Source organism: Kitasatospora sp. NPDC058184, from assembly GCF_042883725.1.
Lineage (GTDB): Bacteria > Actinomycetota > Actinomycetes > Streptomycetales > Streptomycetaceae > Kitasatospora.
In genome coordinates, this window is sequence record NZ_JBHVVE010000002.1 from 347,392 (window position 1) to 684,995 (window position 337,604).

The following is a 337,604-nucleotide window of genomic DNA, read 5'->3' on the forward strand; positions in this document are numbered from 1 at the left end:
TCCGCGCAGAGCATCAACCTCACGGTCAGCGGCGCCCCGGCCGGCGTCACCGCCACCGTCACCCCCGGCAGCGTCACCGCCGGCAACAGCGCCACGCTGAACATCAGCACCACCTCCTCGGTGACGCCCGGGAGTTACCCGATCACGGTCACCGGCTCGGCGGCCTCCGGAAGCCACACCAGCACCTTCACCCTGACCGTCACCGGCACCCAGCCCGGCAATGACTTCTCGGTCGCCGTGAACCCGAACTCCGGTTCAGTCGCTGCTGGTTCGTCCGTCTCGGCGACCATCTCGACGGCGGTCACCGCCGGCTCGGCGCAGAACCTCAACCTCGCGGTCGTCAGCCAGCCCGTCCCCGGCATCACCGCCACCATCACCCCCGGCAGCGTCACCGCCGGCAACAGCGCCACCCTGAACATCTCCACCAGCTCGGCCGTGACTCCGGGCACCTACCCGCTGGGCATCAGCGCCACCGGGGCCTCCGGCAACCACATCGCGTCCTACACGCTGACCGTCACCGGGACCACGCCGACCACCGGCCTGGTCAACGGCGACCTGGAGAGCGGCAGCCTGGCCCCGTGGACCTGCCAGAGCGGCGGCGCCGTGGTCTCCACCCCGGTCCACTCCGGCACCAAGGCCCTCCAGGCCGCGGCCACCGCCGCCCAGACCGGCGAGTGCGCGCAGACCGTCACGCTGAAGCCCAACACCAGCTACACCCTGAGCGGTTGGGTGCAGGGCAACTACGCCTACATCGGCGTCAACGGCGGCGCCACCGCCAGCGCGTGGGCCAACTCCTCCGGCTGGACCAAGGTGTCCGTCCCCTTCACCACCGGCGCCAACGGCACCGTCTCCGTGTACCTGCACGGCTGGTACGGCCAGGGCAACGTGTACGGGGATGACTTCTCCATCGCCTGAGACCGCCCCGGGTGGCGAATGACGAGTAACGGATAACGGATGACAGCTGACAGATTTCAACATCTGTCAGCTGTCATCCGTCTTCTGTTCGCTGTTACCCGTTCGCTGTCATCCGTCCGCCGTCAGTCGTCCGGCCGCGGCCTGCCGCCCGTCTCTCGTCAGCCCCCCACCGCCGCCCGCATCCGCTCCGGTCGGCACAGCGCCAGGTAGACCACCGTCGCCAGCACCCCGCAGACCAGGACCACCAGCGCCAGCAGCACCGCCGACGGCTGACCGCCGAGGCTGCTCAGCGGCGCGACCACCGCGGCGCACAGGAAGTTGCCCGTCCCGAGCAGCGCCGACGCCGTACCCGCCACCTGCGGCTCGACCAGGCCGAGCGCCTGGGCGGCGGTGTTCGGCAGCAGCACGCCCAGGCTGCCCATCATCACGAACAGCGGCGGGCAGAACCCGGCCAGCCCGAAGTCCCACACCGTGGTCAGCAGCACCAGCGCCACCCCGGCGGCGACCGCCGCCGCGAGGCTGCCCAGCATCAGCACCCGCTGCGTGAAGCGCGGCGCCAGCACGCGCCCGTTCACCTGGGTCATCACCACGATCGCGAACGAGTTCAGCCCGAACAGCAGGCTGTAGGTCTGCGGCGAGACCTGGTACACGTGCTGGAGCACCGTCGACGACCCGCTGATGTAGCCGAACAGCGCCCCGAAGGCGAGGGAGCTGGTCAGCGCCAGCCCGAGGAACGGCAGGTTGCCCAGCAGCCGTCCCATCGTCCGCAGGGTCGCGCCCACCCCGCCGCGGTCCCGGGTCTCCGGCGGCAGCGTCTCGCGCAGCACCCCGAACGAGACCAGGGTGAGCAGCAGCCCGAGCGCCGTCAGCACGCCGAAGGTGCCGCGCCACGAGGTGAACCGCATCAGCTGCGCGCCGATGATCGGCGCGAGGATCGGTGCCAGCCCGGATATCAGGGCGATCGAGGCGAGGAAGCGCAGCAGCGCGACGCCCTGGAAGCGGTCCCGGGAGACGGCGCGTCCGATCACCAGCCCGGCGGAGCCGGCCGCGCCCTGGACGAAGCGGGCGGCGATCAGCACGGCCAGGTTCGGCGCGAACACGCACACCACGCTGGACAGGGTGTAGAGGACGAGCCCGGCGAGCAGCGGCACCCGGCGCCCGTAGCGGTCGCTGAGCGGCCCGAAGAGCAGCTGCCCGGCGGCGACCCCGAACATCGAGAAGGTCAGGGTGAGCTGGACGGCGGCCGGCTGGGCGACCAGGTCGTCGGCGATCGCGGGCAGGCCCGGCAGGTAGAGGTCGGTGGTGAGCGGGCCGAGCGCGGTGAGGCCGCCGAGGGCGGCGATCACGGCCCAGCCGGGACGGGTCTGGCCGGTGGCGGGTGCGGCGACGGATGCGGGGGCGGCGGTGGTGGCGGCAGCGGTCGACGTGTCGTCGGTGGGGCCGACGGTCGGGCCGGGCATGGTTCTCCTTACGGACGGGCGACGTGGGGTTCGTTCGCGCTCCGTCCTACCGCAGCACGGTCCGGTTCCGACAGCGGGGGTACGTGCTGTCCGGCTGCGGGGGTGCGCCGGGCGGATCGCCGGGCGCCCGTTTCCGGCCCGCACACGGCGACGGCCCGCCCGCACCTTCCGGTGCCCGGCGGGCCGTTCCGTTCCCCGGTCGCGGCGACCAGGAGTGCTCAGAGGTGTTCAGGGGTGTTCAGGGGTGTTCAGGGATTCCCGGGAATGGTCAGGAGTACTCGGGTGCCCGCCGGACTCAGCGCTTGGCGACGTGCTCGGCGCGCAGCGCCGCCTGCACCGCCGCGCCGTCCTGCCACGCGTAGAGCTGGTTGCCGGTCAGCGCCACGTTGTAGTACCCGCAGGTGCCGATGACCTTGGTCGCGACGCCCTCGGGGAACCAGCCGGCCTTGAGCGACTCCGGCACCGGGTGCGCGCTCTTGCCCGGCTGCCCGGCGGTGCAGCCGACGGGCAGCCGCTCCTCCGGGAGGGTGGCGCGCAGCAGGCGGTCGTCGCCCCTGGTGGACATCAGGTACTTCACCCCGGAGGCGTTGTCGGGCAGCCAGGTCGGCATCGACCGGCGGTCGGCCTTGGCCTGGGTGCCGGTCTCGTACGAGCCCTGTTGCTGGTGGTGCTCGTCGTACCAGTCGGACACCCGCGGGCCGATTGCCACGGCCGCCACGGCGACGGCCATGCCGGTACCAGCGACTCCCAGCGCGACCTTGCTCACGATGCCCTTCATGCCCGGCTGTCCTCTCCGTGTCGTGACCGGTGCGGCCGTCGCCGACCGCTCGTCTCCGCCGCCGGCGGTCGCTCAGGTCCGCGTCGCCGACCCGGTCGGCGTGCTCCACCGTCCGGTGCAACCATCGTGGCCCGTCCCGACCCGTCGGATCGTCACCACCAGGTCGCGATCTTGTCTCCAACCCACGGGGTACCTTCTCCACCTTCAGGCGTATGTCCTTCGGCAGGGACCCTGAGGCCCGCAGGTCCGGGGCCCCGCGGGCTCGGACGCGTGCCGCTCCGGCGCCCAGGCCGGCACGCCCGGGTCGAGCGCGGCCCGAGCCCCGGTCGAGCCTCGCTCAAGCCCGGCGCCGCCGCAGCCCGGCCTGCTGCACCCGGGGGCACCGGTACCCCCGGATCGCGGACCGCCCGTCGCTCAGACCGCCGCCGGCACCGGCCTGGCCAGCGGGAACGGGCGGCCGTCGAGGGTCCAGTGCGGGTCGATCGGGCGCAGCAGGGAGGCGTACACCTGCGCGGCGACGTCCGGGTGGCGGATCTCGCCGGTGGGCGGGCCGGCCGGGATGCCGTGCCCGGCGCAAGCGACCCAGGCCGTCCGCTCCTCGACCGTACGGCCGCCGTGGCCGCCGGCGTCCACGTGCCCGTGGTCGGTGACGACGATGACCGTCCACTGCTCCTCGGCGTAGGTCGCCCGGCCGCGGACCGCGTCGAGGAGGCGGCCGAGGCGCTCGTCGGCGGTGCGCATGGACGCGCGGTACTCGTCGCCGCAGCCCAGGAAGTGGGCGGTCTCGTCGACGGCGCCGAGGTAGACGAAGGAGGCCTCGGGGTCGGCGGCGCCGAGGACGTGGACGGCCTCCCGGACGACCTCCTCGTCCACCGCCTCCCAGGCCTCGGGAGTGTCCTCGGCGGGGGCCACGTAGGAGAGCCGGCCGGGGGCGCGGAACAGCGGGCCGCCGGACTCGTTGATCATCAGCGGGTCCCAGCCGGCCGCGACGAAGGTGCGGCGCCGGTCGCCCCGGGCGAGGCGGGTGGCGAAGTCGGGGAACACGTCGAGCCGGTTGCCGCCCAGGTGGTTGCCCCAGACCCCGTGCTTGGCGGGCTCGACCCCGGTCACGATGGTGGTCCAGCACGGCCCGGACATGGTGGGCGTGCCGTCCGCGACGGTGACCGGCACCAGGAACCCGGCCGCGGCGACCTCCTCCAGGCGCGGCATCGGCACCTGCGCCAGGTAGTCGTGGCGGACACCGTCGATCCCGACGACGAGCACGCGGGGGCGGGGCCACTGGGCAGCGGACATGGGGCGTTCCTTTCGGTCGTGCGCACCCGGCCGCGCCCGCCGAGGGCGCCGCCGACCGCGCCATGCTCCACCGACCGCCGTACCGGTCGGCGTCACCTCACCGAACGCCGGGTGTCCACGAGGTGTCGGAAGAGCGCCGGGGAGCCGCCGGGGCGGTCCGCGGCCGACGGGGCCGTACGGAACGGGCCGCCCCGCCGACCGTGCCGACGCCGCGGGCTCCGGGCGGCGGGCTCTGGGCGGCGGGGCGGCAGGCGGGGAGGCGGCAGGTCGGCGCTACGGACGGCGGGGCAGGTCGGGGCTGCCGGCGGCGGGGCGGGTCACGACTGCGGGCGGAACTCGTGGACCACCTCGATGCGGCCGACGATGTGCCGGTTGAACTCGGCCAACTCCTCGGCGGGCACCCAGAGTTCGAGGATCGTCCGGCCGCCCGCCCGCTGGACGGGGTAGCGGGCGAGGAAGGCGGTGTCGACCTCGAAGCGGGTGACGTAGCCGACGCCGGAGGCGGGCACGTTCCAGTCCCGGGCGATCCGGATCGCGTAGTCCTCGTTGAGGACGGGGTAGAAGATCGGCTGCTCGGGCAGACGGGGCGGCCAGGCGCGCCGGTCGGCGGCCTCGACCAGGGCCAGCTCCTCCGGGCCGGTGGGGCGCCAGAGGGTGGTGGTCGGGGGCCGCGTCGGGACGTACTGGCTGGTCATGGCAGGGACGGTAGCCGGGCCGCGACGGGCCCGGCCACCGGTTTTCCCGGGCCGGGAAGGGCGGGCGGCGGCCCGTCAGCGGTAGGCGGACTCGCCGGTGATGGCCTCGCCGAGGACCAGGGTGTGGATCTCACTGGTGCCCTCGTAGGTGAGCACCGACTCCAGGTTGTTGGCGTGCCGCAGCACCGGGTACTCGGTGGTGATGCCATTGGCGCCGAGGACGGTCCGGGCACTGCGGGCGATCTCCAGCGCGGTGCGGACGTTGTTGAGCTTGCCGAAGCTGATGTGCGGCGGGCGGGCCGCGCCCTGCTCCTTGAGCCGGCCGATCCGCAGCGCGACCAGGTAGGCCTTCTCGACCTCCAGCATCATCTCGACCAGCTTCTGCTGGGTCAGCTGGAAGCCCGCGATCGGGCGGTCGAACTGGATCCGGCTCTTGGCGTAGTCCAGGGCGGCGGTGTAGCAGTCGCGGGCGGCTCCGACGGTGCCCCAGAGGATGCCGTAGCGGGCCTCGTTGAGGGAGGAGAGCGGGCCGCGCAGGCCGACCACCCCGGGCAGCACGGCGTCGGCGGGCAGCACCACCTCGTCGAAGGCCAGCTCGCTGGTGACGGAGGCCCGCAGCGAGAGCTTGCCGTGCACGTCGGTGGCGGTCAGGCCGCGGGTGCCGCGCTCGACCAGGAAGCCGCGCACGCCCTCCTCGGTCTGCGCCCAGACCACGGCGACGTCGGCGATGCTGCCGTTGGTGATCCACATCTTGCTGCCGGACAGCACCCAGTCACCGCCCTCACCGCCCTTGCGCACCGCCCGGGTCCGCATGTTGGCGGGGTCGGAGCCGAAGTCCGGCTCGGTGAGGCCGAAGCAGCCGATCAGTTCACCGGCGGCCATGCCGGGCAGCCAGCGCTGCTTCTGCTCCTCGGAGCCGAAGGCGTGGATCGAGCGCATGGCGAGCGAGCCCTGGACGGAGACGAAGCTGCGCAGCCCGGAGTCGGCCGCCTCCAGCTCCATGCAGGCCACCCCGTACGCCACCGCGTCGGCGCCCGCGCAGCCGTAGCCGTCGAGGTGCATGCCGAGCACGCCCAGGGCGCCGAGCTCGGGGGCCAGCTCGCGGACCGGGAAGACCCCGCGCTCGAACCAGTCACCGATGTGCGGGCGGATGTGCTCCTCGGTGAACCGGCGGACGGTGTCGCGGATCAGCCGCTCCTCGTCCGAGAGCAGGTCGCCGACGGCGAGCAGGTCGGACGGGTCGATCCGGGTCGGCTTCGTCATCGAAGCTCCTTGTACTCTCGGCGGAATACCAGCGGAATACCGGCGAGTATCGCGCACCCGGCCGAGCGGTGGGCGGGCGCGAACGAGTGAGGATGGCGACATGTCCGACGGTGCGTACGTGATCGGCGAGGTGACGGCCCAGGAGCTGGACGACTCGGCGGAGGAGTTCGCCGGGCTCCTGGCGGAGACCGTGCACGGCGGCGCCTCGATCGGGTTCCTCGCCCCGCTGGCGCCCGACGAGGCCACGACGTGGTGGCGGGCGCTCGGCCCGGACCTCGCGGCCGGCCGGCTGGTGCTGTGGACCGCCCGGAACCGGGCCGACGGACGGCTGGCCGGCACGGTGCAGCTGCGGCCCGCCACCACCGCGAACGGCCGCCACCGGGGCGAGGTGGCCAAGCTGATGGTGCACCCCGCCGATCGCGGGCACCGGCTGGCGGGACGGCTGCTGGCGGCCCTGGAGGAACGGGCGGTGGAGCTGGGCATCCGGCTGCTGGTGCTGGACACCGAGACCGGGAGCCCGGCGGAGCGGCTCTACGAGGGGGCGGGCTGGACCCGGGTCGGCTCGGTGCCGGACTTCGCGGCCGACCCGGCGGGCGTGCTCCGGCCGACCACCATCTTCTTCAAGTCGCCGACGCGCTGACGGGTCGACGGCCCGAGCGGGCGAAGCGGGCCGGGCGGGCCGGGCGGGCCGAGGAACACAGCGGATCGGATCGGAACGGAACGGGAGCAGGGCATGGCACGTTGGGCGCTGGTCGTGGAGGAGACGGTGGGCACCGGGCACGACCGGACCTGGGGCAGCAAGGTGCTCGCCGAGGTCGAGGGCAGCCGTGAGGAGGCCGTCGAGGAGCTGAAGCGACTCGTCCCCTCCTACACCCCACAGCACCCGTTCAACAGCCGGCGGCGGACGCTGCTCCGCGACGGGGACACCTACCTGCTGGTCTCGCAGGGGAGCATGCGCGACTACCACTGCGTGTTCAAGGTGTGGGAGCTGCTGTGGGACAGCGAGCGGCCGGAGGTCCAGGCGGAGCGCCTGGCCGAGGGGGACGCGGAGGACGGGTGACGGAGGGCGGGTGACAGCGAACAGATGACAGCCGACAGATAACAGATAACAGATTTCAAACTCTGTCAGCTGTCAGCCGTCACCCCACCCCGCAGAGCCGCAGCACCGCCGTCGTCGCCGCACCGGCGACCACCACCACCGGGAACGGTGCCCGGCGCAGCGCGAGCACCCCTGCGGCCAGCACGCCCGCCGGGCGGGCCCACCCCGCGAAGCCGTGCCCCTGGGTCAGCGCGCCGGTCGCGACCAGGGCCACGAGCAGCACCGTCGCCGCGACGGCCAGCAGGTGCCGCAGTCGCTCCGAGAGGGCAAGCCGGCCGGCGAGCAGCGGCCCGGCGAGCCGGTAGGCGTACGTTCCGGCCGCGAGCAGCAGAACGGCGTACAGCGGCATCATCGAACCGTCTCCTTCTCGCTCTTCACGGCACTCTCCCCGCCCACCGCGTTCTCCACGTTCTGCTCGTCCGCGGCACTCCGGGCCGCCTCCCCCGCCGCCGGCCGTCCGGCGAACAGCAGCCCGACGAGGGCCAGCAGCACCGGCAGCCCGGCCGGGACGAACGGCGTGGCGGCGACCGCGACCACCGCTCCCACCAGCGCCGCCGTACGGATGCGGCGGTCCACGAGCGAGGGCAGGACGAGGGCGAGCAGCACCGCCGGGAAGGCGGCGTCCAGGCCGAACGCGTCCGTGTCGCCGATCAGCCCGCCCGCGAGCGCGCCGAGCAGCACCGAGACGTTCCAGACCACGAACAGCGCGATCCCGCAGAGCCAGTACACGGCGCGGCGCCGGCGCGGCTCGTTCTGCTGCAGGGCGAAGGCGGCGGTCTCGTCGGTGAGCAGCTGCGCACCCAGCAGGCGCCGCCACCAGGGGCCGTCGAGCACATCGGCCACGGTGAAGCCGAAGGGCAGCAGCCGGGCGTTGAGCACCAGCCCGGTGGCGACCGCGGCGAGGGCGCCGCCGCCGGAGAGCACCACGCCGACCGCCGCGAACTGGGAGCCGCCCGCGAACACCAGGACGGAGAGGGCGACCGGCACCCAGAGCGGCAGACCGCCGGAGACGCTGATCGCGCCGAAGGAGGCGCCGACGAGGGCATCGGCAAGGCAGACCAGAGCGACGTCCCGGAGGGTGGCGCGCTCCAGTGTTCGGAGTAGCGAACGCATGTTCATTAGAGTGAACCGCTCCAGCCTCGTTCGTCAAGGCGAACAGGCGGACCGATCCGGCGAACGATGGCCGACGCGGTCGGTACGGTCGGCGCGACCGACCGTGGCAGCATGAACGGCGGCATCGGCCGCACCGGGAGCCGTGGACGTGGAAAGGGCCAGGAGGAAGCGTGAGTGGCGAGCATGAGTGACCAGACCACCCCGGCCACGGGCCCCGACGGCGGCACCGGCAACCGCCCCGGCGGCGGCAACGGCAACGGGAACGGCACCGAGCTGATCGGCCAGATCGCCGCCGCGATCCGGCGCGAGCGCGAGCGCAGCGGCCTGTCGATGGCCGAGCTGGCCCGGCGTGCGGGCATCGCCAAGTCCACCCTGTCCCAGCTGGAGTCGGGTGCGGGCAACCCCAGCGTGGAGACGCTCTGGGCGCTCGGGGTCGCGCTGAACGTGCCGTTCAGCCGGCTGGTCGACCCGCCGCGCCCGGTGGTCAAGGTGATCCGGGCCGGCGAGGGCCCGGTGACCCACTCCGAGCGTGCCGACTACGCCGCCACCGTGCTCTCCTCCTGCCCGCCCAACGCCCGGCGCGACATCTACCGGATCGAGGCGCAGCCGGGCGAGACCAGGGCCTCCGACCCGCACATGCCCGGCACCGTCGAGCACGTGCTGATCGGTGCCGGGCGGGCGCTGGTCGGGCCGACGGAGGCGCCGGTGGAACTGGGCCCGGGCGACTACGTGAGCTACCCGGGCGACGCTCCGCACGTGTTCCGCGCCCTGGCCCCGGACACCCTCGCGGTGATCGTCATGGAACACATCTGACGACCAGTCAGCATCCCCTTGCGGGCACGGACTACTTCAACAGCCCGTCCAGGAAGGGATTTCCGAACACCCGGTGCGGGTCGTGGCGGTCCAGGACGGCGACCGCCTCGTCCCAGCCGGGCCCGCCGCCGGCCCGCAGGCTGTCGGGGATGGCCCGGCCGATCATGTCCGGGTCGGACCAGGCGGCGGCGTCGGTGTAGGCCCAGCCCTTGGACCACTCGACCCGCAGGCCCGCCCGGGTGCCGTCGAAGGTGCGCAGCAGCCACTGCTCCAGCTCCCGGGCGAAGCGCTCCAGTCCGGGGGTGCCGGGGAAGGCCAGGACGTCCAGCCAGACCGCCGTGTCCCACTCGGGACGGTCGGCGCGCGGGCGCAGTGCGGACAGCAGCGGGGGCCGGGCGCCGGGGACGCCGGAGGCGGCCGAGTCGTCCAGCCCGGTGACCCGGATCTCCACCGCGCCGTTCACCGGGAACTCGCCCCGGGCCTGGTAGGCGGCGAGCAACTCCCGGTAGTAGGCGGCGAATTCGCTCACCACCCACTGGAGGTCGGCGCGCTTGGTGAGGATCGCGTAGCCGTTGGCGGTGACCCGCAGGGTGGTCGGGCGGACGTACTGGAGCAGGGCGCGGGAAGGGCCCCAGAGGTCGGAGTGCAGTCCGCCGGCGAGCAGGTGGGTGAGCACCTCGCCGCTGAGCAGCCGGCGCAGCAGGTCGCCGGAGAGCAGGATGTCCGTGATGTCGCCGGTGAGCCCCACCTTCGCGACCAGGTACTGGAGTTGGCCGAACAGCGGGGCCGATGCCCAGGCGCCGGCGACGATCTCCCCGGCGAGCCGGGCGACCGGCTCCGGAATGCTGTCCGAGAAGGGGTAGTTGTAGGGGCGGTCGACGGAGAGGGAGCCGAGCGGCTTGTTCGGGGTGACGCTCCAGGTCTTGAGCCAGGGGTACTCGGTGTAGGCGAACCAGATCGCCTCGACCCGGCCGTCGCGGTCCACGAACTCGGCGAGCGTGCGCGGGCCGCTCCCGCCGCCGAGGACGCCGCCCAGCACTCCCCCGAGCACTCCGCCGAGCCCGCCGCCGGTCCCGCTGCCACTGCCCGGGCGGGCGAAGAGCTCGCTCGCCGGGATGTCGAGCCGGCTGACGCAGCGCAACGGGCGGTCGGCACCGGCCCGCAGCACCACCTCGGTGAGGAAGGCGCGGCCCAGGTGCACCAGGAAGGCGGCGCTGTCGGCCTCGGAGCGGTCGAAGGTGCGCAGCGTGTAGCGGCCGGTGGCCGGGTCGAGGACGACGGCGGTGAGCCGGACGACCTGGTTGCTGACCGAGCCGTAGCCGTGCCCCTCCGGCCGCGCCTCCCCGACCGCCGTGGTGGCGGTGCCGTGGCCGCCGATGGCGAGCACGCCGCCGACAGTGAGCTCGCCGGGGGCCGGGCAGGCGGTCAGGCCCAGGCCGCGCTGGGCCAGGTGCGCGAGCAGGGCCTCCATGGTGGCGCCGGTCTGCACCCGGACGGTGCCGGGCGAGTCGGCGCTGATGGCGGTGAGGTACCGGCTGGTGTCCACGAGCAGGACCCGGGCGCTCTCCGGGGTCCCGGCGGCGACGGTGAGCGGCGCCCAGGTGTGCCGGTAGCCGGAGGCGCGCAGCCGCCAGCCGTTGGCGTGCGCCCAGTCGGCGAGGGCCGGGACCTCCTCGGGGGTGCGCGGCGCGCAGGTCCACAGCTGGTCGGTGCGGATCTCGCCGGACCAGTTCTGGAAGACCCGCTGGTAGAGCTCGGTGCCGGCGGGCAGCCCGGGCGGTACGGGCGTGGCGGCCTCGGCGCTGTCCGGGCCGACGGTGCCGCGCAGCAGCCAGGCCGCGCCGCCGAGCACCGCCGACGCGCCCAGCAGCTGTCGGCGGGTGAGGCCGTCGGTGGCGCTCCTCCGCGGGCCCGCCGGGGCCGCCGGGGCCGCCGGGGCCGTCAACGAGGCTCTCGCCGGGGCCTGCGCCCGGGCGCCCGCGGAGGCCTCCGTCGGGGCGTCCGCAGCGGCGTCCACCTGGGCGTTCATGCGGGTATTCATGGGGGTCATCCCCTCCGGTGTCGCCCCGTCACCCGTTCCGCCCCTCTGGCCGTGTCCTGTGGTCATCCGTCCGTCCGCCCCTTCGCGCTGGTCCCCCCGGGCCGAGCTGCGGCGATCCGGGTCCGGCCGGAGTCCGCCCGGCCCGGTCTGGAGCGTATGGAGGGGCGTACGGCCGTTTGAAGCACCCGCCGGGGATCTCACTCCTTCGAGTGAGATCGGTCCGATCCGCCCCGGGAACCCCGTCCACCTGCACAGCTCCTCGTCCGGACTCTGTTGCCCGGCTCCTCGGCGGGCGCATAGGTTGATCGCGATCACCCCACCCCGCCCGCCGGAGGCCCCGCCATGCCCTCGTCCGCGAACCCGCCCGTGCTCGCGCGTCCCGTGCCCGGGCCGCTGACGGTCGCCGTCGCCCAGCCCGTCTGCGCCGCCGCCCGCCGTCCGGACACCGTGTCCGAGAACGTGGCCCTGCACGCCGAGGCGGTACGGGAGGCGGGCACCCGGCTGGTGGTGTTCCCCGAGCTGTCGCTGACCGGCTACGACCTGGCCGCACCGGCCGTCGACCCGGCGGACGCCCGGCTCGCACCGCTGGTGGCGGCCTGCGCCGCGGCCGGCGCCGTCGCCCTGGTCGGGGCGCCGGTGGTCGAGGCCGACGGGCGCGAGTCCATCGCCACGCTGGCGGTCACCGGGGAGGGCGCCGAGGTCGTCTACCGGAAGATGCGCCTGCACGGCGCCGAGGTCGAGCGCTTCACCCCGGGCGGGAAGCCCGTCGTCCTGGAGCTGGACGGTCTGCGGCTCGGCCTCGCCGTCTGCGCGGACGCCGCCGATCCGACGCACGCCGAGGAGACCGCCGCGCTCGGCATCGACGCCTACGTCGCCTCCACCCTCTACGGGCCCGGCGCAGCCCAGGCCGAGCGCCGGGACGGCCACGTCCGCGACCGGGCCGCCGCCCACGGGGTGTGGTGCGTGCTCGCGACCTGCGCCGGGGCCACCGGCGAGTACCCGGACAGCTCGGGCGGCTCCGGCGTCTGGGCCCCGGGCGGCGGCCTCGTCGCCCAGGCCGGTACCGCCCCGGGCGAGCTGGTCCGCGCCGAGGTGGCCCGTACCGGCCTGCCCCGGCAGTAGGCGCCGGGCCCGAACCGGGACCAGAACCGGAACCGGGTCACCCCCACCGGAAATACCCGGGCCCCGCTCGCGGCTGTGGTGATCGGAGATCCGTTCCGGGCCCGGTCGGGCCCGTACAGGAGGTGCAGCGCGCGATGGGTGGCCAGCAGGAGAAGCCGCAGGAGTACCGGATCGAGCACGACTCGATGGGCGAGGTCCGGGTGCCGGCCGACGCGAAGTGGCAGGCGCAGACGCAGCGGGCGGTGGAGAACTTCCCGGTGTCCGGTCAGCGGCTGGAGCGGGCGCACATCGCCGCGCTGGCCCGGATCAAGGCGGCAGCCGCCCGGGTGAACGCCCGGCTCGGGGTGCTGGACGAGGAGACGGCGGAGGCGATCGCGGCGGCGGCCGAGGAGGTCGCGGAGGGGCGCTGGGACGACCAGTTCCCGGTGGACGTGTTCCAGACCGGCTCGGGCACCTCGTCCAACATGAACACCAACGAGGTGATCGCCACCCTGGCCGGGGAGCGGCTGGGCCGGCCGGTCCACCCGAACGACCACGTCAACGCCAGCCAGTCGTCCAACGACGTCTTCCCGTCCTCGATCCACATCGCCGCCACCGGCGCCGTCACCCACGACCTGGTCCCGGCTCTGGAGCACCTCGCGGAGGCGTTGGAGCGCAAGGCCGCCGAGTTCGCCCGGGTGGTCAAGTCGGGCCGCACCCACCTGATGGACGCCACGCCCGTCACGCTCGGCCAGGAGTTCGGCGGCTACGCGGCGCAGGTGCGGCACGGGCGGGAGCGGCTGCTGGCCACCCTCCCCCGGGTGGCCGAACTCCCGCTCGGCGGCACGGCGGTGGGCACCGGGATCAACACCCCGCCCGGCTTCCCGGAGGCCGTCATCGCGGAGGTCGCCCGCGCCACCGACCTGCCGCTGACGGAGGCCAGGAACCACTTCGAGGCGCAGGGCGCGCGGGACGCCCTGGTCGAACTGAGCGGTCAACTGCGCACGGTGGCGGTCGGGTTCACGAAGATCGCGAACGACCTGCGGTGGATGGGCTCCGGTCCGCGCACCGGGCTCGGCGAGATCAACCTGCCGGACCTCCAGCCGGGTTCGTCGATCATGCCGGGCAAGGTGAACCCGGTGCTGCCCGAGGTCGTGCTGATGGTCGCCGCCCAGGTGGTGGGCAACGACGCGACGGTCACCCTGGCGGGCGCGAGCGGCAACTTCGAGCTGAACGTGATGCTCCCGGTGCTCGCCCGCAACGTGCTGGAGTCGGTGCGGCTGCTCGCCAACAGCGCCCGGCTGCTGGCCGACCGGACGGTGGACGGCATCACCGCCAACGTCGAACGGGCCCGGGAGTACGCGGAGTCCTCGCCCTCGGTGGTGACCCCGCTGAACCGCTACATCGGGTACGAGGAGGCCGCGAAGGTCGCCAAGCAGGCGCTGGCCGAACGCAAGACGATCCGTCAGGTGGTGCTGGAGCGCGGCTACGTCGAACAGGGCAGGCTCACCGTGGAGCAGCTGGACGAGGCGCTGGACGTGCTGCGGATGACGCACCCCTAGCGGGCCGGGCCGGCCGGCGGCTGTGACACGGCTTGGTCCCGGTCGCCGGCCTCGCCTTCGCCGGAGGACGCGCGCCGGGGCGCGGCGGGCGGTTGCGCCCTCCGCGCCCCGGTCACGGGCTGCGGGGAAGATCAGCCCTTGGCGCGACCGGCCCGGCCGCGCCGCATCGATGCTCCGTTCGACGTCATGGTCGCCATCGAGATCGCCGCGAGGCCGAGCAGGAACATCACGGCGCCCACGATGACGCAGGTCACGATGTTCTTGCCGTGCGCGACGGACCCGGAGACGACCCACGGGGAGATGATCGTCCAGGCACCGAGCGCGGCGGCCGCCCAGGCCCGCGCGTGGGTGCGTTCGTAGGCCGACCCGTAGCCGGCCATCAGAGCCGTGTAGGCCAGCCCGACGATCAGGCAGGTCACGGTCAGGGTGTTGTACGCGGTGAAGCCGACGATCCACGGCGATGCCGCCAGGAAGAGGCCGGCCAGGACGGCCAGGGCCTCGATGCCCTGGGCGCGGGGGGTCGAGGTGACCCGCTCGTAGCGTTCGCGCAGTTCGACGATGTCCGGATGGTGCTCCATGCCCGTCGTCGGGATATGGGTTGCCACCGATACCACCTCCTGTGGTCGGAACCGGTAAGGCGCTTGCCCCGTACCTATTCTGGCTCTTATCCAACGATTTGCACCCAATAGTCCGGAATAACCGATAACCATCGGATCACGCCGGTGACCTGCGTCTCAACCGTCCGGGTCGCCATTGCCTATGCAACTCGTTGCATAGCAGGATGCGGGCCATGGCACTGGAGCACGCGATCCTCGTCTCACTGCTGGAGCAGCCCGGCTCCGGCTACGAGCTGGCCCGGCGCTTCGACCGCTCGATCGGGCGCTTCTGGACCGCCACCCACCAGCAGATCTACCGGGTGCTGCGGCGGATGGAGACGGACGGCTGGGTGGCCGCGCAGGAGGTCAGCCAGGACGGACGCCCGGACAAGAAGGTCTACTCGGCGGCCGAGGCCGGACGGGCCGCGCTGGCCGGCTGGCTGCGCGAACCGGTCGAACCGGAGACCGTCCGGCACGAGCTCGCGGTCAAGATCCGGGCCGCCGCCTTCGACGACCCGGCCGCACTGATCTCCGAGGTCGAACGGCACCGCGAGGGCCATGCCGCCCTGCTCGCCCGCTACCTGCACGGCGAGCAGCGGGACTTCCCCGACGCCACCGCGCTCGACGCCGGGCAGCAGCTGCAGCACGTGGTGCTGCGCGGCGGCATCGAGTACGAGCGGATGACCCTCGCCTGGCTCGACGACGTGCTCGCCACCCTGCGCCGCCTCTCCTCCGCCGGCTGACGGCGGACCGCCGACGACCGGCGGACGGCGGGCGACGCCCGGTCCCTGCCACCCGCCCCTCCTCACACCCTCGACCCCCGGGAGCCCCTCGATGCTCTTCAACCCGCGCAACTACGACCCCGCACAGTTCGACGAGCCGACCCGCCGGCTGCTGCGCGCGACGGTGGACTGGTTCGAGTCCCGCGGCAAGAAGGCGCTGATCGACACCTACATCGACCGCAGCTGGTACGCCGACTTCCTGGACTTCGCCGCGAAGGAGGGCCTGTTCGCGGAGTTCCTGACCCCCGCCTCGGCCGACCCCGACAAGCGCTGGGACACCGCCCGCATCGCCGAGCTGAACGAGATCCTCGGCTTCTACGGCCTCGGCTACTGGTACACCTGGCAGGTCACCATCCTGGGCCTGGGCCCGGTCTGGCAGAGCGGGAACGAGGCCGTCCGCGCCCGCGCCGCCAAGCTGCTGGCCGAGGGCCACGTGATGGCCTTCGGCCTCTCCGAGCGCACCCACGGCGCGGACATCTACTCCACCGACATGATCCTCACCCCGGACGGCGAGGGCGGCTTCACCGCGACCGGTTCCAAGTACTACATCGGCAACGGCAACGTGGCCGGCCTGGTCTCGGTGTTCGGCCGCCGCTCGGACGTCGAGGGCCCGGAGGGCTACGTCTTCTTCGCCGCCGACAGCCGCCACGACGCGTACCACCTGGTCAAGAACGTGGTGAACGCGCAGATGTACGTCAGCGAGTTCCGCCTGGAGGACTACCCGGTGCGCGCCGAGGACGTGCTGCACACCGGCCAGGCCGCCTTCGACGCCGCGCTCAACACCGTCAACGTCGGCAAGTTCAACCTCTGCACCGCCTCGATCGGCATCTGCGAGCACGCGATGTACGAGGCCGTCACGCACGCCCACAACCGGGTGCTGTACGGCAAGCGGGTCACCGACTTCCCGCACGTCAAGCGGGAGTTGACCGACGCCTACGTCCGCCTGGTGGCGATGAAGCTGTTCAGCGCGCGGGCCGTGGACTACTTCCGCACCGCCTCCCCCGAGGACCGCCGCTACCTGCTGTTCAACCCGATGACCAAGATGAAGGTCACCACCGAGGGCGAGAAGGTCATCGACCTGATGTGGGACGTCATCGCCGCCAAGGGCTTCGAGGCGGACACCTACTTCGACAAGGCCGCGAAGGACATCCGCGGCCTGCCGAAGCTGGAGGGCACCGTCCACGTCAACCTGGCACTGATCCTCAAGTTCATGGGCAACTACCTGTTCGCCCCGGCCGACTACGCCCCGGTGCCGAGCCGCCTGGACGCCGCCGACGACGACTTCCTGTTCCGGCAGGGCCCGGCCCGCGGCCTCGGCGCGATCCGCTTCCACGACTGGCGCGCCGCCTACGACCGCCACGCCGCGCTGCCCAACGTCGCCCGCTTCCGCGAGCAGGCCGACGGCTTCTGCGCGCTGCTGCTCGAGAACGCGCCGAGCAAGGAGCAGCAGGCCGACCTGGACTTCCTGCTGGAGATCGGCCAGCTGTTCGCGCTGATCGTCTACGGCCAGCTGGTGCTGGAGCAGGCCGAGTTGACCGGCCTGACCGCCTCCGAGGACGGCGGCGACGTGCTGGACCGGATCTTCGACGCGCTGGTCCGCGACTTCTCCGCGCACGCCACCGAGCTGCACGGCAAGGCCTCGGCCACCGAGGAGCAGGCCGCCTGGGCGCTGACGAACGTGCGCCGCCCGGTCGCGGACCCGGCGCGGGACGCGCGGGTGTGGGAGCGGGTCGAGGCGCTCTCCGGCGCGTACGAGATGCGGCCGTAGGGCGGAGCGGCAGGACTCCGGGGGTGCCGGTCGGCGGGCCGGCACCCCCGGTTCATCGCTCCGGTTCACCGCTCCGGGGAGGTCTGGCCGTCGCCGAGGCCCATGTCGCGGGCCCGGGCGACCGCCTCGGCGCGCGTGGCGACGTGCAGCTTCTCGAAGATGTGGGTGATGTGGTTGCGGACGGTCTTCTCCGCGACCACCAGCTCCCGGGCGATCCGTCGGTTGTCCAGCCCGCGCGCGACCAGGCCCAGTACCTCGGCCTCGCGGGCGGTGAGTTCGGGGAAGAGCTGCCCCGCCTCCCGCATCTTCGCCCCGGCCAGCAGGGCGGTGATCCGCCCGGCCACCTCGCCGCCGAACACCGCGCCGCCCGTCGCCACCGTCCGCACCGCGTGCAGCACCTCCTCCCGCCCGGCCCCCTTGACCAGGTAACCGCGCGCGCCCGCCTGGAGGGCGGCGAGCAGATTGCCGTCGTCGTCCGACATGGTCAGCATCAGCACCGGCGGCGGCGCCTCCCGGGTGGCGAGCTGTCGGACAGCCTCCAGTCCTGAGCCGTCGGGCAGCGAGAGGTCCATGATCACCACGTCGGGGTGGTGCCGGGCGACCGCCCCCGGAACGTCGGCGACCCGCTCCGCCTCGGCGACCACGAGGACACCCTCGGCGCTCTCCAGTGCCGCCTTGAGCCCCTCCCGGAACAGGGGGTGGTCGTCGACGATCAGTACACGGACGGGCGGGTCTCCGGCCGGGTCCGCGGGTTCCACCGGCTGTTCTTCATCCACCCGGCCGACACTATCAGCGGCGATCACGTGACTTTCCGTGACGTGCGCGTGAAGCCCTCCGCGTGTCGGCCCGGCGCCCGCCGCACCCGACGGCGATGGACGGGCGGCGGACGGATAACAGATGACAGTCGACAGCTGACAGATTTTGAACTCTGTCAGCTGTCGACTGTCATCTCACCGCGGCCTCCCGGCCTCGCGCCCTCACCCCTGCGGATCGGCCTGCCCCGAGCGCATGGGCCTGCTGTCCCACTCCGGCCCCAGGGCGGCGCCGGGGGTCCCGACGCGGCCCAGGACGGCGGTGACCGGTCCGCGGCGGCCGGCCCGGAGGCCGTACCGCTCCCCCGCCCGGACGTAGACCAAGTCGCCGGGGAGCAGCGGCACTTCACCGAGCTCGCCGAGGAAGGAGGAGGCTCCGGAGAGGACCACCAGGAAGGCGTCGGCGGCCCGGTCCGCGTACGGTCCGCAGACACCGACCGGGTCGAGCCGTACGGTGCCCACCTCCACCTGCCGCCAGCTCGGGGCGGGTGCGGAGCCCGACCGCTGGGCCGGGATGACGGCCCGGGGCGGGGTGGGACGGACGGTGAGCACGGCGGTCGGCGCGCCGCGGACGGCGGTGAGCCGGTAGGAGGTGCCGGGCCGGTGGTGCAGCACCTCGCCCGGGGAGAGGATCCGGCCGCCCGCGAGCAGCCGACCGGAGAGCACCACGGTCACCGATTCGACGGATTCGTAAGGGAGTTGCTCGACCCGGACGCCCGGCGGCAGCGCCTCGACGGTGAGTCCGGCGCGGACGGCCGGCCGCTGCTCGGGGTCGATCAGCCGCTGGAACGCGGGTGCGGTGCGGGGGACGGCAGCGGGGACGAGTATCACGAGGGGTCTCCTCGGATCGAGGACTGGCAGGACCCGTCGGGGCCGGTCAGGGCCGGTCGCGGCGGGTGGCGCGGCGGCGCGCCGGGGCGGCCCGGGCGCCGGCGGTGTGCCGGGGGACGGCGAGGGTCAGGCAGAGCAGTTCCGCGCCGAGCGGTCCGGCTTCGAGGTGCAGCGTGCGGCCGCGGTGGGCCATCAGCAGGTCCCCCACGGAGGCCAAGTGATCGGTCTCGTCGGAGAGTTGCCCGACGACGGCGGCTCCGCGCAGCACGTGCAGGACGGTCTCGGTGTCGGGCCGGCCCGCGAGCACGTGGTGGGCGCCGGGGCTCAGCCGCAGGTGGTCGAAGGTCTCGCAGGCGCTGGCGAGCATCGGGCGCCGGGCGAGGGAGCGGATCCGTACCCGCTCGCCGTTCGGGCCGATGACGACCATGGCCGCGCCGGTGTCGGTGGTGACGATCACCTGGGGTCACCTTCTTCGGAGGAGGGCGGGACGGCGAGGACGGCGTGGAAGTACTCCAGTCCTGCCGTGCCGGCGGCCAGCACGGTCCGCGAGCCGAGCGGCAGCACGATCGCGGTGCCCTCGACCAGCGGCAGGCCGGCCTCGGCACGCTCCGGATGGTCCTGGCGGTCCTGGTGGTCCGGCTGGTTCGGCTGGTTCGGGTGCACGGCGCCCTCGGGCAGTTCGGCGAGACCGGAGCCGGCGGTGACGTAGAGCGCGTGCTCGACGCCGTCGGCGGCCACCTCGGTGCGCCGGCCCGGGTCGAGCCGTTGCAGGCCGACGCCGCGCAGCGGTCCGGCGAGCAGGCGGCCGGGGTCGACGGCGCCTCGGCGGCGCAGGTCGGTGATCACGGTGCCCGACATGACGGGCGCTCCTTCCGGTCGCGGGCGGGCGCTGCGGTCCGCCTCTGTGATCCACCGTGCGCCGCCCGTTGTCCCGACCACACGGGGGTGTCGTCCCGTCCGGCTCCCAGCCCGCTCCCATCCGGGATCCCGGCCCCGTCCCGGCCGGATCCCGCTCCGGTCGCGCCAGGGTCCCGCCCTGGTCGCGTCCCGGTCGCGCCCCCGGTCCGGTCGCGGCTCCCGATCCCGCGCACCGCCCTCCGCACGCACCCAGGGAACCCCGTCCGCACGCACCCCGGGAGCCCCCGTCCGCGACCGCCCCGAGCCGCCCGGAACGACGTACGGTGGAACCGGAGGCCGTGTCATGCACGTCACCGGAACCCACTTCACCCGCTTCGCCGACCGCACCGAGGCGGGCCGTCGGCTGGCCGCCCGGCTCGGGCACCTGGCCGGCCCCGACACCGTGATCGTGGCGCTGCCGAGGGGCGGCGTGCCGGTGGCCGCCGAGGTCGCCGCGGCGCTCGGCGCACCGCTGGACATCTGCGTGATCCGCAAGCTCGGCGTGCCGTACCAGCCCGAGCTGGGCATGGGGGCGATCGGCGAGGACGGCGTCCGGGTGCTGAACGAGCAGGTGATCCGGTTCTCCTCGGTCACGGACGGCCAACTGGCCGAGGTGGAACGGCGCGAGCGCACCGAGCTGGCGCGCCGGGCCCGCCGCTACCGGGGTGACCGGCCGCCCGCCGACCTGCGCGGACGGACGGTGGTCGTGGTGGACGACGGCATCGCCACCGGGTCCACCGCCCGGGCGGCCTGCCGGATCGTCCGGGAGCGCGGCGCGGGGCGGGTGGTGCTTGCGGTGCCGGTCGCGCCCGCGGACTGGGCCGAGCGTCTCGACGAGGTCGCCGACGAGCTGGTCTGCGTCGACACGCCGTCCCCGTTCTACGCGATCGGCGAGTTCTACGCCGACTTCTCGCAGACCGAGGACGAGGAGGTGCTGCGGCTGCTGGCCGAGGCCGCCCGTGGCGACCCGCCCGGGGCCTCCGCCGGGGTCGACCGGGAGCTGCTGCTGCCCGTCACCGGGGTCCGCCTCGCGGGCCGGCTGACCGTCCCGGCCGGCGCGCGCGGGGTCGTCGTCTTCGCGCACGGCAGCGGCAGCGGCCGGCACAGCCCGCGCAACCGGCACGTCGCCGAGTACCTGAACCGCACCGGGCTGGCCACGCTGCTGTTCGACCTGCTCACCGAGGCCGAGGAGCCCGACCGGCGGAACGTGTTCGACGTGGCGCTGCTGGGCGGCCGGCTGACGGCCGTCGCCCGGCGGCTGGGCCCGGCGGAGGGCGGCCCGGACGCCACCGTGCCCGAGACCCGGGGCCTGCCGCTCGGCCTGTTCGGTGCCAGCACCGGCGCCGCGGCCGCTCTGCACACCGCCGCCGAACTGGGCCCGGCGGTACGCGCCGTGGTCTCCCGGGGCGGCCGCCCGGACCTCGCCGCGCCCGACACCCTGGCCCGGGTCCGCGCCCCGACGCTGCTCGTCGTCGGGTCGCTGGACCCCACCGTGCTCGACCTCAACCGGCGGGCCCGGAGCCGACTGCGCTGCGAGACCGGGCTCGCGGTGGTGCCGCACGCGAGCCACCTGTTCGAGGAGCCGGGGACCCTGGACCGGGTCGCCGAGCTGGCCGCGGACTGGTTCCTCCGCCACCTCCCGCGCCCCGTCGGCCCCGGGAGCGCGTGACCGTCCCATTGCGCAGACTTCGTGCTTCACCCCCGGTGAGCAGCGCATTTTGCGCAGCTGACAGCGGGAATTTCTGATCAGCTTGTACACATTGAGCAGTCAAAATCCGACCTGTTGCCCAACCACCCCGACAGGAGCAAGCTCTCCGCAACCACACCGCCCACCCGTTCGGTGCGGTCGCGATCCAGCGGAAGCCTCGACGGCGAGGCCCGAAGTGGAGGAACGAGCGATGACCCCGCAGTCCCACGCCCTTGAGTTGACCCCCGAGGAGCGCGAGGCCGGTCTTGACGCCGACCAGCTGCGCCGCCTCGTCGGCCTCGTCGAGCACGACGCCGCCGCCGACCCCTTCCCGGTGACGGCCCAGGACGCGGTCGTCTTCGTGGTCGGCAACGCCACCCAGACGGCGCAGTTCTACCAGGTCGTCTTCGGCATGGAGCTGGTCGCCTACTCCGGCCCGGAGACCGGCCGCCGCGACCGCAAGGCGTACGTGCTCCGCTCCGGCTCCTGCCGCTTCGTGATCAAGGGCGGCGTCCAGCCGGACAGCCCGCTGCTGGACCACCACCGCCGCCACGGCGACGGCGTCGTCGACCTCGCCCTGGAGGTCCCGGACGTCGACAAGTGCATCGAGCACGCCCGCGCGACCGGCGCCACCGTGCTGGAGGAGCCGAACGACGTCTCGGACGAGAACGGCACCGTGCGCCGCGCGGCCATCGCCACCTACGGGGAGACCCGCCACACCCTGATCGACCGCTCCCGCTACCACGGCCCGTACCTGCCGGGCTACGTCGTCGCGGAGAGCCGGGTCACCCACCCGGAGGGCTCGCCCAAGCGCCTCTTCCAGGCCCTCGACCACGCCGTCGGCAACGTCGAGCTGGGCCGGATGGACGAGTGGGTGGCGTTCTACAACCGCGTCATGGGCTTCGTGAACATGGCCGAGTTCGTCGGCGACGACATCGCCACCGACTACTCCGCGCTGATGTCCAAGGTCGTCGCCAGCGGCAACCACCGGGTGAAGTTCCCGCTCAACGAGCCGGCCATCGCCAAGAAGAAGTCCCAGATCGACGAGTACCTGGAGTTCTACACCGGCCCCGGCTGCCAGCACATGGCGCTCGCCACCAACGACATCCTCACCACCGTGGACGTGCTGCGGGCACGCGGCGTGGAGTTCCTCTCCACCCCGGACTCCTACTACGACGACCCGGAGCTGCGCGCGCGGATCGGCAAGGTCCGGGTGCCGGTCGAGGAGCTGAAGAAGCGCGGCATCCTGGTCGACCGCGACGAGGACGGCTACCTGCTGCAGATCTTCACCAAGCCGATCGGCGACCGCCCCACCGTCTTCTACGAGTTCATCGAGCGGCACGGTTCGCTCGGCTTCGGCAAGGGCAACTTCAAGGCGCTCTTCGAGTCCATCGAGCGCGAGCAGGACCGACGCGGCAACCTGTGAGCGTCCGAGGGCTCTGACGGGCCCCGACGAGCTCTGTAGAAGCCCGGACGGACCCTGACAAGGGTCTGTCCGGGCCCTGACAGGCTCTGGCAGGCTCTGACGAACGGATCTCTGCCGAACGGTCGAGGAGGACCACGGAGATGGCGTACTACCGGCAGCTGGGAAGCATCCCGCCCAAGCGGCACACCCAGCACCGCACCCCCGAAGGCGGGCTGTACTACGAGGAGTTGATGGGCGAGGAGGGGTTCTCCTCGGACTCCTCACTGCTCTACCACCGGGGCATCCCCTCGGCGGTGGTCAACGCGGTGCCGTGGGAGCTGCCGGACCAGTCCACGGTGCCCAACCACCCCCTCCTCCCCCGCCACCTCAAGCTGCACGAGCTGTTCGCGGACCAGGACTGGAAGTCCGCGGACGTCGTCGGCAGCCGCCGGCTCGTCCTCGGCAACGGCGACGTGCGGATCTCGTACGTCGCCGCCGGGGCCCCGAGCGAGCTCTACCGCAACGGGCTCGGCGACGAGTGCGTGTACGTGGAGTCCGGCTCCGGCACGGTCGAGACGGTGTTCGGCTCGATCGAGGTCGGGCAGGGCGACTACGTGGCCATCCCCCGTGCCACCACCCACCGCTGGGTGCCGGCCGGGGACGAGCCGCTGCGCGCGTACTGCATCGAGGCGAACAGCCACATCACCCCGGTCAAGCGCTACCTGTCCAAGTACGGGCAGCTGCTGGAGCACGCGCCGTACTGCGAGCGGGACTTCCGCGGACCGGTCGGCCCGCTGGTCGTGGACGCCCCCGGGGACGTCGACGTGCTGGTCAAGCACCGCGGCCCGAACGGGGTCGCGGGCACCCGCTACACCGTGCCGCACCACCCGTTCGACGTGGTCGGCTGGGACGGCTGCCTGTACCCGTACGCGTTCAACATCAAGGACTTCGAGCCGATCACCGGCCGGATCCACCAGCCGCCGCCGGCCCACCAGGTCTTCGAGGGCAACGGCTTCGTGATCTGCAACTTCGTCCCGCGCAAGGTGGACTACCACCCGCTGGCGATCCCGGTGCCGTACTACCACGCCAACGTGGACAGCGACGAGGTCATGTTCTACTGCGGCGGCGACTACGCGGCCCGCAAGGGCTCCGGCATCGGCCAGGGCTCGATCTCGCTGCACCCGGGCGGGCACACCCACGGGCCGCAGCCGGGGGCGTACGAGCGCAGCATCGGCGCGGAGTTCTTCGACGAGCTGGCCGTCATGGTGGACACCTTCCGCCCGCTGGAGCTCGGCGAGGGCGGCCGGGCCACCGAGGACGCCAACTACGCCTGGACCTGGGCCGGTCGGGGGCCCGGGCGATGAACGCGCTGCCTTCGGGGGGTGTGATCCCCGAGCTGTTCCGCGGACTGTTCGACGACGCGGCGGTGTTCCCGCCCGGGAACCTGCCGCTCGCCGAGGCGGTGCCCGCGCACCGGGCGCACCGTGCGGCCTGGTACGCCGAGGCGGTCGGGCCCTTCCTCTGCGGGGCCGGCCGACTGGGCGAGCTGGCCGCGGCGGTCTCGGCCGGCTCGGCTTCGGCCGGCGCGGCCGAGGGGGGCGCCGCGGGGGCGGACGACTCGGTGGTGGCGGGCGACCGGCCGCTCAAGGTCGGGCTGGTGCTGCCGGGGGGCAGCATCGAACTCGCCCCGGCGCTCGCCGCCGCCGCACCGTTCGAGCTGGCCGGCGTCGAGCTGGCCACCCGGGACGCCGCCAAGGCGGTGGCCGCGCTGGACCGGCTGCTGCCGCCGGACGTCCCCGCCGCCGTCGAACTCCCGCGCGAACTGCTGCGCGGGGACGGGCTGGACGCCGTCCTGGACGTGCTGGTGGACAGCCCGTACCGGGCGAAGTTCCGCACTGGCGGGCTGGTCGCCGAGGCCTTCCCGGACGAGGACGAACTGGCCGCCTTCCTCACCGGCTGCGCGCAGCGCGGACTGCCGTACAAGTGCACGGCCGGGCTGCACAACGCCGTCCGGCACACCGACCCGGAGACCGGCTTCGAGCACCACGGCTTCCTGAACGTGCTGCTGGCCGCGCAGGAGACCGACCGGGCCGCCGCCGCGGCGGTGCTGGCGGAACGCGACGGCGAGGTGCTGGCCAAGGCGGCACGCGCACTGACGGACCGTCAGATTGTGGTGATCCGCAACTCGTTCACCGCGTTCGGCACCTGTAGCATCGCCGAGCCCCTGGGTGACCTGGCCGCGCTCGGCCTGCTGTCGTCGCCCAGTCCACTGCACCAGGAGGACCGTTGAGCACCACCCCCAGCAGCTGGCTCGCCAGCGCCCAGGACTCGCCGTTCGGCGTGCACAACCTGCCGTACGGCGTCTTCACCGCCGCCGACCAGCCCGGGCGGCGCCGGATCGGCGTGCGCGTCGGGGACTTCGTGCTGGACGCCGGGGCGGCCGCCCGCGCGGCCGGAGCGCCGTCGGTGCTGCTGGACGCGGACTCGCTCAACCCGCTGATGGCGGCGGGGCGCCCGGTCTGGAGCCGGGTGCGGGCGGACCTCACCACCTGGCTCACCGACGAGTCCTTCCGCGAGGCCCTGTCGCCGGCGCTGCTGCCGGCCGACGAGGTGGAGCTGCACCTGCCGTTCGAGGTCGCCGACTACGTCGACTTCTACGCCTCCGAGCACCACGCCACCAACCTGGGCCGGATCTTCCGCCCGGGCTCGGAGCCGCTCACCCCCAACTGGAAGCACCTGCCGATCGGTTACCACGGGCGGGCGGGCACGGTCGTGGTCTCCGGCACGCCGGTGGTGCGGCCGTCCGGGCAGCGCAAGGCGCCCGCCGACGCCGCGCCGACCTTCGGGCCGTCGCGCCGGCTCGACATCGAGGCCGAGGTCGGCTTCGTCGTCGGCACGCCGTCGGAGCTGGGCCGGCCGGTCGCGCTGGACGACTTCCGCGAGCACGTGTTCGGCGTCTGCCTGCTCAACGACTGGTCGGCGCGCGACATCCAGGCCTGGGAGTACGTGCCGCTCGGCCCCTTCCTCGGCAAGTCCTTCGCGACCTCCATCTCGCCGTGGATCGTGCCGCTGGACGCCCTGGACCACGCCCGGGTCACGCCGCCGGATCGCGACGTCGAGCCGCTGGCGTACCTGGACGACCGGGGCGGCGAGCCGTGGGGCCTGGACCTGGCGATGGAAGTCCGGCTGAACGGGCACCAGGTCTCCCGGCCGCCGTTCGCCACCATGTACTGGACGGCGCAGCAGCAGCTGACCCACATGACGGTCAACGGCGCCTCGCTGCGCACCGGCGACCTGTTCGCCTCGGGGACGGTCAGCGGGCCGGAGCGGGACACCCGGGGCGCGCTGATCGAGCTGACCTGGAACGGCGAGGAGCCACTGAAGCTCCCGGACGGGACGACCCGGACGTTCCTCGAGGACGGCGACGAGGTGACCATCACCGCCACGGCGCCCGGGCCGGACGGCGCCGTGATCGGGTTCGGCGAGGTCACCGGGCGCGTGCGGGGCTGAGGGCCCACGACCGACGGATGACGGATGACAGATAACAGCTGACAGATTTCATCATCTGTTAGCTGTTATCTGTCAGCCCACCGCCGGCGGCTCCCGCCTACAGCCGCGAGCCGCCGGTGGCGTCGACCACGCGCCCCGTCATCCACCGCGCGTCGTCCGAGGCGATGAAGGCGACGACGTCCGCGATGTCCTCCGGCGCCCCGACCCGGCCGAGCGCGGCGACCGAGGCCGCCCAGGCCCGCGCCTCCGGATCGCCCAGGAACTCCGCATTGAGGTCGGTGTCGATGATCCCGGGCGCCACGGAGTTGACGGTGATCCCGCGCGGCCCGAGTTGCTGGGCGAGGTTGAGCGAGAAGGTGTCCAGCGCGCCCTTGGTGGCGCCGTAGGCCATGATCTCCGGCATGGCGAGCCGGGCCAGGCCGCTGGAGATGTTGATGATCCGGCCGCCGTCACGCAGTCGCTCCAGCCCGTGCTTGACGATGAAGAACGGTGCGCGGACGTTGACCGCGAAGACCTCGTCGAACTCCTCCTCGGTCAGGCCGGCGAGGTCGGAGCTGCGCCCGATCCCGGCGTTGTTCACGATGATGTCGACACCCCCGGCCGGCGCGTACTCGCCGATCCGCGCGTCGAAGGCCTCCCACAGCGCGACGGCATCGCCGTGCCGCCCGAGCGCGGCGGGCAGCGCGAAGGCCCGCCCGCCGTCCGCCCGAATGCCCGCCACCACCTCCTCCGCCGCCACCGCATCGCGGGCGTAGCCGACGGCGACGGTGGCGCCGTCCCGCCCGAGCCGGCGGGCGATGGCCCGGCCGATCCCCCTGCTGCCCCCCGTGACCAGTGCCGTCTTGCCCTGAAGCCTGTCCGCGCCCATGTCCGAGCCCCCTCCTGCTTGCACTCAACGTATTTCTTGAGCGATCGCTCAAAAAATACGCTAGCACACACTTCTTGAGTGAGTGCTCTAAAATTCAGCGCATGACAGAGGCGCACGCGGCGACAACGGCATCCCCGGACGGGCCCACCGGCCCGCCGCGCACTCCCCGTCGCGGACGCCCGCCGGCCTTCGACCGCGCCGAGGCCCTGGCCGCGGCCACCCGGCTGTTCTGGCAGCACGGCTACGAGGCCACCTCCGTCACCGACCTCACCACCGCCATGGGCATCCGCCCCGGCAGCCTGTACGCGGCCTTCGGTGACAAGCGGTCGCTGTTCGAGGAGGTGGTCCGCCAGTACGGCCACTCCCCCGCCGGCGAGTTCGCGGCCGTCGCGTTGGCGGAGGAGCCCACCGCGTACGGCGCCTTCGCCCGCATCCTGCGCGAGGCCGCCGCCGTCTACGCCGACCCGTCGCATCCGGCCGGCTGCCTGGTGATCTCCGCCGCCACCAATGTGACCCCGCAGGACGCCGTCATCCAGGACCAGCTGCGCGAGCGACGCAACGGGAACCTGCGCACCTTCGAGGAGCGGCTGCGCCGGGCACAGCAGGACGGCGAACTGCCGCCGGAGGCCGACTCGAAGGGGCTGGCCGGCTACTTCGGTGCGGTACTCCAGGGCATGTCCCAGCAGGCCCGCGACGGCGCCACCCCCGCCGACCTGGCCCGCACCGCCGAACTCGCCCTGCGCGCCTGGCCGTAGCGCCTCCCGCGCACCCGCGGAGCGCCCCTGGAGCGCCCGTCGGAAACATGATCGCCGGGCGAGTGATCACAACGGGCGCCTGCCCCGGTACGGTGGACGGTGGGAATCACCATCGCCGACGACAGCACCGAGGAACGGGAGCGGGCCCGATGAACGCAGAGGTGGCGGAGGTCCAGGCGTTCCTGGACGGCGGCGTCGGACGGCTCGTGCTGAACCGCCCGCGGGCGCTCAACTCGCTGACCCACGTCATGGTCACCGCCCTGCGCGCCACCCTGGACGGCTGGGCCGCGGACGACCGGATACGCGCCGTCGTGCTGACCGGCGCGGGCGAGCGCGGCCTGTGCGCGGGCGGCGACATCCGCGCGATGCACGACGACGCCAAGGCGGGCGGGGCCGGCACCCGGGCGTTCTTCCGCGACGAGTACCGGCTGAACGCGCTGATCGCCCGCTACCCGAAGCCGTACGTCGCGGTCATGGACGGCATCACCATGGGCGGCGGCGTCGGCGTGTCCGCCCACGGCGCGGTGCGGATCGTCACCGAGCGGTCCACCGTCGCGATGCCCGAGACCCGGATCGGGATCGCCCCGGACGTCGGCGGCAGTCGGCTGCTCGCCCACGCCCCGGGCGAGTTGGGCACCCACCTCGGGCTCAGCGCGGCCTCGATGGGCCCGGGCGACGCCCTGCTGTGCGGGTTCGCGGACCACTTCGTGCCCTCGCGGCGCATCCCGGACCTGCTCGACGCCCTGGGCCGGAGCACCGCCACGGCGCCCGGCACCACCACCGCCGGCACCACCGCCGTCGCGGCCGTCGTCGCCGCGCACGCCGAGCCCGCGCCGCCCGCCGCGCTGGCCGCCCAGCGCCCCTGGATCGACGCCTGCTACGCGGCCGACACGGTCGAGGAGATCGTCGACCGGCTGCTGAACTCCGGTGTCCCGGAGGCGAAGGAGGCCGCCGAGGCCGTCCTGGCGAACTCCCCCACCGCCGTGAAGACCACCCTGGCCGCGCTGCGCCGCGCCCGTACGCTCCCCTCGCTGGAGGCCGTGCTCGACCAGGAGTACCGGATCTCCTGCGCCGCGCTGGAGGGCCACGACATGGTCGAGGGCGTCCGCGCGCAGGTGATCGACAAGGACCGCAACCCCCGGTGGAAGCCCGGCACGCTCGCCGAGGTGACGGAGGCGGACGTCGCCCGCTTCCTCGCCCCGCGCGAGGGCGACGAACTGGGCCTGGCCTGAGCCCCCCTTCCCCGTCCCCTTCCCCCGCCCCACCTCCACCGGCACACCTGGAGCCCGCCATGAACCACCCGGTCCCGCCGCCGACTCCGGCCGGGGGCACCGACCCGCTGTCCCGGGTGCCGCTGGGCGAGCAGGTGCGCGGGCTGCTGCTGGAGGGCCTGCTGAACGGCTGCTGGCAGCCCGGGGACCGGATCGTCGAACGGCGCCTGGCCGCCGAGTTGAACGTCAGCCAGGCGCCGGTCCGCGAGGCGCTGCGCGCACTCCAGACCCTCGGGCTGCTCGACGCCGAGCCCAACCGGGGCGTGCGGGTGCGCGAGATCGGCCCGGCCGAGCTGCGCGAGGTCTACCAGGTGCGGGCCGCGCTGGAGCGGCTGGCCGCCGAGTCGGCGGTGGTCCGGCTGGCCGGGGACACCACCGCGCTGGAGCGGCACGCCGAGCGGATGGCGGCGGCCGCGGCGGCGGGCGACGCCCTCGGTCAGGCCCGGCACGGGGTGGCCTTCCACCGCGAGATCGTCGCCGCCTCCGGAAACGGGACGCTGCTGCGGGCCTGGGAGGGCCTCGGGGTCGAGGTGTGGACGGTGCTGTCGCTGCACCGGGTCCGGCCGGAGCTGCACGAGAACGCCGCCGACCACCGGCCGCTGATCGAGGCCTTCCGGCGGCAGGACCCGGCGGTCGGCCGGCTGCTGGCCGAGCACGTCCTGGAGTACGCCCGGCACTCCGACTGAGCCGCTCGGGCCGGGGTTGCCCTTCCGCATAAAGTTCGCATAGAGATGATCGATCATCTATCAAACTACCCACCAGTAGCGGTTGACGGGCCGCCCGATCACTCTCTACCGTCCAAATAGTTCCATGAAGAGAAATGCTATTCCGCATCCTGGAATAAGCACCCTGAAGCGCACCGGTAAAGGGGAACCACCCGTGTCCCAGCTCGACCAGCTTCCCGACCACGACCCCGAGGAGATCGCGGAGTGGCGCGCGTCCCTCGACGCCGCCCGCGACTTCGGCGGACCGAACCGCGCCGCCCACCTGCTGCGCCGCCTCGTCGAGCACGCCGAGCTGCAGCGGCTCGACGTCCCTCCGCTGCTGGACACCCCGTACGTCAACACCATCCCCACCGCCGCCGAACCGGAGTTCCCCGGCGACGAGGAGATGGAGCGCCGGATCACCGCCTGGAACCGCTGGAACGCCGCCGCCATGGTGACCAGGGGCAACCACCGCGGCGGCCTGGGCGGGCACATGGCCACCTACGCCTCCGCCGCCTGGCTGTACGAGGTCGGCTTCCAGCACTTCTTCCGCGGCAAGGAGGCCGACGGCTCCGGCGACCAGCTGTACGTGCAGGGCCACGCCGCCCCCGGCGTCTACGCCCGCGCGTTCCTGGAGGGCCGGGTCTCCGAGGCCCAGCTGGACCGCTTCCGCCAGGAGGCCGGCGGCGACGGCCTGCCCTCCTACCCGCACCCGCGCCGGCTGCCCTGGTTCTGGGAGTTCCCGACCGTCTCGATGGGCCTCGGGCCGCTCTCCGCGATCCACCAGGCCCGGTTCAACCGCTACCTGACCGCGCGCGGGATCAAGGACACCTCCGGCTCGCACGTGTGGGCCTTCCTCGGCGACGGCGAGATGGACGAGCCCGAGTCCACCGCCGCGCTCGCGCTGGCCGCCCGGGAGGGCCTGGACAACCTCACCTTCGTCGTCAACTGCAACCTGCAGCGCCTGGACGGGCCGGTGCGCGGCAACGGCAAGATCGTGCAGGAGCTGGAACGCCGCTTCCGCGCGGCCGGCTGGAACGTGGTCAAGTCGCTGTGGGGCGAGGCCTGGGACGAGCTGCTGGCCCGCGACACCACGGGCGCACTGGTCCGCCGGCTCGGCGAGGTGCCGGACGGACAGTTCCAGACCTACGCCGCCTCGGACGCCGGGTACGTCCGCGAGCACCTCTTCCACAGCTCGCCCGAACTGCGGGCGCTCGCCGACACCGTGGACGACCGGCGGCTGATCGAGACGGTCGCCACCTCCCGGGGCGGCCACGAGCCGCGCAAGGTGTACGCGGCCTACCGCGCGGCGCTGGAACACCGGGGCGCGCCCACCGTGGTGCTGGTGCAGACCGTCAAGGGCTGGACGCTCGGCCCCGGCTTCGAGTCCCGCAATGCCAACCACCAGATGAAGAAGCTCTCCGGAGCCGAGTTCCGGGCCATGCGCGACCTGCTCGAACTCCCCATTCCGGACGCCGCGTTGAACGACCCGCTGCCCCCGTACGCGCACCCCGGCCCGGACTCGCCGGAGGCCCGCTACCTGCGCGAGCGCCGCGCCGCACTGGGCGGGCCGGCGCCCGCCCGCCGGGTGCGCTTCACCCCGCTGCCGGCCCCGCCCGCGAAGCCCTTCGAGACGCTGTTCAAGGGCTCCGGCAGCCAGGAGATCGCCACCACCATGGCCTTCGTCCGGCTGGTCAAGGACCTGCTGCGGGACAAGGCGACCGGCCACCGCTGGGTGCCGATCGTCCCGGACGAGGCGCGCACCTTCGGCATGGAGTCGCTCTTCCCGACCGCCGGGATCTACTCCCCGCTCGGGCAGACCTACGACCCGGTCGACCGCGACCAGCTGCTCCACTACAAGGAGTCGACGACCGGCCAGATCCTCAACGAGGGCATCACCGAAGCCGGTTCCATGGCCTCGCTGACCGCCGCCGCGACCTCGTACGCGACCCACGGCGAGCCGGTCGTCCCGTTCTACATCTTCTACTCGATGTTCGGCTGGCAGCGCACCGCCGACCAGATGTGGGCGATGGCCGACCAGTTGGGCCGCGGCTTCCTGGTCGGCGCCACCGCCGGCCGCACCACCATGACCGGCGAGGGCCTCCAACACGCCGACGGCCACTCCCAGTTGATCGCCTCAACCAACCCGGCCGCGCTCTCCTACGACCCGGCGTTCGGCTACGAGGTGGCCGTGATCGTCCGCGAGGGCCTGCGCCGGATGTACGGCGGCAGCGAGCAACACCCCCACGGCGAGGACGTGTTCTACTACCTCACCGTCTACAACGAGCCGCTGGTGCAGCCCGCGCTCCCGGACGGCGAGGAGGTCGTGGACGGCATCCTGCGCGGCCTCTACCGCTACCGCACGGCGGACGCCGCCGCGTCGTCCGCCACCCCGGCCGTCGACCTGCCCGCCGACCCGCCGCGGCTCCAACTGCTCGCCTCCGGCACCGCCGTGCAGTGGGCCCTGACGGCGCAGCGGCTGCTCGGCGAGGAGTGGGGCGTGGCGGCCGACGTCTGGTCCGCACCCTCCTGGACGGAGCTGCGCCGCGAGGCGCTGGACTGCGACGCGGCCAACCTGGCGCAGGCCGCGGCCGGTACCGGCGCGGCGGCCCGCGTCCCGTACGTGACCAGGGCGCTGGCCGGGGCACCCGGGCCGGTGCTGGCGGTCAGCGACTGGATGCGCGCGGTGCCGGACCAGATCCGCCCGTGGGTGGAGCAGGACTGGACCTCGCTGGGCACCGACGGCTTCGGCCTCTCGGACAGCCGGGCGGCGGCGCGGCGGCACTTCGGGGTGGACGCCGAGTCGGTGACGGTCGCGGCGCTGGCCGCGCTGGCCCGCCGGGGCGAGGTGAAGGCGGAGACCGTACGGCAGGCGGCGGAGCGCTACGGCGTCCGCTTCTGACCGGCCCGGCGTCCGTCCGGCCGTCGCTCCGTCCCGCCGCCTCCGTCCGACCGCCCCGCCGCCGCCTCCGTCCCCTGGTGACCGGCGTCTCGCATACCAAGACTGGCGCGAGGCGGGGCACGTCGTAGATCGTTGGGTGGTCAGGGCGCGCCCACGGGCGCCGAGCAGCGGAAATGGGAGTCGACGGCGATGACCGAGACCGAGACCTACGAGACGATCCTGGTCGAGCGCAAGGGCCGGGTGGGGCTGATCACGCTCAACCGGCCCAAGGCGCTCAACGCGCTGAACACCCAGCTGATGAACGAGGTGGTCGCCGCCGCGACCGCCTTCGACCGGGATCCGGAGATCGGCTGTCTGGTGATCACCGGCTCGGAGAAGGCCTTCGCGGCCGGCGCCGACATCAAGGAGATGCAGGGCAACCGGTTCCCGGACGTCTACCTGGACGACTGGCTGGGCCCGTGGGACCGGCTCGGCGCCCTGCGTAAGCCGGTGATCGCGGCGGTCGCCGGGTTCGCGCTGGGCGGCGGCTGCGAGCTGGCCATGCTGTGCGACGTCCTGCTGGCGGCGGACACCGCGAAGTTCGGGCAGCCGGAGATCAAGCTCGGCGTCATCCCGGGCATCGGCGGCTCGCAGCGGCTGACCCGGGCGGTCGGCAAGGCGAAGGCCATGGAGCTGTGCCTGACCGGTCGGATGATGGGCGCCGAGGAGGCCGAGCGGGCCGGGCTGGTCTCCCGGATCGTCCCCGCCGACCAGCTGCTGTCCGAGGCGCTGGCCACCGCCGAGACGATCGCGGCGATGTCCGCCCCGGCCGCGATCATGATGAAGGAGAGCGTCAACCGCGCCTTCGAGACGACGCTCGCCGAGGGCGTCCGCTTCGAGCGCCGGCTCTTCCACGCGGCCTTCGCCACGGCGGACCAGAAGGAGGGCATGACGGCCTTCGCCGAGAAGCGCCCGCCGGAGTTCCAGAACCGCTGACGGCCGAGGACGGCTGACAACTGACGGCCGACGGATAACAGCTGACAGATTTCAGATTTCAACATCTGAAATCTGTCAGCTGAACCCTGTCCGAGGACAGCCTCGCTCAGCCCTGCTCCTCCACCGCCACCGTGTTCAGCCGGGCGAGCCCGCTGCGGGTGGCGGCGACCACGATCTGGTCGCCCGGGGCCAGCCGCCGGGTGCGGTCGGGGAAGTTCCACTGCAGCTGTCCGCCGTGGGCGAAGCGCACCGCGATCACCCGGACGCCGCCCGGGTCCTCCAGGTCGTGCCGGTTCAGCCCGATCAGCCCGCTGCCGTCCTCCACCGTCAGCTCGGCGATCAGCAGCACGTGCCGGAGCACCGACAGCGTCCCGCGCACCTCGCGCCCCATCAGCGCCGCCGCGAAGGCGGGCGCGGCCAGGTAGGACACCGACCGGGAGGCCGCGTTGTCCAGCGTCTTGTAGAAGTGACTCGCGAAGTCGTCCTCGAACAGCCGCACCACCACCCGGACCTCGGGATTCCCGTGGCGCGCCTCCAGGGCCGCCTCCAGGTTGGTGGCGTCGTCCCCGCTGACCGCGACCAGCGCCCTGCTGTGCTTCAGCCGGGCCCGGCGCAGCTGCTGTTCGAACGGGCCGTCGCCCATCACCACCGGGATCCCCAGTGCCCGTACGGCGGCGATGCCGCGCGCCTGCGGGTCCCGCTCCATGCAGACCACCGGCACGCCCATGGTGTGCAGCTGGGTCGCGACCCGGGTGCCGACGTTGCCGAGGCCGACGACGATCACGTGGTCCCGGGTGCCCGCCCCGGGGTTGCGCGGCTGCCCGCGCCGCCCGGAGCCCAGCACCTCGACCGCGATCGCGGTGGCGACCGGCGCGAAGGTGATCCCGCAGATGGTGATCACCACCTGCGCGACCCGCTGCCAGAACCCGCCGGTGCCCGCCCCCGTCCCGGCGGCGACGTCGGAGAGCTGGTCCGGCTGGGCGGCGCCGGCCAGGTCGAGCAGTGCGATGTAGACGGTCCAGCCGAAGTTCCGGTTGAGGTACCAGAGCACGCCGAAGGCCAGCAGCACCGCCGCGAGGGCGGTGAGCAGCACCAGGCGCATCCGGGCGCTGGTGAAGAAGCGCATGGTGTCGAGCAGCCGCCAGCGCAGCCGTCTCATCCAGTCGATCGGTTCCCGGGGCTCGATCCGCAGCACCTGGAGCGCCGCCCGGCCACCCGGCTCCCCCTCCCGGGCGGGGCCGGGCGAAGGCACCGGACCGGCCGGCGGCATCGGCCCGGCCGAAGGCTCCGGGTCGGCCGCCGGCGCCGGTTCGGGTCGTACGCCACCGGGGCGGATCGGCCCCTGGTCGCCGAACTCGGCGGCGAGCCGGACGAATTCGGCCGAGTCGCCCTGCTGCTCGGGCAGCAGCCGGATCCTGCCGAGGTCCTGCCGGTCGATCTGGTCGGCGACCACGCAGATCCGGTCGGAGGTGATGTCGTCGTCGAACGCGATGTGCAGGTAACGCCCTTCGATCTCCACCGAGTTGGGCCGCCCGAGCGCCGCGGAGGCGAAGGCCGGGGCGGCGGTGGCGGAGCCGGAGAGCGCGGCACCGTTCCTGAGCAGCCGTTCGATGTTCTCGCCGAGCCGCTGGTTGAACATCCGGAACACGATGCGGATGTCCGGGTTGTGGTTCTGCGCGCTGAGCGCGGCATGGATGTTCTCCTGGTCGCTCCCCTCGACCAGGGCGAGGCCGCGCGCGGTGCCGATGGACACCGCGCGCAGCGCCTCCTCGGTGACGCTGGTGTACTCCACGACCGCCGCCACGCCGGAGAGTTGCTCGATCTGCGGCGCGTGGTCGCGGGTCCGGTCGGCGACCAGGACGACGACCGGCACCTCGTAGTGCTCGACGAGTTCCAGGACCAGTCGGTGTGCCAGCGCGTTACCCCCGCAGACGATGTAGTGCTGGCTGATCGGCTCGACCGGAGGGGTCCCCCACCCTTCAGAAGTCATACCGACGGATGGTATCGACGGCAAGTGTCCGGAGGGTGACGTTCCGGCGACCGCGGCGAATCCCCCGAACGGCCGTATCCGACGCGCGGTCCGACCGTGGCACGGAGAGGCTGGGGTTCGATCCCTGCCCGTCAGCCGGCCGCCCCGGCGTCAGCCCCGAGGAGTACGCCACCGTGGCCCCTCCGATCATCACCCCCGACGGCACCCCGGTCCAGGGTCCGCTCGGACTGCTCGCCAAGGCCGCCTGGCAGGTCCTGCTGGTCGCCGGACTCGCCTCGCTCGCCCTCGGGATCGTGGTCTTCGCCTGGCCCCGGGAGACGCTCCTGGTGGTGGGCGTGCTGTTCGGCCTCTACCTGCTGGTGATCGGCATCGTGCAGCTGATCGCCGCGTTCGGCACCCACTCCACCACCGCGCTGCGGGTGCTGGCCTTCATCAGCGGCGCGATCTGCGTGCTGCTGGGACTGCTCTGCTTCCGCAGTGCGGTGCAGTCGCTGCTGCTGCTCGCGCTCTGGATCGGGATCGGCTGGCTGTTCCGCGGCATCACCCAGCTCGCCGCCGCAATCTCCGACCCGATGATGCCCGCCCGGGGCTGGCAGGCCTTCGCGGGCGTGGCCAACACCCTGGCCGGTGTGCTGCTGATGGTGTGGCCGGTCGGGTCGATCACCGCGCTGGCCGTACTGTCCGGGTGCTGGCTGGTGATCCTGGGCCTGGTCGAGATCGTGACGGCACTCCAGGTCCGCAGCCGGGCCAAGCAGATCCCGTCCGGGGTCTGACAACAGCCGTCCTATAACACCGAGGCCGCGTCCCGCCGGGGCGCGGCCTCAGCGCTGGGCGGAACGGCTCACGGACGCGGAGCGGCTCACAGGCCCGGAACGGCTCACGGGCACGGAGCGGCTCACGGACGCGGGGCGTAGCCGATCCGGAAGGTCGCGGCCTCCAGCCGTTCCGGGTCGAGCCGGACGTCGGTCAGCCGCTCGGCGAGCGCGAACGCGGCCTCGCCGCACCGGTCGTACGCCTCCGTCTCCAGCTCGAAGCCGCAGGCGGTCAGCAGCTCGGGGATGCCGGGCGCCTCGGCGTCCGTGCCGTCCCGCTGGTCGGGGAAGAGCGGCTCGAAGTGCAGCCGCTGGATGCCGTGCTCCCACCAGTGGAAGTGGTCGGCCCCCAGGGCGTTGCGGTAGTGCGAGACCAGCCGGGTGCCCTCGGCGAGCCGGAGGATCTCCTTCTCCAGGATGCCGAGGTAGCCGAAGGGCTCCACCGCGAGTGCCCAGCCGTCGAGTTCGGTGACGGCGACGAGCAGCCGGTCCTCGGCGGGGTCGAACAGCTCCCTGGCCTCGGCGTCGGCCCCGTTCGTGTAGGAGCTCCAGCGGGCCACCACCTCCTCCAGCCCGACGGCACCCGTCCCCGGCAGGGCGTTGAAGCGGCGCAGCAGTTCACCGGCCTCGAGCCCCTGCACCTGGGTGAGGCAGCAGGCCTCACCCAGGACGGGGTAGCGCCGGGTGAACCAGGTGTAGTCCGTGGCGTGTGCGGTCATGACGGCGATGCTGCCAGACGCTTCGGACAGCGCCCGCCCGAGGCCGTCAGAGCCAGACCGGCTCGTCCGTTCCCCAACGCCCCGGCGGGCGCGACCAGTCGGCGGGCGCCCCCTCGTACCCGATCGGCGGCAGGGCGTGGCGCAGCCGCCCGTACGGGGAGTCGACCTCGGCCAGCCGGCGGGCGGGGTCGTAGGGCTCGGACGGGCCTCCCCGCGGCGTCTCCGGTTCGATGCCGTGCAGCAGCCAGGAGGCCGTGCCGGCGAGGGAGAAGCGCAGGTGGCGGCCGCCGGGGCGGCGGGTGCGCTGGTCGGTGAGGGAACGCAGCACGGCGGCGGCGACGAGGTAGCCGGTGCCGTGGTCGAGGGCCTGGGCGGGCAGCACGCCGGGGCGGCCGCCGGTGCCGGATCCGGTCTCGGGGGCGGCCTCGTGGGCGGCGATGCCGACACCCGCCTGGACCAGGCTGTCGAAGCCGCGCCGCCCGGCCCAGGGGCCGGTCCAGCCCCAGGCGCAGAGCTGGGCGAGGATCAGGTCCGGGCGACGGGCGAACAGCGCGTCGGGGCCGAGGCCGTGGGCGTCGAGGGAGCCGGGGCGGTACGCGGAGACGACGACGTCGGCGGTGGCGAGCAGGCCGTCGAAGACGGCGCGGTCGGCGGGCTCGGCGAGGTCGAGGCGGGTGGAGCGCTTGCCGAAGCCGGTGTCGGCGTGGGCGTCGTCGGCCTCGGGCAGCCGGGGCGAGTCGACCCGCAGGACGTCGGCGCCGAGCAGGGCGAGGGTACGGGTGGCCACCGGTCCGGCGATCACCCGGCTGAGGTCGAGGACCCGGATCCCGGCGGCGGGCCGGTCCACCGGGGCCTGGCCGAGCGGGCGGACCGGCGCGGTTCCGGCGGCGGCGCCGACCTCCAGGTGCTCCACGAGGGGGTGCACGGCGCTGCTCACCGGCACGACGGCCACCGCAAGCGCTCCCGCCGCGTACGCACGCTCCTGGATCAGCTCGGCCGGCAGCCTGCCGAGCACCTCGGCGAGCTGCTCGGGCCCGGCGTCCGCGGCGAGGCCGAGGGCGGAGAGCAGCCGGGTCCGGTGGTGCGGGTAGTTGGCGTGGGTGCGCACCCAGCCGTCGGCGGTGCGCCAGAAGCCGGAGTGCGGGGCGAAGTTGACGGGCGCGCGGCCGTCGACCGTCAGGTGCCGCTCACTGACGAAGGCGGTGGCGACGGCCCCCTGGTCCACCCGGACGGCGGGGACGGACGCGGCCAGGGGAGCCGAGCCTCCGGCGCGGTGGGACGCGAGCTCGGCGGCGGCCAGTGAACAGACCGCCACGGTGGCCCGGGCGAGCCGGCGCACCGGCAGCCCGGAGGGCAGGACGTCCTCCGGGCCGTGGAAGGTCACCCGCTCCAGCAGCTCGGGCGGTCCGCCGAGAGCCGCCCAGGCGTGGGCGGTCGGGCGGTCGACGGCTCCGGCGGCTGCCGCCGTTCCGGTGGTTCCAGTGGCTGCGGTGGTTCCTTCTGGCAACGGGCGCTCGGTCATGCCCGGCATTGTGCTCCCGTTCTCAGGCGCTCGCTGTGACGCCCGCCACCAGCATCAACAGCACCGCCGAGACCATGGTCATCCGGCGGGCCGCCTGCGGGGTGCCGCCGAACCGGCCGCCGAGCCGCCCACTGGCGTACGCGACCAGCCCGTACACCACCGCGCAGGCCAGCACGTTGAGCGAGCCGAGCGCGAGCACCTGGCCGCCGACCGGCAGGGCGGCGTCCGGGTCGACGAACTGCGGCACCAGGGACAGGTAGAGCAGCAGGCCCTTGGGGTTGAGCAGCGCGGTCAGCATGCTCTGGCGCAGCACCGTCGCGGTGGGCTGCGGCTTGGGCGCGGCGAGGGCGGCGGCGTCCCCGCTCTTGCGCAGCGCCAGCAGCATCATGACGGCCAGCACCAGCAGGTACGCGGCGCCGGTGAGGCGCAGCACGGGCAGGGCGGCCGGGACGGCGCGCAGCGCGGCGGCCAGTCCGGCGCTGGAGAGCAGCGTGTGGACGGCGTACCCGGCGCAGACTCCGCCGACCGCGATCAGCGCGGCACGGCGTCCCTGACCGAGGCCGCGGGCGGCGATGTAGAGCCAGTCGGGGCCCGGGGTGCAGACCAGCAGGAGGTCGACTCCGAGGAAGAGGAGGAGGGCGTGGGTGTCCATGGGTGTGGGCGTGGCCTGTCGTGCTCGTCGCGGTGTGGGCCCGGCGGATCGGCCGGGGGTCGTTCCGGCGGGTCGGCCGGAGGTTGTTCCAGCGGCCTGCCGGGGTGCCCCGGGGATCTGCCGGAGTGACCCGGCAGCGGGTTCGGTCACTGAAGGTAGCCGGATCGGGCTGGCACGCGATGGCGACTTCGTGCTGGTCGGAGCAGCGTTTTGGCAGAATGTTGCGCCATGGACCGAATCGACCGCAGAATCCTCCGCGAGCTCCAGCAGGACGGGCGCCTGACCAATGCCGAGCTGGCCTCCCGGGTGGACCTCACCCCGTCCCCCTGCCTGCGCCGGGTGCGTCAACTGGAGCAGGACGGTGTGATCCGCGGCTACCGGGCGGTGCTGGACGGCGCGGCGGTCGGGCGCGGGTTCCAGCCCTTCGTGACGATCACCATGCGTCACGAGGACCAGGTGACGGTCGCCGAGTTCGAGCGCCGGGTGGCCGAGCTGCCGGAAGTGGTGGAGGCCCACCGGCTGTTCGGCGAGCCCGACTACCTGCTGCGGATCGCGGTGGCCGACATCGCCGCGTACGAACGCTTCATCACCGACGTGCTCTCCGGCCTGCCGGGCATCGCGCAGGTCAACTCGCACCTGACGATGAAGCAGGTGAAGGCCGACCGGGGGCTGCCGGTCGGCGGGTAGGGTGCGAACGGGGGGCCCGCGCGGCCACCCGTACGGGGGCAGAGCGACGCACCGCGACATGGGGGCTGAATTGCACGTGATCCGCCGTCTCGACCTGGGGTACTTCGTCCGACCGGCCACCGAAGTGGGCGGCCCGGAGCCGCGCGTGGAACCGGTGCTCGCGTACCTGGTCCGGCGTCCGGAGGGACTGCTGCTGTTCGACACCGGGATCGGTGGCGGCGAGCCGGAGACCGAGGCGCACTACCGCCCGGTCCGCCGCCCGCTGCCGGAGGCGCTCGCGGCGGCCGGGGTCGCCGTCGCCGACATCGACCTGGTGGTCAACTGCCACCTCCACTTCGACCACTGCGGCGGCAACCCGCTGTTCGCCGGCACGCCCGTCCTGGTCCAGGCCGAGGAGCTGGCCACCGCCCGGCGCGGCGGATACACCATCGACGCACTGGTCGACTTCCCCGGCGCCGAGTACCGCGAACTCGACGGGGAGGCCGAGGTCTGGCCGGGCGTCCGGGTGCTGCCCACCCCCGGCCACACCGGGGGCCACCAGTCGCTGCTGGTGGACCGCCCGGGCGGCGGCCCGGTCCTGCTGGCCGGGCAGGCCTACGACTTCGCCTCCGAGTACGGGCAGGCGGTGCTCGCCCGGCGGGCGGTGCGCGAGGGCGTGGCCCCGCCGCTGCCCGGGTACCGGGCCTGGCTCGACCGGGTGGCCGAGCACGGGCCGCACCGGGTGCTGTTCGCGCACGACAACGCGGTCTGGGAGCCGGCCGAGTAGCCGCCGGAGCCCCGGCTGTCCGGAGGGGACCGGTCGCTCAGGAGGTCCGGGGCGTCCGGGGCGGTCTGGACCTCCGGGGCGCCCAGGGTGGCCAGGGCAGCCGGGACATCTAGGGCGGCCGGGGCGCTCAGGAGGCTCAGAAGGTGAAGCGCAGCGAGCGGACCCGGTGGTCGAAGCTGGACGGGACGAGCTGCGGCTCGCCGACCGACCGCGCCTCGGGAAGGCGGGTGAACAGCTCGCGGAACAGCGTCGTCATCTCCTGCCGGGCCAGGTGCGCGCCGAGGCAGTAGTGCGGACCGCCGCCGCCGAAGCCGAGGTGGGCGTTGGGCGTGCGGGTGATGTCGAAGACGTCGGGGTCGGGGAAGACCTCCTCGTCGCGGTTGGCCGAGCCGTAGAACAGCGCGACCTTCTCCCCCGCGCGCAGCAGCGGGCCGCCGGAGCCGCCCAGCTCGTGGTCGACGGCGAGGGTCCGGTTGAACTGGATGATCGGCGTGGCGTGGCGGACCATCTCGTCCACCGCGCCGCCGAGCCGACCGTCGAGGTCCTCGAGCAGCAGGGCGCGCTGCTCGGGGTGGACGGTCAGCAGGTGCAGGCCGTGGGCCAGCGCGTTGCGGGTGGTCTCGACCCCGGCGACCAGCAGCAGGCTGAAGAAGGCGCCCAGCTCGCGCCCGGTGAGCCGGCGGCCGTCCACGTCGGCGGTGACCAGCGCGGAGATCAGGTCCTCCTCCGGCCGGCGACGGCGCTGGCGGCCGATCCCGGCGACGATGCCCTGCATCCGGGCGAGCGCCCGCAGCCCGCGCCCCGGCACCCGCAGCCGGCGGCGCAGCGGCCGGGCCACACCGATGTCCTCGGAGGTGCGGTTGACCAGGTCGAGGATGGTGCGGCGCGGCCGCTCCGGGATGCCCATCATGGTGCAGATCACCTGGAACGGGAGTTCGGCGGCGACCGCGGTCACGAAGTCCTCCGGCCGCTCCCGCTCGATCCGGTCGACCAGCTCGGTGCTGATCCGCCGGACGTCCTCCTCGACCCGGTCGAGCAGCCGCGGGGTGAACGCCCGCGAGACGATCCGGCGCAGCTGGGCGTGGCGGGGGTCGTCCAGGTTGACCATCGAGTCGCCGAACAGCAGCCGGACCCAGCGGGCCGGGACGGGGGTGGTCACACCGGGGCCGCTCAGGAACACGGCGGGGGTGCGGCTGGCCTCGACCACGTCGGCGTGACGGACCAGGGCGTGGAAGCCGCGACCGGTGGCGCGGTCGCCGAAGAACACCGGACCGGGGCGGCGGCGCAGCTCGGCGAAGGCGGCGGCGCGGTCGGGGGCGGGAAGCTGCCAGAAGCCGGGGTCCGCGAGGTCGACGGACGCGGGCAGGGCGGCGGGCTCGGTCGGCTTCGCGGGCTCGGCCGGGGTGGCGGCCTCGGCCGACTCCGCTGCTTCAGCCGGGGTGGCGGGGTCGGCCTCGTCGGCGGGCTCGGTGGATCCGGGTGGGTCGGCCTGCTCTGCGGCCTCGGCCGGTTCAGCGGTTCCGGCCGCCTCCGCGGCTTCGGTCGGCTCTTCGGCTTCGGCCCGCTCTGCGGCTTCGGCTGGTCCGGCGACGTCGGCCGACTCGGCGGCTTCGGCCGGTCCGGCAGCTTCCTCAGCCTTGGCCGACTCCTCTGCTTCAGCCGGCTCGACGGCTTCGGCCGGTTCGACAGCTCCGGCCGGGGCGGCGGCTTCGGCCTGCTCGCCGAGTTCCTCGGCTTCGACTTCAACCACGGCCGTCGCCTGTTTCCGGCCTGTCGCCTGCTGCGGGACGGTCGGCTCCGTGGGGGCAGCGGACTTGGCATTGTCGGCAATGGGCGCCGAGGTATCCGTCGGGGTCTCCAAGGCCGGACCTCCCTGCTTCTGAACAGCGTCGTCCCGATACGCACCGTACGGGGTGGTGCACATTAAGTGAGCAATGGGGTAGGTGCTGTCAAACCGCCCCGATGGTCCTACGAGCCGTTGTTCGGTTCGTCGCGTCGGGTCGGCGGGCCGAACGGGGTGGCGATCCGGCGGGCTCCGGGGGCCGGCGGCCGGGCATGGTCTCACGGCACAGAACCGGCCATGACCGGAGGGTGCACTACGGGCCGGGCAGGGCGGGTGCGACGATGAGTGCCATCGTGATGACCGACCGGATCCGCCTGCTGCGCGCCGTGGTCTTCGCCGCGCTGTGCGTGGCGATGGCCGCCACCGCGCACGTCGCCATGGCCGGATCCGGAGTCTCTCCGACGGTACTGGCCGGCGGGTTCGGGGCGGTCCTCGGGCTGACCTGGCTGCTCGCCGGGAAGCGGCGCGGACTCGGGGTGATCAGCCTCTGGATGGTCGTGGCGCAGACCGCGCTGCACCAGTTGTTCGAACAGGCCGCGGCGTTCTCCCGAGGGGGCGGCGGCCTCGGCCGGCTCGCCACCACGGACTGGGCCGCCCTCCTGCTCTGCAACCCCGACCGGGCGCCCGGCGGGCTCTCCCCGGTCGAACTGGCGCGGATGGCGGGCATCGACCCGGACGTCCCGCCGGCCACCGGCAGTCTGCGGCCGGCGGCCGGGACGCACCACGGGGGCTCGGGCGCGACCGCCGTGGACGCGGGCCTGCCCGGGATGACCGGGATGCCCGACGGACCGCACATGATGCCCGACGGCGCGTTGCACGGCGGCGGGTCGTACGGCACGGCGCAGGATCTGGTGAGCGCACCGGCGCAAGGACCGGCGCACGACATGGCGCACGGGATGTCCCACGGCATGTCACCGGGGATGGCCGCCGCCCACGTGCTCGCCGCGCTGGCGTGCGCGCTCCTGCTCTGGCGCGGCGACGCGGCGCTGGTCCGGCTCTTCGAGCTGCTCGGTGCGCTCGGCGCGGTGGTCGCGGGCGCGCTCCTGCTCCCGCTGCTGGCGCTGTTCGCGCGCCCCTTCGGCTACCGGGCCCCGGCACCGCCCCGCCCGGCCGACGACCGGGCCCGGCCGCCCCGGTCGGTGCTGCTGACGCATGCCGTGGTCCGGCGCGGGCCGCCGGCGTTCGCCCTCGCCTGCTGACGCGCCCGCCGCTGCTCCTCCCCGCCCGGCCACCTCCGGCCACCGGGGCCCCGCGACGGGCAGGTCGCCCTGCCGTACGGCCGCGCCCCGCGCCGTCGTGCCGTCAGGGTGCGGGCCGTCGTCCGCCGCCGCGCCTCCCCAGGGCCGGCGTGCCGCGCGGCTGCCCATGGACGCCGACGGTGCCGCCCTGCGCGGTGCCGCTCCCCGCCTTCCCCTCGGGACCTTCCCATGCCTGACTTCGACGGCGCACCGGCTCCGGCCGGCGCCACCGTCCCGCCGTTCCCGCTCCCCCGGACGCGCCCGCCCCGCCGGGCACGCCCACCGCGCCTAGCGCTCGACGGACCGCGGTCCGTCCGGAGCACGGCCTTCGGGGCCGCCCTCGCCCAGCCGGGCCAGCAGCCCGGCCGACCACTCGGGCGAGGGCCCGTCGGTGGCGTCCGCCCGCACCCGGCCGTGCAGCTGCTCGGCCCTGGCCAGCCACTCCCGGCAGCCGGCGCAGCGCGCGACGTGCTTGTCCAGCCGGGCCTCCGGCAGACCGCTCGGTTCGCCGTCGAGCCGGGCGGACAGAGCGGTACGGAACTGCGCGCATCTCATACGACCATCGTCCCGCATGGCCGTGTCGCCGGGACCGGCCGGGCGGGGGGCCGCCGTGGATGACGAGCAGCTCACCGCACTGGCGCTAACCGCCCGCTCCGGACGGGCAGCCGACGTCGAGGCCTTCGTCCGGGCGACCCAGCGGGACGTCTGGCGCTTCGTCGCCCACCTGACCGACGTGCAATCCGCCGACGACCTCGCCCAGGAGACCTTCCTGCGCGCACTGCGCGGCCTGCCCGCGTTCGCGGGGCGCTCCTCCGCCCGCACCTGGCTGCTGTCGATCGCCCGACGGACGGTGATCGACCGGTACCGGATGGCCGCCGCCCGGCCGCGCTGCGCGGCCCTGCCGGACTGGCAGGAGGCGGCGGAGCGGCAGGGCGGCGCACCGACGGCCGGGTTCGAGGACGGCGTCGCGCTCGGCGACCTGCTCGACCGGGTGCCCGCCCAGCGGCGCGAGGCCTTCGTGCTGACGCAGGTGGTCGGCCTGAGCTACGCCGAGGCGGCCGAGGTCGCCGGTTGCCCCGTCGGGACCGTCCGCTCCCGGGTCGCCCGGGCGCGGGAGGAGCTGGTGGCACGCCTGCGCGCCGCCGAGGCCGGGGAACTCGCGACCGCCTGCTGAGCGGCAGGCGGGCGGCTGGCAGCGGGCAGCGGCGGACAACTGACAGCGAACAGATAACAGATTTCGAAATCTGTTATCTGTTCGCTGAAAGCTGTCGTCTGTCAGCTGTCCGTTGTCCGTTGCCAGCCGTCGACTGCCGGCTGCCGAGAAGAAATCCCCCAAGTGTTCGGAACCGGAGCCCCCTCGCCACCGACTGCTGTACCGGACCCCGCCGCCGAGGCGGCGTCCGGTCCAGCAGTACGGGAGACGGAGGGACTTCATGACGGCGCAACCAACCCCGACCGCCTCATCTCTGACGGAGCGTCAGCAACCACCGGCGGACCGCTGGAGCCTGGTCGTCGCCGCCGGACTGCTGTCCTTCGTCGCCATGCTCGACATGAACGTGGTCAACCTCGCGCTCACCGACATCTCGGCCGGCCTGCACGTCTCCCCCGGGGTCGCCCAATGGGCCGTCCTCGGGTACCAACTCCCGCTCGTCGCCCTGCTGTTGCCCGCCGGTCGCTGGCTGGACCAGGTCGGCACCCGCTCGGCCCTGCTGCTCGCGGTCGGCTGCTTCGCCCTGTGCAGCGTGCTGGCCGCCTGCGCCCCGTGGGCCGGTTGGCTGATCGCGGCCCGGCTGCTCCAAGGCGCCTTCGGGGCCGTGCTCTTCGTCCTGATGCCGGTGCTCGCCGCGACCTCCGTCCGGCCCGAGCTGCGTGGCCGGGCGATGAGCGTGCCCGCGACACTCGGTCCGCTCGGCGCCGTCACCGGGCCGGTGATCGGCGGTCTGCTGCTGGACCACCTGGGCTGGCGGGCGATCTTCCTGGTGAAGCTGCCGGTCTGCCTGGCCGCCGTGCTGATCGTGCGGCGCCATGCCCCGCGCCGCGGCGGGCTGCGGCCGCCCGACCGGTCCTCGCTCGGCGACGCCGCGCTGATCGGCGCCGCCGTGGCCGCCGTCCTGCTCGGGCTCACCCTGGCCCCGAAGTCCGCGCTGTGGCTGCTGCTCGTCCTGCCCGCCGTTCCGCTGGTGCTGCTCTGGCTGCGCCGCCCGGGCGGCCGACCGGTGGCCGAGGTGCTGCGGGCCGCCGGGACCGCCGGGGTCAACGCCTCCGTGCTGGCGCTCGCCGCCGGCTTCGCGGCCTGCCACTACCTGCTCGCCCAGCACCTGCGCGGCCCTCGGGGCGAGAGCGCCACGGCCACCGCGCTCACCATGCTGGCGTTCCCGCTCGGCATGGTGCTGGCCGGCCGGGTCGGCGGCCGGCTGGCCGACCGCTGGGGCGCCCGCCCGACCGCGCTCACCGGCGCCGCCGTCACCACCCTCGGCCTGGCCCTGCTCGTCCCGCTGGACACCGGCTGGTCCGCCCCCGAGATCGCCGCGCGGCTCGCCCTCGCCGGTGCCGGGATGGGCCTCAACGGCGGCCCCACCCAGGCCCTGGTGATGTCCGCCTCCCCGCCCGGGAAGCTCGCCACCGCCGGCTCCGCCGTCCAACTCGCCCGCAGCCTCGGCTTCGCGCTCGGCCCGGCCCTCGCGACCGCCACCGCCCTGGCCGGGGCCCGCGACACCACCGGGACCCGGGCCGGAATCGCCCTGGCCGCCCTCGTCGCGGCCACCGCCGTCGCGCTGCTCGCCCTGCACCGCCGCCCCAGGCCCTGACCGCCCCACCCCGCGCTGCATCGCACCGCGCCGCACCCGCCCGAGCGCACCCCACCACCCCACCCCCTCCCCACCGAAGGACCGCTTCAGATGACCGACACGATCCCCGACCCGGCCGCCACCGACGACGCCCCGCGCTGCCCGTACGGGTACGACCGGCTGCCCTCCCCCGTCCCGCTGTACGGTCCGGAGTACAAGCGCGACCCGTACCCGCTCTACCAGCGGATGCGCGAGGTCGGGCCGGTGCACCGGGTGGAGTTCCCCAGCGGCATCCACGCCTGGCTGGTCACCGGCTACCGGGCCGCCCACGCGGCCCTCAACGACCCCCGCCTCGGGAAGAACCACACCCTCGGCAACGACAACTGGCGCCGGCTCGCGTCGATCATGCCCGAGCCCCAGCACTCGCAGCTCCAGGTCCACCTGCTCCACCAGGACCCGCCCAAGCACACCTCGATGCGCCGGCTCGTGCTCGACGCCTTCGCCCCGCGCCGGGTGGAGTCGCTGCGCCCCCGGTTCCAGGAGCTGGCCGACGCCCTGGTGGACGAGCTGCCGGAGTCCGGCGGCGCGGACCTGGTGGCCGGCTTCGCGGCCCACTACCCCTTCCGGGTGCTCGCCGAAGTCATCGGCCTGCCGCCCGAGTTGGCGGACCGCTTCGACCGGGACTGGGGCAAGGTGGTCCAGCCGGTCGGCCCGCAGGACCCCGGCCGCCCGGCGTACGAGGCCCGGCTGCGCGGCCTCCAGACGTACATCGCCGACGTCGTCGCCCGTAAGCGCGCCGACTGCCGGGAGCCCGGTTGGGCGGCGCAGGAGGACCTGCTGGGCCGGCTCGTCGCAGCCCATGACGCGGGCGAGTTGAGCCGCGCGGAGCTGGACTCGATGGTGTTCCAGCTGCTGGTCGCCGGGCAGGAGCCGGTCACCAACCAGATCACCACCATGCTGGTCACCCTGCTGCGCCACCCCGAGCAGCTCGCCCGGCTGCGCGAGGGCGTCGACGAGCCCGGCCGGCTCGCCCGGGCGGTGGAGGAACTGCTGCGCCACGACGCCGCGTTCGAGCTCACCACCTGGCGGTTCTTCGCCGAGGACAGCGACCTGTTCGGCACCACCGTCCCGGCCGGCGACTCGGTGATCGTCTCGCTCTGCGCCGCCAACCGCGACGACGCGCAGTTCCCCGAGCCCGACCGCCTCGACCTCGACCGCACGCCCAACGCCCACCTGGCCTTCGGCCACGGCATCCACTACTGCCCCGGCGCCGCGCTGGCCCGGGCCGAACTCCAGGTCGCCCTCGCCACCCTGCTCACCCGGCTGCCCGGGCTGCGTCCGGCCGAGGCGCCCGGCGACGGCCTGGCGGACCTGGCCTGGGTCCCCGCCGTCCTGGCCCGCGGGGTGAACCGGCTGCCGGTCGCCTACGACCACCGCCGCTGACCCCCGGGCGCACCGCGCCCCGGCTCCGACCGTCCGGCTCCGCCCGCCCGGAGCCCGAAACCCGTACCGCACCGCCTTTCGTGGAGGACCCACCATGCCGCCCGTCGGCACCGCCCCTGCCGTCATCACCCCCGACGCCCTCACCACTGCCACCAGCGCCCCCGACACCGGCACCCCCGCCGCCGCCCTCGCCGCCCGCGTCCTCGGCCTGCTGCTGCCGCACCGCCGCGCCGCGGACCCGGAGTTCGACGCCCGCCCGGAGCACTTCCCGCTCCAGCTGGCGCAGTTGGCGGACTTCATCGCCGCCGGCGAACCGATCGTCCTGACCCTGCCCGGCTTCCCCTGCAAGTCGCCGAACCCCGCGAAGGTGCTCGGCCACCTGCCCGACGAGGGCGAACGGCTGTCGCTGACCTTCCTCGACGGCCTGTGCGCCGAGATCGGCCGCCTGCACGCGCCCGGTGCGCGCATCCTGATCTGCTCGGACGGGCACATCTTCGGCGACCTGATCAACGTCCCGGACGACCACATAGACGCCTACTCGGACGCCCTGACCGCCATGATCGCCCGCGAGGGCCTGGCCCACCTCGACACCTTCGACCTGCGGGCCGTCCTCGGCGACCTCCCGTACGACGAGAAGCGCGCCCGGGTGCACGCCCGGTACGCGCCGAGCGTCGAGGAGTTGCGCGAACAGGTGCTGACCGAGGAGGAGACCCTGCGGCTCTACCGGGGCATCACCCGCTTCCTCACCGAGGACACCGTCGGCTTCACCGGCACCCGCTCCGCCCTCCAGCGGGAGTGCCGCCGTCGCGCCTACGGCGTGATCCAGCGCAGCCGCGCCTGGGGCGAGTTGATCGCCGAGCACCACCCGCGCGCCGTCCGGCTCTCCATCCACCCGCAGCCGGCCGGGGCGTCCAAGTTCGGCATCCGGCTGCTGGCGGCGGCCGACTCCTGGACCACCCCCTGGCACTCCTCCGTGCTCCACCGCGCCGACGGCCGGCGGGAGTTGCTGCGCAGCGACGCGGCCGCCCGGCTCGGCCGACTGGTCCTGCGGGACGGCCGGCCGAGCCACTACGAGTCCCGCTAGGCCGCGGTCCCGTACGGGAAGGGACGGAACACCTAGCGCCCCGGCGCGGCGGCCTCCGCCTCCGCCGCCGCTGCCGGGGCGCGGTGGTCGAAGGCGATCAACGGGTCGCCGGTGAGCGGGTGTTCGACCACCGCGGCCCGCACCCCGAAGACCTCGGCCAGCAGCTCGGCGGTCAGCACCTCGCGCGGCGTCCCGGAGGCCACCAGGGCGCCGCGGTGCAGGACGTGCAGCCGGTCGCAGACCGAGGCGGCGGCGTTGAGGTCGTGCAGGGCCACCAGGGTGGTGCGGCGCTGCTCCCGGAGCAGGGCGAGCAGTTCGACCTGGTGCCGGACGTCCAGGTGGTTGGTCGGCTCGTCCAGCACCAGGACGTCCGGCTGCTGGGCGAGCGCCCGGGCCAGCAGCACCCGTTGCCGTTCCCCGCCGGACAGTTGGGCGAACCGGCGGTCGGCGGCCCCGGCCATGCCGACCCGGGCCAGCGCCTCGGCCGTGATCCGGCGGTCCTCGGCGTCGTCGGCCGCGAAGGCCCGCTTGTAGGGCGTGCGGCCCATCGCGACCACCTCGCGGACGCTCAACTCGAAGTCCCCGCCGCGCTCCTGGGGCAGTGCCCCGATGTGCCGGGCGGACTCGGCGGGCCGTAGCTCCGCCAGGTCCCGCCCGGCCAGCAGCACCCGCCCGGCGCTGGGCCGCAGGTGCCGGTAGACGGTGCGCAGCAGGCTGGACTTGCCGCTGCCGTTGGGTCCGACCAGTCCGGCGATCTCCCCCTCCTCGGCGATCAGGTTGGCCCCGGCCAGCACCGTCCGGCCGGCCAGGGCGACACTCAGGTCCTCGACGGCGATCCTCAACTGCGCTCCAGTCGTCGGTCCAGCAGGTAGAGCAGGGTGGGGGCGCCGAGGACGGCGGTGACCACGCCGATCGGCAGTTCCTGGCCGTCCAGGGCGGTGCGGGCCACCGTGTCGACGACGACCAGCAGCAGCGCCCCGGTGAGCGCGGACAGCGGCAGCAGCCGCCGGTGGTCGGCGCCGACCAGCAGCCGGCACACGTGCGGCACCATCAGCCCGACGAAGCCGATCGCCCCGGAGACGGCGACCAGCACCCCGGTGAGCACACTGGTGACGACGAAGACCTCACGGCGCAGCCGGGCGACGTCCACGCCGAGCCCGGCGGCCGTCTCGTCGCCCATCAGCATCGCGTTGAGCCCCCGGGCGCGGGCCTGGAGCAGGGCCAGTCCGAGCGCCACCGCGACGGCCGGGACGGCGAGTTGGGCCCAGACGGCGCCGCCGAGGCTGCCCATCAGCCAGAACAGCACGCCCCTGGTCTGCTGCTCGTCGCGGGTCTGCAGGACCAGGTAGCTGGTGATGCCGCCGAGGAACTGGGCGATGCCGATGCCCGCGAGGACCAGGCGCAGCGGGGAGAAGCCGCCACCGCGCCGGGCCATCAGCCAGACCAGCGAGAACGCGGCGAGCGCGCCGGCGAACGCCGCCAGGGAGACGGTGAGGCCGAGCGCGCTGCCGAAGGAGAGCTGGAGCCCGAGGGTGGTGCCGAGGACGATCGCGGCGACCGCGCCGAGCGAGGCCCCGGAGGAGATGCCGAGCAGGTAGGGGTCGGCGAGCGGGTTGCGGACCAGGGCCTGCACGGCGGTGCCGACCAGGCCGAGCCCGGCGCCCACCACGGCCGCCAACAGGGCACGGGGAACGCGCAGTTGCCAGACGATGAGATCACGGGTGCCTGGCTCCGGGGCCCGACCGGTGAGCCGGCGGGCGACCACCGACCAGACCTCGGCGGCCGGGACGTCCACCGAGCCGAGCGAGACGGCGGCGGTCAGCGCGAGCACCAGGGCGACGACGAGGACGGCGGCCAGCGGCCCGGCCCGCAGGATGCGGGCCGGGCGGACTTCGCCGCGCTCCTTCCGAGCGGTGGCCGACGTCACCGGCTACTGCCCGTTCTTGGCGAGGTCGGGGGCCTTGACGAGGTCAGGGTGGACGGTCGCGGCGATCTGCCGGACGGCGTCGGCGTTGCGCACCCCCGCGATGGTCGTCACCTCGGAGCCGAGCCGGACGAAGTGCCCCTCCTGGACGGCCTTCAGGCCCTGGGTCGCGGGAAAGCCCTTCAGGAAGGCCTCGGCCTCGTCGAAGGCCTTGCGGGTGGCCTCCTCGCTGCCCCGGTTGCGCACGGCCAGCTGGATCCAGTCCGGGTTCTTGGCGACCACGTCCTCCCAGGAGCCGGGCTTGAAGTCGGCGTCGCAGTCGGCGAACACGTTGCGCGCCCCGGCCTGGGTGATCACGGCGTTGGCGACCTGCCGGCCGCAGACCGCCACCGGCTGCTTGGTGCCGGCGTCGAAGTCGAAGACGAAGTAGCTCGGCCGCTGCCCCTCCGGCACGGCGGCGAGCGCGGTGCGGACCTCGCCGAGCTGCTTCTCCATCCCCGCGACCAGCTCCTCCGCCCGCGCGGCCGTGCCGGTGACGGCGCCGAGCCGGCGGACGTCCTCCTCGATCCCGGCCAGGTCGGTGCGCGGCGCCTTGGCGGCCTTCGGCGTCCCGGCGCAGGCGGTGGAGAGCAGGTACACGTGCTGGATGCCGGCCGCCGCGTACTCCTCCTCGCTCGGCCCGGTGGCGCCGCCGCCCATCATCGGCATCGCGCCGAAGGTGTCCACGTAGAGGTCGGCGCCGGAGCCGAGGAGCTTCTCCTTGGGGATGCTCTTGTCCCCGAGCACCGGCACCTTGGCGCCCTGCTCGGCGAGCGCGGCGGGCAGGGTGCCCTTGCCGGGCGGGAAGCCGGTGCCGATCACCCGCTCCCCCGCGCCGAGTCGGAGCAGCAGCTCCAGGCTGGAGGCGTTGCTGGTGACGATCCTGCCGGGCGCCTTGGCGATGGTGGTCTCCTTGCCCGCGCAGTCGGCGACCGTGACGGGGAAGCCACCGCCGGCGTCGGGCCGGACGGTGACGGAGGCGCTCGACCCGCCCCCGGTCCCGCTTCCGCAGGCCGTGGCGAACAGGGCGACGGCGGCCGCGATTCCGCAGACGACACGAGGGCGCATGACAACTCTCCTGGTCGGTGATGGTGCTCGGTGACGGTCCCGGGTGACCGGGCTCGGCCCTGGCACCGGGTGGTCGTACTGAGGGCCCGTGCTGCGGACCCGGACCAGGTAGTCGGACGGCCCGGGCGATGGGTTCCCGGCGGTTGGTCTCCGGCGATGCGCGGCCGGCAGCGGGTTCCCGGCAGCGGGCCTCCGGTGCCGCGCGCGGCCGGTCGCCGTCCGCACGCCCCGTCGCCGGGGCCGGACGTAGGCTGACCGGATGGCCGACCCCACCGCCCCGCGCGACGACCTCGACCTCCCCGTCCGGCTCGGACCGCGCCCGCCCCGCCGGGTGGTCTCGCTGGTGCCGTCACTGACCGAGGCGGTCGCCGCCACCGCGCCCGGCCTGCTGGTCGGCGCCACCGACTGGTGCAGCCACCCCGCCGACCTGTCCGTCACCCGGATCGGCGGCACCAAGAACCCGGACGTCCCGCGCATCCTCGCGCTCGCGCCCGACCTCGTCCTCGCCAACGACGAGGAGAACCGGCGCCCCGACCTGGACGCGCTGCGGGCGGCCGGCGTCCCGGTCTGGGTCACCGACATCCGCACCCTGGACGACGCCTTCCGCTCCCTGCACCGGCTGCTGACCACCGCCTGCGGGCTGCCCCGGCCCGCCTGGCTGGACGAGGCGGAGGCCGCCTGGGCCTCCGTCGGGAGCGGCGGCGCGCCCCCGGAGGCCGACGGCCCCCGGACCGTCGTCCCGATCTGGCGCCGCCCGTGGATGGTCCTCGGCCGCGACACCTTCGCCGGGGACCTGCTGCGCCGCCTGGGCCTGCGGCTCGTCCACGCCGACCATCCCGAGCGCTACCCGGCCGTTCCACTGCCCGAACTGCTCGCCTGCCAGCCGGAGTTGGTGGTCCTGCCGGACGAGCCGTACCGCTTCAGCGCCGAGGACGGCCCGGAGGCGTTCCCGGGCACACCGGCGGCACTGGTCAGCGGACGGCACCTGACCTGGTACGGACCGTCGCTGGTGACCGCCCCGGCCGTACTGCGGCACGCCCTCGACCACCCCCTCGGTCCGGGCGGTCCGGGCGGTCCGGACGCCTCGTAGGACGACCGCCCGTGACACCTGGGGACCGGCGTACGTCGCCAAAAGGGCGCCCCGGAACACGACAGGGCCCGGGACGCGTGCTCGCGTCCCGGGCCCTCGGCCTGTGTGGCCGTACGTCGTCAGCCGCGCGCGGCGGCCACGGCGGCGCCCAGCGCCTCCTTGATCCGGGGGCCGAGACGGGCGAAGCCCAGCTCCTTCATGGCCGCCCGCAGCAGCTCCTCATCGGTCCGCTCGGCACCGTCGCCGTCCACCCACCGCACGACGGCGAGCAGCTCGTCGGCGGAGTAGGCGGTCACGGGGCGGCCAGGCGTGAAGTCCGGCTTCGCGGGACGGGCGTCGGCCTCGGGCTCGGCGGCGGGCTCCTCGGCGACGGCCTCGGCCTCGACGGCGGGCTCCTCGACCTCAACCGCAGGTGCTTCCACGGCAGCCTCGGGCTCGGCCACCGGCTCCGCCACCTCTTCGGCCACAGCCTCGGCCTCGGCGACGGGCTCCTCGACAACGCTCTCGGGCTCGGCCTCAACCACAGCCTCGGCCTCGACGGCAGTCACGGCGGCCGGCTCCTCGACGGCGGGCTCCGCCACAACGGCCTCGGCCTCGACCACAGGCTCGACCTCGGCCTCGACCGTCTCCGCCTCAACGGCAGTCATGGTGGCCGACTCCTCGACAGCGGGCTCCACCACAACGGCCTCGACGACCGCCTCGACCGTAGCCTCAGCGACGACCGCCTCGACCTCAACCGCAGGCTCATTAGCCTCCACGACCGACGCCTCGACAGCGGGCTCCACCGCAACGGCCTCGGGCTCGGCCTCGACAACCGGCTCCTCGACCGCGACCGCGGTCTCCTTGACCTCGACGGCCTCGGCGACCGGGGCAGCCTCCGGCTCCGTGTCCGCCGTCGTCTCGTCCGCGGCCGCGGCCTCGGCCAGGGCGGCGGTCGCGGCGGCCACCAGGTCGTCGGCTGCCGGGGAGGGCGCCGGGAGGGAGACCACAGCGGCCGGGGTCTCCTCCTCGGCCTGCGCCGCCGCCGGCTCGTCGTCAGCGGCAACCGCGTCCGATGCCGGTTCGGCCTCGACCTCGGCCTTGGTCTCGGTCTCGGTCTCGGTCTCTTCCTTGGTCTCGGCCTCAGCCTCGGCCACCGCAGTCGCAGTCGTCGCAGCGGTCTCCTCGGCGTCCTCCACCGGAGCCGTCACCGCGGCCGGGGCCTCTTCCACGAGCCCGTCCCGCTGTCCACCGGCCAGCGCCTGCAGGGCAGCCGCCTCGGCGTCGGCCCGGTCGGTCGGCTCCTCGGTCCCGGGCTCCTCGGCCGCAGCCTCCTCCGTACCGGTCGCACCGTCGACATCGGCATCGACCACAGCACCGGCAGCGTCCTCGGCACCCGGCTCCTCGACCGGCGCCGCCTCGACAGCAGCGGCGCTCTTCTCCGCCAGCCCGTCCCGCTGCCCGCTCGCCAGCGCCTGGCGGGCCGTGTACGCGGCCTCGGCGGCGCGGCGGTCGGCCTTGGCGGTGGCGAGTTCGGCGAGCAGGTCGGCGAGGCCGGCCTCCTCGAGTCCGGCGCGCAGGCCGCGGATGGTGGGCAGGCGGTAGAGGGTGCCCTCGTCGGCGGCGAGGCGCTCGACCAGGTCGATCAGCTCGGCGAAGGGCAGCCCGTCGAGGTCGTGGTCGGGCAGCAGGCGGGCGAGGCCGCGCAGGCCGGTGTTGATCGTCTCGAAGGCCTGGGCGGTGCGGTCGACCAGGGCGCCGTCGGTGGGCACTCGCGGGAGGGTGCCGGCCGGGGCGAGCGCGGCCCAGGCGCGGCGCTCGATCTCGGCGGAGGTGAGGGCCTCGTGCAGGTCCTCGCGGCGGATGCGGCGGTCGGTGGCGAGCGCGACGGCCTGCTTGCGCAGCGAGCGGCCGCGCAGCCAGGAGAGCTTGACGCCGTTCTCGCGGCGCCAGGTGCTGTCGGCGGTGGCGGCGGCGAGGGCGCCGAGGTCGGCGTCGTACGCGGCGGGGAAGAGGGCCGCGGAGGTGCGGTGCACCCGCTGGAGCATCTCGACCAGCAGCGCGGTCTTGGCGACGGTGTCGGGCTCGTCCAGCTTGGTGTCGGCGGCGAGGGAGAGGACGGCCTCCCAGGTCTGCTGGAGGTCGCTGCCGCGCAGTTCGGCGAGGGCCGTGGAGGCCGCGCGGGCGTCCTCGGGGGTGGCGACGGTGTCGACGGCCGCGTACCAGGCGTGGGTCTCGGCGGTGAGCGTGAAGGCCCCGAGCTCGGCGTAGCGGCCGAGGTCCTCGCGGAGGTCGGGCTCCGCGGCGGCGTCCTGGGGGTCCTTGACGTCTGCGGCGTCGGCGACGTCCGCCGGGTCGGCTGCGTCGGCGTTGCGCGAGTGAAGCACTGTCATGTGAGGTCCGGTTCTGGGCGTCGACGGCGGGGCTGGCGGCGAGGGGGCGGCGGACCGGGTGCGCGGGGTCGCCCCTGGGGCGGGGCTAGGGGGCGCGCGGTCGGGCTGCCGGTGTGGACGCCCAGAATACGGGTGCCCGTTCGAGCCTTGCACGCACCCACCGCCCGGACGGGCGGGTGTCGTGTGCCATACCGCCCGCCTGGCCGCCACTCGGGCGGTCCGACCGGGTGGTCCGGAGCCGCTCCGGAGCTGGTCCGGAAGTGGCCCGGCATTGGTCCGGACGGGTGTCTCCGCTGCTCACGGCTCCACACCGCCGGCCCTCATCCCGCGTCCTCCCGCCGCTCTCCACCGGACGGCCCGGGCCGCCGGTCCGGCCGCATGTCCCGCCGCCTGCCGGGCCGACGGAACCGCTCCAGCGGTACGTCCCGTACGCCGCGTCCCCGTGCCGGTCCCCGTCGGCCGAGCGGCGGCCGGTACCCGGCCCGGCCGACGGCGTGCAGATCGACCGGAGCGAGGTACTCACCGAGCGCGGTGCGGTGCCACCACGCGCCGGTTTCCCGCAGTTCGCGCCAATCGGTGAACCGGTAGAGGTAGAGGGTCGCCCGGACGTGGGTCGGCGGGGCGTCCGGGAACGGGTTGTGGCGCAGCAGGCGCAGGGTGGCCCGGTCGCCGGACAGCAGGCGGGTGACGAAGGGCAGGAACCAGGGGCGGGCGTAGGCGGGCGAGATGCCGGCGAACCACATCAGCCAGTCGAGCCGCAGGTGGTAGGGCGCGAACTGGCGCGGGAGCCGGCGGACATCGCCCGGCTTGCCCTTGAAGCCGTACTCGCGCCAGACGGTGTGCGGGGTGAGCACGGCCTCGTCGGTGCCCTCGACCACCACCTCCTGGCGGAGCCGGTTGACGCTGCCGAAGGCGCCGTAGGTGTTGACGAGGTGGAGCCGGTTGAAGGAGCGGTTCATGGCCTGGGCGCGGGAGAGCATGTTGCGCACCGGCCAGTAGCTGAGCACCACGACGGTGGTGGTCAACGCGATCACGAGCGCCTCGTACCAGAGCGGCGCGCCGGGGTACGCGCGGGCGTGGACGGGCAGGCCCAGGCGGGTCGGCTGCACGGCGGCGAGGACGAGGACGATGGTCAGCCAGTTGAGCCAGGCGAGGTTGCCGGAGGCGACCAGCCAGAACTGGGTGACGAGGACGGCGCAGGCCGCGTAGCTCGCGATCGGTTGCGGCAGCAGCAGGCCCACCGGTACGACGAGTTGGACGAAATGATTGGCGGCGGCCTCCACGCGGTGGACCGGGGCGGGCAGGTGGTGGAAGAACCAGCTGAGCGGTCCGGGCATCGGTTGGGTCTCGTGATGGAACCGGAGACAGGTCAGGTCCCGCCAGCAGCTGTCGCCGCGCAGCTTGATCAGTCCGGCGCCGAACTCGACCCGGAAGACCAGCCAACGCATCAACCACAGCACCAGGGTGGGCGGGGCGGTGTCGGCGTTGCCCAGGAAGGCCGCGAGGAAGCCGGCTTCGAGCAGCAGGGACTCCCAGCCGAAGGAGTACCAGGTCTGCCCGACGTTGACGATGGAGAGGTAGAGGACCCAGAGCACCGCCCACAGCAGGACGGACGCCCAGAGCGGGACGGCGTCGCCGAGCCCGCCCACCACCGCGGCGGCGAGGGCGGCGCCGCTCCAGGCGACGGCGGCGAAGAACCGGTCGCTGTAGTGGAGGTGGAACAGGCCGGGGGATCGGCGGAACGGGACCCTGGCGGTGAACCGGGGCACCGGCAGCATGCCGTCGGCGCCGATCAGGGCGCGGAACTGCGCGGCGGCGGCCAGGAATCCGATCAGGTAGAGGGCGGCGAGCAGGCGTTGGACGAGCAGCCGGCTCAGCCAGTAGTCGGGGGCGGCGAACCAGTCCATGCGGCCCATGCCTACCACCCGGCACCCCGGACGCGGGCCCGGTCGGGGCGGCGGAGCGGGGACGGTTCACCCGCTCGGCCCGGCGGAATCCCGGGGGGTCCCGCAGGCATCCCGGCGAACTCCCGATACCGGCCAGCACCGGACGGCACCGGAGGAACTCGGACGGGCCCGGGCGGTACCGCGCCGACACCATCGGCACCGCACCGACACCGTGGCGGGGTCCTCTCCACGGGGGTGAGAGGCGCCCCGCCACGGCGGTGGGCGGTCCGCACCGGCCGGGGTTCAGCCGGGCAGGACGGGACCGGCCTCGCCCGCGATGGCCGAGCGCCCGGGCACGGAGCCGCCGCTCTGCTGGAGCCGGTCGACGAGCAGGGCGGCCAGCGTGCCGAGCTCCTCCTCGGTGCGGGACTGGGCGGTGATGTCCATGCCGACGGTGAGGACGCCGTTGATCCGGCCGGTGAGCGCGGCCCGCAGCGGGGTGCAGGTGAAGCTGAAGACCTGCCGGCCGCGCTGGGCGTCCGGGCGGGCGGCCTGCATCCGGACGTTGTCGAGGACGGCGGTGCGACCGGTGCGGTACGCCTCCACGACGGTCTGTTCGAGGCCCGCCGCGCCGAGCTGCGGGTACGCGGCGCCGATCGTCCCGTACGCCGTCGGCGCGCCGAAGGTGTCGGCGTGCTGGGCGTTGGCGTAGCGGATCTCCTGACCCGGGCCCTCGGTGAGCAGGATGGGGTACGGCGAGCCGTCGAAGGCGGCGAACATCTCCTGGCGCTGGGCGAGCAGGCTGTCGCGCAGCCGGATCTCGGAGAGCAGCGCCTCGGCGAGGTGCTGGATGTCGCGCAGCCGCTCGCGCCCCCACTGCCGGGGTTCCCGGTCGAGCACGCAGACGGTGCCGATGACGGTGTTGGTGTCGTCGACGAGCGGGGCACCGAGGTAGGCGCGGACGCCGAGTTCGTCCACCACCGGGTTCCCCGCGAACCGGGGGTAGGCGAGGATGTCGTCGAGGGCGAGGGGGGAGCGCTGGGCGACCACGTGCGGGCAGAAGCCGTGGCTCAGCGGCATCTCGCGGGTGGGGAGGTCGAAGGCGATGCCGCGTTCCGCCCAGGACGATCCGTCCTCGGCCGCGGCGTCGGCCGAACTTGGCGGAATGTAGAGCCCCCGGAACATCTGGCGTTCGTCGTTGATGAAGTTGACCATCGCGATGGGAGCGCGCGTGATACTGGCTGCCAGGTGGGCGAAGCGGTCGAAGGCCTCGTCCGCGGACGGGTCGTTGAGCCCAAGGCCGCGCAGCCTGCGGGTTCGCGCGGACTCCCCGGAGGCACCCGGGAACTGGCCTTGAGTGCTCATCACATCTGTCATGGCGCACATGTAACCAGACATCAGAACGCCCGGGCGGGTCCGATCGACCGTTCTTCAGTCCTGCCGATGTCCTTCCGGAGTCCTTCCGGCGCCCGGCCGGAGCCGCACCGGAGCCTTGCCGATGGCTCGTCAAAACCGCATGTGGACGACCGGTCGACGGACCGTCACGGAAGCGAAGATCGATTCCCGCCCGGCGCCCGGACGAAACCCCTCCCGACGGGGACGGGCCGAATCGCGCCAATCCAAGATCGACTCTGGGATGCCCCGGTACCCCATACAACAATGAGCCCTGCCGAAGACACGGACGGTTCCCGTCACCGGGACACCGCCCGGTGACGCATGCGCCGATCGCACCGGGGCGACCGGCCGACACCCCCGCACACCCACCGCCCCCCGTAGGGGTCGCCGGAGCGGCATCGACGGCACGGACGGAGGCACGGCACCACACGTATCGAGAGGACCGGAGCATGGCGATGGACTACTTCACCGACGACCGTCACGAGGGCCTTCGCGCCGAGGTCCGTGACTTCGCGGAGAAGGAGGTGCGTCCGCGGGTGGCCAGGATGGAGGCCGAGCGGACGATCGAGGTCGAGCTGGCCAGGGAGATCGCCCGGCAGGGCTGGATCGGCGTGACGATTCCCCGGGAGTTCGGCGGCCTCGGGCTGGGGCACGTCGCCAAGACCGTGATCATCGAGGAGCTGGCCCGGGTCAGCGGGGCCGCGGGCTCGATCGCGCAGGCCTCCCAGCTGGGCGTGGCCAAGGTCCTCCACTACGGCTCCCAGGCCCAACGCCGCACGTGGCTGCCGAAGTTCGCCTCCGGAGAGTGCCTGCCGACCATCGCCGTCACCGAGCCGGAGTCCGGCGGGCACGTGCTCGGGATGACCGGCACCGCGGTCCGCGACGGCGAGGAGTACGTGCTCAACGGCCGCAAGTGGTTCGTCGGCAACTCCCACATCGGGGACGTGCACGGCGTGGTGCTGCGCACCGGCCAGGGCAGCCGGGGCCTGTCCGCCTTCCTGGTCGAAAGCGACCGCCCCGGGTTCCGGACCGGCTCCCCCGGCTCCCAGAGCGGGCTGCACGGCTTCAGCTTCGGCGAGATCATCCTGGAGGACTGCCGCATCCCGGCCGGAAACCGGCTCGGCCGGGAGGGGCGGGGACTGGACGTCGCCTACTCCTCCTCCACCCTCTACGGCCGGATCAACCTCGCCGCCGTCGCGCTCGGCATCCACACCGCGATCGTCGAGGACACCGTCCGGTTCGCCGAGGGGCGCGTCCTGTACGGTCGGCCGATCAACCAACTCCCGAACATCATGCTCAAGTTGGGTGAGATGCAGTCCCGGCTGATGACCGCCAGGCTCGCCGCCTACCACGCCTCCCACCTGCTCGACCACGGCCGCGCCTGCGACGCCGAGCTGATGAACGCCAAGCTCATCAACACCGAGTACGCGCTGGACTCCGCGCGCAACGCCATGGAGATCCACGCCGCCCGCGGCCTCCAGCCCGAGTTCCGTATCGAGCGCTACCTGCGGGACGCCACCCACGTCTACCCGCCGGCCGGCACCTCGGACGTCCAGCGGCTGCGGCTCGGGCAGTTCGCCTCGGGCACCTACGGCAAGCAGTGGTCGGCGGAGCTGTCCGAGCTGACCAGCTGGCCCTGGAGCGAACTCGCCGCCCAGCGGGAGGCCCACGTGGAGAAGCCGCCAGGCCTGGGCGGACGGGTGCTGCCGATGCCGCTGGCGGGCTGAGATCCCGCCCGCCGCGGCGCGACTTGACCTGTTCCTGCCGCATCCTTCCCATGGCCGTCCCCGACCTCCGAGGACCGTCGGCCCGACCGGACCGAGGGCCGTGAGCTGCGGCTTCGCGCCGGCGGAGCGTCCGGCGCGGGCACCGTCGCGAGGCCATCGGCCTTGTGCGCAGAGCCAGTTGATATTGCGCCGACCGCACCACGGGCTGATAGCGTTCCGTGCCGTCGGCGGCCGTGCTGCACCCCGCCGGACCGGTGACACCACGTCACCGGCTCCGACGGATCCCGGCCCCGGCTCCCTGCGACCCGGCCGCGCCGTACGGGTCGGCCCGCCGCTCGGACCCACCGGTCCGAACCGGCGCGCCGGTCCCGCGGCCAGGCCCCACGACCCGGTTCCAGGACCGGGTTCCACGACCCGGCCCCGCGGTCGGGTTCGACGGCCGGGTTCCACGACCCGGCCCCGCGACTCGGCCCTGCAGCAAGGAATCAGATGCCAGGCATACCGGCCCCCCGCACCGGCCACCGCGCCGGGCGGTCCGGCTCGCTCCGCAGCCCGCTCCTCGCCGCCGTGCTGGTCCCCAGCCTGGGCCTCGCCGCCGCCTGGGGCTACGCCGCCTACCTGCTGCGCGACTCCGGCCAGCGCACCGCGCTGCTGGCCGGCAGCGCGGTCGTCGCCGCGGTGGTACTGATCAGCCTGGTCCGCGGCATCCGGACCGCCTGGGCACTGTCCGCGCGGCTGTCCGAACTGCGGGCCGACACCATGGCGCTCGCCGAGCAGGAGATCCCCGAGGTGGTCGGGCGGCTGCGCGCCGGGGAGCAGGTGCCCGCCCCGGCCGCCTGGACACCCTCCCGACGGACCGGCGACGACGTCCAGCAGGCCTCGGAGGGCCTCGCCGCCGTCCGGCAGGCCGCGGTCGCCGCCATCGTCCACCAGGCCCAGGGCCGCGAGGGGACGAAGAAGGTCTTCCTCAACATCGCCCGGCGCACCCAGATCCTGATCCACCGGCAGATCAGCATGCTGGACGCGCTGGAACGCGAGCACGAGGACCCGGAACTGCTGCGCGAACTGTTCGCGGTCGACCACCTGGCCACCCGGATGCGGCGCAACGCCGAGAACCTCGTCATCCTCGGCGGCGACCTCCCCGCCCGGCGCTGGCGCAACGCCGTACCCGTGGTCAACGTGCTGCGCAGCGCCGTCTCGGAGACCGAGAGCTACTCCCGGGTCGTCGTCCGGGGCGTGCCGCGCGTCTCGCTCGGCGGGCAGACCGTCGCCGACGTCATCCACCTGGTCGCCGAACTGATCGAGAACGGCACCACCTTCTCCCCGCCGTACACCCAGGTGCAGGTCTCCGCGAAGGAGGTGCCCGAGGGCCTGGCGGTCGAGGTCGAGGACCGCGGGCTCGGCATGACCGAGACGGAGTACCAGCGCCTCAACGCGTACCTGGCCGACCCGCCCGACCTGGACGTCTCCGCGCTCGGCGACGACCTGCGGCTCGGCCTGTTCGTCGTCGCCCACCTGGCCGCCCGGCACGACGTCCGGGTCACCCTGCACCCGTCCCCGTACGGCGGCACCCGGGCCGCGGTGCTGGTGCCCTCGGCGCTGCTGGAGCAGGCCGCGCAGTCGGCCGCGGTGTCCGGGCTGCCCTCGGGGGCCCGGATCACCCGGGCTCCGGTGACCGACGTGGGGGCCGGAGCGGGAGCGGACGCTGGGGCGGGGGCGGGAGCGGACGCTGGGGCGGGGGCGGGGGTCGGGGGCGGCTCCGGGTCCGAAGCCCTCGGGCAGGAGCCGCCGGGTGCGACGGCCACAGGGCACGGTGGGCTGCCGGGCGGGAGCCAGGCGTGCCCGGGACCGTTCGGCGCCCCGGGGGCCCCGGCCGTCCCCTACGGCGCGGACGGCGCCGGGGCGGCTGCCGGGACGGGCGCCGCCGGGGTCGGCGGTGCCGAGGCGCCCGCCAACGGAGGCCTGGCCGTCGGCGCCGAGATCCCCGGACTGCCCGGCGCCGTGGTCGTGCCCCGGCCCGTGCTGCCGCGCATGTACGACCTGTCGGGCAGCCCCGCGGTGGACCAGCGCCGCCCGGCACCACGGCCCGACGACGGCTCGGACGGTGCGCCGCACGCCCAAGCGGCCGTGCCGCAACGGGCCCGGGACGCCGGCCCGGCCGGGCAGCTCGGCCCGGCGACGCCCGTGTACGGGGCGCAACACCCCGCCCTGTCCGCCCCTTCCGCCCCTTCCGCCCCGCAGCGGGCCTCTGCGGACTCCCCCACCGTCCGGGAGGCCGAGGAGTGGCGGTGACGCCGCTTCGACCTGCGCTTCGACCGCTCGGCGCTGGGCGAGGTCAAGGTGCTGCCGGACGATCCGGGCCGGGCGGACCGCTTCCGTGGGCGGCCCGCCTCGGTCTCAGCCGTCGGTGCGGGGCTCAGGCGTTGGCGTGGACCGGGTGGAGATCGGCGAGCGACCCGACCAGCGGGGCCAGCTCCGGGACCTCGGTGGCCTCGGCCAGCGTCGCCTCCAGGGCGGCGTCGTGCACCGGGCGAGCCGCCGTCAGCAGGTCGCGGCCTTCGGGCGTCAGCTCGGTGTAGATGCCGCGCCGGTCGTCCGCGCAGAGGAACCGGCCGAGCAGGCCCCGGTCCTCCAGGCGGCTCACCAGTCGGGTGGTCGCACTGCTGCTCAGCGCCGCCGCGCGGGCCAGCTGCTGCATCCGCATGTGCCAGCCGTCCTGGCGGGAGAGCGCCTCCAGCACCGTGTACTCGACCACCGAGAGCTTGAACTCGGCCTGGAGCGCCTTCTCCAGCGCGGTGTCGATCATGCCGTGCAGCGCGGCGAGCGTCCGCCAGCCGCGGGCCCGGATCTCGGCCGCATCGTCGCGGATTCCCATGACGCCTACCCTTCCGTCGCGCTGCTCGTGCCGTGTGCCGGACGCGGCCCCGTGTGAGGTCTCTCGTCCGGGGTCTCGTACGAGGTTTCGTCCCGTGTCTTCCTGTGACAAGTATGCCATTTGGCGCGGAATATCGGACTGTGCAAATAGTTCGGCTTATGCCCCCGTCGGTTCCCCGTCGAGGGCCTCCGCTCCGGGCCGTCAGCCGCCGCGACGGCGGGGCGGAGGCCGTCCTGCGGTGAGCGACCGGACCCCGCACGAGGGTCCGGCCCGCCCGCCGACCGGGGCGTCGAAGGACACCACAGGGCCGCACACGACCGGCTCCTCACCCCTCCCCGGACCAGGCCGACGCGCACAGCGCCGTGGCCAGTTCCTCGGTGTAGGAGGCCGCGGTCAGCCAGGCGGTGGCGAAATCCTCGTGGTCGTCGGTGACGATCCGGCCGAAGACGTCGCGCTGCTGGTTGGCGGCGGAGGCCCGCAGGCCGTCGAGGAGTTCGGCGGCGGTGGCCAGCCCGGCGGCGCGCAGCAGACCGCGGTCGGCCGCCGCCGAGGCCTCGCTCGGGGCGAGGGCGTGCCGACCGGTGGTGACCGTCTGCTCGACCCGGCGGCCGAGCACGTGGACGGGCGGGCCGTACGGCGCCGGGGCAGTCGATCCGTCCGCTGGCTCCTCCGCCGACCCGTCCGCCGGCTCGCCGACCGTGGCGGAGGCCGTCGCGGACGCGGCGAGGTCGGCGGTCTGGAGGCGTTCGAGGCCGAGGTTGACCCGGCCCGCCCGGTCCGCGGACAGGGCGAGCGGGTCGGGGGCGGCCGGGGGCGTACCGATCGCGAGCAGACGCAGCTCCGGACGGTCCGCGCGCTCCAGCCGACCGATCACCCGCAGTCGCAGGCCGGGGGCGGTGGCGAGCAGCGCGAGGTTCGCCCGGAACGGCAGGTCGGGGTGCTCGTGCGCCGGGCGCAGGACGATCACCGGACCGCCCTGCGCACCGCTCGCCGTGCAGCGCGCCAGCAGTTGCGGTGCACCGCCCGGGCCGGGGGCCGTACCCAGCAGGGTGACGTCCAGGAAGAGCAGGTCGCTCCCGGCCGGGCGGCTCTCGTACGGCAGTTCCTGCGCCGCGAGTGCCCGGGCCACCTGGGCGGAGGCCGGTTCCGACCAGAGCCGGGCGGCCGGCTCCGCCGTCCATGCCGCGCCCGTCGCCCGCACCGCCCGGACCGAGGCCCCGGCGCCCAGCCGACCACCGCCGGACCTGGTCGCGCCCTGGACGGCCAGCCCGGCTCGGCTGAACTCGCGGTGGCTGAGCGCGGCGTCGCCCAACCGGACCGTCCGGTTGCCCGCCCCGACCGCCTGTGGGGCGGCGGCCGCCGCGTCGTCGTGCGGCATCACCTCGGCGATCGTGCTGAGGCGCCCGTCGGCGTCCACCGCCCAGCTGACGGCACCGGCATGGGTGGCCGTCAGCACTGGCTCGGCGAACAGGCCGTAGAGCCGCAGACCGCCCTCCTCCCGGTAGGCCTGGCGCGCGGTGCCGCGCAGCTCGGCGACCGGGGCGGTGCCGGTGGCCAGGGCGGTGGTGAGGCCGAGGAGTTCGCGCAGGCCCGCGACCAGGTTCACCAGGCGGTGGTCGGGCGCGCCGGAGCGCGCCGCCCGGACCCTGGTCGCGACGGTGACGGCCGCCGCGGCCGGGCGGTGCAGGCCCGCGAGGCGCGCCCGGTGGGCGGCGCGCAGCAGTTCGGCCTGGGAGACGGCACCCGCCCCGCTCACCCCGGCGGCCAGGACGGCGGCCGCGGCCCGGTGGAGGTGGCGGACGGCGGCGAGTTCGACGGCGGTGAGCGGGTCGCCGGCGATCGGGTCGGCGGCCGGCCGGCCGTTCGGCTCCCCTGGCGCGCCGTCCGTGTCACTCCTGGGCTCGGGCTCCTGCTCGGGCTCCTGCTCCGGCCCCGGCTCGGCCTCGGCCTCGGCGAGCGGGCAGAGGGTGACCGCCGCGGCCCGGTGCACGCAGGCCGGGGCGAGCAGGCAGCCGCAGCGGACGCCGGCCTCCGCCGCGACCACCCCGCCCGGGGCGTGCAGCACGAGCACCGTCTCCTCGTCCACCTCCACCCGCCACTCGTCGCCCTCCCGGGCCACCGGCCGCTCCGCCAGCTTCGCCGCCGCGCCGTCCAGCCGCTTCTGCAACCGGGCACTCAGCCCGGCCACCACCTCGGCGACCACCTCGGGCCGCACGCCCGGCCAGTCGCTCGTCCGCGCCGTCACGCTCATCGCACCTTCTCCCCCACCCAGCGGGCCAGTTCCAGCGGGCTCAACGCCGCCACGGGCATTCCGGCCGCGACCAGTTGGCCCGCGACCGCCTTCGAGTAGCGGGCCGTCCCGGTGTCGTCCAGCGCCGCGCAGCCGAGCAGGTGCACGCCGGAGTCCACCAGGGCCCGGGTCTGGGCCAGCAGCCCTCCGACCGGCCCGCCCTCCTCGAAGTCGCTGACCACCGCGACCAGCGTGCGGGACGGCACCGTCACCAGCTCCCGCGCGTAGCGCAGCCCGCTCGCGATGCTGGTGCCGCCGCCGACGCTCACCTCCAGCAGCAGGCCCAGCGGATCGTCCACCCGCTCCGTGAGGTCCAGGACCTCGGTGGAGAAGGCGACGAAGTGGGTGCTCAGGGAGGGCACCCCGGCCAGGATCGAGGCCGTCAGCGCGGCCCACACCGTGGAGGCCTCCATCGACCCGGAGACGTCCACGACCAGGATCAGCCGCCAGTCGTTGGCCTGCCGCGCCCTGGTCCGGAAGACCGGGCGCTCGGGCACGATCAGGGTGCCGCCGTCCGGCGCGGGACGGGCGGTGGCCAGGTTGGCCCGGATGGTCCGGTCGAGGTCCAGCCCGCCACCCGGGCGGCGGGACGGGCGCGGCACGGCGATCCCGGTCAGGGCCGGGCGCAGCCGGGTGGCCAGCTCCCGGCTCAGTTCGTCCACCAGGCGCCGCACCAGCGGGCGCAGCCGGGCCACCCGGGCCTCGGGCAGACCGCCCGCGTGGTCCAGCACGGTGCGCAGCAGCTCGACGGACGGGCGGACGGCGGACGGGTCGATCGTCTCCAGGACGTCGGTACGGCCGTGGGCGACGGCGGCGGCCAGCACCTCCTCGCGCACGCCGGGGCCGAACAGCGACTCCAGTTCCTCGGCCCACTCCCGCACACCGGGGTACGGGGCCTCGCGGCCGCCCTTGCCGCCCCGGCTGTCCAGGCCCGGGCCGGAGCCCTCGCCGTGGCCGCCGCCGTACAACTCGTCCAGGGCGGTGGCGAGTCGGGCACCGCGACCGGTCAGGCCGCCGCTGCCAGGGCGGCCGAGGAGCAGCCGCCAACGCTCGGCGGGGGCGAGGGTACGGGCGGGGTCGGGGACGGGAACGGGAACGGGGTCGGAGGCAGGCGGCGGGGCCGCGGGCGACGGTGCAACGGCCGCGGGCTGCGCGGGCGTTGCGGGCAGGAGGCCGCGACGGACGAGCGCCGCACGCGCCGCGAGGTCCGCGCGCACCCAGCCGGCGAGCACAGCGGGGCCGGCTTCCTCGGGCAGGGCGGCGAGCCGGGCGCCCAGACGCTCCTCGACCAGGGCCAGCAGCCGGTCCCGGGCGGCCGGGCTGAGCGTGTCGAACCCGCCGCGCAGCGCGGGCAGCCGGTCCAGGAAGGCGTCGTCGGGCAGCGAGGTGACCCGCTCCAGCAGCGGTTCCAGTGCCTGCGGCGCGGAGTCGAACAGCCCCTCCGCGGCCGTCAGCAGGCCGACCAGCGCCCGCCCGAGCGCCTGTCGCGCCTCCGGAGCGGTCGCGCCGTCCACCCACGAGGCGGCCCGGCCGCCCAGCACCTCGGCCGGCTCCTGGCCGAGCAGCACCCGCACCGCACCGGCCGCGCCCCGCACCAGCGGGCTCCCCTGCTCGGCGAGCCCGGCCAGCACGTACGCCAGCCGCACCCCGCCGAGCCGGTCCGCCCGCCGTACCAGCTCCACCAGTGCCCGCGCGTCCTGCGGATCGTCCGACCCGCCCAGGCCCTCCAACTGCCGCACGGCGGCCACGGTGAGCACCTCCCCGGCCGCGACGAGCACGGGCGGGCCGGCCACGGGGGCGCCGGCCACGGGCGTGCCGTCGTCTGCGGCGACGGGGCCTTCCTCCGCTCCCGCCGGGGTGTGGCCGAGGAAGTGGCCCGCGGTCAGGCGGTCGAGGAGGGCGAGGGCGTCGAGGAGGTCGGGGAGGGTGGCGGAGGCGGGGAGGAGGGTGGTGAGTTGGGTGAGACGGGCCTCGGTGAGGGCGGGGAGGGCGCTGGAGGCGGCGGCGGTGAGGCCGTCGATGATCTCGCGCGGGGTCGGCTGGTCGGTGAGGCGGGCGCGCAGGGCGCCTTCGGCGGCCTGGGCGGGGGTGACGCCGCGGGTGCCGGCGACGGTGAGCATGGCGGCGGTGGCGGGCGTCCAGTGCAGGCGCCAGCGGGTGCCGAGGGTTTCGGTGCCGCCGGCGCCGGTCGTGGCGACGGGCTCGCCGTAGGGGACCTCGCAGGCGGTGAGGCGGTGCAGGAGGATCTCGCGGCGGCGGTCGAGGCCGCTGCGCAGCGGGTCGAGGCGCAGGTCGCGCGGACCGGGGTCGCCGGGGCCGGGGAGGCCGAGGTCGGCGAGGAGGGTCTCGACGGCGGGGGCGAGTCCGCTGCGCGGGGCGGCGGGGGTCGGGCGGCCGGTGCGGGTGCCGACCAGGACCTGTTCGAGGGCGCGGGCGACGGCCCGGCCGCGGCCGAGGGGCTCGCCCTGGGCGAGGACGGTCTGCACCGCTTCGACGAGTTCGCCGCGGCCGGGGGCGGCGTGGCCGCGCAGCCGGGCGAGGTCGCCGGCCAGCCGGACGATCTCGCGGGCGTCGGCCGGGCCGCTGGGGTGGTCCTGGGCGCGCAGCGCGGCGCAGATCCGGACAGCGGTGGTGGTGAGCGCCTCGGCGAGGCGTTCCGGGTCGCCGCCGACGTCGAGGACGGTGTGCTGCCACTCCGGGTCGCGGATGCCCGCCGGGTAGCCGGAGCGGGCGTCGAGCAGCGGGTAGGTGTACGGGATCAGGGACAGGACGTGCCCGGGGCCGTCCGGGCGCGGCGGCTCCTCGGTGGCGAGGGGACCGCCGAGCAGGGCGGGGGCGTGGAAGGCGCCGATCACGGCGGCGACCCGGCGCCCGCCGGCCGCGGCGGCCTGGATGCGGGACCGCATCCAGGCCTCGCGGCGCAGGTCGTACGGGTCGACGCCGGGGCCGGTCTCGGCGTCCCGGCGCAGTGCCCAGCCGACCAGCAGGGCGGCGCGCCGGACGGCCTCCGGGGTGGAGCCGGGGGCGGCCGTCTCGACCAGGCGGTCCCACAGGTCCTCGTCGGAGTCCCGGCCGGTGAGGCGGTGGCGCAGCGCGTCGGCGACGCCGGGTGCGTCCGGGATCCGATCGGTGCGCCCGCGCTCCGCCGTGCGGGCGGCGCGGTGGGCGAGCGGGAGGTCGCAGGCGACGGCCTCCACCCCGTTGCGCCGGGCCCAGCGCAGGGCGGCGAGCTCCGGGGAGAAGTCGGCGAACGGGTAGAAGGCGGGCCCGGCCGCCTCCTCGGGCCCGGCCGGGGCCGCCGCGAGGGCGACCGGGGCCCGGGTGGCCTCGTCGGCGAGCGGGCCGAGCCAGGGCTGGAACTCGGCGGGCAGCTCGACCAGGACGACGTCCGGCCGGGCGGCGTCGAGCAGCGCGGGGACCACCGCGCTGAGGGACGGCGCGTGGTGGCGCACGCCGATCAGGTAGGGGCCGGGGCGACCGGTGCCGGCGGCGGCCAGCCGGTCGGCCTCGGCCCGGACCGCCTGGTCCGCGTGCTCCGCCTGGTCCGCGTCGTCCGGGCGGGTGGTCTCCGCGCTGCTCATCGGATCAGGCCTCCAGTGCCGGACGGAGGTCCCACAGGGTGCGCCAGGTGGCGGCGCCCTGCTCGGCGCGGCGGCGGACCGGGCCGTCCCAGTAGCCGAGCAGCCGGGCCGCGTCGGATGGCTCGTCCTTGCGGACCACGCCGAGGAGCTGGCCGGGCAGCCGGCCGAGCAGGTCCCCGCCGTCGGGCAGGTAGGCGGCGCTGACGCCGAGCGCGGTGGCGACCGAGACCGCCTCGGCGGTGCTCATCACGGTGGACGGGCGTTCGACGTCCCAGCCTTCGGTGGACCGGCCGCTGCGCAAGTCCCGGAAGGCCGTGACCAGGGCCTCCAGGACGGCGTCGTCCACCGCGTAGGCGGCGCCGGCCCGGGCCACGGCGGCGGTGGACTGCCGACGGACCAGGTCGACCTCGGCCGCGAGGCTGCCGATCGGGCCGACCGTCTCGAAGTTGAACCGCCGCTTGAGCGCCGCGGACATCTCGCTGACGCCCTTGTCCCGCAGGTTGGCGGTGGCGATCAGGGTGAAGCCGGCCGCGGCGTGCAGTTGGCCGTCCGGGGTGCCGGCCAGTTCGGGGACGGCGATGCGCCGCTCCGAGAGCAGCGAGACCAGCGCGTCCTGCACCTCGGGCAGGCAGCGGGTGACCTCCTCGACCCGGGCGACCGCGCCGGTGGTCATCGCGGTGAGCACCGGCGAGGGCACGAGGGCCTCCCGGCTGGGCCCCTTGGCGAGCAGCAGGGCGTAGTTCCAGCCGTACTTGAGCTGGTCCTCGGTGGTGCCGGCGGTGCCCTGGACGGTGAGCACGCTGCTGCCGCAGACGGCGGCGGCGAGCAGCTCGGAGAGCATGGACTTGGCGGTGCCGGGCTCGCCGACGAGCAGCAGGCCGCGCTCCCCGGCGAGGGTGACGACGCAGCGTTCGACCAGGGCGCGCTCGCCGACGAACTTCGGCTCGATGACCAGGCCCTTGCGCCCGGCCTTGAGCTTCTCGCCGCCGCTGCCCATCACGAAGGTGACCACGGCGCGCGGGGTCAGGAGCCAGCCGGGCGGGCGCGGGCCGCTGTCATGGGCGGCCAGGAACTCCAGTTCGGCGGCGTACTTCTCCTCGGGCGGGACGGTCTGCCGGTCGGCCGCGGCGGGGGCGGCGGCGCCCTTGGTGGTCTCGGTGGCGGTCATCGGCGGGCCTTCCTGCGCTTGCCGGTCTGGAGCTCTTCGTATCCGGGGGCGTCGCCGTCGACGGTCCGCTGCCAGGCCCGGGCGAACAGCTCGGGGACGGGCAGGGGGACCAGCGCGGGCCGGTGGGTGGGCAGTTCGTAGAGGGCGGCCTTCCATGTCTCGGCGGGCAGGGCGGGCGACTTGGCCTCCTGCCAGCCGCCGGGCAGGAAGAGGCTGCGGCCGGCCCGGGAGCGCTTGGCCTCCAGCACCAGGCCGCTGGCGGCGAGTTCGGCGCGGGCCTTCTTCAGCCGGGCGGGCTTCCAGCCCGTCCAGCGGGCGGCGTTGCGGTCGGTCGGGTCGGGCAGGGCGAGCAGTTGGAGGTAGAGCGTGGCCGCGTCCTCGCCCAGGCCGTGGGTGCGGGACACCTCGGCGACCAGCTCGGGGACGGACAGCAGCGGGTTCTGCAGCCAGGCCGGGCCCTCGCCGGGGGCCGGCACCGAGGCGGCGGAGGCGGCCAGTTGCTCCGGCTCGCCGCGCAGCACGGCTTCGATGGCGCCCCGCTCGGCGGAGAACCAGTAGCTGCTGGAGAGCCCGTCGAGCAGTTCGAGCAGCGGGTCGTCCGGGCCGGTGAGGGCGGCCGGGCGCAGCCAGATCCGCTCGTAGTCCTCGTGGTACGGCGTCAGGACGAGCGCCGGCCCGCAGTGGACCAGGCCGTCCCGGTCGGCCCCGCCCTCGGCGGGCAGGCCGAAGTGGGTGCGCAGGACGGCGGCCAGCGAGGCGCCCTTGACGGTGCGCACCAGGTCGAGGTCGAGCAGCAGCTCCGGGTCGGCGAGGCGGTCGCGCAGCGCGGCGGCGGCGGTGGGCAGCAGCGGGCGCAGCGGGCTGTCGGCGGGCAGGTGGTAGGCGAGCCAGCGCAGCGCGGCGATGGTGGAGCCGAGCGCGCCGGTCTCGGGGACGGCGGACTCGTCCTCGGGCGTCAGCCGCTGGCCGACCCCGTCCACCTCGGTGAACCGGAAGCCGGTGCGGCCGGCCAGCCACGGGGTGTGGGCGGGGTTGAGCACCGCCTCGACGGTGTCGATGGACACGCCCTGGACGGTGGCCAGGGCCTCCTCGGGGAGGGTGACGAGCCGTCCGAAGCGCCGGATCCACTCCTCGGCGCCGGCGGCGATGTCGGGGCCCTCGGTCCACAGGGTCTTCGGGTCGGCGGGCAGCAGGGCGCCCCAGACGGCGGCGAGGCCGTTGTGGTCGTGCCCGCGCAGCCAGGCCCGGGCGGCCTTGAACTCGGCGGCCTTGAGGCCGAGTTCGGTGGGCGCGGAGATGTCCGTCCAGTACAGCAGGCCGGACGGCGGGCTGAGCAGCAGGGCGGAGCGGGCGGTGCCGATGCCGGTGAGCTCGTTGAAGGCCTCCGCCCTGGCCGCGTCCCGGGGGACGGATCCGTGCAGCGCGGCGACCCTCCAGAACTTGGCGACCCAGGCGGCGTCGACCAGTTCCTCGGTGCCGCGCTCCTCGAGGGTGGTGAAGTGCGCGACGGGGCCGAACTCCCCGCTCGGGTCGTGGTCGACGGCGAGCCAGTGCACCCAGCCGTCGGCGACCTGGCGCTGGTGGCCGATGATGACGACGGTGCGCCCGCCGTGCCGCAGCACCTCGCCCTCGCGGGGCGTGACCGGCCGGGGGCCGGTGGCGTTCGGGGCCGGCGGCACCTGCTCGGCGAGGACGATCTCGCGCAGGGTGGCGCCGCGGTCGGCCAACGGGCCCCTGGTCAGCTCACCGAGCAGCAGGACCAGCGAGGAGCGGTGGGCGGACTCGGTGAACGGCGAGGCCACCGCGTAGGCCAGCGCGTGGATCCGGCCGAGCAGTTGGAGCCAGCCGTAACTGACGCTGCCGTTGTGCAGGGTGACGGTGGCGGGGCTGGTCCAGCCCTCGCCCTCGGCGGCGGGCGGGGCGGCCAGCACGGCGGTGACGGCGCGCAGGTTGTTGAGCACCCGGCAGCGCTCCTCGGAGCCCCAGTTGTTGCCGAAGCCGCCGATCTCGGGCAGCACGGCGCGCACGGCGTCGCGCAGTTCGTGGTCACGGCCGTGGTCGGGCCGCCACTCGGCGTTCTTCGCCTTGCCGGGGCGCTCGGCCTCCGGCTGCGGGACGAACCGGGCGACCCGGTCCAGCAGGTCGGCGGCGGTGCGGGCGAGCCCGGCGACGCCGGCCAGCAGCCGCGGGTGGGCGATGCCGGGCAGGATCGCGCCGACCTCCGGGACGGGCAGGGTGCGCGAGGTGCGCCGGGCGAGCGGGCGGCGCACGCCCTGGATGGTGAGCCAGCACTGTTCGCCGGCCGGGACGGGTTCGGTGTCGACCGGCCAGGCGGCGTCGACCAGCCGGGCGGCCTGCTCGGCGGTGACCGCGCGCAGTGCCTCCGAGCCCGCTTCGTCACGCGGGCGCAGGGCGTGCCAGTGCGGGTACGGCGGGATGAGCGGGGTGCCCGCGGCGGAGAGCTCACCGGAGCGGCCGGGGCGCAGGTCGACGGTGCGGTCGGCCTGGCCGGTGAGGTCGGGCAGGTTGAGCGAGAAGTGCTCGCCGGAGGTGTGGCTGACCACCGGGGCGGCCGCGCCGGGCAGGGTGAGCCGGGCCACCGGGACGGTGTCCGTCCGGTGACCGGCCAGCGGCAGCTCGATGCGGTGACCGTCGGCCGTGAAGGTGGTGACGGCCTTGCCGGGCTCCGTCCTGACCCAGTTGCCGAGCACGGTGCCGTCGGTACCGAGCGGGGTCCGCTCCAGGCCGGGCTGGAGCGGCAGCAGCCAGGTGCTGCGCTGGACCAGCCGGCCGGCGTGGGCGGTGGCGGCGATCACCGGCGGTTCGGCGGTGCGCCCCAGGGTGCCGGTGGCCGGGTCGAGTTCGCGCAGGACGGCCTCGCCCTCGGTGGTGCGGCGCATCGTCCAGTAGCCGGTGCCGTCGCCGAGGACGGGGTGCTCGTGGGGCATCCGGGTGTCGCCGGCGTGCAGCGGGCGCTCGCCGGTGGTGCGGCCGCCGCCGGGCAGTTGGAGGGAGGGCGCCTCGGGCTCGCGGTCGCGGTAGTAGTAGCCGGCGATGGTCTCGCCCTCCAGCTCGAACCGCTCGTCCGGGCGGCTGGACCAGTACGCGAGCTGCTTGCCCTCCTCGGACCAGACGACCAGCAGTTCGCCGTCGACGAAGCGCAGCCTGGTCCGGTTGCGCTCGTGCGACGGCCGCTCGGGCAGCCGCAGGGTGTGCTCCAGCACGATGCCCTGCGGGCCGACCACGACGGCCCGGTCGAGGCGGGCGAGGATCAGGTGCGGCCAGGCGTCCTCGATGAGCAGGTCGCTCAGGCCGGCGCCGGCCAGGCTGGGGACGGGGTGCTGCGGGGCGTCGTCGGCGGGCGGGTCGGCGAGCTTGCCGAGCGCCTCCTCCAGGGCGGGCCAGCCGAGTTCGTCCAGGATTCCGGCCCGGAGGGCGTCGGTGAGCAGCGCGGTGACGTCGAGGGCGGCGATCCGCTCGGCGACGGCCGGGGCGACCGTCCGGATGGCGGCGTGGTACTGGCCGATCGACCGGACCAGGTCGGCGGCGCCGGCCAGGCCGCGGGCGGCGGTCAGCTCCTCGGCGCGCTCCTCGGCCCACTCCGCGAACAGCTCGTTCAGCAGCGGCACGGCGGGCGCCTGGCGCCGGACGGCCGTCTCCCAGGCGGGCGGGGTGGCCCGGCGCAGCAGCGGCCGGTAGCGCGCGTCGGCGCCGACGGCGGTGAGGGCGGAGCTGTCGGGGCCGCTCTGCGCCGCCCAGTCGCGCAGGTCGAAGCCGAGGCCGCCGGGCGGGTCGGCCACCGGCACGCCCGCGGCCAGCAGCAGGTCCAGCAGGTCGATCCGGGTGTGGCTGGCACGGATGCCGGTGTGGAGGTCCACCGGGACGGCGTCGGCCTTCAGCCGCTCGACCATCCGGCCGGCCAGCGCGAGGGTGGCCGGGCAGCTGGGCCGGTTGCGCCAGCCGCGGCCGTGGTGGTGGCACCAGCGCTGGAGCCAGGCGGCGGCGGGCTCGGCGCCCTCGGCGCGGGGGCCGGTGAGCAGTTCCTCGGCGCCGGTCTCGGCGAGCACCGCCAGCCAGGCGGTGTCGTGCGGGGCCGGGTCGGCGGAGGCCGGGTCGGGCAGCAGTTCCAGCAGTCGGGTGCGGACCGCCGTGTCGTCGCGGCCGAGCTCGACCAGCGCGCCGTGCCAGGACTTCCAGAACGCGGCGGGCGCCCGGTTGACCGCCGGGGAGTCCAGCAGCTCGGCGAGCAGCGCCCGTTCGTGCTCGGTGCGGTCCAGTCCGGCGGCCTTGATCAGGGCGCGGGCGTCCTCGGCGATCCCGGCGTACGGGGCCATGCCGGCCGCGGAGCGCTCGGTGCACAGCTGGCGGAAGCGCTGCCAGGCGGTCAGCGGGTCGAGCCGCTGGGCGAGCTCCTTGACGTACTGGCGCAGCGACTTGACGGTGAGCGCGCCGGCCAGGGCGAACTCCAGGAAGACGGCGCGCAGCCGCTCCTCGTCCACCGTCAGGCCGTGGGTGCGCTCGGCCTCGCGGGCCTTGCCGAACCAGGCGGCGGCGTAGGTCTGGTTGCCGTGGCCGAGGAAGATCCGGCCGACCTCCTCGCAGAAGGTGGGCAGGAAGTGCGGGACGGCGCGGCCGAGGCGGGTGGCGAGCTCGTCGAAGCCGTCCTTGGCGGCGCCGGGCTTGGAGGCGGCCTGGCGGGCGATCCGCTCCAGCTCCTTGACCAGGGCGAGCGCGTGGTGGCCGTTGGCCGGGTCGTGGACCAGTGCCCAGGCGGGGAAGCCGAGCGCCTCCTGGCGGACCTGGCCGACCTCGGCGGCCCCGGCCTCCGGCGCCAGGCCGAGGAAGTCGAGGGCGAGGTCCTCGGCCGGGCCGAGCGCGCCGGGGACGAGCCGGACGATCCGGCGGCCGTCGAGCGCGGGGTGGGTGTAGGTGCGGGCGGTGAGCACGTCGGCGGCGCTGTCGGGGCGGCCGGCGTCGGGCAGGGTGCCGGACGGGAGCACGGCCCCGGCGTCGAGCAGTTCTTCGGGCGTCGCGGCGCGGTCGGCGCCGTTGCCGCCCGGGTTGGTGGTGGTGGTGGTCGTGGTCAGGCCGGTGGCGGTCATGCGGCTTCCTCCCCCTGGATCGTGCGGCCGGCGTACAGGGCGGCGGCCATCCGCATGCCCTCGGACCAGGCGACCGGTCCGACCTCGGTGAGCGGCAGGGCCCGGCCGTCCGGGCCGGCCCAGCTGAGCGCGCCCGTCTCGCACGCGTCGTACTCGTAGTAGTCGCCGACCCAGACCCGGGCCTCGACGGTGCGCCCGCCCTCGGTGACCGACTGGACGGCGGAGCCGCCGCGGACCCGGCAGCCGAGCCGGTTGCAGCGCCCGACCAGTTCGCGCAGCTCCCGGTAGCGGCCGCCGGCGTAGGTGGTGACCTCGGTGCCGGCCGACCCGTCGGCGGGCCGGTGCCAGACCTCGCGGTAGAGCTGCTGGACGCGCTGGGAGACGCCGAGCTCGACGGCGAACTCGCGCAGCTCGTCGAGGTCTTCGAGCAGGACGGGGTGCGGTATCAGCACCTCGCCGTCGGTGAGGCGCACGGTGTCGCCGTCCAGGTCGACCAGGCCGAGGCCGCGCTCGGCGTCGGCGCCGCGCAGGAAGCCGGCCACGGAGCCGTCCACGGCGGTGACCACGAGGTCCTTCAGGACGCCCTGCCAGGCCTCGTCCGGCCACACGGCGGTGAGCACCGCGGCGGGCACCGGCAGCGAGCGGACCATCCAGCGCTCGACGTCCTCCAGGCAGCCCCGCTCGTGCGCGGCCAGCCACTCGGCGAGCTGCTTGAGCTGGACGACCACGCGGTCGTCACCGAGCTTCGACGGCAGGGACTTGAGGTCCCGGCCCGCCGCGTTGCGGCACGCCACCCTGCCCTCCCCGTCGAGCGCCACGCGGTACCCTCCCGCGTCCGTCTCCACCCATGCCACGGCCGTACTCCTCCCACCGGGAAACACCTGTCGATCGCCTGCTGACCAGCGATGCGAGGAACGTAGCGAGGCCCACTGACAACGCGACGGGCGGGGTGAACTCCGGCCGTGACATGCAGACTTCAAACCACTCGAACGGGTGATCGAAGAGACGAAAAAGGCGGGGCGGCTGCCCCCACGCAGCCGCCCCGCCCGTCCTTCCGCCCCGCCCGTCCCCCGGCCCCGGCGACCCCCTCCGTCCCGGCGACCCGACGACCGCTCGGCCCCCGCCCCGTCAGCCCAGCGGCGCCCGGGGCACGATGACCGGCGCGCCGTCGCCCGGCGCCGCGAGCACATGGCTGTCGATGTCGTACAGCGCCCGCACCAGCGGAGCGTCCACCACCTCGCGCGGCGGCCCGCAGGCCACCACCGTGCCGTCCCGCAGCGCGACCAGCAGGTCCGCGTACCGGGCGGCCGCCGCGAGGTCGTGCAGCACCATGACCACCGTCCGCCCGCCCGCCGCGACCCGGCGGACCAGCTCCAGCACCTCCACCGCGTGCCCGAGGTCGAGCGCGCTGGTCGGCTCGTCGAGCAGCACCACCGGGGTGTCCTGGGCGAGCACCATGGCCAGCCAGCAGCGCTGGCGCTGGCCGCCGGAGAGCCGGTCGAGCCGGCGGTCGGCCAGCTCCTCCACGCCGGTGGCGCGCAGGGCCTCGGCGGTCAGCCGCTCGTCCTCCGCCGACCACTGCCGGAAGAGCCCCTGGTGCGGATGGCGGCCGTAGCGGACGAGTCCGGCGACGGTCACCGCCTCCGGGGCCTGCGGGCTCTGCGGCAGCAGCGCGACCCGGTGGGCGGCCTGGCGCGGGCGCAGCCGCCACACGTCCTCGCCGCCGACCAGGACCCGCCCGCCGTCCGGCCGGTGCAGCCGCGCGACGGACCGCAGCAGGGTGGACTTCCCGCAGCCGTTCGGGCCGACCACCGCCACCACCCGGCCGGCCGGGACGGTGAGGTCGACGCCGCCGAGCACCGGGCGCCCCGGCCCGTAGCTGGCGCTGAGTCCCTGGATCGTCAACTCCATGGCAGCTCCCCCTCGACCGGCGCCCGCTCAGCTGCCGCCGAGCGCCTTGGCGAGGTCGCCGATGACGACGTCCGCGGCGAGCGGGCCGCCCCGGGTGGACCAGACCGAGCCGTCCACGGTGACGGCGTGGTTGTTCTTCACCGCGCCCAGCTCCTGGTACGCGGGCTTGGACTGGACGTCCTTGAGCGCGGTCTTGCCGTCGTCGGTCAGGGTGGAGAGGAACAGCCAGTCGCCGTCGATCTCGTTGAGCTTCTCCAGGCTGAGCGCCGGGCTGTGGGCGTTGCCGTCCTTGTCCTGCGCGGCCGGGCGGGTCAGGCCCATGTCCAGGGCGACGCCGCTGGCGAACTGCTTCTTCTCCATCCAGCTCGGGCCGGTGGGGTTCCAGCGGACGATGGAGACGGCGGCGCCCTTGTTCTTGCCGAGCTCGCCGCCCGCCTTGGCGGCCTTGGCCTCGTAGTCGCCGATCACCTTGTTGGCCTGGTCGAGCTTGTTGACGGCGTTGCCGATGCCCCGGAAGGCGAGCTTCCAGTCGTCGGTGGGCGCCATGGTGACCAGCGTGGCGGGGGTGATCTCGCGCAGCTGCTTGAGCACCTGCTCGTCCTGCATGTCGCCGGCCAGGATCAGGTCGGGCTTGGCGGCGATCACCTTGTCCATCACGGGCTGGAGCAGGTTCCCGACCACCGGGACGCCCTGCACCTTGTCCTTGAGGTACGCGGGCGGCTCGGCCAGCCCCTGGCCGTTGGTGATGCCGGCCGGCTTGACGCCGAGGGCGAGCACCGCGTCCAGGTCCTCCTGGGTGAGGGTGACGATCCGCTTGGGCTCGGCGGGGACCTCGACGGCCTTGCCGGTGGCGTCCTTGACGGTGCGCTTGCCGGTGTCGCCGCCCTTGCCGCCGCCCGCCGCGTCGGCCGCCGGGGAGGCGGCCGCGGACGAACCCGAGGAGGAGGAGCCGGAGGAGCCGCAGCCGGTGAGCAGGAGCGCGGCCGCCCCGGTGACGGCCAGCGCCTGGGCCGCACGGCGGCGGACGGGGCTGAGCGGGCGACGGGCGAACGGCATGGGTGCCTCCGGGCAACGGTGGTACGGGAGTTGAGCAGCGTCCGGGTCGTTCGGCGGGGCGGAGGGGCCCCGTGGGACGGACTCGACCATTAGGTTAGCCTTACCTTATGACATTGTCGCAAGCCGGCGTCACCAAGGCGCCCCCCGCCACCGCGCCGGAGCCCCGACGGCCCGGGGGTCGCCCGGAGGGGCCCGGGGGACGCCCGGAGGGCACCCGCCCCACCTGGCCGGCCGTCACGGCGGCGGTGGTGCTCCTGCTCGCCCTGGCCGCGCTCTCGCTGTCGGTCGGCGCCGGCGAGGTCGGCCCCGGCCGGGTGCTGGACTACCTGCTGAACCACGACGGCGCCCGCGCCGACGGCCGACTGGCCCTGGTCGTCGGCGACCTGCGACTGCCGCGCACCCTCACCGCGCTGCTGGTCGGCGCGGCGCTCGGCGTCGCCGGGGCGCAGCTGCAGTCCGTCACCCGCAACCCGCTGGCCGAGACCGGCCTGCTCGGCGTCAACGCCGGCGCCTCGCTGGGCGTGGTGCTCGGCATCGCCGTACTCGGCGTCCAGAGCTCCTACGGCTACCTCGCCTTCGCCTTCGGCGGCGCCGTGCTCGCCAGCGCGCTGGTGCTGCTGATCGCGGGCAGCCGGGGCGGCGGCTCGCCGATGCGGCTGGTGCTGGGCGGCTCCGCGGTCGGCGCCACCTTCGGCGGGCTCACCGGTGTGCTGATCGTCAACTCGCCCGAGGCCTACGACCGCTACCGGGTCTGGGTGCTCGGCTCACTGGCCGGGGTGGAGGGCTGGAGCACACTCGCCCGGCTCACCCCCGTCCTCGGCGCCGGCTTCCTGCTCGCCGCGCTCACCACCCGGCCGCTCACCGCCCTGGCGCTCGGCGACGACCTGGCCCGCGGCCTCGGCCACCGCCCCGGCGCCACCCGGGCCGCGGTCGCCGTCGCGGTCACCCTGCTGACCGCCTCCGCGGTCGCCCTGGCCGGGCCGGTGTCCTTCCTCGGCCTGCTGGCCGGCTTCCTCGCCCGGTCCCTCGCCGGTCCGCGGATCGGCCGACTCACCCTGCTCGCCGGACTGTTCGGCGCGGCCGTGCTGACCGGCGCCGACGTGCTGGCCCGGGTGGTGGCCAGGCCCTACGAGGCGCCGGTGTCGGTGATCGTCGCCCTCGTCGGCGCCCCGGCCCTGATCGCCATCGTCCGCTCCCGGCGCTCCGCCGCGCTCGCCCTCAGCGACCCGGCCGAGGCCACCCCGCCGGCCGGACGGCGGGCCGAACCGCCCGCCCCGAAGCCCGACCTGGCACTGCGGTACGGCGCCTGGTCGCTACTGCTCCCCCGCCGGGCGCTGGCCGCCTCGCTCGGCCTGGCCGCCGCCCTGCTCGCCGCCGTGGTGGTCGCCGCCCACGCCGGGCAGAGCGAACTCGACCTCGGCCGCACCTTCCAGGCCGTGTTCGGCTACGGCGACCGCCTCGACGTGCTGCTGGTGCAGAAGTTCCGGCTCGGCCGGATCGTCGCCGCCCTCGCCGCCGGGGCCGCGCTCGGCCTGGCCGGCTGCCTGACCCAGACCCTCGCCCGCAACCGCCTGGCCACCCCCGAACTCCTCGGCGTCAACGACGGCGCGACCGCGGCCGTGCTGATCTCGGCCACCGCCTCCGGCACCTTCGGCGCCTGGTGGGCCGGACCGCTCGGCGCGCTGGCCGCCGTCCTGGTGGTCACCCTGGTCTCCGGCGGGCTCGGCGCGCGCGGCTACCGGGTGCTGGTCGTCGGCCTCGCGATGTCGGCGCTGGCCTCGGCGGTGATCCAGGTCGCGCTGGCCCGCCGCTCGCTCAACTCGGCCGGATCGCTGTACGTTTGGACCTCCGGCAGCCTCAACGGCCGGGACCTCGCGATCGCCACGCCCGTCCTGGTCGGGCTGGCCGTACTGGTGCCGCTCGCCCTGGTGGCGGCCCGGCGCCTGGCGGTGCTGCGCTTCGACGACAGCGTCGCCTCGGCGCTCGGCGTCGACCCGGGCCGGGTGCGGCTCGCCTGCCTGCTGCTGGCCGTCGCCCTGGCCGGGCTGGCGGTCGGCGTCTGCGGGCCGGTCGGCTTCGTGGCACTGGCCGCGCCGGTGGTCGCCGGGCGGCTGGCCGGACCCGCACGGGTGCCGGTGCTCGGCTCGGCCCTCACCGGCGCCCTGCTCGTCGTCCTCGCGGACACCCTGGGACGGGTGCTGCTCGGCGGGGTGGAGATCCCCGTCGGCATCGTCACCACCGTCCTCGGCGGCCCGTTCCTGCTCTGGGTGCTGCTCAGCCGCAAGGGCAGCCCCGCGTGACCACCCCTGGAGAACCCACCGTGGAAGCCCCGCCCGTCGTCGCCCTCGACCCCGACGACCCCGCCTACCGCCTGGTCACCTTCACCCACCGGGAGGCCGACTGCGACGGCGTGCTCGCCCTGCTGCACACCGTCACCGACAAGGACCGCCACGCCGGGGACCTGACACCACACCTGATGGAGCGTCAGGCCGACGGAAGCTGGTCGATCACCTACCGGCTGCGCGAGGACCACCGCGCCTCCTACCAGCTGTACCCCTTCCGGGGCGAGGCCCCCGGCACCACCCGCGCCGACTGGCTGCGCGTCCTGGACCGGGCCCGCCCCGACCCGTACGACACCGAACCCCGGCTTCCCGCCCGCGACGGCCGGCACCCCTCCTCCGTGCTCAGCCTGCCCGCCGCGCCCGCGCAACCGTACGTGGCGCGGCGCGAGGGCGTGCCGCGCGGGCGGACCGTCGCGCACACGGCGGCCGGCCGGCGGGTGGACGTCCACCTCCCGGCCGGGCACCGCGCGGACGGCGGACCGTGCCCGGTCGCGGTGCTGCTGGACGGCGAGATGTGGGGCGGGGTGCTGTCCGTCGGCGACACCCTCGACAACCTGGCGGCGGACGGCGCGATCCCGCCGACCGTCGCCCTGCTCGTGCACACCATGGGCCCGCAGCGGCCGGACGACCTGAGCTGCAACCCGGCCTTCGTCGACCTCCTCGCCGATCGCCTCCTCCCCTGGGCCGCAACGGAGTTCGGCGCGAGCACCGACCCCGCCGACACCGTGGTCGCGGGCCAGAGCGCGGGCGGCCTCACCGCCGCCTACGCGGCCTACCGCCGCCCGGAGCGCTTCGGCAACGCGCTCTCCCAGTCCGGCTCCTTCTGGTGGCCCGACGAGACGGAGTTCGACGTCGGCAGCGAGTGGCTGACCCGCCGCCTCGCCGCCGAACAGCGGCGCCCGGCCCGCTTCTGGATCGAGGTCGGGCTCCAGGAGTGGATGCTGCTCGCCCAGAACCGCCACCTGCGCGACGTCCTCACCGCCCGCGGCTACGACCTCGCCTACCGCGAGTTCAACGGCGGCCACGACTACGCCTGTTGGCGCGGCGGCCTGGCCGACGGGCTCGCCCACCTGCTGGGCGGCCGGTGACCTGCGGACCAGCCGGTCCGCGGGCGGTCGGCGGCGATCGGGGACCTCACCCCTGATCGCCGCCGGCGGTCGCGGTCGGGATCCGGGAACGGCGTCACCGTCTTCCTCAGGGGTCCACGACCGGGTAGAGCGGGAAGCCCATCCGCGGGTAGTCGCGGATGGGCTTCCCGCTCGAGTCGTTGTCGGGGTCGGTCGGCGGGACGATCCGGCACGGTGGCGTTGCTCCCGTGCCCGGTGCGGTGGTCGTCCGCCGGGCCGCACGACGCAGGCGGGCGGACGACCACCACCTGAGGGCTCAGTCCTCCGGCGGCGGGCCCGGGGCGTCGACCGGGAGGCGGACGGCCAGGAGGGCGCCGGCGGCGACCAGGGCCGCCGTGAGCCCGAGGGCGAGCCGGTACGGTCCGGCGCCCGCGCCGTCGCCGAACGCGCCGATGAGGGCCGCGGTGGCGGCGATGCCGAGGGCGCCGCCGAGGGTGCGCAGGATGGTGAACAGGCCCATCGCGCGGCCCATCGCGGGCGGCGGGACGTCGGCGAAGCCGGCGATCTGGACGGTGAGCACGGCGGTGCCCAGCACCAGTCCGACGGCGAACATCAACGCCCGTACGGCCCACGGGTTCTCCGCGAAGCCGAGCACGGCCAGCACGGCCGCCGCCAGCAGCAGCCCGGGCAGGGCCAGCCGGCGCGGGCCGAGGCGGGGCAGCAGGCGGTCCACCACCTGCGAGGCGGCCATCAGGCCGATGGCCTCCGGGAAGACGCTCAGCCCGGCGTCCAGGGCGGTGGCGCCGCGCGCCGCCTGGTAGAGCAGCGGCAGCACGAACAGGGCGCCCATCAGCCCGGCCGAGGTCAGCAGGGCCAGCCAGCTCGCCGTGCCGAAGGTGCGGTCGGCGAGCAGCCGCAGGTCCACCAGGGGTTCGGCGGTGCGCAGTTGGTGCCGTACGGCGGCGCCCAGCAGGACCAGGCCGAGCAGTCCGCCGAGGGCCACCCCCGGAGAGGTCCAGCCGTGCGCCGGGCCGAAGCCGAGGGCGTAGGTGAGCAGGCCGAGGCCGGGGGTGGCGAGCAGGAACCCGGTGGTGTCGAAGCGGCCGGCCGGGGGCTCCTGTTCGCCGCGCAGGCCGATCAGCCCGATCAGCACGGCGGCCGCGCCGATCGGCACGTTGACCAGGAACAGCCAGTGCCAGGAGAGGTGTTCGGTGAGGAAGCCGCCGAGCGGCGGCCCGAGGGCGGGCATCAGCGCGGTCGGGACGATCAGGATGCGGCCCAGGCCGGCCCGCTCGTGCGGGGCGAAGGCCCGGAACAGCAGGGTCATCCCGACCGGTGTGAGCAGCCCGCCGGCCACGCCCTGGACGGCCCGGGCGGCGGACAGCGTGCCCAGGCCGGGCGCCGCCGCGCAGAGCGCGGAGGCGAGGGTGAAGGCGGCGAGCGAGCCGAGGAAGACCCGCTTGACGCCGTACCGGTCGCCGAGCCAGCCGGCCACCGGCAGCCCGAGGGCGAGGCCGACCAGGAAGGCGGTCTCCACGGCGTTCGCCGCCGAGACCGGGCGGCCGAAGTCCTCGGCGATGCTGAACAGCGCCGGGTTGACGATGGTCGAGTCCAGGCCGTTCATGCACATCGCGGCCGTGTAGACGACCACCACCGCGGCGCGCCCCGCGAGCAGGGGGCGCGCCGGGGCCTGGACCGCCGGAGGGGTTGCCGGAGGGGTCACAGCGTGGTCCAGTGCGCGGTGATCCACTCCAGGGCGGCCGGCCGCTCGCAGGGGCCGTGGGCGACGGTCCAACCGGCCGGGACGGCGGCGAAGGCGGGCCACAGGGAGTGCTGTCCCTCGGCGTTGACGAGCGCGAGGAACTCGCCGTCGGCGTCGAAGGGGTTGGCGGGGGCGTCACTCATCGGTGGTCTTCTCCATCGTCGGTCTTCTTGTCGGACTGCTTGTCGGACTGCTTGAGGTGGTCGGCGATCACGCTCGCGATGTGCGCGATCGGCTCGGGCAGGGTCATGTCCTTGTGGGAACAGGCCACGTCGGTGTTGGCGATCCGGCCGGACACGTACGGCGTCCACAGCTCGGGCACCAGGGTGTCGTCGATGGTGTCGACGGTGGCGCGGAAGAACAGCACGTCGCCGTCGAAGCGGCGGTGGTCGTAGCCGCGCACCAGGTGGTTGGTGTTGAGGTAGATCCGGTTCAGCGCGGCCACGGTGCTCTCGTCCAGCCCGGCGAGCGGGCTGCCCTCGCGGCGCAACAGCACGGTGACGGCGCCGAGTTCGAGCGGCAGGCCGTCGAGGTCCTCCGGTCCGAAGCCGCCCATGGTGAGCAGCGCCTCCAGTGCCTCGGCCTGGTCGGGGACGGGCAGCTCGCGGAAGCCCTCGGCCGGGTAGGCGTCCAGGATGGCGAGCAACTCGACCTCCTGGCCCAGCTCCTGGAGCCGGACGGCCACCGCGTGCGCGATGATCCCGCCGGTCGACCAGCCGAGCAGCCGGTACGGGCCCTCCGGCTGGACCTCGCGCAGCCGGTCGGCGTAGTGCGCGGCCAGCTCCTCCAGCGTTTCCGGGAGCGGGAGTTCGGCAGTGGCGGCGCCGACGCCCTGGGCCTGGAGGCCGTAGATCGGCACCTCGCCGGGCAGGTTGCGGATCAGGCCGGTGTAGCACCAGCTGAGGCCGCCGGCCGGGTGGACGGCGAACAGCGGGCGCTGCCGGCCGGGGGCGACGGGCCGCAGCAGCAGCAGCACGTCCAGGGCGTCGGCGCCGGGCGCGCCCGCCGCGAGGGCGGCGTCCAGGGCGGCCACGGTGGACGCCTGGAACAGCGCGCCGATGCCGACCTCCAGTCCGAGCACCTCGCGGATCCGCCCGGCGAGCCGCACGACCAGCAGCGAGTGCCCGCCGAGTGCGAAGAAGTCGTCCTCGACGCCGACCGAGGCCACGCCCAGCACCTCGGCGAACAGTTCGCACAGCTGCTGCTCGCGCGGGGTGCGCGGCGGGCGGCCGGCGCCCGCGGCGGGGGCCTCGGGGGCGGGCAGGGCGCGGCGGTCGAGCTTGCCGTTGGCGGTCAGCGGGAGGCGGTCGAGCAGGACGACGGCGGAGGGCACCATGTGGGCGGGCAGTTCGGCGGCGGCGTGGGCGCGCAGCTCGTCCGGGGTGGCGGTACCGACCGGTCCCACGGCGCCGACCGGGGAGACCGCGTAGCCGACCAGCCGCTTGTCCCCCGGCACGTCCTCCCGCACCACCACGGCGGCGTCGGCGACGGCCGGGTGGGCGGCCAGCACGGCCTCGATCTCGCCGAGTTCGATCCGGAAGCCGCGCAGCTTGACCTGCTGGTCGGCGCGGCCGAAGTACTCCAGGACGCCGTCGGCGCGGCGCCGGGCGAGGTCCCCGGAGCGGTACATCCGGGTGCCGCGCTCGCCGAACAGCGCGGCGTACGGGTCGGCGACGAAGCGGGTGGCGGACAGCTCGGGGCGGCCGAGGTAGCCGCGGGCCAGGCCCGCCCCGGCCACGTACATCTCGCCGGTGACGCCGGGCGGGACGGGCTGGAGGTGCTGGTCGAGGACGTAGACCCGCAGGTCGGGGATGTTGACGCCGATGGTGCTGCTGCTCCCGGCGGCGGCGCTCGCCCGGTCCAGGGCGATGTACGAGACGTGCACGGTGGTCTCGGTGATGCCGTACATGTTGACCAGCGTGGGCGCGTCCTCGGCGTGCCGGTCGTACCAGTCGTCCAGCCGGGCGAGTTCGAGCGCCTCGCCGCCGAACACCACGTAGCGCAGGGCGAGTTCGCTGCCGGGGCGGTCCCGGTCGGCGGCGCTGAGCTGGTAGAAGGCGGACGGCGTCTGGTTGAGCACGGTGACCCGCTCGCGGGCGAGCAGGTCCAGGAAGGCCGCCGGGTCGCGGCTGACCAGGTGCGGGACGACGACCAGTCGGCCGCCGTGCAGCAGGGCGCCCCACAGCTCCCAGACCGAGAAGTCGAAGGCGTAGGAGTGGAACAGCGTCCACACGTCCTCGGCGCCGAAGCCGAACCAGTGGTCGGTGGCGCCGAACAGCCGGACCACGTTGCGGTGGGTGACCGGCACGCCCTTGGGCCGGCCGGTGGAGCCGGAGGTGTAGATGACGTACGCGGTGTCCTCGGCGCGCAGCGGGCGGGTGCGCTCGTGCTGCTCCAGCGGGGCGGCCGGGAAGGCGGCGGACTCCGGCCCGTCGACCAGGAGTTGCCGCACCTCGTGGGCGGGCAGCCGGGGCGCGGTGGCGCGGTCGGTGAGCAGGGCGGCCGGGGTGGCGTCGGCCAGCATGTAGGCGAGCCGGTCGGCCGGGTAGTCGGGGTCGAGCGGCAGGTAGGCGGCGCCGGACTTGGCCACCGCCAGCAGGGCGACGACGAGTTCGAGCGAGCGCGGCAGGGCGAGCGCGACGATGGTGCCGGGACCGATGCCCTCGGCGGCCAGCAGCCGGGCCAACCGGTCCGCACGGGCGGCGAGTTCGGTGTAGTCGAGCTGCTCGTCCCGGTAGCCCACCGCCACGGCGTGCGGATGGGCGGCAGCGGCCGCCTCGAACAGCTCGGGCAGGGTGGCGTCCGAAGACGTGTCCACCGACGGGCCGTTCCACTCGACCAGGGCGCGCCGCCGCTCCTCCTCGCCGATCAGCGGCAGCAGGCCGATCGGGGTGTCGGGGGCGCTCGCGGCGGCGGTGAGCAGCCGGGTCAGGCGCTCCCCGAAGGCGGCCACGGTGGCGGCGTCGAAGAGGTCGGTGCGGTACTCCAGGAAGCCGCCGATGCCGCCGCCGGGCAGTTCCCCGGCGTTCAGGGTGAGGTCGAACTTGGCGGTGCCGCTGGGGATCGCGGCGATGTCGGCGGTGAGGCCGCCGCCCAGGGCGGCCCGCTCGTCCGGGCGGCTCTGCCAGGCGAGCATCACCTGGAACAGCGGGTGGCGGGCGAGCGAGCGGGCCGGGTTGAGCTCCTCGACCAGGCGGTCGAAGGGCAGTTCGGCGTGCTCGTGCGCGGCGAGCACGGTGCCGCGGACCCGGGCCAGCAGCTCGCGGAAGGTCGGGTCGCCGGAGGTGTCGGTGCGCAGCACCACCGAGTTGACGAAGTAGCCGACCAGTGCGGCGGTCTCCTCGTCCTCCCGGCCGGCCACCGGGGTGCCGACCGGGATGTCGGTGCCGGCGCCGTGCCGGGTGAGCAGGGCGGCGAGCCCGGCCTGGACGGCCATGAAGACGGTGCTGTCGGCGGCCCGGGCGAGCCCGGCCAGGGCGGTGTGCGCCTCGGCGCCGAGCGCGAAGGGCACGGTGGCCCCCTGGTGGCCGGCGACGGCCGGACGGGGGCGGTCGAGCGGAAGCTCCAGCTGGTCGGGCAGTCCGGCGAGCGCGGCACGCCAGTGCTCCACCTGCCGGACGGCGAGCGGGCTGGGCGCGTCGGCGGCGCCGAGCCGCTCCCGCTGCCAGGCCGCGTGGTCGGCGAACTGGACGGCGAGTTCCGGCAGTTCCGGTTCCCGACCGGCACTCCGGGCGCCGTAGGCGACGGCCAGGTCGCGCAGCAGCGGGGTGGTGGAGGCGCCGTCGCCCGCGATGTGGTGGAGCAGCAGGAGCAGGGTGTGCCGCTCGGGGCCGTCGGTGAACAGGCTCGCGCGCAGCGGCGGTTCGGCGGTCAGGTCGAAGGCGTACCGGACTTCATCGGCCAGCTCTCCGGTGCTCCCGTGAAGTTCGGGCCGGAACTCGGAGAGGATGCGCTGGTACGGCGTGCCGTCCGGCTCCTCCCCGTAGACGGTGCGCAGGACTTCGTGCCGGGCGACGAGGTCGCCGAGCGCGAGGCCGAGGGCGTGCCGGTCGAGCGGGCCGGTGAGGGTGAGCGCCAGCGGGATGTTGTAGGTGGGGCTGGGGCCTTCGAGGCGGTGCAGGAACCAGAGCCCGCGCTGGGCGGGCGAGAGCGGCATCCGCCCGGTGCGCGGCACGGGCACCAGGGCGGGGCGGTGCTCGGGCTCCGCCGGGTCGAACAGGGCGGCCTGGTCGAGCAGTTCGACGAGGCCGGCCGGGGTCGGCTGCCGGAACACGTCGGCGAAGCCGACCGGGGCGGCGAAGGTCTCGCGCAGCCGGGCGGCGAGGCGGCCGGCGAGCAGCGAGTGGCCGCCGAGGTCGAAGAAGGAGGCCTCCCGGCCGGGTGCCTGCGGCAGGCCGAGGACCTCGGCGAACAGGCCGCAGACCAGTTCCTCCCGGGGCGTGGCCGCCGCGGTGCCCTCGGTGGCCGCGGCGGGCTCGGGCAGGGCCCGGTGGTCGAGCTTGTCGTGGGCGGTGCGCGGCAGTTCGTCCAGCAGCAGCACGGCCGCCGGGACCATGTGCGCGGGCAGCCGGGCGGCGAGCGCGGCGCGCAGCCCGTCCGGGTCGGGCGCGCTGCCGCTCTCCGGGACGGCGTAGCCGAGCAGGCGCTTGCCCTGCGGGCCGGGGCGGGCGATCACCACGGCCTGGGCGACGCCCGGGAGTTCGGCGAGGACGGCGGCGATCTCGCCGGGCTCGATCCGGAAGCCGCGGATCTTCACCTGGTCGTCGGCCCGGCCGAGGAACTCCAGGGTGTTGTCGGGGCGGCGCCGGGCGAGGTCGCCGGTGCGGTACATCCGGCTGCCGGGCGGGCCGAAGGGGTCGGCGAGGAAGCGTTCGGCGGTGAGGTCGGGGCGGCCGAGGTAGCCGCGGGCCAGGCAGGCGCCGGCCACGTACAGCTCGCCGGTGACGCCGTCGGGCGCGGGGCGCAGCGAGCCGTCCAGGACGTAGGCGCGGGAGCCGCGCACCACCCGGCCGCGCGGGGCGCCGTCCGGGCCCGGGGTCCAGGCGTAGGCGTCGACGGTGGTCTCGGTCGGGCCGTAGAGGTCGACCGGGTGCAGGCCGGGGACGGCGGCCAGGCGCTGCCAGAGGGCGGGCGGGGTGGCCTCGCCGCCGACCACGAGGACGGACGGGCGGTGCCGGCCCTCGTCCAGGATGCCTTCGGCGATCAGGACTTCGAGGTAGGAGGGGGTGAGGTCGAGGTAGTCGACGCGCTCGCGGTCGAGGTGGGCGGCGAGCGCGGCCGGGTCGCGGTAGGTGGCGTCGTCCAGCAGGTGGAGCTCGTGGCCGTGGACCATCCAGAGCACCGGGTCCCAGGAGGCGTCGAAGGCGAACGAGGCGCTGTGGGCGACGCGCAGCCGGTCCCGGCCGGCGCGGCGCAGGGCGGGGGCGACGTGGTCCTCGCCGAGGCCGGCGTGCAGGTTGGCCAGCGAGGCGTGGGTGACCACCACCCCCTTGGGGCGGCCGGTGGAGCCCGAGGTGTGCAACACGTAGGCGGGCTGGTCGAGTCGGGGCGCGGGCGGGGCGGTGTCGGGCTCGCCGGCCGCGTCCTGCGGGCGGACGACGGGCAGGCCGGCGGGCAGGCCGAGCCCGGCGAGGGCCTCGGCGGTGCCGATCGCGCAGACCGGGCGGGCGTCGGCCAGCACGGCGGCGAGGCGCCGCTCGGGGTGGGCGAGGTCGAGGGAGACGCAGGCGCCGCCCGCCTTGAGGACGGCGAGCATCGCCACCAGGGTGTCGGTGCCGCGCGGCAGGGCGATCGCGACCGGTGCGCCGTCCTTGACGCCGAGGGCGGTCAGCCGGTGGGCGAGCCGGTTGGCGGCGGCGTCGAGCTGCCGGTAGGTCAGCGCGGCCGCGCCGGAGCGGACGGCGACGGCCTCCGGGGTGCGGGCGGCCTGGGCGGCGAACAGCTCGGGCACGGTCCGCTCGACCGGCGGCTCGGTACGGCCTTCGGTGGCGCGGCGCAGGCCGTCCGGGTCGAGCAGGTCGATCCGGGCGACGGGCGTCCGGGGGTCGGTGAGCAGCAGGTCGGCGAGGGCGTCGAGGTAGCGCAGCAGGCCGTCGCGGTGGGCGGCGAGGGAGGCGGCCCCGTAGCGGGCCGGGTCGGCGTCGATGACCAGGCGCAGCGCGCCGTCCGGGCCGGGCGAGACGTTCAGGGCGAGGTTGTCGACCGGGCCGGCGGCGAGGTTGCGGACGGTGCCGGGCAGGCCGGCCAGGTCGAGGTCGCTCTCGAAGGCCTTGATGTTGACCATCGGGCCGAACAGGGCGCGGCGGTCGCCGGTGCGGCCGAGGTCGCGGCGCAGCTCCTCCAGCGGGTAGCGCTGGTGGCGGCGGACGGCGCGCAGCTCGCGGACCACGGCGCGCAGCAGGGCCTCGGCGCTGTCGGCGGGGCGGACGGCGAGGCGCAGCGGGAGCACGTTCGCGGCGGCGACGGGGGTGCGCAGGGCGGCCGGGCCGCGGCGGTTGGCGAGCGGCAGGCCGAGGACGACGTCCTGGGTGCCGGTCAGGCGGTGCAGGTAGCCGGCCGCGGCGGCGAGGAGCAGCTCGGCCCAGGTGGCGCGGACGGCCTCGGCGGCGCGCTCCAGGCGGTCGCGGGTGCCGGCGGGCAGCTCGGCGGTGAGGCGGATCGATGCGCCGGACGCGCCGGCTTCGCGAGACGCGCCGGACTCGGGGGACGCGCCGGGCTCGGGGGTGCCCGGGAGGGTGGCCGGGGTGTCGGCATCGGCCATCCGGGCCGACCAGTGGGCACGGTCGGCCCCGTACTGCGCGCTCTCGCGGTAGGCGGCCTCCTCGGCGGCGGCCTCGGCGAGTCCGGCGAAGGGGTTCGGCGCGGGGTCGGTGCCGGTGACGAGGGCGGTGTAGAGGGCGGCGACCCGGTCACCGAGGAGGGTCAACGCGTAGGCGTCGACGGCGAGGTGGTGGATGCGGCGGTACCAGAGCCGACGGTCCCCGGTGAGCCGGATGAGCGCGTGGGTGAACAGCGGGCCCTCGGCGAGGTCGGCCGGGCGGGCGAGGTCGGCGCGCATCCAGGCCTCGGCCTCGGCGGCCGGGTCTTCGGCGGCGCGCAGGTCCAGGCGGTGCAGCGGCCAGTGGCGGCCGGGGCTCAGCCGCTGGCGGGGCGTGCCGTCCGGGTCGGTGACGACGACGGCGCTCAGCGCCTGGGCCTCCTCCACCGCCTGCCGCAGCGCCTGTTCGAACCGCTCGTCGTCGAGCGGGCCGGTGATCTCGACGGCGTCGCCGGTGTTGTAGACCGGACTGTCGGGGTCGAGGGCCTGGGCGTACCAGATGGCGGCCTGGGCGGCGAGCAGGGGGACGTCGGCGGCCTGACCGTCGACGGTCCGGCTGTGGGCGGCCCGACTGTCGGCGATCTGGCTGTCGACGGTCTGACTGTCGGCGATCTGGGTTTCGACGGCAGGCATGGGGTGGAGAGCTCCTCGGGGGATCCGGAACGCCTTACTTAGGTTAGCCTAATCTAAGTTCATATGATCTGGTCAACGGCCCCGCAGGGTCGGGCCCCTGACACCCCGGAGACGCCACCCGTGCCCCAGACCGAACCGCTCCCGCAGAGCGCCGAACCAACCGGACCCACCGGACCCACCGAACCCACCGGACCCAGCGCCGCCAAGCGGGCCGTGCGCGAGCGCATCCTCGCCCTGCGGGCGGAACTCCTCGCGCTCAGCCACCGCATCCACGCCCACCCCGAGACCGCCTTCGAGGAGCACCTGGCGGCTGCCTGGTGCTCCGAACTGCTGCGCGCACACGGCTACTCGGTCACCGCGCCCGCCCACGGCCTGGCCACCGCCTTCGACGCACGCCTCGGCAGCGGGCCGGTCACCGTCGCGCTGGTCTGCGAGTACGACGCCCTGCCCGGACTCGGCCACGCCTGCGGGCACAACCTGATCGCCGCCGCCGGGATCGGCGCGGCGCTCGGGCTCGCCCCGTACGCGGACGAACTCGGGCTCACCGTACGGGTGATCGGCGCGCCGGCCGAGGAGCGCGGGGCGGGCAAGGCCCTGCTGCTGGAGGCCGGGGCGTTCGACGGGGTGGACGCGGCCATGATGGTCCACCCCTGCCCCGTCGAGGTCGCCGACTTCCGCTCCTTCGCCCTCGGCACGCTCTCCGTCCGCTACACCGGGCGTGCCGCCCACCCGAGCCTCGACCCGCACCGGGGGCGCAACGCCGCCGACGCGCTCACCGTCGCCCAGGTCGCGATCGGGCTGCTGCGCCAGCACCTCCCGCCGCAGTGGCGGGTGCACGGCATCACCACGGCGGCCGGAACGGCGCCGAACCTGATCCCGGACAGCGCGAGCGCCGAGTACGAGATCCGGGCCTCGGCGGCCGAGGACCTCGCCGAACTGCGCTCCCGGGTCGAGGACTGCTTCCGCGCCGGGGCACTCGCCACCGGCTGCGAGGTGGAACTGACCCGCCCCGAGCCGGACTACCTGGACATGCGCTCCGACCCCCGGCTGCTGACGCTGTGGCGGGCCAACGCGGCGGCGCTCGGCCGGCCGGAACCGGTCGAGAGCGGACCCTTCGCCTGTACGGACATGGGGAACGTGTCGCACGCGGTGCCGTCGATCCATCCGGTGCTGGACATCACCGGCGGCGCCTGCGCCCCGCACGAGGCGGCGTTCGCCGAGGCGGCGCTGGGCGCAGAGGCGGAGCGGGCGGTGCTGGACGGCGCGGTGGCGATGGCGTGGACGGCGGCGGACCTGGCGGCGGATCTTGCGGCGGAGTCGGCGGAGTCGGCGGAGTCGGCGGCAGCGACGAACGAATGACGGCCGACAACTTTCAGCGAACAGATAACGAAATCTGTTCGCTGAAAGTTGTCATCTGTTATCTGTTACCCGTCGACCGTCTTCCGTCAGCCGTCGCCCCCGGCGCCCCGGGTCCCGCTCACCCGCCGAGCAGCACCCCGGGCGCCACCCGCACCGCCGTCACGCCCAACTCCCGCACCAGCGCCCCGACCTCGCCCTCCTGCCACGGGTCGGCGAGCACCACGGCGGCGCCGGTCCGCAGCGGCCACAGGTACTCCCAGAGCGGCAGGCCCAGCTGCAGCACCCGGTCGCCCGGCCCGAGCGGGTGGGCCGCCTGGAGCTCGCGCACCCGGCGGTCCGCCTCGGCGTGGGTGAGCCGGACGGCGCTCGGGCGCCCGCCCGGGCCGTACCCGACGCAGAGCAGATGGTGCGGGGTCAGCGCCCGGGGCGGGTCGGTGGGCAGCTCGCCCTCCGTCTCCAGCCCGGCCAGCGCCCCCGGCACCCCCTCCCCCAGCACGCAGACCGGAGCGTTCTCCGCGAGCAGCCGCTCGCGCCGCCCGGGCGTGTCCGACGGGTCCAGCGGAAGGTACGCCGCACCCGACTTCGCCACCGCCAGCAGCGCCGTCACCAGCTCCGCCGGACGGCGGAACGCCGCCAGGCCGACCACCGCACCCGGGCGGGCCCCACGGGCGGCCAGGGCGCGCGCCAGCCGGTTGGCCGAGGCGTTCAACTCCCGGTAGCCGACGGTCTCCCCGCCCGCGAGCACCAGCGCCGGCGCGTCCGGCGTCCGCGCCGCCTGCGCCTCGACCGGCCCCACCGCGGTGGTGGCCGGGTAGCGCACCGTCCGGCGCGGCAGCGGAGGCAGTTCGGGCACCTCGGGCAGCACCGCCCCGCGGGCCGCGTCCCGGTCCCTGTCCCGAACCGGCTCCCGGAGCGGATCCCGCACCGGGTCCCGCAGCGCCTCGCCCACCCCCGCCGCCATCACGCCGCGCCCAGCAGCTCGGCCCAGGCCTCGATCGCCGGGCGCTCCGCGAGCTGGACGAACGCCACCTCGGCGCCTTCCTCCTGCCAGCGCCCGGCGAGGGTCATCAGCCGGATGGAGTCCAGCCCCCAGTCGACCAGGTTCTCGTCCAGCGGGATCTCCGCCGGGTCCTCGCCGAGCAGGTCGGCGACCTCGGCCCGGATCCGCTCCACCGTGAAGCCCGTACCCGTCACTTGCCGCCCACCCCTTCGAGCACGTCGATCTCCGCGGCGTCCAAGCCGGCCGTGGCGTCCAGGCCGGCCACGGCATCCAGGCCGGCCGCCGCTGCGGCCGGAGCCATCGCCCCGAGCACGGTTTCCGCCGTGGCGACCATCCCGCAGCGCCCGGCCACCCAGGCCAGCGCACCGCGGTGCTCCGCCGGGCCGAAGTCGGCGACCGCGTCGGCCACCACGAAGGCCTGCACGTCCCGCATCCAGGCGTCGCAGGCGGTCGCCTGCACCCCGATGTGCGCGTACACGCCGGTGATCACCAGCTGGTCCCGCCCCTGCTCGCGCAGCAGCTGCTCCAACTCGGTGCGCACGAAGGCGCTGTACTTCCACTTGGTCAGCACGGTGTCGCCCGGCGCCGGGGCGACGGCGTCGGCGATCGCGGTGGCCCGCGGGTCGGCCGGGATGCCCGGGCCCCAGAAGTCCTGCTGCAGCCCGCGCTCGGCCGGGCTCTGTCCGCCGAGCTGCGCCGAGTACACGACGGGCACGCCGGCGGCACGCGCGACCTCCGCCAACGCCTGGACGTTGCCGAGGAGTTCGGGCAGCGGTTCGGCCTCGGCGTCGAAGGCGTCCAGGAAGTGGTTCTGCAGGTCGTGCACCAGCAGGACGGCGCGCGCCGGGTCGACCGCCCAGGAGACCCGGTTGGCGGGCAGTTCCTCGGCGGCGGGCATGGGATAGCGGGGAATGCGGGGCAGGCCCACGGTGGTGTTCCTTAGCTAGATGTGGCGAGGTGGCGACGAAGGACGGAGGCGTCAGCCGGTGGTCAGCGAGGCCGCGATCGCGGCCCGCAGCTCCTTCTTGCTGACCTTCCCGATCCCGGTGGCCGGGAAGGCGGCGACGAACTCGACCCGGTCCGGCACCTTGTACTCGGCGAGCCCGCGCTGTCGCACGAACCGCTTCAACTCGACGCTCTTCGGGGGCTGTTCACGGCTCTCGGCGCGCAGCACCACGTACGCGCAGGTGCGCTCGCCCAGGTACGGGTCGGGCATCGACACCACCGCCGCGTCGTGCACCGCGGGGTGCGCGAGCAGGTGGTTCTCGATCTCCTCGGCGGCGACCTTCTCCCCGCCCCGGTTGATCTGGTCCTTGGCCCGCCCCTCGACCACCAGGTGGCCGGTGGGAGTGCGCCGGACCAGGTCCCCGGTGCGGTAGAAGCCGTCCGCCGTGAAGGAGTCGGCGTTGTGCCCGGGCGCGTTCCAGTAGCCGCGAATGGTGTACGGACCGCGCGTGAGCAGGTGGCCGGTGGCGCCGTCGGGCAGGTCCCGGTCCTGGTCGTCGACGACCCGGACCTCGTCGTCGGGCGAGATCGGCCGGCCCTGGGTGGTGGTGACCAGCTCCTCCGGGTCGTCCAGCCGGGTGTAGTTGACCAGGCCCTCGGCCATCCCGAACACCTGCTGGAGCGTGCAGCCCAGCACCGGGCGCACCCTCCGGGCCGCCTCCTCGCTGAACTTGGCGCCGCCGACCAGCAGCACCTCCAGGCTCTCGTAGCCGCGGACACCGCGCTCGGCGGCGTCCAGCCAGAGCAGTGCGAGCGGCGGCACCAGCCCGGTGATGGTCACGCCCTCGCGCTCGATCAGCGGGAAGGCCGTCTCGGGGGCGGGCTGCGGACAGAGCACCACCCGGCCGCCGGCGTACAGCGTGCCGAGCGAACCCGGCGAGCTGAGCGGGAAGTTGTGGGCGGCGGGCAGCACGCACAGGTACACGCTGTCCGGGTCCTGGCCGCACAGCTCGACCGAGCCGCGCAGCGAGTAGATGTAGTCGTCGTGGGTGCGCGGGATCAGCTTCGGCACACCGGTGCTGCCGCCGGAGAGCTGGAGGAAGGCGACGTCCTCGGGACCGGGCTCCCCGCCGAAGGCCTCCGGGCCGGGCCCGTCGCAGGGCACGTCCGCGAGCCGGACGTGCTCCCCCGGGTCCTCGCCGGCCACCAGCACCAGCCGCAGCGCGGGGTTCTCCGCCCGTACCCGGCTGGCGAGTTCGCGATAGTCGAAGCCGCCGTCGACGGCGGGCACCACGTACGCCGCCGCCCCGGTGAAGGAGCAGAAGTACCCGATCTCGGCGTACCGGTGGGCGGGCAGCGCGAAGACCGGCAGCGCGCCGATCCGGAACAGCGCGAACACGACCTCGAAGAACTCGGCGGCGTTGGGCAGTTGGACCACCACCCGGTCCCCGGCCCGGATGCCCCGGGCGAGCAGTCCGGCGGCCATCCGGTCGGCCCGGCGGTCGAGTTCGGCGTACGTCCAGCGCCGCTCGGTCGCCGCCACGCCGTGGCCGCCCGGGTCGACGACGGCGGTGCGCCCGCAGTGCTCGGCGGCGCGCTCGCGCAGCATCCGCCCGAAGGTCTCGCCGCGCCAGTACCCGGCGGCCCGGTAGCGCTCGGCGAACTCGGCGGGGTACGGGGTGAAGCCCGCCCGGGCCGTCTCCAGCGACGTCACCGGGCCACCCCCGCGGCGTCCAGGAAGGTGCGGAACTTGGCGCTGGTCTCGGCGAGTTCGGCCTCCGGCCGGGACTGCTCGACCACGCCGGCACCGGCGTACACCCGCAGCGTCCGCCCCTCCGCCTCGGCGCAGCGGATGGTGACCACCCACTCGCCGTCGCCGGTCGCGTCCTCCCAGCCGACCATGCCGGTGTAGAGGCCGCGGTCGAAGGGCTCGACCTCGCCGATCACCCGGCGGGCGACGTCCGTCGGCGTGCCGCAGACCGCCGGGGTGGGGTGCAGCGCGCAGGCCAGTTCGAGGGCGGAGACCGCCGGGTCGGCCAGCTCGCCGCGGATCGTGGTGGCCAGGTGCCACATCGCGGCCGTCCGTACCAGGGTGGGCCGTTCGGGCACCTCCAGGGTGCGGCAGTACGGCGCCAGCGCCTCGCGGATGGCGTCCACCACGACGGCGTGCTCGTGCAGGTCCTTGGGCGACTCCAGCAGCGCGGCGGCGCGCCGGACGTCCTCGCCGAGGTCCTCGCTGCGCGGTACGGAGCCGGCCAGCGGGTTGGCCAGCACGGCCGTTCCCCGCCGGGAGAGCAGGAGTTCGGGGCTGGCGCCGACCAGGGTGCGGCCGCCGCCGGACGGGACGGCGAAGGTGTAGCCGCCCGGGTCGCGGCGGGCCAGCCGCTGCAGGATGGCGGGCAGGTCGAGCGGCTGTTCGGCGCTCAGCTCCAGCGTCCTGGCCAGCACCACCTTGCTCAACTCCCCGCCGCGCAGCCGCTCGACGGCCGCCGCGACGCCCGCGCCGTACGCCTCGGGCGCGGGCACCGGGTCGATCCGCCAGTCGGCCTGCTCGGCCGGCGGCGCGGGCAGGGCGATCAGCGGGTCGTCGCGCAGCGCCCCGGCGGTGCGGACCCGGGCGGGGACGGCGAGTTCGACCCGGCTGTCCCGGTCGAACGCCACCGCGCCGACCACCAGCGGCCGTTCGACACCGGAGCGGCCCGCCTCGGCCAGCGTCTCGGCGACCCGCACCGGCAGCGGCCGCCCGTCCTGCGGCACCCGGGCGTGCACCCCGGAGCCGAGCAGGGTGCGGGTCGGCGAGGCGAAGAACGCCTCGTCGGAGCCGGCCCGGTACTGGCCGAGCAGTCCGCTGGCCGCGCCGATGACGGCGTGGTCCTGGCCCTCGGCGAGGGCGGTCGCCGGGGCGTCGGGCCCGGCGGGTATCGGCCCGGCGGGGGCGTGGTGCACCGTGGTCACGGCGGTTTCTCCAGTCTGGGACGGTTCTTCGGGGGTGGGAGGAGGACCGGCGGCGTTCCGCTCAGGCGCGCAGGGTCGCGCCGCCGTCGACGTACAGGTCGTGCATGGTGATGTGCCGCGCCCGGTCGGAGGCCAGGAACACCACGGCCTCCGCGATGTCGGCGGGCGCGGCGATCCGCCCGAGCGGGATGCCGACCCGCCAGGCGCCCAGGTCGCCCTCGATCACCCGGCGTTCGGCCGCCTCGGCGTCCTCGCCCCACAGCGCGCGCTGCATCGCGGTGTCGGTCGAACCGGGCGACACCACGTTGCACCGCACCCCGGACCGGGCGAGTTCCAGCCCCAGGCAGCGGGTGAACATGGTGGCCGCCGCCTTGGACGCCGCGTAGGCGGCCATCCCGGCGCGCGGCACCCCGGCGGCGTTGGACCCTACGGTCACGACCGCCCCGCGCCCGCGGTCCGCCATCCGGCGGCCGACGGCGCGGCTGGTGTGGAAGACGCCGGTGGTGTTGACGGCGAAGGTGTCCGCCCAGTCCCCGTCGGTGAGTTCGACGACCGGGGCGGCGCGCAGGATTCCCGCGACGTTGACCAGCACGCCGATCGGTCCGAGCCGGCTCTCGATCGACTCCACGGTGCTGTCGACCGCCCGGGCGTCCGAGACGTCCAGCGCGTAGGGACGCACGGACGGCAGTTCGGCCGCCAGCGCGTCGATCCCGCCGGGATCGCGGTCCACCGCCGCGACGACGGCTCCCTCGGCCACCAGCGCCCGCACCACGGCCGCGCCGATGCCCTGCCCGGCCCCGGTGACCATCGCGACGGCACCGGCGAATTCGGACTGTTGCTGCACAGGACATCCCCTCCGACCAGCAAGATTAGGCAAGCCTAACCTAACACAGCTGTTCGCCTGTGCCGAGCGCCTGTACGAATCCCGCTGCTTCGCCGTCAACTCGCTCCGGACGCACGGAGGCCGTCCGCCCCGGACGATCCGGCGGCCCCGGTCTCCTTCCGGCACCGAAGAGCCGGCACCGAGAAGCGGGCATCGAAGAGCGGGTGCCAAAAGGCCGGCACCGAAAAGCCCGCACCGAAAAACGGGTGCCGAAAAGCGGGTGCCGCCCACCCGTGGATGAAGCAGCATGACCCGTATGTCTGATACCTCAGTACTCACCCGGGCCGAGGCCGTCGAGCGCCACCGCCTGCTCGACGTCCGCACCGTCCGCCTCGACCTCGACCTGACCCGCGGTCGGGAGGTCTTCGGCTCCACCACGGTGATCCGCTTCGGCTGCACCACCCCGGACGCCGGGACCTACGTGGACGTCAAACCGGCCGCGCTCCGCCGGGTGGTGCTGAACGGCCGCGAACTGGACGTCGCCGCGCTGCGCGCCGGGCGCTTCCCGCTGACCGGCCTGGCGGCCGACAACGAGCTCACCGTCGAGGCCGACATGGCCTACTCGCACACCGGCGAGGGCATGCACCGCTTCACCGACCCGGCCGACGGCGAGGACTACGTCTACACCCAGTCCTTCCTCGACGACGGCCCGCGGGTCTTCGCGTCCTTCGACCAGCCCGACCTCAAGGCGCGGTACACGGTGTCCGTCACCGCGCCGCGGCAGTGGACCGTGGTCGGCAACGGCGTGGGCCGCCAGGTCACGCCCGGGCGCTGGGAGTTCGCGCCCACCCCGGCGATCAGCAGCTACCTGGTCTCCGTGGTGGCCGGCCCGCTGCACTCGGTGCGCGCCGAGCACGACGGGATCCCGCTCGGCCTGCACTGCCGCCGCTCGCTCGCCGCCCACCTGGACGCCGACGCCCCCGAACTGCTGGAGGTCACCCGGCAGGGCTTCGACCACTACCACCGGGTCTTCCGGCACCGCTACCCCTTCGACAGCTACGACCAGTGCTTCGTGCCGGAGTTCAACGCCGGCGCGATGGAGAACCCGGGCTGCGTCACGCTGCGCGACGAGTTCGTGTTCCGCTCCGCCGTGGACGACACCAGGCGCGAGGAGCGCGCCCTGGTGGTGGTGCACGAGATGGCGCACATGTGGTTCGGCGACCTGGTCACCATGAAGTGGTGGGACGACCTGTGGCTGAACGAGTCCTTCGCCGAGTACATGGCCTACAGCGTCACCGCCTCCTCCACCCGCTTCACCAGCGCCTGGACCGGCTTCGCCGCCAACCGCAAGACCTGGGGCTACGACGCCGACCAGCGCCCCTCCACCCACCCGGTGGCACCCGGCACGGTGGACGACACCGCCCAGGCGCTGCAGAACTTCGACGGCATCTCCTACGCCAAGGGCGCCGCCGCGCTGCGCCAGCTGGTCGCCTGGCTCGGCGAGGAGGCCTTCCTGGCCGGCGTCAACGACTACTTCGACGAGCACGCCTTCGGCAACGCCACCCTCGACGACCTGCTCCGGGCCCTGGCCGCGACCAGCGGCCGCGACGTCCACGGCTGGGCCGACCGCTGGCTGCGCACCACCGGCGTGGACACCCTGCGGCTGGCCGACGGCCGGATCGAGCACACCTCGGCCGACGGCGGGCCGCGCCCGCACCAGCTGACCGTGGGCCACTACCGGCGCACCGCCGAGGGCGCCCTGGAGCTGGCCGACCGCGTGCCGCTCGACCTGGCGGCCGACGGCACCGCGGCGGTGAAGACCGACGCCGAGCTGACCCTGCTCAACGACACCGACCTCAGCTTCGTCAAGATCCGTCTCGACCCCGGCTCCTGGCGGACCGTGCGCTCCTCACTCGGCGCCGTGCCCGAGGAGCTGGCCCGGGCCGTGCTCTGGAGCGCCGCCCGGGACCAGGTGCGCGACGGGGAGCTGGCGCCCGGCGAGTACCTGGAGCTGGTCGCCGCCCACCTGCCCGGCGAGACCTCGGTGCACCTGGTCGACGCGGTGCTCTCCTTCGCCCGCGACTTCGTGGTGGACTGCGCCGTACCGCCGACCGCACGGCCGGCGGCACTGGCCGTCCTGAACGAGGTCTGCCGCACCGTGCTGCGGCGCACCGAGGACGAAACGGACCGCACCGGGCTGCGCCTGGTGGCCGCGCGCGGCGTGATCGGCACCGCCGCCGGCGAGGCGCAGGCCGCCGAGCTGCGCGACTGGCTGGCGGCCGGCACCGTGCCCGGCGGGCCGGTGCTCGACCCGGACCTGCGCTGGCAGCTGCTGCTTCGGCTGTGCGTGCTCGGCGCGGCGGGCGAGCCGGAGATCGCCGCCGAACTCGCCGCCGACCCCAGCGACACCAGCGAGAAGGGCGCCGCGCGCTGCCGCGCCGCGCTGCCCGACCCGGGGGCCAAGGAGGCAGCCTGGCAGGCGCTGTTCCACGGCGAGCTCTCCAACTACCTGGCCGCCGCCACCGCCAGGGGCCTGTGGCAGCCCGAGCAGGCCGAGCTGCTGGACGGGCTGACCGCCCGCTACTTCGAGGAGCTGGGGTCGGCCGCCGCCCGCCGCGGCCCCGCACTGGCCCGGGTGCTCGCCACCACGGGCTTCCCCGCCTTCGCCGCCACCGACCGGACGGTACGGGCGGCCGAGGCCTGCCTGGCCGACCCGGAGCTCACCGCGGCGACCCGGCGCGGACTGGTGGACCAGCTGGACACCCTGCGCCGCGCCGTCCGGGCACGGGCGCGGGCCGAGCGGTAGCACCCCCGGCGGGCGGTAGGCGGCGGCGTGGCCCGGGTGGTCGCGCCGCCGTCTCGTGCTGTCCCGTGGCGCCGCACCGCAACGCCGCGCCCTGGTCCGGCAGGGCCCGTCCGGCAGGGCTCCCGCAGGACGTGCGCCGGGCCGGTCGACCGGACCCTAGCGCGGTGCGGCGGGGGTCGTCGGAGCCTTCGCGGGAGCCGTCGAGGACTTCCCGGGAGCCGTGGAGGCGGGGGCCGTCGGGGCGGTGGGGGCCGTCGCGGGGGTGCCGGGGGCGCCCGGGGCAGCGGGCGCCGGGGAGAGGCCGGTGCAAGCGCGCAGGCCGTCGCGGCGCTTGAGGGCGGCCTCGGCGGTGGCGCCGGTGACCGGCTCCGGGATGCCCTTGTCGTCGATGGTGGCCGGGGTGAAGGCCTCGCCGGTCACCTTCCCGTCGGCGGTGAGGGTGAGGGTGGTGACGCCGGTCTCGTTGGAGTTGGCGTAGTTCGAGGTGCCGTACCAGAGGAAGTTGCCGAAGCCGTACCCGATGTAGGTGTCGCCGAGCATGCCCGAGCCGACCATGGTGTGCGCGTGGGTGCCGACCACGGCGGTGGCTCCGGCGGTGGCGAGCTTCTTGGCGATGGTGGTCTGCGGACCGGTCGGGCAGGCCTTGCCCTCGTCGCCCCAGTGCAGGTAGACGAGCACCACCGGGGCCTGCTGCTTCGCCGTCTCCACCGCCTTGACCAGCGCCGGGACGTCCAGCGCCGAGGCGATGCCCGGCTTGCTCGCGCCGGCCCGCCACTTCTGGTTGGTGAGGTCCTCGACCTGGCTGGCGGCGACCACCGCGACCTTCACCCCGCGCACGGTGGTGACGTACGGGGCGTACGCCTCCTTGGCGTTGCGCCCGACGCCGACCACCGGGATCGGCGAGGAGTCCTTGGCGGCGAGGGTGTCGGTGAGGCCGTCGGCGCCGAAGTCCACGGCGTGGTTGTTGGCCATCGAGACGACGTCGACGCCCGAGTCCTTGAGCACCGACAGTGCCTTGGGCGAGGTGCGGAAGGTGTACGTCTTCGGCTCCGGGGCGCCGCGCCCGGTGATCGCGGTCTCCAGGTTGAGGACGGACAGGTCGGCGTCGGCGAGGGTGCGGGAGATCGGGCCGAGCGCAGGCTCGGGCGGCTTGACCGCCAGCCGGGCCTCGGTGCGGCCCTCGAAGTGGACGTCCCCGGCGAAGGCGACGGTGATGGTGCCGTCGGGCCGGGGCGGGGCGCTCTTGCCCGGGGCCGTGCCGGAGGGCGTCCCGCCCGGCGCCGAGGACTCGCCCGGCGGGACGGGGGCGGCGGAGGCCGGGGCCGGGGCGGGGTCGTCCGGCCCGCAGGCGGTGACGGCGGTCAGTCCGGCGAACAGCGCGACGGCGGCCGCGGCACGGCGCATGAGTGGATCCCCCCGAGGATGATGCGAGAACGATCAGCGTACGCCACCGAATCACCACCGCTCGGACCCGAGCCCGCAACATTCCGGCCACAAAAGGGCACGGCGCGGCGGCCCCGACCGGGCGCCGACGGCCGCTCCCCGGACGGCGCGCCCGGCCCACCTGGCCGACCCGTCCCAACCGCCCACCCGACCGGGCCACCGCGTCCCTGGCGCGGAGGCGGGCGGGCGCGCAGCGTGGTGTGGAGGGGGCGAGTACGGGGGAAGCGCGTGCGGGGGGAGCCCGTGCAGGGGAGCGCGCGCGTAGGGGGGCGAGTCCCGCACCGAAGGCCCGGAGGTGTGACGTGATGGGCAGCAATCAGCTCTCCTCCGCAGGTGACGTCTCCCCCGCGGGCGGCGGCCGCGCCTCCCCCGCCCGGGAGCGCCGGATCGTGGTCGGGATCGACGGCTCCCCGCCGTCGAAGGCGGCCCTGCGCTGGGCGGTCGGCCAGGCCGTGCTCACCGGGGCGACGGTGCACGCGGTGGCGGCCTGGGAGTACCCCTCGCTGTACGGGTGGTTCGCGCCGATGGTGGACGACGGCTTCGAACGGATCGCCCGCCGGACGCTGAGCGCCGAGATCAACGAGGTCCTCGGCCCGGACCGCCCGGTGGACGTCCGGGAGAGCCTGGTGCTGGGCCACGCCGCCGAGGTGCTGCTGGAGGCCGCCGAGGGGGCCGACCTGCTGGTGCTGGGCAGTCGCGGCCGGGGCACCTTCGCCCGGACCCTGCTCGGCTCGGTGTCCACCCGGTGCGCGGTGCACGGGGTCTGCCCGGTGGTGATCGTCCGCGCCGATGGGACGGCCTCCCCCGCGGCCACCGCCCTCGGGGTCGAACAGCCGGCGCCCGGGGCCGTGCGCACCAAGGACTGGCAGCTCAGCCTGCACGTGGTCGAGGACGAGGACACCACCCGGGTGCACGCCGTGCTGGACGCCGACGGCAACGTGCTGCACAGCGACACCCGCGCCCGCCGCAACCCGCGCGACGCCCCGGCCCCGGCGGTCGGCGACGAGTTCGCGGTCGGCCGCGCCCTGGTGGACCTCGGCCACCAGTTGCTGCGCGCCGGCGTCCACGGCGCCACCGGGACCACGGAGGAGTGAACAACCCGGCCGGGGGTGGGAACCGGGCCGTGGCGTGAGCGGCGAGCGGCCGGGTACGCCATGCTGAATCACCGCTGAACCGCCGTACCCCCGTCCCTCCCCGACCGGAAGAGCCGCTCCCCGCCATGGACACCACGCCAGCCTCCGAGGCCCCCACCCCGGAGGCCGCCCCGGACTTCACCCCCGACGAGCGCGCCCGGGGCCGGGCACTGCGCCGCGCCCAGCTGCCGTGGGCGCTGGGCGGGCGGCTGGCGGGCCTGGCGCTCACCCTGCTGCTCGGCCTCACCCCGGCCGGCGCCGCCGTGGTGACCGCCGTCGGCGGCTGGTTCGGCGGCTCACGGACGGCCGGGGTGCTGGCCGGAGCGGCAGCCCTGGTGCTGCTCGGCCAGGCGCTGCAGCTGCCGTTCGGCGCCGGGGCACGGACCGTCCGGGCCCGGTACGGGCTGGTGACCCAGGGCTGGTCCGGGTGGGCGCTGGACGCCGTCCGCGGCCTCGCGCTCACCCTCGTCCTCGTCCTCCCGCTCGCGCTCGGGCTGTTCGCGCTGACCGCCTGGTCGCCGCAGCGCTGGTGGCTGCCGGGGGCGGGCGCGGCGGTGCTGCTGACGGTGGCGCTCTCCTTCCTCCATCCGCTGCTGATCGAGCCGGTGTTCAACCGCTTCTCCCCGATGCCCCCGGGGGAGCTGCGCACCGCGCTGCTGGCACTGGCCGAGCGGGACGGCGTCCGGGTGCGGGACGTCCTGGTCGCGGACGCCTCCCGCCGCACCACCGCGCTCAACGCGTACGTCTCCGGGTTCGGGGCGACCCGCCGGATCGTCGCGTACGACACCCTGCTGACCACCGCCGAGCCGCGCGAGGTGGAACTGGTGGTCGCGCACGAGCTGGGCCACGTCAAGCACCGGGACGTGCCGGTCGGTACCGCGCTGGGCGCGGTCGGCGCGGCCGTCGCGGTGGCCGTCCTCGGCCTGCTCGCCACCTGGCGGCCGCTGCTGGACGCCGCCGGGGCGGCGGACGCTGCGGACCCCCGGGCGCTGCCGGTGCTGGCGGCACTGGCGGCACTACTGGGCGCGCTGTCGGGGCCGGCGCAGTGTGCGGTGAGCCGTCGGATCGAGGCCAGGGCGGACCGGCACGCGCTCGAACTGACCGGGGACGTCGAGCAGTTCGTGGCGATGCAGCGCAGACTGGCCGTGGCGAACGTCTCCGATGTCGACCCGCCGAGGGTGCTTGAGCTACTGTTCGCCACTCACCCGAGTGCGACCAGCCGGATCGCCGCCGCCCGCGCCTGGCAGGCCGCACCGGAACGGCGGGCGCCGGAGCGGGGCGCGATCCCGGGCACATCTGTTGTATAGTGCAACAAATATCGAGGAGATAGGAACGCCGTGCCCGGCCGCCAGTCGTCCATCGAGACCATCCAGCGCGAGCTGACCGCCTTCGCCCGCCGCGCCCGGCACAAGGCCTCCCAGCTGCACCCCGACCTCTCGCTGGTCACCTACAGCATCCTCGACCTGATCACCGAGCGCGGCGGCTGCCGGGCCGCCGACGTGGCCGCGTACTTCATGCTCGACAAGTCCACCGTCAGCCGCCAGGTCACCGCCCTGGAGAAGCTCGGCCTGCTGGCCCGCGAGACCGACCCGGACGACCAGCGCGGCCAGATCCTGCGCGCCACCGAGGCGGGGCTCACCCTGCTGCGGGACGCCAACGAGCAGCGTCGGCTCTCCTTCACCGCGCGCTTCACCGACTGGTCCGACGAGGACGTCGCCCGCTTCGCCGACTACCTGGCCCGCTACGGCCAGGAGGGCTGACCGGGCACCGCAGGGGAGCGGGCGGAGCCCTGCCGGGAGGCGTGAGCCGAGCGCCGGCGGGGAGCAGGACGAACGCTGCCGGGAAGTGAGCCCGGCCGCTCCGGGTGCGCCCCGGCACCCCCACGGTGTACAGAGGAGGAGTGCCCCTCCGGCAGCGTCCCGATGCGCCGCACCCGCCGCCCGCGCCGCATCCCCCCGACCACCGCCGCGCCTGGCGGCCCGACCGCCGGGTGCTGACGGCGCTCACGCTCGCGCTGATCGTGCTGATCACCGTCGTCGACATCGTCTCCCCGCCGGACGTCCACCTCGGCCCGCTGCTGATCGTCGCGCCCGCCCTCACCGCCTCCTTCGCCGGCCCCCGGGCCACCGCCGGGGTCGCCGCGCTCGCGTTCGCCGCGCTGACCGTCATCGGCGCCGTCCGGGACGGCCTGACCAGCGCGAACATCGAGACCCAGCTCAGCGCGCAGCTGATCGTCTCGGCACTGATCGTCGGCCTGCGGGTGCTGCGCGAACGGCACGAGCGGGAACTGGCCCGGGTGCGCTCGGTGTCCGAGGCCGCCCAGCGGGTGCTGCTGCGCCCGCTGCCGGAACGGATCGGACCGCTGCACCTGGCCTCCGTCTACCTGGCCGCCGAGGCCGAGGCGCAGGTCGGCGGCGACCTGTACGCGGCCGCCCGCACCGCCACCGGTACCCGGCTGCTGGTCGGCGACGTGCGCGGCAAGGGCCTCTCCTCGCTCGGCGACGCCGCCCTGCTGCTCGGCGCCTTCCGCGCCGCCGCCCACCTGCACGCCGAACTGCCCGACCTGGCCGCCTACCTGGACGGCAGCGTCAGCTGGGACCTCGCCCAGCTCGCCGAACAGTCCCGGCGGGACCGGTGGGAGCGGCGCGAGCGGCAGGCGCTCTCCGCACTGCCCTTCCCCCCGCCCGAGGAACCCCCGGAGGAGAGCGGCGACTCCGGCGAGTCCTTCATCACCGCCGTGCTGCTCGACATCCCCGACGACGGCTCCCCGGTGCGCCTGATCGACTGCGGCCACCCTCCCCCGCTGCTGCTGCACCCCGACGGCATCACCGCCCTCGCCGCCCGCCAACCCTCCCCGCCGCTGGGCCTCGGCGAGCTCGCGCCGACGCGGTACGAGACGGAGACCTTCCCGTTCCGGCCCGGCGACCGGCTGCTGATCTACACCGACGGCGTGATCGAGGCCCGCGACGCCCAGCGGCGCTTCTACCCGCTCACCGAACGCGTCACCGCCTGGCGTGCCGAACACCCCGCCGCCCTGCTCCACCACCTGCGCCGCGACCTGCTCGCCCACGTCGGCGGCCGACTGAACGACGACGCGGCCATGGTCGTGGTCGAGCGGCTGCCGTGAGGGCGGCCGGCGAGCGCCCCGTGACGAGCGTCCTCGGAACGACGGCAGGCGGCCCTGTCGGATTGCCTTGTCACGACCCTCGTCGGGCCGGCCGCGGTGCCTCGGGCACGGCTCCCGGCCTGATCGCCTCCGGGCGCGTACGAGCCCGAGGCCGAGGCCGAAGCCCAGGCCGAGGAGGGCGGGCACGGCAACCGTCGCGGCGAGGGCGCGCGGGTGGCGGAGGTCGAACATGCCGGGGCTCCTTCCCGGGGCCCGGACGGCCCCGCTCGTGGTGCCCCAACGATGACCCCGGCCACCCCTCCCGCACATGTACCGAACGGCACATCCTGAGCAGCGGCACCCCCACGTCCCCCTGCCGATCGGCAGGGGCACACCGGCCGCGTCCACACGGTGGGAAGGAATCTCCCCACCCGTACCCGTACCCGCGGGCCCCCGGCAGGCCCTACGGCCGGCGGACGTACGGGGTCGTCGTGCTCACCCAGGCGAAGCCGAGGCGCTGCAGGATCGGCCGGCTCTGGTCGCTCGCGTCGACCTGGAGGTACTCGTAGCCGAGCTCGGCCGCGAGGCGGGCGCGGTGGGCGATGAGGGCGCGGTAGATGCCCCGGCCGCGCCAGTCGGGTGCGGTGCCGCCGCCCCAGAGTCCGGCGAACCCGGTCCCCGGGATCAGTTCCATCCTGGCGCCGCTGACCGGGCGGTCGCCGGCCATCGCGACGACCATGCTGACCGTCCCGACGCCGTGCCGCAGGTGGTCGAGCAGCCGCTCGCGCAGACGGGGGTTCTCGGCGCCGAAGGCCTGTGTGTGGGCGTCCATCAGCAGGTCCACCCCGGCCGGGTCGGTCACCGGGAGCAGCCGGACGCCCTCGGGCAGGGCGGCCTCGGCGGGCAGGTCCGCGATCCGGGCGAGCATCAGCGTCTCGTCCGGCTCCGGGGTGAAACCGGCCGCCAGCAGGCGGGCGCCGAGGTCGGCGGGGCGGTCGTGGGAGTAGGCCTTCCACTCGAACTCCAGCCCCAGTCCGGCGAAGTGGCGCACCTGCGCGGCGATCGCCGCGTCCGCCCCGGCCTCGTCCAGCCCGGACCAGACCACGCCGTTCCAGCTGTGCTCCGAGCCTACCTGCCGGACCACCGCACCGTCGCGCTCGACGCGGCAGCCGGGATCGGGCGGCGTGTTGCGCCGGATCCGGTCGTCGAACAGGGCAAGCATTTCGTCATGATCCATCCGCTCACTCCAGCACGGTCCGCGAGCGCGCACCATCGAGTTTCCGCGCCACCGGCTGCGGGCGGCGCCCCCGGGTCGGCTCCGGGCGGCGCTCCCCGTCCTGCCGCGGGCGACGGCCCCCGGTCTGCTCACGCTCCCCGTCCTGCCGCGGGCGACGGCCCCCGGCCTGCTCACGCTCCCCGGCCGACCGGCGGTCCGCCGCCCGGAGCCGGCCGGACCGGATCGCCTCGCTCGGCGCCTCCGCACCCATGATGGCGTCCAACAGGCTTCGCGCTTCGGCGAGTTCGTCCATCTGCCGGGTGATCCGGGCGCGTTCCCGGGCCAGACCGTCGAGCAGTTCGGGGCAGGTCGGGCCGGGAGGGCGCTGCCCCGGGCCCGGCAGGCCGTGGAGGATCTCGGCGATCACGGCGCTGTTGAGGCCGGCCGCGAGCAGGGTGCGGATCCCGCGGACGGTGTCGACGTCCGGCTCTCCGTACTCGCGGTAGCCGCTGGGGCGGCGCTCGGGCGTGAGCAGCCCCTGCTCCTCGTAGTAGCGCAGCGCGCGCGGGGTGGCCCCGGTGCGCCGGGCGAGCTCTCCGATCCGCATCGCGGACACCTCCTCGACGGACCGTCCACCGCGGGTCGCCACCGAGGCTCTCCACCGAAGCCCCCGTGACGTTTCGCCGTGCCCCTCCGCCTTGACTCTGCCGTCGGCGTGAAGGTCTAGCGTAACCGCCATGCCGAACGAACGATCTTCCTCAACCTCCCCTGCCCGCACCGCCGTTGCCGTGCTGGGCCTGGGCCCGATGGGCCGGGCGCTGGCCGGGGCGCTGCTGGCCACCGGCCATCCGGTCACCGTGTGGAACCGCACACCGGGCCGGGACGCCGAACCGCTCGCCCTCGGCGCGCGGTCGGCCGCGAGCCCCGCCGAGGCGGTGACGGGCTCCACCGAAGGAGCCACGGGCCCCGCCGAGGCCGGCGCCCCGCTCGTCCTGCTCTGCGTCCGCGACCAGTCGGCCGCCCGTGCCGTACTGGAGGCCGCCGGGGCGGCACTGCGCGGCCGGACCGTCGTCAACGCCACCTCGATCGCGCCGGGCGACGCGCGGGCGAACGCCGCCGACGCCGAGGCCCGGGGCTACCGTCTCCTGAACGCCGCGGTCCTCACCCCCACCCCGACCATCGGCCACCCGGAGGGCACCGTCCTGCTGAGCGGCGACGCCGAGGCCTTCGCCGCCCACGAGGCGACGCTGCGGACGCTGGGCACCGTGCGCCACGTGGGCGCGGACCCGGGCCGGGCGGCGGCCTTCGACGCGGCCCTGCTCGACCTGTTCTGGACCACCGTGCACGGCTTCCTGCACGCCCTCGCGCTGGCCCGCACCGAGAGCATCAGCGGCGCCGAACTCGCTCCGTACGCCCAGGGGTTGCCGCGCCTGCTGCCGCCGCTGATCGACCGCCTCGCGCAGCGCGCGGACGACCGCCGGCATCCGGGCGACCACAGCAGCCTCGCCTCCGCCGAGGCCGGGCTGGCGCACGTCGCGCACACCGCCCGGGCGCGCGGCCTGGACACCTCCGTCCTGGACGCGGCGCTCGCCGTCACCCGGCGGGCGGTCGGGGCCGGGCACGGGTCGGACGGGGTGTCCGCCCTGGTCGACCTGCTCGCCGGATAGCCGGGCAGCCAGGTAACCGGACAACCGAGCAGCCGGGAACCGGGCAGCCCGACACCCCGCCGACCGGGCCCGCTACTGCGCCAGGTACCCGCCGTCCACCGGCAGCACGACCCCGGTGACGAAGGAAGCGTCGTCGGAGGCGAGGAAGAGGACGGCCGCCGCGACCTCGGCCGGGTCGCCCAGCCGCCCCATCGGGTGCAGCTTCTCTATCGCCCCGAGGTACTCGGTGCCGCCGGGCTCGTCGTACAGCCGGGCGACCCGCTCGGTGGTGATGGTGCCGGGGGCGACGGCGTTGACCCGGATGCCGCGGTCGGCCCATTCGACGGCGAGGTGCTTGGTCAGGCCGGAGGCGACGAACTTGGCGGGCCCGTACACCGCCTGGCCGCGCTGGCCGGCCTCGCCGGAGATGGAGGAGAGGCAGACGATCGAGCCGCCGGGCCGGTCCTGCGCGGTCATCGCCTCGATCGCGTACTTGCAGGTGAGGAACATGCCGCGGCCGTCCACCGCCATCACGTGGTCCCAGTCCTCGGCGGTGGCCTCGGTGATCTCCATCAGCGGGATGATCCCGGCGTTGGCCACCAGCACGTCCAGCCGCCCGTGCCGCTCGACGGCGGCGGCCACCAGCCGGCGCGCGTCCTCGTCCCGGGCCACGTCGCCGACCACCGTGCTGACGGCGTCCGGGAACCGCCCGGCCAGCCGGTCCAGCCCGGCCTCGTCCACGTCGAAGGCGACCACCGACGCGCCCTCCCGGACGAAGCGTTCGGCGACGGCCCGTCCGATACCGCTGGCCGCACCCGTCACCGCACAGGAGCGGCCGGCCAGCCGCCCGCCCGCGGGGCTCCCCGCGTTCTCAGTCACCATGGCGCGACTCTACCCAGCGGGCGGCCACGCGTCGGGCGCCTTCGGCCGGTCCGCCGGATCCGACCGGTCGGCGGCTCAAAAGCGGCCCGGAGCGGGCCCGAGGGGTCGGAGCGGAGAGAAGCAGGAGCCGGCAGAAGGCCACCGACGACAACGGCGGCCGGGACCGTCGGTACGGTCCCGGCCGCCGCGCCGGCTCGACGGCGGGTACTACACCCGCGCGTCCGTCGCCAGGGCCTCCGCCACCGGAAGGTTGGGCTGCGGGTGGGTCAGCAGGTGCACGCCCGCCGCCAGCGCGCCGCCGACCAGCGGGGCGAGCAGGAACAGCCACAGCTGCGACAGCGCGTCGCCGCCCGCGAACAGCGCCGGGCCGAGGCTGCGCGCCGGGTTGACCGAGGTGCCGGTGAGCGGGATGCCGACCAGGTGGACGACCACCAGCGCGAGGCCGATCGGCAGCCCGTCGAAGCCGACCGCGGCCAGCCGGTGGGTGACCGCCAGGACGACGTACACCAGCAGGAAGGTGAGGATGACCTCGGTCAGGAACGCGCCGCCGGCGTTGATGTGCATCTGGGAGCGCTCGCCCCAGCCGTTGGTGCCGAGCTTGCCGTGGGTCTCCAGCCCCGGTATCTGCTTCGCCAGCAGCAGGACGAGCCCCGCACCCGCGATGCCGCCGAGCAGCTGCGCCACCCAGTACGACACCGCCGTGCGCCCGTCGATCCGGCGGGCCAGCAGGAAGCCGAGCGTCACCGCCGGGTTGACGTGGCAGCCGGAGATCGGGCCGAGCGCGTACGCGAGCGCCAGCAGCACGAAGCCGAACGCGAACGCGATGCCCACCGGACCGATCGCCACCCCCGCGAGCACCGCCGCACCCACTGCCAGCAGCACCAGCAGCAGGGTCCCGAGGAACTCGCCGATCACCGCCCGCCTGTCCGTTCCACCCATGCGCCTGGTCCTCCTGACCGTCAGGGCAGGCGGTCCGGTGCCGCCCACGTCCGGCCAACCCTGGTCGACCGTTCGAGGGACCGCATGTCGGCCGGACGGCGTAGCGCCGTGTTTACGGCGCGTCCGCCTGCCGAATTACTCCGAACGGATGAAACCGTACGGAAATGGCGCAGCCAATGCAAAACGGAAGCAAAACGGGCAGACAGGGACAGGGCGGGCGCCGTGTGCCTGTCAGACCGTCAGCACGATCTTGCCGCGCAGGTGCCCGCCCTCACTGACCCGCTGCGCCTCGGCCGCCTCCGCCAGCGGGAACACCCGGTGCAGCGGCAGCCGCAGGGTGCCCGCCTCGTGCAGGGCCAGCGCGGCCGCGTAGGCGCTCGTGTAGTAGGGCTCGACGCCCTCGGCGCCACCGGTGAACCGGACGCCGTGCTCCTGCGCGCCCTGGATGTCGGCGATCGTCAGCACCCGGTCCGCGCCGCCCACCAGCTCGATCGACAGCGGCAGCACCCCGCGCCCGGCCGCGTCCAGCACCCGGTCCACCCCGCCCGGGGCGGCGGCCCGCACCCGCTCGGCCAGGCCCTCGCCGTACGTCACCGGGATCGCGCCGAGCTCGCGCAGGTGGTCGTGGTTCGACTCGCTCGCGGTGCCGACCACGGTGATCCCACGGGCCCGGGCGAACTGGAGCAGCACGGTGCCCACCCCGCCGGCCGCACCGTGCACCAGCAGGGTCTCGCCGGGCCGCACGCCCAGGACGGCGAGGGCGCGCTCGGATGTCTCGGCCGCCGTCGGGATCGCGGCGGCCTCCGTCCAGCCCAGGGTGGCGGGCTTGTGGGCCAGCATCGCCGCGTCCACCAGCGCCCGCTCCGCGTAGCCGCCGCCCATCAGGGCGCCGAACACCTCGTCGCCGGGGGCGAAGCCGCGCACCTCGGCGCCGACGGCCTCCACCACGCCGGACACCTCGAAGCCCGGCACGTAGGGGAAGGAGACCGGGAAGAACCCGGCCAGCTCGCCGGTGCGCAGCTTGTGGTCCAGCGGGTTGACACCCACCGCGCGGACCGCGACCCGCACCTGGCCGGGGCCCGGGGCGGGCAGTTCGATGTCGATCGGGCGCAGCACGTCCGCGCCGCCGAACTCGGGGAAGGCGATCGCCTTGGTCATGGGAAGGTCCTTCGGTTCCAGGGGAGTTGTTGCCTCCGACGTCTTCCATCCTGCGACCGGGGCAACGGCAGCCCAGCCAGTCCTTCGGCCGGTTCGACCTGTCCGAACGGCCAGGCGGGCCCGGCGGCGCCCGAACTAGGCTGGACCGCATGGACACCACTGAGCCGCCCGGAACCGCCACGGGCACCGGCGGGACGGGCACGCGCACGCGCACGGACGGGGCGGGCACGGGCGATCCGCGCACGGACGGGACGGGCGCGGACGGGACCTGGCGCGACCGCTGGGGCCGCCCCGAGGACGCGCTCGCACGGGCCGTCGAGGTGCTGCGCGCTCCCCGGCCGGACCTCCTGCTGCGCCTGTCCGACGTGCTCGGCACCCTCGTCCCGCACACGGCGCTCGCGCAGCTCAGCGGCGTCTGCACGTTCAACCCCTCCCACAGCTACGGCCCGCCCGAACTCACCGCCGCCATCAGCACGCTGGACCTGTCCCGGCTGGCCGAACAGGCGGCCGCGACCACCTCCGCCGGCCGTCCCTGGCAGGGCGAGTCCGAACTCGCCGGACAGTCCCGGCCCGTCGTCGTCGTCACGACCACGCCGGGCAACGACAGCGGCGCCGTCCTCGTCCTCGTCCGGGCGGGCACCGAACCGGTCGCCCCCGGGGCACTCGCCGTCCTGCAACAGCTGTGGGACCTGGTCATCGCCCACTCCGACCACCGCGCCACCGACGCCGCCCCCACCCAGACCGCCGCCTCCCGCGCTTCCGCCAACGCCCGCGCCCGCGCCATCGCCGAGTTCACCGGCACCCACAGCGCCGCGCTCACCGCGATCCTGGCCCCACTGCGCTCGACCGGCCTGGACGACGCCACCGCCCGCCGCAACGCCACCGAACTGGCCGTCACCGCCCTGCTCGACCTGCGCCAGGGCGCCGAACTCGACCGCGCCCTCAGCGAGGAACCCGCCGACGCCGCCTTCGCCCGACTCGTGCGCGAACTGCGCCCGCTGCTGCGGCACACCCGGGTCCACCTCGACGTCGCACCCCCGCCGGAAGCCGACCGCTCCGTCCCGGCGGACGCCGCCCACACCGCCCGCGACGCCGTCCGGGTGGCCGTCCTGCTGATGCTGGAACAGGAGAAGCCGACCCGGCTGCACGTCAGCTGGCAGCTCACCGCCGACGGCCAACTGCGCGCCGTCGTACGCGGCGACGGCCTCGGCCTGCTCACCGCCGACGCCCTCACCGTCCACCGCACCGCCGACCGCATCACCGCCCTCGGCGGATGCCACGGCGTCGAAGCCGTCCCCGGCTGGGGCACCACCGTGACCGTCGACCTCCCGCTCGCCCTGCCCGAACCCGCCCTCGCCACCGATCCCCTCGACGGCCTCCAACCGCGCGAACTCGAGGTCCTCGACCAGCTCGCGCGGGGCCGCCGCAACCGGGACATCGCGGCGGCGCTCCACATCAGCGAGTCGACGGTGAAGTTCCACGTCGCCAACATCCTCGCCAAACTCGACGTCTCCTCCCGCGGCGAAGCCGCCGCCCTGGCCCACCGCGCCGGACTGCCCCGCGGCCCGGTCGGACTGCACGCGGCATCCTGAACACCCCTCCCCCACCTGAGGAATGGCCGACATGACCGACCCCACCACCCCGGGCCCGACCACCTGGGACCCGACCACCCCCGGGCTCCTGCGCCTGCCCTCCGGCCGCCTCCTGCGCGGCCGCGGCCTCAGCAAGCCCCTGCCGCCCGGCCCCCGACCCGACTTCGGCCTCTACCTGTTGGGCCGCCCGCCACACGTCGACTGGCCCAGCCGCTGGGTACGCTGGCCCGACTTCCGCCTCCCCACCGACCGCACGGACGCCACCGACGCCTTCCGCGAAGCCTGGGAACGCTCCGCCACCCAACGCGTCGAACTCGCCTGCGCCGGCGGCCGGGGCCGCACAGGCACCGCGCTCGCCTGCATCGCCGTCCTGGACGGCGTCCCGGCCGCCGAAGCGGTGGCGTACGTGCGGGAGCACTACAGCCGGCACGCCGTCGAAACACCGTGGCAGCGCAAGTTCGTGGAGCGGCTGGCCTAGGTCGGATGGGTAGCGTTCCAAGGATCTCGACCGCCAATCAGGTCACGGGCGGAACCGTCAACGGCGACGTGTACCGGGCTGGAACGATCGACCTGATCAAGGCCTCAGCACCCAAGGTCACTGCGGGCGCCTGAAGCCCCTCAGAGGTGCCAGGTGCGGGCCGCCGCCCAGGTTTCCAGGGGCTGCCAGTCGATGGTGGGGTGTTCGGTGTGCAGGGCGGCGGTGTCGATGGTGAGGCCGGGGGCCTGGAAGTAGCGGAACATCGTGGCGAGGTCCTCGGAGTGGGCCGCCACGACCGAGAGCGGCACCTGTTCGAAGCGGATGGGGCGGCCGCTGGCGGCGCTGATCGCGGCGGCGATCTGCTCGCCGGTGCGCCACTGGGAGGCGATGTCGATGCGGCGGCCCGTGTAGGCGTCAGGCCTGGCCAGGACGTGGGCGGCGAAGGTGCCGATGGTGTCGGCGGCGATCACGGGGAGTGGGACGCCGGGGAGCATGGGGAGGTGGAAGACGCCGTCGCGGAGGGACTGGAGGGTCCAGTCGTTGGCGTAGTTCTCCATGAAGGCGGCCGGGCCGAGGACGGTCCAGGGCAGGCCGAGGCCGGCCAGGTGCTGTTCGATGCGGTGCTTGCTGTCGAAGTGCGGGATGCCGGTGGAGCGGTCGGCGTTCGCGGCCGAGGTGAAGACGACGTGCCGGACGCTTCCGACTGCCCGGGCGGTGTCCAGCAGGGCGGTGGCCTGGCGGACTTCGACACCGAGGTCGGTGCCGAACGGGGTGGACATCGCGAACAGTGCGCCGGTGCCGTCGAGGGCGGTGGCGAGCGAGGCCGGGTCGTCGAAGTCGGCGCGGGCCAGTTCGGCGCCGAGTGCGGCGAGCTGGGTGGCGGCGGGCGAGCCGGGGTTCCGGGTGAGGGCGCGGACGGGGCGGCCGGCGCGGAGGAGGGCGCGGGCGGTGGCGCCGCCCTGGGCGCCGGTGGCGCCGGTGACGGCGACGGGGAGGAGGCGGGCACGGGGGGCTGCGGACTCAGTTATCTGCGTCATGCAGACAACATAGGGAAAGATCTCTGCGTGGCACAAGCAATTATCGGGCAGCCGGTTACCCTTCCCCCATGACGACGACCCGCGACGAACTGATGGCCCGGCTGTGGCCGGTCTCGCGCCGCTACCTGGCCTCGTACGTGCTGTTCAATCAGGCCGTCGCCGACCACCTGGGCATGCACCCGACCGACGTCCAGTGCCTCAACCTGCTCACCCTGGAGGACGGGCCGGTCACCACCGGCCGGATCGCCGAACTCACCGGGCTGACCAGCGGCTCGGCCACCCGGCTGGTCGACCGGCTGGAGAAGGCCGGGCTGGTCGCCCGGCAGCGGGACCAGGCCGACCGCCGACGGGTGCTGGTCGCGGTCCTCCCCGAGGCGCTGGAGCGCTTCGGGGAGGTGTGGCGCGAGCTGTCCACCGACTGGGCGGCCGTCTTCGCCGAGGACAGCGAAGCCGAACTCGCCTTCCTCCTGCGGCACATGAACCGCACCGTCGAGCTCAGTCACCGCCAGGTCGCCCGCCTGGCGGCCATGGAATCGGGCGAGCCGGGCGGGACGGGCCGCTCCTGAACCCGCCCGGTCAGGCCTCCGGCGGCGCCGGCAGGGCGCCCAGCGCGAGAACGCCGCCCGGGCCGCCCCGGTAGACGGTCCCACCGGCAGCGGCCAGCGAGATCCGGCCGACCTCCTCCGAATCGTCCTGCCAGCGCATCCCGCCCGTCGATGGATCGAACGCCCACAGCCGGCCGTCCCCCGACCAGGCGTAGACGCCGTCCTCGGTGGCGACCATGGCCGGGGTCCCGCCCTTCCGACCGGCGAAGGTGTTGGCCTTCCAGACCCAGTCGCCGGTCGTCGTGTCCAACCCGAACAGACGGTCCCCGCCGCCCATGTAGACGGTCCGACCGGCGGCCGACAGGGGGCAGCTCAGCTCCCCGTGCTGGACGGACGCCCAGAGCTGCGCGCCGGTCGCCGGGTCCAGTGCGCCGACGATCGTGGAGGCCATCGTCTCCGGGGGCGAGGAGACCAGCAGGGCGTCCCGCTGGACGGTCAGTGGGCCGCTGACGACGAGGTCGCGCTCCCAGAGGCGCTCGCCGGTGCGGGCGTCCAGCGCCAGGAGCCCCCTCGGCCTCCCCGCCGCGTACACGGTGCCGCCGCCGAGGGCCAGAGCGGCCGAGACGCCCGCCGGGCCGGTCCAGCGCGGCGCGCCGGTGGCCAGGTCGTAGCAGCGCACCGAGCTTCCGTACACCGCGAACACGCTGCCACCGCCGACGGCGGGGCCTTGCCGCCACCCGCCCTCGGACCAGTCGGGCAGGGCGGCCTCCCAGCGCTGCTCCCCCGACGCCGCGTCCAGGACCCGCAGACGGGTGTCGGTGGCCACGCACACCACGCCGTCCCCGGCGGCCGGCGGCCAGCCGCCCGGGGCAGCGGCGGCGTCGGGTGTGCTGACCGTACGGCTCCAGCGGACTTCGCCGGTACGCGGGTCGAGGGCGCGCACGCAGCCGTCGAAGCCGGAGGCGTAGAGGCCCTGTCGGCGGTCGGCGGACAGCACGAGCCGCCCGCTCGCGGCGGTCGTCCGCCAGAGTCGCGGGCCGTGGGAGCTCTTTCGGCGGGCCCACTCGTTGACGCCGGCGGCGGCCGCGAGGGCGCCCAGGGCGGCGGCGCCCGTCAACAGCCGCCGGCGGTTGACCAGGCGCCGGGCCGGTGGCGTCGGCACACGGTCCGGTGCGGCTTCCCGCACGTCCTCCGGCACCGCATCGCGCACGTCATCCGGCACCGCATCGCGGGCCACGTCCGGCACCGCCTCGCGCGCCTCGTCCGGCACGGCGTCCCGTCTCGCATCGTCGTTCACGCCAGACAGGACCGCGCACCCGGCCCCAGGGTTGTGCCGGATCCGGAAGAAGATCACGACCGGCGGCGCCGGCCGACGGCCCTACGTCTTCCGCAGCTCCGGCGCCGGCACCCCGATCAGCAGCCGCCGGACCGCGTCCCAGGCCGCGCGCAGGGCGGCGGCGCAGGCCCGGGTGTCGGAGCCGAGCAGCCGCAGCCAGGCGCCGCTGTCCTGCGGCAGCACGCTGACCCCGTAGAGCAGTTCGCCGTACTCCTGGCCGCAGCCGACCACCGCCTCGTGCAGGACGTCCGCGATCCGGGCCGCCGGGGCGAGCGGGCTGAGGACGTACAGGCTGGACATCACGTCGTGCCCGGCCAGCACCGCCGGCCCGGTGACCCCGGCACCCCTACCGCCCCCTCCGCCTCCACCCGGCGAGGGCTCCAGTCGCACGGTGTCCAGTGCCACCAATTCACCACCTGGGCGCCGCACTTCGAGGTCCGAGGCGAACACCCGGTAGGCGTTGCGCTCGCCCCGGGCGAGGCGGCCGGCCAGGACGGTCTCGCCGGCCAGTACGGTCGCGTCCGGGTCGACGGTGAGGACGGTCCGCTGGTAGAGGCGCGAGTCGACGAAGGGGATCACCGGCTCGGGCAGGTACTCGACGTAGGCGCGCGGCCCGGCCGTCAGGTTGACCAGTTGCGTCGCGTAGTCGTGCTCCATCCGGTAGACCTTGGTGGCGGCCTGGGTGGTCAGGTGGACCGCCGTGTCGGCGCCGCAGTGCAGATCGGTGCGGAGCCGGTCGGCCTGGAGGATGCCGCCGCCGGTGGACATCAGGAAGGTGACGGCGAGGTCGGGGCGGGCCGGGTCGAAGTAGAGCGGGCGCATGATCTGCAGCGGCGACTTCTGGTAGTGGCCGGTGAGTTCGGTGCGTCCGCCGACCCGCTCGAAGGCCAGCTCCAGCAGCCCGACCTTGCCGGGACGTCCGACCGCGAGGGTGTCGGGCGTCCCGGCGTGGCGGCGGACCTCGTACGGGACGCGGGCCGGCTCGTAGTGCCGGGGGTCGAGCCGGGGCACCGCCGCAGCCGGGGAGGCTGTCACGCCGGGACCTTGCGGAAGGTCTCCAGGAAGGTCGCGATCTCCTCCAGCCCCTCCCCCGTCAGGCAGTTGGTGAGCACCACCGGTCCGCCCTCGCGCACCCGGTGGGCGTCGGACTCCATCACCCCGAGGTCGGCGCGGACGTACTGGGCGATGTCGATCTTGTTGATGACCAGCAGGTCCGACTCGGTGATGCCCGGGCCGCGCTTGCGGGGCATCTTCTCGCCCTCGGCGGTGTCGAGGACGAAGAGGAAGAGGTCGACCAGCACCGGGCTGAAGGTCAGCGTGAGGTTGTCGCCACCGGACTCGTACAGCAGGGTGTCGACGTCCGGGAAGCGCTCCAGCATCTCGGCGCCGGCCGCGAGGTTCATCGTCGGGTCGTCCCGTACGGCGGTGTGCGGGCAGGCACCGGTCTCCACGCCGACGACCCGCTCGGGGTCCAGCATCCCGGCCAGGGTGCGCCGCACGTGCTGGGCGTCCTCCTGGGTGTAGATGTCGTTGGTGATGACCGCCGGGCGGTGGCCGCGGGCGATCAGCACCGGGACGAGCGCCTCGATCAGCGCCGTCTTGCCGGAGCCCACCGGTCCGCCGATGCCCACGCGGAGCACGTTCTCGGTCAACTCTCCTCCTTCTGTCGGTCGTTCTTCTGTGGCGCACGTACGCATCGGGCGGTCAGCTCATGAACAGCCGGGCCTCCGCCCGCTCGTGCCGCCCGGACATGGCGTCCGCGACCGGCACGCAGCCGCCGAGGTCCGCCAAGTCCCGTTCCAATGCTGCGGATACGACCTCCCGGATCACCGGGGAGGCCGCCCACAGCACCACCTGCGCCTTGCGGTGGTCGGTCAGCCGGAGCCTCAGCGCCGCGCCGACGAAGCTGGTGCAGAACGCGAACAGGTCGCTGGTGACGGCCTGTTGGACGGGGACGCCGGCCGAGGCGTACGCCACCCCGGCCGCCACCGCCTGGCAGCCGGGGGCCCGCTTCTCCGCGACCAGCGCGGCGTACCGCTCCAGCGGCTCGCCGCCCACCGACTCCCGGGCGATGTCCAGGAGTTGGCGCCCGGTCCGGGTGGCGGCCAGGCGCAGCTCGCGGTTGAGCCTGGTGGCGTGCAGCCGCTGGTCGGTCTCGGCGAGCAGCTCCCAGTCGCCCGCCGTGGCCGCCCGGTGGGCCAGGACCAGGGCCGTGGCGTCGGACGGCCCGACGCCGTGCCGCAGCAGGTCGGCGAGCAGCCCGGGCAGGGTGTCCGGGGTGACGGCCTTGGCCTGGGCGTAGCCCTCCAGCCCGTGCGAGAGGGTGTAGAAGCCGCTGGGGAAGGCCGAGTCGGTCAGCTGGAGGCAGACCAGCAGGGCGTCCAGGCCGCCCATGGCGTCCGGATCCCCCAGGCCGTCCACAGCGTCCAGGCCGCCCATGGCATCCAGGCCCGGCCGCGTCTCGGTGACGGGGCTCACGCGAGGTAGAACAGGTGGTTGAGCGGCAGCTCGCGGGCCGGTTCGATGGTGGCGGGCTCGCCGTCCAGGGTGACCTTGTACGTCTCCGGGTCGACCGCGATCTTCGGCAGCGCGTCGTTGCGCACCATGTGCTGCTTGCCGACCGTACGGCACCGCCGCACCGGCAGCACCCGGCTCTCCAGGCCGAGTTGGGCCGGAACCCCGAGGTCGACGGCGGCCTGCGACATGAAGGACACCCGGGTGGCCTGCTTCGCCCGCCCGTACTGGCCGAACATCGGGCGGTAGTAGACCGGTTGGGGGGTGGGCAGCGAGGCGTTCGGGTCGCCCATCAGCGCCCAGTTGATCACGCCGCCCTTGATGACCATCTTCGGCTTGGCGGCGAAGGAGTTGATCGGCCAGAGCACGATGTCGGCGAGCTTGCCGGGCTCCAGCGAGCCGATGTGGTCGGCGGTGCCGGAGGCGACGGCGGGGTTGATGGTGAGCTTGGCGAGGTAGCGCAGGACGCGGGCGTTGTCGTTGCGCTCGCTGTCGCCGGCCAGCTTGCCGCGCTGGTCCTTGCAGTGGTGGGCGGTCTGGAAGGCCCGGGTGAAGGACTCGCCGATCCGGCCCATCGCCTGCGAGTCGGAGGAGAAGATCGAGATGACGCCCTCGTCGTGCAGCACGGTCTCGGCGGCGATGGTCTCGGCGCGGACCCGGGAGTCGGCGAAGGAGACGTCCTCGGGGATGTTGTGGCTGAGGTGGTGGCAGACCATCACCATGTCCAGCAGCTCGTCCACCGAGTTGACGGTGTAGGGCAGCGTCGGGTTGGTGGAGGACGGCAGCACGTTGGGCTCGCCGGCGATCCGCATGATGTCGGGGGCGTGGCCGCCGCCCGCGCCCTCGGTGTGGAAGGTGTGGATGGTGCGGCCGTCGATCGCGGACAGGGTGTCCTCGAAGTAGCCGGACTCGTTGAGGGTGTCGGTGTGGATGGCCACCTGCACGTCGTACTCGTCGGCGACGCTCAGCGCGCTGTCGATCGCGGCCGGGGTGCTGCCCCAGTCCTCGTGCACCTTGAGGCCGCACACGCCGGCCTCGACCTGCTCGCGCAGCGCGCCGGGCAGTGAGCCGTTGCCCTTGCCCAGCAGGCCGACGTTGACCGGCAGGTCCTCGACGGCCTGGTACATCCGGTGGATGTTCCACGGGCCGGGGGTGCAGGTGGTGCCGTTGGTGCCGTCGGACGGGCCGGTGCCGCCGCCGATCAGGGTGGTGATGCCGTTGCTCAGCGCCTCCTGCACCTGCTGCGGGGCGATGAAGTGGATGTGGGTGTCGATGCCGCCGGCGGTGGCGATCAGGTGCTCGCCGGAGATCACCTCGGTGCCGGGGCCGATCACCAGCCGCGGGTGCACGCCGCTCTGGGTGTGCGGGTTGCCCGCCTTGCCGACCGCGACGATCAGGCCGTCCTTGACGCCGATGTCGCCCTTGACCACGCCGAGCACCGCGTCCATGACGACCACGTTGGTGATGACCAGGTCGAGGGCGCCCTGGAGGGAGGTCGCGGCCGGGTCCTGGGCCATCCCGTCGCGGATGCCCTTGCCGCCGCCGTAGACGGCCTCGTCGCCGTAGTGGCCCTGGTTGAAGTCCTGTTCGACCTCGACCAGGAGGTTGGTGTCGGCGAGGTGGAAGCGGTCGCCGACGGTGGGGCCGAAGAGGTCGGTGTACTGCCTGCGGGAGAGGATGGCCATCAGCGGTCGCCTTCCGGGTGGGTCTCCGTGTGGAAGTCCCGGGGCCGGTCTTCCTTGTGGTCGAGGTTGGTGCCCTTGAAGCCGAGGGCGATGGCCCGGTCGACGGCGCGGGCGCGGGTGGCGGGGGCGGTGATGCCGCCGTCCACGAGGTTGGCGAAGCCGACCAGGCGGCGGTGGCCGCCGAACTCGGCGAGCGTGACGTCCTTGGTGTCGCCCGGCTCGAACCGGACGGCGGTGCCGGCCGGGATGTCCAGGTGTTTGCCGAAGGCGGCGTTGCGGTCGAAGTCGAGGGCGCGGTTGGCCTCGAAGAAGTGGTAGTGGGATCCGACCTGGATCGCCCGGTCACCGGTGTTGCTGACCGTGACGGTGGCCTTGGCGCGGCCGGCGTTGATCTCCACCGGGTCGTCGCCGTACAGGTACGCGGCGCCACCAGACATGGCTGGCCTTCCTCTCTGCCGGGTCAGTGGGGGGTGTGTGCGGGTTCGTGGGTATGGCTGGGGTGGTGCGGGTGGTGCGGGTGGGCCGCGTGGCCGTGCTGATGCCCACCCGGCCCGTGGCTGTGACCGTGGCCCTGCTCCCCCGGCCCGTGGCTGTGCGCGTAGCCGTGCCCGTGCTCGGCGTCGAGGCCGGCCAGGATGCCGTCCTCCCCGTGCCCGAGCAGGTGCAGCGCCGCCGCCGTCCGGGCCGCGACCACCCCGGCGACGGCGGACGGCCACAGCAGCGGGCCGCCGTCCCGTACGCCGGGCAGCGCGGTGCGCAGGGCCGGCCCGAAGGAGGCCGGAACGGCCGTCACCTCGCGGGCGCCGAGCAGCCGGCAGCGTTCGGCGCCCTCGGCCGGGTCCGGGTCGCCGCCGTCGAAGGCGACCTCGACCCACCGGTGCCGCCCGTACTGGCGGGCAAGGCGGGCGATCCGGAACAGTTCGGCGTCCTCGAAGGGGCCGGCCGCCGGGGCGGTGACCAGCACCGCGCCGTCGGGGGCGGGGCCGGCGGCGGCGCGCAGCCAGCCGATCAGGTGGTCGGCGGCGCCGAAGGGCGCGGTCAGGGCGAGCCGTCCGCGGCCCTCCCCGGCGGCCAGCCAGCGCAGCGCCCGGGCGGTGTCGGCGACGAGCTTCGGGTCGCGGCCGAGCGTCATCGGTACGACGCACACCGGCCCGTCGCCCGCCGCGGCGAGCGCGGACCGGACGGCCTCGGTGAGCGGACGGCCCGCGGGGGCCGCGGCGTGCACGGTGGACTCGCGGGCCGCCAGCGCCGCGAGGTCCCGGCCGCCGTCGCTCTCGTGGCCGCCGGCCAGCACCACGGTGGCGGCGGCATGGGACCGGGTCATCACTCAGGCACCCACCGGGTCGTGGCAGGAGACCAGCTTGGTCCCGTCCACGAACGCCGCCTCGACCTGGAGCAGCGGGAGCATCTCGCGCACGCCCGGCATGACGTCCTCGCCGCCGACGACCTGCTTGCCGATCTCCATGCACTCGGCGACGGTGCGGCCGTCCCGGGCGCCCTCCATGATCGCCTCGCTGATCAGCGCGCAGGCCTCGCTGTAGTTCAGCTTGACGCCGCGGTCCCGGCGTTTGCGGGCCAGATCGGCGACGACGTAGATGTACAGCTTGTCGATCTCACGCGGCGAGAGATTCACGGGTATCACTCTTCCTTTCCGAGAATCCGATGGAATGCAGAAAGATGCTCAAGGGGCTTCGGTGAGCCCGGGGTTCTCGACATCAGATGAATTCGGCGGCGCCGGACGCGGAATCAAGTCCGGCGCAGGCGCGGGACGGCCGGCACCGCCGCCAGGAACAGCAGTGTGGTCAGGACGAACGGCCAGGTGAAGGCGTGACCGCCGAAGGGCGCGGAGGCCGCGCCGAGCGCCGGCGTGAGCACGGTCGCGCCGGCCGCACCGACCAGGGCGTACGCCGCGCTCCAGGCGTCGGGCGCCAGGAACACCCCGCACAGCGCGAGGGCGACCAGGACGCCGCTGTACCCGAGCAGGCCCTGCCCGACCGCCTCGCCGGGGGCGCCGAACACCCAGGCCGTGAGCAGCCCGGTGGCGCTCCCCGCGCAGGCCATCAGGCCCGCGAGCCGGCTCGCCGCGAACAGCCCGGCCAGGAACAGCAGTCCGACGTACCACTGCGGCATGAAGAAGATCTGACCGATGTTCGCGAAGAAGCCGTGCCAGAGCTGGTCCCAGCTCAGCCCGGTCGGCCCGGCGGCCGGGACGGGCAGCGCGGCGGGTGCGCCCGCGCCCTGCCACAGCCGCCGGAAGCCGGGGGCGGCCGCCGTGACAGCCGTCGCGACCAGGCAGAACGGCGCGGTCAGCGCGGGCAGCCGCCAGGTGGCGAGCAGCGCCCCGAGCCCCGCCGTGACCACCACGGCGACGGCGGACCCGAGGACCGCCACCGCGACCGTCGCCGGGTGCCCGGCGCCCAGGAAGACGGCGCAACTCAGCGCCACCAGGCAGCCGTTGTACCCGTGCAACCCCGCCCCGACGGTCTCCCGGTCGAGCCCGAGCCCGTACGCGACGGCGGTGGAGACGGCACTGCCGAGCAGTCCGTAGAGGCCGTACCGCCAGTCGGCGGCGAACAGTGCGGCCACGAAGAAGAGTCCGCAGACGACGGACGGCATGAAATCGACCTGCGCGACGCCGCGCAGGACCTCCGCGACCACCCTGGCGGATATCGGACGAGTCGCCACCGAGGCGCTCTCCCCACCCTGTTGCAAACCCATGCTGCGCACCAATTTTCCGGTACGGCCGGCCTGCCTGAATGTCGGCCCCGGCGATTCCTCCGGAACCGTACTCCTATGGTTTGCGAAGTCCAGGGGGTACGGGGTGTTATGCCAAATCCACGAAGGGTGACCATCGGGCCGCTGAGCTGCAACAATCTGTTGAAGTCACGGCCCGTCGGGTTCGTTGCAGGGAGAAATCCTTTGCGAAGTTTTACTGACGGTTGGCATCGGCTATGCCGGGGCCGCGCTCGCTCCCGCCCGGATCAGATGCCGCGCCAGGAACCGTTCCGACGACTCCAGTTCGGGTTCCGGCACCTCCAGGTGGCCCCCGGGGTTGGCGTGCAGCGTCTTCTCCCGCGAACCCAGCGCGCCGAACAGCGCCAGCGCCCCCTCGCGCGGGACCAGCGCGTCGTCCCACTGGAGGAGGAACTCCACCGGCACGCCGACCCGACCCGCCGCCTCCGCCTGCGACGCGTGCCCCGTCAGCCCGAACACGGCGACGGCGACGCGCGGTTCGGCCGCCGCCAGCGGGATGCCGATCGCACTCCCCAGCGACAACCCCCAGTACCCGACCGGCCCGAGGCCCTCCGCGTGTCCGGGGTCCTCCACCCGACCGGGGTCATCCGTCCGACCGGGGCGCTCCGCCTCACCGCTCAGCGCGTCCAGCACCGCCACCCACTCCGGCACCGCCCGCTCCGCGAGCGCCGCCGTGTGCCGCGCCACCCAGGCGCTGACCGGCCGGCCCGCCGCGATCAACTCCCCGATCTCGGTGGCGAACCGCTCGTCCTGGGCGCTGCGCGTCCGCTCCCCGTGCCCCGGCGCGTCCAGCGCCACCGCCGCGAACCCGTGCCGCCGCACGAACCGCCGGGCCCGGTCCACCAGTCCCGGACCCAGCTTGTGCTGGCCGCCGCCGTGCCCCAGCAGCACCAACGGCCGCCCGCCGAGGGGCGATCCGTCCGGCTGCCAGAGCACTCCGGGCGCGCCGTCGAGGGTGAAGTGGCGCTGCGTCACGCCGTCCGCGCTGGATTCCGTGGTGAAGTGCACCCCGTCATCATGGCTCCCGACACACGTTCGGGTCCGGCCTTTCCCTCGACGGGCTGCCCCACGACGGGCTCACCGCCGTCGCCACCGCACGGCTCGCCGCTACCGCGCGGCCGGGCCGTCCTCGTGGAGGAAGGCGAGCAGCAGGGCGGTGGTCTCGGCCGGGCGCTCCAGGCTGGGGAGGTGGCCGGCCCAGGGGAGCTCCTGGTGCCGGGCGTCGGGGAGGAGGGCGGGGAGGGCGGCGGCGATGTCCCGGAAGTCCGGGAAGTCGTGGGCGCCGGACACGGCCAGGGTGGGGGCGGTGATCCGGCCGAGGTCGACGTCCTCGCGGTCGGAGCCGACCGTCGCCGTCATCTGGACGTCGAAGGCGTGGCGCTGCATCCGGCGGACATGCGCGCGGGTCCGCTCGTCGGCCTCCGGGCCGAGCCAGGACTCGACGTTCAGCTCGACGGCCTCGTCGATCCGCCCGGCCTCGATCAGCTCGTCCTCGCGCCCGCCGAAGGCGCGCAGGGTGTCGCTGGGCTGGTGTCCGGGCATGCCCGCGCCGAGCAGGGCCAGCCTGGTGACCGCCTCGGGGCGCAGCGCGGCCGCCGTCAGGGCGATCCGGCCGCCGTAGGAGGCGCCGACCAGGGCGGCGGTCCCGATGCCCAGGTGGTCGAGCAGGGCCAGGACGTCCCCGGCGTCGCTGTACGGGGCGTCCGCGAGCGGCGTGTCGCCGAAGCCGCGGAAGTCGCAGCGGACCACCCGGTGTCCGGCGTCGACCAGCGGCTGCCACTGCGCGTCCCACATCCGCCGGTCGCACACCGAGGAGTGCAGCAGCACCACGGCGGGCCCGCTGCCCGCTACGTCATGAGAAATGATCATTCGGCGGATCGTAGTGTCCCCGCCGCTGTTCCCCAAGCGATTTGAAGCCGCCGCGGCCGCGGGTAAGCGCTTTCGACCGCCCCCGGGCTCTGGACGGGTGAAGGAGGTGCTCGGAGGTGCTCATGGGAGAAGCGAAAGACGATCGGGACGACGGGTTCCAGTCGTTCATCGTCACGGTCTGGCCGCGCCTGGTACGGACGGCGTACCTGCTGGCCGGCGAGCAGTACGCGGCCGAGGACCTGGTGCAGTCGGCCGCCGAGAAGGCCTGCGCGGCCTGGTCGAAGGTGCGCCGGGCCGACGATCCGTACGCCTATGTGCGGCGGATCCTGGTCAACCAGCACGCCCGCCGCTGGCGCCGCCGGGCGCCGGAGCTGCTGGTGGACGCGGTGCCGGACGCGGCGGGGGTGGAGGACGGCTACGCCCGCTCCGACCAGCGCGGGGCCCTGCTGGCCGCGCTGGCCACCCTGCCGCCGCGCCAGCGCGAGGCGGTGGTGCTGCGGCACTGGGAGGACCTGAGCGACAGCCAGACGGCGGCCGCCATGGGGTGCTCGGTGGGCGCGGTGCGCAGCCACGCGGCGAAGGGCATCGCGCGGCTGCGGCAGGTCACGGCACTGGTGGGACTCAAGGACACGACGCACATCGGAGGAGCGGCATGAGGGGCGGCATGGACCGGGAACCGGACGGGGTGGGCGGGGACGACGGCACGGACCTGTGGGTGGGGCTCGGCCTCGCCGAGGCGGCGGCCGGCGCGCGGATCGGCCCGGCGCCGGTGACGGACATCCTGGCGGGGGGCCGCCGGCTGCGGCACCGCCGCCGTACGGTGGTCGGCGCGGCGGCGCTGGCCGCCGCGGTGGCGCTGACCGGCGGGGCGCTGGCGCAGCTGCGGCCGGGCCCGGCGCCCGCCCACGGGATCGGTCCGGCCGGCGTCGGCGCCGCGCCCACGCCCACGCTCACGGTGGCGAACACCCCCGGGCTGGGCACCCCCCTCCCGCCGAACGGGACCGCCCCGGCCTTCCGCAACCCGCTGACCCCGGTCCGGGTGGTGCTCGGCCAGGGCCTGACCCCGGACGGCAAGCAGTGGCAGCTGTGGGAGGCGCTGTGGCCGGAGGCCCCCCGGGAGCGGGCGTTCGAGCAGGCGACGGCGGTGTGGGAGGAGCGCAGCAGGTACGACTCGGAGATCTCCAAGCCGACGGAGGAGTACGTCCAGCGGTACTGGCAGCCGGACTGCGACGTCACCAACGTCTACTTCACGGTGGACGGGGTGCGGCTCAGCCATGACTCCGACGGCGCCCAGGCGGCCCCGGGCAAGGTCGACCCGCGCAACCGGACCGTCTTCGGCGGCGGCCTGGTCGGCCACCGGGGCAAGGGCGACACCGTGGCCCCGCTGGACGTGGTGCTGCTCTCGATCGGACCGGACGTCGGCCGGGTGGTGGTGACCTGGGCGGACGGCAGCACCACGGAGCCGACGCCCGTCACCGTGGCCGACTCCCCGATCCGCGAGCTGGTGGTGGCCCGCCCGGGGACGATGCGGGCGAAGTCCTGGCAGTTCTTCGACAAGGACGGCAACAAGCTCCCGGACGCCGGTGCCAAGTACCTGACCGAACCGGCCTCCTGAGCCCGGGGCAGGAGCGGGAGGTCGGCCGGGCCGACCTCCCGCTCCTTTCCTGTCCCCCTTCAGCCGAGCAGCAGCTTCGCGGCGGCCGTCGCGCCGTCCGTGCGGACCCGGGCCGAGAGGGCGGCGGCGCGCTCGCGGGTGGCGGGGGCGAGGGCCCGGCGCAGGGCGGCGGTGAGGGACGCGGTGGTCGGGGTCGGGCCGTCGTGGGCGGCGCCGATGCCCAACTCCGCCACCCGCGCGGCCCAGTACGGCTGGTCCACCATCTGCGGGACCAGCACCTGGGACACTCCGGCCCGGGCGGCCGTGGTGGTGGTGCCCGCGCCGCCGTGGTGGACGACGGCGGCCACCTTCGGGAACAGCGCCTGCTGGTTGACCTCGCCGACCGCGAAGCAGTCCTCGGCCCCGTCCACCTCCGCCAGTCGGGCCCAGCCGCGGCCGAGCAGCACCCGGCGGCCCTGCGCCCGGACCGCCTCGACGGCGACCCGGGCGGCGCCCGCCGGGTCGCGCAGCGGCATGCTGCCGAAGCCGACGTACGCCGGCGCCTCGCCGGCCGCCAGGAAGTCCGACAGGTCGGCGGGCAGCGGGCGTTCGTCCGGCAGGATCCACGCGCCGGTCTGCACCGCCTCGGGCCAGGACGGGTCCGCCTCCGCGGGCCGCGGCCACGGGTCGAGCAGCGGGTCGGTGGCCAACCACGGCCGGCCGGTGAGGACGTGGTCCCGGACGTTGTCGGTCTCGGGCAGTCCGACCGCCGCCCGGCGGGAGTTGACCGCCTCGCCGAACAGCGCGTTCATCGTCCCGATGTTGAGCTCCCACAGCTCCCGGGGGTCGGTCGCCTCCGGCGGGTAGGGCAGCATCGGGTACTCGAACGGCCGGTGGTGCGGGGAGGGCAGCACGGTCGGCTGGAGGGCCACGTACACGAAGCGGGCGCCCAGTTGCTCGGCCGCCGCCTGTGCGCCGGCCGCCGCCGGGAACAGCCCGGTGGCCAGCACCGCGCCGCCCGGCTCGGCCGCCCCGAGCACCGCCGCGTGGAACTGCTCGACCAGCCGGGCGGCGCGCGCGGGCAGGTCCCCGGGCTTCGGCGGCGGCCCGCTGACCAGCGCGCGCACCGACTGACCGACCGGCACCGGCTCGACTCCGGCCTCGGCCAGCCGCGCCGAGAACTCCTCGTCCGGCGGCGCGCAGACCCGCACCTCGGCGCCGAGTTCCCTCAGTCGCACCGCCAGCGCGGCCATCGGCTCGACGTCCCCGCGCGACCCGTACGTCGACAACACCACTCGCACTTCGTGACTCCCCGTTTCGCGGATCTGCTTCCGTGCTTCGCGGACCGGCGTCCTCGAAGCGGTGATTCTGCGTCACCACCGGGGCCTTGCGGCAAGGCCCCCCGTGCGCTGTACGTTGAGAGTGGCGAGGAGTGGGTACGCCTCCGCGGACGCCAGCACCGCACCGGAAATTCCCAGGCGGACACCGCTTCTCCTGCCAGAATCTCCTTCATGCGCGCGATCATCGAGGACATGGCCGGTCAACTCGCCCGTGTGCCGGGCGTGGTGGGAGTGATGCTCGGCGGGAGCCGGGCGCGGGGCGAGGAGCGGCCGGAGTCGGACTGGGACCTCGGGGTGTACTACCGGGGCGGCCCCGACCTCGACGCGCTGCGGGCGCTCGCCGGGCCGGAGACCGAGGTGGCCGGCCCGGGCGGCTGGGGCCCGTGGGTCAACGGCGGGGCGTGGCTGCGGGTCGACGGCGTCGCCGTGGACTGGATCCTGCGGGACCTCGACCGGGTCGGACGGGTGTGGGCGGACTGCCGCGCGGGCCGCTACGAGGTGGGGACGCAGGCCGGCCACCCGCTCGGCTTCTGGTCGCCCTGCTACCCGGGCGAGGTCGCCCTCGGGCAGCCGTTGGCCGACCCCACCGGGGAGTTGACGCGGCTCAAGCGGCAGACCGCCGACTACCCGGAGCCGCTGCGCGGGGCCCTCACCGCGGCCACCTGGGAGGCGGGCTTCCTGCTCGACACCGCCGCGAAGAGCGCCGTCCGCGCCGACGCCCTGCACGTCTCGCTCTGCCTGTCGCACGCCGTCGGCATCCTGGTCCAGGCCCTGTTCGCCCACCACCGCCGCTGGTGCCTGAACGAGAAGGGCGCGCTGGCCGTAGCCGGTCGACTGCCGGACGCCCCACCGTACTTCGGCAGGCGCGCGCACGGCCTGCTCGCCGAGCCCGGCGGGTCGGCGGCGGAGCTGACGGCCACCGTCGCCCGGGCGCGGGAGCTGACCAGGGAGACCGTGGCCGCACTGAACCGCTGAGCCGCCGAACACCTGATCGCCAACCGCCCGGCGGGCGAGGCGCGTTCAGCCCCGGTGCCAGGAGGCGGCGTTCCGGTGGTCGGCCGCCGACGCCACCTCGACGGCCGCCGCCCTCATCTCCCGCTCCCAGTCCCGCGTCACCTCGACCGGCCACGTGTCGACGCAGCCCGGGCAGCAGACCCGGTCGACCAGCTCCGCGAGCCGCCGCTCCGCCCCGGTCGTACGCTCGTCGATCCGGGACCAGAGCGCGGCGACGGCCTCAACCGGCGTGATCTCCCCGGACACCAGCCGGGCCGCGGTGTGGTGCAGGAGGCTGCGCTGGACGAAGCCGTCGTCCGGCACCGGCAGGCCCAGCTCCGCCATCGCCTGCCACAGCAGCTCCGTCAGCTCGACCGGGGGCTCGCCCCGGCCCGGCCGCCCCGCGAGGTCGCAGAGCGCGGGCGAGTCCCCGCCGATGCCCGCCGCCAGCAGCCCGGCGGCGGCCATCGGCAGGTCCTCGGGGAAGACCAGTCCGGCGGAATACTGCCAGGCCAGGGTGAATGCGTCGTCCATGGCGCCATCCTGACAAAGCGGCCACGCCAGCCGCCACCGGATTCTCCGCCCCTGCGGAAAACCACAGGGTGCGGCGGTACGGAAAACCACAGGGCGTCCGCCGGAAACCCTCATACCGGCGCTGACCTGCGGTTCCTAGCGTGGAGGGCAGAGCCGGGCGCACCAGGCGCCGGCACCGCGACCACCCTGGAGCCCGCATGCCGCACACCGTCCTCGCCATCGCCCAGCAGCCCGCCGACGGCTTCGCCGGCTGGGCGGCCGACCTGGTCGACACCCTGGGCGGCCCCGGGGCCGGCCTGGCGATCGCGCTGGAGAACCTGTTCCCGCCGCTGCCCAGCGAGGTGATCCTGCCGCTGACGGGCTTCGCCGCCGGGCAGGGCGTGATCAGCCTCGCCTCGGCGCTGACCTGGACGACCCTCGGCTCGGTCGCCGGGGCCGTCGTCCTCTACTGGCTGGGCGCCCTGTTCGGCCGGGAGCGGATGCACGCGATCTGGGCCCGGCTGCCGCTGGTCAAGGCCTCCGATCTGGAGCGCACCGAGGCCTGGTTCGCCCGGCACGGGACGAAGGCGGTGCTGCTGGGCCGGATGGTGCCGATCTTCCGCAGCCTGATCTCCGTTCCGGCCGGGGTCGAGCGGATGCCGCTGCCCGCGTTCGTCATGCTGACCACGATCGGCAGCCTGGTGTGGAACAGCGTGCTGGTGATGGCCGGGTTCCTCCTCGGGGACCGCTGGGACACGGTGGAGACGTACGTCGGCCTGTTCTCCAAGGCGGTCCTGGTGGTGGTCGCGGTGGCCGTGGCCGGGTACGTCGTGATGCGCTGGCGCGGGCGCAACAGCGCCGCCCAGCACCGCCGCGCCCGGTGACCGGCCCGGCCGGACCCACCGGCCCCGATGGCCCCGAAGGCCCCACCGCCCCCGCAGGCCCGGCCCGCCCCGTAAGCTCGGACCCCGTGCAGGGGGATGCAGCGGACACCACGTCATGGCCGCGCCGGGCCACCGGAGTTCTGCTCGGCTGCCCGAGCGCCGCGCTCGCCGCGCTGTACCTCCTCCTCGCGGCCGTCGTCCTCGGCCCGTTCCTGCTCTGGCCGCGCACCCGCCCGTACGCGGTGCCGGGCCTGCTGTCCGGGGTGCGCCGGCTGGCCGCCCTGGAGCGGGCCCGGCGCAGCGCCTTCTTCGGCGACCGCTTCCCCCACCAGTACCGGGCGGACGACCGCCGGGTACTGCGCTACCTGGCGGTGCGCAGCGGCGGCGGGCTGGTCGCCGGGGTGGTGCTGGGGCTGCTGGGCTTCGGGCTGGCGCTGGCCGTCCTGCTGGTCGGCGGGGTGCTGCGCGGCTCGCTGGGCTGGGAGGAGCTGGCGACCCAGGTGCTGCTCGGCGGGGTGCTGCTCTTCCTGGCCGTGCAGGGCCTGTTCTCGCTGGCCGCGCTGGACGCCCGGACCGCCCGGGAGTGCTTCGGGCCGTCCGAGGCCGAGCTGCTGCGCCGCCGGATCACCGAACTCGCCGACAGCCGGGCCGCGGTGGTGCAGGCCGTGGACGCCGAGCGGCGGCGGATCGAGCGGGATCTGCACGACGGCGTGCAGCAGCGGGTGGTCGCGTTGGCGATGCTGATCGGCCGGGCGCGGCGCGGCCTGGACCGCCACCAGGACCCGGAGCGGACGGAGGCGCTGCTGCGCCAGGCGCACCGGGAGGCGCAGGGGGTGCTGACCGAGCTGCGCGAGGTGGCCTGGCGGGCGTACCCGTCGGCGCTGGACACCCTGGGCCTGGAGGAGGCGCTGGGCGGGGTGGCCGAGCGGTGCGCCGTCCCGTTGCGGCTCCGCTACGAGGTGGCCGGCCCGCTGCCCGAACCCGTCCGGACCGCGGCCTACTTCGTGGTGTCGGAGTGCGTCACCAACGCGGCCAAGCACTCCGCCGCCTCGGCGGTCTCGGCCCTGGTCGAGCGGACCGCCGGCGTGCTCACCGTACGGGTCGAGGACGACGGCACCGGCGGCGCGGACCCGGCGGGCAGCGGCCTGACCGGCCTGCGCGGGCGGGTCGCCGCGCTGGACGGTACCCTCCACGTCCACAGCCCCGCCGGGGGCCCGACCGTCATCACCGCGGAGCTGCCATGCGCGTGACCCTCGCCGAGGACTCGACCCTGCTGCGGGAGGGCCTGGTCCGGCTGCTCGCCGAGGAGGGGCACGAGGTGCTGGCCGCGGTCGGCGACGCGACGGCGCTGACCGCGGCGGTGGCGGAACGGCCGCCGGACGTCGTGGTGGTGGACATCCGGATGCCGCCGACCCACACCGACGAGGGGCTGCGGGCGGCGGTGGAGATCCGCGAGCGCTGGCCGGAGGTGGGCGTGCTGGTGCTCTCCCAGCACATCGAACGCGGGTACGCGGCCCGGCTGTTGGACGCGGGCGCGGAGCGGGTCGGCTACCTGCTGAAGGACCGGGTGGCGGAGGTCGACGAGTTCCTGGACGCCCTGGTGCGGGTCGCGGCGGGCGGCGCGGTGATCGACCCGGAGGTGGTGCGCCAACTGGTGGTGCGCACCACCCGCACCGACCCGCTGGCCCGGCTCACCCCGCGTGAGCGCAGCGTCCTGGAGGCGCTCGCCCAGGGCTGGACCAACGCCGCCATCGCGCAGCGGCTGCACGTCTCGATGAGCGCGGTGGAGAAGAACCTCAACGCCGTCTTCGACAAGCTGGACCTGCCCCGCACCACCGACTACAACCGCCGCATCCTGGCCGTCCTGCACTACCTCGGCGCGTAGCCTCCGCGACGGCTCAGGGCTTCCGCGGCTCCCGGCCGCGCAACGCGTCGACCGGGCTGGCGTCCGGGCGGCTGTCCGGACCGGCGGCCGGCCCGGCGGTGCCCGGCGGCCGGAGGGTGAGGACGCGGTCGGCGAGGGGCAGCAGCGCCCGGTCGTGGGTGATCAGGACGGTGGTGCGCCCGGTCATCAGGCGGCGCAGCGCGGGGACGAACTGCTCGACGGTGTGCGGGTCCAGCCCGGTGGTGGGTTCGTCCAGGACCAGCACGGGGGTGTCCCGCAGGAAGGCGCGGGCGATGGCGACGCGCTGGCTCTGGCCGCCGGAGAGCTGGAAGCCGTCGGCGCCGATCACCGTGCGGTAGCCGTCCGGCAGCGCGGTGACGAAGTCGTGGGCGCCGGCGTTGCGGGCGGCGCGTTCGATGGCGGCGGGCGGGGCGTCGGGGCGGCCGTAGGCGATGTTGTCGGCGATGGTCGCGCGGAACAGCGGGGCCTGCTGGGGCAGCAGGGTGACGGCCTGGCGCAGCGAGACGAGGGTGAGGTCGCGCAGGTCCTGGCCGTCGAGGCGGACGGTGCCGGCCTGCGGGTCGAGGAAGCGGACGAGGAGCTTGGCGAGGGTGGACTTGCCGCTGCCGCTGGGCCCGACGAGGGCCAGGGTCTCGCCGGGGAGCAGGTCGAGGTCCAGGTCTGTGAGGACGGGCGGCCCGGGGGTCCCGGTGGCGCCGGGGTAGCCGGCCCGGACGCCCTGGAGGGTGACCCGGCCCTGGACCGGGCCGGTGTCGCGGGCGGTGGGGCGTTCGCGCACGGGGCTGGTGAGGTCGTGCAGTTCCAGCACGCGTTCGCCCGAGGCGCAGGCCGTGCCGGCCAGCGGGACGAGGGCGGCGAGCTGCTGGGCGGGCTCGAACAGCTGGGCCATGAAGGCGGCGAAGGCGAGCAGGCCGCCGAGGCTGAGCTGCCCGTGGATGACCTCCAGCGCGCCGACGCCCACCACCGTGAGCCCGGCCAGCAGTTGCAGCACGCCGAGGAAGGGCTGGTAGAGGTCGGCGACCCGGGCGGCGGAGAGTTCGGCGTCGAGCAGGGCCTTGCCCTCCCGGTGGACCCGTTCGACCTCCCGGCTCTCCTGGCCGCAGGTCCGGGTGACGGTGGCGTTGCGCAGGGACTCCTCCAGCAGCGCGGTGACGCCGCCCGCGCGGCGCTGGACCTGCCGTTCCCGGCGCCGGATGCGGCGCCCGAACAGGCTGGTGGAGAGGACGAACAGCGGGGCGGCCAGCAGCGCGGCCACGGTGAGCGGCCAGCTCAGGTAGAAGGCGGCTCCGGTGAACAGCAGCAGGCTGACCGCGGCCACGGCGCCCTCGACCAGTCCGGTGGCCACCATCTGCTCGATCTCGGCGATGTCGAAGGTGAGCCGTGCCACCAGGTCGCCGCGCCAGCGGGTCTCCAGGGTGTCGGGCGGCAGGGTGTGCAGGTGGGCGAGGGTGTCGGTGCGCAGCCGCAGCATGTAGCGCTCGGCGGTCCTGGTGCTGGTGTAGGTGCCGCCGTAGGTGAACAGCGCGGCGGCCACGGACGCGCCGAGCATGAGGGCGGCGAGCAGCCAGAAGTCGGCGAAGTGCCGGGGCACCAGGACGTCGTCGATCAGGTCCTTGAACAGCCAGACGGAGACGACCTCGCCGAAGGCGCCGAGGACGAGCAGGACCGCGCTCACCGGGAGCCAGCGCACGTCGGGGCGCACCCACGGCCAGAACCGGCGCATCAGCTCCCGCAGCGGGACGACGGGCGGGTCCGTCACCGGCCCCGGGTCGTCGTCGTCCCGCGCCGCCCGGTCGCCCGGGGGCGTCACTTCGCGCATGGCCACGACCCGTTGCTCTCGGAGACGTCGTTCCGGTGTCCGGAAACGACCTTTCGGGGTCCGGATCCGCCGTTTCCGAGGTGGGGACCCGTCATCCGGGGCCCCGTCGTCCGGGCCCCGTCGTCCGGGACGCGTCACCCTCCGCGTGGCGGCGGTGCCGGCCCCAGGGTGAGGGGCCGGCGGTGGTACCGCCGGCCCCTGTGATGGCGCTAGTCGGGACTGTTGTGCGCAGTCCTAGCCGAAATCACCGTCACCACATGCCGAAACGGCGACGGTGGTTTCCACGACGGTTGCGGCCACGATCACGATCACGCCCACGACCACGGTCACGGTCACGGCCGTAACCACCGCCTCTGTCTCCTCCACGGCCGAAGTAACTCATCACGGCTTCTCTCTCTCGTTGCGTCGGCGCTCCTGGCGCCCGCCGAGACCTGCACCGGCGGCGCGGTCCCGGGGACCTGGAGGCCGTTGCCCGTGGTCGGACCGTTCCGGCGGCCTGTCGGCGACGCCCGGTCCGATCCGTCCCACTCCTCCAGTATCCGCCCACCGAGCGTGTTCGCAGCTCCAGAGCCGTACGGACTTCGCGACGACCGGCCGCCACCGTGGAGGGTGTCCCGCCCGTCACGTTCGGCGACTCCCGGTACGTCATCGGAACGGCGGCTCCCACGGAGGGCGTCCGCGGCCGTGTGCCGGGTAGGCTGACCGTGGTGCGCGAGTCCTCAGGGAACCTGACAAATGGGTCCGATGGCCGCCCTCCACGCCCTCCCCCTCGCCGGACGGGCCGCCACGCGGCCGGAGGGGCGGATCCGGGCCGGGCGATGGCCCGGCGGGCGTGCCGAGCGGGTCCCGGCGGGGCGTCACACAGTTTTCACACCCCGGCCATCCGTCGGCCGCGCGTCTCGTTGACACTGTGTCGGGCGAGTCCGGAAGGGCCTGCTCCGCATACGGACGGTCAACGAATGAATGACATTGTGTCCGCTCCGTGTGCAAGCACAGCCCAGGCAGCGAACGGGTTTTCACTCTAATCACACGGTATGACTAGTATCGCTTCGTCAAAAAACCGTGCCCGGACGGCCCGCCCCTCACCGGCCGGCCGCCAGCCCCAAGGAGTCAGCTCTGCGCGCGCGTGCGAATCGGCGGCCCCCGACGCCGAAGGGCCCCCGCAGGCGTCCACGCCTGTCCCTGCGGACGGCGCTGCTCGTCCTGGCCGTCGTCCCCAGCATCGCCCTGGTCGCCCTCTGGGCCGTGACCAGCGGTGAGACCATCGCCGACTTCCAGCGGCTGGCCGACCAGGCCACCATCGCCCAGAAGGCCGGCCAACCGTCCAACATCGTCTACTACAACCTCCAGGAGGAGCGCCGGCTCAGCGCCGAGGCGCTCGCCCGGCCCGGCTCCAACGCCGACCAGCTGCGCCACCAGCGCCAGCTGACCGACGACGCGGTGCGGCAGTTCCAGACCCTCTCCGGCGCGACCGCCGACAACGCCCCCGGCGAGATCCGGTCCGCCGTCGTCGAGGCCCGCCAGGCCATGGGCAAGCTGGCCGAGCAGCGCTCCGCCGTCGACCGCGGCACCACCGACCAGCAGAGCGTCTTCGCCTACTACACCGACCTGATCAGCGTCGACCTGCGGCTGTTCACCGCGCTCAGCCGCGTCGACACCGGCGAGGTCACCTGGCTGTCCAAGACCCTGGTCAACTCCTTCTGGGCCAAGGAGATGCTCTCCCGCGAGGACGCCGTCCTGGCCCGCGGCTGGCCCACCGGGCGACTGTCGGCCACCGACTACCAGCAGGTCCAGCAGCTGATCGGCGCGCAGGACCACCTGCTCAACGTCCAGGTCCTGCCGTACATCCCGGACGCCGAGGCACCGGCCTGGCACGAGCTGGTCAACAGCCCGTCCTGGCAGGCCAAGGCCGCCGTCGAGCAGGCCCTGCTCAAGCCCACCGCCGCCGACGCCAACGGCACCGTCAAGCTCCCGGCGACCCAGGACCAGTGGCGCCAGGCCCTCGACGGGCTCAACCCGCCGCTGGTCAAGGCGATCGAGGACCGCACCAACGGCATCATCGAGGTCGCCAAGAGCGCCATCGTCGGCATGCTCACCCGGGTCGTGCTGACCACCGTCGTCGGCCTGATCACGGTCGTCGCGGTGATCATCGCTTCCTGGCGGCTCAGCCGCTCGCTGCGCCGCCGCATCAAGGACCTGCACACCCAGGCCGAGGAGATGCAGCGCACCCTGCCCGAGGTGGTCGACCGCCTCGGCCGCGGCGAGCAGGTGGACGTCGAGGCCGAGACCCGCACCATCACGGACGGCCCGCACGGCAACGGCACCGACGAGCTGGCCCGGCTCGGCCAGGCCCTCAACCTGGCCCGCTCCGCCGCCCTGGAGTCCGCCGTCGGCCAGGCCGAGCAGCACCGCGGCTTCGAGCGGCTGCTCCAGCGCATCGCCCGCCGCACCCAGCTGCTGATCGGCCGCCAGCTGCGCAAGCTGGACGAGCTGGAGCGCAAGCACGACGACCCGGAGGTCCTGGAGGGCCTCTTCGACCTCGACCACCTCACCGCCCGCCTGCGCCGCTACGAGGAGAACCTCGTCATCATGGCCGGCGGCCAGCCGCAGCGGCGCTGGCGCAAGCCCGTCCCGCTGCTGGACGTGCTGCGCGCCGCGCAGGGCGAGGTGCAGGACTACCGGCGGATCTCGATCGACATCGAGGGCGACCCCTGGCTCTCCGAGCGGGCCGTCGGCCCGGTGGCGCACGTGCTCGCCGAGCTGATGGAGAACGCCACCACCTTCTCCAAGCCGCCCACGCCGGTCGAGGTGCGCGCCGCCGTGGTCGGCCGCGGGCTCGCGATCGAGATCGAGGACCGGGGCCTCGGCATGGACCCGGAGCAGTACGACGCGGCCAACGAGCTGATGAGCCGCCCGCCGCGCACCGACGTGCTGGCCCGGGCCGACGACATCCGCCTCGGCTTCCACGTGGTCTCCCGGCTGGCCGCCCTGCACGGGCTGCGGATCGAGTTCCGCCCGTCCGCCTTCGGCGGCACCCGGGCGGTCGTGCTCGTCCCCGACGAGCTGGTCCTGGAGGGCGACACCGGGCTGCCGGACGGCGCCGGCGGCACGGCCACCGAGCCGATCCCGCTGGTGCGCCGCTCGCGCCGGGCCGTCCGCTCGGCCTCCGACGAGACGCCCGTCCCGGTGCCGGCCGGTCCGCCGGTCGCGCCGGTGGACTCCTTCACGCAGGGCGACCACGCCCCGCAGGCGGCCCCGGTGCCGCTGTCCCCGGCGGAGGCCGGGACGTGGCCGGGACCGGACGCGGGACCGGCGGCGGGATGGGGCGCGGCACCGGAGGCCACGCTCCAGGAGGTCCCGCTGCCCGCGGCCCCGTTCCAGCCGGCGGTCGTCCAGCCGCTGCCGCCGGCCCCGGACGCCCCGGCCGTCCTCCCGGCGGCTCCGTTCGAGGCGGAGTGGCCCGAGCAGCCGTACCAGGCCGAGCAGCCGTTCCAGGCCGGGCAGGCGTACCCGGCGGAGCAGCCGTACCCGTCCGGGCAGCCCTTCGGATCGGAGCCGTCGTACGACGCTGAACCGTCCACCGGCCCCGTGCCGTCGTACGGAGTGGAGCAGCCCGCCACGGCTGCCCGGCCCGACCACCAGCCGGAGCAGCCGATCGAGCACACCTCCCCGGCCGACCCGGCGCCCGCCCAGGACGCCCCGGCCTACCCGGACATCGCCTACGCCCGGGTCACCGAGGCCGAGGCCCCGTACGCCGACGAGCAGTACCGCCCGGCCGACCACTACCGGCTGGCCGAGCGGCGCCAGCCCCGCGAGTACCGGACCTCGGTGCCGTTCAGCCCGGCCCAGGCCGGCCAGCCCCCGCTGCCGCAGCGCGTCCGGCAGGCCAGCCTGGCGGCCGAGCTGCGGGTGCCCCCGCCGGCCCAGCCGCAGTGGGTCGAGCGGCCCGCCGCGGACACCCCGCCCGCGGGACCGTTTCAGCGCACCGAGCGCCCGGTACGGCGCTCGGGTGCGGCGATCGGCGCCTTCCAGCGGCAGTCCCGCGCCGCCCGGGCCCAGGACAGCGGCGAGCACCGCCTGCCCGCCACCCCGCCGGAGCCCTCCCCCGCCCCCGCGCCCGCCCCCTGCGCCCTTCCGGCCGCGGACCCCCGAACCACACGAACGGATGAGCAGTGATGAACCGCACGATCGCCACCCACCAGGACCTGGACTGGCTGCTGGACGGACTCGTCGACTCGGTGCCCGGGACCAGGAACGCCGTCCTGCTCTCCGACGACGGTCTCGTGGTCAGCCACTCCCGCACCATCGAGCGGGCCGACGCCGAGCGCCTGGCCGCCGTCGCCACCGGCCAGCAGAGCCTGGCCCGCGGGGTCGGGGCGCTGTTCGACGGCGGCCCGGTGCACCAGGTGATCGTCGAGCTCGCCGAGTGCTGGCTGTTCGTCATCGCCGCCGCCCAGGGCACCCACCTGGCCGTGGTCGCCTCCCAGGAGGTGGACGCCGAGGTGATGTCCGTCGCGATGCACACCCTGGTGCAGCAGGTCGGCCAGAAGCTCACCACCCCGGTCCGCCACGAGGAGGCCCCCGGCGCCCCCGCCGCCCCGGCCTCCTTCGACGCCTTCGCCGCCCGGAACCGGGGCTGACCAGGGTGGAACCGTACGGGAACGACGCCTGGGGGGACGGCCGCGACGACGGCCGGCAGGCCGACCCGCGACCCGGTCCGGCCTCCGGTTCGCCGTCCGGACCGCAGCCCGGCTCTCCGTCCGGCCCGCCCTCGGGCCGGCAGTCCGGCTGGGACGACTCCTGGCGGCGCGGCACCGTGCCGCACTGGAGCGAGCTGGAGGACGACGCGGAGGAGGAGACGGGCAGCATGGTGCGCCCGTACACGATCACCCGCGGCCGGACCGCGCCCGAGCGCGACGACCTCACCCTCATCACCGTGCTCACCACGGTCGAGGAGGAGGCCGACGCCGCCCTGGCACGGGGCAGCCGCGCCGGTGCCCGCGGCCTCCAGCCCGAGCACCGGCTGATCCTCGAACGCTGCCGGCGCCCGATCGCCGTCGCCGAGGTGTCGGCGGGCCTGGACCTCCCGGTCTCGGTCACCAAGATCCTGCTGGGCGACCTGGTCGCCCAGGGCCTGCTGAAGGCGCGGGCGCCGCTGTCGGTGGCCCGGGCCGCCGGCGGCGTGGACCTCGGCCTGCTCACGGCCGTACGCGAAGGACTCCGGAGACTCTGAACATGGCAACCCCCCACTCCGCCACCGACGCCCCCGCCGCCCCGGCCGCCGTCAAGATCCTGATCGCGGGCGGCTTCGGCGTGGGCAAGACCACCCTGGTCGGCTCGGTCAGCGAGGTCGCCCCGCTGCGCACCGAGGAGTACCTGACCCGGGCCAGCGTCGGCGTCGACGACCTGGCCGGCGTCGACCAGAAGACCACCACCACCGTCGCCCTCGACTTCGGCCGGATCACGGTCAGCCCCGAGCTGGTCGTCTACCTGTTCGGCACGCCCGGCCAGGAGCGCTTCTGGTTCATGTGGAACGACCTGGTCAACGGCGCCCTCGGCGGGATCGTCATCGCCGACACCCGCCGGCTGGAGACCAGCTTCGCCTCCATCGACTTCTTCGAGAGCCGGGGCATCCCGTTCGTGGTCGCGATCAACTGCTTCCACAACACCAACACCCGCACCCCCGACGAGATCCGGGCCGCGCTCGACCTCGACCCACAGGTGCCGATGCTGCTCGGGGACGTGCGCGAGCGCGCCTTCGGGCGGGACCTGCTGCTCGCCCTGGTCGACCACCTGATGGAGCTCGCCGCCACACCCGTCGGCTGAACCGGCCCCGGCCGGACCGACATCCCGGCCGACCCTTCCCCTCGACCGCCGTGCCCGCTCGGCCGGACCGGCTCCGGCCGGGCCCCGCACCGCCCCCGCACCCCCGCACCTCCTGTGAACTTCCTTTCGGAGCCCCCCTCATGAACAGACCCCTGCGCGTCCTCGTCAACGGCGGCGGCATCGGCGGCCTCACCCTCGCGACCGCCCTCGCCGAGCGCGGCCACCAGGTCGACGTCGCCGAGCTGCGCGAGCAGTTGGAGGCCCTCGGCGTCGGCATCATCCAGCCGTCCAACGCCCTGCACGTGATGCGCGAGATCGGCGTCCTGGACGACTGCCTCGCCGCCGGCTTCGAGTGGGAGGTGCTGACCATCTGCGACCCGGCCGGCGCCACCCTCGCGAAGATCCCGCAGCCCCGGATGGGCGACGCCCCCTCCAACAACGGCATCCCGCGCCCCGCGCTGGCCCGCGTCCTCGCCGACGCCGCCGTCAAGGCGGGCGCCACCCTCCGCTTCGGCACCACCATCGGCACCCTGCGCGAGGACGCCCACGGCATCGAGGCCGCCCTCACCGACGGGCAGGTCGGCCGCTACGACCTGGTCGTCGGCTTCGACGGCATCGGCTCGCCGCTGCGCCGCCACCTGTACGGCGAGAAGTACGCCCCCGAGTACACCGGCTTCGCCAACTGGCGTGTGACCGTCCCGCGTTCGCCCGAGGTGCGGGGCGTGGTGATGTCCTCCGGCAACCTGAACGCGAAGGCGCTGCTCACCCCGATCAGCGCGGAGCAGATGTACCTGGGCTCGGTCTTCGCCGAAGCCGAGGACTTCCGCCCCGACCCGGAACGCGCCCACGAGCAGCTGCGCGAGCGGCTGGCCGGCTTCGGCGGCCCGATCGCCGAGGCGCTGGCGCAGATCACCGACCCGGCCGCCGTGGTCTACTCGCGGATCTCCCAGGTCACCGTCGAGGAGCCCTGGCACGTCGGCCGGATCGTCCTGGCCGGCGACGCCGCCCACGCCTCCACCCCGCACCTCGCCCAGGGCGCCGCGATGGCCGTCGAGGACGCGCTCGTGCTCGCCCAGAGCCTGGACGCGGAGGACACCGTCCCGGCCGCCCTCACCGCCTGGGAGGCCCGCCGCCGCCCGCGCGCCATGTGGGTCCAGGCCCTGTCCCGGGCCGTCCTCAAGCAGGAGACGGGCACCGCGACCACGCCGGAGGAGGACGAGCTGCTCAAGGTCGGCATCCCCGGCGCGGCGCACGTCCTCGTGCAGCCGTACTGACGGCCGGCGGATTCAGCGGCGCGCTTCGGCGCGCCGCTGGGTCTGCCAGGTACTGACGCGGTGGATGACATGGAGGATGATCGCTCCGGCGACCACGTCGAGCACCGCGCTGGTGGTGGACAGGGTCACGAGCCGGCGCAGGTCGTCGACCGTGTCGACCTCGTCCTTGAGTAGGTTCGTGTACCCGTTGCCCACGTAGGTTCCGATCAGCATCGCTCCCCACCACACGGCGAGCCGCGCCCGGGAGGCCGACCGCCCGGGCGCACTGGCCTTCCAGACGTCCGAGACGACCTGGTACGGCACCCAGAGGTTCGCCACCGGGGTGATCCAGCTCGTGAGGGCCCAGGCCCGCGCCCGACGCTGGCTGCCCGGGCCGCCCAGTGCCTCGGCGTTGAGCCGGGCCCGCCACATCCAGACGGCGAACACCGCGTAGACCGGGACGAGCAACAGGAGCCACCGCGGCCCCCTGACGGAGTCCCAGAAGTCGGCGGCCGCCGTGAACTCCGCCGCCGTCGCCTTGCCCGCGAGGGCGTCCTGGACGACCAGGTAGGCGCGCCAGTCGGCCGCGGCGACCAGCACGGTCCACGCCACCATGGCGAGGATCAGGAGCGACGCCGCGGCACCCCATCCGACCACGGCCCTGTGCTGCTTCGACCTGTCCATGCTTCCCCCTCTTCCTGTCGGGTCACCGATTCACCACAGACCGGCCAGCTGCAGCACCCGGTAGCCGAGCCAGCCCGGCAGGGTCAGCGCGACGGCCAACCCCACGCCCGTCAAGTCCGCCTTCCTCGTCGCGAGTTGGGCTCGCCAGGTCATCGTCCGCCGGGGCCGCCACCCGGTGGCCGCCAGGGCGGTCCGGATGGCATGGGCCAGGTGCACCGTGGGCGTCTGCGGCGTGGAGAGGCCCATCCGCTCCATCCACGCCCACGGCCCCTTGCGTTCCGCCACCGGGAACACCCGGGGCGTCCAGTGGCCGTCGAAGGCGATCACGGCGCCGATCCAGTGCTCACCCGTGACCGCCTCCCTCGGCAGCAGCGGGGTGGGCAGGCCCTCGTTCAACTGGTCGGCCAGCTCGGACAGTCCGCGCGGAGCCAGCAGGACGAGCTTCCCGGGCGGCTGGGTGGCCCGCGCCTCGCCGATCTCCCAGCGCAGCCCCTCGCCCTTCCCCAGGCGCAGGACGATCAGCTGGGACAGGTCCATCAGCCGCCGCACGGTGTCCTGCCAGTCGTCGAGCGGCAGGTAGAACCGGGCCGCGCCCAGGAGGGGCAGGGGTTCCCCCGGCCGCCCCACCGCGATCACCGGTCCGACGGCGCCCAGCGCGGCGGCGAACTGCTCCTCCCGGCTGTGGAGGTTGATCTCCGCGGCGTCGTCCACCCGGGCGGCGGTCATATCGTCGTCGAAGCTGCGCAGGTAGAGCACCGGCCTGCGCCCGTCCCGCAACAGGGCCTGGGCCGCCCCGCGGGCGGCGAGCGGGCGGGTGCGGCGCAGGACCAGCAGTCCCGCCGCCCCGGCCGCCACGCCGCCGACCAGCACCCCGAGCGACACCGTCAGGCCCATGCCCTCGCCCCGCTCCGAGGCGGCGACGGCAACGGTGCCGCCCCCGAACAGCAGGTACCCGGCGCCGTTGGCGATCCGGACGGCCCACCGCCACCGCGGCTGTCGCGCGCCGAAGCGGTCGACGAGCCCGACGAGTTCGGCGACCCCGGACCGGCGCCGGTGCCGCAGCCACAGGGCGGGCCCGAGCAAAGCCAGGGCGATCGCCCCGCACCAGAGGGCACCGGCCCTGCTGGCCTCGACATCCACCCCCGTGCCGACGTTGACCAGCAGGTGCAGCGCGACGTAGGCCGCGGCGACGGCGGTCGCCGTGACCCACCGGGCGAGTATGCGTAGACGGGACGACACTTCAGCCCACCCCCGACCGCTTGAGCAGGACGCCTCAATCGGATACCGCAACCGACCGATCATCATGCGCGCACGATCGGTTACGGTTTGGCGCCGAACACCAGAACGGGGGCGGTCCGAAGCCCGACCGGGAGCGTGGCGAACCCACCGGCCGCGCGGGGCCGGTGCGGATCAACCCGCCGAGCGGAGCGGCGCAGGACCGGCCGAGGGCACCGGCCGGGCCACCGGCGCCGGGCGGCTGATCTGGTCCCGGCGGTCCCACACCGCCTTGGAGACGCGGGCGAGCAGGCGGGCCGCCGGGTCGGTGCGGTCCGTGCCGTCGGCGAGCGGGCCGGTGTAGCAGACGGCGATCAGGTAGGGCGGGCAGTCGGCCGGCTGGACGAGGCCGACGCCGAGCCGGGCGCCGGGGACCCAGCCGTTCTTGAAGGCGATCCGGGTGTTGGAGGGGAGGCCGGCGGCCAGGTCCACCCGGAACTCGTTGCACTCGAGGAGGGCGAGGAGTTCGGGCTCCCCGGCGAGCGAGCGCAGCAGCCGGACCAGGTCGCGGGCCGTCACCCGGTTGTGCACGCCCTGGGCGCGCGCCGTGTAGTCCTCGATCCCGCGCGGGGTGGAGCTGTGGGTGGCACCGGCGCGGCGCCACACCTCGGTGACGGCCTGCTGGGTGGTGCGGGCCAGGCAGATGTTGGTGGCCAGGTTGGAGGAGTGGGTGATCATCCGCTCGGCGAGCAGCCGGAGCGGCACGTGGGTGCCGACCAGCTCCCAGGGCAGCGGATCGCTGTCCCAGTCCGGGTCGTTGCCGAACTCGCCGCCCACGACGGACTCGAAGCGGTTCACCACCGGCACCTCGGCGTCGAGGTTCGCCCCGCCGCGGCAGAGCGCGGCGAGCACCGCGACCTTCATCGTGCTGGCGGCGTCGTGAAGTTCGTCCGGATTGTGGACAAACACCGGCTCCGCTTTTCCCGCCCAGGGGGCGACCACCACAGAGAGCATGGAGGAAGGGTAGGGGAGGTCGGGGCCGGAGCTCGACGGTTGCGGCGTACGACACGAAACCGCCTCCGCCGTCATGACGGACCGTCAGTCGCCGGGCGGCAGGGCCAGGGGCTTCCTGAGCAGCCACTGTCCGGCCGTCCGCCGGGGCCGGCGCACGACCACGCGGCCGTGGCGCTTCCTGCCGACCAGTTCGATCCGCAGCGTGACCGGCGCACCGTGGTCCGGCGCCCGGCGGTTCCTGATCCGGCTGAACTCCAGGGCCAGGCCGTCGGCGTCGACCACGATGCCCGGCCCGGTGATCAGGGTCAGGGTCTTGCCCTCCATGTCCAGGTCGATCTGCAGGGTGTCCTGCGTGATCACCGCCTCGGTGAAGTCGAGCGTCACGTCGCACCACTCCACGAAGAGCTCCAGGCGGCGCGGCACCACCCAGTGCCCCTCCCGCCTGACCCGGCTCCACCGCTGGTCGATCGTCAGGACGTCCTTGACCTCCGCCACCACCCCGCCGGGGGCGAGCGAGACGGGCGGCAGGTCGGTGGTGAGTCCGGCCAGGTCGCCGATCGTCCGCGCGGACAGGGCGGCCTCCAGGCGCTCGTCCAGCTCCTCCGAGGTCAGTCGGCCGTCGCCCGCCGCGATGCGCAGCAGCTCGGCCACCCGGTCCCGGTCGGCGTGGGAGGCCCGCATCGCGGACTCCTGGCCGCGGGCGGCCTGCTTCCCTGCGGCGGGCACGATCTCTCCCGGCATACTTCCCGTCCTGAACTCGGCTATGGTCTTCGCGCGTTGGGGTCAGCGGCGCGGACAGGAACTCACGATATATCGCGATAGGGTTTCCCGCCAGACCGGTTCGGCCGACCTGTTCGACGGGCCTGTTCAGCGGGCGGGCTCGCCCGCCGCGGCCCGCGGCTCGACCAGCATGCGGATGTCGTCGGCGGCCCAGAGCACGAACCGTTCGACCGGGACCACCCGGTGGCCCGGCTCCGGCCGGAAGCGCAGCCGCTTGAGCAGCACGGCCAGCAGCACCTGGGCCTCCACCACGGCCAGGCCCTCCCCCTCGCAGGCGCGCGGCCCCAGGCCGAACGGGATCCAGGCCAGCCGGGGCCGCCCCGCCGACTCCTCGGGGGTGAACCGCTCGGGCCGGAACCGCTCCGGCTCGGGCCAGTACGCGGGGTTCAGGTGGACGGCCCGGATCGGAAGGAAGACCACCGCCCCGGTGGGGACGACGTACCCGCCGACGGCCAGCGGCCCGGTGGTCAGCCGGGCGCCGTACGGGCCGGGCGGGTACCGACGCAGGGACTCGCGCAGGACCATCCCCAGGTACGGCAGCCGGCGCAGGTCGGCGTGGTCGGGCACCGGGCGGTCGCCGAGGACGCGGTCGAGCTCCTCGGTGACGCGCGCGGCCGCCGCCGGGTGGGCGGCGAGCAGGTGCAGGGTCCAGGAGACGGCGACGCCCGTGGTGTGGTGGGCGGCCAGCATCACCGCGAGGACGGTGTCGCGGATCCGCGCGGGGCTCTCCCCCGCCTCGACGAGGGCGCCGATCAGGTCGCTGCGGTCCCCACCGCTGCCGCCCCCACCGCTGCCGTCCCCGCCGCTCCGGCCGCCGGGGTGGCCCCGGTGGTGCGCGGCGATCACCCGGTCGACCGTCGCCCGCAGTCGGGCGAGCGCCCGGGCGGCCCGTTCGGCGCGCTGCTCCGGGGGCCGCTCGGACGGCACCCGGTAGAGGCGCTCCAACTGGTCGGTGAGCACCGCCTCGAAGGCCTCGACCACACCCTCCGGGTCCTCGATCCCCCCGTCCGGGTCGTCCGTCCCGCCGTCCAGGGCGTAGCCGCAGATCATCCGGAGCGAGAGCCCGGTGAGTTCCCGCTGGAGCTCGACGGACTGACCGGCGGGCAGGGCGGCCCAGCGGTCGGCGAGCCCGGTCGCCAGGGCGGTGAAGCGGGCGAAGTGCCGTTCGTGCGAGGGCCGTCCGGCGAGAACGGTGAGCAGCAGCCGGCGCCACGGGCCGTGCTCCCCGGCCGGGAGCACCTGGAGGTTGCCCGCCTCGAACAGCGGGTCCAGGAACGAGAACAGCCCCGGCGGCCGCTCGTCGAGGTGGGCCACGGCCTCCAGCAGCACCGGGTCGGCGATCGACACCGCGGTCTCGGCCCCCGGCAGTTGGAACCGCACGACGGGCCCGTACTCGGCGTGCAGCCACAGCTGGTAGTCGTGCAACCCGCCCGCCCGCGCGATGGCGCCCACCCCGCCGTCCGCTCTCGGCTCGGGACCGGGGATCTGCATCGGACCTCCTGGGGTGTCTTCCGGGGATCGTTCCGCGGTGCCTTTGTACGAACCGGGGCCTTCCCGTGCCACAGGACGGCCGGGGCGGTGTTCCGTACGGAGCACCGCCCCGGCCCCTTTCCGTCGCGCGGCCGGCGGGCCGGCCTCAGTTGACGACGTACCTCAGTTGACGAAGTAGCTGAACCCGACCGTCGCCGCGGTCATCCCGGCTGCCACCTCCCGCGTCACCGTCCCCTGACAGTTCGGCGCGGAATACACGTCGACCGTCACGTTCGTGAGGTTCTCGACGACCACCGGCGACACGGTCGGGTAGCACCCCCGCGCCGGATTCTGGTGCGTCACACCGTTCACCACCAGAACCCCCGTAGCCGCCTGTGCGGGCACGGCGAGTGCGAGCACTCCGGCGGCGGCCAGCATCCCGACCGCGGCAATCCGACGACGCATGACTGTTCTCCCTTCCGAGGGCGCACATCGGTTACGGCACCCTTCCGGGCCATGAATTCCCCCACCGCCCTGTCCATGTCAGAAATCCCGCCGCAAATCCCCCGAACCGAGGACAATGCCCGGCGCGGCATTCGCCCGCGGTCCGCCGGGAGTGGAAAGTCGGACCCGCCGACTTTCCGCGTCCTTCCACGCTCTTCCGCAAAGGACGGGCCGACCGCATGGCGGGGGTCACGACTGCTCGGGGAGCCCGCTTCCGGCGGTCGGCAGCGCCCGGACGGCGTCGGCGATCTCGGTGCGCAGCCCGTCGAGGGTGTAATCGGGGCCGAGGATCATGCGGCGGAGCTGGGGCATGGCGAGGCTCCAGCCGACCATGCCGAGCGTGAGGAACAGCCGCGCGCGGGCCTCGTCACCGTCACCGCCGCTGTCGCCGTCGTCGCCGCTGCCCGCCGGCCGCGCCGCCCGGATCTTGTCCTGGTAGTGGCGGGTCCGGTCCGCTTCCCCCGGAACGGGCTCGTCGCCGAGTTCGAGGGCCTCCCAGAGCAGCAGCCGCAGGGCCTCCGGGTGGTCGCGGTGGTAGTCGAAGAGCCGCTCGGCGTACGCCGCCAGGTCCTCGTCGCCGGGCGGGACGGCCTGGGCGAGGTCGGCCATGAGGCGCTCCAGGACGGCGGCGAAGAGCCTGTTCTTGTCGCCGAAGTAGTCGTAGATCGCCCGCTTGTTGGCCTGGGCCTGGGCGGCGATGCGGTCCACGCGGGCGCCGGCCACGCCGTACGCGGCGAATTCGGTGGCCGCCGCCGTGAGGATCCGCTCTTTGGTTGCCGTCGAGTCGTACGCCATGGGCCGATGGTAACGAACCGGTTCGTTTGACGATCCCGCGACGGTCTGGCACGCTCACGGCGAGCATTCGAACCATCTAGTTCGTTCGGTTGGAGTCACGATGCCCCGGATCGATCCGGCTGTCCTGCCCGAGCCCGAGCCACCCACGACCCCCGCGCCGCCCGGGCCCACACCGCCCGCGACGACGCCACCGGACCCCGTGCCCCGGCCCGCCGCCACGGGCCGGCGGCTGCCCCTGGTGATGGCGCTGGCCTGCGGCGTCAGCGTGGCCAACGTCTACTTCCCGCAGGCCCTCACCCCGCTCGTCGCCGACGGCCTCGGCATCGCACCGGGCACCGCGGCGAACCTCGCCACGGTCACCCAACTCGGCTACGCCGCAGGGATCTTCCTGCTGGTCCCGCTCGGCGACCGGCTCCCCCGTCGCCCGCTGATCACCGTGCTCCTGGTCGTGACGGCCTGCGCGCTGCTGGCCGCCGGGCTCGCCCCGGCCGCCGGCCCGCTGGTCGCGGCCGGCGCGGTCGTCGGCCTCGCCACGGTGGTCCCCCAGCTGCTCCTCCCGCTGGCCGCCGGCCTGGTCGCACCCGACCGGCGCGGCACCGTGATCGGTACCCTCCAGGGCGGCCTGATCGGCGGCATCCTGCTGGCCCGTACCTTCGGCGGCGTCCTCGGCGAACAGCTCGGCTGGCGCGCCCCCTACCTGGCCGCCGCCGCTCTCACCGCGCTGCTCGCCCTCGCCCTCGGCCTGGCCCTGCCCGCCACCCCGCCCGCCGTCCGCGACCGGTACCCGGCCCTGCTCGCCGACACCGTCCGGCTGCTGCGCACCGAACCCGCCCTGCGCCGCTCCGCACTCGGCCAGGCCGCGCTCTTCGGCGGCTTCAGCGCCACCTGGACCGCGCTCGCCCTGCTGCTCACCGGCCCGCCCTACCGGCTCGGCGCCCAGGCCCTCGGCCTGCTGGCCCTGATCGGGGCGGCGAGCATGTTCTGCGCCCCGGCCGCCGGCCGCCGGGTCGACCGGCACGGCCCGGACCGGGTCAACGCCTGGTGCACCGGCGCCACCCTCGCTGCGGCCGCGGTGCTCGCCGCGGGCGGCACCGGCGGCACGACGGGCCTCGTCGCACTGGCCGCCGGCCTCCTGCTGCTGGACCTGGCCGTGCAGTGCGGCCAGGTCGCCAACCAGGCCCGGATCTTCGCACTGCGCCCGGAGGCCCGCAGCCGGCTCAACACCGCCTACATGACCTGCTCGTTCCTCGGCGGCAGCGCCGGCTCCTGGCTCGGCATCCGCCTCCACGCCCAGCTCGGCTGGCCGGGGGTGTGCGGCCTCGTCGCGCTCACCGCGGCCGCCGCCCTGGCCGCCCTGCGGACCGGGGTCAGGGCCGGGGCCGGGGCCGGTCGCTGAGCCGCTTCCAACCGCTTCCACCAAACCACCACGTCACCGTGTCACCGCATCCCGAAGGAGTTCCCATGACGTTCCCGGCCATGCCGCCCGCCGTCCTCCAGTTCTTCCGCGCCTCCCAGGAGGGCGACGCCGACGCCTGGGCGGGGTCCTTCGCCGAGGACGGCGTCTTCCACGACCCGGTCGGCGCGCCGCCGATCACCGGCCGCCCCGCGATCCACGCCTTCATCTCCTCCGTCCTGCCCGGCTTCCGCCCCTTCCTCGGGCTGACGCCGCTGGAGGCGCACACCGTCGGCAGCCACGTCGCCGTCTCCTGGCGGGGCGCGGCCGTGGCCCTGGACGGCAAACCGGTCAACTGGTCCGGCATCAACGTCTACGAGCTGGACGACACCGGCCTCATCCGCGAGGCCCGGGCGTACTTCAACAGCGCCGTCTTCCAGGCCCAGCTCACCGGCTGACCGGCCGGGACGGACCTGATCGTGGCCGCCCCGCGATCAGGTCCGCCCCGGGAGGCCGTCCAGCCAGCGACGCGCCACCGGGCCCAGCGGCGGCTCGTCCGGGTCGTCCAGCGCGCCCTGCGCCACCCACGCGGTGAACCGCCGCAGCACCCGCGGGCGGGCATCCCGGCGCCTGGCCGGTGAGGAACGGCGGGACGAGGCCCTCGGGTTCGGTCCATCCGCCCACGAGAACCAGGCCCGCCTCGGCGAGGGCGGTCCGGGGGTCTGCCGTCCACGGGTTCGTCCGCCCCACCCGGCCTCAGTCGCCGAGCAGGCGCAGGGCCTGGCGCAGGTTGTGCTCGGCGATGGCGGCCATCGCCTCGCGGGCCGGGAAGGGCCCGTCGAGCAGGCGCAGCGGTCCCGCCGTCAGCGAGAGGCGCTGGGCCAGTGCGTAGAGGGCGAGCCGGTCCTCGTCCAGGCCGTCCGCCGCCAGCGGCCGGTAGTCGGCCCGGGGCAGGCGGATCCGCAGGAAGACGTGCTCCCACTCGACGTCGAAGTACATCGTGCCCTCGATGTCGATCAGCACCGGGCGGCCGTCCGCGTCCACCAGCACGTGGTCGGGCCCGAGTTCGCCGTGCACCACCGGGTACTCGGCGCGCGGGCGCACCGCCGCCGCCAGGGCCCGCAGCCGGTCCGCGCACCGGTCCCGGGCTTCCGCGATCCGGGGGTCGCGCGCGGCCGCCTCGGCGAGGTCGCGCAGCGCGCGGTCCAGCACGACGCCCTCGCACGACGGCCCGTGCGACGCTCCTCCGCCGTCGACCACCGCCACCTTCCCGTAGCGGGGCGCCCGGTGGCCGCGCATGGCGCCCAGTGCCTCGCCGAGCCGGGCCAGGACCGGGGCGGCGGCGCGCGGGTCGCGGGCGAGCAGCTTCTCCAGGCTCTCGCCGGGGACGTCCTCGACGATCGCGAGGTCGGCCGTGCGGTCGGCCGGGTCGTCGGCCGCGGGAGCGGCCGTGCCCGGGGCACTCCCGCCGTCCCGGTCCGTGGCGCGCTCGACGAACCGGAGCGCCGGGACCCGGACGCCGAGCGCGTCCAGCCGCGCGTGCGCGGCCTCGAACAGGTCGAGTCCGAGGCCGGGCGAGAACGGGTCGGCGAGGTCGTCGTCGCCCTCGGACGCCGGCCAGTAGTTCTCGGTCCGATCCCAGCGGTAGGCGATCGCCGTCGTCCCGTCGTCCATCCGCAGGCGGTAGACGCCCTTCTTGCTGCCGCCCGCCAGCCGCTCGACCGCTTCCAGCCGCCGCCCGCAGCCCAGCGCGGCCCGCGCCGCACCCGCCAACCGTTCCCGCACCACTGCCCCGCCCCTCGTCGTCCCGGTCGGCGGCACCCTACCGCCGCAGGTGGCGGCTCACGTCGCCGACCAGGGTGATCCGCACCCGCCGCTCGGCGAACCGCCACCGCCCGTCCTCCCCGCGCGCGAAGCGGTCGTGGTACCGGCCCCCGGCGATCGCCTGCAGCGGAAGCCCGGGCAGTGCCTGCAGCACGGTGACGTAGGAGCGGGCGACCGCCGTCCCCGCCGGCTCGTCGACCTCGACCGCCACGTTGGTGGTGACGTGCTCGGTCCGCGGTGTCCCGTCGGCGTGGATGATCACCGTCTCCCGGAACATCGCCTCGATCGCCGCGCCGCCGCGCACCGGCTCGCCGCTGCCGACGAAGACGGCGTCGGCGAGCAGGGCGCCGAGGCCCGCGAAGTCGCCGTCGTCCACGAGTTCGGCGTAGCGCGCGATCAGGTTCTCGATCGCCCGGTGGCTCGGCACCGGATCGACTGGCGCGGTCATGGTCTCCCCCGGGGCCGGACGGCGGTCATCTCCCCTGATGTTCCCACGCCTTGATCGGGCGTCGGGTCCCGATGGGGCTCGGCGGCGGCGACCACGGGAAGCACCCGGCGGCTCGCCGTGCCCGCGTGGCGAGCGGCGTCCGGCGGCTACCGGACGGGTGCCTCGGCCAGGCGGGAGATCTCGGCGGCGACGGCCTCCGGTTCGGCGGCGACGGTGACGCGGGCGACGCCGTCCAGGCCCGGGTGGCCGCCGACCCGGACGGAGTGCCGCGCGTTGCGCAGCAGGTCGAGGTCGTTGATGTCGTTGCCGAAGGCGTTGTAGGCGTCGATCCCCAGCGAGGTCAGCGCCTCCCACTTGTTGGTGGTGCCCGGGGCGAAGTCGATGATCGCCTCGTCGAGGTGGTGGTTGACGGTCATCCCGAGCGCGCGGCCGGCCTCGGCGAGGGCCGCCAGGTCGGTCGCGTCGACGACCAGGAACTTGACGACGGCGGGGAGTTCGGCGAGCTCGACCCGGCGGGCGAGGCCGCCCTGGTCGACCCGGCCGCGGATCGGGTGGTCGGCCGGTCCGGTGTAGGCGTAGTCCCACGGGCCGTCGGCGAGGTAGCCGGCCCGGAACCGCTCGACCTCGGTCAGCAGCCGCCCGAGTTCACCGGCCTCGAACGCGGCCCGCGCCCGCACCTGTCCGTCGACGGAGACCAGGCTGCCGTTCCCGCCGATCAGCGTGGCGGTGGGGAAGGCACCGTCGAGGACGGGCAGGAGGTCGCGGACCGGCCGGGCGGAGGCGAAGACCAGCTGGTGGCCCGCCCGCTCGCAGGCGTCGAGGGCGGCGAGGATCCGGCTGTCGATCGTCCGCCCGTCGAAGCAGAGCGTGCCGTCGATGTCGAAGACCGTGGTGCGGGCGCTGGAGGAGATCATAAGACGATGCTATCCAGCCGGTGCCGTACACGATCCACCACCGGTCCCGCCCGGAAACGCCCCCACGAGCCGGGGCCCTACTGGTAGTCGTCCATCAGCTCGCGGTCCACCGTCATGGCGGCCCGGTCCAGGGCCGGCAGGCCCAGGTGCTCGCAGATCAGCGCGGTGAGCCGCTGCTCGTGGTCCGGGCTCTCGGCGAACTCGCCCCCGATGCCCAGCCCGGCCGCCGTGACGAGGGGGGCCAGCGCGTTGGGCCAGCGCTCCCCGACGTGCTCGGCGCCCTCGTAGTCGACGCACGAGGAGATCCGGCCGTCCCGGTAGTGGTACGCCTTGGGGCCGTGGGCCTTGACGATGCAGGGGTTGGGCACGAACACCACCAGTTCGGCGCCCTCGGGGCAGAGCCCGCGGTAGTCGATGTCGTCGTAGTCGTTGCGGGACGGGTTGAGCATCGGGTGCACGATCACGCCCCACTCGCCGGGCGCCGGCTCCTCGCCCCGGGCGAAGGGCGGACGGTGCCGCGCGGTCAGCCCGTCGGCCACGGCGGCCCGGGTGGTTCCCCGGAAGTACACCAGGACGGTCTCGTCCTCTCCGTAGCCCTGTCCTTCCAGCCAGTCGATGGGGCCCCGGTGGATCCAGTCGTAGTCGGTCATGATCGACACGGTAGCCCTCGGCACCGACACGGCCCCCGGGACGGCCTTCGGGGCGGCCGGAGTGGGAAGTCGGCCCGGCCGACTTCCTGCTCCCGAGGCCGGGACGGTCACGCGCGGGCCGACCCGTTCGTCGGCCGCGCCGCGCGGCGGTGCCGGCGGACGGCGTCGCGGTTGGCGCAGCGCTGGGTGCAGTAGCGCTTGCGGCCGGTCCGGGTGGTGTCGGCGAAGACGGTGGCGCACTCGGCGACGGCGCACCGGCCGAGCCGGTGCATGCCGCGGCCCACCAGGTGGAAGGCGGTGCCGACGGCGATGAGGGTGGACAGCACGGCGCCGAACGACTGGTGGTCGTCGCGGTAGTGGAGGTGCCAGCCGCCCGTGTGGTCGGTCAGCCGGGGGTGGGCGGCGTCGGCGGCGAGCATCCGGTTGAGCCGCTCGGCCCGTTCGCGTTCGTCAGTCGCGTCGACCACCGACTCCCAGGTGTCCAGCAGGGCCAGGATGCGCGCCAGGTCCGCCGGCCGGACCGGCCCGTCGACCACCAGCCCGGCCGCGCGGCAGCGGTCCGCCAGTTCCTCGGCGGTCCCGGGGCGCCGGTTGGCCAGGGCCGCGGCCAGGTGCACGGCGCTCTCGCCGTAAGGGTTGAGGTGCATAAGACCATGACAGCAGGCTGCTGGGCATGCGTCAGCACACCGACACCGGAAAGCCTTCCGCACCGACGAGTTCCGCGCCGGCGGCTCCCGGGGACACCGCCCGCCCGCTCCGGTACCGCTGGGTGGTCCTGGCCGTCGCCACCGTCACCCAGGCCGCCTCCGGCTTCTTCGTCCAGGGCATCGGGGCGATGGCCGTCCCCCTGCAGCACGCGCTGGACCTCAGCACCAGCCAACTCGGCCTGCTCCTGTCTGCCTCCCAACTGGTGCCGCTGGTCGGCCTGTTGGTGGCCGGCGAGCTGCTGGACCGGTACAACGAGCGCTGGGTCGTCGGCCTCGGCGCCGCCGTGGTCGCCGCGGCCCTGCTCCTCGGCAGCCTGGCGCAGGGGTACGCCTCCCTGCTGGCCGTCCTGCTGGTCGTCGGCGCCGGGTACAGCACCGTGCAGCCGGGCGGTAGCAAGTCGGTGGCCTCCTGGTTCGACCCGGCCCAGCGGGGGCTGGCCATGGGCGTCCGCCAGGCCGGACTGCCGCTGGGCGGGGCGCTCGCCGCCGCCGTACTGCCGCTGGTGGCCGTGGCGTACGGGTGGCGGGCGGCACTGGTGGTCGGCGGGCTGGTCGCGCTCCTGGGCGCCGGGCTCTTCACGGCCCTCTACCGGCGCCCGCCGACCGCCCCGCCGGTACGCCCCGCTCCCGCCCCGGCTCGCGGCCTTGCCCCGGGCCCCGTGGCACCGACGGCCTCCGTTCGCGCCCGGCTGAGGATCCTCCGCGAACCGGCCATGGCCAGGCTCCTGTTCTCCGGCCTGGCCCTGGTCTCGGTGCACAGCGGCATCGGCGTGCTCGGCGCCCTGTACCTCCACGACGTGACGGCCCTCGGCCCCGGCGCCGGCGCCGCCGTCCTGGTGGCGGTCCAGGTCGCGGGGGCGGTCGGCCGGATCGCACTGGCGGCCTGGAGCGACCGGAGCCGCGCCGGGCGGTACCGGCCCGTCCTGGTCTGCTTGGCCGCGGTGGTGGCCGGGCTGGTGGTCCTGACGACGCCGGCGGGCCGGTCCCCCGCCGCGGCCGCCGTCCTGTTCACCTGGCTCGGCTTCTTCGGGATCGGCTGGTACGGCCCCTGGGTGGCCCACCTGGCGGAGTCGGCGCCGCCCGGCCGGACCGGCTTCGCCCTCGGCCTGGTCATGGCGGTCAACCAGGTGGCCGTCGTCGTGGTCCCGCCCGCCCTCGGGCTGCTCCGCGACACCACCCACGGCTTCACCGCCGCCTGGGCGGCCCTCGCCGCGACCACGGCCGTGACCCTCGCGGCCACCGCCCGCCGGGGTGCCGGCGGGCGCGGCACCCCTCCCCGGCCCGGGCGGCACACCGCCGGGTAGCGTACGGCCGTGAACAACGAGACGCCTCCCGGGTGGTACCCGGTCCCCGGCCCGGACGGCGCCCCGGGCCACGAGCGCTGGTGGGACGGCAACGCCTGGACCGGCGACGTCCGGCCGGCCCAGGGCGCCTACGGCTACCCGGGCCAGGAGGCGTACCCGGCGCAGCAGGCGTACCCGGCCTACCCGGTTCACCCGTCCCAGCAGGCCTACCCCGGCGCGGGCTACGGACAGCCCGGCCCCGGCTACCCGCCCCCGGCCCCGACTCCCAAGCGGGTCAAGCCCGGCGTGCTCATCAGCATCGCGGTCGGCGTCCTGGCGATCGGCGGCAGCGTCGCCGGGATCGCGCTCAGCCACGGCGGCGACCCGGCGGCGGACCCGACCACCGACCCCACCGTCCCCGTCACCAGCAGCACCGGCCCGACGACCAGCCCCACCCCCGCCCCGAAGCCGTCCACGCCCAAGCCCGCCCCGGTCCTCCGGAGCACCGTCGCGGACAAGCAGCACTCGATCACCCTGCCGCTGTTCGAGGGCTGGGAGGTCTCCGCGACCGACACCCCGCAGTGGTCGGTCTACCTCGGCAGCGGCCGCTACACCTGCGCGAACGGCAAGGCCTGCATCCGCGGCCGGTTCTCGGTGGAGAAGAACACCGTCCAGGGCGACACCCCCAAGGCCGCCGCCGACGCCGCCATGCCGACGGTCGCCAAGCAGATCTTCAGCGGGATGGCCTCGCAGACCGACTACGGCTCGGGCACCATCACCGTGGCCGGCGTGGCCGGGTACGCGACCCGCTGGCACATCACCAACACCGACGGCACCCAGGGCTTCGTCCTGCTGGCCGCCCTCCCCGCCAAGGGCGGCGGCTACGTGGTCTTCGACGGCGGCGTGGACGAGGACCCGGCCGCCCCGGACGTCTCGGTGCTCGACCAGATCCTCCTGGGCGTCAAGAAGGACGACACCCCGACCAGCGGCACCTGACGCACCGCTCCGGGACGCCGCCGGCCGCCCGGTTCCACGGCGGCGGGGCGCTCCGGAATCCACGACACGCCTCCACCACGGCGGACGCCGCAGGACCAACCCGACGCGGGCACCCGCCCCCGGCTACGCCGGTTGGTCGCCCGGGAGTTGGTCCGGGGCCGAGGGCGGCGGGAGGGGGCGCGGGCGGGCGGCGGGGCGGTCGCTGCGGCGCAGGACGAAGACCACCGGCAGGGCGATCAGGCTGGGCCCGGCGAGCAGGCCGGCCAGCCACTGGCGGCCGTCGAGGCCGACGAGCACTGAGCCGACGAGCATCCCGGCGGCGAGCATAAAGCCGGCCACCAGGCCGCCGACGTAGAGCTGGTGGGCGCGCTGGTCGCGGCGTTCCCGGGCCGCGATCCGGGCGCGCTCGGTCGCGTGCTCCTCCTTGAGGCGGACCGTTTCGAGGGACGCCCGGTGGCGTTCCCTGGCCGTCTCCCTGGCGTGCTCGCGCTGGAGTTCCAGTTCGAGGTGCTCCAGGGCCACCCGCAGGTGCTCGGGCGGGAGTTGGGCCCACTGGGTGGCGATCTCCAGGGCCGTCGGGCGGCGGACGCGGCCTTCCTCGGGGGTGGTCACCGGTCGTCACCTCGGGGTGCGGGGGCGGACTGGTCGGGGCCGTGGGCGGAGCCCGGCGGCGGGCCGAGGCGGAGGAACAGCCGCTCCAGGCCCGTGGCGACGGTCTCGGCGGCCGCCGGGGTCAGCGGGTCCTGGGCGTACTCGTGCAGGGGACGGTACCGGGAGGCGGCACCGCTCCCGACGATCACCAGGTCGTCGTCCCGCTCGGTGGAGTCGATCCGATCCGGGAGGACGGCGCTTCCGGCGACGGGGCCCTTGACGACCGGCGGGCCGGCCGGGTCCCCCATCTCCCAGGCCACCGAACTCTCCGGCAGCGGGGCCGCCCGGCCGGGCGCCGGCGCCCCGGCCGCGGAGCGGGGCGCGCCCCACGAGGCGACATCGCCTCCGTGCCCGGCCCCGCTCCCCCGCCGCCGCGGCCACAGGACCGCCAGCAGCACCAGCACGGCCGGCCCCGCCGGTACGGCCGCCCACCAGCCGATCCCGGTGGCGGCGTACAGCGTCAGCGACACCGTCCACACCAGGGCGACCGAAACGCCGTAGGCCACCTGTCTGTTCCGCATCCCGCCCCCGCACCCCCTCCGACCGGTTCGAACTCAGGCCCGAGCTTCGACCCGAGCCTACCCACGACGAGGGCCCCTCGACCGGACAACCCGGTCGAGGGGCCCACGAAGTGACGTCGGATCAGCTGTGCTGCGGCGCGGGCAGCGTCGCCGATCCCCCGAGCAGCGGCCACTCCCGGTGGAAGGGCGGCAGCGGCAGCTTGCCCTCGATGATCGGGGTGCCGAAGACCTTCAGGTGGGCGAGCAGCGATCCGTTCAGGTCGACGCCGCCGACCAGTGACCAACTGCCCTGCACCTGAGGCGGGTTGCCGGAGGAGTCGGCGACCAGCGAGCCCTCGGCCTGGGCGCGCAGGTAGGGGGCGACGGTGGCCTCCACGCCGACGGTGTCGTACAGGCCGAGGCTGATCTCGGCGCCGAGCGCGGCCCGCACGCCCGCCTTGCCGTTGAGCCGCACGTGTACCGGGGTGACCTTGGTCTCGGCACTGGTGACCGGGGTCCAGCCCTTGCCGCCGGTGTAGTCGGCGCGGACCGCCCAGGTGCCGGTGGCGTCCTGCTCCGCCTCCAGGTGGACCTGGCCGTCGGCGCTGACCTCCAGGTAGCAGGTGAGGCCGAGGTTGACGACCACCGGCAGGCCGGCGACCGTCAGCACCGGGCTGGCCTGCAGCTTGGCGAAGGGCACCCGGATGGGCGCCGCGCCGGTGCTGCGGGCGGCGTCGCCGGTGACCTTCCACTGCGCGTGGGCGCCGAGGTCGAAGCCGATCGAGGCGGTGCGCGGACTGCCGGCCGCGGCGCCGTGGTAGGCGAAGTGGACGGCCGGGTGGAGCTGGAGCGAGCCGGAGGCGTCGAGGCTGGCGCCGTCGGGCAGCGGGACGGGGGCCTTGAGGTTCACCTCCAGGGTGCCGGAGGCGTCGGCCTGGACGCCGTTGCCGGTCAGGCCGGCGGTGGCCTTGAGGTCCTTGACCAGCGGGGTCACCGTGATGCCGTGCGGGTCGACGGGGACGTTGCCGTCGGCCTCGGTGCCGCCGAGGAGTTCGGCCAGGGTGGCCGGGCGGGTGGTCAGGGCGAGCGTGTTGCCCGCGCCGGGGCGGACGCCGGTGACGGCGACCAGTGCGCCCTGCGGTGCGGCGGCGGTGGGCGGGCTGGCGATCAGCTGCCCGGGCTGGACGGTGGCGGCGGCCGCGCTGGGGGCGGCGCTCGGCACGGTGCTGGAAGACGCGCCAGGAGCAGTGCCGGGGGCGGCAGTTGACGAGGTCGGGGCCGTGGCGCCCGGCCCCGTCGCCGACAGCACCGCCGTCCCGCCCGCCGGGTCGTACGCCGTCAGCTGGAGGTTCTTCGTCGCCGCCGTGACGGCGCCACCGTCCTTGCCGGGGCTGCCGATCGCGGCCTGCTGGTCGCCGGCGGGCGCGGCGGTGACGGGCGCCTTGCCCGGGGTCGGACGGCCGGTGGCGGGACTGGCCGCTCTGGCGTGCGGGGTGGCACCGGCGGGCCGGGCGGCGGCCGGGCTGCCCCCGGCGGCGGTCGCGGCCGGGTCGGCGACGGTGGCGGCGGCCGGTTCGGCACCGGCCTGGGTGGTGCCGGGGTCGGACGGCCCGCACGCGGTGGCCCCGGCGAGGATGAGGGTGAGGGTGAGGACGGCGGGGCCGGAGGCCCTGCCTATGGAACTTTTGAACACGCGGCGTCATGTTACTGACGAGGAATAAGTTTGTCGAAGACAGGCCAAAAAAGCCAGCCCGATCAGGTTTAACCGCAGGTCAGCGGAGGCGTGCCGATTCTCCCAGCCGCGCCACCGGCAGCGGCGCCCCGTCCGGGACCACAGCGGAAGCCCCGCCCCCGCCCGACAGCTCCGCGAGGTACCGCGAGCGCGCCATCGGCTCGGCCCCGAGGCTCCGCACGTGCGGCCCGTCCCACTGGGCGTCGAGCAGCCGCCCGCCCGCCGCGCCGAACCGCGCCCCGAGGTCGGCGACGGCGACCCGGGCGGCGTCCGGGCGGCGGTGGAACATCGAGTCCAGGCTCAGCACCGGCCCGACCGCGATCCCGAACACCCCGCCGATCAGCTCCTCCCCCTCCCACACCTCCCCGCTGTGCGCCGCCCCCAGCTCGCGCAGCCGCACCAGCACCGCCGCCAACTCCTCGGTGAGCCAGACCGGTTGACGACCATCGGCGCAAGCCGCCAGCACCCGCCCGAAGGCCCGGTCCGCGCTCGTCCACCACGTGGACCGGTTGCGCAGCCGCCGCGCCAGCCGGCTCCCGAGCCGGACGCCGTCGGGCGCGATCACCGGCCGGGGGTCGGGCGACCACCAGGCGAGCGCGTACGGGTCCGCCCCGCCGGGCAGCAGCGCCACCTCGCCCGCCTCGACGGCGTCCCCGTACACCGCCTCGTTGTACGCGCTCGCGTAGACGTCCGCCGCCGGCAGCGGGAACAGCCCGCGCCGGTACGCCGCCAGCAGCCCGCCGGGGCCGAGCGCGCCCAGCGACCCGCCGAAGGCCACCGGGCCGTCGCCGGGCCCGTGCCGCACATCCAGCGCGCCGAGCACATCCAGTGCTTCGAGCGCGTCGGAGGGGCTCACGGCGACGCCGCCCGCAGGAAGCCCTCCCGCTCCAGCCCCGCCAGGTAGTGGTCGATCAACCCCGCCTCCACCGGCGGCAGTTCGATCCCGCTCCCGGCCAGCGCCGCGTCCGCGTTCGCCCGCTCGAACAGCGGGAACGTCGGCCGGAAGTACATCTCGCTGACCGACAGCTCCGACCCCGGCGCGCGGTCCACGAACAGCGGGACGAACGGCGCGATCGGGTGCGTCGGGTTCCCGGCGGCGAACCGGACCAGCCGCCGCACCCAGTCCTCGTACGGCAGCGGGGCGATCCGGTGGCCGCGCGCCCGCAGCCGCTCGGCGAGGTCGGCGAGGGTGCCCGGGCGCGGGGAGGTGAGGTGGTAGACCTCGCCGGCGGCGGGTGCGTGGGCGGCGATGTGCGCGATGGCCCGGGCGAAGCGGTCGGCGGGGACGAAGTCGAGCAGCAGCCGCACGTCCGGATAGGTCCCGCTGTCGGCCACGTAGGCGATCAGCGCGCACAGTTCGGTGCCGGTGTTCATCGCCCCGGACGCGAGGTCCCCGGTGACGTCGTTGGTGCGCAGCACGGTGACGGGCAGCCCGGCGGCGGCCGCGTTGTGCAGCAGCTGTTCGGCGACCCACTTGCTCTCGACGTAGCCGACGCCGAGCCGTTCGGGGTGGGCGAGCGGGGTGCGCTCGGTGACCTTCGGGACGCCGGCCGCGCCGAAGCCGGCCAGCACGGCGAGGGTGGAGAGGTAGTGCACGGGGATGCCCCGGCTGTGCCCGGCGAGCCGGACGACCTCCCGGGTGCCGCCGACATTGGCCGCACGCAACTGGTGGTACGGGTAGAGGAAGTTGACCTGTCCGCCGAGGTGGTGGATCGCGTCCAGGTGCCCGGCCAGCCAGTCGAATTGATGGTCCGTCAGGCCGAGCTTCGGTCGGGTGAGGTCGCCGACCAGCGGCACCACCCGCCGGTCGGCGAGGTCCTGCCGCAGGAAGCGCTGCCGGGCCGCCCGCAGCCGTTCCAGCGCGTGTTCCTCGTCGGGCGCGCGGACCAGGCAGTGGATGCGCGCCCGGGTGGTGGCGAGCAGCGCGTGCAGCAGGTGGGCGCCGCAGAAGCCGGTGGCGCCGGTGAGCAGGATCTCGGCGGGTTCGGCGCGGGAGGGCGCCGGGCTCCAGGACTGCCGGAGGTCCTCGGTGAGCCGGGCCTCCGCGAACCAGTCGACCGCGGCGTCCCGTACGGCCCCGGCGGGGGTGTCCGCGCGCGCCGCCGACAGCGCCGCCGCGAAGGCGCGCAGGACGGGCTCGCGCAGCAGTGCCCGGGTGAGCGTGCGCACCTGCCCGACGTCGATGCCGAGCAGGATCCGGGCCCGCGCCAGCATCTCCATCGCGAGCAGCGAGGTGCCGCCGAGCGCGAAGAAGTCGCCGTCCGGGCCGATGTGTTCGACGCCGAGCAGCTCCGCCCACAGCTGCCCGACGGCCGCCTCCAGCGCCCCGGCTCCGGCGGGGTCGGGTGCGGGAGCCGGCGAAGGGGCCGACGGGGGAACGGGAGCCGACGCCGGGGAGCGCACCGGCGCGTGCGGCAGCCGCCGCCGGTCGATCTTCCCCGCCGCCGTGAGCGGCATCGCCTCCAGCGGCACGAACTCGGCCGGCACCAGGTACTCCGGCAGCCGGTCGGCCAGGAACGCCCGGAGCCCCGGCGCCCCGACGGCCGTCCCGGAGGCGGGCGTGTAGTACGCGGTGAGCGTGCGGCTGCCGTCGGCCGCCTCACCGTCGGCCGCGACCCGGGCCTGTCGGACGCCCGGGTGCGCGGCCAGGACGGCCTCGACCTCGGCCGGGTCCACCCGGTGCCCGCGCACCTTCACCTGGTCGTCGAAGCGGCCGAGGATCTCCAGCTGCCCGTCCGCCCGCCACCGCCCGGCGTCGCCGGTGCGGTACATCCGCTCGCCGGGCAGCGGCGCGTACGGGTCGGGCAGGAAGGACTCGGCGGTGAGCCCGGCCTGCCGCCAGTAGCCCCGGGCCAGACCGGGCCCGCCGAGGTGGATCTGCCCCTTCTCCCCGGGCCGGACGGGGCGCAGCCGGGCGTCCAGCACGTGCACCCGCACCCCGGGCAGCGGCCGTCCGATCGGCACGGGCGCGGCCGGGGTGCCGCCCGCCCCCGCGGAGCTTCCGCCGCCCCCGTCGAGCAGCTCCGCCGTGACCTCGCAGAGCGTCGAGGTGACGGCCGCCTCGGTGACCCCGTACGCGTTGAGCAGCCGGGCGCCCGGCAGCCGCTCCAGGCAGTGCCGGCAGTCGGCGGCGTGCACGGCGTCCCCGCCGACCACCACCAGGCGCAGTCCCTGGGGGCCGGGCCCGCCAGGCGGGAGCAGGTCGAGCAGGTGGTGCCAGTAGGCGGGGGTGAGGTCGGCGACGGCCAGGCCCAGCCCGGGCAGCCGGCCGGCCAGCTCGGTGGGCGCCCAGGTGCCGCCCGCGCCGCCGCCCCCGCCGAGCACCACCGTCGCGCCCGCGAGCAGCGCGCCGAACGCCTGCTCCAGCGCGGTGTCGGAGCCCAGCGCGGCCAGGTGCAGGACGCGTTCGCCGGGGCGCAGCCGGTAGGCGTGGACGATCCGGTCGAGGGTGAACAGCAGTGCGCGGTGGGTGACGGGGACGCCCTTGGGGCGGCCGGTGGTGCCGGAGGTGTAGATCAGGTAGGCGAGGTCGTCGGGGACGGCGCCGTCGTCCCCGACGAAGAACGCCCCGGGGTTCAGGGGCTCCCCGCCGTCCTCCGGCCCGGGCGCGGACACCCCGAGCACGGACACCCCGGGCACGGACACCCCGGGCACGGAAGCCCCGGACACAGACACCCCGGGCGCCTCCGGGAACCCGTCACCGTCCGCGACCACCACCCGCGCCCCGCAGTCCTCGACCAGCCGGGCCAGCCGCCGCGGCGGGTGGGCCGGGTCCAGCGGCAGGAAGGCCCCGCCGGCCTTGAGCACGGCCAGCCAGGCGGTGACCAGGCCCGCCCCGCGGTCCAGGCAGACCGGCACCACCTGCTCCGGGCCGGTCCCGCGCGCCCGCAGCGCGGCGGCCAACCGGTCGCTGCGCAGGTCGAGTTCGCCGTAGCTCAGCGTGGCGTCCGCGGCGATGACGGCGACCGCGTCCGGGTCGTGCGCCGCCCGCGCGCGGAACAGCCCGTGCACCGTGTCCGCGAATCCGGCGACGGTGTGCGGGAATCCGGGCGACGGGTCCGCCGATCCGGCCGTCGGGTCGGCGATTCCGCCCGTCGCCCGCCGTACCGGGGCGCCGTCGGGGAAGCCCAGCCCGGCCGGGCGCCACTCGCGCTCCACCCAGTCCCGGCAGTCGGCCCGTCCGGCCGGCCCGTGGACCTGCTGCCAGCCGGCCGGGACGGTCAAGTCGCCCGGCCAGATCGCATACTGACCGTTGCCGTTGCGGACCACGGCGTGACGGCCGGAGCTCGCATCCGTTCGTACGCCCTGTGCGCTGTCTACTGCGTCGTCCACCGGCTTGACCTCGTGCTGTGGCGGCAGAATGCTGGGGAGTGCGACATTTCCGACTATACGCACTCCTGCCCCGTCGAGGACGTCCGGTCGCACCCCCACCGGACGCCTCGCTGCTGCGCGAAAGCGCCCATCCGCCCCACCCGGACCGGCTCCAACGCCCGGCCCGTCCCGTCCTCACCCGAACTCCCCCGCCCGACCGGCGGGGTGATGTCGTGGAGGAGGTAGCCTCGTTGACTCGCCGGCGACAACACCTGATGGTCTGTTACCTGCTCTGGATGGTGCTGTTCACCGGCATCTACTACGCGAATCCCGGCCAGCGGATCATCTGGTGGACCGGCATCGGCCTCGGCGGCGTCGCCGCCATCGTGGTCGGCGTCCGCCTCAACCGTCCCGCGCACGCGCGCTACTGGTACGTGCTGGCGCTCGCCAACCTCAGCTTCACGGTGGGCGAGGTGGTGCAGGCCGTCCAGCTGGACATCCTGCACGTGCCCAACCCGTTCCCGTCCGTCGCGGACGGCTTCTACCTCGCCGAGTACGTGCTGTACGCGGTCGGCGTGCTGGGCTTCATCCGCTGGCGCACGGCCCGTCAGGACCGCGCCGGGCTGCTCGACGCCCTCGTCCCCACCATGGGGCTGGCCCTGCTCGCCTGGATCTACCTGATCCTCCCGTACGCCCGGAACCCGGACCTCGACTGGTTCCAGAAGGCCGTCTCGATCGCCTACCCGCTCGGCGACGTGGTCGTGCTCGCCCTGCTGCTGCGGCTGCTGACCCCGCGCGGCGGCAACTCCCGCTCCCTGCAGCTGCTCGCCGTCGGCTCGCTCGGCATCATGGTCTCCGACGTGCTGTACGGGCTGATCCAGCTGCACGGCACCTGGCACATCGGCACGCCCGTCGAACTCGGCTGGGCGGCCTTCTACACCGCCTGGGGCGCGGCGGCGCTGCACCCGTCGATGGTCGAGCTGACCCGCCCGGTGCCGACCCAGCAGCCGGACCTGAGCACCGCCCGGCTGGTGCTGCTCACCCTCGCCTCGCTGATCGCCCCGGCGATCCTGATCATCGAGGCGCTGGCCGGCAACACCAGCAACGCGGGCGTGATCGGCGCCTTCTCGGCGGTGCTCTACCTGCTGGTGCTGGCCCGGCTGGCGGTGGTCGTCTCCGCCCGCAGGCAGGCCGTGGCCCGCGAGCGGGCGCTGCGCGAGGCGGGCGCCCGGCTGACCGCGGCCGTCACGGTGGGGGAGGTCGCGGACGCCGTCCAGTCCGCCGCCTCCACCCTGATGCCGGCCGAGGCCGGGCACGTCGCCCTGCTCTCCGTCGCCGAGGCCGGGGTGCTGCACGTCCGGCACGCCGGGAGCGACACCCCCCGGCCCACGCCCGGGGACACCGCGCAGTCCGACCGGGTGCTGGAGCTCGCCACCGCCCGGGAGACCGTGCTGCTGCCCGTCGGCTCCCTCGGCCTGGACCCGGCCGCCACCCCGGCCGACGGCGGCCTCCTCGCCCGCCTCGGCGGCATGCCGTACGCCCTGGTCTGCCCGCTCACCCTCGCCGAGCGCCCCTCCGGCGACCCGCTGATCGGCGCGCTCGTCGTCACCGGGACGGAGCAGGAGCTGGCCGGCCTCTGGAGCTCGCTGGAGATCCTCGCCGCGCAGGCGGCCCTCGCGGTCGAGCGGGTGGTGCTGAGCCGCGAGGTCACCCAGCGCAACAGCGAGCTGTACTTCCGCACCCTGGTGCAGAACGCCAGCGACGTCATCCTGATCCTCGACGCCGACGACGGCGTGCGCTACGCCTCCCCGTCCGCCGCGACGGTGCTCGGCCGCCCCGACCTGGCCGGCACCCCGCTGACCGACCTGGTCCCGCCCGAGGACAGCCGGGAGGTCGGCAAGGCGCTGGCCCGGATGCGCGGGACCGCCGAGCCGCCCCGGGGCGAGCAACCGCGCGAGCACTGGCGGCTGCTGCGCCAGGACCGCACCCCGATCGAGGCCGAGGTCCGCTCCGACGACCTGCGCGCGGACCCGACCGTCGGCGCCCTGGTGCTCACCCTGCGCGACGTGACCGAGCAGCGGCAGATGGAGCGCGAGCTGACCCACCGGGCCTTCCACGACTCGCTGACCGGCCTGGCCAACCGGGTGCTGTTCCAGGACCGGGTCGGGCACGCGCTCTCCCGGGGCGAGCGCAGCGGGGCCGTCACCGGGGTGCTCTTCATCGACCTGGACGACTTCAAGGTGGTCAACGACACCCAGGGGCACGCGGTCGGCGACGAGCTGCTGGTAGCCGTCTCGCTGCGGATCTCCACCGCGCTGCGCGCCTCGGACACCGCCGCCCGGCTCGGCGGCGACGAGTTCGCCGTCCTGGTGGAGGACGCGAGACGGCCCGCCGACGTGGACACCATCGCCTCCGGGGTGCTGGCGGTGTTCGCCGAACCGTTCAAGCTCACGTCGGGCACGGTGCGGGTGACGGCCAGCATCGGTGTGGCGACCACCGAGGACAGCGTGGACGCGACCGAGCTGCTCACCCACGCCGACCTCGCGCTCTACTCCGCCAAGGCGGCCGGCCGCCGCCAGTGGCGCCACTACCGGCCGTCCCTCCAGACCGGCATGGTGGAGCGGCACGAGCTGAACGAGCACCTCGACTCGGCGATCGCGGAATCGGCCTTCCAGCTGTACTACCAGCCGATCGTCGACCTGCGCTCGGGCGATCTGGTCGCCTTCGAGGCGCTGGTCCGCTGGCCGCACGACCGGCGCGGCATGGTGCTGCCCGACGAGTTCATCGCCCTCGCCGAGGAGAGCGGCCAGATCGTCCCGCTCGGCGCCTGGGTGCTGGAACGCGCCGCCCAGGAGGTCGCCGCCTGGCACGCCGCGAGCTCGGCGGCGCGGACGGCCGCCGGCCGGCCGCCGCTGCGGGTCAACGTCAACGTCTCGGCCCGCCAGTTCCGCGACGCCGGCTTCGTGGACGTGGTCCGCCGGGCGCTGGCCGCCACCGGCATCGACCCCCACACCCTCGTCCTGGAGCTCACCGAGTCGGTGCTGATGCGCCGCGACGACCGCGTCCACGCCGACATGGCCACGCTGTCCGGACTCGGTGTCGGCATCGCCATCGACGACTTCGGGACCGGCTACTCCTCGCTGTCCTACCTGCGCGAGTTCCCGATCTCCCTGCTCAAGATCGACAAGTCCTTCATCGACGGCCTCGGCCACTCGCCCCAGCAGTACGCCCTGGTCGAGGGCATCACCCGGATCGCCGACACCCTGGGCGTCCAGGTCATCGCCGAGGGCATCGAGCACCCCGACCAGCGCGACCTGCTCGCCGCGATGGGCTGCCCGCTCGGCCAGGGGTACCTCTTCGCCCACCCCATGGACTCCCCCCACGCCCGCGCCCTGGTCCGCCGGACCTCCTACGAGCCGGTCTGAAATCCTCCCCGGCTACACCTTCCGCAGGGCGCGCGACAGCACCGTGAGCAGCGCCAGCGTCGGCCTCGCGTGCCCTGCCTCGACGGCCCGGACGTCGGCCTCGGCGAGGCCCGTGCGAACGGCGAGGTCGGGGAGGGTGAGACCGAGGGCGGTGCGGCGGGCCCGGACGGCGCGGGCCAGGGCGTCGGCGGGATCGCCGTCCGGGTGAGCGGGGAAGTCCTCGATCAGGGGGCGCGCCAGATCCACCGAACTCTCCTCATCGGCCTGCGGGGCGCACAGTTTGACACGCCGTCAGCCCGCGGCGGCCCCAAGCGGAGGTCAAGGTTCCTTGACCTCCGCTTGGGCCTCCCCCGCCGTCAGGAGTCGCCGCGGACCAGGTCGAGCAGCCCCGGGAAGCGCTGGTCCAGGTCCTCGCGGCGCAGCGTGGCGGCCCGGCTGTTGCCGCGGTCGACCTGGCGGATCAGGCCGGACTCGCGCAGCACCCGGAAGTGGTGGGTGAGGGTGGACTTGGAGACCGGGAGGTTGAAGGAGGCGCAGGTGCGCGCCGCCCCCTCGCCCTCCCGCAGCAGGGCCGCGACCACGCCGTAGCGCAGCGGGTCGGCGAGCGCGCCCAGGACGGTGCGCAGGTCCATCTCCCCGGTCGAGGGGTGGCCTTCAGCGTCGGGCATCGGTTCCTCCTCCGCAAGGTATGGGTTGCATCGTACCTCGGCGCCGTGGCAGCTTTAGGTTCGATCAAATCCGTACCTGGCCACCCCGTGGCCGGTTCAAGCCTGGAGTCACGCCCCCTTGAGCACGCAGCCCACACAGGCCGCACAGCCGACGCAGGCCGTGCCGGCCGCGCCGTCCGACGCCCCCGACCAGCGGCGACGCCCCGCCCGCACGCCCGTCCTCGCCGCCGTCCTCCTCGCGGTCTTCGTCGTCCCGATGTCCATCTCCGGCACCGCGGTCGCCCTCCCCCGGATCGGCGCCGGCACCCACGCCGACCTCGCCCCGCTCCAGTGGGTGGTCAACGCCTTCAACGTGGCCTTCGCCTGCTTCACCCTGGTCTGGGGCTCGGTCGCCGACGTCATCGGCCGGGCCAGGGCCTTCGCCGCCGGTGTCGCCCTCTACGCCCTCGGCTCGCTCGCCAGCGCCGTCGCCGCCGACGTGCTCTGGCTGGACGCCGCCCGCGCCCTCACCGGCATCGGCGGCGCCGCGATCTTCTCCTGCGGCGCGGCGATCCTCTCCACCGTCTTCGACGGCCCGGCCCGCGCCCGGGCCTTCGCCCTCTTCGGCACCGTCGCCGGGGCCGGCGTCGCCCTCGGCCCGTCGCTGGCCGGCGTGCTGGTGCAGGGCCTCGGCTGGCGCTGGGTGTTCGCGGTGCACGCCGTCGCCCTGGCGTTCGTCCTGCTCGCGCTGCCCGCGATCGCCCGCGCCGTGGCCGCCACATCCGCCGGCAGCGGCGGCACCGGCGGCGGGCGGATCGACGTCCCCGGCAGCGCGCTGTTCGTGCTCGCCATGGTGCTGCTCACCACCGCCATCGTCCAGGGCTCCCAGTGGGGTTGGGGCAGCGCGGGCGTGCTCGGCCTGTTCGCCGGCGCGGTCGCCGTACTCGGCGTCTTCGCGGCCGTCGAGCACCGCAGCGCCCACCCGATGCTGGACCTCGGCCTGCTGCGCGACCGCCGCTTCCTCGGCCTCTGCCTGGTGCCGGTGGCCGCCTCCTTCGGCTTCGTCACCGTGCTCACCTACCTGCCGAGCTACCTGACCGCCGTCACCGGCCGCGGCACCGGCGCCGCCGGGCTGCTGATGCTGCTGCTCACCGCACCGGTGCTGGTCCTGCCGATGCTCGCCGCCAGGCTGGTCGCCCGCGGCGTGCGCCCGCTCACCCTGGTCCTCCTCAGCCTGGCCTGCCTGGTGGCGGGCGACCTCGCCCTCACCCTGCTCTCCCCCTCCGCCACCGTGCTGCTGCTCGCCGCCCCGATGCTCATCACCGGCGCCGGGATGGGGCTGTCGGCCGGCCTGGTCGACGGCCAGGCGCTGGAGTTGGTCGACCCGGCCAAGGCCGGCATGGCGGCGGGCTTCCTCAACACCCTGCGCCTGGGCAGCGAGGCCGTCGCCGTCGCGGTGTACGGCTCCGCGCTGGCCACCGTGCTCGGTACCCGGGTCGCCGACGGCATCGACGCCCACCCGGATGCCTCCCGGGCCGGCGAGGTCGCCGACCGGGCGGCCGGCGGGGACCTCACCGGCGCCGCCGAACTCTCCGGCGCCACCGACCACCGCGCCTTCACGGACTTCCTGGCGCACGCCTACGACTCCGCCTTCCACTCCGTGCTGTGGGGCCTGGCGGCCGTCGGCGCGCTGCTCGCCGTCCTCATCGCGCTCCTGCTGCGCGGCACCTCCGCCAGGACCACGGCCTGACGGACGCCGACCGGCCCGCCGCCACGAGGGCGACGGGCCGGGGCAGGAGCGGCGGGCGGATCAGCCCAGCGGCAGCTCCAGCCGGGACTCGTGCCCGTTCGGCGAGCCGATGGTGATGGTTCCCTGCTCCGCGGCGTAGGAGTACAGCTGGTCGCGGCTGTTGACGACCAGCGCCACCCGGTGGCCGACCGGCACGTCGTACGCGGCCGGCTGGAGCTGCCAGTCGACGGTGGTGTCCTGGCCAAGGGTCAGATCGAGCACGGTGTACGGCTCGTGGGTGATGATCCGCGCGGTGCCGTCCGGGGCCACGTCGAACAGGTAGGCCACCAGCGTGGCGGCCTCCTCGGTGCTGTTCACGGTCAGCCGGACCGACGCGGCGCCCCGGATGCGGCGGGCGGCCTCGCCACTGCCCGCCAGCGGGTCGGTCGACCAGACCAGCAGGTTCTGCCGCTCGAACTCGGCCAGGACGTACGTCCGGGGGTTGCCCGTCCACTCCTTCTGGCCCGTCTTCATGACCTCGTCCACCGCGGTGGCCTTGGTCTCCAGGCCCGCGGTGAAGCTCCGCGACCAGCCGGCGGCCTGCTTGTCGGCCAGCGCGCCGTCACCGTCGCCGTTGACGCCGGTGAGGTACCAGACCTCCGTGCCGGTGGTGACGTCCGCCCACGAGTCGTGGCCCTCCCTGCGGGCGGCCTCGGTGATCCGCTGCCCGCCGCCCAGCACGGGCTTGGTCTTGTAGGTGAACATGACCTGGTTGGTCACCTGCTTGCGGTTCGGCGCCTCGTTGTCGGCACCCAGCAGGTGGTGGTCCAGGAACTCGTAGGCCTCCCGGAGGGGCTCCGCCAGGCCGGGGAACGGCAGGTGGGTCAGCAGGCCGGACAGGCCGGCGCCCTCCGGCGCGCCGTGGTCGCCGATCCACAGGTTCAGCTGCTTCGGCACGGTCAGCCGGTTGTAGACGTCGATCACCGGGGCGACCGGGAAGAGGGTCTCGTGCCAGGTGTTGGAGATGTAGGTCGGGATGCCGAGTTCGTTGGTCCTGTCCAGGTACGTCTCCGGCGAGCGCTTGGTGCCCCAGGCGACCACGTCGTCGAGGTCGCGGTCCTGGTCGAACTTGTCGAGGATGTCCAGGGCCTCCTCGTCGAACTTGTCGTCCCGCTCCCCGCCGGTGAAGCCGACCAGCAGGTTGACGGCCTCCACATGCCGGGTGTCGTTGGCGTAGAGGCTGGTGGCCAGGTTGCCCCAGGTGCTCAGCGCGACCACGGCGGCCACCCGTCGGCCCTCGTCGTGCGCGGCGACCAGCTGGCTGATCCCGGAGCCGTAGGACATGCCGAGGAAGCCGACCTTGCTCGGGCTGAAGTGTCCCTGCGCATAGGTGATGACCTTCGAGCCGTCGGCCCAGTCCTTGGGCCCGGCGACGTCGACGCGCCCCTCGGAGGTGGAGATCCAGTCCGGGAAGCCGAGGCCTCGCGGGGTGTAGGTCAGCACGTGGTAGCCGCGCAGCGCCAGCTTGAAGTAGGCGTAGACGAAGGGCAGCCAGCCGAGCGGGTTCCACCCCGCGGGCAGGATCACGACCGGACGCGGCTCGTCGCCGTTCAGCTTGATGGTGAACGCCGACAGCTTGAGGTTCTCCTCGACGGGGATCCCCGTGACCTCGACCTCGGCGATCCGCCGCACCTGGGCCACCAGCTCGGCCAGCTCCGGCGGGAGCTCGACGCTCTCGTCGCCCTGGACGGCCGCCACCAAGGCGTTGCCGAGGTCGACGACGGCCTGGTTGACGGTGTTGCCAGGGCCCCGGAGGCCGCTGTCGGCGATCTCCGTGAGGGTCGCCTCGGTGATCGCCGGGATCGGCTGCCCACTGATACTGGCCATGCGAACCACCTTTTCCGTAACGGATGCTGACCGCATCATGGTCCGGAGCGACCGGATGCTAACTGATGCATCGTCAGATTCGCTCGGATAGGTGGTTCGCGGTCATCCTCCCTTGCCGATCGCCGAACCGTGGTACTCGCGCGTCACCCGAGCGTGTCGAGCGCCGAACCGATCAGCGCCCGGGCCCGGTCCCCGTACACCGCCGTGCCGGACAACTTCTCGAAGGCGTCCAGGTAGTGGGCGACCTCGCGGGGCCTGGTCACGGTCAGGCTCGCCGTGAGGGTCTCCACCTCCACCTGCTCCTCGTCGTAGACGCTGAAGGTCTCCAGCGGCCAGACCTCCCGCTCCGCGCCCGCCGGGACGATCCCCAACGAGACGGCGGGCAACGCGGTCGCGGCCAGCAGGTCGTCCAGCTGCCCGCGCATCACCCTGGCGTCCCCGATCCGGTGGCGCAGGACCGACTCCTCCACCAGCAGGGCGAACCGCCGCCCGCCCTCCCGGACGATCCGCGAGCGTGCGAGCCGGGCGTCGACCGCGTCCGCGACGTCGTCGGGGGTGCCGTGGAAACGGGTGATGGCGGAGAGCAACGCCGTTGCGTAGCCCCGGCTTTGCAGGAACCCGGGGACGAGGGAGGAGCTGTACACCCGGAACACCCTGGTGCGCTCGAACAGCGGTACGTAGGAGTTCTGCAGCCGGGTGAGCCCGGTGCGCTGGAGCCGCCGCCACTCCACGTACATCGACTCGGCGGAGCGCGTCGCGGCGATGAGGTCGGCCGACTCCTCCTCCGCCCCGCAGAGCCGGCACCAGGTGCGGATGTCCTCGTCGGACGGCGAGGTCAGCGCGTTGATGATCCGGGAGGACTTGGAGGGGTGCCAGCCGGCCCGGAGCGCCAGCTCGCGCCCGTTGAACCCGGCGTCGCGGCACAGCTCGCGCAACCGGTCGGCGACCTCCTTGCGGACCGCCACCGCGCTGCTGGACGGCATGACTGAGGGCATGGTTCACCTGCCTGGGAATTGTCGGGGTGGACGGCGCACTCCCCGTGCGGCTCCTACCGAGAAGCGTAGCCGCGCACCGCCGCCGCGCCCGAGCCGATTGCACACAGTTGCAGCGGAGTTGGGGAGCAGAACGGAAGGCTGACGAACGGCCGCGCGAAACCGGGTCGCCACCGGCCGGGACGGCGGGCCAGACTACCGGGGTGGACACTCGTCGGCCTTGCCCCTGCTGCGGCCATCTCGTCTTCGACGTCCGGGAGGGGTGGCCCGGTTCTTCCGTCGTCTGCCCGGTCTGCTCCTGGGAGGACGACCCGACCCAGCTCCGCCGGCCGCTCCTGCCGCGCGGCGCCAACAGCGTCTCGCTGGTGCGGGCCCAGCGGAACGTCCAGGAGTACGGCGCCTGCGACCAGCGCGGCCGCCGCTTCGTCCGGCCGCCGACGCCCGACGAGCCGCTCGACCCCGCCCGGCGGCCCATCGACCTGGCCACGGACGTCTTCGAGGACCGGGCGGACGAGGAAGGCCGCCCCTGGCCCGAGGACCGGTCGGTCTGGTGCTGGTGGCTGCCGTCCTTCCCGGGCGCCACCGAGGACCCGACACCGAGCGTGCCCCGCCTCGTCACCATCGACGTCGGATCCGTCCGCGACGACAGCGGTCTCCACGCCGTCCTGAAGCGCGAACTCGGCTTCCCGGCGTTCTACGGCAGGAACTGGAACGCCTTCTGGGACGCGATCACCGGCCTGGTCGCGATGCCCCGCGAGCTGCGCTTCACCGGCTGGGCCGAGCTGGAGCGCGAGGTCCCGTCCTCGGCCGCGCTGCTCCGCAGCCGGCTGGCCGAATTCGCCACGGCCGAGCGGGACTTCACGGTCGTCTATGACGAGTAGCCGACCGAGGCCGAAGCCCGTCCGGCGGGGCCCGTCGCGAGCAACTCCCCACCGGTGACGGCACAAAGGCCTATCGGCCGGCTCCTCCGCCCGGCACAATCACCGGTATGACGATCACCCCCGGCGTGCCGCCCAGGCGCAACCTGCCGATCGCCCTCGCCCGCAGTTTCCTGACGGGTGGCGTCATCGGAGGCTCGCTCGCCGGGCTGGTCGTCGGCGTCGTCCTGGAGAATGTGCCGCTGCTCGTCGGCGGCCTGGGCGTGCCGATCGGCTACGGCCTGCTGTACCTCCTCGCCGGTTGGCCGCGGCGGGCGCGGGAGGCGGCCGTCGTCCCGCGTACGGCGCTGGCGGTGGTCGAGGGCCGGACCGTCCCCGAGGGCCAGGTGACCGACCGGGCGGTGCGGTTCGACCTCACCGTCGTACCGGACGACGGGCCCGCGTTCCGGGTGGAGCTCACCCAGGACATCAACGTCGCCGACCTCCCCGACTACGTGCCGCGCACCGTCCTGGTGGTCCGCTACCCGCCGGACCGGCCGACGGGCATGCGGATCGTGAAGCGGCCGACCCCGGAGTGGGAGGAGCGGGCGGCCGGAGCCCGACTCGACTCCGCACCCGAGGCGACCAGGCTGAGCGAGCCTCCCGAGAGCCGTGCCGTCGGCTTCGTCGGGCTCCTCGGCCTGCTGCTCGCCGCCACGGCCGTCGTCTTCCTGTTCCGCGCGGACCTGTTCGAGCAGCGGCCCGCCGAACCGCCGTCCTCCTCGGCGGACCCCTCGGTCTCCTCCTCATGGTCGGCCGAGGTGGTGACGGGCGGGTCCGGCACCGTCGTGCTCGGCCCCGGCCAGTCCTTCCTCGACGACGGCGCGTTGGGCCGGTCGATCGACTCCGTGACCCGGAACGGCGAGTACGGCCCGGTGACCACCCTCCAGGTGACGGACAACCTGCTGGCGGTGACGTTCTCCTCGGCCGGCACGAAGGCCCGCGAGTTCGACCCGAAGTCGCTGCCCTACGAGCGGTTCCCCGCCCTGGTCGAGGAGGCCAGGACCACCCTCGGCGTCCACGCCCCGCAGACCTGGAGCATCACCGTCCTCCGCACCGACGGCCCCGTCACCATCACGGTCAGCGTGACCGGGCCCGGGGGCGCCGCCGTGCTGGAGGCGGACGGGCAGGGCCGGGTGCTGCGGCGCACCTCGGCGCACTGAACCACGGACAGGAACGGGACGCAGATGAACTGGCACGGAGTTCTGGCGCTGTGGTGCGGGGCGTTCGGCCTCGTCGCGCTGGTCGGGTACGGGCGGTCGCTGGCCGGCCTGACCCGGGCGCAGCGGACGGTACGGGTGACGGGGCGGATCGAACGGGTGCGGGAGCCGCGGAACGGGAGCTCCCAGGAGGACGGGATCGCGGTGGTCGTCCGCTTCCGGGATCCCTCCACCGGCGAGGAGTTCGTCGTCACGAACGACACCGGGACCGGCGACCTGATCACCACGGCCTGGGTGGGCCGGGAGGTCGGAATCCGCTACCCGCCGGGGCGGCCGCACGCCTTCCGGTTCACCAACAGCCCCCAGGACGGCGGGCGCGGGCTCGGCCTGCCGAACTCCGCCGTCCTCCTGATCTACGTCGGGCTGGTGGTCGTCGCCTCGATCGACTGGGGCTGGCCGTGGGCCCTGGTCGCGGTCTGCGGGCCGCTCACCGTCCTCACCGCCCTCCACCTGCCCGGGGAGCGGCGGCGCATGAGGAAGCGTCTCGCCGAGCTGGACGCCATGGCGTCCGCGACGGGCCGCGTCATCGCCGTCCTCAGGACCGTCGAGACCGACGCGGACGGCGACCTCCGCACCAGCCGGACGCCCGTCTACTCCTTCACCACCCCCGAGGGGACGGCCGTCACCGGCTACCAGCCCTCGTACCTGTCCGACACCACCGCCGTGTACGGCCAGGAGGTCGTGATCCACTACGCGCCCGACAACCCGGCCGACTTCACACCGGCCCTCGCCGCCACCCGCGGGTCCGTGGAGGCGAACCTCGGCTGCGCGGTCCTGGCCCTCGTCATCCTGGCCGCGGCGGCGGCCGCGGGAGCGGTCCTGCTCTCCCGGTAGCCCCTGGCCCCCGTCGCCCCGTCGCCCCCGGAGTGGGAAGTCGGCGCAACGGCGCGCCCGGGGCCCTGGTCTGGCTCGAACGGCACGGCGTCGACTTCACCGCCGTCCTCGCCCTGACCGGGCTCGCCATGGCCTGCGCCCTCGCCTGGCCGTGGGGACGGCGCCTCCCGCGCGGGCCGCTGCTCGCCCTGGCCTGCGCGGGGACGCTGCTGGTCCCGTACGGCCTGCTCACCGCGCTGCTCGCCCTCACCGGGGAGGGCGGCGGCGCGGCGGCGCCGATCACCGGGTGGGTCGGGCCGGCCGGGGTCGGCGCCTTCCTGGGGATCGGGACGGCCTTGGGCGTCGGGGCCTGGTCGCGGCTCCGGCCGCGGCGGCGCACGGGCGTCAGGGGTTCGTGACGGCCCGGTCGGAGTCGCTGCGCAGCACGCAGAACTCGTTGCCCTCGGGGTCGGAGAGGACGGCCCACCCCGAACCGTCGGGGTTCCGGTGGTCGCCGACGAAGGTGGCGCCGAGGCCGAGCAGGCGCTCCACCTCCTGGTCGCGCGAGGTCTCGGGCCGCAGGCACAGGTGGACCCGGTTCTTGACCGTCTTCGCCTCGGACACCTGGTTGAAGTACAGCACCGGCCCCTCCGCCAGCAGCACCTGCGTCTCCCGGTCCCCCGGCCGGCAGTCGGGGTCCAACGGCCGACCGGTCACACCACTCCAGAACCGCGCCAGCTCATAGGCGTCCGCACAGTCGATCGCCACGTTCTGCAACACCGAAACCATGCGCGCGAGTCTCCCCGATCCCCGCGCCGGACGCCACCGGGTCGCACCCGCTCCCCGCACCCCCGCCGAGGGCGGGACCGGCCCGTGAGGAGCGGCCCCGCCGACGGCCCTGACCTGCGGCGATACGTCCCGGGTGCAGGCCCTCACGGACGTGCCTACGGTGGAGGGAGTAGCCCAGAGCATCCAGGAGGTTACGTTATGACTTCCGAGAAGAAGCCCGTCCAGCTCACGGCACGCACGGTGAGCGGCCACGTGGTCGCCAACGCACCGATCAGCGGCGACTTCGAGGCCACGCTGACCGACACGGACGGCAAGCCGATCGTGGGGCGGCAGATCACCTTCTACAGCACCGCGAGCGGCCAGCGCGTCGGCTCCGCGACCACCGACCAGAGCGGGATCGCCAAGCTGAACTCCGGCTCCAAGATCCTCGATCCGGTCATCGTCGCCAGCACCCTCACCACCGGCTGCGAAGCACGGTTCGAGGGCGACGACGAGTACCAGGCGGCCTCCGCCCACGCCGGCACCGCGGTCGGCGTGTAGTCGGCGCCGTACCCGGACACGTGCGGAGTGGGAAGTCGGCCCGGCCGACTTCCCACTCCGCGCCACCCGCCGGACGGCTCTTCGGACGGCGATTCGGTCAGCGATGTGCTCAACCGACCGTAGGACTGCGGCGTTCGAGGAGGACCACGTCGCGCCACCGGCCGTCGCGCCGGCCGATGCGCTCCCGCGTCCCGACGACCCGGAACCCGGCCCTGGCGTGCAGGGCGAGACTGGCCGTGTTCTCCGGGAAGATCCCCGACTGGATCGTCCAGATCCCGGCCCGCTCGGTGGAGGCGATCAGCGCCTCCAGCAACGCGGCGCCCACGCCCCGCCCCCGCGCTTCGGGGTGGACGTAGACGGAGTGTTCGACCACACCCGCGTACGCGCACCGGTCCGACACCCGGGCCACCGCGGCCCAGCCGAGCACCCGGCCGTGCCCGTGCCCGTCCCCGTCTCCGTGTCCGTCGAGGGCGACGAAGCGGTGCTCGGCCAGGCGCGCGGCATCGAACGCCTCCCAGCTCGGCGCGGCGGTCTCGAAGGTGGCGTCGCCGCCGTCGATCCCGAACCGGTAGATCGCCAGGACCTGTTCGGCGTGCGCCGCCGTCATCGCGACGACGGTCACGTCCCCGTTCACGCCCCCGCCCCCACGCCCAGCTCAGCGAGCAGACCACGGACCCGCCGCTCGATCTCGTCGCGGATCGGGCGCACGGCGTCGACGCCCTGGCCGGCCGGGTCCGCCAACTGCCAGTCCAGGTAGCGCTTTCCGGGGAAGTACGGGCAGGCGTCGCCGCAGCCCATGGTGATCACCACGTCCGAGGCCCGGACCGCCTCGACGGTGAGGACCTTGGGCGTCTCGGCGGAGAGGTCGATCCCCACCTCGGCCATCGCCCGGACCACGGCCGGGTTGACGGTGTCGGCGGGCGCGGAGCCGGCCGACCTGACCTCGACCCGGTCGCCGCCGAGGTGGCTCAGGAAGGCGGCGGCCATCTGGGAACGGCCGGCGTTGTGCACGCAGACGAACAGCACGGACGGCTTGGACAGCTTGGACGGCAACACGGCCGCGGGCAGGGGCGGCTGAGGCTCAGACACGGGCGGACCCTTCGACGGCGGTGGCGGGCTGGGGGAAGTAGCGGCGGGCGGCGAGGGCCACGTGGACGAGGCCGATGAGCACCGGCACCTCGATCAGCGGCCCGACGACTCCGGCGAGGGCCTGGCCGCTGGTGGCGCCGAAGGTGGCGATGGCGACGGCGATGGCCAGTTCGAAGTTGTTGCCCGCGGCGGTGAACGCCAGGGTGGTGGCGCGCGGGTGGTCCAGGCCCACCGCGCGGCCCAGCGCCAGGGAACCGGCCCACATGACGGCGAAGTACACCAGCAGCGGCAGCGCGATCCGGGCGACGTCGAGGGGCTGTGAGGTGATCGCACGGCCCTGGAGCGCGAACAGGACGACGATCGTGAACAGCAGCCCGTACAGCGCGAACGGGCCGATCCGCGGCAGCAGCCCGGTCTCGTACCAGGTGCGGCCGCGGGCCTTCTCGCCCAGGCGGCGGGTGAGGTAGCCGGCGGCGAGCGGGATGCCGAGGAAGACCAGCACGCTGCGGGCGATCTCCCAGGCCGACACGTCGAGCGCCGCCTGTTCCAAGCCGAGCCACCCGGGCAGCACGGACAGGTAGAACCAGCCCAGCGCGCCGAACGCGACCACCTGGAAGACGGAGTTCAGGGCGACGAGCACGGCGGCGGCCTCCCGGTCGCCGCAGGCCAGGTCGTTCCAGATGATCACCATGGCGATGCAGCGGGCGAGGCCGACGATGATCAGCCCGGTGCGGTACTCCGGCAGGTCGGGCAGCAGCAGCCAGGCGAGGGCGAACATCACGGCGGGCCCGACCAGCCAGTTGAGCACCAGGGAGGGGATCAGCAGGCGGCGGTTCCGGGTGACGGTGTCGAGCCGGTCGTAGCGGACCTTGGCGAGCACCGGGTACATCATCACCAGCAGGCCGAGCGCGATCGGCAGCGAGACGCCGGTGACGGTCACCTTCGCGAGCGCGTCGCCCAGGCCCGGGACGAGCCGGCCGAGGCCGATGCCGAGGGCCATCGCGGCGAGGATCCAGAGCGCGAGGTAGCGGTCGACGAACGACAGCCGGCCGGCGACGGGGGCGGGGGCGGGCGCCCCGGTTGCGGCGCTCACTCGGCGGCTCCGAGCGGCACCGAGCCCGGTTCGAGCGGCACCGAGCCCGGTTCGAGCGGCGCCGGGCGGGTGAGGACGCCCGCGAGGCGGTCGGTGGTCTCGGGGACCAGCCGGTAGTACACCCAGGTGCCCCGGCGCTCGGAGTCGATCAGCCCGGCCTGCCGCAGCAGCTTCAGGTGGTGGGAGATCGTCGGCTGGGACAGGTCGAAGGCCGGGGTCAGGTCGCAGACGCACACCTCGCCGCCGGCGCCGGAGGCGATCATCGACAGCAGCCGCAGCCGCACCGGATCGCCCAGGGCCTTGAACAGCGGCGCCAGTTCAGCGGCCTGCCCTTCGTCCAGCGGGGCGCTCAGCAGCCCGGGGCAGCAGCCGTCCGCGCCGTCGTCCTGGCCCAGCACTCGGAGTTCCTGTTTCGACATGCTTCTATATTGACGAACGCCGATCCAGTCCGCAAGCTTGCATCGACGGATATCGATCCAGGCTCGATCCAGCCTGTTGGAGGCCACCATGTCCCGTGTCCAGCTCGCCCTGCGCGTCGCCGACCTCGAAGGCTCCATCGCCTTCTACAGCAAGCTCTTCGGCACCGAGCCCGCCAAGCGCCGCCCCGGCTACGCGAACTTCGCCATCACCGAGCCCCCGCTGAAGCTCGTCCTCATCGAGGGCGAGCCGGGCGAGGACACCCGCCTGGACCACCTCGGCGTCGAGGTCGCCTCCACCGAGCAGGTCACCGCCGCCACCACCCGCCTCCGGGACGCCGGCCTCGCCGCCTTCGAGGAGAACGACACCTCCTGCTGCTACGCCGTCCAGGACAAGGTCTGGGTGACCGCCCCCGGCAAGGAGCCCTGGGAGGTCTACGTGGTCAAGGCCGACGCCGACACCCTCGGCAAGAGCGCCGCCGGCGCCCCCGAGGCCTGCTGCACGGGCACCGCCACCGGCGAGCCGTCCGCCTGAGCCGGCGTGCGCGGGAAGTCGGCATGCGCGGGAAGTCGGCCCGGCCGACTTCCGGTGCACCGGAGCCACCAGGGCGCGCCCGACGCCGAATGAGGCGGCCGCCACTTCACCGAGGCCCTTCGCCCGAGCAGGTCCTAGGCTGGGCCGCATGAGCAAGACGCAGGTGGGCGGGGTGATCGGCCGGTGGATCCGGTCGCTGAACCGGGGGCAGGAGCTCTCGCACGAGGCGGCGCTGCGGCAGTCGGCCGTACGGATGCGCGGGCGGCTACTCCTCCACCCGGCGGAGGGGCCGTGGCAGGAGCTCGCCTACTGGGACCCGCTGCCGACCGCCCGGGAGATGGCCGACTCGGTGGGCCGCGGCCGTTGGGAGCAGCGCGGCAGGCTGAACGTGCCCGGCCCGTTCTACGTCGGCGAGACCGACAGCGGACTGAACGGGCCGTACTACCTCCCCGAGCACGTGCTCTCCGACGACAGGCACTGCGAGTTCGTCCACCGCCAGCCCGTCAACCCGCGTGAAGTGGCCGCCCTGGTCGAGATCGCCCACGACGAGCCCCTGGGCGGCTACGCCTGGGACGGCGACCGGCACTGGACCCCGCAGGCGGTACGCGACTGGTGGGCCCGCCGAGACGAGGTCCGCGCCTGGATCGCCGACGAACTGCGGCTGGGCGACGACAGCCGGAACGAACCGGACGCCCTGCGCCAGTACGCCGCCTACCTCGACGACGGACTGGAGGCCTACCTGCGCGGCTACCTGTTCTGGCTCACCGAGCACCGCGAACCCCGCGTCGGCGAGGCACTGCCGGAACTCTGACCCGCGGCGGCGGGCACGAGGAGCGGGAAGCCGGCCGGACCCGCCACGCCAGGGCCCCTGCCGGTCGGCAGCGGGCGGACCGCCGTCCGGGACGAGCCGTGCCGTGCCGCGAGGAGCGCGGGCGGGATGTCGCCGATGGACCGTCATGTCCGTTTAGGGTGGCGCCCATGACCGACCCGCGTCCCACCTCGGCCTTCCACGCCGCCAACGCCGACCCGGCGGACACCGACCGGCTGGTCGCCGCGCTGGACGCGCAGGCCGCCAACCCCGGGGTACGGCGCCTGCGCGCGTGGGCGCACGAGCGGCTCGCCGTACGCCCTGGCGAGCGCGCGCTGGACGTCGGCGCCGGCACCGGTTCGGAGACCCGGGTGCTCGCGGCGGCGGTCAGCCCGGAGGGCGGTGCGGCCGGCCGCACCACGGGAAGCGCGATCGGCGTCGAACCCCACCCCGGCCTGCGGGCCGTCGCCGAGCGGCGCACCACCGAGGCCGGCAGCCCGGCCCGCTTCCTGGACGGCGACGCGCAGGCGCTGCCGCTGCCCGACGGCGAGCTGGACGCGGTCTGGTGCGAGCGCGTTCTCCAGCACCTCACCGACCCGGCGAAGGCCGTCGCCGAGATGGCCCGGGTGCTGCGCCCGGGCGGCCGGGTCGCGCTGCTGGACACCGACTGGTCGACCTTCCTGCTGCACCCGGTGGCCCCGGACGTCCGTCCCGCGCTGGCCGCCGTCGTCCAGGGCGCCGCCGCCCAGCCGGAGGCCGGGCGCAGCCTCGCGGGCTGGCTGGTCGAGGCCGGGCTGACCGTCGACACCCTCGGCGCCGACGTCCTCCTGCACGACCCCCACACGGTCGGCGGACCGATCCTCCGCGGTCTCGGCGCGGCGGCCGTCGGCCGGGGCCTGCTCACCGAGGAGCAGCGCGACCGGCTCTACGCCGACCTCGACGCGGCCGCCGCGCACGGGGCGTTCCACCTGTCGGTGACGATGTTCGCCGCGATCGCCCACCGGCCCCGCTGACCGACCGCTCGAACGTTCTCCTGATCCTCAGGGCCCTCAAAGCCGGTGCAGCGCCGCCTCGCAGAGCCGGCACCGCTGCTGCTCCAGCTCGGGCGGGTACCACGGCTCGCCCGGCCGGGCGGGGCGGTAGTGGGCGTGCTCCATCGGCGCGGTGTCCAGCCCGCAGAGGGTGCGCGCCTGCGGGTCCTCCGGGACGTCCGGGTCCTGGCCGGCGGCGTGCACCGCGACCACGCCCGGCCCGACGCCCTCGGGGCCGAGGGCCTGGTCCGGGGCCAGTTCGAAGAGGACGACGATCGCAGCCACGGTCCCACCGTGGCGGGCGGCGGCCGTCCGCGCATTTCGATCTTCACCCCGCCGGGGCCGTCCGGCCCCGGATTGCCGGCGTCGTGAACCTGCCAAAGCAGTGGCCGCGTGCTCCAAGATGACAAGCGCACCACTCGCACGCCTCGCACGACTCGTACGACCGACCGGACCGACCCCGGATCAACCCCGGATCGACCCCGGATCGACCCCGGACCGACTGGACCCCAAGGAGCCGCACCATGGGCATCGCACGTCGTGAACTCCTCAGCTGGGGCGCGGGATTCGGCGCCGCCGCCCTCGGAGGCCTCGCCCTCCCGGGCAGCGCCTCGGCCTCCCCCTCCGCCGCCGCCTCGACCACCCCGCGCGGGCTGCCGACCGACAGTTGGATGAGCCGCCTGAACGGCAGCACCTCCCTCCTGGACCTCACCATCCCCGGCACCCACGACTCCTGCTGCGAGAACCCCGCCTACGGCACCGAGTGGTCGCACACCCAGAACTGGGGCCTGCCCCAGCAGTTGACCGAGGGCGTCCGCTTCCTCGACATCCGCTGCAACGGCCTCCAGGGCGCGCCCGACGAACTCGGGATCTACCACTCGGACAACTACCAGCACATCCGGCTCCAGGACGTGCTCGACCAGTGCCGCTCCTTCCTCCGCTCGCACCCCGGCGAGACCGTCCTGATGCGCCTGCGCAACGAGCGCGCCGGCGGCCAGGCGCTCGACGACACCGAGTTCATGCGGCGGATCAACCACTACCTCGACGGGCTCGGCTACCGCGACCTGTTCCACTTCTACGGCTGGCCGACCCTCGCCACCGCCCGGGGGAAGGTCGTCCTGATCGCCGACTTCACCAACCCGTGGGGCCTGATCGACTGGTCCAGCGGCGAGAACGGCTACTTCGACACCCAGGACCTCTGGCAGACCGGCGGCACCGACCCCCTGGGGACCAAGGGCCAGCGCATCGTCGCCCAGTTCGACAAGGCCTTCCTCAACCCGGGTTACTCGAAGATGTTCGTCAACTTCCTGTCGTACGCCGGTGGTTACTGGCCCAAGACCAGTTCGCAGTCGTTGATGGACCGCACCGTCTACCCGTACCTGAACGCCCGCACCCAGCAGCGCGCCCGGTTCGGCATCGTGCCGATGGACTTCCCGGACTTCCACGTCAACGTGCTGCAGATGCTGATCGACAAGAACTTCGTCTAGGCACATCGGCGACGGCACCATCCCTCTCGGCACCATCCGCCTCGGCCCCCTCGGCCCCCTCCCGCACCCGAGGGGGCCGAGGCGTCGACCGCACGCCCTCGGGGCCGCCCTTCGCGAGATCCCGCGCACGCCCGTTCCGCATCAGCCCGGGGATGTAAACCCGTGGGCCAATGCCAGGTGACCGATCATCAATCCGCAGGCCGATGCCGCCCCCGCGCCCCCCGTGACAGCGTTCCGCGCATGGACACCACGCCGATGGACACGACGCCGACGGGCACCACGCCGATGGACAGCACGCCGACCGCCCGCCCCACCGGACCGAGCCGCCGCCGCATGCTCGGCGCCGCCCTCGCACTGGGCGCCGTCGCGCCGCTGGGCCTCGCCCACGCCGCCTCGGCCGCCCCCGCCTCCACCCCCGCTTCCTCCACGGGCACCAGCACCGGCACCGGCCCCGACTCCCCCGGCCGCCTCACCCTGCCCGCGCCCACCGGCCCCTTCCCCGTGGGCATGGTGCCACTGCACCTGCGCGACGAGGCCAGGCTCGACCCGAACGCCCGACCCGGAAAGTTCCGCGAGCTGATGGCCACCGTCTGGTACCCGGCCCGGGCCGCGGCCGCCGACGCGTACCCGCTCGCCCCCTGGATGACCGACGGCGCCCTGAAGGCCTTCCTCGACGACGCCGGCTTCCCCCTCCCCCTCTCACTCGCCCCGCTCACCGCCGGCCACCAGGGCGCCCCCGTCCACCGGGCCGGCCGGCCGCTGCCCGTCGTCGTCTACTCGCACGGCGCGGGCAGCCACCGCGCCGACCACACCATCGTGGTCCAGGAGTTGGCCAGCCACGGCTTCGCCGTCGTCACCGTCGACCACACCCACGACGGATTCACCGAGTTCCCCGACGGCACCGTCGTCACCCGGGACGGCGTCGCCCCGGGGCTGGCCCCGAAGGACTACGCCGCCGACCTGCTCTTCCTCCTCGACCGCGTCGTCGACCTCGCCAACGGCCGCAACCCCGACGTCGACGGCCGCACCCTGCCGACCGGCCTGCTCGGCAACCTGGACGCGCGGAACATGGGCGCCTTCGGCTGGTCCAAGGGCGGCACCGCCGTCGGCCTCGCCATGGTCGCCGACCAGCGCATCCGCGCCGGGCTCACCCTGGACGGGCGGATGGAGTCGAACCCCGCCATCACCACCGACATCGACCGGCCGTTCATGATGATGACCGCCCGCTACACCCGGGCCACCAGCCCGTTCATCGAGACCTTCTGGGGCCACCTGCGCGGCTGGCGCCTCGACGTCCAGGCCACCGGCGCCATCCACAGCTCCTACGGCGACAACATGACGCTGATCCCGCAGGCGGGCAAGCTGCTCGGCATGACCGAGCAGGACATCCAGTCCCAGGTCGGCACCCTCGACCCCGACCGCGGCGTCCTCGTCCAACAGGCCTACCCGCGCGCCTTCTTCGACCTCCACCTGCGGGGCCGGCACTGCGGCAACCTGCTCGACGGACCGTCGACGGCCTTCCCGGAGGTCGTCTACCACCCGTAGGCCCGTACGACGGGCGGCCGTCACGGGGGTACGGCCGCCCGCAAGGCCCGCAGACGCTCAACTTCCCTCCCTGATCTTCGGATTGACCGCGCAGAAGTAGACCCGGCCAGTCTGCTTGTCGAAGTAGAAGCTCCCCGGGTACTGGGTCCGGGTGACCGACTCGTCGAAGGCCCTGCTGTGGAGCCACCTGGTCGGGTCACCCACCTCGGCGGCGATCTCCTCCGGGACACCGCAACCGATGGAGACCTCCTCCCACGTCCCGTTCGCCGTGATCTCCGCCAGCGTCGCCGACTCGACCTGTGCCACCCCTTGCATACTCACGTCGGTCGGCCCGGGAACCCACGTCACGGAGTTCTGCGTCAGCACCCGACCGACCCACATCGCCGCCGACAGCGAACCCAGCTGCGGGAAACGGCGCTTCAGCAGTTCGGCGTCGGCCAGGCAGAATCCGCCCGTGCAGCGGGCCCGAGGGCGGCCGGCCCCTCAGCACTGCACGACACGGCCCTTCTCGAAGCCGAGGTCGAGACGATCCTCGTCCGGCTTCCCGTCCCGCTGGACGGCCACCCGGTACGACCCCTGGAGATTCCTCGGGATCGAGGCGGTGTAGACGGTGCGCCGGGCCCCGGCCAGGTCGACCGCGTACACCTGACGGACCGGGAACTCCCTTCCCTGGCACGACAGACGGTCGATCGTCTCACCGCTGGCCATCACCCGCACCACCCACGACGCCTCCCCGTCGCGTTCGCGCAGCCCCGGGTCCACGAAGACGCCGACGCCGGGAACCCGCCGCCCGGAGGTCTCTTCCACCGTCTCACACCAACCCGCCATGACGCTCTCCGACGCGGCGCACAGACCTCCGGTCCGCTCCGCCTGCCAGATCAGCTCCGGCCCGTACCCGCCGTCGTACTCGACCAGCGTGAACCGATCACCCGCCGGCGCCGTCCCGTTCTCCTTCGCCGTCCGCAGGATCACCTGCTTCGAGCTCTCCGCAAACACCGGCCGGACCACGGGCGCCGACGTGACACCCTTGCCCGCCACCCCTCCGGCCCCACCCCCGCTGCACGCACTGGCAGCACACACCAGACCCACGAGAACAGCGCTCACCCTCATGGAACGTCCCACCACGTGACTCATCCCCCCGTGCGCATTGCTCAAGCCTTCGCCATGGCACCGCCGACCGGACGGCCCCAGTCTTCTCGGCCTGCCGGATCAGCGCCGGGCGAACTACGCTCTGACGATCAGCAGGAGGCCCGCCAGCAGGACCACCCCCTCCCGCGACTTCGGGAAGCCCCTCACAGCACGGTCACCTGTTCCTCCCCCGGCGGCCCGGGCCGCCGCCTCACCCGCCGTGCACCGCCCTCGCCCGCCCGGTCAGCACCGCGCCGGGCCGGCGACCCGATCCATGTTGAGCGTCACGCGGTCCTCGGCCGGCTGCCCGTCCCGTCGGACGGCCACCCGGTACTCGCCCTGGAGTCCGCGCGGTATCGACACCGTGTAGACGGTGTGGAGCACGCCGTCGACCGTGACCTCGTACGCCCGCCGCGCCGGAAAGCTCCGCCCCTGGCACATGACCCGATCGACCGTCTCACCGCTGGACAACAGCATGACCGACCACTTCCCCTCGTAGTAGGCGGCGCCGATGAAGATTCCGACGCCCGGGTTCGGCCTCGCGGCGATGTCCGCCAGCGGAACACAGGGACCCGAGCCACGCGACGATCCCGAACAGACCGCGCCGGTCCCCTTCGCCCGCCAGATCAGCCCCGGGCCGTACCCGCTGTCGTACCGGACCACCGTGGCCTCGCCACCGGCCGGAGCCCAGCCGTTCTCCTCGGCCGATCGCAGGATCCGCCGCCTCTCGACCTCCGAGAGCGTCGCCCCTTCCTCACCGAGCGGCCACGCGACCTCGGCCGCCACCCCACCGGACACGGCGCCCGCCGACGCCCCGCCGTGCCCACCGGACGCCCCGGTGCACGCACTGGCGCCACACAACAACCCCACCAGCACCATCCGGAACACCACCGAACGTCCCACCACGCGAATCGCCTCCCCCACCGAAGACCGGTCTCCTGCTCATCCCTCTGCGTACGTCAGGCTGCCCGTTCCGTTCTTCCTGCAGGTAGATCTGGCAGCCATGCCCTCTGTCGTAGTTCCGCAAGGTCACGAGAACCCCCACCCCGGCATCATCGACGCTCCCAGTCTTCCAGGTCCCTTGGTCCTCGCCGAGCGGTCCGGCGCCCGCCGCGGGCTCCTTGAAACAAGGGGACCAGGAACAACAGAGCGACGAGGGCCTTCACAGGAGCTCCCGGACAACCAAAACGTGACTCCCCGTCCGGTCGCCGTCAGGCCACCACCGCGGCCCCTCGCCGAGCGCCTCGTGCGTTCGGTGGGGGGCCGCGGTGGTGTTCGGAGGGCGAGGAGGGTCAGACGCGGCGGCCCTCGGTGGGGGTGGCGGGGACGGCCGTGGGGGCGGTGGTGCTGCCGGCCTTGGCGCCGAGGGCGCGTTCGACCTTGGCGACGGCGGTGCGGTACTCCATGGAGGCGGCCTGTTCGTTGCTGCCCTGGCGTTCGAAGTAGCCGAAGGCCATGGCCACCGTGCCGAAGCGTTCGATGCCGACGTAGCCGTTGAGTCGGACGCCGGCCAGGGTGCCGTCGAGGTGGACGGCGGGGGCGTCCTTGCGGTCGCCGAGGGTGACCGGGCTGACGGTGAAGGTCACGGTGTCGCTGGGGCCGGCGTTGAAGGTGATGGTGTGGCAGGTCTTCAGGGCGTCGGCGGCGGAGTTGAAGTCGGTGGCGAGTTGGTCGGACGGCTCGGCCGCGAGGGCCTGGGTGACCATCGGGTTGCCGTTCGGGCCGTCGAGTTCGGTCTCGGCGCGCGGGATCGCCGCGCCCGGCCGGGTGACGTACATGTTGATCAGGGCGCTGAGCGCGTCGCATCCGGTCACCGGGTTCGACGGGCTCGCGCTGGGGCTCGCGCCGGCGCTGGGGCTGGGGCTGGGGGTCACCGGGGGCTCGGTCCAGCCGGGGCCGAGGTCGGCCGCGGTCAGCAGGGCCGACTTCAGCTGGTCGGCGGAGGGCAGTGGCTGGGCGGTTGCGGCGGACGCCGGGAGGGCGGCCGGGCCCAGGGCGACCGCCACGACGACGGCCGCGGCGGTGAGGGCGTGGAAGGGCCTGGTCAGAGACATACGGGTCCCCCGGTCGAGAGTTCGGGAAGGGACAGGCCACCAGTGTCCCACCGGGGGCTGGGCCGGGCGCGCGGGCGGGGATCGGCGCAGGTCAGGGCCGGTCGGAGGCCACGGAAGCGTCGGAGGGGCCGGCCGGGCGGGAGGGCTCGGCCGGCAGGGTGTCGAGGGTCTCGGCGAGCCACTGCACCCAGAAGCTCTCCAGTCCGATGCCGGCCCGCAGCACCGCGTGCTGGAGCCGGTTCTCCTCGTCCGCCCGCTCGACCGGGAAGTCGCGCCGCTCGATCTCCCGGTAGTCGGCCAACTGCTCGCGGTGCAGGGCGAGATGGCGTTCCAGCTCGGCCGTCAGGCCGTCCGTGCCGACCACCGCGGCCGCCCGCAGCCGCAGCAGCAAAGGCTCCCGGACGGCGCGCGGAGCGGCGCCCTCGGCGGTCCAACGGGCCAGTTCGGCGCGGCCCTCCGGGAGCACCTCGTACTCCTTCTTCTGCCCGCGCACCGGCGCCTCCGGCCGGAGGGCCCGGATCTGTCCGGAGGCCTCCAGCCGGCCCAGTTCGCGGTAGATCTGCTGGTGGGTGGCGGGCCAGAAGAAGCCGATCGACCGGTCGAACCGCCTGGTCAGCTCCAGCCCCGAGGACGGTTTCTCCAGCAGGGCGGTGAGGATGGCGTGCGGCAGCGACATGCCGTCGATCGTACGGGGAGCGGGCAGGGGGACGGACGGGGCGAAGGCGGGGTACGGGCGAGCGGGACTGGCCGGGCTCAGCCCCGGGCGGGCGCGGGGGCGTGCCGGTCGAGCACGGCGCGCAGCCGGTCGGGGTCGGCGGTGCCGCGCTTGGGCAGGACGGCCAGGCAGGAGTTGTTCTTGTCGTTGCTCAGCAGGACGAACAGCCCCGGGGTCTCCACGTGGTGCGGGACCGCCTGCCAGGTCAGGGTGCTGGTGGAGTGGCGGTTGGTGATGGTCACGCCGGACGCTGCCACGGTGGCGGTGAACTCGCCCTTGTCGGCGGTCAACTTGTGGAACTGGCCGGCCTGCAGCCGGGGCAGCCAGAGGAGCAGGGCCAGCGCGGCGAGCACCATGAACACCGGCGGGAAGCCGATGCCCTTGCCGGTGGAGAGGTCGAGCGCGGCGATGAGCGGGCCGCAGACGACGAGCAGGTACAGGAACGCCCGCTGGCGCCGGCCCGCGCGCGTCGCCCGGGACCGGGCGGCCAGGGCCTCCCGGAAGTCCGCCACCGTGGGCGTGTACGCCAACTCGACCCGCTCGTCCGCCGCCGGCTCGTCCGCCATCGGCGCGTACGCCGTCTCGCCCTGCTCGTCCATCGGCCTGCTCTCCCCTGTGATCCGCTCCACGCCCCGCGCGCCGTGATCCGCGCTGCGACCTGCGGATACTAGCAACGGCCCCCGGGCGGACGGCGAGTGGTTTTCGGTCGGCGCCCCCGCTCGCGGCGGGGGCGCCGACCGTGCGGGACGCGGGGGCACCGACCGTACGGAACGCGAGGGCTCAGAGCGCCGCGGCGAGCTCGGTGCCCTGCTTGATGGCGCGCTTGGCGTCCAGTTCGGCGGCCACGTCGGCGCCGCCGATCAGGTGCACCGGCAGGCCGCGCTCGCGCAGCGCCTCGTACAGGTCGCGGCGCGGCTCCTGGCCGGTGCAGAGCACGACGGTGTCCACGGGCAGCAGTTGGCGCTCGCCGTCCACCGTGATGTGCAGACCGGCGTCGTCGATCAGGTCGTAGGTGACGCCGGGGACCATCACCACGCCGCGGTGCTTGAGCTCGGTGCGGTGGATCCAGCCGGTGGTCTTGCCGAGGCCGGCGCCGACCTTGCTGGTCCTGCGCTGGAGCAGGTGGACGCTGCGCGGGGGCTTCGGCCGCTCCGGGGCGCGCAGGCCGCCGCGCTCGCGGTACTCCGGGTCGATGCCCCACTTCGCCTGGAACACCGGCGGGTTGAGGCTCGCCGCGTCGCCCGGGTCGGTGAGGAACTCGGCCACGTCGAAGCCGATGCCGCCGGCGCCGAGGATGGCGACCCGCTCGCCGACCGGCGCGCCGTCGCGCAGCACGTCGAGGTAGCCGAGCACGCTGGGGTGGTCGATTCCCGGGATGTCGGCGGGAGTTCGCGGGGTGACGCCGGTGGCGAGGACGAGCTCGTCGTGGCCCTGCCCGGCCAGCTGCTCGGCGGTGACGGTCGCGCCGAGCCGCAGCGTGACGTCCAACTCGGCCAGCCGGGTGCGGAAGTAGCGCAGCGTCTCGTCGAACTCCTCCTTGCCGGGGATGCGCCGGGCGATGTTCAGCTGCCCGCCGATCGCCTCGGCGGCGTCGTACAGGGTGACGTCGTGGCCGCGCTCGGCGGCGGAGACGGCGAAGGCGAGGCCGGCCGGGCCCGCCCCGACGACGCCGATCCGCTTGCGCAACTGGGTGGGCCCGAGGACGAGTTCGGTCTCGTGGCAGGCGCGCGGGTTGACCAGGCAGGAGGTGATCTGGAGGTTGAAGGTGTGGTCGAGGCAGGCCTGGTTGCAGCCGATGCAGGTGTTGATGGCCTCGGCGCGGTCGTCCCGGGCCTTGGCGACGAAGTCGGCGTCGGCGAGCAGCGGGCGGGCCATCGAGACCAGGTCCGCGCTGCCCTCGGCGAGCAACTGCTCGGCGATCTCGGGGGTGTTGATGCGGTTGGTGGTGACCAGCGGGATGCCGACCTTGCCCATCACCTTCTTCGTCACCCAGCCGAAGGCGCCGCGCGGCACGGAGGTGGCGATGGTGGGGATGCGGGCCTCGTGCCAGCCGATGCCGGTGTTGATGATGGTCGCCCCGGCGGCCTCGACGGCCTGGGCGAGCCGCACGACCTCGTCGAGGGTGGAGCCGCCGGGCACCAGGTCGAGCATGGAGAGGCGGTAGACGATGATGAAGTCCTCGCCGACCCGCTCGCGGACCCGGCGGACGATCTCCACCGGGAAGCGCATCCGCCGCTCGTACGTGCCGCCCCACTCGTCCTCGCGGTGATTGGTCGCGGCGACGATGAACTCGTTGACCAGGTACCCCTCGGAGCCCATGATCTCGACGCCGTCGTACCCGGCGCGGCGGGCGAGTTCGGCGCAGCGGGCGAAGTCCTCGATGGTCTGCTCGACCTGCTCGGCGGTGAGCGCGTTGGGCGTGAAGGGGCTGATCGGGGCCTGGATCGCGCTGGGGGCGACCAGGTCGCGGTGGTAGGCGTAGCGGCCGAAGTGCAGGATCTGGAGGGCGATCCTGCCGCCGGCGGCGTGCACCGCGTCGGTGACCACGCGGTGCCTGTCGGCCTCCTCCTCGGTGGTCAGCATCGCGCCGCCCTCCCAGGGGCGCCCGGCCTCGTTGGGGGCGATGCCGCCGGTGACGATCAGGCCGACGCCGCCGCGGGCCCGCTCGGCGTAGAAGGCGGCCATCCGCTCGTAGCCACCGGGGGCCTCCTCCAGGCCGACGTGCATCGAGCCCATGATCACGCGGTTGGGCAGGGTGGTGAAGCCGAGGTCGAGCGGGCTGAGCAGGTGCGGGTAGCGGTTGCTGCCGGGGTGGGCGCTCATCGACGTCTCCTGGGGCGCGGGCGGGGAGTGGACCGGGAAGTGGACCGGGGGCGTTGTGGACCGGGGGCGTTGTTACCGCAGGGTAGGGGACGGGCGGCGGGGTATGCAACTAGTTGCATAAGGCTCTCCAGGGTCGCCGGAAGGGCCCTCCGGATGGCTCGAACACGGCGCCGGGGACCGACCGGACGCGTATCGTCGTGTCCCGGACATCGCGGGGGCGTCGCGGGGGGACATCGCATCGCGGGGACGCCGCGGACTCGAAGCTCGGGACTCAGGAGAGGAGCGACCGTGCGCGGTGGCTCGGTGGCCGTGGTCGGGGGCAGCATCGCCGGGAGCGCCTTCGCCGGCGCGGCCGCCCGGCTCGGCGCGGAACGGGTGGTGGTGCTGGAACGCAGCCCCGGGCACCTGGAGGACCGCGGCGTGGGGCTGTGCACCCACAACGACCGCTTCGACGAACTGGTCCGGGCCGGACACCTCGACGCGGACACCCGCCGCCACCGCCTCACCGTCCGCCGCTGGGTCGCCCGGGGCGCGGCCGGCGAGGGCGACGGGCCGGACGGCTGCGGGCGACTGCTCTGGGCCCAGCCCTTCCCGTTCCACTCGCACCACTGGGGCGTGCTCTGGCAGGCCCTGCGCGAACGGATGCCCGAGCAGGTCGAGTTCCGGCTGGGTGCCACCGTGACGGCCGTCGGCAACAAGCCGGGCGGGGACGAACCGGACGGCGGCGGGTCGGAGGGCCCCCAGGCTGAGCCGGACGGCACCCGGGCCGAGACGGGCGGCGCCTGGGTCGAGACGGACGGCGGCCGCGAGACGTACGACCTGGTGATCGGCGCCGACGGCTACCGCTCGGTGGTCCGCGAGGCCGTCTGCCCGCAGGCCGAGCCCGAGTACGCCGGGTACGTGTGCTGGCGCGGCAGCTACGACGCCGCCCTGCTGGCCGAGCTGCCCGGCGGCGCGGCGCCCTGGCCGGAGGAGCAGTGCATCACCGCCTGCTACCCCGGCGGCCAGGTGGTGATCTACCGCATCCCCGGGGTCGCGCCCGGCCGCACCCAGGTGAACTGGGTCTTCTACGCCCCCACCCCCGCCTGGCTGCGCCTGGACGGCCCGACCAGCATCCCGGCGGGCAGCCTCACCGACCCGCAGGTGGACGAGCTGCGCCGGCTCGCCGAGCGGTACCTGCCGCCGTACTGGGCCGGCCTGGTCACCCTGACCCCGCGCGAACGGACCTTCCTCCAGCCGGTCTACGACCTGGCGGCCCCGGCCCGGACGGCCGGACGGCTGCTGATCGGCGGGGACGCGGCCACCGTGGTGCGCCCGCACAACACCAGCGGCGCGGTGAAGGCGATCCAGGACGCCCACGCCTTCGAGCTGGCCGGGCGGGAGGCCGACTCCTGGGCAGCTCTGCTGGCCGCCTACGACCGCGAACGGACGGCGGCCGGGCGGGAGTTGGTGGAGCTGGGCCGCACCCTGGGCCGGGCCCAGGTCACCGCGGCGCCGGACTGGTCGGGGATGGACGAACCGGCCATGACCGCCTGGTGGCACCACCAGTTCACCGGCGGCGGGGGTTTCGGCGGCCACGCGCTCGGCCGTACCGACTGAGCGCGTGGCCGTGACTGCCGAACCCCGGTCGACCCGCTTCGGGCGAACGGGCGTTGACCGCTACCGACGGACGACGGTCAGACGTTGACGCCGTAGTCGGTCGCGATGCCGCGCAGGCCGGAGGCGTAGCCCTGGCCGATGGCGCGGAACTTCCACTCGTTGCCGTTGCGGTACAGCTCGCCGAAGACCATCGCGGTCTCGGTCGAGGCGTCCTCGGTCAGGTCGTAGCGCGCGATCTCCAGGCCGTTGGCCTGGTTGACGATCCGGATGAACGCGTTGCGCACCTGGCCGAAGTTCTGCAGCCGGGCGTCGGCGTCGTAGATCGACACCGGGAAGACCACCTTGGCCACGTCGGCCGGGACGCGGTCCAGGTCGACCTTGATCTGCTCGTCGTCCCCGTCTCCGCCGCCGGTCAGGTTGTCGCCGCTGTGCTCGACCGAACCCTCGGGGCTGCGGAGGTTGTTGAAGAAGACGAAGTGCTGGTCCGAGACCACCTTGCCCAGCGCGTTGCACAGCAGCGCACTGGCGTCCAGGTCGTAGTCGGCCCCGGTGGTGGTGCGCACGTCCCAGCCGAGACCGACGATCACGGCGCTCAGACCGGGCGCCTCCTTGCTCAGCGAGACGTTGCCGCCCTTGGCCAGCGAAACTCCCACAATGCCCTCCTCTGATCTCTCCCTGTGGACGAATCTACAACACTGTAGAGATCACGAGAATCCGTCTACAGGCGGGCCCACCCCGGGAATTTCTCCGGGTCGCACACGGGAACCGTGCCCGGGAACCGCCGCCGGCCCGGTCAGGGCGTCACCGCACGGCGTCGATCTCGATCCGCAGCGCACCGTTCTCGGCCGCCGCCCTGCGGCCCCAGCCCAGCAGCAGGCCCAGCACCTCGCGCTCGGCGGCCGGGAGCCGGGCCAGGTCCACCTGCTCGATCTCCCGGACCAGCGCGGCCATCGACGGCTGCCGGATCCGGCTGCTGAAGTCGAGGTCCGGCTCGTGGCGGGCGAGGGTGGGCAGGGTCCGCGCACCCAGACGGCGCAGGACGGCCCGCAGGGCGCCGCCGTCGACCCAGGCCTCCAGCCGCCCGGGCTGCGGCGCCGGGCCGGCCCCGCGCCCCGTCCTCACCTTGACCGGCACCCGGTACAGGCCGAGGACGTACTCGTCCTCGGCCACCTCCTCGTCCGGCCCGTACGGCCGCAGGCCGCCCGCTGTGCTCCGCATGCCGAGCACCCTAGCGACCTCCCGCCCTAGACTGGCAGTGGATTTCCCCTCGTCCGATCTTCACCCGTTCCCCCTCGTCGGCTCACCGCCGTCTCCCCTCGTCGCAGGCCCGGTCGCCGGAGGTCCCGATGCGCCAGCGGTACAGCTTCCACCTCGACCAGGGCGGGCACTCGGTGACCGTCAACGTCCGGTCCGGCTGGATCACCGAGACCGAGCTGCTGGTCGACGGCAAGGAGTGCGACTTCCACCGGGTCCACGGGCACGGCGACTATCCGCTGACCCTCACCGCCCAGGTCGCCGAGGAGCCGCCGACCCCGCCGAGGCCGCTCGCGGTGCGGCTGGACCGCACCGGCCGGGCCGAGCACCCGCTCTCCTGCGTCCTGGAGCTGTCCGGCGCCCAGCACCCGATGCCCGAGCGCACGGCGCGCTGATTCCGCCTCATCCGCACGGCCGCGCCCGTCCACGGCTGCCGCGCCAAGGCGTGGAGCCGCAGGAACGGAGCGGACACGTGCCGGTACGGCGCTCAGCCGGGCCGGCCCCGCGCACTGCCGCGCTACCGCGCCTCCGCCACGATCTCCTCGACCGCCTTCCGGGCGCGCTCGGCGTCCTCCGCGACCAGCCCGATCCTGGTGCGGCGGTCGAGCACGTCGGCCGCGTCCAGCGCGCCCTCGTGGCTGACGGCGTAGGCGATCTCGGCGCGGGTCACGTCCAGGCCCTCGGCGATCGGCGTCAACTCCCCGGCTGCCAGCACCTCGTGGGCCGCGCCGCCGTGGCGGGCGAGCAGCGAGGCGGGCACCCGCCCGGCAGTTCCGTCCCCGACGCCTGCCTCCCCGGCGGGCAGCGGGCGGCTGTCCCCGTGACCGGGGGCGCCGACCAGCGGCAGCCGGGCCGTCCAGCAGGCGCGGGCGGGCAGGCCTCGCAGCCGGACGGCGGTTTCCACCGCGTCCTCGGCCATCCGGCGGTAGGTGGTGAGCTTGCCGCCGACCACGGTGATCACCCCGGACGGGCTCTCCAGCACCGCGTGCTCGCGGGAGATGTCGGCGGTGCTGCCGTCCCCGGTGTCGATCAGCGGGCGCAGCCCGGCGTAGGCGCCGATCACGTCCGCCCTGGTCAGGGCGGTGGCGAGGGCGGCGTTGACGGTGTCGAGGAGGAAGGAGCGCTCGGCCTCGGTGGGCTGCGGCTCGTCCGGGATCGGGCCCGGGGCGTCCTCGTCGGTCAGGCCGATCGCGACCCGGCCGAGCTGCTGCGGGAGGGCGAAGACGAAGCGGCTGGTGGAGCCGGGCACCGGCACGGTGAGGGCGGCGGCCGGGTTGCCGAGGGCCTTCGCGTCCACCAGCAGGTGGGTGCCCCGGCTGGGCCGGAGCCGGATCGAGGTGTCCACTTCCCCCGCCCAGACGCCGGTGGCGTTGACCACCGCGCCGGCCCGGACGGTGAGTTCCCGCCCGGTCAGGGTGTCGACCAGCCGGGCCGAGGTGCCGGTGACCTGCTCGGCGCGCACCCTGGTCAGCACGCTGGCACCGTACTGCGCGGCGGTCCGGGCCAGTGCGACCACCAGCCGGGCGTCGTCCACGAGTTGGCCGTCGTGGGCGACCAGCGCGCCGCGCAGCCCGTCCGTCCGCACGCCCGGCACCAGCCGGCGGGTCCGGTCGGCGTCGATCCGGCGCACCCGGGGCAGCAGCGCGCCCGGGGTGCCGGCCGTCAGGCGCAGCGCGTCCCCGGCGTGGAAGCCGGTACGGATCAGCGCGGCCTGGCCGGGGCGCAGCAGGTCCGGGAGCAGCGGCACCAGTTGGGGCAGTGCGCGGATCAGGTGCGGGGCGGTGCGGGTCATCAGCACGCCGCGCTCCACCGCGCTCTCCCAGGCCACCTTGATCCGCCCGGAGGCGAGGTAGCGCAGGCCGCCGTGCACCAGCTTGGAACTCCAGCGGCTCGTCCCGAAGGCGATGTCCCGGGCCTCGACCAGCACCGTGCGCAGGCCGCGCGAGGCCGCGTCCAGGGCCACTCCGGCGCCGGTGACGCCGCCGCCGATGACCAGGAGGTCGATCCGGGCGTCGTCGCCGAGCGCCTCCAGCTCCGCCGCCCTTCGGACGGCGTTGAGCCGGGAGGTCCCGGCGTACGGACCGGTGTACGGGCCCGCGTGCGAACCGGAGGACGGACCGGCGTGCGCGCTGGAGTGCGGACCGGTGTGCGGGCCTGCGGTGGGGGTCATGGCGCGAGGTATCCGTTCAGTGCTCTGGCCAGTTCGCGCCGCCAAGCCGCCTCGGGCAGCAGGGAGGCGACCATACGGTGCGACTGGACGGTGGACTGGGCTGTCAGCAGGACCATGGCGGCCAGTTCGAGCGGCTCGCCCTCCCGGATCGAGCCGTGCGCCTGGCCCTGCTCGATGCCGGTGCGCAGTGCCTCCAGCAGGCCGCGCTGGCTGGCGCCGAGCCGCTCGACGACGTACTCGAGCAGCAGGTCGGAGTCGTCGGAGCGCAGCAGCGCGCCGATCACCGGGTGGTCGCGCAGCCGGACGGCGATCTCCACGGTCCGTTCGACGAAGGCCTCCCGGTCCCGGCCGGTCGGCACGGCGGCCTCCAGGGTGGCCAGGATCTCCCGGGTGAGCAGCGCGCCGATCACCGCCCGGACGTCCGGCCAGCGGCGGTAGACGGTCGGCCGGCTGACCCCGGCACGGCGGGCGATCTCGGCGAGCTGGGTGCGGCGCACGCCGAGATGGACCATCAGGTCGGCGGCGGCGTCCAGGATCGCGTCGTCGGTGCTGCGGGCCCCCGGGACCTGGCCGGTGCCCCCGTGGGTCTGGCCCGGCGTCTCGGGCTCGTCGTTACTACTTGACATGATGTGTGAAACTGTAACGCATGGCACCTGAGACGCAAGCGGGACCGGCCGGCGCCGCACTTCCGCTCCCCCCGATGAAGTGGGACGCCTGGGGCGACCCGGCCCTGGCCAAGGAGCTGTCCGCCGACATCAAGGGACTGCTCGCCGCCGCCCTCGGCGTCACCGGCGACGCCGCCCCCGGGCCGAGCGCCGACGAGGTCGTCCTGCACCCGTCCCGGCTCTCCGCCGAGGACCTCGACGCGCTGGCCGGCGCGGTCGGCAAGGAGCACGTCAGCGCCGCCGACGCCGACCGGCTGCCGCGCGCCGGCGGCAAGTCCACCCCGGACCTGCTGCGCCGCCGCAGCCGCGAGGCGCAGGACGCCCCCGACGCCGTCGTGCTGCCCGGCAGCGAGCAGGAGGTCGCCGCCGTCCTCGCGGTGTGCGCCGAACGCCGCATCGCCGTCGTCCCGTTCGGCGGCGGCACCAGCGTGGTCGGCGGCCTCGACCCCGAGCGCGGCGGCCTCGCCGCCGTCGTCTCCCTCGACCTGCGCCGCTTCGACCGGCTGCTCGACCTGGACGAGACCTCCGGCGAGGCCGTCCTCGGCGCCGGCCTCACCGGCCCGGCCGCGGAGGAGCTGCTCGCCGAGCGCGGCTGGGAGCTCGGCCACTACCCGCAGAGCTTCCGCTACGCCACCATCGGCGGCTTCGCGGCCACCCGCTCCTCCGGCCAGGACTCCGCCGGGTACGGGCGCTTCGACGAGATGGTGCGCGGGCTGCGCGTCGTCACCCCGGCCGGGGTGCTCGACCTCGGCCGCGCCCCCGCCTCCGCCGCCGGCCCCGACCTGCGCCAGCTCTTCCTCGGCTCCGAGGGCACCCTCGGCGTGATCACCGCCGTCCGGCTGCGCGTCCACCCGCTGCCCGCCGTCAAGGCGTACGAGGCGTGGAGCTTCCCCGACTTCGCCACCGGCACGGCCGCGCTGCGCGCCGTCGAGCAGCAGGGCACCGGCCCGACCGTGATCCGGCTCTCCGACGAGGCCGAGACCATGATCAACCTGGCCATGACCGAGCAGATCGGCGGCGCCCCGGCGGTCAGCGGCTGCCTGGCCGTCACCGTCTTCGAGGGCGGCGCCGCCCAGGTCGCCGCCCGACAGCAGCTCACCCGCGACGCCCTGCTCGCCGCCGGCGGCACCTCGCTCGGCGAGGGCCCCGCCCGGGCCTGGGAGCACGGCCGGTTCAGCGCCCCCTACCTGCGCGACTCGCTGCTCGCCGCGGGCGCGCTGTGCGAGACCCTGGAGACCGCGGCCTCCTGGAGCCGGCTGCCGGCCCTGCGGGCCGCCGTCACCGAGGCGCTCACCGGCGCCCTGCCCGGCTCCCTGGTGCTCTGCCACGTCTCGCACGTCTACCCGACCGGCGCCTCGCTCTACTTCACCGTCGTCGCCGCCCTCGGCGAGGACCCGCTCACCCGCTGGGGTACCGCCAAGCGCGCCGCCGGGGACGCCATCCTCCGCGCCGGCGGCACCATCAGCCACCACCACGCCGTCGGCGCCGACCACCGGCCCTGGATGACCGAGGAGATCGGCGACCTCGGCGTGCGCATCCTGCGCGCCGTCAAGGCCGAACTCGACCCGGCGGGCATCCTCAACCCGGGCAAGCTGATCCCGTGAACGACGTGAGAACCGTCCGCAGGGTCGCCGTTCTCACCAACCCGGCGGCGGGCATCGGCCACGCCGAGCCCGCCGCCCACCGGGCCACCGCCCGGCTGCGGGCCCTCGGCGTCGACGTCGAACCGCGGGCCGGGCGCTCCCCCGAGGACGCCGTCCGGCTCGCCCGCGAGGCGGCGGCCGACGGCGTGGACGCGGTGGCCGTGGTCGGCGGCGACGGCATGATCAACCTCGCCCTCCAGGCCCTGGCCGGCACGCCCGTCCCGCTCGGCGTGATACCGGCCGGCACCGGCAACGACCACGCCCGCGAGTACGGCCTGCCGCTCGGCGCCCCCGAGGCCGCCGCCGACGTCATCGCCGCCGGGCGCACCCGCGGCGTCGACCTCGGCCGGATCACCGGCCCGGACGGCGCGGTGCGCTGGTACGGCTCCGTCCTCGCCACCGGCTTCGACTCCCTGGTCAGCGACCGCGCCAACCGGCTGCGCTGGCCGCGCGGCCGGATGCGCTACAACCTCGCCATCGCCGCCGAGTTCGCCAACCTCCGCCCGCTGCCGTTCCGCATCACCCTCGCCGACGGCACCGTCATCGAACGCGACCTCACCCTGGCCGCCGTCGGCAACACCCGCAGCTACGGCGGCGGCATGCTGATGTGCCCCGCCGCCCTGCCCGACGACGGACTGCTCGACCTCACCCTCGTCGACGCCATGCCCCGGCTGCGCATCGCCCGCTTCTTCCCCACGCTCTTCAAGGGCACCCACATCACCTACCCGGAGGTCACCACGCTGCGCACCGAAGCCCTGCGGATCGAGTCCCCCGGCATCACCGCCTACGCCGACGGCGAGTTCATCGCCGCGCTCCCGGTGGACGTCGCGGTGGTACCGGACGCCCTGCGGGTGCTGGTGCCGTGAGGGGCTGACGCCGCCGTCCGGCCGTCGGGGTGCCGCCGGACCGCGGTGCCGGTCTCACCCCGCCAGGCGGCGGCGCCACAGCAGCGGGCGTATCTCGACGGCCTGGGACGGGTCGCCGTTCCAGACCGTTGGCAGACCGGCCTCCGCCAGGGCGGCGACCACCTCCTTCCCGACCGCGGCGGTGGCCGCCGGGGAGCCGTCGAAGCCGCCGTACCGCAGGGACAGGCCGTGGCCGAGGGCGGCGGATTCGGTGCCCTGGGCGTGGAAGTAGACGAAGCCGCGGGCGTCGGCCTCGCCGGCCTCGGCGATCTCGGCGTCGCCGCAGGAGCGGCAGCAGCCGAAGTCCTCCCGGGCCGTGATGCCGCCCGCCTCCAGGGCGGCGAAGGCCCGGGCCAGGCGCTCCGGATCCGTCTCGCCGATCCAGCCGGTCTGCTCGCCGACCCGCTCCAGCCAGAGCCGGTCGGCGAGTTGCTCGGCCTGGGGGCGCGAGAGCGGGCGGCGGTCGCCCGCGACCAGGTGCTCCTCGGCCTGCTCGGCGAGCCGGGCGCGGTCGGTGTAGCCGCAGGCCAGCGTCAGCCGCAGCCGGTCCTCCAACTCCCGCCGCTCGCCCGCCTCCAGGTCGATCGGCGGCACCGGCGCCGGCGCCGGGCCCAGGTCGAGCGGCTGCCAGTCCAGCCCCTCGTCCCAGCCCGCCGCACCGCGCGCCCAGCCCGTCATCGCCGCGACCACCGGCTCGGGCCCGGCCAGCCGCACCTCGAAGTGCCGCTCGGCGGAGCCGTCCCGGTGCTCCAGCGTGTACTCCTCGCCGTCGGCGTGCCACACCTGCACGTACACGTCCGGCAGGTCCGGTATCCGCTCCACGACGAGGAAGCGGTCGTCCGGCGCACCGATGCGCCGGACCATCCCCGCGAGGTCGTCCGCGGACACCCTCAGGTGCCGCGTCTCGTTCGTCTGCACCGTAATCGCCAGCATGACGTCACCGTTGCACACGGCACTGACAATCCCCGTGGCCGATCCCCGGCGGCCGATCCCCGCAACAGATCCGGCGGTTCAGGCCCGCCACGCCCGTACCCGGCCGGCCAGCAGCGCCACGGCCGCCGGCGAACGTCCCGTCAGGCCCCCTGGACGAGGGACTTCAGCTCGCCGACGCTCTCGGTGAGGGTCGGTTCGCCGGAGCCCGGGTCGACGGTGAAGACGCGGTAGCCGGCGTCGGTGGTGACCCGGACCCGGCCGGACCCGGCCCATTCCGCCGCGACGAACTCCCCCTGGCCCCGGAAGCCGCCCGTGTGGAGGGCGAGGACCTCCCAACGGCGGGTCGCCAGGCCGGTGCCGGTCTCCAGCCGGACGAAGTAGCGCCCGTTGTAGCCCTCCGGATCGTCGTGGTGGGCCACCGTCAGGACGTGGTCCGCCCGCTCCGGGGAGGCGGTGCGGCTCACCCCCTGGACCTTCGGTCCGAACATCTGCAGGACGTGGCCGCCACCCGACAGCAGCAGCCCGAACACCGCGAACGCCGACGCCAGCCCGCCGACGACGTCCCACCGGCCGCGGACCACGACCGCGGCCAGCAGCAGGACGGCGGCCAGGCCGAGCATCGCCCACGGCCGGTTCAGGACGTCGGCCGCCACCGCCCGCCCGCCGTTGCCGGACTCCATCCGCCCCACCGCCCACAGCGCCGGCGGCAGCAGCAGCGCGGTGGCGGCCACGATGCCGCCGGCTCTCCCACGGTTCGCCATCGAACCCCCTCCTCGGTTTCCGGGCATCCTGGGGCGCTGCCCGCCCCGGCCCGGCCGAGAGGTTCTCCGGTGCCCCGGTACCGCCGGTCTGCTAGCCTCCTGGAGGCCGTGCGAGAGAACGAGGAGGTGGTACCCGTGAACGTTTCGACATGGGTGCTCTCCTCCGGGGTCACGGTCGGGCGATAGGTCGTCGTCCGGGAGCGCCGTTCCAGTGCACTCCCGAAAGGCACGACCATGCGTTTCACTTCCGAACAGCACCTCGACGGCGGCGTCCTCGAGCGTGGGTTCACCCTCGGCGAGATCCCCGGCATCCTGTGGACGCCCGCATCCGCCTCCCCGTCCGAGCCGGTCCCGCTGGTCCTGCTCGGCCACCCCCCGCTCGGACTGCGCAGGATGCACCCCCGGCTGGTCGCCCGGGCCCGACGCTGCGCGGCGGACGGCTTCGCCGCGGCCACCATCGAGCTCCCCGGCAGCGGGGACCGGCCCCGCTGGGCCGCCCTCGAGCAGGCCCGCGCCGACCTGCGCCGGGCCATGGAGGCCGGCGAGCCGGTCGGCGAGGAGATCGTCGACGCCCTCGTCCTCCCGCTCGTCGACAAGTCCGTCCCGGAATGGCAGGCCGCCCTGGACGCCCTCCTCGCCCTGCCCGGGATCGGCGGCCCGGTCGGGTACTCGGGGGGAGTCATCTCCATCGGCGTCCGGCTGGCGGTGGTCGAGCCGCGCATCGTGGCCGCCGGCCTCTTCGCCGGGAGCCTCGTTCCCCGCGCCGTGTTCGAGGAGGCCCGCCGGGTCACCATTCCGCTGCACGTCCTGCTGCAGTGGGACGACGAGGGCAACGACCGGCAGGCGTCCCTGGACCTGTTCGACGCCTTCGGCTCCCGGGAGAAGACGCTGCACGCCAACATGGGCGGGCACACGGGCGTCCCGCGGTTCGCGGGCGAGGACGCGGCCGGGTTCTTCGCCCGGCACCTGCGCCAGCCGCAGGCCGGTCCCGGTGGACGGTAGGCGGTAGGCCAGTGCCGGCCGGCCGCCGCGATCGAGGAGGGCACGGTCCCTCCTCGATTCGCGGTGCGCCGGCCGGTGGCTCCCGGCCCGGCCACCGGGAAAACCGGGTGACCCGGCGGCAGGGGGTCGGGTAGCGTGCCGGGCATGTCGAGCCCTGAGGCATCCAGGGTGGGGGCTTTCGGTCACGCGCCGTCAGCCCCCTGAAACCCCGGAGATCCTGAACCACCGAGGTCCGAGCGAGCGCCACGCCTGCGCCGCCCGGGGGTTGAGCGTGCGGTGACGAGACGTCCGTCCTCCTCGTTCCCACCGCCCCGCTTCGGAGCCTCTCGATGCCCCTTCCGCTCTATCTGCTCGCCCTGGCCGTGTTCGCCATGGGCACCTCGGAGTTCATGCTCGCCGGGCTGCTGCCCGGACTCGCCGCCGATCTCGGCGTCACCGTCGGTACGGCCGGCGGGCTGACCTCGGCCTTCGCGGTCGGCATGGCGGTCGGCGCACCGCTGATGGCCGGGCTCGCCCGCGGCCGGTCGGGGCGCGGCAGCCTGCTCGGGTTCGTCCTGGTGTTCGCGGCCGCGCACGCCGTCGGGGCGGTGACGACGAGCTTCCCGGTACTGGTGGCCACCCGGGTGGTCGCCGCGCTCGCCAACGCCGGGTTCCTGGCGGTGGCGCTGACCACCGCCGCCGCGCTCGTCCCGGCGGACCGCAAGGGGCGGGCGCTCGCCGTGCTGCTGTCGGGGACGACGGTGGCGACGGTCGCCGGCGTCCCGGGCGGGGCGGTGCTGGGCGCGCTGTTCGGGTGGCGCGCCGCGTTCTGGGCCGTCGCGCTGCTCTGCCTTCCGGCCGCCGTCGGCATCGCCAAGGGCCTTCCGCCCGTTGCCCCGTCGACCGACCGGGCCGCGGCCACGGACCCGGCCCCGGCCCTGCGCGCGGAGCTCGGCGAGCTGCGCCGCCCCCCGCTGCTCCGCGCGATGCTGCTCGCCGCGCTGGTGAACGCGGCGACCTTCGGCGGCTTCACCTTCCTCTCCCCCGTGGTGACCGGCCCGGCCGGGCTGGGCGACCTGTGGGTGCCGGTCGCGCTGGTGCTGTTCGGGGCCGGGTCGTTCGCCGGGGTCACCGTCGCCGGGCGGCTCGCGGACCGGCGCCCCGGCCTGGTCCTCGCCGTCGGCGGCCCGCTGCTGCTGGCGGGCTGGCCCGCCCTGGCCGTCCTGGCGGACGCGCCGGGCGCGCTGCTGCCGCTGGTGTTCCTGCTGGGCGGGCTGTCCTTCGCGGTCGGCGGCACGCTGATCACCCGGGTGCTGTACGAGGCGGCCGGCGCCCCCGCGCTGGCCGGCGCCTACGCGACCGCCGCCCTCAACCTCGGCGCCACGGCCGGCCCGCTGCTGGCCGCCGCCTCCCTCGGCACAGCGGCCGGTGACCTCGGCCCGTTCTACGCGGGCGGCCTGCTGGTCGCCGCCGCACTGCTGGTCGCGGCGGTGCGGCCGCGGCTCGGCTGAGCGCTGCCGGAGCCGATTGCGGGCGGCGGCGGAAGCCGGCCGCCGCCCGCGGCGCGGTGGGCCGCTCCTGGTCCGGCGTGTCGACCGGCACCCGGGCGTGCACGCCGGCCGGCGCCTGTCGATCGCCCGGGCGGCGGGGCCGGGCCCGGCACCCAGGAGACCGGCCCCGACGGTGCATCTCCGCCGCCCACGGCGGCCGGTGGCCCCGTGACGCCCGCCGGGGACCGGCCCTGACATCGGACTCCCCCACCCGCGACGACCCGCGCCGCAGCCCGACGCAGGGTGACTGCCTGCCGGGACCGACCCCCGTACGGCCCCGGCACGCCCCCTCCCCGCTACCCGACCACCCGCAGCACGAGCTTGCCCTGGATGTGCCCCCGCTCCGCCCGGCGGTGCGCGGCGGCGGCCTCCCGCAGCGGGTAGACGCCGTCCACGGCCACCCGGACCCGGCCGTCCGCCAGCAGCAGGGCGAGTTCGGCGAGGTCGCCGCCGCTGGAACGGACCTGCCACAGGCCCTCGTTCAGGGCCACCCCGAGTTCCGCGGCCCGCTCGGGCCGGTACTCGCCGAGGAAGCAGGACACCAGTCGGCCACCGCGCCGCAGGGCGCCCAGCAGGCGGTGGGCCTCGGGGCCGCCGACGGTGTCGACCAGCAGGTCGGCGCCCTGGACGGCCTCGGCGGCCGGGGTGCGGGTGTAGTCCACGAAACGGTCGGCGCCGAGGCCGCGCAGGAACTCCTCGTGCCGCCCGGAGGCGACCGCGACGACCTCCTCCGCCCCGGCCAGGCGCAGGAGTTGGACCGCGAGGTGTCCGATCCCGCCGGCCGCGCCGACCACCACGGCCGATCCGCCCCCGGCGTAGCCGAGGCGCTTGTACAGGAACTGGAAGGCGGTCAGCCCGGCCATCGGGACGGCGGCGGCCTCGACGTGCCCGAGGGCGGCCGGTTTGCGCGCCAGGTCGGCGGCCGACGCGACGACGTACTCGGCGTAGCCGGACGGGCGGCCGGGGAAGCCGAGGAGTCCGAAGACCTCGTCGCCGACGTTCCAGCCGGTGTCGGGGCCGCCGAGTTCCGCGACCACGCCGGAGACGTCGGTGCCGAGGGTCAGCGGCAGCGGCCAGTCGGGCCGCCGTTCGGCCGGGATGGTGGTGAAGCCGCTCCGGATGTACCAGTCGGGCGGGTTGACGCCCACCGCGTGGACGCGGACCAGCACTTCTCCGGTCCCCGGGACGGGCCTCGGCACCTCCTCGTACCGCAGCACCTCGGGTCCGCCGTAGGCGTGCAGCCGGACGGCTTTCATCGTGTTCTCCGTGGCCATGTGCTCTCCCCCAACGCAGGACGGACGGGCTCCGACTAGAATCCGGAGCGCCGCTCCGGAAAGCTAACCGGAGCAGTGCTCCAGTTGTCAACGGCGAGGAACCCCATGCCCCTTGAACCGCAGACGGCGCCCCGCGCCGACGCCCAGCGCAACCGCGACCGGATCCTGGCCGAGGCGGCCGCCCTGATGGCCGACGAGGGCACCCAGGCCTCCCTGCGGGACGTCGCCCGCCGCGCCGGGGTCGGCCTCGGCACGCTCTACCGGCACTTCCCCACCCGCGAGGACCTGCTGGCGGCCCTGCTCGGCCGGCGCTTCGAACTCCTCACCGCCCGCGCCGACACCCTCGCCGCCGCCGAACCGGCCGGCCCCGCCCTGACCACCTGGCTCCACGAGTTCCTCGACGCCGCCGCCTACCGGGGCCTGCCCGCCACCCTGATGGCCACCCTGCAGGACCCGGAGTCCGCCCTGCACGCGAGCTGCCTGCGGATGCGCCAGGCGGGCGGGCGGCTGCTCGCCGCCGCCCAGCAGGAGGGACTGATCCGCCCGGACGTCACGGCGCTCGACGTCTTCGTCCTCGTCAACGCCCTGAGCTGGACCGCCGACCAGGGGCCTACCCTCGCCGAGCGCCGCGACCACCTCTTCGGGCTGGTCATGGACGGCCTGCGGCCCCGCTGACCCCACCGGCGCCGAAGGCCGCGCCGAACTCGCCGTCCCCCGGCCCCGGTTCACACCCCCGGGGTCGCCGCCACCCGCCCGTCGGCGATCGCCGCGACCAGCTCGCCGTGGTCGGCCGCCGTCCGGTCGGCGTAGCGCAGCGCGAAGTCGGCGACCGCCTCGGCGAAGGTGTCGGCGCTGCCGAGGTAGCCGGCGATGGCGAGGCGGTCGCCGGTGCGGGCGTGGGCGCGGGCGAGGGTGCGGCCGCAGAGGTCGGCGTAGGCGCGCAGGCCGGAGGGCCGGAAGTCGGCGATGTCCGCCGAGCCCTTCATGTCGCGCAGTTGGCGGCCGTAGAAGTGGCGCCCGGCGGGGCCGGTGGTCCAGCCGAGGAAGATGTCGCTGGCGGCCTGCATCAGGTGCTGGCCGGTGACGACCCGGCGGCCGCCGTGGTGGGCGAGCACCTCGGCGTCCGCCCGCAGCGGCGGCAGGTGGTCCTCCAGCACCGACCGGCCGGCCTCCTTGAGCTGGAGGAACAGCGGGTCGTGCCCGTTCCCGCCCTCCAGCAGCACGATGTAGCAACGGGTGCCGACGCTGCCCACCCCGACTACCTTGGTGGCCGCCTCGACGAACCGGTAGCGGTCCAGCAGCACCCGGCGGTCCTCCGCGAGGGTGGCCCGGTAGTCGCTGAACACCTTGCCGACGCCGCGCAGTTCGGACTTCCTCAGTGGTTCGATCAGCGGCGGCGCGCTGATGATCCGGCGCCGCCCGTCGCGTTCCTCGGTGAGCTTGCCGAAGGCCTGGAGGCTGGTGCGGCGCCGGGCGCGCGCGAACTCGGCCTCGGCCCGCCTGCGCTGCCGGGGCTTGGCGAGCAGCGGCAGCAGCTGCGCGGTGTCCACCCGGGCGTACCAGACGTCGAGTTCGCCCCGGCCCGCCAGCCGCCGCATCGCGGTCGCGTACCCCTGGGCGGCGGCGAGCGCGGCCCGGCGCGCCCGCCGATCGTCCTGGCCGTTGTCGCGGGCGGCGACGGCGACGCTGGCGGCGAGCCGTTTGACGTCCCACTCGAAGGGGCCGGGGAAGGTCTCGTCGAAGTCGTTGACGTCGAAGAGCAGCGCGCGCTCCGGCGAGGCGTACAGGCCGAAGTTCAACAGGTGGGCGTCGCCGCAGAGTTGGACGGTGAGTCCGGTGTCGGGGAGGGCGCCGAGGTCGGCGGCCAGGACGGCGGCGGCGCCGCGCAGGTAGGCGAACGGGCTCTCCGCCATCCGCCCGTGGCGGATCGGCAGCAGCCGGGCGACCCGGTCCGCGCCCTGCCGTTCCAGCACGCCGAGCGGGTCGGGCCGGTCGGCGGCGGGGATCCACCGGCCGTGGGCGGAGCGGGAGACCCGCTCCCGGGCGGCCCGGCCGCGCCGGCGGCGTTCGGCGGGGGTGGTCATGGCGCGGCTCCGGGCGTCGGCGGGTCCCCTCCTCCCCGCGAGGCTAGGACACGGGTGCCGGAGGGCGCAGCGCGCGCCCTCCGGCGGTCGGCCGTCCGGGTGAACCCCGGCGGCTCAGCGCACCGTGAAGTCCGCCATCATCGCCATGTCCTCGTGCTCCAGGTTGTGGCAGTGCAGCATGTACGCCCCCGCGTAGTCGGTGAAGCGCACCAGCACCTCCACCGCCTCGGCCGGGCGCAGGTCCACGGTGTCCTTCCATCCCGCGTCGTACGGGCCCGGGTCGGCGCCGTTGCGGCCGATCACCTGGAAGTGGTCGAGGTGGACGTGCACCGGGTGGTGCAGGTCGGTGGAGAAGCGCCAGAGCTCGACCGTGCCGAGGGCGGGCGTGGCGATGGACTCCCCCGGCTTGTACGGGCGGCCGTTGATGGTCCAGCCGTCGCCGCGGCTGCGCCGGAAGGTGAAGTCGCGGGTGGCGACGGCGGCGGCGGCGTCCAGGGCCTCGACGGCGGCGAGCCGGTCGGGCACCGTCGCGTCGTCGGCCGGCTGCTTCGCGGTGACGTCGAAGCGCATCACCTCGGCCGTCCGGCCGCTGCCGAAGCGGTTGACCAGCCGGACCTGGGTGCCGGGCTGGTAGCGGGAGAAGTCGACCACGACGTCGAAGCGTTCGGCGGGCGCAATCTCGATGCCGTCGTGGCGGACCGGGGCGGCGAGCAGGCCGCCGTCGGAGCCGATCTGGACCAGGGCGTCGCCGCCGGGCGGCTGCGGGTCGAGTTCGAGCCGGTAGAGCCGGGCGTTGGAGGCGTTGAGCAGCCGCAGCCGGTAGCGGACCCGGTCGACGTCCAGCCGGGGCCACGGCGCGCCGTTGACCAGGATGACGTCGCCGAGCACGCCGTTGGCGTAGGCGTCGGTGACACCCGGCTCGGCGAGCTTGGGGTCGACGGCGGGGTAGCGGAAGGAGCCGTCGGCGGCGAAGGAGCGGTCGGTGATCATCAGCGGCAGGTCCCGCTCGCCGCGCGGCAGCGGCAGCGCGTCCTCCTCGTCGTCGTGCACGAGGTGGAAGCCGGCCAGTCCGCGCCAGACGCCGGGGCCGGTGAAGCCCATCCGGTGGTCGTGGTACCAGAGGGTGGCGGCGCGCTGCTTGCCCGGATAGGTGTAGCTGCGCTCGCCGACGGCGGTGCGGGCGGCGGCGTGGTCCGCCCCGGCCATCCCGGCCATCCCCGCCATGCCGGCCATCCCGGCCATGCCGCCCGCCTGCTGGGCGGCGTCCGGCGAGGACCCCACCGGCAGCAGCAGGTCCACCGGGTAGCCGTCGCTGTCCGCCGGGGTGTGCCCGCCGTGCAGGTGGGTCACCGAGGGCACCGGCAGCTCGTTGCGGTGCTTGACCACCGCTGTCCGCCCGGAGCGGGTGACCACGGTCGGCCCGGGGAAGCCGCCGCCGTACGTCCAGGCCTCGGTCCGCACCCCGGGCAGGATCTCCAGCCGGGCGACCTGCTGGGTGATCTCGTAGTGGTCGGCGGTCGCGTCGGTGCGCACCGGTTGCAGCACGGTCGGCACCGGCAGCGCGGCCCGGAAGGCCTCCGGCAGGTCGAGTTCGCTGCTCAGCAGCTGCCCGGGGCGGCCCTCGGCGAGCAGCCGGGCGACGGAGGGGCCGGCCACGGAGACCAGGGCGCCCGCGCCGAGCACGGAGGCGCCGACGCGCAGGAACCGGCGCCGGTTCACTTGACCACCTCGACCGGTCCGCCGGGGCGCGGCAGCCGCCCGGTGCCGTCCGGACCGCCGACGACCCGCGCCTCCCGGGCCGGCAGCGGCAGCCGCCAGGCGCCGACCAGGCCGAACAGCACGCCGCTGACCAGCAGCACGCCGAGCGTGACGTGCACGCCGAGCGCCCGGGCGTAGCCGGCGGTGATCTGGCCGATGACGGCGACGGTGAGCAGGGCGGTGGTCCACAGCGGCCAGAGCGGGCCCCGTCCGGGCCACCGGACGGCGACGGCCACCGCGAGCTGGAGCACCACCACGGTGGCCAGCATCATCGCGTTGCCCTCGTGGTCCTTCAGGGAGTCGTAGGTGCCGTTCAGGAAGCTGCCGGCCAGCATGACCTGGAGCAGTGCCAGCAGGGCGAGCAGGGTGGTGGAGGTACGCAGCAGGATCAGCGGCCAGCGGGGCGCGGGGGCGGCAGGAGGACTGCTCATGGTCGGGCTACTCTCTGCGTCGACGGTCTGGCGGGGCGGGCGCGAGCGTAACTGATGCGACGTCACGATCAGCTCTTGAAAAGGTCATCGGACCGTCATGTGGTCCCCATGACCGCCCGCTCGGGGCCGTCGTTCTCACCCGAAGGAAGGGGGTGCCCTTGAGTCGTCCTCAAGAGCACCCCCTTCCTCGCCTCCCGCGGGCCCGCTACTGGCGCGCCGCGCCCAGCCCCGCCGGCCGGGTCCGCAGCAGCGCCCGGACCGGCACCCCGGTCGCCGCGAGGCAGAGCAGCACGGCTCCGGCGGCCAGCGGCAGGGCCAGCATCGGCGGGACGTACGGGGCGGAGTTGGCCACGCCCCGGGCGACCGGCACCAGGGTGACCGCGGCGATCACCGCGCCGACCGCCAGCCCGGTCGAGGCCACCAGCAGCGCCTCCCAGCGCATCATGCCGCGCACCTGGCGCCGGGTGGTGCCGGCCAGCCGCAGCAGCGCGACCTCGCGGCGCCGGTCCAGCACCGTCATCACCAGGGTGTTGGCGGCGCTGACGGCGGCGAACCCGCCGAGCACGGCGGCCATCACGGTGTTGGCCCAGCCGTTGACCTCCATCGCCTTGTCGGACTGGGCGACGAACCCGGCCCGGTCGGTCACCGCGGCCCCGGCCAGCCCGCCCAGCCCGGCGGCCACCGCCGCCCGGTCGGCGCCCGGCGCGTCGGCGACCAGCACCTGGCTGTCGTACCCGGCGGTGACGTGCGCGGCCACCGCGGCCCGGGGCAGCAGCGCCTGGCCGACGCCGAGCCCGCGGTCGTACACCGCGACCACGGCGGGCCGGACGGCGGTGCCGTCGCCGAGCCAGAGCGGGACCCGGTCGCCGACCTCGGCGCCGAACGCCTCGGCCAGGGTGGAGCTCAGCGCCACGGTGTCGGGGGCGCGGCCGAGGTCGGCGAGCGCACCGCTGCGCACGCCCAGGTCGAGCACCTTCGGCAGCCGGGCCGGGTCGCCGTCGACGCCGAGCACGGGGGCGGAGCTCAGCTGGTCGCCGTTCCGGTAGACGACGCCGGTGCGCAGCACGCCGACGGCGGTGTCCACGCCCGGCACCCGGCCCGCCCGCTCGGCCGTCCCGGCGGGCAGGCCGGGGCCGGTGGCGCCGACCACGTGGTCGGCGGTGACGCCGGCCCGGACGTTCTCGCCGCTGGTGTGGCGCACGGTGCTCTGGATGATCAGCAAGGTGCCGCAGAAGGCGGTGACCAGGACGATCGGGGTGATCGCGGAGGCCAGGCGGCGGGCGTTGGCGCGGGTGTTGTCGGCGGCCAGCGAGCCGGGCGCGCCGCCGGCCCGCAGCGGAGCGCCGAGCACCGCGGCGGCGACCCGGGCCAGCCAGGGGCCGAGCAGGGCGACGGCCATCATGAAGCACATCACCACGCCGAGCGCGGTCTGGGCGGCCTTGGCGCCGTCCAGGGAGGTGGCGATGGCCGCGGCCGCGATGCCGCCGGCGGCGAAGACCAGTCCGAGGACGGTGCGCACCGCGCCCGGGCGGGGCGCTTCGACGGCGGCCTCGCCGAGCGCCTGGGCGGCCCGCATCCGGGACGGCCGGCGGGCGGCCAGGAACCCGGCGGTCAGCGCGGCGAGGGTGCAGGCGAGGACGGCGGCGAGCATCGGCAGCGGGCCGACGTCCAGGCGGACGTCCGCGGGGACGGCGCCGCGCTCGACCAGCTGGTCGAACCACCAGCGGGCGAGGGCGATTCCGGGCAGGATGCCGAGCGCCGCGGCGAGCGGCGCGACCAGCATCGCCTCGGCGGCGATGGTGCGGCGGATCTGGCGCGGGGTGGCGCCGATGGCGCGGAGCAGGGCGAACTCGCGGGCGCGCTGGCCGGTGGCGAGGGCGACGGTGCTCATCACCACGAAGACCGCGGTCATGGTGGCGTAGCCGCCGAAGCTGCCGCCGAGGGCCATCAGCAGGGTGCGGGCTCCGCCGAGGTCGGGGTGCTCGACGGCGCCCCGGTCGTCCCCGGTGAGGACCTTGACGGCACCGGCTCCGGCACCGGCTCCGGCACCGGCGTCGCCGCCGACGGCCTGGCGGACCTGGGCGGCGAGCGCGGCGGTGGTCACGCCCGCGCGGGGCTGGACGGCGATGGCGTCGATCCGGCCGGGGTGGCCGGAGAGGCGGTCAGCGGTGGCGTCGGCGAACCAGGCGGTGGGGCCGGCCTGTTGGGCGGCGGCCAGGCCGGAGACCCGGTAGTCCGCGGTGCCGCCGGGCGCGGTGAGCGTGAGGTTCGCGCCGGGCGCGATGTGGGCGGCGCGCGCCGTGTCGGCGTCCAGCACGACCTCGTTCGCGCCGGGGGCCCGGCCCTCGACCAGGGTGTCGCCCGGCCCGGCGATGCCGAGCGCGGCGAAGCCCCGGCCGGTCAGGGCCGGCGCCCGGCCGGAGGCGGGCAGCGGGAAGGCGGTGTCCGGGCGGGCCGCCGCGACCCCGGGCAACGCGGCCAGTCGGCCGGCCAGTGCGGCGTCCGTCCGGGCCCGCTCCGGGGTGGCCTCCTCCGTCGTCTCGGTGTCCGTGCCGACCTTCCGCTGGATCTTCACCGCCTGGTCGGCCGCGACCACCACCGGGGTGTCCGCGTACCGGGCCGGCTTGAGGCTCGCGGTCAGACCGGTCTGCAGCAGCACGCCGCAGGCCACCACCACGGCGGCGCCCAGCAGCAGGGCGACCAGGGTGCCCGCGAAGGACGCGGGCCGGAAGCGCACCGAGGAGCGCGCGAGTCCGTTCGTCATGCCGCGGCTCCCACCGGGCGGGCGGTCAGCGCGACCATCCGGTCCGCGACGGTCTGCGGGCTCGGGTGCGGCAGGTCGTCGACGATCGCGCCACCGGCCAGGAACAGCACCCGGTCGGCGAAGGAGGCCGCCACCGGGTCGTGGGTCACCATCACCACCGTCGCGCCGAGCGAGTCCACGGCCTGCCGCAGCAGGGCCAGCACCTCGTGCGCGGTGCGGGTGTCCAGCGCGCCGGTCGGCTCGTCGGCGAACACCACGTCCGGGCGGGTGATCAGCGCGCGGGCGATCGCCACCCGCTGCTGCTGGCCGCCGGAGAGCTGGCCGGGCCGCCGCTTGGCGTGCTCGCCCAGGCCCACCCGGGCCAGCAGCTCCCGTGCCCGGGCCCGGTCCTGGCGCTCCCCGGCGAGGCGCTGCGGGAGCAGCACGTTCTGCTCGACGGTCAGCGAGGGCAGCAGGTTGAAGGCCTGGAAGACGAAGCCGATCCGGCTGCGGCGCAGCTTGGTCAGCCGGTTCTCGCTCAGCGCGGTGATGTCCTCGCCGCCGAGCCGGACCTGCCCGGAGTCCGGGCGGTCCAGGCCCGCCGCGCACTGGAGGAAGGTGGACTTGCCGGAGCCGGACGGGCCCATCACCGCGGTGAAGCTGCCGTGGGCGAGCGCCAGGTCGACCCCGCGCAGCGCGTGCACCGTCGCCTCGCCGCGGCCGTAGGTGCGGCGCACCCCGCGCAGCTCGATCGCGGGGGCCGCCTGCGGGGCCGGGGCGTACCCGCCGTGACCGTCGGCGCCGTAGCCCTCGCGGCCGTATCCGTCGGGGCCGTACCCCTCGGCAGCGTGGCCGCCGGGGCCGTACTGATCCGTCCCGAACTCGTCGGTCCTGCGGCGGTCTTGGCGGCGTGCCATGGGTGGGCCTTCCTTCGGTTCTGCGTCGCTCGTCGTCAACGTGCTCCAACCTAGGGACGACGGGCTCCGCGAACCATGCAGGCCACCGGCGGAACGGCGGTGGGGTTATCCCCCCACCGCTTCGGCGGGAATCCCCAGGTAGGCGGCGCGCAGGACGGCGAGCGCCGGGTGCGCGGGGTCGAAGGCGGTGCCGTCCACGGCCGCCAGCGGGCGCACCCCGACCCCCGCGTTCACCGCGAAGGCGGCGGTGAAGCGGTCCAGCCCGTCGGCGGGCAGCGGCGCGCGGGACTGCGGGCCCCGGTACGCGCCGGACAGCAGCGCCTCCGTCACCCCGGGCAGGCTCGGGCCCTGCGGCCAGACCAGCCGCTCCCCGGCCAGGAAGCCGACGTTCCAGGTCGCCCCCTCGACCACCAGGCCGTCCTCGCCGACCAGCAGCACGTCGTCGTAGCCCGCCAGTTGGGCCTGCCGACGGTGGTGCACCAGGCCGAACAGGCCGACGTGCTTCACCTCCGGCAGCTCCCGCCGGTACGCCGCGGTGCGGACCCGCAGCGGGGCGGGCTCGGCCGCCGCGGCCGGGCGGGTGGTCACCAGCAGGGCGGGCGCGGCCGGGGCGGCGGGGCGCTCCAGGCCGAGCGCCGGGTCGTACACGGTGACCCGGACGATCACCGGCGCGCCGTCGGCGGGCAGCACCGCGCCGATCCGCTCCCGCACCGCCGCCCGGTCCAGCTCGGCGCCGAACAGCACCCGGCAGTCCCGGACCAGCCGGTCCAGGTGCAGGGCCAGACCGCGCACCCGGCCCGCCTCGGCGCGCAGGGTGGTGAAGTGCCCGTAGTTGAGCAGCCCCAGCGCGGCCAGCCGCGCCGGGTCGGCGGGGGCGCCGTCGATCTCGATCTCAGCCATCCCCCGAGTCTGCCAGCTGCGGGGACCCGGGCCGCGGCGCGGAGCCCGGCAGCGCGGACCGCGGGGGCACTGACTGCGGCGGGACGGACTCCGGCAACGCGCGCTCCGGCGGCGGCACCGGGCGGTACGGGCTCACCACCCGCCGGCCCGCCGCCCGGGCCACCCGCTCGAACTCCTCTATCCGGTACGCCAGGCCCTCCGGCTCCCCGGCGTCCGACCAGCGCCACGCCTCCGCCCACCACTGCGGGCCGCGCACCAGCGGCCGGCCGGCCAGCGCCAGGTACAGGGCCAGCGTGGAGCGGGCGTACTCGTGCACCCAGCCGTCGCAGCCCCGGTAGTCCGCCGTCTCGTCCAGCCGCAGCCAGCGGCCCTCCTGCCCGGCGGCCAGTATCGGCACCCAGCCCCGCAGCCGGTCGGCGACCAGCAGGAGCAGCCGGCCGTCCTCCTCCCGCACCCGGTGCAGGGGGAGTTGGGGCATCCGGGCGAAGGACAGCGAGTGCTTCCAGCCCACCACCCACAGGCCCCGGCGCAGGTAGTAGCGGACCGCCGGCTGCCAGGTCCAGTGCGCCTCCAACCGGAACCCCGGCAGGCCCTCGGCGGTGGCCGCCGCGTACACCTCGTCCAGCGCGGCGGCGGCCAGGCCCCGCCCGCGCGCGGCCGGGGTCACGTAGAGGGAGGAGACGGCGAGCTGGCTCGGGCCCTTGGTCCAGTTGTCCACGGCGACGGTGCCCACCACGGCGCCGTCGTCGTCCTGGATCCAGTAGCGCCGCCGGTACAGCTCACCGCCCGGCCACTCCCGCCCGCTCTCCCCCAGCCGCTCCCGCCAGGCGCGCTCCGCCGGCGGCGCCAGCCCGTCCGGGTCCACCAGCTCGCCCAGCCCGCCCTCCACCAGGGACGCCAAGTCCCAGAGCGCGAACCGCCGTTCGTCCCCCGGCCCGGCCGCCCGAAGCCGCGGCCCCGCCGCCAGCCGGTCCTGCGCCCGCTCCACCGCCGCATCCCACGACCTCACCACAGGGCGAGGATAGCGGCGCGGCGGGGACGATCAGTAATCCGGCCGCCACCGAATGTCAGTGCGGGGAGCGGGAGGTGGCGCCGACCCCGCCCCGCCGCCGGACCGGCCCCGAGGACGGCGCCCGCCGCCGACGGCCGTCGGGGCGGGGTAGGGGAAACCCGACCACGAGACTCGACCTGGCCGTGATGACCCCGCCGAGCTGCGGCGATGCAATGAAGCGGTGACGAAACGGGCGTGGTGGTGGTGCGGCGGGTGGCTGGTCGCGGCGGGGTGGGCGGGGGCGTTCCCGGTGGTGTCCGGGCTCGGGCCGCACCGGAGTTGGGGGGCCTGGGCGGCCTGCGGGTACCTGCTGGCGGCGCTCGCCGTGGTGCTGGTGCGGCGGCGCGGACGTGAGGTCTCGGTGGCGGTCGCGGCCCTCGGGGCGGTGCTGGTGCCGCTGCTCCTGCTGGTCCTGGACGGGCGGGGGCAGAGCGAGGTCGGGGTGATCGAGCGCTCCGGGTCGCTGCTGCTGCACACCGGCACGCCGTACCTGGCCGAGCCGCTGACCGTCGAGGAGTACACCCCGTACCTTCCCGGGATGGCCCTGCTGGGGCTGCCCCGGGCGCTGCTGGACGGCACCCCGCTGGGCGGCTCGCCGCTGGGCGACGCCCGGCTGTGGTGCGCGGCGGTGTTCCTGGTCTGCGTGCTGCGGACGGTGCCCGCCGGGCGCCGGCTCGGCGCCGCCGCGCTCACCGCCTCGCCGGTGGTCGCGCTGCCGCTCTGCGTCAGCGGGGTGGACCTGCCGCTCACCGGCCTCTGCTGGCTCGCCCTGGTTCGCGCCGCCGAACGACGGCCGGTGGCGGCCGGGTTGGCGCTGGCCGCCGCCTGCGCGCTGAAGTGGACGGCCTGGCCGGCGCTGGCCGTGGTGGCGGCCCTGCTGGCGGCCACCGCCGGACGGCGCGCGGCGCTGCGCGGAACGGCGGTCGCGGTGGGGGCGGCGGCACTGGCGGTGCTACCGGTGGCGCTGCGCGCGCCGGGGCCGCTGGTGGAGCAGGTGTTCGCCTTCCCCACCGGGCGCGGCGGCCTGCCGACACCGGCCGCGAGCCCGCTGCCCGGGCGGCTGCTGGCCGACCTCGGCCCGGTCGGCTGGTGCGCCGCCGTCGGCCTGCTGCTGCTCGCCGGGCTCGCCGTCGGGGCGTCCCTGGCCGTCCGGCCGCCCCGCACCGCGCCCGCCGCGGTACACCGGCTGGCGCTCGGACTGACCACGGCCTTCCTGCTGGCGCCCGCCGGACGGTTCGGCTACCTCGCGCTGCCGCTCGTCCTGGTCCTGCTCTCCCTCTCGTCCGCCGTCTCGCCCTCCCTCCCGTCCTCCGTTCCGCTCTCCCTCCCGTCCTCCGTTCCGCTCTCCCTCTCGTCCTCCGTCTCGCCCTCCCTCTCGTCCTCCGTCTCGCCCTCCCTCCCGTCCTCCGTTCCGCTCCCCGTTCCGAAAGGCCTGCCATGGGCACCACCCTCGTCGTCACCAACGACTTCCCGCCGCGCCAGGGCGGCATCGAAACCTTCGTCAAGGCCATGGCCGACCGCGTCCCCGGTCACGACGTCGTGGTCTACACCTCGGCCGAACCGGGTGCGGAGCAGCACGACGCCGCTCTCCCCTACCCGGTGATCCGCGACCGCGCCCGCACCCTGCTGCCGACCCCGCGGGCCACCCGCCGGGCCGCCGAGATAGCCCGGGCGCACGGCTGCGACCGGGTCTGGTTCGGCGCCGCCGCGCCGCTCGCCGCGATGACGCCCGGCCTGCGGCGGCTGGCGCCCGGCATCCGCCGCACCGTCGCCACCACCCACGGCCACGAGATCTGGTGGGCCCGCACCCCGGGCGCCCGCGGCCTGCTGCGCCGGATCGGCCGCGGCACGGACGCGGTCACCTACCTCGGCGCCTACACCCGCGCCCGGATCGCGCCCGCGCTCGGACCGGACGCCCGGCTGGCGCGCCTGGTGCCGGGGGTCGACCCGGCGGTCTTCCGGCCGGCCTCCGAGGACTCCGTCGGGGAGGCGTCCGCCGCCCCGGTGGTGCTCTGCGTGGCGCGGCTGGTCCCGCGCAAGGGCCAGGACGTGCTGATCCGCGCGCTGCCCGCGATCCGCCGGGCCGTGCCCGGGACGACCCTGGTGCTGGTCGGCCGGGGCCCGGACGAGGACCGGCTGCGGGGCCTCGCCCTCCGCCTCGCCGAGCCGGGCAGCGTGGTGTTCACCGGCGGCCTCGACCACGCCGCGACGGCCGGCCACTACGCGGAGGCGGACGTCTTCGCGATGCCGTGCCGCACCCGTCGGCTGGGCCTGGAGGCCGAGGGCCTCGGCATCGTCTTCCTGGAGGCGGCCGCGGCCGGCCTCCCGGTGGTGGTCGGCCGCTCCGGCGGCGCCCCGGACACCGTCCTGGACGGCGTCACCGGCGCGGTCGTCGACGGCCGCGCGCCCGCCGAGGTGGCCGCCGCCCTGACCCGGATCCTGCTCGCCCCGCCCGCCGAGCGCGCCCGGATGGGGGCGGCGGGGCGGCGCTGGGCGGAGGAGCACTGGACCTGGGAGGCCTCGGCGCGGCGGCTCACCGAGCTGCTCGACCCCGCCGTGCCCCTGCCGGACCCGGCCGACCCGGCCACCGCGGTCAATCCCGCCACCGCGGTCGATCCGGCCGCCGCGGTCACTCCGGCTGCCCCCGCAGGTGCCTGACCAGCCGGGCGATCGCGGGCGCCCCGCCGTTGGCGCCGACCGCCGTCACCCAGTTCCGCGCCTGGCCCGGCAGGTCCTCCCGGCTCGGGCAGGAGAAGCTGAACAGCCAGACGTGGGCGGACAGATCGCGCTCCGGAAGTGCTCGCCACTCCTCGCCCCCGGCGGCCGTCAGCACGTCCTGGCAGGCCGCCAGCGCCTGGTCCCCGTCCCCGGCCCACTCCTGCCGCAGCCACAGCAGGAAGTTGGTCTGGGCCGTCGTGGTGTCGTCCCTGGTCGCCTCGCCCTTGAGCATCCGGTTGACGATCGCGCTCTGCGGTTCCCGTGTCCTCGCCATGCCGCCATCGTTCCGGCACCGCGGCCGCCCTGACAAGGGCGTCACTCAAAAGCCTTACAGCGCCAGCCCGTTCACTCACCGCGCAGGTGGGCCAGCACCGCGAGAACCCGCCGGTTGCCCTCCGTCGGGTCCAGGTCCAGCTTCATGAAGATGTTCCCGCAGTGCTTCACCACCGAGGCCTCGGTGATGCTCAACCGGCCTGCCACGGCCTGGTTGTTGAGGCCCTCGGCCATCAGCGCGAGCACCTCGCGCTCGCGCGGGGTGAGCCGGGCCAGCGGGCGGTCGGCGGACCGGCCGCGCAGCAGCACCCGGACCACCTCGGGGTCGATCAGCGTCTCCCCGTCGGCGACCCGCCGCAGCGCGTCCAGGAAGTCCGCGACGTCGCCGACCCGGTCCTTCAACAGGTAGCCCAGACCGGCCGGTTGGGCGCCGGCGGCGGCGAGCAGCCGGGTCGCGTACGGGGTGGCCACGTACTGGGAGAGGACCAGGACGGGCAGGCCCGGGTGGCGCTCGCGCAGGGCGAGGGCGGCGCGCAGGCCCTCGTCGGTGTGGTCGGGGGGCATCCGGACGTCGGTGACCACGATGTCCGGCCGCTCGGCGTCGACGGCCGCGGCCAGCGCCTCCGCGTCGCCGACGGCGGCGGTCACCCGGTGGCCGCCGAGGGTGAGGAGTTCGACCAGTCCGGCGCGCAGCAGCACCGCGTCCTCGGCGATCACGACCCGGAGCACGGGACCTCCAGCCGCAGCGTCGTCGGGCCGCCCGTCGGGCTCGTCACCATCAACCGTCCTCTCAGCAGTGCCACCCGGTCGGCGAGTCCCGCCAGCCCGGCCCCGGCGGCCGGGTCCGCCCCGCCCCGGCCGTCGTCGGTCACCTGGACGACCAGCCGGCCGCCCGCGAGCCGCCCGTGGACGGTGATCGCGGTGGCGCCGCTGTGCTTGGCGGCGTTGGTGAGCGCCTCGGTGACGGTGAAGTAGGCGGTGGTCTCCACCGGGGCGGGCAGCCGCTCCGGGAGCTCGATGTCGGTGGCCACCGGGATCGGGTGGCGCTGCGCGACCTCGTCGACGGCGGCGGCGAGCCCGTGGTCGGTGAGCACCTGCGGGTGGATGCCGCGCACCAGCCCGCGCAGCTGCTCCAGCGCCTGCCGGGCCTCGCCGCGCGCCCGGGTGACGAGCTCCGCCGCCCGGCCGTCCCGGTCGCGCAGCTCGTACTCGGCGAGCCCGAGGGTCATGCTGAGCGCGACCAGCTGCTGCTGCGCGCCGTCGTGCAGGTCCCGCTCGATCCGGCGCCGCTCGGCCTCGAAGGCGTCGGCCAACCGGGCCCGGGAGCGGGTGAGTTCGAGCACCTGGTGGCCGAGGTCGTCCTCCCGGGGTCCGAGCAGGAAGCGGGCCAGCGCGACCTCGGCCCGGACCAGCAGCGCTCCGGCGTACGCGCAGAGCAGCAGACCGGCCAGTCCGGCGGCGGTGAACGGCAGGGCGGCGAACGGCCCGGCGACGGCGCGCCCGGGGACGAGCATCACGGTCTCCGGGGCGAGCGCCCAGACCACCAGCGGGGAGACCGTGAACGCGCCGGAGATCACCAGCAGCGCGGTGAAGCCCAGCGAGGCGGCGGCCAGCACGGTCGAGGTGAGCCCGGCGTGGGCGAGTTCGCGCCAGGTGGCCCGCTCGCGCAGCCGGGTGCGGACACGGGCCCGGCGGCCGGCCCCGGGCAGACTGCGGTGCGGGTCGGGCGGCGGGACCGGCTCGACCAGCCGCAGCCGCCACCGGGCCACACCGGCGGCGGGGATGCCCGCGAGCGCCAGGGCGAGCAGCACCGGCAGTCCGACGCCGACCACCGACAGGCCCGCACCGACCACCAGCAGCACCGCGAGGACCACCAGCAGCACCGGCCCGAACAGCGCCCCGCCGAGCAGGTACGCCCAGCAGCGCGGCACCCAGCGGGTGAACGGGAAGCGCAGCGGGTGCGCCCGCAGCGCCTCGCGTACGGACGTCGGCCGCCGCTCCCCGTCCGTCACCGACCCCTCGTTCACCCGGTCCACCCTAACCGACCGGCTGACGGTCCTTCGGGGCTCGGGCGCGGGCCGCGCGCGGCCTGGTCAGCGCGACGGCGGCGACCACCAGCGCGCCGCCGGCCAGGGCGTTCCAGCCGACCGGCTCGGCGAGGAAGGCCGCGCCGAGCGCGGTGGACCACAGCGGCGTCACGTACGTCACGGCCGAGGCGACCGTCGTCCCGGCGCCGCGGACCAGCGCCAGGTTGAGCAGGTACGCCACGCCCGTACCGAGCGCGCCGAGCACCAGCAGCGCGCCGGCCGCGGCGGCGCCCGGCCAGCGCGGAAGGCCCGCGGCGAACGGCGCCACCAGGGCCAACTCGAGGGTGGCGCAGGTGATCTGGAGCGTGGAGAGGGTGGTCACCGACTCCGGGCGGCCGGACAGGAAGCGGCGCAGGTAGGCGAAGCCCGCGCCGTAGCAGCAGGCGGCGGCCAGGCAGGCCAGCGCACCGGCGGTCGCACCGGCGCCCAGGCCGCGCCAGACCCCGAGCACGGTGAGCACACCGACGAAGCCGAGTCCGAGACCGGCCAGCCGGCGGGCGCCCGGGCGGCGCTCCTCGGGGACGGTCAGCACCGCGAACAGCAGGGTGAACAGCGGGGTGGTCGCGTTCATCACCCCGGCGAGCACCGAGCTGACCCTGGTCTCCCCGAAGGAGAAGAGGGTGAACGGCACGCTGTTGAGCAGCACCGCGACCACCGCCGAGTGCCCCCACAGCACCCGGTCGCGCGGGGCCCGCTCGCCGCGCAGCAGCAGCACCGCCCACAGCGTGGTGGCGCCGAGCAGGCAGCGCCACAGCGCCACCCACAGCGGCGGCACGCCCGCCTCGACCGCCACCTTGATCAGGGCGAAGCTCGCGCCCCAGATCGCCGACAGTGCCACGAAGCCCGGCAACCAGCGCCTCACCCCGACCACCTCCGTCCTCCCGTCGCGTCTTCTGGACAGAGCGTGGCCCGGCGCCGCAGCATGAGTCCAACAAGTGGCAGTGCACTCGTGATGAGGAAGTCTCATGACCCCGGACGTCAACCTGGCCCAGCTCAGGGCACTGGTCGCGGTCGCCGACACCGGCGGCTTCAGCGCGGCCGCCGACGAGCTCGGCATCAGCCAGTCCGCGGTCTCGCACGCCGTCGCCGCGCTGGAGCGCAGCCTCGGCGCGCCCGTGCTGTGGCGCGGCAGCCCGTGCCGGCCCACCCCGCTGGGCGAGCAGGTCCTGCCGCACGCCCGGACCGCCGTCGCCTCGGCCGCCGCCGTCCGCGCGATCGCCACCCGGCACTCCGGCGGCCCGACCGGCACCGTACGGCTGGCGGCGCCGACCACCGTCTGCCAGGCGCTGCTGCCCGGGCTGCTCAAGGACTGGCGGGCGGCCTACCCGCAGGTGACCGTCCGGGTCTTCGAGGGCGAGGACGACGAGCTGGCGGCCTGGCTGGAGGCGGGCACGGTGGACGCCGCCGTCCTGGTGGACGCCGGGCCGCTGCCACCCGGGGCGGTCTCGCTCGGCGCCGACTCGATGCACGCGCTGCTCCGCCGCGACCACCCGCTCGCCGGCCAACCGACCGTCCACGTGGCCGAGTTGGAGGACGACGACTTCCTGCTCTCGGAGGGCGGCTGCGAGCGCCACATCCGCGAGGCCTACCGGCGGGCCGGCACCCGCTTCACGCCCCGGCACCGGATCCGCGACCTGAACAGCCTGATCGGCATGGTGCACGCGGGCGTCGGGGTCTCGGTGATGCCCGCGCTGGCGCTGACCATGCTCCCGGCCGACTGCGTGCTGGTCCCGATCCGGCCCGCCGTCCACCGGACGCTGTCGCTGACCGGGCCGACCGGCCGCCCGTGGTCCCCGGCGGTCGGCTCGCTGCTGGCGGGGATGGCGCCGGGAGTGGCGGCCGGGGCGGCGGCCGGAGTTCCGTCCCGGTGAGCCGACTCCAGGGCCCGTCGGCCGACCGGTGCGCCTTGACCTCTTTGGGGTTGACCGCCCTTCCCTGACAGGTCTATACCAGTGAGGACCTTCGGCAACCACCCGCCGCCGACGGCCCGTTCAGCCGCCACGCCACCCCCGCACCCGGCGTGAGCAGGCCCGCCTCCCCCACTGCCGTGTCCTGGAAAGGCTTCCGATGGAGCGCGCTCTTCCCCCACAGCACACCGCACGTCCCCCCTTCAGGCGCCGCGCCGCGCTCGCCGTGGCCGCCGCGCTCGGCCTGGTCGCCGGCGGCGTCGCCGCCCTGGCCGGCACCGGCTCCGCCGCCGCGGACACCACCGGCACCGGGGCCGCCGGGGCCGCCGGAGGGCTCGGCAGCAACTGGTACGCCTCGGCGCCGTACCTGATGCCCGAGGACAACAGCCCGCCGGACGCCGCCGCCGTCATGGACGCCACCGGCCAGAAGGCCTTCCAGCTGGCGTTCATCCTGGCCCAGGGCAGCAGCTGTTCGCCCGCCTGGGGCGGCACCTCCCCGATCGACACCGACACCACCATGCCGAGCGTCATCCAGACCGTCCGCGGCAAGGGCGGGGACGTCTCGGTGTCGGTCGGCGGGTACGGCGGCACCAAGCTGGGCCAGGTCTGCGGCACCCCCGAGGCGACCGCCGCCGGGTACCAGAAGGTGATCACCAAGTACGGCCTCAAGGCGATCGACTTCGACCTGGAGGAGCCGGAGTACGAGAACACCTCGGCCATCCACAACGAGATCGGCGCGGCGCGGATCCTCCAGCAGAACAACCCCGGCCTGTACGTCTCGATCACCACCGCCGGCACCAACGCGGGCACCGGCTGGTTCGGCACCCAGATGCTCAACGAGGCCAAGTCGCAGGGCTTCACGCCCGACAACTACTCGATCATGCCGTTCGACGGCGGCTTCAGCGGCGCCGCGGCGCAGACCGACGCGCTGGTGAAGTTCAACCAGATCCTGCAGACCACCTTCGGCTGGAACGAGGCCACCGCCTACGCCCACGAGGGCGTGTCGATGATGAACGGCCGCACCGACGCCGCCGAGTACTTCCACCAGTCCGACTTCCAGACCGTGCTGGACTTCGCCACCGCGCACGGCCTGGCCCGGTACACCTACTGGTCGGTCAACCGGGACCGCCAGTGCGCGGGCAACGTCGACCCGGGGCTGTCCGGCTCCTGCTCCAGCGTGGTGCAGAACGACTGGGACTTCACCAGGTTCACGGTGAAGTTCGCCGGGGCGACCCCGCCCACCACGCCGCCCACCACCCCGCCGACGACTCCCCCGACCACGCCGCCCACCACCCCGGGCAGCTGCGCCGCCCCGGCGTGGAGCGCGAGCACCACGTACAACGGCGGCGCCAAGGTCTCGTACAACGGGCACGCCTACCACGCCAAGTGGTGGACGCTGAACGAGGTGCCGAGCGCCAGTGGCCAGTGGGGCGTCTGGGCCGACGACGGGCCCTGCTGACGGTCGCACCGGCGACCACCGGCGGAGGGCGGGCGCCATGAACGCCCGCCCCCCGCCGGTCAGTTCGCGAACCGCTCCCGCAGCTCCGCCAGCACCTCCGCCGCCTCCGGCAGCCCGGCCGCCTCGCAGCGCGCGATGCCGGCGGCCAGCCGGGCCACCGCCGCGTCGGTGCGCCCCAGGTCACTGCCCTCGATCAGCGCGGCCAGCCGGACGGCCTCCGCCCGCGGGGACTCGGCCCGCACCCCGCCCGCCTCGTACTCCGCGATGGCCCGTTCGACCTCGGCCAGCGCCTCCTCGTGCCGCCCGGCGACGGCCAGCGAACGCGCCCGCTCGTAGTGCGAACCGCCGCGCAGGTACCAGGAGTTGTACTCCTCGCCGGACCGCTCGGCCGCCTCGCCGACCGCGTCCGCCTCGGCCAGCAGGGCGAGCGCGGCTTCCAGCCCCTCCTCGCCCTTCTCCCGCGTCGTCAGCCGGGCCAGCTCCCGCAGGGTGGCGGCCAGCTGGTCCACCTGCGGGGCCTTCCCGTGCGCCTCCCGGGCGCGGGCCAGCGCCGCCTCGGCGGCGTCCCAGCGCTCGGCCCGGGCGAGCGCCAGGGTGGCCTCGCAGGCGACCATGGTGTGGGTCTCCTGGTCCTCCCACCCGGCCACCAGGTCGGCGAGCCGCAGGTACTCCTCGGCGGCGTCCCGGTGCTCCTCCAGGTCGGACAGGCCCCGGGCGAGGTCCAGCCGGCCCTGGGCGAGCATCCGGACGTCCAGCCGCGCCGCCGACGCGTCCAGCAGCACCGACTCCAGGACGGCCACCGCGTCCGCCGCCCGGCCGGTGTCACGCAGCACGTCGGCCAGTTGCAGGCGCACCCGGGCGGCCTCCTCGACCGCCTCGGCACCCTTGCGGTCGTAGCGCGCGGCCGCCTCCGACAGCGCGCGGACCGCGCCGCCGAGGTCGCCCACCTGGAGGCAGGAGTGGCCGAGCATCATGTACGTCGGCGCGTACGGGTAGGAGTCGTCGCCCCAGCGCACGGCCTCGGCCAGCGCCCGGTGGAAGACCTCGACCGCCTGGCCCGGCTCGTGGCCCTGCAGCAGCACCTGGCCCAGCAGGCCGAGCACCCGCGGGGTGTGCCAGGGCAGCTCGGCCGCGTCCAACTGGGCCAGCACCTCGCGCAGTTCGGCCTCCGCCTCGGCCAGCCGGCCCTGCCGGGCGGCGATGTCGGCGGTGTACTGCCGGGAGGTGGCGGCCCGCCGCTCGGAGCCCAGCTCCACGGCGGCCCGCCGGTAGCCGCCGACCGCCGCCTCGAAGCGCCCGGTCACCTCGGCGGCGGGCTCGGGCAGCACCTCGGAGAGGTCGTGGTGGGCGGCGTAGGCGCGGGTCTGCAGCACGATCAGGTAGTCGTCGTCGGCCAGTTCGCCGCCGGCGCGCAGCTCCTCGGCCCGGGCCAGCGCCGCGTCGAGCGCCGCCCAGTCGGCCCGCCGGCCGCCGCGCCCGGCGCCCTCGCCGTCCGCAGCGCCCTCGGCCTCGGCGCCCTCGTCGCTCTCGTCGCCCTCGTCGCCCTCGTCGAGGTCCGCGATCAGCGTCCGGGCCCGGCACATCAGCGCCGACCCGGCCAGCCCCGCCTGCTCGAACAGCTCGGCGGCGGCCAGCAGCCCGGCCTTGCCCTCCTCGCACGCGTCCCGCTGGAGCGCCTCGTGGGCCCGCTGCTCGGCGAGTTCGGCGCGCAGCCGCTCGGGGCCGCCCAGCTCGGCGCTCTCCGGGTGGACGAAGTCCGCGGCCTCCGCACGCTCGGCGACCCGCTTCCACAGCCGGTCGGCGTCCGGGTGGCCGAGCACCTCCAGCTCGCGGGCCCGCAGCACCAGGGCGGTGAAATCCTCCGGCTCCGCCTCGACCGCCCGGCGCGGCGCGGGCGCGGCCGCCGGGGCGGCCGACAGCCCGGAAGCCGCGGCGGCCCGCACGCCCAGTGCCAGCGGTTCGGCGAGCAGCGGCTCCACGGCCAGCCGGGCGCGCCGCCCGGCGCCGACCGCGTCGGTGCCGTTGCGGGCGTCGAAGCGGCCGGCCAGCGCGTCGCCCTCGGCGCGCAGGTGGGCGAGCAGGGAGTCCACCGTCCAGGCGGTGCCGGCCGGGCCGCTGACCGCCAGCTCGCCGTGGCCGGCCCGGGCGAGCTGGGCGACCAGCACCTCGGCACCGGTCAGGAAGTCCAGCCGGGCGGCCGGGTCGCCGGTGACCGCGAACAGGGCGCGGTTCTCGGCGAGCAGCTCCAGGCCGCGCGGCTCGTTGCCGGACAGCGCGCAGAACTCGATGTGCAGGCCGACGGCGTTCAGCATCGAGGCCTTGCCGCGGGCGTGGCGGTAGCCGGCGAGGTGGCCCGAGCGGGCCTCGTCCGACCGGCCCTGGCGCAGCTGCGCGAGCAGCGCCGTGGCCTGGCTGAGGTGGGGCTCCTGCTCGCAGCCGCTCCGGCCGTCCAGCACCGGGGCGAGCGCCTCCAGGGCCCGGGCGTCGTCCCCGGCGGCGAGGTGGTGCCGGGCGCGGGCGCGGGTCTCGCAGGCGTGGCAGTCGCTCAGCTCGGCGCGCGGGCGGGCCGCCCACAGCTCGTAGGCGTCCTGCACGTCGATGCCGGTGTGCGCGGCCAGGTGGTAGCGCTGGGCGTAGTACGGCTGGAGGTCCTGGCCGGCCGCGCGGTAGCGGTCGCGCAGCTCGGTGTGCCAGCGCCGCACCGCCGCGAGCGGGACGTCCGGGTTGTCCTTGAGCGTGTCGGCGACCCACTTGAAGCGCCAGAGCACCTGCTGCCGGGCCCACTCGCCGAAGCCGTCCGGGTCGGTGTCCCAGAGTCTGAGGACGCGGGCGAAGACGACCGGGCCCTTGCCGCGCTCGCCGTCGTACTCGTAGGCCTCCATCAGTTCCAGCAGGGCCATCGAGAGGACGCCGGTGTCGTCGAACTGCTCAGCGGCGTCGGCGAGTTCCTCGGCGGTGACGGTCCTGGTCCGGCCGTACGGGCGGGCGTCGTTCTCGCGCAGCGCGGCCATCACCGCGTCGGGGGTGTCCAGCATCACGCCGCCCCGCCCGCCTCGTTCGACCCGTTCGCCCCGTTCGCCCCGCCGGCCTCGTGGCCGAGCATGGCGTGGTCGAGCAGGCTGATGAACGAGCGGTTGAGCAGCGCGGACTCGCTGGCCTTGAGCGGGCGGCGGGTCATCAGCACGGCCTGCCCGTACAGCGCCTCGACGGCGGTGACGGCCAGCTCGCGGCTGGTGACGGTGGCGGCGCGGCGCACCAGCGGGTTGAGGTGGTTGAGCACCAGCTGGGCGCGGGGCGCCTCGGCGCGCAGCGAGCCGAGGATGTCCGCCCACAACCCGTCCGCCTCGTCGGCGAGTTGGGCCCGGGTGCGCTCGTGCCGGGCCTCCCGGTTGTCGAGCAGCAGGGCGGGCGCGTTGGTGGGGTGGAAGCTGCGCAGCGCGACGTCGCAGTCGAACCGGCCGACCACCTCGCGGGCGATCGCCAGGAAGGCGTTGGCGGCCAGCTCGGCGGCCGGGTCGACGGTGTCCAGGTGCGCGGTGACGGTGCCCGGGTCGAGGTCGGAGACGGAGACGCCGGGGCGGATCTCGGGCAGCCGGTGCACCAGGTCGTGGTCGTAGGTGTAGCCGCCGTTGACCACGCCGAGCCCGGCCGCGCCGGCGATCGGGGCGACCTGGCGGAACTCCTCGACCGTCCTGGTCACCAGCACCGCCGGGTGGCTGCGGGCGAACTCGTCCAGGGTGACGTTGCCGTCGGTGGTCTCGAACGGCAGCCACGGCAGCATCATCCGCAGCAACTCGTCGTCGTAGCGCGCGAGTTCCTTGACGGCCAGGTGGTGGACGGACAGGAAGCGGTGCAGCAGCGCCGGGTCGCTCGCGGACAGGCCGGTCAGCCAGTCGCGGATCCGGGCGCCGAGCGCGTCCCGCACGGCGGCCAGCGTCTCGTCGGCGTACAGGCCCTCGCGGGAGGCGGTGGGGCGCAGCCCGTCGGTGTCGACCACGCAGCGGACGAAGAACGCCCAGTCCGGCAGCAGTTCGTCGGCCTGGTCGGAGAGCAGCATGCCCTTGAGGTGCACCCGGTGGCCGTTGCGGCGCGAGGGCGGGGCGGCGTCCGGCAGGACGTACGCGACGCCGCGCAGGCCGACCAGCGGCAGGTCCAGCTCGATGGTGTCGAGCGGGGTGAAGTCGAAGGCGGCGCGGCAGTACTCGGCGAGCGCGTCGCGCCTGGCCAGCGGGGAGGCGTGGCGCTCGGCCCACGGCGGGGTGCGGTTGACCCGGTGCTCGGTTCCGTTGCCGTCGACCACGGTGACGTCGTGGCGCAGCAGGCTGCCGAAGTCCCGGGCGAGGGCGAGGACCCGGCCGGCGCGGGTCCATTCGGCGGCGTCGGCGCGCGGGACCAGCGTGACGGTGGTGCCCGGCTCGGGCTTGGCCGAGGCGGGCAGGGTGCGGATGGTGTAGCTGCCGTCGGAGCTGCCGCGCCACTCGATCGCCGGGGCGTCCGGGGTGGCGGCGGAGCGGGTGACCACGGTGATCTCGTCGGCGACCACGAAGCAGGCGAGCAGGCCGATGCCGAACTGGCCGATGAAGTCGCCGCGGGCCCGGGCCAGCCCGGCGCCGTCGAGCCGGCCGTCGGCGTCGCGCTTGGAGCTGCGGCCGATGGTGGCGAGGAAGGTGTGGACGTCCTGCTCGGTCAGGCCGATGCCGGTGTCGGTGACGGACAGCTCGTCGTCGGCCCGGACGGTGATCCTGGCCGGCGCCCCGGGGTCGAGGGCGCGGCGGGCGGAGATCGCGTCCACGGCGTTCTGCAGCAGCTCGCGCAGGTAGACCCGCGGGCTGGAGTAGAGGTGGTGGGAGAGCAGGTCCACCAGGCCGCGCAGGTCCACCTGGAAGGTGTGCGCACTCGTCGGGTTGTCGGTAGGGGACACCGGAGGCTCTTTCGATCGCGGGGTGGATGACGGTGGTGGGATGCGGGTCGGCGGCGGCGCCCGTACGACTCGGCGCCGGGTGCGCGTCAGCGCCAGTACGAGGTGCAGCGGTCGCGGTGGGCGCGGAAGGCCTTGACCGGATCGCCCGACAGGTAGTGCCAGGGCGCCTTGGTCACGAGGCCGTCCAGCGCCTCGAACAGCAGGCGCGCGGTCTTGGGCTGGTCGGCGAGGGAGAAGGCCATCGCGAAGGTGTTGAAGGAGCCCTGCCAGCCGCGCGCCGGCTCGAAGGCCGGGTGCAGGACGGACCGGAAGGCCGCCTCCTGCAGCCCGGCCACCACGGCCGGACTGGTCAGGTAGGCGCGGTCCTCGCCGTCCGGGAGGGCCAGCCAGTGCTCCAGGTGCGCGACCGCGACCAGCTCGCCGAGGTGGCTGCCCTCCGGGGCGGCGAGCATCGTCGAGCGGGCGAACGCGTGCATCTCCTCGTGCGAACCGCCCCACTTGGCGCTCAGCTGCTGAAGCCTGACCCAGTGCGAGGCGGAGCTCCCCGGCGCCCGGCGCACCGCGGCCTCGAAGCGGCAGGTGGCGACCTCCGGGCCGAGCGAGGCCCCGAGGGCGCTGGTCTGCAGGAACCGCCAGGGGGCGTGCCAGGACGGCTCGCGCTCGGCGACCTCCAGCAGCTGCTCCTCGGCGGTGTCCAGCCGCTCGTGGAACGCCTTCCAGCGCTCCTCGGTGACGTCCTTGGCCCGGGCGCCCGTCCGGGCCTCCCAGCCCCAGGCGATCTGCCGGGCGCCGGACAGCAACAGCAGCAGCGTGTCGTCCGGGGCGTCGGCCAGCGCGCGGGACGTCCACTGCTCGACCCGGGGCACGTCGGATATCGCCCCGACGAGGAAGGTCAGCTCCTCGCCCTCGGCGGCGGCCAGCGCGGGGCGCAGCGCGGCCCAGTCCCCGGCGGAGGCCTGCCGGAGCATCAGGCGCAGCGACTCGTCCCCGTACGCCGGGTCGAGCCGCGGCTCGCCGCCACCGGCCGGCGCGGGCGCTCCGGCTCCCCGGCGGCCGAAGCCGAACCCGAACCCGCGCCGCTCGGCCCGGTCCTCCGCGCCCTCCCCGCCGGAGCGGCGTCGGAACAGCGGCATGTCTGGCCCCCTCGAACGTCATCGGTATCTTTCGCACGACCGCACAGCGGCCACGGGAAAAGTACATATCACGGTCGACTGACATCCGTTTGCCCAGCCCAGCGCCCTGCCCGCCCGGCGAGGGGGTTCCGTCAGGCCGCGCCGAGCCCGGCGTCCGGCGTCTTCCCGGCCTGCGCCTGCTCGATCCGGTTCACCAGCATCACCGCGAACCTCCGCGTCGCGGGCACGTCCACCGGACCGCCCTCGCTGGTGACGCTCGCCACCACGGTGCCCGACCGCACCACGATGCCGACGCCCTCGCCCTCGGCCAGCGGCCCCTGGAAGGCCTGGCTCTCGCTGCCCAGCGCCGGGGTGTCGACCTTCTTGAACGGCCCGGCGGAGTACGAGGCGTAGTTCTCCTTCAGCCGCTGCGCCGCCGCGTCCCGGCTGGGCAGGGTGTCCACCAGGAAGCGGACGACCACGTCGCCCGAGGAGAACCGGACCGACCCGCTCAGCGGCTTGCCCGCGCAGGAGGCCGCGGCGGCACCGGCACAGGTGACCTGGTGGTCGGCGGTGTCGACCTTCCGCTTCTCCTCCTCCCACCCGGTCATCGCCTTGGCGTCCGGCAGCACCTGGCCGACCACCTTGTCGTCCAGCAGCGCCGCCTCCAGGTCCGCGTGCGGGGCCTCGGCAGCGGCCGGGGCCGGTGCGGAGGCCGGCGCCGAAGCCGCCCCGGGGGCGTCGGCGGCCGCCGGCGCGGACGCGGACGCCCCCGCCGTACCCGCTGACGCCCCCGCCGCTCCCGTCGCGGCCGGACTCGACGCGGCCGGAGCCGCGGGCGAGCCCGCGGCCGCCCCGCCCGCGCCCTTCGAAGACCCCCCGGAGGAGCACCCCGTCAGCACTCCCGTCAGCACCCCGGCCGCCGCCACCGCGGCGAGCACCCGCCGACCACCCATCCCGATCACCCTCCCCAGTCCTGTCAGTGATCCCTCAAGATAGCGACCGCCCCGCCCGCGAACGCCGACGGGGCGGCGACCTGTCGGTCACCGCCCCGCCGTACTGCTCCGTCGTCCTGCCCTACCGGTGGTCGTCCTGCCCTACCGGTGGATCAGACCGCCGGAACCGGGTAGGTCGGGTACTCGACGCCCGAGATGTACTGGACGACCCGGATCACCTGGCACGAGTAGCCGAACTCGTTGTCGTACCACAGGTAGAGGATCGCGTTGTCGCCCTCGACCTTGGTCGCGCCGGCGTCCACGATCGAGGCGTGGCGCGAGCCGATGAAGTCGCTGGAGACGGCGTCGGGCGAGTCGGTGAAGTCGATCTGGCGCTTCAGCGGCGAGGTCAGCGAGACGTTCCGCAGGTACTCCAGGACGTCCTCGCGGTTGGTCTCCCGCTTCAGCTGGAGGTTGAGGATCGCGATGGAGACGTCCGGCACCGGGACGCGGATCGAGCTGCCGGTGATCTTCGCCTGGAGGTCCGGCAGGGCCTTGGCGACGGCCGAGGCGGCACCGGTCTCGGTGATCACCATGTTCAGCGGCGCCGAGCGGCCGCGGCGGTCGGCCTTGTGGTAGTTGTCCAGCAGGTTCTGGTCGTTGGTGAACGAGTGGACGGTCTCCACGTGGCCGCGGACCACGCCGTACTCGTCCTCCATCGCCTTCAGCGGCGGGACGATGGCGTTGGTGGTGCAGGAGGCGCAGGACAGGATCTGCTCGTCCGGCTTGATCGTGTCGTGGTTCACGCCGTGCACGATGTTCGGGACGTCGCCCTTGCCCGGCGCGGTCAGCACGACCTTGGCGATACCGGGGCGCAGGTGCTTCGACAGGCCCTCGCGGTCGCGCCAGCGGCCGGTGTTGTCGATCAGGATCGCGTCCTTGATCCCGTACTCCGTGTAGTCGACCGTGGTCGGGTCGTCGGAGTAGATCACCGTGATCTCGTTGCCGTTGGCGATGATCTTGTTGTTCGCCTCGTCGACGGTGATCGTGCCCTGGAACTGGCCGTGGATGGAGTCACGGCGCAGCAGCGAGGCGCGCTTGACCAGGTCGTCGCCGCCGCTGTTGCGCACGACGATCGCCTTCAGCCGCAGGCCGTTGCCCGAGGCCTTCTCGACCAGCAGCCGGGCGACCAGCCGGCCGATGCGGCCGAACCCGTACAGCACGACGTCCTGCCCGGACCGGCGCTCCAGCTTGTTCTCACCGGTGGCGCCGACGACGGCCTGGGCGGTGAACTCCGCCACCGACAGGCCGCGGTCGTCCGCCTTGTACGTCGCGGCGAGCATGCCGAGGTCGATCTGCGAGGGGCCGAGGTCCAGGGCGGTCAGGGCCTCGAGGAACGGCATCGTCTCGGTGACCGAGAGCTCCTCGCCGGCTATCTGCCGGGCGAAGCGGTGCGTCTTGAGGATGCTGACCACCGACTTGTTCACCAGGGACCGGCTGTGGAGCAGAACGGTGACGTCCCGCTCCCGGTGCAGCCGCCCGATGATCGGGATCATCGACTCCGCGATCTCCTCGCGGTTCTTCCAGTCCGTGAACACGTCGTCGTTGACAGTCACAAGTCCATCTTTCGAGCTGAGGGTGTTGCCCACATGGTAGCTTCGCCCGCCCGCGCCCCGACCGCCGGTCCCTCCCCCACCCTCCCCACCCGAGCCCCCGACCTGCGCTTTCCCCCCACCCCCACCCCCGAAGGTGATCACCGCCACCCTCGATCCGACCACCCGTCGGGCGGCCCGGCGTGGGTGATCATCCGGGCCAGTACAGTGAAACGCACGGCCCGGGCGGACGGGCACGGGCACGAGGGGGCCGGGGTGGCGACGCTGGGCATGCACCGGGACTTCCTGATGGAGTTCGCGGCGCTGGAGAAGCCGGTGCAGCGGCGGGTCTTCGAGACCTTCGAGAAGTTCACCGAGGCCACCCACACCGGCGTGCACCTGGAGAAGCTCACCAACCAGCGGGACCCCCGGATCCGGACCATCCGGATCACCGACTTCTGGCGGGGGGTCGTCCTCAAGGCCGACCGGGGCGACGGCTACCTCCTGCTGAAGGTCCTTCCGCACGACAAGGCCAACGACTGGGCGGTCAAGCACCGGGCCTCGGTCAACGCCGCCACCCAGGGCGTCGAGATCCGCAACGACGTCGCGCTGGAACGGGCCTCCCGGTCGCTGAAGGCGCTGGCCGCCGACGAACCCCGCAGGCTCTTCGCCGACCGCTCCGACAAGGTCCTGCGCAGCCTGGGCGTCGACGAGGAGATCCTGCCGATCATCCGGCTGCTCCCCGACGAGGCGCACCTGGAGGCGCTCCACCGCGTGCTGCCGGAGCAGCAGTTCGACGTCCTGGTCGGCCTCGCGAGCGGGATGGAGCCGGCCGAGATCGATCGTGAGATCGTCCGGGCGTACGCCCGGGCGGCCGCGCCCACGAGCGTCGACCAGCCCGCCGACGGGCTGGTCTCGGCGATGGCCCGGGCGCGCGGCCGGGTCGCCCTGGTGTCCGGGCCCGACGAACTGCTGGAGATCCTGGAACGCCCCTTCGACGCCTGGCGGATCTTCCTGCACCCGGCCCAGTACCGGGTCGCCTACCGGGAGTCGTACAGCGGGCCGGCCCGGGTGACCGGCGGCCCCGGCACCGGGAAGACGGTGGTGGCCCTGCACCGGGCCTACCACCTGGCCCGCCAGTTGCCGGCGGAGGCGCCTGACGGATCGATTCTGCTGACCACCTCCTCCGAGGACCTCGCCGCGGAGCTGGAGCGCTGCCTCGCCCTGCTCGTGACGGACGGACGGATCCGGGCGAAGGTCCGGGTGGTCACCGTCGACGCGCTGGCCGCCGAGGTCCTGCGGCGCTCCCCCGGCGCCGCCCCGTCGAAGGTCCTCTTCCAGCAGCACCCGATCCTGGCCCGCTGGGGACGGGTCGCCCGCCGGCTCGGCGTCGGGTTCACCGACCTGTTCCTCGACCAGGAGTGGCGGCAGGTCGTACTGGCCCAGTCGATCGGGAGCCGGGAGCAGTACCTGAAGGCACCGCGGACCGGACGGGGCAAGGCCCTCGGGGCACCGGAGCGGACCGAACTGTGGCGCGCGGTGGCCGCGTTCGAGGAGGAGCTGCGCAAGGCCGGGGAGTTGACGTACCTCCAGGTCTGCGCGCGGGCCGCGCGGATGCTCGACGACCAGGGCGACCGCCCGTTCCGGCACGTGGTGATCGACGAGGCGCAGGACCTGCACCCCGTCCAATGGCGGTTCCTGCGCGCGCTCGTGGCCACCGGCCCGGACGACCTGTTCCTCTCCGGCGATCCGCACCAGCGGATCTACGGGAACAAGGTCTCGCTGCGCTCGCTCGGCATCCAGGTGGTCGGCCGCTCCTTCCGACTCCGGATCAACTACCGGACGACACAGGAGATCCTCACCTGGTCCGCGTCCCTGCTCACCGGCGAACGCCCGGACGACATGGACGGCGGGGAGGACTCGCTGGCCGGCTACCACTCGACCCTGCACGGCGCCCACCCCGACGTGTCCGGCCATCCCGACCGGGCCGAGGAGTTCCGGGCCCTCGTCGCCCGCGTCGAGGAGTGGACCGCCTCGGGCGTGAGCCCGGAGGACATCGGCGTCGCCGTACGGACCGGACGGCTCGGCCGCGAGGCCGCCCACGCCCTGGGGCAGGCCGGGATCGCGACCCACGTGCTCGGCGACGCGCCGTCCCCCGGCATACGGGTCGGCACCATGCACCGGATGAAGGGCCTGGAGTACCGCTGCGTCGCCGTGGTCGGCGTCAGCGACGGCACGGTGCCCCTGCGCAGCGCGATCACCCCGGCGGACACCGACCCGCTGCAGCACCAGGAGGACCTCACCGGCGAGCTGAGCCTGCTCTTCGTGGCGTGCACCCGCGCCCGCGAAGCCCTCAGCGTGTCCTGGCACGGCACACCCAGCGTCTTCCTCGAACCGATCGCCCCGGCCCGGCTGCTCACCCGCTGACCCACGGCCCCGCGGGGCCCGCTCCGGGTGGTCGACCGGCCCGGAAGTTGCCCGGGGGTGCGGGTGGTGGGGTAATGGGAAACGGCCGGTGTTCGAGTGTGTGACGAGCAGCCCCGGGAGCTTGGGATGAGCGGTGGGCCGGAACCGATCAGTGCCGAGGGTCTGCGTGCGGTGCGGGAGGAATTGGCGCAGCTGCGGGTGGAGCGGGGGGAGGTGGCCGCGACGCTGCGCGGGGTGGATCCGGTGGGGGACCGGGCGGACGCGGCGGACGAGTTGCAGCGGGCGTCGGAGGTGGCGCGGCTGGACCGGCGGATCGTCGAGCTGGAGGCGCGGTTGCGGGAGGCCGAGGTGGCCGGGGAGCCGTCCGCGCGGGTGGTCGGGGTGGGGTCGACGGTGAACGTGCGGTTCGACGACGGCACGGAGGAGACCGTCGAGATCTCGGAGATCGCGGAGGAGCGGGACCTCACCCTGGTGACCTTCGACAGCCCGCTCGGGAAGGCGCTGCTCGGGCGGCACGCCGGGGAGACGGTGAACTACGACACCCCGGCCGGCGCGGCCAGCGCGGTGGTGCTGTCGGTGGGCGCCGACGCGGGCCCGCAGTCGGGCTGAGGCGGCACGGGGCGGCACAGCGCGGCACAGCGCGGCACGGTCGAATTCCGGTCGGAATTCCGGGGGAAACGGGCCGGGATATCGGCGGGATATCGGCGTGACTGTTGATAGGCGGGGCTTATCGGTTCAGTCGTGTCGCCTCTTTGACGTGCCGCGATGGCCTGCCGGACACTGGACGGGAATCGGGGAACCGCGAATTCCCAGCGAATTCACGCCCCCGGAAAGCACCCGAGAGAAACCGAGCAGAGCGCGCGCATGCCCCCGTCCCGCACCGCCCGCTGGCTCCCGGCGGCCGCCGCCGTCGCCGTCGCCGCCTGGGGCGCCAACCAGTTCACCGCGCTGGCCACCGTGTACCGGGCACGCACCGACTGGTCGGCGCTCTCGCTGGCCGCGATGTTCTCGGTCTACCTGGTCGGCCTGGTGCCCGGGCTGCTGCTGGGCGGGCCCGCCGCCGACCGGTACGGCCGGCGGCGGACGGTGCGCGGCGCGCTGGGACTGTCCGCCGCCGCCAGCGTCGTGCTGGCACTGCCGGACGAGCCGTCCGTGTACGCCGCCCGGCTGGCCACCGGCTTCGCGGCCGGGCTGGTCTTCCTGGCCGGGACGGCCTGGCTGCGCGAGCTCTCCGAGCCCGCCGTCCCGCCCGAGCGGGCGGCCCGCCGGGCGATGTACGCCACCGGTACGGGCTTCGCGGCGGGCGCGCTGGCCTCCGGGGTGCTCGCCGAGTGGCTGCCCGGCCCGACGGTGCTGCCCGCCCTCGCCCACGCGCTGGGCTGCCTGCTGGTGCTGCGGGCCACCCGCGGGCTCCCGGAGACGAAGCCGGAGGCCAGAGCAGGGGTCAGGGCAGGGGTCAGGGCAGGAGCCAAGGCGGGCGGGCCGGAGAGCACCCCGGGCCGCGGCACGCCCCCGCACCGCACGGCGGCCGTCCGCCACCCCCGGTTCCGCTACGTCGTGCTGCCCGCCAGCCCGGCCGTGCTCGGCGCCGCCACCGTGGCGTACGTGGTGCTGCCGCCGCTGGTCGCCGACCGGGTGCCCGGCTACGCCCCGCTGTTCAGCGGCCTGGTCGCGGCGCTGACCCTGGCCACCGGCGTGGTCGCCCAGCCCTTCGCCGCCCGGCTGGACGACGCGGACAGCGCCCGGGCCACCCTCACCGCGATGGCCACCGTGATCGCCGGGCTGCTGCTCGGCGCCGTCGCCGCGGCCCGCGACTCGGTGGGCCTGGTGGTGGCCGCCGCCGTTGTCCTCGGCACCGGGTACGGGCTGACGCTCGGCGCGGGGCTGCACGAGGTGGAGCGGCTCACCCGGCACGCCCCCGACCCGCACGCCTCCGGCCCGACCTCCGCCTCGCTCTACCAGAGCACCACCTCCAGCGGCTTCCTCACCCCGCTGCTGCTCGCCGGCACCGCCGGCCACGCCTCCTACCCGGCGCTGCTGGCGGGCATGGCGGTCGTCGGCCTGCTCTGCCTGGCGGTCACCGCCGCCCACAGCCGCCGCCACCTGCCGGCCGGGGAGCACCCGGAGCCGCCGACGCGCGAGGATGCATCCGTACAGTCCGTCGCCAGCACACCACCGAGGAGCCGACCGCCATGGGCCGAGTGACCGTACCCCGCAGAGTGCTGCGCCTGCGCCAGGGCGCGCCCTCGTACCGTCCCGACACCCTGGCCGCCGAGGAGCCGATGGAGATCCGGGTCGGCGGGCGCCCGCTGACGGTGACCATGCGCACCCCGGGCAGCGACTTCGACCTGGCGGCCGGCTTCCTGGTCAGCGAGGGCGTGGTGCACGCCGCCGGGCAGGTGGCCGGCATCCGCTACTGCGCCAGCGCGACCGCCGACGGCGGCAACACCTACAACGTGGTGGACGTCCAGCTCGCCCCCGGCGTGCCCGCCCCCGACGCCTCGCTGGAGCGCAACTTCTACACCACCTCCTCCTGCGGCCTGTGCGGCAAGGCCAGCCTGGACGCGGTGCGCACCACCGCGCCGTGGAGCGTCGCCGAGGACGGGCTGCGCGTCACCCCCGCGCTGCTCTCCGCGCTGCCGGACCGGCTGCGCGCCGCCCAGAAGGTCTTCGACAGCACCGGCGGCCTGCACGCGGCCGGGCTGTTCGACGCCGACGGGCGGCTGCTCTGCCTGCGCGAGGACGTGGGCCGGCACAACGCCGTGGACAAGGTGGTCGGCCACGCCCTGCGCGAGGGGCTGCTGCCGGCCCGCGGCACGGTGCTGATGGTCAGCGGCCGGGCCTCCTTCGAACTGGTGCAGAAGGCCGTGATGGCGGGTGTCCCGCTGCTCGCGGCGGTCTCCGCGCCGTCCTCGCTGGCCGTGGACCTCGCGGAGGAGACCGGGCTGACCCTGGTCGGCTTCCTGCGCGGTGAGTCGATGAACGTCTACACCCGCGCGGACCGGATCGACGTCGGCCCGGACGTCCGAACCGACGCCGAGGCCGCCGTCCGGGAGGAAGGCCGGTAGATGCTCTTCCGCCAGCTGGAGTACCTCGTCGCGCTCGCCCGCGAGCGCCACTTCGCCCGCGCCGCCCAGGCCTGCCACGTCTCCCAGCCCGCGCTCTCCGAGGCCCTGCGCAAGCTGGAGGACGAGCTGAAGGTGCTGCTGGTGCGGCGCGGGCGCAGCTACGAGGGCCTGACGCCCGAGGGCGAGCGGATCGTGCTGTGGGCGCAGCGCATCCTGGCCGACCGGGACGCCCTGCGGGACGAGGTGGACGCGCTGCGCACCGGCTTGGCCGGACGGCTGCGGATCGGCTCGGTGCCGACCGCCTCGGGCGCCGTCCCGCTGCTCACCGGACCGTTCTGCGCCGCCCACCCGCTGGCCGCCGTGGAGCTGTCCACCGACCTGCGATCCGACGAACTCCTGCGCCAGGTGCGGAACTTCGAGATCGACGCGGGCATCACCTACCTGCCCGGACCGGGCGCCGACGACCTGCGCGCGCTCCCGCTCTACGAGGAGCGGTACGTCCTGCTGACCGGTCCGGCCGACGAGCTGGCCCGGCACCCCCGGGCGACCTGGGAGGAGGCCGCCCGGCTGCCGCTGTGCCTGCTGCACCCGGGCATGCAGGGCCGCCGGGTGCTGGACGAGGTGTTCGCGGGCCTCGGCCTCGAGGCCACGCCCCGGGTCGAGACCGACTCGGTGGCCTCGCTCTTCGCCCACGTCCGCACCGGCCACTGGGCGAGCATCGTGCCGTACGCCTGGCTGCACGTGTTCGGCGTACCGCACGGGATGCGGGCCGTCCCGCTGGCGGAGCCGGTGCACAGCGCGCCGATCGGGCTGGTGACCGCCGCCCGGGAGCCCGGCTCGGTGATGGCCCGCGCGCTGCTGGAGGTCGCCCGGCGCACCGAGGTGGCCGCCGTCCTCGGCAGCCTGCCGGGCGGCGCCTGACCACCGGGCGCCCACACCGGGCGCCCACACCGGGCGCACGGGAACCGCTCGACGCGCGCGCCCCGACCGCCCGGCATAGCCTCGACCCAGCCCCGGTTGTCCGACCCGTGCGACGGAAGGCGAGTACCGTGACCACCTCCGACGACGCCGCCACCACTCCCCCGCGGAAGCAGCCGCAGGAGCCCCCGCGGGAGCCGCGGGAGGACGTCGGCCCCTCCCCCGCCGGGCCGCCCCACGTCGCGCCGTACCACCACCCGGCCGCCGGCTGGGGCGCCGCCAAGAGCGTCACCCGCTTCCTGGCCCGCGAGGGCGCGTACCTGGACGGGCCGCGGGCGGTGATGCGGATGAACCACGAGAACGGCGGCTTCGACTGCCCCGGCTGCGCCTGGCCCGACGACACCAAGGGCCTGCACCTGGACATCTGCGAGAACGGCATCAAGCACGTCACCTGGGAGATGACCCGCAAGCGGGTCGGCCGGGAGTTCTTCGCCGCCCACTCGGTGACCGAGCTGTCCGGGTGGAGCGACTTCGCGCTGGAGGACCAGGGCCGGCTCACCGAGCCGATGGTCTACGACCCGGACACCGACCACTACGTCCCGATCGGCTGGAAGGACGCGTTCGCCCTGGTCGGCCGCACCCTGCGCGGACTGGACGACCCGAACCGGGCGGCGTTCTACACCTCCGGCCGGCTCGGCAACGAGGCGACCTTCCTCTACCAGCTGCTGGCCCGCGAACTGGGCACCAACAACCTGCCCGACTGCTCCAACATGTGCCACGAGGCCAGCGGCCGGGCGCTGCAGGCCTCGCTCGGCACCGGGAAGGGGACGGTCGACCTCAAGGACTGGGAGGTCACCGACGCGCTGTTCATCCTGGGCGTCAACGCGGCCTCCAACGCGCCCCGGATGCTCACCTCGCTCGCCGAGGCGTACAAGCGCGGCGCGCAGGTCGTCCACATCAACCCGCTGGTCGAGGCGGCGGCGACCCGGACGATCATCCCGCACGACTTCACCGACATGGCGCTGAACCGGGCCACCCGCACCAGCACCCTGAACCTCCAGCCGCGGATCGGCGGCGACATGGCGCTGCTGCGCGGCATGGCGAAGGCGGTCCTGGAGCAGTCCGCGGCCGACGACCGGGCGCTGGACCGGCTGTTCATCGACCGCCACACCACCGGCTTCGAGGCCTACCGCGACATCTGCCTGGCCACGCCCTGGGAGGAGATCGAGCGCCAGAGCGGGCTGGAGCGGGCCGACATCCTCGGGGCGGCCCGGGTCTACCGGGAGGCCGACCGCTCGATCTTCAGCTGGTGCCTGGGCGTGACCCAGCACGAGCACGGCGTGGACACCGTCCGGGAGATCGTCAACCTCCTGCTGCTGCGCGGCAACCTGGGCCGCGAGGGGGCGGGCCCCTCCCCCGTGCGCGGGCACAGCAACGTCCAGGGCAACCGCACCTGCGGCATCGACCACCGGCCCGCCGCCGGGTTCCTGGACCGGCTCGCCGAGGTGTGCGGGATCGAGCCGCCGCGCGAGCACGGGCTGGACACCGTCGGCACGATCGAGGCGATGCGGCGCGGCGACGTCACGGTGTTCGTCGGCATGGGCGGCAACTTCGCGCTCGCCGCGCCGGACACCCCGTACACCCGGCAGGCCCTGGAGTCCTGCGAGCTGACCGTCCAGGTGAGCACCAAGCTGAACCGCAGCCACCTGGTGCACGGGCGGGCCGCGCTGATCCTGCCCTGCCTGGGCCGGACCGAGAAGGACCACCAGCGCGCCGGGGTGCAGTCCACCTCGGTCGAGGACTCGATGAGCATGGTGCACCTGTCGGTCGGCATGAAGCGCCCGGCCTCGCCGCACCTGCTCTCCGAGCCCGCGATCGTCGCCGGGATGGCCCGCGCGGCACTGCCGGACAGCGCCACCCCGTGGGAGTGGTACATCGAGGACTACGACCGCATCCGCGACACCATGGCCCGGGTCCTGGACGGCTTCGAGGACTTCAACCGCCGGGTGCGGCTGCCGCTGGGCTTCCGGATCAAGCAGCCGGCCCGCGAGCTGGTCTTCGACACCCCCTCCGGCAGGGCCGAGTTCTCCGCCGCCCCGCTGCCCGACGTCGTCCCCGGGGCGGGCACCCTGGCGCTGGGCACGATGCGCTCGCACGACCAGTGGAACACCACCATCTACTCGGACGACGACCGCTACCGGGGCGTGAAGAACCTGCGCACCCTGGTGTTCATGAACCGGGACGACATGCGCGAGCGCGGCCTGGCCGAGTTCGACCGGGTGGACGTCACCAGCACCGCCCGGGACGGCAGCACCCGCTCGGTGCACGGCTACCTGGCCGTCCCGTACGACATCCCGCGCGGCTGCGCGGCCGGGTACATGCCGGAGCTGAACGTGCTGTGCGCGATCGGCGACTACAGCACCCAGAGCGACCAGCCGATCATGAAGCACCTGAAGGTGACGGTCGAGAAGTCCTGAAGCGGAGGACCGGGACGAGCGCCGCGGAGCGACCGGAACGCCCGGAGCACCCGGAACGCCCGGAACGCCCGGAACGCCCGCCCCAAAGGTAAAGGTTTAACCAAGTGCGCAAGTATCACCTCCGGACGGGACTAAGCTCTGACGAGTTGGGGTGAACCGGCGGTCGCGTTGCGCGGGCCGGTGAACTCCTTGCCGCGTCGATGACACGCACCACGGGGTGCGCCGGCCGGGAGGAGGCGAGAGACATGGATTGCAGTAGTCCGGGCCACAGTTGCCCCTACCCCCGCTTGCCCTCGTACACCTCCGGCATGCGGTAACAACCTTCCCTGCACCACGTCCTGACGATCCGTCAGCCACGACGTCCACGCCACGTTCGCACGCGGCTCCGCCGTGCCCGCACACCTCCGTACGGGCCGCGCAGCCGCGCGCCGATGCGCCGTGTCCGCTTGCAGGGAGCGCTGCCGCCTGCCTCCGAACCGCCCCGCCTGTCCGGGGCCCAGGGAGGAAACCACCATGACCACCCACGCCACACTCAACTCCACTGTCCCCGAGCCGCGTTCGGCCGTCCTGGACGACGCCCACCTCGGTGACATCAAGGGTGCGCTCGGCACCATCCGGCTCGACGACACCACGCCCCGCCACGGCCTGTCGGCGCGGCTGAAGACCCTGCTCGCGATCATCGGGCCCGGCCTGATCGTGATGGTCGGCGACAACGACGCCGGCGCCTTCTCCACCTACGGGCAGGCCGGGCAGAACTACGGCACCCAGCTGCTGTGGACGCTGCTGATGCTGGTCCCGGTGCTCTACGTCAACCAGGAGATGGTGCTGCGGCTCGGCGCCGTCACCGGGGTCGGGCACGCCCGCCTGATCCTGGAGCGCTTCGGGAAGTTCTGGGGCGCGTTCAGCGTGATCGACCTCTTCCTGCTGAACGCGCTGACCCTGGTCACCGAGTTCATCGGGGTCACGCTCGCGGCCGGGTACCTCGGCCTGCCGAAGGCCGCTTCGGTGGTGCTGGCGGCCGGGATCATCATCGCCTCGGCCTTCACCGGCTCGTTCCGGCGCTTCGAGCGGGTCGCCGTGGCGCTCTGCCTGGGCTCGCTGCTGCTGGTGCCGATCTACTTCATGGTGCACCCGAAGACCTCGCAGATGGCGCACGACTTCGTCGTCCCGAGCATGCCGGGCGGGTCCGGTCAGCTCGCGGCCGTGATGCTGGTGATCGTCTCCATCGTCGGCACCACCGTGGCGCCCTGGCAGCTGTTCTTCCAGCAGTCGTACGTCATCGACAAGCGGATCACCCCGCGCTTCATGAAGTACGAGAAGGCCGACCTCTGGATCGGCATCGTGATCGTCATCGTCGGCGCCGCCGCCATGATGGGCCTCACCGCCGCCGCCTTCGCGGGCACCGACGGCTTCGGCCAGTTCTCCGACGCGGCCGCCGTCGCCCGGGGCATCGAGGACAAGGCCGGGCACCTGGCCGGCGTGCTGTTCGCGATAGCCCTGCTGGACGCCTCGATCATCGGCGCCTTCGCGGTGTCGCTGTCCACCGCGTACGCGATCGGCGACGTCTTCGGCATCAAGCACTCGCTGCACCGCGGGGTGAAGGGCGCCAAGGGCTTCTACGGGATCTACGCGGGCCTGGTGGTCGCGGCCGCGGCGATCACGCTGCTCTCCACCGACTACACCCAGGGCCTGATGACCCAGTTCGTCCAGGTGCTGGCCGGGGTGCTGCTGCCCTCCGCGACCGTCTTCCTGCTGCTGCTCTGCAACGACCGCGCCGTACTGGGGCCCTGGACGAACGGGCCGAGGACCAACGCCTTCACCTCGGCGGTGGTCGGCGTCCTGGTGATGCTCTCGCTGATCCTCACCGCCGCCGTGGTCTGGCCGGACATCAGCTCCGACGCGATCCTGTGGATCATGGCCGGCTGCGGCGTCGCCGGTGTGCTCGTCGCCGGGTACTTCTTCACCTTCGGGCGCCGCGGCACCAAGGAGGACCCGGTCGACCGCACCGGCCGGGAGAACTGGCGGATGCCCCCGCTGGAGACCCTCGACAAGCCGGTGCTGTCCACCGCCCGCAAGGTCGGCATGGGCGCCCTGCGCGCCTACCTGCTGATCGCGATGGCGATGGTCGTCGTCAAGATCGTCCAGACCGCGCTGAACCACTGAGCCGACCGGCTCCGCGCACGCCCTGCCCGTTGTCCTGTCACGGAGGTGACCTGCCATGACCATCGTCGCCGTCTTCCGGCCCACCCGTCCGTCCACCGACCGGGGCCGACTGCGCTCCACCCTCGCCGCCGTCGGCCGACGCCTGGCGGCGAGCCCCCTCGACAACAGCGTCCTCCGGGCCGCCCCGGCTCCGGCCGCCGGCCCGGCGGGCGGGGGCGGCGGCCCGGCGGCCGCGGGCACCGGCGGGCTGCGGGCCCGCTGGCGGGCCGTCCCGGCGCCGGACGGGACGGCCCGGCTGGAGGCCACCTGGCACCCCGGCCCCAGAGCGGGCGGAGCGGCGCTCCCGCTCCGCCCGCACCCCCGCCCCGTCCGCGCCGCCCGTCCCGTCCACCCCGGTCGCCCCGGCCGCCCAGACCCCGAAGGAGCCCCTCCGCCATGGCCCTGCGCTACCCCAGGCTCGACGCCCTCTTCTCGGACCACCCCGCGCCCGCCCGGCGCCCGGCCCCGCGGCCGGCTCCCGCGCCCGGCCTGGTGGTGGACACCGAGCAGCGCACCGTCACCGTCGAGGGCCGCCCCGTCACCATGCCGTACCTGGAGTTCGAGCTGCTCGCCCACCTGGTCGGCAACCCGCTGCGGGTGCACTCCCGGCGCCAGCTGATGGAGAACGTCTGGGGGCGCCCGGACAGCGGCGACTCCCGCACCGTCGCCACCCACATCGCCCGGATCCGGCGCAAGCTCGGCCCCGGGCACCGGGAGGCGATAGCCACCGTCCGGCAGATCGGCTACAAGTACGACCCCCGGCTGGCCCGGACCGCCTGACGCCGCCGGCCGGACCCGACCTGCCCTGACCTGACCTGACCTGACCTGACCTGACCTGACCTGACCTGACCGCCCGACCCCACCACCGAAGGACCCGACGACCGTCCGAAGGAGGACCCCCGCGATGACCCGAACCGCCCTGTTCCCCAGGACCGGCAGAGGGACCGCGCTGTGCGGCGTCCTACTGCTGATCACCGCCGAGGGCCTCGCCGTCGCCCTCGCACCCCACCCCCTGCGGCTCTTCCTGTCCGGCACGCTCATCGGCGCCTCGACCGCCGGGCTGCTGCTCGCCCTGCTGCTGGCCACCAGCCGGCGGCGGGCGGGCGCGGCCGCGGCGGCGGGGGCCCGGCCGTTCCGCGACGACGCCCAGTGGTTCAGCGCCCGCTCGCTGGACGGCTTCCCGATGGAGCAGGTCCGCCCGCTGCTGCTCACCCCCGGCGCGCCCGGCCTGAGCCGGCTCTACACCGCCTGGGTGTTCGCCACCCACGGGCACGACCCGCAGTGGATCGCCCGGCACCTGGACCTGCCCGTCCGCACCGCCCGGCTGCTGGTCACCGCGGCCCGGCGGCACACCGGGGCCGCTCCCACCCGGTAGCGACCGGCGGGGCCCGGGCAGCGGTCCTCGAAACGCGGGACGGGTTTGCGTACGGACGTACCGAGGGAGCAGACTGCCCGGGTTTGCGCCGGAGGTACCGCCATGACCCTGCCGAAGTCCGTCCCGGCCCTGTCCCGGGGCTCGCTGCCCACCCGGACGGCGAGCCGCCTCGGCGGTCGGGTGTGGGTGGACCTGGTCGTCGCGGCCGCCGTGCTGGTGCTGCTCTACCTGGGGCTGCGCCTCGGCCAGGGCGGCACCCTCCGGTTCTCCACCGCCCGGGACGCGGCCGTCGACACCGACCCGGCCCGGCTGCCGTACGACGCGCTGCGCTCGCTGCTGCGGATGTTCACCGCGCTCGCCGTCTCGGTCGTCTTCACCTTCGGCTACGCCTACGCCGCTGCCCGCAGCCGCCGGCTGGAGCGGGTGCTGATCCCGGCACTGGACATCCTCCAGTCGGTGCCGGTGCTCGCCTTCCTGAGCGTCGCCGTCTCCGGCTTCCTCGCGCTCTTCCCCGGCTCGATGCTCGGCCTGGAATGCGCCGCCGTGTTCGCCATCTTCACCTCCCAGGCCTGGAACATGACCTTCGCCTTCTACCAGGCGCTGGTCTCGCTGCCGCCCGAACTCGACGAGCTGTCCCGCTCGTTCGGGTTCAGCCGGTGGACGCGGTTCTGGAAGGTCGAACTGCCCTCGGGCATGATCGGCCTGGTCTGGAACGGCATGCTCGGCTTCGGCGGCGGCTGGTTCTTCCTGGTCGCCTCCGAGGCGATCACCGTGGACGGCCAGCGGTACGCGCTGCCCGGGGTCGGCTCGTACGCGGGCGCGGCCATCGCCGCCGGGGACCTCGGCCGGGTCGGCTGGGCGATCGCCACCATGGTGGTGCTGGTGGTCGGCGTCAACTTCCTGTTCTGGCGGCCGCTCACCGCCTGGGCCGAACGGTTCAAGAACGAGCAGTCCGAGGCCACCGAGGTGCAGCGCTCGGTCGTGCTGGACCTGCTGCGCCGCTCCCGCCTGCCCGCCGCGCTCGGCCGGGCGCTGCGGCCCGTCGGGCGGGCCCTGAACCGGGCCGGGCGGATGTTCGGCACCGCCGAGCGCCCGCCGGCCGTCCACCCCGGCCGGCGGCGGGCCGGGGACGTGGCCTTCGGCCTCGTCTCGGGCGGCATCGTGCTCTGGGGCCTCGTCGACCTCGGCCGCTACCTCGCCGACCGCACCGGCCTCGGCGTGTTCGGCGAGCCGCTGCTGCTCGGGCTCGCCACCCTCGCCCGGGTGGTCGTGCTGGTCGCGGTGGCCACCGTGGTCTGGGTGCCGATCGGCGTGCGGATCGGCTTCTCGCCCCGGCTGACCAGGATCGCCCAGCCCGTCGTCCAGGTGCTGGCCGGCTTCCCGGCCAACTTCGTCTTCCCGCTGGTGGTCTGGCTGCTGCTGCGCACCGGGGTGTCGATCGACCTCGGCGGCATCCTGCTGATGGCCCTCGGCTCCCAGTGGTACATCCTGTTCAACGCCATCGCCGGGGCCATGGCCGTCCCCGCCGACCTGCGCGAGGCGATGGACGACCTCGGCGTGCGCGGCCGGCAGCGCTGGCGGCGGCTGATCATCCCCGGGATCTTCCCGGCGTACGTCACCGGCGGCATCACCGCCTCCGGCGGCGCCTGGAACGCCTCCATCGTCGCCGAGGTGGTCACCTTCGGCTCCACCACGCTCACCGCGACCGGCCTCGGCGCGTACATCGCCCGGGCCGCCGAGCACGGCGACCACCCGCGCCTGCTCGCCGGGGTCGCGGTGATGAGCCTGTACGTCGTCGTCCTCAACCGTCTGCTCTGGCGCCGGCTGTACCGGCTGGCCGAGCGCCGCTACTCGCTGTAGTCCGGAGTCCGCCGATGCGCTTCCCCTTCCGCCGCCGCCCCGCCGAGCCTGCTCCCGTCGAGCCCGCGCCCGTCCCGCGCGGGGACGTCCCGCACGGCGACGCCCCGCGCCCGGACGACGAGGTCCTGCTGGAGACCGTCGGCCTGACCAAGGCCTACGCCGGGGCCGCCGGCGAACTGCCGGTGCTCTCCGGCATCGACCTGACCGTGCGGGCCGGCGAGATCGTCGCCGTGCTCGGCCGCTCGGGCTCCGGCAAGTCCACCCTGCTGCGCTGCCTGGCCGGCCTGATCCCGCCCAGCTCCGGCACCGTCCGCTACCGCGGCACCCCGCTCACCGGCGCCAACCCCGGCACCGCGCTGGTCTTCCAGACCTTCGCGCTGCTGCCCTGGCTGACCGTCCGGCAGAACGTCGAGCTCGGCCTGGAGGCCCGCGGGGTGCCGCCCCGGGAGCGCGCCCGGGCCGCCGCCCAGGCCATCGACCTGATCGGCCTCACCGGCTTCGGGTCCGCCTACCCCAAGGAGCTCTCCGGCGGCATGCGCCAGCGGGTCGGCTTCGCCCGGGCGCTGGTCGTCGAACCGGACGTGCTGATGATGGACGAGCCGTTCTCGGCCCTCGACGTGCTCACCGCCGAGAACCTGCGCGGCGAGCTGATGGAGCTGTGGGACTCCGGCCAGTTCCCGACCCGGGCCGTCGTGCTGGTCACCCACAACATCGAGGAGGCGGTGCTGATGGCCGACCGCGTCGTGGTCCTCGGCGCCCGCCCGTACGGGACCATCCGGGAGACCGTCGAGGTCGACCTGGAGCGGCCGCGCGACCGCGACTCGGCCGCCTTCGACGAGCGGGTGGACCGGGTGTACCGGATCATGACCGGCCGCCCCAAGGACACCCGGGCGCCCGGCCGCACCGACCAGCCGGGCCCCGACCCCGACCGCCGCACCGTCGCCAGCACCCCGCTGCCCACCGCCGGCGTCGACGGCCTCTCCGGTCTCGCCGAGACGATCGCCCACCGGGGCGGCGGCTGCGACCTGGCCGGCCTCGCCGACGAGCTCGGCCTGGACATCGACGACCTGCTCCCCCAGGTCGACGCCCTCGACCTGCTCGGCTTCGCCGAGGTCCACGGCGACGACCTGCTGCTGACCGACGCCGGCGCCGCCTACACCGGGGCCGACGCCCAGGACTCCCGCGCCGTCTTCGCCGCCGCGGCCCTGGAGGTCCCGCTGATCAAGCTGATCGCCAACAGCCTCGGCGACCGGCCCGGCGCCACCGTCCGCACCGGCTTCCTGCGCGACCTGCTCGGCCGCCACTACACCGTCGAACAGACCGACCGGCAGCTGGAGACGGCGACCGACTGGGGCCGCTACGCGGGGCTCTTCGCGTACGACGCCGACCGGCAGGAGTACCGGCTGGACGCCCCGGAGCGCTGAGGGCTCAGCCCGTCGCCGGGCGGCGGCGCACCGCGCGGGCCGCGCGGGCGAAGGGCTGCGGCGCGGTCGCACCGGCCGGGGCGGCGCCGTCGTCACCGCCGTCGCGGCGGTCGGGCAGGTCGTGGGCGATCAGCGCGGCCTCGGTGAGCAGCCCGCGCACCTCGGTGGCCCGGTAGAAGATCCGGGTCCCCTCCCGCCGTGCCACCACCAGCCCGGCCGCCCGGAGCTTCGCCAGGTGCTGCGAGGTCGCCGCGACGTGCGCCCCCAGCAGCTCGGCCAGCTCGCTCACCGGCAGCTCCCGGCGGCTCAGCGCCCACAGCAGCCGGTACCGCGACGGGTCGGCCACCGCCTTCAGCACCGCCACCGCCCGCTCCGCCGCATCGGCGTCCCAGGCCTCTTCCCGCGCACCACCCATACAGGGATCGTACCGATCCGTACCCGGGCACCCGGAGCCGGGAATCCCCGCCGCCCGCGCCGACGGCGGCCGCCGGGTGAATGAAGCGCGACAGAACCGGGGGTACAGGCCGCGGCGGCGCCTAGCCTGGGCCTGGGCCCGGCCGGAACTGCGCACCGGCCGGGCGGAGTTGGTCCTGTCCGCCGCGAGGAAGGGTCGGCCGTGGCTGCCATCAGTGTGATCCCGGGCGACGGCATCGGCCCCGAGGTGGTCGAGTCCGCGCTGGGGCTGGTCGACGCGTTCGGCCTGGGGCTGGACGTCGACGTGCTGGACCACGTGGGCGCGGAGCGCTACCGCCGGGAGGGCGTGGCACTGGGCGAGGCGGACCTGGCCCGGGTGGCGGCGAGCGGCGCGGTGCTGCTCGGCGCGATCGGGCGGCCGGACCTGGAGCACACCGGGTACGTGCGCGAGGTCCTGCTGGAGCTGCGGTACGCCTTCGACCTGTACGCCAACTACCGGCCGGTGCGCCTGTGGCACGACCGGCTCAGCCCGCTGCGGGACCCGGCCCGGCGCGCCCTGGACTGCGTGATCGTCCGGGAGAACACCGAGGGGCTCTACAGCGGCATCGGCGGGAACCTCCGCGCCTCCTCCGACCACGAGGTGGCCGTCGACGCGGACGTCAACACCCGGCACGGCGTCTCCCGGATCCTGGACTTCGCCTTCGCCACCGCCCGCCGGGAGGTCTGCCTGGTGGACAAGGCCAACGCGGTGCGGGCCGGCGGCCGGCTGTGGCAGGAGTGCTGGCGGCGGGCCGCCGAGCGGCACCCCGGCGCGGCCACCCGGCACCTGTACGTCGACGCCGCCGCGATGAAGCTGGTCACCGAGCCCGAGCGGTTCGACGTCATCGTGGCCAGCAACTCGCACGGCGACATCCTCAGCGACCTCGCGGCCGCGCTGGCGGGCGGGATCGGGCTGGCGCCCTCGGCGAGCCTCAACCCGGAGAGCGGCTTCGGGATGTTCGAGCCGGTGCACGGCTCGGCGCCGGACATCGCGGGCCGGGGCGTCGCCAACCCCTTCGCCTGCCTGCTGACCGCCGCGCTGCTGCTGCGCCACCTCGGCCACGACACGGAGGCGGCCGCGACCGAGGCGGCTGTCGCCGGATCGATCGCGGCCGGACGGACCACCCCGGACCTCGGTGGCACGCTGAGCACCCGGGAGGCGACGCGCGCGGTCCTCGCCGCCCTGTGACGGCGCCCGCCGGGGGCCGGGACAGCGGGCTCAGGGCGCCGGGTACGCCTCGGGCTCCAGGGTCGAGCTGGTCCGGATCACCTCGGCGACGGTCAACTCGTAGAACGCGTACCACTTCTCCTTCCCCTGCTGCTGGGCGTTGTGGTGCTCCACGTCGGCGCGCCACCGCGCCAGCGTCTCGGGGTCGCGCCACCACACCAGGGCGAGGCGTTCGCCGTCCTCGGTCTCGTAGTTCTTAACCTGGACGAGGTCGTCCCCGTAGACCGCCCGCACCTTCTTGGCGAGGTAGTCCTCCGTCGTCTCGTACTCGTGGTCGTACCGCTCCGAGAAGCGCGACCTGAAAACGACCAGAATCATCGTTGATCTCCCGTCAGTTCCGGCTGGTGACACGACAGTTCACGCGGCTCGTGCAGATCTGGCGGCTCAGCCGGCCCCGGCGAAGGCCCGCAGCTGCGGGTCGGGCAGCTCGGCGGCGCCGGCGCCGTGCCGGCTGAGGATCCGCCGGGCCAACTCGCGCAGCCGGTGCTCCTCGGTGAGCGCCAGGGAGTAGCTCTCCTCGCTGAACGCGCAGCGCTCGTACAGGGGCCGGAACCGCTCCGGCATCAGATCGACCAGTCGGCGCGCGATGGCCTCCTCCGCCTCGTGCCTGGGGTCCGGCAGCCGGGACATCGTCCAGTAGTGCCGGTAGGAGATGTCCGCGATCGCGTCGCCGTCGCCCTTGCGGATCCGCTCGTACACGGCGAAGGCCCGTTCCCAGTCCCGCTCCCGGTCCAGGCAGGCGACCAGGGTACGGACGTCCTCGAAGGCGGCGTTCATGCCCTGGCCCATGAACGGCGCCATCGCGTGGCAGGAGTCGCCGACCAGCGCGGCCGTGCCGCCCAGGACCCACCGGTCGCACCGGGTGAGCCGGACGGCGGAGACCGGCTTGGCGCCCAACTGCTCCTCCAGGTCCGGGATTCCGGCCGCCAGCCGGGGGAAGACGGCGGCGAACTGCTCGGCCAGGGCCCGCCCGCCGACCGCGGCCCGGTAGGACGGGCGCGGGCCCTCCCGGCGGAAGAACACCGAGCCCGCGAAGCGCCGGCTGGACACCTGCGGGAAGGCCCCGAACAGCGCGTCCCCGGCCGGCCAGTAGTGCATCACCCCGCGGTCGCAGTCGGGCAGGTCCAGGACGATCTCCTGGTAGGCCAGTTCCAGGGTGCTCACCCGCGCCCGGGCGCCCCGCTCGACGAGGGCGCCGCGCACCGCCGAGTGGACGCCGTCGCAGCCGATGACGTGCCGGCACCGCACCCACCGCTCGGCGCCGCCCGCCCCGACCAGCAGCGCGGGCGCCGCCGGGTCGACGGCCAGCACCGGGTGGTCGAAGCGCAGGTCGACCCCCGGCTCGGCCTCGGCCGCGTCCAGCAGCAGCCGGTGCAGCGCCTGCCGCTCGACCGCCCAGATCGCCGCGCCGTCCCGGCTGTACGGGGTGACGGCGGTGCTGCCGTCCGGCAGGTGCCCGCACCGGCCGGTGATCGGCGCGCAGATCCGCCGCACCGCCGCTTCCAGGCCGAGTTCCCGCAGCACCCGCCGGCCCCGCTCGGAGAGGATCACCATCAGCGACCGGCCCTGACCGGCCGGGATCCGCCGGGGGTCCGCGTGCCGTTCCAGGACGGTCACCCGGCCGTGGCGCCGGGCCAGGTAGAGCGCGGCGACCGGGCCGGCCAGCCCGGCCCCGACCACCACGATGCCGCCGCCCGCCGTCGCGGGCCCGTACGAGTCGCTCATCGGGGCCTCCCGCCGCTACCAGGTGACCGGGAGCTCGCGGACGCCGTAGGCCACGCCGTCGTACTTGAACGGGACGTCGGCGAAGTCGATGGCCAGGCGCAGCGTCGGGATCCGCCGGTAGAGCGTGCCGTAGACGGTCTGGAGTTCGAGGACGGCCAGCGGGCGGCCCAGACAGTGGTGGGGGCCGAAGCCGAACGCCAGGTGGTGCGCGGCGTCCCGGGTGATGTCGAGGCGGTCCGGGTCGGGGAAGTTGTCCGGGTCCCGGTTGGCCAGTTCGCTGGTCAGGATGATGCCCTCGCCGGCCCGGATCACGACGTCGCCGACGGTGATGTCCTCCAGGGCGACCCGGCGGCGGCCGGAGTGCGAGATGTTGAGGTAGCGCAGCAGCTCGTCGACGGCGCGGTTGACCACGCCCGGGTCGTCGGCCTCCCGCAGCACCGCCAGCTGCTCGGGGTTGCGCAGCAGGGCCAGCGTGCCGAGGGCGATCATGTTCCCGGTGGTCTCCAGGCCGGCGACCAGCAGCGTCATGGAGATGTACGACAGCTGCTCGGGGCTGAGCGCGCCGGGGCGGACCTGGGTCTCGATCACCTCGGAGATCAGGCCGTCGGCGGGTTCGCGCAGCTGGCGGTCGATCAGCTCCCGCAGGTAGCCGCGCAGCGCCTCCTGGGCACCGACCACCATGTCGGGCGAGCTGTCCCGGTGCAGCATCCGGGTGCTCTCGTCCTGGAAGAACTCGTGGTCGGCGTACGGGACGCCGAGCATCCGGCAGATCACCTTGGTGGAGGTCGGGAAGGCGAGGCCGCCGACCAGGTCGGCGGGCCGGGGCCGGGTGAGGAACTCGTCGATGAGCCCGTTGACGATGTCGGCGACCTCGTCCTTGAGCGCGTCGATGTTGCGGATCGCGAAGGGCGGGGAGACCATCCGGCGCTGGCGGGCGTGCTCGGGGTCGTCGAGGGCGACGAAGGAGCGGCCGTCCTTGCGCCGTTCGCGGCTGCCCAGGTCGAAGTGCGGGTAGCCGGACCTGGTCGAGTCGGCGCTGACCCGGGGGTCGACCAGGAGCTTGCGCCCGAGGTCGTAGCCGGTGACCAGCCAGGGGGTGCTGCCGTCCCAGAGCCGGACCCGGACCGGGCCGGCGCCGAGCTCGCGCATGGCGGAGGGCGGGTCGAAGGGGCAGGCGGGCTCCTTCAGGATGGGGAAGCGGGTGAGCTGCCCGGTCGCGGAGCCGCCGGCGGGGTCGCCGGCGGAATCGGTTGCGGACCCGGTCGCGGAACCGGTCGCGTCGTCGATGGTCACGGAATCTCCCTTCCTCGCCGCGCCGCGCGGGGTCCCGCCGGGCGGCCCTTCGTGGTCTGTCACCCGTGCAGGGCCCGGGCGATCTCCCGCAGGTCCTGTGCCGCGAGGACCGAGCGGATCGGCACGCGCACCCCGAGCTCCTCGCGCAGCGCGCCGATCAGCCGCCCCGCCAGCAGTGAATTGCCGCCCAGGTCGAAGAAGTTGGCCTCCGGCTCGACCCGCGGCAGGTCGAGCAGCCGGGCGATCGTGCGGTACAGCCGCTCCTCCCGGGAACCGGGGTCCGCGCCGCCATCGGATCCGGTCGCACTGTCCGAGGCAGGACGGTCCGGCGCGGTGCGGTCCAGGGCGGCGCGGTCGATCTTCCCGTTCGGGGTGGTGGGGAAGGCGTCGAGCACCTCGATCCGGGCCGGCACCATGAACTCCGGCAGCGCGTCGGCCAGTCGGGCGCGCAGCGCCGCGGGGTCGAGGGCCGCGCCGGGGCTCGGGGTGACGTAGCCGACCAGGCGCGCGTCGGCCTGTCCGCCCCGTACCAGCACCGCGGCCAGGTCCACGTCGGGCTGCCGGGTGAGCCGGTCCTCGATCTCGCCCAACTCGACCCGGAAGCCCCGTAGTTTGACCTGCCCGTCGGCCCGGCCGGCGAAGTGGAACCGGCCGTCGGCGGTGCGCCGGCCGCGGTCGCCCGAGCGGTACATCCGGGCGCCGGGGGGACCGAACGGGTCGGGCAGGAAGCGGGTCGCGGTCAGCCCGGGGCGGCCGACGTAGCCGCGGGCCAGCCCGGAGCCGCCCAGGTAGAGCTCGCCCTCCGCGCCGTCGGCCACCGGCCGCAGCCGCTCGTCCAGCACGTACACCCGCGCCCCGGTCCAGGGGACGCCGATGTCGACCCCGTCCGCCGCGTCGATCGGCCCGGCGAGGGTGCAGCCGACGGTCACCTCGGTGGGGCCGTAGCCGTTGAACATCCGGCGCCCGGGCGCCCAGGCGCCCAGCAGTGCGGGGGTGCAAGCGTCGCCGGTGGAGGTCACCGTGCCGCCCTGGAGCACGTTCTGACCGTCCGTCACGCTCAGTGCGGCGGGCGGCAGGGTGGCGTGGTCGATCGCGTGCCTGGCCAGCGTCCCGTGCAGGGCGTCGCCCGGCAGCAGGTCCTCGTCGTCGGCGACCACCAGGGCGGCGCCGTGCAGCAGGGCCAGCGAGAGGTCCCAGAACCCGGCGTCGAAGCTGACCGAGGCCCAGGAGAGCACCCGCTCGCCGGGGGCCGGGCGCAGGTGCTCGGCCTGGGTGGCGACCAGGTCGGCGACGCCCTCCTGGGGGACGGCGACGCCCTTCGGGGTGCCGGTGGAGCCGGAGGTGTAGATCACGTACAGCAGGTGGTGCGGCGACAGCGGAGCCAGGCGCTCGTCCTGCCGGACGTTCCCGTCGCCGTACCGGGCGCAGGCCGCCGCGCACTCCGCGGAGTCGAGCACGACCTCGTCCAGTTCCACGCCCTCGGGCCGGGCGGCCGCGGTGCGCAGCAGCAGCCGCGGTGCCGCGTCCCGCACCATGAAGGCCTTGCGGGACGCGGGGTAGCGGGGGTCGAGCGGCAGGTAGGCGCCGCCCGCCTTGAGCACGGCCAGCTGGGCCACCACCAGCTCGGGCGAGCGCGGCACGGCCAGCGCCACCAGGTGGTCCGGGCCGACGCCGCGGTCGATCAGCAGCCGGGCCAGCCGGTTGGCCCGGGCGTTGAGCCGGCCGTAGTCGAGCGCGGTGTCCCGGTACAGCACGGCCGTCGCCTCTGGGCGGAGCGCCGCCTGCTCCTCGAACAGTTCGGCGACCGTACGGGCTCGCGCGGCCGCGGGTGCGGCCGCCGTACGGACGGGCGCGGTCACGGCGCCTCGCCCAGCCGCGGGCGGACCTCGGTGGCGAACAGCTTCAGGCTGCGCGACATGCTCTCCAGCGACTGCTGGCCGTAGTCGAGCTGGAACAGCACCACGTCCGTCCCCAACTCGGCCTCGATGCGCCGCAGTTGCTCGACCGCGCTGCGCGGGGAGCCGATCACCGCCAGGCCCGCCGCCTCGCTGGGGCCGGCCTGGTGCTTGTCGACCATGGCCTCGCGGTAGCCCTGGTAGGAGGTCGAACTGCGCTCGCGCCAGGACTCCGCGGCCGCGCCGAAGGTGTCCCAGTGCCGGCGCAGCGCGGCGTTGCCCTCCGCCACGGCCTCCTCGTCGGAGTCGGCCAGGTACAGCGCGACGCTGATCGCGACCTGGGGCCGGCGGCCGGCGTTCTTCGGCGCCGCGGCGAAGCGCTGCCGGTACAGGTCGATCATCTCCCGTACCTGGCCGACCTGTTCGCGACTGGGGGCGGAGGCGATCAGCAGGTTGTAGCCGGAGTCGCCGATCCACTCGAAGCTGGAGCGGGTGATCAGCGCGGCGGCCCACACCGGGGGGTGGGGGTCCTGGGTGGGCAGCGGGAGGGAGTCGGCGTCCCGGTAGCGGAAGAAGGGGGTGTCCTCGCTCACCCGGGACTCGGTCCACAGCCGCACCACCGCGTCCACCACCGCCCGGAACCGGTCCTTGCTGCTGTCCAGGTCGATGCCGAAGGCGTCGAACTCGTACGGCAGGAAGGCGCGGGCGAAGCCGACGTCCAGCCGGCCGCCGCTGAGCGCGTCGAGCTGTGCGGTGCGGGCCGCGAGCTGGATCGGGTGGTGGAAGGAGGCCTGGATGCCGCCGGTCATCAGCCGCACCCGGCTGGTGCGCGCGGCGACGGCGGAGAGGAAGGCGAGCGGGTCGGGGCAGTAGCCGCCGTAGGCGTGCAGGTAGTGCTCGGTCATCTTGACGTACTCGAGGCCGAGGTCGTCGGCCAGTTCGGACACCGCCAGCAGGTTGCCGTAGTACTCCTCGGCGCTGCGCACCAGCGGCGGGGTGTCGGGCAGCAGGGATATTCCGTAGGTCGTCATCTCTGGGCCTCCGTGGTCGGGTCCGGTGGTGCGTCGGGCAGGGCGCCGCGGCCGCCGAGGGACCAGTACGCGCGCAGTCCGTGGACCAGCGGCCGCGGCCGTCCGTCGTCCGCCGCGGCGGCCCGGTAGACCTCGCCGAAGAGCACCACGTGGTCGGCGACGGTCACCGAGCCGGTGATCCGGCAGTCGGCGACGGAGTGCGCGGCCCGGTCGAGGTGCGGGCCGGCCCAGTCCGGGCGGGCGGTCCACCCGACGTGCTCGAAGCGGTCGGGCCCCCGGGCGGCGAAGAGTTCGGCGACGGCGCGGGCCCGGTCGTCGAGCAGGTTGACCGCGAAGCCGCCGCTCCGTTCGAGGACGGCGAGGGTACGGCTGGAGCGCTGCATGCACACCAGCAGGGTGGGCGGGTCGGCCGACACGCTGGAGATCGCCGTGCAGGTCGTGCCGTACGGCCGGCCGGCCTCGTCTGCGGCGGTGATGACGGCGACGCCGGCGGGGAAGCCCGCCATCAGGGTTCTGAACGCGGTCGCGGAGACCGGTCCGGCCGTCGTGCGGCCGCCGGCCCCCGTCATGGGCGTGGGGGGCATGGGGAGGAACCTCCTGGCGTCCCGTCGGGAGCCGACGGTCGCGCTGTCCTCGGTCACGGTGTACGTCCTGGTCACGGCGTACGTCCTGGTGCGCGGCCTGGTCCTCGGCCGCCGCACACCGACTCTGGCACGGGCCCCGGCCGGGCCGTTCGGCGGAAAAAGATTTGCGAAAGAGGCGCTCCGCCCGCGCTGGTCGGGGCGGCCGGGCGGGGGCCGGAGCCGGGGCCGGGGCGGCCCGCACCACGTCGGGCGCCAGGGCGGCGGCGATCAGCCCGGTGTCCCCGGTGGCGGCCGCGAGCCGGAAGGCCGCCACCGCCTCGCGGTGGCGCTCCGGCTCCACCGGGTGCCGCTCCAGCGGGGACCGCACCTTCTGCCGGGCCCGGCTGGCCAGCTTCTTGGCGGTGGTCCGGCTGCGGTCGAGGAGCGCGCCGATCTCGTCGAAGGGCACCCCGAAGACGTCGTGCAGGACGAACGCGACCCGCTCGGCCGGGCTCAGCGCGTGCAGGACCACCCGCAGCGCGAGGCCCACCGACTCGGCCGCCAGCGCCTCCTGTTCCGGGTCCGCCTCCGCGCCGGGGCCGCAGGTGTGCGTCAACTCCTCGCTCCCGCACCGCTGTTGGCCCCCCGACCGGCTGCGCAGCGCGTCCAGGCAGACCCGGGAGGCGACGGTGCGGATCCAGCCGGGCAGGTTGCGCACCGCCGTGGTGTCGGCGCGGTCCAGCCTCAGCCAGGTCTCCTGCACCGCGTCCTCGGCCTCCTCCCGGGAGCCGAGGATGCGGTACGCGAGCCCCAGCAGCGCCGTTCGGCTCTCCTCGAAGAATTCCGCCAGCAGTTGGCGCTGATCCATCGGTCACCTTCCGGGTTCACGGTCCGTCGTACTGATGACCCGCGCACCGCGGGGCTTGTGACTCACGACCGTTCGAAGGAGAGTTCCGATGACGGAGGCCGTCGCCGAGATCCCCGCGTACACCGCGGGCACCTGGAGCATCGACAAGGCCGACCCGCACATCACCCCGGACGTCCAGGCCTCGCTCGACGCCTCCTGAGCCCGGCCCGGCGGGACGCCCTCTGCCCGTGTGAGGTACGGGCAGAGGGCACCGGCCGCACGCCGGGGTGGCGGCGTGCCGGCTGTACGGCGTACGGGCTTCGCGGTGTGCCGCCCGCGCGGGGTGTCAGCCGCGGTCGGCGCCGCCGGTCACAGGCCGTCCGCCTCCAGGATGTAGCCGCGGCCCCACACCGTCCGGATGCAGAGGCCGACCTCGGAGATCCGCCTCCGCAGCCGCATGATCTGCAGGTCCAGGGCGTTCCTGGAGATCGCTCCGGTGGCCCGGACCACCTGCTGCTCCAGCTCGGCCCGGTACACCACCTCGCCGTAGTGGGCGACGAGTTCCTCCATGATCCCCACCTGGGTGGTGGAGATGGCGACCGAGTTGCCGCCGAAGCAGAGCACCCCGGTGGAATCGACGGTCGGGACCCTGCGCCCGTACACGCGTTGGGACAGCGCCTGGATGCGCGCCTCGACGTCCCCGCGCGGGGCCGGCGACCTGATCCAGTCCTCCCCGGGGTCGACGCACACGGGAGCGTCATTGCCGGCCTCCACGACGAGCAGGCAGGGAATTCCCGCCTTTCGGCAGTGATTCCGTTTGTCCGCCTCGATGGGCCATCGTATTAACGTGACACCTTTGCTCAAGGGTGTCTCCCTCGTCAGAGAAAAAGGCAGTCTCGGCTTTCCTTGCTTTCTCGTACGAACCGCCCCGAAGGCAGTGGGAATCGACGCCCGGCGCGGCTCACGGCCGGGCCCGCGGCCTCCCGCCGGGGCGGGGCTCCGCAAGGCCCGGTTGCACACGTTCACCGACTGGTAAGCACACGTTTGCTGCTGGGCACTCGGCCCTCGGCAGCGCCGTGCCCGCCCCCCTGGAATCCGGGAGCGGGCGCGACGTACCGGTGGTTCGGACCACCTCCTACCTTGCCCGAGCTCTATCCGCGCACCCGCGTGACATGGGTCACGGACGGGGGCGCAGACCCTTTCCGGCCACCGTCACCTCGTCGGCGGACGAACCGCCCGCCGGTCGGGGTCCGGCCGGCTCCGCAGAGGTCGGCTCCGGAGCACCCGACTCCGGGGCCGGCTCCGGGGCCGGCGGCAGCTGTCCGGCGCGCTGCCGGAACCCTGCCCAGGCGAGTACGGCCGCCACCGCCGTGGCCGCGGCGGCGATCCCGATCGACAGCTGGTAGCCGTGCAGGAAGGAGTCGACGGCCGGCTGCCGGAACGGCTCGCCGAGCGCCTCCACCACCGTGTGCAGCCGGCCGCCGCCGACCTCCCGCGACCGCTCCAGCACCTGGGCCCGCTGGGCCCCGTCCAGCCCGGCCGTCTTCTCCTGCCAGGCGGAGACCGCCGAGTTCACGCCGACGGCGCCCAGCACCGCGAGGCACACCGAACTGCCGATCTGCCGCGAGGCGTTCAGCACGCCCGAGGCGGCGCCGGAGGCCCCCGGGGGCACGTCCCGCATGGCCACGTGGGTCACGGCGGGCACGAAGGTGCCGAACCCGCCGCCGTACAGCACGTACCCGAGCGCGCTGACCGCGAAGGGCGTGGTCCCGGCCCGGCTGAGCAGGAACACCCCGACCGCGGCCAGCAGGATCCCCGAGACGGCCACCGTCACCGAGCGGAACCGCGAGTCCAGGCGGCCGCCGAACTGCGCCATGGTGAGGAACGGGATGTTCATGAACAGCCACGACAGCCCGGTGCGCAGCACCGACCAGCCCGCCACGTCCTGGAAGTACAGCGTCACCCAGAACAGCGCGCCGCTCATGCCGCCGTAGCACAGCAGGTAGATCCCCGAGGCGCTCGCGAAGCTGCGCGCGCGCAGCAGGGCGGGCGGCATCATCGGGTGCGGGGCACGGCGCTCCCACCCGAGGAAGGCCAGCAGCAGGACCACCCCGGCCGCCAGCGGGAACGCCACCACGGCCGAGCCCCACGGGTGGTCGGCGGACTCGACGAAGCCGAGCGTGAGGCAGACCAGCCCGAGCGCGCTGAGCACGATCCCCGGCACGTCGAGCCGGCGGGCCTGCGGGTTGCGCGACTCCCGCACCGCCAGGAAGGTGCAGGCGATGCCCAGGGCGGCGAACGGCAGGTTGATCCAGAAGACCGACTGCCAGCCGAAGAAGGTCAGCAGGATGCCCCCGCCGACCGGGCCCGCGCCGAAGCCGGTGCCGCCGATCGCCGCCCAGGCGCCGATCGCGGAGGCCCGCTGCTCCTTCGGGTAGGTCTCCGTGATGATGGACAGCCCCAGCGCGAGCATCGCGGCCCCGCCCAGGCCCTGCACCGCCCGGAAGGCGATCAGCGAGAGCGCGTTCCAGGCCACGGCGCAGGCGACGACGCCGATCGAGAAGACGACCATCCCGGTCAGGAAGATCCGCTTGCGGCCGTACCGGTCGCCGAGCGCTCCGCTGGCCGGGATGACCGCGGCCAGGCTCAGCGAGTACGCGCTGATCACCCACTCCAGCTCGGCGGCGCCCATGTGCAGTTCGCTCTGCATCGACGGGAGGGCCACGTTCACGATGGTCAGGTCGAGCGAGGTCATGAACGTGGCCATGCACATCGCGAACAGGGTCAGCCGCCGGCGTCGCGACTCCGTGAGGGAGAGGGTCATGGCCTCTCGCCCCTCCGGAGTCGTGTGATATGTGTGATACCCAGTGTGATCATCCCGCGCTCCAAGTAAGGTCCACGAACGACGGGGGCGGCTCGCCGCCCCCGTAGTGATGACCCCTCCCGACCGAGGAATGTGACCGTGCCCGACCACGACCGGCTGGCAGAGCAGTTCGAGCGGCACCGGCCGCACATGCGGGCCGTGGCGTACCGCATGCTCGGCTCGCACGCGGAGTCCGAGGACGCCGTCCAGGAGACCTGGATCAGACTCAGCCGCAGCGACGCCGACGAGGTGGCGAACCTCGCCGGCTGGCTCACCACGGTGATCGGCCGGATCTGTCTGAACATCCTCCGCTCCCGCGCCGCCCGGCCCGAGGACCCGGTCGGGGTGCACCTGCCGGACGTCGTCGTCGGGCAGGAGCCGTCCAACGGCCCGGAGGACGAGGCGCTGCTGAGCGACTCGGTCAGCCTCGCCCTGCTGATCGTGCTGGACACCCTCGCCCCGGCCGAGCGGGTCTCCTTCGTCCTGCACGACATGTTCCACCTGCCCTTCGACGAGATCGCGGCCGTCGTCGGGAAGACCCCGGCGGCGGCCCGCAAGCTCGCCAGCCGGGGGCGCCGCCGGGTGCAGGAGGAGCGCGAGGCGGACTCCGGCGGCGACTTCGCGACCCGCCGCACGCTGGTGAACGCCTTCTTCGCGGCGGCCCGGGACGGCGACCTGGACGGGCTGGTGGCCGTCCTCGACCCGGACGTCGAGCTGCGCGCGGACGGCGGGCCCGCCCTCGCCGCCGCCACCGCCTCGATCCGCGGTGCCCGGCCGGTGGCGGGGCGCGCCTCGCTGTTCCGCCAGGGCGGGGTGGCGGTCTTCCCGGTGCTGGTCAACGGCGTCCCCGGCGCCCTGGTCACCCGGGACGGCGCGCCGACCTCGGTCATGGGCTTCTCGGTGCGCGGCGGGCGGATCACCCGGATCCAGATCCTGCTGGACCCGGAGCGGGTCGGCGCGGTCGACTTCGCCGCCTTCACCGCGTAGCGGGGGCGGTCCGGGAAGGGTCCGGGAACGCCGGTGGGGCGCCTCCCTCGGGGGCGCCCCGGCTCGCTGCGCGCGCTACCGCTCCACCTCCGGCCCGACGCCGACGGTGATCGCCCGCGAGGGGCAGAGGTGGGCGGCCTGCCGCACCCGGTCCCCGAGTTCGTCCGCCACCTCCGCCCCGAGCAGCCGGACGGTGCCGTCCTCGTCCCGCTGGGCGAAGACCTCGTCCGCGGTGATCACGCACATCCCCGAGCCGATACAGCGCTGTCGGTCGACCGTCACCCGCATGGTTGTCCCTCTTCTCCGTTCGTTTCCGGTTCCCGGGCCCCGCCCGGGATGCTCAGCGCGGGAGCAGCCGCACCGGCAGGGAGCTGTAGCCGTTGAGGAAGGCGGACCGGATCCGGGTGGCCGGCCCGGTCACCTCCACGCCGCGCACCGCCTCGGCCAACACGCCCAGCAGCGCCCGCAGTTCGACCCGGCCGAGGAAGGCGCCCAGGCAGAAGTGGGCGCCGTGGCCCAGCGCGACGTGCTTGTTCGGGGAGCGGGAGAGGTCGAAGGAGCGCGGCTCGGCGAACGCCCGCTCGTCGTTGTTGGCCGAGATGTTCCACAGCGACACGATGTCCCCCGCCCGCACCTCCTGGCCGCCGATCAGCTGGTCGCGGGTGGCGGTGCGGGCGAAGTGGAACGCCGGGGTGGCCCAGCGCAGGGCCTCCTCCACGGCGGAGTCGAGGTCCACCCGGCCGTCCCGGAGCGCCCGCCACTGCGCGGGGTTCTCGGCCAGCGCCTTGACCGTGCTGACGGCGGAGACCCGGGAGGACTCGTCGCCGCCGATGATCAGGCTGTAGCAGTTGAGCGCGATGTCGTCCAGGCTCAGCGGCTCGCCGTCGACCAGGCCGGTGGCGAGCGTGCTGATCACGTCCTCGCCCGGGGACTCGCGCCGCTGCTGCGCCAAGTCCATGAAGTACAGCACCAGTTCGTTGCGGGACTCGAGCGAGTCGAGCTCGTCCGCCCCGGTCAGCGCGCCCTTGCTCCAGTGCAGCAGGTCCGGCCGGTCCGCCTCCGGGACGGACAGCAGGTCGCAGATGGTGTTCATCGGCACGTGCTCGGCGACGTCGGTCGCGAAGTCCACGGTGTCCGCGTCGAGCGCGGCGCCGACCAGTCCGGCGGTGCGCCGCTCGACCTTGCGGGCCACGGCGTCGAGGACCTTCGGCGACAGCGCCCGCCACAGCAGCGCGCGCAGCCCGCGGTGGCGGGGGCGGTCGGTGACGGCGAGCATCCGGCCGCCGGCCGAGTCGTCGCCGCGCAGGAGCACGTCGAGCACGGTGCCGCGGCCCGAGGCGAGCGCGTCGGCGGCGCCGTAGCAGGCGACCACGTCGGCGTACCCGGCCACCACCCAGAAGCCCGGCCGGTCGGCCGCGGCGGCGTGCCAGTACACCGGCTCGTTCGCCCGTACCCCGGCGAAGAACTCGAAGGGATCGTGCGCCAGGAAGGTGCGTGAGTCGGTCAGGTCGAGCGAGGCGGTCACGGTTCGGCTCATCGTCCACAAACCCCACGGAAGACGGGAAACGCACTGCGTGCAGTGCTCGGCACGGGCCCGGTGACCGGATCCTCACAGAGGCCCGAACCGGCCCGCGCCAGTTGTGTCGGATCTCTTTCAGTTGTGTCAGAACTCTTTCGTGGCCGGTCCGGTCAGGGAGGAAGAGCCGAAAGATTGCGGACACCTGCCGAAGCACCCGTACTCCGAAGCGGAGGAGTTCCGTCATGCTTCGTACCCGCCGCGACCACTGCCTGCGGACACTGGTCCGAGCGCCCGCGGCCACGGCACGGCTGGTCTGCCTCCCGCACTCCGGCGGCAGCGCGGCCGGCTACGGCCCGTGGTCCACCGCCCTCCCCCCGACCGTCGAGCTACTGGCGGTGCAGTACCCGGGGCACGGCGACCGCTTCGGCGAACCGCCGTCCACCGACGTGCGCGCGCTGAGCGCGGAGCTGGCCTCCGAACTCCTGCGCCTGCCACCGCTGCCCACCGTGCTGTTCGGGCACAGCCTCGGGGCCCTCGTCGGCTACGAGACCGCCGTCACCCTCGGCACCCTGGGGCGCCCGCCGGCCGGCCTGCTGGCCTCCAGCTGCCCGCCGCCCGGCCGGGCCGGACGGATCCGGGCCTGCGGACTGTCCGACGAGGTCCTGTGGTCCCTGATCCGCTCCCTGGGCGGCATCGACCCGGACCTCCCCGAGGAGCCGGAGCTCGCGGAGGCCGTCCTGCCCGTCCTGCGCGCGGACCTCACCGCGCACGAGCAGTACCGGGTGGAGCCGCGGACCGCGCCGCTGGCCTGCCCGGTCCGCTGCCACCACGGCACCCTGGACCCGCTGGTCGACCGCGCCCTGGTCGCCGAGTGGGCGGCCGTCACCACCGGGCCGTTCAGCCTCCTCGAACGCGAGGGCCACCACTTCCACCTGTTCCAGCACCCCGAGGGCGTCCTCGCCGACCTCGCCGCCTTCCTCGACGCGGTGACCGTCGACGCGGTGACCGTCGACGCGGCGGCCACCGGCGCGACGGCCGCCCCGGCACCGCGCCTCCCGGCCCCGAGCACCGCCGACCCGAGCACCGCCGACCCGGGCGACTCCACCCCGGGCGACTCCACCCCGCGCCCGGCGCGGGCCCTCTGATGCGGAGCTGACCATGACCGAAGCCGTCACCGAGACGATGACCGACCTGACCTACTCCACCTACCTCCAGATGGACACCCTGCTCTCGCTCCAGCAGACCCGCTTCCCCGAGTCCACCGACCGGAGCGTCGCCCTGGCCGAGCACTTCTTCATCGTCGCCCACCAGTCCTGCGAGCTGTGGCTCAAACAGATCGTGGCCGACCTCCGGCTGGCCCGGGACCTCCTGAACGCCCCCGGCGACCCGGCCGGCGGAGCCGAGGACGGGGTCGAACTCCTCCAGCGGGCCGCCGAGTTGCTCCGCGTCCTGCACGAGCAGGTGATCGTCCTGGAACGCCTCCCGCTGCGGCACTTCGTCCGGTTCCGGCCCTACCTCGGCACCGCCAGCGGCGCCCAGTCGCAGCAGTTCCGGGTGCTCGGCCGGCTGCTGGAGGACGGCACCGAGACGAGCGAGCTGTACCGGGCCTTCCTGGCCGACGCCGACCGGCAGGGCCTGAGCGCCGCCGACGTCTGCCGCCTCGGCGTCGCCTGCGGCGGCCCGCACCGGGTCGCCGAGGCGCTGCTCGACGTGGGCAACGGCTACTGGCGCTGGAAGGTGGCCCACCTGGGCCTGGTGACCAAGATGGTCGGCGGGCAGCAGGGCACCGGCGGCACCTCCGGGGAGGACTACCTGCTGCGCCGGATCACCCTCCCCTTCCGCGACCTGCGGCAGCTGCGCGGCAACCCGCACACCGAGGTGCTCGCCACCAGCCCGGTGTAGCGGCCCTCCCGCTCACCGCCACCCCACCAGAAGCCCGTAGGAGCGACCGAGCCATGCTGCACGTCGACGTGGCATCCATGACCGCCCGCCAGCGCCAGCGCCTGCTGCTGTGGAGCGTGGTCCCCCGGCCGATCGCCATGGTGAGCACGGTCTCCCCCGGCGGGGCCGTCAACCTGGCGCCCTTCTCGTACTACACGGCCGTGGGCTACTCCCCGATGGCGCTGCTCTTCTGCGCCAGCCGGCGGGCCGACGGCACCGAGAAGGACTCCTGCCGCAACGCCCGCCTCCCCGCCGAGGGCGGCACCGGGGAGTTCACCGTCAACGTCCTGATCGAGAAGCACGCCGAGGCCGCCACCACCACGGCGAAACCGCTCCCGTACGGCGAGTCGGAGTACGAGCTGGCCGGGCTGCGCGCCCTGCCCGGCCACGCCGTCCGCTCGCCGCGCATCGACGGCTCGCCGCTCGCCTTCGAGTGCCGCACCTCCTCGGTGGTGCCGGTCGGCGACCACTCCGTGGTCATCGGCGAGGTCGTCCACGTCGTCGCGGAGGAAGGGCTGGTCGACGAGACCGGCTTCCACCTCGACCTGGACCGGCTGGGGTCGGTCGGCCGGATGGGCGCCGCCGAGTACGTCCGCACCCTGGACCGCTACGCCGTCGGCGGCTGACACCCGTCCGGCGGGACCTCGGCCCCCGGCCGTCACCTCCTCCGCGCCCGAACCGTTGCAGCAACGGGACGCCCGGCAGTGCCGGACGCGGCCCCGGAACGGTCGGGCGAGGTGTGAGGACACGGCTGGTGGACGTCTACGAGGCTGTCGAGACCCGTCGGGCGGTGCGGGGGTTCACCGACCAACCGGTGCCGAGGGAGGTGCTCGAACGGGTGCTCGCGGCCGCGTCCCGCGCCCCCTCCGGCGCCAACCTCCAGCCCTGGCACACCTACCTGGTCACCGGGGAGCGGCTGGAACGGCTCAAGCGGCTCGCCGTCGCCCGCGCCTCCTCCGGCGACCAGGGCGACGACCCCGAGTTCGAGATGTACCCGCCCGAACTCAAGTCCCCCTACCAGGAACGGCGCCGGGAGGCCGCCGAACAGCGCTACCGCGCCTTCGGCATCCCCCGCGAGGACCGGGACGCCCGGCAGCGGGCCGTCGTCCGGAACTGGGACTGCTTCGGCGCGCCCACCGCGCTGTTCAGCTACATCGACCGGTCGATGGGCCCGGCCCAGTGGGCCGACCTCGGGATGTACCTGCAGACCGTCATGCTGCTGCTGCGCGCCGAAGGGCTGCACAGCTGCCCGCAGATGGCCTGGTCCGTCTACCACCGCACCGTCGCGGACGTCCTGTCGCCGCCCGCCTCCCTCGTGCTCTTCTGCGGCCTCTCCGTGGGCCACCCCGACCCGGCCGCCCCCCGCTACCGGGTGGGCCGGGCTCCGCTCGACCAGACGGTCACCATCCTCGACTGACCGCTCCCGACACCGCCTTGCCCCTTCACCTCCTTGCCCGTTCACCTCCTTGCCCCTTCACCGTCCGACGGCTCCACGTCCGACGGCTCCACCGACGTACCGCGGAGGCGACCTCCCGTGCCCGAGAGCCCGGCCCCGACGCTCATACCCGGCCGCGCCCCCGTCCCCGTCTACCGGGGCATGGACCGCGCGGCCCTCGACCGCCAGTACACCCCCAGCCACCGCGTCCCCGACCTCCGGGCCTACCTGGACCGCTACACACGGGACAGCGCGAACGCCCGCCGCCGCCACCCCGTCCTCACCGGCCTCCCGTACGGCCCGCACCCGGCCGAGACCCTCGACTACTTCCCCGCCCCTGCCGGCCCCGCCGGCCCGCCCCCGCTCCTGGTCTTCGTCCACGGCGGCAACTGGCAGGAACTGTCCAAGGACGACTCCGCCTTCCCCGCCCCGCCACTGCTCCGGGCCGGCGCCGCCGTCGCGGTCGTCGGCTACGGCCTGGCCCCCGCCACCCGCCTGGACGACATGGTCGCCATGGTCCGGCGCGCCGTCCACTGGCTCCACCGCCACGCCGACGCCCTCGGCTTCGCCCCCGACCGCCTCCACCTGGCCGGCCACTCCGCCGGCGCCCACCTCGCCGCCATGGCCCTCCTCCCCCGCGTCCCCGGCACCCCCCACCACGGGCCCGACGTCTCCGCCGCGATCGCCGGCGCCACCCTGCTGAGCGGCATGTACGACCTGGAACCCGTCCGCCTCTGCTACGTCAACGACGCGCTCGCCCTCGACCCGGCCGCCGCCCACCGCAACAGCCCACTGCACCACCTCCCGCCGCGCCTGCCCCCGGTCGTCCTCGCCCGCGGCGCCGACGAGACCGCCGAGTACGCCCGCCAACACGCCCTGATGGCCGCCGCCCTGCGCCCCCGCGCCCCTCTCACCGACCTCGTCGCCCCCGCCCACAACCACTTCTCCCTCCCCTACGCGCTCGCCGCCCCCGGCTCCCCCCTCGGCACCACCGTCCTGACCGCACTCGCCCGCGGCGGGCCCCGGAGCGTTCCGGCCGGCCGTTCCAGTCGGGAGTGAAACCGCAGGCCGGAGGGGGTGGAACCGTTCCAGCGTCCCGACTCGGACGGCTGGCCCGGCGGACCGGTCGGACGCCGGACCAGAGTGCTGACCAGCGGTCGGCGCCGCACCGTCAGACCAGCCCGCCCGCCGAACGCAGGGCAGCCGGCGCGGTGTTGACCGCCTCCGTGGAGTGCTCCTCGCCGGTCAACCGCTGGTGGTAGCCCGGCCCGCCCGGGTCGCTCTTCGCGTTGACCAGGATCCTGTACGGCATCAGCACTCCTCCAGGTTCGCCATCAGCCAGGCCTCGGCCCGCAACAACCGTTCCTCGACCTGCTCCGCGTCGGCACCGGCGACGATCACGAAGCACAGGTGCGAGGCGCTGTAGAGGGTGACCGCCCCGGGCTCCAGTTCCTCGTTCACCTGGTAGTGCCGCACCCACGGGAACGGCGGCCGCCCCGGCGCACGTACCGGCCGCCCCTGCGGCAGGACGGACACCGAGCCGTGCACCTCGGTCGGCGGCGCGGCCGGCGGCGGCTGGACGGGCAGCCCGGCGGACTGGCGCAGCACCGAGGTGTGCAGGTCCACCCCGTAGGTGGCCCGGGTGAGCCACGGAATGCGGTCGCCGCCGACCCGCGAGGCGATCTCGCACATCACCAGCTCGTCGTCCGGTGTGTGGAACACCTCCAGGTGGTAGGCGCTGACCGGCGGGACGTCGAAGGCGGACAGCGTCCGGTCGAGGAACTCCTCCAGCCGCCGGGCCATCCCGCTCTCCGGGTGCAGCTGGACCGAGCCGTTGTTCTGCCCGGTGAAGACCCCGAGGCAGCTGCGCAGGTAGCGGGAGGAGGCGACGAAGCGGTAGCCGTCGCCGAGCACCGCGTCGACGTGGTACATCGGGCCGTCGACGAACTCCTCGGCCATCAGGTCCTCGCGCCAGCGCCGCCGGGCGAAGGCGAGCAGTTCCTCGTCCCCGTGCAGCACCGCGATGTCCCGCGAGCCGCCCTGGCTGACCGGTTTGACGACCACGGGGTAGCCGACCGCCTCGATGAAGCCGGTGAGGTCGACGACCGTGTCGAGCCGGGCCCAGCGGGCGGTCGGCACGGCCCGGCCGGCGACCTCCTTCATCACCGCCTTGTCGCGGAACGACCGGGCGCTGTCCGGGGTCTGGCCGCCCAGGCCGAAGTCCGCGCGCATCCGGGCGGCCCGTTCCAGGTCGTACTCGTTGTCGGTGATGATGTGGGTGAACGGCCGTTGCCGGTGCAGCCGGCGGATCGCCAGCTCCGCGTAGGGGACGGCGTCGGAGTACGGGACGTACTCGTAACGGGCCAGCCGCTCGGTGTTCTTGAGCTCGTTCTGGCTGAACACCTGCAGCTTGTCGGCGAGTTCGGGGAACATCCCGGGGTAGTCGTGGCCCTGGCCGTAGTTGAGCACGGCGACGTTGGTCATGATGGTCGGCCTCACAGTGGACGTACGGTGCGGGAGGGGTATCGATCGGTGCGCCGGTGGGGGGCGGCGCGGGCGGCGCGCGGGGCCACCGGAGCGAACACCGGTGCGGCGACTGCGCCGACGACATCGAGGACCTGATCGCCGACCAGCGGGAGACGGCCCACCGGGCGGCGGCCGGAGCCTGAGGAGGGCGCGGACCGGCCGGGTCGAGCGCCCGGCCCTCCCGCCGTTCAGCGGTGGACACGGTTCGCCAGGAGGGTGCCGGCCGAGGCGAGGACCAGCCCGGCCAGGGTCAGCACGCCGAGCGGCTGGTCGAGCAGCACCGCGGCGAAGGCGGCGGTGCACATCGGGACCAGGTAGAACAGGCTGCTGACCTGGCTCGTGCCGTGCCGCCGCAGCAGGTGGTAGAGCAGGCCCACGCCGACGATCGAGTTGATCAGCGCCGTCCACAGCAGAACCGGCCAGTACGAGGCGGTGAACTCCACGGACCAGCCCTCGACCAGCAGCGCGGGAACCAGCGCCGCCGCCGCGGCGGCCAGCAGCTGCACCGCGTTGCCGCCCACCGGCTCCATCCGCGCGCAGTGGCGCTTCTGGTGGACGGTGCCGTACGAGATGCCGAGCAGGCCCAGCAGCAGGAAGCCGAGGCCCAGCAGGTAGCCGCCGGACAGGTCGATCCGGTCCGCGACGGCCAGCGCGACGCCGCCCAGCCCGAGCACCAGGCCCAGGCACTGGCCGCGGGTGACCCGCTCACCGAGCAGCGGCACCGCCAGCAGCGATGTGGTCAGCGGGTAGAGCGCGATGACCAGCGCGGCGAGCCCGGAGGACACCCCGAGCTTCATGCCCATGTAGATGCTGGAGAACTGCACGCCCTGGACGAGCACACCCGCCACCGCCAGGTGCAGCAGCAGGCGCCCGCGGGGCAGGCACTCCCGGCGGATTCCGGCGATCGCCAGCAGTACCAGCCCGGCGATCGCGAACCGCAAGGTCGCGAAGGTGTACGGCGCGGCGTGCCGCAGGCCGAGCTTGCCGGAGATGAATCCGGAGCTCCAGACCACCACGAGCGCCACACGCAGGGCCGCGCCGGTCCCCCGGCCCCGCCGCTCGTCGGTCCCCACGGGCGGGCCTGCGTCCGGGACGGCTTCGCGCGCGGCGCCCTCGAGCGGCGGGGTCGGCATCGTCATCTCCGAGCTCCTCTGGATCTCCTCGATTGTTCGATATAGAGCACTGTAGAGCAGAATATCGCTCACGTCGAGACGGGCAGGCCCTGCGGCGACATCCCGGGACCGCAACGCCGACTGCCCCACGGACCGCTGTCCGTAGGGCAGTTGGCGAGCAGGCGGCGACGCCCGGAAGTCAGTAGAGGCTGGAGAAGAGGACCCCCACCAGCTGGGCCGGCTCGTCCGTCTCGTTGCGGAAGCTGTGCGGATGGCCGGCCGAGAACTGGATGCTGTCGCCGGCTCCCAGCACGTGGTCCACCCCGTTGTAACGGACCACCAGCTCACCCCGGGTGATGGTGATCAGATCGGACCCCTCGTGCTGGAGGTCCTCGCCGAGACCGCTGTGCGGCGCGAAGTCACCGGTGACCACCTGGTAGCCGAGCTCCGGGGAGCGCACCACCCGGTAGACCACCCCCGGGGCCCGCTGGAGCTCCTCCTGCCCCTCCCGGGGGAACAGCGCGGGAGTCGCCCGCCCCCGGGAGAAGCCCAGGAAGGAACCGACGTCGTGGCCGAACACCCGGGCGAGCCGGCCGAGCCGCTCCAGCGCGATGTCGGTCTCCCCGCGCTCCAGCGAAGCCAGGAAGGAGACCGACAGCCCGCACTCGGCGGCCACCTGCCGCAGCGACATGCCGCGCTGGGTGCGCAGCCGCTGCAGCACCTCGCCGGGGCGCGGGAAGCCCAGCTCCGGATCGCGGGGTCCGGGAGCGCCGGTGGAGGGTGCCGAGTCAGCCATGATCGCATCCTAGGCGCCGCAGACCTGCCCACCAATGCCCGTACGCGCCGCTCCCGGCCCTCGTCCGACGCGGCCCCGGAACCCGCCTCCCACGCCTCCCGCGCCTCCCCGCCGTCCGCGGCTTCGGCGCCCGGGCGGCCGCGTGCCGCACCGTCTCCTACTGAGGCCGGGCTTCCGCTCCCGACCCCTGGTTTGTGTCAGCATCCTTGACATAACCTCGGGCGCATGACCGACCGCGTAGTCCCCGAGCCGCAACGGCGGCGGCGGCGCCCCACCAAGCAGGGTGTGGTGCTGTCCGCCGAGCTGATCGTCGACACCGCGATCCGGCTGATCGGCCGGCACGGCGCCGAGGCGCTCACGGTGCGGCGGCTGGGCGCCGCGCTCGGGGCCGATCCGAGCGCGGTCTACCGCTACTTCCACAGCACCGACGACCTGCTGCTCGCCGTCGCCGACGAGCTGATCGGCCGGGCCCAGCACGACTGGCGGCCCACCGGCGACTGGCGCGCCGACCTGCGTGCCATCGGCCTGCGCATCCACGCCAGCTACCTGGCCCACCCGCAGGCCGCCATCCTCGCCGCCCACCGCACCACCGGCCGCGCCCACGAGATCGCCGCCGTCGAGGCGATCCTCGGCGTCCTGCGCACGGCGGGCTTCCCGGACCCGGAGGCCGTCCGGATCTACCACGCCTTCGTCGACCAGAGCCTCGGCTTCGCCGCCCTGGACGCCGCCACCCTCGCCCTGCCGTCCGCCGCCCAGAGCGCCGACCTCGAGGTCTGGCAGGCCTCCTACGCCCGGCTCGACGCCGCCGAGCACCCCCACATCGCGGCCACCGCCCACCTGCTCACCGCCGACATGCGCCGCAGCGGCTACCCGTACGCCCTGGACCTGCTGCTGGACGCCGCCGAGGCCCGGCTGCGGGCCGCCGGGGGCTGAACCACCGATCCGGGGAACGCGAGGGCCGCCGGGGGTGGGCCCCCGTGCGCCCACCACCGACGGCCTTCGACCGGCCCCCTGCCGCGGTCAGTCCGCCGCGTGCACCAGCTCCCCGCCGACGTAGGTGCGCTCCACCCGGGCCTGCGCGATCTCCTCCGGCGGCCCGGTGAGGATGTCCCGGTCGAGCACCACCAGGTCCGCGAGCCGCCCGACGGCCAGCACCCCGGCGTCGTCGTGCCCGTTGAGGTACGCGCTGCCGGCCGTGTACGCGGCGATGGCCGAGCCCAGGTCGAGCCGCTGCTCGGGCAGGAAGACCCGCCCGTCGGTGGCCTCCGGCTCCATCCGGTTGACCGCCACGTGCAGCCCCGCCAGCGGGTCCGGGCTGCTCACCGGCCAGTCGCTGCCCGCCGCGAGGGTGGCGCCGGCCCGCTGGAGGGAGCCGAACGGGTACTGCCAGGCGGCCCGCTCCGGCCCGAGGAACGGGATGGTCAGCTCGTCCATCTGCGGCTCGTGCGCGGCCCAGAGCGGCTGGATGTTGGCGACGGCGCCGAGCCGGGCGAAGCGCGGGAGGTCGTCCGGGTGGACCACCTGGAGGTGGGCGAGGTGGTGCCGGGCGCCGCGCCGCCCGTTGGCGGTGCGGGCGGCTTCGATCGCGTCCAGCGCCTCGCGCACGGCCCGGTCGCCGAGCGCGTGGAAGTGCACCTGGAAGTCGAGCGCGTCCAGTGCGGTGACGTACCCGCGCAGGGCCTCCGGGTCGACGAAGCTGAGGCCGGAGTTGGCGGTGGCGCAGCCGCAGCCGTCCAGGTACGGGCTGGTCATCGCGGCGGTGAAGTTCTCCGCGATGCCGTCCTGCATGATCTTCACCGAGCCGGCCCGGAACCGTCCGTGGGCCAGTTCCCCGCGCCGCCGCACCAGGTCGGGGATCTGGTCGGCGCCGCGGTCCCGGTCCCACCAGAGCGCGCCGGTCACCCGGGCGGTGAGCGCGCCGGAGCGGGCGGCGGCCAGGTAGGCGTCGGACGGGTCCGGCTGGCCGTTGAACTCGCCGAGCAGCGCGTCCTGCCAGCCGGTGATGCCGAGCGAGTGCAGCAGCCGCTGGGCGCGGAGCAGTCCGGCCAGCCGGTCGGCGGCGGTGGCGGGCGGCAGCAGCCGGGCGACCAGGGCGGTGGCGCCCTCCTGGAGGGTGCCGCCGGGGGTGCCGTCGGCCTCGCGCTCGATCCGCCCGTCGGCCGGGTCGGGGGTGTCGGCGGTGAGCCCGGCGAGTTCCAGCGCCCGGGTGTTGGCCCAGGCGCCGTGGTGGTCCCGGTTGGTGAGGTACACCGGCCGGTCGGGGACGACGGAGTCGAGCAGCTGCCGGGTGGGCAGGCCGCCTTCGAAGCTCTCCATCGACCACCCGCTGCCGGTGATCCACTCCTGGTCCGGGTGGGCCTCGGCGTACGCCCGGATCCGCTCCAGGTAGTCGGCGACGCCGACCGTCCCGGTGAGGTCGCAGGAGGCCAGCTCGGCGCCGCCGAACACGGCGTGGATGTGCGCGTCCTGGAAGCCGGGCAGCAGCAGCTTGCCGGTGAGGTCGACGACCTCGGTCCGCGGCCCGATCAGCTCCCGGACCTCGTCGTGCCCGACGGCGGCGATCCGCTCGCCGACGACCGCCAGCCCGCTCGCCCGGGTGCGGGCCGCGTCGCCGGTGTGGACGGGGCCGTGGGTGAAGACCAGATCGGCCTGGGTCATGGGTGGTGCTCCGTTCTCGCGTGGTCGTGCCTGGTCGTACGTCGTACGGGCGGCTACCCGGCCGCCGCGTCCTCCCGCAGGAAGTACGGCGAGCGCCGCCGCCAGCGGGCCCAGGCCGCCGCCGGCAGCCCGCTGACGATCATCATGATCACCACGGACAGCTCGAACCAACCGTTGTCGGCGGCGAGTTCGAAGTGGTCCGTGGAGTCGTAGAAGGTCCAGGCCAGGTAGCCGCCGACGGCGAGCAGCGCCGCCGCGCCCAGCAGCGGCCCGACCACCGCGCGCAGCCCCTCCAGCGGGGCGGTGCGCAGCAGGTGGCGGAACCGGACGGCGGCCGCGACGGCGGTCAGCGCGTAGTAGAGGGCGACGACGATGCCGATCGCGTTGACCGCGGCCGAGATCAGGTCGTTGACGGTCGGGATGGCGATGGAGGCCAGCGCCAGGGCGACGGCGACGCCGGTGATCAGCAGGGTGCCGACGGCGGGCGTGGCGTGCCGGGGGTGCAGGCGGGTCCAGACCGGGCCGAGCACCCGGTCGCGCCCCATCGCGTACATCCCGCGCGCGGTCGGGATCACCGAGGACTGCAGCGAGGCCACCGCGGAGAACATCAGCGCGATCAACGGCAGTGCGGCCAGCGGCTGTTCGGCCAGCTTCGTGCCGAAGTAGGTCAGCCCGTGGGCGCCGTTGTCGGCCAGCTCGTCGATCGGCAGGACCCGCTGGAAGGCGGTGCCGGCGAGCAGGAACAGCGCCAGCATCACCACCAGGGCCAGCAGGCCGCCCCGGGAGGCGTCCCGCGGGTCGCGCACCTCCTCGCCGACGCTGAACACCGACTCGAAGCCCCAGTAGCAGAACACCGCCAGCACCATGCCCTGGGCGACGGCGTCGAAGGAGGGGATGTCGAAGGGGTTGAACCACTGGAGCGAGAACGGCTGGTCGCCGGCGAACAGCCCGTAGCCGCAGAAGCCGAGCAGGACGGCGTACTCGAAGACCAGCAGCGCCTTCTGCAGCCGGGCCGCTAGGTCCAGTCCGCGCACCGCGACCAGCGCGGCGCCCACCAGCACCACCAGGCCGATCAGGGTGCACTGGACGGTGGAGTCGGCGTCGAGCCGCAGCCCGGCCACGCTGCGGACGTGGGCCTGGTCGAGCAGCTGGACGATCGAGGAGCCGGTGACGGTCGTGGTGTACGCCATGAAGACGACGGTCCCCACGGTGTTCACCCACCCGGTGAGGAAGCCCAGCCAGGGGCTGAGGGTGCGCCCGACCCACCGGTAGCTGCTGCCCGCGTCCGGCTCGACGGCGTTCAGCCGCCCGTACCCGCCGGCGATGGCGAGCACCGGCAGGAAGGCCAGCAGCATGATCGCCGGAAGGTGCAGGCCGACCACCCCGGCCATCAGGCCCAGGCCGATCCCGATGCTGCTGGTGGCGGCCGTGCTGGAGGCGGCGATCGCCGCCCCGTCCAGCAGGCCGAGCGACTTGTGCATCGCGACGTGCGTTCCTGCCGCGTCCGCTCTCGGACCGCCGCCCGTGTCCTTCACCGTCGATGCCAACGGATCACCGCCTTGGTCGTGGGGTGCGCGTGTGGGGGAAGCTCCCGTACCGGTCGTGGGGGGACGCGGGCCGGAAGTGCGAGCCATGAAACCGGCGGCGCCGCCACACGTCAATGCCGTTGTCATAAGGCCGCGCGCACCGCGAAAGCGCCACCGCCGGCCCGTGACGGGTCCGGCGGTGGCGAAGCGGGTGAAGCAGGCGAAGCGGGCGGTGCGCGCGGCGCGCGGGCCGGTCAGAGTTCGTCGAGGGGTTCGTCCAGGACGCCCTGGCGGGCGATGATGTAGCCGAGGTGGCCGCGGCTGCGGCTGCCGAGGAGTTCGCTGGCCTTCTGGATGTGGCTGGACACGGTGCGGGTGCTCATGCCGAGGCGGGAGGCGATGGCCTCGTCGGTGTAGCCGTTGACCATCAGGCGCAGCACGTTCTGCCGGGTGCGGGCGGTCAGCAGCCGGGGGCGGTGGTGGCCCTGCTGGTAGGTGACGGGCTCGGCGCGCTCCCACATCAGCTCGAAGATCTTGAGCAGGTACTCGACCAGCGGCGGGAGTTCGATGAGCATCGCGGCGGCCTGGCGGTCGGCGCCGGCCGGGATGAAGGCGGTGGAGCGGTCGCAGATGATCACCCGGTCGAAGACCTCGTTCAGGGTGCGCACCTGGGCGCCCTGGGCGGTGACCTGCTCGATGTAGGCCAGCGTCGGGCCGTGCGAGCGCACGGTGTGCTGGTAGAGGGTGCGTTGGCGCACGCCGCGGCCGGCCAGGGCGAGGTCGCGCGGGAGCGCGTCGCCCAGTTGCTCGGGGCCGCGGCCGCCGCCCGGCTGGGCGGTGAGCAGTTCCTCGGAGCAGGCCGCGACGGCCTTCTCCAGCGCGGGGTTGATCTCCTCGCCCGCCAGCAGCCGGATCGGCAACTTGGCGCGCCGCATGACGTCGCGGTAGGTGTGCTCGGCGGCGTGGAAGGAGGTGTGCAGCGCGGCGAGCCGCTCCTGGTGGGCCAGTACGGCGAGTTCGAGCGGCCGCGCCAGTCCGGTGGCGGCGATGTCGGGCGGGACGGGGACGAGCCGGTCACCGGAGCCGGGCAGCGGGCGCAGCAGACCCATCGCGAGCAGGCATTCGGGGGCTTCGCCGGCCGCCTCCCCCTCGGCCAGCGCCGTGCGGTAGAACTCGATGCCCCGGTCGCAGAGCTGGGGTGTTCCCCTTTCCGCGCAGTTGTCCTGACTTGGGCACATCTGGGCATCCTTCCGGCTTCGGCATTGCGGTTTCACGAATGCCCGTACCGGCTACCGCCAGGCATCCGAACCGGCAAGATGGAAGTGACTGCCGTTCGGAAGCCGCCCCCCGGGCTCCGACAGCCGTGAGTGTACGCCCAAAGGGCGCGGAAATCATCGGCTGACGGTAGTCGGGCGTGCACGCAAACGGGGAGCCGGGGTCACGGTCGTGACCGTACCCGGCAGCGGTGACCGGGGGATTGCCGGCGCATCGCACCTGGCGTTCCGACGGGACGTCCGGAGCGGGCGGTCGGTGCACGGAACGGCCTACAGACGGAAGGCACCCCCAGTTGCGAGCTGATTCCGACCCGGCGGCACCGCCCGCCGCCCTCGCCGGCCTGGTGGACCAGCGCCTGGTGCGGCAGTTGGCGGAGGCCGCCGCCGCGCAGGTCGGCTCCGGCGCGGTCCGGCTGCTGGGCGACGGCGGGATTCTCCAGGCCTTCGCCAAGCAGCTGATCGAGGGCGCCCTGGAGCTCGAACTCCAGGAGCACCTGCGCGGCTCCGGCAACGGCAACAGCAACGGCAGCGGCACCGGCAACGGCTCCGGTCCCGGCGGCAACGGCCGCAACGGCGCCCGGGCCAGACGGCTGCTCACCGAGATCGGCCCGGTCGAGGTGCGGGTGCCCCGGGACCGCGAGGGCAGCTTCACCCCCAAGGCCGTCCTCCCCCGCGCCCGGCGGCTGCCCGGGCTCGACCGGCTGGTGATCTCGCTGACCGCGCGCGGCCTCAGTTCGGGCGAGCTGGTGGCGCACCTGGCCGAGGTGTACGGCGTGGAGCTGAGCCGGGAGACCGTCTCGGCCATCACCGACCAGGTGCTGGACGAGCTCGCCGAGCGGCGCGGGCGGCGGCTCGACCCGGTCTACCCGGTGGTCTTCGTCGACTCGGTGCGCAGCGGCCGCTCGGGCGGGCCGCTGGTGCACCTGGCGCTCGGGGTCTCCACCGAGGGCCGGCGCGAGGTGCTGGGCCTGTGGCCGGCCGCGGACGGTGAGCAGTGGCCGCAGGTGCTGGCGGGGCTCGCCGAGCGCGGGGTGCGGGAGGTCTGGGTGCTGGTGGGCGGCACCGGTGCGGTGCTGGCGGAGGCGGCGGCCGAGCAGTGGCCGCGCACGGTGGTGCACGGTTCGGTGGCGCACCTGCTGCACGCGGCGCTGCGGCACGCGCCCGGCGAGGACTGGGGCGCGCTCTCACGGGCGCTGCGCGAGACCTGTACGGCGCCGACCGAGGCGGCGGCGCTGGAGCGGCTGGCCCAGGCCGAGCGGGAGTGGGGGCCGAGCCACCGCGAGGTGTTCCGGGTGTGGCGGTCGGCCTGGCCGCTGCTGGCCCCCGGTTTCCGCTTCGGCCCGGAGGCGCGGCGGCTGCTGACCGGCGGGGGCGCGCTGGAGCGGCTGCACGCCCGGCTGCGCCGGATCGAGCAGTCCGCGGGGCGGGTGCAGGACGAACGGGCGGCGCTCAAGCGCGCCTACCTGGCGACGCTCGCCCTGGAGTCGCCGACCGGGACGGGCCGGCCGTGGGTCGAGGACTGGCCCGCCGTCCGGGAGGAGTTGCGCCGGGGCTCGCTGCGGCGGGCCGGAGTACCCGCTTCCGCCCCGCGATGTCCTCCGCGATGTCCCACGCGCCCACGGAGTTCCCACCACTGATCTGACAGACCCAGGTACGACTTGGATCATGTCTGTCTGTTTTTGGCATGATCTGACCGGGCTTCCGGTTCCCGCATTGCGTGTTCACGATCACAGTGAGAGCTTCCAAGCACGTTTGGGGCTTCGGCAGGATGCATTTCAGAGCGAAGAGGGCAGACCGCCCTCCTCAGGAAGAGGAATTCGCGATGCCAAGCCTTGCCGTCCGCGTCCACAAGATGCTCGGGATGCTCGCCGTCCTGCTGGCCGCCGTGGTCGGCCTCCAGCTCCACGCCCAGCCGCACCTGTCCACGGTCTCCGTCACCGCCCACGACGCCCCCAGCGAGGACTCCGGCTGGGGTCCGTGAGCCGCGGCTCCGTTTGATCACATCCGGTCACGTCCGACCACCCTGCTCCTCCCCTTCTCGCACTGCTCTGCACGGCTACGAACCAGATCTGCACAGCTACGAACAGAGAGGAACCGACGATGGCGAACCCGTTCGAGGATGCCGAGGCCAGCTACCTCGTCCTGACGAACGACGAGGGCCAGCACTCGCTGTGGCCGGCCTTCAGCCCGGTGCCCGCCGGTTGGCAGCAGGTGTTCGGTGCCGCCGGACGGCAGGACTGCCTCGACTACGTCGAGCAGAACTGGCAGGACCTGCGGCCGAAGAGCCTCATCGCGCACCTGTCCGAGCACTGACCCCGGCCACCGCCCACCGACCGTCGGACCGCTGAGCACCGCGCGGCCGCCGGACGGGGATCCGCGCCGAACGGCCGCTCACCCGGTCGCACCACCTCGGCGGCACAGCACCATCCGGCAGGGCACCACCCGGCAAAGCACCGCCTGACAGCGCACCACCTCGGCAACGCACCCGGGGCAGACCGCCGCTCACCCGGCACCGCCCCGCACCCGAGCGGCCCCTCACCAGGCCGCTCGCCCGGTCGTCGGCGCACCGCACCGCCGGAGCCCGCCGACACCGCCTCACCACACCACCGCAGCACCCCGTCACCGCCGCGCGGCCGCACCGTCACGCCGCCGGCGCGGTCCCGTGTCCGACGTCTACGCGCGTGCATCGAACAGCACCGGCGCGCCACCACCCTCCGCACCGCCGCACCGCACCCGTGTGCCGCACGGACGTCACACGAAGCACACCGCAGCACCGCAAGACGACCGCAACATCGCTCCGCCGACCCCCGGGCCGACCGCCCCGGGGTCAACCCAGCTCGCCGCTCCCGCCACCGCGGGAGCCAGCCGCACGAGGGAGAGAGTCACATGTCCGGGGTCCAGCAGACGCACAGATCCGAGCAGCGGCCGGAAGCGGCCGAGGTCCTGTGCCGACTGTTCGCGGAGGTGCTCGGCCGGGAGTCGGTCGACCCCGCGGCGGGCTTCTACGACCTGGGCGGCGACCGGCCCGCCGCCGAGCGGCTGCTGGCCCGCGTGCACGAGGAGTTCGGCGTCCGCCTGGAACCGTCCGTCCTGGCGGACGCCCCCACCCCCGCCGCGCTGGCCGCCCGGCTGGCCCGCCCCGACACCCGCCCGACCCTCACCGAGCTGGTCGACGCCCAGGTCGCCCGCACCCCGGACGCCCCCGCCCTGTACGCCGAGGGCACCACCCTCACGTACGCCGAGCTGGACGCCCGAGCCAACCGGCTGGCCCGGGTGCTGGCCGCCCGCGGCCTGGGCACCGAGGACGTCGTCGCGCTGGCCCTGCCGAAGTCCCCCGAGGCGATCGCCGCGATCCTCGCCGTCGCCAAGACCGGCGCCGCCTGGCTGCCCGCCGACCCGGCCTACCCGGCCGAGCGGCTGCGCCACATGCTGACCGACTCCCGCGCCGCCCTGGTGCTCACCACCGCCGGGGCCGCCGGCCAGCTGCCGGAGACCGGCGCCCCCCGGCTGCTGCTCGACTCCGCCGAGCACCTCGCCGACCTGGCCGCGCGCTCCGGGGACCGGTTCACCGCCGCCGAGCGGGTACGGCCGGTGAGCGCGCTGAACACCGCGTACGTCATCTACACCTCCGGCTCCACCGGCGTGCCCAAGGGCGTGGCCGTCACCCACACCGGGCTGCCCAGCATGGTCGGCACCCAGGTCGCCGCCACCGGGGTCGGCCCCGGCAGCCGGGTGCTCCAGGCCTCCTCGCTCAGCTTCGACGTCTCGGTCTCCGACCTGTCCGTGGCCCTCACCACCGGCGCCGCCCTGGTGCTGCCGCGCGAGCAGAGCCAGCTGGTCGGCGAGCCGCTGGCCGCCCTGATCGACCGGTTCGGCGTCACCCACGCCGACGTCGCCACCGCGATGATCTCCACCCTGCCCGACCTGCCGATGCCCTCGCTGCGCACCCTGATCGGCGGCGGCGAGGCGGTCTCCCGCGAGCTGGCCGCCCGCTGCGGCCGCGGCCGGCTGATGCTCAACAGCTACGGGCCGACCGAGGCCACCGTCATCGTCAGCATGAGCGAGCCGCTCACCGGCGAGGAGCTGCCCCCGATCGGCCGGCCCTGCCAGGACGTGCGCATCCACGTGCTGGACGAGCAGCTGCGCCAGGTCGAGCCGGGCACCGTCGGCGAGCTGTACCTGGCCGGCCCGCACCTGGCCCGCGGCTACCTGAACCGCCCGGGCCTGACCGCCGAGCGCTTCGTGGCCGACCCGTACGGCGAGCCCGGCGACCGGATGTACCGCACCGGGGACCTCGGCAGCTACCGCCCGGACGGCCAGCTGGACTTCCTCGGCCGGGCCGACGACCAGGTGAAGATCCGCGGCTTCCGGGTGGAGCTCGGCGAGATCGAGCAGACCCTCTCCGCCCACCCCGAGGTGCGCCAGGCCGTGGTGCTGGTCCGCGAGGACCGCCCGGGCGAGCGCCGCCTGGTCGGCTACACCGTCGGCGCCGCCGACCCGGCCGAGCTGCGGGCGTACTGCGCCGAGCGGCTGCCCGACCACATGGTGCCCGTCGTCGTGGTGCTCGACCGGCTGCCGCTCACGCCCAACGGCAAGGTGGACAAGCGCGCCCTGCCCGCGCCGGTGTTCGGCGCCGGCGAGGAGGACGGCCGCGCCCCCGCCGGCGAGCTGGAGCACACCCTGGTCCGGCTGTTCGGCGAGGTGCTGGGCCTGCCCCGGGTGGGCGTCACGGACTCCTTCTTCGAGCTCGGCGGCGACTCCATAGTGGCCATCCAGCTGGTCTCCCGGGCCCGGCACGCGGGCCTCCAGCTCACCCCGCGCGAGGTGTTCCTCGCCCCGACCGTCGAGAAGCTGGCGCTGATCGCCCGTCCGCTGGAGGGGCCGGTCGTCGTCGAGCCCGCCGGGTCCGGCCTCGGCGAGGTGCCGCCGACGCCCATCGTGCACTGGCTGGCCGCCCAGCACGGCGCGGTGGAGAGCTTCTACCAGTCCACCCTGCTCACCCTGCCCGCCGGCACCACGCGGGAGCACCTGACCACCGCCGTCCAGGCCCTGCTCGACCACCACGACCTGTTCCGCGCCCGCACCTCCCCGCTCGCCGAGCGCCCCTGGACGCTGCACGTGCCCGAGCCCGGCACCGTCCCCGCCGACGCCGTGCTGCGCCGGGTCGAGGGCCGGGCCGACGCGGACGCGCTGCGCGCCGAGACCGAGGCCGCCCGCGGGCGCCTGTCGCCCGAGGACGGCCGGATGGTCCAGGCCGTACGCTTCGACGCCGGCCCGGAGCAGCCCTCGCAGCTGCTGCTGGTGATCCACCACCTGGTGGTGGACGGCGTCACCTGGCGCATCGTCGAGGAGGACCTGCTCGGCGCGCTCGCCGCGCTCCGCGAGGACCGCGCCGTCGAGCTCGCCCCGGTGCCCACCTCCTTCCGCCGCTGGGCCCAGCGCCTCACCGCCGAGGCCAACACCGACCGCCGGGCCGCCGAACTCCCGCTCTGGCAGGCCGCGTTGGCCACCCCGGACCCGCTGCTCGGCGACCGCCCGCTGGACCCGGCCCAGGACACCTACGCCACCGAGGGCCTGCTGCGGCTCGTGCTGCCCGCCGCGACCACCCGGGCGCTGCTCACCAAGGTCACCGCCGCCTACCACGCCCAGGTCAACGACGTGCTGCTGACCGGACTGGCCCTGGCCCTCGGCCACTGGCGCGGCCAGGAGACCACCGGGCCCGACGGCGCCGTGCTGGTCACCGTGGAGGGCCACGGCCGCGAGGAGGTCGTCGACGGCGTCGACCTGCACCGCACCGCCGGCTGGTTCACCTCCGTCTACCCCGTCCGGCTCGCCCCCGGGGCGCTGCCCTGGTCCGAGGTCACCGCGGCCGGCCCCGCACTCGGCCGGGCCCTCGGCCGGGTGAAGGAGCAGCTGCGCGCCGTCCCCGACAACGGCATCGGCTTCGGCCTGCTGCGCCACCTCAACCCGGACACCGCCGCCGCGCTGGCCGGGCACGCCGACCCGCAGATCGAGTTCAACTACCTGGGCCGCTTCGCGCCCGAGGGCGTCACCGCCGAGGACGTGCTCGCCGGCACCGAGGCGATGTCCGAGGGCGCCGCGACCGGCCTCGCCCTCGGCCGGGTACTCGGCCTGGACGCCACCACCGTGGACACCCCGCAGGGCCCGCTGCTGGTCGCCCAGTGGTCCTACGCCACCGGGCTGCTCTCCGAGGAGCGGGTGCAGGCCTTCGCCGAGGCCTGGTTCGCCGCGCTGAGCGCGCTCGCCGAGCACGCCGAGCGGCCGGACGCGGGCGGGCACACCCCCTCCGACTTCCCGCTGGTCGCCGTCACCCAGGACGAGCTGGACGGGCTCGCCGCCCACCACGCCCCCGCCCGCCTGGTCGACGTCTGGCCGACCTCGCCGCTCCAGCAGGGCATGGCCTTCCACTCGGCGTACGACGCCGACGGCGCGGACGTCTACACCTCGGTCGTCACCTTCGACCTCGACGGCCCGGTGGACGCCGACCGGCTGCGCGCCGCCGCCGAGGCGCTGCTGGTGCGCCAGCCCAACCTCCGGGCCGCCTTCCACCAGCGGCACGACGGCCCGCCGGTGCAGGTCGTCCCGGACGGCGTCGAACTGCCCTTCAGCGTCGTGGACCTGAGCGGCCACGCCGACCCGGAGGCGGAGGCCGGGCGGATCGCCGCCGCCGAGTACGGCCGCCGCTTCGACCTCGACCGCCCGCCGCTGCTGCGCTACACCCTGCTCCGGCTCGCCCCCGGGCGCCACCAGCTGATCGCCTCCGCGCACCACATCCTGCTGGACGGCTGGTCGACCCCGGTGTTCGCCGAGGAGCTGTGGGCGCTGTACTTCGAGCAGCCGATGGCCCCGGCCGCCCCGTACCGCGAGTACCTGCGCTGGATCACCCGGCGCGACGGCGACACCGCCCGCGCTGCCTGGGCCCACGCCCTGGCCGGCGCCGACGAGCCCACCCTGCTCGCCCCCGGCCGCTCGGCGGCCGTCCCGCAGCTGCCGCTGCGCCTGCACACCGGGCTCTCCCCGGAGAGCACCGAGGCCCTCGCCCGCACCGCCCGCCGCTACGGCGTCACCCTCAACACCCTGGTCCAGGCGGCCTGGGGCGTGCTACTGGCCCGGCTCACCGGGCGCGAGGACGTGCTGTTCGGCACCACCGTCTCCGGCCGGCCGCACGACCTGCCGGGCGTGGAGCGGATGATGGGCCTGCTCATCAACACCGTGCCGGTGCGGGTCCGCCTGGACCAGGCGGAGAGCTGGGGCCAGCTGCTGCTGCGCCTCCAGCACGAGCAGTCCGCGCTGCTGGACCACCAGCACCTCAGCCTCACCGAGATCCAGCAACTCGCCGGCATGGGAAGCCTGTTCGACACCGTCACGGTGTACGGCAACTACCCGGACCCGTCCGCGCTGGACGACGCCGACCCGAGCGGCGCCACCCGCGTCACCCTGGTCGAGGACGTCGACAGCGCCCACTACCCGCTGGTGCTGGCCCTCACCCCCGGCGACGGCCTCCAGCTGCGACTGGACCACCAGCCGGACGCCTTCACCACCGGGGAGGCCCGCGCCCTGCTGGACCGCTTCCTCGCCCTGCTCGGCCGGATCGTCGCCGACCCGGCCGAACTCGTCGGCACCGTCGAGGTGTTGACCGCGGCCGAGCGCGCCGAGCTGGTCACCGAGTGGAGCGGCACCAGCACCCCGCTGCCGGAGGGTTCGCTGCCCGAGCTGTTCGAGGCGCGGGCCGCCGCGACCCCGGACGCGCTCGCGCTCACCGCGGACGACGCCGAGCTGACCTACGCCCAGCTCAACGCCCGGGCCAACGGCCTGGCGCTGCGGCTGGTCGAGGCCGGGGTGGTCCGGGAGACGCCGGTCGCGCTGATGATCGACCGCTCGGCCGCCCAGGTGGTGGCGATCCTGGCCGTGCTCAAGGCCGGCGGCCTGTACGTCCCGCTGGACGACGCCCAGCCCGCCGACCGGCTGCGGACCGTCCTCGACGACGCCGGGGCCGCCCTGGTGCTGGCCGACGCCGCCCACCGCGAGCACCCCGCGCTGGCCGGACTGACGGTGCTCGACCCGCACGCCGAGGAGCACCCCGAGAACCTCGGACTGCCGCAGCGCGCCGACCAGTTGGTATACGTGATGCACACCTCCGGCTCGACCGGCGTGCCCAAGGGCATCGCCATCACCCACCGCGGTGTGGTGGACCTCGCGCTCGGCGGCCAGTTCACCGGAGGCGGCCACGAGCGGCTGCCGGTGCACGCGCCCTCCGCCTTCGACGCCTCCACCTACGAGATCTGGACCCCGCTGCTCTCCGGCGGCCAGCTGGTGATCGCCCCGGCCGGCCGGCTCGGCATCGCCGAGCTGGCGGCGGTGATCGGCCACGAGCGGACCACCTCCGCCTGGATCAGCGTCGGCCTCTTCAACGTGCTGGCCGCCGAGGCCCCGGAGACCTTCACCGGGCTGCACGAGGTGTGGACGGGCGGCGACATCGCCTCGCCGGTCGCCATGCGGCGGGTGCTGGACAGCTGCCCCGGGCTGCGGCTGATCAACGTCTACGGGCCGACCGAGACGACCACCTTCGCCACGCACTTCCCGATGACCTCGGCCGCCGAGGTGCCGGCCGTCGTGCCGATCGGCCGGCCGCTGCCCAACAACCGGCTGTACGTGCTGGACGCCGGGCTGCGCCCGGTGCCGGTCGGCGTGCCCGGCGAGCTGTACATCGGCGGCTCCGGCCTGGCCCGCGGCTACGTCCGCCGCCCCGGCCTGACCTCCGAGCGCTTCGTCGCCTGCCCGTTCGGCGAGCCCGGCGGCCGGATGTACCGCACCGGCGACGTGGTGCGCTGGACGCCCACGGGCGAACTGGAGTTCGTCGGTCGAGCGGACGACCAGGTCAAGCTGCGCGGCTTCCGGATCGAACTCGGCGAGGTGGAGGCGGCGTTCACCGCCCACCCGGCGGTCGGCCAGGTCTGCGTGGCGGTCCGCCAGGACCAGCCGGGCGACAAGCGCCTGGTCGCGTACGTCACCGGCGAGGTGCGGGCCGACGCGCTGCGCGACTTCGTCACCGAGCGGCTGCCCGGCTACATGCTGCCCGCCGCGATCGTCGTCCTCGACGAACTGCCGGTGAACCCCAACGGCAAGGTCGACCGCAAGGCCCTGCCCGCGCCCGACTACAACGGCGCCGACGGCGGGCGCGAGCCGCGCAACGCCACCGAGCAGGCCCTGTGCGCGCTGTTCGCCGAGGTCCTCGGGCTGGCCCGGATCAGCATCGACGACAACTTCTTCGACCGCGGCGGCCACTCGCTGCTCGCCACCAAGCTGGTCAGCCGCATCCGCGCCGGCCTCGGCGCCGAGCTGCCGATCCGCACGCTCTTCGACAACCCGACGGTGGCCCTGCTGGCCGCCGCCCTGCCCGACTCCGCGACGGCCCGCCCGGCCCTGCGGCCGGCCGAGCGGCCGGAGCGGGTTCCGCTCTCCTCCGCCCAGCAACGCCTGTGGTTCATCGAGCAGTTCGAGGGCCCCAGCGCGCTCTACAACACCCCCGTCGCGGTCCGGCTCACCGGCGCCGTCGACCTGCCCGCCCTGGAGCAGGCCGTCCGGGACGTGGTGGAGCGGCACGAGGTGCTGCGCACCGTCTTCCCGACCGTCGACGGCCAGCCGCACCAACAGGTCGTCGAGGCTAGCGGGTTGTCGCTGCGCCAGGTGCCGGTGGCCGACGAGAAGCAGCTGCGGGCGGCCCTGGTCGCGGCCGGCGAGGAGGTCTTCGACCTCGCCCACGACCTGCCGGTGCGCGCCACCCTGCTGTCGCTGCCGAACGACGAGCACGTCCTGCTGGTGCTGATGCACCACATCGCCAGCGACGGTTGGTCGGTCGGGCCGCTCTTCCGCGACCTCGCCGAGGCCTACCAGGCCCGGACCGCCGGCGCCGCGCCCACCCGCGCGCCGCTGCCGGTGCAGTACGCCGACTACACCCTCTGGCAGCGCGAGCTGCTCGGCACCGACGAGCGGCCCAGCGCCCTGCTGACCGACCAACTCGCCTACTGGCAGCAGGCCCTGGCCGAGGCCCCGGAGGAGCTGGCGCTCCCCTACGACCGTCCGCGCCCGGCCGTGCCGGGGCACCGGGGCGGCCTGGTGGAGGTCACCGTCGACGCCGAACTGCACGGCGCGCTCGGCGAGTTGGCGGCGGCGCAGAACGCCAGCCTGTTCATGGCACTGCAGGCCGCGGTCGCCACCCTCTACACCCGCCTCGGCGCCGGCACCGACCTGCCGCTCGGCACCCCCGTGGCCGGCCGCACCGACGAGGCCCTGGACGACCTGGTCGGCTTCTTCGTCAACACCCTGCTGCTGCGCACCGACACCAGCGGCGACCCGACCTTCCGCGAGCTGCTCGACCGCGTCCGGCGCGCCGACCTGGACGCCTACGACCACCAGGACATCCCCTTCGAGCGCCTGGTCGAGCACCTCAACCCCACCCGCACCCCCGCCCGCCACCCGCTCTTCCAGACCCTGGTGGCGCTGGAGAGCCGGGTCACGGTGCCGGCCGAGTTCGGCGGCCTGGGCTGCGCGGAGCACCCCTTCGAGCTGGACGTGGCCAAGTTCGACCTGTCCTTCCGGTTCACCGAGCAGGGCCCGCAGGCGGGCCTGACGGTGGCGGTCGAGTACGCGGTCGACCTCTTCGACCACGCCACCGCCACCGCCCTCGGCGAGCGGCTGCTGCGCGTCCTGCGCGCCGCCGCGGCCGCCCCGGACGCGCCGATCGGCGGCATCGGGATCCTCGCCCCGGCCGAGCGCGAGCAGCTGCTCACCGGCTGGAACGACACCGCCGCGCCCGTCCCGGACGCGACCCTGCCGGAGCTGTTCGAGGCGCGGGCCGCCGCCACCCCCGACGCGCCGGCCGTGGTCTTCGGCACCGAGCGGCTGAGCTACGCCGAACTGGACTCCCGGGCCGAGCACCTGGCGGCCCACCTGGCCGGTGCCGGGGTCGGCGCCGAAACGCCGGTGGTCCTGCTGATGGACCGCTCCGCCGACCTGCTGACCGCGATCCTCGCGGTGGCCAAGGCGGGCGGCACCTACGTCCCGCTGGACGACCAGCACCCGGCCGAGCGGCTGCGGCGGATCACCGCCGAGACGGCCGCCGCGCTCGTCCTGGTCGACCCGGCGCACCGCGACCACCCGCTGGCCGCCGACGCCCCCTGCCCCGTCCTGCCGCTCACCGAGGGCTGGTTCGACGGTCCGCGCGAGCGGCGCGCCCACCGGGCCGCGCCCCACCCGGAGCAGCTCGCGTACGTGATGTTCACCTCCGGCTCCACCGGGGAGCCCAAGGGCATCGCGATCAGCCACCGGGACGTGGTGCAGCTCGCCACCGACCCGTGCTGGCGGCACGACGAGGGCCTGCGGGTGCTGTTCCACGCGCCGCACGCCTTCGACGCCTCGACCTACGAGATCTGGGTGCCGCTGCTCTCCGGCGGCCAGGTGGTCGTCGCGCCGCGGGGCGACCTGGACGCGGCCGCCATCCGCGGGCTGGTCCGCGAGCACGCGCTCACCCACGTCCACGTCACCGCCGGTCTGTTCCGGGTCATCGCGGAGGAGGACCCGGGCATCTTCGCCGGTGTGCGCGAGGTGCTGACCGGCGGCGACGTGGTCTCCGCCCCGGCCGTGCGCCGGGTGCTGGAGGCCGTCCCCGGCATCGCGGTGCGGGCCCTGTACGGGCCGACCGAGACCACCCTGTGCGCCACCCAGTACCCGATGCCGGACGCCGCGGTGGTGCCGAACGTGGTGCCGATCGGGCGCCCGCTGGCCAACACCCGGCTGTACGTGCTGGACGCCGCGCTCCAGCCCGTCCCGGCCGGGGTGGCGGGCGAGCTGTACATCGCCGGGGCCGGCCTGGCCCGCGGCTACGTCGGCCGCCCGGCGCTCAGTGCCGAGCGCTTCGTCGCCTGTCCCTTCGACGGGGATGGCGGCCGGATGTACCGCACCGGGGACCTCGCCCGCTGGACGGCGGACGGCGTCCTGGAGTTCCTCGGCCGGGCCGACGACCAGGTCAAGATCCGCGGCTTCCGGATCGAACTCGGCGAGGTGGAGGCGGCGTTCACCGCGCACGAGGGCGTCGGCCAGGCGCTCGCGGTGGTCCGCGAGGACCAGCCGGGCGACAAGCGCCTGGTGGTGTACGCCACCGGCAAGGCCACCGACGGCGAGCTGCGCGCCTTCGTCGCGGACCGCCTCGCCGCCTACATGCTCCCGGCCGCCGTGGTCGTCCTGGACAGCCTGCCGGTCACGGCCAACGGCAAGGTCGACCGCAGGGCCCTGCCCGCACCCGAGTACGCCGGGGCGGCCGAGGGCCGCGCCCCGCGCACCGAGCGCGAGCGGGAGCTGTGCGCCCTGTTCGCCGAGGTGCTGGGCGTGGAGACGGTCAGCATCGACGACCGGTTCTTCGACCTCGGCGGCCACTCCCTGCTCGCCACCCGGCTGGTCAGCCGGATCCGCGCCACCCTCGGCGCGGAACTGCCGATCCGCACGCTGTTCGACGCGCCAACGGTCGCCGCCCTCGCCGCCGTCCTGCCCGGGGGCGAGGCGGCGCCCGCGCCGAAGAAGGCCCGCCCGGCCCTGCGGCCGATGCGCCGCCCGAGCGGCCAGGCCTGACCCGCGGCAGGACGCGGGCCGCGCCACCGGCGCGGCCCGCCCCCGCCGCACGACCGCTCCGCACCACCGGGCACCGCAGCCCCACCAGCCACAGCAGCCGTACGTCGCCAGTCGGAGGCAGACCTTGATCCCGTTGTCGTTCGCCCAGCAGCGGCTCTGGTTCATCGAACAGTTCGAGGGACCGAGCGCCCTCTACAACACTCCGTTCGCCCTCCGGCTGACCGGCCGGCTCGACGCCGCCGCCCTCGAAGGCGCGCTCGGGGACGTGGTGGACCGGCACGAGGTGCTGCGCACCGTCTTCCCCACCACCGACGGCCAGCCCCACCAGCACATCCTCACCGAGGGGCGCCCGACCCTGCACCGGGTGCCGGTGGCCGACGAGGCCGAGCTGCCCGCGCTGCTGCACGAGGCGGCCGGGCAGGTCTTCGACCTCGCCGCCGACCTGCCCGTGCGGGCCTGGCTGTACGCGCTGCCCGCGCCGGACGAGCACGTCCTGCTGCTGCTCACCCACCACATCGCCAGCGACGGCTGGTCGGTCGCCCCGCTCTTCCGCGACCTCGCCGAGGCGTACCGGGCCCGGACCACCGGCACCGAGCCGCGGTGGGAGCCGCTGCCGGTGCAGTACGCCGACTACACCCTCTGGCAGCGCGAGCTGCTCGGCGAGGAGGACGACCCGGAGAGCGTCGTCTCCCTGCAACTCGCCCACTGGCGGCAGGAGTTGTCCGACCTTCCGGAGGAGCTGGCGCTCCCCTACGACCGGCCGCGCCCGGCCCGGCCGAGCCGCCGCGGCGGCGCCGCCGACTTCGAGCTGGACGCCGAACTGCACGGCGCGCTCACCGAGTTGGCCTCCGGCCGGCACGCCAGCCTGTTCATGGCGCTGCAGGCCGCGGTCGCCACCCTCTACACCCGCCTCGGCGCCGGCACCGACCTGCCGCTCGGCACCCCCGTCGCCGGCCGCACCGACGAGGCCCTGGACGACCTGGTCGGCTTCTTCGTCAACACCCTGCTGCTGCGCACCGACACCAGCGGCGACCCGACCTTCCGCGAGCTGCTCGACCGCGTCCGGCGCGCGAACCTGGACGCCTACGACCACCAGGACATCCCCTTCGAGCGCCTGGTCGAGCACCTCAACCCCACCCGCACCCCCGCCCGCCACCCGCTCTTCCAGACCGTCGTCACGCTCAACGCGGAGCAGGCCGGCGACCTCGCCTTCGGCACCGCGACGGGCACCCCGGTCGAGGTCGGCGAGGCGCAGGCCCAGTTCGACCTCAACTTCAACTTCGTCGAGCGGCTCGCGGCCGACGGCACCTGCCTGGGCGTGCGCGCCGCCGTCGACTACGCGGCCGACCTCTTCGACCACGCCACCGCCGTCTCCCTCGCCGAGCGGCTGGTGCGCGTCCTGCGCGCCGCCGTGGCCGCCCCGGACGCGCCGATCGGCGGCATCGAGATCCTCGCCCCGGCCGAGCGCGAGCAGCTGCTCACCGGCTGGAACGGGCCGGCCGCGCCGGTCGCCGAGCAGAGCCTGCCCCGGCTGTTCGAGGCCCAGGCCGCCGCCACCCCCGGGGCCCTCGCCCTGGTCTCCGGCACCGAGCGGCTCGACTACGCGGAGCTGAACGACCGCGCCAACCGGCTCGCCGCCCTGCTGCTGGAGCGCGGCCTGACCACCGAGCAGCCGGTCGCGGTGCTGATGGAGCGCTCCGCCGGGCTGCTCACCGCCGTCCTCGCGATCGCCAAGGCGGGCGGCACCTACGTCCCGCTGGACGACCGCTACCCGCTGGACCGGCTCCAGCACATCCTCGCCGACACCCGCACCGCCCTGCTGCTCGTCGACCCGGCCCACCAGGGCCACCCGGTGCTCGCCACCGAGGGCTTCGCCACCGTCGAGGTCACCGACGCGCTGCTCGCCGGGGCCCCCGCGGCGGGCGACCCGGCCGTGCCCGTCCTGCCCGGCCAACTCGTCTACGTGATGTACACCTCGGGCTCGACCGGGGTGCCCAAGGGCGTCGCCGTCACCCACCGCAACGTGGTGGACCTGCTGGGCAACCCGCACTTCCGGGCCGGCCACCACGAGCGGGTGCTGCTGCACTCGCCCACCGCCTTCGACGCCTCCACCACCGAGATCTGGGCGCCGCTGGTCACCGGCGGGGCGATCGTGCTCGCCGAGCCCGGCGAGCTGGACATCCGCCGCCTCGCCGAGACCATCACCACCCACGAGGTGACCCTGGTCCAGGCCCCGTCCGGCCTGCTGCGACTGATGGCCGACGAGGACCCGGCCGCCTTCCGCAACGTCCGGCAGGTGTGGACCGGCGGCGACGTCGTCCCGCCGGAGTCCGTCCGCCGGCTCCACCGGGCCTGCCCGGACACCTCCGTGGTCGCGGTGTACGCCCCCACCGAGACCACCGCCATCAAGACCACCTTCACCATGGCCCCGGGCGAGCCCGTCCCCGCCGTGGTGCCGATCGGGCGCCCGCTGAACAACACCGGGCTGTACGTGCTGGACACCGCGCTCCAGCCCGTCCCGGCCGGCGTGGCCGGCGAGCTGTACATCGCCGGGGCCGGCCTGGCCCGCGGCTACGTCGGCCGCCCCGGCCTGACCTCCGAGCGCTTCGTCGCCTGCCCGTTCGGCGAGCCCGGCGCCCGGATGTACCGCACCGGCGACCTGGTCCGCTGGACCGCCGACGGCGTGCTGGAGTTCCTCGGCCGGGCCGACGACCAGGTCAAGATCCGCGGCTTCCGGATCGAACTCGGCGAGGTGGAGGGCGCGTTCACCGCCCTCCCGGGCGTCGGCCAGGCCTTCGCCGTGGTCCGCGAGGACCGGCCCGGCGACAAGCGCCTGGTGGTGTACGCCACCGGCGACGGCACTCCCGCCGAGCTGCGCGCCGCCGTCGCCGACAGCCTGCCCGGCTACATGCTCCCGGCCGCCGTGGTCGTCCTCGACGCCCTCCCGGTGACGGCCAACGGCAAGGTGGACCGCCGCGCCCTGCCCGCCCCGGACTGGACCGGCGGCGCCGAGGGCCGCGCCCCGCGCACCGACACCGAGCGCGCCCTGTGCGAACTCTTCACCGACGTCCTCGGGTTGGAGCGGATCGGGATCGACGACAGCTTCTTCGACCTGGGCGGCCACTCGCTGCTCGCCACCAAGCTGGTCGGCCGCATCCGCACCGCGCTCGGCACCGAACTGCCCGTCCGCACGCTGTTCGACGCCCCCAGCGTGGCCGCGCTCGCCGAGGCGCTGCCCGCCCCGGGCGCCGCCCGTCCGGCCCTGCGGCCGGTCGAGCGCCCCGACCGCGTCCCGCTCTCCCCCGCGCAGCAACGCCTCTGGTTCATCGACCAGTTCGAGGGCCCGAGCGCGCTCTACAACACCCCGTGCGCCCTCCGGCTGACCGGCCCGGTCGACGCCGCCGCCCTCCAGGCGGCCCTGGCGGACGTGCTGGAGCGCCACGAGGTGCTCCGCACCGTCTACCCGACCACCGACGGGCAACCGCACCAGCTGCTCCTGGAGAACCCCGAACTCCCGCTGCACACCGCCTCGGTGGCCTCCGAGGAGGAGCTCGCGGCGGCCCTCGCCGAGGCCGGGTCGCAGGTCTTCGACCTCGCCCGCGACCTGCCGGTCCGCGCCACCCTGCTGTCGCTGCCGCACCAGGAGCACGTCCTGCTGGTGCTGATGCACCACATCGCCACCGACGGCTGGTCCGTGGTCCCGCTGGTGCGCGACCTCGCCGAGGCGTACCGGGCCCGCCGCACCGGCACCGCCCCCGGCTGGGAGCCGCTGCCGGTGCAGTACGCCGACTACACCCTCTGGCAGCACGAGCTGCTCGGCACCGACGAGCGGCCCAGCGCCCTGCTGACCGATCAACTCGCCTACTGGCAGCAGGCCCTGGCCGACCTTCCGGAGGAGCTGACGCTCCCCTTCGACCGGCACCGCACCGCCGCCCCGAGCCGCCTCGGCGCCGCCGTCGAGCTGCGGATGGACGCCGGACTCCACGCCTCCCTGGTCGAGTTGGCGCAGCGGAGCCGGGCCAGCGTCTTCATGGTGATGCAGGCCGCGCTCGCCACCACCCTGGGCCGGATCGGCGCGGGCACCGACCTGCCGATCGGCACCGTGGTGGCCGGCCGCACCGACGAGGCGCTGGAGGACCTGGTCGGCTTCTTCGTCAACACCCTGGTGCTGCGCACCGACCTCTCCGGCGACCCGAGCTTCCGGGAGCTGGTGGAGCGCGTGCGGGTCTCCACCCTGGACGCCTTCGAGCACCAGGACGTGCCCTTCGAGCGGCTGGTCGAGCTGCTCAACCCGGTGCGCTCGACCGCCCGCCACCCGCTCTGCCAGGTGATGCTGACCTCCGGCGGCGACGCCGGGGAGATCGGCCTCGACGGCCTGCCCGGCCGGGTCGAGCAACTGGACTCCGACCTCGCCAAGTTCGACCTGACCTTCGCCTTCAGCGAGAGCTTCGACGCGGCCGGCGCGCCCGCCGGGCTGGGCCTGACGGTGGAGTACGCCGTCGACCTGTTCGACCGGGCCACCGCCGAGGCGACGGCCGCCCGCTTCGAGCGCGCCCTGCGCGCGGTGCTGGCCGACCCGGATCTCGCGGTGGGCCGGGTCGAGGTGCTGGCCCCCGAGGAGCGCGAGCAGCTGCTCACCGGCTGGAACGACACCCGGGAGGACCTCCCGCTCGGCACCTTCCCGGCGCTCTTCGAGGCCCGGGCCGCCGCCCGCCCGGAGGCCGTCGCGCTCTCCTTCGGCGCCGAGCAGGTCACCTACGGCGAGCTGAACGAGCGCGCCAACCGCTTCGCCCGGCTGCTGATCGAGCACGGCGCGGGCCCCGAGCGGTTCGTCGCGATCGCCCTGGAGCGCTCGATCGAGCTGATCGTCGCCCAGCTCGCCGTGCTCAAGGCCGGCGCGGTCTTCCAGCCGCTGGACCCGCGCTACCCGGCCGACCGGATCGCCTACATGCTGGACGACGCCCGGCCCGCGCTGGTCCTCACCAGCCGGGCGCTGGCCGACGGCCTGCTCGCCGACAGCACCGTCCCGCGGCTGCTGATCGAGGACCTGGACGCCTCCGGCCACCCGGCGCACGACCTCACCGGCACCGCGATCACCCCGCACTCGGCCGCGTACGTCATCTACACCTCGGGCTCCACCGGCCGCCCCAAGGGCGTGGTGGTCACCCACACCGGCCTCGCCGCCATGGTGGAGAGCCAGCGCCGGGGCCTGGCCGTCACCCCGGACAGCCGGGTGCTGCTGTTCGCCTCACCGTCCTTCGACGCGGCCGTCTGGGAGCTGGGCATGGCGCTGCTCACCGGCGCCCGGGCCGTCCTCGGCGACGCCGACCAGCTGCTGCCCGGCCCCTCGCTGACCGAGCTGGTCGCCGAGCAGGGCGTCACCCACCTGACCCTGCCGCCGACCGCGCTGGCCGTCCTCGCCCCGGACGCGCTGCCGGAGGGCGGCACCCTGGTGGTGGCCGGCGAGGCCTGCCCGCCCGACCTGGTCGAGCACTGGTCGGCCCGGCTGCGGATGGTCAACGCCTACGGCCCGACCGAGTCCACCGTCTGCGCCAGCATGAGCGAACCGCTCGCCGGCCGGATCGCCCCGCCGATGGGCCGGCCCGTGCTCGACACCCGGCTCTACGTCCTGGACGCCGCGCTCCAGCCCGTCCCGGCCGGGGTCGAGGGCGAGCTGTACATCGCGGGCGCCGGCCTGGCCCGCGGCTACCTCAACCGGCCCGGCCAGAGCGCCGAGCGCTTCGTCGCCGACCCGTACGGCGCCCCCGGCAGCCGGATGTACCGCTCGGGCGACCTGGTCCGCCGCCAGGCCGACGGCACCCTGGAGTACCTGGGCCGCACCGACCACCAGGTGAAGATCCGCGGCTTCCGGATCGAGCCCGGCGAGATCGAGGCCGTGCTGGCCCGCCACCCCTCCCTGGCCCAGGCGTTCGTGCTGGTCCGGGAGGACCGCCCGGGCGACCGCCGGCTGGTCGGCTACGCCGTCGCCCACCCCGGGCGGACGGTCGACCAGGCCGAACTGCGGGCCCACGTCGGAGCGTCCCTGCCGGACTACATGGTGCCCTCGGCGGTCGTCGCCCTGGACGCCCTGCCGCTGACCGCCAACGGCAAGGTCGATCGCAAGGCCCTGCCGGCCCCCGACACCACCTGGCTCGGCTCCGGGCGGGCGCCCGCGACGCCCCAGGAGGAGCTGCTCTGCGGCCTGTTCGCCGACCTGCTCGGGCTGGAGAAGGTCGGCGTGGACGACAACTTCTTCGAACTCGGCGGGCACTCGCTGCTGGCCAGCCGGCTGGTCGCGGGCCTGCGCGACCTGGTCGGCGAGGGCGACCGGGTCGGCGTCCGCACGCTGTTCGAGGCGCCGACCGTGGCCCGGCTGGCCGAGCGGCTCACCCGGGGCCCGGCCGCCGAGAGCTTCCCCGTCCTGCTGCCGATCCGCACCCGCGGCTCGCGCCCGCCGCTGTTCTGCGTCCACCCGGCCGCCGGCATCAGCTGGGTCTACACCGGCCTGCTGCGCCACCTCGACGCCGAGCAGCCGATCTACGGCCTCCAGGCCCCCGGCCTGGCCGACCCGGCCGCGCACCCGGCCTCGGTCGAGGAACTCGCCCGGACCTACCTCGCGCAGATCCGCGCCGTCCGCCCCGAGGGCCCGTACGCCCTGCTCGGCTGGTCGTTCGGCGGGGCCGTCGCCCACGCGATCGCCGCGCTGCTGCGCCGCCAGGGCGAGGAGGTCCGGCTGCTCGCGCTGCTGGACGCCTACCCGGGCACCGGCGAGCCGGGGCCCGAGCAGTGGCGGGACGACCCGGCGCAGCTCGCGGTGATCCTCGACTCGCTCGGCCACCCGGCCGGGGAGGTCACCGCCTGGCCCGCCGACGAGGACGGCTACGCCGCGCTCGTCCGCGACGGCGAGGGCCCGCTGGCCGGCCTCAGCGGCGCCGGGGTGGCCCGGGTGGTCTCGGTCTTCCAGGCCAACGCCGAGCTGTCCCACGCGCTCCCGCTGCCCGGCTACGACGGCGACGCGGTGTTCTTCACCGCCGCCAAGGACCGGCCGGCCGACGCCCCCGACCCGGAGAGCTGGCGCCCGCACCTGGGCGGCCGGCTCGACGTCCACGAGGTGCCGAGCACCCACGGCGCGATGACGGGCACCGAGGCGCTCGCCGTCATCGGCCCGGTGCTCGCCGCCCGCCTGACCTCCTGACCTCCTGACGCACCGACTTCAGACCCCTACCGACCGCAGGCGACCGACCTGCGCACACCACGCGGACCGCACCCGGTCCGCCCACCGAGAAACGGACACCACCATGACCACTGCGGCCATCCCCGACACCTGGCGTGGCATCACCCCGTCGCCGATCACCTCGACCGACGCCTACAACGGCTTCATCGCCGCCAACGTGATCTTCGCGCTGGACCGGATCGGCCTGCTGGAGTCGATCGGGCGCGGCGAGCCGCTCTCGGCCGCCGAGGCCACCGCCCAGGCCGGCGACACCGCCCGGACCGAGGCCGTGCTCCGCGCCGCCGCCGACTACGGCTACCTCAAGGCCGACGGCGACGCCTACCTGCCCACCGAGGCGGGCCTGGAGATCGCCGCCGCGCGCGGCTACTTCACCTGGGCCGTCGGCGGCTACCACGACGTGTTCGGCCGCGCCGGCCACCTGAGCGCCGGCACCCACCGCTACGACACGGACGTCTTCCGCGACGAGGCGATGGTCGCCCTCGGCTCCGCCCAGTGCGACCAGTCGCTGTTCGCCGCCCAGCTCGCCGACGTGCTGAGCGGCATCGACTTCCGGCACATCGCCGACCTGGGCTCGGGCACCTCCGCCCGGGTGCGCCGGGTGGTCTCGCAGCGCGAGGGCTCCCGGGGCCTGGGCATCGACATCAGCCGCCCGGCCACCGACATCGCCCGCCGCGACATCGTCGAGGCCGGCATGCAGGACCGGGTCACCGCCGTCCGCGCGGACGTGCTGGGCCTGCTCGGCACCCAGATCGACAACGACGCCGAGGCCGCCGAGGTGGCCGAGGTCGACACCGTGATGAGCTTCTTCCTGCTGCACGACCTGCTGGCCGACCCGGCCACCCGCTCCTCGATCTTCACCCGGATGCGGGAGTCCTTCCCGAAGGCCCGCACCTTCGTCCTCGGCGACACCATGCTGCGCGACCCGGGCACCTCCGACGGCGCCCAGCCGGTCTTCTCGGTGGGCTTCGAGCTGGCGCACGCGATGATGGGCGTCCCGCTGCACACCAAGGCCACCTACGAGGAGCTGTTCACCGAGGCCGGCCTGCGGATCGACCGCGTCGAGGCGCTCGCCACCCCGCACTCCTGGCTCTACGTCCTCCAGGCCGACTGATGGCCGGCCCGTCGGACGCCAGGTACCTGCTGGCACAGAACGAGCACCCGTACCCGCCGCTGCCGTCGGTGCTGGCGGCGCTGGCCGAGGCCAGTGCCGACCTGCACCGCTACCCGGACTTCCGTCCGGAGCGGATCGCCGGGATCGTCGCCGACTGGCAGGGCGTCCCGGCCGGCCAGGTCGTGGTCGGCCACGGCTCGGCGGGCGTGGCGCTGGACCTCTTCCACGCGGTGGTCGAGCCCGGCGACAACGTGGTCCACTCGGCGCCCTGCTTCGACGCGTACCCGCTGTTCTGCGAGATCGCCCGGGCCGAGGCCCGGCCGGTCCCGCTCGGCCCCGACGCCCGGCACGACCTGGCGGCGATGGCCGAGCGGATGGACGGGCGCACCCGGATCGTCGTGCTGTGCAACCCGCACAACCCGACCGGCACGGTCTACTCCTGGGCCGAGCTGACGGAGTTCTTCCGCCGGGTGCCGGCCACCGCGCTGATCCTGCTCGACGAGGCGTACGTCGACTTCGCCCTGGGCTGGCAGGCCCCGGACGTGCCGGCCCGGATCGCCGAGTGGCCGAACCTCGTGGTGCTGCGCACCCTGTCCAAGTCGCACGGCATCGCCGCGCTGCGGATCGGCTACGCGCTGGCGGAGGAGTCCGTGGCCCAACGGGTACGGGACCACCAGGTGCCGTACGCGGTGAACCGGCTCCAGGAGGCGGGCCTGCTCGCCGCCGTCGGCGCCGAGGACGAGATGGCGCGCCGGATCGCCGAGATCGCCGCGGAGCGGGAGCGCACCGAGGCCGAACTGCTGCGCCTCGGCTGGACGGTGGCGCCCAGCGTCACCAACTTCCTGTGGGTCGACGCCCCCGGCGACCAGCTCCCGCTGCGCGCGGAGCTGGAGCGCCTGGGCGTGGCCGTGCGCTACTACCCCGGCCAGGGCATCCGGGTCGCCATCGGCGAGAAGGACGCCAACGACGCGGTGATCGAGGGCTTCGCCGCCGTCGCCCCGCTCGCCCCGGCCCACCCGGCCACACCCTGAGCGCCCGGCGCCCGACCCGCCGACGCGCCGACCGCCCGGCGCCCTGAGCACCCCGCGTGCGTCAGGGCGCACCCCGGGCGTCCCTGCACCACCGCACCGCACCGCACCACCGCACAGCACCACCGCACCACCGAGCACCACGGCACCACCGCACACCCCTGCACACCCCGAAGCGCCGTCGGCGCAGCGAAGGAACCGCCATGCACCCGCTGTTGGTCCGCCCGGAGTTCCGGCGCTACCTGGCCGGGCAGACCCTGTCCGTCCTCGGTGACAGCGCCCTCTCCATCGCCCTCGGCATCTGGGCCAAGGTGCTGACCGGCAGCAACTCCGCCGCCGGTCTGGTGCTGTTCTGCTTCTCCGCGCCCCTGCTGCTGCTCCCGCTCGGCGGCCTGCTCGCCGACCGGGTCCGGCGCAAGCCGCTGCTGGTCGGGGTCAACCTGGCGGTGGCCCTCTCGCTGCTGCCGCTGCTGCTGGTCGACGGCCGGGACACGGTCTGGATCATCTACTGCACCGCCACGGTCTGCGGTCTGGCCGGGGCCGTCCTGGCCCCGGCGCAGAGCGCGCTGCTGCGCAGCATCCTGACGGAGCGTCAGGACTTCGGCGCGGCGGCCGGGCTGACCCAGAGCGCCCGGGCCGGCACCACACTGGTGGCGCCGCTGCTCGGCTCGGGCCTCTACGGCTGGTTCGGCGGGCACGTGGTGGCGGTGGCCGACCTCGTCGTGCTGCTGCTGGCCGCGCTGAGCTTCCTCACCCTGCGGGTGGAGGAGGTCAAGCCGGAGCCCTCGGGCCTGCGGTGGCGCACCGAGGTGCTGGCCGGCTTCGTCCACCTGCGCGGTTCGGTCGGACTGCGGCCGCTGGTCGCGGCCACCGCCGCCTCCGGCTTCGTGCTGAGCCTGCTGCAGCCGGTGCTGTTCGCGCTGACCCAGCACGGGCTGCACCGCTCGCCGCAGTTCCTCGGCGTGCTGGAGACCACCGAGGCCGTCGGCGCGCTGGCCGGCTCGGTGGTCGGCGGCCTGCTGATCGGCAGGCTCGGGCCGCGCCGGACGGTCATGGCGGGCTCGGCGGTGTTCGGCCTCGGGACCGTCCTGCTGCTCGCCCCGTCGCTGTACGTGGTGTCGGCCGGCCTGGTGATCGCGGGCGCGGGCATCCCGGCCGCCATGGTCGGCCTCGCCACCGCCGCCCAGGCCTCCACCCCGCCACAGCTGATGGGGCGCGCCCAGGCGGCCGTCAACCTCTCGCTCACCGCGCCGCAGGCGCTGGCCGTCGGCGTCGGCTCCGGCCTGGTGGCCGCCCTGGACTTCCGGGTGGTGCTCGGCGTGATGGTGGTCGGCGCGCTGCTCGCGTCCGCCCACCTGATCGGCAAGCCGGAGGCCCCGACCGAGCCGCCGGAGCCCGAGGGCCCGGACGCGGACGCGGACACCGACGAGGGCGACGGCGAGGGCGAGGGCAACGGCCCGACCGAGCCCGAGAACGCCAAGGACCTCCAGTCCACCTGATCCCGCGCACCCGCACCCGTACGCCCGCTCCACCCGATCGTCCCTCAGCACCTCCCGTCCTCCTCACGAGAGAGCTCCTCTGATGACCGACCGTTCCTCTCCCACCGTCACCCCGATCCCCGTCGAGCTGGACCACGTCGAGTTCTACGTGGCCGACCTGGGCGCCGAGACCACCCGGCTGACCACGGAGTACGGCTTCGAGCTGCTCGTCCCGCCGACCGAGCGCGGCGAGGCCGCCGAGCGCTGCCTGTCCGCGCTGGTCGGCCAGGCCTCCATCCGACTGCTGCTCACCCAGCCGCTGGCCGCCGGCCACCCGGCCACCGGCTACCTGGCCCGGCACGGCGACGGCGTCGGCGCCCTCGGCCTGCGGGTGCCGGACGCCACCGACGCGTACCGCACCCTGACCGCCCGCGGCGCCGCCGCGCTGGGCGAGCCGAAGGCCGCGGACGGCTGCGTCACCGCGGTCGTCGACGCCTTCGGCGAGGTGGTGCACACCCTGATCGAGCGCGGCCCCGAGGTCCCGGCCGGCCGCATCCCCGGCCTGCCCGACCCGGCCCCGCTGACCGGCGAGGGCCAGGTCGGCCTGCGGACCGTCGACCACTTCGCCGTCCTGGTGCCGTTCGGCGAGCTGCGCAAGACCGAGCACCGCTACCGCGAGGTCTTCGGCTTCCGGACGATCTTCGAGGAGCGGGTCGAGGTCGGCGCGCTCGGCATGGACTCGGCGGTCGTGCAGAGCGCCGACCACAGCGTCACCCTCACCCTGATCGAGCCGCTCACCGCGGACGCGGGCGGCCAGATCGCCTCCTTCCTGGCCGGCCACGGCGGCGCCGGGGTGCAGCACGTCGCCTTCGCCGCCGAGGACGCGGTGCACTCCGTCTCCACCATGGCCGAGCGCGGCGTGCCGTTCCTGCGCACCCCGCAGACCTACTACGACGCGCTGCCCGGCCGCCTGACGCCGCTGCGGCACTCCTTCGAGCAGCTGCGCGAGCTGAACCTGCTGGTCGACCAGGACCACGACGGCCAGCTGTTCCAGATCTTCACCCGCTCCCAGCACCCGCGGAACACCTTCTTCTTCGAGGTGATCGAGCGCATCCGGGCCCGCAACTTCGGCAGCAACAACATCCGCGCCCTCTACGAGGCCGTGGAGCTCCAGCGCAACGCCAGCGAAGTGGCCGGATGAGCGCGTCCGTCCGCAACGAACCACCGACCGGCCCGGCCGGCGGGCGCCCGGCGCTGTCCGTCGCGGAGTACGCCGACCGGGCCCGGGCCGTGCTCGCGCCCGAGGTCTGGGAGTGGCTGGAGGGCGGTGCCGAGCGCGAGTTGACGCTCGCCGCCAACCGGGCCGCCTTCGACCGGGTGGCCCTGGTGCCCCGGGTGCTGACCGACGTCAGCACCCGGGACACCGCCGCCACCCTGGTGCGCAGCCGGGCGGCCCTGCCGGTGGCGGTGGCACCCGTCGCCTACCACCGGCTGTTCCACCCCGAGGGCGAGCTGGCCTCGGCCCGCGCCGCGGCCGCCGCGGGCGTGCCGTTCACCGTCGGCACGCTCAGCAGCGTCGGCTTCGAGGAGCTCGCGAAGACCGGCGCCACGCTCTGGTTCCAGCTGTACTGGCTGCGCGACCGCGGCCGGCTGCTCGACCTGGTCAGGGCGGCCGAGGAGGCCGGCAGCGAGGCCCTGGTGGTCACCGCCGACGTGCCGTACATGGGCCGCCGGCTGCGCGACGCCAGGAACGCCTTCGCCCTGCCGTCGGACGTCCGCGCGGCGCTGCTGGAGGGCGGCGCCGCCGGGCGGGCGCACGAGGCCACCGCCGCCGTCTCGGCGGTGGCCGCGCACACCGCGGAGCTGCTCTCCCCCGGCGTCACCTGGGCCGACCTCGAGTGGCTGCGCGGCGAGACCGACCTGCCGCTGGTGGTCAAGGGCGTGCTCGACCCGGCCGACGCCCGGCGGGCCGCCGGGATCGGCGCCGCGGCCGTGGTGGTCTCCAACCACGGCGGCCGCCAGCTCGACCGGGCCGTGCCCGCCGTGACGATGCTGCCGGAGGTCGCCGAGGCGCTGGCCGGCGAGGACTGCCAGGTACTGCTGGACAGCGGGGTGCGCGGCGGCTCGGACGTGCTCACCGCGCTGGCCCTCGGCGCCACCGGGGTCCTGCTCGGGCGCCCGCTGATCTGGGGCCTGGCGGCCGGCGGCGAGGCGGGCTGCACCGAGGTCCTCGACCTGCTCGCCACCGAGCTGCGGCACGCGCTCGGCCTCGCGGGCTGCGCCGACCCCCGGGCCGCCGCCGAACTGCGCACCACCACCCTGCCCTGCCCCGTCTGGAGCACCCCGTGACCACCATCGCCGCACCGCACGACCTGCTGCTCGCGGGCCTGCACACCTCCCTCGCCGACCCGGCGATGACCTCGATGAACCTGCTCAACGAGATCTCCATCCGCTACCCGGAGGCGGTCTCCTTCGCGGCCGGCCGCCCGGCCGAGCAGTTCTTCGAGCTGGACGCCGTCCACCGCCACCTGGACCGCTACCTCGACCACCTGCGCACCGAGCGCGGGCTGACGGAGGAGGCGGCCCGCCGGCAGGTGCTCCAGTACGGGCGGACCAAGGGGATCATCCACGAGCTGATCGCCACCCACCTCGCCACCGACGAGGGCATCGAGGTGCCCGCCGAGTCGATCGTGGTCACGGTGGGCTGCCAGGAGGCGATGTTCCTGGTGCTGCGGGCGCTGCGCCGCGGCCCCGAGGACCTGGTGCTGGCCGTCTCCCCCACCTACGTGGGGCTGACCGGCGCGGCGCTGCTGGCCGACCTGCCGGTGCGGGCGGTCGCCGACGGCCCGGACGGCGTGGACCTCGCCGACCTGCGCCGTCAACTGGCCGCCGCCCGGGCCGAGGGGCTGCGCCCGCGGGCGCTCTACCTGGTGCCGGACGTGGCCAACCCGAGCGGGGCCAGCCTGCCGCTGGAGCTGCGCCGGGAGCTGCTGGCGCTGGCCTCCGAGGAGGACTTCCTGCTGCTGGAGGACAACCCGTACTGCGTGTTCGCCGGCGAGGAGCGGCTGCCCTCGCTCAAGGCGCTGGACACCGACCGGCGGGTGGTCCACCTCGGCTCCTTCGCCAAGACGGCCCTGCCGGGCGCCCGGGTCGGGTACGTGGTGGCGGACCAGCTGGTGGCGGACGGGCAGGGCGGCACCGGGCTGTTCGCCGACCTGCTCGGCATGATCAAGAGCATGACCACGGTGAACACCTCGCCGATCGCCCAGGCCGTGATCGGCGGCGCGCTGCTGGAGCACGGCCACAGCCTGCGGGCCGCCAACACCGAGGTGGCCGCGCTCTACCGGCGCAACCTCGCGCTGGTGCTGGAGGGCCTGGCCCGGCGCTTCCCGCCCGGCTGCGGGGTGACCTGGAACGAGCCGCGCGGCGGCTTCTTCCTGGTGCTCACGGTGCCGTGCGTGGTGGACGACGCGCTGCTGGAGCGCTCCGCCTCGGAGTACGGGGTGATCTGGACGCCGATGTCGCACTTCTACCCGGGGACGGGCGGGGAGCACCAACTGCGGCTCTCCGTCAGCCAGGTCGACCCGGCCACCGTCGACCGGGGGCTGGACGGGCTGGCCGCACTGCTCGCCGCGCAGTCCTGACCGGCCCCGGAAGGGGGGCGTCCCGTCCGGGGCGCCCCCCTTCCGGCCCGCTCCGACCCCCACGAGGGTAGGTTTCAGGCATGCTTGACTACCTCTCACGCACCATCGCCGCCTACGAGCACAGCGCCGACAAGTACGAGTCAGCCACCAAGGGCATGGTCCCGGACGAGGAGCTCGACCTCTTCACCGGGATGCTCCCCGATCCGGCCGGGCCGGTCCTGGACGCCGGGTGTGCCTTCGGCCGCGACACGGCCCTGCTGGCGGCCAGGGGCGTGGCGGTGACCGGCGTCGACCTGAGCGAGCCCTTCGTCGCCCGGGCCCGGGAGCTCCACCCCGGGCTGGACTTCCGGCGCATGGACGTGTGCGCGCTGGACCTCCCCGACGCCTCCTTCGCGGGCGTCTGGTCCCAGGCGACGCTGCTGCACCTCAGGGACGAGCACGTGGCGGCCGCGCTGGCCGAGTTCCACCGGGTGCTGCGGCCCGGCGGGGCGCTGTTCGTCAGCTTCAAGGAGGGGGAGGGCGAGGAGGAGTTCGTCGAGTCCTTCAGCGCCGACGCCGCCCGCTTCTTCCGCTACCAGACCGCCGACCGGGTCCGCGGCCTGCTGGAGGCGGCCGGCTTCACCGGGGCCGACGTCCGCGTCGTCAACGAGCGGCAGCGCTACGGCGCCGGGCACCGCGACCTCAACTGGCTGACCGCGTACGCCCGTACCGCATCCTGAGCCCGCGGGGCCCGGCCCTACCGAGCGGGCGCCAGCGCCCCCGCCGTGCGGGCCGCCAGCCGGGCCACCCGGTCGGCGGCCCGTACCGCCTCCCGCGCGTCCACGCCGGAGAACGCGAGCCGCACCGAGCCCGGGGGCGCGTCGAAGGCCGAGCCGGGCCCCACCGCGAGGTCCAGTCCGGCGAGTTCGGCCAGGACCCGCTCCTCCGTGGCGCCCCGCCAGGACAGCAGCAGGGACATCCCTCCCCCGGTGAACTCCCAGCCCAGCAGCTCGCCGAGCCGCTCGGTGAACAGCCGGCGCGCCTCCAGCGTGGGTTCGACGCAGGACCGGACCAGCGAGGTCAGCGCGGACCGGTCGAGGAAGCCGGCCCAGGCCCGCTGCCAGGTGGTGGCGGGCCCGGCGGCGCGCAGCGTCGGCAGCGCGGCGGACGGGTCGGGCAGGGTCGCCCAGCCGAGCCGGCTGCCGCCGCCGCACAGCTTCGCCAGCGAGGTCACGCCCCAGCAGCCGTCGGGCGGTTCCTCCAGCGGGGCGAACCACCGGTAGACCTGGTTGACCACCACCTGGTGCCCTTCGGCGGCCAGTTCCGCCAGGGCCAGGCGGCCGGCCGCGTCCAGCGACCGGCCGTCCGGATTGCGGTACGGGCTGGTCACCCAGACCGTCACCGGCTCCTGGTGGCCGCGGGCCGCGCCGGGGAGGTCCTCCCAGGCCAGTGCGCCGACCTCGGACGCCCCGGCGAGGACCGGGCCGATGTCGGCGAAGCCCGGTCGCTCCACCAGTGCGGTACGGGTGCGCCCCGCCCAGCTCCCGGCGAACTGGCGCACCCCGCCGGTGACCACCGTCCGCTCCGGCGGGGCGCCGAACAGCTCGGCCAGCCGCTCCAGCAGCTCCGGGTCGCCCTGCGCGGGCGGGGTGCTCCAGCAGTCCGCCCGCGCCAGGGCCCGGTCGTGCGCCGCACCGAAGCGGCGCACCAGGGCCGGCGGCCAGGGGCGGGGCGGACCGCCGAGGTCGAGCATCAGCCCCGGCCCGCGGCGACCGCGCGGGCGCCGGCGATCAGCTCGCCCGGCAGCCGGTAGTCCACGGTGGCGAGGAAGGTCTCGTCCTCGATCCGCACGTACTGCCCGTACGGGGTGTCGATCCGCTGGATGCCCCGGTCCGCCCTGAGCGCCTTGGCGGGGCCGGGGGTTGCGGGGTGCGGCGGGACCGGCCGGCCGGCGAGCAGGTCCTCGGCGATGTCCACCGGGACGAGCCGCACGCAGGTCCACGGGTTCAGCGCGAAGGGCTCGGCGCTGCCGCCGTCCGCCGGGCCCGCCACGCTCAGCGACAGCCGGTTGCGGTAGTAGCCGTACGCGTCGGCGGCCAGCCTCACCGCGCCGACCAGCCCGCCGCGCCGGCGCCCCTCCCCGAAGGCGTGCACGGTGGTGCCCAGGCAGCGCCGCTCCCAGTGCGGCTCCCGCGGGTTCGGCACCGGCTCCAGGGTGCGCACCGCGGGCAGGGCGCGCAGCCGCTCCTCCTGCGCCGCCGTGAGGGCCGTGCCGGCCCGCAGCTCGGCCACGATGAAGCCGAGGAAGCCCTCCAGGCCGGCCTGGCGCAGCCGGGCGGCGAAGCGCGGGACGTCGAACTCCGGCAGCGAGAGCGCCATCAGCAGGTCGTTGGTGTCCTTGGCCGTCACGAAGTAGTCGCCCGCGGCGTTGTTGACGACGCAGGCGAGGTTCTCCTCGGGCGCGAGGACGTGGATCCCGGGCTCCCCGGCGGGCAGCCGCGGGGTCAGCCCGATCCGGCTGCTGTGCCGCACCGAGTAGTCGCCGAAGTGGATGTCCACGTTCAGCAGGTCCTCGGCACCGTCCGGCGCGACCAGCGGGAACTGCCCGTACACGAGGTTCTCGCTCGGGTCGTACTTGATCCACGGCAGTTCGGCCTTCAGGTACTGGTAGCCGTGCTCCGTGCGCAGCGCCCTGACCAGGACGCTCGCGTCGGACCGGGTCCGCACGAAGACGTCCAGGTCGCTGAAGTCGCGCACGCCGGGGTCGCGGTAGGTCGCGCGGGCGCCGAGTCCCTTGATCGCGAAGAACTCCAGGCCCGCGTCGCGGGCGATCCGCTCCAGCATCTCCAGGTTGGCGTCCAGGACCTTGTGCATCCGCTTGAGGCTGTCCGTCTTGGGACGCATCGCGGCCATGCAGCCGCGCACGCCCGGCCGGTCCTCGTACGGGGCGAGCCGGGACATCACCAGCGTGCGCATCCGCAGGGTCTCCAGGAAGCGGGCCGCTTCCAGGGCGCCCATCGAGGCGATGGCGGTCAGCGAGCGCTCGATGCCGTACAGCGGCTGGAGGCTGGAGAGGCTGCGCAGGGCGGCCAGGTCGTCAGGGGTGGGGGATTCGGTTCCCATGGTGGTCTTTCCTCGTGCTCTCGGGTGGCCGGGGGTGGCCGCGGTCACGGGCGTGGCCGCGTTCAGTGCAGGACGCCCTGGCGCACCAGCAGGTCGCGGATGCCGGAGACCTTCTCCGCGCCGAGGCGCCGCTTGGCGATCTCCGCCTCGTCCTCGACTGTGTGCCCGTACTGCCACCAGGCCTCGCCGGTCTCGTTGTTCATGACCACGAAGCGGTCCTTGGCGGCCGGGCCGCGGACGATCAGCGAGGTGGTGTCGGGCACGGCGGCGACCGAGTGCACCAGGGTGTGGCGGATCACGTAGCCGGTGCCGGGCGTCTCGTCCCGGACCATGAAGGGCTCACCGAGCTTGGTGTCGGTGGTCAGCTCCTCGTAGTCGCCGTAGAGGTAGTGGCGGTAGCTGCCGGCCAGCACCCGGTTGCCGAAGGTCCAGCGGTGGTTGTGCGGACGGTCGAACTCGCGGTCGCGGAAGACGTGCAGCCGTACCCGCACGCCGCTCGCGGCGTCGTTGACCAGGACCACCCGGTCCAGTTCCTGCAGCCGTTCGCTCTGCACCAGCAGGTCCGGCGTGGCCAGGACGTGGTCGAAGGCCGCGCCGAGCCACTCCTCCGTGCTCAGCTCCTCCAGCAGCTCCGCGAGCTGGTCGTGGAGGACCGGGAGGTCCTCCCAGGCGAGGGCGGCGAGCCGGGCCGGGTCGATGAGCTGGTCCCCCGTGGCGGTCATGGCTGTCACTGTTCCTTCCCCACGTGCGCGTGATGGTGCGGTCGCCCCTGGAGTTCCCGGGGTTCCCGGAGTTCGTGAAGGTCTCGCTGCTCCTGCTGGTCCCGCTGTTCCTGCTCCTGCGCCTGCTCCTGCTGGGCGGCGAGCCGGCGCCGCGCCCGGTCCTGGATCTTGGGGAGCATCTCCGGCGCCCGCAGCATCAGCGGCAGCAGCTCCGGCTCCGTGGTCAGCGCGCGCAGCATCAGGTTCACCGTGACCCCGTGGCCCGGCCGCTTGACCACCTCGACGGGATCGCCCGGCGAGACCTCGCCCTCGGTCAGGACCCTCAGGTAGGCACCCGGCGCGCCGTTCGCGATGAACCGCTTGACCAGGTCCGGGACGTCCCAGAAGCCCGCGAAGACCCGGCAGGGCTTGCGCGGGCGGATCACCTCGAAGACCGCGCCGCCGATCCGCCAGCGCTCGCCGATCTCGGCGTGGGTGACGTCGACGCCGACGGTGGAGAAGTTCTCGCCGAAGTTCCCGGGCGCCACGGTGCGGCCGAGTTCCCGCTCCCAGAAGCCGGCGTCCTCGCGCGCGAACGCGTACACCGCCTTGTCGACGCCGCCGTGCGCCTTCGTGTTGACGATCAGGTCGCCGTCGAGCCCGGTGGCCCGGGCCATGACGGGGCCCGGCACCGGCCGCTTGTCGATGCCGCTGCGGCCGTTGGAGGTCCACGGCCCGGTGCGCTCGACGCCGAGGTTGACGGTGAGCAGCCGCCCCGCCGTGGTCACCGCGGCCCGTCCCAGTCCGCGGTGACGTTCGGGACGCTGGTGGTCACGCCGGGGAGGTTCATCTCCTTCAGCAGGTGGGTGATCACGGTCAGCAGGTCCCAGCGGCTGGGGTGCTCGTACGGGACGCCGTGGGTGGCCGCCATGACCTCGGTCAGCGCGACCTCGCCGCCCGCGGCCCGGCGGGCGGCCAGCTCGCCCGGCCTGCCCGGGGCGGTGCGCAGCCGCTCCCAGCTGAGCTCGTAGTCGAAGTCGTGGGCCGGGTGGCGGCTTTCGAGGGTGTCGAAGGCGGCCAGCACCTCGGGGAGGGCGTCGTGGTCGGCGAGGATCCGCTCGCGCATCAGGGCGCGGCGGTCGTCGTCGCACAGGACGGAGATCTCCCGGAACACGTCGATCGGCTCGTCCGAGCAGTGCATGAAGTTGAACAGGCCGTTGACGACGCCCAGTTGGTGGCGCAGGTGGTCGGGGTGGCGCTGCTCCGGGTCGGCCGGGCCCTTGAGGGAGTTCAGGCGGATGGCGGCCGGCATCCGGCCGGGCGCCCACCGGGTGTCCTTCAGGACCAGGCAGACCGTGTCGATGCTGGGCAGGATCAGGTCCATCGCCTCGACCCGGTCCCAGGTGGCGATGTTGAAGTGGTGGCGCCAGACCTCGCGGATGGTCTGCCGGTCGTGCCGGAAGACCACCACGTCGACCGGCTCGAAGCCGGCGCCGGCCAGCGCCCGGACGGCGGAGCGCAGCCGACGGCCCGCGGTGGCCTCGGCCTTGAGCATGCACAGCGTGATGCCGAGCATCCGCGGCAGGTCCCCGCCGAAGGTCCAGCAGCTCTCCCGGAGGTACTGCTCCACGGAGTACATCCGCGCCTTCTCCGGGGACCAGGTGAGCTGGTCGAGGACGTCCTGGTCGACTTCGCTGAGCCGCTCCCGGTCTGGCAATGCTTCGGACAGCACGTGTGCTCTCTCCCTGTCTTTCAGGACACCGGTGCCGCGCCGGACGGCGCGGCCTGGGCACCGGGACGGTCGCCGAGGACCCCGGCGACGAAGTCCACCTCCGCCCGGCGCTGGTAGCCGTTGGGCTCGGCGTGTCCGGCGAACGGCCACACGCCGATCCGCTTCGGCCCGGCGTAGTGGTGGTAGGTGGTGGCGACGGAGGCCGGGGAGCAGACCTGGTCCCGCATCGCGAGGGAGAACAGGGCCGGGCAGGCGGCGCGTTCGGCCAGCGCGACGCCGTCGAAGTAGGCGAGGGTGTCCAGGACGCGTCCGACGTGCTGCGGGTGGAACTGGCAGAACCGCAGCAGTTCGCGGTAGGGCTGCCGGTCCGGGAGCCGCGCCGCGTCGGTCACGTCGCACAGGAACGGGGACTCGACCAGCGCCGCCGCCACCCGCCCGTGCAGCGCGGCGGCGGCGAGGGCCAGCAGGCCTCCCTGGCTGCAGCCGGAGACGACGATCCGCCCGGGGTCCACCGCCGGGTGCGCGAGCGCGGTGTCCACCGCGCGCACGGCGTCGACGTAGGCGTCGCGGTAGTAGTACCCGGCCGGGTCCAGTACGCCACGGGTGACGAATCCCGGTACCTGCGGGTGCGTCGCCCCGACCGGGTCGGGGGTGTCCCCCGGGCGCAGGTTGGCGCCCCCCTGGCCTCGGGTGTCGACCACCAGCACGGCCCGGCCGACGGCGGGCCACAGCAGCCAGTCCAGCGGGGCCCCGCGGCCCTCGCCGTAGCCGAGGAACTGCACCACGCACGGTACGGGCGCCGGCCGGTCCGGGCCGGCGGCCGGTGCGGGCCGGGGCACGATCAGCCACGCCGCGATGCGGTGGCCGCGCGAGCCCGCGAAGGACGTGTCGTACACCGTGGCGGCGGTCAGCGCGCTGGGGACCTCGGTGAAGACGGGGTCCAGCGGGTGCGCCGCCGAGTCCAGGGTGTCCCGCCAGAAGGCGTCGAAGTCCGCCGGGGCGCGGCGGGCGGACCGGAGCCCGGCGAGCGCGTCGGGGAGGCCGGTCATGCCGGGACCGCGGGGGCGTTCTGCCAGGATTCGAGCAGGACGTTGGGGAAGATCCGCCCGATGCCCGGTTCGTTGAAGCGCAGGCTGTGCGTCAGCACGCTGAGCAGGTCCCAGTGCTGGGCCGGGCCGTCCGCGCCGGCGCGCAGGGCGGCGGCGATCAGCCGGACGGGGACCTCCCGGCCCGCCGCGCGCAGGCGCGCCGGCTCGCCGGCCGGCCCCTCGGCCGCGGCCAGCCGTCGCCAGCTGTTCTCCAGGTCCAGGTCGTGCGCGGGAGTCTCGGCCTCCAGCTCCGCGAAGGCGGCGAGGGCCTCGGGCACCGCGTCGTGTCCGGCGCGCACCCGGGCGTGCAGCAGCCGGCGGCGCTCCTCGTCGCAGACGATGGCGATCTCGCGCATCACGTCGATGGGCTCGTCGGAGGTGTGGGTGAAGTTGAACAGGCCGTTGACCGCGCCGAGCCGGCTGCGCAGGTGCTCGGGGCGGCGCTGCGCCGGGTCGGACGGTCCCTTGAGGGCGGTCAGCCGGACGGCGGCCGGGACGTCGCCGGGGGTCCACTGCTCGTCCCTGAGGACCAGCATCACCGAGTCGGAGGTGCCGAGGACCAGGTCCATCGCGTCGATCCGCTCCCGGCTGGCGAAGTTCAGCTGGAAGCGCCAGGTCTCCCTGACGGTGAGCCGGTGGTGGCGGAAGCGGACCGCGTCGACCGGGCGGAAGCCGTTGTCGCGCAGCGCGTCGAGGGCCGGGCGGTAGCGCCGCCCGGCGGCGGCCTCGGGCTTGAGCACGCACAGGGTGGTCCGCAGCACGTCGTCGAGGTCGTCGCCGAAGAGCCGGCTGCTCTCGCGGAAGTAGTTGTCCACCCCGTACAGCCGCGCCTTGGCCGGCGAGCGGGTCACCGTCCGGACCAGGCCGGGCGGGATGTCGTGGAGGAGCACCTCGGGGGCGGCGGCCGTCTCGAGCTTGTCTGTCGTCACCGCGGTGCCGTCCTTCCGGTTCGTTCGTCGGCTCACAGGGAGAGCCCCTCGGTCAGTCCGGCCGCGTGGAAGGCGTCCAGGGTCCCCGGGTCGTCCAGGGCGCCGATCTCCACGAAGTACCGGATGGTCGTGCGGCTGGCCTCGGCGATGGAGGCGCGCACGTCGGCGGCCTCGTACGACTCGGCCATGACGGCCTCCGCCTCGCCGGTGCCGAGGCCGGCGGCGAGCAGGGAGCGGGCGACGGCGGGGTAGTCCGGTTCGAGGAATACCGTGACCAGCTCGGGCAGCCAGGGCCCGAGCAGCCGGCGCTGCCGGGGGCTCAGGGAGTGCCAGAAGTACTTGAGCACGCCGTGGAAGTACGCGTGGTGCTTGCCCTCGTCCTCGGCGTGGTCGCGGACCAGGTCGCGGACGGCGGCGGGCAGCCGGCGGTCGCGCGGGAGGTCGGAGAGGATCGCCGAGATCAGCGTCTCGCTGACGATGCAGAAGGCGAGGGACTGGGCGCCGCGCAGCTCGGGCTGCATGAGCGCGCGGATCTCCTCCAGCCTGCGCACGAAGGCGGGTTCGGCCGTGGTCGGGGCGATCCCGGTCTCCGCGGCGACCTGCGTCATGAGGTCGTGGGAGAACTGCGCGTGCCAGGCCTCGTCGGTCGAGATCTTGAAGGCGTCCTGCCGCATGCCCGCGGCCAGACCGAGGTCGTCCCGGCCGCGGCTGAGGGCCACGGTCACGGGGAGTACGGCGACGGACTCCAGCTCCGTGGTGAAGTGCAGGTAGTGGCAGAGCCGCTCGACGAGTATGCGGCGGACCGTCCCGGGTGCGGCATCGCGCACGATCGGGTGGGACACGACGGGAACAAGTTCAGGCGGGAAATAGACCTGGTCACCGGACGGCTGCGCGAGTACTCGGCTCGGTTTGACACGGACGCTCGCACGCTGATCCCAATTACCGAATTTGCTTTGGTACTCGTCAGCTACCACGGACTCCGGGCACGCAATGACTGACCGTTTTACGGGCATGAGCTCGACCATAGGTCAAGCCCGACCGACAAGTAAAGAACAAAACTTCGAGGATTCGCCGGGATAAGGCATCCGGCGTTTTTCCGCCCCAAATGGGACGCACATGGCCCTTCGACGCCCTGACGCAGAGGAACCGGACAAAACGGGCGCGTCAGTTGAACACCCGGGCCGGCCGGGTCGTACATAAGAAAATGCCGAACCGGGTTGACCGCGGATCCTCAACCGCGATAGGAAGTTAACGCAGCGGTTACGGAGAAGACGCCGAACCGCCCGGTACGGGGGTACCAGCGCCGCACTTCTGCTCGGTCCGAGCACTGCGGATGCGCTGATGAATGTTTCGGTGGGATCGGCACTGCCCTGCGCAGGTCGGACACATCGTGTGTGTCAACGCACCCATGCGGAACTGCATCCTCCGAATTCATGCCAAGGGAGGAGGTGAAAGTCATGAAGAAGTACATCAAGCCGTCCGCCAAGAAGGTTGGCACGGGCACCATCCTGTCGAACGGCGTCTGATGACGCGTTGTGCGCCACGCCCGGAAACGGGCGTGGCGCACCTTCGGGGCCCCTTCTGCCGCTTTCCAGTGGCACGCTTTCCTGTTTTTCTGCGGACGGAGTGTGGAGAATGTGTGGCATCGCCGGCGTGGCCCGGATTGACGGGACCCCCCTGCCCGAGGAAGCCGGCGGGCTCCTGGAGGCATTCGCCCGCACACTCGCCCACCGCGGACCCGACGACCGGCGGCTGCTCTGCGACGGCCCCGTGGGCATGGCCTTCAACAGGCTCTCCCTGGTCAATCCGGAGGACGGCGCCCAGCCCCTCGTCAGCCCGGACGGCAATCTCTTCCTGATCGCCAACGGCGAGGTCTACAACCACAAGGAGCTCGCCGCCGGCCTGCCCTCCGGCACCCGTCTGAGCACCGGCTCCGACTGCGAGGTCCTCCTCCACCTCTACCAGCGCGACGGCCTGCGCTTCCTCGACCGGGTGAACGGCATGTTCGCCTTCGTCCTGTGGGACCGCGCACGCGGCGTCCTGCTGATGGGGCGCGACCGCTTCGGCATCAAGCCGCTCTACTACCACCGCAACGCCGAACGCGTCGTCTTCGCCTCGGAGATGAAGGCCCTGTTCGCGGACCCCGCCACCCCGCGCCGCCTCGACTGGAACCGCGCGCTGAGCGAGTACGACATGAACGCCACACCGGGGTTCGTGCACGGCCGCGTCACCACCTGGTTCGAGGACCTCCAGATCGTGGCACCCGGCACGATCCTGCAGATCCGGCTCCAGGACGGCACGACCAGCGAGCACCGCTACTGGGAACTGCCCGGCTCCGACGCCCACTCCGACATGACGGACGAGGACTACATCGCGGAGTTCCGCGACCTGCTCGCCGCCTCCGTCGCCGACTGCGCCACCGCCGACACGGAGCTCGGCCTCTTCCTCAGCGGAGGCATCGACTCCGCCGCCGTCGCCGCACTCGCCCCCGGCTCCGGCCTCCAGACCTTCACCGCGCTGACGCCCGGCACCGCCCTCAACGGCGACGCCCGCGGCGGGCACCGGACCGCCGAACTGCTGGGCCTGGCCAACCACCAGGTGCTCATCGGCTCCGACCGGGTCCCGGGCCCGCAGGAGTGGCGCGACCTCGTCTGGCTGGCGGAGACGCCGATGGTGGGCCCCGAGGTCTTCTACAAGTTCGAGCTGCACCGCTTCGCCCGGCAGAACTTCCCCGACATCAAGGGCATGCTGCTCGGCGCCGCCGCCGACGAGATCAACGGCGGCTACATCCCGAACTTCGCCGGCGAGGGCGGCACCTGGGAGGACTTCGAGTCCAACCTCCGCGACCTGCACCGGCGGCAGGCGCTGGAGCGCAACCCGAAGCTCGGCCACTGGTGGGAGCACCAGGGCGTCCCGCTGCTCAACGACGCGGAGATCGACCCCGCCTCGCCGTACCGGGACGACCACTACGCCGGCTACTTCGCCTGGCAGTACCGCACCCTGGAGCAGTACAACGTCTGGCACGAGGACCGCACCGCCGCCGGCAACGGCGTCGAGGCCCGCGTCCCCTTCCTCGACCACCGCCTCGTCGAACTCGTGGCCCGGATCCCCGCCGCCCGCCGCTCCGCGCTGCTGTGGGACAAGCGCATCGTGCGCGAGGCCCTGAAGGGCATCCTGCCCGAGGAGATCCGCACCCGGCCCAAGGGCTACTTCTTCTACGGCGAGGGCGCCCGGCACACCGACCGCTTCCTCACCCGGCTGCTCGCCCAGGACGGCGCCGCCCTCCTGGAGGAGGCGCTCTCCAGCGACAACGCGCGCCGCTACCTCAACGCCGACGGCCTGCGCACCACCCTCGACCGGCTGGAACGCAGCCCCAGCAGCGGCAGCACCGAACTGCTGCTGCGGATCGTCAACCTCGGTCTGCTGGAGGTCATGACCAGCCGGCTGCCGGCCGCGCCCTCGCTGGCCGCGCCCCGTCCCACCCCGGTGGAGCTGAAGGTCGGCGACTGGGAGAGCGAGGCCCCGGAGATCCTCGCCCGGGTCGTCAGCGAGCCGGAGCCCGACCGCGGGGCGGTCTACGCACTGGCCGACAACGCCCTGCTCGCCACCGTGCCCGCGCAGCCGGACTCGTGGTTCGTGGTGGTCGACGGCAGCTTCGAGTACGAGATCTCGGCCTCGGAGGACGCCGCCTGGCTGGCCCTGCTGCGGACCCTCGACGGCTCCCGCACCCTGGCCGAGGCGCTGGCCGGGACGGGTGGCGAACTCGCCGACGTGGCGGAGCTGTTCCAGGAGGCCCTGGCCGTCGGTCTGATCACCGAGGTGCCCGGGCCCGGGGAACCGGTCCGGCGATGAGCACGCCGTCCCCGGCACCCACGGCCGACGGCACCGGCTTCCTGGCCCGTGCCTTCGACCGTTCGGCCTGGCCGCCGCAACCCGTGCGCCTGCTCTCGGCTGCCGTGATGGCGGCCTTCGCCGTGGCGCTCTGGATCCAGGGCGGCACCTGGCGCGCCGCCGCCGTGCTCGTCGCCCTGGACGCCCTGGCCGGGCTGCTGCCGTGGCGGATGCCGCGGACCCTGCGCACGGGTGCCGCGTACTGGAGCGAGAACGCGATCGCCGTCGCCGTACCGGTCGCCTTCATCGCGGTCGCCGCCGGCACCGGCGCCCCGTGGCTGACCAGGGGCGCGGCCTGGTGGTGGTACCTGGTGGCGCTCGGACTGGCCGCGGTCCTGCTGCTGGCCGGGGGCATGAACCTCCGTCTGCTGCTCTCCGGCGACCTGGCCTTCCTGGTCGGCCCCTCCACCCCGCTCCAGGCGCGGACGAGGGTGGCGACGGGGATCCTGGCGCCCTTCGGCGAGGAGGCGTTGTACCGGTCGTTCGCCGTCACCGCGGCGGGGCCGGCCGGCATCGTGACCTCGCTGCTGGGCGCGGCCGGCTTCATCGCCCGCCACCACGTCGGCGACAGCCACTGGCGCAAGGCCCCGCGCGTCCTGGCCGTGGAACTCCTGGCCGCCCTCTCGCTGCTGGCCCTGGTCGCCCTGTCCGGCTCGATCCTCCCCGCGCTGCTGGCCCACCTGGTCAACAACGCGCCGTCCGTCCTGCTCGAGCACCAACGTTCACAGAAAGAGAGCCATGGCTGACAACTCGTCCTCCTCCCTACCGGAGTTGCGCGCCCAAGGCTTCCTCCCGGACGCGCCGCTCTGCGTCTTCCAGGCGGGCTCCATCGTGCGCGGCTGGGGCAACCCGAGCAGCGACATCGACCTTTTCGTGATCACCGAGGAGCCGTGGAGCGGCAGCCTCCACGGCGCCCCGATCCCGCTCGGCGCGGACGAGTTCCGCTCGCTGGAGACCTACGCGCACGGCACGCGCTGCGACATCCGGTTCATGACGGACGCGCAGATCGACGCCGTCCTGGCGAAGGTCTCGCACGAGGCCTTCGAGAGCGCCGTGGGCGAGGGCGTCCAGCTCGACCGCCAGGAGACGGTCACGCTGGAGTGGCTCCGGCACGGCCAGGCCCTGGAGAACGACGGCTGGCTGAACCGGCGCGCGGCCGAGCTCAAGGCCTCCGCCTTCGGCTCGGTGCTGGTGCAGCGCGGCCTGAACTACGCCGACACCCGCGTCGAGGACGCCGTGGGGCAGATGTCGATCGGCGACCTGGAGAGCGCGGTGCTCTCGGCCCGCGTCGCACTGGAGTACGCCGTGGACGCGCTGCTCGCCTCGCACGCCGAGTACGGGCAGAACGCCAAGTGGCGGGCCCGGCGCTTCCGGGCGGTGGAGCAGTCGGTGCTGTCGTTCGACGAGTACTGGGCGCTGGAGACCATGCAGTCCTTCGACCCGGCCGACCCCGCGGCGTGGGTCAACGAAGTCCTGCCCGTCTGCCGCAGGATCTCGATGAGCGTGGTCCTCTGATGGCGGACCAGCCCGTCCTCTCCCCCGACCAGGTTCCCTCGTACCGGCCCGACGTCCGGGTCCGAAACCTGCGGGGCAGGTTCCTGGTGGCCGTCGCCAAGGACGCGTTCGAACTGTCCGAGACGGCCAGTTTCATCTGGAAGCAGATCGACGGACGGAATTCGATCGCCGACATCGGCCGACTGCTGGCCGCCGAGTACGACATCGATGCGGAAACCGCTACCGCAGACACCAAGGAAATTCTGGAATATCTCGCGACGACCGGCTCCGTCCTCTTCTGACGCGTGCACCAGGTCGAACGTGGCGGTGGAACGCGAGATGTACTCGATAGGAAAGAGATGAATACCACCATGCTCACAGCGAACACCTCGCTGACTCCCGAGCGCACCCGACCCGCCTCGGTGACCTGGAGCAACGGCCGGCTGTCCGTATCCGACTCGGCGGGCACCGACGCCGCGGGCTCCGACGGCTACTTCGTGCCGAGCCTGCCGGTCGAGGTCCACTGCCACGGTCTGGGCAACGTCGACTTCTCCGACTTCGGCCGCATGGACCTCAAGGAGCTCGACGAGGCCGCCCGGGCCGAGGGGATCATCTGCATCCCCACGCTCTACCTGCGCCAGGAGCGCCTCGACGGCTTCGTCGGGTTCATGGGCGAGTTCTCCCGGATGCGCGCCGACGGGGAACTCCCCCACATCGGGGCGATCGCCCTGGAGGGCCCGCTGGTCGCCAGCTTCGGCGGCACCCCGGCCAGTTCCGTCTGGGCGCCGTCCCGCGCGGAATGGGAGAAGCTCGCGTCCTGCGGCCCGCTCGGCCTGGCCTACCTGATGGTCTCGCCGGACGCCCTGACGCCCGGCTCGTACCTCGCGCCGGCGCTGCCCGCGGGCTACCCGGACCTCGAGTGGATCGTCACCACCCTGGTGGAGCGCGGAGTCCGTCCGGCCCTGGGCCACTTCACCCGGGAGGACCCGCAGTTGGGGGCCGACTGCGTGGAGACCGCGATCAGCGCGGCCGAGGCCGCGGACTTCCCCGGCCGGGGCGTCCGCGTGATCACGGACCACCTCTTCAACGAGATGCCGCTGCTGGTCAAGCACGCGTTCCGCACCTCCCGGGCGAAGGCCGAGCGCGACGCCGTCATCGCCTCGTACGACCTGCCGTCCTGGTCCCTCGCGGACCTGCACGAGCAGGTCGGCCCGGTGCCGGCCGCGATCATCCGCGCCGCGCACGCGGGCCGGATCACCGCCTGCCTCAACTTCGACGGCGAGCACGTCGACTTCGCGATCGCCAAGCGCGCGGTGGAGCTGGCCGGACCGTCGAACATGATGCTGATGACGGACCGCAGCGACACCCCGGACCTGGGCGGCCAGCACCTCCACCGCGACGCCGAGAACTCCCTCTGGTACCAGCACGAGGGCGTCGTCGCGGCCGGCACCCAGCCGATCGACCAGCAGATCGCCAACGTGCGCGCCCTGGGCGTCCCGGAGGCCGACATCTGGCACCTGATCTCCTTCACCGCCTACCGCACCTTCTTCCCGGAGGTCGACCTGCTGGCCCGCGAACCGCAGCGGGGCTGCTTCGTCCTGGACGGCAAGCGGATCGCCGTCGGCTGATCCGTGACCATGTTCGATCCCGACCCCGACTGCGTCGTGTGCGTGTGCCGCTCGGTGTCCGAGGCCGAGATCGTCGCCGCGATCCGGGCGGGGGCGGACTCGCCGGACGGCATCGGCGACCGCTGCCTGGCGGGCACGGGCTGCGGCGGCTGCGTCGAGGCGCTCCGCGAACTGATCGAGGACTTCGGTCACTGACGACACCGAGGGACAGGGAGCCACCCACATGGACACACCCGTGAGCGAGGCGGGCCTGCAGGCCTTCATGGGCATCCTGCCGCCGACCCCGCACATCCGCGTGGCCGAGTTCACCCGGGGCCGGCCGGAGCTCGACACCGGCCGGCTGGAGGGCTTGGAGACCATCTACGCGCGGGTCACCGGCCAACGGCCGTCCATCGCCCTGGACCACCCGCGACCGGACGCCGCGGCCCACGAGGAATACGGGGAAGGGGTGCTGAACGGCATCTGGTGCGGCCGGGCGCAGCCGTTCCCCACCCCCGAGGACGCCCTGGCCGTGCTGCACGGCTTCTGCCGGGCGCTGATCCCGCACGGTGTCCTGCACCTGGACACCGACCGTCCCCGGTGGGAGCGCGGCGACACCGCCGAGGAACTCCTCGGCCTCCTCGCCGCGACCGGCTTCCACCCCAGGCGGGTCGACTGCGAGCCGGCCCGCGTCCGCGTCCTCGCGATCAGGAAGTGGCGCTGCTGCGCTGACGGCCCCCGCCCGCTGTACGACACCCACGCCGTCTAGGCCCGCAGTAGGAGCTCCATGATGATGTCCCCGACGCAGTCCACGCCGCCCGACCGCTCGGTCTTCTGGCGGATCTGGACCGCGCACAGCACCAGCGCCTTCGGCACGGCCGTCACGACCGTCGCGATGCCGCTGGTGGCCGTCCTCGTCCTGAACGCCAGCACCTTCGAGACGAGTCTGGTGGCGGCGGCGAGCATGTGCGCGTGGCTGCTGGTCGGGCTGCCGGCCGGGGTGATCGTGGACCGGCTCCCGCTGCGCCTCGTCCTCGTCTCGGCCGACCTGATCCGCGCCGCGGCCCTGGTGTCGGTCCCGTTGGCCGTCTACTTCGACGTGCTGACCCTCGCCCAGCTCGTGGCCGTCGCCTTCGTGATCAGCGTGTCGAGCGTGATCTTCGAGGTGGGCTACTCGACCTACCTGCCGACGGTGGTCGCCAAGGAGCGGCTGATCGCCGGCAACAGCCTGATCCAGGGCAGCGAGTCGCTCTCCCAGATCGCGGGCCCGGCCCTCGGCGGCAGCCTCGTCCAGGCGCTGGGCGCCGCGTACAGCCTGATCGCGGACGTGGTGAGCTACCTCCTCTCGGCGACGCTGCTGATGACCGTCCCCTCGCCCCTCGACCGCGGACAGAGGAAGGCCAAGCGCAACATGGTGGCCGAGATCCGCGAGGGCATCGGGTTCGTCCGACGGCACCCGGTGATCCGCCCGCTCGTCCTCGTCGGCACCGGGTTCAACTTCGCCACCGCGGCCATCGACGCGCTCACCGCGGTCTTCCTCGTCCGCACGGTGCACGCCAACTCCTTCACCGTGGGCTTCCTGATCGCCGGACTGGGCATCGGCGGGGTCGTCGGTGCGGCGATCACGACCGCCCTGGTCAAGTGGCTGGGCGCCACCCGGGCCGCGGTCCTCACCCTGTTCCTCGCCCCGGTCTCCGCGCTGCTGATGCCGCTGGCCACCTCGGGCTGGGGGCTCAGCCTGTTCCTGCTGGGGAACGTGGGCTGGGGGGCCTGCACGGTCACCTTCGCCATCATCGGCCGCACCTACCGCCAGACGGCCGTCGCGCCCGAGCTGATGCCGCGTGTGGTGGCCACCGTCCGGTTCTTCTCCTGGGGCGTCTTCCCCGTCGGCGCCCTCCTCGCGGGCGTGCTCGGCCAGCTGATCGGTAACCGCGGATCCCTGCTGGTCTGCTGCCTGTTCACCCTGCTGATCCCGGTCCCGATCCTGTGTTCGCCGCTGCGCAAGAAGCCCGACTTCCTCGACCCCGCGACCGCCGAACCGATCAGGACCCTGAGCTGACGGGACCCTCCAGCCCCGGCCCTCGGCCTGATTCGACGTCATGTTTGCGTTGAATCAGGCCGTTTGAGGCCATCCCAACCTCCGGTCTCCGCAGCACCACCACGGGTTTCGGCTGACGACCGGTCAATCTTGGCCGGAAACCCGCATGTTGAGCCCATCGTTATTGAAAGACCCCTCGACACGTTGTTATGGTCACGAACTGTCGTGATCAAGTCAGCCACAAGGGGGCGATCATGGACGAGCCGAAGCCGCGTCCGGACGGCGCGCGACCTCCGACGGGAGGCGACCGCACCCCGACCACCGGGGCGGACGGCGGCCCGGGGTGGTCCCTCGCCCCGGTCGCGATGCTGCGCCACGCGGGCTACCCGCTCTCGCTGCTGGACCGCGTCGTCGCCCCCTCGACCGCCCGGGCCGCCGACGCCGTCCTCGACCTGCGGGACGAAGCCGTCGAGCTGGGGCGGCGGTTGAAGGCCGACCTGCGCGCCGAGCGGGCCGGCACCCGGGGCGACCTCGCCTCCGGCGTCGGCATGCTCCGCCCCTTCCCGCCCGCCGACCTCGCCCGGCTCGAAGCCGAACTCGGCCCGGCCGCCCTGGACTCGGCCAAGCGCTACCAGGACGCGGTGCAGGCCCTGGACGGCCACTGGGAGGCCTTCGAGCGGGAGCACGGCGCCGCCCTCGCCGACGCCCGCCGGACCGTCGTGGACCTGTTCCGCGAACCCTCCCTCCAGCAGGTCCTGCTGCTGTCCAACGACGCCCGCTTCGAGGAGTTCACCGCCTGGCTCGCCTCCGGCGGCGCCGGGTCGGACGGCCACGTCAAGCGGATGACCGACCTGCTCGCCATGTACCTCCAGCGGGTCACCACCAAGAACGAGACCCACTCGCACTTCGGCCCCCTCGCCGTCGCCCGGACCGCACCGGAGGGCGCCGCCCCCGGCGTCGGCTGGTCCACCGGCCCGCTGCGCCGGATCGCCCTGCTCAGCCACTGGGCGGGCGAGGCGATGGCCGAGGTCTTCAGCGCCCGGCCGGAGGCCTTCGAGGCGGTGCGCCCCCGCCGGCGGCCCCTCGCCTTCGCCGAGGGCCCCGTCGTCCGGCTGTACGCGTTCGAGAGCACCACCGGCATGCCGGACGGCTGGCGCTTCGTCGCGGTGAAGGCCGACACCTTCGACGCCGACCGGTCCTGGCTCTGGGAGCACTGCGACGGCGAGCGCACGGTCGCCTGGCTGCGCGCCGCCTGGGCCGACCGCCCGGACCGCCCGGCCGACCGCGACTTCGACCGGGTGCTCGCCGAACTCGTCGACCAGGACTGGCTGATCGGCCGCCGGGAGATCCCGATCGGCGCCACCGACGTGCTGCGCGAACTCGCCGGTCAGCTCGCCGACGACTCCCCCGACCTCGCCGTGGTGCGCCGCTTCCAGGACGGGCTGCGCCGCTTCGCGGAGGGCCCGACGGAGCGGCGCGCGGCCCTGCTCGGCGAGCTCAAGCAGGCCTTCGAGGAGGTCACCGGCTCCGCCGCCAACCGCTCCGAGGGCCGGCACTACGCGGACCGGAGCATCCTCTACGAGGAGGCGTACAGCCCGGTCAGGGACGTCGTCCTCGGCCCCGACGTCGCCGCCCTGATCGGCCGCGAGCTGTCCGTGGTCTACGACCTGACGCTGCTCGTCCCCCGGCTGCGCGTCCGCCGCGAACTGGACATCCTGCACCGCTGGACGGCACGGCGCTTCGGCACCGGCACGCCCGTACCGCTGCCGGACTTCTACGCCGCCTTCTTCGCCGACAAGCCGCTGCTCGCCGCCGAGTGCGAGGAGGTGGACCGGGAGATCGCGGCGCTCGACCGGGAGGTCGTCGACCTGCTGCTGGACGGCGCCGAGGACGGCCGCTCCGAGAGCGTCGTCGACCGGGCCCGGCTGGAGGAGCTGCTCGCCCGCCACCCCGACACCCCGCCCGCGCTGTGCAACCCGGACGTCATGCTCGCCGCGCCGGACGCCGCCGCGATCGGCCGCGGCGACTTCCTCGCCGTCGTCGGGGACTGCCACGCCGTCCGCGAGGCGCTCACCCACTCCAGCTTCGCCTCGATGCTCCAGGCCGAGGCGCCCGAACTCCTCGACGCGGTCCACGACCGCTACCGGGGGCTGCTCGACGAGGACGAGGTGCTGGTCGACCTCTCCCGCTCGCACCCCGACAAGACCGGCGCCCAACTCACCTACCCCTGCCCGGACCTGGAGGTGTACGGGCTCTCCCCGAAGGCCCGCGGCGACGTCCTCCAGCCCGGCGCGCTGTACCTGGTGGCCACCGCCGACCGGCTGGAGCTGCGCGCCCACGGCCTGGCCGGCCGGCTCAAGCTGCTCGCCCCGCTGGCGGGCGGCCCCAGCATCCGCCAGGACCCGCTCTCCCCGTTCGCCTTCCCCCGCCACTTCGGCGGTGTCGGCGTCCGCGACCGGGACCGCGACCACGTGCCCCGCATCCGCTGCGGCCGGATCGTGCTGCACCGGGAGCGCTGGCGCGTCCCCGCCGAGGCCCTGCGCGGCTGGAGCCCCGGCGTCCACCGCTCCAAGGGCGACGCCCCGGAGTTCGCCGCCGCCCGCCGGCTGCGCCGCGAACTCGGCCTGCCGCGCCGCGGCTTCCTGAAGATCCCCGGCGAGCCGAAACCGGTCTACGTCGACTGGGAATCCCCCCTCATCGTCCGGCAGGTCTTCCGGCTCGCCCGGAAGACGGCCGCCGCTCTGGAGTTCAGCGAAATGCTCCCCGCCCCGGAGCACCTCTGGCTCGACATCGACGGAGAACGTCACACCAGCGAGCTGCGCTGTGCGGTCTTCTCGCGCCGTCCCCACTGAGTGCTCCACGTCGAGGACCCCACGCCCTCACCGACCGAAGGCACCGCCATGACCAAGAGCTGCATCGTCCAGTTGCCCTTCCCCTCCAGCCACGACCCCGACCCGAACCTCGCCCGCTACTACGACGACTACGACCGGCGCTTCCGGGCCATGCTGCCCGAGTACTTCATCCCGACCGACGGCCTGTGGGAGATGCCGCTCTGGGTCGCCCACCTGACCGCCCTGCTGAACACCGCGGGCCTGGACTCCGTCTTCCGTGACCTGTCCAGGACCCCGGCCGAGCCGGAGCACTGCGCCGAGCCGCTGCTGGAGGCGACCGCCCCCGGCGACCTGGTCCTGATGTCCCCGCTCGCCCAGAACCTCCGGCTCGCGCTGGAGGTGGCCAAGCGGCTGGAGCACGCCGGCCGGCGCGTCGTCCTCGGCGGCAACATGGCCCCGCTCGCCCCCGACGGCGCCGTGCACGCCGTGCACCGCGGCCAGCTCGACGCCACCTTCGTGCGCCGGCTCGTCGAACTCGCCTCCGGGTCCGGCGGCAGCCTGGAGAAGCCGCTGCTGCCCGGGCTGGTGTCCGACCGGATCACCTGGGCGCCGGACTACCGCCACCTCGGCGGCTACCAGGGCCGGGTCCCGCTGCTGCGGCTCAACGCCAGCCACGGCTGCCTGTACCAGTGCTCGTTCTGCGGCGACGCCTGGAGCAAGCAGCTCACCCTGGTCGCCAAGGACGCGCTCGCCCAGGAGGTCGACGAGCTGACCAGCCGGTTCCCCGACACCCGGCTCTTCTACATCGGCGACAAGACCTTCGGCCAGTCCCGCGAGGCCGTCGGCAACCTGCTGGACGTCTTCCGCGACCGCCCCGGCTACCGCTTCATCGTGCAGACCCACGTGATGCAGGTGAAGGAGTGGATCGTCGAGGCCATGCTCGAACTCGGCGTCGTCGCCGTGGAGCTCGGCTTCGAATCGGCCGACTCGCAGATGCTCAAGCGCCTCAACAAGCTCTCCCGCGGCCTGGACGACTACACTTCGAAGATCCGTCAACTCAGCGACGCCGGGCTGAAGATCGTCCTCAACATGATGGGCGGCCTGGACGAGGAGACGGAGGCCGCGCACGGCCAGACCGTCAGCTGGATGCGGGAGAACGAATCGGCGCTGTGGCTCTTCAACCTCTACAACTTCGTCCCGTACCCGCTCACCCCGGACTTCCCCAGGCTGCGCGAGCGCATCTTCAACTGGGACTTCGCGGACTGGCGGGAGGACGCGCCGGTCGTCTACCGGCCCCGGCACCTGTCCCCCGAGGACAGCTGGGACCTGTTCCAGGAGAAGATCGCCGCGGCGCACGCCATCATCCGCGACCCGCTGCCCGCCGCCCCGGCCTCCGCCGTCCCCGGCCTGTCCGTCACGCCCGCCGCGCAGGAGAACTGACATGACCGAGCTCCCCGACTTCGAGGCCCTCCGCACCAGCGTCAAGCCGGAGGACTTCGAGCAGGACCCGCTGCCCGGCTGGGCCGGCGTCGGCACCCTCTTCGGCGCCCCCACCACCACCGCCGACCAGGTGGACGTGGGCGAGACGGGCTGGGTGGTGTCCGGCGTGCCCTACGACGCCACCGCCAGCTCCCGGCCCGGCGCCGCCGAGGGGCCGCGGGCGGTCCGCCAGGCCAGCCTGGTCTTCTCCAGCTACCTCACCAGCCTCGGCCAGTGGCGGATGCTGGACACCCGCACCGGGCAGACCTTCCGCTACCACGCGCCCCGCGTCGCGGACGCCGGAGACCTCCACATCTACCCGACGGACACCGTCAAGACCTTCCAGGCCGTCGCCGCCGAGAGCCGCCGGCTCAGCCAGAACGCCCCGCGGCTGATCTTCCTCAACGGCGACCACTCCTGCACCTTCCCCACCTTCGCCGGCTTCCGCGCCGGCCGGCTGGACCGCGGCGCCGGCCGGGTGGGGTTCATCAACATCGACCACCACTTCGACTTCGGCAACTGGAGCACCCTGCACGGGCCGCTCTACCACGGCTCCAACTCCCGCCGGATCAGCGAGATCCCGCAGATGCGCCCGGAGGACATCGCCTTCGTCGGGGTCGGGGACGTGACCAAGTACGACCAGTTCCGCGGCCTGCTGGACAGCGGCTTCCACGTCGTCCCCGGCTCCCTGATCACCCGGGACGGCGCCGCCGCGGCCCTGCGCCCCGTCATCGAGGAGCTCGGCTCGCGCTGCGACACCGTCTACGTCTCCCTCGACATCGACGTGCTCGACAGCGCCGCGGCGACCGGCACCGGGCACGTCACCATGGGCGGCATCGGCATCGGCGACCTCCTCGACGTCTACGAGGAGCTGCGGGCGCTGCCCGTCGGCGCCGTCGACATCGCCGAGATCGCGCCCCGCTACGACCCGTCCGGCGGCACCGCGCAGATCGCCGCACGGCTGCTCTTCGAGTTCCTGTTCCGCACCGAGGTCGCCCCGGCCGAACTCGCGCCCTGGGCCCCCGGCACCCCCTCCGCACCCCTGGAGCACCGGTGAGATTCACGCCCCACGAAGCGCAGTTCGACTGTACCCCGCTGGTCTCCGGGGCCCCCGCCGAGCGCGAGCGGGCGCTGGACGCCCTCGCCGCCGGAGCCGTCGAGGTCATCCACCGGACCGGCTACGCCGTCTTCCGGATCGGCCGGCTGCGACTCGGGGTCGAGGAGAGCCGCCGGCTGTCCACCGGCATCGTCGAGCGCGTCCGCACCGCGCTGATCGCCCGCGGCGCCCCCGCCCGGATGCGGCTGGAGGTCGACAAGGCGCAGCAGACCTACGTCCCCGAGGGCTACACCACCCGGACCCTGCTGCCCCACCACGACGGCCAGCACTGCTCGTACCTGACGCCCAGCCTCCAGGACGCCCCCGACTGGGACCCGGCCCAGCGCACCTACGGCGACTCCGGGTACACCACCACCGCCGCGCACAAGATGTACCAGGGCATCTTCCTGCCGGAGGTCGGCGAGGGGCTGAGCGTCACCACGTACTACGACTGGCTCGGCGTGATCGACGAGGTGCTGGAGCGGCGCGGCATCGACCGGGGCGACGACCCCGTGGCCGGCGCGGCCCGCTGGCTCGGCGGCAACCTGCGCCGCGGCCTGGAGCGCCAGCCCCAACACGGCTGCGCCTACCCGTCGGTGGGCGCCATGCTCGGGCTGGAGGAGACGTTCTGGCACGGCCTGTCCTTCCACCACAGCGAGGCGGACCTGTCCAAGGAGGAACGGCGGCGCTACCCCGCCGCCGTGCCGCTGGCCCGCGAGTGCGCCTGCGGCGAGTGCCGGGGCGAGGCGGCCCGGCTCTTCTGCCACCAGCTGCTCATGGCCACCGGCCTGACCTGGGCGCGGTTCCGCCGCCGCTGGGAGGTGCTCGCCCCGGGTGAGCACTGCGACCTGCTGCTCGGCCACAACCTGACCATGCTGCACGGCGGCCTGGCCGGCGGCGCGGGGCGGATCATCGAGCCGCTCTGCCTGGTCGTGGACGAGCCGTCCGGCCCCGAGTACGAGCGCTGGCTGGCCGCCTCCTGGCGGCGCACCCTGCCCGGGGCCCGCTGATGCGGAGGAGCCTGCCGGTGCGGGGGGCCCTGCCGGTACGGGGGGCCCTGCCGACGCGGGGATCCCGGCTGGCGCGGGGATCCCGGTCGGCGCGGGGATCCCGGTCGGTGTGGAGGTCCCGCTGATGCGGGGGGCGCCCGCGACCCTGGCCACCCCGGTCGACCTGCACCTGCACACCCGGCACTCGGACGGGGACGAGGCGCCGGCCGACCTGGCGAGGCGGTGCGTCGAGGCCGGGCTGCGGGTCGCCGCCGTGACGGACCACAACACCCTCGCGGGCGTCGCCGCCTTCGAACGGGCCGCCGCCGGGCGCCTCACCGTCGTCCCGGCCTGCGAGATCACCACCACCTGGCGCGGCGAGGAGACCCACTGCCTCGCCTACTTCGTCGACCCCGGCGACGAGGCGTTCCGGCAGCGGATCGGACGCCTCCACGACGCCGAACTCGCCTGGTGGCGCACCTGGACCGACCGGGCGCACGCCCTCGGCGTGCCGATCGCCCGGGCCGACGTCGAACGGCGCCTCGGCGGCGACCGGGTGGCCTACGTCAACGACTACCTGGCCCTGCTGCTGGAGGCCGCCGGGGACGACCCCCGGTTCGCCCCGTACGCCGACGGCGACGACCGGTTCGCCCGCCTCATCGCCGACTGGTGCCGCCCGGGCCGGCCGCTGCACGTCGAACACCCCGTCAACCCCGACCTGGTGGACGTGCTGTCCTGGATCGAGCGGGCGGGCGGCGTCGCCGTCCTCGCCCACCCCGGCCCGCACACCGCCGGCCTGGACGCCCCGCGGTGCGCCGAACTGCTGGCGCCGCTGCGGGAGGCCGGCCTGGCCGGACTGGAGGTGTGGACCAGCTGGCACACCCCGGCCGACAGCGCCCGGCTCGCCGAGGCCGCCGGGCGGCTCGGCCTGGTCGCCACCGCCGGGTCCGACTACCACGGGGTGCGGGTCAAGCCCTGGGCGCCGAGCCCCGGCCTGCTGCCCGCGCTCCCCGCCGACCCGCTCGCCGTCCTGGACGCCCTGCACGACCGCCGTCCGCCCGTCCACTCGATCCCCCAGGTGAGGCCGTGACCACCGTCAACGATCCCCGGACCGCCGCCGAGCCCGGGGTGCGCGTCCCCTGGCAGCTCGCACCGGTCGTCGTGCTCCGCCAGGCCGGCTTCCCGATGGAGCTGCTCGCGCCCCTGGCCGACCCGGCCGCCGCCGAGGAGGCCCGGGAGCTCGTCGCCCACGGGCAGCGGCTGAAGGAGCTGGCCGACGCGTTCAAGGCCGCCCTGCGCCGCCACCCGGTGCCCGGCGCCGCCCGGCTGTCCTCCCCCGCCGGGTTCCTGCTGCCCGTCCCCGAGCCCGAGCTGGCCGCCGCGGCGGCCGCCGTGCCCGCCGAGGAGGCCGCCGTCCTGCGCGCCTACCAGGACGCCGCCCGGCACTTCGCCGAGGAGCAGACCCGGTTCGCCGCCCGGCACCAGGACCGCCTCGACCGGGCCGGGGCCGCCGTCGTCGAGGCCTTCGGCGACGAGCGGCTGCGGCAGGTCCTGCTGCTCTCCAACGACTCCGCCTACCCCACCTTCGCCGCCTGGCTCGACGCCCACGACGGCGCGACCGGGCGGCGCACCCGCAAGATGACCGACCTGCTCACCATGTACCTCCAGCGGGTCACCACCAAGAACGAGACCCACTCGCACTTCGGCCCCTTCACCCCCGGCCGGGTCGGCACCGCCCCCGGCATCACCTGGTCCGGCGAGCGGGAGCTGGAACGGCGCGCGCTGTTCAGCCACTGGGCCGCGGAGAAGCTCGCCCAGAGCGCCGCCGCCGTCCCCGGCCTGCTCGACCACGCCCGCCCCCGGCGCCGCCCGCTGTCCTTCCTGCGCGACGGCCGGATCGACCTCTACGCCTTCACCACCCGCGACGGCCTGGACACCGACTGGGACTTCCGGCACCTCGGCGGGCGCCCGGTCGAACCGTACGAGGCCTGGCTGTGGCAGCACTGCGACGGCGAACGCACCCTGAGCGAACTGCGGCAGGCCTGGCAGGACGAGCAGCGCTGCCCCGTCCCCTTCGACGAGGTGCTCGCCGGACTCGCCGAGCGCGAATGGGTGGTCGTCGAGTTCGAGATCCCGATCGGCGACCACCGGCCGCTGGCCGCCCTGCGCGAGCAACTGCTCGCCGCCCCCGCCCCGCTGGCCGACCCGCTGCTCACCGCGATCGACGGCTTCGAGGCCGACCTGACCCGCTTCGCCGCCCTGCCGCTGCCCGAACGCGCGGCCGCGCTCGCCGAGAGCAAGGCCCGGTTCGAGCAGCTGACCGGCGGCCCCGCCAACCGCAACAGCGGCCTGCACTACGCCGACCGCAGCATCCTGTTCGAGGAGGCCCGCGGCCGCCCCGCCGACCTGACCGTCGGCCCGGACCTCGCCCGCTTCATCACCGACGAACTGTCCATCGTGTACGAGACCGTGCTGGCCGGCCCGCGCCTGCGGATGCGGCGCGAACTGGTCATCCTCACCCGGTGGGTGGCCGACCGGTTCGGCCCCGGCGTGGAGATCCCGCTGGACGTCCTCTACGCCGAGTTCTTCCGCGACCGCGACGCCATCGCCCGCGAGTGCCTCGCCGTCGAGGCCGAACTCGCCGAACTGGACCGGGAGATCGGCGCCGCCCTGCTCGGCGAGGCCGCCACCGACCCGGACCGCTCCGAGGTCGTGGTCGACCGGGAGCGGATGGCCGCCGTCCTCGCCGCCCAGCCGAGCAGCCCGCCCGCCGTCTGCGACCCGGACATCCTGTTCGCCGCGCGGAGCCGGGAGGACCTGGCCGAGGGCCGGTTCACCGCCGTCATCGGCGACTGCCACGCGGTGCGGGAGGTCATCACCCACACCAGCTTCGGCCCGCTGATCCAGGAGCACACCCCCGAACTGCTCTCCGAGGTGTACCGCGGCTACCAGTCCCTGCTCGCCGACGACGAGGTGCTCGCCAACCTGTCCCGCGGCCACCCCGACAAGTCCTCCACCCAACTCGTCTACCCCTGCCACGACCTGGAGGTCTACGGCCGCTCCGCGCAGTCCCGCGACCGGGTGCTGCAGCCCTCCCAGCTCTACCTGGTGCTGCGCGACGGCCGGCTGGAGCTGCGCGCCCACGGCGTCGAGGGCCGGCTGCGCCTGATGGCGCCCCCGGCCGGCGGCCCGAGCATCCGGCAGGACCCGCTCTCCCCGTTCGCCTTCCCCCGCCACTTCGGCGGCGCCGGACTGGACGCCCCCGACCTGGCGCACATCCCGCGCATCCGCTGCGGCCGCGTCGTGCTGCAGCGCGAGACCTGGCGCATCCCCGCCGCCCGGCTGCGCGACACCGCCGCCTTCGGCCGCCAGACCGGCCGGGACGACGCCGCGCTGTTCGTCGCCGCCTGCCGGCTGCGCGCCGAGCACCGGCTGCCCCGGCACGTCTTCGTCAAGGTCCCCGGCGAGCCCAAGCCGGTCTACGTCGACTGGGAGTCCCCGCTGCTGGTCCGGCAGCTGGGCCGGCTGGCCGCCCGCGCCGAGGGCACCCTGGAGGTCTCCGAGATGCTGCCCGCCCCCGACCAGCGCTGGCTGGACGTGGACGGCCTGCGGTACACCAGCGAACTGCGCTGCGCCGTCTTCTCGGCCGGGAACCCCGCCGCGGAGCCGCGCGGGTGAGCACCGACACCGCCGTCCGCCCCTCCTCCGGCTACCACCGGGTCCTCGGCGCCGCCGCCTCCTCCGCGGTCGGCGACGGCATGCGCTTCGCCGCGCTGCCGCTGCTGTCCACCGCGGTGCTGGACGACGCCTTCCAGGTGTCCGCCGTCACCGCCGCGACCACGGTGCCCTGGCTGCTGTTCGCCCTGCCCGCCGGCGCATACGCCGACCGCTTCGAGCGGCGCCTGCTGATGGTCCTCGCCGACCTGCTGCGCGCCGCGGTGCTGGTCCTCACCGTCCTGCTGCTCGCCACCGACCGGCTGACCTTCTGGCCGCTGCTCACCTCCGCGTTCCTGCTCGGCGTCGGCGAGGTGCTGTTCGACTGCGCGTCCTTCGCGCTGCTGCCGAGCGTCGTGCCCAAGGACCGGCTGGAGTCGGCGAACGGCCGGCTCTTCGCCGTCCAGACCGTCGGCCGCGACCTGCTCGGGCAGGTCGTCGGCGGCGTGCTGTTCACGGTCGGCCGGGCCGTCCCGCTGGTGATCGACGCGGTCTCCTTCCTGGCCTCCGCGCTGCTGCTGCGCGGCGTGCGCGGGCCGGTGCCCGAGTCCGGGCCTGAATCCGAGCCTGCCGCCGAACCCGGGCCGGGCACCGGGAAGCCCCGCCTGCTGGCCGACATCCGCGAGGGCGTCGCCTTCGTCCTCCGCGATCCGCTGCTGCGCGCCCTGACCGTCTCCGCCGGGGTCATCAACGCCGTCTACCTGGGCCAGATCGCCGTCTTCGTGATCCTGGTCCGCGAGGTGCTGGAACTCCCGGACGCCGCGTACGGGGCGCTGCTGGCCGCCGGGGCGGTCGGCGGCGTGATCGGCGGCGCGGTCGCCGGCCGGCTCAGCAAGGCCGTCGGCCGGGTCCCCGCGCTGGTCGGCAACCTGGCCCTGATGGGCGCCGCCGGCCTGGCGGTGGCCGCCACCGACCGGGTCCCCGTGGTCGCCGTCGCCTACGGCGTCACCGGCTTCGCCCTGATGGTCTGGAACGTCGTCGCCGTCTCCCTGCGCCAGACGATCATCCCGGACCGGATGCTCGGCCGGGCCACCGGCGTCTACCGGCTCTTCGCCTGGGGCACCATGCCCCTCGGCGCGCTGGTCTTCGGCCGGGTGAGCGCCTCGGCCGGGCCGCGCGCCGCCTTCGCCCTCGGCGGCGTGGTCACCCTGCTGACCTGCCTGCCGATCGCCTACGCCCTGCTGAGGGACAGCAGGGTGACCGACCGTCGCAAGACCACCGAGGATGCACCATGAGTGAGCGTTTCGCCGTACTGGACCGACTGGCCGGACAGTGGGGCCTGAGCGGCCTGGAACTCGTCGGCAAGGGACTGGAGTTCACCGTCTTCCGGGCCCGGGCCCGGGACGGCGGACCGGTCGCCGTACGGCTCGCGCACCACCGCTTCGACTCCAACGCCAACGACCCGCACGTGGACACCCGCGCCCTGCTCGTCCAGGAGCACGCCATCGCCCGGCACCTGGCCGAACACGGCCTGCCCGTCGCCCGCGCCCGGGAACTCGTCCTCGCCGACGACCCCGACTCCCCCGACGTGCTGCTCTCCGACTACGTCCCCGACGACGGGACCCCACTCGACTCCCACGCCCTCGGCCGGCTCCTCGCCCGGCTCCACCAGGCACCCCCGCCGCCACTGCACCCCGTCGCCGCCGAGGGCGGCACCACCGCCGGGGTCCTCACCACCCGGATAGGCCGCCGCTGGGCCGAACTCGCCCGCCTCGTCGCCGACTGGCCCGAGCCCCCGGCCCCCGACCTCCTCGCCCGGCACCTCTCCCCCCTCGCCGGGACCAGCCTCCTCCACCTCGACGTCCGCAGCTCCAACATCCGCCGCCACCAGGGCCGCACCACCGCCCTCCTGGACTGGTCCAACGCCCTCCTCGGCACCCCCGCCCTCGAGTTCGGCCGCCTCGCCGAATACGCCCGCTACCCCGAGAACGACCTCGACCTGCCCGCCCTCCGCACCGGCTACGCCACCCTCGCCCCCGTCCCCGCCGAGGACGACCCCACCCTCCTCGCCTGCCGCCTCGACGCCGCCCTGATGCTCGCCCTGGTCTTCCTCTCCGAAGCCCCCGACCCCACCCGCGGCCCCACCGCCGCCACCCACGCCCGCGACCTCGCCGAGCGCCTCAGCCGCCTGTAACCGCCTGTAACCGCCGACAACGCAGAACGCCCGGCCGGGAAACCCCGGCCGGGCGTTCTGCGGTTCGACGAAACGACCGCCTAGACGGATTCACCCGCTTCGAGGAATCCCCGGTAGACGATCGCCAGCAACACCGCGTAGGCGTGTATCTCCCGCGCGACCGCCAGGTCCTCCCCCGCGTACTCCCCACACAGGGCGCCGGCTTGAGTGACGATCTCGTCGAGTTCCGTCAGGACATCCGCACCCGACGGCCTGAACGCACCGGTCCTCATGAAGACGACGGCCCCCGTGGTGTGCTCGTGGGCGATCGCGAGATCGGTGCGGAGCTCCCTCAACTCCGGCGTTGTGCCATGCGGCGGATACGGAACATGACTCCAGATGGTGTAGGCATCGACAAAGCTCAGTTCCACCGGTCGTCGCATCGCTCTGTCACCGCCTCCCCGGGGGATGGTACGTCACGACCCTACTGCCATCCATCGACGTGAACACCACCTCGCCCGTTGTCTTGTTGGTGTACGCCTTCCCCTGCAGCTTGTCCTCGTGGGATCCGATGTCCTTGAGGTTGACCTTCCAATCAGGGTTGTCCTTCAGGAAACCGGGCTTCGTCACACGCTCCATCGCCTCCTTGGCCGCGTCGATGTACTCCTTCTGCGACATGCCGTTCGGAATCCCCTGCTCCTTGTAGTGATACAGGAACTGTTCGCTGGGCTTGTCGAAGGTGGCGCGGTGGAAGACGCTCTCGACGTCGCTGTTGGCGAGTTGCAGGCACAGCGGCTCGTTGGCGTTGTGTACCAACACCGGCGTGTCGCCCGCGACCACGTAGTACGTGTGGAGCTCGTCGACGGTGAGGTTGTAGGCGCCCTGGAGGGTGTTCCAGTGCCGGACGCTCTCGATTCGCCGGGGCTGGCCGGCCGGGTCGCGCAGTTCGTCGCCGGTCTCGAGGTCGACGGCGTCGATCCAGGCCTTCCGGTTCTCGGCCCAGAAGGGGTGGTGGTCGGTGCTGGTCAGCGAGCGTCCGGCACCCAGGGAGATGTCGGTGAAGTCCCGGTCGTCCGGGCCGTAGATGGTGGCCGAGACCCGGCGGGGTCCGGTCAGCCCGCTGACGGGATCGCTGGCGAGGACCTCGTCGCCGATCCTGACGGTCTCGATCGCACGGGTGGAGCCGTCGCCCATGAGGACGGGGGTACCCGCCGCGAAGCTGTTCGGCACTGGGCAGGACTTAGGAACCCGCCTGACGAGCTTCTGGATGAACTCGACGGCCTTCTCGCCCCAGGAGCCGAACTTCTTCGCCCACTTGGCAAGCTTGGCGATGGCGGCTCCGTCGCCGATGAAGGGGATCGCCCCGATGCAGGACTCGACCGCCTCGGTGGTCTTGCCCTCGACGGCGTAGTAGGCGCAGTTGACGAGGTCGGCGATGTCGGCGAGGCCGGGGGCGAAGACGCCACCCACGCCGCCGATCACGTCGAGCGTGAGGTGGATGGTCTCGGAGACGAGGCGGTAGATGGAGTTGGAGGTCTCGTTGTCCTCCTTCGCCTTCTTGATCTCCTCCTCGATGCCCGCGATCGAGTCCTGCTTCTCCTTCTCGATCTGGGCCTTGTAATCGGCCTCCTTGCGCGCCTCCTCGAGCCTTTCGGCCTCGGCCTTCTGCTCGGCGTCGAACTTGCCCTGGTAGTTGGCGCGGGCGTCGTCGGCGGCGGCCTGGGCAGCCGTCGCGTCCTTGCCGGCCGCCTCCGCGGAGGCCCGGGCATCGGCAGCGGAGCTGTAGGCGTCGGTCGCGGCCGACCGGGCCTGCCGGGCCGACTGCTCGGCCCTGTTGGCGGAGTGGACGGCGCTCGCGGCGTCGCGGTTGGCGGAGGCCTTGGCCGCGTTGGCCGTCTTCGCGGAGGCCGCCGCCCTGGCGGCGTCGGCCGCGGCGGCGTCGGCGGCGGCCTGGGCCTTGGCGACGTGCTCGGCGGCGGTGTTGGCCGAGGCCTGGGCCTGGGCGGCGTAGCCGTTGGCCTCGTTGGAGGCGTTGCGGGCGATGGCGGCGGCGGCCTGGGCCGTGGCCGCGTTCTTCTGGGCGGTCGCGGCGGCGGCGGTCGCCTGGGCGATCAGGCCCTTGATGTCGGCGACGTGCAGTGCGGCGAGCCGGTCCTTCTGCTGCGCGGTGTACTGGCCCTGGGCCACGAAGGCGCGCAGGTCCTGCACAGGGCCTTCGAGGGCGATCTTCGCCGCGGCCTTGAGCTCGGGCTCGGTGGCCGGGGCGTCCTCCAGCCGGGTGGCGGTCAGACGGTCGTCGGCGGCCTGCGCGTCCGACAGGCCCTTGCCGAGGAAGTCCCGCAGCGCGGTGGGGGTGTTGACCCGCAGCGCGGCGTCGGCGGCGGCCTTGACGGCGGGGCCGGCCTTGTCGCTGAGGCGAGTGATCGTCAGCCGGTTCTCCGGCGCGACGGCCTCGTACTGACCGCTGGTCAGGAAGGTGGCGAGCTGGGCGGCGTTGCCCTGCAGCGCGGTGTAGGCCGCGGTGCGGACCGCCTCGCTGTCGGAGTTCTTGTGGATCGCGGTGACACTGTCGCGGGCGTCGCGCTCCTCGGCCTCCCGTCGCCCGGTCTTCACGTAGGCGAACACGGCGGCGTCGTCACCGGACAGGGCGTCGACGGCCGCCGAGTTCCCCCAGGAAGCGGAGATCTTGCGGGAGACCATGGCGAGCTTGCGGCCGTCGGTGGCGACCTGCGTCGGGGTGGCGCCGGGCTGGTTGGCCAGCTGGGCGAGCCGCTCGGCCTCGGCCCGGGCCTTCTGGACGTCCCGGGCGGCCTGGTCGGTCTGGGCCTGCTTCGCCGTCTCGTCGGCCTTGGCCTGCCGGGCCTTCTCCACGGCCACCGCGGTGCGGTTGGTCAGGTCCTCGGCCTCGATGCGGCGTGCCAGGTCCTGGACCGCGTTGGCCTTGTCGACCGCGGTCTGGGCGTCCGCGGCGAACCCGGAGGCGGCGTTCGCGTGGTCGGTGGACTCCTGCGCGGCGTTCGCGCTCTGGCCGGCGTGCTCGGCGGCGTACCGGGCGGCCTGGGCCGCCGCGGCGGCGTGCTCGCCCGCGGACTTCAGGAGCGCCGCGGCCGTCTGCGACTGCGTCGCGGCCTCCCCGGCCAACTGCTGCGCGGCGGCGGCGGCGCGACCGGCCTCGACGGCCGAACGGCGGGTGGCCGCCGCGGCCTGCTTGGCCTTCGCCGACTGCCCGCCGGCGCTGTCCGCGTAGGCACCGGCTTGCTCGGCCGACCCCGCCGCGGAATCGGCGTTGCCCTTCGCGCTCAGCGCGGCACCCGCCGCGGTCTGGCTGTCGCTGAGGGCCTTGTCCGCGTGGACGAGCGTGTCCTTGGCGGCGTCCACCAGCTTCGCGGCCGCGTCGGCGGCGTCCGCCGCGACCCGCGCGTCGTGCGCCTTCGTCGCGTCACCGGCGGCCGCGGCCGCGGAGTTCCGCGCGGCGGCGGCGGCCCGCTGGGCACCGGACGCCGCGGCCGCCGCGTTCGACGCCGCGTAAGCCGCGGCGCGTGCGCCCGCGTTGGCCGCACGCGCGGCCGCCAGCGCCGTGTTCGCCGCCTTGCCCGCACGCTCGGCGGCCGTCGCCGCCTTGTTCGCCGCCTCCGTGGCCCTGGCCGCGTCGTTGCCGGCCTGCTGGGTCTCGGACGCGGCCAGAGCGGCGGCCTTCATGGCCTCCTGCGCCTCGTGGACCGCCTTGTCCTTGGCCTCGATGGCCGCGGCGGCCTCCTGGGCCGCCTGCGCGCCCGCGTCCTTCGCCTGCTGCACCAGAAGCGCGATGCTCGCGCGCTCCATGTCACGGTTCTGGGCGACATACTGGCCGGTCGCGAGGAAGTCGCGCACGTCCTGGATCGACCCGTTCAGCGCGGCGCGTGCCGCGGCCTGGGTGTTCGTGCCGCCGGAGCTGAGGATCTGGACCAGCTTGAGCCGGTCGTCGGCATCCTTCGCCGGGAACTGTCCCTCGGTCAGGAACCGCTGCAGGTCGTCACTGGTGTTGCTGCGCAGCGCGGCGTCGCCGGCGGCCTGCAGGTTGCGGCCGGCGCCCACGGCGGGGTCGGTGATCCGGGTGATCCACAGCCGCCGGTCGGCGTCGAGTGCCGACTGCCAGCCGCTCCGCAGGAACGTGTGCAGCTCGTCGGCCGTGCCCGCGATGGCCTTGCCCGCGGCCTCGCGGACCTTCGGCCCGCCCACACCCTCGATCTGCGTGGCGGCCAGCAGGTCGTCCAGGTGCTGGGCGCCGGCGAGCTCGTTGTCGACGAACCGCTTCACGTCCTGGTCCGAGCCCGCAAGCACGGCTTCCGCGAGCTCGTGGACGCGAGGACCACCGTTGAGCCAGGCCTCGACCGTGATGTCGCGGGCGCTCCGCTGGAGCTGAGCGTCGGTCGGTTCGACGGCCGAAGCCGTCTGGATGCCGGAACCCACCAGCCCCGCCGTCAGAGCCAGCGGCAGGAGGCCCAGGGAGAGCCTGCCCAGCAGCGGCGGCCTCCCCCTCCCGCGCCCTTGTGAACGGGATATCGAATGGTGCATCGGAAACCTCCACTGTCGGCATCGGCCGGATTCACGGCCGCAGCGGAGCCTACGCCAGATGACGATACGACAGAACGTCTACGAAGCCATGACGTTGCCAAAAAAACCCGCCAATGAAACACCTGTCAAAGGGCAAAGCCAAGCAAATACAACCGCATCACCGATAGACACCCAACCGCTGGGAAAGCATGACATTCCGCCTGGCCAGCGCCAGGAACGCGCTTGTCGAAGCATCAGCTCATCTGGTTCGATGGCCCGGATTCCGGCTGCGACCCCGAAGGCGCCCATGCGGCAACTTCAACCACTTCCACCGGCAATGACGTCTCGCCATTGCCGGTTGGTTCGCTCACCATTCAGACCGGTCACCCGATTCCGCTGATCCGCCCGTCAGGGCAAACACCAGATGAACGAAGAGGAATAGGCATGGCAAAGCGCATGTCCCGCTTGCTCGTTGGCGGTGCCGTCGCCGTGGCCGCCACGCTCGGCGCCACCGCACTGGCCTCCGCCGACGGCGTCCCCGCGGACAACTCGGCCGCGCCGGTGGCGGTCGAGGACTTCAACTACCCCGGCCCGGCGCCGTACCCCAACGTCAAGCTGCTGCGCGGCGACGGCCA

The 337,604-nt window shown here is 74.6% G+C and carries 274 protein-coding genes and 4 pseudogenes; 127 read left to right on the forward strand and 151 right to left on the reverse strand.

The genetic code is table 11. The annotated features are described in order from the left end of the window. A partial coding sequence (locus tag ACFVXH_RS04770; RefSeq protein WP_387820200.1) for a carbohydrate binding domain-containing protein occupies positions 1 to 915 on the forward strand: 915 nt, incomplete at its 5' end. 158 nt (positions 916 to 1,073) lie between these two features. Here the strand turns inward: ACFVXH_RS04770 and ACFVXH_RS04775 are convergent. The 5 genes from ACFVXH_RS04775 to ACFVXH_RS04795 form a co-directional block, all read right to left on the reverse strand. After that, the gene (locus ACFVXH_RS04775) at positions 1,074 to 2,375 is read right to left on the reverse strand and encodes a multidrug effflux MFS transporter (protein WP_387820202.1); all 1,302 of its coding nucleotides are present in this window, start codon (positions 2,373 to 2,375) and stop codon (positions 1,074 to 1,076) included. A gap of 295 nt (positions 2,376 to 2,670) precedes the next feature. Further along, a complete protein-coding gene (locus ACFVXH_RS04780; protein ID WP_049657923.1) occupies positions 2,671 to 3,153 on the reverse strand; it encodes a hypothetical protein in 483 nt (160 codons plus the stop codon). A gap of 414 nt (positions 3,154 to 3,567) precedes the next feature. Beyond that, positions 3,568 to 4,446: an alkaline phosphatase family protein gene (locus ACFVXH_RS04785; RefSeq protein ID WP_117490852.1), complete on the reverse strand. Its 879-nt coding sequence runs from the start codon at positions 4,444 to 4,446 to the stop codon at positions 3,568 to 3,570. Between the two features lie 317 nt (positions 4,447 to 4,763). Next, entirely contained in the window at positions 4,764 to 5,141 is a 378-nt protein-coding gene (locus ACFVXH_RS04790) for a hypothetical protein (RefSeq protein ID WP_049652263.1), read from the reverse strand. 75 nt (positions 5,142 to 5,216) lie between these two features. Continuing rightward, positions 5,217 to 6,404 carry an acyl-CoA dehydrogenase family protein gene (locus tag ACFVXH_RS04795; protein ID WP_049652265.1) on the reverse strand — a complete coding sequence of 396 codons (1,188 nt, stop codon included), beginning with the start codon at positions 6,402 to 6,404 and terminating at the stop codon, positions 5,217 to 5,219. 100 nt (positions 6,405 to 6,504) lie between these two features. Between ACFVXH_RS04795 and ACFVXH_RS04800 the strand changes: the two genes are divergently transcribed. Both ACFVXH_RS04800 and ACFVXH_RS04805 read left to right on the forward strand, forming a co-directional pair. Further along, positions 6,505 to 7,044, forward strand: coding sequence for a GNAT family N-acetyltransferase (locus tag ACFVXH_RS04800; RefSeq protein WP_380737489.1), 540 nt, complete (start codon positions 6,505 to 6,507; stop codon positions 7,042 to 7,044). A gap of 93 nt (positions 7,045 to 7,137) precedes the next feature. Beyond that, positions 7,138 to 7,464 carry a hypothetical protein gene (locus tag ACFVXH_RS04805; protein WP_074004216.1) on the forward strand — a complete coding sequence of 109 codons (327 nt, stop codon included), beginning with the start codon at positions 7,138 to 7,140 and terminating at the stop codon, positions 7,462 to 7,464. 79 nt (positions 7,465 to 7,543) lie between these two features. On the opposite strand, the gene ACFVXH_RS04810 is transcribed toward ACFVXH_RS04805, so the two are convergent. Further along, positions 7,544 to 7,852, reverse strand: coding sequence for an AzlD domain-containing protein (locus ACFVXH_RS04810; RefSeq protein WP_369808302.1), 309 nt, complete (start codon positions 7,850 to 7,852; stop codon positions 7,544 to 7,546). Further along, complete coding sequence (locus ACFVXH_RS04815; protein ID WP_074004429.1) at positions 7,852 to 8,616, reverse strand: AzlC family ABC transporter permease; 765 nt, start codon at positions 8,614 to 8,616, stop codon at positions 7,852 to 7,854. Before ACFVXH_RS04815 ends, ACFVXH_RS04810 begins: the two co-directional genes overlap by 1 nt. 183 nt (positions 8,617 to 8,799) lie before the next feature. On the opposite strand from ACFVXH_RS04815, the gene ACFVXH_RS04820 reads away from it, so the two are divergent. Beyond that, positions 8,800 to 9,429 (forward strand): helix-turn-helix domain-containing protein, encoded by a 630-nt coding sequence (locus ACFVXH_RS04820; protein ID WP_387820206.1) that lies wholly within the window; start codon positions 8,800 to 8,802, stop codon positions 9,427 to 9,429. Positions 9,430 to 9,460: 31 nt separating this feature from the next. On the opposite strand, the gene ACFVXH_RS04825 is transcribed toward ACFVXH_RS04820, so the two are convergent. Continuing rightward, on the reverse strand, positions 9,461 to 11,470 hold the full coding sequence (locus ACFVXH_RS04825) for a cholesterol oxidase substrate-binding domain-containing protein (RefSeq protein WP_387820208.1): 2,010 nt from the start codon (positions 11,468 to 11,470) through the stop codon (positions 9,461 to 9,463). A gap of 342 nt (positions 11,471 to 11,812) precedes the next feature. Between ACFVXH_RS04825 and ACFVXH_RS04830 the strand changes: the two genes are divergently transcribed. Further along, positions 11,813 to 12,592, forward strand: a complete 780-nt coding sequence (locus ACFVXH_RS04830) for a carbon-nitrogen hydrolase family protein (protein WP_387820210.1) — start codon at positions 11,813 to 11,815, stop codon at positions 12,590 to 12,592. 134 nt (positions 12,593 to 12,726) lie between these two features. After that, a complete protein-coding gene (locus ACFVXH_RS04835; RefSeq protein ID WP_074004214.1) occupies positions 12,727 to 14,133 on the forward strand; it encodes an aspartate ammonia-lyase in 1,407 nt (468 codons plus the stop codon). Positions 14,134 to 14,264: 131 nt separating this feature from the next. Here ACFVXH_RS04835 and ACFVXH_RS04840 read toward each other — a convergent pair whose 3' ends face one another. Then, complete coding sequence (locus ACFVXH_RS04840) at positions 14,265 to 14,738, reverse strand: SPW repeat protein (protein WP_310593178.1); 474 nt, start codon at positions 14,736 to 14,738, stop codon at positions 14,265 to 14,267. A gap of 185 nt (positions 14,739 to 14,923) precedes the next feature. Between ACFVXH_RS04840 and ACFVXH_RS04845 the strand changes: the two genes are divergently transcribed. Together ACFVXH_RS04845 and ACFVXH_RS04850 are read left to right on the forward strand one after the other, a co-directional pair. After that, positions 14,924 to 15,472: a PadR family transcriptional regulator gene (locus ACFVXH_RS04845; protein ID WP_049652276.1), complete on the forward strand. Its 549-nt coding sequence runs from the start codon at positions 14,924 to 14,926 to the stop codon at positions 15,470 to 15,472. A 91-nt stretch (positions 15,473 to 15,563) separates the two neighbouring features. Further along, positions 15,564 to 17,279: an acyl-CoA dehydrogenase family protein gene (locus ACFVXH_RS04850; protein ID WP_074004212.1), complete on the forward strand. Its 1,716-nt coding sequence runs from the start codon at positions 15,564 to 15,566 to the stop codon at positions 17,277 to 17,279. 65 nt (positions 17,280 to 17,344) lie between these two features. Here ACFVXH_RS04850 and ACFVXH_RS04855 read toward each other — a convergent pair whose 3' ends face one another. The 4 genes from ACFVXH_RS04855 to ACFVXH_RS04870 form a co-directional block, all read right to left on the reverse strand. Beyond that, positions 17,345 to 18,055: a response regulator gene (locus ACFVXH_RS04855; RefSeq protein ID WP_387820213.1), complete on the reverse strand. Its 711-nt coding sequence runs from the start codon at positions 18,053 to 18,055 to the stop codon at positions 17,345 to 17,347. 201 nt (positions 18,056 to 18,256) lie between these two features. Continuing rightward, a complete protein-coding gene (locus ACFVXH_RS04860; protein WP_074004211.1) occupies positions 18,257 to 18,922 on the reverse strand; it encodes a hypothetical protein in 666 nt (221 codons plus the stop codon). Positions 18,923 to 18,968: 46 nt separating this feature from the next. Then, positions 18,969 to 19,379, reverse strand: a complete 411-nt coding sequence (locus ACFVXH_RS04865; RefSeq protein WP_074004210.1) for a hypothetical protein — start codon at positions 19,377 to 19,379, stop codon at positions 18,969 to 18,971. Beyond that, the gene (locus ACFVXH_RS04870) at positions 19,376 to 19,780 is read right to left on the reverse strand and encodes a hypothetical protein (protein WP_074004209.1); all 405 of its coding nucleotides are present in this window, start codon (positions 19,778 to 19,780) and stop codon (positions 19,376 to 19,378) included. The genes ACFVXH_RS04865 and ACFVXH_RS04870 overlap by 4 nt, the downstream gene beginning before the upstream one ends. Positions 19,781 to 20,123: 343 nt before the next feature. Between ACFVXH_RS04870 and ACFVXH_RS04875 the strand changes: the two genes are divergently transcribed. The 5 genes from ACFVXH_RS04875 (at position 20,124) to fahA (ending at position 26,421) form a co-directional block, all read left to right on the forward strand. Next, positions 20,124 to 21,488 carry a phosphoribosyltransferase family protein gene (locus ACFVXH_RS04875; protein ID WP_387820216.1) on the forward strand — a complete coding sequence of 455 codons (1,365 nt, stop codon included), beginning with the start codon at positions 20,124 to 20,126 and terminating at the stop codon, positions 21,486 to 21,488. A gap of 229 nt (positions 21,489 to 21,717) precedes the next feature. Further along, positions 21,718 to 22,932 (forward strand): 4-hydroxyphenylpyruvate dioxygenase, encoded by a 1,215-nt coding sequence (hppD, locus tag ACFVXH_RS04880; protein ID WP_049659944.1) that lies wholly within the window; start codon positions 21,718 to 21,720, stop codon positions 22,930 to 22,932. A gap of 140 nt (positions 22,933 to 23,072) precedes the next feature. Further along, entirely contained in the window at positions 23,073 to 24,275 is a 1,203-nt protein-coding gene (locus ACFVXH_RS04885; RefSeq protein ID WP_387820218.1) for a homogentisate 1,2-dioxygenase, read from the forward strand. After that, entirely contained in the window at positions 24,272 to 25,201 is a 930-nt protein-coding gene (locus ACFVXH_RS04890) for a hypothetical protein (RefSeq protein ID WP_387820220.1), read from the forward strand. The genes ACFVXH_RS04885 and ACFVXH_RS04890 overlap by 4 nt, the downstream gene beginning before the upstream one ends. Next, positions 25,198 to 26,421 carry a fumarylacetoacetase gene (fahA, locus tag ACFVXH_RS04895; protein WP_387820222.1) on the forward strand — a complete coding sequence of 408 codons (1,224 nt, stop codon included), beginning with the start codon at positions 25,198 to 25,200 and terminating at the stop codon, positions 26,419 to 26,421. Before ACFVXH_RS04890 ends, fahA begins: the two co-directional genes overlap by 4 nt. 97 nt (positions 26,422 to 26,518) lie before the next feature. Here the strand turns inward: fahA and ACFVXH_RS04900 are convergent, their stop codons facing one another. Next, positions 26,519 to 27,289: an SDR family oxidoreductase gene (locus tag ACFVXH_RS04900; protein WP_380737517.1), complete on the reverse strand. Its 771-nt coding sequence runs from the start codon at positions 27,287 to 27,289 to the stop codon at positions 26,519 to 26,521. Between the two features lie 101 nt (positions 27,290 to 27,390). On the opposite strand from ACFVXH_RS04900, the gene ACFVXH_RS04905 reads away from it, so the two are divergent. The 5 genes from ACFVXH_RS04905 to ACFVXH_RS04925 all read left to right on the forward strand — a co-directional run bounded on the left by ACFVXH_RS04905 (position 27,391) and on the right by ACFVXH_RS04925 (position 33,896). Beyond that, positions 27,391 to 28,044: a TetR/AcrR family transcriptional regulator gene (locus ACFVXH_RS04905; protein ID WP_387820223.1), complete on the forward strand. Its 654-nt coding sequence runs from the start codon at positions 27,391 to 27,393 to the stop codon at positions 28,042 to 28,044. Between the two features lie 149 nt (positions 28,045 to 28,193). Beyond that, positions 28,194 to 29,276: an enoyl-CoA hydratase/isomerase family protein gene (locus ACFVXH_RS04910; RefSeq protein ID WP_387820224.1), complete on the forward strand. Its 1,083-nt coding sequence runs from the start codon at positions 28,194 to 28,196 to the stop codon at positions 29,274 to 29,276. Positions 29,277 to 29,335: 59 nt separating this feature from the next. Continuing rightward, positions 29,336 to 30,001 carry a GntR family transcriptional regulator gene (locus tag ACFVXH_RS04915; protein ID WP_387820226.1) on the forward strand — a complete coding sequence of 222 codons (666 nt, stop codon included), beginning with the start codon at positions 29,336 to 29,338 and terminating at the stop codon, positions 29,999 to 30,001. A gap of 193 nt (positions 30,002 to 30,194) precedes the next feature. After that, complete coding sequence (gene aceE, locus ACFVXH_RS04920; RefSeq protein WP_387820228.1) at positions 30,195 to 32,921, forward strand: pyruvate dehydrogenase (acetyl-transferring), homodimeric type; 2,727 nt, start codon at positions 30,195 to 30,197, stop codon at positions 32,919 to 32,921. 189 nt (positions 32,922 to 33,110) lie between these two features. Further along, a complete protein-coding gene (locus tag ACFVXH_RS04925; RefSeq protein ID WP_074004199.1) occupies positions 33,111 to 33,896 on the forward strand; it encodes an enoyl-CoA hydratase in 786 nt (261 codons plus the stop codon). Positions 33,897 to 34,002: 106 nt separating this feature from the next. Here the strand turns inward: ACFVXH_RS04925 and ACFVXH_RS04930 are convergent, their stop codons facing one another. After that, positions 34,003 to 35,886, reverse strand: a complete 1,884-nt coding sequence (locus tag ACFVXH_RS04930; protein ID WP_387820231.1) for an NAD-binding protein — start codon at positions 35,884 to 35,886, stop codon at positions 34,003 to 34,005. 173 nt (positions 35,887 to 36,059) lie between these two features. Here ACFVXH_RS04930 and ACFVXH_RS04935 point away from each other — a divergent pair, with 173 nt between their 5' ends. Next, entirely contained in the window at positions 36,060 to 36,659 is a 600-nt protein-coding gene (locus ACFVXH_RS04935) for an HdeD family acid-resistance protein (protein WP_049652737.1), read from the forward strand. A gap of 122 nt (positions 36,660 to 36,781) precedes the next feature. Here ACFVXH_RS04935 and ACFVXH_RS04940 read toward each other — a convergent pair whose 3' ends face one another. Genes ACFVXH_RS04940 through ACFVXH_RS04950 form a run of 3 tightly spaced genes read right to left on the reverse strand, consistent with a single transcriptional unit; the run spans position 36,782 to position 39,591 of the window. Continuing rightward, positions 36,782 to 37,417, reverse strand: coding sequence for a DUF6461 domain-containing protein (locus ACFVXH_RS04940; RefSeq protein ID WP_387820233.1), 636 nt, complete (start codon positions 37,415 to 37,417; stop codon positions 36,782 to 36,784). Positions 37,418 to 37,463: 46 nt separating this feature from the next. Then, positions 37,464 to 38,939 (reverse strand): CoA transferase, encoded by a 1,476-nt coding sequence (locus tag ACFVXH_RS04945; RefSeq protein ID WP_387820235.1) that lies wholly within the window; start codon positions 38,937 to 38,939, stop codon positions 37,464 to 37,466. Positions 38,940 to 38,961: 22 nt separating this feature from the next. Beyond that, entirely contained in the window at positions 38,962 to 39,591 is a 630-nt protein-coding gene (locus ACFVXH_RS04950) for a LysE family translocator (protein WP_387820237.1), read from the reverse strand. Positions 39,592 to 39,819: 228 nt separating this feature from the next. Here ACFVXH_RS04950 and ACFVXH_RS04955 point away from each other — a divergent pair, with 228 nt between their 5' ends. Next, on the forward strand, positions 39,820 to 40,278 hold the full coding sequence (locus ACFVXH_RS04955; protein WP_049652743.1) for an Lrp/AsnC family transcriptional regulator: 459 nt from the start codon (positions 39,820 to 39,822) through the stop codon (positions 40,276 to 40,278). A 58-nt stretch (positions 40,279 to 40,336) separates the two neighbouring features. Beyond that, on the forward strand, positions 40,337 to 41,044 hold the full coding sequence (locus ACFVXH_RS04960; protein WP_049652745.1) for an N-acyl homoserine lactonase family protein: 708 nt from the start codon (positions 40,337 to 40,339) through the stop codon (positions 41,042 to 41,044). A gap of 136 nt (positions 41,045 to 41,180) precedes the next feature. Here ACFVXH_RS04960 and ACFVXH_RS04965 read toward each other — a convergent pair whose 3' ends face one another. Continuing rightward, positions 41,181 to 42,410 carry a cytochrome P450 gene (locus ACFVXH_RS04965; RefSeq protein WP_380775797.1) on the reverse strand — a complete coding sequence of 410 codons (1,230 nt, stop codon included), beginning with the start codon at positions 42,408 to 42,410 and terminating at the stop codon, positions 41,181 to 41,183. A gap of 758 nt (positions 42,411 to 43,168) precedes the next feature. Between ACFVXH_RS04965 and ACFVXH_RS04970 the strand changes: the two genes are divergently transcribed. Beyond that, positions 43,169 to 44,086 (forward strand): hypothetical protein, encoded by a 918-nt coding sequence (locus tag ACFVXH_RS04970; RefSeq protein WP_074004194.1) that lies wholly within the window; start codon positions 43,169 to 43,171, stop codon positions 44,084 to 44,086. Positions 44,087 to 44,413: 327 nt separating this feature from the next. Here the strand turns inward: ACFVXH_RS04970 and ACFVXH_RS04975 are convergent, their stop codons facing one another. Further along, positions 44,414 to 44,680, reverse strand: coding sequence for a zf-HC2 domain-containing protein (locus tag ACFVXH_RS04975; RefSeq protein WP_387820239.1), 267 nt, complete (start codon positions 44,678 to 44,680; stop codon positions 44,414 to 44,416). A 16-nt stretch (positions 44,681 to 44,696) separates the two neighbouring features. Between ACFVXH_RS04975 and ACFVXH_RS04980 the strand changes: the two genes are divergently transcribed. The 4 genes from ACFVXH_RS04980 (at position 44,697) to ACFVXH_RS04995 (ending at position 49,438) form a co-directional block, all read left to right on the forward strand. Then, positions 44,697 to 45,299, forward strand: coding sequence for a sigma-70 family RNA polymerase sigma factor (locus tag ACFVXH_RS04980; protein WP_387820241.1), 603 nt, complete (start codon positions 44,697 to 44,699; stop codon positions 45,297 to 45,299). Between the two features lie 259 nt (positions 45,300 to 45,558). After that, a complete protein-coding gene (locus tag ACFVXH_RS04985; protein WP_074004191.1) occupies positions 45,559 to 46,932 on the forward strand; it encodes an MFS transporter in 1,374 nt (457 codons plus the stop codon). A gap of 90 nt (positions 46,933 to 47,022) precedes the next feature. Continuing rightward, a complete protein-coding gene (locus ACFVXH_RS04990; RefSeq protein WP_387820243.1) occupies positions 47,023 to 48,354 on the forward strand; it encodes a cytochrome P450 in 1,332 nt (443 codons plus the stop codon). A gap of 94 nt (positions 48,355 to 48,448) precedes the next feature. Next, positions 48,449 to 49,438 carry an L-tyrosine/L-tryptophan isonitrile synthase family protein gene (locus tag ACFVXH_RS04995; RefSeq protein WP_387820245.1) on the forward strand — a complete coding sequence of 330 codons (990 nt, stop codon included), beginning with the start codon at positions 48,449 to 48,451 and terminating at the stop codon, positions 49,436 to 49,438. A 32-nt stretch (positions 49,439 to 49,470) separates the two neighbouring features. Here the strand turns inward: ACFVXH_RS04995 and ACFVXH_RS05000 are convergent, their stop codons facing one another. From ACFVXH_RS05000 to ACFVXH_RS05010, 3 genes are read right to left on the reverse strand one after another with little or no spacing between them, the layout of a single operon-like run. Next, entirely contained in the window at positions 49,471 to 50,280 is an 810-nt protein-coding gene (locus tag ACFVXH_RS05000) for an ABC transporter ATP-binding protein (protein WP_387820247.1), read from the reverse strand. Continuing rightward, a complete protein-coding gene (locus tag ACFVXH_RS05005; RefSeq protein WP_049651665.1) occupies positions 50,277 to 51,365 on the reverse strand; it encodes an iron ABC transporter permease in 1,089 nt (362 codons plus the stop codon). The genes ACFVXH_RS05000 and ACFVXH_RS05005 overlap by 4 nt, the downstream gene beginning before the upstream one ends. A 3-nt stretch (positions 51,366 to 51,368) precedes the next feature. Then, positions 51,369 to 52,469 (reverse strand): ABC transporter substrate-binding protein, encoded by a 1,101-nt coding sequence (locus tag ACFVXH_RS05010; RefSeq protein ID WP_079272427.1) that lies wholly within the window; start codon positions 52,467 to 52,469, stop codon positions 51,369 to 51,371. A 259-nt stretch (positions 52,470 to 52,728) separates the two neighbouring features. Here ACFVXH_RS05010 and ACFVXH_RS05015 point away from each other — a divergent pair, with 259 nt between their 5' ends. Next, positions 52,729 to 53,559, forward strand: a complete 831-nt coding sequence (locus tag ACFVXH_RS05015) for a helical backbone metal receptor (protein ID WP_387820249.1) — start codon at positions 52,729 to 52,731, stop codon at positions 53,557 to 53,559. Positions 53,560 to 53,678: 119 nt separating this feature from the next. On the opposite strand, the gene ACFVXH_RS05020 is transcribed toward ACFVXH_RS05015, so the two are convergent. From ACFVXH_RS05020 to ACFVXH_RS05030, 3 genes are all read right to left on the reverse strand, one after another. Then, positions 53,679 to 55,931, reverse strand: a complete 2,253-nt coding sequence (locus tag ACFVXH_RS05020; RefSeq protein ID WP_387820251.1) for a hypothetical protein — start codon at positions 55,929 to 55,931, stop codon at positions 53,679 to 53,681. 320 nt (positions 55,932 to 56,251) lie between these two features. After that, the gene (locus ACFVXH_RS05025) at positions 56,252 to 57,838 is read right to left on the reverse strand and encodes a lipase maturation factor family protein (RefSeq protein ID WP_387820585.1); all 1,587 of its coding nucleotides are present in this window, start codon (positions 57,836 to 57,838) and stop codon (positions 56,252 to 56,254) included. A 282-nt stretch (positions 57,839 to 58,120) separates the two neighbouring features. Next, positions 58,121 to 59,194 (reverse strand): GAF domain-containing protein, encoded by a 1,074-nt coding sequence (locus tag ACFVXH_RS05030; RefSeq protein WP_079272425.1) that lies wholly within the window; start codon positions 59,192 to 59,194, stop codon positions 58,121 to 58,123. A gap of 467 nt (positions 59,195 to 59,661) precedes the next feature. Here ACFVXH_RS05030 and ACFVXH_RS05035 point away from each other — a divergent pair, with 467 nt between their 5' ends. Together ACFVXH_RS05035 and ACFVXH_RS05040 are read left to right on the forward strand one after the other, a co-directional pair. Continuing rightward, positions 59,662 to 60,939, forward strand: coding sequence for an acyl-CoA dehydrogenase family protein (locus ACFVXH_RS05035; RefSeq protein WP_387820253.1), 1,278 nt, complete (start codon positions 59,662 to 59,664; stop codon positions 60,937 to 60,939). Positions 60,940 to 61,428: 489 nt separating this feature from the next. Continuing rightward, positions 61,429 to 63,231 (forward strand): ATP-binding protein, encoded by a 1,803-nt coding sequence (locus ACFVXH_RS05040; protein WP_387820255.1) that lies wholly within the window; start codon positions 61,429 to 61,431, stop codon positions 63,229 to 63,231. 124 nt (positions 63,232 to 63,355) lie between these two features. On the opposite strand, the gene ACFVXH_RS05045 is transcribed toward ACFVXH_RS05040, so the two are convergent. From ACFVXH_RS05045 to ACFVXH_RS05080, 8 genes are all read right to left on the reverse strand, one after another. After that, complete coding sequence (locus tag ACFVXH_RS05045) at positions 63,356 to 63,814, reverse strand: MarR family winged helix-turn-helix transcriptional regulator (RefSeq protein ID WP_387820257.1); 459 nt, start codon at positions 63,812 to 63,814, stop codon at positions 63,356 to 63,358. 325 nt (positions 63,815 to 64,139) lie between these two features. Beyond that, on the reverse strand, positions 64,140 to 66,065 hold the full coding sequence (locus ACFVXH_RS05050) for a hypothetical protein (protein WP_387820259.1): 1,926 nt from the start codon (positions 66,063 to 66,065) through the stop codon (positions 64,140 to 64,142). Then, the gene (locus tag ACFVXH_RS05055) at positions 66,062 to 69,685 is read right to left on the reverse strand and encodes a DUF5682 family protein (RefSeq protein WP_387820261.1); all 3,624 of its coding nucleotides are present in this window, start codon (positions 69,683 to 69,685) and stop codon (positions 66,062 to 66,064) included. Before ACFVXH_RS05055 ends, ACFVXH_RS05050 begins: the two co-directional genes overlap by 4 nt. 4 nt (positions 69,686 to 69,689) lie before the next feature. Next, positions 69,690 to 70,853: an AAA family ATPase gene (locus ACFVXH_RS05060; protein WP_387820263.1), complete on the reverse strand. Its 1,164-nt coding sequence runs from the start codon at positions 70,851 to 70,853 to the stop codon at positions 69,690 to 69,692. Beyond that, positions 70,850 to 75,955, reverse strand: a complete 5,106-nt coding sequence (locus ACFVXH_RS05065) for a hypothetical protein (RefSeq protein ID WP_387820265.1) — start codon at positions 75,953 to 75,955, stop codon at positions 70,850 to 70,852. Before ACFVXH_RS05065 ends, ACFVXH_RS05060 begins: the two co-directional genes overlap by 4 nt. Next, a complete protein-coding gene (locus tag ACFVXH_RS05070) occupies positions 75,952 to 76,809 on the reverse strand; it encodes a DUF4132 domain-containing protein (RefSeq protein ID WP_049658519.1) in 858 nt (285 codons plus the stop codon). The genes ACFVXH_RS05065 and ACFVXH_RS05070 overlap by 4 nt, the downstream gene beginning before the upstream one ends. 274 nt (positions 76,810 to 77,083) lie before the next feature. Next, positions 77,084 to 77,866, reverse strand: coding sequence for an ABC transporter ATP-binding protein (locus ACFVXH_RS05075; protein ID WP_387820267.1), 783 nt, complete (start codon positions 77,864 to 77,866; stop codon positions 77,084 to 77,086). A gap of 27 nt (positions 77,867 to 77,893) precedes the next feature. Continuing rightward, entirely contained in the window at positions 77,894 to 78,922 is a 1,029-nt protein-coding gene (locus tag ACFVXH_RS05080) for an ABC transporter substrate-binding protein (protein ID WP_074004181.1), read from the reverse strand. A gap of 107 nt (positions 78,923 to 79,029) precedes the next feature. On the opposite strand from ACFVXH_RS05080, the gene fhuB reads away from it, so the two are divergent. Together fhuB and fes are read left to right on the forward strand one after the other, a co-directional pair. Then, the gene (fhuB, locus tag ACFVXH_RS05085) at positions 79,030 to 81,222 is read left to right on the forward strand and encodes a Fe(3+)-hydroxamate ABC transporter permease FhuB (protein ID WP_079272422.1); all 2,193 of its coding nucleotides are present in this window, start codon (positions 79,030 to 79,032) and stop codon (positions 81,220 to 81,222) included. Between the two features lie 20 nt (positions 81,223 to 81,242). Continuing rightward, a complete protein-coding gene (fes, locus tag ACFVXH_RS05090) occupies positions 81,243 to 82,352 on the forward strand; it encodes an enterochelin esterase (protein ID WP_241853025.1) in 1,110 nt (369 codons plus the stop codon). Positions 82,353 to 82,647: 295 nt separating this feature from the next. On the opposite strand, the gene ACFVXH_RS05095 is transcribed toward fes, so the two are convergent. The 3 genes from ACFVXH_RS05095 to ACFVXH_RS05105 are packed head-to-tail and all read right to left on the reverse strand — an operon-like array spanning position 82,648 to position 91,543. After that, positions 82,648 to 84,054, reverse strand: a complete 1,407-nt coding sequence (locus ACFVXH_RS05095) for a DHA2 family efflux MFS transporter permease subunit (RefSeq protein ID WP_074004180.1) — start codon at positions 84,052 to 84,054, stop codon at positions 82,648 to 82,650. Beyond that, positions 84,051 to 84,236, reverse strand: a complete 186-nt coding sequence (locus ACFVXH_RS05100; RefSeq protein WP_049656914.1) for an MbtH family protein — start codon at positions 84,234 to 84,236, stop codon at positions 84,051 to 84,053. Before ACFVXH_RS05100 ends, ACFVXH_RS05095 begins: the two co-directional genes overlap by 4 nt. Then, positions 84,233 to 91,543: a non-ribosomal peptide synthetase gene (locus ACFVXH_RS05105; RefSeq protein WP_079272421.1), complete on the reverse strand. Its 7,311-nt coding sequence runs from the start codon at positions 91,541 to 91,543 to the stop codon at positions 84,233 to 84,235. The genes ACFVXH_RS05100 and ACFVXH_RS05105 overlap by 4 nt, the downstream gene beginning before the upstream one ends. Positions 91,544 to 91,756: 213 nt before the next feature. Here ACFVXH_RS05105 and ACFVXH_RS05110 point away from each other — a divergent pair, with 213 nt between their 5' ends. After that, positions 91,757 to 92,902, forward strand: coding sequence for an amidohydrolase (locus ACFVXH_RS05110; RefSeq protein ID WP_074004419.1), 1,146 nt, complete (start codon positions 91,757 to 91,759; stop codon positions 92,900 to 92,902). A gap of 118 nt (positions 92,903 to 93,020) precedes the next feature. Here ACFVXH_RS05110 and ACFVXH_RS05115 read toward each other — a convergent pair whose 3' ends face one another. From ACFVXH_RS05115 to ACFVXH_RS05140, 6 genes and pseudogenes are all read right to left on the reverse strand, one after another. Further along, positions 93,021 to 93,863 carry an AMP-binding protein gene (locus tag ACFVXH_RS05115; RefSeq protein WP_387820271.1) on the reverse strand — a complete coding sequence of 281 codons (843 nt, stop codon included), beginning with the start codon at positions 93,861 to 93,863 and terminating at the stop codon, positions 93,021 to 93,023. Continuing rightward, positions 93,863 to 94,096, reverse strand: a complete 234-nt coding sequence (locus ACFVXH_RS05120) for a phosphopantetheine-binding protein (RefSeq protein ID WP_049657883.1) — start codon at positions 94,094 to 94,096, stop codon at positions 93,863 to 93,865. Before ACFVXH_RS05120 ends, ACFVXH_RS05115 begins: the two co-directional genes overlap by 1 nt. 116 nt (positions 94,097 to 94,212) lie before the next feature. Further along, a pseudogene (locus ACFVXH_RS05125) lies at positions 94,213 to 94,830 on the reverse strand (isochorismatase family protein); the annotation flags it as partial. A 51-nt stretch (positions 94,831 to 94,881) separates the two neighbouring features. Continuing rightward, positions 94,882 to 96,561, reverse strand: coding sequence for a (2,3-dihydroxybenzoyl)adenylate synthase (locus ACFVXH_RS05130; RefSeq protein WP_387820273.1), 1,680 nt, complete (start codon positions 96,559 to 96,561; stop codon positions 94,882 to 94,884). Next, on the reverse strand, positions 96,558 to 97,769 hold the full coding sequence (gene dhbC / locus ACFVXH_RS05135) for an isochorismate synthase DhbC (protein WP_387820589.1): 1,212 nt from the start codon (positions 97,767 to 97,769) through the stop codon (positions 96,558 to 96,560). The genes ACFVXH_RS05130 and dhbC overlap by 4 nt, the downstream gene beginning before the upstream one ends. Positions 97,770 to 97,863: 94 nt before the next feature. After that, complete coding sequence (locus tag ACFVXH_RS05140) at positions 97,864 to 98,646, reverse strand: 2,3-dihydro-2,3-dihydroxybenzoate dehydrogenase (RefSeq protein ID WP_387820275.1); 783 nt, start codon at positions 98,644 to 98,646, stop codon at positions 97,864 to 97,866. A gap of 295 nt (positions 98,647 to 98,941) precedes the next feature. Here ACFVXH_RS05140 and pepN point away from each other — a divergent pair, with 295 nt between their 5' ends. Beyond that, positions 98,942 to 101,431 (forward strand): aminopeptidase N, encoded by a 2,490-nt coding sequence (gene pepN, locus ACFVXH_RS05145; protein ID WP_387820277.1) that lies wholly within the window; start codon positions 98,942 to 98,944, stop codon positions 101,429 to 101,431. A 156-nt stretch (positions 101,432 to 101,587) separates the two neighbouring features. On the opposite strand, the gene ACFVXH_RS05150 is transcribed toward pepN, so the two are convergent. Beyond that, positions 101,588 to 102,835 carry a CapA family protein gene (locus tag ACFVXH_RS05150; RefSeq protein WP_387820279.1) on the reverse strand — a complete coding sequence of 416 codons (1,248 nt, stop codon included), beginning with the start codon at positions 102,833 to 102,835 and terminating at the stop codon, positions 101,588 to 101,590. A 344-nt stretch (positions 102,836 to 103,179) separates the two neighbouring features. Here ACFVXH_RS05150 and ACFVXH_RS05155 point away from each other — a divergent pair, with 344 nt between their 5' ends. From ACFVXH_RS05155 to ACFVXH_RS05170, 4 genes are all read left to right on the forward strand, one after another. Next, on the forward strand, positions 103,180 to 103,968 hold the full coding sequence (locus ACFVXH_RS05155) for a universal stress protein (RefSeq protein ID WP_387820281.1): 789 nt from the start codon (positions 103,180 to 103,182) through the stop codon (positions 103,966 to 103,968). Between the two features lie 125 nt (positions 103,969 to 104,093). Beyond that, complete coding sequence (locus tag ACFVXH_RS05160) at positions 104,094 to 105,314, forward strand: M48 family metalloprotease (protein ID WP_387820283.1); 1,221 nt, start codon at positions 104,094 to 104,096, stop codon at positions 105,312 to 105,314. Between the two features lie 30 nt (positions 105,315 to 105,344). Then, entirely contained in the window at positions 105,345 to 105,767 is a 423-nt protein-coding gene (locus ACFVXH_RS05165; RefSeq protein WP_049651037.1) for a MarR family winged helix-turn-helix transcriptional regulator, read from the forward strand. Positions 105,768 to 105,997: 230 nt separating this feature from the next. Then, entirely contained in the window at positions 105,998 to 107,134 is a 1,137-nt protein-coding gene (locus tag ACFVXH_RS05170) for a PP2C family protein-serine/threonine phosphatase (protein WP_049651038.1), read from the forward strand. A gap of 442 nt (positions 107,135 to 107,576) precedes the next feature. Here the strand turns inward: ACFVXH_RS05170 and ACFVXH_RS05175 are convergent, their stop codons facing one another. Both ACFVXH_RS05175 and ACFVXH_RS05180 read right to left on the reverse strand, forming a co-directional pair. After that, positions 107,577 to 108,350, reverse strand: a complete 774-nt coding sequence (locus tag ACFVXH_RS05175) for a GNAT family N-acetyltransferase (protein WP_387820285.1) — start codon at positions 108,348 to 108,350, stop codon at positions 107,577 to 107,579. Positions 108,351 to 108,573: 223 nt separating this feature from the next. Further along, positions 108,574 to 108,936, reverse strand: a pseudogene (locus ACFVXH_RS05180) (MerR family transcriptional regulator); the annotation flags it as partial. 130 nt (positions 108,937 to 109,066) lie between these two features. Between ACFVXH_RS05180 and ACFVXH_RS05185 the strand changes: the two are divergent. After that, on the forward strand, positions 109,067 to 109,996 hold the full coding sequence (locus ACFVXH_RS05185) for an NAD(P)-dependent oxidoreductase (RefSeq protein WP_387820287.1): 930 nt from the start codon (positions 109,067 to 109,069) through the stop codon (positions 109,994 to 109,996). A 72-nt stretch (positions 109,997 to 110,068) separates the two neighbouring features. On the opposite strand, the gene ACFVXH_RS05190 is transcribed toward ACFVXH_RS05185, so the two are convergent. The 3 genes from ACFVXH_RS05190 to ACFVXH_RS05200 form a co-directional block, all read right to left on the reverse strand. After that, the gene (locus ACFVXH_RS05190) at positions 110,069 to 110,857 is read right to left on the reverse strand and encodes an SDR family NAD(P)-dependent oxidoreductase (protein WP_387820289.1); all 789 of its coding nucleotides are present in this window, start codon (positions 110,855 to 110,857) and stop codon (positions 110,069 to 110,071) included. A gap of 207 nt (positions 110,858 to 111,064) precedes the next feature. Then, a complete protein-coding gene (locus ACFVXH_RS05195) occupies positions 111,065 to 111,796 on the reverse strand; it encodes an MIP family channel protein (protein ID WP_049651042.1) in 732 nt (243 codons plus the stop codon). A 231-nt stretch (positions 111,797 to 112,027) separates the two neighbouring features. Further along, a complete protein-coding gene (locus ACFVXH_RS05200; RefSeq protein WP_074004170.1) occupies positions 112,028 to 112,954 on the reverse strand; it encodes an NADP-dependent oxidoreductase in 927 nt (308 codons plus the stop codon). Positions 112,955 to 113,103: 149 nt separating this feature from the next. Here ACFVXH_RS05200 and ACFVXH_RS05205 point away from each other — a divergent pair, with 149 nt between their 5' ends. Beyond that, positions 113,104 to 114,546, forward strand: a complete 1,443-nt coding sequence (locus tag ACFVXH_RS05205) for a LuxR C-terminal-related transcriptional regulator (RefSeq protein WP_387820292.1) — start codon at positions 113,104 to 113,106, stop codon at positions 114,544 to 114,546. A 31-nt stretch (positions 114,547 to 114,577) separates the two neighbouring features. Next, the gene (locus ACFVXH_RS05210; protein WP_074004169.1) at positions 114,578 to 115,024 is read left to right on the forward strand and encodes a protein phosphatase; all 447 of its coding nucleotides are present in this window, start codon (positions 114,578 to 114,580) and stop codon (positions 115,022 to 115,024) included. Between the two features lie 140 nt (positions 115,025 to 115,164). Here the strand turns inward: ACFVXH_RS05210 and ACFVXH_RS05215 are convergent, their stop codons facing one another. Continuing rightward, positions 115,165 to 116,061, reverse strand: coding sequence for an NmrA/HSCARG family protein (locus tag ACFVXH_RS05215; protein ID WP_387820294.1), 897 nt, complete (start codon positions 116,059 to 116,061; stop codon positions 115,165 to 115,167). A 68-nt stretch (positions 116,062 to 116,129) separates the two neighbouring features. Between ACFVXH_RS05215 and ACFVXH_RS05220 the strand changes: the two genes are divergently transcribed. Then, positions 116,130 to 116,627, forward strand: a complete 498-nt coding sequence (locus ACFVXH_RS05220) for a MarR family winged helix-turn-helix transcriptional regulator (RefSeq protein WP_049651046.1) — start codon at positions 116,130 to 116,132, stop codon at positions 116,625 to 116,627. A gap of 10 nt (positions 116,628 to 116,637) precedes the next feature. Here the strand turns inward: ACFVXH_RS05220 and ACFVXH_RS05225 are convergent, their stop codons facing one another. The 11 genes from ACFVXH_RS05225 to ACFVXH_RS05275 form a co-directional block, all read right to left on the reverse strand. Continuing rightward, positions 116,638 to 117,903 (reverse strand): PQQ-binding-like beta-propeller repeat protein, encoded by a 1,266-nt coding sequence (locus ACFVXH_RS05225; RefSeq protein WP_387820296.1) that lies wholly within the window; start codon positions 117,901 to 117,903, stop codon positions 116,638 to 116,640. Positions 117,904 to 117,984: 81 nt separating this feature from the next. Next, entirely contained in the window at positions 117,985 to 118,977 is a 993-nt protein-coding gene (locus ACFVXH_RS05230; RefSeq protein WP_387820298.1) for an urease accessory protein UreD, read from the reverse strand. After that, on the reverse strand, positions 118,974 to 119,594 hold the full coding sequence (ureG, locus tag ACFVXH_RS05235) for an urease accessory protein UreG (RefSeq protein ID WP_049651049.1): 621 nt from the start codon (positions 119,592 to 119,594) through the stop codon (positions 118,974 to 118,976). Before ureG ends, ACFVXH_RS05230 begins: the two co-directional genes overlap by 4 nt. 52 nt (positions 119,595 to 119,646) lie before the next feature. Next, positions 119,647 to 120,381 (reverse strand): urease accessory protein UreF, encoded by a 735-nt coding sequence (locus ACFVXH_RS05240; protein WP_387820593.1) that lies wholly within the window; start codon positions 120,379 to 120,381, stop codon positions 119,647 to 119,649. A 35-nt stretch (positions 120,382 to 120,416) separates the two neighbouring features. Then, on the reverse strand, positions 120,417 to 122,141 hold the full coding sequence (gene ureC / locus ACFVXH_RS05245) for an urease subunit alpha (RefSeq protein WP_074004164.1): 1,725 nt from the start codon (positions 122,139 to 122,141) through the stop codon (positions 120,417 to 120,419). Continuing rightward, positions 122,141 to 122,578: an urease subunit beta gene (locus ACFVXH_RS05250; RefSeq protein ID WP_063780133.1), complete on the reverse strand. Its 438-nt coding sequence runs from the start codon at positions 122,576 to 122,578 to the stop codon at positions 122,141 to 122,143. Before ACFVXH_RS05250 ends, ureC begins: the two co-directional genes overlap by 1 nt. A 23-nt stretch (positions 122,579 to 122,601) precedes the next feature. After that, positions 122,602 to 123,465: a sirohydrochlorin chelatase gene (locus ACFVXH_RS05255; RefSeq protein ID WP_387820300.1), complete on the reverse strand. Its 864-nt coding sequence runs from the start codon at positions 123,463 to 123,465 to the stop codon at positions 122,602 to 122,604. Positions 123,466 to 123,468: 3 nt separating this feature from the next. Next, positions 123,469 to 123,774, reverse strand: coding sequence for an urease subunit gamma (locus ACFVXH_RS05260; RefSeq protein ID WP_117490737.1), 306 nt, complete (start codon positions 123,772 to 123,774; stop codon positions 123,469 to 123,471). Positions 123,775 to 123,887: 113 nt separating this feature from the next. After that, entirely contained in the window at positions 123,888 to 124,826 is a 939-nt protein-coding gene (locus ACFVXH_RS05265; RefSeq protein ID WP_387820302.1) for an urea transporter, read from the reverse strand. A 264-nt stretch (positions 124,827 to 125,090) separates the two neighbouring features. Next, on the reverse strand, positions 125,091 to 125,903 hold the full coding sequence (locus tag ACFVXH_RS05270) for a dienelactone hydrolase family protein (protein WP_387820304.1): 813 nt from the start codon (positions 125,901 to 125,903) through the stop codon (positions 125,091 to 125,093). A 99-nt stretch (positions 125,904 to 126,002) separates the two neighbouring features. Next, positions 126,003 to 126,764, reverse strand: a complete 762-nt coding sequence (locus ACFVXH_RS05275) for an alpha/beta fold hydrolase (protein WP_049659981.1) — start codon at positions 126,762 to 126,764, stop codon at positions 126,003 to 126,005. Positions 126,765 to 126,886: 122 nt separating this feature from the next. On the opposite strand from ACFVXH_RS05275, the gene ACFVXH_RS05280 reads away from it, so the two are divergent. Together ACFVXH_RS05280 and ACFVXH_RS05285 are read left to right on the forward strand one after the other, a co-directional pair. Continuing rightward, positions 126,887 to 127,420 carry a SigE family RNA polymerase sigma factor gene (locus ACFVXH_RS05280; RefSeq protein ID WP_387820306.1) on the forward strand — a complete coding sequence of 178 codons (534 nt, stop codon included), beginning with the start codon at positions 126,887 to 126,889 and terminating at the stop codon, positions 127,418 to 127,420. An 8-nt stretch (positions 127,421 to 127,428) separates the two neighbouring features. Beyond that, on the forward strand, positions 127,429 to 128,379 hold the full coding sequence (locus ACFVXH_RS05285) for a hypothetical protein (protein WP_387820308.1): 951 nt from the start codon (positions 127,429 to 127,431) through the stop codon (positions 128,377 to 128,379). 59 nt (positions 128,380 to 128,438) lie between these two features. On the opposite strand, the gene ACFVXH_RS05290 is transcribed toward ACFVXH_RS05285, so the two are convergent. Then, the gene (locus ACFVXH_RS05290; protein ID WP_387820310.1) at positions 128,439 to 129,659 is read right to left on the reverse strand and encodes a glycosyltransferase; all 1,221 of its coding nucleotides are present in this window, start codon (positions 129,657 to 129,659) and stop codon (positions 128,439 to 128,441) included. 210 nt (positions 129,660 to 129,869) lie between these two features. On the opposite strand from ACFVXH_RS05290, the gene ACFVXH_RS05295 reads away from it, so the two are divergent. Continuing rightward, complete coding sequence (locus ACFVXH_RS05295) at positions 129,870 to 130,673, forward strand: nucleotidyltransferase family protein (protein WP_074004157.1); 804 nt, start codon at positions 129,870 to 129,872, stop codon at positions 130,671 to 130,673. Between the two features lie 45 nt (positions 130,674 to 130,718). On the opposite strand, the gene ACFVXH_RS05300 is transcribed toward ACFVXH_RS05295, so the two are convergent. Further along, entirely contained in the window at positions 130,719 to 131,225 is a 507-nt protein-coding gene (locus tag ACFVXH_RS05300) for a hypothetical protein (protein WP_387820312.1), read from the reverse strand. A 197-nt stretch (positions 131,226 to 131,422) separates the two neighbouring features. Here ACFVXH_RS05300 and ACFVXH_RS05305 point away from each other — a divergent pair, with 197 nt between their 5' ends. From ACFVXH_RS05305 to ACFVXH_RS05315, 3 genes are all read left to right on the forward strand, one after another. After that, the gene (locus ACFVXH_RS05305) at positions 131,423 to 132,088 is read left to right on the forward strand and encodes a DedA family protein (RefSeq protein WP_049654396.1); all 666 of its coding nucleotides are present in this window, start codon (positions 131,423 to 131,425) and stop codon (positions 132,086 to 132,088) included. Between the two features lie 86 nt (positions 132,089 to 132,174). After that, positions 132,175 to 133,338, forward strand: coding sequence for a sensor histidine kinase (locus ACFVXH_RS05310; protein ID WP_387820315.1), 1,164 nt, complete (start codon positions 132,175 to 132,177; stop codon positions 133,336 to 133,338). Beyond that, positions 133,329 to 133,973 carry a response regulator transcription factor gene (locus tag ACFVXH_RS05315; RefSeq protein ID WP_117490718.1) on the forward strand — a complete coding sequence of 215 codons (645 nt, stop codon included), beginning with the start codon at positions 133,329 to 133,331 and terminating at the stop codon, positions 133,971 to 133,973. The genes ACFVXH_RS05310 and ACFVXH_RS05315 overlap by 10 nt, the downstream gene beginning before the upstream one ends. 13 nt (positions 133,974 to 133,986) lie before the next feature. Here ACFVXH_RS05315 and ACFVXH_RS05320 read toward each other — a convergent pair whose 3' ends face one another. Together ACFVXH_RS05320 and ACFVXH_RS05325 are read right to left on the reverse strand one after the other, a co-directional pair. After that, complete coding sequence (locus ACFVXH_RS05320; RefSeq protein WP_074004154.1) at positions 133,987 to 135,813, reverse strand: ABC transporter ATP-binding protein; 1,827 nt, start codon at positions 135,811 to 135,813, stop codon at positions 133,987 to 133,989. A 234-nt stretch (positions 135,814 to 136,047) separates the two neighbouring features. Then, positions 136,048 to 136,179, reverse strand: coding sequence for a hypothetical protein (locus tag ACFVXH_RS05325; protein ID WP_255357445.1), 132 nt, complete (start codon positions 136,177 to 136,179; stop codon positions 136,048 to 136,050). Between the two features lie 879 nt (positions 136,180 to 137,058). Between ACFVXH_RS05325 and ACFVXH_RS05330 the strand changes: the two genes are divergently transcribed. The 5 genes from ACFVXH_RS05330 to ACFVXH_RS05350 all read left to right on the forward strand — a co-directional run bounded on the left by ACFVXH_RS05330 (position 137,059) and on the right by ACFVXH_RS05350 (position 142,913). Then, a complete protein-coding gene (locus tag ACFVXH_RS05330) occupies positions 137,059 to 139,989 on the forward strand; it encodes a nitrate- and nitrite sensing domain-containing protein (protein ID WP_387820317.1) in 2,931 nt (976 codons plus the stop codon). Next, the gene (locus ACFVXH_RS05335) at positions 139,989 to 140,453 is read left to right on the forward strand and encodes a roadblock/LC7 domain-containing protein (RefSeq protein WP_049654463.1); all 465 of its coding nucleotides are present in this window, start codon (positions 139,989 to 139,991) and stop codon (positions 140,451 to 140,453) included. The genes ACFVXH_RS05330 and ACFVXH_RS05335 overlap by 1 nt, the downstream gene beginning before the upstream one ends. Before the next feature lie 5 nt (positions 140,454 to 140,458). After that, on the forward strand, positions 140,459 to 141,046 hold the full coding sequence (locus ACFVXH_RS05340; RefSeq protein WP_387820319.1) for a DUF742 domain-containing protein: 588 nt from the start codon (positions 140,459 to 140,461) through the stop codon (positions 141,044 to 141,046). 2 nt (positions 141,047 to 141,048) lie between these two features. Beyond that, positions 141,049 to 141,639 carry an ATP/GTP-binding protein gene (locus ACFVXH_RS05345; protein ID WP_074004152.1) on the forward strand — a complete coding sequence of 197 codons (591 nt, stop codon included), beginning with the start codon at positions 141,049 to 141,051 and terminating at the stop codon, positions 141,637 to 141,639. Positions 141,640 to 141,779: 140 nt separating this feature from the next. Continuing rightward, entirely contained in the window at positions 141,780 to 142,913 is a 1,134-nt protein-coding gene (locus tag ACFVXH_RS05350; protein WP_074004151.1) for an FAD-dependent monooxygenase, read from the forward strand. 12 nt (positions 142,914 to 142,925) lie between these two features. Here ACFVXH_RS05350 and ACFVXH_RS05355 read toward each other — a convergent pair whose 3' ends face one another. The 7 genes from ACFVXH_RS05355 to ACFVXH_RS05385 all read right to left on the reverse strand — a co-directional run bounded on the left by ACFVXH_RS05355 (position 142,926) and on the right by ACFVXH_RS05385 (position 149,354). Beyond that, on the reverse strand, positions 142,926 to 143,576 hold the full coding sequence (locus ACFVXH_RS05355) for a DUF4328 domain-containing protein (RefSeq protein WP_387820322.1): 651 nt from the start codon (positions 143,574 to 143,576) through the stop codon (positions 142,926 to 142,928). A 30-nt stretch (positions 143,577 to 143,606) separates the two neighbouring features. Beyond that, positions 143,607 to 144,815 carry a transferase gene (locus ACFVXH_RS05360; RefSeq protein WP_387820324.1) on the reverse strand — a complete coding sequence of 403 codons (1,209 nt, stop codon included), beginning with the start codon at positions 144,813 to 144,815 and terminating at the stop codon, positions 143,607 to 143,609. A gap of 171 nt (positions 144,816 to 144,986) precedes the next feature. After that, positions 144,987 to 145,805, reverse strand: coding sequence for a serine hydrolase (locus tag ACFVXH_RS05365; RefSeq protein ID WP_387820326.1), 819 nt, complete (start codon positions 145,803 to 145,805; stop codon positions 144,987 to 144,989). Positions 145,806 to 145,889: 84 nt separating this feature from the next. Continuing rightward, the gene (locus tag ACFVXH_RS05370) at positions 145,890 to 146,546 is read right to left on the reverse strand and encodes a DUF1707 domain-containing protein (protein WP_387820328.1); all 657 of its coding nucleotides are present in this window, start codon (positions 146,544 to 146,546) and stop codon (positions 145,890 to 145,892) included. Between the two features lie 126 nt (positions 146,547 to 146,672). Continuing rightward, positions 146,673 to 148,076 carry a cytochrome P450 gene (locus ACFVXH_RS05375; RefSeq protein WP_387820330.1) on the reverse strand — a complete coding sequence of 468 codons (1,404 nt, stop codon included), beginning with the start codon at positions 148,074 to 148,076 and terminating at the stop codon, positions 146,673 to 146,675. A gap of 162 nt (positions 148,077 to 148,238) precedes the next feature. Next, entirely contained in the window at positions 148,239 to 148,520 is a 282-nt protein-coding gene (locus ACFVXH_RS05380; protein WP_049654447.1) for a hypothetical protein, read from the reverse strand. 228 nt (positions 148,521 to 148,748) lie between these two features. After that, on the reverse strand, positions 148,749 to 149,354 hold the full coding sequence (locus tag ACFVXH_RS05385) for a TetR/AcrR family transcriptional regulator (protein ID WP_387820332.1): 606 nt from the start codon (positions 149,352 to 149,354) through the stop codon (positions 148,749 to 148,751). Positions 149,355 to 149,595: 241 nt separating this feature from the next. Here ACFVXH_RS05385 and ACFVXH_RS05390 point away from each other — a divergent pair, with 241 nt between their 5' ends. Both ACFVXH_RS05390 and ACFVXH_RS05395 read left to right on the forward strand, forming a co-directional pair. Next, entirely contained in the window at positions 149,596 to 150,750 is a 1,155-nt protein-coding gene (locus ACFVXH_RS05390) for an MFS transporter (RefSeq protein WP_387820598.1), read from the forward strand. Positions 150,751 to 150,815: 65 nt separating this feature from the next. Then, positions 150,816 to 151,205 carry a nuclear transport factor 2 family protein gene (locus ACFVXH_RS05395; RefSeq protein ID WP_049655217.1) on the forward strand — a complete coding sequence of 130 codons (390 nt, stop codon included), beginning with the start codon at positions 150,816 to 150,818 and terminating at the stop codon, positions 151,203 to 151,205. A gap of 298 nt (positions 151,206 to 151,503) precedes the next feature. Here the strand turns inward: ACFVXH_RS05395 and ACFVXH_RS05400 are convergent, their stop codons facing one another. From ACFVXH_RS05400 to ACFVXH_RS05420, 5 genes are all read right to left on the reverse strand, one after another. Further along, positions 151,504 to 152,535 (reverse strand): aminoglycoside phosphotransferase family protein, encoded by a 1,032-nt coding sequence (locus ACFVXH_RS05400; protein WP_387820335.1) that lies wholly within the window; start codon positions 152,533 to 152,535, stop codon positions 151,504 to 151,506. Positions 152,536 to 152,569: 34 nt separating this feature from the next. Then, the gene (locus ACFVXH_RS05405; protein ID WP_387820337.1) at positions 152,570 to 153,019 is read right to left on the reverse strand and encodes a nuclear transport factor 2 family protein; all 450 of its coding nucleotides are present in this window, start codon (positions 153,017 to 153,019) and stop codon (positions 152,570 to 152,572) included. A 146-nt stretch (positions 153,020 to 153,165) separates the two neighbouring features. After that, entirely contained in the window at positions 153,166 to 153,933 is a 768-nt protein-coding gene (locus ACFVXH_RS05410; RefSeq protein ID WP_387820338.1) for an HAD hydrolase family protein, read from the reverse strand. A gap of 77 nt (positions 153,934 to 154,010) precedes the next feature. After that, the gene (locus tag ACFVXH_RS05415; RefSeq protein WP_241853023.1) at positions 154,011 to 154,583 is read right to left on the reverse strand and encodes a hypothetical protein; all 573 of its coding nucleotides are present in this window, start codon (positions 154,581 to 154,583) and stop codon (positions 154,011 to 154,013) included. Positions 154,584 to 154,690: 107 nt separating this feature from the next. After that, positions 154,691 to 155,230 carry a CGNR zinc finger domain-containing protein gene (locus tag ACFVXH_RS05420; RefSeq protein WP_387820340.1) on the reverse strand — a complete coding sequence of 180 codons (540 nt, stop codon included), beginning with the start codon at positions 155,228 to 155,230 and terminating at the stop codon, positions 154,691 to 154,693. Between the two features lie 26 nt (positions 155,231 to 155,256). Between ACFVXH_RS05420 and ACFVXH_RS05425 the strand changes: the two genes are divergently transcribed. Beyond that, a complete protein-coding gene (locus ACFVXH_RS05425; protein ID WP_387820342.1) occupies positions 155,257 to 156,594 on the forward strand; it encodes an MFS transporter in 1,338 nt (445 codons plus the stop codon). Positions 156,595 to 156,603: 9 nt separating this feature from the next. Further along, positions 156,604 to 157,569 (forward strand): DUF2510 domain-containing protein, encoded by a 966-nt coding sequence (locus tag ACFVXH_RS05430; protein WP_387820344.1) that lies wholly within the window; start codon positions 156,604 to 156,606, stop codon positions 157,567 to 157,569. 123 nt (positions 157,570 to 157,692) lie between these two features. On the opposite strand, the gene ACFVXH_RS05435 is transcribed toward ACFVXH_RS05430, so the two are convergent. From ACFVXH_RS05435 to ACFVXH_RS05455, 5 genes are all read right to left on the reverse strand, one after another. Continuing rightward, entirely contained in the window at positions 157,693 to 158,181 is a 489-nt protein-coding gene (locus ACFVXH_RS05435; protein WP_380738224.1) for a hypothetical protein, read from the reverse strand. Next, the gene (locus ACFVXH_RS05440) at positions 158,178 to 158,726 is read right to left on the reverse strand and encodes a hypothetical protein (protein WP_387820346.1); all 549 of its coding nucleotides are present in this window, start codon (positions 158,724 to 158,726) and stop codon (positions 158,178 to 158,180) included. The genes ACFVXH_RS05435 and ACFVXH_RS05440 overlap by 4 nt, the downstream gene beginning before the upstream one ends. A gap of 136 nt (positions 158,727 to 158,862) precedes the next feature. Further along, complete coding sequence (locus ACFVXH_RS05445; RefSeq protein ID WP_387820348.1) at positions 158,863 to 160,413, reverse strand: hypothetical protein; 1,551 nt, start codon at positions 160,411 to 160,413, stop codon at positions 158,863 to 158,865. A gap of 79 nt (positions 160,414 to 160,492) precedes the next feature. Then, positions 160,493 to 161,308, reverse strand: a complete 816-nt coding sequence (locus ACFVXH_RS05450) for a leucyl/phenylalanyl-tRNA--protein transferase (protein ID WP_387820350.1) — start codon at positions 161,306 to 161,308, stop codon at positions 160,493 to 160,495. Continuing rightward, positions 161,305 to 164,784, reverse strand: coding sequence for an amino acid adenylation domain-containing protein (locus ACFVXH_RS05455; RefSeq protein ID WP_387820352.1), 3,480 nt, complete (start codon positions 164,782 to 164,784; stop codon positions 161,305 to 161,307). The genes ACFVXH_RS05450 and ACFVXH_RS05455 overlap by 4 nt, the downstream gene beginning before the upstream one ends. Before the next feature lie 230 nt (positions 164,785 to 165,014). On the opposite strand from ACFVXH_RS05455, the gene ACFVXH_RS05460 reads away from it, so the two are divergent. Next, the gene (locus ACFVXH_RS05460; protein ID WP_387820354.1) at positions 165,015 to 168,188 is read left to right on the forward strand and encodes a putative bifunctional diguanylate cyclase/phosphodiesterase; all 3,174 of its coding nucleotides are present in this window, start codon (positions 165,015 to 165,017) and stop codon (positions 168,186 to 168,188) included. Between the two features lie 12 nt (positions 168,189 to 168,200). On the opposite strand, the gene ACFVXH_RS05465 is transcribed toward ACFVXH_RS05460, so the two are convergent. Next, positions 168,201 to 168,434 (reverse strand): helix-turn-helix transcriptional regulator, encoded by a 234-nt coding sequence (locus tag ACFVXH_RS05465; RefSeq protein WP_049650998.1) that lies wholly within the window; start codon positions 168,432 to 168,434, stop codon positions 168,201 to 168,203. A 110-nt stretch (positions 168,435 to 168,544) separates the two neighbouring features. After that, positions 168,545 to 168,856 carry a helix-turn-helix transcriptional regulator gene (locus ACFVXH_RS05470; protein WP_049650999.1) on the reverse strand — a complete coding sequence of 104 codons (312 nt, stop codon included), beginning with the start codon at positions 168,854 to 168,856 and terminating at the stop codon, positions 168,545 to 168,547. Between the two features lie 118 nt (positions 168,857 to 168,974). Between ACFVXH_RS05470 and ACFVXH_RS05475 the strand changes: the two genes are divergently transcribed. Continuing rightward, positions 168,975 to 170,585, forward strand: a complete 1,611-nt coding sequence (locus ACFVXH_RS05475) for an MFS transporter (protein ID WP_387820357.1) — start codon at positions 168,975 to 168,977, stop codon at positions 170,583 to 170,585. Positions 170,586 to 170,645: 60 nt separating this feature from the next. Here the strand turns inward: ACFVXH_RS05475 and ACFVXH_RS05480 are convergent, their stop codons facing one another. Together ACFVXH_RS05480 and ACFVXH_RS05485 are read right to left on the reverse strand one after the other, a co-directional pair. Further along, on the reverse strand, positions 170,646 to 172,451 hold the full coding sequence (locus tag ACFVXH_RS05480) for a CocE/NonD family hydrolase C-terminal non-catalytic domain-containing protein (RefSeq protein WP_387820359.1): 1,806 nt from the start codon (positions 172,449 to 172,451) through the stop codon (positions 170,646 to 170,648). A gap of 143 nt (positions 172,452 to 172,594) precedes the next feature. Then, a complete protein-coding gene (locus tag ACFVXH_RS05485) occupies positions 172,595 to 173,434 on the reverse strand; it encodes a helix-turn-helix domain-containing protein (RefSeq protein ID WP_387820361.1) in 840 nt (279 codons plus the stop codon). 212 nt (positions 173,435 to 173,646) lie between these two features. Here ACFVXH_RS05485 and ACFVXH_RS05490 point away from each other — a divergent pair, with 212 nt between their 5' ends. From ACFVXH_RS05490 to ACFVXH_RS05505, 4 genes are all read left to right on the forward strand, one after another. Further along, complete coding sequence (locus tag ACFVXH_RS05490) at positions 173,647 to 174,324, forward strand: CPCC family cysteine-rich protein (protein ID WP_387820363.1); 678 nt, start codon at positions 173,647 to 173,649, stop codon at positions 174,322 to 174,324. A gap of 107 nt (positions 174,325 to 174,431) precedes the next feature. Continuing rightward, a complete protein-coding gene (locus ACFVXH_RS05495; RefSeq protein WP_387820365.1) occupies positions 174,432 to 175,523 on the forward strand; it encodes a hypothetical protein in 1,092 nt (363 codons plus the stop codon). Between the two features lie 24 nt (positions 175,524 to 175,547). Then, positions 175,548 to 176,414 (forward strand): DUF3592 domain-containing protein, encoded by an 867-nt coding sequence (locus ACFVXH_RS05500; RefSeq protein WP_387820367.1) that lies wholly within the window; start codon positions 175,548 to 175,550, stop codon positions 176,412 to 176,414. 32 nt (positions 176,415 to 176,446) lie between these two features. Beyond that, positions 176,447 to 176,812 (forward strand): hypothetical protein, encoded by a 366-nt coding sequence (locus ACFVXH_RS05505; protein WP_387820369.1) that lies wholly within the window; start codon positions 176,447 to 176,449, stop codon positions 176,810 to 176,812. On the opposite strand, the gene ACFVXH_RS05510 is transcribed toward ACFVXH_RS05505, so the two are convergent. Next, complete coding sequence (locus tag ACFVXH_RS05510; RefSeq protein WP_049651006.1) at positions 176,799 to 177,182, reverse strand: VOC family protein; 384 nt, start codon at positions 177,180 to 177,182, stop codon at positions 176,799 to 176,801. The genes ACFVXH_RS05505 and ACFVXH_RS05510 overlap by 14 nt on opposite strands. A 198-nt stretch (positions 177,183 to 177,380) precedes the next feature. Here ACFVXH_RS05510 and ACFVXH_RS05515 point away from each other — a divergent pair, with 198 nt between their 5' ends. Beyond that, positions 177,381 to 177,722 (forward strand): hypothetical protein, encoded by a 342-nt coding sequence (locus ACFVXH_RS05515; RefSeq protein WP_117490663.1) that lies wholly within the window; start codon positions 177,381 to 177,383, stop codon positions 177,720 to 177,722. Between the two features lie 109 nt (positions 177,723 to 177,831). Here ACFVXH_RS05515 and ACFVXH_RS05520 read toward each other — a convergent pair whose 3' ends face one another. Genes ACFVXH_RS05520 through ACFVXH_RS05535 form a run of 4 tightly spaced genes read right to left on the reverse strand, consistent with a single transcriptional unit; the run spans position 177,832 to position 180,323 of the window. Then, on the reverse strand, positions 177,832 to 178,329 hold the full coding sequence (locus ACFVXH_RS05520) for a GNAT family N-acetyltransferase (protein WP_387820601.1): 498 nt from the start codon (positions 178,327 to 178,329) through the stop codon (positions 177,832 to 177,834). 23 nt (positions 178,330 to 178,352) lie between these two features. Then, entirely contained in the window at positions 178,353 to 178,811 is a 459-nt protein-coding gene (locus tag ACFVXH_RS05525) for an arsenate reductase ArsC (RefSeq protein WP_387820371.1), read from the reverse strand. Next, a complete protein-coding gene (gene arsB, locus ACFVXH_RS05530; protein ID WP_049651011.1) occupies positions 178,804 to 179,904 on the reverse strand; it encodes an ACR3 family arsenite efflux transporter in 1,101 nt (366 codons plus the stop codon). The genes ACFVXH_RS05525 and arsB overlap by 8 nt, the downstream gene beginning before the upstream one ends. Continuing rightward, entirely contained in the window at positions 179,901 to 180,323 is a 423-nt protein-coding gene (locus ACFVXH_RS05535) for an ArsR/SmtB family transcription factor (RefSeq protein ID WP_387820374.1), read from the reverse strand. The genes arsB and ACFVXH_RS05535 overlap by 4 nt, the downstream gene beginning before the upstream one ends. An 88-nt stretch (positions 180,324 to 180,411) precedes the next feature. On the opposite strand from ACFVXH_RS05535, the gene ACFVXH_RS05540 reads away from it, so the two are divergent. From ACFVXH_RS05540 to ACFVXH_RS05550, 3 genes are all read left to right on the forward strand, one after another. Then, complete coding sequence (locus ACFVXH_RS05540; protein ID WP_387820376.1) at positions 180,412 to 180,855, forward strand: ArsI/CadI family heavy metal resistance metalloenzyme; 444 nt, start codon at positions 180,412 to 180,414, stop codon at positions 180,853 to 180,855. A 148-nt stretch (positions 180,856 to 181,003) separates the two neighbouring features. Further along, positions 181,004 to 181,666, forward strand: a complete 663-nt coding sequence (locus ACFVXH_RS05545) for a ferredoxin (RefSeq protein WP_387820378.1) — start codon at positions 181,004 to 181,006, stop codon at positions 181,664 to 181,666. Between the two features lie 167 nt (positions 181,667 to 181,833). Further along, complete coding sequence (locus ACFVXH_RS05550; protein ID WP_387820380.1) at positions 181,834 to 182,676, forward strand: methyltransferase domain-containing protein; 843 nt, start codon at positions 181,834 to 181,836, stop codon at positions 182,674 to 182,676. 36 nt (positions 182,677 to 182,712) lie between these two features. On the opposite strand, the gene ACFVXH_RS05555 is transcribed toward ACFVXH_RS05550, so the two are convergent. Further along, positions 182,713 to 182,979, reverse strand: a complete 267-nt coding sequence (locus tag ACFVXH_RS05555; protein ID WP_053111985.1) for a hypothetical protein — start codon at positions 182,977 to 182,979, stop codon at positions 182,713 to 182,715. Between the two features lie 239 nt (positions 182,980 to 183,218). On the opposite strand from ACFVXH_RS05555, the gene ACFVXH_RS05560 reads away from it, so the two are divergent. Beyond that, complete coding sequence (locus ACFVXH_RS05560; RefSeq protein WP_387820382.1) at positions 183,219 to 184,181, forward strand: phosphatidylinositol-specific phospholipase C; 963 nt, start codon at positions 183,219 to 183,221, stop codon at positions 184,179 to 184,181. Positions 184,182 to 184,421: 240 nt separating this feature from the next. Continuing rightward, a complete protein-coding gene (locus ACFVXH_RS05565) occupies positions 184,422 to 185,726 on the forward strand; it encodes an acetylhydrolase (RefSeq protein WP_387820384.1) in 1,305 nt (434 codons plus the stop codon). A gap of 57 nt (positions 185,727 to 185,783) precedes the next feature. Here ACFVXH_RS05565 and ACFVXH_RS05570 read toward each other — a convergent pair whose 3' ends face one another. The 7 genes from ACFVXH_RS05570 to ACFVXH_RS05600 form a co-directional block, all read right to left on the reverse strand. After that, positions 185,784 to 186,032: a hypothetical protein gene (locus ACFVXH_RS05570; protein WP_387820386.1), complete on the reverse strand. Its 249-nt coding sequence runs from the start codon at positions 186,030 to 186,032 to the stop codon at positions 185,784 to 185,786. Positions 186,033 to 186,209: 177 nt separating this feature from the next. Next, positions 186,210 to 186,722: a hypothetical protein gene (locus ACFVXH_RS05575; RefSeq protein WP_387820388.1), complete on the reverse strand. Its 513-nt coding sequence runs from the start codon at positions 186,720 to 186,722 to the stop codon at positions 186,210 to 186,212. A 375-nt stretch (positions 186,723 to 187,097) separates the two neighbouring features. Then, complete coding sequence (locus ACFVXH_RS05580) at positions 187,098 to 187,778, reverse strand: hypothetical protein (protein WP_074004114.1); 681 nt, start codon at positions 187,776 to 187,778, stop codon at positions 187,098 to 187,100. Positions 187,779 to 188,146: 368 nt separating this feature from the next. Beyond that, a complete protein-coding gene (locus ACFVXH_RS05585) occupies positions 188,147 to 188,908 on the reverse strand; it encodes a hypothetical protein (RefSeq protein WP_387820390.1) in 762 nt (253 codons plus the stop codon). A gap of 91 nt (positions 188,909 to 188,999) precedes the next feature. Next, on the reverse strand, positions 189,000 to 189,584 hold the full coding sequence (locus ACFVXH_RS05590; RefSeq protein WP_387820392.1) for a PadR family transcriptional regulator: 585 nt from the start codon (positions 189,582 to 189,584) through the stop codon (positions 189,000 to 189,002). A gap of 77 nt (positions 189,585 to 189,661) precedes the next feature. Further along, positions 189,662 to 190,222, reverse strand: a complete 561-nt coding sequence (locus tag ACFVXH_RS05595) for a YcxB family protein (RefSeq protein WP_117490641.1) — start codon at positions 190,220 to 190,222, stop codon at positions 189,662 to 189,664. A gap of 181 nt (positions 190,223 to 190,403) precedes the next feature. Next, positions 190,404 to 192,446, reverse strand: a complete 2,043-nt coding sequence (locus ACFVXH_RS05600; protein ID WP_375874517.1) for an FAD-dependent oxidoreductase — start codon at positions 192,444 to 192,446, stop codon at positions 190,404 to 190,406. Positions 192,447 to 192,734: 288 nt separating this feature from the next. Here ACFVXH_RS05600 and ACFVXH_RS05605 point away from each other — a divergent pair, with 288 nt between their 5' ends. Further along, positions 192,735 to 194,045, forward strand: coding sequence for an FAD-dependent monooxygenase (locus ACFVXH_RS05605; RefSeq protein WP_387820394.1), 1,311 nt, complete (start codon positions 192,735 to 192,737; stop codon positions 194,043 to 194,045). Between the two features lie 77 nt (positions 194,046 to 194,122). On the opposite strand, the gene ACFVXH_RS05610 is transcribed toward ACFVXH_RS05605, so the two are convergent. Together ACFVXH_RS05610 and ACFVXH_RS05615 are read right to left on the reverse strand one after the other, a co-directional pair. Then, positions 194,123 to 194,698 carry a TerD family protein gene (locus ACFVXH_RS05610; RefSeq protein ID WP_049650185.1) on the reverse strand — a complete coding sequence of 192 codons (576 nt, stop codon included), beginning with the start codon at positions 194,696 to 194,698 and terminating at the stop codon, positions 194,123 to 194,125. 148 nt (positions 194,699 to 194,846) lie between these two features. Next, complete coding sequence (locus ACFVXH_RS05615) at positions 194,847 to 195,263, reverse strand: hypothetical protein (protein WP_387820397.1); 417 nt, start codon at positions 195,261 to 195,263, stop codon at positions 194,847 to 194,849. A gap of 128 nt (positions 195,264 to 195,391) precedes the next feature. On the opposite strand from ACFVXH_RS05615, the gene ACFVXH_RS05620 reads away from it, so the two are divergent. Then, positions 195,392 to 195,694 (forward strand): hypothetical protein, encoded by a 303-nt coding sequence (locus tag ACFVXH_RS05620; RefSeq protein WP_049650183.1) that lies wholly within the window; start codon positions 195,392 to 195,394, stop codon positions 195,692 to 195,694. 122 nt (positions 195,695 to 195,816) lie between these two features. On the opposite strand, the gene ACFVXH_RS05625 is transcribed toward ACFVXH_RS05620, so the two are convergent. Together ACFVXH_RS05625 and ACFVXH_RS05630 are read right to left on the reverse strand one after the other, a co-directional pair. Then, entirely contained in the window at positions 195,817 to 197,469 is a 1,653-nt protein-coding gene (locus ACFVXH_RS05625; protein WP_387820399.1) for a glycerol-3-phosphate dehydrogenase/oxidase, read from the reverse strand. After that, a complete protein-coding gene (locus ACFVXH_RS05630) occupies positions 197,466 to 198,095 on the reverse strand; it encodes a TetR/AcrR family transcriptional regulator (protein WP_079272406.1) in 630 nt (209 codons plus the stop codon). The genes ACFVXH_RS05625 and ACFVXH_RS05630 overlap by 4 nt, the downstream gene beginning before the upstream one ends. 74 nt (positions 198,096 to 198,169) lie before the next feature. Here ACFVXH_RS05630 and ACFVXH_RS05635 point away from each other — a divergent pair, with 74 nt between their 5' ends. After that, entirely contained in the window at positions 198,170 to 199,738 is a 1,569-nt protein-coding gene (locus ACFVXH_RS05635) for an FAD-binding oxidoreductase (RefSeq protein ID WP_387820402.1), read from the forward strand. Continuing rightward, positions 199,735 to 200,643: a diacylglycerol kinase gene (locus ACFVXH_RS05640; RefSeq protein WP_198959428.1), complete on the forward strand. Its 909-nt coding sequence runs from the start codon at positions 199,735 to 199,737 to the stop codon at positions 200,641 to 200,643. The genes ACFVXH_RS05635 and ACFVXH_RS05640 overlap by 4 nt, the downstream gene beginning before the upstream one ends. Before the next feature lie 54 nt (positions 200,644 to 200,697). Here the strand turns inward: ACFVXH_RS05640 and ACFVXH_RS05645 are convergent, their stop codons facing one another. Together ACFVXH_RS05645 and ACFVXH_RS05650 are read right to left on the reverse strand one after the other, a co-directional pair. Then, on the reverse strand, positions 200,698 to 201,615 hold the full coding sequence (locus ACFVXH_RS05645) for a DUF6891 domain-containing protein (protein ID WP_387820404.1): 918 nt from the start codon (positions 201,613 to 201,615) through the stop codon (positions 200,698 to 200,700). 140 nt (positions 201,616 to 201,755) lie between these two features. Continuing rightward, positions 201,756 to 202,376, reverse strand: coding sequence for a hypothetical protein (locus tag ACFVXH_RS05650; protein WP_387820406.1), 621 nt, complete (start codon positions 202,374 to 202,376; stop codon positions 201,756 to 201,758). Between the two features lie 234 nt (positions 202,377 to 202,610). Between ACFVXH_RS05650 and ACFVXH_RS05655 the strand changes: the two genes are divergently transcribed. Together ACFVXH_RS05655 and ACFVXH_RS05660 are read left to right on the forward strand one after the other, a co-directional pair. Then, positions 202,611 to 203,378, forward strand: a complete 768-nt coding sequence (locus tag ACFVXH_RS05655; protein WP_049658618.1) for a hypothetical protein — start codon at positions 202,611 to 202,613, stop codon at positions 203,376 to 203,378. Between the two features lie 329 nt (positions 203,379 to 203,707). Continuing rightward, on the forward strand, positions 203,708 to 204,868 hold the full coding sequence (locus ACFVXH_RS05660) for a Cmx/CmrA family chloramphenicol efflux MFS transporter (RefSeq protein WP_387820408.1): 1,161 nt from the start codon (positions 203,708 to 203,710) through the stop codon (positions 204,866 to 204,868). Positions 204,869 to 205,203: 335 nt separating this feature from the next. On the opposite strand, the gene ACFVXH_RS05665 is transcribed toward ACFVXH_RS05660, so the two are convergent. Next, complete coding sequence (locus ACFVXH_RS05665) at positions 205,204 to 206,181, reverse strand: NADP-dependent oxidoreductase (RefSeq protein ID WP_387820410.1); 978 nt, start codon at positions 206,179 to 206,181, stop codon at positions 205,204 to 205,206. A 105-nt stretch (positions 206,182 to 206,286) separates the two neighbouring features. On the opposite strand from ACFVXH_RS05665, the gene ACFVXH_RS05670 reads away from it, so the two are divergent. Continuing rightward, complete coding sequence (locus ACFVXH_RS05670; RefSeq protein ID WP_375874527.1) at positions 206,287 to 206,856, forward strand: TetR/AcrR family transcriptional regulator; 570 nt, start codon at positions 206,287 to 206,289, stop codon at positions 206,854 to 206,856. 50 nt (positions 206,857 to 206,906) lie between these two features. On the opposite strand, the gene ACFVXH_RS05675 is transcribed toward ACFVXH_RS05670, so the two are convergent. From ACFVXH_RS05675 to ACFVXH_RS05705, 7 genes are all read right to left on the reverse strand, one after another. Next, the gene (locus tag ACFVXH_RS05675; protein WP_387820412.1) at positions 206,907 to 208,265 is read right to left on the reverse strand and encodes a DUF2252 domain-containing protein; all 1,359 of its coding nucleotides are present in this window, start codon (positions 208,263 to 208,265) and stop codon (positions 206,907 to 206,909) included. Between the two features lie 114 nt (positions 208,266 to 208,379). Continuing rightward, positions 208,380 to 209,984 (reverse strand): multicopper oxidase family protein, encoded by a 1,605-nt coding sequence (locus tag ACFVXH_RS05680; protein ID WP_387820414.1) that lies wholly within the window; start codon positions 209,982 to 209,984, stop codon positions 208,380 to 208,382. Next, positions 209,981 to 210,454: a hypothetical protein gene (locus tag ACFVXH_RS05685; RefSeq protein WP_049658344.1), complete on the reverse strand. Its 474-nt coding sequence runs from the start codon at positions 210,452 to 210,454 to the stop codon at positions 209,981 to 209,983. The genes ACFVXH_RS05680 and ACFVXH_RS05685 overlap by 4 nt, the downstream gene beginning before the upstream one ends. Positions 210,455 to 210,659: 205 nt before the next feature. Then, the gene (locus tag ACFVXH_RS05690) at positions 210,660 to 213,218 is read right to left on the reverse strand and encodes an FtsX-like permease family protein (RefSeq protein ID WP_387820416.1); all 2,559 of its coding nucleotides are present in this window, start codon (positions 213,216 to 213,218) and stop codon (positions 210,660 to 210,662) included. After that, the gene (locus tag ACFVXH_RS05695; RefSeq protein WP_079272403.1) at positions 213,215 to 214,114 is read right to left on the reverse strand and encodes an ABC transporter ATP-binding protein; all 900 of its coding nucleotides are present in this window, start codon (positions 214,112 to 214,114) and stop codon (positions 213,215 to 213,217) included. Before ACFVXH_RS05695 ends, ACFVXH_RS05690 begins: the two co-directional genes overlap by 4 nt. A gap of 105 nt (positions 214,115 to 214,219) precedes the next feature. Further along, positions 214,220 to 215,014 (reverse strand): aminotransferase class IV, encoded by a 795-nt coding sequence (locus ACFVXH_RS05700; protein ID WP_380777353.1) that lies wholly within the window; start codon positions 215,012 to 215,014, stop codon positions 214,220 to 214,222. Continuing rightward, positions 215,007 to 216,023, reverse strand: coding sequence for a GNAT family N-acetyltransferase (locus ACFVXH_RS05705; protein ID WP_387820418.1), 1,017 nt, complete (start codon positions 216,021 to 216,023; stop codon positions 215,007 to 215,009). The genes ACFVXH_RS05700 and ACFVXH_RS05705 overlap by 8 nt, the downstream gene beginning before the upstream one ends. A gap of 223 nt (positions 216,024 to 216,246) precedes the next feature. Here ACFVXH_RS05705 and ACFVXH_RS05710 point away from each other — a divergent pair, with 223 nt between their 5' ends. Both ACFVXH_RS05710 and ACFVXH_RS05715 read left to right on the forward strand, forming a co-directional pair. Continuing rightward, the gene (locus tag ACFVXH_RS05710; protein WP_387820420.1) at positions 216,247 to 217,668 is read left to right on the forward strand and encodes a glycosyltransferase 87 family protein; all 1,422 of its coding nucleotides are present in this window, start codon (positions 216,247 to 216,249) and stop codon (positions 217,666 to 217,668) included. Continuing rightward, positions 217,575 to 218,723, forward strand: a complete 1,149-nt coding sequence (locus tag ACFVXH_RS05715; protein ID WP_387820604.1) for a glycosyltransferase family 4 protein — start codon at positions 217,575 to 217,577, stop codon at positions 218,721 to 218,723. Before ACFVXH_RS05710 ends, ACFVXH_RS05715 begins: the two co-directional genes overlap by 94 nt. Here ACFVXH_RS05715 and ACFVXH_RS05720 read toward each other — a convergent pair. The 4 genes from ACFVXH_RS05720 to ACFVXH_RS05735 form a co-directional block, all read right to left on the reverse strand. Next, a complete protein-coding gene (locus tag ACFVXH_RS05720; protein ID WP_049660617.1) occupies positions 218,695 to 219,057 on the reverse strand; it encodes a hypothetical protein in 363 nt (120 codons plus the stop codon). The genes ACFVXH_RS05715 and ACFVXH_RS05720 overlap by 29 nt on opposite strands. Before the next feature lie 71 nt (positions 219,058 to 219,128). Beyond that, positions 219,129 to 219,785 carry a response regulator transcription factor gene (locus tag ACFVXH_RS05725; RefSeq protein ID WP_049660614.1) on the reverse strand — a complete coding sequence of 219 codons (657 nt, stop codon included), beginning with the start codon at positions 219,783 to 219,785 and terminating at the stop codon, positions 219,129 to 219,131. Beyond that, a complete protein-coding gene (locus ACFVXH_RS05730; RefSeq protein ID WP_380777344.1) occupies positions 219,770 to 221,083 on the reverse strand; it encodes a sensor histidine kinase in 1,314 nt (437 codons plus the stop codon). Before ACFVXH_RS05730 ends, ACFVXH_RS05725 begins: the two co-directional genes overlap by 16 nt. Positions 221,084 to 221,093: 10 nt before the next feature. Then, on the reverse strand, positions 221,094 to 222,005 hold the full coding sequence (locus ACFVXH_RS05735) for a DMT family transporter (RefSeq protein WP_387820423.1): 912 nt from the start codon (positions 222,003 to 222,005) through the stop codon (positions 221,094 to 221,096). A gap of 103 nt (positions 222,006 to 222,108) precedes the next feature. On the opposite strand from ACFVXH_RS05735, the gene ACFVXH_RS05740 reads away from it, so the two are divergent. Next, entirely contained in the window at positions 222,109 to 223,014 is a 906-nt protein-coding gene (locus ACFVXH_RS05740; protein WP_380738131.1) for a LysR family transcriptional regulator, read from the forward strand. A gap of 196 nt (positions 223,015 to 223,210) precedes the next feature. Next, complete coding sequence (locus ACFVXH_RS05745) at positions 223,211 to 224,509, forward strand: chitinase (protein ID WP_387820425.1); 1,299 nt, start codon at positions 223,211 to 223,213, stop codon at positions 224,507 to 224,509. Positions 224,510 to 224,568: 59 nt separating this feature from the next. On the opposite strand, the gene ACFVXH_RS05750 is transcribed toward ACFVXH_RS05745, so the two are convergent. From ACFVXH_RS05750 to ACFVXH_RS05770, 5 genes are all read right to left on the reverse strand, one after another. Then, positions 224,569 to 227,544, reverse strand: coding sequence for a hypothetical protein (locus tag ACFVXH_RS05750; protein WP_387820427.1), 2,976 nt, complete (start codon positions 227,542 to 227,544; stop codon positions 224,569 to 224,571). Beyond that, positions 227,544 to 229,430, reverse strand: a complete 1,887-nt coding sequence (locus ACFVXH_RS05755) for an HSP90 family protein (RefSeq protein ID WP_387820429.1) — start codon at positions 229,428 to 229,430, stop codon at positions 227,544 to 227,546. The genes ACFVXH_RS05750 and ACFVXH_RS05755 overlap by 1 nt, the downstream gene beginning before the upstream one ends. Positions 229,431 to 229,516: 86 nt before the next feature. Next, positions 229,517 to 230,563 carry a hypothetical protein gene (locus ACFVXH_RS05760; RefSeq protein ID WP_387820431.1) on the reverse strand — a complete coding sequence of 349 codons (1,047 nt, stop codon included), beginning with the start codon at positions 230,561 to 230,563 and terminating at the stop codon, positions 229,517 to 229,519. A 131-nt stretch (positions 230,564 to 230,694) separates the two neighbouring features. After that, positions 230,695 to 231,498, reverse strand: a complete 804-nt coding sequence (locus tag ACFVXH_RS05765) for a hypothetical protein (RefSeq protein ID WP_387820433.1) — start codon at positions 231,496 to 231,498, stop codon at positions 230,695 to 230,697. Positions 231,499 to 231,650: 152 nt separating this feature from the next. Beyond that, the gene (locus ACFVXH_RS05770) at positions 231,651 to 233,093 is read right to left on the reverse strand and encodes a glyceraldehyde-3-phosphate dehydrogenase (protein WP_049660894.1); all 1,443 of its coding nucleotides are present in this window, start codon (positions 233,091 to 233,093) and stop codon (positions 231,651 to 231,653) included. Between the two features lie 267 nt (positions 233,094 to 233,360). Between ACFVXH_RS05770 and ACFVXH_RS05775 the strand changes: the two genes are divergently transcribed. The 11 genes from ACFVXH_RS05775 (at position 233,361) to ACFVXH_RS05825 (ending at position 248,820) form a co-directional block, all read left to right on the forward strand. Continuing rightward, the gene (locus ACFVXH_RS05775) at positions 233,361 to 235,496 is read left to right on the forward strand and encodes a UvrD-helicase domain-containing protein (RefSeq protein ID WP_387820607.1); all 2,136 of its coding nucleotides are present in this window, start codon (positions 233,361 to 233,363) and stop codon (positions 235,494 to 235,496) included. A gap of 126 nt (positions 235,497 to 235,622) precedes the next feature. Next, a complete protein-coding gene (locus tag ACFVXH_RS05780) occupies positions 235,623 to 236,105 on the forward strand; it encodes a GreA/GreB family elongation factor (protein ID WP_074004089.1) in 483 nt (160 codons plus the stop codon). Between the two features lie 255 nt (positions 236,106 to 236,360). Beyond that, entirely contained in the window at positions 236,361 to 237,701 is a 1,341-nt protein-coding gene (locus ACFVXH_RS05785) for an MFS transporter (protein ID WP_387820436.1), read from the forward strand. Next, positions 237,689 to 238,564 carry a formate dehydrogenase accessory sulfurtransferase FdhD gene (gene fdhD / locus ACFVXH_RS05790; RefSeq protein ID WP_387820438.1) on the forward strand — a complete coding sequence of 292 codons (876 nt, stop codon included), beginning with the start codon at positions 237,689 to 237,691 and terminating at the stop codon, positions 238,562 to 238,564. Before ACFVXH_RS05785 ends, fdhD begins: the two co-directional genes overlap by 13 nt. Beyond that, a complete protein-coding gene (locus tag ACFVXH_RS05795) occupies positions 238,565 to 239,485 on the forward strand; it encodes a LysR family transcriptional regulator (protein WP_387820440.1) in 921 nt (306 codons plus the stop codon). It begins immediately after the preceding gene. 128 nt (positions 239,486 to 239,613) lie between these two features. After that, positions 239,614 to 241,959: an FdhF/YdeP family oxidoreductase gene (locus ACFVXH_RS05800; RefSeq protein ID WP_387820441.1), complete on the forward strand. Its 2,346-nt coding sequence runs from the start codon at positions 239,614 to 239,616 to the stop codon at positions 241,957 to 241,959. A gap of 513 nt (positions 241,960 to 242,472) precedes the next feature. Beyond that, complete coding sequence (locus ACFVXH_RS05805; RefSeq protein ID WP_074004085.1) at positions 242,473 to 244,122, forward strand: NRAMP family divalent metal transporter; 1,650 nt, start codon at positions 242,473 to 242,475, stop codon at positions 244,120 to 244,122. Positions 244,123 to 244,557: 435 nt separating this feature from the next. Continuing rightward, positions 244,558 to 244,941: a winged helix-turn-helix domain-containing protein gene (locus ACFVXH_RS05810; protein ID WP_049656267.1), complete on the forward strand. Its 384-nt coding sequence runs from the start codon at positions 244,558 to 244,560 to the stop codon at positions 244,939 to 244,941. 124 nt (positions 244,942 to 245,065) lie between these two features. Further along, entirely contained in the window at positions 245,066 to 245,536 is a 471-nt protein-coding gene (locus ACFVXH_RS05815) for a hypothetical protein (protein WP_387820444.1), read from the forward strand. 102 nt (positions 245,537 to 245,638) lie between these two features. Beyond that, positions 245,639 to 247,396 (forward strand): ABC transporter permease, encoded by a 1,758-nt coding sequence (locus ACFVXH_RS05820; RefSeq protein ID WP_387820446.1) that lies wholly within the window; start codon positions 245,639 to 245,641, stop codon positions 247,394 to 247,396. 14 nt (positions 247,397 to 247,410) lie between these two features. After that, on the forward strand, positions 247,411 to 248,820 hold the full coding sequence (locus ACFVXH_RS05825) for a nitrate/sulfonate/bicarbonate ABC transporter ATP-binding protein (RefSeq protein ID WP_387820448.1): 1,410 nt from the start codon (positions 247,411 to 247,413) through the stop codon (positions 248,818 to 248,820). A 4-nt stretch (positions 248,821 to 248,824) separates the two neighbouring features. Here the strand turns inward: ACFVXH_RS05825 and ACFVXH_RS05830 are convergent, their stop codons facing one another. Beyond that, on the reverse strand, positions 248,825 to 249,235 hold the full coding sequence (locus ACFVXH_RS05830; RefSeq protein ID WP_049656270.1) for a metalloregulator ArsR/SmtB family transcription factor: 411 nt from the start codon (positions 249,233 to 249,235) through the stop codon (positions 248,825 to 248,827). Positions 249,236 to 249,436: 201 nt separating this feature from the next. Between ACFVXH_RS05830 and ACFVXH_RS05835 the strand changes: the two genes are divergently transcribed. After that, complete coding sequence (locus tag ACFVXH_RS05835; RefSeq protein ID WP_387820450.1) at positions 249,437 to 250,462, forward strand: isocitrate/isopropylmalate dehydrogenase family protein; 1,026 nt, start codon at positions 249,437 to 249,439, stop codon at positions 250,460 to 250,462. A gap of 30 nt (positions 250,463 to 250,492) precedes the next feature. Here ACFVXH_RS05835 and ACFVXH_RS05840 read toward each other — a convergent pair whose 3' ends face one another. The 9 genes and pseudogenes from ACFVXH_RS05840 to ACFVXH_RS05880 all read right to left on the reverse strand — a co-directional run bounded on the left by ACFVXH_RS05840 (position 250,493) and on the right by ACFVXH_RS05880 (position 260,679). Then, positions 250,493 to 250,819, reverse strand: a complete 327-nt coding sequence (locus ACFVXH_RS05840) for an antibiotic biosynthesis monooxygenase family protein (RefSeq protein WP_387820452.1) — start codon at positions 250,817 to 250,819, stop codon at positions 250,493 to 250,495. Positions 250,820 to 250,885: 66 nt separating this feature from the next. Further along, positions 250,886 to 252,226, reverse strand: a complete 1,341-nt coding sequence (locus ACFVXH_RS05845; RefSeq protein ID WP_387820454.1) for an FAD-dependent oxidoreductase — start codon at positions 252,224 to 252,226, stop codon at positions 250,886 to 250,888. A 15-nt stretch (positions 252,227 to 252,241) separates the two neighbouring features. Continuing rightward, positions 252,242 to 253,417, reverse strand: coding sequence for a cytochrome P450 (locus tag ACFVXH_RS05850; RefSeq protein WP_387820610.1), 1,176 nt, complete (start codon positions 253,415 to 253,417; stop codon positions 252,242 to 252,244). Positions 253,418 to 253,578: 161 nt separating this feature from the next. Further along, positions 253,579 to 255,378, reverse strand: coding sequence for a non-ribosomal peptide synthetase (locus tag ACFVXH_RS05855; protein ID WP_387820456.1), 1,800 nt, complete (start codon positions 255,376 to 255,378; stop codon positions 253,579 to 253,581). Continuing rightward, positions 255,375 to 256,445, reverse strand: a complete 1,071-nt coding sequence (locus ACFVXH_RS05860; protein ID WP_049649200.1) for an LLM class flavin-dependent oxidoreductase — start codon at positions 256,443 to 256,445, stop codon at positions 255,375 to 255,377. The genes ACFVXH_RS05855 and ACFVXH_RS05860 overlap by 4 nt, the downstream gene beginning before the upstream one ends. Next, positions 256,442 to 257,029 (reverse strand): flavin reductase family protein, encoded by a 588-nt coding sequence (locus ACFVXH_RS05865; RefSeq protein ID WP_241853013.1) that lies wholly within the window; start codon positions 257,027 to 257,029, stop codon positions 256,442 to 256,444. The genes ACFVXH_RS05860 and ACFVXH_RS05865 overlap by 4 nt, the downstream gene beginning before the upstream one ends. A gap of 415 nt (positions 257,030 to 257,444) precedes the next feature. After that, positions 257,445 to 257,876: pseudogene (locus ACFVXH_RS05870) on the reverse strand (sigma-70 family RNA polymerase sigma factor); the annotation flags it as partial. Between the two features lie 348 nt (positions 257,877 to 258,224). Continuing rightward, the gene (locus tag ACFVXH_RS05875) at positions 258,225 to 258,605 is read right to left on the reverse strand and encodes a winged helix-turn-helix domain-containing protein (protein ID WP_198959425.1); all 381 of its coding nucleotides are present in this window, start codon (positions 258,603 to 258,605) and stop codon (positions 258,225 to 258,227) included. A gap of 427 nt (positions 258,606 to 259,032) precedes the next feature. Beyond that, the gene (locus ACFVXH_RS05880; protein ID WP_387820458.1) at positions 259,033 to 260,679 is read right to left on the reverse strand and encodes an MFS transporter; all 1,647 of its coding nucleotides are present in this window, start codon (positions 260,677 to 260,679) and stop codon (positions 259,033 to 259,035) included. Between the two features lie 138 nt (positions 260,680 to 260,817). Between ACFVXH_RS05880 and ACFVXH_RS05885 the strand changes: the two genes are divergently transcribed. Further along, a complete protein-coding gene (locus ACFVXH_RS05885; RefSeq protein ID WP_074004396.1) occupies positions 260,818 to 261,705 on the forward strand; it encodes a sigma-70 family RNA polymerase sigma factor in 888 nt (295 codons plus the stop codon). A gap of 75 nt (positions 261,706 to 261,780) precedes the next feature. On the opposite strand, the gene ACFVXH_RS05890 is transcribed toward ACFVXH_RS05885, so the two are convergent. Next, positions 261,781 to 261,993 (reverse strand): ferredoxin, encoded by a 213-nt coding sequence (locus ACFVXH_RS05890; protein ID WP_049649205.1) that lies wholly within the window; start codon positions 261,991 to 261,993, stop codon positions 261,781 to 261,783. A gap of 52 nt (positions 261,994 to 262,045) precedes the next feature. Beyond that, positions 262,046 to 263,242: a cytochrome P450 gene (locus ACFVXH_RS05895; RefSeq protein WP_387820461.1), complete on the reverse strand. Its 1,197-nt coding sequence runs from the start codon at positions 263,240 to 263,242 to the stop codon at positions 262,046 to 262,048. Positions 263,243 to 263,466: 224 nt separating this feature from the next. Between ACFVXH_RS05895 and ACFVXH_RS05900 the strand changes: the two genes are divergently transcribed. From ACFVXH_RS05900 to ACFVXH_RS05920, 5 genes are all read left to right on the forward strand, one after another. Continuing rightward, positions 263,467 to 264,369, forward strand: coding sequence for a thioesterase II family protein (locus ACFVXH_RS05900; RefSeq protein ID WP_387820463.1), 903 nt, complete (start codon positions 263,467 to 263,469; stop codon positions 264,367 to 264,369). A gap of 13 nt (positions 264,370 to 264,382) precedes the next feature. Then, positions 264,383 to 265,126, forward strand: a complete 744-nt coding sequence (locus tag ACFVXH_RS05905; RefSeq protein WP_387820465.1) for a tryptophan 2,3-dioxygenase family protein — start codon at positions 264,383 to 264,385, stop codon at positions 265,124 to 265,126. Positions 265,127 to 265,179: 53 nt separating this feature from the next. After that, the gene (locus tag ACFVXH_RS05910) at positions 265,180 to 265,791 is read left to right on the forward strand and encodes a flavin reductase family protein (RefSeq protein ID WP_380739610.1); all 612 of its coding nucleotides are present in this window, start codon (positions 265,180 to 265,182) and stop codon (positions 265,789 to 265,791) included. A 128-nt stretch (positions 265,792 to 265,919) separates the two neighbouring features. Beyond that, on the forward strand, positions 265,920 to 266,582 hold the full coding sequence (locus ACFVXH_RS05915; RefSeq protein ID WP_049649215.1) for a nitroreductase: 663 nt from the start codon (positions 265,920 to 265,922) through the stop codon (positions 266,580 to 266,582). Positions 266,583 to 266,699: 117 nt separating this feature from the next. Next, entirely contained in the window at positions 266,700 to 267,659 is a 960-nt protein-coding gene (locus ACFVXH_RS05920; RefSeq protein WP_387820468.1) for an alpha/beta hydrolase, read from the forward strand. A gap of 112 nt (positions 267,660 to 267,771) precedes the next feature. Here ACFVXH_RS05920 and ACFVXH_RS05925 read toward each other — a convergent pair whose 3' ends face one another. The 4 genes from ACFVXH_RS05925 to ACFVXH_RS05940 all read right to left on the reverse strand — a co-directional run bounded on the left by ACFVXH_RS05925 (position 267,772) and on the right by ACFVXH_RS05940 (position 271,034). Next, entirely contained in the window at positions 267,772 to 267,912 is a 141-nt protein-coding gene (locus ACFVXH_RS05925) for a hypothetical protein (RefSeq protein ID WP_380739606.1), read from the reverse strand. Continuing rightward, positions 267,912 to 269,084 carry an acetyl-CoA carboxylase biotin carboxylase subunit family protein gene (locus ACFVXH_RS05930; RefSeq protein ID WP_387820470.1) on the reverse strand — a complete coding sequence of 391 codons (1,173 nt, stop codon included), beginning with the start codon at positions 269,082 to 269,084 and terminating at the stop codon, positions 267,912 to 267,914. The genes ACFVXH_RS05925 and ACFVXH_RS05930 overlap by 1 nt, the downstream gene beginning before the upstream one ends. Before the next feature lie 230 nt (positions 269,085 to 269,314). Beyond that, positions 269,315 to 270,265: a DMT family transporter gene (locus ACFVXH_RS05935; RefSeq protein WP_387820472.1), complete on the reverse strand. Its 951-nt coding sequence runs from the start codon at positions 270,263 to 270,265 to the stop codon at positions 269,315 to 269,317. 172 nt (positions 270,266 to 270,437) lie between these two features. Further along, positions 270,438 to 271,034 carry a cupin domain-containing protein gene (locus ACFVXH_RS05940; protein WP_387820474.1) on the reverse strand — a complete coding sequence of 199 codons (597 nt, stop codon included), beginning with the start codon at positions 271,032 to 271,034 and terminating at the stop codon, positions 270,438 to 270,440. Between the two features lie 225 nt (positions 271,035 to 271,259). Between ACFVXH_RS05940 and ACFVXH_RS05945 the strand changes: the two genes are divergently transcribed. Beyond that, positions 271,260 to 271,967 (forward strand): TetR/AcrR family transcriptional regulator, encoded by a 708-nt coding sequence (locus ACFVXH_RS05945; protein ID WP_049649218.1) that lies wholly within the window; start codon positions 271,260 to 271,262, stop codon positions 271,965 to 271,967. An 87-nt stretch (positions 271,968 to 272,054) separates the two neighbouring features. On the opposite strand, the gene ACFVXH_RS05950 is transcribed toward ACFVXH_RS05945, so the two are convergent. The 3 genes from ACFVXH_RS05950 to ACFVXH_RS05960 form a co-directional block, all read right to left on the reverse strand. After that, on the reverse strand, positions 272,055 to 273,692 hold the full coding sequence (locus tag ACFVXH_RS05950) for an amidohydrolase (RefSeq protein WP_387820476.1): 1,638 nt from the start codon (positions 273,690 to 273,692) through the stop codon (positions 272,055 to 272,057). Between the two features lie 53 nt (positions 273,693 to 273,745). Then, positions 273,746 to 275,173, reverse strand: coding sequence for an APC family permease (locus tag ACFVXH_RS05955; protein WP_049649220.1), 1,428 nt, complete (start codon positions 275,171 to 275,173; stop codon positions 273,746 to 273,748). A 299-nt stretch (positions 275,174 to 275,472) separates the two neighbouring features. After that, positions 275,473 to 276,456: a LuxR C-terminal-related transcriptional regulator gene (locus ACFVXH_RS05960; protein ID WP_387820480.1), complete on the reverse strand. Its 984-nt coding sequence runs from the start codon at positions 276,454 to 276,456 to the stop codon at positions 275,473 to 275,475. A 329-nt stretch (positions 276,457 to 276,785) separates the two neighbouring features. On the opposite strand from ACFVXH_RS05960, the gene ACFVXH_RS05965 reads away from it, so the two are divergent. From ACFVXH_RS05965 to ACFVXH_RS06020, 12 genes and pseudogenes are all read left to right on the forward strand, one after another. Next, positions 276,786 to 278,129 (forward strand): IS256 family transposase, encoded by a 1,344-nt coding sequence (locus ACFVXH_RS05965; RefSeq protein ID WP_387820483.1) that lies wholly within the window; start codon positions 276,786 to 276,788, stop codon positions 278,127 to 278,129. Positions 278,130 to 278,314: 185 nt separating this feature from the next. After that, positions 278,315 to 278,473 (forward strand): hypothetical protein, encoded by a 159-nt coding sequence (locus ACFVXH_RS05970; RefSeq protein WP_158077742.1) that lies wholly within the window; start codon positions 278,315 to 278,317, stop codon positions 278,471 to 278,473. Positions 278,474 to 278,592: 119 nt separating this feature from the next. Further along, positions 278,593 to 278,805, forward strand: coding sequence for an MbtH family protein (locus ACFVXH_RS05975; protein WP_049649760.1), 213 nt, complete (start codon positions 278,593 to 278,595; stop codon positions 278,803 to 278,805). Between the two features lie 573 nt (positions 278,806 to 279,378). Continuing rightward, the gene (locus tag ACFVXH_RS05980; protein WP_387820487.1) at positions 279,379 to 289,137 is read left to right on the forward strand and encodes an amino acid adenylation domain-containing protein; all 9,759 of its coding nucleotides are present in this window, start codon (positions 279,379 to 279,381) and stop codon (positions 289,135 to 289,137) included. A 124-nt stretch (positions 289,138 to 289,261) separates the two neighbouring features. Next, positions 289,262 to 296,332 (forward strand): annotated as a pseudogene (locus tag ACFVXH_RS05985) (amino acid adenylation domain-containing protein); the annotation flags it as partial. A 103-nt stretch (positions 296,333 to 296,435) separates the two neighbouring features. Further along, positions 296,436 to 297,482: an SAM-dependent methyltransferase gene (locus tag ACFVXH_RS05990; RefSeq protein ID WP_387820490.1), complete on the forward strand. Its 1,047-nt coding sequence runs from the start codon at positions 296,436 to 296,438 to the stop codon at positions 297,480 to 297,482. Further along, positions 297,482 to 298,513: a pyridoxal phosphate-dependent aminotransferase gene (locus ACFVXH_RS05995; protein ID WP_375876913.1), complete on the forward strand. Its 1,032-nt coding sequence runs from the start codon at positions 297,482 to 297,484 to the stop codon at positions 298,511 to 298,513. Before ACFVXH_RS05990 ends, ACFVXH_RS05995 begins: the two co-directional genes overlap by 1 nt. A 200-nt stretch (positions 298,514 to 298,713) precedes the next feature. Next, entirely contained in the window at positions 298,714 to 300,009 is a 1,296-nt protein-coding gene (locus tag ACFVXH_RS06000) for an MFS transporter (RefSeq protein ID WP_074004069.1), read from the forward strand. 82 nt (positions 300,010 to 300,091) lie between these two features. Beyond that, positions 300,092 to 301,189, forward strand: a complete 1,098-nt coding sequence (gene hppD, locus ACFVXH_RS06005; protein WP_049649755.1) for a 4-hydroxyphenylpyruvate dioxygenase — start codon at positions 300,092 to 300,094, stop codon at positions 301,187 to 301,189. Further along, entirely contained in the window at positions 301,186 to 302,337 is a 1,152-nt protein-coding gene (locus ACFVXH_RS06010) for an alpha-hydroxy acid oxidase (RefSeq protein ID WP_074004068.1), read from the forward strand. The genes hppD (ACFVXH_RS06005) and ACFVXH_RS06010 overlap by 4 nt, the downstream gene beginning before the upstream one ends. Positions 302,338 to 302,402: 65 nt before the next feature. Next, positions 302,403 to 303,632, forward strand: coding sequence for a PLP-dependent aminotransferase family protein (locus ACFVXH_RS06015; RefSeq protein ID WP_117492098.1), 1,230 nt, complete (start codon positions 302,403 to 302,405; stop codon positions 303,630 to 303,632). Positions 303,633 to 303,712: 80 nt separating this feature from the next. After that, positions 303,713 to 304,351 carry a bifunctional 2-polyprenyl-6-hydroxyphenol methylase/3-demethylubiquinol 3-O-methyltransferase UbiG gene (locus ACFVXH_RS06020; RefSeq protein WP_074004067.1) on the forward strand — a complete coding sequence of 213 codons (639 nt, stop codon included), beginning with the start codon at positions 303,713 to 303,715 and terminating at the stop codon, positions 304,349 to 304,351. Positions 304,352 to 304,368: 17 nt separating this feature from the next. Here the strand turns inward: ACFVXH_RS06020 and ACFVXH_RS06025 are convergent, their stop codons facing one another. The 8 genes from ACFVXH_RS06025 to ACFVXH_RS06060 all read right to left on the reverse strand — a co-directional run bounded on the left by ACFVXH_RS06025 (position 304,369) and on the right by ACFVXH_RS06060 (position 312,209). After that, positions 304,369 to 305,364 (reverse strand): aminotransferase class I/II-fold pyridoxal phosphate-dependent enzyme, encoded by a 996-nt coding sequence (locus tag ACFVXH_RS06025; RefSeq protein WP_387820497.1) that lies wholly within the window; start codon positions 305,362 to 305,364, stop codon positions 304,369 to 304,371. Next, the gene (locus ACFVXH_RS06030) at positions 305,364 to 306,734 is read right to left on the reverse strand and encodes a nucleotidyltransferase family protein (protein WP_387820500.1); all 1,371 of its coding nucleotides are present in this window, start codon (positions 306,732 to 306,734) and stop codon (positions 305,364 to 305,366) included. Before ACFVXH_RS06030 ends, ACFVXH_RS06025 begins: the two co-directional genes overlap by 1 nt. Positions 306,735 to 306,796: 62 nt before the next feature. After that, positions 306,797 to 307,456: a hypothetical protein gene (locus ACFVXH_RS06035; protein ID WP_117490511.1), complete on the reverse strand. Its 660-nt coding sequence runs from the start codon at positions 307,454 to 307,456 to the stop codon at positions 306,797 to 306,799. A gap of 5 nt (positions 307,457 to 307,461) precedes the next feature. Continuing rightward, complete coding sequence (locus ACFVXH_RS06040; RefSeq protein ID WP_387820503.1) at positions 307,462 to 308,223, reverse strand: MOSC domain-containing protein; 762 nt, start codon at positions 308,221 to 308,223, stop codon at positions 307,462 to 307,464. Next, a complete protein-coding gene (locus ACFVXH_RS06045) occupies positions 308,220 to 309,167 on the reverse strand; it encodes a nucleoside-diphosphate kinase (RefSeq protein WP_147409231.1) in 948 nt (315 codons plus the stop codon). Before ACFVXH_RS06045 ends, ACFVXH_RS06040 begins: the two co-directional genes overlap by 4 nt. A 20-nt stretch (positions 309,168 to 309,187) precedes the next feature. Continuing rightward, entirely contained in the window at positions 309,188 to 310,216 is a 1,029-nt protein-coding gene (locus tag ACFVXH_RS06050; RefSeq protein ID WP_387820507.1) for an acetylxylan esterase, read from the reverse strand. Continuing rightward, the gene (locus tag ACFVXH_RS06055) at positions 310,213 to 311,184 is read right to left on the reverse strand and encodes a nucleoside-diphosphate kinase (RefSeq protein WP_387820510.1); all 972 of its coding nucleotides are present in this window, start codon (positions 311,182 to 311,184) and stop codon (positions 310,213 to 310,215) included. The genes ACFVXH_RS06050 and ACFVXH_RS06055 overlap by 4 nt, the downstream gene beginning before the upstream one ends. A gap of 32 nt (positions 311,185 to 311,216) precedes the next feature. Then, complete coding sequence (locus ACFVXH_RS06060) at positions 311,217 to 312,209, reverse strand: diiron oxygenase (RefSeq protein WP_387820513.1); 993 nt, start codon at positions 312,207 to 312,209, stop codon at positions 311,217 to 311,219. Positions 312,210 to 312,819: 610 nt separating this feature from the next. On the opposite strand from ACFVXH_RS06060, the gene asnB reads away from it, so the two are divergent. The 16 genes from asnB (at position 312,820) to ACFVXH_RS06140 (ending at position 332,457) form a co-directional block, all read left to right on the forward strand. Further along, positions 312,820 to 315,036, forward strand: a complete 2,217-nt coding sequence (gene asnB / locus ACFVXH_RS06065) for an asparagine synthase (glutamine-hydrolyzing) (RefSeq protein ID WP_387820516.1) — start codon at positions 312,820 to 312,822, stop codon at positions 315,034 to 315,036. Next, the gene (locus ACFVXH_RS06070; protein WP_387820519.1) at positions 315,033 to 315,821 is read left to right on the forward strand and encodes a type II CAAX prenyl endopeptidase Rce1 family protein; all 789 of its coding nucleotides are present in this window, start codon (positions 315,033 to 315,035) and stop codon (positions 315,819 to 315,821) included. Before asnB ends, ACFVXH_RS06070 begins: the two co-directional genes overlap by 4 nt. Beyond that, positions 315,814 to 316,590, forward strand: a complete 777-nt coding sequence (locus ACFVXH_RS06075) for a hypothetical protein (protein ID WP_387820522.1) — start codon at positions 315,814 to 315,816, stop codon at positions 316,588 to 316,590. The genes ACFVXH_RS06070 and ACFVXH_RS06075 overlap by 8 nt, the downstream gene beginning before the upstream one ends. Beyond that, positions 316,590 to 316,871: a PqqD family protein gene (locus tag ACFVXH_RS06080; protein WP_387820525.1), complete on the forward strand. Its 282-nt coding sequence runs from the start codon at positions 316,590 to 316,592 to the stop codon at positions 316,869 to 316,871. The genes ACFVXH_RS06075 and ACFVXH_RS06080 overlap by 1 nt, the downstream gene beginning before the upstream one ends. A gap of 69 nt (positions 316,872 to 316,940) precedes the next feature. Beyond that, positions 316,941 to 318,197 (forward strand): hypothetical protein, encoded by a 1,257-nt coding sequence (locus ACFVXH_RS06085; RefSeq protein ID WP_387820528.1) that lies wholly within the window; start codon positions 316,941 to 316,943, stop codon positions 318,195 to 318,197. A gap of 9 nt (positions 318,198 to 318,206) precedes the next feature. Continuing rightward, entirely contained in the window at positions 318,207 to 318,392 is a 186-nt protein-coding gene (locus tag ACFVXH_RS06090; protein ID WP_117490492.1) for a (2Fe-2S)-binding protein, read from the forward strand. A 28-nt stretch (positions 318,393 to 318,420) separates the two neighbouring features. Further along, positions 318,421 to 318,945, forward strand: coding sequence for a hypothetical protein (locus ACFVXH_RS06095; protein WP_117490490.1), 525 nt, complete (start codon positions 318,421 to 318,423; stop codon positions 318,943 to 318,945). Positions 318,946 to 318,963: 18 nt separating this feature from the next. After that, on the forward strand, positions 318,964 to 320,235 hold the full coding sequence (locus ACFVXH_RS06100) for an MFS transporter (protein WP_387820532.1): 1,272 nt from the start codon (positions 318,964 to 318,966) through the stop codon (positions 320,233 to 320,235). Between the two features lie 233 nt (positions 320,236 to 320,468). Next, on the forward strand, positions 320,469 to 323,066 hold the full coding sequence (locus tag ACFVXH_RS06105) for a lantibiotic dehydratase (protein WP_380778182.1): 2,598 nt from the start codon (positions 320,469 to 320,471) through the stop codon (positions 323,064 to 323,066). Positions 323,067 to 323,114: 48 nt separating this feature from the next. After that, complete coding sequence (locus ACFVXH_RS06110) at positions 323,115 to 324,485, forward strand: radical SAM protein (protein ID WP_074004065.1); 1,371 nt, start codon at positions 323,115 to 323,117, stop codon at positions 324,483 to 324,485. Position 324,486: 1 nt separating this feature from the next. After that, on the forward strand, positions 324,487 to 325,581 hold the full coding sequence (locus ACFVXH_RS06115; protein WP_074004064.1) for an arginase family protein: 1,095 nt from the start codon (positions 324,487 to 324,489) through the stop codon (positions 325,579 to 325,581). After that, entirely contained in the window at positions 325,578 to 326,630 is a 1,053-nt protein-coding gene (locus ACFVXH_RS06120) for a hypothetical protein (protein WP_049649749.1), read from the forward strand. Before ACFVXH_RS06115 ends, ACFVXH_RS06120 begins: the two co-directional genes overlap by 4 nt. 124 nt (positions 326,631 to 326,754) lie before the next feature. Next, positions 326,755 to 327,699, forward strand: coding sequence for a PHP domain-containing protein (locus ACFVXH_RS06125; RefSeq protein WP_387820538.1), 945 nt, complete (start codon positions 326,755 to 326,757; stop codon positions 327,697 to 327,699). Beyond that, the gene (locus ACFVXH_RS06130; protein WP_387820541.1) at positions 327,696 to 330,287 is read left to right on the forward strand and encodes a lantibiotic dehydratase; all 2,592 of its coding nucleotides are present in this window, start codon (positions 327,696 to 327,698) and stop codon (positions 330,285 to 330,287) included. Before ACFVXH_RS06125 ends, ACFVXH_RS06130 begins: the two co-directional genes overlap by 4 nt. Further along, entirely contained in the window at positions 330,284 to 331,558 is a 1,275-nt protein-coding gene (locus tag ACFVXH_RS06135) for an MFS transporter (protein WP_387820544.1), read from the forward strand. The genes ACFVXH_RS06130 and ACFVXH_RS06135 overlap by 4 nt, the downstream gene beginning before the upstream one ends. Beyond that, complete coding sequence (locus ACFVXH_RS06140) at positions 331,555 to 332,457, forward strand: phosphotransferase family protein (protein WP_387820547.1); 903 nt, start codon at positions 331,555 to 331,557, stop codon at positions 332,455 to 332,457. The genes ACFVXH_RS06135 and ACFVXH_RS06140 overlap by 4 nt, the downstream gene beginning before the upstream one ends. A gap of 80 nt (positions 332,458 to 332,537) precedes the next feature. On the opposite strand, the gene ACFVXH_RS06145 is transcribed toward ACFVXH_RS06140, so the two are convergent. Together ACFVXH_RS06145 and ACFVXH_RS06150 are read right to left on the reverse strand one after the other, a co-directional pair. Then, complete coding sequence (locus ACFVXH_RS06145; RefSeq protein WP_387820550.1) at positions 332,538 to 332,867, reverse strand: hypothetical protein; 330 nt, start codon at positions 332,865 to 332,867, stop codon at positions 332,538 to 332,540. A gap of 19 nt (positions 332,868 to 332,886) precedes the next feature. Beyond that, on the reverse strand, positions 332,887 to 336,885 hold the full coding sequence (locus ACFVXH_RS06150) for a polymorphic toxin-type HINT domain-containing protein (RefSeq protein ID WP_387820553.1): 3,999 nt from the start codon (positions 336,883 to 336,885) through the stop codon (positions 332,887 to 332,889). A 528-nt stretch (positions 336,886 to 337,413) separates the two neighbouring features. Here ACFVXH_RS06150 and ACFVXH_RS06155 point away from each other — a divergent pair. After that, positions 337,414 to 337,604 (forward strand): hypothetical protein (locus ACFVXH_RS06155; protein WP_380785898.1); only part of this gene is annotated, 191 nt, incomplete at its 3' end.

Excerpts from the sequence above, each read along its gene's own strand:
- ACFVXH_RS04775 (WP_387820202.1), bottom strand. The coding sequence starts at position 2,375 with ATGCCCGGCCCGACCGTCGGCCCCACCGACGACACGTCGACCGCTGCC.
- ACFVXH_RS04780 (WP_049657923.1), bottom strand. The coding sequence starts at position 3,153 with ATGAAGGGCATCGTGAGCAAGGTCGCGCTGGGAGTCGCTGGTACCGGC.
- ACFVXH_RS04785 (WP_117490852.1), bottom strand. The coding sequence starts at position 4,446 with ATGTCCGCTGCCCAGTGGCCCCGCCCCCGCGTGCTCGTCGTCGGGATC.
- ACFVXH_RS04790 (WP_049652263.1), bottom strand. The coding sequence starts at position 5,141 with ATGACCAGCCAGTACGTCCCGACGCGGCCCCCGACCACCACCCTCTGG.
- ACFVXH_RS04795 (WP_049652265.1), bottom strand. The coding sequence starts at position 6,404 with ATGACGAAGCCGACCCGGATCGACCCGTCCGACCTGCTCGCCGTCGGC.
- ACFVXH_RS04800 (WP_380737489.1), top strand. The coding sequence starts at position 6,505 with ATGTCCGACGGTGCGTACGTGATCGGCGAGGTGACGGCCCAGGAGCTG.
- ACFVXH_RS04805 (WP_074004216.1), top strand. The coding sequence starts at position 7,138 with ATGGCACGTTGGGCGCTGGTCGTGGAGGAGACGGTGGGCACCGGGCAC.
- ACFVXH_RS04810 (WP_369808302.1), bottom strand. The coding sequence starts at position 7,852 with ATGCCGCTGTACGCCGTTCTGCTGCTCGCGGCCGGAACGTACGCCTAC.
- ACFVXH_RS04815 (WP_074004429.1), bottom strand. The coding sequence starts at position 8,616 with ATGCGTTCGCTACTCCGAACACTGGAGCGCGCCACCCTCCGGGACGTC.
- ACFVXH_RS04820 (WP_387820206.1), top strand. The coding sequence starts at position 8,800 with ATGAGTGACCAGACCACCCCGGCCACGGGCCCCGACGGCGGCACCGGC.
- ACFVXH_RS04825 (WP_387820208.1), bottom strand. The coding sequence starts at position 11,470 with ATGAATACCCGCATGAACGCCCAGGTGGACGCCGCTGCGGACGCCCCG.
- ACFVXH_RS04830 (WP_387820210.1), top strand. The coding sequence starts at position 11,813 with ATGCCCTCGTCCGCGAACCCGCCCGTGCTCGCGCGTCCCGTGCCCGGG.
- ACFVXH_RS04835 (WP_074004214.1), top strand. The coding sequence starts at position 12,727 with ATGGGTGGCCAGCAGGAGAAGCCGCAGGAGTACCGGATCGAGCACGAC.
- ACFVXH_RS04845 (WP_049652276.1), top strand. The coding sequence starts at position 14,924 with ATGGCACTGGAGCACGCGATCCTCGTCTCACTGCTGGAGCAGCCCGGC.
- ACFVXH_RS04850 (WP_074004212.1), top strand. The coding sequence starts at position 15,564 with ATGCTCTTCAACCCGCGCAACTACGACCCCGCACAGTTCGACGAGCCG.
- ACFVXH_RS04870 (WP_074004209.1), bottom strand. The coding sequence starts at position 19,780 with ATGTCGGGCACCGTGATCACCGACCTGCGCCGCCGAGGCGCCGTCGAC.
- ACFVXH_RS04875 (WP_387820216.1), top strand. The coding sequence starts at position 20,124 with ATGCACGTCACCGGAACCCACTTCACCCGCTTCGCCGACCGCACCGAG.
- hppD (WP_049659944.1), top strand. The coding sequence starts at position 21,718 with ATGACCCCGCAGTCCCACGCCCTTGAGTTGACCCCCGAGGAGCGCGAG.
- ACFVXH_RS04885 (WP_387820218.1), top strand. The coding sequence starts at position 23,073 with ATGGCGTACTACCGGCAGCTGGGAAGCATCCCGCCCAAGCGGCACACC.
- ACFVXH_RS04890 (WP_387820220.1), top strand. The coding sequence starts at position 24,272 with ATGAACGCGCTGCCTTCGGGGGGTGTGATCCCCGAGCTGTTCCGCGGA.
- ACFVXH_RS04900 (WP_380737517.1), bottom strand. The coding sequence starts at position 27,289 with ATGGGCGCGGACAGGCTTCAGGGCAAGACGGCACTGGTCACGGGGGGC.
- ACFVXH_RS04905 (WP_387820223.1), top strand. The coding sequence starts at position 27,391 with ATGACAGAGGCGCACGCGGCGACAACGGCATCCCCGGACGGGCCCACC.
- ACFVXH_RS04910 (WP_387820224.1), top strand. The coding sequence starts at position 28,194 with ATGAACGCAGAGGTGGCGGAGGTCCAGGCGTTCCTGGACGGCGGCGTC.
- ACFVXH_RS04915 (WP_387820226.1), top strand. The coding sequence starts at position 29,336 with ATGAACCACCCGGTCCCGCCGCCGACTCCGGCCGGGGGCACCGACCCG.
- ACFVXH_RS04925 (WP_074004199.1), top strand. The coding sequence starts at position 33,111 with ATGACCGAGACCGAGACCTACGAGACGATCCTGGTCGAGCGCAAGGGC.
- ACFVXH_RS04930 (WP_387820231.1), bottom strand. The coding sequence starts at position 35,886 with ATGACTTCTGAAGGGTGGGGGACCCCTCCGGTCGAGCCGATCAGCCAG.
- ACFVXH_RS04940 (WP_387820233.1), bottom strand. The coding sequence starts at position 37,417 with ATGACCGCACACGCCACGGACTACACCTGGTTCACCCGGCGCTACCCC.
- ACFVXH_RS04945 (WP_387820235.1), bottom strand. The coding sequence starts at position 38,939 with ATGACCGAGCGCCCGTTGCCAGAAGGAACCACCGCAGCCACTGGAACC.
- ACFVXH_RS04950 (WP_387820237.1), bottom strand. The coding sequence starts at position 39,591 with ATGGACACCCACGCCCTCCTCCTCTTCCTCGGAGTCGACCTCCTGCTG.
- ACFVXH_RS04955 (WP_049652743.1), top strand. The coding sequence starts at position 39,820 with ATGGACCGAATCGACCGCAGAATCCTCCGCGAGCTCCAGCAGGACGGG.
- ACFVXH_RS04960 (WP_049652745.1), top strand. The coding sequence starts at position 40,337 with ATGGGGGCTGAATTGCACGTGATCCGCCGTCTCGACCTGGGGTACTTC.
- ACFVXH_RS04970 (WP_074004194.1), top strand. The coding sequence starts at position 43,169 with ATGAGTGCCATCGTGATGACCGACCGGATCCGCCTGCTGCGCGCCGTG.
- ACFVXH_RS04975 (WP_387820239.1), bottom strand. The coding sequence starts at position 44,680 with ATGAGATGCGCGCAGTTCCGTACCGCTCTGTCCGCCCGGCTCGACGGC.
- ACFVXH_RS04980 (WP_387820241.1), top strand. The coding sequence starts at position 44,697 with ATGGCCGTGTCGCCGGGACCGGCCGGGCGGGGGGCCGCCGTGGATGAC.
- ACFVXH_RS04985 (WP_074004191.1), top strand. The coding sequence starts at position 45,559 with ATGACGGCGCAACCAACCCCGACCGCCTCATCTCTGACGGAGCGTCAG.
- ACFVXH_RS04990 (WP_387820243.1), top strand. The coding sequence starts at position 47,023 with ATGACCGACACGATCCCCGACCCGGCCGCCACCGACGACGCCCCGCGC.
- ACFVXH_RS04995 (WP_387820245.1), top strand. The coding sequence starts at position 48,449 with ATGCCGCCCGTCGGCACCGCCCCTGCCGTCATCACCCCCGACGCCCTC.
- ACFVXH_RS05010 (WP_079272427.1), bottom strand. The coding sequence starts at position 52,469 with ATGCGCCCTCGTGTCGTCTGCGGAATCGCGGCCGCCGTCGCCCTGTTC.
- ACFVXH_RS05015 (WP_387820249.1), top strand. The coding sequence starts at position 52,729 with ATGGCCGACCCCACCGCCCCGCGCGACGACCTCGACCTCCCCGTCCGG.
- ACFVXH_RS05020 (WP_387820251.1), bottom strand. The coding sequence starts at position 55,931 with ATGACAGTGCTTCACTCGCGCAACGCCGACGCAGCCGACCCGGCGGAC.
- ACFVXH_RS05025 (WP_387820585.1), bottom strand. The coding sequence starts at position 57,838 with ATGGACTGGTTCGCCGCCCCCGACTACTGGCTGAGCCGGCTGCTCGTC.
- ACFVXH_RS05030 (WP_079272425.1), bottom strand. The coding sequence starts at position 59,194 with ATGACAGATGTGATGAGCACTCAAGGCCAGTTCCCGGGTGCCTCCGGG.
- ACFVXH_RS05035 (WP_387820253.1), top strand. The coding sequence starts at position 59,662 with ATGGCGATGGACTACTTCACCGACGACCGTCACGAGGGCCTTCGCGCC.
- ACFVXH_RS05040 (WP_387820255.1), top strand. The coding sequence starts at position 61,429 with ATGCCAGGCATACCGGCCCCCCGCACCGGCCACCGCGCCGGGCGGTCC.
- ACFVXH_RS05045 (WP_387820257.1), bottom strand. The coding sequence starts at position 63,814 with ATGGGAATCCGCGACGATGCGGCCGAGATCCGGGCCCGCGGCTGGCGG.
- ACFVXH_RS05050 (WP_387820259.1), bottom strand. The coding sequence starts at position 66,065 with ATGAGCGTGACGGCGCGGACGAGCGACTGGCCGGGCGTGCGGCCCGAG.
- ACFVXH_RS05055 (WP_387820261.1), bottom strand. The coding sequence starts at position 69,685 with ATGAGCAGCGCGGAGACCACCCGCCCGGACGACGCGGACCAGGCGGAG.
- ACFVXH_RS05060 (WP_387820263.1), bottom strand. The coding sequence starts at position 70,853 with ATGACCGCCACCGAGACCACCAAGGGCGCCGCCGCCCCCGCCGCGGCC.
- ACFVXH_RS05065 (WP_387820265.1), bottom strand. The coding sequence starts at position 75,955 with ATGACCGCCACCGGCCTGACCACGACCACCACCACCACCAACCCGGGC.
- ACFVXH_RS05075 (WP_387820267.1), bottom strand. The coding sequence starts at position 77,866 with ATGGAGTTGACGATCCAGGGACTCAGCGCCAGCTACGGGCCGGGGCGC.
- ACFVXH_RS05080 (WP_074004181.1), bottom strand. The coding sequence starts at position 78,922 with ATGCCGTTCGCCCGTCGCCCGCTCAGCCCCGTCCGCCGCCGTGCGGCC.
- fhuB (WP_079272422.1), top strand. The coding sequence starts at position 79,030 with ATGACATTGTCGCAAGCCGGCGTCACCAAGGCGCCCCCCGCCACCGCG.
- ACFVXH_RS05100 (WP_049656914.1), bottom strand. The coding sequence starts at position 84,236 with ATGAGTGACGCCCCCGCCAACCCCTTCGACGCCGACGGCGAGTTCCTC.
- ACFVXH_RS05105 (WP_079272421.1), bottom strand. The coding sequence starts at position 91,543 with ATGCCTGCCGTCGAAACCCAGATCGCCGACAGTCAGACCGTCGACAGC.
- ACFVXH_RS05115 (WP_387820271.1), bottom strand. The coding sequence starts at position 93,863 with ATGGCGGCGGGGGTGGGCGAGGCGCTGCGGGACCCGGTGCGGGATCCG.
- pepN (WP_387820277.1), top strand. The coding sequence starts at position 98,942 with ATGTCTGATACCTCAGTACTCACCCGGGCCGAGGCCGTCGAGCGCCAC.
- ACFVXH_RS05150 (WP_387820279.1), bottom strand. The coding sequence starts at position 102,835 with ATGCGCCGTGCCGCGGCCGCCGTCGCGCTGTTCGCCGGACTGACCGCC.
- ACFVXH_RS05155 (WP_387820281.1), top strand. The coding sequence starts at position 103,180 with ATGGGCAGCAATCAGCTCTCCTCCGCAGGTGACGTCTCCCCCGCGGGC.
- ACFVXH_RS05160 (WP_387820283.1), top strand. The coding sequence starts at position 104,094 with ATGGACACCACGCCAGCCTCCGAGGCCCCCACCCCGGAGGCCGCCCCG.
- ACFVXH_RS05175 (WP_387820285.1), bottom strand. The coding sequence starts at position 108,350 with ATGGATCATGACGAAATGCTTGCCCTGTTCGACGACCGGATCCGGCGC.
- ACFVXH_RS05185 (WP_387820287.1), top strand. The coding sequence starts at position 109,067 with ATGCCGAACGAACGATCTTCCTCAACCTCCCCTGCCCGCACCGCCGTT.
- ACFVXH_RS05190 (WP_387820289.1), bottom strand. The coding sequence starts at position 110,857 with ATGGTGACTGAGAACGCGGGGAGCCCCGCGGGCGGGCGGCTGGCCGGC.
- ACFVXH_RS05195 (WP_049651042.1), bottom strand. The coding sequence starts at position 111,796 with ATGGGTGGAACGGACAGGCGGGCGGTGATCGGCGAGTTCCTCGGGACC.
- ACFVXH_RS05200 (WP_074004170.1), bottom strand. The coding sequence starts at position 112,954 with ATGACCAAGGCGATCGCCTTCCCCGAGTTCGGCGGCGCGGACGTGCTG.
- ACFVXH_RS05205 (WP_387820292.1), top strand. The coding sequence starts at position 113,104 with ATGGACACCACTGAGCCGCCCGGAACCGCCACGGGCACCGGCGGGACG.
- ACFVXH_RS05210 (WP_074004169.1), top strand. The coding sequence starts at position 114,578 with ATGACCGACCCCACCACCCCGGGCCCGACCACCTGGGACCCGACCACC.
- ACFVXH_RS05215 (WP_387820294.1), bottom strand. The coding sequence starts at position 116,061 with ATGACGCAGATAACTGAGTCCGCAGCCCCCCGTGCCCGCCTCCTCCCC.
- ACFVXH_RS05220 (WP_049651046.1), top strand. The coding sequence starts at position 116,130 with ATGACGACGACCCGCGACGAACTGATGGCCCGGCTGTGGCCGGTCTCG.
- ACFVXH_RS05240 (WP_387820593.1), bottom strand. The coding sequence starts at position 120,381 with ATGGGCGGCCTGGACGCTGTGGACGGCCTGGGGGATCCGGACGCCATG.
- ureC (WP_074004164.1), bottom strand. The coding sequence starts at position 122,141 with ATGGCCATCCTCTCCCGCAGGCAGTACACCGACCTCTTCGGCCCCACC.
- ACFVXH_RS05250 (WP_063780133.1), bottom strand. The coding sequence starts at position 122,578 with ATGTCTGGTGGCGCCGCGTACCTGTACGGCGACGACCCGGTGGAGATC.
- ACFVXH_RS05255 (WP_387820300.1), bottom strand. The coding sequence starts at position 123,465 with ATGACCCGGTCCCATGCCGCCGCCACCGTGGTGCTGGCCGGCGGCCAC.
- ACFVXH_RS05275 (WP_049659981.1), bottom strand. The coding sequence starts at position 126,764 with ATGATCATTTCTCATGACGTAGCGGGCAGCGGGCCCGCCGTGGTGCTG.
- ACFVXH_RS05280 (WP_387820306.1), top strand. The coding sequence starts at position 126,887 with ATGGGAGAAGCGAAAGACGATCGGGACGACGGGTTCCAGTCGTTCATC.
- ACFVXH_RS05285 (WP_387820308.1), top strand. The coding sequence starts at position 127,429 with ATGGACCGGGAACCGGACGGGGTGGGCGGGGACGACGGCACGGACCTG.
- ACFVXH_RS05295 (WP_074004157.1), top strand. The coding sequence starts at position 129,870 with ATGCGCGCGATCATCGAGGACATGGCCGGTCAACTCGCCCGTGTGCCG.
- ACFVXH_RS05300 (WP_387820312.1), bottom strand. The coding sequence starts at position 131,225 with ATGGACGACGCATTCACCCTGGCCTGGCAGTATTCCGCCGGACTGGTC.
- ACFVXH_RS05305 (WP_049654396.1), top strand. The coding sequence starts at position 131,423 with ATGCCGCACACCGTCCTCGCCATCGCCCAGCAGCCCGCCGACGGCTTC.
- ACFVXH_RS05315 (WP_117490718.1), top strand. The coding sequence starts at position 133,329 with ATGCGCGTGACCCTCGCCGAGGACTCGACCCTGCTGCGGGAGGGCCTG.
- ACFVXH_RS05320 (WP_074004154.1), bottom strand. The coding sequence starts at position 135,813 with ATGCGCGAAGTGACGCCCCCGGGCGACCGGGCGGCGCGGGACGACGAC.
- ACFVXH_RS05335 (WP_049654463.1), top strand. The coding sequence starts at position 139,989 with ATGAACCGCACGATCGCCACCCACCAGGACCTGGACTGGCTGCTGGAC.
- ACFVXH_RS05345 (WP_074004152.1), top strand. The coding sequence starts at position 141,049 with ATGGCAACCCCCCACTCCGCCACCGACGCCCCCGCCGCCCCGGCCGCC.
- ACFVXH_RS05350 (WP_074004151.1), top strand. The coding sequence starts at position 141,780 with ATGAACAGACCCCTGCGCGTCCTCGTCAACGGCGGCGGCATCGGCGGC.
- ACFVXH_RS05355 (WP_387820322.1), bottom strand. The coding sequence starts at position 143,576 with ATGGACAGGTCGAAGCAGCACAGGGCCGTGGTCGGATGGGGTGCCGCG.
- ACFVXH_RS05365 (WP_387820326.1), bottom strand. The coding sequence starts at position 145,805 with ATGCTCTCTGTGGTGGTCGCCCCCTGGGCGGGAAAAGCGGAGCCGGTG.
- ACFVXH_RS05370 (WP_387820328.1), bottom strand. The coding sequence starts at position 146,546 with ATGCCGGGAGAGATCGTGCCCGCCGCAGGGAAGCAGGCCGCCCGCGGC.
- ACFVXH_RS05375 (WP_387820330.1), bottom strand. The coding sequence starts at position 148,076 with ATGCAGATCCCCGGTCCCGAGCCGAGAGCGGACGGCGGGGTGGGCGCC.
- ACFVXH_RS05380 (WP_049654447.1), bottom strand. The coding sequence starts at position 148,520 with ATGCGTCGTCGGATTGCCGCGGTCGGGATGCTGGCCGCCGCCGGAGTG.
- ACFVXH_RS05385 (WP_387820332.1), bottom strand. The coding sequence starts at position 149,354 with ATGGCGTACGACTCGACGGCAACCAAAGAGCGGATCCTCACGGCGGCG.
- ACFVXH_RS05390 (WP_387820598.1), top strand. The coding sequence starts at position 149,596 with ATGGCGCTGGCCTGCGGCGTCAGCGTGGCCAACGTCTACTTCCCGCAG.
- ACFVXH_RS05395 (WP_049655217.1), top strand. The coding sequence starts at position 150,816 with ATGACGTTCCCGGCCATGCCGCCCGCCGTCCTCCAGTTCTTCCGCGCC.
- ACFVXH_RS05405 (WP_387820337.1), bottom strand. The coding sequence starts at position 153,019 with ATGACCGCGCCAGTCGATCCGGTGCCGAGCCACCGGGCGATCGAGAAC.
- ACFVXH_RS05410 (WP_387820338.1), bottom strand. The coding sequence starts at position 153,933 with ATGATCTCCTCCAGCGCCCGCACCACGGTCTTCGACATCGACGGCACG.
- ACFVXH_RS05415 (WP_241853023.1), bottom strand. The coding sequence starts at position 154,583 with ATGACCGACTACGACTGGATCCACCGGGGCCCCATCGACTGGCTGGAA.
- ACFVXH_RS05420 (WP_387820340.1), bottom strand. The coding sequence starts at position 155,230 with ATGCACCTCAACCCTTACGGCGAGAGCGCCGTGCACCTGGCCGCGGCC.
- ACFVXH_RS05425 (WP_387820342.1), top strand. The coding sequence starts at position 155,257 with ATGCGTCAGCACACCGACACCGGAAAGCCTTCCGCACCGACGAGTTCC.
- ACFVXH_RS05470 (WP_049650999.1), bottom strand. The coding sequence starts at position 168,856 with ATGCCCGACGCTGAAGGCCACCCCTCGACCGGGGAGATGGACCTGCGC.
- ACFVXH_RS05480 (WP_387820359.1), bottom strand. The coding sequence starts at position 172,451 with ATGGCCAGTATCAGTGGGCAGCCGATCCCGGCGATCACCGAGGCGACC.
- ACFVXH_RS05485 (WP_387820361.1), bottom strand. The coding sequence starts at position 173,434 with ATGCCGTCCAGCAGCGCGGTGGCGGTCCGCAAGGAGGTCGCCGACCGG.
- ACFVXH_RS05495 (WP_387820365.1), top strand. The coding sequence starts at position 174,432 with ATGACGATCACCCCCGGCGTGCCGCCCAGGCGCAACCTGCCGATCGCC.
- ACFVXH_RS05500 (WP_387820367.1), top strand. The coding sequence starts at position 175,548 with ATGAACTGGCACGGAGTTCTGGCGCTGTGGTGCGGGGCGTTCGGCCTC.
- ACFVXH_RS05510 (WP_049651006.1), bottom strand. The coding sequence starts at position 177,182 with ATGGTTTCGGTGTTGCAGAACGTGGCGATCGACTGTGCGGACGCCTAT.
- ACFVXH_RS05515 (WP_117490663.1), top strand. The coding sequence starts at position 177,381 with ATGACTTCCGAGAAGAAGCCCGTCCAGCTCACGGCACGCACGGTGAGC.
- ACFVXH_RS05520 (WP_387820601.1), bottom strand. The coding sequence starts at position 178,329 with ATGACGGCGGCGCACGCCGAACAGGTCCTGGCGATCTACCGGTTCGGG.
- ACFVXH_RS05535 (WP_387820374.1), bottom strand. The coding sequence starts at position 180,323 with ATGTCGAAACAGGAACTCCGAGTGCTGGGCCAGGACGACGGCGCGGAC.
- ACFVXH_RS05540 (WP_387820376.1), top strand. The coding sequence starts at position 180,412 with ATGTCCCGTGTCCAGCTCGCCCTGCGCGTCGCCGACCTCGAAGGCTCC.
- ACFVXH_RS05545 (WP_387820378.1), top strand. The coding sequence starts at position 181,004 with ATGAGCAAGACGCAGGTGGGCGGGGTGATCGGCCGGTGGATCCGGTCG.
- ACFVXH_RS05550 (WP_387820380.1), top strand. The coding sequence starts at position 181,834 with ATGACCGACCCGCGTCCCACCTCGGCCTTCCACGCCGCCAACGCCGAC.
- ACFVXH_RS05560 (WP_387820382.1), top strand. The coding sequence starts at position 183,219 with ATGGGCATCGCACGTCGTGAACTCCTCAGCTGGGGCGCGGGATTCGGC.
- ACFVXH_RS05565 (WP_387820384.1), top strand. The coding sequence starts at position 184,422 with ATGGACACCACGCCGATGGACACGACGCCGACGGGCACCACGCCGATG.
- ACFVXH_RS05585 (WP_387820390.1), bottom strand. The coding sequence starts at position 188,908 with ATGTCTCTGACCAGGCCCTTCCACGCCCTCACCGCCGCGGCCGTCGTC.
- ACFVXH_RS05590 (WP_387820392.1), bottom strand. The coding sequence starts at position 189,584 with ATGTCGCTGCCGCACGCCATCCTCACCGCCCTGCTGGAGAAACCGTCC.
- ACFVXH_RS05595 (WP_117490641.1), bottom strand. The coding sequence starts at position 190,222 with ATGGACGAGCAGGGCGAGACGGCGTACGCGCCGATGGCGGACGAGCCG.
- ACFVXH_RS05600 (WP_375874517.1), bottom strand. The coding sequence starts at position 192,446 with ATGAGCGCCCACCCCGGCAGCAACCGCTACCCGCACCTGCTCAGCCCG.
- ACFVXH_RS05615 (WP_387820397.1), bottom strand. The coding sequence starts at position 195,263 with ATGCGGAGCACAGCGGGCGGCCTGCGGCCGTACGGGCCGGACGAGGAG.
- ACFVXH_RS05620 (WP_049650183.1), top strand. The coding sequence starts at position 195,392 with ATGCGCCAGCGGTACAGCTTCCACCTCGACCAGGGCGGGCACTCGGTG.
- ACFVXH_RS05625 (WP_387820399.1), bottom strand. The coding sequence starts at position 197,469 with ATGACCCCCACCGCAGGCCCGCACACCGGTCCGCACTCCAGCGCGCAC.
- ACFVXH_RS05630 (WP_079272406.1), bottom strand. The coding sequence starts at position 198,095 with ATGTCAAGTAGTAACGACGAGCCCGAGACGCCGGGCCAGACCCACGGG.
- ACFVXH_RS05635 (WP_387820402.1), top strand. The coding sequence starts at position 198,170 with ATGAAGTGGGACGCCTGGGGCGACCCGGCCCTGGCCAAGGAGCTGTCC.
- ACFVXH_RS05645 (WP_387820404.1), bottom strand. The coding sequence starts at position 201,615 with ATGCTGGCGATTACGGTGCAGACGAACGAGACGCGGCACCTGAGGGTG.
- ACFVXH_RS05650 (WP_387820406.1), bottom strand. The coding sequence starts at position 202,376 with ATGGCGAACCGTGGGAGAGCCGGCGGCATCGTGGCCGCCACCGCGCTG.
- ACFVXH_RS05655 (WP_049658618.1), top strand. The coding sequence starts at position 202,611 with ATGCGTTTCACTTCCGAACAGCACCTCGACGGCGGCGTCCTCGAGCGT.
- ACFVXH_RS05660 (WP_387820408.1), top strand. The coding sequence starts at position 203,708 with ATGCCCCTTCCGCTCTATCTGCTCGCCCTGGCCGTGTTCGCCATGGGC.
- ACFVXH_RS05665 (WP_387820410.1), bottom strand. The coding sequence starts at position 206,181 with ATGGCCACGGAGAACACGATGAAAGCCGTCCGGCTGCACGCCTACGGC.
- ACFVXH_RS05670 (WP_375874527.1), top strand. The coding sequence starts at position 206,287 with ATGCCCCTTGAACCGCAGACGGCGCCCCGCGCCGACGCCCAGCGCAAC.
- ACFVXH_RS05675 (WP_387820412.1), bottom strand. The coding sequence starts at position 208,265 with ATGACCACCCCCGCCGAACGCCGCCGGCGCGGCCGGGCCGCCCGGGAG.
- ACFVXH_RS05685 (WP_049658344.1), bottom strand. The coding sequence starts at position 210,454 with ATGAGCAGTCCTCCTGCCGCCCCCGCGCCCCGCTGGCCGCTGATCCTG.
- ACFVXH_RS05690 (WP_387820416.1), bottom strand. The coding sequence starts at position 213,218 with ATGACGAACGGACTCGCGCGCTCCTCGGTGCGCTTCCGGCCCGCGTCC.
- ACFVXH_RS05695 (WP_079272403.1), bottom strand. The coding sequence starts at position 214,114 with ATGGCACGCCGCCAAGACCGCCGCAGGACCGACGAGTTCGGGACGGAT.
- ACFVXH_RS05700 (WP_380777353.1), bottom strand. The coding sequence starts at position 215,014 with ATGGCTGAGATCGAGATCGACGGCGCCCCCGCCGACCCGGCGCGGCTG.
- ACFVXH_RS05715 (WP_387820604.1), top strand. The coding sequence starts at position 217,575 with ATGGCCGACCGCGTCCCCGGTCACGACGTCGTGGTCTACACCTCGGCC.
- ACFVXH_RS05720 (WP_049660617.1), bottom strand. The coding sequence starts at position 219,057 with ATGGCGAGGACACGGGAACCGCAGAGCGCGATCGTCAACCGGATGCTC.
- ACFVXH_RS05740 (WP_380738131.1), top strand. The coding sequence starts at position 222,109 with ATGACCCCGGACGTCAACCTGGCCCAGCTCAGGGCACTGGTCGCGGTC.
- ACFVXH_RS05745 (WP_387820425.1), top strand. The coding sequence starts at position 223,211 with ATGGAGCGCGCTCTTCCCCCACAGCACACCGCACGTCCCCCCTTCAGG.
- ACFVXH_RS05750 (WP_387820427.1), bottom strand. The coding sequence starts at position 227,544 with ATGCTGGACACCCCCGACGCGGTGATGGCCGCGCTGCGCGAGAACGAC.
- ACFVXH_RS05760 (WP_387820431.1), bottom strand. The coding sequence starts at position 230,563 with ATGCCGCTGTTCCGACGCCGCTCCGGCGGGGAGGGCGCGGAGGACCGG.
- ACFVXH_RS05765 (WP_387820433.1), bottom strand. The coding sequence starts at position 231,498 with ATGGGTGGTCGGCGGGTGCTCGCCGCGGTGGCGGCGGCCGGGGTGCTG.
- ACFVXH_RS05775 (WP_387820607.1), top strand. The coding sequence starts at position 233,361 with ATGCACCGGGACTTCCTGATGGAGTTCGCGGCGCTGGAGAAGCCGGTG.
- ACFVXH_RS05780 (WP_074004089.1), top strand. The coding sequence starts at position 235,623 with ATGAGCGGTGGGCCGGAACCGATCAGTGCCGAGGGTCTGCGTGCGGTG.
- ACFVXH_RS05785 (WP_387820436.1), top strand. The coding sequence starts at position 236,361 with ATGCCCCCGTCCCGCACCGCCCGCTGGCTCCCGGCGGCCGCCGCCGTC.
- fdhD (WP_387820438.1), top strand. The coding sequence starts at position 237,689 with ATGGGCCGAGTGACCGTACCCCGCAGAGTGCTGCGCCTGCGCCAGGGC.
- ACFVXH_RS05795 (WP_387820440.1), top strand. The coding sequence starts at position 238,565 with ATGCTCTTCCGCCAGCTGGAGTACCTCGTCGCGCTCGCCCGCGAGCGC.
- ACFVXH_RS05805 (WP_074004085.1), top strand. The coding sequence starts at position 242,473 with ATGACCACCCACGCCACACTCAACTCCACTGTCCCCGAGCCGCGTTCG.
- ACFVXH_RS05810 (WP_049656267.1), top strand. The coding sequence starts at position 244,558 with ATGGCCCTGCGCTACCCCAGGCTCGACGCCCTCTTCTCGGACCACCCC.
- ACFVXH_RS05815 (WP_387820444.1), top strand. The coding sequence starts at position 245,066 with ATGACCCGAACCGCCCTGTTCCCCAGGACCGGCAGAGGGACCGCGCTG.
- ACFVXH_RS05820 (WP_387820446.1), top strand. The coding sequence starts at position 245,639 with ATGACCCTGCCGAAGTCCGTCCCGGCCCTGTCCCGGGGCTCGCTGCCC.
- ACFVXH_RS05825 (WP_387820448.1), top strand. The coding sequence starts at position 247,411 with ATGCGCTTCCCCTTCCGCCGCCGCCCCGCCGAGCCTGCTCCCGTCGAG.
- ACFVXH_RS05830 (WP_049656270.1), bottom strand. The coding sequence starts at position 249,235 with ATGGGTGGTGCGCGGGAAGAGGCCTGGGACGCCGATGCGGCGGAGCGG.
- ACFVXH_RS05840 (WP_387820452.1), bottom strand. The coding sequence starts at position 250,819 with ATGATTCTGGTCGTTTTCAGGTCGCGCTTCTCGGAGCGGTACGACCAC.
- ACFVXH_RS05845 (WP_387820454.1), bottom strand. The coding sequence starts at position 252,226 with ATGAGCGACTCGTACGGGCCCGCGACGGCGGGCGGCGGCATCGTGGTG.
- ACFVXH_RS05860 (WP_049649200.1), bottom strand. The coding sequence starts at position 256,445 with ATGACGACCTACGGAATATCCCTGCTGCCCGACACCCCGCCGCTGGTG.
- ACFVXH_RS05865 (WP_241853013.1), bottom strand. The coding sequence starts at position 257,029 with ATGCCCCCCACGCCCATGACGGGGGCCGGCGGCCGCACGACGGCCGGA.
- ACFVXH_RS05880 (WP_387820458.1), bottom strand. The coding sequence starts at position 260,679 with ATGACCCTCTCCCTCACGGAGTCGCGACGCCGGCGGCTGACCCTGTTC.
- ACFVXH_RS05890 (WP_049649205.1), bottom strand. The coding sequence starts at position 261,993 with ATGCGGGTGACGGTCGACCGACAGCGCTGTATCGGCTCGGGGATGTGC.
- ACFVXH_RS05895 (WP_387820461.1), bottom strand. The coding sequence starts at position 263,242 with ATGAGCCGAACCGTGACCGCCTCGCTCGACCTGACCGACTCACGCACC.
- ACFVXH_RS05900 (WP_387820463.1), top strand. The coding sequence starts at position 263,467 with ATGCTTCGTACCCGCCGCGACCACTGCCTGCGGACACTGGTCCGAGCG.
- ACFVXH_RS05905 (WP_387820465.1), top strand. The coding sequence starts at position 264,383 with ATGACCGAAGCCGTCACCGAGACGATGACCGACCTGACCTACTCCACC.
- ACFVXH_RS05910 (WP_380739610.1), top strand. The coding sequence starts at position 265,180 with ATGCTGCACGTCGACGTGGCATCCATGACCGCCCGCCAGCGCCAGCGC.
- ACFVXH_RS05925 (WP_380739606.1), bottom strand. The coding sequence starts at position 267,912 with ATGCCGTACAGGATCCTGGTCAACGCGAAGAGCGACCCGGGCGGGCCG.
- ACFVXH_RS05930 (WP_387820470.1), bottom strand. The coding sequence starts at position 269,084 with ATGACCAACGTCGCCGTGCTCAACTACGGCCAGGGCCACGACTACCCC.
- ACFVXH_RS05935 (WP_387820472.1), bottom strand. The coding sequence starts at position 270,265 with ATGACGATGCCGACCCCGCCGCTCGAGGGCGCCGCGCGCGAAGCCGTC.
- ACFVXH_RS05940 (WP_387820474.1), bottom strand. The coding sequence starts at position 271,034 with ATGGCTGACTCGGCACCCTCCACCGGCGCTCCCGGACCCCGCGATCCG.
- ACFVXH_RS05945 (WP_049649218.1), top strand. The coding sequence starts at position 271,260 with ATGACCGACCGCGTAGTCCCCGAGCCGCAACGGCGGCGGCGGCGCCCC.
- ACFVXH_RS05950 (WP_387820476.1), bottom strand. The coding sequence starts at position 273,692 with ATGACCCAGGCCGATCTGGTCTTCACCCACGGCCCCGTCCACACCGGC.
- ACFVXH_RS05955 (WP_049649220.1), bottom strand. The coding sequence starts at position 275,173 with ATGCACAAGTCGCTCGGCCTGCTGGACGGGGCGGCGATCGCCGCCTCC.
- ACFVXH_RS05960 (WP_387820480.1), bottom strand. The coding sequence starts at position 276,456 with ATGTGCCCAAGTCAGGACAACTGCGCGGAAAGGGGAACACCCCAGCTC.
- ACFVXH_RS05970 (WP_158077742.1), top strand. The coding sequence starts at position 278,315 with ATGCCAAGCCTTGCCGTCCGCGTCCACAAGATGCTCGGGATGCTCGCC.
- ACFVXH_RS05975 (WP_049649760.1), top strand. The coding sequence starts at position 278,593 with ATGGCGAACCCGTTCGAGGATGCCGAGGCCAGCTACCTCGTCCTGACG.
- ACFVXH_RS05980 (WP_387820487.1), top strand. The coding sequence starts at position 279,379 with ATGTCCGGGGTCCAGCAGACGCACAGATCCGAGCAGCGGCCGGAAGCG.
- ACFVXH_RS05990 (WP_387820490.1), top strand. The coding sequence starts at position 296,436 with ATGACCACTGCGGCCATCCCCGACACCTGGCGTGGCATCACCCCGTCG.
- ACFVXH_RS05995 (WP_375876913.1), top strand. The coding sequence starts at position 297,482 with ATGGCCGGCCCGTCGGACGCCAGGTACCTGCTGGCACAGAACGAGCAC.
- ACFVXH_RS06000 (WP_074004069.1), top strand. The coding sequence starts at position 298,714 with ATGCACCCGCTGTTGGTCCGCCCGGAGTTCCGGCGCTACCTGGCCGGG.
- hppD (WP_049649755.1), top strand. The coding sequence starts at position 300,092 with ATGACCGACCGTTCCTCTCCCACCGTCACCCCGATCCCCGTCGAGCTG.
- ACFVXH_RS06010 (WP_074004068.1), top strand. The coding sequence starts at position 301,186 with ATGAGCGCGTCCGTCCGCAACGAACCACCGACCGGCCCGGCCGGCGGG.
- ACFVXH_RS06015 (WP_117492098.1), top strand. The coding sequence starts at position 302,403 with ATGACCTCGATGAACCTGCTCAACGAGATCTCCATCCGCTACCCGGAG.
- ACFVXH_RS06020 (WP_074004067.1), top strand. The coding sequence starts at position 303,713 with ATGCTTGACTACCTCTCACGCACCATCGCCGCCTACGAGCACAGCGCC.
- ACFVXH_RS06025 (WP_387820497.1), bottom strand. The coding sequence starts at position 305,364 with ATGCTCGACCTCGGCGGTCCGCCCCGCCCCTGGCCGCCGGCCCTGGTG.
- ACFVXH_RS06030 (WP_387820500.1), bottom strand. The coding sequence starts at position 306,734 with ATGGGAACCGAATCCCCCACCCCTGACGACCTGGCCGCCCTGCGCAGC.
- ACFVXH_RS06035 (WP_117490511.1), bottom strand. The coding sequence starts at position 307,456 with ATGACCGCCACGGGGGACCAGCTCATCGACCCGGCCCGGCTCGCCGCC.
- ACFVXH_RS06050 (WP_387820507.1), bottom strand. The coding sequence starts at position 310,216 with ATGACCGGCCTCCCCGACGCGCTCGCCGGGCTCCGGTCCGCCCGCCGC.
- ACFVXH_RS06060 (WP_387820513.1), bottom strand. The coding sequence starts at position 312,209 with ATGGTCGAGCTCATGCCCGTAAAACGGTCAGTCATTGCGTGCCCGGAG.
- asnB (WP_387820516.1), top strand. The coding sequence starts at position 312,820 with ATGTGTGGCATCGCCGGCGTGGCCCGGATTGACGGGACCCCCCTGCCC.
- ACFVXH_RS06070 (WP_387820519.1), top strand. The coding sequence starts at position 315,033 with ATGAGCACGCCGTCCCCGGCACCCACGGCCGACGGCACCGGCTTCCTG.
- ACFVXH_RS06075 (WP_387820522.1), top strand. The coding sequence starts at position 315,814 with ATGGCTGACAACTCGTCCTCCTCCCTACCGGAGTTGCGCGCCCAAGGC.
- ACFVXH_RS06080 (WP_387820525.1), top strand. The coding sequence starts at position 316,590 with ATGGCGGACCAGCCCGTCCTCTCCCCCGACCAGGTTCCCTCGTACCGG.
- ACFVXH_RS06085 (WP_387820528.1), top strand. The coding sequence starts at position 316,941 with ATGCTCACAGCGAACACCTCGCTGACTCCCGAGCGCACCCGACCCGCC.
- ACFVXH_RS06090 (WP_117490492.1), top strand. The coding sequence starts at position 318,207 with ATGTTCGATCCCGACCCCGACTGCGTCGTGTGCGTGTGCCGCTCGGTG.
- ACFVXH_RS06095 (WP_117490490.1), top strand. The coding sequence starts at position 318,421 with ATGGACACACCCGTGAGCGAGGCGGGCCTGCAGGCCTTCATGGGCATC.
- ACFVXH_RS06100 (WP_387820532.1), top strand. The coding sequence starts at position 318,964 with ATGATGATGTCCCCGACGCAGTCCACGCCGCCCGACCGCTCGGTCTTC.
- ACFVXH_RS06105 (WP_380778182.1), top strand. The coding sequence starts at position 320,469 with ATGGACGAGCCGAAGCCGCGTCCGGACGGCGCGCGACCTCCGACGGGA.
- ACFVXH_RS06110 (WP_074004065.1), top strand. The coding sequence starts at position 323,115 with ATGACCAAGAGCTGCATCGTCCAGTTGCCCTTCCCCTCCAGCCACGAC.
- ACFVXH_RS06115 (WP_074004064.1), top strand. The coding sequence starts at position 324,487 with ATGACCGAGCTCCCCGACTTCGAGGCCCTCCGCACCAGCGTCAAGCCG.
- ACFVXH_RS06125 (WP_387820538.1), top strand. The coding sequence starts at position 326,755 with ATGCGGGGGGCGCCCGCGACCCTGGCCACCCCGGTCGACCTGCACCTG.
- ACFVXH_RS06140 (WP_387820547.1), top strand. The coding sequence starts at position 331,555 with ATGAGTGAGCGTTTCGCCGTACTGGACCGACTGGCCGGACAGTGGGGC.